At 71.1% G+C, this 456,850-nt stretch carries 373 protein-coding genes, 4 tRNA genes, 1 other RNA gene and 10 pseudogenes (1 of these 388 cut by a window edge); 197 read left to right on the forward strand and 191 right to left on the reverse strand.

What is annotated here, in order from left to right; genetic code table 11:
• Positions 1–199 precede the first annotated feature (199 nt).
• Both ACZ7MG_RS14570 and ACZ7MG_RS14575 read left to right on the forward strand, forming a co-directional pair.
• On the forward strand, positions 200–2,137 hold the full coding sequence (locus ACZ7MG_RS14570; RefSeq protein WP_471395868.1) for a hypothetical protein: 1,938 nt from the start codon (positions 200–202) through the stop codon (positions 2,135–2,137).
• Positions 2,138–2,221: 84 nt separating this feature from the next.
• Positions 2,222–2,926, forward strand: coding sequence for a TetR/AcrR family transcriptional regulator (locus ACZ7MG_RS14575; RefSeq protein ID WP_471395869.1), 705 nt, complete (start codon positions 2,222–2,224; stop codon positions 2,924–2,926).
• Positions 2,927–3,009: 83 nt separating this feature from the next.
• On the opposite strand, the gene ACZ7MG_RS14580 is transcribed toward ACZ7MG_RS14575, so the two are convergent.
• From ACZ7MG_RS14580 to ACZ7MG_RS14605, 6 genes and pseudogenes are all read right to left on the reverse strand, one after another.
• Positions 3,010–3,363, reverse strand: a complete 354-nt coding sequence (locus ACZ7MG_RS14580) for a 5-carboxymethyl-2-hydroxymuconate Delta-isomerase (RefSeq protein WP_471395870.1) — start codon at positions 3,361–3,363, stop codon at positions 3,010–3,012.
• Positions 3,364–3,367: 4 nt separating this feature from the next.
• A complete protein-coding gene (locus ACZ7MG_RS14585; RefSeq protein WP_471395883.1) occupies positions 3,368–4,975 on the reverse strand; it encodes a SpoIIE family protein phosphatase in 1,608 nt (535 codons plus the stop codon).
• A gap of 133 nt (positions 4,976–5,108) precedes the next feature.
• Positions 5,109–10,496, reverse strand: coding sequence for a pullulanase-type alpha-1,6-glucosidase (gene pulA, locus ACZ7MG_RS14590; RefSeq protein WP_471395871.1), 5,388 nt, complete (start codon positions 10,494–10,496; stop codon positions 5,109–5,111).
• 156 nt (positions 10,497–10,652) lie between these two features.
• Positions 10,653–11,624: pseudogene (locus ACZ7MG_RS14595) on the reverse strand (glycoside hydrolase family 62 protein); the annotation flags it as partial.
• A 239-nt stretch (positions 11,625–11,863) separates the two neighbouring features.
• Positions 11,864–13,246, reverse strand: a complete 1,383-nt coding sequence (locus ACZ7MG_RS14600) for an alpha-amylase (protein ID WP_471395872.1) — start codon at positions 13,244–13,246, stop codon at positions 11,864–11,866.
• A gap of 211 nt (positions 13,247–13,457) precedes the next feature.
• A complete protein-coding gene (locus ACZ7MG_RS14605) occupies positions 13,458–14,354 on the reverse strand; it encodes an oxidoreductase (RefSeq protein WP_471395873.1) in 897 nt (298 codons plus the stop codon).
• Positions 14,355–14,428: 74 nt separating this feature from the next.
• Between ACZ7MG_RS14605 and ACZ7MG_RS14610 the strand changes: the two genes are divergently transcribed.
• Positions 14,429–15,082, forward strand: coding sequence for a DNA-binding response regulator (locus tag ACZ7MG_RS14610; RefSeq protein ID WP_471395874.1), 654 nt, complete (start codon positions 14,429–14,431; stop codon positions 15,080–15,082).
• Between the two features lie 53 nt (positions 15,083–15,135).
• Here ACZ7MG_RS14610 and ACZ7MG_RS14615 read toward each other — a convergent pair whose 3' ends face one another.
• The 4 genes from ACZ7MG_RS14615 to ACZ7MG_RS14630 form a co-directional block, all read right to left on the reverse strand.
• Entirely contained in the window at positions 15,136–16,812 is a 1,677-nt protein-coding gene (locus tag ACZ7MG_RS14615; RefSeq protein WP_471395884.1) for a glycoside hydrolase family 13 protein, read from the reverse strand.
• 119 nt (positions 16,813–16,931) lie between these two features.
• Positions 16,932–17,855, reverse strand: coding sequence for a sugar ABC transporter permease (locus tag ACZ7MG_RS14620; protein ID WP_471395875.1), 924 nt, complete (start codon positions 17,853–17,855; stop codon positions 16,932–16,934).
• A gap of 13 nt (positions 17,856–17,868) precedes the next feature.
• On the reverse strand, positions 17,869–18,873 hold the full coding sequence (locus tag ACZ7MG_RS14625) for a carbohydrate ABC transporter permease (RefSeq protein ID WP_471395876.1): 1,005 nt from the start codon (positions 18,871–18,873) through the stop codon (positions 17,869–17,871).
• A gap of 119 nt (positions 18,874–18,992) precedes the next feature.
• Complete coding sequence (locus ACZ7MG_RS14630; protein ID WP_471395877.1) at positions 18,993–20,264, reverse strand: extracellular solute-binding protein; 1,272 nt, start codon at positions 20,262–20,264, stop codon at positions 18,993–18,995.
• A 477-nt stretch (positions 20,265–20,741) separates the two neighbouring features.
• Between ACZ7MG_RS14630 and ACZ7MG_RS14635 the strand changes: the two genes are divergently transcribed.
• Both ACZ7MG_RS14635 and ACZ7MG_RS14640 read left to right on the forward strand, forming a co-directional pair.
• The gene (locus ACZ7MG_RS14635; RefSeq protein ID WP_471395878.1) at positions 20,742–21,776 is read left to right on the forward strand and encodes a LacI family DNA-binding transcriptional regulator; all 1,035 of its coding nucleotides are present in this window, start codon (positions 20,742–20,744) and stop codon (positions 21,774–21,776) included.
• A gap of 132 nt (positions 21,777–21,908) precedes the next feature.
• Positions 21,909–22,772 (forward strand): phosphatase PAP2 family protein, encoded by an 864-nt coding sequence (locus tag ACZ7MG_RS14640; protein WP_471395879.1) that lies wholly within the window; start codon positions 21,909–21,911, stop codon positions 22,770–22,772.
• Between the two features lie 175 nt (positions 22,773–22,947).
• Here the strand turns inward: ACZ7MG_RS14640 and ACZ7MG_RS14645 are convergent, their stop codons facing one another.
• Positions 22,948–23,883, reverse strand: coding sequence for a LysR family transcriptional regulator (locus ACZ7MG_RS14645; RefSeq protein ID WP_471395885.1), 936 nt, complete (start codon positions 23,881–23,883; stop codon positions 22,948–22,950).
• A gap of 99 nt (positions 23,884–23,982) precedes the next feature.
• Between ACZ7MG_RS14645 and ACZ7MG_RS14650 the strand changes: the two genes are divergently transcribed.
• The gene (locus tag ACZ7MG_RS14650; protein ID WP_471395880.1) at positions 23,983–24,909 is read left to right on the forward strand and encodes a DMT family transporter; all 927 of its coding nucleotides are present in this window, start codon (positions 23,983–23,985) and stop codon (positions 24,907–24,909) included.
• A 176-nt stretch (positions 24,910–25,085) separates the two neighbouring features.
• Here the strand turns inward: ACZ7MG_RS14650 and ACZ7MG_RS14655 are convergent, their stop codons facing one another.
• A complete protein-coding gene (locus ACZ7MG_RS14655) occupies positions 25,086–28,097 on the reverse strand; it encodes a bifunctional [glutamine synthetase] adenylyltransferase/[glutamine synthetase]-adenylyl-L-tyrosine phosphorylase (protein WP_471380523.1) in 3,012 nt (1,003 codons plus the stop codon).
• A gap of 201 nt (positions 28,098–28,298) precedes the next feature.
• On the opposite strand from ACZ7MG_RS14655, the gene ACZ7MG_RS14660 reads away from it, so the two are divergent.
• Both ACZ7MG_RS14660 and ACZ7MG_RS14665 read left to right on the forward strand, forming a co-directional pair.
• Positions 28,299–28,733 (forward strand): hypothetical protein, encoded by a 435-nt coding sequence (locus ACZ7MG_RS14660; RefSeq protein WP_471380521.1) that lies wholly within the window; start codon positions 28,299–28,301, stop codon positions 28,731–28,733.
• Between the two features lie 86 nt (positions 28,734–28,819).
• A pseudogene (locus tag ACZ7MG_RS14665) lies at positions 28,820–29,098 on the forward strand (pyridoxamine 5'-phosphate oxidase family protein); the annotation flags it as partial.
• A gap of 41 nt (positions 29,099–29,139) precedes the next feature.
• Here the strand turns inward: ACZ7MG_RS14665 and ACZ7MG_RS14670 are convergent.
• On the reverse strand, positions 29,140–30,441 hold the full coding sequence (locus tag ACZ7MG_RS14670) for an RNA-guided endonuclease InsQ/TnpB family protein (protein WP_471380520.1): 1,302 nt from the start codon (positions 30,439–30,441) through the stop codon (positions 29,140–29,142).
• A gap of 258 nt (positions 30,442–30,699) precedes the next feature.
• On the opposite strand from ACZ7MG_RS14670, the pseudogene ACZ7MG_RS14675 reads away from it, so the two are divergent.
• Positions 30,700–30,918: pseudogene (locus tag ACZ7MG_RS14675) on the forward strand (pyridoxamine 5'-phosphate oxidase family protein); the annotation flags it as partial.
• A gap of 33 nt (positions 30,919–30,951) precedes the next feature.
• Positions 30,952–31,407: a VOC family protein gene (locus tag ACZ7MG_RS14680; RefSeq protein ID WP_471380519.1), complete on the forward strand. Its 456-nt coding sequence runs from the start codon at positions 30,952–30,954 to the stop codon at positions 31,405–31,407.
• A gap of 41 nt (positions 31,408–31,448) precedes the next feature.
• Here the strand turns inward: ACZ7MG_RS14680 and ACZ7MG_RS14685 are convergent, their stop codons facing one another.
• Complete coding sequence (locus ACZ7MG_RS14685; RefSeq protein WP_471380518.1) at positions 31,449–31,928, reverse strand: hypothetical protein; 480 nt, start codon at positions 31,926–31,928, stop codon at positions 31,449–31,451.
• Between the two features lie 66 nt (positions 31,929–31,994).
• The gene (locus ACZ7MG_RS14690; protein WP_471380516.1) at positions 31,995–33,356 is read right to left on the reverse strand and encodes a glutamine synthetase family protein; all 1,362 of its coding nucleotides are present in this window, start codon (positions 33,354–33,356) and stop codon (positions 31,995–31,997) included.
• A 392-nt stretch (positions 33,357–33,748) separates the two neighbouring features.
• Between ACZ7MG_RS14690 and ACZ7MG_RS14695 the strand changes: the two genes are divergently transcribed.
• From ACZ7MG_RS14695 to ACZ7MG_RS14710, 4 genes are all read left to right on the forward strand, one after another.
• Positions 33,749–34,414: a DUF3105 domain-containing protein gene (locus ACZ7MG_RS14695; RefSeq protein WP_471380515.1), complete on the forward strand. Its 666-nt coding sequence runs from the start codon at positions 33,749–33,751 to the stop codon at positions 34,412–34,414.
• A gap of 72 nt (positions 34,415–34,486) precedes the next feature.
• Positions 34,487–35,107, forward strand: a complete 621-nt coding sequence (locus ACZ7MG_RS14700; RefSeq protein WP_471380514.1) for a DUF305 domain-containing protein — start codon at positions 34,487–34,489, stop codon at positions 35,105–35,107.
• A 188-nt stretch (positions 35,108–35,295) separates the two neighbouring features.
• On the forward strand, positions 35,296–37,248 hold the full coding sequence (locus ACZ7MG_RS14705; protein WP_471380512.1) for a S53 family peptidase: 1,953 nt from the start codon (positions 35,296–35,298) through the stop codon (positions 37,246–37,248).
• 82 nt (positions 37,249–37,330) lie between these two features.
• On the forward strand, positions 37,331–39,085 hold the full coding sequence (locus ACZ7MG_RS14710; protein WP_471380510.1) for an NAD+ synthase: 1,755 nt from the start codon (positions 37,331–37,333) through the stop codon (positions 39,083–39,085).
• On the opposite strand, the gene ACZ7MG_RS14715 is transcribed toward ACZ7MG_RS14710, so the two are convergent.
• From ACZ7MG_RS14715 to ACZ7MG_RS14740, 6 genes are all read right to left on the reverse strand, one after another.
• Positions 39,057–40,484, reverse strand: coding sequence for an MFS transporter (locus tag ACZ7MG_RS14715; protein ID WP_471380508.1), 1,428 nt, complete (start codon positions 40,482–40,484; stop codon positions 39,057–39,059). The genes ACZ7MG_RS14710 and ACZ7MG_RS14715 overlap by 29 nt on opposite strands.
• A complete protein-coding gene (locus ACZ7MG_RS14720; protein ID WP_471380507.1) occupies positions 40,481–40,969 on the reverse strand; it encodes a MarR family winged helix-turn-helix transcriptional regulator in 489 nt (162 codons plus the stop codon). Before ACZ7MG_RS14720 ends, ACZ7MG_RS14715 begins: the two co-directional genes overlap by 4 nt.
• 214 nt (positions 40,970–41,183) lie before the next feature.
• The gene (locus ACZ7MG_RS14725; protein WP_471380505.1) at positions 41,184–42,410 is read right to left on the reverse strand and encodes an MFS transporter; all 1,227 of its coding nucleotides are present in this window, start codon (positions 42,408–42,410) and stop codon (positions 41,184–41,186) included.
• 154 nt (positions 42,411–42,564) lie between these two features.
• On the reverse strand, positions 42,565–43,614 hold the full coding sequence (locus tag ACZ7MG_RS14730) for an endonuclease/exonuclease/phosphatase family protein (RefSeq protein ID WP_471380503.1): 1,050 nt from the start codon (positions 43,612–43,614) through the stop codon (positions 42,565–42,567).
• 198 nt (positions 43,615–43,812) lie between these two features.
• Positions 43,813–44,448, reverse strand: a complete 636-nt coding sequence (locus ACZ7MG_RS14735; RefSeq protein ID WP_471380501.1) for a TetR/AcrR family transcriptional regulator — start codon at positions 44,446–44,448, stop codon at positions 43,813–43,815.
• A 61-nt stretch (positions 44,449–44,509) separates the two neighbouring features.
• A complete protein-coding gene (locus tag ACZ7MG_RS14740) occupies positions 44,510–46,096 on the reverse strand; it encodes an MFS transporter (protein ID WP_471380500.1) in 1,587 nt (528 codons plus the stop codon).
• A 200-nt stretch (positions 46,097–46,296) separates the two neighbouring features.
• Between ACZ7MG_RS14740 and panB the strand changes: the two genes are divergently transcribed.
• From panB to ACZ7MG_RS14755, 3 genes are all read left to right on the forward strand, one after another.
• Complete coding sequence (gene panB / locus ACZ7MG_RS14745) at positions 46,297–47,175, forward strand: 3-methyl-2-oxobutanoate hydroxymethyltransferase (RefSeq protein WP_471380499.1); 879 nt, start codon at positions 46,297–46,299, stop codon at positions 47,173–47,175.
• Between the two features lie 401 nt (positions 47,176–47,576).
• Positions 47,577–48,602, forward strand: a complete 1,026-nt coding sequence (locus ACZ7MG_RS14750) for an ATP-binding cassette domain-containing protein (RefSeq protein WP_471380497.1) — start codon at positions 47,577–47,579, stop codon at positions 48,600–48,602.
• Complete coding sequence (locus tag ACZ7MG_RS14755; RefSeq protein WP_471380495.1) at positions 48,599–49,417, forward strand: ABC transporter permease; 819 nt, start codon at positions 48,599–48,601, stop codon at positions 49,415–49,417. Before ACZ7MG_RS14750 ends, ACZ7MG_RS14755 begins: the two co-directional genes overlap by 4 nt.
• Before the next feature lie 29 nt (positions 49,418–49,446).
• On the opposite strand, the gene ACZ7MG_RS14760 is transcribed toward ACZ7MG_RS14755, so the two are convergent.
• Positions 49,447–52,887, reverse strand: a complete 3,441-nt coding sequence (locus ACZ7MG_RS14760; RefSeq protein ID WP_471380494.1) for an AfsR/SARP family transcriptional regulator — start codon at positions 52,885–52,887, stop codon at positions 49,447–49,449.
• A gap of 167 nt (positions 52,888–53,054) precedes the next feature.
• On the opposite strand from ACZ7MG_RS14760, the gene ACZ7MG_RS14765 reads away from it, so the two are divergent.
• Complete coding sequence (locus ACZ7MG_RS14765; protein ID WP_037704628.1) at positions 53,055–53,855, forward strand: site-2 protease family protein; 801 nt, start codon at positions 53,055–53,057, stop codon at positions 53,853–53,855.
• 22 nt (positions 53,856–53,877) lie between these two features.
• Here the strand turns inward: ACZ7MG_RS14765 and ACZ7MG_RS14770 are convergent, their stop codons facing one another.
• From ACZ7MG_RS14770 to ACZ7MG_RS14780, 3 genes are all read right to left on the reverse strand, one after another.
• On the reverse strand, positions 53,878–54,132 hold the full coding sequence (locus ACZ7MG_RS14770) for a hypothetical protein (protein ID WP_471380492.1): 255 nt from the start codon (positions 54,130–54,132) through the stop codon (positions 53,878–53,880).
• A 23-nt stretch (positions 54,133–54,155) separates the two neighbouring features.
• Positions 54,156–54,884 carry an NADPH-dependent F420 reductase gene (gene npdG, locus ACZ7MG_RS14775; protein ID WP_471380490.1) on the reverse strand — a complete coding sequence of 243 codons (729 nt, stop codon included), beginning with the start codon at positions 54,882–54,884 and terminating at the stop codon, positions 54,156–54,158.
• A gap of 80 nt (positions 54,885–54,964) precedes the next feature.
• On the reverse strand, positions 54,965–56,047 hold the full coding sequence (locus ACZ7MG_RS14780) for a sialidase family protein (protein WP_471380489.1): 1,083 nt from the start codon (positions 56,045–56,047) through the stop codon (positions 54,965–54,967).
• Between the two features lie 167 nt (positions 56,048–56,214).
• Between ACZ7MG_RS14780 and ACZ7MG_RS14785 the strand changes: the two genes are divergently transcribed.
• Positions 56,215–56,817: a hypothetical protein gene (locus tag ACZ7MG_RS14785; protein ID WP_471380487.1), complete on the forward strand. Its 603-nt coding sequence runs from the start codon at positions 56,215–56,217 to the stop codon at positions 56,815–56,817.
• A 71-nt stretch (positions 56,818–56,888) separates the two neighbouring features.
• On the opposite strand, the gene ACZ7MG_RS14790 is transcribed toward ACZ7MG_RS14785, so the two are convergent.
• Positions 56,889–57,116 (reverse strand): hypothetical protein, encoded by a 228-nt coding sequence (locus ACZ7MG_RS14790; protein WP_471380486.1) that lies wholly within the window; start codon positions 57,114–57,116, stop codon positions 56,889–56,891.
• A gap of 91 nt (positions 57,117–57,207) precedes the next feature.
• On the opposite strand from ACZ7MG_RS14790, the gene map reads away from it, so the two are divergent.
• Positions 57,208–58,065: a type I methionyl aminopeptidase gene (map, locus tag ACZ7MG_RS14795; RefSeq protein WP_471380485.1), complete on the forward strand. Its 858-nt coding sequence runs from the start codon at positions 57,208–57,210 to the stop codon at positions 58,063–58,065.
• A gap of 224 nt (positions 58,066–58,289) precedes the next feature.
• A complete protein-coding gene (locus ACZ7MG_RS14800; protein WP_471380574.1) occupies positions 58,290–58,958 on the forward strand; it encodes a biliverdin-producing heme oxygenase in 669 nt (222 codons plus the stop codon).
• 120 nt (positions 58,959–59,078) lie between these two features.
• Here ACZ7MG_RS14800 and ACZ7MG_RS14805 read toward each other — a convergent pair whose 3' ends face one another.
• A complete protein-coding gene (locus ACZ7MG_RS14805) occupies positions 59,079–59,723 on the reverse strand; it encodes a PhzF family phenazine biosynthesis protein (protein ID WP_471380483.1) in 645 nt (214 codons plus the stop codon).
• Between the two features lie 137 nt (positions 59,724–59,860).
• Between ACZ7MG_RS14805 and ACZ7MG_RS14810 the strand changes: the two genes are divergently transcribed.
• From ACZ7MG_RS14810 to ACZ7MG_RS14835, 6 genes are all read left to right on the forward strand, one after another.
• Positions 59,861–61,003, forward strand: coding sequence for a FecCD family ABC transporter permease (locus tag ACZ7MG_RS14810; RefSeq protein WP_471380482.1), 1,143 nt, complete (start codon positions 59,861–59,863; stop codon positions 61,001–61,003).
• Positions 61,000–61,893 (forward strand): heme ABC transporter ATP-binding protein, encoded by an 894-nt coding sequence (locus tag ACZ7MG_RS14815; protein ID WP_471380480.1) that lies wholly within the window; start codon positions 61,000–61,002, stop codon positions 61,891–61,893. The genes ACZ7MG_RS14810 and ACZ7MG_RS14815 overlap by 4 nt, the downstream gene beginning before the upstream one ends.
• A gap of 195 nt (positions 61,894–62,088) precedes the next feature.
• Positions 62,089–63,252: an iron uptake system protein EfeO gene (gene efeO, locus ACZ7MG_RS14820; RefSeq protein WP_471380479.1), complete on the forward strand. Its 1,164-nt coding sequence runs from the start codon at positions 62,089–62,091 to the stop codon at positions 63,250–63,252.
• A gap of 2 nt (positions 63,253–63,254) precedes the next feature.
• A complete protein-coding gene (gene efeB, locus ACZ7MG_RS14825) occupies positions 63,255–64,565 on the forward strand; it encodes an iron uptake transporter deferrochelatase/peroxidase subunit (RefSeq protein WP_471380478.1) in 1,311 nt (436 codons plus the stop codon).
• Between the two features lie 4 nt (positions 64,566–64,569).
• The gene (efeU, locus tag ACZ7MG_RS14830) at positions 64,570–65,451 is read left to right on the forward strand and encodes an iron uptake transporter permease EfeU (RefSeq protein ID WP_471380476.1); all 882 of its coding nucleotides are present in this window, start codon (positions 64,570–64,572) and stop codon (positions 65,449–65,451) included.
• The gene (locus ACZ7MG_RS14835; RefSeq protein WP_471380474.1) at positions 65,402–66,424 is read left to right on the forward strand and encodes an SCO2278 family lipoprotein; all 1,023 of its coding nucleotides are present in this window, start codon (positions 65,402–65,404) and stop codon (positions 66,422–66,424) included. The genes efeU and ACZ7MG_RS14835 overlap by 50 nt, the downstream gene beginning before the upstream one ends.
• Before the next feature lie 85 nt (positions 66,425–66,509).
• Here ACZ7MG_RS14835 and ACZ7MG_RS14840 read toward each other — a convergent pair whose 3' ends face one another.
• Both ACZ7MG_RS14840 and ACZ7MG_RS14845 read right to left on the reverse strand, forming a co-directional pair.
• A complete protein-coding gene (locus ACZ7MG_RS14840; protein WP_471380473.1) occupies positions 66,510–67,262 on the reverse strand; it encodes a bifunctional DNA primase/polymerase in 753 nt (250 codons plus the stop codon).
• A gap of 265 nt (positions 67,263–67,527) precedes the next feature.
• Complete coding sequence (locus tag ACZ7MG_RS14845; RefSeq protein ID WP_471380471.1) at positions 67,528–68,163, reverse strand: TetR/AcrR family transcriptional regulator; 636 nt, start codon at positions 68,161–68,163, stop codon at positions 67,528–67,530.
• 112 nt (positions 68,164–68,275) lie between these two features.
• Here ACZ7MG_RS14845 and ACZ7MG_RS14850 point away from each other — a divergent pair, with 112 nt between their 5' ends.
• The gene (locus tag ACZ7MG_RS14850) at positions 68,276–68,515 is read left to right on the forward strand and encodes a DUF6243 family protein (protein WP_471380469.1); all 240 of its coding nucleotides are present in this window, start codon (positions 68,276–68,278) and stop codon (positions 68,513–68,515) included.
• Here the strand turns inward: ACZ7MG_RS14850 and ACZ7MG_RS14855 are convergent, their stop codons facing one another.
• From ACZ7MG_RS14855 to ACZ7MG_RS14875, 5 genes are all read right to left on the reverse strand, one after another.
• The gene (locus tag ACZ7MG_RS14855; protein WP_471380467.1) at positions 68,516–69,295 is read right to left on the reverse strand and encodes a VOC family protein; all 780 of its coding nucleotides are present in this window, start codon (positions 69,293–69,295) and stop codon (positions 68,516–68,518) included. It lies immediately after the preceding gene.
• Positions 69,292–69,765: a GNAT family N-acetyltransferase gene (locus tag ACZ7MG_RS14860; protein WP_471380465.1), complete on the reverse strand. Its 474-nt coding sequence runs from the start codon at positions 69,763–69,765 to the stop codon at positions 69,292–69,294. Before ACZ7MG_RS14860 ends, ACZ7MG_RS14855 begins: the two co-directional genes overlap by 4 nt.
• A gap of 108 nt (positions 69,766–69,873) precedes the next feature.
• Positions 69,874–70,908, reverse strand: a complete 1,035-nt coding sequence (locus tag ACZ7MG_RS14865; protein WP_471380464.1) for a small ribosomal subunit Rsm22 family protein — start codon at positions 70,906–70,908, stop codon at positions 69,874–69,876.
• A 582-nt stretch (positions 70,909–71,490) separates the two neighbouring features.
• Entirely contained in the window at positions 71,491–72,543 is a 1,053-nt protein-coding gene (locus tag ACZ7MG_RS14870; protein WP_471380463.1) for a serine hydrolase domain-containing protein, read from the reverse strand.
• Positions 72,544–72,620: 77 nt separating this feature from the next.
• Complete coding sequence (locus tag ACZ7MG_RS14875) at positions 72,621–74,015, reverse strand: multidrug effflux MFS transporter (protein WP_471380461.1); 1,395 nt, start codon at positions 74,013–74,015, stop codon at positions 72,621–72,623.
• Between the two features lie 99 nt (positions 74,016–74,114).
• On the opposite strand from ACZ7MG_RS14875, the gene ACZ7MG_RS14880 reads away from it, so the two are divergent.
• Positions 74,115–75,152: a Gfo/Idh/MocA family protein gene (locus tag ACZ7MG_RS14880; protein WP_471380459.1), complete on the forward strand. Its 1,038-nt coding sequence runs from the start codon at positions 74,115–74,117 to the stop codon at positions 75,150–75,152.
• Between the two features lie 9 nt (positions 75,153–75,161).
• Here the strand turns inward: ACZ7MG_RS14880 and ACZ7MG_RS14885 are convergent, their stop codons facing one another.
• Positions 75,162–76,823 carry an alkaline phosphatase D family protein gene (locus ACZ7MG_RS14885; RefSeq protein ID WP_471380457.1) on the reverse strand — a complete coding sequence of 554 codons (1,662 nt, stop codon included), beginning with the start codon at positions 76,821–76,823 and terminating at the stop codon, positions 75,162–75,164.
• A 158-nt stretch (positions 76,824–76,981) separates the two neighbouring features.
• On the opposite strand from ACZ7MG_RS14885, the gene ACZ7MG_RS14890 reads away from it, so the two are divergent.
• From ACZ7MG_RS14890 to ACZ7MG_RS14900, 3 genes are all read left to right on the forward strand, one after another.
• Positions 76,982–77,761: an SDR family oxidoreductase gene (locus tag ACZ7MG_RS14890; RefSeq protein ID WP_471380456.1), complete on the forward strand. Its 780-nt coding sequence runs from the start codon at positions 76,982–76,984 to the stop codon at positions 77,759–77,761.
• A gap of 457 nt (positions 77,762–78,218) precedes the next feature.
• Positions 78,219–79,709 carry an ABC transporter permease gene (locus ACZ7MG_RS14895; protein ID WP_471380454.1) on the forward strand — a complete coding sequence of 497 codons (1,491 nt, stop codon included), beginning with the start codon at positions 78,219–78,221 and terminating at the stop codon, positions 79,707–79,709.
• Between the two features lie 36 nt (positions 79,710–79,745).
• Positions 79,746–80,447, forward strand: a complete 702-nt coding sequence (locus ACZ7MG_RS14900; protein WP_471380453.1) for an ABC transporter ATP-binding protein — start codon at positions 79,746–79,748, stop codon at positions 80,445–80,447.
• 30 nt (positions 80,448–80,477) lie between these two features.
• Here ACZ7MG_RS14900 and ACZ7MG_RS14905 read toward each other — a convergent pair whose 3' ends face one another.
• Both ACZ7MG_RS14905 and ACZ7MG_RS14910 read right to left on the reverse strand, forming a co-directional pair.
• Complete coding sequence (locus ACZ7MG_RS14905) at positions 80,478–81,509, reverse strand: aldo/keto reductase (protein WP_471380451.1); 1,032 nt, start codon at positions 81,507–81,509, stop codon at positions 80,478–80,480.
• A gap of 68 nt (positions 81,510–81,577) precedes the next feature.
• Entirely contained in the window at positions 81,578–81,904 is a 327-nt protein-coding gene (locus tag ACZ7MG_RS14910) for a nuclear transport factor 2-like protein (RefSeq protein ID WP_471380449.1), read from the reverse strand.
• Positions 81,905–82,073: 169 nt separating this feature from the next.
• On the opposite strand from ACZ7MG_RS14910, the gene ACZ7MG_RS14915 reads away from it, so the two are divergent.
• The 6 genes from ACZ7MG_RS14915 to ACZ7MG_RS14940 all read left to right on the forward strand — a co-directional run bounded on the left by ACZ7MG_RS14915 (position 82,074) and on the right by ACZ7MG_RS14940 (position 88,185).
• Positions 82,074–82,619: a DoxX family membrane protein gene (locus ACZ7MG_RS14915; RefSeq protein WP_471380447.1), complete on the forward strand. Its 546-nt coding sequence runs from the start codon at positions 82,074–82,076 to the stop codon at positions 82,617–82,619.
• Positions 82,620–82,654: 35 nt separating this feature from the next.
• A complete protein-coding gene (locus ACZ7MG_RS14920) occupies positions 82,655–83,029 on the forward strand; it encodes a MazG-like family protein (RefSeq protein ID WP_471380445.1) in 375 nt (124 codons plus the stop codon).
• Positions 83,022–83,555: a hypothetical protein gene (locus tag ACZ7MG_RS14925; protein WP_471380444.1), complete on the forward strand. Its 534-nt coding sequence runs from the start codon at positions 83,022–83,024 to the stop codon at positions 83,553–83,555. The genes ACZ7MG_RS14920 and ACZ7MG_RS14925 overlap by 8 nt, the downstream gene beginning before the upstream one ends.
• Before the next feature lie 197 nt (positions 83,556–83,752).
• Positions 83,753–85,966 carry an MMPL family transporter gene (locus tag ACZ7MG_RS14930; protein WP_471380443.1) on the forward strand — a complete coding sequence of 738 codons (2,214 nt, stop codon included), beginning with the start codon at positions 83,753–83,755 and terminating at the stop codon, positions 85,964–85,966.
• 194 nt (positions 85,967–86,160) lie between these two features.
• A complete protein-coding gene (locus ACZ7MG_RS14935; RefSeq protein ID WP_471380442.1) occupies positions 86,161–87,498 on the forward strand; it encodes a sensor histidine kinase in 1,338 nt (445 codons plus the stop codon).
• Between the two features lie 9 nt (positions 87,499–87,507).
• Entirely contained in the window at positions 87,508–88,185 is a 678-nt protein-coding gene (locus ACZ7MG_RS14940) for a response regulator transcription factor (protein WP_471380440.1), read from the forward strand.
• Positions 88,186–88,188: 3 nt separating this feature from the next.
• Here the strand turns inward: ACZ7MG_RS14940 and ACZ7MG_RS14945 are convergent, their stop codons facing one another.
• Positions 88,189–89,637, reverse strand: coding sequence for a family 43 glycosylhydrolase (locus tag ACZ7MG_RS14945; protein WP_471380438.1), 1,449 nt, complete (start codon positions 89,635–89,637; stop codon positions 88,189–88,191).
• Between the two features lie 19 nt (positions 89,638–89,656).
• A complete protein-coding gene (locus ACZ7MG_RS14950) occupies positions 89,657–91,126 on the reverse strand; it encodes a family 43 glycosylhydrolase (RefSeq protein WP_471380572.1) in 1,470 nt (489 codons plus the stop codon).
• A gap of 274 nt (positions 91,127–91,400) precedes the next feature.
• On the opposite strand from ACZ7MG_RS14950, the gene ACZ7MG_RS14955 reads away from it, so the two are divergent.
• On the forward strand, positions 91,401–92,303 hold the full coding sequence (locus tag ACZ7MG_RS14955; protein WP_471380436.1) for an LLM class F420-dependent oxidoreductase: 903 nt from the start codon (positions 91,401–91,403) through the stop codon (positions 92,301–92,303).
• Here the strand turns inward: ACZ7MG_RS14955 and ACZ7MG_RS14960 are convergent.
• Positions 92,293–93,510 (reverse strand): TolB family protein, encoded by a 1,218-nt coding sequence (locus ACZ7MG_RS14960; protein WP_471380435.1) that lies wholly within the window; start codon positions 93,508–93,510, stop codon positions 92,293–92,295. The genes ACZ7MG_RS14955 and ACZ7MG_RS14960 overlap by 11 nt on opposite strands.
• Positions 93,511–93,622: 112 nt before the next feature.
• On the opposite strand from ACZ7MG_RS14960, the gene ACZ7MG_RS14965 reads away from it, so the two are divergent.
• Positions 93,623–94,285 (forward strand): maleylpyruvate isomerase N-terminal domain-containing protein, encoded by a 663-nt coding sequence (locus tag ACZ7MG_RS14965; RefSeq protein WP_471380434.1) that lies wholly within the window; start codon positions 93,623–93,625, stop codon positions 94,283–94,285.
• 60 nt (positions 94,286–94,345) lie between these two features.
• Here the strand turns inward: ACZ7MG_RS14965 and ACZ7MG_RS14970 are convergent, their stop codons facing one another.
• From ACZ7MG_RS14970 to ACZ7MG_RS14980, 3 genes are all read right to left on the reverse strand, one after another.
• Positions 94,346–94,630: a DUF4190 domain-containing protein gene (locus ACZ7MG_RS14970; RefSeq protein WP_471380432.1), complete on the reverse strand. Its 285-nt coding sequence runs from the start codon at positions 94,628–94,630 to the stop codon at positions 94,346–94,348.
• A 442-nt stretch (positions 94,631–95,072) separates the two neighbouring features.
• On the reverse strand, positions 95,073–95,579 hold the full coding sequence (gene haaN / locus ACZ7MG_RS14975) for a cyclophane-containing RiPP N-acetyltransferase HaaN (protein WP_471380430.1): 507 nt from the start codon (positions 95,577–95,579) through the stop codon (positions 95,073–95,075).
• A gap of 95 nt (positions 95,580–95,674) precedes the next feature.
• A complete protein-coding gene (locus ACZ7MG_RS14980) occupies positions 95,675–96,028 on the reverse strand; it encodes a hypothetical protein (RefSeq protein ID WP_471380578.1) in 354 nt (117 codons plus the stop codon).
• A 194-nt stretch (positions 96,029–96,222) separates the two neighbouring features.
• Between ACZ7MG_RS14980 and ACZ7MG_RS14985 the strand changes: the two genes are divergently transcribed.
• Positions 96,223–96,351 carry a hypothetical protein gene (locus ACZ7MG_RS14985; RefSeq protein WP_471380576.1) on the forward strand — a complete coding sequence of 43 codons (129 nt, stop codon included), beginning with the start codon at positions 96,223–96,225 and terminating at the stop codon, positions 96,349–96,351.
• Between the two features lie 51 nt (positions 96,352–96,402).
• Here ACZ7MG_RS14985 and ACZ7MG_RS14990 read toward each other — a convergent pair.
• From ACZ7MG_RS14990 to haaT, 3 genes and pseudogenes are all read right to left on the reverse strand, one after another.
• A pseudogene (locus ACZ7MG_RS14990) lies at positions 96,403–96,831 on the reverse strand (radical SAM protein); the annotation flags it as partial.
• A 14-nt stretch (positions 96,832–96,845) separates the two neighbouring features.
• Entirely contained in the window at positions 96,846–97,031 is a 186-nt protein-coding gene (gene haaA, locus ACZ7MG_RS14995; protein ID WP_471946133.1) for a HaaA family cyclophane-containing RiPP peptide, read from the reverse strand.
• A gap of 220 nt (positions 97,032–97,251) precedes the next feature.
• Positions 97,252–99,960, reverse strand: coding sequence for a cyclophane-containing RiPP biosynthesis TPR protein HaaT (haaT, locus tag ACZ7MG_RS15000; RefSeq protein WP_471380427.1), 2,709 nt, complete (start codon positions 99,958–99,960; stop codon positions 97,252–97,254).
• Positions 99,961–100,290: 330 nt separating this feature from the next.
• Here haaT and ACZ7MG_RS15005 point away from each other — a divergent pair, with 330 nt between their 5' ends.
• Entirely contained in the window at positions 100,291–102,447 is a 2,157-nt protein-coding gene (locus ACZ7MG_RS15005) for a UvrD-helicase domain-containing protein (protein WP_471380425.1), read from the forward strand.
• 70 nt (positions 102,448–102,517) lie between these two features.
• On the opposite strand, the gene ACZ7MG_RS15010 is transcribed toward ACZ7MG_RS15005, so the two are convergent.
• The 7 genes from ACZ7MG_RS15010 to ACZ7MG_RS15040 form a co-directional block, all read right to left on the reverse strand.
• A complete protein-coding gene (locus ACZ7MG_RS15010; RefSeq protein ID WP_471380424.1) occupies positions 102,518–105,103 on the reverse strand; it encodes a GmrSD restriction endonuclease domain-containing protein in 2,586 nt (861 codons plus the stop codon).
• Between the two features lie 407 nt (positions 105,104–105,510).
• Positions 105,511–105,705, reverse strand: a complete 195-nt coding sequence (locus ACZ7MG_RS15015) for a hypothetical protein (RefSeq protein ID WP_471380422.1) — start codon at positions 105,703–105,705, stop codon at positions 105,511–105,513.
• Positions 105,705–106,013: an ATP-binding cassette domain-containing protein gene (locus tag ACZ7MG_RS15020; RefSeq protein WP_471380420.1), complete on the reverse strand. Its 309-nt coding sequence runs from the start codon at positions 106,011–106,013 to the stop codon at positions 105,705–105,707. The genes ACZ7MG_RS15015 and ACZ7MG_RS15020 overlap by 1 nt, the downstream gene beginning before the upstream one ends.
• Before the next feature lie 346 nt (positions 106,014–106,359).
• The gene (locus ACZ7MG_RS15025; protein ID WP_471380418.1) at positions 106,360–109,440 is read right to left on the reverse strand and encodes a pPIWI_RE module domain-containing protein; all 3,081 of its coding nucleotides are present in this window, start codon (positions 109,438–109,440) and stop codon (positions 106,360–106,362) included.
• Between the two features lie 40 nt (positions 109,441–109,480).
• A complete protein-coding gene (locus tag ACZ7MG_RS15030) occupies positions 109,481–113,272 on the reverse strand; it encodes a pPIWI_RE_Z domain-containing protein (protein WP_471380417.1) in 3,792 nt (1,263 codons plus the stop codon).
• Between the two features lie 21 nt (positions 113,273–113,293).
• Complete coding sequence (locus ACZ7MG_RS15035) at positions 113,294–114,454, reverse strand: pPIWI_RE_Y domain-containing protein (RefSeq protein ID WP_471380416.1); 1,161 nt, start codon at positions 114,452–114,454, stop codon at positions 113,294–113,296.
• The gene (locus ACZ7MG_RS15040; protein ID WP_471380415.1) at positions 114,447–116,192 is read right to left on the reverse strand and encodes a PD-(D/E)XK nuclease family protein; all 1,746 of its coding nucleotides are present in this window, start codon (positions 116,190–116,192) and stop codon (positions 114,447–114,449) included. Before ACZ7MG_RS15040 ends, ACZ7MG_RS15035 begins: the two co-directional genes overlap by 8 nt.
• Before the next feature lie 176 nt (positions 116,193–116,368).
• On the opposite strand from ACZ7MG_RS15040, the gene ACZ7MG_RS15045 reads away from it, so the two are divergent.
• Entirely contained in the window at positions 116,369–117,847 is a 1,479-nt protein-coding gene (locus tag ACZ7MG_RS15045) for a serine/threonine-protein kinase (protein WP_471380414.1), read from the forward strand.
• A 12-nt stretch (positions 117,848–117,859) separates the two neighbouring features.
• On the opposite strand, the gene ACZ7MG_RS15050 is transcribed toward ACZ7MG_RS15045, so the two are convergent.
• Complete coding sequence (locus tag ACZ7MG_RS15050; RefSeq protein WP_471380413.1) at positions 117,860–119,941, reverse strand: N-6 DNA methylase; 2,082 nt, start codon at positions 119,939–119,941, stop codon at positions 117,860–117,862.
• Between the two features lie 204 nt (positions 119,942–120,145).
• On the opposite strand from ACZ7MG_RS15050, the gene ACZ7MG_RS15055 reads away from it, so the two are divergent.
• From ACZ7MG_RS15055 to ACZ7MG_RS15080, 6 genes are all read left to right on the forward strand, one after another.
• Entirely contained in the window at positions 120,146–121,087 is a 942-nt protein-coding gene (locus tag ACZ7MG_RS15055; protein WP_471380412.1) for a serine/threonine-protein kinase, read from the forward strand.
• An 85-nt stretch (positions 121,088–121,172) separates the two neighbouring features.
• Positions 121,173–122,639 carry a serine/threonine-protein kinase gene (locus tag ACZ7MG_RS15060; protein ID WP_471380410.1) on the forward strand — a complete coding sequence of 489 codons (1,467 nt, stop codon included), beginning with the start codon at positions 121,173–121,175 and terminating at the stop codon, positions 122,637–122,639.
• Positions 122,640–122,782: 143 nt separating this feature from the next.
• Positions 122,783–126,013 carry a DISARM system SNF2-like helicase DrmD gene (gene drmD, locus ACZ7MG_RS15065; RefSeq protein WP_471380409.1) on the forward strand — a complete coding sequence of 1,077 codons (3,231 nt, stop codon included), beginning with the start codon at positions 122,783–122,785 and terminating at the stop codon, positions 126,011–126,013.
• Complete coding sequence (locus ACZ7MG_RS15070; RefSeq protein WP_471380407.1) at positions 126,010–130,353, forward strand: Eco57I restriction-modification methylase domain-containing protein; 4,344 nt, start codon at positions 126,010–126,012, stop codon at positions 130,351–130,353. Before drmD ends, ACZ7MG_RS15070 begins: the two co-directional genes overlap by 4 nt.
• Before the next feature lie 129 nt (positions 130,354–130,482).
• Positions 130,483–132,498, forward strand: a complete 2,016-nt coding sequence (locus ACZ7MG_RS15075) for a hypothetical protein (RefSeq protein WP_471380406.1) — start codon at positions 130,483–130,485, stop codon at positions 132,496–132,498.
• A gap of 313 nt (positions 132,499–132,811) precedes the next feature.
• The gene (locus ACZ7MG_RS15080) at positions 132,812–133,300 is read left to right on the forward strand and encodes an ATP-binding protein (protein WP_471380404.1); all 489 of its coding nucleotides are present in this window, start codon (positions 132,812–132,814) and stop codon (positions 133,298–133,300) included.
• Between the two features lies 1 nt (position 133,301).
• Here the strand turns inward: ACZ7MG_RS15080 and ACZ7MG_RS15085 are convergent, their stop codons facing one another.
• Positions 133,302–134,141 (reverse strand): hypothetical protein, encoded by an 840-nt coding sequence (locus ACZ7MG_RS15085; protein WP_471380402.1) that lies wholly within the window; start codon positions 134,139–134,141, stop codon positions 133,302–133,304.
• Between the two features lie 125 nt (positions 134,142–134,266).
• Between ACZ7MG_RS15085 and ACZ7MG_RS15090 the strand changes: the two genes are divergently transcribed.
• The 4 genes from ACZ7MG_RS15090 (at position 134,267) to drmC (ending at position 142,454) form a co-directional block, all read left to right on the forward strand.
• The gene (locus ACZ7MG_RS15090) at positions 134,267–135,844 is read left to right on the forward strand and encodes a hypothetical protein (RefSeq protein WP_471380400.1); all 1,578 of its coding nucleotides are present in this window, start codon (positions 134,267–134,269) and stop codon (positions 135,842–135,844) included.
• 126 nt (positions 135,845–135,970) lie between these two features.
• On the forward strand, positions 135,971–139,798 hold the full coding sequence (drmA, locus tag ACZ7MG_RS15095) for a DISARM system helicase DrmA (protein WP_471380398.1): 3,828 nt from the start codon (positions 135,971–135,973) through the stop codon (positions 139,796–139,798).
• Positions 139,795–141,693, forward strand: coding sequence for a DrmB family protein (gene drmB / locus ACZ7MG_RS15100; protein ID WP_471380397.1), 1,899 nt, complete (start codon positions 139,795–139,797; stop codon positions 141,691–141,693). The genes drmA and drmB overlap by 4 nt, the downstream gene beginning before the upstream one ends.
• Entirely contained in the window at positions 141,690–142,454 is a 765-nt protein-coding gene (gene drmC / locus ACZ7MG_RS15105; protein WP_471380395.1) for a DISARM system phospholipase D-like protein DrmC, read from the forward strand. Before drmB ends, drmC begins: the two co-directional genes overlap by 4 nt.
• Before the next feature lie 470 nt (positions 142,455–142,924).
• Here the strand turns inward: drmC and rnpB are convergent.
• The 4 genes and pseudogenes from rnpB to ACZ7MG_RS15125 all read right to left on the reverse strand — a co-directional run bounded on the left by rnpB (position 142,925) and on the right by ACZ7MG_RS15125 (position 145,759).
• Positions 142,925–143,330, reverse strand: an RNA gene (gene rnpB, locus ACZ7MG_RS15110) — RNase P RNA component class A.
• 76 nt (positions 143,331–143,406) lie between these two features.
• Positions 143,407–144,234 (reverse strand): annotated as a pseudogene (locus tag ACZ7MG_RS15115) (DMT family transporter); the annotation flags it as partial.
• Between the two features lie 19 nt (positions 144,235–144,253).
• On the reverse strand, positions 144,254–145,078 hold the full coding sequence (locus ACZ7MG_RS15120; RefSeq protein WP_471380394.1) for an AraC family transcriptional regulator: 825 nt from the start codon (positions 145,076–145,078) through the stop codon (positions 144,254–144,256).
• Positions 145,079–145,180: 102 nt separating this feature from the next.
• Positions 145,181–145,759: a Uma2 family endonuclease gene (locus tag ACZ7MG_RS15125; RefSeq protein ID WP_471380392.1), complete on the reverse strand. Its 579-nt coding sequence runs from the start codon at positions 145,757–145,759 to the stop codon at positions 145,181–145,183.
• Between the two features lie 175 nt (positions 145,760–145,934).
• Between ACZ7MG_RS15125 and ACZ7MG_RS15130 the strand changes: the two genes are divergently transcribed.
• Together ACZ7MG_RS15130 and ACZ7MG_RS15135 are read left to right on the forward strand one after the other, a co-directional pair.
• A complete protein-coding gene (locus ACZ7MG_RS15130; protein ID WP_471380391.1) occupies positions 145,935–146,729 on the forward strand; it encodes a MerR family transcriptional regulator in 795 nt (264 codons plus the stop codon).
• Between the two features lie 14 nt (positions 146,730–146,743).
• Complete coding sequence (locus tag ACZ7MG_RS15135) at positions 146,744–147,373, forward strand: hypothetical protein (protein ID WP_471380389.1); 630 nt, start codon at positions 146,744–146,746, stop codon at positions 147,371–147,373.
• On the opposite strand, the gene ACZ7MG_RS15140 is transcribed toward ACZ7MG_RS15135, so the two are convergent.
• Positions 147,324–148,820, reverse strand: coding sequence for an RNB domain-containing ribonuclease (locus ACZ7MG_RS15140; RefSeq protein WP_471380387.1), 1,497 nt, complete (start codon positions 148,818–148,820; stop codon positions 147,324–147,326). The two genes, ACZ7MG_RS15135 and ACZ7MG_RS15140, sit on opposite strands and share 50 nt — an antisense overlap.
• Before the next feature lie 128 nt (positions 148,821–148,948).
• Between ACZ7MG_RS15140 and yaaA the strand changes: the two genes are divergently transcribed.
• The gene (gene yaaA / locus ACZ7MG_RS15145) at positions 148,949–149,755 is read left to right on the forward strand and encodes a peroxide stress protein YaaA (RefSeq protein WP_471380385.1); all 807 of its coding nucleotides are present in this window, start codon (positions 148,949–148,951) and stop codon (positions 149,753–149,755) included.
• An 83-nt stretch (positions 149,756–149,838) separates the two neighbouring features.
• Complete coding sequence (gene eda, locus ACZ7MG_RS15150; protein WP_471380383.1) at positions 149,839–150,489, forward strand: bifunctional 4-hydroxy-2-oxoglutarate aldolase/2-dehydro-3-deoxy-phosphogluconate aldolase; 651 nt, start codon at positions 149,839–149,841, stop codon at positions 150,487–150,489.
• A 34-nt stretch (positions 150,490–150,523) separates the two neighbouring features.
• Here the strand turns inward: eda and ACZ7MG_RS15155 are convergent, their stop codons facing one another.
• The 3 genes from ACZ7MG_RS15155 to ACZ7MG_RS15165 are packed head-to-tail and all read right to left on the reverse strand — an operon-like array spanning position 150,524 to position 153,749.
• Positions 150,524–152,080, reverse strand: coding sequence for a bifunctional RNase H/acid phosphatase (locus ACZ7MG_RS15155; RefSeq protein ID WP_471380382.1), 1,557 nt, complete (start codon positions 152,078–152,080; stop codon positions 150,524–150,526).
• Positions 152,081–152,133: 53 nt separating this feature from the next.
• Complete coding sequence (locus ACZ7MG_RS15160) at positions 152,134–152,877, reverse strand: zinc ribbon domain-containing protein (protein ID WP_471380571.1); 744 nt, start codon at positions 152,875–152,877, stop codon at positions 152,134–152,136.
• The gene (locus tag ACZ7MG_RS15165) at positions 152,874–153,749 is read right to left on the reverse strand and encodes a Nif3-like dinuclear metal center hexameric protein (RefSeq protein WP_471380380.1); all 876 of its coding nucleotides are present in this window, start codon (positions 153,747–153,749) and stop codon (positions 152,874–152,876) included. The genes ACZ7MG_RS15160 and ACZ7MG_RS15165 overlap by 4 nt, the downstream gene beginning before the upstream one ends.
• 205 nt (positions 153,750–153,954) lie before the next feature.
• On the opposite strand from ACZ7MG_RS15165, the gene ACZ7MG_RS15170 reads away from it, so the two are divergent.
• Both ACZ7MG_RS15170 and ACZ7MG_RS15175 read left to right on the forward strand, forming a co-directional pair.
• Positions 153,955–155,409 (forward strand): hypothetical protein, encoded by a 1,455-nt coding sequence (locus ACZ7MG_RS15170; protein ID WP_471380379.1) that lies wholly within the window; start codon positions 153,955–153,957, stop codon positions 155,407–155,409.
• A 131-nt stretch (positions 155,410–155,540) separates the two neighbouring features.
• The gene (locus tag ACZ7MG_RS15175; RefSeq protein ID WP_471380378.1) at positions 155,541–155,705 is read left to right on the forward strand and encodes a hypothetical protein; all 165 of its coding nucleotides are present in this window, start codon (positions 155,541–155,543) and stop codon (positions 155,703–155,705) included.
• A gap of 208 nt (positions 155,706–155,913) precedes the next feature.
• On the opposite strand, the gene ACZ7MG_RS15180 is transcribed toward ACZ7MG_RS15175, so the two are convergent.
• From ACZ7MG_RS15180 to ACZ7MG_RS15190, 3 genes are all read right to left on the reverse strand, one after another.
• Entirely contained in the window at positions 155,914–156,939 is a 1,026-nt protein-coding gene (locus ACZ7MG_RS15180; RefSeq protein ID WP_471380376.1) for a 3-oxoacyl-ACP reductase, read from the reverse strand.
• 54 nt (positions 156,940–156,993) lie between these two features.
• Positions 156,994–158,070, reverse strand: a complete 1,077-nt coding sequence (locus ACZ7MG_RS15185) for a Zn-dependent alcohol dehydrogenase (RefSeq protein WP_471380375.1) — start codon at positions 158,068–158,070, stop codon at positions 156,994–156,996.
• Positions 158,071–158,166: 96 nt separating this feature from the next.
• A complete protein-coding gene (locus tag ACZ7MG_RS15190; RefSeq protein ID WP_471380374.1) occupies positions 158,167–159,027 on the reverse strand; it encodes a MaoC/PaaZ C-terminal domain-containing protein in 861 nt (286 codons plus the stop codon).
• Positions 159,028–159,584: 557 nt separating this feature from the next.
• Here ACZ7MG_RS15190 and ACZ7MG_RS15195 point away from each other — a divergent pair.
• Together ACZ7MG_RS15195 and ACZ7MG_RS15200 are read left to right on the forward strand one after the other, a co-directional pair.
• Positions 159,585–161,090, forward strand: a complete 1,506-nt coding sequence (locus ACZ7MG_RS15195) for an MFS transporter (RefSeq protein WP_471380373.1) — start codon at positions 159,585–159,587, stop codon at positions 161,088–161,090.
• A 334-nt stretch (positions 161,091–161,424) separates the two neighbouring features.
• Entirely contained in the window at positions 161,425–162,132 is a 708-nt protein-coding gene (locus tag ACZ7MG_RS15200) for a class I SAM-dependent methyltransferase (protein ID WP_471380371.1), read from the forward strand.
• A gap of 40 nt (positions 162,133–162,172) precedes the next feature.
• Here the strand turns inward: ACZ7MG_RS15200 and ACZ7MG_RS15205 are convergent, their stop codons facing one another.
• On the reverse strand, positions 162,173–164,317 hold the full coding sequence (locus ACZ7MG_RS15205; protein WP_471380370.1) for a restriction endonuclease: 2,145 nt from the start codon (positions 164,315–164,317) through the stop codon (positions 162,173–162,175).
• 682 nt (positions 164,318–164,999) lie between these two features.
• Between ACZ7MG_RS15205 and ACZ7MG_RS15210 the strand changes: the two genes are divergently transcribed.
• The 4 genes from ACZ7MG_RS15210 to ACZ7MG_RS15225 all read left to right on the forward strand — a co-directional run bounded on the left by ACZ7MG_RS15210 (position 165,000) and on the right by ACZ7MG_RS15225 (position 168,589).
• On the forward strand, positions 165,000–165,950 hold the full coding sequence (locus tag ACZ7MG_RS15210; protein WP_471380369.1) for an N-acetylmuramoyl-L-alanine amidase: 951 nt from the start codon (positions 165,000–165,002) through the stop codon (positions 165,948–165,950).
• 351 nt (positions 165,951–166,301) lie between these two features.
• On the forward strand, positions 166,302–167,135 hold the full coding sequence (locus ACZ7MG_RS15215; protein WP_471380367.1) for a hypothetical protein: 834 nt from the start codon (positions 166,302–166,304) through the stop codon (positions 167,133–167,135).
• 112 nt (positions 167,136–167,247) lie between these two features.
• A complete protein-coding gene (locus ACZ7MG_RS15220) occupies positions 167,248–168,258 on the forward strand; it encodes an LLM class F420-dependent oxidoreductase (protein WP_471380366.1) in 1,011 nt (336 codons plus the stop codon).
• 43 nt (positions 168,259–168,301) lie between these two features.
• Positions 168,302–168,589 (forward strand): hypothetical protein, encoded by a 288-nt coding sequence (locus ACZ7MG_RS15225; protein WP_326583192.1) that lies wholly within the window; start codon positions 168,302–168,304, stop codon positions 168,587–168,589.
• Positions 168,590–168,705: 116 nt separating this feature from the next.
• On the opposite strand, the gene ACZ7MG_RS15230 is transcribed toward ACZ7MG_RS15225, so the two are convergent.
• The 3 genes from ACZ7MG_RS15230 to ACZ7MG_RS15240 are packed head-to-tail and all read right to left on the reverse strand — an operon-like array spanning position 168,706 to position 171,916.
• Positions 168,706–169,773 carry a prenyltransferase/squalene oxidase repeat-containing protein gene (locus ACZ7MG_RS15230; RefSeq protein ID WP_471380365.1) on the reverse strand — a complete coding sequence of 356 codons (1,068 nt, stop codon included), beginning with the start codon at positions 169,771–169,773 and terminating at the stop codon, positions 168,706–168,708.
• Positions 169,770–170,540 (reverse strand): class I SAM-dependent methyltransferase, encoded by a 771-nt coding sequence (locus tag ACZ7MG_RS15235; RefSeq protein WP_471380364.1) that lies wholly within the window; start codon positions 170,538–170,540, stop codon positions 169,770–169,772. The genes ACZ7MG_RS15230 and ACZ7MG_RS15235 overlap by 4 nt, the downstream gene beginning before the upstream one ends.
• Entirely contained in the window at positions 170,534–171,916 is a 1,383-nt protein-coding gene (locus ACZ7MG_RS15240; protein ID WP_471380362.1) for a glycosyltransferase family 4 protein, read from the reverse strand. Before ACZ7MG_RS15240 ends, ACZ7MG_RS15235 begins: the two co-directional genes overlap by 7 nt.
• 229 nt (positions 171,917–172,145) lie before the next feature.
• Here ACZ7MG_RS15240 and ACZ7MG_RS15245 point away from each other — a divergent pair, with 229 nt between their 5' ends.
• Entirely contained in the window at positions 172,146–172,817 is a 672-nt protein-coding gene (locus tag ACZ7MG_RS15245) for a TetR family transcriptional regulator (protein ID WP_471380361.1), read from the forward strand.
• A gap of 290 nt (positions 172,818–173,107) precedes the next feature.
• On the opposite strand, the gene ACZ7MG_RS15250 is transcribed toward ACZ7MG_RS15245, so the two are convergent.
• From ACZ7MG_RS15250 to ACZ7MG_RS15260, 3 genes are all read right to left on the reverse strand, one after another.
• On the reverse strand, positions 173,108–174,010 hold the full coding sequence (locus ACZ7MG_RS15250) for a tetratricopeptide repeat protein (RefSeq protein WP_471380570.1): 903 nt from the start codon (positions 174,008–174,010) through the stop codon (positions 173,108–173,110).
• Positions 174,011–174,084: 74 nt separating this feature from the next.
• Positions 174,085–174,318 carry a ferredoxin gene (locus tag ACZ7MG_RS15255; protein WP_471380359.1) on the reverse strand — a complete coding sequence of 78 codons (234 nt, stop codon included), beginning with the start codon at positions 174,316–174,318 and terminating at the stop codon, positions 174,085–174,087.
• Positions 174,319–174,320: 2 nt separating this feature from the next.
• Positions 174,321–175,808 carry an aldehyde dehydrogenase gene (locus ACZ7MG_RS15260; RefSeq protein WP_471380358.1) on the reverse strand — a complete coding sequence of 496 codons (1,488 nt, stop codon included), beginning with the start codon at positions 175,806–175,808 and terminating at the stop codon, positions 174,321–174,323.
• Positions 175,809–175,971: 163 nt separating this feature from the next.
• Here ACZ7MG_RS15260 and ACZ7MG_RS15265 point away from each other — a divergent pair, with 163 nt between their 5' ends.
• Positions 175,972–177,036 (forward strand): MBL fold metallo-hydrolase, encoded by a 1,065-nt coding sequence (locus ACZ7MG_RS15265; protein WP_471380356.1) that lies wholly within the window; start codon positions 175,972–175,974, stop codon positions 177,034–177,036.
• A gap of 12 nt (positions 177,037–177,048) precedes the next feature.
• Here the strand turns inward: ACZ7MG_RS15265 and ACZ7MG_RS15270 are convergent, their stop codons facing one another.
• Positions 177,049–177,924: a phosphotransferase gene (locus tag ACZ7MG_RS15270; RefSeq protein WP_471380355.1), complete on the reverse strand. Its 876-nt coding sequence runs from the start codon at positions 177,922–177,924 to the stop codon at positions 177,049–177,051.
• Positions 177,925–178,187: 263 nt separating this feature from the next.
• On the opposite strand from ACZ7MG_RS15270, the gene ACZ7MG_RS15275 reads away from it, so the two are divergent.
• From ACZ7MG_RS15275 to ACZ7MG_RS15300, 6 genes are all read left to right on the forward strand, one after another.
• On the forward strand, positions 178,188–179,504 hold the full coding sequence (locus ACZ7MG_RS15275; RefSeq protein WP_471380354.1) for a prenyltransferase/squalene oxidase repeat-containing protein: 1,317 nt from the start codon (positions 178,188–178,190) through the stop codon (positions 179,502–179,504).
• 68 nt (positions 179,505–179,572) lie between these two features.
• Positions 179,573–180,241 carry an SCO2322 family protein gene (locus tag ACZ7MG_RS15280; RefSeq protein WP_471380353.1) on the forward strand — a complete coding sequence of 223 codons (669 nt, stop codon included), beginning with the start codon at positions 179,573–179,575 and terminating at the stop codon, positions 180,239–180,241.
• Between the two features lie 270 nt (positions 180,242–180,511).
• On the forward strand, positions 180,512–181,651 hold the full coding sequence (locus ACZ7MG_RS15285; RefSeq protein ID WP_471380351.1) for an energy-coupling factor transporter transmembrane component T: 1,140 nt from the start codon (positions 180,512–180,514) through the stop codon (positions 181,649–181,651).
• On the forward strand, positions 181,648–183,558 hold the full coding sequence (locus tag ACZ7MG_RS15290) for an ABC transporter ATP-binding protein (protein WP_471380349.1): 1,911 nt from the start codon (positions 181,648–181,650) through the stop codon (positions 183,556–183,558). The genes ACZ7MG_RS15285 and ACZ7MG_RS15290 overlap by 4 nt, the downstream gene beginning before the upstream one ends.
• Positions 183,555–184,454 carry an ECF transporter S component gene (locus ACZ7MG_RS15295; RefSeq protein WP_471380348.1) on the forward strand — a complete coding sequence of 300 codons (900 nt, stop codon included), beginning with the start codon at positions 183,555–183,557 and terminating at the stop codon, positions 184,452–184,454. Before ACZ7MG_RS15290 ends, ACZ7MG_RS15295 begins: the two co-directional genes overlap by 4 nt.
• Positions 184,455–184,780: 326 nt before the next feature.
• Positions 184,781–185,215, forward strand: a complete 435-nt coding sequence (locus tag ACZ7MG_RS15300) for an aggregation-promoting factor C-terminal-like domain-containing protein (RefSeq protein WP_471946144.1) — start codon at positions 184,781–184,783, stop codon at positions 185,213–185,215.
• Positions 185,216–185,677: 462 nt separating this feature from the next.
• Here ACZ7MG_RS15300 and ACZ7MG_RS15305 read toward each other — a convergent pair whose 3' ends face one another.
• Positions 185,678–186,847 carry a steroid 3-ketoacyl-CoA thiolase gene (locus tag ACZ7MG_RS15305; RefSeq protein ID WP_471380346.1) on the reverse strand — a complete coding sequence of 390 codons (1,170 nt, stop codon included), beginning with the start codon at positions 186,845–186,847 and terminating at the stop codon, positions 185,678–185,680.
• A 235-nt stretch (positions 186,848–187,082) separates the two neighbouring features.
• Between ACZ7MG_RS15305 and ACZ7MG_RS15310 the strand changes: the two genes are divergently transcribed.
• Complete coding sequence (locus tag ACZ7MG_RS15310; protein ID WP_471380344.1) at positions 187,083–188,318, forward strand: cytochrome P450; 1,236 nt, start codon at positions 187,083–187,085, stop codon at positions 188,316–188,318.
• An 85-nt stretch (positions 188,319–188,403) separates the two neighbouring features.
• On the opposite strand, the gene ACZ7MG_RS15315 is transcribed toward ACZ7MG_RS15310, so the two are convergent.
• Positions 188,404–190,626: a bifunctional glycosyltransferase 87/phosphatase PAP2 family protein gene (locus tag ACZ7MG_RS15315; RefSeq protein WP_471380342.1), complete on the reverse strand. Its 2,223-nt coding sequence runs from the start codon at positions 190,624–190,626 to the stop codon at positions 188,404–188,406.
• A 302-nt stretch (positions 190,627–190,928) separates the two neighbouring features.
• Here ACZ7MG_RS15315 and ACZ7MG_RS15320 point away from each other — a divergent pair, with 302 nt between their 5' ends.
• Complete coding sequence (locus ACZ7MG_RS15320; protein ID WP_471380341.1) at positions 190,929–192,248, forward strand: DUF2330 domain-containing protein; 1,320 nt, start codon at positions 190,929–190,931, stop codon at positions 192,246–192,248.
• An 88-nt stretch (positions 192,249–192,336) separates the two neighbouring features.
• Positions 192,337–193,008, forward strand: a complete 672-nt coding sequence (locus ACZ7MG_RS15325) for an O-methyltransferase (RefSeq protein WP_471380340.1) — start codon at positions 192,337–192,339, stop codon at positions 193,006–193,008.
• Positions 193,009–193,046: 38 nt separating this feature from the next.
• Here the strand turns inward: ACZ7MG_RS15325 and ACZ7MG_RS15330 are convergent, their stop codons facing one another.
• Positions 193,047–193,442: a hypothetical protein gene (locus ACZ7MG_RS15330; RefSeq protein ID WP_471380339.1), complete on the reverse strand. Its 396-nt coding sequence runs from the start codon at positions 193,440–193,442 to the stop codon at positions 193,047–193,049.
• A 118-nt stretch (positions 193,443–193,560) separates the two neighbouring features.
• Here ACZ7MG_RS15330 and ACZ7MG_RS15335 point away from each other — a divergent pair, with 118 nt between their 5' ends.
• Positions 193,561–193,962, forward strand: a complete 402-nt coding sequence (locus ACZ7MG_RS15335; RefSeq protein WP_471380338.1) for a DnaJ family domain-containing protein — start codon at positions 193,561–193,563, stop codon at positions 193,960–193,962.
• Between the two features lie 146 nt (positions 193,963–194,108).
• Here the strand turns inward: ACZ7MG_RS15335 and ACZ7MG_RS15340 are convergent, their stop codons facing one another.
• Complete coding sequence (locus tag ACZ7MG_RS15340; protein WP_471380337.1) at positions 194,109–194,759, reverse strand: hypothetical protein; 651 nt, start codon at positions 194,757–194,759, stop codon at positions 194,109–194,111.
• A gap of 5 nt (positions 194,760–194,764) precedes the next feature.
• Positions 194,765–195,517 (reverse strand): hypothetical protein, encoded by a 753-nt coding sequence (locus ACZ7MG_RS15345; RefSeq protein WP_471380336.1) that lies wholly within the window; start codon positions 195,515–195,517, stop codon positions 194,765–194,767.
• Between the two features lie 159 nt (positions 195,518–195,676).
• On the opposite strand from ACZ7MG_RS15345, the gene ACZ7MG_RS15350 reads away from it, so the two are divergent.
• Positions 195,677–196,174 (forward strand): GNAT family N-acetyltransferase, encoded by a 498-nt coding sequence (locus ACZ7MG_RS15350; protein WP_471380335.1) that lies wholly within the window; start codon positions 195,677–195,679, stop codon positions 196,172–196,174.
• Here ACZ7MG_RS15350 and ACZ7MG_RS15355 read toward each other — a convergent pair.
• A complete protein-coding gene (locus ACZ7MG_RS15355; protein ID WP_471380569.1) occupies positions 196,155–198,221 on the reverse strand; it encodes an MDR family MFS transporter in 2,067 nt (688 codons plus the stop codon). The two genes, ACZ7MG_RS15350 and ACZ7MG_RS15355, sit on opposite strands and share 20 nt — an antisense overlap.
• 308 nt (positions 198,222–198,529) lie before the next feature.
• On the opposite strand from ACZ7MG_RS15355, the gene ACZ7MG_RS15360 reads away from it, so the two are divergent.
• Both ACZ7MG_RS15360 and ACZ7MG_RS15365 read left to right on the forward strand, forming a co-directional pair.
• The gene (locus tag ACZ7MG_RS15360; protein ID WP_471380334.1) at positions 198,530–199,600 is read left to right on the forward strand and encodes a peptidoglycan-binding domain-containing protein; all 1,071 of its coding nucleotides are present in this window, start codon (positions 198,530–198,532) and stop codon (positions 199,598–199,600) included.
• Positions 199,601–199,732: 132 nt separating this feature from the next.
• Positions 199,733–200,053, forward strand: coding sequence for an antibiotic biosynthesis monooxygenase family protein (locus tag ACZ7MG_RS15365; RefSeq protein WP_471380332.1), 321 nt, complete (start codon positions 199,733–199,735; stop codon positions 200,051–200,053).
• Between the two features lie 242 nt (positions 200,054–200,295).
• Here the strand turns inward: ACZ7MG_RS15365 and ACZ7MG_RS15370 are convergent, their stop codons facing one another.
• Entirely contained in the window at positions 200,296–200,664 is a 369-nt protein-coding gene (locus ACZ7MG_RS15370) for a winged helix-turn-helix transcriptional regulator (protein WP_471380331.1), read from the reverse strand.
• Between the two features lie 81 nt (positions 200,665–200,745).
• Here ACZ7MG_RS15370 and ACZ7MG_RS15375 point away from each other — a divergent pair, with 81 nt between their 5' ends.
• Positions 200,746–201,642, forward strand: coding sequence for an NAD(P)-dependent oxidoreductase (locus tag ACZ7MG_RS15375; protein WP_471380329.1), 897 nt, complete (start codon positions 200,746–200,748; stop codon positions 201,640–201,642).
• Between the two features lie 570 nt (positions 201,643–202,212).
• Here the strand turns inward: ACZ7MG_RS15375 and ACZ7MG_RS15380 are convergent.
• Both ACZ7MG_RS15380 and ACZ7MG_RS15385 read right to left on the reverse strand, forming a co-directional pair.
• Positions 202,213–202,881, reverse strand: coding sequence for an HAD-IA family hydrolase (locus tag ACZ7MG_RS15380; RefSeq protein WP_471380327.1), 669 nt, complete (start codon positions 202,879–202,881; stop codon positions 202,213–202,215).
• Positions 202,882–203,162: 281 nt separating this feature from the next.
• Entirely contained in the window at positions 203,163–203,744 is a 582-nt protein-coding gene (locus ACZ7MG_RS15385; RefSeq protein WP_471380325.1) for a TMEM165/GDT1 family protein, read from the reverse strand.
• A 561-nt stretch (positions 203,745–204,305) separates the two neighbouring features.
• Here ACZ7MG_RS15385 and ACZ7MG_RS15390 point away from each other — a divergent pair.
• The 5 genes from ACZ7MG_RS15390 to ACZ7MG_RS15410 all read left to right on the forward strand — a co-directional run bounded on the left by ACZ7MG_RS15390 (position 204,306) and on the right by ACZ7MG_RS15410 (position 210,427).
• Positions 204,306–204,950 (forward strand): HNH endonuclease family protein, encoded by a 645-nt coding sequence (locus ACZ7MG_RS15390; RefSeq protein ID WP_471380324.1) that lies wholly within the window; start codon positions 204,306–204,308, stop codon positions 204,948–204,950.
• Positions 204,951–205,036: 86 nt separating this feature from the next.
• Entirely contained in the window at positions 205,037–206,680 is a 1,644-nt protein-coding gene (locus ACZ7MG_RS15395; protein ID WP_471380323.1) for an alkaline phosphatase D family protein, read from the forward strand.
• Between the two features lie 268 nt (positions 206,681–206,948).
• The gene (locus ACZ7MG_RS15400) at positions 206,949–209,126 is read left to right on the forward strand and encodes an FAD/NAD(P)-binding protein (RefSeq protein WP_471380568.1); all 2,178 of its coding nucleotides are present in this window, start codon (positions 206,949–206,951) and stop codon (positions 209,124–209,126) included.
• An 86-nt stretch (positions 209,127–209,212) separates the two neighbouring features.
• Positions 209,213–209,665 (forward strand): DoxX family protein, encoded by a 453-nt coding sequence (locus tag ACZ7MG_RS15405; RefSeq protein ID WP_471380321.1) that lies wholly within the window; start codon positions 209,213–209,215, stop codon positions 209,663–209,665.
• A 156-nt stretch (positions 209,666–209,821) separates the two neighbouring features.
• Positions 209,822–210,427: a DedA family protein gene (locus ACZ7MG_RS15410; protein ID WP_471380320.1), complete on the forward strand. Its 606-nt coding sequence runs from the start codon at positions 209,822–209,824 to the stop codon at positions 210,425–210,427.
• Between the two features lie 98 nt (positions 210,428–210,525).
• On the opposite strand, the gene ACZ7MG_RS15415 is transcribed toward ACZ7MG_RS15410, so the two are convergent.
• Positions 210,526–210,852 (reverse strand): hypothetical protein, encoded by a 327-nt coding sequence (locus ACZ7MG_RS15415; protein ID WP_471380319.1) that lies wholly within the window; start codon positions 210,850–210,852, stop codon positions 210,526–210,528.
• 175 nt (positions 210,853–211,027) lie between these two features.
• On the opposite strand from ACZ7MG_RS15415, the gene ACZ7MG_RS15420 reads away from it, so the two are divergent.
• The 4 genes from ACZ7MG_RS15420 to ACZ7MG_RS15435 all read left to right on the forward strand — a co-directional run bounded on the left by ACZ7MG_RS15420 (position 211,028) and on the right by ACZ7MG_RS15435 (position 213,366).
• Positions 211,028–211,255 (forward strand): DUF2277 domain-containing protein, encoded by a 228-nt coding sequence (locus ACZ7MG_RS15420; protein WP_471380318.1) that lies wholly within the window; start codon positions 211,028–211,030, stop codon positions 211,253–211,255.
• Positions 211,256–211,437: 182 nt separating this feature from the next.
• Positions 211,438–212,688: a helix-turn-helix domain-containing protein gene (locus tag ACZ7MG_RS15425; protein ID WP_471380317.1), complete on the forward strand. Its 1,251-nt coding sequence runs from the start codon at positions 211,438–211,440 to the stop codon at positions 212,686–212,688.
• A gap of 286 nt (positions 212,689–212,974) precedes the next feature.
• Positions 212,975–213,193 carry a hypothetical protein gene (locus ACZ7MG_RS15430; protein ID WP_471380316.1) on the forward strand — a complete coding sequence of 73 codons (219 nt, stop codon included), beginning with the start codon at positions 212,975–212,977 and terminating at the stop codon, positions 213,191–213,193.
• Positions 213,190–213,366 (forward strand): hypothetical protein, encoded by a 177-nt coding sequence (locus ACZ7MG_RS15435; RefSeq protein ID WP_471380314.1) that lies wholly within the window; start codon positions 213,190–213,192, stop codon positions 213,364–213,366. Before ACZ7MG_RS15430 ends, ACZ7MG_RS15435 begins: the two co-directional genes overlap by 4 nt.
• 232 nt (positions 213,367–213,598) lie before the next feature.
• Here the strand turns inward: ACZ7MG_RS15435 and ACZ7MG_RS15440 are convergent.
• The 3 genes from ACZ7MG_RS15440 to tnpA form a co-directional block, all read right to left on the reverse strand.
• Positions 213,599–213,670: transfer RNA gene (locus tag ACZ7MG_RS15440), tRNA-Val, on the reverse strand.
• A 217-nt stretch (positions 213,671–213,887) separates the two neighbouring features.
• Complete coding sequence (locus ACZ7MG_RS15445) at positions 213,888–215,096, reverse strand: RNA-guided endonuclease InsQ/TnpB family protein (RefSeq protein ID WP_471380312.1); 1,209 nt, start codon at positions 215,094–215,096, stop codon at positions 213,888–213,890.
• Positions 215,093–215,521: an IS200/IS605 family transposase gene (gene tnpA / locus ACZ7MG_RS15450; RefSeq protein ID WP_471380311.1), complete on the reverse strand. Its 429-nt coding sequence runs from the start codon at positions 215,519–215,521 to the stop codon at positions 215,093–215,095. Before tnpA ends, ACZ7MG_RS15445 begins: the two co-directional genes overlap by 4 nt.
• A 150-nt stretch (positions 215,522–215,671) precedes the next feature.
• Between tnpA and ACZ7MG_RS15455 the strand changes: the two genes are divergently transcribed.
• The 3 genes from ACZ7MG_RS15455 (at position 215,672) to ACZ7MG_RS15465 (ending at position 218,802) form a co-directional block, all read left to right on the forward strand.
• On the forward strand, positions 215,672–216,514 hold the full coding sequence (locus ACZ7MG_RS15455) for a DUF4097 family beta strand repeat-containing protein (RefSeq protein ID WP_471380309.1): 843 nt from the start codon (positions 215,672–215,674) through the stop codon (positions 216,512–216,514).
• Between the two features lie 110 nt (positions 216,515–216,624).
• A complete protein-coding gene (locus ACZ7MG_RS15460) occupies positions 216,625–218,052 on the forward strand; it encodes a hypothetical protein (protein WP_471380307.1) in 1,428 nt (475 codons plus the stop codon).
• Positions 218,053–218,169: 117 nt separating this feature from the next.
• Positions 218,170–218,802, forward strand: a complete 633-nt coding sequence (locus ACZ7MG_RS15465) for a DUF4383 domain-containing protein (RefSeq protein ID WP_471380305.1) — start codon at positions 218,170–218,172, stop codon at positions 218,800–218,802.
• A gap of 19 nt (positions 218,803–218,821) precedes the next feature.
• Here ACZ7MG_RS15465 and ACZ7MG_RS15470 read toward each other — a convergent pair whose 3' ends face one another.
• The 3 genes from ACZ7MG_RS15470 to ACZ7MG_RS15480 all read right to left on the reverse strand — a co-directional run bounded on the left by ACZ7MG_RS15470 (position 218,822) and on the right by ACZ7MG_RS15480 (position 223,540).
• Positions 218,822–219,964: an amidase domain-containing protein gene (locus ACZ7MG_RS15470; protein ID WP_471380303.1), complete on the reverse strand. Its 1,143-nt coding sequence runs from the start codon at positions 219,962–219,964 to the stop codon at positions 218,822–218,824.
• A gap of 115 nt (positions 219,965–220,079) precedes the next feature.
• Positions 220,080–221,366: a polysaccharide deacetylase family protein gene (locus ACZ7MG_RS15475; protein WP_471380302.1), complete on the reverse strand. Its 1,287-nt coding sequence runs from the start codon at positions 221,364–221,366 to the stop codon at positions 220,080–220,082.
• A 47-nt stretch (positions 221,367–221,413) separates the two neighbouring features.
• Positions 221,414–223,540 (reverse strand): transglycosylase domain-containing protein, encoded by a 2,127-nt coding sequence (locus ACZ7MG_RS15480; RefSeq protein ID WP_471380566.1) that lies wholly within the window; start codon positions 223,538–223,540, stop codon positions 221,414–221,416.
• Positions 223,541–223,941: 401 nt separating this feature from the next.
• Here ACZ7MG_RS15480 and ACZ7MG_RS15485 point away from each other — a divergent pair, with 401 nt between their 5' ends.
• Complete coding sequence (locus tag ACZ7MG_RS15485; RefSeq protein ID WP_471380301.1) at positions 223,942–224,172, forward strand: FmdB family zinc ribbon protein; 231 nt, start codon at positions 223,942–223,944, stop codon at positions 224,170–224,172.
• 114 nt (positions 224,173–224,286) lie between these two features.
• Positions 224,287–224,985 (forward strand): DedA family protein, encoded by a 699-nt coding sequence (locus ACZ7MG_RS15490; RefSeq protein WP_471380565.1) that lies wholly within the window; start codon positions 224,287–224,289, stop codon positions 224,983–224,985.
• 13 nt (positions 224,986–224,998) lie between these two features.
• Here ACZ7MG_RS15490 and ACZ7MG_RS15495 read toward each other — a convergent pair whose 3' ends face one another.
• From ACZ7MG_RS15495 to ACZ7MG_RS15505, 3 genes are all read right to left on the reverse strand, one after another.
• Complete coding sequence (locus ACZ7MG_RS15495; protein WP_471380300.1) at positions 224,999–225,814, reverse strand: HAD family hydrolase; 816 nt, start codon at positions 225,812–225,814, stop codon at positions 224,999–225,001.
• Positions 225,814–228,354, reverse strand: coding sequence for a phosphoribosyltransferase (locus ACZ7MG_RS15500; RefSeq protein WP_471380298.1), 2,541 nt, complete (start codon positions 228,352–228,354; stop codon positions 225,814–225,816). The genes ACZ7MG_RS15495 and ACZ7MG_RS15500 overlap by 1 nt, the downstream gene beginning before the upstream one ends.
• A 66-nt stretch (positions 228,355–228,420) precedes the next feature.
• Positions 228,421–229,587, reverse strand: a complete 1,167-nt coding sequence (locus tag ACZ7MG_RS15505) for an HpcH/HpaI aldolase/citrate lyase family protein (protein WP_471380297.1) — start codon at positions 229,585–229,587, stop codon at positions 228,421–228,423.
• Between the two features lie 190 nt (positions 229,588–229,777).
• Between ACZ7MG_RS15505 and ACZ7MG_RS15510 the strand changes: the two genes are divergently transcribed.
• Positions 229,778–230,629 carry a TerD family protein gene (locus ACZ7MG_RS15510; RefSeq protein ID WP_471380296.1) on the forward strand — a complete coding sequence of 284 codons (852 nt, stop codon included), beginning with the start codon at positions 229,778–229,780 and terminating at the stop codon, positions 230,627–230,629.
• 131 nt (positions 230,630–230,760) lie between these two features.
• Here ACZ7MG_RS15510 and ACZ7MG_RS15515 read toward each other — a convergent pair whose 3' ends face one another.
• The 6 genes from ACZ7MG_RS15515 to ACZ7MG_RS15540 form a co-directional block, all read right to left on the reverse strand.
• Positions 230,761–231,498, reverse strand: a complete 738-nt coding sequence (locus ACZ7MG_RS15515; protein WP_471380295.1) for a TerD family protein — start codon at positions 231,496–231,498, stop codon at positions 230,761–230,763.
• 109 nt (positions 231,499–231,607) lie between these two features.
• Positions 231,608–232,753 (reverse strand): DUF475 domain-containing protein, encoded by a 1,146-nt coding sequence (locus ACZ7MG_RS15520; RefSeq protein WP_471380294.1) that lies wholly within the window; start codon positions 232,751–232,753, stop codon positions 231,608–231,610.
• A 126-nt stretch (positions 232,754–232,879) separates the two neighbouring features.
• A complete protein-coding gene (locus ACZ7MG_RS15525) occupies positions 232,880–233,455 on the reverse strand; it encodes a TerD family protein (protein WP_037704475.1) in 576 nt (191 codons plus the stop codon).
• A gap of 170 nt (positions 233,456–233,625) precedes the next feature.
• Positions 233,626–234,201 carry a calcium homeostasis/redox stress adaptation protein gene (locus ACZ7MG_RS15530; RefSeq protein ID WP_152168395.1) on the reverse strand — a complete coding sequence of 192 codons (576 nt, stop codon included), beginning with the start codon at positions 234,199–234,201 and terminating at the stop codon, positions 233,626–233,628.
• 112 nt (positions 234,202–234,313) lie between these two features.
• The gene (locus ACZ7MG_RS15535) at positions 234,314–234,772 is read right to left on the reverse strand and encodes a peroxiredoxin (RefSeq protein WP_471380292.1); all 459 of its coding nucleotides are present in this window, start codon (positions 234,770–234,772) and stop codon (positions 234,314–234,316) included.
• Positions 234,773–234,938: 166 nt separating this feature from the next.
• Positions 234,939–235,379 carry a DUF3052 domain-containing protein gene (locus tag ACZ7MG_RS15540; RefSeq protein ID WP_033527287.1) on the reverse strand — a complete coding sequence of 147 codons (441 nt, stop codon included), beginning with the start codon at positions 235,377–235,379 and terminating at the stop codon, positions 234,939–234,941.
• Positions 235,380–235,793: 414 nt separating this feature from the next.
• Between ACZ7MG_RS15540 and aceE the strand changes: the two genes are divergently transcribed.
• Together aceE and ACZ7MG_RS15550 are read left to right on the forward strand one after the other, a co-directional pair.
• Positions 235,794–238,541 carry a pyruvate dehydrogenase (acetyl-transferring), homodimeric type gene (aceE, locus tag ACZ7MG_RS15545; protein ID WP_471380291.1) on the forward strand — a complete coding sequence of 916 codons (2,748 nt, stop codon included), beginning with the start codon at positions 235,794–235,796 and terminating at the stop codon, positions 238,539–238,541.
• Between the two features lie 71 nt (positions 238,542–238,612).
• A complete protein-coding gene (locus ACZ7MG_RS15550; RefSeq protein WP_471380290.1) occupies positions 238,613–239,368 on the forward strand; it encodes a potassium channel family protein in 756 nt (251 codons plus the stop codon).
• 143 nt (positions 239,369–239,511) lie between these two features.
• Here ACZ7MG_RS15550 and ACZ7MG_RS15555 read toward each other — a convergent pair whose 3' ends face one another.
• Positions 239,512–239,817: a small hydrophobic protein gene (locus ACZ7MG_RS15555; RefSeq protein WP_471380289.1), complete on the reverse strand. Its 306-nt coding sequence runs from the start codon at positions 239,815–239,817 to the stop codon at positions 239,512–239,514.
• A 286-nt stretch (positions 239,818–240,103) separates the two neighbouring features.
• Positions 240,104–241,729, reverse strand: coding sequence for an MFS transporter (locus ACZ7MG_RS15560; protein WP_471380288.1), 1,626 nt, complete (start codon positions 241,727–241,729; stop codon positions 240,104–240,106).
• A gap of 99 nt (positions 241,730–241,828) precedes the next feature.
• Here ACZ7MG_RS15560 and ACZ7MG_RS15565 point away from each other — a divergent pair, with 99 nt between their 5' ends.
• From ACZ7MG_RS15565 to ACZ7MG_RS15575, 3 genes are all read left to right on the forward strand, one after another.
• Positions 241,829–242,506: a TetR family transcriptional regulator gene (locus ACZ7MG_RS15565; RefSeq protein WP_471380287.1), complete on the forward strand. Its 678-nt coding sequence runs from the start codon at positions 241,829–241,831 to the stop codon at positions 242,504–242,506.
• Positions 242,507–242,622: 116 nt separating this feature from the next.
• Positions 242,623–243,831, forward strand: coding sequence for an alpha/beta hydrolase (locus ACZ7MG_RS15570; RefSeq protein WP_471380285.1), 1,209 nt, complete (start codon positions 242,623–242,625; stop codon positions 243,829–243,831).
• A gap of 75 nt (positions 243,832–243,906) precedes the next feature.
• Entirely contained in the window at positions 243,907–244,767 is an 861-nt protein-coding gene (locus ACZ7MG_RS15575; RefSeq protein ID WP_471380284.1) for a DUF4429 domain-containing protein, read from the forward strand.
• 92 nt (positions 244,768–244,859) lie between these two features.
• On the opposite strand, the gene ACZ7MG_RS15580 is transcribed toward ACZ7MG_RS15575, so the two are convergent.
• Both ACZ7MG_RS15580 and ACZ7MG_RS15585 read right to left on the reverse strand, forming a co-directional pair.
• Complete coding sequence (locus ACZ7MG_RS15580) at positions 244,860–245,885, reverse strand: aldo/keto reductase (RefSeq protein WP_471380283.1); 1,026 nt, start codon at positions 245,883–245,885, stop codon at positions 244,860–244,862.
• Positions 245,882–246,376, reverse strand: a complete 495-nt coding sequence (locus ACZ7MG_RS15585; protein ID WP_471380282.1) for a MerR family transcriptional regulator — start codon at positions 246,374–246,376, stop codon at positions 245,882–245,884. Before ACZ7MG_RS15585 ends, ACZ7MG_RS15580 begins: the two co-directional genes overlap by 4 nt.
• Before the next feature lie 96 nt (positions 246,377–246,472).
• On the opposite strand from ACZ7MG_RS15585, the gene ACZ7MG_RS15590 reads away from it, so the two are divergent.
• The 3 genes from ACZ7MG_RS15590 (at position 246,473) to ACZ7MG_RS15600 (ending at position 249,839) form a co-directional block, all read left to right on the forward strand.
• Positions 246,473–246,949, forward strand: a complete 477-nt coding sequence (locus ACZ7MG_RS15590) for a GNAT family N-acetyltransferase (protein WP_471380280.1) — start codon at positions 246,473–246,475, stop codon at positions 246,947–246,949.
• Between the two features lie 56 nt (positions 246,950–247,005).
• Entirely contained in the window at positions 247,006–247,833 is an 828-nt protein-coding gene (locus ACZ7MG_RS15595; RefSeq protein ID WP_471380279.1) for a serine hydrolase domain-containing protein, read from the forward strand.
• Positions 247,834–247,958: 125 nt separating this feature from the next.
• Positions 247,959–249,839: a serine/threonine-protein kinase gene (locus tag ACZ7MG_RS15600; protein WP_471380278.1), complete on the forward strand. Its 1,881-nt coding sequence runs from the start codon at positions 247,959–247,961 to the stop codon at positions 249,837–249,839.
• Positions 249,840–249,894: 55 nt separating this feature from the next.
• Here ACZ7MG_RS15600 and ACZ7MG_RS15605 read toward each other — a convergent pair whose 3' ends face one another.
• Positions 249,895–250,560, reverse strand: coding sequence for a pirin family protein (locus ACZ7MG_RS15605; RefSeq protein WP_471380564.1), 666 nt, complete (start codon positions 250,558–250,560; stop codon positions 249,895–249,897).
• 346 nt (positions 250,561–250,906) lie between these two features.
• On the opposite strand from ACZ7MG_RS15605, the gene fasR reads away from it, so the two are divergent.
• The 5 genes from fasR to ACZ7MG_RS15630 all read left to right on the forward strand — a co-directional run bounded on the left by fasR (position 250,907) and on the right by ACZ7MG_RS15630 (position 255,898).
• Positions 250,907–252,109 carry a fatty acid biosynthesis transcriptional regulator FasR gene (gene fasR, locus ACZ7MG_RS15610; RefSeq protein WP_471380276.1) on the forward strand — a complete coding sequence of 401 codons (1,203 nt, stop codon included), beginning with the start codon at positions 250,907–250,909 and terminating at the stop codon, positions 252,107–252,109.
• A gap of 89 nt (positions 252,110–252,198) precedes the next feature.
• Complete coding sequence (locus ACZ7MG_RS15615) at positions 252,199–253,128, forward strand: ACP S-malonyltransferase (RefSeq protein ID WP_471380274.1); 930 nt, start codon at positions 252,199–252,201, stop codon at positions 253,126–253,128.
• 12 nt (positions 253,129–253,140) lie between these two features.
• Complete coding sequence (locus ACZ7MG_RS15620) at positions 253,141–254,172, forward strand: beta-ketoacyl-ACP synthase 3 (RefSeq protein WP_471380272.1); 1,032 nt, start codon at positions 253,141–253,143, stop codon at positions 254,170–254,172.
• A gap of 102 nt (positions 254,173–254,274) precedes the next feature.
• Positions 254,275–254,523 carry an acyl carrier protein gene (locus tag ACZ7MG_RS15625; RefSeq protein WP_286257020.1) on the forward strand — a complete coding sequence of 83 codons (249 nt, stop codon included), beginning with the start codon at positions 254,275–254,277 and terminating at the stop codon, positions 254,521–254,523.
• Positions 254,524–254,626: 103 nt separating this feature from the next.
• Complete coding sequence (locus ACZ7MG_RS15630) at positions 254,627–255,898, forward strand: beta-ketoacyl-[acyl-carrier-protein] synthase family protein (RefSeq protein WP_471380271.1); 1,272 nt, start codon at positions 254,627–254,629, stop codon at positions 255,896–255,898.
• Positions 255,899–256,060: 162 nt separating this feature from the next.
• On the opposite strand, the gene ACZ7MG_RS15635 is transcribed toward ACZ7MG_RS15630, so the two are convergent.
• Entirely contained in the window at positions 256,061–256,555 is a 495-nt protein-coding gene (locus tag ACZ7MG_RS15635; protein WP_319099823.1) for a DUF3145 domain-containing protein, read from the reverse strand.
• A gap of 275 nt (positions 256,556–256,830) precedes the next feature.
• On the opposite strand from ACZ7MG_RS15635, the gene ACZ7MG_RS15640 reads away from it, so the two are divergent.
• Both ACZ7MG_RS15640 and ACZ7MG_RS15645 read left to right on the forward strand, forming a co-directional pair.
• The gene (locus tag ACZ7MG_RS15640) at positions 256,831–257,742 is read left to right on the forward strand and encodes an SGNH/GDSL hydrolase family protein (RefSeq protein WP_471380270.1); all 912 of its coding nucleotides are present in this window, start codon (positions 256,831–256,833) and stop codon (positions 257,740–257,742) included.
• A 15-nt stretch (positions 257,743–257,757) separates the two neighbouring features.
• The gene (locus ACZ7MG_RS15645; RefSeq protein WP_471380268.1) at positions 257,758–258,747 is read left to right on the forward strand and encodes an aldose epimerase family protein; all 990 of its coding nucleotides are present in this window, start codon (positions 257,758–257,760) and stop codon (positions 258,745–258,747) included.
• A 92-nt stretch (positions 258,748–258,839) separates the two neighbouring features.
• Here ACZ7MG_RS15645 and ACZ7MG_RS15650 read toward each other — a convergent pair whose 3' ends face one another.
• A complete protein-coding gene (locus ACZ7MG_RS15650; RefSeq protein WP_471380267.1) occupies positions 258,840–261,302 on the reverse strand; it encodes a beta-glucosidase in 2,463 nt (820 codons plus the stop codon).
• A 156-nt stretch (positions 261,303–261,458) separates the two neighbouring features.
• Between ACZ7MG_RS15650 and ACZ7MG_RS15655 the strand changes: the two genes are divergently transcribed.
• Entirely contained in the window at positions 261,459–262,037 is a 579-nt protein-coding gene (locus ACZ7MG_RS15655; RefSeq protein WP_471380266.1) for a TetR/AcrR family transcriptional regulator, read from the forward strand.
• Between the two features lie 27 nt (positions 262,038–262,064).
• Here the strand turns inward: ACZ7MG_RS15655 and ACZ7MG_RS15660 are convergent, their stop codons facing one another.
• Positions 262,065–262,454: a RidA family protein gene (locus tag ACZ7MG_RS15660; protein WP_471380264.1), complete on the reverse strand. Its 390-nt coding sequence runs from the start codon at positions 262,452–262,454 to the stop codon at positions 262,065–262,067.
• Positions 262,455–262,503: 49 nt separating this feature from the next.
• Here ACZ7MG_RS15660 and ACZ7MG_RS15665 point away from each other — a divergent pair, with 49 nt between their 5' ends.
• Both ACZ7MG_RS15665 and ACZ7MG_RS15670 read left to right on the forward strand, forming a co-directional pair.
• Positions 262,504–263,478: a LysR family transcriptional regulator gene (locus tag ACZ7MG_RS15665; RefSeq protein ID WP_471380263.1), complete on the forward strand. Its 975-nt coding sequence runs from the start codon at positions 262,504–262,506 to the stop codon at positions 263,476–263,478.
• Positions 263,479–263,602: 124 nt separating this feature from the next.
• Positions 263,603–264,958 (forward strand): pyroglutamyl peptidase, encoded by a 1,356-nt coding sequence (locus ACZ7MG_RS15670; RefSeq protein WP_471380261.1) that lies wholly within the window; start codon positions 263,603–263,605, stop codon positions 264,956–264,958.
• Here the strand turns inward: ACZ7MG_RS15670 and ACZ7MG_RS15675 are convergent.
• The 6 genes from ACZ7MG_RS15675 to ACZ7MG_RS15700 form a co-directional block, all read right to left on the reverse strand.
• Positions 264,930–265,547, reverse strand: a complete 618-nt coding sequence (locus ACZ7MG_RS15675; RefSeq protein ID WP_471380260.1) for a LysE family transporter — start codon at positions 265,545–265,547, stop codon at positions 264,930–264,932. The genes ACZ7MG_RS15670 and ACZ7MG_RS15675 overlap by 29 nt on opposite strands.
• Positions 265,544–266,392, reverse strand: coding sequence for an EI24 domain-containing protein (locus tag ACZ7MG_RS15680; protein WP_471380259.1), 849 nt, complete (start codon positions 266,390–266,392; stop codon positions 265,544–265,546). Before ACZ7MG_RS15680 ends, ACZ7MG_RS15675 begins: the two co-directional genes overlap by 4 nt.
• A gap of 124 nt (positions 266,393–266,516) precedes the next feature.
• A complete protein-coding gene (locus ACZ7MG_RS15685; RefSeq protein WP_471380257.1) occupies positions 266,517–267,743 on the reverse strand; it encodes an SGNH/GDSL hydrolase family protein in 1,227 nt (408 codons plus the stop codon).
• A gap of 57 nt (positions 267,744–267,800) precedes the next feature.
• Positions 267,801–268,379: a TetR/AcrR family transcriptional regulator gene (locus ACZ7MG_RS15690; protein ID WP_471380256.1), complete on the reverse strand. Its 579-nt coding sequence runs from the start codon at positions 268,377–268,379 to the stop codon at positions 267,801–267,803.
• A gap of 69 nt (positions 268,380–268,448) precedes the next feature.
• A complete protein-coding gene (locus ACZ7MG_RS15695) occupies positions 268,449–268,667 on the reverse strand; it encodes a hypothetical protein (protein WP_471380255.1) in 219 nt (72 codons plus the stop codon).
• 113 nt (positions 268,668–268,780) lie between these two features.
• Complete coding sequence (locus ACZ7MG_RS15700; RefSeq protein ID WP_471380254.1) at positions 268,781–270,082, reverse strand: RNA-guided endonuclease InsQ/TnpB family protein; 1,302 nt, start codon at positions 270,080–270,082, stop codon at positions 268,781–268,783.
• A 682-nt stretch (positions 270,083–270,764) separates the two neighbouring features.
• Between ACZ7MG_RS15700 and ACZ7MG_RS15705 the strand changes: the two genes are divergently transcribed.
• Entirely contained in the window at positions 270,765–273,341 is a 2,577-nt protein-coding gene (locus ACZ7MG_RS15705; protein WP_471380252.1) for a M14 family zinc carboxypeptidase, read from the forward strand.
• A gap of 26 nt (positions 273,342–273,367) precedes the next feature.
• Positions 273,368–274,552, forward strand: a complete 1,185-nt coding sequence (locus tag ACZ7MG_RS15710; protein ID WP_471380250.1) for a serine hydrolase domain-containing protein — start codon at positions 273,368–273,370, stop codon at positions 274,550–274,552.
• A gap of 136 nt (positions 274,553–274,688) precedes the next feature.
• Here the strand turns inward: ACZ7MG_RS15710 and ACZ7MG_RS15715 are convergent, their stop codons facing one another.
• On the reverse strand, positions 274,689–275,711 hold the full coding sequence (locus ACZ7MG_RS15715; protein ID WP_471380249.1) for an NADP-dependent oxidoreductase: 1,023 nt from the start codon (positions 275,709–275,711) through the stop codon (positions 274,689–274,691).
• Between the two features lie 149 nt (positions 275,712–275,860).
• Here ACZ7MG_RS15715 and ACZ7MG_RS15720 point away from each other — a divergent pair, with 149 nt between their 5' ends.
• From ACZ7MG_RS15720 to ACZ7MG_RS15745, 6 genes are all read left to right on the forward strand, one after another.
• Positions 275,861–276,298: a MarR family winged helix-turn-helix transcriptional regulator gene (locus tag ACZ7MG_RS15720; protein WP_471380247.1), complete on the forward strand. Its 438-nt coding sequence runs from the start codon at positions 275,861–275,863 to the stop codon at positions 276,296–276,298.
• Positions 276,299–276,476: 178 nt separating this feature from the next.
• On the forward strand, positions 276,477–276,989 hold the full coding sequence (locus ACZ7MG_RS15725; protein WP_471380246.1) for a DUF4396 domain-containing protein: 513 nt from the start codon (positions 276,477–276,479) through the stop codon (positions 276,987–276,989).
• An 85-nt stretch (positions 276,990–277,074) separates the two neighbouring features.
• Positions 277,075–277,485 (forward strand): DUF6153 family protein, encoded by a 411-nt coding sequence (locus ACZ7MG_RS15730; protein ID WP_471380245.1) that lies wholly within the window; start codon positions 277,075–277,077, stop codon positions 277,483–277,485.
• Positions 277,486–277,597: 112 nt separating this feature from the next.
• Complete coding sequence (locus ACZ7MG_RS15735) at positions 277,598–278,266, forward strand: DUF305 domain-containing protein (RefSeq protein ID WP_471380244.1); 669 nt, start codon at positions 277,598–277,600, stop codon at positions 278,264–278,266.
• Between the two features lie 69 nt (positions 278,267–278,335).
• Complete coding sequence (locus ACZ7MG_RS15740) at positions 278,336–278,797, forward strand: GNAT family N-acetyltransferase (protein WP_471380242.1); 462 nt, start codon at positions 278,336–278,338, stop codon at positions 278,795–278,797.
• A 64-nt stretch (positions 278,798–278,861) separates the two neighbouring features.
• Entirely contained in the window at positions 278,862–279,704 is an 843-nt protein-coding gene (locus ACZ7MG_RS15745) for an alpha/beta fold hydrolase (protein WP_471380241.1), read from the forward strand.
• Between the two features lie 128 nt (positions 279,705–279,832).
• Here ACZ7MG_RS15745 and yjfF read toward each other — a convergent pair whose 3' ends face one another.
• The 6 genes from yjfF to ACZ7MG_RS15775 form a co-directional block, all read right to left on the reverse strand.
• The gene (yjfF, locus tag ACZ7MG_RS15750) at positions 279,833–280,864 is read right to left on the reverse strand and encodes a galactofuranose ABC transporter, permease protein YjfF (protein WP_471380239.1); all 1,032 of its coding nucleotides are present in this window, start codon (positions 280,862–280,864) and stop codon (positions 279,833–279,835) included.
• A complete protein-coding gene (locus ACZ7MG_RS15755) occupies positions 280,864–282,000 on the reverse strand; it encodes an ABC transporter permease (protein ID WP_471380563.1) in 1,137 nt (378 codons plus the stop codon). The genes yjfF and ACZ7MG_RS15755 overlap by 1 nt, the downstream gene beginning before the upstream one ends.
• Before the next feature lie 11 nt (positions 282,001–282,011).
• The gene (locus ACZ7MG_RS15760) at positions 282,012–283,553 is read right to left on the reverse strand and encodes a sugar ABC transporter ATP-binding protein (protein ID WP_471380238.1); all 1,542 of its coding nucleotides are present in this window, start codon (positions 283,551–283,553) and stop codon (positions 282,012–282,014) included.
• 105 nt (positions 283,554–283,658) lie between these two features.
• Positions 283,659–284,669: an ABC transporter substrate-binding protein gene (locus ACZ7MG_RS15765; RefSeq protein ID WP_471380237.1), complete on the reverse strand. Its 1,011-nt coding sequence runs from the start codon at positions 284,667–284,669 to the stop codon at positions 283,659–283,661.
• Positions 284,670–284,830: 161 nt separating this feature from the next.
• Positions 284,831–285,877 (reverse strand): LacI family DNA-binding transcriptional regulator, encoded by a 1,047-nt coding sequence (locus tag ACZ7MG_RS15770; RefSeq protein WP_471380235.1) that lies wholly within the window; start codon positions 285,875–285,877, stop codon positions 284,831–284,833.
• Positions 285,878–286,297: 420 nt separating this feature from the next.
• On the reverse strand, positions 286,298–287,206 hold the full coding sequence (locus ACZ7MG_RS15775; RefSeq protein WP_471380234.1) for an SCO2400 family protein: 909 nt from the start codon (positions 287,204–287,206) through the stop codon (positions 286,298–286,300).
• 258 nt (positions 287,207–287,464) lie between these two features.
• On the opposite strand from ACZ7MG_RS15775, the gene ACZ7MG_RS15780 reads away from it, so the two are divergent.
• The 8 genes from ACZ7MG_RS15780 (at position 287,465) to ACZ7MG_RS15815 (ending at position 297,823) form a co-directional block, all read left to right on the forward strand.
• Entirely contained in the window at positions 287,465–288,622 is a 1,158-nt protein-coding gene (locus ACZ7MG_RS15780) for a mandelate racemase/muconate lactonizing enzyme family protein (RefSeq protein ID WP_471380233.1), read from the forward strand.
• Entirely contained in the window at positions 288,619–289,659 is a 1,041-nt protein-coding gene (locus tag ACZ7MG_RS15785) for a zinc-dependent alcohol dehydrogenase (RefSeq protein WP_471380231.1), read from the forward strand. Before ACZ7MG_RS15780 ends, ACZ7MG_RS15785 begins: the two co-directional genes overlap by 4 nt.
• Before the next feature lie 141 nt (positions 289,660–289,800).
• A complete protein-coding gene (locus ACZ7MG_RS15790; protein WP_471380230.1) occupies positions 289,801–290,769 on the forward strand; it encodes a hypothetical protein in 969 nt (322 codons plus the stop codon).
• Between the two features lie 150 nt (positions 290,770–290,919).
• On the forward strand, positions 290,920–292,035 hold the full coding sequence (gene chvE / locus ACZ7MG_RS15795; protein WP_471380228.1) for a multiple monosaccharide ABC transporter substrate-binding protein: 1,116 nt from the start codon (positions 290,920–290,922) through the stop codon (positions 292,033–292,035).
• Positions 292,036–292,067: 32 nt separating this feature from the next.
• Positions 292,068–293,618: a multiple monosaccharide ABC transporter ATP-binding protein gene (gene mmsA / locus ACZ7MG_RS15800; protein WP_471380227.1), complete on the forward strand. Its 1,551-nt coding sequence runs from the start codon at positions 292,068–292,070 to the stop codon at positions 293,616–293,618.
• Positions 293,615–294,859, forward strand: coding sequence for a multiple monosaccharide ABC transporter permease (gene mmsB, locus ACZ7MG_RS15805; protein WP_471380226.1), 1,245 nt, complete (start codon positions 293,615–293,617; stop codon positions 294,857–294,859). The genes mmsA and mmsB overlap by 4 nt, the downstream gene beginning before the upstream one ends.
• 30 nt (positions 294,860–294,889) lie before the next feature.
• On the forward strand, positions 294,890–295,984 hold the full coding sequence (locus tag ACZ7MG_RS15810) for an aldose epimerase family protein (RefSeq protein ID WP_471380224.1): 1,095 nt from the start codon (positions 294,890–294,892) through the stop codon (positions 295,982–295,984).
• A 165-nt stretch (positions 295,985–296,149) separates the two neighbouring features.
• On the forward strand, positions 296,150–297,823 hold the full coding sequence (locus ACZ7MG_RS15815; RefSeq protein WP_471380222.1) for a pyridoxal phosphate-dependent aminotransferase: 1,674 nt from the start codon (positions 296,150–296,152) through the stop codon (positions 297,821–297,823).
• A 142-nt stretch (positions 297,824–297,965) separates the two neighbouring features.
• On the opposite strand, the gene ACZ7MG_RS15820 is transcribed toward ACZ7MG_RS15815, so the two are convergent.
• Positions 297,966–298,139 carry a hypothetical protein gene (locus ACZ7MG_RS15820; protein WP_471380221.1) on the reverse strand — a complete coding sequence of 58 codons (174 nt, stop codon included), beginning with the start codon at positions 298,137–298,139 and terminating at the stop codon, positions 297,966–297,968.
• Positions 298,140–298,422: 283 nt separating this feature from the next.
• Here ACZ7MG_RS15820 and ACZ7MG_RS15825 point away from each other — a divergent pair, with 283 nt between their 5' ends.
• Both ACZ7MG_RS15825 and ACZ7MG_RS15830 read left to right on the forward strand, forming a co-directional pair.
• A complete protein-coding gene (locus ACZ7MG_RS15825) occupies positions 298,423–299,754 on the forward strand; it encodes an ABC transporter substrate-binding protein (RefSeq protein ID WP_471380220.1) in 1,332 nt (443 codons plus the stop codon).
• Between the two features lie 71 nt (positions 299,755–299,825).
• The gene (locus tag ACZ7MG_RS15830; RefSeq protein WP_471380218.1) at positions 299,826–300,677 is read left to right on the forward strand and encodes an intradiol ring-cleavage dioxygenase; all 852 of its coding nucleotides are present in this window, start codon (positions 299,826–299,828) and stop codon (positions 300,675–300,677) included.
• 313 nt (positions 300,678–300,990) lie between these two features.
• Here ACZ7MG_RS15830 and ACZ7MG_RS15835 read toward each other — a convergent pair.
• Positions 300,991–302,622, reverse strand: a pseudogene (locus tag ACZ7MG_RS15835) (nuclease/transposase family protein).
• A gap of 237 nt (positions 302,623–302,859) precedes the next feature.
• Between ACZ7MG_RS15835 and ACZ7MG_RS15840 the strand changes: the two are divergent.
• Positions 302,860–303,333 carry an ATP-binding protein gene (locus ACZ7MG_RS15840; RefSeq protein WP_471380217.1) on the forward strand — a complete coding sequence of 158 codons (474 nt, stop codon included), beginning with the start codon at positions 302,860–302,862 and terminating at the stop codon, positions 303,331–303,333.
• 55 nt (positions 303,334–303,388) lie between these two features.
• On the opposite strand, the gene ACZ7MG_RS15845 is transcribed toward ACZ7MG_RS15840, so the two are convergent.
• Positions 303,389–303,613 carry a hypothetical protein gene (locus tag ACZ7MG_RS15845; RefSeq protein ID WP_471380215.1) on the reverse strand — a complete coding sequence of 75 codons (225 nt, stop codon included), beginning with the start codon at positions 303,611–303,613 and terminating at the stop codon, positions 303,389–303,391.
• A gap of 46 nt (positions 303,614–303,659) precedes the next feature.
• On the opposite strand from ACZ7MG_RS15845, the gene ACZ7MG_RS15850 reads away from it, so the two are divergent.
• The gene (locus ACZ7MG_RS15850; protein WP_471380214.1) at positions 303,660–304,079 is read left to right on the forward strand and encodes a hypothetical protein; all 420 of its coding nucleotides are present in this window, start codon (positions 303,660–303,662) and stop codon (positions 304,077–304,079) included.
• Positions 304,080–304,117: 38 nt separating this feature from the next.
• Here ACZ7MG_RS15850 and ACZ7MG_RS15855 read toward each other — a convergent pair whose 3' ends face one another.
• The gene (locus ACZ7MG_RS15855; RefSeq protein ID WP_471380212.1) at positions 304,118–304,588 is read right to left on the reverse strand and encodes a pyridoxamine 5'-phosphate oxidase family protein; all 471 of its coding nucleotides are present in this window, start codon (positions 304,586–304,588) and stop codon (positions 304,118–304,120) included.
• 127 nt (positions 304,589–304,715) lie between these two features.
• Between ACZ7MG_RS15855 and ACZ7MG_RS15860 the strand changes: the two genes are divergently transcribed.
• Positions 304,716–305,363 carry a hypothetical protein gene (locus ACZ7MG_RS15860; protein ID WP_471380211.1) on the forward strand — a complete coding sequence of 216 codons (648 nt, stop codon included), beginning with the start codon at positions 304,716–304,718 and terminating at the stop codon, positions 305,361–305,363.
• Between the two features lie 46 nt (positions 305,364–305,409).
• Here the strand turns inward: ACZ7MG_RS15860 and ACZ7MG_RS15865 are convergent, their stop codons facing one another.
• From ACZ7MG_RS15865 to ACZ7MG_RS15875, 3 genes are all read right to left on the reverse strand, one after another.
• Positions 305,410–305,607 (reverse strand): hypothetical protein, encoded by a 198-nt coding sequence (locus ACZ7MG_RS15865; RefSeq protein ID WP_471380210.1) that lies wholly within the window; start codon positions 305,605–305,607, stop codon positions 305,410–305,412.
• Between the two features lie 349 nt (positions 305,608–305,956).
• Positions 305,957–306,400: a hypothetical protein gene (locus ACZ7MG_RS15870; RefSeq protein WP_471380208.1), complete on the reverse strand. Its 444-nt coding sequence runs from the start codon at positions 306,398–306,400 to the stop codon at positions 305,957–305,959.
• 249 nt (positions 306,401–306,649) lie between these two features.
• Positions 306,650–307,243 carry a TetR/AcrR family transcriptional regulator gene (locus ACZ7MG_RS15875; protein WP_471380207.1) on the reverse strand — a complete coding sequence of 198 codons (594 nt, stop codon included), beginning with the start codon at positions 307,241–307,243 and terminating at the stop codon, positions 306,650–306,652.
• 73 nt (positions 307,244–307,316) lie between these two features.
• On the opposite strand from ACZ7MG_RS15875, the gene ACZ7MG_RS15880 reads away from it, so the two are divergent.
• The gene (locus tag ACZ7MG_RS15880) at positions 307,317–308,552 is read left to right on the forward strand and encodes an FAD-dependent monooxygenase (RefSeq protein WP_471380205.1); all 1,236 of its coding nucleotides are present in this window, start codon (positions 307,317–307,319) and stop codon (positions 308,550–308,552) included.
• Here ACZ7MG_RS15880 and ACZ7MG_RS15885 read toward each other — a convergent pair whose 3' ends face one another.
• A complete protein-coding gene (locus ACZ7MG_RS15885; RefSeq protein ID WP_471380203.1) occupies positions 308,553–308,870 on the reverse strand; it encodes a hypothetical protein in 318 nt (105 codons plus the stop codon).
• A gap of 567 nt (positions 308,871–309,437) precedes the next feature.
• On the opposite strand from ACZ7MG_RS15885, the gene ACZ7MG_RS15890 reads away from it, so the two are divergent.
• On the forward strand, positions 309,438–310,295 hold the full coding sequence (locus tag ACZ7MG_RS15890; protein WP_471380201.1) for an intradiol ring-cleavage dioxygenase: 858 nt from the start codon (positions 309,438–309,440) through the stop codon (positions 310,293–310,295).
• A gap of 32 nt (positions 310,296–310,327) precedes the next feature.
• Here the strand turns inward: ACZ7MG_RS15890 and ACZ7MG_RS15895 are convergent, their stop codons facing one another.
• From ACZ7MG_RS15895 to arfA, 3 genes are all read right to left on the reverse strand, one after another.
• The gene (locus tag ACZ7MG_RS15895; RefSeq protein WP_471380200.1) at positions 310,328–311,275 is read right to left on the reverse strand and encodes a sulfite exporter TauE/SafE family protein; all 948 of its coding nucleotides are present in this window, start codon (positions 311,273–311,275) and stop codon (positions 310,328–310,330) included.
• 140 nt (positions 311,276–311,415) lie between these two features.
• Positions 311,416–311,874 carry an RrF2 family transcriptional regulator gene (locus tag ACZ7MG_RS15900; protein ID WP_471380199.1) on the reverse strand — a complete coding sequence of 153 codons (459 nt, stop codon included), beginning with the start codon at positions 311,872–311,874 and terminating at the stop codon, positions 311,416–311,418.
• A gap of 93 nt (positions 311,875–311,967) precedes the next feature.
• Entirely contained in the window at positions 311,968–313,482 is a 1,515-nt protein-coding gene (gene arfA / locus ACZ7MG_RS15905) for an arabinosylfuranosidase ArfA (RefSeq protein WP_471380198.1), read from the reverse strand.
• 341 nt (positions 313,483–313,823) lie between these two features.
• Here arfA and ACZ7MG_RS15910 point away from each other — a divergent pair, with 341 nt between their 5' ends.
• The 3 genes from ACZ7MG_RS15910 to ACZ7MG_RS15920 are packed head-to-tail and all read left to right on the forward strand — an operon-like array spanning position 313,824 to position 316,683.
• Positions 313,824–314,450 carry a transcriptional regulator gene (locus tag ACZ7MG_RS15910; RefSeq protein WP_471380196.1) on the forward strand — a complete coding sequence of 209 codons (627 nt, stop codon included), beginning with the start codon at positions 313,824–313,826 and terminating at the stop codon, positions 314,448–314,450.
• A complete protein-coding gene (locus ACZ7MG_RS15915) occupies positions 314,450–315,208 on the forward strand; it encodes a toxin-antitoxin system, toxin component (RefSeq protein ID WP_471380194.1) in 759 nt (252 codons plus the stop codon). The genes ACZ7MG_RS15910 and ACZ7MG_RS15915 overlap by 1 nt, the downstream gene beginning before the upstream one ends.
• Positions 315,205–316,683 carry an MAB_1171c family putative transporter gene (locus ACZ7MG_RS15920; RefSeq protein WP_471380193.1) on the forward strand — a complete coding sequence of 493 codons (1,479 nt, stop codon included), beginning with the start codon at positions 315,205–315,207 and terminating at the stop codon, positions 316,681–316,683. Before ACZ7MG_RS15915 ends, ACZ7MG_RS15920 begins: the two co-directional genes overlap by 4 nt.
• Before the next feature lie 93 nt (positions 316,684–316,776).
• Here the strand turns inward: ACZ7MG_RS15920 and ACZ7MG_RS15925 are convergent, their stop codons facing one another.
• The 4 genes from ACZ7MG_RS15925 to ACZ7MG_RS15940 all read right to left on the reverse strand — a co-directional run bounded on the left by ACZ7MG_RS15925 (position 316,777) and on the right by ACZ7MG_RS15940 (position 320,123).
• Positions 316,777–317,691, reverse strand: a complete 915-nt coding sequence (locus tag ACZ7MG_RS15925; RefSeq protein ID WP_471380192.1) for an SMP-30/gluconolactonase/LRE family protein — start codon at positions 317,689–317,691, stop codon at positions 316,777–316,779.
• On the reverse strand, positions 317,688–318,461 hold the full coding sequence (locus ACZ7MG_RS15930) for an IclR family transcriptional regulator (RefSeq protein ID WP_471380190.1): 774 nt from the start codon (positions 318,459–318,461) through the stop codon (positions 317,688–317,690). Before ACZ7MG_RS15930 ends, ACZ7MG_RS15925 begins: the two co-directional genes overlap by 4 nt.
• Before the next feature lie 264 nt (positions 318,462–318,725).
• A complete protein-coding gene (locus tag ACZ7MG_RS15935; protein WP_471380189.1) occupies positions 318,726–319,967 on the reverse strand; it encodes a PucR-like N-terminal domain-containing protein in 1,242 nt (413 codons plus the stop codon).
• A gap of 3 nt (positions 319,968–319,970) precedes the next feature.
• Entirely contained in the window at positions 319,971–320,123 is a 153-nt protein-coding gene (locus ACZ7MG_RS15940) for a hypothetical protein (protein WP_471380188.1), read from the reverse strand.
• Between the two features lie 327 nt (positions 320,124–320,450).
• Between ACZ7MG_RS15940 and pgfA the strand changes: the two genes are divergently transcribed.
• The 12 genes from pgfA to ACZ7MG_RS16000 all read left to right on the forward strand — a co-directional run bounded on the left by pgfA (position 320,451) and on the right by ACZ7MG_RS16000 (position 334,735).
• Positions 320,451–321,428 carry a cell envelope lipid trafficking protein PgfA gene (pgfA, locus tag ACZ7MG_RS15945; RefSeq protein ID WP_471380187.1) on the forward strand — a complete coding sequence of 326 codons (978 nt, stop codon included), beginning with the start codon at positions 320,451–320,453 and terminating at the stop codon, positions 321,426–321,428.
• 239 nt (positions 321,429–321,667) lie between these two features.
• Entirely contained in the window at positions 321,668–322,819 is a 1,152-nt protein-coding gene (locus ACZ7MG_RS15950) for a glycosyltransferase family 4 protein (protein ID WP_471380185.1), read from the forward strand.
• A gap of 143 nt (positions 322,820–322,962) precedes the next feature.
• Positions 322,963–323,643, forward strand: coding sequence for a class I SAM-dependent methyltransferase (locus ACZ7MG_RS15955; RefSeq protein ID WP_471380183.1), 681 nt, complete (start codon positions 322,963–322,965; stop codon positions 323,641–323,643).
• Positions 323,640–328,112 (forward strand): alpha-(1->3)-arabinofuranosyltransferase domain-containing protein, encoded by a 4,473-nt coding sequence (locus ACZ7MG_RS15960; protein ID WP_471380562.1) that lies wholly within the window; start codon positions 323,640–323,642, stop codon positions 328,110–328,112. The genes ACZ7MG_RS15955 and ACZ7MG_RS15960 overlap by 4 nt, the downstream gene beginning before the upstream one ends.
• A complete protein-coding gene (locus tag ACZ7MG_RS15965) occupies positions 328,109–329,671 on the forward strand; it encodes a condensation protein (RefSeq protein WP_471380181.1) in 1,563 nt (520 codons plus the stop codon). Before ACZ7MG_RS15960 ends, ACZ7MG_RS15965 begins: the two co-directional genes overlap by 4 nt.
• Positions 329,671–330,432 (forward strand): class I SAM-dependent methyltransferase, encoded by a 762-nt coding sequence (locus tag ACZ7MG_RS15970; protein ID WP_471380179.1) that lies wholly within the window; start codon positions 329,671–329,673, stop codon positions 330,430–330,432. The genes ACZ7MG_RS15965 and ACZ7MG_RS15970 overlap by 1 nt, the downstream gene beginning before the upstream one ends.
• 15 nt (positions 330,433–330,447) lie before the next feature.
• Positions 330,448–331,365 carry a hypothetical protein gene (locus ACZ7MG_RS15975; RefSeq protein WP_471380561.1) on the forward strand — a complete coding sequence of 306 codons (918 nt, stop codon included), beginning with the start codon at positions 330,448–330,450 and terminating at the stop codon, positions 331,363–331,365.
• Positions 331,362–331,646 carry a Trm112 family protein gene (locus tag ACZ7MG_RS15980; protein WP_471380178.1) on the forward strand — a complete coding sequence of 95 codons (285 nt, stop codon included), beginning with the start codon at positions 331,362–331,364 and terminating at the stop codon, positions 331,644–331,646. The genes ACZ7MG_RS15975 and ACZ7MG_RS15980 overlap by 4 nt, the downstream gene beginning before the upstream one ends.
• Positions 331,643–332,482 (forward strand): FkbM family methyltransferase, encoded by an 840-nt coding sequence (locus ACZ7MG_RS15985; protein WP_471380177.1) that lies wholly within the window; start codon positions 331,643–331,645, stop codon positions 332,480–332,482. Before ACZ7MG_RS15980 ends, ACZ7MG_RS15985 begins: the two co-directional genes overlap by 4 nt.
• Positions 332,451–333,047: a hypothetical protein gene (locus ACZ7MG_RS15990; RefSeq protein WP_471380175.1), complete on the forward strand. Its 597-nt coding sequence runs from the start codon at positions 332,451–332,453 to the stop codon at positions 333,045–333,047. Before ACZ7MG_RS15985 ends, ACZ7MG_RS15990 begins: the two co-directional genes overlap by 32 nt.
• Before the next feature lie 330 nt (positions 333,048–333,377).
• The gene (locus tag ACZ7MG_RS15995) at positions 333,378–334,301 is read left to right on the forward strand and encodes an MEDS domain-containing protein (protein ID WP_471380173.1); all 924 of its coding nucleotides are present in this window, start codon (positions 333,378–333,380) and stop codon (positions 334,299–334,301) included.
• A complete protein-coding gene (locus tag ACZ7MG_RS16000) occupies positions 334,298–334,735 on the forward strand; it encodes an ATP-binding protein (RefSeq protein WP_471380172.1) in 438 nt (145 codons plus the stop codon). The genes ACZ7MG_RS15995 and ACZ7MG_RS16000 overlap by 4 nt, the downstream gene beginning before the upstream one ends.
• Here the strand turns inward: ACZ7MG_RS16000 and ACZ7MG_RS16005 are convergent.
• The 3 genes from ACZ7MG_RS16005 to ACZ7MG_RS16015 all read right to left on the reverse strand — a co-directional run bounded on the left by ACZ7MG_RS16005 (position 334,713) and on the right by ACZ7MG_RS16015 (position 339,233).
• The gene (locus tag ACZ7MG_RS16005) at positions 334,713–337,283 is read right to left on the reverse strand and encodes a LuxR C-terminal-related transcriptional regulator (protein ID WP_471380171.1); all 2,571 of its coding nucleotides are present in this window, start codon (positions 337,281–337,283) and stop codon (positions 334,713–334,715) included. The genes ACZ7MG_RS16000 and ACZ7MG_RS16005 overlap by 23 nt on opposite strands.
• A gap of 130 nt (positions 337,284–337,413) precedes the next feature.
• The gene (locus ACZ7MG_RS16010) at positions 337,414–338,340 is read right to left on the reverse strand and encodes an ATP-grasp domain-containing protein (protein ID WP_471380169.1); all 927 of its coding nucleotides are present in this window, start codon (positions 338,338–338,340) and stop codon (positions 337,414–337,416) included.
• Between the two features lie 44 nt (positions 338,341–338,384).
• On the reverse strand, positions 338,385–339,233 hold the full coding sequence (locus ACZ7MG_RS16015) for a DUF3152 domain-containing protein (protein WP_471380560.1): 849 nt from the start codon (positions 339,231–339,233) through the stop codon (positions 338,385–338,387).
• Positions 339,234–339,502: 269 nt separating this feature from the next.
• Here ACZ7MG_RS16015 and ACZ7MG_RS16020 point away from each other — a divergent pair, with 269 nt between their 5' ends.
• Positions 339,503–340,639 carry a MerR family transcriptional regulator gene (locus ACZ7MG_RS16020; protein ID WP_471380168.1) on the forward strand — a complete coding sequence of 379 codons (1,137 nt, stop codon included), beginning with the start codon at positions 339,503–339,505 and terminating at the stop codon, positions 340,637–340,639.
• 9 nt (positions 340,640–340,648) lie between these two features.
• On the opposite strand, the gene ACZ7MG_RS16025 is transcribed toward ACZ7MG_RS16020, so the two are convergent.
• The 3 genes from ACZ7MG_RS16025 to ACZ7MG_RS16035 all read right to left on the reverse strand — a co-directional run bounded on the left by ACZ7MG_RS16025 (position 340,649) and on the right by ACZ7MG_RS16035 (position 343,327).
• The gene (locus tag ACZ7MG_RS16025) at positions 340,649–341,707 is read right to left on the reverse strand and encodes a nucleotidyl transferase AbiEii/AbiGii toxin family protein (RefSeq protein WP_471380166.1); all 1,059 of its coding nucleotides are present in this window, start codon (positions 341,705–341,707) and stop codon (positions 340,649–340,651) included.
• Positions 341,704–342,543 carry a hypothetical protein gene (locus ACZ7MG_RS16030; RefSeq protein WP_471380164.1) on the reverse strand — a complete coding sequence of 280 codons (840 nt, stop codon included), beginning with the start codon at positions 342,541–342,543 and terminating at the stop codon, positions 341,704–341,706. Before ACZ7MG_RS16030 ends, ACZ7MG_RS16025 begins: the two co-directional genes overlap by 4 nt.
• Positions 342,544–342,616: 73 nt before the next feature.
• The gene (locus tag ACZ7MG_RS16035) at positions 342,617–343,327 is read right to left on the reverse strand and encodes a FadR/GntR family transcriptional regulator (RefSeq protein WP_471380163.1); all 711 of its coding nucleotides are present in this window, start codon (positions 343,325–343,327) and stop codon (positions 342,617–342,619) included.
• A 198-nt stretch (positions 343,328–343,525) separates the two neighbouring features.
• On the opposite strand from ACZ7MG_RS16035, the pseudogene ACZ7MG_RS16040 reads away from it, so the two are divergent.
• From ACZ7MG_RS16040 to ACZ7MG_RS16060, 5 genes and pseudogenes are all read left to right on the forward strand, one after another.
• Positions 343,526–344,927 (forward strand): annotated as a pseudogene (locus ACZ7MG_RS16040) (SLC13 family permease).
• Positions 344,928–345,030: 103 nt separating this feature from the next.
• Positions 345,031–346,533 carry an acyl-CoA synthetase gene (locus ACZ7MG_RS16045; RefSeq protein ID WP_471380161.1) on the forward strand — a complete coding sequence of 501 codons (1,503 nt, stop codon included), beginning with the start codon at positions 345,031–345,033 and terminating at the stop codon, positions 346,531–346,533.
• Positions 346,534–346,538: 5 nt separating this feature from the next.
• The gene (locus ACZ7MG_RS16050; protein ID WP_471380159.1) at positions 346,539–348,062 is read left to right on the forward strand and encodes a carboxyl transferase domain-containing protein; all 1,524 of its coding nucleotides are present in this window, start codon (positions 346,539–346,541) and stop codon (positions 348,060–348,062) included.
• A 203-nt stretch (positions 348,063–348,265) separates the two neighbouring features.
• Positions 348,266–349,303 carry a rod shape-determining protein gene (locus tag ACZ7MG_RS16055; RefSeq protein WP_471380559.1) on the forward strand — a complete coding sequence of 346 codons (1,038 nt, stop codon included), beginning with the start codon at positions 348,266–348,268 and terminating at the stop codon, positions 349,301–349,303.
• A gap of 212 nt (positions 349,304–349,515) precedes the next feature.
• Positions 349,516–350,007 carry a hypothetical protein gene (locus tag ACZ7MG_RS16060; RefSeq protein WP_471380157.1) on the forward strand — a complete coding sequence of 164 codons (492 nt, stop codon included), beginning with the start codon at positions 349,516–349,518 and terminating at the stop codon, positions 350,005–350,007.
• Positions 350,008–350,060: 53 nt separating this feature from the next.
• On the opposite strand, the gene ACZ7MG_RS16065 is transcribed toward ACZ7MG_RS16060, so the two are convergent.
• Positions 350,061–350,975: a DUF4231 domain-containing protein gene (locus tag ACZ7MG_RS16065; protein ID WP_471380156.1), complete on the reverse strand. Its 915-nt coding sequence runs from the start codon at positions 350,973–350,975 to the stop codon at positions 350,061–350,063.
• A gap of 519 nt (positions 350,976–351,494) precedes the next feature.
• Between ACZ7MG_RS16065 and fxsBH the strand changes: the two genes are divergently transcribed.
• From fxsBH to fxsT, 4 genes are all read left to right on the forward strand, one after another.
• The gene (gene fxsBH / locus ACZ7MG_RS16070) at positions 351,495–353,657 is read left to right on the forward strand and encodes a radical SAM/SPASM protein FxsBH, inactivated beta-hydroxylase extension form (protein WP_471380155.1); all 2,163 of its coding nucleotides are present in this window, start codon (positions 351,495–351,497) and stop codon (positions 353,655–353,657) included.
• A complete protein-coding gene (locus tag ACZ7MG_RS16075) occupies positions 353,650–354,423 on the forward strand; it encodes an AAC(3) family N-acetyltransferase (protein ID WP_471380153.1) in 774 nt (257 codons plus the stop codon). The genes fxsBH and ACZ7MG_RS16075 overlap by 8 nt, the downstream gene beginning before the upstream one ends.
• Before the next feature lie 97 nt (positions 354,424–354,520).
• Positions 354,521–355,852, forward strand: a complete 1,332-nt coding sequence (locus ACZ7MG_RS16080) for a TIR-like protein FxsC (RefSeq protein ID WP_471380152.1) — start codon at positions 354,521–354,523, stop codon at positions 355,850–355,852.
• Positions 355,849–359,796 (forward strand): FxSxx-COOH system tetratricopeptide repeat protein, encoded by a 3,948-nt coding sequence (fxsT, locus tag ACZ7MG_RS16085; RefSeq protein WP_471380150.1) that lies wholly within the window; start codon positions 355,849–355,851, stop codon positions 359,794–359,796. Before ACZ7MG_RS16080 ends, fxsT begins: the two co-directional genes overlap by 4 nt.
• Positions 359,797–359,959: 163 nt before the next feature.
• Here the strand turns inward: fxsT and ACZ7MG_RS16090 are convergent, their stop codons facing one another.
• Positions 359,960–360,862, reverse strand: a complete 903-nt coding sequence (locus ACZ7MG_RS16090; protein ID WP_471380148.1) for an alpha/beta fold hydrolase — start codon at positions 360,860–360,862, stop codon at positions 359,960–359,962.
• A gap of 256 nt (positions 360,863–361,118) precedes the next feature.
• Between ACZ7MG_RS16090 and kstD the strand changes: the two genes are divergently transcribed.
• Positions 361,119–362,921 carry a 3-oxosteroid 1-dehydrogenase gene (gene kstD / locus ACZ7MG_RS16095; RefSeq protein ID WP_471380147.1) on the forward strand — a complete coding sequence of 601 codons (1,803 nt, stop codon included), beginning with the start codon at positions 361,119–361,121 and terminating at the stop codon, positions 362,919–362,921.
• Here kstD and ACZ7MG_RS16100 read toward each other — a convergent pair.
• Both ACZ7MG_RS16100 and ACZ7MG_RS16105 read right to left on the reverse strand, forming a co-directional pair.
• Positions 362,918–363,397, reverse strand: coding sequence for a GNAT family N-acetyltransferase (locus ACZ7MG_RS16100; protein ID WP_471380146.1), 480 nt, complete (start codon positions 363,395–363,397; stop codon positions 362,918–362,920). The genes kstD and ACZ7MG_RS16100 overlap by 4 nt on opposite strands.
• Positions 363,398–363,465: 68 nt before the next feature.
• The gene (locus ACZ7MG_RS16105) at positions 363,466–364,146 is read right to left on the reverse strand and encodes a cyclase family protein (RefSeq protein ID WP_471380145.1); all 681 of its coding nucleotides are present in this window, start codon (positions 364,144–364,146) and stop codon (positions 363,466–363,468) included.
• An 82-nt stretch (positions 364,147–364,228) separates the two neighbouring features.
• On the opposite strand from ACZ7MG_RS16105, the gene ACZ7MG_RS16110 reads away from it, so the two are divergent.
• Positions 364,229–365,152, forward strand: a complete 924-nt coding sequence (locus tag ACZ7MG_RS16110) for a LysR family transcriptional regulator (RefSeq protein ID WP_471380144.1) — start codon at positions 364,229–364,231, stop codon at positions 365,150–365,152.
• A gap of 51 nt (positions 365,153–365,203) precedes the next feature.
• On the opposite strand, the gene ACZ7MG_RS16115 is transcribed toward ACZ7MG_RS16110, so the two are convergent.
• On the reverse strand, positions 365,204–365,422 hold the full coding sequence (locus tag ACZ7MG_RS16115; protein WP_471380575.1) for a hypothetical protein: 219 nt from the start codon (positions 365,420–365,422) through the stop codon (positions 365,204–365,206).
• A 623-nt stretch (positions 365,423–366,045) separates the two neighbouring features.
• Positions 366,046–367,674, reverse strand: coding sequence for an MFS transporter (locus ACZ7MG_RS16120; RefSeq protein WP_471380143.1), 1,629 nt, complete (start codon positions 367,672–367,674; stop codon positions 366,046–366,048).
• Between the two features lie 146 nt (positions 367,675–367,820).
• Here ACZ7MG_RS16120 and ACZ7MG_RS16125 point away from each other — a divergent pair, with 146 nt between their 5' ends.
• Positions 367,821–368,540, forward strand: coding sequence for a TetR/AcrR family transcriptional regulator (locus ACZ7MG_RS16125; RefSeq protein WP_471380142.1), 720 nt, complete (start codon positions 367,821–367,823; stop codon positions 368,538–368,540).
• 71 nt (positions 368,541–368,611) lie between these two features.
• On the forward strand, positions 368,612–369,502 hold the full coding sequence (locus ACZ7MG_RS16130) for an LmeA family phospholipid-binding protein (RefSeq protein ID WP_471380141.1): 891 nt from the start codon (positions 368,612–368,614) through the stop codon (positions 369,500–369,502).
• 55 nt (positions 369,503–369,557) lie between these two features.
• On the opposite strand, the gene ACZ7MG_RS16135 is transcribed toward ACZ7MG_RS16130, so the two are convergent.
• From ACZ7MG_RS16135 to ACZ7MG_RS16155, 5 genes are all read right to left on the reverse strand, one after another.
• Entirely contained in the window at positions 369,558–370,214 is a 657-nt protein-coding gene (locus ACZ7MG_RS16135) for a TetR family transcriptional regulator (RefSeq protein WP_471380140.1), read from the reverse strand.
• A 282-nt stretch (positions 370,215–370,496) separates the two neighbouring features.
• On the reverse strand, positions 370,497–371,189 hold the full coding sequence (locus ACZ7MG_RS16140; RefSeq protein ID WP_471380138.1) for a TetR/AcrR family transcriptional regulator: 693 nt from the start codon (positions 371,187–371,189) through the stop codon (positions 370,497–370,499).
• Positions 371,190–371,229: 40 nt separating this feature from the next.
• On the reverse strand, positions 371,230–371,991 hold the full coding sequence (locus tag ACZ7MG_RS16145) for an SDR family oxidoreductase (RefSeq protein WP_471380137.1): 762 nt from the start codon (positions 371,989–371,991) through the stop codon (positions 371,230–371,232).
• Positions 371,992–372,163: 172 nt separating this feature from the next.
• Positions 372,164–372,532 carry an MmcQ/YjbR family DNA-binding protein gene (locus tag ACZ7MG_RS16150; protein ID WP_471380135.1) on the reverse strand — a complete coding sequence of 123 codons (369 nt, stop codon included), beginning with the start codon at positions 372,530–372,532 and terminating at the stop codon, positions 372,164–372,166.
• A complete protein-coding gene (locus tag ACZ7MG_RS16155) occupies positions 372,529–372,924 on the reverse strand; it encodes an MmcQ/YjbR family DNA-binding protein (RefSeq protein WP_471380134.1) in 396 nt (131 codons plus the stop codon). The genes ACZ7MG_RS16150 and ACZ7MG_RS16155 overlap by 4 nt, the downstream gene beginning before the upstream one ends.
• Before the next feature lie 237 nt (positions 372,925–373,161).
• On the opposite strand from ACZ7MG_RS16155, the gene ACZ7MG_RS16160 reads away from it, so the two are divergent.
• On the forward strand, positions 373,162–373,992 hold the full coding sequence (locus tag ACZ7MG_RS16160; RefSeq protein ID WP_471380133.1) for a helix-turn-helix domain-containing protein: 831 nt from the start codon (positions 373,162–373,164) through the stop codon (positions 373,990–373,992).
• Positions 373,993–374,173: 181 nt separating this feature from the next.
• Here ACZ7MG_RS16160 and ACZ7MG_RS16165 read toward each other — a convergent pair whose 3' ends face one another.
• The 7 genes and pseudogenes from ACZ7MG_RS16165 to ACZ7MG_RS16195 all read right to left on the reverse strand — a co-directional run bounded on the left by ACZ7MG_RS16165 (position 374,174) and on the right by ACZ7MG_RS16195 (position 378,118).
• On the reverse strand, positions 374,174–375,196 hold the full coding sequence (locus ACZ7MG_RS16165) for an alcohol dehydrogenase catalytic domain-containing protein (RefSeq protein WP_471380132.1): 1,023 nt from the start codon (positions 375,194–375,196) through the stop codon (positions 374,174–374,176).
• 98 nt (positions 375,197–375,294) lie between these two features.
• Complete coding sequence (locus ACZ7MG_RS16170) at positions 375,295–376,731, reverse strand: carboxylesterase family protein (RefSeq protein ID WP_471380131.1); 1,437 nt, start codon at positions 376,729–376,731, stop codon at positions 375,295–375,297.
• A 247-nt stretch (positions 376,732–376,978) separates the two neighbouring features.
• Positions 376,979–377,185: pseudogene (locus ACZ7MG_RS16175) on the reverse strand (DUF418 domain-containing protein); the annotation flags it as partial.
• 103 nt (positions 377,186–377,288) lie between these two features.
• Positions 377,289–377,414, reverse strand: a complete 126-nt coding sequence (locus ACZ7MG_RS16180) for a hypothetical protein (RefSeq protein ID WP_471380130.1) — start codon at positions 377,412–377,414, stop codon at positions 377,289–377,291.
• Positions 377,415–377,716: 302 nt separating this feature from the next.
• Positions 377,717–377,790 (reverse strand) — tRNA-Ile (locus ACZ7MG_RS16185).
• Between the two features lie 176 nt (positions 377,791–377,966).
• Positions 377,967–378,039 (reverse strand) — tRNA-Asn (locus tag ACZ7MG_RS16190).
• Positions 378,040–378,045: 6 nt separating this feature from the next.
• Positions 378,046–378,118: transfer RNA gene (locus ACZ7MG_RS16195), tRNA-Asn, on the reverse strand.
• A gap of 175 nt (positions 378,119–378,293) precedes the next feature.
• Between ACZ7MG_RS16195 and ACZ7MG_RS16200 the strand changes: the two genes are divergently transcribed.
• The 4 genes from ACZ7MG_RS16200 to ACZ7MG_RS16215 all read left to right on the forward strand — a co-directional run bounded on the left by ACZ7MG_RS16200 (position 378,294) and on the right by ACZ7MG_RS16215 (position 383,987).
• A complete protein-coding gene (locus ACZ7MG_RS16200) occupies positions 378,294–378,599 on the forward strand; it encodes a YtxH domain-containing protein (RefSeq protein ID WP_471380129.1) in 306 nt (101 codons plus the stop codon).
• Between the two features lie 69 nt (positions 378,600–378,668).
• A complete protein-coding gene (locus tag ACZ7MG_RS16205; RefSeq protein ID WP_471380128.1) occupies positions 378,669–380,123 on the forward strand; it encodes an FGGY family carbohydrate kinase in 1,455 nt (484 codons plus the stop codon).
• A 196-nt stretch (positions 380,124–380,319) separates the two neighbouring features.
• Positions 380,320–382,053: an ABC transporter ATP-binding protein gene (locus ACZ7MG_RS16210; RefSeq protein ID WP_471380126.1), complete on the forward strand. Its 1,734-nt coding sequence runs from the start codon at positions 380,320–380,322 to the stop codon at positions 382,051–382,053.
• Positions 382,053–383,987, forward strand: coding sequence for an ABC transporter ATP-binding protein (locus ACZ7MG_RS16215; RefSeq protein ID WP_471380124.1), 1,935 nt, complete (start codon positions 382,053–382,055; stop codon positions 383,985–383,987). Before ACZ7MG_RS16210 ends, ACZ7MG_RS16215 begins: the two co-directional genes overlap by 1 nt.
• Positions 383,988–384,105: 118 nt before the next feature.
• On the opposite strand, the gene ACZ7MG_RS16220 is transcribed toward ACZ7MG_RS16215, so the two are convergent.
• From ACZ7MG_RS16220 to ACZ7MG_RS16240, 5 genes are all read right to left on the reverse strand, one after another.
• Complete coding sequence (locus ACZ7MG_RS16220) at positions 384,106–385,431, reverse strand: RNA polymerase sigma factor (protein ID WP_471380122.1); 1,326 nt, start codon at positions 385,429–385,431, stop codon at positions 384,106–384,108.
• 237 nt (positions 385,432–385,668) lie between these two features.
• Positions 385,669–387,570 (reverse strand): DNA primase, encoded by a 1,902-nt coding sequence (gene dnaG, locus ACZ7MG_RS16225; protein ID WP_471380120.1) that lies wholly within the window; start codon positions 387,568–387,570, stop codon positions 385,669–385,671.
• A 124-nt stretch (positions 387,571–387,694) separates the two neighbouring features.
• The gene (locus ACZ7MG_RS16230) at positions 387,695–388,960 is read right to left on the reverse strand and encodes an NAD(P)/FAD-dependent oxidoreductase (protein WP_471380118.1); all 1,266 of its coding nucleotides are present in this window, start codon (positions 388,958–388,960) and stop codon (positions 387,695–387,697) included.
• A gap of 147 nt (positions 388,961–389,107) precedes the next feature.
• On the reverse strand, positions 389,108–390,433 hold the full coding sequence (locus ACZ7MG_RS16235) for a deoxyguanosinetriphosphate triphosphohydrolase (protein ID WP_471380116.1): 1,326 nt from the start codon (positions 390,431–390,433) through the stop codon (positions 389,108–389,110).
• A gap of 151 nt (positions 390,434–390,584) precedes the next feature.
• Entirely contained in the window at positions 390,585–391,445 is an 861-nt protein-coding gene (locus ACZ7MG_RS16240; RefSeq protein ID WP_471380115.1) for a sirohydrochlorin chelatase, read from the reverse strand.
• Between the two features lie 341 nt (positions 391,446–391,786).
• Here ACZ7MG_RS16240 and ACZ7MG_RS16245 point away from each other — a divergent pair, with 341 nt between their 5' ends.
• A complete protein-coding gene (locus tag ACZ7MG_RS16245; RefSeq protein WP_471380557.1) occupies positions 391,787–392,449 on the forward strand; it encodes a SanA/YdcF family protein in 663 nt (220 codons plus the stop codon).
• Positions 392,450–392,453: 4 nt separating this feature from the next.
• Here the strand turns inward: ACZ7MG_RS16245 and ACZ7MG_RS16250 are convergent, their stop codons facing one another.
• Entirely contained in the window at positions 392,454–392,981 is a 528-nt protein-coding gene (locus ACZ7MG_RS16250; protein WP_471380113.1) for a hypothetical protein, read from the reverse strand.
• A 300-nt stretch (positions 392,982–393,281) separates the two neighbouring features.
• Here ACZ7MG_RS16250 and ACZ7MG_RS16255 point away from each other — a divergent pair, with 300 nt between their 5' ends.
• Positions 393,282–395,732 carry a molybdopterin oxidoreductase family protein gene (locus tag ACZ7MG_RS16255; RefSeq protein ID WP_471380112.1) on the forward strand — a complete coding sequence of 817 codons (2,451 nt, stop codon included), beginning with the start codon at positions 393,282–393,284 and terminating at the stop codon, positions 395,730–395,732.
• 40 nt (positions 395,733–395,772) lie between these two features.
• Here ACZ7MG_RS16255 and ACZ7MG_RS16260 read toward each other — a convergent pair whose 3' ends face one another.
• Positions 395,773–396,240, reverse strand: a complete 468-nt coding sequence (locus ACZ7MG_RS16260) for a GAF domain-containing protein (protein WP_471380110.1) — start codon at positions 396,238–396,240, stop codon at positions 395,773–395,775.
• Positions 396,241–396,430: 190 nt separating this feature from the next.
• On the opposite strand from ACZ7MG_RS16260, the gene ACZ7MG_RS16265 reads away from it, so the two are divergent.
• Positions 396,431–399,280, forward strand: coding sequence for an alpha-galactosidase (locus ACZ7MG_RS16265; protein ID WP_471380109.1), 2,850 nt, complete (start codon positions 396,431–396,433; stop codon positions 399,278–399,280).
• 102 nt (positions 399,281–399,382) lie between these two features.
• Here ACZ7MG_RS16265 and ACZ7MG_RS16270 read toward each other — a convergent pair whose 3' ends face one another.
• A complete protein-coding gene (locus ACZ7MG_RS16270) occupies positions 399,383–399,799 on the reverse strand; it encodes a gamma-glutamylcyclotransferase family protein (RefSeq protein ID WP_471380108.1) in 417 nt (138 codons plus the stop codon).
• 257 nt (positions 399,800–400,056) lie between these two features.
• On the opposite strand from ACZ7MG_RS16270, the gene ACZ7MG_RS16275 reads away from it, so the two are divergent.
• Positions 400,057–401,700, forward strand: a complete 1,644-nt coding sequence (locus tag ACZ7MG_RS16275; protein WP_471380107.1) for a M4 family metallopeptidase — start codon at positions 400,057–400,059, stop codon at positions 401,698–401,700.
• Between the two features lie 53 nt (positions 401,701–401,753).
• On the opposite strand, the gene ACZ7MG_RS16280 is transcribed toward ACZ7MG_RS16275, so the two are convergent.
• The 4 genes from ACZ7MG_RS16280 to ACZ7MG_RS16295 are packed head-to-tail and all read right to left on the reverse strand — an operon-like array spanning position 401,754 to position 404,798.
• Positions 401,754–402,257 carry a hypothetical protein gene (locus ACZ7MG_RS16280; RefSeq protein WP_471380106.1) on the reverse strand — a complete coding sequence of 168 codons (504 nt, stop codon included), beginning with the start codon at positions 402,255–402,257 and terminating at the stop codon, positions 401,754–401,756.
• Between the two features lie 17 nt (positions 402,258–402,274).
• Positions 402,275–403,075, reverse strand: coding sequence for a TIGR03943 family putative permease subunit (locus ACZ7MG_RS16285; protein WP_471380105.1), 801 nt, complete (start codon positions 403,073–403,075; stop codon positions 402,275–402,277).
• Positions 403,072–404,310 carry a permease gene (locus ACZ7MG_RS16290; RefSeq protein WP_471380103.1) on the reverse strand — a complete coding sequence of 413 codons (1,239 nt, stop codon included), beginning with the start codon at positions 404,308–404,310 and terminating at the stop codon, positions 403,072–403,074. Before ACZ7MG_RS16290 ends, ACZ7MG_RS16285 begins: the two co-directional genes overlap by 4 nt.
• A gap of 47 nt (positions 404,311–404,357) precedes the next feature.
• Positions 404,358–404,798: an SsgA family sporulation/cell division regulator gene (locus ACZ7MG_RS16295; protein ID WP_471380556.1), complete on the reverse strand. Its 441-nt coding sequence runs from the start codon at positions 404,796–404,798 to the stop codon at positions 404,358–404,360.
• Positions 404,799–405,164: 366 nt separating this feature from the next.
• Here ACZ7MG_RS16295 and ACZ7MG_RS16300 point away from each other — a divergent pair, with 366 nt between their 5' ends.
• Positions 405,165–407,063: a sigma-70 family RNA polymerase sigma factor gene (locus tag ACZ7MG_RS16300; RefSeq protein WP_471380102.1), complete on the forward strand. Its 1,899-nt coding sequence runs from the start codon at positions 405,165–405,167 to the stop codon at positions 407,061–407,063.
• A gap of 421 nt (positions 407,064–407,484) precedes the next feature.
• Here the strand turns inward: ACZ7MG_RS16300 and ACZ7MG_RS16305 are convergent, their stop codons facing one another.
• Positions 407,485–408,108, reverse strand: a complete 624-nt coding sequence (locus ACZ7MG_RS16305) for an NADPH-dependent FMN reductase (protein WP_471380101.1) — start codon at positions 408,106–408,108, stop codon at positions 407,485–407,487.
• 301 nt (positions 408,109–408,409) lie between these two features.
• Between ACZ7MG_RS16305 and ACZ7MG_RS16310 the strand changes: the two genes are divergently transcribed.
• Both ACZ7MG_RS16310 and ACZ7MG_RS16315 read left to right on the forward strand, forming a co-directional pair.
• On the forward strand, positions 408,410–408,940 hold the full coding sequence (locus ACZ7MG_RS16310) for a hypothetical protein (protein WP_471380099.1): 531 nt from the start codon (positions 408,410–408,412) through the stop codon (positions 408,938–408,940).
• A 105-nt stretch (positions 408,941–409,045) separates the two neighbouring features.
• A complete protein-coding gene (locus ACZ7MG_RS16315) occupies positions 409,046–409,717 on the forward strand; it encodes a class F sortase (RefSeq protein WP_471380097.1) in 672 nt (223 codons plus the stop codon).
• A gap of 27 nt (positions 409,718–409,744) precedes the next feature.
• Here the strand turns inward: ACZ7MG_RS16315 and ACZ7MG_RS16320 are convergent, their stop codons facing one another.
• Positions 409,745–410,533, reverse strand: coding sequence for a sulfite exporter TauE/SafE family protein (locus tag ACZ7MG_RS16320; RefSeq protein ID WP_471380096.1), 789 nt, complete (start codon positions 410,531–410,533; stop codon positions 409,745–409,747).
• Between the two features lie 326 nt (positions 410,534–410,859).
• On the opposite strand from ACZ7MG_RS16320, the gene ACZ7MG_RS16325 reads away from it, so the two are divergent.
• Genes ACZ7MG_RS16325 through nirD form a run of 3 tightly spaced genes read left to right on the forward strand, consistent with a single transcriptional unit; the run spans position 410,860 to position 415,046 of the window.
• The gene (locus ACZ7MG_RS16325) at positions 410,860–412,086 is read left to right on the forward strand and encodes an NAD(P)/FAD-dependent oxidoreductase (RefSeq protein WP_471380095.1); all 1,227 of its coding nucleotides are present in this window, start codon (positions 410,860–410,862) and stop codon (positions 412,084–412,086) included.
• Positions 412,087–414,699 carry a nitrite reductase large subunit NirB gene (gene nirB, locus ACZ7MG_RS16330; protein WP_471380094.1) on the forward strand — a complete coding sequence of 871 codons (2,613 nt, stop codon included), beginning with the start codon at positions 412,087–412,089 and terminating at the stop codon, positions 414,697–414,699. It begins immediately after the preceding gene.
• Entirely contained in the window at positions 414,696–415,046 is a 351-nt protein-coding gene (gene nirD, locus ACZ7MG_RS16335) for a nitrite reductase small subunit NirD (RefSeq protein WP_471380093.1), read from the forward strand. The genes nirB and nirD overlap by 4 nt, the downstream gene beginning before the upstream one ends.
• Before the next feature lie 81 nt (positions 415,047–415,127).
• Here the strand turns inward: nirD and ACZ7MG_RS16340 are convergent, their stop codons facing one another.
• The 3 genes from ACZ7MG_RS16340 to ACZ7MG_RS16350 form a co-directional block, all read right to left on the reverse strand.
• Positions 415,128–416,057: an oxidoreductase gene (locus ACZ7MG_RS16340; protein ID WP_471380091.1), complete on the reverse strand. Its 930-nt coding sequence runs from the start codon at positions 416,055–416,057 to the stop codon at positions 415,128–415,130.
• 199 nt (positions 416,058–416,256) lie between these two features.
• On the reverse strand, positions 416,257–418,164 hold the full coding sequence (locus tag ACZ7MG_RS16345; RefSeq protein ID WP_471380089.1) for a SulP family inorganic anion transporter: 1,908 nt from the start codon (positions 418,162–418,164) through the stop codon (positions 416,257–416,259).
• Entirely contained in the window at positions 418,161–418,802 is a 642-nt protein-coding gene (locus ACZ7MG_RS16350; RefSeq protein WP_471380088.1) for a carbonic anhydrase, read from the reverse strand. The genes ACZ7MG_RS16345 and ACZ7MG_RS16350 overlap by 4 nt, the downstream gene beginning before the upstream one ends.
• Before the next feature lie 294 nt (positions 418,803–419,096).
• On the opposite strand from ACZ7MG_RS16350, the pseudogene ACZ7MG_RS16355 reads away from it, so the two are divergent.
• The 6 genes and pseudogenes from ACZ7MG_RS16355 to ACZ7MG_RS16380 all read left to right on the forward strand — a co-directional run.
• Positions 419,097–419,468, forward strand: a pseudogene (locus ACZ7MG_RS16355) (response regulator transcription factor); the annotation flags it as partial.
• Positions 419,469–421,304: 1,836 nt separating this feature from the next.
• Positions 421,305–421,886: pseudogene (locus ACZ7MG_RS16360) on the forward strand (winged helix-turn-helix domain-containing protein); the annotation flags it as partial.
• The gene (locus tag ACZ7MG_RS16365) at positions 421,883–423,472 is read left to right on the forward strand and encodes a sensor histidine kinase (RefSeq protein ID WP_471380087.1); all 1,590 of its coding nucleotides are present in this window, start codon (positions 421,883–421,885) and stop codon (positions 423,470–423,472) included. The pseudogene ACZ7MG_RS16360 and the gene ACZ7MG_RS16365, both read left to right, overlap by 4 nt.
• Positions 423,473–423,743: 271 nt before the next feature.
• Complete coding sequence (locus tag ACZ7MG_RS16370; protein ID WP_471380086.1) at positions 423,744–424,904, forward strand: alkaline phosphatase PhoX; 1,161 nt, start codon at positions 423,744–423,746, stop codon at positions 424,902–424,904.
• Positions 424,905–425,002: 98 nt separating this feature from the next.
• A complete protein-coding gene (locus tag ACZ7MG_RS16375) occupies positions 425,003–426,376 on the forward strand; it encodes a glycosyltransferase (protein WP_471380084.1) in 1,374 nt (457 codons plus the stop codon).
• Positions 426,377–426,408: 32 nt separating this feature from the next.
• A complete protein-coding gene (locus ACZ7MG_RS16380; protein ID WP_471380082.1) occupies positions 426,409–427,932 on the forward strand; it encodes a condensation domain-containing protein in 1,524 nt (507 codons plus the stop codon).
• Positions 427,933–427,992: 60 nt separating this feature from the next.
• Here ACZ7MG_RS16380 and ACZ7MG_RS16385 read toward each other — a convergent pair whose 3' ends face one another.
• The 5 genes from ACZ7MG_RS16385 to ACZ7MG_RS16405 all read right to left on the reverse strand — a co-directional run bounded on the left by ACZ7MG_RS16385 (position 427,993) and on the right by ACZ7MG_RS16405 (position 436,685).
• The gene (locus ACZ7MG_RS16385; protein WP_471380080.1) at positions 427,993–428,358 is read right to left on the reverse strand and encodes a hypothetical protein; all 366 of its coding nucleotides are present in this window, start codon (positions 428,356–428,358) and stop codon (positions 427,993–427,995) included.
• Between the two features lie 175 nt (positions 428,359–428,533).
• Positions 428,534–430,834 carry an FtsX-like permease family protein gene (locus ACZ7MG_RS16390; protein WP_471380078.1) on the reverse strand — a complete coding sequence of 767 codons (2,301 nt, stop codon included), beginning with the start codon at positions 430,832–430,834 and terminating at the stop codon, positions 428,534–428,536.
• Complete coding sequence (locus ACZ7MG_RS16395; protein WP_471380554.1) at positions 430,831–431,517, reverse strand: ABC transporter ATP-binding protein; 687 nt, start codon at positions 431,515–431,517, stop codon at positions 430,831–430,833. The genes ACZ7MG_RS16390 and ACZ7MG_RS16395 overlap by 4 nt, the downstream gene beginning before the upstream one ends.
• A 760-nt stretch (positions 431,518–432,277) precedes the next feature.
• Entirely contained in the window at positions 432,278–435,025 is a 2,748-nt protein-coding gene (gene ppdK, locus ACZ7MG_RS16400; RefSeq protein ID WP_471380077.1) for a pyruvate, phosphate dikinase, read from the reverse strand.
• Positions 435,026–435,485: 460 nt separating this feature from the next.
• On the reverse strand, positions 435,486–436,685 hold the full coding sequence (locus ACZ7MG_RS16405; RefSeq protein WP_471380552.1) for an ROK family protein: 1,200 nt from the start codon (positions 436,683–436,685) through the stop codon (positions 435,486–435,488).
• Positions 436,686–436,907: 222 nt separating this feature from the next.
• On the opposite strand from ACZ7MG_RS16405, the gene ACZ7MG_RS16410 reads away from it, so the two are divergent.
• The gene (locus ACZ7MG_RS16410; protein WP_471380076.1) at positions 436,908–438,443 is read left to right on the forward strand and encodes an MGH1-like glycoside hydrolase domain-containing protein; all 1,536 of its coding nucleotides are present in this window, start codon (positions 436,908–436,910) and stop codon (positions 438,441–438,443) included.
• Positions 438,440–440,380, forward strand: coding sequence for an amylo-alpha-1,6-glucosidase (locus tag ACZ7MG_RS16415; RefSeq protein ID WP_471380074.1), 1,941 nt, complete (start codon positions 438,440–438,442; stop codon positions 440,378–440,380). Before ACZ7MG_RS16410 ends, ACZ7MG_RS16415 begins: the two co-directional genes overlap by 4 nt.
• Positions 440,381–440,463: 83 nt before the next feature.
• Here the strand turns inward: ACZ7MG_RS16415 and ACZ7MG_RS16420 are convergent, their stop codons facing one another.
• Together ACZ7MG_RS16420 and dusB are read right to left on the reverse strand one after the other, a co-directional pair.
• Entirely contained in the window at positions 440,464–441,531 is a 1,068-nt protein-coding gene (locus tag ACZ7MG_RS16420) for a polysaccharide pyruvyl transferase family protein (protein ID WP_471380073.1), read from the reverse strand.
• A 152-nt stretch (positions 441,532–441,683) separates the two neighbouring features.
• Positions 441,684–442,835 carry a tRNA dihydrouridine synthase DusB gene (dusB, locus tag ACZ7MG_RS16425; RefSeq protein ID WP_471380071.1) on the reverse strand — a complete coding sequence of 384 codons (1,152 nt, stop codon included), beginning with the start codon at positions 442,833–442,835 and terminating at the stop codon, positions 441,684–441,686.
• Positions 442,836–442,962: 127 nt separating this feature from the next.
• Between dusB and ACZ7MG_RS16430 the strand changes: the two genes are divergently transcribed.
• Positions 442,963–444,408, forward strand: coding sequence for an MFS transporter (locus tag ACZ7MG_RS16430; protein WP_471380069.1), 1,446 nt, complete (start codon positions 442,963–442,965; stop codon positions 444,406–444,408).
• Positions 444,409–444,424: 16 nt separating this feature from the next.
• On the opposite strand, the gene ACZ7MG_RS16435 is transcribed toward ACZ7MG_RS16430, so the two are convergent.
• Both ACZ7MG_RS16435 and ACZ7MG_RS16440 read right to left on the reverse strand, forming a co-directional pair.
• On the reverse strand, positions 444,425–444,637 hold the full coding sequence (locus ACZ7MG_RS16435; protein ID WP_471380550.1) for a DUF4287 domain-containing protein: 213 nt from the start codon (positions 444,635–444,637) through the stop codon (positions 444,425–444,427).
• A 106-nt stretch (positions 444,638–444,743) separates the two neighbouring features.
• Positions 444,744–445,604, reverse strand: coding sequence for an MmyB family transcriptional regulator (locus ACZ7MG_RS16440; protein WP_471380067.1), 861 nt, complete (start codon positions 445,602–445,604; stop codon positions 444,744–444,746).
• Between the two features lie 101 nt (positions 445,605–445,705).
• Here ACZ7MG_RS16440 and ACZ7MG_RS16445 point away from each other — a divergent pair, with 101 nt between their 5' ends.
• The gene (locus tag ACZ7MG_RS16445; protein WP_471380065.1) at positions 445,706–447,169 is read left to right on the forward strand and encodes an MFS transporter; all 1,464 of its coding nucleotides are present in this window, start codon (positions 445,706–445,708) and stop codon (positions 447,167–447,169) included.
• Positions 447,170–447,305: 136 nt separating this feature from the next.
• Complete coding sequence (locus ACZ7MG_RS16450) at positions 447,306–447,512, forward strand: hypothetical protein (protein ID WP_471380064.1); 207 nt, start codon at positions 447,306–447,308, stop codon at positions 447,510–447,512.
• Positions 447,513–447,539: 27 nt separating this feature from the next.
• Here ACZ7MG_RS16450 and ACZ7MG_RS16455 read toward each other — a convergent pair whose 3' ends face one another.
• Both ACZ7MG_RS16455 and ACZ7MG_RS16460 read right to left on the reverse strand, forming a co-directional pair.
• Positions 447,540–447,944, reverse strand: a complete 405-nt coding sequence (locus ACZ7MG_RS16455; RefSeq protein WP_471380063.1) for an SRPBCC domain-containing protein — start codon at positions 447,942–447,944, stop codon at positions 447,540–447,542.
• Positions 447,945–447,966: 22 nt separating this feature from the next.
• Positions 447,967–448,635: a CGNR zinc finger domain-containing protein gene (locus ACZ7MG_RS16460; protein WP_471380062.1), complete on the reverse strand. Its 669-nt coding sequence runs from the start codon at positions 448,633–448,635 to the stop codon at positions 447,967–447,969.
• A 21-nt stretch (positions 448,636–448,656) separates the two neighbouring features.
• Between ACZ7MG_RS16460 and ACZ7MG_RS16465 the strand changes: the two genes are divergently transcribed.
• Complete coding sequence (locus ACZ7MG_RS16465; RefSeq protein ID WP_471380061.1) at positions 448,657–449,121, forward strand: VOC family protein; 465 nt, start codon at positions 448,657–448,659, stop codon at positions 449,119–449,121.
• Between the two features lie 41 nt (positions 449,122–449,162).
• Positions 449,163–449,573, forward strand: coding sequence for a DUF4259 domain-containing protein (locus ACZ7MG_RS16470; RefSeq protein WP_471380059.1), 411 nt, complete (start codon positions 449,163–449,165; stop codon positions 449,571–449,573).
• Between the two features lie 30 nt (positions 449,574–449,603).
• Here ACZ7MG_RS16470 and ACZ7MG_RS16475 read toward each other — a convergent pair whose 3' ends face one another.
• The 4 genes from ACZ7MG_RS16475 to ACZ7MG_RS16490 form a co-directional block, all read right to left on the reverse strand.
• The gene (locus ACZ7MG_RS16475) at positions 449,604–450,197 is read right to left on the reverse strand and encodes a TetR/AcrR family transcriptional regulator (RefSeq protein ID WP_471380057.1); all 594 of its coding nucleotides are present in this window, start codon (positions 450,195–450,197) and stop codon (positions 449,604–449,606) included.
• A gap of 26 nt (positions 450,198–450,223) precedes the next feature.
• The gene (locus ACZ7MG_RS16480; RefSeq protein WP_471380056.1) at positions 450,224–451,246 is read right to left on the reverse strand and encodes an aldo/keto reductase; all 1,023 of its coding nucleotides are present in this window, start codon (positions 451,244–451,246) and stop codon (positions 450,224–450,226) included.
• 104 nt (positions 451,247–451,350) lie between these two features.
• Complete coding sequence (locus ACZ7MG_RS16485; protein ID WP_471380054.1) at positions 451,351–452,349, reverse strand: DUF4394 domain-containing protein; 999 nt, start codon at positions 452,347–452,349, stop codon at positions 451,351–451,353.
• Between the two features lie 321 nt (positions 452,350–452,670).
• Positions 452,671–454,053, reverse strand: coding sequence for a glycine--tRNA ligase (locus ACZ7MG_RS16490; RefSeq protein WP_471380052.1), 1,383 nt, complete (start codon positions 454,051–454,053; stop codon positions 452,671–452,673).
• A 218-nt stretch (positions 454,054–454,271) separates the two neighbouring features.
• Here ACZ7MG_RS16490 and ACZ7MG_RS16495 point away from each other — a divergent pair, with 218 nt between their 5' ends.
• The 3 genes in view from ACZ7MG_RS16495 to ACZ7MG_RS16505 are tightly spaced (at most 40 nt apart) and all read left to right on the forward strand, a layout consistent with a single transcriptional unit that may run on beyond the window.
• Positions 454,272–455,255 (forward strand): metal ABC transporter substrate-binding protein, encoded by a 984-nt coding sequence (locus ACZ7MG_RS16495; RefSeq protein WP_471380050.1) that lies wholly within the window; start codon positions 454,272–454,274, stop codon positions 455,253–455,255.
• A 40-nt stretch (positions 455,256–455,295) separates the two neighbouring features.
• Positions 455,296–456,063 (forward strand): metal ABC transporter ATP-binding protein, encoded by a 768-nt coding sequence (locus ACZ7MG_RS16500; protein ID WP_471380048.1) that lies wholly within the window; start codon positions 455,296–455,298, stop codon positions 456,061–456,063.
• A 13-nt stretch (positions 456,064–456,076) separates the two neighbouring features.
• Positions 456,077–456,850, forward strand: the 5' portion of a protein-coding gene (locus ACZ7MG_RS16505) for a metal ABC transporter permease (protein WP_471380047.1). The gene runs 171 nt beyond the window's last position; the window shows 774 of its 945 coding nt (coding positions 1–774); the start codon lies at positions 456,077–456,079; its stop codon lies beyond the right edge, outside the window.

The following is a 456,850-nucleotide window of genomic DNA, read 5'->3' on the forward strand; positions in this document are numbered from 1 at the left end:
AAAAGCCGGGGCTGCGCCCCGTGCTTTTTCGGCCCGAAAGGGCCGCAGGCTAGCCAGGGCCTGCGGCCCTTTCGGGGGCGCGGGGAACTGCGCGAGAAGCCCCACTCACCCGCACCCGCCAGAGAGACCCGCACCCCCTCCCCCATAGGCGCCCCGGCCTTACCCATGACCATCTGACCATTCGCTCGTTTTGCTGAACGTGCAGTCACAGGATGTCGCCGCGCGCACCACCTCGTCGCGCGCCCAGGAGTCGGTCGTGGATGTCGAGGACGCGGAGGCCGCGCTCGTCGAGCACTATCCGCGGTTGGTCCGGCTGGCCTATCTGACGTTGCCGCCGACCCTGGGCCGGAACCGCCGCGTGCTGACGGCACACGCGCTGACCCAGCGGGCGTTGCCCAGAAAGCAGAAGTCGGCGGCGCTCATCCCGGCACAGGCCACGGGGCGCGAGCGCAACCCCGGGTACGCCTACGTACGGCTCCAAGTGGTCCGCACGGCACTGGAGGCGGGCCTGCCGCTGCGGCGCAGGGCGTGGCCGAAGCGGTCGCAGTTGCCGCCGCCGCTGCCGCAGGTGTGGGGGCTGCGGCTCTTCCCGCGCTCCGGCGGCGCCGACGAACTCGCCCTGGACCAGCGGCTGTCGGCGCTCTCCGCCCCGGCGCGCGCGGCGTATGTCCTGCGGGGGCTGGAGAAGCTCCCGGACGCGGCGGTCAGGGCACTCCTCAAGGAGGTCGGCGTCGGCGATCCGGCCGCCGCGCTGACGGAGGCCGACTCCGTTCCGGCGGAGCGGTACCCGCTGCTCGCCTCCCCCGAGTTCGATCCCTGTTCGCTGCACGCCCGCCCCACCGATCTGATGCGCCGCCGCCAGCACACGAAGGCCGCGCTGGCCGCCACGGCCGCGGTGGTCGTGTGCGGGGCGCTGCTCGGGCTGCCCGGGGAGGGGTGGGGGCCCGACGGCGCGGCGGCACCCCCGTACGCGCGGAATCCCGCGGCCCAGGCCGCCCTTGATCCCCAGCAGTTGACGACGGCCTCGGCCACGGCCTGGGAGGCGACGGGGCGGACGGACTTCACCACCTGGCCCGCGCGCGGTGATCTCGTCAAGGACAAGGCCCTGCTACGGCGGGCCCTCGCGGTCTGGGCCCGGCCCGGGGAGTCCGTGCAGGTCGCGGTCACCCTAGGGACGCAGGCCGGTCCCCCGCCGGGCCCGCCGCAGCTGCTGTACGCGGGCCGGGTCGACAACCTCCGGGTCGTCCTCCTCCACGACGGTCTGCGCATCGCCCGGTACGCCGAACCCCTGGACGACCCGGGCCTGGCCGCCCTCGACCTGACCCGGGTCGACGGGGCGACCGGCGCCGGCACGAGCGCCCTGGTGCTGGGCCGGTCCGACGGCAACGTCCGCTATCTGACGGCCCCTTGGGTGCGTGGGGCGGCCGTACGGGATCTGGCGAAGCCCGGGGCGGCGGTGCGGAAGCTGGCGCTGGGCAAGGACGGGACGACGGCCCCGTTCGCGAGTCCGGCGCTGCGGACCGGGGAGTGCCGGTCGTGGGACGTGCTGCAGCTGACCGATGCCACCGGTGGTACGCGGCTGCTGACCGACCTGTCCGAGGTGACCCCGGCACACCTCACCGTGGGCCGCCCGTCGAGCGCGTCGCCCGCCCGGGACGCCTCCGCCTCCCCCGCGACCTGGGCTCCCTTCGCCTGCTCCCTGGCCGCCGTACGGTCGGGGGGCGTACGGGCCGTGAACGCCTGGCAGTTCGCCCGGCAGCCGCTGCCCGACGGCAGTGGCGCCGCCGACTGGGTGTGCACCCGCACCGAGACCTGGCGGGGCGCGGGAACCCGGGCGCTGACCCAGTTCAACACCCCGGCCGGCGCGTACATCACGGCCGCCGCCGACGAGGTCCCCGCCTGCGGCCCGGCCGACCCGTACGTCGTCGCCGGCGGCCCCTGGAAGTCCGCGGCCGGTGACTCCTATCTGCTCGCCGCCGGCAGCCGGGGCACCGCCTCCCTCGAACTGAGCGGCGGGGTCAGCGGATCGGCGGCGGGCAACCTCCTCGCCGTACCGGCCGAGGAGGGCGCACAGGCCGAGTTGAAGGGCAGGCTCGCGAACGGCCGGGAGATCAAGGCGCTTCAGTCGGCCCCTTAGCCGAAGGGACCGCTGGTCCGCGATGCGAACATCTCTCCGCGATCCAGCCGCCGGCGGGCTGAAATCAATCGGTAAGGTGTTCGTATGCGAACCGGTGCGCGCCGCAGGATGGGTGTGGAGGAGCGGCGGCAGCAGTTGATCGGGGTCGCCCTGGAACTGTTCAGCCGGCGCTCGCCCGACGAGGTCTCCCTCGACGAGATAGCGTCGGCGGCGGGCATCTCACGCCCGCTCGTCTACCACTACTTCCCGGGCAAACTCAGCCTGTACGAGGCCGCGTTGACCCGCGCCTCGGACGATCTCGCGAACCGTTTCGTGGAGCCCCGCGAGGGCCCGCTCGGCGCGCGGCTGCTCCGCGTCACCCACCGCTACTTCGACTTCGTCGACGAACACGGCCCCGGTTTCTCCGCCCTGATGCGCGGCGGACCGGCCGTCGGCTCGTCCCGCGTCAACGCCCTCGTCGAGGGTGTGCGCCAGGCCGCGTATGTCCAGATCCTGTCGCACCTGGACGCGACCGCGGACACCGACGCCGTACCCGCCCGCCTCGAACTCGTGATCCGCTCCTGGATCTCCCTCGCCGAGTCCACGGCCCTCATCTGGCTGGACGGCCGCCGCATCCCGAGACACGAGCTGGAGATCCAACTGGTCCACGACTTCGCGGCCCTGGCGGCCGTCAGCGCGGCCCAGGACGAGGAAATGGCCACGCTGCTCCGCGGAATTCTCGCCGACGAGCCGACGGACGGCCCGTTCAGCACCCTGACAGGGCGCCTAGTAGCCTTGGCCAGCCCCTAATAGGGGCGCGGGGAACTGCGCGATCAACCACGACGCACCCGCAGCCGACAACCGCGAGCAGCCCCAACGGCGCCTAGTCCTACCTAGACATCAAACTTCCGGTACGACGGATCAAGATCCCGCACCTCCGCCGACGCATGCAACACCAACCCCGACGGCTTCACATACTCCCGGACCAGCTCCAACACGTTCTCGGTCAACGCCACCTTCGTCTCGTCGGTGCGCCCCGCGAGCAGCCCGAGCGTGACATGCACGATCCCGTGCCCGTCCGTGTCGGGCCCGACCACCGTGTCCGCGGTCGGCCGGAACTGCGTCTTGCACGCCTCCGGCTTCGCGGCGGCGGTCCGTACGACCTCCTCGTGCAGGGCCTTGGCGAAGGCGGGCCGGTCGAAGCCCTCGGTGAGAACGGCGGAATAGTCAACAGTGATCTGCGGCATGAGGTCACCCTAACCGCAGCCGCACCGCGAGCATCGCGATGTCGTCCTCCCGGTCCCGACCGAAACAGTGCAGCAAGGTGTCGCACAGCGCGGCCGTCCCGGCCGGGGCGCCGGCCGCCGCGGCCCGCAACTGCTCCAGGGAGAGCGAGAGATCGATGCCCCGGGTCTCCACCAGCCCGTCCGTGACCATGAGCAGCCGGTCCGTCGGCCACAGCACCGTCTCTGTGGGCTCGGGCCGGTCGAGGCCGAGCCCGAGGAGCGGCCCGGCGGCCTTCACATACTCGGCCTCGCCGCTGTCACGGACGATCAGCGGCGGGATGTGGCCCGCGTTGGCGATCCGTACCCGGCCGCTGCCGGGCTCGACGAGGGCCAGGCACACGGTCGCGGTGACCTCGGGGTGGTAGTGCATGAGCATCCGGTCGAGCCGCAGGGCGAGCGCCGCCGGGTCGGACTGCTCCACGCAGTACGCGCGCAGGGCGTGCCGGATCTCCACCATCACGGTGGCCGCCTCCAGCGAGTGCCCCACAACGTCGCCGACGGCGGTGAGGAGGCCGTCGGGGGTGGACAGGGCCGCGTAGAAGTCGCCGCCGATCTCGGTCTCGCGGGACGCGGGCACGTACCGGACGACCACGTCGAGGCCGGGGAACTCGGGCACCCGCTTGGGCAGGAAGCTGTGCTGGAGGGTGAGCGCGACATGCCGCTCGACCTGGTACATGAGCAGGGGCTGCGCGGCCAGCGCGGTGGCCTGGGCGAGGCGGGCGACCAGGCCCGGGGTGTCGGTGGTCGCGCCCCGGGTGCCGCGCACGGGGGTGGCGACGCAGACCGGCGTACCGCTCTCGGTGCGGGCGAGGACGAGCCGGGCGTCCTCGGTGACGCCGGGCCGGAAGAAGCCCGCGGGCCACAGGGGCGCGGGGACGACCGTGTCGTGGGGCCCGGGGTCGCCGTCGGTGATACGGCGGATGAGCCGGGCCACGGCCTCGTGGGCGCCGGTGTCGGGGAGGGTAGTGCGGGCGCGGGCCCGGGAGGTGCCGCTGTACAGGTAGCCGTCCTCGCCGAGCACGAACACGGCGGCGGGCGACCGGGTGAGCCGGGCGGCGCCCTCGGCGGCGGCCCCGGCCAGCTCCTCCAGGGTGCGGGCGGCCTGGACGTCGACGATGGTCTCGGAGAGCAGGGTGAGCCGTCGTACGAGGGCCTCGGCGCCGTTGCGCATCCGGGCGCCGCGGACGGCCGCGCGGACGACGGCCTGGATCTCCTCCGGTTCGGCGGGAACGGTCAGATAGGCCTCGCCGCCGGCGTCGAGTCCCCGGCAGCGGTCGCTGGGGGCGACGGAGGCGGCGGAGAAGTGGACGACGGGCAGGGCCGCCGTCGGGGGTTGGGCCTTGAGGCGGCGGCAGAGTTCGAAGCCGCTCATGTCGGGCAGGCCGACGTCGACGAGGGCCACATCGGGGAGTGCGCCGGAGCGGAGCCGGAGATCGAGTTCGGCGAGGGCCTCACCGGCGCTGGCGACGGGGACGACGCGGTGTCCGGCTCTGCGCAGCACCGCGCCCATCGCGTACCGGCCGGCGGCCGCGTCGTCGACCACCATGACCGTGGTGCTTGCTCCGTCGGCCATCAGGCTCATGAGGCTCTCGTCGTCCCTGAAGCTGTCGTCTCTGAAGCTGTCGTCGCTGTAGCTGTCGTCCCTGAAGCCGGGGTGGCGCGGACCGTTCTGTTCTCTCCCGGTCCGCGCCACCCAAACTAGCGCTCTACCGGTCGGATCGTGCGAAGACCGCCACGGTCCGCCCCGGAACGACGAACGTCCCCGATTCCGCTTCGTAGGACGAGTCGCGGACGGTAGAGTCCGCCCCCGTCTTCTGTACCTGGTGCAGGGTGTAGCCCGTCCCGGCCAGATCGGCCACGGTCTGCTTCCGCTTCTCGGGAGTGGCGTTGAAGACGACGACGAGGTCACCGAGTTCCATGGTGATCACGCCCGGGGTCTCGTCCTTGCCCGACAGCGGGAACGACAGCGTCGACTGCACCTGTCCGGCCGTGCCGAGGGAGAACACGTCCTCCGTCGTACGGATCCGCAGCAGGTCCCGGTACGCGGCCGAGGCGCCCTCGATCTGTGCGCAGCCGACCTCGACGGAGGTCAACAGGGGCTTGGCGTAAGGCCACTTGGACTGGTTGTCGGCGGCGAGGGGCAGCCCGCGGCCGAAGCCGTTGCCGCCGTCCCGGCAGTCCCAGTGGATCGCGTTGAACCAGTCGCCGCTGTCGTAGGAGTTCCGGTCGAGGGACTTGGACCGCAGCAGGTCGGTGCCCGCCTGGGAGAGCGCCGGGCCCTGCGAGAGGGCGGCCGTCGCCATGGCGAGGACCTGCATACGGGCCCGGTCGGCGGCGCTCGTCGACTTCGGCAGCTTGAAGGCGAGCGCGTCGAACAGGGACTCGTTGTCGTGGGCGTCGACATAGGCGAGGGCGTCGCCGGGGGCGTCGGCGTAGCCGGCGGGGGCCCCGTTGTAGTCGACCTCGGAGCCCGTGACCTCCTTGCCGTCGGTGTCGGTGAACCGGTAGTGGGCGAGGTTGCCGCTCAGCCCGACCTTGATGAGGTCCTGGTAGTGCAGCAGCCGGGCCTTCTGCTCGGCCGGAGTGCCGTTGTTCTCCGAGGAGTTGGGCTCGGTGTAGAGGCCGGAGGCGAAGCCCTGGACGCCCGGGTCCTCGTCGAAGGGGCCGCCGCCGCGCACCGCGTCACGGGCCCGGTCGGAGAAGGTGGCGATGCCCGTCCCCGCCATGTTCTTCTGTGTGGCCTGGACGAAGCGCGCGTCGTCGGCGACCTCGCCGAAGTTCCAGCCCTCGCCGTACAGGATGATCTTCGTCCCGTCGACGCCGTCCTTCTTGAGGGTCAGCGCGTCGAGGGCCTTGCGCACGGCCAGGATGTTGGCCTTCGGGTGGTGGCCCATGAGGTCGAAGCGGAACCCGTCGACCTTGTACTCCTTGGCCCAGGTGACCATCGAGTCGACGACCAGTTTGCCCATCATGGTGTTCTCGGGCGCGGTGTTGGCGCAGCAGGTGGAGGTGGCGACGGAACCGTCGGCGAGGAGCCGGTGGTAGTAGCCGGGGACCACCTTGTCGAGGACGCTCTTGTCGGCCTGGCCGCTCGCCGGGGTGTGGTTGTAGACCACGTCCAGCACGACGCCGAGGCCGTCGGCGTTGAGCGCCTTCACCATCTTCCGGAACTCGACCGTGCGCCGCGTGCCGTCCGGATCGGTCGCGTACGAGCCCTCCGGGACCGTGTAGTGGTACGGGTCGTAGCCCCAGTTGAAGCCGTCCTTCGCGGCGGCCTTCGCCACGCACTCCTGCTGCTTCTCGGAGTCGGCGGGGTACGAGGCGAGGTCGCAGTCGACGGTCGCCTGGTCCGCCTTGCGCTCCGGGATGGTGGCGATGTCGGCGACCGGGAGCAGATGCACGTACGACGTGCCCGCCTTCGCCAGCTTCCGCAGATGCTTCGAGCCGTCACTGCCCTGGTCGGTGAAGGCGAGATAGGTGCCCTTGTCCTTCGCGGGCACGGTCCTGTCGCCGATGGAGAAGTCCCGGACGTGCAGTTCCTGGATCTGCGCGTCCTTCAGCGGCACGGCCTTCGGCTTGGTGTACGACGACCAGCCGCTGGGGGCCAGGGACTTGTCGGCGAGGTCGACGACGAGGCTGCGCTCGGAGTCGGCGGTCAGGGCGACGGAGTACGGGTCGGTGACCTTGTTGGTGACGACCTCGCGGACGCTGGGCGCCCACACCTTCACCACGTACCGGTAGGGCTTGTTCTGCCAGGACCTCTCACCGGTGACGGACCAGACGCCGGTCGAGTCGTCCCGCCTCATGGAGTGCGTCCTGCCGTCGAGTTCCAACGACACGCTCTGGGCCGTGGGCGCCCAGACGGCGAGCGTCGGACGACCCTTGGTGAACGTCGGGCCGAGGTCGGCGTCGGCTGCCTTCTCACCGTAGAGATCGTCGAGTACGCCGGCGATCTGGACGCCGGTCGCCGCCAGCACAGCCCCGTTCGCCCCGCGTTGCGAGGCCACGAGCTGGCCGCGCAGGGCCTCGCGGACCCGGTCGCGGTCGCGCGGGTCGACGGTCCACGCGGTGTACGCCTTGAGGTGCGGGAACTTCGCCTTCTGGGCGTCGGTGAGCGCCGACTCGGTCAGGCGCAGCCACCGCTCGTCGGTGCTGGTGAGGGTGCCGTCCTTCGCCGTGATCGAGCCGGTGCGGGAGTACAGCAGCTGGGTGGAGGCGGCGGTGTCGTCGCCGTTCCAGGCCACGGTGTTCCGGTCGATCCAGACCGCCTTGGAGGTGGTCAGGTCGAGGGCGGCGGCGGACCCGGCGGGCTGCGGGAGCAGGTACTTCTCCTGCCCGTTCAGCAGCCACACCTCGTACCCATTCGTCTTGAGGTCGAGCGCCTGGTCGGTGGAGAGGTCCTTCTCGTCGCCCTTGTGGATGATGTAACTGAGGCTGGTGGCCCCGTCGGTGAGGGGCACCTCGAAGACGGCACCGTAGGCGTCGGTCCGCACCGGCTCCAGGGGCTTCGACCAGTCCGTGGGGTTCGCGGCACCGGACCAGACGTGCAGGCCCCAGCCGTCGTAGTTCCCGTCGGCGCGGTGGTAGTGCAGGACGGCCTTGCCCTTGTCCTGCTCGGGGTAGTCGGCGGCCGGCTTCTCCGTGCGTACGGCTTCCTTGCCCTGCTCGACCCAGATCTCGCCCGTCTTCGTGACGTCGATCGAACGGTCGGCGGAGACGTCCTTGTTCCCGTCCTTGTCGATCACGAGGTAACTGACGTTCGAGGCCCCGGGCTTGAGCTTGACGTACGCGAAGGCGCCGTACGCGTCCCGCCCGATGAAGTCATGGCCCTCCGGCCAGGTCGTCCCCTCCCCCTCGGCGATGTCGCCCCAGGCGTAGAGCCGCCAGTCGGTGTAGTCGCCGTCGGCGCGCTTGTAGTGGACGATCGCGTAGTCCCGCGAGGAGGCGGTGGGGACCTCGGGGGCGGGCGGGGTGCCCGTGGTGGAGGCCGCCGTGGCGCTCGCCGTACGTCCGGTGCGGTCGATCACCACTGCCTTGTACCGCAGGGCGGTTCCGGCCGCAATGTCCGCGTCGATCGTCTGGGTGACCTTGTAGGGGGCGTGGTCCGCCGACCCCAGCGTCTTCCATTTGCCGTTGCCGACCTGGGCGGCGAAGACGACACGGTTGAGCTGCCCGCCGTCGACGTCCGCGCCGATCTCGACCGTGCCGGTGGCGCCGGTGGCCGGGGCCTGGAGCGTGAGGGACGGCTCGGTGGCGGGCTTCGCGAGCTTGCCGGCGGCCTTGAGGACGATCGCGGAGCCGGCCGGGACGGTGACGGTGACCTTCTTGTCCGTACCGCTCGTCACCTTCTCGTCGGTCCCGTGGATGCCCTTGAAGGCCATGCCGGCCGAACCGGTCGCGAAGGTCGCCGACCTGGCCTCGGCCGCGTTGTTGAAGGCGACCACGTACTCGGTGCCGGTCGCGGCGTCCGTCCGCGAGAAGGCGTAGACCCCGGTCCCGTCGGCGGCGTAGCGCTCGGTCTGGACGCCGTCCGCGAGGGCCGGGTGGGCCTTGCGGAGCTTGGCGAGCGCGCTGATCTGCTTGTAGAGCGGGGCGCTGGTGTCGTACGCGTCCGAGGCGTGCGTACGGTCCGTGCCGAGCTGGTCGTCGTCGAGGTAGTCGGCGACCTCGGAGGCGAAGAGCGTCTGCCGGGCGTCCTTGTCGCCGCCCGCGCCGGTGAAGCCCTGCTCGTCGCCGTAGTAGACGACCGGGTTGCCCCGGCTGAGGAACATCAACTCGTTGGCGAGCCGGGCCTTCCTGACCAGCTGGGCGTCGCTCGCGTCCGGGTCGTCCTGCTTCAGGAAGGTCCCGATGCGGCCCATGTCGTGGTTGCCGAGGAAGGTGACCTGCTCGTAGGCGTTGGCCTTGTCGGTCGTGTACTTGTGGTCGTCCCCGAAGACGGAGGCGAGCTTTTGCGCGCTGCCGCCCTGGGAGGCGTACGAGCGGGCCGCGTCCTGGAAGGGGAAGTCGAGCGTGGAGTCCAGGCGGCCCTGGGTGACGTACGGGGAGGTCACGGACGTGTCGGCGGAGTAGACCTCACCGAACATGAAGAAGTCGTCGCGGCCCTTCTTCGCGGCGTACGCGTCGAGCGCGGTCGCCCACTGGGTCCAGAACTCCATGTTGACGTGCTTCACGGTGTCGATCCGGAAGCCGTCGATGTCGAAGTCGCGCACCCACTTCTCGTAGATCTTCTCCATCCCGGAGACGACCTCGGGGCGCTCGGTCCACAGATCGTCGAGGCCGACGAAATCGCCGTAGGTGGCGGACTCTCCGGCCCAGGTGGAGTCGCCCCGGTTGTGGTACATCGTCGGGTCGTTGAGCCAGGAGGGGACCTTGGTGTTCTTCTTGGCGGCCGGGACGGCGGGGGTCCGGGGGAAGGAGTCCCGGTCGACGGACGGGAAGTTCTTCCGCCCGTCCGCGTAGTCGGCGTCGTCGAAGGGCTTCCCGTCCTTGGTCAGATAGGGGAAGGCGCCCTTGGAGAGGTAGTCGTAGGACTTCTCCTCGTAGTCGACGACGTCGGCGGTGTGGTTGGTGATGACGTCGAAGAAGACCTTCATGCCCTTGGCGTGGGCCTTGGAGATCAGGGTCTGAAGGTCCTTGTTGGTGCCGAAGTGCGGGTCGACCTGGGTGAAGTCGGTGATCCAGTAGCCGTGGTAGCCGGCGGAGGCGTCGGCCCCCGTCCCCTGCACGGGCTGGTTCTTGAAGATCGGCGCGAGCCAGATCGAGGTCGTGCCCAGGCCCTTGATGTAGTCGAGGCGCTGGGTGATGCCCTTGAGGTCGCCGCCCTGGTAGAAGCCCTTGTCCGTGGGGTCGTAGCCGGTGGCGAGGCGTGAGCCGGTGAGGCCGCCCTTGTCGTTCGCCTGATCACCGTTGGCGAAACGGTCCGGCAGGACGAAGTAGAACTGCTCGCGGGTGAGGTCGTGACGGGTGGCGGTCTTCGCCAGCCTCGCGTCCGACGGAGGCGCGGGCGGGGTGGCGGCGGCGGCCGCGAGGGGTTGGACGAGCGCAGCGGTCAGCGCGGTCACGGTGACCGCGCTGAACCATCTCGGTATCACAGTTGGACTCCTTGCGATGACGGCTCTGGCGGGTCCGACCCCGCGCGACCGTATCGCCGCCGAAAGGTTTTCAGCAAGAGTCTTGAAAGTAACGGTAAGTGCTTACAGGTGGGGGTGTTGTGCGCGGCGAACGGGGTCGGACTACGTTCGCCCTTGTCAGCAGGTGGAGTTCGTCTGCGTCAGCAGGCCCAGCCGCCAGGGGAGAGTGTTGTAGTTGCCGGTGGCCGAGGGGTTCAGGCCCTGGTAGAGGTACTGCAGACGGCACGGGTTGATGGTGAGCGTCTGGTCGGTGCCGGAGCGGACCATCTCGCCGTGACTGATGTCGTTCGTCCAGGGGGTGCCGTCGAAGGCGACGTTGTTCGAGCGGGCGAAGGGGTTGGCCTCGGTGTCGGCGAGCGGCTTCCACGTGCCGGTGAGGCTCGTCGACGTCCAGGACCGGAAGTAGCGCTTGCCGTTGCCGCCGATCGCCTCGTTGAGCAGCAGATACTCGTTGGTGCCCTGGAGCTTGTAGATGTTGGCGGCCTCCCACAGGCGGTACTTGTTGGAGTCCTGCATCACGATGACGGTGTTGGTGAAGCCGTTGGGGAAGTTCGCGAGCGTGGTCTCCGAGCGGTAGAGGTGGCCGTTGTCGTCGGAGGAGAAGAGGTAGCACTTGGCGCTGTCGCAGACGTTCCAGAAGTCCACCCAGTAGCCGCTGCCGATGTTGTCGCGGATGATCTGCGGCATGCCGTTCGCGTAGAACCGCTTCGGGGCGCTCCACGATGCGGGGTTGGCGATGTTGGTGGTCGTCGAGTACGCGGCGTTGTCGCCGACCTGGTAGACGAGGTACCACAGGCCCTGCGGCGCGAAGTAGAACACCTGGGGCGCGGCCTTGTAGCCGGCGCCGATCGGGGTCTGGTCCAGGTAGTGCTGCTGGGCGTTGGCGGCCTGGGACCAGTCGGTGAAGTTCAGGTACACCATGCTGTACGCGCCGTTGCTGTTGGCGGTGCTGGCGAACACGTGCCAGCGGCCGCCCGCGTACACGACCGAGGGGTCCTTGACGGCGGCGATGGTGTGGGTGGCGTCAGATTTCGGGGAGATCAGGATGTTGCTGGATCTCCACTGGAAGCTGGTGGGTAACGCGGCGGCGGGCGAGGTCGCGAATCCGAGGAAGAGCATGAGCCCGACGATCAGGGCTCCCAGCCGTCTGGTCACACGCATGGCGACTCCTGTCGACGTCTACGGCGGAGCTTGCCGGAGAGTCATGGGAGCGCTCCCATAACCCTTCTCGGACCGTAGGGCGAGGCCGCGGGGGCGTCAACACCCCGCGTCCCGCGCGTTGCCATGGGCCGCAACGCGCGGGCGTGCGCCAGGAGTTGCCGGGCCGCTCAGCAGCTGGACTTGCCCGCGTAGATCGCGAGGGCCGCGTTGGAGCCGAGGGTGGCGGTGAACTGGCCGGAGCTGTTCACGGTGACCGTCGTGTTGTTCTGCACGTTGCAGTAGGTGCCGGCCGCGAGGGAGGTCTGGTACGTGCGGCTGAGGCTGCCCGACTCGTGGTTGATGGCGACGAAGCCCTTGCTGCCGCGGCCGAAGGCGATCGCGTCGGCCCCGTTGTCCCACCAGTTGGTGACGGCCTCACCGCGGGTGGCGTTGCGGAAGGGGACCACGCGCATGATCTCCGGCCAGGCGTGCTGGCACTTCCAGCCGTCCTGCCAGCAGGCGTTGACCGTGCCGTTGTTGGGCGGACCGGCGTCGGTGGAGGAGAACTCGTAGCCGGAGTTGATGTCGGGCGCGCCGTACGGATAGGCCAGCATGAAGACGTTGGCCATCGTGTAGGTGGCGTTGTCCTTGTAGCTGAGGGTGGAGCCGTTGCGCTCGGTGTCGTGGTTGTCGACGAAGACGCCGGCGACGGAGCTGTTCATGTACCCCCAGCCCTCGCCGTAGTTCTTGAGGTAGGCGAGGTTCTCGTTGTTGAAGACCCGCTTGAGGTCGAAGGCGTACCGGAACTCCTGCACGTCCCCGTTGCCCGTGTACTCGCTGGGCTGCACGGCCTCGCCGGAGCCGTAGATGGCCTCCTGCTTCCAGTACACGGACGAATTGCTGAGCCGCGACTTGATGTTGGCGAGGTCGGCGGCGGGGATGTGCTTGGCGGCGTCGATCCGGAAGCCGTCGACGCCGTAACCGAGGAGGCTGTTCATGTAGCCGGCGATGGCCGACCGCACGTACTCCTCACCGGTGTCGAGGTCGGCGAGCCCGACGAGTTCGCAGTTCTGGACGTTGGTGCGGTTGGTGTAGTCGCTGATGGTGGCGGTGCAGTCGTCGAAGTCGAAGGAGGAGTAGAGGCCGGGGTAGTTGTACTTCGTGTACGACGAGCCGCCGGTGCCGGTGCCGCTCCCGGCCGACATGTGGTTGACGACCGTGTCGACGACGACCTTGACGCCGGCCGCATGACACGTGTCGACCATGCTCTTGAAGGCGGTGGCGTCACCGAGCCGTCCGGCGATCTTGTAGCTGACGGGCTGGTACGACGTCCACCATTGCGAGCCCTGTATGTGCTCGGCGGGCGGTGAGACCTGGACGTAGCCGTAGCCGTTCGGGCCGAGGGTGTTGGTGCACTCCTTGGCGACCGAGGCGAAGTTCCACTCGAACAGGACGGCGGTGACGTCCTTGGTGCCGGGCGGTGACGCGTACGCGCTCCCGGCGGGCACCGCGAGCGCGATCGACGCGCCCGCGGCGAGGGCGAGCGCGGCGGAGAGGGTTCTGCTGGGCATGTGTGGGGTCCTTCTCCGTTGAAGGGGTCCGAAGCGATCCACGCAAGATCCGTTGCGGTTTCTTGCTGCAAGATGGCTGAAAACTTTCAACCGAGAGGAAGGTACGAGTCCACTTGTCAGACGGTCAACCCTCCGGACACACCTTCTTCACGTGCGCGAAATCTCTTCACGGGGAGGGGCGTTGGGGCGAGGCCGCACACACCCGTCCCGGTCACGAGAGGTCGGCGAGATCCTCCCGGGTGAGGGTGATCGACGCGACGGCGATGTTCTCCTCCAGGTGGGCGAGGGAGCCGGTGCCGGGGATGGCAAGGGTGGCGGGGGAGGTGGTCAGGAGCCAGGCGAGGGCGATCTGGGGGATCGTGGCGCCATGGCGGGCTGCGACCTTGGCGATGCGGTCGTCGGTGGTGAGGTCGGTGAGGCCCCCGCCGAGGGGGAAGAAGGGGACGTAGGCGATTCCCGCGTCCTCACAGGTGGACAGGAGGTCGGTGTCGTCCCGCTTGTCGGCGTGGAAGTGGTTCTGGACGGCGGCCACGGGGGCGATGGCGCGCGCCTCGGCGAGGTGGCCGGCGTCGACGTTGCTCAGGCCGAGGTGGCGGATCAGGCCCTCCTCGCGCATCGCGGCCAGCGCCTCGAAGCGGGCGGCGACGGATTCACCGCGCGGCGGCAGCCCCACGCCTCCGATGCGCAGATAGACGAGATCGAGGCGGTCGACGCCGAGGGTGTCGAGGTTCTCCTCTACGAGTGACCGTATGTCCGCCGGGTCGGTGGTCGCCGCCAGGCCACCGTCAGGGGTCCGGCGCGGGCCCACCTTGGTGGCGATGACCAGGCCGGCCGGGTAGGGGTGGAGTGCCTCGCGGATCAGGGCGTTGGCACGGACGGTGCCGTCGCCGCTGGCGTAGAAGGCGGCGGTGTCGATGTGGTCGACGCCCAGTTCGACGGCTCGGCGCAGGACGGCACGGCCGGTCCCGGGGTCACGGGCCGGGCCGTGGAAGGTGTTGGTGGGCAGACGCATGGCGCCGAAGCCGATGCGGTGGAGCGGGAGGTCGCCGCCGAGGCGGAACGAGTGGGAGGAGCCGAGGGGGCGGCTGGAGTGGTCGTCGGTGGTCATGAACTCAGCCTGGGTGGCGGGGTGTTCGGGCCGCGAACCGATGGCAGGAAGCTGCCATCGGGCAGAATGGCGGAGTGGCAGAGATCGTGACGATCCGCGGTGACCTGGAGCTCCTCACCCGCACCGAGCACCTTTTCTCCTCCGTCCAGGAGGAGTTCGTCTGTGCCGCCCGCGACCTGGACACCTGGCCCCGCCCCGAGGCCCGGCGGACGGCCCACGCGCGGCTCGGGAACAGCGGCGGTCACCGGATCCGCAAGCTGCTCAGCCCGTCCGCCCTGGCGGACGAAGCCGGTCGCGAGCATCTGACCGAACTCGCCGGCAGGGGCGCCCAGGTGCGGATCGCCGCCACCGCCCTGCCGCACGAGACGATCATCATCGACCACCGCGTCGCGATCCTCGCCGGCCTGGACTCCCCCGGCGGTCGCGAGTACACCCTCACCACGGCCCGCACCCTGGTCGGCGGTGTCTACGCCCTGTTCGAAGCCGCCTGGGAGACCGCCACCGACCTCAAGGCCTTCCTCAGCGGCGAACAGCCCCACCTAGACGCCGAGACCCGAGAAGTCCTCCGCGCCCTGGGCTCCGGCGCCACGGACGAGACCGCCGCCCGCCAACTCGGTATGTCCCTGCGCACCTACCGCCGCCGCGTCGCCGAACTCCTCGCCACGTTCGACGCGGGTTCACGATTCCAGGCGGGGGTGCGGGCGGGCGAGTTGGGGCTGAGCGGCTAGGCTCGCCGCCCCACCCGGGCGGCGAGCCCCGAAGCCCCGTCAGGGAAGGCCCCTCAGCCCGTGGTCCACCACACCGTCGTGTCCCCCGGCAGCTTCGCCTCGTCGTCCACCACTGTCACCTCGCCGGTGGCGATCAGGACGCGGCCGTAGGCGGGAATCGTGACCGCCTCGGACGTGGTGTTCGCGACGCACACGAAGTCGCCCCGGCGGAAGGCCAGGACGCCGGCGGGGGCCTTGAGCCACTCCACCGCGTCGCCCGCGCCGAGGGCGGGCTGGGCGCGGCGGATGGACAGGGCGTCGCGGTACAGCTCCAGGGTCGAGCCCTCGGACCCGGTCTGGGACTCCACGCTCAGGTCGGCCCACTCGGCCGGCTGCGGCAGCCAGGACCCGCCCGCGCCGAAGCCGTACGACGAGCCCGTACGGGTCCACGGGATCGGCACCCGGCAGCCGTCGCGGAAGCCGTCCTGGCCTGCGCCCCGGAAGTACGCGGGGTCCTGGCGGACTTCGTCCGGGAGGTCGACGACGTCCGGGAGGCCCAGCTCCTCGCCCTGGTAGACGTAGGCCGAGCCGGGCAGCGCCAGCATCAGCAGGGAGGCGGCGCGGGCGCGGCGCAGGCCCAGTTCGCGGTCGCCCGCGAGGCGGATCTGGGTGCCGAGGCCCGGTTCGTTGGCGAAGCGGGTGGCGTGGCGGGTCACGTCGTGGTTCGACAGGACCCAGGTCGCGGGGGCGTTCACCGGGCGCATCGCGTCCAGCGTGCGGTCGATGACGACCTTCAGCTCCGCCGCGTCCCAACTCGTGCCCAGATACTGGAAGTTGAAGGCCTGGTGGAGTTCGTCCGGGCGGACGTAGTTCGCGGTGCGCTCCACGGTCGGGGTCCACGCCTCGGCCACGAAGATACGCTCGCCCGCGTACTCGTCGAGGACCAGGCGCCATTCGCGGTAGATCGCGTGGACGCCGTCCTGGTCGAAGAAGGGCATGACATCGTTGCCCAGCAGCTTCAGCTGGTCGTGGGCGCCGAGGTCGGGGAGGCCGTCCGCCTTGACCAGGCCGTGGGCGACGTCGATCCGGAAGCCGTCGACGCCCATGTCGAGCCAGAAGCGCAGGATGGAGCGGAACTCGTCGCCGACCGCCGGGTGGTCCCAGTTGAAGTCGGGCTGTTCCGGGGCGAAGAGGTGGAGGTACCAGGCGCCGGGGGTGCCGTCGGGTTCCGTGACCCGCGTCCACGCCGGGCCGCCGAAGATGGACTCCCAGTCGTTGGGCGGGAGTTCGCCGTTCGCGCCCTTGCCGGGGCGGAAGTGGTAGCGGTCGCGCAGCGGGGAGCCGGGGCCCTCCGCCACCGCCCGCTTGAACCACTCGTGCTGGTCGGAGGAGTGGTTCGGGACCAGGTCGACGATGACGCGCAGGTCCAGGTCGTGGGCGTCGCGGATCAGCGCGTCCGCGTCCAGCAGACTGCCGAACATCGGGTCCACCGCGCGGTAGTCGGCCACGTCGTACCCGGCGTCGGCCTGCGGGGAGGCGTAGAACGGGCTGAGCCACACGGCGTCGATGCCGAGGTCGCGCAGATACGGGAGTCGGGAACGTACGCCCTCCAGGTCGCCCATGCCGTCGCCGTTGCTGTCGGCGAAGCTGCGCGGATAGACCTGGTAGATCACCGCGTCCCGCCACCAGTCGCTGCGCTGGGCTTTGGCGGAGTTCGGTGCCGGGGCGGTGGCGTAGTGCTGCTGGCTCATGGCGTCCTTGGTACGTAACAGGGTCATGGGGTCAGAGGTAGCTGGGGTGTTGGCGAGACGGTCGCGGTGACAGCGGGGTCGGATGGTCACCGCGACCGCCTCGGGTTCGGGGAGGGGTGTCACCCCTTGGTTCCGCCTGCGGTGAGGCCCGTCACCAGGTTCTTCTGCACCAGGTAGAAGAACGCCGACACCGGTATGGCGACCAGCACCGCCGTCGCGGCCATCAGGTTGCGCTGGGCGTCGTGTTCGCTGACGAAGCTCTGCAGACCGACGGCGAAGGTGTACTTCGTGTCGGACAGCATGAACGTCGAGGCGAAGGCGACCTCGCCGAACGCGGTGATGAAGCTGTAGAACGCGGCGACCGCGAGCCCCGGCTTGGCGAGCGGCAGGATCAGCCGGGCGAACGTGCCGAAGGGGGTCAGCCCGTCGACGCGTCCGGCCTCGTCGATCTCGAAGGGGATCGTGTCGAAGTAGCCCTTGAGCAGCCAGGCGCAGTACGGCACGGCCGTCGAGCAGTAGACGAGGACGAGGCCGAGGTAGCTGTCGACGAGCTTCAGTTCCGAGAGGATCTCGTACATCGGCACCATCAGGACGGCCACCGGGAACATCTGCGTGACCAGGAGCACCCACATGAACTTCCGGTAGCCCGGGAAGCGCATACGGGAGACGGCGTAACCGGTGGTCGCCGCGATCAGCACCCCGAGGACGGTGGTGCCGAGCGAGACGACGAGGGTACTGACCAGCCAGTCGAAGAACGGTGTCTCCTGGAGCACGTGCGAGTAGTTGGCAAGGGTCATTTTGCCGAAGATGCGCCCGGGATGCAGGTAATCGTCCTTGTCCGGGCCGAGGGACAGGAAGACCAGCCAGGCGATCGGGAAGAGCGCGGCCAGGCTCGCCACGATGAGGATGCCGTGGGAGGCGAGGGAGCCGGCGAGGCTGTTCTCACCGCGGCGGCGGGTCCGGGGCGTCGAGGGGCGCGGCGGGACGGGCCGGTCGGCGGCGGCCGTGGCCCTGCCGGTCGGCGTGGGCGTCGTGGTGCTCATGGGGGCTCCTGCCTCAGATCGCGAGCTGCTGCTCATCGCGGTTCAGCCAGCGGCGGTAGACGGAGGTGAAGACGATCAGGATGGCCAGCAGCAGGATGCCGTAGGCCGCCGACTGCGCGAAGTCACGCGGCTGCTGCCCGAAGCCGAGGTAGTACGCCCAGGTCACGAGGATCTGCGCCTCGGGCGCGGTGTCGCCGAACAACAGGAAGATGACGGCGAACTGGTTGAACGTCCAGATGACACCGAGGAGGACGACGGTGGAGCTGACCGAGCGCAGGCCCGGCAGGGTGACGTAGCGGAAGCGCTGCCAGGCGCTCGCGCCGTCCATCTCGGCGGCCTCGTACAGCGAGGAGTCGATGGACTGCAGGCCGCCGAGCAGCGAGACCATCATGAACGGCACACCGCACCAGGTGTTGACCATGATCGCGGCGAACCGCTGCCAGAAGGTGTCCTCCAGCCACAGCGGCGCCGGCAGATGCAGCGCTTCGAGGCCGGCGTTGATGACCCCGCCGTCGGCGAGCATGAACCGCCAGCCGAAGACGGTGACGAAGGTGGGCACGGCCCACGGCAGGACCAGGATCAGCCGGTAGAAGGTGCGGCCGCGCAGCTTCTGGTTGAGCAGCAGCGCGAGGCCGAGGCCGATGACGTAGTGCAGGGCGACGCAGAGGGCCGTCCACACGATGGTCCAGATGAAGTGCGACCAGAAGCGGTCGTAGGAGGTCGGGCCCCAGAGGATGTCGGCGTAGTTGTCGAGGCCGATGAACTCGTAGGTCGCCTCGATGTGGTTGGCGCCGATCGTGCGCGCCGAGTTGAGGCTGTTGGCGTTGGTGAGGGTGAGGTAGAAGCCGCGCGCCAGCGGATACAGCACCAGGACGCCGAGCACGACGACGACCGGGGCGATCATCGCGTACGCGTACCAGTACCGCTGGTACGACTGCCTCAGACGCGTCAGCCGGCCGGGGCGCCCACCCGGTTCACCTCGGCGCTTGCCGGTCGCGCGGTCGATGGCGACTGTCATCGTTCGACACCTTCTGGAAGTTCAGGGGGCTGGGCGGGGACTGGGCTGCTCGGGGGACGGTCCGGTGACCGCCGCGTCCGTCCCCCGAGGGCCGGGGCGGACGCGGCGGTCACGCGGGGTCACTTGCTGTAGTCCGGGACCAGCTTGGCGATCGCGGTCTCCGCGTTGCCGAGGCCCTTGTCCAGGGACTCCTTGCCGCCGGCGATGGCGAGCAGCTCGGTGTCGAGCGGGCCCCACAGGGAGCTGTACTCGGGCAGCTCGGGGCGCGGCTGGGCGGCGGCGAGCACGGTCTGGTAGCCGGCGATGCCCGGGTCGGCCTTGACCTCGGCGGTGTAGGCGTCGTCCCGCGTGGGCAGCGTGGAGTTCTTCAGGGCGATGGTCTCCTGGGACTTCGCCGAGGTCATGAAGTCGATGAACTTCAGCGAGGCCTCCTGGTGCGCCTTGTCCGAGCCGGCGTAGACCGAGAGGTTGTGGCCGCCGGTCGGGGCGCCCGCCTTGCCGGAGGAGCCGGCCGGGACGGTGGCGATGCCCAGGTTGGCCTTGTCCTTGAACGCGGAGCCCTTGTAGAAGTTGGTGATCTCCCACGGGCCCTGGATGATCGAGGCGACCTTGCCGTTGACGAAGGCGTCCTGGATGTGGGCGTAGGCGTCGGCGGTGGTGTCCGCCTTGTGCAGGCCCTTGCCGTCGAAGAGGTCCAGCCAGGTGCCGTACGCCTTCTTCGCCTCGGCGGAGTTGACGGTGATCTTCTTCTGCGCGACGTCGACGGTGTCGGTGCCCTCGCCGTAGAGGAAGGACTGGGCGTAGTAGGCCTGGGTGGAGCCCCAGTAGCCGTCGACGCCGGTCTTGTCCTTGATCGTGGCGGCGGCCTTCTTCAGGTCGTCCCAGCTCTTGGGGGCCTCGGTGATGCCGGCCTTCTCGAAGAGTTCCTTGTTGTAGACCAGCGCGAGGGTGTCGGTGACGAACGGGACGCCGTAGGTCTTGCCGTCGTACTGGGCCTGCTTGATCAGGCTGGGCTGGAACTTGTCCTGGTCCTTGAGGGCCTCGGTGCCGTCGAGCGGCAGGAAGAAGCCCTTCTTGGCGAAGGCGGGGGTCCAGCCGACCTCGGAGCGCAGGATGTCCGGGGCGCCCGTGGCACCGGCGGCGGTGTCGAACTTGTTCTGCGCCTGGTCGAAGGGCACGTTGACGTACTTGACCTTGATGTCCTTGTTCGCGGCCTCGAACTCCTTGACCAAGGCCTTGTACGTCGGTGCCTCATTGGTGGCGTTGGAGGTGTCCCACCAGGTGATGGTGACCGGACCGTCGGCCGAGTCGCCGCTGTCGCTTCCGCCGCAGGCCGTCGCCGTGAGGGCGATCGACGCCACCAGCGCGGTGGCCGCTATGCCACGCCGCATGAGATCTCCTTGAGGGTGAAAGCCCGTGTGCCGGGCGGGAGGGCCCCGTCTGCCGTCCCACCGGAGTGCCGCCGCGCCGTCGCCGCCGCCGGGCGTGGCCGAACGTAACAGCGTTGTAAGCGCGACGAAAGACCTTGCTGCAAAAAATTGCAACAACGGGCGATGGTTACCGGCCCGTGACCTGTGCTCGACTTGGCCGAAACCCGGTATCAGGGCCGCTCAGCCAGGGCTCCGGGGGCTGTGAAAGACTCTGCAAGCTCTTGCCACCATGGGCGGGGGCGGCCATCATCACCCCGTCAGCGCCTTGCGGAGAGCCACCCCCGACCACCACGTTCCGCGCACGGGCGCCCCCACGGACACCGACCAGAATCACGAGGGAACGCGATGACGCAGCAGCCCGCAGCGGGCCGCACCCCCGCCCGCCCCCGGCGCCGGGCCGGTGGGCAAGCGCAGGCCCGGCCGGTACAGTCCAGTGCTGTGACCACACGGCTTGCCGACATCGCAGCCCAGGCGGGGGTCAGCGAGGCGACTGTCAGCCGCGTCCTGAACGGGAAGCCGGGCGTCGCCGCGACCACTCGCCAGTCCGTTCTGGCCGCCCTGGACGTCCTGGGCTACGAGCGGCCCGTACGGCTGCGGCAGCGCAGCGCGGGCCTGGTGGGCCTCATAACCCCGGAGCTGGAGAACCCCATATTCCCGGCCCTGGCCCAGGTCATCGGCCAGGCGCTGACCCGGCAGGGCTACACCCCGGTCCTCGCCACCCAGACCCCCGGCGGATCGACCGAGGACGAGCTGACGGAGATGCTCGTCGACCGGGGGGTCGCCGGCATCATCTTCGTCTCCGGTCTGCACGCCGACACCTCGGCCGACATGCAGCGCTACGAGCAACTACGCGCCCAGGGCGTGCCGTTCGTCCTCGTGGACGGTTTCTCGCCGAAGGTGCAGGCTCCTTTCATCTCCCCGGACGACCGGGCGGCGATGTCCCTCGCGGTGACGCATCTGGTCTCCCTCGGGCACACCCGGATAGGCCTGGCCCTGGGCCCCAAGCGTTTCGTGCCGGTCCAGCGCAAGATCGAGGGCTTCGTACGGACCATGCAGGACCAGCTGGGCCTGACGGCCTCGACGGTCGAGTCGGAGCTGGTCCAGCACTCCCTGTACACGCTGGAGGGCGGGCAGGCGGCGGCCCTGGCGCTCATCGACCGGGACTGCACGGCGGTGGTGTGCGCGAGCGACATGATGGCGCTGGGCGCGATCCGGGCGGCCCGCCAGCGGGGCCTTCAGGTGCCGCAGGACGTCTCGGTCGTCGGTTTCGACGACTCCCCGCTGATCGCCTTCACCGATCCCCCGCTGACGACCGTCCGCAAGCCGGTCCCGGCGATGGGGCAGGCGGCGGTGCGTACGTTGCTGGAGGAGATCGGCGGGACTCCGGCGCCGCACAGCGAGTTCGTGTTCATGCCGGAACTGGTGGTGCGGGGGTCGACGGCTTCGGCTCCTGGGGACCGGTCTCGTACCTAAGGCGTAGGAAACGGGGAGCGATGCGATACGTGCGTAGGAGACGGCCCCGCGTGGTACCCCGACGAACGTGCGTGATGAACCCGACCAGAGGATGATCGGTGGGGTATCTAATGTCTGGCAGACTCTGTGCCCATGGGTGATTCAACCGTGACGACACTGGAGGAAGGCCGGGAGCAGGCCGCTCCGCGGTCGGTCACGGGCGCGCCGGAACAGGGGTTCCTGCACCGGCTGCGGGCCCCCCGTCGCCCCCGCATCTGGTTCGAGATCCTGCTGATCGCAGTGAGTTACTGGACGTACTCGCTGATCCGCAACGCGGTCCCCGAGCAGAAGACGCAGGCGCTGGAGAACGCCGACTGGATCTGGCGGATGGAGCACCACCTCGGGATCGCGGTCGAGGAGACGATCAACCACTCCGTGAACTCGGTGACATGGCTGATCGTCGGCATGAACTACTACTACGCGACCCTGCACTTCATCGTCACGCTCGGTGTCCTGGTGTGGATCTACCGTAGTCATCCGGGGCGTTACGCGGCGACACGTCTGGTGCTGTTCGCCACCACCGCCGTGGCCCTGGTCGGCTACTACTTCTACCCGCTGGCCCCGCCCCGGCTGATGACGGGCGAGAACTTCATCGACACGGTCGTCGTCCACCAGACCTGGGGCTCGATGGCCTCCGGCGATCTGAAGAACATGTCGAACCAGTACGCGGCGATGCCGTCGATGCACATCGGCTGGTCGCTGTGGTGCGGGCTGACGATCTTCGCGCTGGCGTCGGTGCCCTGGGTGCGGGTGCTGGGCCTTCTCTACCCCACGCTGACCCTGGTGGTGATCGTCGCCACCGCCAACCACTTCTGGCTGGACGCGGTCGGCGGCATGCTCTGCCTCGCCTTCGGTTTCACGGTCGCCCGGGTCTGGTACGGCGCGCTGCCGTACGCGCTGCCGCGTCAGGTGGCGGGCCGGTCCGGGGAGCCGGAACTGGAGCCGGTCAAGGGGTAGGCCCGGCTGTGCGTGCGTGGTCGGGTGCGGGTCCGGTGGGGCTTCTCGCGCACTTCCCCGCGCCCCTGAAGGGCCTACGGCCCTTTCCGGAGCGAAAAAGCAGGGGCGCAGCCCCGGTTTTTCAGGGGCGCGGGGAACCGCGCGAGAAGCCCCCACCGGACCCGCACCCGACACCTCACGTGCCCTGGGTGTCGACGGCGGGTGCCGGTCGCCGGGACCGCGAGGCGTCGGCCGCTTGCCTCAGCGCTCTGACGAACGTGCGCAACGCGGGCTGCGGCGGGGCCGTCTCGCGTACGGCCGCGTGGATCGAGCGCCGGGGCTCCGGGCCGGTGAACCGGCGTACGACGACATCCGGATGCGGGCTGCCCAGGCCGAGGCGGGGGACGAGGCCGACGCCCAGTCCGGCGGCCACGAAGCCCTGCGCGGTCGCGTAGTCCTCGCTCTCCACCGCGAACCTGGGCCGGAACCCGGCCTCCGCGCACGCCTCCAGCTGGGCGTCCAGGCACGGCCCCGGCCACTCGCTGCCCACCCACGGCTCGTCGGCGAGATCGGCCAGCGCGAGGGCGGGCCGGTCGGCGAGGGGGTGCGCGGCGGGCAGGACGGCGAAGTAGGTGTCGTCGAGCAGATGCAGCAGCCGTACGCCCTCGGGGTCGGCCCCGCGCGGCCGTACGACGAGCGCGAGGTCGGCGCGGCCCTCCTTGACGGCCGGGAGCGGGTCGTCGGGGTCGATGAGCTTCAGCTCGATCCGTACGCCGGGGTGCTCGGCGCGCAGCCGGGCGACGGCGGGGGCCACGAGAGGGGCGCCGGCCGTGGCGAAGTAGCGCACGGCGAGCCGTCCGGTGCGGCCCGCCCGCAGATCGGCCAGCGCGGTCTGCGCCTCGGCGACCTGCCGCCCGATGGTGCCCGCGTACTCGGTGAGCAGCAGCCCGGCCTCCGTGGGCCGCACCCCGCGCCCGACCCGCTCAAGGAGCGCGGTCCCGGCCTCCTTCTCCAGCGCGGCGATCTGCTGGCTGATCGCGGAGGGGGTGTAGCCGAGGGCGGTCGCGGCGGCCGTCACCGAGCCGCTGGTCACCACGGTCCTGAGCACCTGCATACGCCGCACGTCGAGCATCATGCGGCCATCCTAACCGGCATCTTTAAGGTCAGCTTAAAGCTACGTGTACGATCTTTCGCTTGTCCTTACGTGTGCGGGTGCCGGACCGTGGAGCACATGCCTCTCGCGTCCACACTCCGTATGGCCGTCCTCGCCCTGCTCTGGGGCTCCGGCTTCCTCTGGATCAAGCTCGCTCTCAACCACGGCCTGTCCCCGCTCCAGATCACGGTCACGCGGTGCGCGCTGGGCGCGGGGGTCCTGCTGGCGGTGGCCCTCGCCGCCCGCCAGCGGCTGCCGCGCGACCGGCGGACCTGGGGCCATCTGCTGGTGGCGGCCTTCTTCTGCAACGCCCTCCCGTTCGCGTTGTTCAGCATCGGCGAGCAGACCGTCGACTCGGGCACGGCGGGCGTCCTCAACGCGACGACCCCCCTGTGGGCCCTGCTCCTGGGCCTCCTCCTCGGCACCGACCGGCCCCTCTCCCCCGCCCGCCTCACCGGTCTGCTGCTCGGCTTCGCCGGAGTGCTGCTGATCTTCGCGCCCTGGCAGCGGGCGGGGCTGATGAGCGGGGGCGCGCTCGCGCTGCTCGGGGCGGCCGTGAGCTACGCGGTGGCCTTCGCGTACATGGGCCGCCATCTGACCGGCTCGGACGCCCCGCTCGCCGTCTCCGCCGCGCAACTCCTCACGGCGACGGGGTGGGCGGCGCTCGCCCTGCCCGCCGGGAACTCCGGTGCGGCCGGGCCGGACCTGACCGCGCTCCTCGCGGTCACCGTCCTGGGGATCTTCGGCACCGGCGTCACCTTCTACCTCAACTACCGCCTGATCGCCGACGAGGGCGCGACGAACGCGGCCACGGTCGGGTACCTGCTGCCGGTCGTCTCGGTCGCCCTGGGCGCGCTGTTCCTCGACGAGCGGGTCGGGGTGCGGGTGGTCGTGGGGATGGGGGTGGTGCTGGTGGGGGTGGCGCTCACGCGGGTGCGGCGGGCGCCGGGCCGTACGTGGCTCGGGCGGACGCCGGTGCCCGCCGGCGAGGCGGTGCGGGGCTGAGGGGTGCGTGGTCGGCTGCGGGTCCGGTGGGGGCTGGTCGCGCAGTTCCCCGCGCCCCTGAAAAGCAGGGGCTGCGCCCCGTGCTTTTCAGGCCCGCAGGGGCCTGTGTCTTTTAGGGGCGCGGGGAACTGCGCGAGAAGCCCCACCGGACCCGCAGCCGACCACTCACCGAAGTGTCATCCCCCGTAGAACAGCTCCTCCACCACCGCCCGCGCCCGCCGCGTGATCCGGCGGTAGTCGTCGAGCATGTCGCCGACGTGGCCGGGCCCGTACCCCAGGTAGCGGCCCACGGCGGCGAGTTCGCGGCCGTGGGAGGGGAAGGTGTCGCCCGCGCGGCCACGGACGAGCATCACGGCGTTGCGCACGCGGGTGGCGAGGACCCAGGCCTCGTCCAGTGTGGCCGCGTCCTCCGTGCTCACCAGGTCCGCCGCGTGGGCGGCGGCCAGGGCCTCGCGGGTGCGGGTCGTGCGCAGGGCCGGCTCGCGGTGGCCGTGCTGGAGCTGGAGGAGCTGGACGGTCCACTCGACGTCGGACAGACCACCGCGGCCGAGTTTGCTGTGCAGGGTCGGGTCGGCGCCGCGCGGCAGCCGCTCCGACTCCATACGGGCCTTGAGGCGCCGGATCTCGCGTACGGCGTCGTCGGCGAGCCCCTTCGCCGGATAGCGCAGCGGGTCTACGAGATCGATGAAGCGGCGGCCCAACTCCTCGTCCCCGGCGACGGGTTCGGCGCGCAGCAGGGCCTGCGACTCCCAACCCAGCGACCAGCGGCGGTAGTAGGCCTCGTACGACTTCAACGTCCGTACGAGCGGCCCAGACTTGCCCTCCGGGCGGAGGTCGGCGTCGATGAGGAGGGGCGGGTCGGCGCTCGGGAGCTGGAGCAGACGGCGCATCTCGGAGACGACCTTGTTCGCGGCGCGGGCCGCCTCCTGCTCGTCGGCGCCCTCCCTCGGCTCGTGGACGAAGAGGACGTCGGCGTCGGAGCCGTAGCCCAGTTCATGGCCGCCGAAGCGGCCCATGCCGATCACGGCGAAGCGGGTGGGGAGGGTGTCGCCCCAGCCGTCGCGGACCACGGCCCGCAGGGTGCCCGCGAGGGTCGCGGCCGTGAGGTCGGAGACCGCGCCGCCCACGAGGTCGACCAGGGCGCCCTGGTCGGCGGTGGCCGGGGACGCCTCGGTGCCGTAGGAGCCGACGATGTCCATGGCGGCCGTACGGAAGAGTTCGCGGCGGCGGACTCCGCGTGCCGCCGTGACGGCCTGCTGGGCGCCGTCGGCGCGGCGGACGGCGGCCAGGATCTCCTGCTCCAGGTGGGCGCGCGTGCGCGGTTCGAGCCCGCCGACACCACCGGCGACGCCGTCCCCGTCGCCGAGGAGCGAGACCGCCTCGGGGGCGCGCATCAGGAGGTCGGGGGCGAGGCGGCCGGCGGACAGGACCCGGGCGAGGTTCTCGGCGGCGGCGCCCTCGTCGCGCAACAGCCGTAGGTACCAGGGGGTTCGGCCGAGCGCGTCCGAGACCTTGCGGAAGTTGAGCAGGCCCGCGTCCGGGTCGGCGGAGTCCGCGAACCAGCCCAACAGGACGGGCAGCAGCGTGCGTTGGATGGCCGCCTTGCGGGAGACACCCGAGGCCAGCGCCTCCAGATGGCGCAGGGCGGCGGCCGGGTCGGCGTAGCCGAGGGCGACGAGGCGCTCGCGGGCCGCGCCCGCGCTCAACTTGGTCTCGCCGGGCGCGAGTTGGGCGACGGCGTCGAGCAGCGGACGGTAGAAGAGCTTCTCGTGCAGCCGGCGTACGACGGCCGCGTGGCGCCGCCACTCGCGGTTCAGCTCGGCGACCGGGTCGGTGCGCAGGCCGAGCGAACGGCCGATGCGCCGCAGGTCGTCCTCGTCCTCGGGGACAAGGTGGGTGCGGCGCAACCGGTAGAGCTGGATGCGGTGTTCCATCGAGCGCAGGAAGCGGTACGCGTCGTCGAGCTGGGCCGCGTCGGTCCGCCCCACATAGCCGCCGGCGGCCAGCGCGCCCAGCGCGTCGAGCGTGGTCCCGCTGCGCAGCGACGTGTCCCCGCGCCCGTGCACCAGCTGCAGCAGCTGCACGGCGAACTCGACGTCCCGCAACCCGCCCGGCCCGAGCTTGAGTTGGCGGTCGATCTCGGCGGCCGGGATGTTCTCGATCACCCGGCGCCGCATACGCTGCACATCGGGGACGAAGTTCTCCCGCTCGGCGGCCTTCCAGACCAGTGGTTCCAGCGCGGTGATGTACGCCTCGCCCAGGTCGAGGTCGCCCGCGACCGGCCGGGCCTTCAGCAGCGCCTGGAACTCCCAGGTCTTGGCCCAGCGTTGGTAGTACGCGAGGTGGCTGCTGAGGGTGCGGACGAGCGGGCCGTTGCGCCCCTCCGGCCGCAGATTGGCGTCCACGGGCCAGATGCTGCCCTCGACGGTCGTCTCGGAACAGATCCGCATCATGTGCGAGGCGAGCCGGGCGGCGGCCCGGATCGCCTGCTGCTCGTCGGCGCCGTCCGCCGTCTCCCCGACGAAGATGACGTCCACGTCGGAGACGTAGTTCAGTTCGTGGCCACCGCACTTGCCCATCGCGATCACCGCCAGCCGGCACAGCGCCGCGTCCTCCGGGGCGGCGGCGCGGGCGATCGCGAGCGCGGCACGCAGCGTGGCGGTGGCCAGGTCTGCCAACTCGGCCGCGGCCTGGGCGACATCGGTCGTCCCGCAGACGTCACGGGCGGCGATCGACAGCAGACAGCGGCGGTAGGCGACGCGCAACGAGACGGGGTCGACGGCCTCCGCGAGGCCCCGCTCGAACTCCTCGACCCCCGGGTGCAGATCCCGCGGCTCGTACGTCACGAGCGCCTGCCAGTCCTGCGCGTGCCGGGCCAGATGGTCACCGAGCGCGGCGGACGCGCCGAGCACCCCCAGCAGCCGGTCCCGCAGCGGCTTGGCCGCTATCAGCGTGTCCAGCACCGCCCGCCGCGCCGTACGGTCCGGCTGCGCCTCCAGCATCCGTACGAGACCCAGCAGCGCGAGGTTGGGGTCGGCGGTCGCCCCCAGCGCGTCCAGCAGCACCGGGTCGTCGCGTACGGCCGACAGCTCCTCGCTCTCCAGCAGCCGCTCGGCGGCGCTCGGATCGGTGAAACCGTGCCGCAGCAGTCGCGAGAACGTGCTGCTCCTGCGCCCCGGCGTCATCATCCAGGCCTCCCGTCGGATCGAGCCCGCTCATCGAGCCCGCTCGTCGATCGCTGCGGTCGTCCGCCCACCCGATCGCCCGAGTCCATCGATCAAGGTCGTACGGGCATGAGCCTAACCGGAGTGCCCGGGGCTGGCGCCGGCCGGCCGAAGAAGACTGTCCCGGCGGGCCCTGTCCGCCGGGTTCACGACTACGCTGCCGAAGTGGCCGATGAAGAGGGTGGCGGGGGCGACGGGGGCGGCTCGGCTCGGCGCCGTACGTGGGCGGAGGCGGTGTCGTCGGAGGCGGTGGCCTCCATGGTCCTGCTGGAACTGGCCGCTCTCGTCCTGTACGCGGTCGTCGCGCTGGTGGGACGGCTCTTCGGATGGTGGCCCGACCCCTTTCTCGCGGCGCTCACGGCGAGCATGGCCGCGGTCGGGCCCACGGCCGAGCTGTACCACGGGGGGCGTCCGCCGCGCCGGCTCGCCGTCGTCGCGGCCGTGGTGACGGTGGTCGTGGTGAACCTGCTCGGGGCCGTGGCCGCGAACTGGGCCCTGCCGCCCTCGGCCGACCCGGGCATCGCCCTCCTCGTCGGCTATCTGGTCGCGCTGCCGGTAGGGGTGGCGGTGCTGGCCCGGTTCGTCGACCCGGCGGGATGAGTTTCCGGGCCCCGCGGAGTCTGCCCTGTGAGGACGCCTGTGCTCACCGCCAGGCCCCGGCGACAGGAAGTGACCCCATGACCCCCATGTCGAACCCCGGCACCCCCCAAACCCGTCTCGACCCCCACTACAGCGACCCCTCCGCCGCCCCGGTCCCCTGGCCGGAGGCCGAGGCGCGGCTGGCCGGGGCCGAGTTGTTCTGGATCTCGACGGTGCGGCCGGACGGGAGGCCGCATGTGACGCCGTTGCCCGCGGTGTGGTCGCAGGGGGCGCTGCATTTCTGTACGGGGCCGGAGGAGCGCAAGGCGAGGAATCTCGCGGTGAACCCGCAGGTCGTGCTGACGACCGGCACGAACTCCTGGGACGGACGAGGGCTACGACCTGGTGTTGACATCCTCCCCCTCCCCTAAAAGAGGGCGATTCCAACCCACATGGGTTGAGGTTCACGGGTGTTCGAACGGCCGGTGGCCGTTGTCACCCCTCCGGCACCGGCTGTCCGCCGGGGGCCGGGGATCCCGCCCTGTCCTGCCGCGACGTTGATACTGGCGTTGGTGTCCGCGTTGCAGATGAAGCCACAGGAGGAACAGACGAACCCGGCTTGGCTCTTGCGCGAGTTCTTGTCGATCCATCCGCAGGCACTGCACCGCAGAGACGTGTAGGGGGCGGGAACGTCCTCGACCCGGCCGGGGGCCTTGTGCCCGGTACGCTGCCGCAGCAGACCCCAGCCCTGGGCCAGGATCGCCCGGTTCAGGCCGGACTTCTGCGCCACCCTCCTGCCGGGCTGCTCCACGGTTCCCTTCGCGGAACGGGTCATCGTCTTGATGTTCAGCTTCTCGAACCGGACCAGGTCATAGGAGCGGGCGAGCATGGTGCTGGTCTTCTCGCACCAGTCCTTACGCCGGTTCACCTCCCGCGCCTTGAGCCCGGCCACCTTCGCGTACTCGGCCGCCTTGGCGTCACTGCCCTTCGGGGCTCTTGCCGCGCGCCGCTGGTGTTTGCGGATCTGGGCGCGTTCCTTGACGGTGAGCTGAGGGCAGTTCAGCCTCCGGCCGTCGGAAAGAGCGGCAGTGATCGTGACACCCCGGTCGATGCCGATCACCGTACCCGTGCCGGGCGCTGGGACCGGATCGGGGACGACCGCGAACGCGATGTGCCACTGCCCGTTGCGGAAGGTGACCCGGAACGTCTTGGCGTCGGGCAGCTTCGCGCCCTTGCCTTTGGCGCTGAGGCGGAAGCGGACCCAGCCGCAGCCGGGCACCTTCACCTGTGCCCACCGCCGGTTCAGCTTCTGCACGACCACCGAGCGGCCCATGACCTGTCTGCCGGTCTTCGCGTTCAGCTTCGCCGACCCGTCCGCCTCGTATTCCGGTACGCGGTCGGTGCCGATGACCCGGAAACCCTCGTGCACATGCTTCCTGCGCCAGGTCGGCTCTCCGAACCCCGACGTGAAACGGGCGTTCTTGGCCCGGGAGAAGTCCTTGAGCGCCTGCTGCTGCACATCCGCGTTCCCCGAACCCAGCCACGCGTTCTCCCGCCGCGCCTCGGTGAGCTGACGGCACTGCTCCGCGAAACCGGGCGCGCTCTTGCGCCACCGCCGCCAGTGCGCGTGCTGCTCGACCGCGAGGTTCCACACGTACCGCGCGTGCGCGCAGTGCGTGAGCATCTGCTCGGCCTGCGCGCGCGACGGATACATCCGGAAACGTGACATGCCACGAACCTAGGCATCCCGTTCCCCTCCCGACCACGACTTCGACCAACATCACCCGTGAGAGTGACCAGCACGCCTTCGCCTTCCAGGGCAACCCCCGACCCACCGACACCACGAACAGCCCAGGCCCGCCCTGACCGCCCCCTCTCCCCAGGCGCCGTATCGCCCTGACGGCGATGCGGCTTCCCTCGCCCCGCTACGCGGGAGCGGGCATTCACCCCGGACCTGAAGGACCGGGCACCCTGCCCGACAAGCAAGGTGGAGAGCGAGGCCGTACGCGTCGCGGAGGACGGGCGGCTGCGGGAGCTGGCCGCCGCGTGGGAGGCGAAGTACGGCAGTTTCTGGCACTTCGACGTACGGGACGGGTGTTTTCAGCACGGCGCGGGACGGGCTTTCGTCTTCTCGGTGGCGCCCGCCACGGTTTTCGGCTTCGGTAAGGGAGAGCCGTTCAGCCAGACGCGCTGGCGGTTCGGCTGAACGAAGATGTACCGGCGACTTGGAGGACCAGGGATGCAGTACACCCTCGAAGTGATTCCGCTGCCCGTGAGCGACATCGACCGGGCCCGGGACTTCTACCGGGACAAGGTCGGGTTCCATGTCGACATCGACCAGGAGGTCATGCCGGGCATGCGGATCGTCCAGCTGACTCCCCCGGGTTCCGGCTGTTCGATCGCCCTCGGCGACGCCATCTGGGACATGGCCCAGGGTGCCAAGCCGTCCCCCGGCGACTACCAGGGCCTCCAGCTCTGCGTCGCCGACATCAAGGCCGCCCACGCCGAACTCCGCGAACGCGGCCTCGACGTCTCCGAACCCGTCCAGTACGCCCCCGACGACGGCGCCACCTTCATGTACTTCAAGGACCCGGACGGCAACGGCTGGGCGATCCAGGAGTACCGACGCCGGGTCACGGAACCGCTCCACCGGGTACTGGCGGACCTGGCGGAAGCGGCGGAGAAGCGGGGGTAGGCCCATCCCTGGGGTCACGCTCGCCGGAGCGGGCCCGCGGCTCAGGCCCTGCCGAACAGGTACATCCCGACGATCTTGCCCTTGATCGCCACCCGCTGCCCCGACGACATCCACTTGTCCCGGGACTCCTCGCCGAGCTGGACGTAGAGGTACTGGGCGGTGTGCAGCCGCCAGCCCACGTCCTCGATCCGCGACAGCAGGTCACTGCGGGGATGCTGTGGCGACCCCAGGTCGTCGGTCCTGGCCCCGGGTCGGCCCTGGACCTGGACCTGGACCTGGGCCGGCATGCCCAGGTCCAGCCCGGTGGCGCCGTACGGATTCAGCCCTCCGGCCTCACGCCGATCGATCTCGGTCTCGAACCAGCCGTCACCGCGCTCGAACGCCGCTCGTGCCTGTTCGAGTATGGGCTGCCACTGGCTCTCCCCGTACTCGTCCCGCTGCCGGACGGCCTCCGCCTCCCGGGCCTCCCCCTGGGCCGCGAACTCCGCCTGCCGGCTCTGCCATCGCTCCTGGAACCCCATCGGTTCCCCCCTCACACTCCGGGCAAGGCCCCGGTCACCACGATCCGGGGCCCACCGCACCGGGATCTACAGCACCGGCAGGTTCTTCCGCAGCTCGAACGCCGTGACCTCGCTGCGGTACTCCTCCCACTCCTGGCGCTTGTTGCGCAGGAAGAAGTCGAAGACGTGTTCGCCGAGGGTTTCGGCGACGAGGTCGCTGCGTTCCATGAGGGAGAGGGCCTCGCCGAGGTTCTGGGGGAGCGGCTCGATGCCCATCGCGCGGCGCTCCCCGTCCGAGAGGGCCCAGACGTCGTCCTCGGCGCCCGGCGGCAGCTCGTAGCCCTCCTCGATGCCCTTGAGGCCGGCGGCCAGGAGCATGGCGTAGGCGAGGTAGGGGTTCGCGCCGGAGTCCAGGGAGCGGACCTCGACGCGGGCCGAGCCGGTCTTGCCGGGCTTGTACATGGGGACGCGGACCAGGGCGGAGCGGTTGTTGTGGCCCCAGCAGATGTACGAGGGGGCCTCGCCGCCGGCGCCCGCCGTGCGCTCGGAGCCGCCCCAGATGCGCTTGTAGGAGTTGACCCACTGGTTGGTCACGGCGGCGATCTCGGCCGCGTGCTTCAGCAGGCCCGCGATGAAGGAGCGGCCGACCTTGGAGAGCTGGTACTCCGCGCCGGACTCGTAGAACGCGTTCCGGTCGCCCTCGAAGAGGGAGAGGTGGGTGTGCATGCCCGAGCCCGGGTGCTCGGAGAACGGCTTCGGCATGAAGGTCGCCTGGACGCCCTGCTCCAGCGCCACCTGCTTCATGACCAGGCGGAACGTCATGATGTTGTCGGCGGTGGAGAGCGCGTCGGCGTAGCGGAGGTCGATCTCCTGCTGGCCGGGGGCGCCCTCGTGGTGGGAGAACTCGACCGAGATGCCCATGGACTCCAGCATGGTGATCGCCTGGCGGCGGAAGTCCATGCCGACGTTCTGGGGGGTGTGGTCGAAGTAGCCCGAGTTGTCGGCCGGGGTCGGGCGGGAGCCGTCCGTCGGCTTGTCCTTCAGCAGGAAGAACTCGATCTCGGGGTGGGTGTAGAAGGTGAAGCCCAGGTCGGATGCCTTGGCCAGGGCCCGCTTCAGTACGTAGCGCGGGTCGGCGAAGGACGGGGAGCCGTCCGGCATCAGGATGTCGCAGAACATCCGGGCGGTGCCGGGGGCCTCGGCGCGCCAGGGCAGGACCTGGAAGGTCGACGGGTCCGGCTTGGCGATCATGTCGGATTCGTACACCCGGGCGAAGCCCTCGATGGCCGAGCCGTCGAAGCCGATGCCCTCATCAAACGCCTGTTCCAGCTCGGCGGGGGCCACGGCGACGGACTTCAGGAAGCCCAGCACGTCCGTGAACCACAGGCGTACGAAACGGATGTCGCGCTCCTCCAAGGTACGGAGCACGAACTCCTGCTGCTTGTCCATCTTCCGCTTCCACCCATTCCTTGCTGGTCAGGCCGCCTTGCTCCCGAGCCACGGGAGGCGGTCGGGCACCTGAGCATCCCACCACAACACCATTTCAGGCGCGTTGCGCACCTTGATCGGCAGACCGGCGTCCAGTCGAACGCCCGGCGTACGGCAGGTGTACCTCCCGGTCCGCGGGAGTACCTCGCGCTGCTGCCGTTCAACCGCTCTGCCGCCCATATTGCCTGCTCGCGCCGACATCCGTAACGCCCGTGTCGTTCCGTGGGCGGACCACGGCGCCGGCGAGGCAGCATGGGAGGCGGGATCCCTCGTTTACGAGAGGGAGTGGATCAAATTACGATCAGTCGATCCGACCGTCCCATCCGACCCATCCCCCACTAAGGACACACCCCATGGCCGCCAAGACCAACAGCAGCGCGGAGCGCAAGGCGCGCATCGAGGCGATGCGTCGCGCCGAGCGTTCCCGTGAGCGCCGGAACCGGATCCTCACGATCGGCGCCAGCGTGCTGATAGTCGCCGGTCTCGTCGTGGGCGGGACGGTCCTGATCCGCTCGCAGTCCGACGACGGCGGCAGCGACAGCGTGGCCAGTGACTCCAAGTCCTCGGGCAAGTGGGAGACCGGGTCGGACGGCGTCAAGACCTGGAGCACCAAGCTCACCCAGAACCATGTCACCAAGACCGTGAAGTACCCGATGGAGCCCCCGGTGGGCGGCGACCACAACCCGGTCTGGCAGAACTGCAACGGCGACGTCTACGACAAGGCGATCAAGAACGAGAACGCCGTGCACTCCCTGGAGCACGGCGCGGTCTGGGTGACGTACAACAGCAAGGCCTCCGAGGCCGACGTCAAGGCGCTCGCGGAGAAGGTCAAGAAGACCCCGTACACGCTGATGAGCCCGGTCGACGACCAGAAGGACCCGATCATGCTGAGCGCCTGGGGCCACCAGCGCACGGTGACGAGCGCGAGCGACGCGAACGTCGACAAGTTCTTCGAGACCTACGTCCAGGGCGAGCAGACGCCCGAGCCGGGTGCCGCCTGCACCAACGGCGTCTCCTGACGGCCGCGCGTGACGACCGACGAGACGAATGACGCGACGACCGACGACGGCGGCACTGGCACAGTGGGAAGCATGAAGCACATCGGTTGGATCGCCTCCGGGGCCGCGGCGGTGCTCGTCGCGGCCGGGGCGATCACGTACGCGGTCGCCGACGGTGACGAGTCCGGGCTGAAGGCCCCGGCCGCCGACTCCGCCGACGCGGGGTTCGCCCGGGACATGGCCGTCCATCACCAGCAGGCCGTCGAGATGTCGTACATCGTGCGCGACCGCACGGACGACGAGGAGGTCCGGCGGCTCGCGTACGACATCGCGCAGACGCAGGCCAACCAGCGCGGCATGATGATCGGCTGGCTCGATCTGTGGGGCCTGCCGAAGGTGTCCTCGCAGCAGCCGATGGCCTGGATGGGCATGGAGGGGATGGCGTCCGGCGAGGACGGTTCGCTGATGCCGGGCATGGCGACCAACGCCGAGATGGACAAGCTGGGCAAGCTCAACGGCAAGCAGGCCGAGATCTTCTTCCTCCAGCTGATGACCGACCACCACAAGGGCGGCATCCACATGGCGGAGGGCTGTGTCTCCAAGTGCACGGTCGGCGTGGAGAAGAAGCTCGCCCAGGGCATGGTCAACGCCCAGGAGTCCGAGATCTCCCTGATGACGGGGATGCTCAAGGAGCGGGGCGCCGCGCTGCGGTGACCCGGTAACTCCTTGACCCGGTGATCCCTTGACCCGGTAATTCCTTTACGCGCACGGCTCCTTGGGGCTTCCATACGCTTCCATACGTGCGCTTGGGGGGTTCTTGATCCAGCCGTGTCCGACCCCATTCCCTGGCATGAACGGTTCATCGCGAGAGTTGCGGCAACCGCATTCCAGGGGGTTCATCCATGCGAACCAAGAGGTCCGGGCGTGCCGCGCTGCTCGCCGCCGGTGTGCTCGTGCTCGGCATCCCCGCCGCACACGCCTCGTCCGTCTCGGCCGACCCCGGCCGGGACACGTTGCAGGGCACCAGACCCGCGTGGGCCACGGCCCGGGCCGACGCGGGGGCCACCGCCGACCGTTCCGAGGTCTCGGCGCGCGTCTATCTCGCGGGCCGGGACGCGGCGGGGCTCGCGGCGTACGCCAGGGCCGTGTCCGACCCGGCGTCGAAGTCCTACGGGAAGTTCCTGAGCGCGGCGGAGACGCAGGCGCGTTTCGGGGCGACCTCGACGCAGGTCGCTGCCGTGAAGAAGTGGCTGAAGGGCGCCGGGCTGACCGTCACCGGCACGAACCAGCGCTACATAGCCGTGACCGGTGAAGTGGCCGACGCAGAGCTGGCGTTCGGCACTCAGCTGCACAACTACCGCAAGGGCAAGCACACATACCGCGCCCCGGCGAAGACGGCCTCCGCGCCCGCCGGCCTGAACGGGGCGGTGCTGACCGTGACCGGCCTGGACACGGCACCCCACCGGGCCACCCACAACGATCAACTCCCGCCCCCGGACGTGGTGTTCCGCAACGCCGGGCCCTTCTCCTCGTACCATGGCTCGACGACCGCGAGCACCCTGCCCGACGCGTACGGCACAAAGCTCCCGTACGCGGTGAAGGGGTACACGGGCAAGCAGCTGCGGGCGGCGTACGGGGCGGGGAGCCGTACGGGCAAGGGGGTGCGGGTCGCGATCACCGACGCGTACGCCTCGCCGACGATCGCCTCCGACGCGGCCACCTATGCGCGCAGGCACGGGGACGCGGCCTACCGGAGCGGGCAGTTGCGGCAGGTGCTGCCGAAGGAGTACACGGCGACGGAGGAGTGCTCGGCGGCCGGCTGGTACGGCGAGGAGACGCTCGACGTCGAGGCCGTGCACGCGGTCGCGCCGGCCGCGGACATCACCTACGTCGGGGGCGCGTCCTGCCACGACGACGATCTGCTCGACGCGCTCGGGAAGATCGTCGACAGGCACCTCGCCGACATCGTCTCCAACTCCTGGGGCGACATCGAGGCCAACCAGACCCCGGACCTCGCCGCCGCCTACGACCAGGTGTTCCAGCTGGGCGCGGTCGAGGGCATCGGCTTCTACTTCTCCTCGGGCGACAACGGCGACGAGGTCGCCAACACCGGGACCAAGCAGGTGGACACCCCGGCCAACTCGGCGTGGGTGACGGCGGTCGGCGGTACGTCGCTGGCGGTCGGCAAGGGCGACTCGTACCTCTGGGAGACCGGCTGGGGCACGCTGAAGGCCACGCTGTCGGACGACGGCACGAGCTGGACGGACTTCCCCGGGGCCTTCACCTCCGGCGCGGGCGGCGGGACCAGCCGGACCGTGTCGCAGCCCTTCTACCAGCGGGGTCTCGTACCGAAGGCGCTCGCCACGGCGAACGGGGGCGCGGCGATGCGTACCGTCCCGGACATCTCGGCGATCGCCGACCCCAACACCGGGTTCCTGATCGGGCAGACGCAGACGCTCCCCGCGGGCGGGCAGGCTTACGACGAGTACCGGATCGGCGGCACCTCGCTCGCCGCGCCGGTGATCGCGGGTGTGCAGGCGCTGGCGCAGGAGGCGCACGGCGGGCGTCCGCTGGGCTTCGCCAACCCGGCGATCTACGCCCGGTACGCGGCATCAACGTACGGGGCGTCCTACGGTTCGCGGGTGTTCCACGACGTCACCGACCACCCCACGGCCGGTGCCGGGCTCGCGGTGGCCCGGGTGGACTTCGTCAACGGCTATGACACGGGCGACGGGCTCGCCACCTCCGTCCGCACCCTGGGCGCCGACAGCTCGCTGCACGCGGTGCGCGGGTACGACGACGTGACCGGGGTGGGGTCGCCCGCGAAGGGTTACGTGGAGTCGTACCGGCGTTAGGGATCCGTGAGGGGTGTGGGGCGCTGCGAACGTGGGGCGCCCCACACCCCATTGCGTCGCTCTGACGATTACACTGGACGGCGTGCCTCAACTTCGTCTCGCTTTGAATCAGATCGACTCGACGGTCGGCGACATCGCCGCGAACGCCGAGGCGGTGGTCCGCTGGACCCGGCACTCCGCCGAGCAGGGGGCGCATCTCGTGGCGTTCCCCGAGATGGTGCTGACCGGGTACCCCGTCGAGGACCTGGCGCTGCGCGGGTCCTTCGTGGCAGCCTCGCGCGCCGCGCTGAAGGCGCTGGCCGCGCGGCTCGCCGAGGAGGGCTTCGGGGAGCTGCCGGTGATCGTCGGCTACCTCGACCGCTCCGAGTCCGCCGCCCCGAAGTACGGCCAGCCGGCGGGTGCGCCACGCAACGCCGGGGCGGTGCTGCACCGGGGCGAGGTGGCGCTCACCTACGCCAAGCACCACCTCCCGAACTACGGCGTGTTCGACGAGTTCCGCTACTTCGTGCCCGGCGACACCATGCCCGTCGTCCGGCTGCACGGCGTCGACATCGCCCTCGCCATCTGCGAGGACCTCTGGCAGGACGGCGGCCGGGTGCCGGCCGCCCGGTCCGCCGGGGCCGGGCTGCTGCTCTCCATCAACGCCTCGCCGTACGAGCGCGACAAGGACGACACCCGGCTGGAGCTGGTCCGCAAGCGCGCCCAGGAGGCGGGCTGCACGACCGCGTATCTGGCGATGATCGGCGGCCAGGACGAACTGGTCTTCGACGGCGACTCGATCGTCGTCGACCGGCACGGCGAAGTGGTCGCGCGGGCACCGCAGTTCGCGGAGGGCTGCGTGGTCCTGGACCTGGACCTCCCGGCGGCGGCCGCCGAGCCGGTCACCGGGGTCGTCGACGACGGGCTGCGGATCGACCGGCTGGTGCTCTCCGAGGAGCCGCTGCCCGCGTACGAGCCGGAGCTGACCGGCGGCTACGCGGAGCGCCTCGACGACGACGAGGAGGTGTACTCGGCGCTGGTGGTGGGCCTGCGGGCGTACGCCGCGAAGAACGGCTTCTCGTCCGTGCTGATCGGCCTGTCGGGCGGTATCGACTCGGCGCTCGTCGCGGCGATCGCGTGCGACGCGCTGGGCGCGCAGAACGTGTACGGCGTGTCCATGCCGTCGAAGTACTCGTCGGACCACTCCAAGGGCGACGCGGCGGAGCTGGCGCGGCGCACGGGCCTCAACTTCCGCACGATCCCGATCGAGCCGATGTTCGACGCGTATATGTCGTCGACCGAGCTGACGGGCCTGGCGGAGGAGAACCTCCAGTCGCGGCTGCGCGGCACCCTGCTGATGGCGATCTCCAACCAGGAGGGCCACATCGTGCTCGCGCCCGGCAACAAGTCGGAGCTGGCGGTGGGGTACTCGACGCTGTACGGCGACTCGGTGGGCGCGTACGGCCCCATCAAGGACGTGTACAAGACGTCGATCTTCCGCCTCGCCGAGTGGCGCAACCGGGCGGCGGCGGAGCGCGGCCAGACCCCGCCGATCCCGGAGAACTCCATCTCCAAGCCGCCGAGCGCGGAGCTCCGCCCCGGCCAGGTCGACACGGACTCCCTCCCGGACTACCCGGTCCTGGACGCGATCCTGGAGCTGTACGTGGACCGCGACCAGGGCGCCGACGCGATCGTGGCCGCCGGGTTCGACCGCGACCTCGTCGTCAAGACGCTGCGGATGGTCGACACCGCCGAGTACAAGCGGCGGCAGTACCCGCCGGGCACGAAGATCTCCCCGAAGGGCTTCGGCAAGGACCGCCGGCTGCCGATCACGAACCGGTGGCGGGAGCGGGCGTAGCGGGGTCGGGCGTGGCGGGGTCGGGCGTGGCTGGCCCTGAGGTGGCCGGATCGGGTGTGGTGGCCGGGTCCGGTCCGGGGGTGGCCGGGCCCGTGGGGGACGGAGTGCGGTAGGCGCGCAGGGCCGGGTTGGCCACGGCCACGGCGGCGATCGCCAGGGTCGCGGTCAGGCCGCCGGTCACCAGCGCGACGGGGGCCGAGGTGGCCGACGCCAGCAGACCGCCGCGGAAGTTGCCGACTTCGGGGCCGGCGACACCGATGACGTGCTCCACGGAGGAGACCCGTCCCCGGTAGGCGTCCGGGGTCTCCAGCTGGACCAGGGCACTCCGGGTGACCACGGAGACGGTGTCGGCGGCGCCGGCCACGGCCAGACAGCCGAGGGCGAGCCACAGCGGCCCGGCCAGGCCGAAGCCGGCCAGCGCCAGGCCCCAGACACCGGCCGCCGTCAGCTGGACCAGGCCGCCCCGGCGCCACCGCGTCACCGTGCCGGAGAGCAGTCCGGCGGTGATCCCGCCGACCGCGACGGCGGAGAGGAACAGCCCGAGGGTCCGTGGATCGCCCTCGAAGCGGACCTCGTTGACCAGCGGGAAAAGCGCGACGGGCATGGCGAGCAGCGTCGCGGACAGGTCGGTGGCCAGCGAGCCCCACAGTGTCGGGCGGCGCAGGACGATCCGCCATCCACCGCGCTCCGCCGAGCGCCGGCCACCGGGCTCCGTCGAGCGCCGGCCGCCGCGTTCCGCCGAACGCCGGCCGCCGCGCTCCGGTGCGCGTCCCGGGCCCTCCTGCACGGTGCTCTCGGGCTTCATGGGCGGCAGGCGGAGCACCGCTAGCCCCGAGACCGCGACGGCGAGGGCCTGTGCGGCGTAGGCGGCCGGGAAGCCCCAGCGGGCGATGACCAGCCCGGCCAGCGCGGGGCCGGCGAGCATCGCCGCCTGGAAGGAGACATTGGTGAGGGCGAGTCCGGCCGCGACCTGGTCGGACGGGAGCAGCCGGACCGGGAAGGTACGCCGGGCGGGGGCGCCGAGCGCGCCGCAGGCGGTCATCGCGGCGACCAGGGCGAGCAGGAGCCATACGTTCCTGTTGTCCGCCAGGGCCTGGACGCACAGCCCGGTGGCGGCCAGGAGCTGGCCCCCGGTGGTGGCCCGCACCAGCGCCCGGCGGTCGACGGTGTCGGCCAGGGTGCCGCCGAGCAGCCCGAACAGCACCATGGGCAGGCCGGTGGCGAGCCCGATCGCGCCGGTGCCCACCGGGCTGCCGGTCAGGTCCCAGACTTGGGCGAGCACCGCCACGGTCGCCATCTGGCCGCCCAGTTGGGAGGCCGAGGTGCCGATCCACAGGGCGCGGAACGGGCGGCTGCCGCGCAGCGGGCGGGTGTCGAGGAACCGGTTCCGCAGGCTCATCGCGGGGGCTCGACCAGATGGTCGAGGACGCGCCGGCGCATCGGCCGGCGTTCCAGCGCCCGCCGCAGCTCCTCGACGACGGTGGTCATCGCGTACGGGATCTCCGCGTCCAGCTCGGCGACCGTCGCGTGGGTGGCGCGCCACTCGTTCTCCAGGAACGGCACCAGCGACCGGCCCCGCTCGGTCAGGTCGATCCGCCGGGTACGGGCGTCGGGGCCGGGCTCGGAGGTCACCAGTCCCTCCTTGCGCAGGGCCGCGACGGTCTGACTGACCGCCGAGTGCGAGCGGTCCAGGGACTCCGCGAGTTCACGGATGGTCAGCGGTCCGGTGTGGGCGAGGCGGATCAGCGGATAGGCGAAGCGCGGTCTCACGCCCTCGATGCCGCGCTCGACGTAGACCCGCTCGATCTCAGCGTCCATGGCGGCCAGCAGTGTGTGCAGCGCGTGCCAGGGATCGGGCACGAGGGTGGGGTCGGATGATGTCACAGCGCTAATATAACAGCGCTGATATAAAAGCGCTGCGACAATCGCGACACCGCCTCAGACGCGCGCGGCCCTCGGCGGTTGAGGGGTTGGGTGTCGGAGGCGGAGGTCCACCGCCCCAGGCGCGCGCGACCCTCGGACACGGCGCCCCTCAGGCGCGCACAGCCCTCGGACACGCACGACCCTCAGGCGCGCGCCCCACAGACGCGCGCAGCCCTCAGACGCGCACCGTCTCCGACTCCCCCGGCACATGGGAGGCCACCACGCGCCCGCGCCGCGGGGCGGCGACCGGCGTACGGCGGGTGTCGACCGCGTACGCCACGCCCGCGACCGCCAGGCCGATCACCGCGAGGGCCGCGCCGACGACCGCCGGGGCCGTCGCGCCGAGGCCGGCCGCGAGGGCGAGGCCGCCGATCCAGGCGCCGCCGGCGTTGGCGAGGTTGAAGGCGGCCTGGTTGGCGGAGGAGGCGAGCGAGGGGGCGGAGGCGGCCTTCTCCATGACCATCAGCTGGAGCGGCGAGCCCGTGGCGAACGCGGCGACGCCGAGCAGGAGGACGGCCAGGGCGGCGCTCCACTGCGCGGACATCAGGACCGGAAAGAGGGCCAGGACGAGGATCAGGGACGCCAGGCCGCCGAAGAGGGTGCCCCGCAGGGAGTGGTCGGCGAGGCGGCCGCCGGCCAGGTTGCCGATGGTCGCGCCGACGCCGAACAGCGCGAGCAGCAGAGTCACGCTGGTCTCGGCGTACCCGGCGGAGTCCGTGAGCATCGGCGTGATGTAGCTGTAGGCGGAGAACAGGGCGCCGAAACCGGCGACGGTGGTGCCGAGGGCGAGCCAGACGGGCAGGGAGCGCAGGGCGCCCAGTTCGCCGCGCAGGCCGGAGGCGGAGCGGGCCTCCGCCCGGTCGTCCGGGAGCAGGAGCGCCAGGGAGGCGATCGCGGCGAGGCCGATCGTGCTCACACCGAGGAAGGTGATCCGCCAGCCGAAGTGCTGGCCCACGAGGGTCGCGGCGGGGACACCGGCGACGTTGGCGATCGTGAGGCCCAGGAACATCAGCGAGACCGAGCGGGCCTTGCGCTCCGGGGCCACGAGGCCGGTCGCGACGACCGCGCCGACGCCGAAGAAGGCGCCGTGCGGCAGTCCGCTGAGGAAGCGTGCGGCGAGCAGCCAGTGCTCGTCGGGGGCGAGGGCGGACAGCGCGTTGCCGGCGACGAAGAGGACCATCAGCCCGATCAGGACCTTGCGGCGGGGCAGGCGGGCCGTGACGGCGGCGAGCAGCGGGGCGCCGATGACGACACCCAGCGCGTACGCGGAGACGAGGTGGCCGGCGGCGGGGATCGTGATGCCGAGGTCGGCGGCGACCTCCGGCAACAGGCCCATGATGACGAACTCGGTCGTACCGATTCCGAAGGCGCCTACGGCGAGAGCGAGCAGGGCCAAGGGCATGACGGGGAGACCTTTCAAAGGGTGCGGGAGGACGGGGAGAGGGAAACGAAGGAATCGGGGTCCGTTCCATCGTACGTTCCATATGTTCACTGACGGAACAAACTCGCCCCGGAGACCTATTCCCCTGCCGCTCTTCCCTCTCCCACCAGCGCCGTCAGCTCCCGGACGTGTCGATCGTCACCCGTGCCGCGACCGGGAGATGGTCGCTGCCGGTCTCCGGGAGGGTCCAGGACGCCGTGGGTTCCATGCCGCGGACCATGATCTGGTCGATGCGGGCCATCGGGAACGAGGCGGGCCAGCTGAAGCCGAAGCCGCTGCCCGCGGCGCCCTGGGTGGAGCGCATCTGGGCGGTGACGGCGTTCAGGGCGCGGTCGTTCATGGTGCCGTTGAGGTCGCCGAGGAGGGCGACCTGCTGGATCGGCTCGTCGGCGATGGCCTCGCCGAGGGCGTTGGCGCTCTTGTCGCGCTGGCGGGCGGTGAACCCGGCCTCCAGCTTCACCCGCACCGAGGGCAGATGGGCGACGTACACGGCGACCTGCCCGTCCGGCGTCGCCACCGTCGACCGCATCGCGCGCTCCCAGCCGAGCTTGATGTCGACGGGCTCGGTGTCGCTCAGCCGGTACTTGCTCCACATGCCGACCGTGCCGACGACCTCGTGGTACGGGTACGTCGCCGCCAGTGCCTTCTCGTACACCGGCACCGCGGTCTCGGTCAGCTCCTCCAGGGCGACGACGTCGGCGCCGGAGGAGGCGACCTCGCGGGCGGTGCCGGACGGATCGGCGTTGTCCGCGTTGACGTTGTGGGTGACGACGGTGAAGTCGCCGCCGCCCCCGGTCTTGCTGGTGACGAGGCCGCCGAAGGTGTTCAGCCAGACGATCGTGGGCACCAGCAGCGCGATGAGCGCGGTCGCCGATTTGCGGACCAGCGCGAGGATCAGCAGCAGCGGGATCGCGAGGCCGAACCAGGGCAGAAACGTCTCCGTCAGACTGCCGAGGTTGCCCACGGCGTTGGGGACCTGGGCGTGCAGCACCATCACCAGGCCGACGAGGACCGCGAGGACGGCGAGGACGATGCCGCGCCGCCAGATCCGCCGGTCCCCTCTCCAGCCGCCGAAGAGGCGGCCCAGCAGGCGCCGGATCCGGGTTCGTTCGCGGTCCTGGCCCGTGCCGCCGCCGCCCGTCTCCGTCATGTACGCCTGCGCCATACCGTCGCCTCACTGCCTGCCGTGCACTTCTTCCCCGCGACTAAAGACCCTAGGGGATGATCGCCGCGGTTCCCGCCGCCACATGGCGGCCTACGGGCACGAGGACGAACAACCCGCTGTTCGGAGTTCCGAACCGACGGACGGGTCACGCGGTCTGTAACGAAACGCGCACATTGAAACGCGCCCATTGACTGTGACTCACTTCGCAGGCGGACGCAGTCCTTCGAGGACCGTGTCGACGATGGTCGCCGCGAGGTCGTCGGGGAGGGAGGCGTCCGGGCGCATCACGGTGCGGACGAGCATGGGGCCGAAGACGAGGTCGCCGACGAGGTCGATGTCGACGTCGGCGCGGAGTTCGCCGTTGTCCCGGCCCCGGCGCAGGACTTCGGCGAGGGCCCGGCGGCGGGGGGCGACGACGTCCGCGTGGTAGGCGTCCCAGATCTTGGGGCTGCTCTTCATCTGGGCGATGACGTTGTGAAGGATCGCCGAGGGGCGGTTGAGCAGTCCGCGCCTGCGGGCCGCCTCCATCAGGACGACGAGGTCGTCGCGCATGGAGGTGCCGGGCAGGACGGGGTCCGGGGGTTCGGCGGCGCGCAGGACGTCGACGAAGAGGGCCTCCTTGCCGCTCCAGCGGCGGTAGATGGTCGCCTTGCCGACACCGGCCGTGCGGGCCACGCGTTCGATCGACAACTCCGAGAGCGGGACGCCCTCTTCGAGGAGTTTCATCGCGCCTTCGAGGATGGACCGCTCCACGGCCTCGCTGCGGGGGCGCCCGCGTCCGGGGCTGCCGTCCCGGACGCGTCCGTCTCCGGCATGGCTCTCGGCGAGGCTCACGGTCGACTCCGTATCTGTGGGGGGCTGGTCCGACGCGCCCGTGGACCGGTCCGATTCTCCGTCAGTGGTCGGCGGCCACCAACTCCGGCTCCTCCGTGCCCTTTTGACCGCCCTTGTCCCGTCCCGGCAGGAAGACCGCCATGGTCACCGCGCCGAGCAGGGCGATACCGGCCCCGCACAGGGCGGTCACGTGCATGGCGTGCAGGAAGGCGTCGTGGGCGGGGCCGATCAGGGCCTCGCCCCGGGCGCCGAGGCGGGCGGCGAGACCGAGGGTGGCCTCGATGGACTCGGCGGCGGCGTGCGGGGCGCCGGCCGGGAGTTCGTCCTCGATGCCGTTGCGGTAGGCGGTGGAGAGGACCGAGCCGAGGACGGCGATGCCGAGGGCGCCGCCGACCTGGCGGAAGGTGTTGCTGAGCGCGGACGCGGAGCCGGCCTTCTCGCGGGGCAGGGCCTGCATGATGACGACGCTCAGCGGGGTCATCACATGGGCCATGCCGACGCCCATGAGGAAGAAGATGACTTCGAGGATCCAGATCGGGGTGTCCGCGTCCAGCACGGCAAACGCGGCGAGCATCCCGGCGATGAGGGTCATGCCGGCCGTGCACACCGCGCTGTTGCCGAAGCGGTCGACGACGAGGCGGGCGCGGGGCGCGAAGACGAGCTGGGCGACGGCCAGCGGCAGCATCAGCAGGCCGGTCTGGAGCGGGGAGTAGCCGCGTACGGTCTGGGTGTAGAAGACGGAGAAGAAGGTCACGCCCATCAGCGCGAAGAAGACCACGCCGATGACACCGATGGCGGTCGAGAAGACCTTGTTCCTGAAGAACGACATGTCGATGGACGGGTGGTCGCTGCGCTGCTCGAAGACGACGAAGGCGGCGAGGACCGCGAGGCCGCCCGCGATGGCCCCGAGGACCGTGGCGTCGGTGAAGTCGGCGAGCTGGCCGCCGCGGATGATGCCGTAGACGAGGAGCACGAGGCCGACGACGGAGAGCAGGACGCCGACGGGGTCGATCCGGCCCGGGTTCGGGTCGCGGGAGTCGGGGACCAGCCAGAGCATCAGGCCGAGCGCGAGGACGACGATCGGCACGTTGACCAGGAAGACCGAGCCCCACCAGAAGTGGTCGAGGAGGAGACCGCCGGTGATCGGGCCGATGGCGATGGCGAGGCCGACGCCGCCCGCCCAGATGCCGATGGCCTTCGGCTGCTCGTCGCGTTCGAAGACGTTCATCAGGACGGCGAGGGTGGCGGGCATCACGAAGGCGGCGCCGAAGCCCATCACCGCGCGGAAGACGATCAGCTCGGTCGGGGAGCCCGACATCGCGGCCAGCCCGGAGCCCACGCCGAAGACGACGAGCCCGCCGAGCAGCACCCTCTTGCGGCCGAGGCGGTCGCCGAGCAGGCCCGCGGAGAACAGCAGCCCCGCGAAGACCAGCGTGTAGGCGTTGATCGCCCACTCCAGCTCGCTCTGGGTGGCGCCGAGGCCGGTGGGCTCCGGGGTCGAGATGGTCTTGATGGCGACGTTGAGGATCGAGTTGTCGAGCACCACGATCAGCAGGCTCAGCATCAGCACACCGAGGATCACCCAGCGGCGGCGGTGCACGGCCGCCGGTATCCGGGAGCGGGAGTCGTCAGGGACTGCGGTAGTCATGCCGTCGAGCCTAGACCCATTTCGATACGGGACCGTCTCGTATCGTAAATCCTTGGGAACCTTTTACCCGGCTCTTACGTGCCGGGTGCCTGAACCGTCACACGCACCCGCCCTGGCCCTCGCCTGCCCGAGGTGCCACCATGGAAGCGGTCCGGGGACACCGTCAGGGTGCCTCGAGATGACATGAAGGAGCTGTAGCGATGACGCAGCTTTCGGCTGCCCGGGTGAACGCCCAGGCCAAGCCCTCCGACGGCGGAAAGACGCTGTACGGGGGCAAGGGCACCCGCCGTATCACCGTCCGGGACATCGCCCTCGCCAAGGAACGCGGCGAGAAGTGGCCCATGCTCACCGCCTACGACGCGATGACCGCGTCCGTCTTCGACGAGGCCGGCATCCCGGTCATGCTCGTCGGCGACTCCGCGGGCAACTGCCACCTCGGGTACGAGTCGACCGTGCCCGTCACCCTCGACGAGATGACCATGCTCTCGGCAGCCGTCGTACGGGGCACCAGCCGGGCCCTGATCGTCGGCGACCTGCCGTTCGGCTCCTACCAGGAGGGTCCGGTGCAGGCGCTGCGCTCGGCGACCCGGCTGGTCAAGGAGGCCGGGGTCGGCGCGGTCAAGCTGGAGGGCGGCGAGCGCTCGCACCGCCAGATCGAACTGCTGGTCGAGTCCGGTATCCCGGTGATGGCCCACATCGGCCTCACCCCGCAGTCCGTCAACGCGATGGGCTACCGCGTCCAGGGCCGGGGCGAGGAGGCCGCGCAGCAGCTGCTGCGCGACGCCAAGGCCGTCCAGGACGCGGGCGCCTTCGCGGTCGTCCTGGAGCTGGTCCCGGCGGAGCTGGCGGCCGAGGTCACGCGCGTGCTCCACATCCCGACCGTCGGCATCGGCGCGGGCGCCGAGACCGACGCGCAGGTTCTCGTCTGGACCGACATGCTCGGGCTGACGGGTGGGCGTGTGCCGAAGTTCGTGAAGCAGTACGCCGATCTGCGGGCGGTCATGGGCGACGCGGCGAAGGCGTTCGCCGAGGACGTCGTCGGGGGGACGTTCCCGCTGGAGGAGCACTCCGTCCACTAGGTCGGCTGCGCCCCTGAGTCACCGAGCCACTGCGGTACCACCGCGGCCCGCCGATCTTCCCCCGTCGGCGGGCCGTTGGCGTTGGTGTCTGTGTGGGGCGGCGCGGGAGGGGGTGGGGGGTGCGGGGTTCGTCGGCGGGTGCGGGTCCGGTGGGGCTTCTCGCGCAGTTCCCCGCGCCCCTGAAAGGGCCGCGGGCCCTGACGGGCCGCGGCCCTTTCGGGCCGAAAAAGCAGGGGCGCAGCCCCGCTTTTTCAGGGGCGCGGGGAACTGCGCGACCAGCCCCCACCCACCCGCACCCGCCAACGAACCGCACCCCCACCCCCTGACGCGTATCGGAACCCCGTCGGCCCTGTCGGTCGGATGTCGGTGGTTTGTCGGTGGGGGCTGACATCGTCGTCCGCATGACACGAATCGACAAGAACGCCAGCGGCGCGAAGGGCGCTGTCACCGTGCGGGGGCTGGTCAAGCACTACGGCGAGACCAGGGCGCTGGACGGTGTCGACCTGGATGTGCGTGAGGGCACCGTGATGGGAGTGCTCGGCCCGAACGGGGCGGGCAAGACCACCCTCGTACGGTGCCTGTCCACGCTGATCACACCGGACGCGGGCCACGCCACCGTGGCCGGCTACGACGTCGTACGGCAGCCGCGGCAGCTGCGCCGGGTGATCGGCCTGACCGGGCAGTACGCGTCCGTGGACGAGAAGCTGTCCGGCTTCGAGAACCTGTACATGATCGGCCGGCTGCTGGACCTGCCCCGGAAGGAGGCGCGGAGCCGGGCCACCGGTCTGCTGGAGCGGTTCTCGCTGACCGACGCCGCCAAGCGCGCGGCGGGCACCTACTCCGGCGGTATGCGGCGGCGGCTCGACCTGGCCGCGTCCATGATCGGGAGCCCGGCCGTGCTGTACCTGGACGAGCCGACGACCGGACTGGACCCGCACACCCGCAACGAGGTGTGGGCCGAGGTCAAGCGGATGGTCGGTGACGGGGTGACCGTGCTGCTGACCACCCAGTACATGGAGGAGGCCGAGCAGCTGGCCTCCGAGCTGACCGTGATCGACAAGGGGAAGGTGATCGCGGGCGGCCGGATCGAGGAGCTGAAGGCCCAGGTCGGCGGGCGCACCCTCCGGGTCCGGCCGGCCGACCCGGTGCAACTGCGTCCACTGGCCGGGGAGTTGGACGGGCTGGGCATCACCGGGCTGGCCACGACCACCGTGGACGCCGAGACCGGCACCCTCCTCGTACCGATCCTCAGCGACGAACAACTGACCGCCGTGGTCGGCGCGATCACCGCGCGCGGTATCACGATCTCCTCGATCAGCACCGAACTGCCCAGCCTGGACGAGGTGTTCCTGTCGCTCACCGGCCACAGGGCCAGTGCGCCGCAGGACTCCACCCCGTCCCCCGCCTACGAGGAGGTCGCCGTATGACCGCCACCACCCTGCCCACCACGGGTGAGGCCGACGGCCGGATCGGGCTGCGCGCCCATGCCCGGCACACCGGCGCGCTCGTCCGGCGCAACCTGCTGTGGATCCGGCAGGACCCGGAGTCGATGTTCGACGCGGTCCTGATGCCGATCGTGTTCACCCTGCTCTTCGTGTACGTCTTCGGCGGCTCCATCGGGCAGGCGCTGGGCGGCGGCCAGGAGCAGTACGTGCAGTACGTGGTGCCGGGGCTGATGGCGATGATGGGCATGAACATCGCCATGGGCGTCGGCACGGGCTTCAACGAGGACTTCCAGAAGGGCGTCATGGACCGCTTCCGGTCCCTGCCCATCGGCCGGTCCTCGGTACTGCTCGCGAAGATCTCCGTCGAGCTGCTGCGCATGCTGGTCGCCACGACGATCCTGCTGACCGTCGGGGTCCTCATCGGCTTCGACATCACCAGCTGGCCGGGGCTGTTCGGCGCGGTGGGCCTGGCCGTCGTGTTCGGCTCGTCCCTGATGTGGATCTTCCTGGTGCTGGGCGTGACGATGAAGAACGCGCAGTCCGTGCAGGCCATGGGCTTCCTGGTGCTGTTCCCGCTGCAGTTCGGATCGTCGATCTTCGCGCCGACCCAGTCCATGCCGGGCTGGCTGCAGGCCTTCACCGACTACAACCCGCTGTCGGCCCTCGCGGACGCCGCGCGCGGACTGATGACCGGCGGGCCGATCGCCCACGACCTGATCGTCACCCTGTGCTGGTCCGTGGGACTGACGGCGGTGATGGCACCGATCGCGATCCACAAGTTCAAGACGAAGAACTGACCACCGAGCCCGTACACGGGCAACCGCGGTCAGACGAGGGCGGCGGCCCCCTCCGGGGTGAGGGCGCCGCCCTCGGCGTACGCGTCGTCGTAGTCGGCGTCGTCCAGCAGGGCCCGGATCACGGCGTCGGCCTTGAGGCGGGCCTCGGTCTCCATCGGGGTGGAGAAGTGGCCGGGCGGCAGCAGCGCGTCGGCGGCGCCCACCAGACGGGCCGCGTCGAGGGCGCGGGCCCCGTCGTCGACCTGGGCGACGGAGATGGCGGCGGTCACCAGGTGGATGGCGGGCATATGGGGCGCGACCATCCGGGACAGCCTGTCCAGGCTGCGGTCCAGCGCCTGGCGCATCAGCCGCAGCGCCTCCTCGTGGCGCCCGTCCATCATCTCCAGCCAGCCCTCGACACCCATGACGAACCCGGCGAAGAGCACGAAGTTCGCGGCGTGGAAGTCCTCGCGCAGCAGGGTGATCTGCTCCCGGGCCTCCGCCGTGCGGCCGCTGCGGCCCAGGCGGACCGCGAGGAAGAGCCGGGCGGCGGGCACCGCCTCGCGGGCGGCCCGGCGCCCGGCCTCCAACACCTCGAACAGCATCTTCTCGCCGCGTTCCGCGTCGCCGCCCTCGATGTACACACTGCCGAGCCGGACGCCGAGCACACCCAACTGGGCGTTGGTACCGAGCCGTTCCGCGTACACGATGGCCCGTTCGAAGTCCGCGGCGGCGAGCGTGAACTCGCCCTGGCGCTCCAGGGACTCCCCGCGCGCCGACAGTGCCTCGGCGGCGCCCCAGGCGTCCCCGAGCCGGTCGAAGAGCTCCAGCGACTCGTCGGCGTCGGCGAGGGCGTCGCCCGCCCAGTCGGTGCGGTTGGCGAGGATGTTGGCCCGCATCTGGAGGGTCTGCGCCAGCTCCCAGGTGTAGCCGAGGTCGCGGCTGGTGCGGATGTTGGCGTCCAGGACGGCGCGCAGCCGGACCATGTCGCCGGTCAGCAGGACGGCGTAGAACCACATGAAGCCGGGGAAGCGGCAGGTCTGCGGCTGGCCGGGTTCGTACGTGGCGCTGATGACCCGCAGCTTCTCCTGGGCCTCAGGGGTCTCCCAGGCGGGCAACTCCATGTCCATACAGGCCAGATGGACCAGATGCACACCGCGCCGGGCCTCGTCGAGGACCTGCGGGCTCATCGGCGGCGGGCTGTCGACCACCCGTCCGCGCAGGTCCGGGACGGGGCGGGCGGGCGCGGTGAAGGGGTCCGGACCGAGGTCCTTGACCTGGGCGGACCAGTGCCGGGCCTCGGTCTTCAGATCACGCATCTGCCAGTACCAGCACAGCGACAGCGTCAGACAGAGCGCCTCCTGCTCGTCCCGCTCGGCGACGGCGTACCGCAGGGCGGTGCGGATGTTCTCGTACTCCAGCTCCAGCAGCTCGATCGCGGCGCGCTGGCCGGAGCCGCGCAGCAACGGGTCGGTGGTGCGGACGAGTTCGCGGTAGTACGTGAGATGGGCGCGGGCGGCGGCGGGGCGGGTGCCCGTCTCGTCGAGCCGCTCGCCGGCGTACTCGACGACGGTCTCCAGGAGCCGGTAGCGCATCCCGCCGTCCCCGCCGGGACCCGAAGGGGCCGCCACGACGAGGGACTTGTCGACGAGCGAGCCGAGCGCCTCCAGCGCGGCGGGACCGCAGACGGCCTCGGCGGCGGCCAGGTCGCAGCCGCCGGCGAACACCGACAGCCGCCGCAGGACGTACCGTTCGTCCTCGTCGAGCAGCTCCCAGGACCAGTCGACGACCGCGCGCAGGGTCTGCTGCCGGGGCAGGACGGTGCGGCTGCCAGAGGTGAGCAGCCGGAAGCGGTCGTCGAGGCGGTCGGCGATCTGGCGGGGGGTCAGCATCCGCAGCCGGGCCGCCGCCAGTTCGATGGCGAGGGGGAGGCCGTCGAGGCGGCGGCAGATCTCGGCGGCGGCCTCCGGGTCGGCGTCCACGGTGAAGCCGGGCCGGGCCGCCGCTCCCCGGTCGGCGAGCAGCCGCAGGGCGTGGGGCTGTGTCAGCGGCTCCACCGGGCGCAGCAACTCCCCCGGTACGCCGAGGGGTTCACGGCTGGTGGCCAGGACGGTCAGGGACGGGCAGCGCTGGAGGAGCTGGTCGACGAGGTGCGCGGCGGCGTCCACGACGTGTTCGCAGTTGTCGAGGATCAGCAGCATGCGGCGGCGGGCGCAGTGTGCGGCGAGGCGGGTGAGGGGGTCGTCCTGGCGGTCGGCCGCGACGCGCATCTCCTCGGCGCCGGCGCCTCTGAGGACGGTCTCGCGGGCGCCGAGGGCGGTGAGGACGGCTTCGGGGACGTTCGCGGGGTCGTCGACGGGGGCGAGTTCCGCCAGCCAGACGCCGTCCGGCATGGCTTCGGCGATCGTTTCGGCGGTCTCCTGGGAGAGGCGGGTCTTGCCCGCGCCGCCGGGGCCGAGGAGGGTGACCAGGCGGGTGGTGGTGAGGTCGTGGCGGAGGGTGTCGATGTCGGTGTCGCGGCCGACGAACGAGGTGAGGCGGGCTCGGAGGTTGCCCGGGGGGCGGGTGGGGTGGGGGTGCGGGGGTTCGGGGTCGGTGGGGTTCGGGGGCGGTTTTTCGCCCCCGCCGCCCCTACCCGTCCCATCCTCAAGGGGCGGTGCCCCTTCGACCCCCTTTCGCGCTCCGCGCGGGGTGGGTGGGTACGTGCCGGTTCGGTGGGGGTTCTCGCGCAGTTCCCCGCGCCCCTGACGGGGCGCTGGCCCGTCCCCTCGCAGCAAGTCCTCGTGAAGTCGGCGCAGGGTGGGGCCCGGGCTCGTGCCCAGGCGGTCGGCCAGGAGGCGGCGGATCTGCTCGTACGCGGCCAGGGCCTCTGCCGTGCGGCCGGTGTCCCTGAGGGCCTGGAGGCGGAGGGACTGGAGGGGTTCGTCGAGGGGGTGGGTGTCGCAGAGGGCGGTGAGGTCGGGGAGGGCGGCTTCGGGGCGGCCCAGGGCGAGGGCGGCGGCGAGGCGGGTGCGGTGGGCGTCGAGGCGGCGGGTCTCCCAGCGGGCGGCCTCGGCGGTGCGGTCGGGGAGGTCGGCCAGGGGCGGGCCCTGCCAGAGGGCGAGTGCGTCGTCGAGGGAGGCGGCGGCCTCGGCCGGATCGCCGTCGGCGAGCGCGCGGGCGCCCTCGTCCGCGAGGCGTTCGAAGCGGTGCAGGTCGATGTCGTCCGGGGCCGCCGCCAGGCGATAGCCGCCGTTGAGCGATGCGACCGCGTCCGGGCCCAGGGCTCTGCGCAGCCGGCCGACGAGGGCCTGCAGCGCGGCCGGGGCGTCGGCCGGTGGATCGCCGGCCCACACCTCGTCGACGAGCGCGGGCGCGGGCACCGTACGCCCCGGCCGCAGCGCGAGCACGGTCAGCAGGGCACGCAGCCGGGCGCCCCCGACGGGTACGGGGGTGCCGTCGGCCTGCAGTGCCTGGGTGGTGCCGAGGATGCGGTAGCGCACGGGGTCCATTGTCTCCGTCGGGATGTCGGTGCCGGGACGCCGGTGTCGGAATGCCGGTGTCCCACCCACCTTGCTAGGAACTCCGAGGCGACCGCGAGACGTTTTCGCCGTGTGCCCGGTACCGTCGGGGCGTCCGTACGAGTGATCGGCACAGCTGATCGACAGCTAGGAGTCCCATGACCACCGCCGCGTCCCGCCGGAGCGACCGGAGGATCAGCCCCGTCTTCGTGGGGATCGTGGCCGTCATGGCGGTCACGGGATGGGCCACGTGGACCGGGTTCGCCGAGCAGCCCGGCCTGGCCGTCTTCCTGTTCGTGACGTCCGCGTGGATCGTCTCGCTGTGTCTGCACGAGTACGCGCACGCCCGCACCGCGCTGCACAGCGGTGACATCTCCATCGGCGCCAAGGGTTATCTCACCCTGAATCCTTTGAAGTACACCCATGCCCTGCTCAGCATCGTGCTGCCGGTCGTGTTCGTGATCATGGGTGGGATCGGGCTGCCCGGTGGTGCGGTGTTCATCGAGCGGGGGCGGATCCAGGGGCGCTGGAAGCACAGTCTGATCTCGGCGGCGGGGCCGCTGACGAACGTGCTGTTCGCGGCGGTCTGCACCGCGCCGTTCTGGTTGGGCGTCACGGACGGCGTGCCGGCGGCGTTCCTGTTCGCCCTGGCCTTCCTGGCGATGCTCCAGGTGACCGCGGCGATCCTGAACTTCCTGCCGGTGCCCGGCCTGGACGGCTACGGCGTGATCGAGCCCTGGCTGTCTTACAAGATCCGGCGCCAGGTGGAGCCGCTCGCGCCGTTCGGGCTGCTGCTCGTCTTCGCGGTGCTGTGGATCCCGGCGGTGAACGGGGTGTTCTGGGACGTGATCGACGCGTTCATGCGGGGTCTCGGGATCGAGGACCAGCTGTCCGACTGCGGCTACTGGCTCTACCGCTTCTGGCGCGAGGACAGCGACATCTGCCTGACGGGGATGTGACGCGTCACGGGGAGGTGAGGCCTCACGGGGAGGTGACCGGCCCGCGCCCCGCCCTGGCCTTGCGGACGTAGTACCAGGTCATGTTCGACGACAGGCCGGCCATCAGCACCCACACCACACCCAGCCAGCTGCCCCGGCTGAAGGAGACGACGGCCGCGGTGACCGCGAGGAGACAGACGACGAGGGCGTAGACGGCGAGGCGGGGCATGGGGGTCGCTCCTGGGAGGACGGTCGGGCGGACGTCGGACGAAGGGGTACGGCGTCCAGTGTCCCCCATGCCCGGGGGCGTGCGGGCGTCGGCTACAGGTCCGTGAGGCGGATGCCCGCGTGGGCCTTGTAGCGGCGGTTGACGGAGATCAGGTTGGCGACCAGGGACTCGACCTGGTGGGCGTTGCGCAGCCGGCCGGCGAAGATGCCGCGCATTCCGGGGATGCGGCCGGCCAGTGCCTGCACGATCTCGACGTCGGCGCGCTCCTCGCCGAGGACCATCACATCGGTGTCGATCTCGTCGATCTCCGGGTCCTCCAGGAGGACGGCGGAGAGGTGGTGGAAGGCGGCGGTGACCCGGGAGTCCGGGAGCAGGGCGGCGGCCTGCTCGGCGGCGCTGCCCTCCTCCGGCTTCAGCGCGTAGGCGCCCTTCTTGTCGAAGCCGAGCGGGTTGACGCAGTCGACGACGAGCTTGCCCGTCAGTTCCTCGCGCAGGGATTCGAGGGTCTTGCCGTGGCCGTCCCACGGCACGGCGACGATCACGATGTCGCTACGGCGGGCGGTCTCGGCGTTGTCGGCGCCCTCGACGCCGTGCCCCAGCTCCGCGGCGACGCCCTGTGCGCGGTCGGCGGCCCGGGAGCCGATGATCACCTTCTGGCCCGCCTTCGCGAGGCGATAGGCGAGGCCCTTGCCCTGCGGCCCGGTGCCGCCGAGCACGCCGACGACGAGCCCCGACACGTCCGGCAGGTCCCAGGGGTCCTTGGCCGGGGCCTTCGCGGCGGCCTTCGCGGGGGGCTGCTGTGCACTGTCAGTAGAGGTCATGGGCCGACTTTACGTGCGCGCCCCGGGCCGGTGGCGGTGAGGTGACGTGAGGTGAGCGCGGTCACCGGCGCCCGGCCGGTTCAGCCGAGGCCGTCGACCGGGATCCGCCGGAACGTGATCGTCTCGTACGCGCTGAAGTCGCCCGTCTCGTAGAGCAGTCCGACGGTGTCCTCGTCGACGCGGACCAGGTCGGAGTAGGCGGCGGGCAGGCCGTCGACGGTGTGGACGGGGTGCCAGGTGACGCCGTGGTCGGTGCTGGCGCGGACGGTCATCAGGGCGCGGAAGCCGGGGTCGGCCGGGCCGGAGTAGAGGAGCAGGTCGGGGTCGTGGAGCTGGAGGACGCTGCCCTCGACGACGGGGCCGACGAGGCCCGCCTGTGGCCGGAAGGGCCTGGCGAGGGTCTCACCGCCGTCCGGCGAGTACGCGTCGGCGCGGGTACCGGGGGCCGGGGAGTCGTTGCGGGTGTTGAAGTAGACGCGTCCGTCGGGGAGTTCGGTGGCCGTGGTCTCGTTGGCGTTGATGTAGCCGTCGGTGTTGTCGTCCACGTAGCCGATGCGCCAGGTAGCGCCCTCGTCGTCGCTCAGCAGGCAGTGTCCGCCGTTGTACTTGCCCTCGGTGCCGTTGTCCGTGCCGGTGGGCGGGAGGGAGTGGTTGGCGGGGACGACGACCCGGCCGCCGGAGAGCTGGAGCGCGTGGCCGGGGGTGGTGGCGTACCAGCGCCACTCGGGCTTCTTGGTCCGGGCGGTGATCTCCCGGGGGCTCGACCAGGTGGCTCCGTCGTCGTCGCTGTGCCGCACCCAGACCCGGCGGCCGTCCGCCGCGCTCACCGTGCCGCGCCGGATGGCGTCCTCGGTGGCGTGGGCGGCGTTGCGGATGTGGACCAGCAGGATCCGGCCGGTGGTGAGGACGACGGGGGCGGGGTTTCCGGCGAGGGAGTCGCCGTTCTCCGCGGCGACCTGGAGCGGGCCCCAGGTCCGGCCGCCGTCCGTGGACCGTTTCACCACGATGTCGATGTTCCCGAAGTCCTCCCGCCCGCCGACCCGTCCCTCGCAGAAGGCGAGCAGATCGCCGGAGGCGGTGCCGACGACCGCCGGGATCCGGAAACTGGCGTAGCCCTCGCGGCCGGCGCGGAAGGGGATGCTGGTCTCGGGCGTGGGGGTCACTGGGGCTCCTGGGGTGGGGGGACGGTGACTTGCGGGTGGGGGTGTGGGGGTGCAGCTCGGTACCGGTTCCCGTTCCGGTTCCGCCGGTGCGGCGTGCGTGCCCGGTGCGGGCTAATTCCGGGTGAACACCGGGTCACGAGTGTCCGGTTGCGGCAGGATGCGGGCGCATGGATGCCGTACGGGTCGCTCTGTTGCGTGACGTGCTCGCCGGGACCGAGTGGCTGGGGGCCACCCGGCGGTTCGCGGGGGCGCTGCGGGGGTCCGTGGTGGCGTACGGCGGCGGGCTGCTGCTCGTGGGGACGGCCGCGTACGAGCCCTGGCATCTCGCGGCGCATCTGACGGACGAGGCGGCCTGGTCGGGTACGCCGGAGCTCTCCCCCACGCTGGTACGGCACCGCACGCGCCCCTCGGACCCGGCACATCTCGCAGTCGGGCTCGGCCGGGTGTCGGCGGCGCGGCGGGGCGAGACGCTGCTCGTCGTGGCGCCCGCCGCGCCGGGTGCCGCGCTGCTGGAGCGGGTGCACGACGCGCGGCGGGCCGGGGCGACGGTGCTGGCGCTGGAGACGGAGGACGGGGAGCTGGACGCGCTGGCCCACGAGGCGCTGGCGGCGCCCGCCGAACCGGACGTGGATCTCGACACCGTGCAGCACCTGGTGAGCGCGGCCGTCGGGGAGAACGCGCTGCCGGCGCCGCGCGGGCGGCGCCGCTTCCGCGACCGCCTCTCCCGCCTCACCGACCAGCTGACCTCCCCGCCGCCCAACCACTGGTGAGCCCCGGCGCGGCCTCCGTCTCTGCCTCCGTCTCTGTCTGCGTCTCTGTCTGCGTCCACCTCACCGGTCGGTCAGGCGTCGGGCTCTCCGGGCGGGGTGTCGTGCCAGCGGGGGTCGGTCTCCCACTCGGCGTTGCGTTCGCGGGCCGTCTCCATGGCTCGGGTGGCCTCCTCGCGGGAGGCGTAGGGGCCCATGCGGTCCTTGCCGGGGCAGTCGGGGCCCTCTTCGACCTTCTTGTGCTCCAGGCAGTAGAACCATTCACCGGGCTTGCCGACGGTGCGCCGCTTGAACAGGGGCATGACCTGAGTTCCCTTCGCCAGTCGTCGCGTCGTCACGTCGTCACGACGTCCCCAGCATGGTCCCCCGCGGCCGCTGGTTAAAATCGCTGGCATGTCTGGCCAGTCGCTGCTCGCACCGGGGAAGCTCTCCCCCGCCCGCCCCGTGCCGGGGAACATCCGCCGACCCGAGTACGTGGGCAAGCCCGCCCCGACTCCGTACACCGGGCCGGAGGTGCAGACGCCCGAGACCGTGGAGGCCATGCGGATCGCCGGGCGGATCGCGGCGCGGGCCATGGCCGAGGCGGCGAAGCACATCGCGCCCGGAGTCACCACGGACGAGCTGGACCGGGTCGCGCACGAGTACATGTGCGACCACGGGGCCTACCCGTCGACGCTCGGCTACCGCGGCTTCCCCAAGTCGCTGTGCACCTCGGTCAACGAGGTCGTCTGCCACGGCATCCCCGACTCGACCGTGCTGAACGACGGCGACATCGTCAACCTGGACGTGACGGCGTACATCGGCGGTGTCCACGGCGACAACAACGCCACGTACCTGGTGGGGGAGGTCGACGAGGAGTCGAGGCTGCTCGTGGAGCGGACCCGGGAGTCGCTCACCCGTGCCATCAAGGCGGTCAGGCCGGGGCGGCAGATCAACATCATCGGGCGGGTCATCGAGTCGTACGCGAAGCGGTTCGGGTACGGGGTCGTGCGCGACTTCACGGGGCACGGGATCAACTCGTCGTTCCACTCCGGGCTGATCGTCCCGCACTACGACTCCCCGCACGCCACGACCGTGATCCAGACCGGGATGACGTTCACGATCGAGCCGATGCTGACCCTCGGGTCGTACGACTACGACATGTGGGACGACGGCTGGACGGTCGTGACCAAGGACCGGAAGCGGACCGCGCAGTTCGAGCACACGCTGGTGGTGACGGACAGCGGCGCGGAGATCCTCACGCTGCCCTAGCCCAGCCCTAGCCCCGCCCCAGCCTTGGCGCAACCCGTCGTCGGTCTTCGGCCGACGGCGGGGTTTTTCTTGCGCGGATTCCCTGTGGGGGTGGTGAGGATTCGGGGTAACGTTTTTACCGACAGGGAGTCGGGAACCTGTTGACTTAGGTAAGCCTAACCATAGAAAATGGCCGCAGGTTCTCGTCCATCCCTCGTATCGGCCCGGAGGCCTTCATGAACGCGATGCACGCGTCGGACACTGACGCCACGGCGTTCTCCACGCTCATCCGCACCGCTTCGCACGAGCAGCACACCGAGGCGGAGTCCACGACGTTCATGGGCGACATGCTGGGCGGCAAACTCGGCGTCGAGGCGTACACGCGGTACACCGAGCAGCTGTGGTTCGTGTACGAGGCGCTGGAGAGCGCGGCGCCGGGGCTGGCCGGTGACCCGGTCGCCGGGCCGTTCATCCAGCCCGAGCTGATGCGGCTGCCCGCGCTGGAGCGGGACCTGGAGCATCTGCGCGGCCCCGACTGGCGGTCGACGCTCACGGCGCTGCCGGCGACCGAGGAGTACGCGGGGCGGGTGGCCGAGTGCGCGCGTACCTGGGCCGGCGGGTATGTGGCCCACCACTACACGCGGTATCTCGGGGACCTGTCCGGTGGGCAGATCATCCGGGACCGGGCCGAGAAGACGTGGGGCTTCGCCAAGAAGGGCGACGGGGTCCGGTTCTATGTGTTCGAGGGGATCAGCAATCCGGCCGCGTTCAAGCGGGGGTACCGGGAGTTGTTGGACCGGGTGCGGGCGGACGAGTTGGAGAAGCAGCGGATCGTCGGTGAGTGCAAGCGGGCGTTCGCGCTGAACACCGCGGTCTTTCTTGCCTTGGGGGACGAGTTTCCGTTGACTGCGTGAGCGCTCCGCTCGGGGGGGGCCGCCGCGAGGTCGTTCGTTGGCTGCGGGTGGGTGGGGGCTGGTCGCGCAGTTCCCCGCGCCCCTAAAGACACAGAGGCCCGGCCCCGCTTGAAAGGTGCCCTATCGCTCCAGGAAGACCCTGCCGCCCACCTCCACCCAGCCGTGTGGTTGGGGGGCTGTGAGGAGTTGGGAGCCTGTGCCCTGGGTGATGTTCAGGGCTCGGCCCAGGTGGGCGGTGAGTTGGAGGGCTGCCGCGCCGGTGGCCTCGTCCTCGTCGATGCCGTCGTCGCGGCCGGGGAAGGCGCGGGCGCGGATGCGGCCGGCGGCCTCGTCCTCCCAGGCCCAGGCGTAGATCCACTCGCCGGGCGGGGGGACGCGCAGGTCGTCGACCTCGGCGGCGGTGCCGTACTGGCGGAACGTGCGGGGCGGGGCCCACTCCGGCAGGGCCTCGATCCAGCTGAACTCCCCGTCCAGCCGGGCCCCGACCACCCCGGCCGGGGTGACCAGTTCGGGTACGTCGAGCAGCCAGGCGGCGCCCACGCACGGGTAACCGGCGAAGGGCAGGCGGGTCGAGGGGGTGTAGATGTCGATGACACCGCGCTCGGGGTCGTCCACGAACACGGTCTCGCTGAAGCCGAGTTTGGCGGCGAACTCCTGACGCTCGGCGCGGTCGGGCATGACGGAGCCCTCGCGGACGACGCCCAGTTCGTTGCCGTATCCGCCACGGGGTCCGCAGAACACGCGCAGCACGTCGAAGTCGGTCACCCCCGCATTCAAACATCAACCGGGGCCCGGGTCGTACCAGGTCACCGCACCGGTCGGCCGGCGATCGGGCCCGGCCTGCCCCACCCTGAGCCCCACCCCTGAGCCCCATCCCTGAGCCCCACCCCTGAGAGGACCAAGTGACCGTACTGGACAAGCCGGTGGAGCCGGTCGAGCCGGAGAGGTCCGACGGGCCCCCGGCCGAGGGCGGGCGGGCGGAGACCGGCGGGGCGGGACCCTCCGCCTCCGGTCGGCGTCGCGCGCCCCTCCTCCTCACCGTCGGCCTCGTCGTCGCGCTTCTCGTGCTGGTGCCCGTCGCCGGTGGGCTCGGGGCCTATCCGATCCCCACCGGTGATGTGGTCGCCTCGGTCGCGCACCGGATCGGGCTGGGCGGGACGGAACTGGAGCGGGTGCCCGAGTCGGTGCTGTGGAACGTGCGGTTCCCGCGGATCGTGCTGGCGTTGCTGATCGGGGCGTCGCTCGGGTGTGCGGGGGCGCTGATGCAGGGGATCTTCGGGAACCCGCTGGCGGAGCCGAGTGTCATCGGGGTCTCGCTGGGCGCGGCGGTGGGCGCGGTCGCCACGATCGCCTTCGGGATCACGTTCCTCGGGAACTGGACGGTGTCGGTGTTCGCGTTCGTCGCGGGGCTGGTCACCGTGTTCGTCGTGTACGCGATGTCCCGGTCGGGCGGCCGTACGGAGGTCGTGACGCTGATCCTCACCGGGATCGCGGTGAACGCGTTCGCGGGCGCCACGATCGGGCTGTTCATCTTCCTGGCGGAGGACACGGCGGCCGTCAACCAGATCACGTTCTGGCAGCTGGGCTCGCTCGCGCAGTCGACGTGGCCGAAGGTGCTGGCCGTGCTGCCGTGCGCGGCGATCGGGCTGGTCGTGGCGCCCTTCTCCGCGCGGAAGCTGGATCTGCTCGCGCTGGGCGAACGGCCGGCGCGGCATCTCGGGGTGGACGTGGAGCGGCTGCGGATCGTGCTGATCCTGGTCGTGGCGCTGCTGACCGCCGCCGCCGTGAGCGTGTCGGGGGTCATCGGGTTCGTCGGGCTGGTCATCCCGCATCTGCTGCGGATGGCGGCCGGGCCGGGGCACCGGTTCCTGATCCCGGGCAGCGCGCTCGCCGGGGCGGTGGTGCTGCTGGCGGCGGACCTCGCGGCCCGCACGATCGTCCAGCCCGCCGAGCTTCCCCTCGGTGTCCTCACCGCCCTGATCGGCAGCCCGTTCTTCTTCTGGCTGCTGCGCAGGACCCGTCGCAAGCAGGGAGGCTGGGCATGACGACGTCCCGGACGGGTTCGGGGTCGGGGCCGGGGTCGGGGTCCCTGTGGGGGCTCCTCAAGGCGCGGCTGGGGTCGGGTGTGCCCGCTCCCCCCGACCCGGCGGTCCCCGGTGACGTCCTCGCCGAGGCCGAGGACGTGACCGTACGGCTCGGTGCCCGGGAGGTGCTGCGCGGGGTCTCCGTCGTGGCCCGCGCGGGTGAGGTGCTCGCCCTCGTCGGGCCCAACGGCGCGGGCAAGTCGACGCTGCTGGGCGCCCTGGCGGCCGATCTGCCGGTGGCCGGCGGGGTCGTACGGGTGCACGGGCGGCCGGTGGGTGACTGGTCGGCGGCCGAACTGGCGCTGCGGCGGGCGGTGTTGCCGCAGTCGGCGGCGCTGTCGTTCCCGTTCACCGTGGAGGAGGTCGTCCGGATGGGGCGGGCGCCCTGGGCGCGGCAGCCGGGCGTCCACGACGAGGACGACGCGGCGGTGGCGCGGGCGATGGCGGTCACCGAGGTCACCGGGTTCGCGGCCCGGCCCTTCTCCGCGCTGAGCGGCGGTGAGCGGGCCCGGGTGGCGCTGGCGCGGGTGCTGGCCCAGCGGGCGCCGCTGCTGATGCTGGACGAGCCGACGGCCGCGCTGGACCTCAGGCACCAGGAGTTGGTGCTGCGGGTGTGCCGGGAGCGGGCGCGGGCCGGGGACGCGGTGGTCGTCGTGCTGCACGATCTGGGGCTCGCGGCGGCGTACGCGGACCGGGTGGCGGTGCTGCGGGACGGGCGGATCGCGGCGGACGGGCCGCCGGCCGGGGTGTTCGGGGAGGAGCTGCTGTCGGAGGTGTACCGGCAGCCGGTCGAGGTGTTCCCCCATCCGCGGACCGGTGATGTCCTGATCACACCGAAACGGGGTTCTTGACCGTGGAATGGGCCTCTTGACCGACTGTTGACCAGATCATGGCGGCTGTTTTGAGCCACCGTGATCTGGCCGTGCTCGTGCGGTTCCGAGGAGACGGCTTCACTGGGGGGACGGCGTTTGGTGAGGTAAGCCTCAGATAACTTGGGGCGGCCTCACCTTCTCTGTGTGTCCCCTGTGTACTCCCTTGGAGCCGAAATGCGCCCCCTCCGACGTCCCTTCAGACTCTCCGTCGTCACCGCCGCCACCACTGTGGCGGCCCTGACCGCTCTCACCGGCTGCACCGAGAAGAGCAGCGCCGGCGCGGACGGGGCGATCGCGGTGACCGCGACCGACACCGAGTGCGAGGTGTCGAAGAAGGAGTTCCCGGCGGGCCACGTCGAGCTGGACATCGAGAACAAGGGCTCCAAGGTCACCGAGGTGTACCTCCTCTTCCCGGACGACCGGGTGGTCACCGAGCGCGAGAACATCGGGCCCGGCACCAAGCAGAAGGTCACCGCCGAGGTGAAGGCGGGCGACTATCAGATCGCCTGCAAGCCGGGGATGAAGGGCGACGGCATACGGCAGGACGTCACCGCCACCGGCTCCGGCAAGGTCGCGAAGCGGGACCCGCGCCTGGACAAGGCCGTGGCCTCGTACCGCAAGTACGCGCAGGAGCAGGCCGACGCGACGATCCCGCTGGTGAAGGTGTTCGCCGAGGCCGTCAAGGACGGGGACGTCGAGGCCGCGAAGAAGGCGTACGCGCCCTCCCGGATCGGCTGGGAGCGCACCGAGCCGGTCGCCGAGTCCTTCGGTGACATCGACCCGAAGGTGGACGTCCGCGAGGACGGGCTGGAGGAGGGCCAGGACCCGGAGAAGGACTGGACGGGCTGGCACCGGCTGGAGCGTTCGCTCTGGCAGGACGGCAAGCTCACCGACCGTGACTCCGAGCTGGCCGACCAGCTGGTGACCGACCTGGAGGACTGGCAGAAGCGGGTCGGCAAGGCCGAGATCACCCCGACCTCCATGGCCAACGGCGCCAAGGAGCTCCTCGACGAGGTCGCCACCGGCAAGGTCACCGGCGAGGAGGAGCGCTACTCGCACACCGACCTCGTCGACTTCAAGGCGAACGTGGAGGGCGCCGAGGAGTCGTACGCGCTGCTGAAGTCCGTCGCCGCCGAAAACGACCCGGAGCTGACGAAGGAACTCGACCAGCAGTTCGCGGCGCTGAACACGCTGCTGGACAAGTACCGCGCGGACAAGACGGGTTATGACTTCGTCTCCTACGACAAGGTCGGCAAGGCGGACCGCAAGGAGCTGTCGGACGCGGTGAACGCGCTGGCCGAGCCGCTGTCGCAGCTCGCGGCGGCCGTGGTGAAGTGACCATGGCTTCCGAGGACACCTCCCACGCGTCCGGGACCGGCGACGACCGGGCCCCTTCCCGGCGGGCGCTGATCGGCTGGGGCGGGGCCGGGCTCGCGCTCGGTGCCGCCGCGGCCGGCGGCGCGGTCGCCGTGGCCCGTACCGGCGACGACGGCGGCTCCCCGGACGCGGGCGCCGCGGTCGCCTTCCACGGCGCCCATCAGGCCGGGATCGCCACGCCCGTGCAGGACCGGCTGCACTTCGCCGCGTTCGACGTGGAGACGGACGACCGGGCCGCGTTCGTGGCGATGCTGAAGGACTGGACGGCGGCCGCGCGCCGGATGACGGCCGGGAAGGCGGTCGGCGACGGTGCGTACGGCGGTCTGCCGGAGGCCCCGCCGGACGACACCGGGGAGGCGCTGGGGCTGAGGCCGTCCCGGCTGACGCTGACGATCGGCTTCGGGCCCTCGCTGTTCGAGCGGTTCGGGCTGGCTGACCGGCGGCCCGGGGCGCTCGTCGACCTGCCGCAGTTCGCCGGGGACAACCTGGACCGGGCCCGCAGCGGCGGCGACCTGTGCGTCCAGGCCTGCGCGGATGATCCGCAGGTCGCGGTGCACGCCATCCGCAACCTCGCCCGTATCGGCTTCGGCAAGGTGTCGGTGCGCTGGTCGCAGCTCGGCTTCGGCAAGACCTCCTCGACCACGCCCGAGGCGCAGACCCCGCGCAACCTCATGGGGTTCAAGGACGGCACCCGCAACATCGCGGGCACCGAGACGGCCCGGCTGAAGAAGTTCGTGTGGGTGGGCGAGAAGGACGTGGACGCGGACTCGGCCTGGATGACCGGTGGTTCGTATCTGGTCGCCCGGCGTATCCGGATGCACATCGAGCCCTGGGACCGGACCTCGCTGCAGGAGCAGGAGGACATCTTCGGCCGGGACAAGGGCGAGGGCGCGCCCGTGGGCAAGGCGAAGGAGCGGGACGAGCCGTTCCTGAAGGCGATGCTGCCGGACGCGCACGTACGGCTCGCGCACCCCGACTCCAACGACGGGGCGACGCTGCTGCGGCGCGGCTACTCCTTCACCGACGGCACGGACGGGCTGGGCCGCCTCGACGCGGGTCTGTTCTTCCTCGCCTACCAGCGCGATGTGCGGACGGGGTTCATCCCGGTCCAGCGCAATCTGGCCACGGACGCGCTCAACGAGTACATCCAGCACGTGGGTTCGGCGGTCTTCGCCGTCCCACCGGGCGTCCGGGACGCGGACGACTGGTGGGGCCGGGCGCTGTTCACCGGTTCCACTTCCTCTTCCTCCTCATCCTCGTCGAAGAAGGGCTGAGGCCGTGTTCGCGAACTATCTGATCGGACTGCGCGAGGGCCTGGAGGCGAGCCTGGTCGTCTGCATCCTCATCGCCTATCTGGTGAAGACCGACCGCCGGGACGCCCTGAAGCCCATCTGGATCGGCATCGGCGTCGCCGTCGGGCTGGCGCTCGCCTTCGGCTGTGTCCTCGAATTCGGCTCCCAGGAGCTGACGTTCAAGGCGCAGGAGGCGCTCGGCGGCTCCCTGTCGATCATCGCGGTGGGGCTGGTGACGTGGATGGTCTTCTGGATGCGGCGCACCGCCCGCCACCTCAAGGCTGACCTGCACGGCAGGCTCGACGAGGCCCTGCGGATGGGCACGGGCGCGCTGGTGGCGACCGCGTTCCTGGCGGTGGGCCGGGAGGGCCTGGAGACCTCGCTGTTCGTGTGGACGTCCGTACGGGCGTCCAGCGACGGCACCGAAGGCCCACTGATCGGTGTGCTGCTGGGCCTGGCGACGGCGGTGGTGCTCGGCTGGCTGTTCTACCGGGGCGCTCTGCGCATCAACCTCGCCAAGTTCTTCACCTGGACCGGCGGCATGCTGGTCGTGGTCGCGGCGGGCGTGCTCGCGTACGGCTTCCACGACCTCCAGGAGGCCGACTTCCTGCCCGGTCTGACGGACAAGGCGTTCGACATCTCCGGGACGATCCCGCCGGACAGCTGGTACGGCACCCTGCTGAAGGGTGTCTTCAACTTCCAGCCCGACCCGACGGTCCTCCAAGTCACGGTCTGGGTCCTGTATCTGGTCCCGACGCTCGCGCTGTTCCTCGCCCCGGTAGGGTTCGCCTCCGGGAAGGGGAAGGTGAAGATTCCTGATGAGCAGGGGCAGGGTGCGCGGGGTCCGGAGTCCACGAAGGCCTCGTGAGGTTCGTACGGTTCGTACGCTGGTGACCACGGCGGTGGCCGCGCTGTCGTTGACGGTGAGCGGGTGTGTCGTGGTCCGCGGCGATCTGGAGGTCGTCCCCGCCGCGACCCAGGGGGAGGCGACGCGGGCGCTGAAGGACTTCACCGCCGCGTACAACAAGGCGGACAAGGCGTACGACCAGTCCCAGGACGCCTCCCGGGTCACCGGCGCGCTCGCCGACATCGACGGCGGCAAGCTCCGCTCGGGCGCGAAGCTCAACCCGGGCGGCAACCCCAACCATGTGCCGCTGGAGCTGTCCGACGTCACGTACACGATCCCGGAGAAGGCGGCCTGGCCGCGCTGGTTCGTGGTCGACGCCGCCGCCAACAAGGGCAACAAGACGGACCGTTGGCTGTTCGTCTTCACCCGGGACGGGCTGACCGATCTGTGGGAGGTCTCCTTCCTCACGGTCGTGCCCGCCGACGACATGCCCGAGTTCCAGAAGGACGCGGACGGCCACGCGCAGGTCGTCCAGCCCGACGACGCCCAACTCTCCGTCGAGCCCGCGGAGTTGCCCGACCGCTATGTCACCTACCTCAAGGAGGACAGTGCCCTCTTCGCGGACGGCCCGTACACCTCCGAGGAGCGGTCCCGGCGGCAGCGGAACGCGGAGAAGCCGGGGCTGGCCCGGCAGCACATCGACGAGGCGCTCACCAACGGCGACTACGCGCCGGTCGGGCTGCGCACCACGGACGGGGGCGCGCTGGTCTTCTTCACCACCCGCACCTACCAGAAGCAGACCGCCGCGCAGGGCGTGAGCATCCCCGTCAACGACGCGGCCGTCCGCGCGCTGATGACGGGCGAGCCCAAGCAGTCCCTGACCCTGGAGTTCGTGAACAACCAGGCGGTCCTCGATCCGGCGAAGACCGAGTCGGACCAGCAGGTGAGGGTTCTGAGCCAGGTGGGCGGGCTGACGGGGGCCAAGGGCGAGTGACGCGGGGCGGGTGACGTCCCGGGCGTGACGTGCGGGGGTGTGCCCCTGACGCGGGGCGGGTGACCGGCTCGCGGCTCCGGGAGGCTCAGCCTCTGGAGGGCCAGGCCGTGCCCGCGTGGTCCGACTGCTCGCCCACATGGCGGGAGCAGGCGTCGGTGAGGATCTCCAGCAGGCTCAGCGGGTCCGGCAGCGGGTGCTCGGGGCCGCGTACCCAGTGGACGCCGAGGTCACCGGGGAGCCGGGCCGGCGGGACGAGGACGTAGGACCCCCGGCAGTGCCAGCGCAGGCCCGGGTGCTCGTCCATGGTCTCCGGGTGGCAGTCCAGCTCGCAGGGCCACCACTCGTCCTCGTCCTCGGGAGTGCCCCGGGTGAGGGTGAAGAAGAGCAGCCGTCCCTCGCCGGACTCGGACTCGGACTCCGCGACGGGCCCGACCTCGATCCCGGCGGCGAGCAGCCGCTCCAGGGCCTCGGTGCCGGCGGCGAGCGGTACGTCCAGCACGTCGTGGACCATGCCGGTCGCGGTGATGAAGTTGGCCTCCGGCTGGTGCCGGGCCCAGCGCTCGATCTGGCCGCGGTCGGTGGTGGACTGCGTCTGCCAGGCGAACGACACCGGGTGCCGGGCGGGGGTGGGACAGCCGACACGGTCGCAGGAACACCGGTAGCCCGAGGGGTACGCGGCGGGCGCGAGCGGGAGTCCGGCGGCGGCCGCGGCGAGCAGCAGCTCCTCACGGCCGGCTTCGTCGGCGGCCCCGTCGAGCGGGCGGCCGGTACGACGGGCACGCAGCCACTCGGAGAACCTGCCCTGCCGACCGCTCCGGCCGCCGAACGTCGCGCTCATCTATCGCCTCGCCTCGCTGTGGTGCGGACAGCATGCTCCATCGTCCCACCATCCTGCGCCGCGGGTGGCCGGAGCCCACATCCGGGGTAGGTGGGGCGATGCCGGGGTGCGGACAGGGATGGTGGGCTAAGGCGTGCTTTGGCGGGATTTAGGGGCCGCTCGCGCGAGCCGACCGGACACCCTTTGCACGCCACTTGGTCGGATTGATCACACTCGGGCGGGGAGTTGACGGCACGCAGCGGGGCGCGAGGCGTACGGGGCGTACTCAGCGGGGCGCGAGGCCGTACAGGGCGTACTCGACGAGGGAGTCCGTGTACTCGTACGAGATGGGTCCCGTGTACTGGAGCCAGCGCTGGGCGAGCGGGGAGACGAAGAGCTCCAGGGCGATCCGCGGGTCGAGGTCGGCGCGTACCGCACCCTGCTCCTGGGCCGCGCGCAGACGCTTCACGTAGAGCTGGAGCTGGGGTTCGAGGAGTTTGCCGACGAACTCGACGCCGAGCTCCCGGTTGACCACCCCCTCGGCGGCCAGGGCGCGTGAGGGGACCTCGAACTTGGGGTCGAGCAGTTCGTCCACGGTGGCACGCAGGACCGCTTTGAGGTCGGCTTCGAGGTCCCCCGTGTCCGGGATCTCGTACTCGGCTTCCTCCCCGATGACCTCGGGCCGGGCGGCGGCCTCCGCCGCCTGGGCGCTCAGATCGATGAAGGCCTCCAGCAGCACCTCGCCCTTGGAGGACCACCACCGGTAGATCGTCTGCTTGCCGACGCCGGCGCGGGCCGCGATGCCCTCGATGGTCGTCTTCTGGTACCCGACCTCGCCGACGAGGGCGAGGGCGGCATCGTAGATGGCACGGCGGGACTTCTCGCTGCGCCGGGCGGAATCAGGGGCGGTCTTGTTGGCCATGCTCCGAATTTATCAGGTTGACAAGACGGTGCGTCTCGCCGCATGGTGAGGGAAGTGCGTGACGAGACGAACCGTATCGTCACATTACTTCGGCCCTAGCGAAGGAGCTGTCATGACCCGAGGTGGAGCAGGGAACATGCTGGGAGTGGGCGGTTCCCGCCGGAACATGGGCCGCGCGGCCCTGCGCGGCGGCCCCGCGAACGGCCGCGTCGGCGGCGGGCTCGACGCCCAGGCCCAGAAGCGGGAGCTGCTGCGCAGGTTCCAGGAGAAGCAGGAGAAGCAGGAGAGGCAAGCCGGGCAAGGGAAACAGGGGGAACGCGGGGCGGAACGTGCGAGCGACGAGTCCTCGTGATCAGGTGCGGGTCCGGGGCCGGGACCGGGGCCGGGGCCGGGCCACCTGGAGGGTGAGGCCTTCCGGGCTGGTCAGCCGCAGTACGGAACGGTCGGGGTCGTCGGGCCATGTGGCCCGGCCCCGGCCGTGCGCGCGTACGCGTGCGGCGACGGCGGCCGGGTCGTCGGCCCCGACCGTCAGCTCCCACCTCGGGGCCGTACGCCCGGTGGCGGCGTCGGTGAAGTCGGTGCGGTCGTTGAACTCGGTGCGGTCGGTGAAGTCCGCGTGGGCGATGTCGTCCGTGCCGGTGACCGCGCGGTAGAAGTCCTGGGCCTGGTCCGGGCGTTCGCAGGCCAGGGTCATGTGCTGCGGGGTGTCGGAGGCGCCCGGCGGGAACCGCCACCCGCCGAACCGGTACGGCTGCCAGAGCGAGACGGCGGCGCCCACCGGATCGACCAGGGTGGCCATGCGCCCCTGGTCGCCCGCGTCGAAGGGCGGAACGACGAGTGTCGCCCCGTGCGCCACCGCAGTGGCCGTACGGCGGTCGAGGTCGTCGACCGTCAGGTAGAAGGCCAGGTGGGCGGGGGTCCCCGGCGGGTAGACGGGCTGAGCGAGGTCGCTCACCCCGCCGACCAGGTGACCGTCCGCCGTGCTGATCTTCGTCGCCCGGCGCCAGTCGTCCTCGTCGACGGCGCAGCGCCAGCCCAGGGCCGCGGCCAGGAAGGCGGCGGTGCCGGGCAGGTCGTGGGTCTTGAGGTCCAGCCAGCAGAAGCCGGCCGGGGAGGCGGGGTCGGCGGTCATCCGGCCAGCTCCAGCACCCCGACCGTCTGGCCGCCGCTGGTCTCCCCCGTCGTACGGAAGCCGAGGCCGAGGTAGAAGGCCTCCGGGCCGTCGGGGCCGGGGTGCCAGGTGACGAAGAGGCGGTCGCCGCCGCGGCGGCGGATCTCGGCGGCCACCGACTCGACGGCGAAACGGCCGTAGCCCCGCCCCTGCGCGTCCGCGGCGATGTTGAGCCGCCAGAGCCCGGAGCGGATGTCGGTGCCCGAGCCGTCGCCCTTCCAGTCGATGTCGAGGAAGGCCATCAGAAAGCCGACGGCCCGGTCCCCGTCCAGGATGAGCCGGGGCCAGGCGACACCGGGGTGCACATACGCCTCGGCCAGCGACTTCTCGACCGGCTCCACCAGGTGTTCTTGGTCGGGGCGGATCCGGACGCCGAGCGCGGCGGGGAGGTTGGCGGGGGTTATCTCGGCCAGCTGTGGGGTGGTGGACATGATCAATGAGATAGCCGGAAGGGGAGCGGGCGCCGCAACTGGTTTACGCCTGATGTACGGCCGGTCTACGGCCGATCTGCAGGTGCTTTGCGGCGGCGCAGGGCTGTGTCAGGCCCTGTCCGGCTGTTCGTCGTGTCCGGCCGGGGGCCAGGCGTCGCCCCAGTCGGCGTCGCGGGCGGCCCGGTAGAGGAGGCCGTGGCGCTTGGTGACGGTGGTCCGGCTGAGGGCGGGCTCGGTCTCGCAGAGGTCGAGCAGGACCTGGCCCTTGCGGATCTGGGGCTTGCGGACCACGCGGGCGGGGGCCGGGGCCGGGGCGAAGCGGGTGGCGGCGACGTAGCTGAACTTCTCGTCCTCGTACGGCAGGGAGCCGCCCTTGACCTGGCGGTGCAGGGAGGAACGGCTGACCCGGGCCGAGAAGTGGCACCAGTCCTCGCCGGGCACGATGGGGCAGGCGGCGCTGTGCGGGCAGGGGGCGGCGATGTGGAACCCGGCGGCGACCAGCCGTGCGCGGGCCTCGATGACGCGGGCGTAGCCGTCGGGGGTGCCGGGTTCGATGATGACGACGGCCTGGGCGGCGGTCGCGGCGGCCTCGACGACGGCTGTGCGGTCGGCGGCGGTCAGCTCGCCGAGGACGTAGGAGACGGTGACGAGGTCGGTGTCGGCGAGGGTGAGCGCCGATCCGATACGGGAGCGCTGCCACTCGGTGGCCTTCAGCTCCGGGTTCGCCGCGGCGATCTCCCGGCCGAGGGTCAGCGCCGGTTCCGCCCAGTCGAGGACCGTCACCGGACGGCCGCCCGCCCAGGTCGCGTTGACCGCCCAGGTCGCCGCGCCGGTGCCGCCGCCGACGTCCACATGGCCGCCGGGGGCCCACCCGGGCACGGCCGCCGCGAACGCCTCCAGCGCCGAGCACACCGCCTCGAACGTCGCCGGCATCCGGTACGCCGCGTACGCCACCACGTCCGACCGGTCCCGCAGCACGGGCACGTCGGTGGGCGTCCGCCCCCGGTAGTTCGCGATCAGCCGCTCCACCGCCCGCGCGGCGGACTTGGGCGGCAGCCCGTCGAGCAGCCCGGCGAGCGCGCTACGGAGAGTGTCGGCGGAGGAGGCCGGGGAGGGGGAGGCGGGGAAGACGGGGACGTTCACGTGGCGATTCTACGAGGCCACGGCGCACCGGTTCGGCGGCTGTCGACGGACCTCCGGGCCACGACCGGGGAGGCCGGCCACTGCTCCGCCTACTGCCGACCGGGCCCCGGGCCACAGCCACGCCGACCACCACCCGCACCGCCCCAGCACGAGGCCCGCGCCACGCCCCCTCGGCGACAACAGGCGTGGCTCCGGACCACGCCGGGGCTCCGGACCACGGCGGGAAGGCCACCGGCGGGACGCGCGACCGCAGCCGTAGAGGTCGTCCGCCGGCCCGCAGCCACGCACGGCTCCGCCTACTGCCACGCGCCCCCTCGGCCACCACGGGCCGGGAAGACCACCGGCACAGCCACCTCCACCGGCACCGGCACCGGCACCGGCGGGACTCTCAACCGCGGCCGGAAAGGCCGGCCGCCTGCCCGCGCCCCTGGCCCGTCGCGCCTCGCCTCCCCCGTGCCGCCTCACTACCCGCGTGCCCGGCCTACCCCGGCCGCCTCGCTAACCCCGTGCCGCTTCACCACCCCCATGCCGACCCACCCCCCGGCCGCCTCGCCCCCCCCCCACCGCCTCACCCCCCGCCCCTCACATCCCCCGTACCGCCCGTGCCAGCCGGGTCCCCGCTGATGCTCGGGCTGTGTTGAGCGGAGCGCCTCGGTGGGGGTGGACGGTGTTGGTGAGGAGGATGAGGAAGGTGTCCGTGGCCTGGTCGAGGACCAGGGACGTGCCGGTGAAACCGGTGTGGCCCGCCGCGCCCCGGCCCGCCAACTCGCCCATGAACCAGGGCTGGTCGAGGGCGAAGCCGAGGCCGGGCGGGGTGAGCATCAGCTCGACGAAGTCGGGGCCGAGGATGCGGGCGGGGCCGTAGGAGCCCCCGGCCAGCAGGGTGCGGCAGAAGACCGCCAGGTCACGCGCGGTGGAGAAGAGGCCCGCGTGGCCCGCCACCCCGCCGAGGGCCCACGCGTTCTCGTCGTGGACCTCACCGCGCACCAGGCCCCGGTCCGCCTTCGCCCAGGGCCGGCGCTGGTCCTCCGTCGCGGCGGCGGCCGGGCAGGGCCCGAACGTCGTCGACACCATGCCCAGCGGGTGTGTGATGCCGTCACGGATCAGTACGTCCAGGGGGCGGCCGGTGAGGCGTTCCAAGACGTGTTGCAGGAGCAGCAGGTTCAGGTCGGAGTAGAGGTGGGCCCCGCCCGGCGGCGTCATCGGGGCCTCCGCGCGGAGCATCGCCAGCCGGGCGGCCGGTGACGGGCAGTCGTACAGCGGCAGTTCGGGGCGCAGCCCGGAGGTGTGGGTGAGCAGGTGGCGGACGGTGAGGCCGTGCGCGGCGGCGCCCGTGAAGTCGGGAAGGTACGCCGCCACCTTCGCGTCGATACCGAGCGTGCCGCGTTCGAGTTGCTGGACGGCGGCCACGGCGGTGAACAGCTTGGTGAGGGAGGCCAGGTCGAACGGGGTGCGGACGGTCGCCGGGACACGGGCGTCCGGCGGCAGTTCCCGGCCCCGGTCGGCGCGTTCGTCGTAGGCCTCGTAGCGGACCGCCCAGCCGGCCGCCTCCTCGACGGCGACGACGGGGCCGCGGCCGGCGAGGACTACGGCGGCGGGGGCCCGGGGCCGCTCCCCCTCTGTCAGCGCGCGCACGTCCCCTACGAGGCGGCGCAGTTCCTCGGGGTCGAGTCCGGCCCGTTCCGGGGTGTCCGTGCGCAGTCTCGGCGCGCTCAGTTCTCCGCTCCCTCCGCCGTCGTGTCCGCCGTCGTGTCCACCGTCTTGCCCAGCGTCTTCTCCACCGGTGCGTCTGCCGAAGTACCCACTGCCGTACGCCTGTTCCAAGGACGGCACAGTGCCATGAAGCAGGCCGCGGCCACCAGTGTCGCGGTCACCTGGACGACGGCCATGGGCACGGCCGTGTCCTCGCCCGCGACGCCGACCAGGGGGGACGCTATCGCGCCGATCAGGAAGGACGAGGTACCCAGCAGGGCCGACGCGGAACCCGCCGCGTGCCGGACCCGCATCAGCGCGAGCGCCTGGGTGTTGGGGAGGGTGACGCCCATCGCGGACATCAGCACGAACAGGGCCGCCGCCACGGGGAACAGGCCGACCTCGCCGAAGACACCGAGCGACATCAGCAGCAGCGCGGTCGCGGAGACGGCCACGATCGCCAGGCCCACCGCGAACACCTTGTCCAGCCCGACCCGGCCGACCAGGACCTTGCCGTTGATCTGGCCGACGACGACGAGGCCGACGGAGTTGACGCCGAAGAGCAGGCTGAACGTCTGCGGGGAGGCGCCGTAGATCTCCTGGATCACGAACGGGGACGCGCTGATGTAGGCGAAGAGGGCGGCGAAGGCGAAGCCGCCGGCGAGCGTGTAGCCCATGAAGACCCGGTCGGTGAGCAGACCGCGCATGGCGCCCAGGGTCTCGCCGATGCCGCCGCTGTGGCGTTCGGCGGGGGCGAGGGTCTCGGGGAGTCGCGCCCAGACGACCGCGAGGAGCGCGATACCGATGCCCGTGAGGACGACGAAGACACCCCGCCAGTCCGTGACCCGGAGGATCTGACCGCCGATCAGCGGCGCGATGACCGGCGCCACCCCGGAGATCAGCATCAGGGTGGAGAAGAAACGGGCCATCGCGTCGCCGTCGTACAGGTCGCGGACCACCGCCCGGGCGATCACGATCCCGGCCGAGCCGGCGAGGCCCTGCACCAGCCGGAGGGCGATGAGGGTCTCGATGGTGGGGGCGAGGGCGCAGAGCGCGGTGGCGACGATGTAGACGGCGAGGCCGAGGAGCAGGGGGCGGCGGCGGCCGAAGCGGTCGCTCATCGGGCCGATCAGGAGCTGGCCGAGCGCCATGCCGGCGAGACAGGCCGTGAGGGTGAGCTGGACCGTGGTGGCGGGGGCGTGGAGGGAGTGGGTGACCTCCGGCAGGGCCGGGAGGTACATGTCCATCGCCAGCGGCGGGGTCGCGGTGAGCCCGCCGAGGATGAGGGTGACGAGGAGGCCGGTACGGCGGAGGGCCGTGGGCTTCGCGGGCGGCGCCGGTGGCCGCGCGGCCTCCCCCGACGTCGTCGTGTCCGGCTCGGCCTGTGCCGAGCCCGGTATGTGCCCCTCGGGCATGTGCCCCTCCCTCTCCGTTCGGTCCGCCACCTATGCTCTCAGCTCGTACGACGTGGGTGGGGTCACATTCCCGCCCCGGGGCCGAGGACAGGGGTGGCGATGTCGAACGACGGACGAGTGCGGTGGGGGATCCTGGCGACCGGAGGGATCGCCGCGGCTTTCACGGCCGACCTCGTCGATCTGCCGGACGCCGAGGTCGTGGCGGTGGCCTCACGCAGCGAGGCCTCGGCGAAGACCTTCGCGGAACGGTTCGGGATACCTAGGGCGTACGGCGACTGGCGCGCGCTCGCCGAGGACACGGACGTGGACGTGGTGTACGTCGCCACTCCGCACTCGGCGCACCGGACGGCCGCCGGGATGTGTCTGGAGGCGGGGCGGGCCGTGCTGTGCGAGAAGCCGTTCACGCTGAACGTGCGGGAGGCCGAGGAACTGGTCGCGCTGGCCCGGGAGCGCGGGCGGTTCCTGATGGAGGCCATGTGGACGTACTGCAACCCGGTGGTGCGCCGGCTCGCGGCGATGGTGCGGGACGGCGCGATCGGTGAGGTGCGGACGGTGCACGCCGACTTCGGCATCCTCGGGCCCGTCGCACCCTCCCACCGGCTGCGGGACCCGGCGCAGGGCGGCGGCGCGCTGCTCGACCTGGGGGTGTACCCGATCTCCTTCGCGCATCTGCTGCTCGGGGAGCCCTCGGAGGTGACGGCGAAGGCGGTGCTGTCCGACGAGGGCGTCGATCTGCAGACGGGGGCCCTGCTCTCCTGGGAGAGCGGCGCGCTCGCCTCGGTGCACTGCTCCATCGTCGGCGGTACCGCCACCACCGCGTCGGTCACCGGTTCCGAGGGCCGTATCGACATCCCGGACGGCTTCTTCTTCGCGGACCGTTTCGTCCTGCACCGCGAAGGACGCGACCCCCAGACCTTCGCGGCGGACCCGGCCGACGGGCCCCGCAACAGCTTCCGGCACGAGGCCCGGGAGGTCATGCGGGCCCTGCGCGCCGGCGAGACGGAGTCCCCGCTCGTCCCCCTCGACGGCACCCTCGCCGTGATGCGCACCCTGGACGCGATCCGCGACCGTATCGGGGTGCGCTATCCCGGCGAGGACGACCGTCGGGGCGACGCGCTGGTGACTACGCCGGTGTGAGCCCCGCGGCTACGCCGGTGTGAGCCCCGGCGTGCCCGCCTCCACCGCGAAGGAGGCCACCGTGGAGATACCGGCCCCGGTGGTCGTCACGTACGGCACGGCCTTGAAGTCGGCGCGGGCGGCCTCGCGGTCGAGGGCGACGGTGAGGTATCCCCGGCGGCCGTTGTAGAAGCGCATGTGGGGGTTGGCGGTCATGTAGGTGTCCCAGTTGGCGGGCTTGTCGGAGCCGTTGCCGCCGCTGGTGATCGACGTGGCGACGAGTTCCGTGCCGACGGTGCGGGACTCGCGGTCGTCGAAGTCCCGTTTGATGTCGAAGGCGTAGCCGACGTGGACGTCGCCGGTGAGGACCATCAGGTTCTCGATGCCGGCGGCCTCCGCGCCCGCGAGGAGGCGTTCGCGGGAGGCGGTGTAGCCGTCCCAGGAGTCCATGGAGACCTTGTAGGCGTCGCCGACGGCGTTGCGCCGCTGCGAGAAGGTGACCTGCTGGGGGACGACGTTCCAGACGGCGTCGGACTCGGCCCAGCCGTTGAGGAGCCAGCGTTCCTGGGTGGCGCCCGTTATCGTGCGCGCGGGGTCGGCGGAGTCCGGGCCCGGGGTCTGCCAGCCGTCGCCGTAGGCCTGGTTGGAGCGGTACTGGCGGGTGTCGAGTATGTCGAACTGGGCGAGGCGGCCCCAGCCGAAGCGGCGGTAGAGCCGCATGTCGGGACCGGTGGGTTTCTGCGGGGTGCGCAGCGGCTGGTTCTCCCAGTACGCGCGGTACGCGGCGGCGCGGCGCAGCAGGAACTCCTCCGGCGGTACGTCGTTCTCGGGGATGTCGTCGGCGTAGTTGTTCTCGGTCTCGTGGTCGTCCCAGGTGACGACGAACGGGTGTGCGGCGTGCGCGGCCCGCAGATCGGGGTCGGTCTTGAAGAGGGCGTACCGCAGGCGGTAGTCCTCCAGGGTGACCGTCTCCCGGTTGAAGACGTCGGGCAGGACGCGGTCGGTGTACTTGCGGTTTCCGCCGGCCGGGTTGACCGCGTACTCGTAGAGGTAGTCCCCGAGGTGGAAGACGACATCGATGTCGTCCTCCGCCAGGTGCCGGTAGGTGGTGTAGTAGCCGTCGGTGTAGGCCTGGCAGGAGACGGCGGCGAAGGAGAGCCCGGTGGCGGCGGTCAGCTGGGCGCGGCCGGGGGCGGTGCGGGTGCGGCCCGTCTCGCTGATCCAGGTGCCGACGCGGAAGCGGTAGTGGTAGATGCGCCCGGGGGCGAGGTAGCCGACCTCGACGTGGACGGTGTGGTGGAACTCGGGGTGGGCGGTGGCGGTGCCGCGTCTGACGATCCGTCGGAATCTCTCGTCGTGGGCCAACTCCCAGTGGACGGTGACGCGTTCGGCGGGCAGTCCGCCGTCCGGCTGGTACGGGGCCGGGGCGAGCCGGGTCCACAGCAGTACGGAGGTGGACAGCGGGTCGCCGGAGGCCACGCCGAGGGTGAAGGGGTTCTCGGTGATCCGCCGCGCGTCGAGCGTGGCGGCGGCCGCGGCGCCGGCCGCGGGGAGGTTCGTCGCGAAGGCGAGCGCGGCGGCGGCGCCGGTGACGGTGAGGAAGCGGCGGCGGTCGAAGTGCCGGGCGGCGGCGCGGAGTTCGGGGGCGTGCGACGAACGGGGCTGCGTCGATTCGTGGGCTGCGGGTGTCATCTGGCCCTCTCCTGACGGGTGTTGTCCTTGGTATTGGAGTGGCCAGGTTCGACGATCTTCTGTCACGTACACAACACCCAGATGGCGGACGGATGAGTTCCGGATGGCGCGCCCTTCCTGCGCGGCCGGATCCACGCCCTCCTTTACGCTGCGAGGCCATGAACGCTATGCGAACCAAGATCGCGATCGTGACAGGCGCGGGCTCCGGTATCGGCCGCGCGGTGGCCGTGGAACTGCTGCGCACCGGCTGGTCGGTGGCGCTGGCGGGCCGCCGCGAGGACCGGCTCGCCGAGACGGCGGCCGAGGCGGGCGCCGGCCCCCATGGGGGCGGGTCCCCGGAGGCGCTGTGTGTCCGTACGGACGTCTCCCGGCCCGGTGACGTGGACGCGCTGCTCGACGCCGTGCGCGACCGGTTCGGGCGGCTGGACCTGCTGTTCAACAACGCGGGCACGTTCGGGCCGGGCGGGGTGCCGGTGGAGGAGCTGGACTACGCGGCCTGGCGGCACGTGGTCGACACCAACCTCAACGGGGCGTTCCTCTGCGCGCAGGCGGCCTACCGCCAGATGAAGGACCAGGACCCCCGGGGCGGCCGGATCATCAACAACGGCTCCATCTCCGCCCACACCCCCCGCCCGCACTCCGTCGCCTACACCGCGACCAAGCACGCCCTGACCGGCCTCACCAAGTCCCTCTCCCTGGACGGCCGCCCCTACGGCATCGCCGTCGGCCAGATCGACATCGGCAACGCGGCGACGGACATGACGGAACGCATGGCAAAGGGCGTCCCGCAAGCGAACGGGGAGCTGATGCCGGAGCCGGTCATGGACGTGACCGACGTGGCCCGCACGGTCCGGCACATGGCGGAGCTGCCCCTGGAGGCGAACATGCAGTTCGCGACGGTGATGGCGACGACGATGCCGTACGTGGGGCGGGGCTGAGGCGCGGCCGAGCCGGTCGCGGCGGGAGTCGTCCACGCCTCAACTTGCACAAACGGAAGCTGATGCTCCGGTCCATAAGAGCACGTGGCAGGCATATGCTCAGGACTCGTCTCCACGAGAGCTTCACACTTGGAGGCGGTGGCTTCCGTGGCCAACCCGAGGGGGGAGGCGGGCGGCCGTTCCGTGGTCCGGAAGGGGGCGGACCTCGCGTGGGACCGCGAGGTAAGCACCGGAGCGCGGAACGGCCGCCCGCCGACATCTCTTCTCCGGGCGGTATCCAAGCCGCGTTTCCTGGCAAGGGCCCATGGACGGCTCAGGAATACGCTGTCTTATCGAAATCTGATGCCGGGCGCCGTTTTCTCAGGCCCCGCACATTCCTTCCTCAGGGCCCCTCAAAGGTTCCTCCCTAGCTTGTGACCGCGCCCACAGCGGGCGCCAAGAACCTTTGAGGAACGGGATGTTTGGCATCTATCTCAAGCGTGAGCTGAGCCGGCGGAAGAAGGCGGCTCTGGTCATCGCCATGGGTCTGGCGCTCGGAATCGCGCTGGTCATCACCGTCAACTCGGTCTCGGCGGGGATGCGGCAGGCGCAGGACAAGGTCCTTCAGTCGCTCTACGGTCTCGGCACCGACATGACGGTCACCAAGGCCAGAGAGGCGCCGTCCGGGGACGACGAGGAGCAGGGCGGACCCAGATTCGAGTTCGACGCCACCGCCGACGGGGACGACGGAGAAGAGCAGAGTTCGGACCGGGTGATGACCCAGGGCGGGCAGACCCTGAAGTCCGCGCTCGTCGCGAAGGTCGCCAAGCAGGACGGGGTCGCCGAGGCCGTGGGCGCCCTCAGCCTCAACGTCACCAAGGTCGACGGCTCCTTCACCCAGGGCGAGGCCCGCACCGACGACTCCTCCTCGCAGCAGCAGGGCCAGGGCGGTCCCGGCGGCGGCAACACCCAGGGCGGCGGCTCCAGCCAGCCCCGCGTCGAGGGCGGCGGCGCCTCCTTCGGCGTCAACAGCTACTCCGTCGCCGGCGTCGACGTCACCGACCAGGACCTCGGCCCGCTCGCCACCTCGAAGATCACCAAGGGCAAGACGTTCACCACCTCGCAGACCGACGCCAAGGTCGCGGTGCTCAGCAAGTCGTACGCCAAGGAGAACGAGTACACGGTCGGGGAGAGCATCAAGATCTCCGGCACCAAATACAAGGTCATCGGGATCGCGACGCCCGACAGCAGCGAGGCCACCACCGACGTCTATCTGCCGCTGAAGCAGGCGCAGACGCTCGGCGACGCCAAGAACACCGTCACCACCATCTACGTCAAGGCCACCGACTCGCAGCAGATCGACGCGGTCAAGGCGACCATCCAGAAGAACATCTCGGGGACCACGGTCACCACCTCCGCCGACCTCGCCGAGACCGTCTCCGGCTCGCTGACCACCGCCTCCAACCTCGCGACCAGCGTCGGCAAGTGGCTGTCCCTCGCCGTGCTGGCCGCCGCGTTCCTGGTGGCCGCGCTCCTCACCTCCTCGGCCGTCTCCCGCCGGGTCCGCGAGTTCGGCACGCTGAAGGCGCTCGGCTGGCCCAGCCGCAAGGTCACCCGGCAGGTCGTCGGCGAGTCCATGGTGAACGGGCTGCTCGGCGGCGCCCTCGGGATCGCGCTCGGCCTCGCCGCCGCCTACACCGTGACCGCCATCAGCCCCACCCTCAAGGCGGAGCTGGGCAGCACCGGCGGTATGGGCGGCGGACCGGGCGGCGGCGGTCCCGGCGGGGGCGGCGCCCCCGGTCAGCAGACCTCCGACGCCCTGGAGATCGCGCTCTCCGCGCCCGTCTCCCTGTCCACCATCGCGCTCGCGGCGGGCCTCGCCATCGCCGGCGGCCTGATCGCCGGGGCCATGGGCGGCTGGCGCGCCTCCCGGATGCGGCCCGCGGACGCGCTCCGCAGCGTCTCGTAGCCGGTTCCGGCCCCCAACTCCCCTAAGGACCAACCCATGTACAAGCTCACCGGCGTCACCAAGCGCTACAAGCGGGGCAAGGAGACGATCGAGGCGCTGCGCGGCATCGACCTCGTCATCGAGGACGGCGACCAGCTCGTCATCCAGGGCCCCACGGGCGGCGGCAAGTCCACCCTGCTCCAGATGATCGGCGGTCTGGACCGCCCCTCCGAGGGCAGTGTCGAGCTGGACGGCGTGGACCTCGGCTCCATCAGCGAGGCCAAGCTGACCCGGGTGCGCGCCGAGAAGATCGGCATCATCTTCCAGGCGTTCAACCTCATCCCGACGCTCACCGCACAGGAGAACGTCGAGACCGCGCTCGTCCCACTCGGCGTCAAGCCCGCCGAGCGGCGCGAGCGGGCCGCCGAGGCACTGCGCTCGGTGGGCCTGGGCGAGCGCCTCACCCATGCCCCGTCCGAGCTGTCCGGCGGTCAGCAGCAGCGCGTCGCCATCGCCCGCGCCCTGGTCAAGCGGCCCAAGGTGCTCCTCGCCGACGAGCCCACCGGCAACCTGGACGAGGGCACCCGCGACGAGATCATGGCCCTGCTGGAGGGGCTGTGGCGCGAGCAGGGCCTCACCTTCGTCCTGGTCACCCACGACTCCTCGATCGCCCGCCGCGCGCCCCGGCTCGCCACCATCAAGGCGGGACAGCTGACGCTCACGGAACAGCGACAGGCGCAGGAGCAGTACGTGAACTGAGGCCCCCTCACCCGCCGTCGTACGGGCCGTTCACCGCCCCAGGATTCGGTCGATCTCGGCCACCTGGTCCGCGGTGAGCGGCCCCTTCGCGAGGGCGCCCGCGTTCTCCTCGGCCTGGGCGACCGAGCGGAAGCCGGGGATGGGCACGGTCCGCGGGCTGCGGGCCCAGATCCAGGCGAGGGCGCCCTGCGCGAGCGTACGGCCCTCGCCGGTGAGGATCTCGCGCAGCGCCTCGACCCGGCCGAGCCACTCCGGGTCGGCGCCGGAGTCGGCGGTGAAGCCCGGCAGCCAGGCGGGCGGGGTGGAACGGATGTCCCCGGCCTCCAGGGCGCGCCCGGTGGAGTGCTTGCCGGTGAGCAACCCCATGGCGAGGGGGCTGCGGTTGATGCTGGCGAGGTCGAACTCCTCGCACACCGCCAGTAGTTCGGGCGCGTCCTGGAGGATGTTCAGCCGGTGCTGCACGGCCGCGCAGTGCGGTCCCTCGGCGAACACGGCGGCGCGCTCCGGGTCGTCGGTGCTCCACGCGTACGCCCGGATGAGCCCCTCCCGTACGAACTCCTCGCAGGTCTCGCGGAGTTCGGCGGCTTGCTCGGGGGCGGCGTCGGACAGGTGGAGCTGGTACAGGTCGACGTGGTCGGTGCCGAGGCGGTCCAGGGAGGCGGTGAGGGCGCGCCGGGCGTGCGCCGGGGTGTCGTCCTGGCCGGTGAGGGTGCGGGTCGGCTCGTCGAAGACGTTGCCCCACTTGGTGGCCACGACGACATCGGCGCGGCGCCTGCCGAGGGCGCGGCCGAGCACCCGCTCGCTGTGCCCGGTGCCGTACGCGTCGGCGGTGTCGAAGAAGGTGACGCCGAGGTCGAGGGCGCGGTGGACCGCCCGTACGGACTCCTCGTCGTCCACCTTGCCCCAGCCGAGCGGCTGCCCGTCGGGGGTCTGCCACTCACCGCCGATCGCCCAGCAGCCGAAGCCGAGGGCGCTGACCCGGATGCCGCTGCGGCCGAGGGTCCTGGTGTACGGGTCGGTGGAGGTGAGCGGGTGTGCGGACGTCTGCGAGTTCGTCTCCATGACCACGGACGTTAGAAGTTGGAGTGCACACGAACGCAAGCCCCCAGCCGGCCCGACGGTGCGGGGTGTTACGCCTGGCCCGTCTCGAAGCGGCTGATCCGGCCGTCCTCCGACACCGTGAAGCGCCACGCGGTGCGCATCTCGCCCCAGGTGTCGTTGCGGTAGTTGGCGACCAGGGACCGGCCGCCGGAGGATTCGCGCTGGACCTCCATATGGCCGTGGGAGGAGAAGATCTCCCGGTCGGTCCAGTCCGCGAGGTCACGGTCGGAGCCGTCGTCCGACATGGTCGCGTCGTCCGTGAGGAGCGCGAAGAACGCGGCCTCGTCGTGGGCGTTCACCGCGGCGACGAAGGCCCGGACGGCCGGGTCGCTGAGTTTGGCGGGTGCGATCGTCATGGCCGCCAGCCTCACACCGCCGGCGGGGGCGCGCCACCGGAGGCGCGCGGCGGACAGGGGCGACTTCGCCGCCACCCGAACGGGCGCGCGATCGGGTCGGGCGGGTGTGATCGGTGCGACGGTGGATACGCGGGAGGGGACCTACGCACGGGCTGCCCCGGGAGTTCTCATGACCTCATTCGACCGACGTGATCTGGGACTGCTGCTGCTCCGGCTGGGCGCGGGAGGTGTGCTCGCCGCGCACGGGACGCAGAAGCTGTTCGGCTGGTTCGGCGGCCACGGCATCGAGGGGACCGGCCAGTTCATGGAGTCCGTCGGGTACGCGCCCGGCAAGGCGAGTGCCACCGCGGCCGGGCTGGCCGAGACGGGCGGCGGCGCGCTGCTCGCGCTGGGCCTCGCGACACCCGCGGCCGGTGCCGCCGCGGCGGGCGCGATGGGCGGCGCGACCGCGATCCACGCACCCAACGGCTTCTTCAACGCCGAGGGCGGCTACGAGTACGCCGCGACCCTGGGCCTGGCCGCGGCGGGCCTCGCCGTCACCGGGCCCGGCCGGCTCTCCCTCGACCACGCGTTCCGCCATGTCTTCGACCGGGGCTGGATGGTCCCGGTGGCGCTCGCCGGTACGGCCGCGGTCACCACCGTGGTCGTGGGCATGCGCAACCAGCGGGTGCGCAAGGCGAAGGAGGGCGAGCAGGAGGCGTTGTTCGAGGAGTGACCTCGGCTGTCACAGGCGCGTGACAAGCTGCGCCCATGAGCGAGCATCCCGGGCACCCCCACTCCCCCGACGACGTCGGCACCGGCGCCCCCGACCTCTGGCAGTCGGTCTCCCACCTCCACGCCTGGCTGGAGGCCGGCCAGCCCCACGGCGGTCAAGAGGGCCTGCTGCTGCGGTTGTTGAAGCTCCAGGAGGAGGTAGGCGAGGTCGCGCAGGCGGTCATCGGCGTGACCGGGCAGAACCCGCGCAAGGGCATCACCCACACCTGGGAGGACGTCCAGGCGGAGCTGTGCGACGTGGTCGTCACGGCCCTGGTCGCCCTGCGCACCCTCACCCCGGACGCCCGTGAGGTCTTCACCGCCCATCTGGCCGGGGTCACCGCACGCTCGCTGGACTCCCGCCATGGCTGACAGCGCGTTCTGGATCGCCTCGCTCACCGCCGGTACGGCCGTGCTCGCGAGCTGGGTGACGAGCCGGGGGACCGCGCGGGCGGCGCGCATCCAGGCGGACACGACGGCGGACGCGCAGCGCGTGGAGCGGCTGCGGGCGGCGCGCAGGACGGCGTACGCGGAGTTCATGGAGCAGGCGCAGCGGCTGAACGACGTGCACTGGAAGGTGTCCGACGTGGTCCGGGGCGCCGAGGACGGGCTCGGGCCGGAGCGGATCGAGGAGTTGCGGCGGCTGCGGGAGCGGCAGCGGGACGAGTACGCGGCGCTGCGGAACCTCACCTGGGTCGTCTCGCTGGAGGGGCCCGAGGACGTCGCCGAACTCGCCAACAAGGTCCGGCGGGCGACGAGCCCCTTCCACAAGGCGATCGAGGCCATGATCGAGGGCGACACCGGCGCCGTAGCCCGCTTCGACGGCTGCTACACGCCGTTCTGGGACGCGCTGAGGGCGTTCATCAAGGCGTCCCGCGACACCCTGCACTCCATGTAGGCCGATCTTGGGTCATACCCCGGTGACGCCCCGGTCATACCCCGGGGTGACCCGGCGCTCGTGTCGTACTGCGTACTGAGTACCCGCGATTGTCGGCAGCCGCACGACGACGGGACGGGCCCCGGAACGGGAGTCTTGGCAGGCATCCGAGACCTCTTCATTCCTCTGAAGACTTCCGACGTGGAGACCTGCGACCCATGGCAACCTTCCTTCATCGGCTGGGCCGGCTGGCCTTCCGCAAACGCTGGTACGTCCTCCTGATATGGGCGGCGGTCCTGGGCGCCGTCGGCGTCGGCGCCCTCAAGGCCCCCGGAGCCTCCGACGAGGAGTTCTCCATGCCGGGCATCGAGTCCCAGAAGGCGTTCGACCTGCTGGAGCAGCGCTTCCCCGGCGTCACGGCGGACGGCGCCACCGCCCGGGTCGTGTTCGTCGCGCCGAGCGGTGAGAAGGTGACCGCCACCGAGAACAAGAAGGCCATCGAGGACACGGTGGCCGAGCTGGCCGACGGCTCGCAGGTGGCGAGCGCGGTCGACCCGTTCCAGGCCCAGGCCGTCAGCAAGGACGGCACCACGGCGTACGCGACGGTCACCTACAAGGTCACCGCGAACGACCTCACCGACGCCGGCAAGGCGCACCTGGAGGACACGCTCCACAAGGCCCAGGACTCCGGGCTGACCGTGGAGGCCGGCGGGACCGCGATGGCCGAGCAGGGCGGTGCGGGCGGCATGGCCGAGGTGATCGGTGTCGCCATCGCCTCCGTCGTCCTGCTGGTCACCTTCGGCTCGCTGGCCGCGGCCGGGCTGCCGCTGCTGACCGCGCTGGTCGGGGTCGGCTTCAGCATGGCCACGATCCTCGCGCTGTCCGACGCCTTCGGCCTGTCCACCACCACGGGCACCCTGGCGATGATGCTGGGGCTCGCGGTCGGCATCGACTACGCCCTGTTCGTGGTCTCCCGCTACCGCGAGGAACGCGCCAAGGGCCGTTCGCCGCAGGAGGCGACCGCCCTCGCCACGGGCACGGCCGGCTCGGCGGTCGTGTTCGCCGGGCTCACCGTCGTCATCGCGCTGGCCGGGCTGTCCGTGGTCGGTATCCCGATGCTGACCAAGATGGGGCTGGCCGCCGCGGGCGCGGTCGTCGTCGCCGTACTGATCGCGCTGACGCTGGTCCCGGCCCTGCTCGGCTTCTGGCCGAACGCCGTGCTGTCGCGCAAGGACCGCAAGAGCGGCCGTATCGAGGAGAGCGGCAAGGACAACGGGGGCACCCGCTGGTCCCGGTTCGTGCTGCGCCGCCCGATTCCCGTGCTGGTCCTCGGCGTGATCGGCCTGGGCGCGCTCGCGGTGCCGATGACCGGTCTGCAGCTGGGCATGCCCGGCGACGAGGCCAAGTCGACGTCCACCACCGAGCGCCGGGCCTACGACGCGCTCGCCGAGGGCTTCGGGCCCGGCTTCAACGGGCCGCTGACGATCGTGGTGGACGCCAAGGGTGTCGACGACGCCAAGAGCGCCGCCGACACGATCGCGAAGGAGATCGGCGCCACCGAGGGGATCGTGTCCGTCTCCCCCGCGCGCTTCAACGAGGCCGGTGACACCGCCGTCTTCTCGGCGGTGCCCACCACCGCGCCGACCGACGAGAAGACCAAGGACCTGGTGACCACGATCCGGGACGAGCGGCCCGGCATCGAGCAGGAGACCGGGGCGACGTTCGAGGTCACCGGCACCACCGCGCTGAACATCGACATCTCCGACAAGGTGCAGTCCGCGCTGGTCCCGTATCTGCTGGTGGTGGTCGGTCTGGCCGTCATCCTGCTGCTGGTCGTCTTCCGCTCGCTGCTCGTCCCGCTCAAGGCGGCCCTCGGCTTCCTGCTGTCGGTGCTCGCGTCGCTCGGTGTGGTCGTCCTGGTCTTCCAGCAGGGCCACGGCGCGGAGCTCCTGGGCGTGGAGCAGACCGGCCCGATCATGAGCCTGATGCCGATCTTCCTGGTGGGCATCGTGTTCGGCCTGGCCATGGACTACGAGGTGTTCCTGGTCTCCCGGATGCGGGAGGCGTACGTCCACGGCGACCCGGCCGACGAGGCGATCACCAGCGGCTTCCGGCACAGCGCCCGGGTGGTCGTGGCCGCCGCCCTGATCATGATCGCGGTGTTCGCCGGGTTCATCGGCGAGAGCGACTCCATGATCAAGATGATCGGGTTCGGGCTGGCCTCGGCGGTCCTGTTCGACGCGTTCGTCGTCCGGATGGCGATCGTGCCCGCCGTGCTCGCGCTGCTCGGCGACAAGGCGTGGTGGCTGCCGAAGTGGCTGGACCGGATGCTGCCGCACGTCGATGTGGAGGGTGAGGCGCTGACCCGCCGCGCCGACGAGGAGGAGACCGCGCCGGAGGCCCCCGCCGAACTGGAGGTCACCCGCACCTGAGCCGACCGCCCCACCCCCACCGGGGGCCGTCCGTGGCCAAGGACACGGACGGCCCTCGGGGCGTTCGCCCCCGAAGTCGACCACCATGGTCCCCAGCCCGACCCGGTCCCGAGCCGCCACCGACCTGGTCCCAGCCCCCCACCCGACCCGGCCCCGGCCCCGCCGGCCGGAGTCCCGACGACCGCCGGAGCCCCATGAACGTCAGCCTGGATCGGCGCTACGTCGATCGCCTGGAGGTGTTCACCGAACGCCACACCTTTCTCGTCGACCTGGTGACGGCCTCGGCTCTCATGGGCTGCGCGTCGCTCGGCATGCTGCTCACCCTGCCCGGCGCCGAGCCGCCGGACGAGACCCATATCGGTGCCGCCCTCATGGGCGTGTCCTGTCTCGCCCTGCTCAAGCACCGCACCCACCCGCGCATCGCCCTCCTCGTGACCGTGCTGGGCGCCGGGGGCGCGATCGCGATGGACTATCTGATCACTCCCCTGCTGCTCGCGCCGGTCATGGCGGCCCTCTACTGGCTGGCCACGATCACCGACCACCGGACCACCCGCGTCTACGGCCTCACCACCATCGCGATGATGACGCTCGCGGCCGTGCTCTCCGACGCGATGACCCATCTCTCGCTGCTGCTCAGGACGATCGGCCCGGTGTTCTGGCTGCTGATGCCGCTCGCCATGGGCCGGGCCACCCAGATCCGGCGGGCCTATCTGAAGTCGGTGCAGGCCCGCGCCGAGCACGCGGAACGCACCCGGGAGGAGGAGGCCCGGCTGCGGGTCACCGAGGAGCGGATGCGGATCGCCCGCGACCTGCACGACGTGGTCGCCCACCACCTCGCCCTCGCCAACGCCCAGGCGGGCACCGCCGCGCACCTCGCCCGCACCGACCCCGAGCAGGCCCACCGGATCCTCACCGAGCTGACCGCCACCACCTCGTCGGCGCTGCGCGAGCTGAAGGGCACCGTCGGGGTGCTGCGCCGGCCCGACGACCCGGAGGCGCCGCTGGCCCCGACCCCCGGGCTCGACCGGCTTCCGGAACTGGTGGCGGCGTGCGAGTCCGCCGGCCTCACGGTCACCGTCACCACGGAGGGCTCGCCGTGGCCGCTCGACCCCGGGGTGGACCTGACCGCGTACCGGATCGTGCAGGAGGCCCTCACCAACGTCAGCAAGCACGCCGCCGTGGACACGGCCCGGGTCCGCCTCGCGTACGCGGAGGCGCATCTGACGATCAGGGTCACCGACGACGGCGCCGAGCCCCCGCCCGGCCGGGTCTGTGCCCCGGGATCCGGCCGTGGTTTCGGTCTCATCGGTATGCGCGAGCGCGCCCAGTCCGTCGGCGGCTCACTCAGCGCCGGCCCGCGTCCCGGGGGCGGCTTCGAGGTCACCACCGACCTCCCGCTGCGCCCCGGCCCCCGGACCCCCGGACCGGCCCAGGATCCGGCTCCGGAACAGCAGAAGACCCCCGACCAGCACAGGACTCCTGACCGGCACAGGACTCCTGACCGGCACAAGACTCCTGACCAGCGGAAGTAGAACAGCACCATGACCATTCGTGTCCTGCTCGCCGACGATCAGGCTCTGCTGCGGGCGACCTTCCGGATCCTCATCGACTCCTGTACGGACATGGAGGTGGTCGCCGAGGCCACCGACGGCCGGGAGGCGGTCGACCTGGTCCGGGTCCACCGCCCCGACGTGGTCCTCATGGACATCCGGATGCCCGGCACGGACGGGCTCACCGCCACGGCCGTGATCTGCGCCGACGAGGAACTGGCCGACACCCGTGTCCTGATCCTCACGACCTTCGAGATCGACGAGTACGTGGCCCAGGCGCTGCGCTCCGGCGCCAGCGGCTTCCTCGGCAAGGACGTCACCGCCGACGTCCTCCTCGACGGCATCCGCACGGTGGCCGCGGGCGACACGCTCCTCTCCCCCGCCGCCACTCGCACCCTCGTCACCCGCTTCCTCGCCGCCCCCGCCCCCGGCAACCGCCTCGCCACCCCCGACCAGCTGACCAACCTCACCACCCGGGAGCGCGAGGTGATGGCCCTGGCGGCCGAGGGCCACTCCAACGACGAGATCGCGGAGAAGCTGTACGTCAGCCCGCTGACGGTACGCACGCACGTGCACCGCGCGATGACGAAGCTGGGGGCGAGGGACCGGGCCCAACTGGTCGTGATGGCCTACCAGTCGGGCCTGATCCAGGTCACCCCGCCGGAGTAGGGCTCACTCCTTGTAGAAGGTGGCGTCCTGCCGGTCGAGGGTCGTGCTGACCGGCTGGGTGTAGAGCAGGTTGTTGTAGTGGCGGATGTAGCGGCCGGGGAAGTTGTACGACTCGTACGAGACCCCGGCGGCCGTGTCCGCGAGGCCGGCCCGCTGGAAGAAGGACGCGTCGTTGTCGAACAGGGCCGTGCCGTCGTCCTTCTCCACCCACAGCTCGTTGTTCTTGTGGCGGAGGTAGTAGCCGGGGAAGTTCGCCGACTCCAGCGAGACCGTACCGCTGCCCGTCAGACCGGTGACGATCCGGAACTGCGAGTCGGCGAGGTTGGTGACGTTGCCCTCCAGCTTGGCGCGGTACTCCCAGTGCCGGATGAACTTGTCCGGGTAGTTGAACGAGGAGAGCCGGACCGGGGTCGCGCCGTCGGCGACGGGGATGCCGAAGTTGGGTGTGCCGTCGGCGTTCCAGTACAGCTTCTGGTAGCGGGTGCGGCGGTTGGGGTCGTTGAGCGGGTCGCCGCTGATGTCCTTGTAGTTGCGGTCGTGGTAGACGAGGATGTCGGACTTTCCGTCCTCGGACGTGGTGAACGTGTTGTGGCCGGGCCCGTACTGGCCGGTTGCCGCGTTGCTGGTGAAGACGGGGGTCGCGGTCTTCACCCAGGAGGCGGGGTTCATCAGGTCGGCCGTGGCGGAGGCGGTCAGCAGCCCCAGGCAGTAGTTGGCGTCGGTGGCGCTGGCCGAGTACGCCATGAAGACCTTGCCGTTCTTCTGGATGACGGCCGGCCCCTCGTTGACCCGGTGACCGACGGTCTCCCACGCGTACTCGGGCTTGGAGATCATCACCGGACTGCCGCTGATGGTCCAGGGGTTGGACAGCTTCGCCAGATACAGGTTGGTGCCGGTGCCGACCGCCGGGTCGTTCTGCGCCCAGCTGAGGTAGCGGGTGCCGTTGTGCGTGAAGGTGGTGGCGTCCAGCGAGAAGGTGTCCAGCGGCAGGGCGATCCGGCCCTTCTCCGTCCAGGTGCCGGTCAGCGGGTTGGCGGCGCTGGTCTCCAGGACGTACGGCCGGATCTTCCAGATGTCGTTCGTGGCACCGGCGGCGAAGTACACGTACCACTTGCCGTCGATGAAGTGGATCTCCGGCGCCCAGATGTGGGCACCCATGTCACCGCTGGCGTGCTTGGTCCAGATCGTGGTCTCCGTGGCCGTGGCGAGGCCCTGGAGGGTGGTGGCCCGGCGCATCACGATCTTGTCGTACGCGGGGACGGTGGCCGTGAAGTAGTAGTAGCCGTCGGTGTGCTTGTAGATGTGCGGGTCGGCCCGCTGCTCGGCTATCGGGTTGGTGAAGGTGACGGCCGGGGACGCGGGGGCGGCGGCCTGGGCCGGGGTGGTCACGGTGGTGAGCACGGCGAGCGCCGCGGCGGCGGCCACGACGGCCCTTCTGAGGAGTCGTCTCATGGGGTCGGTCTCTCCTGGTTCAGGCGGTGGTGGGGACGAGGCGCCACTGCTGGCAGTTGTTGTTCAGCCAGGACCACTGGCGTACGTCGGCGCCGTTGGCGGTGCCGCAGTTGGCGACGTCGGCGACCTTGCCGGTGGCGGCGTTGACGATCCGGACGTAGTCGCCGCCGGTGTAGATCAGCCGCGACTTCTGGCAGTTGTTGTTCAACCAGGACCACTGCCGGATGTCCGCGCCGTCGGCGGTGGAGCAGTCCGCGGTGTCCATCACCTTGCCGGTGGCCACGTTGACCAGGCGACTGGTGTCGTCGGCCATGTCCTCGACGCGCCACTTCTGGTTGGCGCCGCCGGTGCAGCTCCACTGGAAGATGTTGGTCCCGTCGGCGGTGTTGCCCCCGTTGACGTCGAGGCACTTGCCGCTGTTGCGGTTGACGATCGTGTACGCGGTCGGGGTCGTCGCCGTCTCGCCCGAGGGCCCGGCGAGGGTGGCCCCGAGGGCGACCGGGGTGCCGAAGTTCGGCGTGCCGTCCGCGTTCCAGGTGAACTTCTGGGCGCGGGTCGTACGGCCGTTGCCGCAGCCGCCGTTGGCCGCGCTGTTGCCGTGGTAGACGATCCAGTTCTCGGTGCCGTCGGGCGAGGTGAAGAACCCGTTGTGGCCCGGACCGTAGACCCCGTTGGCGTCGCTGCGCTGGAAGACCGGCGTCTGCTTCTTGGTCCAGGAGGAGGCGAGCAGCGGGTCACTGCCGGTCAGTTCCAGCTGGCCGAGCTTGTAGTCGGCGGTCTGGCAGTGGCTGGCGGAGAAGCTCACGAAGGTCCGGCCGTCGTGGTACAGCGGCTCGGGCCCCTCGTTGACCGCGCCGCCGGAGGTCTCCCAGCTCAGGGTGGGGCTGGAGATGATCGAGAAGGTGTTGCTGGCGAGCGTGTACGGGTTGCTCAGCGGCGCGATGACCAGGCTCTGCGTACTGCCGCCGATGAAGCCGCTGCCCATCAGGTAGAGCTTGTTGTCGTGCTTGAGCACGCTGGCGTCGATGAGCCAGCCGCCGGGGGTGAGGTTGGACCCGGTGAGGGTGTTCTTGTGGGTGTAGGGGCCCAGCGGGTCGGTGCCGGAGCTCTCCAGCACCTGGGTGCGCTGGGTGTCGCAGCACGCGGCGCCGCTCTGCGCGGCCGAGTAGTAGAGGTACCACTTGCCGTCCAGGAAGTGGATCTCCGGCGCCCAGATGTTGGCGTTGCGCCCGGCCGTGGTGTCCGACCAGATCTCCACGCTCGGGGCGGTGCTCAGGCCCGCCAGCGTCGGGGACTTACGCATCAGGAGCTTGTTGGTGAACGTCGTCGTCACCAGGTAGTAGTTGCCGTTGTAGTACTCCAGCCAGGGGTCGGCGCCCTTCTGGGACTTGACCGGGTTGGTGTACGGCTTGCCGTCGGCCGCGGCGGCGGGCGACGCCGGCTGGACGGTGACGAGCGACGCGAACAGGGCCAGCAGTGCGGCCCCCATCGTCACCCAATGACGGACTTGAATGCGGAACACGGCAAGTCCCTTCGGGGAGCGGCTCTCGGGGAGGGGGATCGGGGGTTGAGACCGGGGGTTGAGACCGGGGGTTGAGACCGGGGGTTGAGACTGGGGGAGGTTTGTTCGAAATTGCGAACGTTGTGCGTAACTTCGGCCAGAAGGTAAAGGTGAGGCAGGAGGGACGTCAATGGATGCGACACGATTTGATGCCGACGAGCCCGCCGGAATAGATCACGAAAGGAGGCGAGTTGGCGTTTGCATGGTGAAACCGAAGAGCGCGGGACAGACGGAACAGGCCGGGCGGCACGGGGTCGGGCGGTACGGCGTCTGGAGCGGCGGGCTGCGGGCGGAGGACCCCGCCCGGCGCGGTGAACTCGCGGACGCGGCAGCCGAGTTGGAGGAACTGGGCTACGGCGCGATCTGGCTCGGCGGCAGTACGGCGGTCCGGCACGCCGTCCCCCTGGTCGAGGCCACGTCCCGGATCACCGTCGCCACCGGCATCCAGAGCATCTGGCAGCACGAGGCCGCCGACACGGCCGTACACCTCGCCGAGCTGGAGGCCACCCACCCCGGCCGCTTCCTCCTCGGCCTCGGCGTGAGCCACGCGAAGCTCGCGGAGCAGTACCGGCGGCCGTACGCCGCGATGGTCGAGTATCTCGACGCCCTCGACGCCGCCGGGGTCCCCGCCGAGCGCCGGGTGCTGGCGGCCCTGGGCCCACGGATGCTCCGCCTCGCCCGCGACCGGGCGGCCGGCTCCCACCCGTACCTGGTGACCCCGGAGCACACGGCCGAGGCCCGCGAGACTCTGGGCGAGGGCCCGCTGCTGGCCCCCGAACTGAAGGTGGTCCTGGAGACCGACCCCGCCCGCGCCCGCTCCCTCGCCCGCGCCCACCTCGCGTTCTATCTCGGACTCCCGAACTACACGAACACCTTCCTCCGCCTCGGCTTCACCGCCTCCGACCTCACGGACGGGGGCAGCGACCGGCTGATCGACGCGGTGTACGCGTGGGGCACCGATGACCGGATCCGGTCGCGTGTGGACGAGTTCCACGCGGCGGGGGCGGACCATGTGGCGTTGCAGGTGATCGACGGGCAGGAGGGGGAGGTGCTGCCTCGGGGGGCTTGGGGGCGGTTGGCGGGGGTGCTGGAGATCAGCGGCTGAGGGCAGGTGGGGACGTACGGACGAACACATCCCCGATCAGGTTCGTGTCCTCGGGCACGAGCCCCGGATAGTACGACTCGAAGACGACCGCCGACTCGTCCGCGCTCAACGCCGCGTCCCCCACGGTGACGGGTTTGCCGTCCTGCCCCGGTGACAGCAACTCCTCCTGCCCGGTGCACAGATCGCGCAGGATCAACCCGAGCGACGTACGGTTCGCGTCCGCCGTGTTGAGCAGCAGCTTCGATCCGTCGACGGACAGGTCGGACAGCAGGGTGAGATCGGTGGGCGCGTGCCCGTCGTACCGCTGGAGCGTGCCGGTGCGCAGATCGCGGACGAAGGCATTCACACTGTTGTTGGTGTCGGTCTCCGCGACGAGGTTGGTGGCCGGCGAGTTGAAGCCGACCTTGGAGCCGTCGCCGCTCAGCACGGGAGCGAACGACGAGGTACTGGCAGGCGCCCCGTCGTGCGTGGCGTCGGCGTGCACGGTACGCCCGCTCCTCCGGTCGTACACCAGGATGTCGCCCTGATCGCCGGTGCCGGGCCCGGTGTACCCCTCCAGGTAGGCGACCTTGCGCCCGTCCGCGCTCATCGCCACCTGCTCGCACCGGTAGTAGGTCTTCGAACCGTCCGACTCGCGACTGACCCGCCGCACCTCCTGCGTCTTCCGGTCCAGCAACATGACCCGGCAGGGGAACGCGCCCTGCGGATCGACGGCGTGCCGGGCGACGAAGGCGACGTACCGCCCGTCGGCGCTGATCGGCGCGATGCCGTACGACATCTGGTAACCGTCGTCCATGGCGGGCGCCAGCCGCTCGACGGTACCGGTGCTCAGATCCATGAGGTGCACGGATGACGTCCCGGTCGTGGCCGAGAACGACCCGAAGGTCAAGTACCGCCCCGACTCCGACAGTTGGGGCGTGGAGGTCGTCTCCCCCGGCACCACCACCCGCTGCAACGGCTCACCGGGCCCCGTCCGGTAGTAGACGCTGTTCCGCACATCGGTCCCCGGCCCCAGATTAGTCGCCGACGACATGAAGGCCACGACACGCCCGTCCGCGCTGACCACGGGGTCGGTGGAGTGGCCGTTCCCTCCGGTGACACCGTCGGGGGCCACACTGATCCGCTCGGTGTGCGGCACGACGGCCGACGCGGCCGAGGCGGGCGTGACGGCGGCGGCAGCCACCAGAACGGCACCGACGGTACTCACCCAGATACGTAACACAGGTCTCTTCACTGGACTGGCTCCCCCTAGGACAGACCGGAGCACGATGAAAGCGCGCTCCGGGCGAAGGGTCAATGCCTTGAACTACCTTGCGGGGGTGGACCTTTTCTCACACTCCTGGGCGGCACTGCGCAGGGCGGTCACCGACCTGACGGACAAGGACTTCTCCCAGCCCTCGGGCTGCGCGGGCTGGCTGGTGCGAGACCTCGCCTGCCACCTGATCATCGACGCACAGGACGTCCTGATCACCCTGGTCACCCCCGCGCCCCCCGACGCCGAACCCACGGCCGACGCGACGACGTACTGGCAGGCCACGAACGAACCCCCGGCCGCCGAGGACCCCCTGTCCTCCCTGACCATCCGCCTGGCCACCGCGTACGAGGACATGTCCCTCCTCAAGTACCACCTGGACGACGTAGGCTCCGCCGCGGCCCGCGCCGCCGAACTGGCCGACCCCACCACCCGGGTCACCACCCAGGACCAGGTCCTCACCACCGCCGACTACCTCACGGCGTACATCCTGGAGTGGACCCTCCATCACTTGGACCTGACGACCCACCTGCCGACTGCCCCCGGCCCGTCCCCCGCGTCCCTGTCCCATTCCCGTACGGCGCTGGAACGGATCGCGGGCACGGCGTTTCCCGTCTCCTTCACCGACGAAGATGTGCTGTTGGTCGGGACGGGGCGGCGGGCAGCGACGGGCAGACAGCGTGCCGAACTGGAGCCCCTGGCAGCAAGGTTGCCGTTTGTGCTTGGCTGATCGGTGTCCTTCTGAACAACGGGGCTGGAGCGAGCGACGCTCGGTCAGTCAGTCAGTCAGTCAGCCACCGACGTACCAGGTGAAACCACCATTGGATGCGGCTACGGCGATCAGTACCGCGAAGATGACCAGATCCACGACGCCGAGGACGATGCCGGCCTTGGCCACGCCACCGCCGCCCTTCGCCCCCGCCTGCCGCAGGCCTACCGCACCCAGCACGATGGCCAGCGGGCCGAGAATCACGTTGAAGATGAAGATTCCGATGATTCCGCAGACAAGGCTGGCGATGGCCAGACCGTTGGTGCGGGATCGGGAAGTCGCAGAAGAACCGCCGTAACTCGTCATCACATTCCCCTGATGTAGGCGTACTTGATGATGGAGCCCCACTTCTCGGCGCACTTCGCGCCCTGTACTTTCCGGCGACCCGAGTGCCCCTGTGCGTCGGCTCTACTCCACCGCGGAGCCGCCTTGGGCCGCGTGCCCGTTGCAGGCTCGGGGTTGTCGCTGGGCTTGATCCGCTGGGATCTCCATCGTCGAAGAAGACCCGTTGCGTGCGCGCAGGAGCCGCGTGAGCTGCTTGCCGAGATCGCCGATGTCGGCCCCGGAGCCGCCCTGGACGTCCCCCGGCGGAGTGGGGGCGCGGCAGCCGACGGGCAATCAAGGGCGGCCTCACGGACGACACCGTCGGCGTACTGATCAGTGCGGTTCACTGACACCACCACCGCCACCGGCAGGTGCGACTCCTGGCGTCCGAAGCCTGGCAGGCCGCATGGCGGTCGGAAGTGGGTCAGGCCGAGACGGAGTGCGCTGGTTCCCTGAGGACGCCGGTGCCTGTCTCCAACCGGTAGACGATCTTCCCGTCGAACTCGGTAAAACCTAGTTCCCGGTAGAACGACCGGGCCCCCTCGTTCTCACGGTCGGTCATCCACTCCAGGCGACTGCATCCCGGCCTCTCCTGGGCGATGCCGCGGAGCCTCCTCATCAGCTCCTTGCCGACTCCCTGCCGACGTAGGGAGTCCCGGACGTAGAGCTCCTTGAGGAAGAGGGAGTGGGACGAGCCTGCGGCCGGCCAGAGAAACGAGTACGCGGCCATGCCGACGATGTCGCCCCGGCCGTCCTCCACGAGCAGGGCGGAAGCCAGTGGTGGGGAACCGAACAGAGCCTGCGTGACTTGGGACCGGCGCTCTTCGAAAGGCTGGATCTCGGTCGCCCCGTAGAAACGCTCGATCTCTTCGATCAGCCTGGCCAGTCCCCGGACGTCACCCACACCGGCCGGGCGAATCCTGAAGCTCATGCGTGCCCTCCTTCTTTCTCGTCGTCAGGCGTCGACTCGGTCAACGCGCGTTGCGCCATCGCGATGCGCGTGGCAGAGCTATGCGGGTGGCAGAGCTATGGGGGCGACGGCACCGAAGCCGGCAGTTCCCATCCGTGCCGGAGCAGCGACCTCTGGACGTGCCGTATGAGGTGGTCCAGGTCGGCGCAGTAGACCGAGGGGTTGTCATAGCCGCGGGCGGAGCTGAAGCGGTGCGGAAGGTAGCCGCCGCCACAGACCTCGACCAGCGGGCAGGACCGGCATTGCTCGGCGAGCGCGTCCTTGCCGAACTGTCTGTGCGACAGCTTGGGATGGAGGGCGGCCTCGTCGAGGGTGGCGTGGAAGACGTCGAGGCCCAGCCAGGAGGCGCCTTCCTCGACGGAGCGGAGGGTGTCCACGCCTTCCAGGGACCCGTCGGATTCGATGACCACGGTTGCGGGTGGGCGAGTCCGAGAGTCTCGACGGAGCCACGTACGCCCGCACTGAGAGCGGCCACGTCCTCCAGCATCCGGACGGTGTGGCGGTGCTGAGGACGGGCGAGCCAGGCATCGTAGACACGGCTCATCCACATCCCGTACTCGGGGAGGGACGGGTTGTCACGAGGTGGTGGGGCATCGTGCGTGCCGTGCGGGAGGTTGAAGTCGATGATCGGCGGATCGAAGGCTGCCAGGTAGTCGTGGACTTCTTCCGGATCGTTGGCCAGGTCGACCACGGCCAGCAGTCCCGCGAACAGGCGCGGCCGGGTTCGCAGTAGTTGTATGCCGCGTTCGGCGGAGGCCACGCTCGAGCGGGAGGCATGGGTCAGGCGGTGCCGGTCATTGGCGTGCGGCGGTCCGTCGAGGCTGACGCCCACCGTGACCGCGAACTCTTCGAACAGGTCGAGCCAACTCTCCGAGAGCAGCGTGCCGTTGGTCTGCAGCTCGAAGCGGACTTCCGGGCCGTCAGCCGGGATCTCCTCACGGAGGGCGGTCAGCAGGGCATGCGTGTGCCGTCTGCCGGCCAGGAGTGGCTCGCCTCCGTGCAGTACAAGATCCACCGTCCGCAGCTGGTGCGCCGCCGCGTGCTGGCTGATTCTCCTTCCGGCCGCTCGGGCGACCTCCACGCTCATGCGGGCGGGCAGCTTTCGCCATGCCTGGTCAGGGGAGTTGAAGACGTAGCAGTAGTCACAGTCGATGTTGCAGCGGTTCGCGGACTTGAGAACGAACGACCGGAAGGGAAGGGGAGAGAGCGTCACGACCGACGCCCTTACTACGGCAGCGGCCCGATGAGGGACGCTCCGTGCCTGCCGTCAGCGACCTGGTCCGGAGCCGATCGCTCCGCCGCCAGACGTCGCCGTACGCGAGTACCTAAGCGGTCCAGCACCGCGGATCGCTCGGTCGGTTGGGACTCCTCCCCACCGCGACACGCTGCCGTATGAGCCATGTCTGACACCATCCAACGCCCCCTGATGTGCCGTGCCGAGAACCACCCCGGCGATCAATGGTTGAAGGATCAAGCTTAGACAGCAAGGTAACAGTTCCCGCATCTCCTGCGTGAGACACGAATCAGCCACACTCCGCTACATTACCCTCACGTTACGTGCTCATCGCGACCGTCGCACCAGCAATCGCTCAACCTCCGCGACCGCGTTCCCCAGGCCCAACTGCCCGTAGATCTAGGCCGCTTCACGCAGCGGGCCCTCAGCCGCACCCCGCCCGCCAATAGTCCGCTCGCAGCGCCCGATGCCCTCCAGCGCCCTGGCTTCCTCGAGCGGACAGCGGACATCCCGGGCCAGTCCCACCGCCTGCTGGAAGTACCCGCGAGCGGCCGCCGGATCGCCGGACGCACGCAGCAACGCCCCCCAGTTGTTGAGCACTTCCGCCTCGGCACAGCGATCGCCCAGGTCACGCGAGAGCTCCATACTGCGCCGGAACGCCTCCAGGGCACCGTCCCGGTCCCCGGCGGCGCCCCGAGCGGCCCCCAGTTCACTCAGTGCCGCGGCTTCGCCCCCACGACTGCCGAGTTCGCGATACACCGTCAGGGCCTCCTCCAGCCGGCGGACCGCCTCCGGGATGTTCCCGCCGACCCGGTCCAGTGCCCCGAGGTGCCGAATGCTGTTGGCGCGGCCGAACCGGTCGCCGAGTTCGGTGTAGTACTCCAGTGCCCGGGTGTGGTCCTCCCGTGCCCCGGCGAGATCCCCGGTGATGCGCCGGACGACACCGAGTTCGTTGAGGGCGTACGCCTGGTGGACCCGGTCGTCGAGCAGGCGGTAGATGTCGAACGCCTCGCGGTGCCGCCGGGCCGCTCGTTCGTACTCGCCCGTCAGGCAGTGCACGACACCCAGATCACGGAGCGAGTTGGCCTCACCGTACCGGTCGCCCAGTTCGCGGTAGATCGACAGTGCCTCGGACTGGGCCTCGACAGCCGCGTCGAACCGGCTGGTCTGCCTGCGCACCATGCCGAGGTCCGCGAGCGCGTTCGCCTGCCCGAGGCGATCTCCCAACTCCCGGTAGATGACCAGCGCTTCGCTCTGGGCACGTTCCGCCGACTCATTGTCGGCAGTGAGGTACCAGACGATCCCCGCCTGGTTCAGGGCATCGGCCTTGCCCTTCCGGTCACCGGCCTCGTCGTAACGTGTCGCCGCCTCGTTCAGCGCCTCGGTCGCTTCCCCGTACACGGCCATGAAGCGCCGTACGACGCCGAGTTCGGCCAGTGCGCCGGCCAGGGCTCGTCGGTCACCCGTACGCCGGGCCGCCTCGGCAGCCGTCCGATGCAGGCCGACGGCCTGGTCCCACGGTCCGGCCTGGCGCAGGAAGGGGGCCATCGCCGCGGCCAGGCCGATCACGAGATCGTGCAAGGCCAGCCTGTTCGCCTGTTCGATGCAGGACAGGACATTGGCCCGCTCCCTCTCCAGCCACCCGACAGCGGCCGTACGGGATCCCATCGCCGGGGTCTCCACACCGGCCGCGTCATCGGGCGGCGGGAGCACGGCCGCACCGCTGCGGACGAGGTACGTGTTCGCGACGGCGAGAGCGGCCAGGTAGTACGTACACACACGCTGGACGGCCTGAACCTGTTCCATACTGCCTCCCTCACCCGCGAGACGACGGGCATAGTCACGCAACAGGTCGTGAAGCCGGTAGCGGCTCCCGGGGTGTTCGTCGATCAGGTGGTCGTCGTAGAGCGCCTCGAGGTGACCGCGGGCCTCCACGACTCCGGTCGTGGCGAGCACCGCACCGGCATACTCCGATATGTCTGTACCCGGGTAGAAACCAAGGCTGCGGAAGAAGTCCTGCCGCGCAGGCGGAAGGTCCCGATAGGACAACTGGAAGGCCGCGACCACCGCTCTCTCACCGGCACGGAACTCCCCCAGCCGGTCCCCGGCCGCCGCCAGCCGCTCCCGGAGATCCTCGGCGCTCCAGGTCGGGTGGTGCCGCAACCGGGCGGCGAGCAGTGACACGCCCAGCGGCAGATACCCGCACGTCCGCACCAGTTCCTCGACCACCTGACGGCCGAGCACATCGAGCGAACGGCCGCTGAGACGTACGAACAGGTCCACCGCGTAGGGGGGCGGTAACTCCGCGACCGGCAGCACCACTTCCTCGTGCGCCGCCAGTCGTCTGCGGCTCGTCACCAGCACCAGACAATCGCTCCCACCGGGGAGCAAGGGCTCCAACTGCCGGTAGCTCGCCGCGTTGTCGAGAATGAGCAACGCCCGCTTGCCCGCGAGGCGGCTCCGCCACATGGCGGCCCGAGCCTCGGTGACCGCACCCGGATCGTCACCGACCGGTATCTGCTGGGTCGGCACCCCGGCGGCCGCCAGCAGCGAGGCCAGCGCCTCGGCGGGGTGGACCGGGCTCTGTCCCGGCGTGTGCCCGTTGAGGTTCACGAAGAGCTGCCCGTCCGGGAACCGCTCCGACAGGACATGCCCGGCGCGCACCGCGAAGGCGGTCTTGCCGACCCCGGGCATCCCGTCGATCACATGGACCGGCAGGGACTGCCCGTTCTCCTGCGAGGCCTTCACCGACGCTACGAGGCATTCCAGCTCGGTCGACCGGTTGGTGAACGCCGTCGTGTCCCTCGGCAACGAACGAAGGACGAGGGCGGCGCCCAGCAGCCCCACCGCATCGTCCGGCCGGGGTTGCGGCGGCTGGGGACCCCCGAGCGTCCGCGACTCCGACAGCGCCGCGGGCAATGCCGTCAGCCCGACCAGGGCCACACCCAGGGCGATGAACGACGACCACGCGTGCTCCTGGATCCAGCCGAGCACACCGGGCCAGCGCGCCTGCGCGGACACCGCGTTCGTGACGAGCCCGATCAGCACCGTGATGATCGCGACGCCACCCGCGACGCAGGCGACGGCGAGGCCACGCCGTAACCTCATGCCCGACCCGCCGCGCCGCCGGCGACCCCAGCCGCGCCCCCTCCGCAGCCATTGCCCCGACCCAGCGCACCTGGAACCAACCTGGCCACGAAGACGCCCCCCGAATCCGACACCCCAACCCACCAAGCGGAGCAGCCCTCATGGGGCTGGTCAAGGGCGCCCACTGGCCATGGGGGCGCGGAAAGCTCCGGCGGGAGCACGGAAGGTCCCCACCCCTGACGGAATCTTGTCGGCTTCGCGAAGGGCAGCTCACTTGCCGGCACGTACGGACCGGCTTCGCACCTCGGAGCCGGTCAGTAAAGTGATCGTAGTTTTCTGGAGGGGGCACGGATGGCGACGCTGGGTATGCACCGGGACTTCCTGATGGAGTTCGCCGCGCTGGAGAAACCCGTCCAGAAACGTGTCTTCGAGGTCTTCGAGAAGTTCGCGGCGGCCACGCACGCGGGACTGCACCTGGAGAAGCTCACGCACCAGAAGGACCCGCGGCTGCGGACCATCCGAATCACCGACTTCTGGCGCGGCGTCGTCCTCAAGGCGGCGTCCGGCGACAGCTATCTGCTGCTGAAGGTGCTCCCCCACGACAAGGCCAACGACTGGGCCGCCAAACACCGTGCGTCGGTGAACGAGGCCACCCAGGGCATCGAGATACGCAACGACGTGGCCCTGGAGCGGGCCACGGCCGGGCTACGGGCGCTGGCCGCCGACGAGCCGTCCCGCCTGTTCCCCGCCTCCGAGTATCCGGACAAGGTGCTGCGCAGCCTCGGCGTCGACGAGGAGATCCTGCCAATCATCCGGCTGGTCCCCGACGAGGCCCACCTGGAGGCCCTGCACAAGGTGCTTCCCGAGCAGCAGTACGACGTGCTGCTCGGGCTCGCGACCGGGATGAAGCCTGAGGAGATCGACCGCGAGCTCGTGCAGGCGTATGCCCGGACCGCCGCCGTGCAGAGCGCCCTCGTCTCCGAGGATGACGAGCTGGGCACCGCCATGGCCCGCTCGCGGGGCCGTATCGCCCTCGTCTCAGGAGCTGATGAGCTGCTGGACATCCTTCAGCGCCCCTTCGACGCCTGGCGAATCTTCCTGCACCCGAGCCAGTACCGGATGGCCTACCAGGAGAGCTACGCCGGGTCGGCTCGGGTCACCGGCGGGCCCGGCACCGGCAAGACCGTCGTCGCGCTGCACCGCGCGTACCACCTCGCGCGACACCTGCCCGCCGACGCGCCCGACGGCTGTGTGCTGCTGACGACCTACACGAAGGACCTGGCGGCCGAACTGCAGCGCTGCATGGAGCTGCTGATCACGGAGGACGCCGTCCGGGCGAAGATCCGGGTGGTGAACGTCGACGCCCTGGCCAACGAGATCGTGCGGGCGGAACGCGGCGGCGCACCGCTGAAGCTGGTCTTCGACCAGAAGGAGATCACCGCCCGATGGGCGCGGATCGCGCGGCGGTTGGACCTCGACGTCACGGACGTCTTCCTCGACCAGGAGTGGCGGCACGTCGTCCTCGCGCATTCCGTCGCCACTCCCGAAAAGTACCTGAAAGTGGTACGGACGGGCCGCGGCAGCGGTCTCGGGCCGCTGAAACGACTCCGGGTGTGGCGTGCCGTCGCCGCTTTCGAGGAACAGCTGCGTCAGGCCGGGGAGTGGACCTTCCTGCAGGTGTGCGCGGAGGCGGCGCGCGTCCTGGACGGGCGCGACGAGCGGCCCTTCCGGCACGTCGTGGTCGACGAAGCACAGGACCTGCACCCGGCCCAGTGGAGGTTCCTGCGGGCACTCGTCGGCCACGGCGCCGACGACCTGTTCCTCGCCGGAGACACCCATCAGCGCATCTACGGCAACCGGGTCTCGCTCCGCTCACTCGGCATCGAGGTCGTCGGACGCTCGTTCCGGCTACGGGTCAACTACCGGACCACGCAGGAGATCCTCACCTGGTCCACCGCGCTGCTGACCGGCGAGAAACCCGACGACATGGACGAGGGGAAGGAGACTTTGGCCGGCTATCGCTCCACGATGCACGGCGAACGGCCCGAGACGGCGGGCCACGCCACGAAACCAGAGGAGATGGCGGCGCTGGTGGCCCAGGTGGAGAAGTGGACCGCCTCGGGCGTGGAGGCGGAAGACATCGGCATCGCGGTGCGGTTCATCCAGTTGGGTCGGGACATCGCCAAGGCCCTGGAGCACGCCGGGATCCCTGCCTTCGTCCTGGGGGCCGGGCGCAGTGGTGCGGGAGTGCGGATAGGGACCATGCACCGGATGAAGGGGCTGGAGTTCCGATGCGTCGCCGTGGCCGGGGTGATGGACGGCACGGTTCCGATGAAATCCGCCGTGACTCCGGTGGACGTCGACGCCCAGCAGCACCAGGAAGACGTAAACAGCGAGCTGAGCGTGCTGTTCGTGGCCTGCACGCGGGCACGTGAGGCACTGCGGGTGTCCTGGCACGGGACGCCGAGCCCGTTCCTGGCACCTGTCATCAGCAGCCCGCGTCAATAGACAATTTGTCCCTACGTGCGTGGGGCCCGGGGTCTCGGGGCCCACGCACGTGACGTGACGTGACGTGACGTCAGAGCGTGTCCGGACCGTCGTCCATCATGCGGCGGGCCTCGGCCAGCGCGGCGGTGTGCGCAAACCACTCCAGCACCGCGCAGATCTCCTCGCTCTGCCCGGAGAAGACCTCCAGCGGGAAGGACGGACGCAGGTCCAGTTTGGCCTCGGCCAGGTCGATGCCCTCGATTCCGTTCAGCCGGGTCATCAGGTCACGACGCAGTGGCTCGTCGTCGAACGGGGGGCGCCGCTTCAAGTACTGGAAGACCACTTCGACCGTGCCCGCGACCGGGTAGATCCCCAGCGGCCAGAGCGCACGGGCGGTATCGCGCGCGTCGCCGAACCGCACCATCGGGAAGCAACTGGTCTCGTCGGCTCGGCCGTAGGCGAGGTGGCCACCCTGCTGCTCCCAGAAACGCAGCGCGCCGAGGACACCCTGCACGGTCTCCTCGGTCTGGTTGTCTCGGAGTTGCGCTTCGAACCGGTCGGACTTCGTCTGTGGCTCGTCTTCGGCCTGCGTGGACGGCTCGCTCTCATCGGCGGTGTCCCTGCCCAGCAGGGCCGCCAGGTCGGCGGTGGTCAGCCGGTGGGAGCGGCGGGCCCGTCCCGCGTCGTCGAAGGGGACGCCCTCCGCTTCCAGGCGGGTCCGCGCGTCGCCGGACTCCTTGCCGTCCGGCCATCGAAAGCCCGCCGAGACGCGGCCATCCGCCGTCAGCACGCGGTAGGCGCCGTGGAGGCTCGCCCTAGTCGCCAGGTGCTGTCCCACCGGGACGGCATGAGTGCCGATGAGTGCCGCCATATCACCGTACGTCGTCCACGTGCCGGCAGGCATCGCGAGGAGGACGGCCCGGAGTTCCTTCCAGCCGGCCCACTCGTCCTCCGCCTGGACGAATCCCTCTGCAGGACCGGGCCACAACCGCACTGCCCTGTCGGCCAGTTCGTCGGCTCGGGCGAGGATCTCCGTCTTCCCCCACCGCTCCTCGGCGGCGATCCGCTGGTTCATGCGCAGGGCGCTGGCGTCGAGGATTTCCTGCTTGCGGCGGAAGGGGTGGTTCGACAGGCGCGCGTTGTCCGCGGAGAGGGTGAGGTTGCCCAGGGTGTGGACGAGCAGGGCGTGCAGTTCGTCCGGGCTCTGGCCGTCCTCGGCGTCCTCGGCGAGAAGGTCGTACCACTGCTGCGCCGGGTTCTGCGGCAGGACGTGCTCGACGGTGAGGGATGCCTTGGCGTAGTCGACGGGCTCGCTGCCGTCGTAACTCTCCTCCAGTCGGCGCAGCACCTGGAACCGCTGGTTGCTGCGGCCCGCCTTGTAGAAGGGACGGGTGCGGACCGCCTCGCGCAGCGCTTCGTCGCCGGGCCAGACACGTGCCCCCGCCTTGCTCCGCGACAGGAAGCGGCGTACGGCGTCCGCCGGGTCGTCGTCCTTCTCCAGTTCCTTGGGCATCTCCATGAAGACCCGGTTGCTGCCCGTGGTGGACAGACCCGCCAAGAGGCGGCGCACCATGTAACTCTCGGCGTAGGCCAGCGCTCGGGCGGCCTGCTGGGGCGTGGCCCGTCCGTCGTCGACGCGGTCGAGCAGCTGAAGCGCCAGCGGGTAGTGGGTCTGGCCGCCCCACCGGGACAGCCGCTCCAAAATCTCGCGCAGCTCCGGGTCCGGCTCCCGCCGGGGCTCCAGGATGCGCATCAGCCGTTCGGCCCGCCGGGCGAGGGAAGCGATCTCGGCCTCCAGTGCCGCCTCGTCGGTGCTCAGCGGCTCCAGGCGCTTCTTCTGGTCGCGGTAGATCTCACTCTGCTTGGCCCGGCTGTTGCCCGCCACGACCAGATCGAGCCAGACGAGCAGTTCGAGGTGGTCGGGGCCGAGGAGATCCTGCATGGGCAGCCAGTGATTGCGGTAGACGGACTCGCCGCGGGTCTGCAGGCACATGAAGAGGTAGTTACGCAGCAGGTCGCTCTGACGCAGGCCGACACCGGTGTTGTTGATGGACTCGAAGATGCGGTAGACGTTGTCGCCTTCGGCCGCCGTGATCTCGACGATGGACAGCAGACTGCTCAAGACGGTTTCCACCGCGGCCGTCCATGCCTCGCCGCCGTTCTCCTCGCCCTCTGTGAGGACGGCCAGGAAGAAGCGGTAGGCGGCGCCCACATTGCCGGGGCCACCTGCCTTGGGAGTGTTCTCCACGCACGCGGTGAAGGCCTCGCGGTCCGCCTGCGTCGGCAGGAGGCGGTAGTGGTCGTCTCCGTTGCGGTATCTGTTGACGAGCACGAGGTCGTGAATACGGTCGGCGTCCCGTTCGGCGCCGCGCTCGCGGTAGCGGTCACGCAGCGCGGTGAGCGCCAGCATGAGGGTGGTGAGCCGCTGCTGGCCGTCCACGACGAGCCAGCGCTGCATGCCTCCCGCGGTGATCCTTCCCGGGGCGAGCACCACGGAGCCGAGGAAGTGGGTCGCGGGGGTCCTGCCCTCCAGCTGCTCCTCGACCAGCTCCAGCACGTCGTCCCAGAGCTGCCGCAGTTCGTCCTGCTGCCAGCTGTAGGTGCGCTGGTAGAGCGGCACCTGGAACTGCTTCTCGCCCTGGACGAGCTCCTTGAACGTGGTCTCCTGAGCGTGCACTCGCCTCTCCCCCACTGTCTGCCGGACCGGCTCAGCTCCCCGTCGGATGGGGACGGCCTCTGCCCCGGCACGATCACCAGCGGTGACACTATCGGCCGAGCCTTGGGGCGCACACGTCGTTCCCCGTCGTGGGGCCCTGCAGGTGACGGACAAAGACCAAAGGCGGCACTGATGGCGGACCTCGCCCTCGGTGCGGCAGCCTGTCGGGCGCCCACCTCGTGGAGGCACCGGACTCGGTGCGCATAGGGGGCCTTTCGCGGTCCTGGCTTCCGTGCATGTCGTTGCGCCGCGGGGTGGTCCGGCCGGGAGGGGGGCAATGGTCGACCGGACAACCTGGCGTGTGATGGGTAGTCGGGCGGGGGCCAGGAGCTGGGTGGCCGCCAGTTGTGCGTACAGCGGGTCCTCGGTCACCAGTTCCTTGTGGGTGCCGACGGCGCGGACCGGCCGGCGCCCCTGACGACGATCCGGTCGGCGCCGGTCACCGTCGACAGGCGGTGGGCCACCAACAGCACGGTGGTCTCGCAGGCCACCTCCGCAATGACGTCCCGCAGCGCGAGCTCGTTGACGGCGTCGAGCTGCGAGGTCGCCTCGTCCAGGAGCATCAGCCGGGGCCCCGCAGCAGGGCGCGGGCGATGGTGATGCGCTGCCGTTCGCCGCCCGACGGTTTCGAACCGCAGTGTCCGACCAGGGTGTCGAGGCCGTGGGGCAGGCACTCGACGAGGGCATTGAGCCTCGTCCGGGCCAGGACCCTCACGGATGTCGTCGTCCGTCGCGCCGGGCGCCGCGAAGACCAGGTCCTCCCGCAGGATACCTGCCAGCATTCGGCCAGGGACCAGTCCTGGACGTCCTTGCCGTCGACGAGGATCCGGCCGCCGGTGGCCTCGTGGAACCGCTCGATGAGCGCGAACACCGTCGACTTTGCCCGTAGCGGAACGACAACCTTGCAGCGTCTACCGCAACTTGCTCCAAGCCTTTTGACAGCCAATGGGAGCGTCACCCGGAAGGCATCGAGCGAATCCGCCCCGGCTGATCTTCCCCGGGCGGACGAGCCAGGATGGACGCTGGATCTATCCGAGCCACCCTTTGACCTCTTGCGGAACTGGACCGCACCGGCCTGCGACCTGCTAGTCCAGGCCGGGTTGCAGGGGGCGATCAGGGGCAGTCACAGGAAATCGACCCGATTCGACCGAGGTCGAATCGGTCCATCGAGGATCGCCGATTCGTCAAGAATCCGCATGAAGCCGAGTGCCGGAGCCTCAGAACAGCGAAAGTTGATCCTCGGGGTCTGGCTCTCCGGACACGCCGATTGCCTCGTCGCTATCCGGGTCCAAGTCCAGCACGGCCTCAGTGAACACGGTCCGTGCGACCTCGTCCACAGTGTCCTCGGCTTCCTGCTCGTCGGTCGAGTCTCCTTCCGCGAACATGGGAAGCACGTAGGCCTGCGCCAGCCCAGCCAGATGGAGCGGGAGTGGCAAGGACAGCGCGGCCGCGTAGTCGGGGGCTTGCCGCAGCTGGTGCATCGCCAGGGCCAGCGCCTCAGGGTCATCTGGCCTTTGCGACCGGATGCCCGTGTCACCTCCCCGTGGATGACATCCGAGGACTGCGATTTCGACGAGCGTCGGGTTCCACGCGCCCGTGCCCGCCTGGGATGTCAGGTTGCCCGCGGCATTTACGCGAGTGGCGATTCTGTCGAGCGCTGGTGAAATGGCAAACGATCCGGGGCGCTCAGTGGTGCTGTAGAAGATCCGCTCGTCGGTGCATCGCTGCTCGCTGTCATCGAGCGGCTCCTGTGCCCAGAACCCTGCCGGTTGGCCATTGGCCCCGCCAGGGTCCGCCAGCCCCCACCACTGGGCGGTCTCGCGCCCCGTCCGCCCTCGCACTCGTACGAGCCGCAGTTCGTCGTCGAGTCGCCCGGCCGGCGCGTGACCCGGCTTGACCAGGTCACTGACGATCTGGCCGTCCTGAAGCCAGGGCCAGTGCAGTCTGCTGTTCTGGGCATGTGTGATGAGGACTGTCGGAACGCCACGCAAGGAGTGGAGCATGCGCTGCAGAAAACTCGCGGTCTCTCTGCGTTGTTGGGCCAGATTGGCACGCCATGCCTTGGAAGTGACCCGAGCCACGGCCGTGCTCGTGGCGTCGCGCTGTCCGGGGATCACAGGCACCGGCTCCGTGTAGGCCTCCGGATCGATCTCTGCCTTTTTCACGAGGCCGAGAAGAAATTCCGGATAGGAGACCCAGGAACGCGCATCGTCGTCCCAGCCTTCTACGACTGCCAGGCTGTTGTCTTCCGGGTGGGGCGAGACAAGGACGGCCACCGGCACATGCTTCGGGAGTCGGGTGGGCCCGTCCTTGCGCCGCTTGACCATCCAGAGCGCGGCGTAGCGCAGGTCGCCAGGGAGATCGCCACCGAGGGTGTGCTGTGGCAGGACGCGTACCCCGAGCTGGCGGAGTCCGTCCAGCCAGGCGCTGTGCGCGCGGTGCCCAAGGCTGTCGGCGTTTTTGATCTGCCGGTCAGTGGACGGGGTGACAACGAACTGGGTCAGCAGGCCCGCGTCGGCGCACCCGAGCCGGATCGCGAACTTGGGGTCCGTCCCACTCGGGCGGAAGGTGCTTCGATGAGCAATCTCGACAAGAGTCAGGCCAGGGCGAGTTACGTCCGTTCCGTCCTCTTGCAGCCAGTCACGTAGCGCACGGCGGCGCGTCGTCACGGCATCCGCGATCCTGGCCGCCTTGCCCCTGGCTCCGGACGGGAGGTTCAAGGAGTCGGCGAGCCCGTCGACCAGCGGCAGACACCGCAGTCGCAGGTCGAGTTCCGGCGTGCTCCAGTGCAGCACGACAGGGTTCCCCGGCCTCGCCTGATCGAAGTCCTGGTCAGTGGTCTGGACTCCACCGGTGTCGCCGTCCAGACCGAGGGCTTCCATGAAGGCCGCGATCGCCTCACGCCGTACCTCGGCGGTCTGCCACAGCAGGCGCGCTTCGACCACGGGAGGCCCGCCTCGTCCCGTGCCTGCGTGCGCCATGCGGGACACGGCCGCCAGCGCGGCCCGCCGGGCAAGAGCCGCCCGCAGGTCATCTTCCTTCTTCTTCAGGGCATCACCGTTCGACTTCGGCCGACGGTTCGCCGGGGCACCGGTTCCCCGGCCTCGGCCACGCACGAGATCGGGTACGCGCTCCACACCTTCAGGCAGCGCCTGTTCTGCCCACGCGGTGAGCTGAGATCGCTGATGGGACATGAGGCCGGGCCCGACTTCGTGAACGCCCATGCGCGTGCTGTGCACAACCGCAGCCCTTACACCCGGTCCCTCTCCGATCCATGCGGAAGGCTCCGACAACAACTGTGCGGCATCTGGGAAATGACCAGTGACGCTGAGTCGGTGGAGGATGCCTGCGGGGTCGTTCTCGACCCAAGTGAAGGCGTCCGTCGTACGGTCGCGCCGCAGGCGGGCGAGGGCGTGCCGCTCGGTGGCCGGCGCCCCGGGCAGCCAGGGAATCTTCGGCCGGAGGTAGACGGTGGTCGCCTGGCGGTACGACAGGTCGAGCCGCCTGGTGTCCGACCTGGGGTGCGTGGCCCAGCGGCGTACTCCCCAGTGCAGATGGAGCCGGGATCGGGGGGCGAACGGTGTCGTGTGCAGGGAGATGTTGAGGACGATGGAGAACCACCATTCCTTGCGCTTGATCGTCCTGCACAGCGGCTGAGACATCAGCTCTGCGCCCTGGTCGCGCGGCCCCCTGGGCAGCGCCCGGAAGTGAAGTTCCCCCCCTTCGAAGGGGTAGGGGTCGAGCCTGAGGATCCGACGAGCCAGCGCGTCGGTGGCCAGCTGGAACTGCCGGGGCTCCGGAGCGGCCGTTCCACCGTCGGTGGCAGTGGCTCCCAGCTGATCCACTCCAGGAACCGGCTCCCACACCGGCAGGTTCCTTTTCAACTCCGCGCTGCAGCCGAGCAGCTGCGAGCGAAAGGCGGGATCTCCCGCCGCCTCTTTGGGCCCCAGCGTGCGCAACCAGGCATCCAGCAGTTGCCCCAGTGTGTTATCCGGGAGCGGATCAGGTGCGTCGGCGGGCACGTACATCCAGAAGTCCTCCGCGGGCATGGGCCCTTCACCCATGGGCGACCGGGGACGCGGGCGGACGATCACGTCGGGCGCGAGGGTTTGCAGAACACCGTCCAGGCGTCGCGTGGGAATCGTCTTGTGCCACTCCCCCTCTGAACGCCCGTAGTTGTGCAGCTCCAGAAGCCCCTCGTGCCAGTGCTCGGGAAACGGGAGTGCTCGGAAGTCCTCGGTCCACGGCTCCGCGGCATCGGCCAGGTGGTAAGCGGCCCGGCGGATCTCTTTGTACATCGTGGTTCTCCTGTGCAGTGCAGGTCGGATCGGCAGGGGCTCAGTACGTGGTGGGACGAGGCGATCCGAGGGTGCACAACGCCTCGTACAGGGGGCGGTAGAGAAGCCTGACCAGCGAGGGATCGGCCGGGTCCGGGAAGGCGCCGGGATCCACGTCCGGTGCGAAGTAGGGGGCCAATACGTCCCGGAGCCGGACGAGGAGACCTGGGTCGTTGAGCCAGCGCGGGCGCCGGTTCGACGACAAGGCAGGGGCGTGCCTGGCAGCGAGCCGGGGAGCGAAGGCCGCGTCGACGAACACCACCCGTGCGGGCACACCACCACGCACCAGGCGCCCGATCACCTGCCAGATGGTGACGAGCTGATCCCATGCGAACGATTCCTTCTCGGCGTCGGAGAGCACCGAGTAGATGTAGGGCCGTGACAGCAGATGCCGCCACACTCCGCGCGCGGTCGTGCGGAAGGCACCTCCCGCGTCGTTCAGTCCGTCGGCCTTTCCCACCAGTTCGCGGAAGGTACCCTGCGGCAGACCGGGCTGATCTCGCACGAACCGAGCGGCCCAGTCGTTGATGGCGAAGACGGCAAGGGACAGATCGTCGGGGCGAGGGTGCGGGCGGACCAGGAAGAACACCGTCCCGAAGGCGGCTACGCGTTCCTCTCCAGGGCGCTGGGGGACCGTCAGAATGTTGTGCCCACGCTCGACCGCCAGAAGCGGAGCCACCAGGATTTCGGCGTCCGGGTCGTCCGCGAAGGAGGCGAGGTCACCGCGGCGCACGGCACCAGCGCGGAACGTCGACTTGCCGGAAGGAAACTCACCATCGACGGCGCTTTCGAGCTCGGCATCGTCGGCGGCGAGGACCCGCACCCTGCCGTGCCAGCGCGGAATCTCGTCCAGGAGATCCGCCGTCACCGAGGCCTCCCGGTAGCTCCCCACGAGCAGCAGCGCCCGCCGGCGGCGCTCGTCCGGGACCTGCGCGAGTTCCCTCTGCAGCGGGCCGGCGCTGCCGTCACGTCCCGGCCGCGCCAGCTTGTGCACCAGGAGGCGGAGCACATCCTCCCTCTTCTCGGGATCCTGACCCGACAGACGGATCGGGACTCCTGCGTCGTCGTACAGGAACTCGGTGCGGAACTCGGTGTCGCGAATCGAGTCCAGCTCCTTTTGCTGCGGCTTGAGGACAGCCTGTACGGGCGCGAGTACATGAGCGCGAGTGGACGTGCCCGCCCAGCTGGTGCCGGACATCAGCAGTACGTGCGGGCCGGGCACGCCTCGGCTGGGATCGGCGCCGAGCTGGGGCAGGGACAGCAGAAGCTCACGGCCCACGCCGGCACACCGGAAGAAGCGCAGGGTACCGGTGCGCTGACCGTCACGTCCCTGAGAGTTGACCCGCTCGTCCAGCAGGTACTGGAAGCCGAGGACGTTGCCCATCGGCGCTTCGGGAAGCAAGGGCGCGTAGTCAAGCGGAGGACGCCGGGTCAGCTCGTGGCTGGCGGGGTCGAGCCTCAAAGCCGCTTCCACCTGCGGCCACAAAAAAGTCACACGGTCCAGGCGCTGGTGGAGGGCGGCAAGAATGAGTGAGAACTCCAGTCGCTGGGCGTTGAGTTCGAGCCACTCCTCTGTGAATGGGGTGTCCCCTGAAGCGGCCTCCTCTCCCCTTTGCGGCAAGGGCGTCGCGCGCTGCCGCGGCCCTGGCGCTCCGTCGAGAAGGGTGGCCAACAACGCACGAACACGCCTGCGCGTCTGCTTTTCGTTGAGGGTGTGCAGGAGGTCTTGAGCGAGGCGGACCAACGCGTCGGTGGCAGTCCCATAAGCCCCGCGGTCGCCGAGCGGATCGTCACGGAAGGCGTCGAACAGATCGTTCACCGCTTTGCGGCGAGCCGCCCAGGGCACGGAGGCGGTGGCGGCGGCGTGAGAAGCCCCTGCACCCAGACCTTCCTCGTCCTCGTAAAGCTCGGCTTCGTCCTCCACGTCTGCACCGGCCGCGTCGCCCTGACCGGTGTGGAGTTCGCCGTCCGGGCCGGCAGGAAGGGGGCGCAGTGGATACCAGGCGTGCAGCAGCTTTTCCTGAAGCGTCCACGCACTGAAGTAGTCGATCTGCACCCAGTCCCTCAGGTCCTTGTTCCCGATGAGCATGGCGTAGAGCCGGTCGGCGGCGGAGCCGACCACGTCCAGGGCCGCGGACCAGCGTTCGACATCCTGGTCGGACAGCTGCAACCTGCCCTGGCCGGACAGCTCCGCGATCTCGTGCGTCTGGAGCTGGTCGAGCCACGATTCGGGTCCGGTGGTCACCAGGGTGGCGGAGGGTGCGAACATCTGGTCGAGTTGCATCTGGACCCGGTCGGCTTCGTCGACGACCACGATGTCGCTGCGCAGACAGGCGAGTTCCAGGTAGCGCAGGCGCTCGGCGTTGAGCTGGCGCGGCACCGCCGTCTGGACCAGGCTCGCCGGGTTGGCCACCCAGATGAGCGCGTCCACGAGCTTGCGAGCCGCGGAGTGCCGCGGGCAGGCGGTCCAGAGCGGGCAGGCATGGGGGTTCCGCAGCTCTTCGGTGTCGGACAGCTCAACGCTCGGACTGTCGGCCTGCGCGCCACGGGCCTGCTTCAGTTCCCGGGTGACTTGTGCGGCGGCGGGTTCTTCGGCGCTGGCCCGGCGGCGCACCGGATGGAGGCCGCCGCAGGGCGCGTCGGCGAAGCGAAGAGGTTCGGCCGTGTCCAGGCCGCGCAGCGCGTCCAGGGGACAGGCCGTACTGAGGTGGGAGAAGGCCTGGCTGGTGTGGGCCAGCAGGGAGTGCGCTCCTCGTGCGGCGAGTCGACGGTGCAGACGCTGGGTGTGCTGCTGCCGAGTCGTACCGCCCTGCACCATCGAAGCACGCAGTCCAAGGCCTCGGAACAGCTCGGTCAGCGTGAGCTGCTCGGCGACGTCACCGACGACCAGCGTGGTGCGGAGGTGCTTCTTGTGAGCCCAGACGGCCAGCAGCGTCATCAGGGTGGACTTTCCGGCACCCACCATGCCCACCAGATGTGTCAGTTGGTCGAGTGGCAGTGCACATGCCTTCTCGAAGGCCGCCCCCTCCGCAGTACGCGTGTCGAGCTCCAGCTTGGTCAGCCGCTCCGCCCAGTTGCCGGGCTTGAGTCCACGGCGGTCCTCCTCCTCGTCCATCCACTTGGCGGTGTCCGCGAGTTCGGCGAGCGGAACGGTGAGCGGAACGCCCGATGCGATGACAGCGTTTTCCCCGTCCGGCCCGCCCGGTCGGCCCGCTCCGTCGGCACCCGGGCGCCCCGCAGCGAGGTCGTGGCCGCGTGCGGGTTCTCGAACCAGCTCGGCCGGCACCGTGACGGAGGCGTGCCGGCGGCGCTCCATGAACCGATGGGTTCCTTCGCCGGCCTGCGGGAGCGGATTCGTCGCGAAGTCCGGGATTTTACCGAGCGCAGCGTCGTACACGGCGAAGCGGTGCGCGGCCACTGGCGGACTGACGCGTCGGGCAGGGGCGCGGCCCGACGGAACGCGGTAGGCGCGGAGCCGCTCGGGCAGGTCGAGATACGCCTCCACGCTCTGCTCCCACATACGTCGTCGGCGCAGCGGCCACAGCAGGTGCCGCGCGGCAGTCAGCGCGAGCTGGTCGGCGGGGCCGGTGGCGAGGCCGGACGCCTGGGCGAACGGATACCCGCCCAGGAGCACCCACACCCCGTCGGCAGCACGGCCGGCGTCCAGTCTTTCGAGAAGCCGTAGGCCGAGTTCGACCTGGCAGAGCAGCGCGGGCTTCGTGGCCGCATGCTCTTGGGGCCAGGGCCTGAGGTCTTCGGCAAGCTGCCGGTACCAGCTGCTGCGATCACGCATGGTCGGCTCCGTTCCTGGTCGTCACGAGCGGTGTGAGATGCGGGTTTCCGGCCCGTCTTCGCCGCGCAGCCGCGCGCGTGCGGCCTTCTTCAGCTGGTCGTCCGTCAGCAGTCGAAGACCGTCGGCGTGTGCGGGGCGCTCATGCGCGAACCGGTCGAGGTAGTCACGGCGCGCCTGCACCCGAAAGCGCGGTACCACCCAGCAGGCCTCGTCGTAGGGCGGATCGGGCCGCACCGCCTCGGCGGCCCTGCCGAGGAACCCGGGATGGGCCCAGTCCTTGACGTCGACCGCCCAGACGTGGCCGTCGGGGAAGGTGACCCTGAGGTCGTAGGCGTCGTAGCCGGGCCACATCTCGACCGCGAGCCCCAGGCCACGCAGGTCACGCTCAAGAGCGGCCTCCGCTCTCCCGGGCCCCGTGACGAACTGACGGAGCGGACGTCGAAGTTGGCGAATCTCCCCTACCTCGGCGCCTGCCAGCAGCCGGCCGTGCGGTGGCGGCCCCTGGTATCGGCATTGGTCCCGTTCGCACCACCAACCGCCGTCAGCCAGCGGGGTGAGCAGCGTCAGGCACCGTCCGCAGGCGAGGCAGGCGCCGTCCCTGCGATTGCTGACCGGGGCGGGTGCGTAGATCTCCTCGATCAGGAAGCGGACCGGATCGAGGTAGAGATCACTGCTGATCTCGGCCCATTCCGCCTCGGTCAGCACAGGGCGCATGACGAGCAGCCGGCGGAACGCGGTGTAGGACTCGGGGGACGACGCGTCGCGACAGGCGCGCATGGCCTCGTGGATCACCAGCCGGTCGTACTGCCGTCCCGTGCTGTCTCCGAGTCCCTTGACGGCCAGTTCGTGACAGAGCTGCGTCGGCTCGCCGGAATCCGCGTCGATCAGTCGGTCCGCGGTGGTGAACAGCCCGTCCGGCAACCGGTCGAGCGGCCAGCTGCCCAGGGGGCGTGTGCGAGACCAACGGATCAACTCGGGCAGCCCGGACGGCGGCCGTGCCTCCGTCCGCAGGCAGGCGAGCACCAACGCGTCCAGAGCCCTCTGGGCCTCGGCGGGGTAGGGCAGCGTGAACGCGTCGAGCCGTCCGACCCCGTCGAGCCGTACGACGGCGGTGGCGATGTCGCGTAGCAGCACGACGTCGGGGTTCGCCAGCCAGTCCGGTACGGGCGAGGGGTCAGACACCGCATTTCCTTTGATCGGTTTCCGGCGCCGGTGCGGGGGCACTGGAGGTCGGCGGATGGTCGGCCACGTACGCGGTGCCCGGTCTGCACCAGGTCCGGGCCTGGCAGCTGTGACAGTGCCGACCGGTCCTCGGTTCGTACGACGTGTCGCTCAGGAGCGGCTGCGCGAGCTCGGCGATGACCTCACGGGCCTCGGCGACGCTCTCGGGTCGGCTCGGATCGATCCGTTCCAGGAGGCTGGCTCCCCGTTCTTCTCTCAGAAGCTCGAACTCGACCCAGGAACGCCGTGGATCGACGTCCAGCGCACCTGCAGAGAACAGCAGTACGCCCAGGGCCAGTTGGGGATAGGACCGCAGCAGCGAGCGCCCCTCCCACAACGAGCGGGAAGATGTCTTGGTCTCGCGCCAGATCCACCGGCCGCGGTACGAGTACAGCAAGTCGGGTACGGCCAGGACGACGACGTCGACCTCGGGCACATACGCGGTCACCCGGTGCTGGACGAGAACCTTCTCGCTCTTCCCGATCCCGTTCAGCGGACAGAGCGACCGGTGCTCCTCCATCATGCGCACCGCGACGCCCGTGAGCGAAGCGTCCAGATCGAAGCCCGCAGGCATCGAGGACGCGTCGGGCGTCGGCAGGTCGCGGCAGCCCCGGGCCGGGGAAGCCCCATGCCGCTCGTTGAGCAGGGCGTCCACGGCCCGGCCCCGGCGTGCTCCGTCGTTCTCCTGCGTGAGGTCGTCCAGATACAGCTGCCGTACGAGGTGGTACTGGGCGGGGCATTCGCCGTGCAGCCGCAGGTCCCAGGCCGAGACCGAACGCCGGCTGCGCGTCGGCGCCGCAGCAGACGCACCCCACAGGCCAGGAGTGCGGCGAACCGACGAGCACTGGCTGAGCGCCTTGCACTCGACGCAGCTCGCCCCCGGTCGTGTACCGACTCCGGTCGCGACCGCGCGAAAGGCGGGGGCCGCGTCGGCCGCGAATCGCTCACGCACCACGTCCTGGCTCCAGTCGAGCAACGGGGTGACGCCGCCGTCCGCACAGCCGAAGTCGAACACCCGGACGTGGTCCGGCAGTCGGCTGCCAGAACTGGCGGTTTCCGGCGGTTCGGTTCCGCGACGGCGGCGTGGCGTGGGCTCGCCCTGTGCCATGACGTACGCGATGGCCGCCTTCTCCGCGGCGGCCCGGTCGGGCTTCGCTCGGCGGAGTGAGGGGATCCACAGGTCCCGTACGGAACCGTCGGCGGAGGCGTACTGGCGGCCCCAGGCCGTGTGCTCGTACTGCCCCGCTCCTCGCGCGTCCAGGACCTCCCGTCTCTCGGTCCGCACCGTCCAGCTCAGCCGGACCGGCTCGGTCGGGGGGAGCCCGGCCTCCCGTGCCGCCCGCTGCTCCACGCCGCGGGCTGCGACGTACCGCTCGAACACCTCGACGGTCCATGCCGACAGGGCGGGATGAGGAGGCGCGCTGCGACCGCGAACCGGTCCACGGTTCTGGCGCAGTTCATCGAGCACCCGCTGGACTGACCAGCCCTCGTGCTCCCACAGGTCGAGTGCGGCGAAGAGAGGTCCCGGTCCGAAGTCCTCGACGGGAGAGGGACGAAACGGCACGGGCGGATCGGCCACCAGCAGCGGCCGCGCAGCCGTGCGCAGATGTGTGGGGCAAGCCGTCGGGTCAGGGCGGGCCATCCGGGAGCTCACCTTGATCAGCCAGCCGTGACCGGCGGTCCCTGGCGGAGTCTGCATCGTTTCCCCTGGTGAGGGCGGGCATCGGAAGGGATCTACTCGGAAGCGTCGAACACCGAGTACACACCCAGCATGGCACACATCTGTGAACTGAGTCCATGAACGCATCATCATCTTGTTCATTCACGGTACGCTGATGGCCGCCAGACAGTGCAGGCGTACAGAGGGGCGCAGCGATGGACGCGGGTTCACAGGGGATCCGGAAGGGCGAAGTCGTCGGCGGGCGCTACAGGTTGGCCGAGCCGATCGGAAAAGGGGGCATGGCCCAGGTCTGGCGCGCCACCGATCTGGTGACGGGGCGAGACGTCGCTGTCAAGTTCCTGCGCCCCGATTCCGAGGACCTTCAACAGCTCGACACGCACGAGCGGCTGGCCGAGCTCGATATGCTCCGCGCCCGGTTCCGTCGCGAGGGGATCCTTCTGGGCCGCTTGGACCATCCCGGCATCCCCGAGCTGTACGACCAGGGGTCGCACCAGTCCATGCCGTATCTCGTGATGCGTCTCGTGACAGGCGCGACGCTTCACAAGTTCCTCGGCCTGCACGCCCCGCTGCCCCTCAGCGTCGCGGTCGCCGTGGCCGTGTCGACGGCGGACGCCCTGGCCTGCGCCCACATGCTTCCCGTCGTGCACCGGGACCTGAAGCCGCAGAACATCATGATCTCCGAGGAGGGCATCGTGGCCCTTCTGGACTTCGGCATCGCCAAACCGCTGGGCGTCGGCGTCACGCACTACACGAGGCACGGTTCGACGCTCGGCAGTCGCGGCTATCAGGCGCCCGAACAGATCCTGGAGAAGGAGCCCACCACGCGCACGGACATCTACGCCTTCGGTTGCGTGTGCTACGAACTCTTCACCGGCCGACCGCCCTTCACCATGGAAGGGACGAAAGGGCTGATCGAACAACATCTGCACCAGGACGCACTGGCGCCGAGTCTGTATTCCGCCGGCATTCCCGAGGCTCTGGACCGACTGGTGCTCGACATGCTGGCCAAGGACCCCGAGGAACGCCCCATCATCGATGAAGTCCTCGACGTCCTAAGCCCGTTGGCGCCGCGCCCGGGTGATCCAGAACCGCGGCCCAGGCTGCACCCCGACCCGACCTCACCCCTGCGGCATCCGCAGGACAGACCGTCCGAACAGCGGCCCCGAACGCCCCCCGCGCCCGTCTCCTGCGCGGACGCGGAGTGGCTGGACGCACGAGCCGTCGAGCGGCTCTGCGACCAGGCCGAGCGCGAGATCCTGGAAGGCGATCCGGACGAAACGGTCCGCCACCTCGCAGAGCTCGCCGACCGAGCGCGCACCGAGTGGGGGTCGCGGCGTCCCCTGGTTCGCCGGATCTGGGAGCTGGCCGCCGAAGGGCTTCGTCTGACCGGGGACTGCGGTGGCGCGGCCCGGCTCTACCAGGACATCAGCGAGGAGCTCGTCCACGGTGAGGGTCTCCAGGAGCGTGCGGATCGCGCGGTGCTCCGGCTTCGCGTCGCGGAGTGCCGCCTCGCGTTCGGCGAGATCGAGGCGGCGATCCGGGCCATCGAGGAGGCCGGGCGCACTGCTGCCGGACTCCCCGCGCTCCTGGCCGCCCGCGTGGAAGAGGTCCGACGTGAGGTGGACCTGGACGTCACCGAGCGGCTCGCGGACCCCGGCACAGCTCAGGTGTGAGAGCGCCCGCTCTCACACCTTGCCGGACAGACGTCCCGCAGCCAGCTCGTCACTGAGGTCACGCACCAGACCGGCTCCGAGGAGGCTCAGCCGTGTGACGAGCTTCTCGAACGCAGCCACCTGCCGGAACGCCTCGCTGTACTGCTGCTGCTCCGCCAGCGGGACCTGTCGCACCTGAAGCTTGCGTACGTCCACACGCGAGGAGCTCGACGCATGGGTACCGGCCTGACGAGCGTTGGCGGGAGCGCGCAGGGAGCCGGCCAGGAACCAGGCGTCCAGTTGGTCCGGATGCACGCGCAGCGCGTGCAACTGCGGCCCGAGAGCCATCGGCCGGCCTTGGTGCACCCAGGCGGAGAACGCACGCGCCACGCCCGCGACCACGACATCTCCCGATTTGGCCATGACGGCTCCCGCGGCGTCTGCGTCGGCCGTCGACAGCCAGGTCCGGGGCTCGCCGTCCAGGAGCAGGTCGGGGATGGTGAGCAGGGAGACACCGCTGTCGTCGGGCCGCCCCTCGCAGACCGTTCCGTCGGCGGGTTGTTGTCCCGAGCGCAGCGTGAGCGCGCCTGCCCGCGCGAGTTCGCCCACGGTCGTGGTGGGCTGTGCCCCAGCCTCGTCGTCCCACACGTGCAGGGTGGCCAGACGTCCTCCCGTGCCGCCGAGATCCGCGACGAGACGCCCGAACTCGCTCCAGGAGTCCATCAGCCGAGGCCCCTCGCCGAGGGTTCCAGGAGTGACGTGGCGGCCTGGGGTGAGGTCGACCTCGTCGTCGAGGAGGTCGATGACGGGAACGGCGGCGACGCACTCGGGCAGGATCCGCGGCGCCGAGCCCGCATTCGCGACCCCTGCCGCACCGCTCCCGCCGGTCGCCCCGACCGCCGTGACCGCGGACCGGACGAAAGCGCCGAGCGCGTCCCAGTCCGGCATGGAGTCCCGGGCAGAGGCCCGCGGGAAGCGCGAGGCTCCGTCGACGAGCAGCAGTTCGCCCGAGCCCTGTGGGGTCTCATCGGCGGCGGGCATCCGGAGCACCCAGAGCTGCAGGGAGACACTGTGGGGAGGCGCGCTGCCGGCTGGCAGCGCCACGACGGCCCTCAACAACCCGGTACGAAGCAATGACCCCCGAATACGGCGCCCCGCCCTGCGCGTCGCCACTGCGGGCGGGAGCAGGACCACAGCCGTACCTCCGGGACGGAGCCGGGCGAGGCAGTGCTGGACCCAGGCGAGCTCCGGCTCGGTGCGCGGAGGCATGCCATGCGCCCACCGCGCGTCCGTGGCGAGTTCTTCGTAGCCCCAGTCACGCTCGTTGAAGGGCGGATTGCACAGCACGAGATCCGCTCGTACGGCGGCGAAGGGGTCGGTGCGCAGTGAGTCGCCGACCTCCACTCGCGCGGTCACATCGGTCCCTGCGGGTCGCGGCGTCAGCGCCAGACGGGCGTCCGCGAGAGCGGCGAGTACCGGATCGCTGTCACAACCCGTCAGTGCGGCCGACGAGCCGACCGCGCCGACCGCGGCCAGTAGATGCCCTGTCCCGCAGGCAGGGTCGAGAACAGTGAGGACGCGGCCGTCCTCTCCAGCGGGCCTGGCCCTGACCCGGAGTGCGAGGTCAGCCATGAGCGCGGCAAGCGGTTCAGGGGTCGTGCTGATCTGGCGCACGTTGACATCCAGCCAGCGCCCCAGCAGGAACTCGAAGGTCTCGGCCGGGCCTTCGCGCTGTCCGAGCTCCAGCGTCTGCGCGACGAGTTCCCGCGCCCGTTCCGACAGGCCGGTCAGATCATCAGGTGCCTCGCGCTCTACCGGCGGCCGACTCATCAACCGCCCGGCGGTGGCGATCGCCAGCCCCGTCTCGTCCCGGCTGCCGAGCGCCTCGAACTGAGGCCACAGCCAGTCACGGCCCGCGGCGTTCCTGAGCTTGTTGTTGTCGCGCAGCCACGCTTCGATCTCGGTCAGGGAGAACTGTGGGCTCACGTCCGTGCCGCCGATCCGCTGCGGAAAGGACTCGTGCCGTCGGCGCCAGTTGCTCACCGCGGCTCGCCCTACTCCGGCGAGACGCGCGATTTCGGCCAAGGTCACCGGTACGGCGCGTGACGACGTCATCAGATCTCCCAGGCGATACGGATCGAGAGTGGAATCCCAGCTCTCCAGCTGCACATGAAACAAGCCACACAGTCCCGCCCTGGAAACCACCCTACTACGACCGTTGACTTTGTTCACAGACCCCAATCGCGGAGAAACCGCACATCGTTTGGGCCTACGATCACTTCCGCACGCTCCGGCTGACCATGCCCGGGAGGGAAGATCATGGACCCCGTCCGCGAAGGAACCGTACTCGGAGAGCGTTACAGGCTGGAGCATCCGCTGGGCCGAGGAAGCATGGGGCGCGTCTGGTACGGCCGCGACCTGCACCTCGGTCGGCCGGTCGCCGTCAAGACGGTGATCACGGACGCGGCCGTGCTCGCGGACTCACGAGAGCACGACCGTCTCCAGCAGCGCTTCGCACGCGAGGCACGAGCCGCGGCCACGCTGGACTGCTCCAACGTGGCGACCGTCTACGACGCCGACATCACGGGCGACCTGCGCTGGCTCGTGATGCAGCTGGTCGAGGGGGAAACACTCGGTACGGTCCTGGGTGAGCGGGAACGGCTCGACGTGGCCTCTGCCTCCGCCGTGGTGGCGCAGATCTGCTCGGGACTCACCGCTGCCCACGCTGCGGGACTCATCCACCGGGACCTCAAACCGGAGAACGTGATGATCCGCCGCGACGGCGTGGTGAAGATCCTCGACTTCGGTCTGGTGAAGCTGGCAGCGGACGACGGCCCCGCGCTGACCACGACGGGCCAGCGCCTAGGCAACCTCCTCTATGCCTCACCCGAGCTGCTCTCCGGGTCTCCCGCTCCGGACACCCGCAGCGATCTCTACAGCGTCGGTTGCCTGCTGCACCACCTCCTGGCCGGCACCCCGCCGTTCCCCTCGGAGAACCCCATGGCGCTCCTGAACGGCCATCTGCAGGGTCGCCCGCCGACCTTCACCGAGCAGGGCGTGGACGTACCGGACGGAATTCAGGCACTGGTGTCGTCGCTGCTGGCCAAGGACCGCGAGGACCGCCCGGCCCGCGCGGCGGACGTCTACGGCGCGCTCGGCCCTTGGCTGCCCACCCCGTCCCCCGCCGCAGACCTGCGCCGATTCGCCCCGGAGGACCCTCGGCGCCCGTTCGTACTGCCCCAGGGCCCGTACCCCACGTGATCGACCCGTCACAGCACGGGCGAGAATGGGTGAACAGGAAACTGGTCGGGCGCGTCGGGACGTCCGTGGGACCCGGGGGTTGGGTGTGACAGGCACGTTCGAACAGCGCTACGAACTACAGCACCGCCTGGGCCAGGGCGGAATGGGTGAGGTCTGGGCCGCGAGGGACCTCCAGCTCAACCGGGTGGTAGCGGTCAAGTTCCTCAGCTCCCGGAGCGAGGGCGCGGATCTGCGGCGTCTGGAGCGGCGCTTCCAGCGGGAAGCCCTGCTCACCGCCCGGATCGGCCATCCCAGCGTGCCGACGGTCCACGAAACCGGTCGCCGCGAGGACAACGGCCTGTTCATCGTCATGGAGCTGGTGAAAGGCAGAACCCTGTCCGCGATGCTCAGAGAACGCGGACCGTTCCCGATCCGGCTTGCCGCAGCGGTCGCCACCCAGACCGCGGACGTGCTGGCGCACGCCCACCGCATCCATGTGATCCACCGTGACCTGAAGCCGTCGAATATCATGCTCACCGACAACGGCACGGTGAAGGTGCTGGACTTCGGAGTCGCCGCCGCGCTGAAGCCCGACGGCGCCCAGTCCCGTCTCACCAAGGCGAACGAGATGCCGGGCACGCCGGGATTCATCTCGCCGGAGCAGGGGGACGGCGGAGACGTCACGGCGCTGAGCGACCTGTACGCGCTCGGCTGCGTGCTGTACGAGATCACGGCGGGGAGGCCGCCGTTCGAGATCGCACGCAACGCTTCGCCTCTCTTCCTCATCTACCAGCACGTCCACGAGAAGCCACCCCCGGTGACCGGCCACCGCAGCGACCTGCCGCCCGCGTTCGCCGACCTCATCATGCGACTGCTGGCCAAGGACCCCACAGAGCGCCCTTCGGCTCAGGAGGTCCAGCACGTCGCCCAGACCTGCCTCCAGCCCCCGTCGGCCGTCCCCGGCCCGCGTTCGTCCCGGCCCGGCCCGCCGCCCGGCTCCGGCGATGCGCCCCACCAGCCCCCCTCCTCGCTCACCGAGGAGATCCGCGGGCTGGCGGATCGGGGCGAGCACGCGAGCGCTGCGGCACTCCTCGAGAGCCACCTGCGCGATAGTCGCCGTCCCCTCGACGACGCGGACCTGATCCCGCTTCGCCTCATGCTCTGCGAGCTGTGGGTCGGCTCGGAGGACTTCACGCGCGCCTACGACGGCTACTTCGCCCTCGGAGGTGCGCTGCGCAGGCACCGCCCGAAGACGGACCGTGACGTGCTTGCATGCCGCGCCGGTGTCGCCCGCTGCCTGGCCGAGCTCGGCCAGACGCCGGAAGCGCTGCATGAGTTCGAGGCGCTGCTCCCGGTTCAGCAGCACGTGTTCGGAGCCGTGGACCGTACGGTCTTCGACGTCAGGTACGAGATCGCCGCGCTGACCGCACGCGGGGGCCGCGTCGAGGCGGCCCACGATCAGCTCGGCGGCCTGGTGGCCGACCAGAAGCGCATCCTGCCAGCCGGAGACGAGCGGCACGCGCGAGCCGAGGCTCTCCTGGGGCGCCTCGATCGCTTACTGAAGACCACTTAGCAAGCAGCACGCTGTGAACTATGTTCACAACATAACTTCTTTGCTAGTGTCCCTGCACGGCAGGATCCCACCGCATGTCCCGTATTGCGTAGGGTCAATGCCGTATGCCAAGTGCATACGAGCCACGAAGGAAGGCCAACAGCATGACGACGCAGGCGGCTCGGCAGGACCGCGGACGGGGCGCGGACGCGTCCGACCGGATCCCCGAGGAGGGGGAGCTGGTCGAGGTACGCGGCCAGACCTGGGGGGTCGCCCGCGTCGAGCCCGCTCCGGCCGCCAGTGGGCGCTCCGCGACCCTCGTCCACCTGCAGTCGGTCGCCGACGGCCGGTTCGGGGACACGCTTTCCGTCATATGGGAGGTCGAGCCGGGGCGCAGGGTCCTGGACCGCGGCTCTCTGCCGGACGCCGCCACCGGCCGCTTCGACCCGCCCTCGCGCCTCGCCGCCTTCCTCGACGCCGTCCGCTGGTCGGCGGTGGCCTCCGCCGACGTCAGGACCCTCCAGGCGCCCTTCCGCTCCGGCGTCGCCGTCGAGCCGTACCAGCTCGAACCGGTCTCCCGCGCCGTCGGCGCCCCACGCGTCAACCTTCTTCTCGCCGACGACGTCGGCCTCGGCAAGACCATCGAAGCCGGCCTGGTCGTCCAGGAACTGCTGCTGCGCGGCCGCGCCCACCGGATCATGATCGTCTGCCCGGCGGGCCTGACCCTCAAGTGGCGCGACGAGATGCACGAGAAGTTCGGTCTGGACTGCACCATCGTCGACTCCGAGCACTGCGCCCGGCTGCGCCGCACGCACGGTACGGCGGCCAACCCGTTCCGTGTGCACCCCCTCACCATCGTCTCCCTGCCCTGGCTGCGCGGCACCAAGGCCCAGCGCCTCCTGGACGAGGTGATCCCTGACAGGGAGGAGACCGGAGACGACGGTGCCCGCCGGCGCCGCTTCTTCGATCTCCTCGTCCTCGACGAGGCCCACCACGTCGCGCCCGCCGCTCCCAAGCAGGTGTACGCCGTCGACTCGCAGCAGACGAAGCTGATCCGGCGGATGGTGCCGCACTTCGAACACCGCCTCTTCCTCTCCGCGACCCCGCACAACGGCTACCCCGAGTCGTACACCGCCCTGCTGGAGCTCATCGACAACCAGAAGTTCGCCCGTGGTGTCGAGCCGGACAAGCAGTCCCGCGATGAGACGGTCGTGCGGCGTCTGAAGGCCAACGTCACCAACCCGGACGGCACGCCCCGCTTCCGCACCCGCAAGACACGCGAACTTCCCGTCGAGTACACGGAGTTGGAGCGCGAGGTGCACGGCCTGCTGGGCAGCTTCGCCGACCTGCGCAAGCGGCGGATGACGCCGAAGGCACGAGGCGGCCGCCGCGCAGCCGACCTGGTCACCCTGCTGCTGAAGAAGCGGCTCTTCTCCTCTCCCGCCGCCTTCCTGCACACCGTCAAGGTCTACCTCTCCCACCTGGACGACACTCAGGGCCGCGCGCGCTCCGCCGCCGCCGAAGTCCCGGACTGGCTGGACGAGTTCGCCGACCTCGCTGCCGAACTAGACGACCTGGGCCTCGCCGACGCGGAGGACGACGCCCTCACCCGCTCCACGAGCCTCACCCCGCAGGAGGACGGCGAGGAGCTGAATCTGCTGCGCCAGATGGAGCGTTGGGCTCTCACGCACGAGGCCGCGGCCGACTCCAAGGCCGACGCACTGATCAACGCGGTCAAGGCCATCTGCCGCCCCGACCGACACTGGACGAACGAACGCGTCGTGGTCTTCACCGAGTACCGCGACACCCAGAAGTGGCTGTTCAACCTGCTCCAGCAGCACGAACTCACGGACGGCGAGCGTGTCGCCGTACTGCACGGCGGCCTCAACGCCGAGCAGCGCGAGCAGATCCGCCTCGGCTTCCAGGCGCACCCCGCCACCGAGGAGGGCAAGGTCCGCATCCTCCTGGCGACCGACGCGGCCAGCGAGGGCATCGACCTCCAGAACCACTGCCACCGCCTGTTCAACTACGACATCCCTTTCAACCCCAACAAGCTGGAACAGCGCATCGGCCGTGTCGACCGCTGGGGCCAGAAGCACGACCCGGAGATCAGCCACTTCATCGGCTCCGGCTGGGAGAAAGCCAAGGCCGGCTCCTACGAGGCCGACCTGGAGTTCCTCTCCCGCGTCGCCCGCAAGGTCGCGCGGATGGAGGAGGACCTCGGCTCGGTCAACGCCGTCATCGCCGACGCCGTACAACGCCGCATGACGGGCGACCACACGCCGGTCGACATCGAGCACGCCAAGGCCAAGCAGATCGCGGGGCGGAAGAACACCGGCGGCACCATCTCCGCCGAGCAGAACGTCACCGCGCAGGCCAAACGTCTCGCCGACCAGTACCAGGAGACGGTCGACACCCTCGGCCTGAACCCGGCCACGATCAAGCGCGTGGTGGACACGGCCCTCGAACTGGACCACCAGCAGCCCCTCGCCCCGCACTACAGCGAGTTCTTCGAGGGCGGTCTGTACGAGGTCCCGCCCCTGTCCGGCACCTGGGAACGCGCCACCCGGGGGCTGGCCCACAAGCTGCGCCCCGCAGAGCAGCGCCCCGTCACCTTCGACCCACAACTCGCCGCGCAAGGCCGGGACGACATCGTCCTCGCCCACCTGAAGCACCCGCTCGTCGCCCTCTCCACCCGGCTCCTCACGGCCGCGGTATGGAACGCGGACAGTGTCGGCCTGCACCGGGTCGCGGCGGTCGTCAGCAACGACCCGAACCTCCAGACCACCCTGGTCTCGGCGTACGCCCGCTACGTCCTCGTGGGCGCGGACGGCACCCGCCTGCACGAGGAGATCCTCTACGCGGGCGGCTGGTTCGGCGACACGGGCCGCTTCCGCCGCTGGGACTCCGTACGCACCCAGGGTGACGCCCTCGCTCGCGCCCTCACCGACGGCACCGAGGCCGCTCCGGGCCTGCGTCAGGAACTCACCGACGCCTGGCCCAAGCTCAAGGACCCTCTCTACGAGTCGCTCGCCGCCCGCGCCCGCGAACGTCGGGCCTCGCTGGAAAGCGCGCTCGCCACCCGGCGCACACAGGAAGAGGACCGCATCAAGGCCACCCTCGACCGCTTCGAGGCCACCCTGCGCGCCAAGCTCAAGGAGGAGGGCGACGACGCCAACGAGCAGATCGCGCTCTTCGGCACCCGAGAGGTGACGACCGCCGAGCAGCGCCAGTACCGCGAGGACCGCGAGCGCTGGCAGGACCGCATCAAGAGCCTCGGAGCCGAGCGCGAACGCGAGCTGGCCACGATCGCCGTCCGCTACCGCGAGCCGCGCTCCCATCTCTTCCCCGTCGCCGTCGTCTTCGTGATCCCCGCAAAGGAAGCCCGCCGATGAGCCCCCGCCCCGCCGCCTCCCGTGGACTCGCCGCCGCCAAGGCCAAGGCGCTCGACGGCCGCGCCCAGCACCAGGAGTGGCTCGACCTCACCGAGGTCTCCGGCCCCTTCCTCACCATGCCGGTCCTGCTCCAGGCGTGGCAGCAACTCGACGCCGTCGAGAAGGAGCAGCGGGCCCGCCTGCGCGCCCACCACGCCGACTGGCAGACCGACACCACGGCCGGCCGCGACGAGTGGGTGGCGTACGTCCTGCGTTCCCTCCTCGAATGGGGCGACGCGCTGAGCCTGCGCCAGGGCGAGGCCGAGGACGTCCCTGACCTGGCCCTGGACCGCTTCAGCCTTGAGGTGCCCGAGCACGGTGTCCGTCTGCGTGCCGACTTCGCGTTGTCCGAGCCGGGTACGGATCTGGCGGCCGAGCCGGACGTCGAGTCGGCGGCGAAGCGTGTCCGCGTGCTCGGTATGACCCTGCCGAGCGGCACCTCCCCCACGGCCCGACCGAACTGGGGCGACGACTGGTCGGCCCCTCCGGCCGACCGCCTGGCCCGCCTGCTCCGCCACCACGACGTCCCGTTGGGCCTCCTGACGGACGGCCGCTGGTGGTGCCTGGTGTGGGCGCCGGTCGGCGGCGTCACGACCACGGCCGTCTTCGACGCCATCGGCTGGAACGAGGCGGCAGAGCGGAATGTGGTCCGCGCCTTCGTCTCGCTGCTGCGCCGCCGTCGCTTCTTCGAGTACGAGGAGCCGGAGACCCTCGTCGGTCTGCTGAAGAAGAGCCTGGACGCGGGCGACGAGGTCACCGACGCGCTCGGCGTCCAGGTCCGCCAGGCGGTGGAACTGCTGGTGGACGCGATCGGGCGGGCGGACGCGCGGTCCATGGAGCAGGGGGCACCGGGCCTGCGCGCGACGGGAGTCGAGGCAAGTGAGGTCTACCGGGGCGCGGTCGCGGTGATGATGCGCGTCGTCTTCCTTCTCTTCGCCGAGGAGCGGGGCCTGCTCCCCGCGGACAACGAGGTGTACGCGAAGTCGTACTCGGCACGCTTCCTGCGTGCGGAGCTGAAGTCCCGGGCGGACGCGGAGGGCGAGGCGTCCCTGGAACACACGACGGCGGCCTGGCACCGCCTGATCGCGCTGTTCCACGCCGTCCACGGCGGTGTGGAACACCCGGATCTGGAGCTGCCGGCCTACGACGGCTCGATCTTCGACCCGGACAAGTACCCGTGGCTGGAGACGACTTCACCACTGCTGCCCATCGACGACCGCACGGTCCTGCACATGCTCCAGGCCGTGCAGGAAGTCCACGTCGGCACCGGCAAGCAGCGCGAGACGCGCACGCTGAGCTTCCGCGCCCTTGACGTCGAGCAGATCGGTTACGTGTACGAGGGTCTGTTGTCGTACGACGGTGAGCGCGCCGTCGAGACGATGGTCGGCCTCATCGGCCCGGCAGGCATGGAGCACGAGGTGCCGTTGGCCGAGCTGGAGTCGCTCGCGGCTTCGGTGCGGGACGTCAAGTCGCTGGCCAAGAAGATCCACGACACGTGGAAGGAACCGAAGCCACCGGCGAGCGTGGCGAGGCTGGAGAAGCTGCTGCTTCCGGTGAAGGGGGAGGCCGAGGCGGAGGCACGGCGGCGGCTGCAGGCCGCGTGCCGGGACGCGGCACTGACGGAACGGCTCCTTCCGTTCTTCGGGCTGCTGCGGCCGGACCTGCGGGGCCTGCCGGTGGTGATTCCGGCGGGCTCACTGTTCGTGACGGAGTCGTCGCTGCGGAAGAACACGGGCACGCACTACACGCCGAGGACTTTGGCGGAGGAGGTCGTACGGCACGCGCTGGAGCCGCTGGTGTACGAGCCGGGGCCGCTCCAGACGGCGGACGAGAAGGCATGGGTGCCGAAGACTGCCGAGCAGATCCTTGAGCTGAAGGTCGCGGACATCGCGATGGGGTCGGCGGCGTTCCTGGTGGCGGCCTGCCGTTACCTGGGAGACCGGCTGATCGAGGCGTGGGCTCGGGAAGAGCGGGCGGACGCGGTCGCCTATCGGGCGGGGCGCGCCGTCGACGCGGTGACGGCTGCGGACGCGGAGTCCGACCCGGTGGTGATCGAGGCACGGCGCCAGATCATCGAGCACTGCCTGTATGGGGTGGACATCAACCCCATGGCTGTGGAGATGGCGAAGCTGTCGCTGTGGCTGGTGTCGATGGACCCCGAGCGGCCGTTCACGTTCTTGGACGACCGGCTGGTGGCGGGGGATTCGCTGCTGGGGGTCACGTCGCTGGAGCAGTTGCAGGCCGTGCACCTGGATGTGGAGCAGGGTGACCTGCTGGGTGCGGCGGCGGAGGCTGACCGGCTAGTGGGCGAGGTCGTCGCTACGCGGCATGCCATCACGAAGATAAAGGGGGACGGGCCGGAGGCTCTGGCGGCGAAGCGGGAGCTGCTGCGGGAAGTACGGGAGAAGACGGCCAAGCTGCGGCTGGTGGGGGATCTGATCGCGGGGGCTGCGCTGGCTACTTGTGCTTCGGGACGGGTGGCTTGGTACGAGGAGGACGGGGGCGAGCGGGTTCGGGATCTGTTTCCGGTGGCGGCTCGGGGGGCGCGAGATGTGGTGGCCGTGCCGGAGGCTGAGTTTGAGGACTCAGAGGTGGTGGCTGAGGCTCGGGCGCAGGCTCGGGAGTGGCTGGCGAGTGAACTTCCGGAGGGGGGAATGCGGCGGGTGCCTGTGCATTGGCCGTTGGAGTTTCCGGAGGTCTTCGCAAAGGCGGGTGGGTTCGATGCAGTGGTTGGAAACCCACCATTCGTCACCGGCCGAGACCTCACGTCCAGCTTCGGCTCCGGCTATCGCGAGAATCTTGTAGAGCATCTTGCGGCTGGCGTACGAGGAAATGCGGATCTCGTCGCATACTTCGAGTTGAGAATCCATCAACTTCTGCATAGCCGGGGGCAGTCAGGAGTAGTAGCTACAAATTCGCTGGCACAGGGAGTATCGCGCGCCGTTTCCTTGGATCAGTTGGTATCGTCTGGGGTGCACATCAGGAGGGGCATCCGCAGTGCCCGATGGCCGGCCAAGTCCGCCGACGTTGAGTACTGCGCTATCTGGACTAGTGTTGCCCCAGTGGGACTCGATACCACCTTCGTACTGGACGGCAAAAAAGTGCATGCCGGAATCACGGCAGCCCTCTACCCTAAATCAAGAATTTCCACCTGGGGCGAGCCATTGGTTTGCAACCAAAACCTTTCATTCGTCGGCTCAAAGCCTCTCGGAGAAGGATTTGTGATTGATGAGCCGACCGCACTGGCCTGGATTGCACAGGATCCGAAGAATCAACACGTACTGTTCCGCTATGTAAATGGAAAGGAATTCAACGCCCACCCCGATCAGATCGGTAACCGCTGGATCATAAATTTCAAGGACATGGACGAGGCCCAGGCCAGGAGATTCACGAAGCCATTCGCCCGTGTCGAGAAGGAGGTAATGCCTGACCGGCAAAGGCGCAAGCGCGATGGAACCTTCGTAGTGGGTGATAAATTCGCCCGCCGCTTCTGGGAATACGAGCGCCGTAGAGATTCACTCTACGAACGCATCGCCCCTCTACAGAGGGTCATCGCGATGACGCAGACAAGCAAGACTCTTGCACCCGCACTTGTGGCGAACGGTGTGGTATTCGACCAAAAAGTCGTGGTATTCGCATCCGACGACCCGGCCTTGTTCGCCTTCCTTTCATCCTCTATGCACTATTGGTGGGCGCTGCTGAGTGGTGGCACGCTCAAAACAGACGCCAGTTACACACCGACCGAGATTTTCGAGAAGCTTGTGCGACCCAATTCGACTCTTAGACTGCGCGAATTGGGAATCCAACTTGACAAGCATCGTCTTGAGTTGATGCAACGCCGCGGAACCGGCTTGACTACCACCTACAACCTGATCCACGACGAGACTTGCCAGGACTCCGACATCGTACAACTACGAAAAATCCACGAGGTAATCGACAAAGCAGCTGTCGAAGCCTACGGCTGGCACGACCTCTTGGACGAGACGGGTGCGACGCCACCTGCCGACGCAACACACTCGACTTTTCCGCTCGACCACGGGTTCCACGAAACCGCCCAGGGCACCCGCTACACGATCGGCCCCCTCGTCCGCACCGAGATCATCGACCGACTCCGCCAGCTCAACCACCAGACCTACGCCGACGAAGTGCTTCTCGGGCTGCACAAAAAGCCGAAAAAGCACCCGGACATGCCCTCGCCCTCGCCCGAGGCGTACCAGAAGAAGGCTGAACAGAGCAAGAGGTCCGTAGTGGTCGACTTCGAGGACGACGGGCTCTTCCGGCCCGAGGGAACCATCTTCTGAGCGAGCCCGTCGCCCACACCGGCATACGCCAACCTCCGCTCTCCGTGCCTGTGTCCGCTCACAGCCACGGAAAGCGGGACCCCCGCAGCCCAGGCGCACCCCGCCACCGTTCACCCACCGCGAGGCTCCATGTCCCCGTCCGGCATCGCCTTCGACCACCGCCTAGTCCAGACCGCCGTTGTGGGCTATGCGAAGTCCGACCACCCGGTGATCCTCCCCATGGATGCAACCGAACTGGACCGCTGGCGCAAGGCCCATCCCACCTACACCTACTGGTGCGGCATCCAACTGGGCGGCTGCGGTGGTGAGTTGAGCGACAAGCGCTACACGCACAAGGTCTGTCACTTCGCGCATCACCCAAACGCGCCCATCTGCCACCGCACCGCGAACGGCGAGTCCAGTGCTGACCACCTCTTCATCAAGCGCGGGGTGCAACGCCTGCTCACCAAGCAGAAGTTGAGCGGCAAGGTGCAGACGCAGAACCTCGGCACCGGTCCCGGCGACGCCGTCGACGTCCACTTGCCAGGCGCCCGCCGCCGTCTCCGCTTCCAGCTCAGCGGCCTCGACTATCCCGCCTGGCGCCGCGCTGTCGATGACCTTACCGAAGGGGCCGAAGATCTCGACTGGATCTTCGGCCCGGACACCCCCGTCACTCGCGAACTCGCAGGCCGGCACGGCTTCTGCCTCCGCGTCCGCTGCGAGACCGTCGGCGGCGAACGGCACGTTCACATCGGCACCGAAACCCCGGACCGTACAGGCGCGGTCCAGTGGACTCCCCTCGAAGACTGCGTGCTGACGCCAACGGGCCTGACCACTCCGGACGTCGAGGCCATCCATATATCCCGCCCTCGCCCGAAACCGCTCTCCTTCCCCATCCAGGGCAGCCTCGTCTTCACACCCGTTCTCGGAGCCAACGCCCCCACGCACTCCCCCTTCGCCGCCGAGGAGCGTCATCTCCTCGTCGCGGATGTGAAGCCGGTGGACAGCCCCATCGTCCGGGCCCTGCTCTCCCTCCCCGGCGACACTGACGCGCCGCCGGCCGAACACGTCTACCGCGTGCCCGACTCCGCCCGGATGCTCGTTTTGGAGGACGGCCACGGCTGGGCCATCGAGGCCAACCGCTACATGCGCCTCAACGCCCACGACGCCCAGCAAACGGGCCTCTGGAGTCCTCACCCGGGAATGCACCCCGAGCCCGGGCCATCACACGCCTCCATCTCCCGAAGCACCAAGGTTGTCGAGCCGCAGGCCTTTGCCAAGCCGAAGGCCGCCCCCCTGGTCACAACCGCCACGGCCGAACCACCCGCCAAGCCCCGGCCACACACGCACGCCGACCTCGTCACCCAGCTCCGCGACACGTTGGCCGACTTGGCACGGATGCGCACAACGACGACGTGGGCGGCCCTCGCCCGCACGATCGGCTGGGGGCTCTCGAACCTCTCCGACATCGAGCGCCGTAATCTCCTCGTGGAAGTGGACACCCCACTGTCCGAGTACGTCCCTGTCCGCTCGGCGTTGATCCGCCACGACGGGGGGCCACTGCCCTACCTCGGGGACATCCTCCACAGGCTCGGCGTCCCGTTCGCCAAGGACTCGCCTCAGCTCAAGCGGTGGGCCGCCGTCGAGACCGATCGCGCTTTCGCCGCATATGGCCAACCAGCGAGGGCGATGGGGCCCCGACTGGACCTCACGCCACACTCGTTGCCCCAAGGCCAGGTCGCCAAGGCCCTCCGGGCCTGGAAGACGCCACCGGTGACCGCCCCGCCCCGTCGGACCGCGCCGACTGCGACCACCAAGCGGCAAGACGCACGGCTGAGTGAACTCCTGGCCGAACTCAGCGCGTTGCGTCCGAGGCTCAGCAAACCGATCCGTAAGCGAGCCAACAGGGCAATCATGGGGGCGCGTGTGTGGCTCGGTGAACTACCAGTCCAGCGAGTTCCCAGAAGAGCCAAAGCTGCAGCTCAGAGCCGGGCGCACCACATCCAGACCCTGCAAAACGCTCTCAAGGACGCCCGTAAGGACATCGCAGAAGCGGATTCCCTCTCTCGTCACCAAGATGAGCAGCGGAAAACGACAGAGCCCCTGACAGAAGCCTTGTCACCTGCTACCCCCTGGCAGGGTAGCCCGCACCGTCTCACTCTGTAAGTGGATCGCTACACAGCGATGCCCTTCGGTGGCCCAGCCTCACGGCCCGCCACCCCCACCAAGCGGAGTTCGACAAAGTGCTGCCCTCCCCCACCCGCCTCATCGAGCAACTGCTGCGACTCCTGTGGCCCTCGTCCGGACACCACCGACGGTCCACAACGGCGCCGAGGCCCACACCCGCGCCCGAGACCCACCCCGGCCCCACGCCGAAATCCCGCCCCCATCCCCACACCTACTTGCTGCGAGGAGAAGACAACGCCCTCGTCCGCCCCTACCTGACCGCGCACACCGCCTACAGCACGCAGGTGACGGCATGATCAACCCCGCCCCCACAACAACCGCCACCGCCCCCACCACCATCCCCACTCCCACCCACCACTTCAGAATCCAGCTCAGCTCCACCCGCCGAGGCGCCCGCCTCCTCGTCGAGCAGCAGCTCGAAGACTGGGGCTTCCCCCGCACCACCCCCGCCACACGCGCCCTCGTCGCCATCACCGCCGAACTCGCCGCGAACGCCATCACGCACGGCCACACATCCGGTCGGGACTTCGAGGTACGGCTGCTGCTCTCGTCCTCACACGCCCGCGTCGAGGTGAGCGACACGCGTCCTGATCGGATTCCCCCACCACCGGCTGCCCTCGGCGGCACGCCCGGACCGGACTCGACAACTTTGGCCGAATCCGGTCGCGGTCTGCTTCTCGTCGAGGCCCTCGCCGACCGCTGGGGCTGCGATCGGCGAGATCAGTACGTCAAGACCGTCTGGGCCGAGTGCGCCCCCACTCCCCCAGCCGACAGTCCCTGACTCACTCCACGTCCCAGCCCCGGTCGACCCGCCAGCGGGCGAAGGCCGCCGTCTGGTGCCGGAACGTGTCGAGGGCATCCCACAGGGCCCGTTCCGGCCCTGCGTCCGGGCGGTAGTCCTCCGGTCCGACGACCTCCTCCAAGACCAGTTCGCCAGTCGCGTACTGCCGGACGACCGACCGATCCCGCTCCGAGGTGTGCATCAGGCTCAGCGTGCTGTCCAGCCGCATAACAGCCTGGCGGGACAGCGTTCGCACGCGGTCCGCGGCCTCGTCGGCCTCCTCGACGTACGGGCGGCCGAAGGAAAGCGTCACGCGATCGGGGGCGGCGAACGTGACGTCGCTGTACGTCAGAGCGTCCCCCTGCTCCACGCCGGCGCAGTCGTAGCAGAGGCGCAGAATCTCGAACAGATCGTGGATGGCCTCCTCGAACACCACGGCCTGGACGGGAAAGTCGAACAGTCGGTGGCTCAGGTACAGGTGCGCCTCGTCCCTGCGCTCCAGGGTGAGGGCATTGAGTAGTTCCTCTGGCGTCATCCGCTCCTGCGAGCACAGCGCACGCATGACGGCCTCCGCTCCCGATTCGCCCCTTGAGGGGTACACGAGTGCCGCCACCGGGTCCTCGTGCTCGGGGCAGTACAGATCCCCGTCATCGTCACCGACGTCGAATCCCTCGCGCGCGCCGTCACACACAGGGCACAGCCCGTCCCTCCTGCCGCCCTGGATCGTCCACACGGTCTCGCTGCGTTCCTTCGACAGCACCCGCCATCCGCCCCGCTCAAGGAAGGCGGCCACGCGCTGCTCGGGCACCTTCCTGAACGTCTTGATCTGATCGCCGGTCACGCTCTGCACCATGGCCTCCGCCTGTACCGTTCGTCTCACATCGCTGCGCCAAAAGACCCTTGCAGCTTGTGTGAACTAAGTCAACGGACATACGCTCTCGCCTCATGGCCGCTCCAACCAAACCCGTGAGATTCCGTTCCCTCCGCCGCAGGTGGTTCGAGGACCGGACAGAGGAGCTGGCGATCCGCCTGGAACACCTGGCTCCCGCCATCGCCGGCAACCTCCCCGAAGACCTTGGCCCGTACGACCTCGTCGCCGCCACCGTCCTCGCCCGGCTCGCCCAGGCCGACATGGAGCGGCAGGAGATCGCCTACGTCGTCGGCGACCTGGTCAGACTGGCCGGAGCGCGCGGCGTTCACGAGCCGCAACGCGTGGGCGAGGTCGAGGAGTTGTGGCTCGCGCTGAGGAATCCGACCGAACGGCTGCTCCAGTCATGGTGGCGTGAGCCCCTCGGCGAAGGACTCCTCGCCCGCTGGGCGCAGTCCAGGGCCGAGAAGGTGGGCTGGCCGCGCGTGCACCAGGAGTTGCGCGAGCGCTGGGGCGTGGACAGCGACGGCATCTGGCGGCGTGGGCTGGTGCCCGAGGAGGGGCCTGGCGACGACGACTGGTGCGGGTACTTCGAGTACCTGGAGGCACATACCCACGGCCGGGAAGCCGAGTTCGCCAAGATAGTCCTCACGCGATTCGACGGGCTGGCCGACGAGATCGAGGCGTACGCCTCCGAATGCGCCGCCGAACTCGCCCGCGTCCCCCACCTCATGCTCGTCCACCGGGAGCGTGCTCTCGCCGAGGCGCTCACCACCGTCATCGAGGGGAATCTGGAAGCCGGTGGCGACACGCTGCCGCCCGACCTCCGGGCGAACTCCGAGTCGATACGCGACGCGGGCCGGGCCTACCTGCGCTGGCTGAAGGACGCGTTCATCCCCCGGCTCACCCCACTGGAGCACGCCCACCTCGCCCTCGACTCGCCGGAGAACGCCCGCTGCGAGGCGTACCTGCGGCAGTACACGGAAATCTGGTGTCCCGAGGGGGACTCGGCACTGCCCACACTGGTCTTCACCGAGGAGGACTACGCACCACTGAAGCCCGCCGGACGACCGCGCGCGGTCGTCCCCGAGTGGATGGGGATGGTGGCCAAGGTGTTCTCGGAAGCGGGACAGCACGGCTGGACAGGCACAGTCGGGTCGCAGCCCTGGTGGCTGTACGTCGTCGAGGGCGGGCTGGAGTCGGCGGCGGCGCTCCGGTTCAAGCACGACGGCGCGGTGCGTATCGGTCACCGGACAGTCGACGACCCGCACGACATTCTCATCGGTTTTCCCGCCACGGACCCGGACGCGCAGAACCTGATCATGCGGTTCCGCTACGACGAGGACGACGCCCACCAGATGTGCGAGCTGCTGGTTCTCTCACGCACCGGCCGCGCCCAACTCGGCTTCCTGGTAAGGGATGCGAGTGGGGCGTACCGGATGCTCAGAATGGTCAGTGTGGCGCTGCCGCCGGCGTTGCGCGAGTCCATGCGGGGCAAGGCGCTGCAGGCGTTGGACGCCATGACGGGTGGCGACGTACGAAGGCTCGCGGTCCTCATCGCGCCCCAGCCCGATGCGGCTGACGCGTCGGTCGGCACCGCCCAGGAGGTCGCCGAAGCCGAACAGGCTGCCCTCTTCGACGCCGGCCTCTTCCCGCGGGGAGACACCCTCTTCTGACCAGCCACACGATGAGACCGTCGTGAACTCAGTCAATGCATGAGATCCTCTTCCTGGGTGCCGCGTGCTGCCGTGCCCCCGGTAGCCTCACCCCATTGGCTCCCCGCAGGAAAGGGCCCGATCACCATGCCGTCCCAGCCCGCCGCCCCTCAGGGCGTGCCGCACCCCTTCGACGACGTACCGCAGACGTTCCTGCCCGGTGACTCGTACGACGTGCGTGGCGGCCTGGTGAAGTACATCAGCCGGGATCTCCTCGGGCCCTGGGACGGGGACACCGAGGAGCTTCCGCCTCGGTCCGCCGGTCCGCGTGACCGCTACCTCGTGGGCATGCTGGGGCCTCGTCCCGAAAGCAGCGACACCGCCACCCAGATCGCGCGAAACGCCGCCCAGAACGCCGATGTCGAACCGGGCAGCGACGACGGGAAGGAGGAGGGAGGACCTGAGGAGCGCCTCACACCGCAGGCCTCGGGGCGGATCTGGGCCTCCTCGATGGGGCTGTCGTTCGTGGTGCCCGCGTCGATCGGCACCCTCAGCGTGACGGCGAGCTGGGGGCGCTACTCCCTCACCAGCGGCCTCACCGACGACGGGCGTACGGCCCAGGTCTGGGGGCGCGAGCCCGTGCGGCACCCGTGTGACATCGACGTGACCCGGACCGGAGACCAGAGCCGGGTACTGGAGGGCGACGAGTCCGCGGGCGTCTTTCTGGACGTGCAGGTGCGCGAGCGGGCCACGCGTGCGGGCGGGGAGGACCTTCGGGTCGTGGAGGTCGCGCTCGTCAACCGGCTGCGGGAGGGCGAGTCGGAGCGACGGGACGCCCAGTGGCTGTTCCAGACCGGGCTCACCGTCACCGCCTTCCCCGACGACCGGGCCGCCGTGTTCCTGCCCATCGACGACCCGCTGGACCCCGGTTCCGGGGGGAGCTCCGAGGACGTGGAGGAGCGGCGGCTGCGGCTGCTGTACCGGGACAGCCTGCGGCACGCCGTCGGCCGCAACGTGGCGGTGAAGGTGGACGTGCGCAAGGGCGAACGGCGAGCCCACCGGCTGGCCACCACCTGGCTGCCGGAGTACGACGTACCGGGCACGTCCGCACCCACCCCCGCCGAGCAGCCGCTCCTCGAAGGGCTCGAACTCGGCATGGACGAGTTGGCTGCCCTGGCCGTGCCCGCGCGCCGCAAGGAGCTGGCCGCCGCGCTGGCCCCGCTGTCGGACGGTTATAGCGCCTGGCTGGACGAGCAGCGTCGGAAGGCGCAGGGGCTGCCCGAGGATCTCCGGATCGCCGCCGAGACCGCCATCGACCAGGCCGTGGACGTCTGCCACCGCATCGCGTTCGGCATCGACGCGCTCTGCGCGGACAAGGACGCGCTCGAAGCGTTCCGGTTCGCCAACCGGGCGATGGCGCTTCAGCGGCGGAACACCGCCATCGCCGGGCTGCGGGCCGGCCAGGAGGGTGTCTCGTACCAGGAGGCCCACGAGACGGTGCGTGCCGAGGGCAAGAAGGCGGCGAGCTGGCGGCCGTTCCAGATCGCCTTCGTCCTGCTGAACGTGGCCTCGCTGTCCCGGCCCGGCCACCCGCATCGTGGGACCGGGCGCGAGGCCCTCGTCGATCTGCTGTTCTTCCCCACCGGTGGTGGCAAGACCGAGGCGTATCTGGGCCTGGCCGCGTTCACCTTCGCGCTGCGGCGGTTGCAAGGCACCCTGGGCCGTGGGCTGGAGGCACGGGACGGCGGTGAGGGCGTCGGTGTGCTCATGCGGTACACACTGCGACTGCTGACGGCACAGCAGTTCCAGCGGGCAGCCGCGCTGGTCAGCGCGTGCGAGGTGCTCCGGCGCGAGGAGTTCAAGCAGGATGCCCGGTGGGGCGAGACGCCGTTCCGGATCGGCCTGTGGGTCGGGAACTCCGTGTCGCCGAACTGGTTCTCCGAGGCGCAGGAGCAGATCGCGGGCGCCAAGGAAAGTTCGAGTGACAAGCATGCGCGGGTCATTCAGGTGCTGAGCTGCCCATGGTGCGGAGAGGGTCTGACCGCCCACTCGAACATGGACTACGACGCCGACCGGCGCCGTGTGCTGCTGTACTGCCCCCGCGGCGAGGGCGAGACCCGCTGTCCCTTCTCGCGCCGCTCGGCGCCCGGCGAGGGCATTCCCGTGATCACCGTGGACGAGGAGATCTACCGACTGGCCCCGGCGATGGTGATCGCCACCGTGGACAAGCTGGCGCAGCTGCCGTGGAACGGGTACGCGGGGCTGCTGTTCGGGCGGGTCACCGAGTGGTGCCCCCGGCACGGCTACCGTCACGACGACCTCGACGAGCGCACAGGCTGCGGCAGCCGGCACAACAAGAAGGGGCTGCTGCCCGCGGTGACCGCACGGCCCGTGACCCGGCTGCGGCCGCCGGACCTGATCATCCAGGACGAGCTGCACCTGATCTCCGGTGCGCTCGGCACAACCGTCGGTCTCTTCGAGGCCGCCGTCGACCAGTTGTGCAGCTGGGCGTACACGGACGTGGAAGGGCGCCGACAGGAAGTGGGGCCGAAGATCGTCGCGTCGACGGCCACCACCAAGCGGGCGGCGGAGCAGGTGCGCGGGGTCTTCGGACGGCAGGTCGCGGTGTTCCCCCCGCAGGTCCTGGACATCTCCGACACGTTCTTCTCACGCCAGACCGAGGTGAGCCGTACCTCCCCCGGCCGCCGCTACCTCGGCGTCTGCGCCCACGGCACGCGGTTGAAGGCAGCAGAGATCCGGGTCGCCGAGATCCTGCTGCTCGGCGCGCAGCAGCAGTTCGATGACTACGGCCTGCCCGCGGATCCGTACATGACGCTCGTCGGCTACTTCAACGCCACCCGTGAACTCGCCGGTATGCGCCGCTACATGGACGACGACATCGCCACCCGGGTCCGGATCAACGGCAGTCGTAAGGGACACGACACGATCGCGAACCGCATCGTCACCAAGTCGGGAATGCTGACCGTCCAGGAGCTGACCTCGCGAATCTCCTCCGCCGACATCGGTGCCACGCTGAAGCGGCTGGAGAGTTCCTTCGACCCCGAGCGGGACACGTCCAAGCGGCGCAGGGCCCTGTTCGCGGAGTACGCGGCGGCCCGGCGAGACAAGCGGGATCCGCGGGTGCTGCTGACACCGCTGCAGAAGCAGGCCGTGGACGTCGTCCTCGCCACTTCCATGCTCCAGGTCGGCGTGGACGTCTCCCGGTTCGGTCTGATGCTGGTCGTCGGGCAGCCGAAGAACACCGCCGAGTACATCCAGGCGTCCTCGCGCGTGGGCCGCGACGCGCGCCGCCCAGGCCTGGTCGTCACCCTCTACAACTGGTCCCGCCCCCGAGACCTGGCGCACTTCGAGGACTTCGCGCACTACCACGCCACCTTCTACCGGCAGGTAGAGGCGCTGTCCGTGACACCGTTCACCCGCCGCGCCCTCGACCGGGGCACCGCACCCGCCTACATCGCCGCGCTGCGGCACGCCGCGTACGAGTACTCCCGCAACACCGACGCCCACGACGTCGACCTCAACGGCACCGTCGCCGCGCAGGTGGAGCAGCGGTTCCTGGAGCGGGCGGACCGGGTCGGGGGCGAGCGGGCGCGACGCTACCTGTCCGAGCGCATCACCGCGCTGAAGGACTCCTGGGCCGAGCAGCGCGAGAGCGGCGGCGTACTCGGCTACCGCAAGGAGAAGAGGAAGGACATCCTGGTCACGCCCCTCCTGCACCGGGCCGACGGCTCGCGCTGGGACGAACTCACCGTACCCATGTCGATGCGGGAGACCGAGAACGAGCTCAACCTGCTACTGCCGGGCGGCGGGAACTTCGTGGACCAGGGCACCCACAGTGGGCCCGACTGGCGGTTCGCTCCCGCCGACGACGACACGGACGTGGCGGCCGCACCGGTCGACGCCGACGAATACGGGGACGCCGCGGGCGGCGCGGCCGGAAAGGGACGACGATGAGCACGGGCCACTTCAGGCGGGTCGGCGCGGCACGCCCCAGCCATCTCATGTACACGGCCGGCGTCGGTGCCCTGATCGACCTGCCGAACTTCTCGGTCCTCGTCAAGGGTCTCGAAGCCTGGAGTCACACCGGCCTGACCGACTACGTCATCGACGAGCCCCGGCTGCGTACGGCCGTCAACCGCTCCCTCCAGCTCTACGGCGCCTCCCAGATCACCGAACTGCGGTCCGCTCCGTGGATGGAGGGCGCGGACAACTCGCCCAAGGACTGGGCCGCGCAGGGTGTGGGCGTACCGGTGACGCCGTTCCCGCAGTGGCTGCGGTGCACGGCCTGCAATCTCCTCGCCCCCATCGACGCCCAGGCGTTCACCTTCGTCAACAACAATCCGCGCACCCCGCACGAGGCCAAGTTCGTCCACGACTGCAAGCCCGGCAAGCCCCTCGCCGTCGCGGCCCGCTTCACCCTCGTCTGCACCAACGGTCACCTCGACGAGTTCCCGTACGCACCCTTCGTCCACCACGGCAGCCCGTGCACGAAGATGCCCAGGCCGCTGCTGCGCATGAAGGACCACGGCGGGAACCAGGCCGCCAACGTCACCCTTGAGTGCGTCGCCTGCGGTGAGCAGCGCAACATCCGTGACGCGATGGGCGAGCGGGGCCGACGCAACCTCCCCGCATGCCGCGGACGGCATCCGCACCTCGGCACGTACCAGCCCGACTGCGACGAGGACGCCACCCTCATGGTCGCCGGCGCGTCCAACCAGTGGTTCCCCATGACCCTCAGCGCCCTGGCGCTGCCGCCGAGCAAGAACGCGAACCTGGCGGACCTCGTCGAGGAACGCTGGGCCGAACTGCAGAACGTCACCTCACGTGCGGCCTACGACCTGCTGGCGAAGATGCCTCCGTACGCCTACCTCAAGGACTATGACGCGGTGCCGCTCATCGCCGCCGTCGAAGCCCACCAGGCGCGGCTCGACGGGAAGACAGGCTCGACGGCCGGTGCGGTGGTTCCGGCTGATCTCCTCAGCCCCGAGTGGGAGATGCTCTCCTCCTCCCCCCTGCCCGATGCCACGGACGACTTCGCCATGGAGTCCGTGACCGTGCCCGACGCCCTCACCGGACTGTTCGCGGACGTACGCCAGGTGCAGCGGCTGCGCGAGGCCCGCGCACTGATCGGCTTCACCCGGCTCGACGCACCGGATCCCGAGGCACCCGAGATCGCCACGCCCGTACGCCTTTCTCGGACTTCACAGTCGTGGGTGCCGGCGAGCGAGGTACGGGGTGAGGGCATCTTCCTCCGCGTACGGGAGGACCTCATGGCCGAGTGGGAGGAGCGGATGCAGAAGTCCCCCGCCATGCAGGCACACCGCGAGGCCTTCGCACGGTTCCGCACCAACCGGAAATCGGACCGGCTGCGGGGCGAGTTCGACCCCATGCGGGGCTGGCCCGGTGAGCGCTACATCGTCCTCCACTCGCTCTCTCACCTGCTGATCCGCACCATCTCTCTTGAGTGCGGCTACAGTTCGGCCAGCCTCGGCGAGCGGATCTACGCGGGAGATGCCGATCATTCGCGGACGGGCATCCTCATCTACACCGCCGTACCCGATTCGGAGGGCACCCTGGGTGGTCTCGTATCGCTGGCCGAGGATCCGCACTTCGAGCGCATCGTGCGCCGGGCCCTTCGGGACGCGGCACGCTGTTCCTCTGACCCGCTGTGCGCAGAGCGACTGCCGCGGGACCCCGCCGACTATCTGCACGGTGCCGCCTGCCACGTCTGTCTCTTCGTCTCCGAGACGACCTGCGAACGCGGCAACCGCTTCCTCGACCGCCGCTTCCTCGTGCCGCTCGGTGACGAGAGCGACCAGGTCCTGACACCGGTGGGTCTGCGACCGTGAGCCGCGCGGAGTTCGAGGCTGCGGCAGAGGCGGTCGTCTCGGTCCTCGGCTCCGCCCGCTCCAAGGACCTGACGGGATTGCTGGCACGTGGGCGGGGCCTGGAGCATGCGCTCGTGGCGATCCAGGATCCGCGCGCCAGCGACGCCATACGAACTCTGTACGCGTCGCTCCGGCATCACCACATCCCCACGGCCGAAGCCGCCGCCTACCTGCGCGGATTCATCGCCGGTCGAGCCCGGCAACAGGTCGACATCGATGTGAGCACCGTGTGGAGCGGACCTGCCACACCGGGAGTGCCTGTCCGTCCCACCGCGCGGGTGCTCACCGAGGTCGTCGACGGGGCGGAACGGGAACTGCTGGCCATGACGTACGCTGCCCGCCCGTATGAGCCGCTCTCCGCAGCTTTGCGGGCGGCCGTCGCCCGCGGTGTGGAGGTGCACCTCGTGGTCGAGACCAAGGCCGGGGCCGCCGGGCTGCTCTCCGGGCCTGAACCGGCCGACGCGTTCGCCGCCGTGCCCGGCATACGGCTGTGGCACTGGGCACCGGAACGCCGTGAGAACCAGCGCGCCCGTCAGCACGCCAAACTGGCTGTCGCCGACCGCCGGGTGTTGCTGCTGGGCAGCGCGAACCTCACGGAGTCGGCTGTCCGCAGGAACCTGGAGGCCGGTGTGCTGGTCACCGGCGGCGCAGCCCCACAGCGGGCCGCCGAGCACATACGGGAACTGCAACGACGGGGCGTGCTGAGGTCCCTTCCGGGCTGACGGGTTCGCCGACTGCTTCAGGGGACGACGGGCATGTCCTCCATGCTCCTCTTCCATGGTCGGTTCTTCTGATTCCGAAGGCCGGCCGCTGTGCTCGTCGTCCGGTTCCGACTCCTGGTGTGCCTGTTCGCTCATCTCCCCATCACCGAGGGCGTGGCTCTGTTTCCGGGAGGCACGCCCTAGCGGCGCGACTGATCAAGGCTGTCGAAGAGGCACAAGCTCGCCGGGGCTTGATAGGCTGCTCGGCCATTACGGCGGGCCACCCGGATGTCCCAGGACAGAGGCCACACTCTGCAGTTCAGGCTCCGAGACCGCGGCTCTCCGGCCCCGCGAGTCACGGCTACTTTCATGGCTACGCACGGAGCCACGCACCCCGTTTGAACCGGTACGGAACGGGGTCAGACCAAGCCCTTGGTCCAACGGGAAAGAGCCACTGACCAGCATATTCGCTGATCGGGGAGCCTGGGCGGCAGACGAGCAGGGCTGTACGCCGGGTTCTGTCGCCCGGCTGCCTCGCGGCGGCCGGGGAGACGGCCATCCATCTAGGGCCGGCGTTGCCGTCGGCCTCGTGCGGTCTACCCGCGGACTCGGGCGGGCTGCCCTCGGACGTCCGCGCAGGGCCGCTTCTTACGGCGACCCCTCTTGACCTTGCTCCGGGTGGGGTTTACCTAGCTGCCCAGGTCACCCTGGGCACTGGTGGTCTCTTACACCACCGTTTCACCCTTACCGAGGACCGAGGTCCCCGGCGGTTTGTTTTCTGTGGCACTGTCCCGCGGGTCACCCCGGGTGGCCGTTAGCCACCACCCTGCCCTGTGGAGCCCGGACGTTCCTCGGGAAGCCCCTAAGGGGACTCCACGCGGCCGTCCGCCCGGCTCGTCTGCCGTGTCGACCATGCTACCCGGCGCCCACCGGTCCTCCGCGCCGGTGCGCTCGATGCTGTCGCCAGGAACGAGCCCGTCAGGATCAACGCGAAGGACGCCAGGATCCCGGGAGTCAGCTGCTCGTCCAGGAACAGGGCGCCCGCCGCCACCGCCACCGCCGGGTTGACGTAGGTGAAGACCGTCGCCCTCGTCGGGCCGACCTCCCGGATCAGTTCCAGGAAGGCCACGAACGCCAGCGCCGTGCAGATCACGCCCAGGGCCGCGAGGGACACCAGGGCCGCAGAGGAAGGGAGTGCCGACGGGCGGGTCAGGGTCGCCGCGGGGGCGTAGACGATCGCCGACAGGAGCAGGACCGGGGCTATCAGCTGGAGCGTCGGGACCTGCTTCAGGTGGCGGGCCATGATCAGGGGGGCGGTCGCGTAGCCGATCACCGTGATCAGGACCTCGGTGAGGGAGAGGAGGTTGCCTCCCGTGAGGTGGGGGATGGTGAGGACCGCCACGCCTGCCAGGCCCAGGGCCAGGCCCGTCATACGGCGGGCTCCCAGGCGTTCCGCGTCGCCGAAGTAGCGGGCCAGGAGCACGCTCACGATCGGTACTCCCGCGATCAGCAGGCCGGCCGTGGAGCTGGACAGGTGGCGTTCGGCGTCGGTCAGGGTCCACCACGGGCCGATGACCTCGATCACGGCGAAGGCGAGCATCGGACGCCAGTGCCGCACGACCACACCGGTCAGCCCTCCCTGCCGGATCGCGAAGGGAAGCAGGAGGGCCGCGCCCAGGGCACAGCGTACGAAGACGACCATGGACGGGGAGACCTCGTCCACCGCCACTTTGATCATCAGGTAGGGGATGCCCCAGAGGACCCCCATCAGGGAGAAGAGGAACCAGCCGCGTGCAGTCATGGGGAGAGTGTCCGGTGGATCAGCGGCGTGGGTCTTGAACGCTGTTGCGGTACGCCGCCGGCGTCACTCCCAGCACCTTCCTGAACCAGCGCGTCATGTGCGCCTGGTCCGCGAAGCCCACCTGTGCCGCCGCTTCCGCCGGGCGGGCGCCCGCCTCCAGCAAGCCCCGGGCCCGGGCCACCCGGTGCTGGGCCAGCCAGGCGTACGGGGGCATCCCCATCGTCGTACGGAAGGCCCGGAGGAGTTGGTAGCGGGAGAGGCCCAGGTCGGTGGCGAGGTCGGCTAGGGAGGGGGGAGCCACCAGCTCATCGGCGAGGCGGTCGCGTACGGCGAGGGCGACCGTGTCGGCGCCGGGGAGTCTGTCGGAGGTGAGGCGGGATGTCGAGTGGCGGCGGGCCAGGGCCGTCAGGAGCCAGGGGAGGCGGGACTCGGCCTCCAGGGGGTCGGGGCAGGTGCTCAGCTCGGTGTGGGCGGTGCGGAGGGCGGCGGCTAGTTCCGGGTCGTGGAGGAGGGGCTCGCGGAAGTGCGGGGTGCCGCCGAGGATGCCGTCGGTGAGGAGGGCGGGGGCCGGGTAGAGGGCGCGGTAGGCGTAGGTGCCGAAGGCCGACTCGCCGGTGTGGACCTCGCCCGGGGCCAGGACGACGATCGAGCCCTCCCCCACCGTGAGGGCGCCGCCCCGGTAGTCGATGCACGAGGCGCCCCGGACGCAGATGCCGATGCTGAATTCCTCGTGGGTGTGCGGGGCGTAGCGGTGGCGGTCGAAGCGGGCGGTGAGGAGGTCCAGGGGGTGGTCGGCGCGGCCGAGGGTGGTGCGGGTCCATCGGGTCTCACCGTGTGTGCTCACCTCTGCCTCCGCTCCACTCCGCCTCGCGCCGCCGGTCCTTCAGGCTACGCCCGGCGGGGCAGGAGGAAGGAGGCAAAGGAAGTCAGAGGAAGTCCGAGGAAGTCAGAGGAAGTCAGAGGTCTCCAGGTCGAAGGCGAAGGGTTCGGGGAGGGTGAGCGGCTTGCCGAAGGGGACGGTGCAGCGCTGGCGGTAGTCGTCGTCCCGGGGGTCGCTGAGGAGGGTCGCCTCGGACATGTCGCGGTCGATCAGCAGGTAGAGCGGGATACCGCCGCGGGCATAGCAGCGGCGTTTGACCTCACGGTCTGCCTTGGGCCTGCTGGACGTCACCTCCAGCACCATGGCGACGCCCTGGCAGGGCATCCAGGAGTCCGCGCCCCGGTAGAGGCGCAGGGCCTGAGGAGCGAAGGTACCGTCCGGGATCACATGGTCCTTCGGGCTTCCTTCCGCCTGTCCCAACTTCAGCCCCTTGTTCCCGGAGAACTGCATGTCGGTCCGCGCCAGCCTGATCACCTGGGCCACGATCAACCCGATGTAGTCCTCGTGATCCCCATCCGGTGGCGGTGTCACTACGATCTCCCCCTCGACAAGCTCAGCCCGGAATCCCTCCGGGGTGTCCAGGGCGAGAAAACCCTCCAGCAGGACGTCTTCCTGCGTGAGCGGCTCGTGGGCCATGGCAGTCATGTCACGCCCCTCCTTCTTCGGTCGCTCGCCAGACTGGGACATCGGCTGATCACCTGGCCATGAGATCGGGAACCGTTCCCTCGATCGTGGCACACGATCCCGGTCACCGTCAGTCGCCATCGGTCACCGAACCCGTCCTTGACCCTGCCGCAGCGTCAACGTTTCTACTGGGCGTATGCGGATCGGAGAACTCGCCGCGGTCGTCGGGGTCACCCCGCGGGCCGTGCGGCATTACCACCATCTCGGGCTGTTGCCGGAGCCGGAACGGCGGGCCAACGGGTATCGGGACTACACGTTGCGGCACGCGGTCGTGCTGGCGCGGATCCGGCGGCTGACGGAGCTGGGGCTCGGGCTGGCCGAGGTGCGGGACGTGCTCGCGGACGACGCGGGACGTGAACTCGTCGAGGTGCTAGGTGAGTTGGACGAAGATCTGGCGCGGCAGGAGGAGGAGATCCGGGAGCGGCGGGGGCGGTTGCGGGTCCTGATGGCGGACGCGCGTGCCGGACGGCTGCCGGTCGAGGGGCCCGTCTCCCCCGAACTCTCCGCGCTCTTCGGGAAGTTCGGGCCCGCGCCGCACTCCCCCATGGCCGCCAAGGACCGCGAGGTGTTCGCCCTGCTGGAGACCACCGCCACGCCCGAGGTGCGGGCGGGGTTGCTCGCCTCGCTGGAGAGCATGATGGCCGCCCCCGGCGCGGTGGAGCGGGCGCACGAGGCGTACGCCCTGCTCGACGCGCTCGCCGACGCCGAACCCGACGACCCCCGCGTGGCGGAGGCGGCCCGCGTCCTGGCCGACCTCATCCCGCCGGACATGGTCCCTCAGGACGTCGGAGTCGACCTGGGCCTGGACCACGGCGGCGGCAACGGGGCCGGCACCGACAGCTTCCTCCGCGCCTTCTACGCCGACTTCGCCCCGGCCCAGGCGGAGGCCATCCGCCGCACGCTCCGGATTCTGAGAGAGGACCGCCCATGAGGAGCACGGGTCGGATGAAGAGCACCGGTCGGATCGCCCACTCCCTCCTGCGCCATGAACTCCTGCTGCTGGGCAGCCTGTTGCGCTGGGTGGCGCGGCGGCCGCACGGGGTCGGGGAGGAGGGGGCGCGGGCGTTCGGGTACGCGCGGGGGCAGGGGGCCATGATGTTCGGGTTCGGCTTCGTGTGCGTCGTCGAGACCGTGGCCCTGTCCGTCCTGTTGCGGGGCTTCCCGCTCCTGCACTCCGTCTTCCTCGTCCTCGACCTCTATACGATCCTCATCGTCGCCGGGCTGCACGCCGCCTCCGTGACCCGCCCGCACGTCCTCACCGGCACGACCCTGCGGCTGCGCCGCTTCGCCACCGTGGATCTGTGCGTGCCGCTGAGCGCCGTCGCCTCGGTCCGCCGTGAGCTGCGTACGACGCACGAGAAGCGGGAGGGTGAGCTGAACATGGAGGTGGGCTCGCAGACCACTGTCACGATCGAACTGACCGATCCCGTCGCCTACTCGACCTTCCTGGGCCGTCGCAGGGAAGTACGCCTGGTGCGCTTCCACGCCGACGAGGCCGATCAACTCGTGCGTGAAGTAAGGGAGTTCACGCCGGTACGAAACGTACCTTCGCCACTCCCGGCTCGGCCTGTGTGAGCCGTACGCGCAGCCGCTCGCCCAGCGGCAGCGACAGTCGGCCGCCGGGGGTTGCCGTCACCCGGCCGATGACCGCCGGGGACTCCAACTGCACGGTTCCTGTGCCAGGTTGGTCGTCGTCCACATCCACCACGTATCCCTCGAAGATCTCCCCCACCCGGTCCCTGAGCAGTGCCGCCTCTACGAGGTCCACGCACTCGCGCTCGACGCGTCCGGCCCGGCGGCCGCCCTCGGTCATCTCGTCGGGGAGGGTGGGGAAAGCGGCCAGGACCCAGTCGGGGGTCGGGGTGTCGGCCGCAGCGGCTAGGCAGATCTCCGAGGTGTAGCGGTCGACGAGGCGGCGGAGCGGGGCCGTGCAGTGGGCGTAGGGGGCGGCGACGGCGGAGTGCGTGGTGATCGCGGGGAGGTCGCCGTCGCGGAACGGGGTGTAGTGCGCGCCGCGCAGCAGCGTCGTGCACTCCAGGAGGAAGGCGGCGTGGCGGGGGTCGTGCGGGTCGAGGGTGCGGATCAGTCGCGCGTACGACACGTGGTGCGGCCAGTCGATGCGCAGGGCCTCGGCGGTACGGCGGAGGCGGCCCACGGCACCGTCCGGGGCGGCCGGGAGCGTGCGCAGGACGCCGGTGCCGTGGGCCAGCATCAGGTCGGCGGCGGCCATGCCGGTGAGGAGGGAGATCTGGGCGTTCCAGTCTTCGGCGGGGAGTGGGGCGCGGTAGGTCAGTTCGTAGGTGCCGGTATCGGGGCCGGGGCCGGTGTCCGCATTGGTGTGCTCGGTGATCTCCTGTTCGGGGGTGGTGAGGGAGATGCCGCCGCGTTCGACTTCGAGGCGCTCGCGCAGCTGACCGATCTCCTTCAGCAGGGCGAGGGGTTCCTCGGCGGTGCCCGCGTCGATCTCCTTCTGTACGGCGGCGTAGTTCAGCTTGGCGCGGCTGCGGACCAGGGCCCGGCGGACGTCGACGCTCTCGGTACGGCCGTCCGCGTCGAGGTCCAGCGTCCACAGGACCGCCGGGCAGGTGTGGGCCGGGAGGAGGCTGGCGGCGCCCTCGGAGAGGCAGGCCGGGTGGAGGGGGACCTTGCCGTCGGGGAAGTAGAGGGTCGTCACCCGGCGGTGGGCCTCGGCGTCCAGGGCGCCGCCGGGGGTGACGAAGGCGGCGACGTCGGCGATGGCGTACCGGACGCGGTAGCCGCCGGCGCCCGAGCCGCCGCCCGGCCGGCGCGACAGGTGCATGGCCTGGTCGAGGTCCGTGGCGGTGGGCGGGTCGATGGTGAAGAGGGGGAGGTCCGTGGCGTCGTACGACGGCAGGCGCGGTGCCTTCGCGGTGCGCTCCGCCTCGACGAGGACCTGGAGGGGGAAGGCGTCGGGCACGCCGAGTTCCGTGCGCAGTGCGCGCAGCGCCGCCCGCAGGGGAGCCTCGGCGGCGCCCGTGACATGGAGGTGGCGGCGGGGCATGGGTCGAGCGTAGGGCGGGGTGAGTGGGGTGGCATCCCGGGGGCGGCACGTTTCGGAGGGGCGCCCTCCCACCCGTACGCTGTCGCGAAGCCCCGAAACCCCGAAGCCGCTGAGAGCAAGGAGTGACCGTGCTCGTCCTGTTGCCGCCGTCCGAAGGCAAGGCCCCCTCCGCCGGTGGGGCTCCCCTGAAGCTGGAGGGGCTGTCGCTGCCGGCGCTCGCCGGGGCGCGGGAGGCGGTGATCCGGGAGCTGGTCGAGCTGTGCGCCGGGGACGAGGACAAGGCGCGTGAGGTGCTGGGGCTGAGCGAGGGGCTGCGCGGCGAGGTCGCCAAGAACGCCGAGCTGCTGACGGCGGGGGCCCGGCCGGCCGGGCAGGTGTACACGGGCGTGCTGTACGACGCCCTCGGCCTGGCCACGCTGGAGACCGCCGCGAAGCAGCGGGCCGCGCGTCAGCTGCTGGTCTTCTCGGGGCTGTGGGGCGCGGTCCGGGTGACGGACCGGATCCCTTCCTACCGTTGCTCGATGGGTGTGAAGCTGCCCGGTATCGGGGCGCTCGGCACGCACTGGCGTACGCCGATGGCGTCGGCGCTCCCCGAGGCCGCCGGGGACGGGCTGGTCCTCGACCTGCGGTCCTCCGCGTACACGGCCGCGTGGAAGCCGAAGGGCGCGGTGGCCGGGCGGACCGCGACCGTACGGGTGCTGCACGCGCCCACCCGGAAGGTCGTCAGCCACTTCAACAAGGCGACCAAGGGCCGCATCGTACGGAGTCTGCTGTCGGCCGGGATCGCGCCCAAGGGGCCGGCGGAGCTGGTGGAGGCGCTGCGGGACCTCGGGTATGTGGTGGAGGTGGAGCCTCCGGCCGGGAGCGGTGCCGGTGCTGGGGCCGGGGCCGGGAAGGCGTGGGCGCTGGATGTGCTGGTGGACGAGGTTCACTGACCCCGTCACCCGCGAACCTCAGGCATATTGCAGCATGCGCAACGCCCGTTGTGCATGCTGCTGCTCCCGGGCAGGATGACGGTATGTCCTCATCGCCGCCCCCGTCCTCGCGCGTCTCCGTCTCCGTCCTCGACCTCGCGCCCGTGCTGCCCGTGGTCGTCGTCGACGACCCCGCTGACGCCGTGCCGCTCGCGCGGGCGCTGGTCGCGGGTGGGCTGCCGGCGATCGAGGTGACCCTGCGGACGCCGGGCGCGCTGGACGCCGTACGGGCGATCGCGGCGGAGGTGCCGGACGCGGTGGTCGGGGTGGGGACCGTCATCACTCCGGCGCAGGTGACGGAGGCCGTGGCGGCGGGTGGGCGTTTCCTGGTCAGCCCGGGCTGGACGGACGTACTGCTGGAGTCGATGCGGGCGTCCGGGGTGCCGTTCCTGCCGGGGGTGTCGACCGCGTCGGAGGTCGTGGCGCTGCTCGAACGCGGGGTGCGGGAGATGAAGTTCTTCCCGGCGGAGGCCGCGGGCGGGACGGCGTATCTGAGGTCGCTCGCCGGGCCGTTGCCGCAGGCGCGCTTCTGCCCGACCGGTGGGGTCGGGCCGGGCAACGCGCCGGAGTATCTGGCGCTGCCCAACGTCGGCTGCGTGGGCGGTACGTGGATGCTGCCGGCCGATGCGCTGGCCGCGCGGGACTGGGCGCGGGTCGAGGGGCTGGCGCGGGAGGCGGCGGCGCTCACGCGCTGAGCCGACAGCGCCCGATCCCTTCCCTGCCCACCGCTCAGCGCAGGTGGGAGGTGTCGTTGAGGAGGCGGAGGGTGGCGTTGCCGTCCGCGTAGTAGGCGAGGGCCGACAGGGAGGCCGCCGAGAGTTCCATGCGGAAGAGGGACTCCGGGGGTGCGCCGAGGGCCAGGCGGACCAGGGTCTTGATCGGTGTGACGTGGGTGACGAGCAGGACCGTGCGGCCCCGGTGCGTGGCGATCAGCTCGTCGCGGGTGGCGGCGACGCGGTGGGCGACGGCCTCGAAGCTCTCGCCGCCGCCGGTGGGTTCGGCGTCCGGGGAGGCCAGCCAGGCGTTCATGTCGTCCGGGTAGCGCTCCTGCACCTCGCCGAAGCTCAGCCCCTCCCACGCGCCGAAGTCCGTCTCCCGCAGCCCGTCCTCGACGGTCACCTTCAGGCCGAGACGGGCCGCGACGATCCCGGCGGTCTCCCGGCAGCGGGCCAGCGGCGACGACACGACCTCCTGGATCGTCCTCCGAGCCGCCAGCGCGGCGGCGACCCGTTCCGCCTGGTACCGGCCGACGTCGGAGAGGGACGGGTCCGAGCCCCCGCTCCCCGAGAACCGCTTCTGCGGCGTGAGCGGGGTCTCGCCGTGCCGCAGCAGCACGAAGGTGGCGGGGGCGCCGAGATCGGGCGCGGCGGAGGCGACGTTCGCGGCGGCACGGAGGTCGGCAGCCGCCTTGGCCGAACGGGTGCCGCCGGAGGTTGGGGAAGTGGTGGGAGTGGTGGGAGTCGTCCGCGCCGGGGAAGCCTCGGGGGCGTCCGGGGCCCCAGCCGCGCCCGGCGAGCCGGCGGAACCGGCTGCGGCGCCGCCGGAACCCCCGGGCCCCCTGGAACCACCTGCGGCACCCGCAACTCCGGGCGCCAGACCGGCGTTCGGGGCGGCTTCAGCCGCTGGGTGCGCTTCAGCCGCCGCTTCGCCTTCGGCGGCGGTGGCCGGGGGCGTGGGCGGGCACGGGGTCACCGTACGGCCTTGGCCTCCGGCTCCGCCGCGGCCCTCCGCCAGTGCCGCCCGCGCCCTCGCCGCCCCGGCCGTCGCGTCTCCCGGCGGGCCCGGTGGCTGCGGAGGCGCGGCCCCCGCCGCCCCCGCCGCCCCTCCGGCCCGCGTGTCCAACTCCGCGGTGGACGCCGCCGGCGACCACCGCTCCCCCCGCTTGCCCGCGTCCATCGCCTCGTTGGCGAGGCGGTCGGCGTGTTTGTTCTGGTCGCGGGGCATCCACTCGTACGTCACGCGGTCGGGTGGGAAGACGCGGGCGGCCTCGGCGGCCAGGGGCTTCATGTCGGGGTGTTTGATCTTCCAGCGGCCCGACATCTGCTCGACGACGAGCTTGGAGTCCATCCGGACCCGGACGGCGGCCGCCGGGTCCAGCTCGTACGCCGCTTTCAGACCCGCGATGAGCCCGCGGTACTCGGCGACGTTGTTCGTGGCGACCCCGATGTACTCGGCGGCCTCCACCAACGTCTCGCCGGTCACCGCGTCGAGGACGACCGAGCCGTAGCCCGCGGGCCCCGGGTTGCCCCGGGAACCGCCGTCCGCCTCGACGATGAACTCCCGCATGCCGAAAGCCCCTTGCCGTCCCGCCCCGCCCCGCCCCGCCCTCGCCCGCGCCCCTAGAGGCCCGACTCGGACGTACGCACCAGGATGCGGCCGCAGTTCTCGCAGCGGACGACCGTGTCGGGCGTGGCCTTGCGGACGTCGTTGAAGTCGGTGATCGACAGCTCCTGGCGGCAGCCCTGGCAGGTGCGCTGGTACAGCTTGGCCGCGCCGATGCCGCCCTGCTGGTCGCGCAGCTTGTCGTAGAGCTTGAGGAGGTCCGCGGGGACCGACGCCGCGATGACCTCGCGCTCCTTCGTCACCGTCGCCACCTCGCCGTCGATCTCCTCGAACGCGGCGTCCCGGCGCGCGGTCGCGTCGTCGACCTTCCCCTGCACGGCACCGACCCGCTCGGTCAGCTCGGCGACCCGCTCCTGCACGGACTCCCGGCGCTCCATGACCTCCAGGACGATGTCCTCCAGGTCACCCTGCCGCTTGGCGAGGGAGGCGATCTCGCGCTGGAGGTTCTCCAGGTCCTTCGGGGAGCTGACCGCACCCGAGTCCAGGCGCTGCTGGTCACGGACGGCACGCTGGCGCACCTGGTCCACGTCCTGCTCGGCCTTGGTCTGCTCGCGGGCGGTGTCGCTCTCCTCGGTCTGCGCGGCCACGAGCAGGTCGCGCAGCTGGGTGTGGTCCTTCGTCAGCGACTCGATCTCGGCGTGCTCGGGCAGCGACCTCCGCTTGTGCGCGAGCTGCTGCAGGCGGACGTCCAGGCCCTGGACGTCGAGGAGTCGGATCTGGTCGGCGGGCGCGGCGTTCAGTTGGGGGCTCCCATTGCGATAGAGGTCGGGGCGGATGCCGCGTGGGCGGTCCAGGGGTCGGTGACCGTCTTGGAGACGTGGACGCGCAGGTCCCAGCCCTCCCGGTCGGAGATCTCGTCGAGCTGGGCGGCGGCCAGCTCGCACCAGGGCCATTCGGTGGCCCAGTGCGCCGCGTCGAGCAGCGCGAGAGGTGTGGGGGTGCCTTCCGTCGTACGGGCGACGGCCTCGGACGCCGGGTGGTGGCGCAGGTCCGCGGTGAGGAAGGCGTCGGCACCGGCCGCGCGTACGGCGTCGAAGAGGCTGTCGCCGGAGCCGCCGCTGACGGCGACCGTGCGGACCAGCGCCTCGGGGTCGCCGGCGACCCGGATGCCCTGCGCGGTGGCGGGCAGCCGCTCGGCGGCCCGCGCTGCCAAGTCGCGCACGGTCAGCGGGTGGTCCAGCTCGCACACCCGGCCGAGACCGCGACGCCCGCTCGGGTCGGTGGGGTCCGGCACGAGGGGGCGTACGACCCTCAGGTCCAGCGCGCCGGCGAGGGCGTCGCTGACTCCCGGGTCGGCGGTGTCGGCGTTGGTGTGGGCGACGTGCAGCGCGATGTCGTTCTTGATCAGGGTGTGCACGACACGGCCCTTGAAGGTGGAGGCCGCGACCGTGGTCGTACCGCGCAGATAGAGCGGGTGGTGGGTGACCAGCAGGTCGGCGCCCAGCTTCACCGCTTCCTCGACGATCGCCTGAACCGGGTCGACGGCGAACAGGACCCGCGTGACCTCCTGGTCGGGGTCTCCGCAGACCGTGCCGACCGCGTCCCACCCCTCGGCCCTCTCGGGCGGCCAGAGGGCGTCGAGCGCGGCGATGACTTCAGACAGACGGGGCACGCACAAAGGCTACCTGCACCGCTCCCGTCCCAGACCGGCCGCGGGTCACTTGACCAGCCGCCCCCCGGTCGCCCCTCGGTCAGCACATCCGTCGCCGTTCCCTCAGGCGAATCGCCCGACGAGCACCCTTATGTGTGAAGGGCGTCCAGGTTGTCCCCCGTCTGTGCGTACGAAAACTAGCTTCGTCGCCGGAGGTGATCGAACGATGACGGCCTGTACACCACCCTCACCCACCACGGGCCACGGGCACGGGACGGGACAGGAGGAGACAGGGCAGGAGGACGGAGAGCGGGAGAAGGAACGGAGGGAGCAGGAACGGAGGGAGGACGAAGGGCGGGAGGACGAAGGGCGGGAGAACGCGGGACAGGAACACGTGGGACGGGAACACGCGGGACGGGATCGCGGCGACGGCAGCGGTGGGAGCGGGCGGCTCGCGCCGCCCGGTTGCGTGATCACCGCCGACGGGACATACGCGGCGCGCCTCGCGCTCGACGGGGAGTCCTGGTTCCCCGAGCGCTGGACCCTGGACGGCCCCGAGCCGTACGCCGTCCCGCTGCCCGGCAACCAGCCGGAGGAGCCCGGCACCGAAGTGCTCCCCATGACCGACGGCCGGGTCCTGATCCACCGGCTGGCCGCCGAACGGCACCTGTTCTCCCTCCTCTACCCGACCGGGCCCGGCACCGGTGAACTCCCGCTCGGCGCGGTCGAATGCGCCGATCCGGCGGCCGAGCTGCGCCTGCTGCCGCCCGCGCCGTGCGGGGAGCGGGCGTACGCCCTCGCCCTGGGCCGGAGCGCCACCACCGTGTGGCTGGTGGTGGGCGGCACGTTCGGGCCGGAGATGGTGGCGCAGGTGCCGGGACGGTGTGCGGGCGGCGTCTGGCTCGACGGTACGGGCCGACTGCTCGCCCTGGACCAGGAGTGGGGCGGCCGGACCAAGTCGGTGGTGGTGGATCTGGAGCAGGGCGGTGCGGTGTCGCCGCTGCTGCAGATCGCGGACGACAGCAACGACCGGGTGCTGCTGTCCGACCCCGACAGCGGGCTTCTCCTGATCCGCTCCGACGCGCCCTCTCCCGGCCAAGACCGGCTCGGCTGGGGCGTGTTGGGCAGTACGCTCCCGGTCCGCTTCCCGGAGTGTCTGCGGGTGCCGGACGGCCATCGGATCACCCCGTTCGCCATCCAGCCGGGCCAGATCCTGACCCCCGAGAGCTGTGCGGTCGCGCTGCGCGTGGACGGGCCCCGGGGCAGCTGGGTCGGCGTCTGGAGACCGGCGGCCCGCCGCATCCTCCATCTCCCCGCCCCCGAAGGCTGGTTGGCGGGCGCGGGGCTGTGGAGCCGGGAGGGCGTGCTGCAACTGCCGTACACCACAGGGGTGGTGCGGTGCGGGGTGGCTCGGGTGGGGGTGCCCTGGGGGGAGGCGGCGGAATCCCGGGGGGAGTTGCGGGAGGGGGCGCGGGAGGCGGCGCGGCACGAGCCCCGGGAGGGCGCTCGGGAGGGTGCGGGGTCCGCCGACGGGAAGGTCTCCGACGCAGGCGCCGCCGGTGGCTCCGGTGCCTCCGGTACCTCCCGCACGGAAGCGTCCGCGCCGGCCATCGCCCGGCCCGTGCCGTTGCAGCAGGCGCCGTTGGAGGGGCGCGTACCGGAGGAGGTGACCGTCGGGTGAAGGTGATGTGCGGGCTGCGGGCGAAGTGGACCCGGCGCGGGCGACACGCCCTCGGACGGCTTCGGGGCGAGGGGACCGGACCGTTAAAATCACCCGCCGGTAAGAAGATCATTCGACGGGGAACACTTCCAATGAGCGACGTGCACACCATCCAGCCGCCCACGGCCAACCCCCACGAGGCGGACGGCCACGGCAAACACCGGGGCCAGTTCTCGGCCCACGAAACCGAGAAGGCGACCCCTCGCGGACGCCACCGTAAGCCGGCCGAACACACGGAGCCGACGCCGTCCGCCTGAACGGCGGCACGAGTCCCTCCCGGTCACCTCTGGAGAAACGTCAATTCGGTAGGTCGACGCCAGAACTGACCATCACGGCATCCGGCCCCGCCCGTCATGGAATTCGACGGGCGGGGCCGTTCCGTTCGGGGCGGGCCGACCCCGTAGGACGCCTCTGCGGCTCTTACGTGGTTGATCGCGCCGTTCCCCGCACCGTCCCCCGCGCCCCTTACGGGGCCGCCGCCGGCCCGTGTCGCAGGCCCAGCACCTCCGTCGCCGCGAAGGTCTCGCCCTCCGGGCGGTCCGCGTAGTACGGCGTGAGGAGGCCGTCCAGCTCGTCGTGGGTGAACGCGTCCTGCTTGGTGTCGAACTTGGCCTGGACGCGCGGGCGTTCGACAACGGCGACCATGCCGCCGTGGACGACGAGGAGCTGGCCGTTCACCCGGGCGGCGGCGGGTGAGGCGAGGTAGCCGACGAGGGGGGCGACATGCTCGGGGGCGAGGGGGTCGAGGTCGCCGGAGGCGGACTCGCCGAACACGTCCTCGGTCATCCGGGTGCGGGCCCGGGGGCAGATCACGTTCGCCGTGACGCCGTACTTGGCGAGCGCGAGCGCCGTGGACGTGGTCAGTCCGACGATGCCGCCCTTCGCCGCCGCGTAGTTGGGCTGGCCCGCCGAGCCCGCGAGGAAGGCCTCCGACGAGGTGTTCACGATCCGCCCGTACACCGGACCGCCGCCGCCCGCCTTCGCCCGGTCACGCCAGTACGCGGAGGCGAACCGGGTCGTGTTGAAGTGCCCCTTCAGATGCACCCGGAGGACCGCGTCCCACTCCTCCTCCGACATCGAGAAGACCATGCGGTCCCGCAGGATTCCGGCGTTGTTGACGAGGATGTCCAGCTTCCCGAACTCCGTGACCGCCGACTCGACCAGTTCCCGGGCCTGTTGGTGGTCGGACACATCGCCGGTGTGGACGACCGCGCGTCCGCCCGCCGCGCGGATCGTGGCCGCCACCTCCTCGGCGGGCCCCGCGGACTCCTCGCCGGAACCGTCCCGGCCCGGCCGTCCGTAGTCGTTCACGACGACGGCCGCGCCCAGCCGGGCCAGCTCCAGCGCCTCGGCCCGGCCGAGGCCGCGCCCCGCGCCGGTCACGATCGCCGACAGCCCTTCGAGCGGCAGCCCTTCGACCGGCCGCCCCCCGAGCCGCCGTCCTTCCAACGGCTGCCCCCCGAGCCGCCGCCCTTCGCGTGGCGATGCCATCCCGAACCCCTCCCTCTCTCCCTCGTGCCCGCGTCGCGGTCGTGTGCGCCGTGGTCAGATCTCGATGCAGGTGCGCAGGGCCACCCCGGTCCGCATCTGGTCCAGGGCCTCGTTGATGTCGGTGAGGGGCACCCGGTGGGTGATCAGGCTCGCGAGGTCGATGCGGCCGGCCCGCCAGAGGGCGATGGCCCGCTCGTAGGAGCGCAGGACGTCTCCGCCGCCGTACATGGACGGCAGGATCCGCTTCTCGTCGAAGAACAGCTCGAACATGCTGAGTTGGAGGTAGTCGTCCAGCGCGCCCGCGCCGACCACGACGAGGGTGCCGCCGCGCCGGGTCGTCTCGTACGCGGTACGGGCGGTGGCCGAGCGGCCGACGACCTCGAAGACGTAGTCGAAGCCCTCCCCGGCGGTGACGGACTGCTTGGCGTCGGCCAGCTCGTCCGGTGAAATGGCCTTGGTGGCACCGAACTTGAGCGCCGCCTCGCGTCGGGAGACCACCGGGTCGACGGCGACGATCTCGGCGGCGCCCTTGAGCCGGGCGCCCTGGATCGCCGAGATGCCGACGCCCCCGCAGCCGATGACCGCGACCGACGAACCGGCTTCCACATCGGCGGTGTTGAGGGCCGCGCCGAGTCCGGTGGTGACGCCACAGCCGATGAGGGCGGCGATGTCGAAGGGCACGTCGTCCGGTATCGGCACCGCGCAGCCCGCGTCGACGACGACCTCCTCGGCGAACGTGCCGGTGCCCGCGAAGCCGAAGACGTCCCCGGCGGGCCGCTTGAAGTTGGGCGTACCGGCGTTGAGGAATCCGGCGAGGCAGAGATGGGTCTGCCCGCGCTTGCAGGCGGGACAGGTGCCGCAGGCCGGGAGCCAGCAGACCACGACGCGGTCCCCCGCCTTCAAGTGGCTCACGCCCTCCCCGACTTCGACTATCTCGCCGGCCCCCTCGTGCCCGGGGACGAACGGTCCGGGCTGCGGCAGCACCCCGGCCATCGCGGACAGGTCCGAGTGGCACAGCCCCGTGGCCCGCACCCGGATCCTCACCCGGCCCGGTCCGAAGCCCACCGCCTCGACGTCGTCGACCACGTCGAGCTTGTCCTGACCGATCTCGTGCAGTACGGCTGCGCGCATGGTGCGGCTCCCCTCAGGAGTACCTGGCCTACCGTCGTGCTGAGCTGCTCATTCGTCCGTTCGCCCGCCCGTTCACCCGCCCGTTCACCCGCCCGTTCACTCGTGCTCGACGAGCGTGTCCGCCAGTACGGCGGCGTCGTCCCGGTCGGCGGCGGCGACCGTCACCCGTACCGTGCGGTCGTCCGGCGTCCACATCCGGATGCGGAGGGTCTCGCCCGGGAAGACCACGCCCGCGAAGCGCGTCCCGTACGAGCGGACGCGGCCGACGTCGCCGCCGAGCACGGTGTCCACCACGGCCTTCAGGGTCATCCCGTAGGTGCACAGGCCGTGCAGGATCGGCCGGTCGAATCCGGCGCGTCCCGCGAACTCCGGGTCGGCGTGCAACGGGTTCCAGTCGCCGGAGAGGCGGTACAGCAGCGCCTGGTCCTCACGGACGGCGCGCTCGACCTCCTTGTCGGGGGCGGTCGTCGGCGGTTCCTGCCGCGCGGACGGCCCACGCTCGCCGCCCCAGCCGCCCTCCCCGCGTACGAAGATCTGCGCCTCGTTCACCCACAACGGGCCCTCGGCGTCGGCGACTTCGGTCCGCATCACCAGGACGGCCGCCTTGCCCTTGTCGTACACCGCCGCCACCCGCGAGGTCGCGGTCGCCCGGCCCTCGACGGGGATCGGCCGGTGCAGCTCGACGCGCTGGCCACCGTGCAGGACCTTGGCGAGGTCGACGTCGACGCCGGGTGCGTTCAGGCCGCCGATGACGTCCGGCGAGCCGGCGCCGGCGACGGTCGCGAAGCTCGGCAGGACGTGCAGCCGGGACTCCAGCGTGTAGCGCAGTTCGCCGGGGTCGGTCGCGGGGATCCCGGCGCCGATGCCGAGGTGGTAGAGCAGTACGTCCTTACGGGTCCACGCGATCTCGGCGGAACGTGGCTCGGCCGCGAGCGCCTTGGCTGCGTCGATGGGCATGGGGCTCCTGTGTGCGGTGGCCGACGGATGGCGGAACCTCGGTACGACCGTCCGCACCAGCGGCCGCACCGAGGTCGTCGCGGCGGACCCGGAACCCGCCCACCTAGAACGCGTTCCAGTCCGGCGACCCTCTGTATAGCCGAGCCACGCACACATGTGAAGACTCCTGACAGTACGTCAGATACGTGCCGCTCCACGCGTCGCGGCCACCCATGACATTCATCCCGCCGGACTCCGTACAGGCGCATCTGCCGGGGCGCACGGGGTGCGGGCGTCGGCGTCGAGTGGGGGCATGGCGGGCGGGACGCGGGAGCGGCAGGCCGTCGCCATCGTCGGATCACGCCGGGCCGCCGGCCACCGGCCACCGGCCACCGGCCACCGGCCACCGGGCTCACCCTGGACCAGGCGCCCGACTGCCGCTCCCACGCCCCTGACGCCCTGTCACTTCCCCATGGGCGGGTCAAGTTTTCGTTAGTCACTCAAAACAACGGAATAGTTGCCCGGGCGCACGAGGTTCAGATGGCACATACCCTTACCCGGCCAGGAGGCCCCGCTCCATGACACGACCGCAGACACCGCCGACTCACGACAGGCCGACCACGCGGGCCTCCGGCGGGATCGTCCCGGTGCTGGCCTTCGCGGGAATCGTGGTCGCGGTGATGCAGACCCTGCTGGTCCCGGTGATCAAGGACCTTCCGCAGCTGCTGGGCACCTCGCCCAGCAACGCGACCTGGGTCCTGACCTCCACCCTCCTCTCCGGTGCCGTGGCCACTCCGATCATGGGCCGCCTCGGCGACCTCTTCGGCAAGCGCCGCATGCTGCTCGCCAGCCTGGCCGTGATGGTGGTCGGCGCGCTGATCAGCGCTTTCACCAGCGCGCTCGTGCCGATGATCGTCGGCCGTACACTCCAGGGCTTCGCCATGGGCGCGATCCCACTGGGCATCGGCCTGATGCGCGACGAACTCCCCCGTGAGCGCCTCGGCTCCGCCATGGCCCTGATGAGCTCGTCCATCGGCGTCGGCGGCGGACTCGCGCTGCCGCTCGCCGCGGCGGTCGCGCAGAACACCGACTGGCACGTTCTCTTCTTCGGCGCCGCCGGTCTCGGTGTCCTCTCCATCGTGCTGACCCTCGTCGCCGTACCGGAGACGAAGACCCGCGCGGAGGGCACTTTCGACTACCTCGGCGCGCTCGGCCTCTCCGTCGGCCTCGTCCTCTTCCTGCTGCCGATCACCAAGGGCGGCGACTGGGGCTGGACCTCCGCGACCACGCTCGGCCTGTTCGGCGCGTCGGCCGCGGTGCTGCTGCTCTGGGGCGTTCTGGAGCTGCGTATCGCCGCGCCGCTGGTGGATCTGCGCACCACCGCCCGCCGTGAGGTCCTTCTCACCAACCTCGCCTCGATCATGGTCGGCGTCTCCTTCTACGTGGTCTCCCTCGTCCTGCCGCAGCTGCTCCAGCTGCCGACCTCCACCGGTTACGGCCTCGGGCAGTCGATGGTCGTCGCGGGGCTGTGTGTGGCGCCGCTGGGGCTGACGATGATGTTCACCGCGCCGGTCTACGCCCGGATCTCCGCCAAGTACGGGCCCAAGAGCACGCTCATTCTGGGCATGCTGATCATCGGGATCGGGTACGGCGCGGGGCTCGGGCTGATGAGTGCGGCGTGGCAGACCGTGGTGGTGTCGGTGGTGCTGGGGGCGGGGATCGGGCTCGCGTACTCGTCGCTGCCGGCGCTGATCATCGGGGCCGTCGATCCGTCCGAGACGGGGGCGGCGAATGGGCTCAACACGCTTATGCGGTCGGTGGGTACGTCTGTGTCCAGTGCGGTGATCGGGGTGGTGCTGGCCAATACGGCGGATCATGTCGGGGGTGTGGTGGTGCCGACGATGCACGGGTTTCGGGTCTCGTTTCTCATCGCGGCGGGGGCGGTTGCGGTCGGGGTTGTTCTGGCGGTGTTTCTGCCGGGGCGGCGGGGCTCGGGGACGTTGCTTGCGAGTAGCAGTGAGGGTGGGGGGATCAGTGAGGGGGGCGTGGTGTCCGGGGAGGACCGGGCCGCCGTCGTCCGTTAGGTCTCGCCCCCGCCGCCCCTACCCGTCCCATCCCCCAGGGGCTGCGCCCCTTCGACCCGCTTTCGCGCTCCGCGCGGGGTGGGTGGGTATGCGCGGGTTCGGTGGGGGCTGGTCGCGCAGTTCCCCGCGCCCCTGAAAAGCAGGGGCTGCGCCCCGTGCTTTTCAGGCCCGCGAGGGCCTGGTCAGGGCCTGGTCTTTTAGGGGCGCGGGGAACTGCGCGAGGAGCCCCACCGGGCCCGCACCCGGCAGTCGGCCCGATCCCCCGCTCTGCCCACCGGTCGGCGCGTGGCAGCATGGGGCGCCCCCAGGGACGTACGACTACACGGAGGAACCCATGGCCGCCGCGGCACCGCATCCCACGCCCAAGCCCGAGGTGCTCGGCGCGTTTGAGGCGGCCAAGGGGTTCATGCCGACCGGGGAAGGGCTGGCTCTGTACGCGGCGGCGGTGGAGGCGGGGCGGCTGGGGCTGCCGTTGCTGGAGGTGGGGACGTACTGCGGGCGGTCGACGATCCTGTTGGCGGACGCCGCCCGGGAGGCGGGCGTCGTGGCGGTCACCGTCGACCATCACCGGGGCAGCGAGGAGCAGCAGCCGGGCTGGGAGTACCACGACGCGTCCACCGTCGACCCCGAGGTGGGCCGGATGGACACGCTCCCCACCTTCCGCCGGACCCTCCACAAGGCGGGCCTGGAGGAGCACGTCGTCGCGGTCGTGGGCCGGTCGCCGCAGGTCGCCGCGTTCTGGGGCACCCCGCTCGGCCTCGTCTTCATCGACGGCGGCCACACCGACGAGCACGCCACCGCCGACTACGAGGGCTGGGCCCCGCATGTCGCGCCGGGCGGCCTCCTCGTCATCCACGACGTCTTCCCCGACCCCGAGGACGAGTTCACCGGGCAGGCCCCGTACCGCGTCTATCTGCGTGCCCTCGCCTCCGGCGCCTTCACGGAGGTCTCGGCGACGGACTCCCTGCGGGTGCTGCGGCGGACGGACGGCGGCGGCGGCACGGCCACCCGCGGCACGGGCACCGGCGGCACGGGCGTCTGACCCGCTCCGCCCGCGCCCCCTCCCGCCCCCTACTTCCAGGTCACGCCACTTCTATGCCGTGGTCCTGGACCAGTTCCTCCAGGCCACCCCGGTATCCCTTGCCGCCGATGACGAAGTCCCAGTCGCCGTTGGAGCGGCGGCGGAAGGAGCCGAGGGTGAGGGCCGTTTCGCCGGTGCGGCCGTCGGAGACGTCCAGGCGGCCCTGTTCGGCGCGGGACGGGTCGAGGAGGCGGATGCCGGCGTCGGTGAAGCCGGAGAGGTCGGCGTCGGGGTTCACGGCCGGGTCGATCGCGGCGACCAGGACGAGACGGTCGGCCTCCGCGGGCAGTGTGTCGAAGGAGACCTGGATCGCGGCCTTGTCGGGTGCGGTCGGCGGGACGGCGCGGACCGCGCCGTCGGGGGTGCCGGCGTTGTTGTAGAAGACGAAGTGGTCGTCGCTGAGGACCCGGTTGCCGTGGCAGACGAGCGCGCAGACGTCCAGGGCGACGCCGCCGGTCCAGTACATGCCGAGCACGCTGTAGTCGTCAGGGGGAGGGGTGGGAGTAGGGGCCGAGGTGTCCGGTGCGGTCCGCTGGGCGGGCATCACGACCGTGGGGGCGGTCGAGGACACGGGAGCGGGCGCGGGAGCGGCGGGCTCGCCCGTCCCCAGGCGGCCCCGCAGGCCGTGCCGGTGGAGGAGGTCGACGAGTTCGCGGCCCGAGATCAGTTCCAGCGGTTTGCCGTTGGCGAAGGTGTGGGAGCCGGGGCCGAACTTGGACGTCGTCACGAGGACGCCCTTGTTGGCGCCGGCGTCCTGGACCGTGCCGTAGAGGTCGCGGACGGCGGTCGGCGGGACGGTGTTGCGGTAGCGCTTGACCTGGACGACGATCTTGCCGCCCCGGATGGGGGTCGGGTCCAGGGCGTCCACGTCGACCCCGCCGTCGCCCGAGCGCTGGGTGGTGACCGCCTGCATGCCCATGGCCCGGAAGAGTTCCGCGACCAGTGCTTCGAAGGCCAGGGGGTCCATGGCGAGCAGGTCGGGCTCGTCCTCGCCGCCGTGGGTGACGACGCCGTTGCCGACGTCGTCGGGCCGGCGGCCGGGTCGCACGGGGGTGCGCTGGTCGGGGCGGGCGGACAACTGGCCCCGCAGACCGTCGGTCAGGCAGTCGACGGCGCTCACCTGCTCCAGGTGCAGGCCGGCGAAGACCGACCGGGGCACCTGGACGGTCGTCAGGACGATCTGGGTGCGGCGGCCGGTCGCCGGGTCGTGGTCGTCCACGAAGCCGTTCAGGACGACCGACTCCAGCGCGCCGAACTCGTCGGCGGCGAACAGGTCGTGGAGGACGAGAAGGGTGCACTGCGCGAGGACGTCGCGGTAGAGGGACCGGCGCTGGGTGACCGGGCGCGGGCGCTCCTTGTCCTGGTCGACGCTCGGCATGTAGACGACGCTCTTCGCCTCGGGGACGACGTCGTATCTGGGCAGCTCCCAGTCCAGGACCAGTTGGCGGGCGGCCGAGTCGTAGGCGGCGGAGACGCCTCGGGGGAAGCCGTCGGGCCAGGCGGGCGAGGCGTAGAGGGCGGCGGAGAAGTAGTCGACGGCGGCCTCCGGGTCGCCGTCGCGCAGTGCGGTGGCCATCCGCGCGAGCCCGGCGTTGTGCCGGCGGATCTCCGCCCGCTGCCCTTCGGCCCACTGCTCGTACTGCCGCTGGTACTGGGCCAGTTGCTGCTGCCGCTGGGCCTCGGCGGCCTGGGCGGCGTGCCAGTCGTGCTCGAAGCGGGCGCGTGCCTCGGCCTGCGCCTGGGCGCGCCGCTGGGCGGACCAACCGCCCTGTGCCTGGTAGTGGTTGTGGTGGGGGTCCGGCATGGGGACGGGGTGGGCGAGCGGGCCCGGAGAGAAGGGTTCCAGGTTCTCGGGGCGGGTGAGGGACGCGGCGCGGAACGCGGGGGCGCGGCAGCCGGTCACCAACAGCCCTTCCAGGGCGAGGACTTGGGCGTCCAGTTCGTCGCTGCGGCGGCGGGCCTCCGCCTCGCGCTGCTGGCGGTACGTCGCCTGCTGCTCGCGCTGGCTGCGGGCCACCTCCCGCTGGTACGCGCGCTGTTGTCGCTCGTACTCGCGCTGCTGGCGGGCCCGCTCCTCCGACTGACGCTGCTGTTGGCGTTGTGCCTCGGCCCAGATGCCGGCCAACCCGTTGGAGCGACGACTCATGCGCTACAGGCCCTCCCACCGGGGCCCCATCGACCGCGCGGCGATGCCCCGCCCCACAACCAGACGTAACCGAACGACTTTATCTCGCGACGGCGTGTACGCCTACCGCGTCGCTGCGCGGGCTTGGCCTGGGGGTGTGCTGGGGCGTGACGGTGCCCCCCGTGCTCGGCCCGCGCCGGGTGACCTCCCGGTCCGGTCCGGCCCGGGAGGGGGCGTCGGTTTCCGGCCGCGGGCCCGGTGGGGCTTCTCGCGCAGTTCCCCGCGCCCCTGAAAAGCAGGGGCTACGCCCCATGCTTTTCACCCCACCACGCCGGCACCCCACCACCCGGCCACCCCGGCGCCCCGCAGCCCCGCAGCCCCGCAGCCTTTCAGACTTGCAGCCCCGCCGCTTTCCAAGCCCGCGGCCCCGCCGCCCCGTGGGTCTTTCAGGCCCGCAGGGCCTGGTCTGTTAGGGGCGCGAGGAACTGCGCGAGAACCCCCACCGAACCCGCACCCGACAAGCACCACGCCCCCACCCCGGCCCACCACCTTCCAGACCCGCAACCCCGTCGCCATCCAGGCCCGCAGGGCCTGGCCTTTCAGGGGCGCGGGGAACTGCGCGAGAACCCCCACCGGACCCGCACCCGACAACCGCCACGGCCCCGACCCGGCCCACCCCGCCCCGCCCCGTAAGGTGGCAGGCGTGTCGTATGTAGGTCCGGACTTCGATCCGCCCCAGCCCCGTCGTTCCGTTCTTCGCCGTCCGGCGGTCGTGGCGGTGGCCGCGGTCGTGGTGGGGGCGGTGGCCGGGTGGGGGGTCTGGCAGGCCGTCGGGGACTCCGGCGGCGGGCCGACCGACGCGGCGGGCCCGCAGACCCGGTCGGCGAGCACGCCCTCGGCGACGGGCGAGCAGCCGACCGCCACCGGCGACGGGAAGAAGACCGAACCCTCAGGGGGCGCCTCCGCGCCCTCCGCCACCGGCCCCCTCAAGGGCAAGGTCGTCGTGATCGACCCCGGCCACAATCCCGGTAACTTCCAGCACACCACCGAGATCAACCGCAAGGTGGACATCGGGACGAACGCGAAGGAGTGCGACACGACGGGGACGACCACCAACGACGGTTACCTGGAAGCCGAGTTCACGCTCGACGTCGCCCGGCGGATGCGGACACTCCTCGAACAGCAGGGCGCCACCGTGAAGTTCACGCAGGACGACGACCGCGACTGGGGCCCGTGCATCGACGAGCGGGCACGGATCGGCAACGAGGCGAAGGCGGACGCGGTGGTGTCGATCCACGCGGACGGCTCCGGCGCCGGCAACCGCGGCTTCCACGTCATCCTGCCGGGCTCGGTGCGCGAGGGCGCCGCCGACACCCGGCCCATCGTCGCCCCCTCCCGCGACCTCGGCGAGCGCATCGCCGGCTACTTCGTCCGCGCCACCGGCAGCGCCCCCTCCAACTACGTCGGCGGAGGCACCGGCATCGTCACCCGCACCGACCTCGGCGGCCTCAACCTCTCCACCGTTCCCAAGGTGTTCATCGAGTGCGGCAACATGCGCGACAGCAAGGACGCGGCCCAGCTCACCAGCGGAGCGTGGCGCCAGAAAGCGGCCCGGGGAATCTCGGACGGCATCACGAGCTTCCTCGAAAATTGAACAACTCTCCCTTTACGGAATGCGTGCGGCGGTCTCAATCTGTCAACAGTTCCCGCCGCGTTCATCGTGTGCGCCGGGATACGCGATATCCATGACGGGGCGCCGCTGACCAGCGGTACCTGGCGGAACAGGAAGCACGCGGGGGAACCTCTGAGGGAATCGTGAGTTTTCTGCGCGGGTAGCGGGCGGGTCGTGATCATCGCGATGATCCCGGCGGACACCCACGTCGGTCGGGCGATAAGGTCGTCCCTACGATGAGGGGCCACCCCCGCGCTTCCCACCACGGCCTGACGGCGACATGGTGACGGCGACGCCTCCACCGATGACGAGACGACTGACGAAGGACCTGAAGTGAATATCCGCTCCCTCACCAGAGGCGACGGCGTCGTGATCGGAGCAGCGGTATTGCTGTTCATCGCGTCGTTCCTCGACACGTTCGACGGCTCCGGCGACGACATCCCCAATGCCTGGGACAACCTCGGCTTGGTGATGAGCGTGTACGTCAGCGGCATCATCGGGGCGGTGTTGATCGTCATCGCCCGCGCGCTGCCGCAGCCGCCCAAGGTCGTCGGCCTCGACCTGGGCCAGCTCGGGGTGGCCCTGACGATCTTCACCGCGTGGACCGCGTTCTGGTCGATCATCGACCCGTTCGGCGCGATGGAGGAATTTCTCGGCTCCTTCGGCGGCCAGGAGCCCGACTCCGGCGCCGGTCTCATCCTCGGTCTGATCGCGGCCCTGCTGCTGGCCGCCGCCGCCATCGCCACCCCCCTCGTCCCCGCCCTCAAGGCCGCCCTCGTCGGCGCCCCGCGGCCGGCCGCGCCGCAGCCGTACGGGGCCCAGCCGCCCGGTGGTTACGGGTACCCGGGCGCCGGTGCGCCGGGTCCGTTCGGTGCGGGGCAGCCGCAGCCCGGTCAGCCGGGTCCGGGGGCGCCGTTCGCTGGGGCTCCGCAACAGCAGCAGGCGCCCGCGCCGCAGCCGCCGGCCGGTGACTTCTCGCCGTTCTGGTTCGCGGTGCCGGTGGCCCGCCCGCTGTTCGCGGAGGACGGTTCGCAGTCGGCGATCGCCGAGCTGGCCCCGGGTACCTGGTACCTGGCGGTCGAGCAGCGCGGCCCCAGCCTGGTCGCCCAGACGCAGGACGGCCGCCGTGGCGTGCTGCAGGACACCAGCGGCATCCAGCGCGGCTGATCCACCACACGCTCAAGGTCGTACGACGGCCCCTCGCCCTTCCGGGTGGGGGGCCGTTGTCGTACGCTCGCCTCCCGCCCGAACAGCTGACGCACCGTCAGGAGGCAGGCGTATGCGGCTCGGTCTGGCACTCGGTTACTGGGGGCGCGGCCCCTCGGCGGACCATGTCCCGCTGGCGCAGGAGGCGGAGCGGCTCGGCTACGACTCGGTGTGGACCGCCGAGTCCTGGGGCTCGGACGCCTTCACGCCGCTCACCTGGATCGCGGCGCGGACCTCAAGGATCAAGCTGGGTACGGCGGTTGCGCAGATGGCCGCCCGCTCCCCCACGACGACCGCGATGCACGCCCTCACCCTGGACCATCTCTCCGGCGGACGCGTCCTGCTCGGGCTCGGGCTCTCCGGGCCGCAGGTCGTCGAGGGCTGGTACGGGCGCCCGTTCCCGAGGTCGCCGCTGACCGCGACCAGGGAGTACGTCGACGTCGTACGCCAAGTCCTCAGGCGCGAGGCCCCGGTCGAGCTGGACGGCCGCTTCCACCCCCTCCCCTACGACGGGCCGGACGGCACCGGCATCGGCAAGGCGCTGAAGTCCATCACGCACCCCCTGCGCCCCGGCCTTCCCGTCCTGCTCGGTGCCGAGGGGCCGAAGAACATCGCGCAGACGGCCCGGATCGCGGACGGCTGGCTGCCGTTGTACTGGTCGCCGACCCGGGCCGAGGTGTACGAGGCCTCGCTGACCGGGATGCCCGAGGGGTTCCTCGTCGCACCCATGGCCCGTGCGAAGGTCTGCGACGACGTCGCCGAGGGGCTGCTGCCCGTGAAGGCCATGCTCGGCTTCTACATCGGCGGGATGGGGCACGCCAAGCGCAACTTCCACGCCGATCTCATGGCCCGGATGGGGTACGAGGAGGAGGCCCGGCACATCCAGCGGCTCTTCCTCGACGGGCGTCGCGAGGAGGCCGTACTGGCCGTGCCGGACGCCTTCGCCGACGAGATCTCGCTGGTCGGCCCGCGCGAACGGATCGCGGAACGGCTGGAGTTGTGGCGGAAGGGACCGGTGACGGATCTGTTGGTGCTGGCGCCCGATCCGCACACGCTGCGGGTGCTGGCGGAGCTCAACTCCTAGGCGGGCGAGGTTTCATCGGGGGCCGACGGGCAACCCGTGACGTATGTCTCGATATAGCGGCTCCAACCAGGCCGGCCGGGTCATAGCGATCGTCGCCGACATCATGGCCTTCATCCTCGGCCTGTGGATCCTGATGTACCTGCTGGACGCCAACGGCACGAACGACTTCGTGCAGTTCGTCCATGACGCGGCCCGCTGGCTCGCCGGCTGGTCGCACGACCTGTTCACCTTCGACGAGCAGTGGGCGCGGGTGGTGGCCGGGTACGGCCTGGCGGCCGTCGTCTATCTGTTCGTGGGGCACGCCATCGCCAACCGGATGCACCGCCACTGAGCGACCACGGGTGCGTGGAGTCTGAACAGCAGGGGGCGCAGCCCCTGCTGTTCAGGGGCGCGGGGAACTGCGCGACCAGCCCCCACGCACCCGCAGCCGACGACGCACCCCCCGGCTCAACAGCACTCCGCATCCAGCCCGCGCGGCAACCGCTCCCCGCCGAAGACCGCGCAGGTCGCCTCGTCGCCTCCCAGCGCGGCCACGGCCAGCAGCAGTGACCCCGCGGTCCAGGACGTGAGTTCCTCGGGCCAGATGGCGCCGTCCTCGAAGACGTACCCCGTCCAGTACAGGCCGGAGTCGGCGTCGCGGAGGTGCTGGATGGACTGGAGGATGTCCAGGGCGCGGTCGGACTCGCCCATCGCCCAGAGGGCCAGGGCGAGTTCGGCGGACTCACCGCCGGTCACCCATGGGTTGGGCACGACGCAGCGGACGCCGTAGCCGGGCACCACGAAACGGTCCCAGCTCTCCTTTATACGGGACTTGGCCTCGCCGCCGGTGAGCGCGCCGCCGAGCACGGGGTAGTACCAGTCCATCGAGTAGCGGTCCTTGTCGAGGAACCGCTCGGGGTGCCGCCGTATCGCGTGCCGGAGGGCACCGACCGCCAACTCCCAGTCGGGCTGCGGCTCCTCGCGCTGCTCGGCGATCGCGAGCGCGCAGCGCAGCGCGTGGTGGATGGACGAACTCCCGGTCAGGAGCGCGTCGTTCACCGCCGTGCCGTCGTCCTCGCGCTTCCAGCCGATCTGCCCGCCGGGCTGCTGGAGCCGCAGGACGCACTCGATCGCCGCGTACACGGCGGGCCACATCCGGTCGAGGAAGGTGTCGTCGCCGGTGGCCAGGTAGTGGTGCCAGACCCCGACGGCGATGTAGGCGACGAAGTTGGTCTCGCGGCCCCGGTCGGTGATGTCGTCGGCGTCCCCGTCGGCGTACGCGGCGTACCAGGAGCCGTCCTCGTTCTGGTGCCGGCGCAGCCACTCGTAGGCGCGCTCGGCGGCCTCGTGCTCACCGGCGGCGTCCAGGGCCATGGCGGCCTCGGTGTGGTCCCACGGGTCGAGGTGGTGCCCGCGGAACCACGGGATGGCACCGTCCGCGCGCTGCACCGCGAGGATGCCCCGCACGGTGGCGGCGGCCTCCTCGGCGGTGAGGACCCCGGGCAGGACCAGGTGTTCTGTCCGGGGCGTGGTCACTTGGCGGCCGCCCCGGCCTGGGTCCCGGCCTCGGCTTCCCCGGCGATCCGGGGAAGGTGCGGCTTGGTCGCGTAGGCCACGAAGCTCTTGCCGATCAGCGGGTTCAGCGCCTCCTCGGCGACCCGGGTGGCCAGCGGCTTCTTCATGATGTCCCAGACCAGCAGCTTGTGGTACGCCCGCACCGGCAGCGCCTTGTCGTTGTCGACGCCGAACGCGCACTTCAGCCACCAGTACGGCGAGTGCAGGGCGTGCGCGTGGTGGGTGCCGTACGGCTTGAGGCCCGCCTCGCGGATCCTGGCCAGCAGTTCGTCGGCCTTGTAGATGCGGATGTGGCCGCCCTCGACCTCGTGGTAGGCGTCGGAGAGCGCCCAGCAGACCTTCTCGGGGCCGTAGCGCGGGACGGTGATGGCTATCCGGCCGCCGGGCTTCAGCACCCGGACCATCTCGGCGAGGACGCCCTTGTCGTCGGGGATGTGCTCCATCACCTCGGAGATGATGACGACGTCGAAGGACTCGTCGGGGAAGGGCAGCGCGAGGGCGTCGCCCTCCATGGCCGTGGCGGTGGCGCCCTCGGGGGCCTCACCGGCCTCCTTCATGGCGGCGAACCACTTGGCGACCTCGCGGATCTCCTCGCCGTTCTGGTCGAGGGCCACGACCTGGGCGCCGCGCCGGTAGCACTCGAAGGCGTGCCGGCCCGCTCCACAGCCGAGATCCAGGACCCGGTCCCCCGGGGCGAGCGGGAACCTGGAGAAATCGACGGTCAGCACGTGGCCCTGCTTTCGACATAGTTGCTGGTGGAGGCCGCAGAGGTAGGTATCGAGGTGCCGGCGCGGGCGACGGCCTCGCGGTAGTGGGCGACCGTGCCCTCGGCGGCGCGGGCCCAGGTGAACCGCTGGAGCACCCGCTCGCGTCCCGCGCGGCCGAGCCGCCGCCGCAGCTCCGGGTCGCCGAGGAGCCGGGTGAGCGCGGCGGCCAGGGCGCCCGGGTCGCCCGGGGGCACCGCGAGGCAGGTCTCGCCGTCGGGTCCGGCGACCTCCGGGACGGCCCCGCCGGTGGTGGCGACCAGCGGTGTCCCGGTGGCCATGGCCTCGGCGGCGGGCAGCGAGAAGCCCTCGTACAGCGAGGGGACGCAGGCGGCCTCGGCCGAGCGGACCAGGTCGACCAGTTCGGCGTCGGAGATGCCCTTGACGAACTCGACGGCGCCTTCGAGGCCGTACCGCTCGATCGCGTGGGCGACCGGGCCCTCGGTGGGCCGTTTGCCGACGACGACGAGGTGGGCGGCGGGGTGTTCGGCGCGCACCTTGGCGAGCGCCTCGACGAGGTAGACGAGCCCCTTGAGGGGGACGTCCGCGCTGGAGGTGGTGACGATCCGGCCGGGCACCCGGGCCACGGCCGGATTCGGCGAGAAGAGGTCGGTGTCGGCGCCTATGTGGACGACGTGCATCCGGTCGTCGTGTACGCCGAGGTGGTCGACGATCTCCTGGCGGGAGGTGGAGGAGACGGTGAGCACGGACGGCAGCCGGCGCGCGACCCGCCCCTGCATCCGGGTGAAGGCGTACCAGCGGCGCACGGACATCCGCCGCTGCCACCCCTCGGCCGCGTCCAGCTCCAACTGCCGGTCGACGGTGATGGGGTGGTGGATGGTGGTGACGAGCGGGGCACCCACATCGCCCAACAGGCCGTAGCCGAGCGTCTGGTTGTCGTGGACGACGTCGAACTCGCCGCGCCGGGCGCGGAGATGGCGGCGGGCGCGCAGCGAGAAGGTCAGCGGTTCGGGGAACCCGCCGGTCCACATCGTCGCCACTTCGAGGGCGTCGATCCAGTCGCGGTACTCGCCGCGCTTCGGGGTGCGGAAGGGGTCGGGCTGCCGGTAGAGGTCGAGGCTGGGCAGTTCGGTGAGGGATATCCGGCCCGGGCCGTCCTCGGGCACGGCGTCGTCGTCGAGGACGGGGTACGGCTGGGAGCCGATCACCTCGACGCGGTGGCCGAGGCGGGCCAGCTCGCGCGAGAGGTGCCGTACGTAGACGCCCTGGCCCCCGCAGAACGGGTTCCCTTTATAGGTGAGGAGCGCGATGGTGAGCGGTCGCCCGCCGTCCGCGGCGAGGTCACGTCGGGACCCCGCCTGACTGGCCTCAGCGGTCACTCCTGGCCCCCTTCTCACTGCGATTTCCCGTGAGATTACGACGAGACGGTAATCTAGAACAAGTTTCAGAGTTGATCGTTCAAGAGGCTCTGAATCTACCGGCTGGTAGAACCGCTGTGAGTGGTGGATCAGGTGATTCACGCCACGGCAGACGCCCTGGCACTTGCCCTGGCATGCTATTTGATCGCATACCCTCACCGACCGTCACGACTGTCACGGAACGAGACCCATGCCTGCGGAAGCCAAGGTGGAGACCAAGCCGGCGGCCAAGGCGGATACCGGCACCGCGCGACCGGACTCCCCGCCCCTCACGGAGCGGCAGGAGGCCCGCCGGCGCCGGATCCTGCACGCGAGCGCCCAGTTGGCCAGCCGCGGCGGTTTCGACGCCGTGCAGATGCGCGAGGTGGCCGAGTCCTCCCAGGTGGCCCTGGGGACGCTCTACCGCTACTTCCCCTCCAAGATCCATCTGCTGGTCGCCACCATGCAGGCCCAGCTGGAGCACATGCACGGCACGCTCCGCAAGAAGCCCCCGTCGGGCGAGACGGCCGCCGAGCGCGTCGCCGAGACCCTGATGCGCGCCTTCCGCGCGCTGCAGCGCGAGCCGCATCTCGCCGACGCCATGGTCCGCGCCCTCACCTTCGCCGACCGCAGCGTCAGCCCCGAGGTCGACCAGGTCTCCCATCAGACCACCGCGATCATCCTCGACGCGATGGGGCTGGAGAACCCCACCGCGGAGCAGCTCTCGGCGGTCCGCGTCATCGAGCACACCTGGCACTCGGCGCTGATCACCTGGCTCTCCGGCCGTGCCTCGATCGCCCAGGTGAAGATCGACATCGAGACCGTGTGCCGTCTGATCGACCTGACGGCGCCGGATCGACGAAAGCCCGAGCCACAGCAGTAGGGCACACGACGAAAGCCGGACCCACGGAAGCAGGGCACACGAAAGGACCTACGAGACGGGTTTCCTGCTCCGGGTACCGCTCGACCGGGGCAGGTGCCGAGGGTTACCGTCCGGCCCTGTCCTGCGACCTTCCGGCCTCTCAGCCCGACCGTCGACGTCGGCACCGGCGACAAACAACCTCTCGCCGCTGTCGGCTACTCCGGTCGACTCCCTCACTCGTCTCGTAGGCCGCTTTCCACGATAGAACACTCATACGGGAACACAACCCCCCAAAGCGGATTTTTTACCCTCTAGTCCATGATCTCCAGGCCGCTCCAGAGCCGGCCGATCGCCTTCTCCGCCGCCCATTGGTCGAGGAGTGCGCGGGCCTCGTCCTCCGGGGCCGCCAGGGAGACGCGCTGGGCGCCGGTGCGAGGGGTGTGGGGTTCCTTGTGGAGGGTGCCCTCGCTGCAGCAGGCGCAGTGCGTGGTGACGCCGCTCGCGGGCTCCGCGCCGAAGTCGTGGTCGGCGAAGAGGGCGAGCAGGGCCTCCAGGTCGGCGGGCTCGCCGGCCGTGACGGTCACCTGGAGCGTGGGCAGGTCGGAGGGTTCGAAGAGGAGGAGTTCGTCGAAGACGGGGAAGGTCGTGCCGTCGAGGACGCGTTCGCCGTTGGGCTGCCCGTCGTGCAGGACGATCTCGCCGTAGCGGCGGCCACCGGTCACGGGGACGTTCATCACGCGTCCGCGCGTCGGGCAGAGCCGCTCGATCCACACCACCTCGCGCGCGCCGCCGGTGTCGAGGCGCACGCAGGCATGTCCGAGGCGAGCGCGGATCTCGCCGTCACCCGCGCCCTTGCCGCCACCGTCGCCGTCGCGGTCGCCTTCGGGCAGTCGGACGCCGAAGCCGGCCCAGGCGTCGCGGGCCACGGTCCAGTCGCGGCGGATCGTGGCGGCGATGCCGAGGTTCCAGAACGCGGGGTCGCCCTCGCCGCGCGGTGCCCGGGCGGCGGCCTGGACGCCCAGTTCGTACGCCTTGTCCCAGTCGCGCAGGAACTTGTGGGCGAGCGCGGCGTCGTACCACCACTCCGCGCTCGCCTTCTCGTCCGGGAAGTGGGCGAGCACCCGCTCGTACAGGCCGGCGGCGCGCTGCCACTCCTCCGCGTCCCAGGCCGCGTACGCCTGCTCGATCAGCTCCCTGGCCTCGGACTTCCGCACGCCCACCCACTCCACATACCGGTCGTTCATGATCGCCCACGATCGCTCGTGCGCCGACGGGAGAGCGTAGGGCCCTAGTCCTCCGGCGGGAACACCGGCTCCCCGCTCCCGAGGAGGGCGATGGAGATCGCCTCCACCGGGCAGCCCTCGGCGGCCTTCAGGATGCGTTCGCCCGCGTCGGGGTCGGGGTCTACGGGGTGGGACTGCATGGCGGAGTCGAGGCGGAAGGCGTCCGGGGCGAGATGGGTGCACTGGGCCGAGCCGATGCAGAGGGCGCGGTCGACCTCCACGTGCCAGTGGTCGCCCATGGCTAGGCCTCCCCTGCCTCCCCGGCGGCGGCCGGGGGCTCGTATCCGGCCGGGAGGTGGATCATCTTGTGCTCCAGGTATTCGCCGTAGCCCTCGGGGCCGAACTCGCGTCCCAGGCCGGAGTTCTTGTAGCCGCCGAACGGGCCGAGCATGTCGAGGCTGAAGGTGTTGACGGAGTAGGTGCCGGTGCGGACCCGGCGGGCGATGTCGATGCCGCGTTCGTCGTCGGCGGTCCAGACGCTGCCGCTGAGGCCGTACTCGGAGTCGTTCGCGATGCGTACGGCCTCAGCCTCGTCGCCGTACGGGAGGAGGCAGATCACGGGGCCGAAGATCTCCTCGCGGGCGATGCGCATGGAGTTGTCGACGTCGCCGAAGAGGGTCGGTTCCACGTACCAGCCGCGCTCCAGACCGGCGGGGCGGCCGCCGCCGGTGAGGATCTTGGCGCCCTCCTCCTGGCCGATGCGGATGTAGTCGAGGCTGCGGCGCTGCTGGCGGGCGGCGACGAGGGGGCCGAGTTCGGTGGCCGGGTCGAGGGGGTCGCCGATCTTCAGCGCGGAGGCATAGGCCGCGAAGGCCTCGGCGAACTCGTCGTAGCGCGAGCGCGGGACGAGGATGCGGGTCTGGGCCACACACGCCTGGCCGTTGATCATCCAGGCGAAGGGGGCGATGCCGGCCACGGCGGTCCCCGCGTCCGCGTCCGGGAGGATCACGGCCGCCGACTTACCGCCCAACTCCAGGGTGACGCGCGTGAGATGGCGGGCGGCGACCTCCATGACCCGCTTGCCCGCGGCGACCGAGCCGGTGAAGGAGACCTTGTCGACGCCCGGGTGGCCGACCAGGTACTCGCTGACCTCGCGGTCGGCGGGAAGGATGGAGAGCACCCCCTCGGGCAGCCCGGCCTCGGCGGCGATCTCCGCCAACAGGTAGGCGTCCAGGGGGGTTTCGGGCGACACCTTCAGGACGGCCGGGCAGCCGGCGAGGAGCGCGGGGGCGAGTTTGGCGGCGGCGGTGAACTGCGGGACGTTCCAGGGGACGACCGCCGCGACCACCCCGACCGGCTCGCGCCGCACCAGGATCTTGCCCAGGACACCGTCCCGCCGCTCCTCGTACGTGAATCCGCGGGCCGTCGTGATCGCCGCGTCCCACACCATCATCGAGGCGAGCGCCTGCACCATCACGCTGGAGGTGAACGGGGTGCCGTTCTCGGAGCTGATGATCCGGGCGAACTCCTCGTACCGCAGGGCGAAGGCGTCCTTGATCCGGGCGACGACCTCGACCCGCTCGTCGAGGGTCATACGCGGCCAGGGGCCGTGGTCGAAGGCGTGACGGGCGGCGGCCACGGCCCGGTCGACGTCCGCGCGCGAGGCGTGCGGGACGCGGCCGATGACCTCCTCCGAGTGCGGCGAGACCACCTCGATGACGTCCGTGCCCAAGGGGTCGGTCAACTCCCCGCCGATGAACAGCTGTCCGTGTTCCACGAGTTCGGTCATGGCCGCAGCCTCCCGGAGCCACTTCTCTGACATACCGTCAGTTCTGAATAGGGAACTGATACCAGTTCCAGAGGAAGGAGTCCATGTCGTCCGCCGGTTCGCGGGTACACCCGTCCTTCCGCGCCCCACTCCCGGTGAAACTCGTTCTAGTTATAGTGACTTCATGACACAGGTGACCGATCACGGCGGAGGCGTACGGTCCATCGAGGTCCCCATCCCGGACAACCCGCTCGGCCACACCCTCGTGTACGTCGTCGACACCGACCGCGGCCCGGTCCTCGTCGACACCGGCTGGGACGACCCGGCGTCGTGGGACACGCTCGCGGCGGGGCTGACGGCGTGCGGTACGTCGGTCGCGGAGGTCCACGGGGTCGTGATCACCCACCATCACCCCGACCACCACGGCCTGTCGGGGGCGGTGCGGGAGGCGTCCGGGGCGTGGATCGCGATGCACGCGGCGGACACGGCGATCGTCCGGCGGACGCGGGGGACGGGCCCGGACCGCTGGTACTCCTACATGACGGACAAGCTCACGGCGGCGGGCGCCCCCGAGGAGCACCTCGCGCCGCTGCGCGCACCGCGCCGCCCGCGCGCCCTGCCCGGGTTCTCCCCCGCGCTCCCCGACCGCGAGATCGTCCCCGGTGAACTCCTCGACCTCCCCGGCCGCCGCGCCCGCGCGATCTGGACGCCGGGCCACACACCGGGGCACGTCTGCCTCCACCTGGAGGAGGCGCACCCCGCCCAACTACCGGGCCACGGACGCCTGTTCTCCGGCGACCATCTTCTCCCCGAGATCAGCCCGCACATCGGCCTCTACGAGGACCCGGACGACGACACGGTCACCGATCCTCCCCCAGTCTCGGCTTCGCTCGACCGGGGGGACCCCCTTGGCGACTACCTCGACTCCCTCGAACGCGTCGGGCGTCTCGGCGCGGCGGAGATCCTCCCCGCCCACCAGTACGCGTTCACCGATTCCGCCGCGCGTGTACGGGAGTTGCTGGCCCACCACGAGGCCCGCCTCACCGGTCTGCTCGCCCTCCTCGCCACGCCCCTCACCCCCTGGCAACTGGCCGAACGCATGGAGTGGAACCGCCCCTGGCCCGACATCCCCTTCGCCTCCCGCAACATCGCGGTCTCCGAGGCGGAGGCACATCTGCGACGCCTGGTGAAGCTGGGGCGGGCGGAGGGAGTGGTGGGGAGTGATCCGGTGAGGTATGTGGCGGTGTAGGTCCGCATGCCGTCAGGCCGCCGTCCCCGGATCCGCGAGTCGGCGGATCAACTCCTCAGCACTGCCCATCAGTTCGACTTCGCGCGGGGTCATCGTCGGGTTGGCCGCCCGGCGTCGTCTCGCCTCGGTGAGGCCCTCTTCCGTCAGGGCGGAGGGGCCTTCGGGCTGGTGGGCGAGGAGGGAGACGAGGGTGGCGTGGGCCAAGGCCGCGCGGAAGTCGGCCGTGTCGACGGCGACTTGGGCGAGGATCATCGCGGACATGCCCCAGTCCAGACCGGGCGGCCCCTCCTCCGCGTTGCTCCAGTCGATGACCTGGGGGCCGTGGGGCGTGACGATGACGTTCTCGGGGTGCAGGTCCAGGTGGAGCACTCGGGAGGTGAGGCCTACGGGTGCGCCGGGCGGGGTGGGCGGAGGGGGCGCGGCGGGCGCGTGCCCTCGGGGCGGCAAGGCGTGCAGGGTGTGCAGGAGATGGGCCAGGAGGGCGCCCACCCGGGCCGGGTCGAGCAGGCCGGCCGCGAAGGCCTCCAGCATGGTCGGGCCGGACAGCCGCTCCAGCACCATCTCCGTACGCGTCGCCGAACGCACGCGGGGGACCGGGTAGCCGTGCCCCCGTACGTACTCCATGACCTCGGCCTCGGCGACCGCGTCACCCCAGCCGTCCCGATGGCGCCGCAGCACCCAGGCGCCGACGGGATCGCCGGGTCCGACAGGCCGGCCGGGTCCGGTTTGTCTGTCGGCTGCGTCACGGTCGGCGGGAGCGGAGAGGGCATCGGCGTCGGAGGGTGCGGGGAGGTCGGCGGGACCGTGCGGGGTGGACTCCGTTTCGGTGGCGTGGAGTTCGTACACGTCGGCCGTGCGGCCGGAGCCGAGGAGTCTTCCCAAGCGCATGGCCCGAACCTATCCCGGCGCACAGACGCCCCTCAGGCTTTTCCTACTGACAGGTAGAGTGACCGGGTCGTCATCACACCCGTACGGGGCGAAGCCGGTGCAATTCCGGCGCTGACCCGCAACCGTGAGCCGGCCTCCACGAGAGGGCGGCGAGTCGGACCGCCCGTACGGGATCGCACGGCACCGTCGAGGAATACGGAGCCGAGCCGCCCGGCGCTTCGCCGTGCGTCCGGCTCCCCGTCAGGGAGAGGCAGCCGCCGATCATGAATGTCCGCCGCAGCGCCGCGGTCGTCGCCGTACTGGCCGTCACAGCCGGGCTCGGCACGGGACTCGGTGCCGGGTTCACGCCGGTCGCCCTCACTCCGGTCGCCTTCGCCGCCTCCGCCGCCGCTCCCTCCCCCTCGGCGTCGCAGGCGATCCCCACCGGTCTGTACGGCTCCAACGACCCCACCTACGACGGCGTGTGGCGGCAGTCCCTCGCGCTGCTCGCGCTGGACACCATGGAGGAGAAGCCCGGGGCCGGGGCCGTGGAGTGGCTCGTCGGGCAGCAGTGCGACGACGGGGCGTTCGCGGCGTACCGGGCCGACGCCTCGGCCGAGTGCGACGCGAAGACGGCCGTCGACACCAACAGCACGGCCGCCGCGGCGCAGGCGCTCGTCGCGGTCGGCGGGCGGGACGCCGAGGCCGGGCGGGCGGTGCGCTGGCTGAAGCAGCACCAGAACCAGGACGGCGGCTGGGGCTACACCGCCGGCAGCCCCAGCGACGCGAACTCGACCTCCGTCGTCATCGGCGCGCTGGCCGCCGTGGGCGACGCCCCCGAGCGGCAGCGGAAGGACGGCAACTCCCCCTACGACGCCCTCCGCGCCCTCGCCGTCCCCTGCGGCGACGAGAAGGAGAAGAGCGGGGATGAGGGCGGGGGGTTCGCCTATCAGCCCGACAAGAAGGGCGGGCTCGTGGCGAACGCCGATGCCACGGCCGCCGCCGTGCTCGGCGTCCTGGGTGAGGGTTTCGTGGCCGAGGCGGGCGACGGGAACGGCGAGGGTGACGCCGGGAAGTGCGTCGCGGGTGACTCTCCGGCGGAGTTGGCCCACAACGGTGCCGTCCACCTGGCCGGTGCCCTCACCGCCGACGGGTATCTGAAGTCCGCCCTCGCGGGTGCGGAGGACCAGCCCGACCACGGCAACACCGCCGACGCGGTCGTCGCGCTCGTCGCCGCCGGGGACGCGGATACGGACGCGACCGGGAAGGCGCTCGCCTGGCTGGAGAAGAACCACGGCGTCTGGGCGGCCAAGGCCGGGCCCGCCGCGTACGCCCAGCTCCTCTTCGCCGTGCACGCCACCGGCGCCAGCCCGCGCGACTTCGGCGGCACCGACCTCGTGGCCCGGCTGAAGGACACCGGTCCGGCGCGCGATGTGGACGACTACCCGTCCGTGACTGTCGACGACGAGACGTACTACGACAACGGGGTCGGGTACGACACGTGGTGGAAGATCGGGCTCGGGGGCGTCGTCGCCGTGGTCGGCGCGGTCGTCGCCGGGTTCGTGCTGGTGAGGGCCCGCCGGAAGCGGCGGGAAGGGTGACCGGCGGGCGGAGCGGCGCCAAGTCGCGGTCGCAGTCACGGGCGCGGGCGCGGGCGCGTGGGGTTGTTGTGCTCCTGCTGAGCGGTGTCCTGCTCGCGCTGGGGCTGGGGGGCGTGGGGCAGGGGGAGGCGTATGCCGCCGCGTACCGCTACTGGTCGTTCTGGGAGCGGGACGGTTCGGAGTGGGCGTACGCCACGCAGGGGCCGTCGACCGCGCGGCCGGCCGACGGGGAGGTGCAGGGGTTCCGGTTCGCGGTCAGCCGGGACTCCGGGGACGCGGTACGGCCGCGCGGGGCCGCCGACTTCGCCGCGATCTGCGGGGGCACGGGTGCGCGGGGCGGGGAGAAGCGGGTCGCGCTGGTCATCGACTTCGGTACGGCGGCGGACGCGCCGGCCGGGGAGACGCCTCCGGCGGCGCGTACGGCGTGTGCGCGGGTGCCGGACGACGCGACCTCGGCCGAGGCGTTGGCCTCGGTCGCGAAGCCGCTGCGGTACGACACGAACGCGTTGCTCTGCGCGATCGCCGGGTATCCGAGGGCGGGGTGCGGGGAGGCGGTCGGCTCGGCGGAGGGGACGGACTCCGGCCCCGGCACCGCGAGTTCGCCGCCCGCCGCCTCCGCCTCCGCTTCCGCTTCCCGCGAGGGGGAAGGTCCAGCCGTCGGGCTGTACGTGGGGGTCGGAGTGGTCGCCCTGCTGGGGGCCGCGGCGGTGTGGCAGGCGCGGCGGCGTCGGGGGTAGGGGGCGATGCGGTGGTTCACAACGCGCCCCGAGCCAGGGCCGGCCGACGGCGAGTCCCGCGACTCGGCGGTCCGAGGCACCCTCGCGCCCACCCGTGCCGCCCCAGCGGCACGACTGCCCGCGACTGAATCGGGATCGGGAGAAGTACCCGCCCCGGCGGCTCGACAGCCGACGACGGGCACGACGGGCACGGCAGGCACGGCCCAAGCGGCAGGCGTGGCCCAAGCGGCGGTGTGGCGGGGTCGGGGTCGGGTGGGGCGGGGTGGTGGGGTGCATCCGCTCGCGTGGTGGTTGTGGGCGCTCGGGCTGGGGACCGCCGCGTCGCGGGTGACCAATCCTCTGCTCCTCGGGCTGCTGATCGCGGTCGCCGGGTTCGTCGTGGCGACGCATCGGAGTGACGCGCCCTGGGCACGGTCGTACGCCGCGTTCGTGAAGCTGGGGTTGGTGGTGCTGGTGGTACGGCTGGGGTTCGCGGTCGTGCTGGGGTCGCCGATCCCGGGGACGCACACCCTGTTCACGCTGCCCGAAGTACCGCTGCCCGACTGGTCGCAGGGGATCCGGCTCGGTGGCCGGGTCACGGCCGAGGGGTTCCTGTTCGCGTTGTACGACGGGCTGCGGCTGGCCACCCTGCTGATCTGTGTCGGCGCCGCGAACGCCCTCGCGAACCCGGCGCGGCTGCTCAAGTCCCTCCCCGGCGCCCTGTACGAGGCGGGCGTCGCGGTTGTCGTGGCGATGACGTTCGCACCGCATCTGGTCGCGGACGTCCGGCGGTTGCGGGCCGCGCGGCGGCTGCGCGGCCGGCCGGACCGGGGCGTACGGGGGCTGCTGCAGGTCGGACTGCCGGTGCTGGAGGGCGCGTTGGAGCGTTCGGTCGCGCTCGCCGCCGCGATGGACGCGCGCGGCTACGGCCGTACCGCCGAGGTCCCGGCCCCCGTCCGCCGTACGACCGCCGCGCTCACCCTCGGCGGGCTGCTCGGCGTCTGCGCGGGAACGTACGGGGTGTTGACCGCCGAGGGCGGCACGTACGGTCTGCCCGTGCTGCTCACCGGGCTGGCCGCCGCGCTCGCCGGCCTGCGGCTGGGCGGCCGGCGCTCGCCGCGCACCCGGTACCGGCCGGATGTGTGGGGCGTGCGCGGGTGGCTGGTGGCCGGGTCCGGTGTCGCCGTCGCCGCGCTGCTGATCGTCAGCGCCGCGTACGACCCCGCCGCCCTGCACCCCACCATCGTCCCCCTCACCTCCCCGGAGCTTCCCCTCCTCCCCGCCGCCGCGATCCTGCTGGGCCTCCTCCCGGCGTTCGCCGTCCCGGCCCCGCAGAGGCGGGGCACCGCCTCACCAACGGCCACCTCAGGCACCGGTCCGCCGAGGCCGGCTCCGGACGCCGCCGCCCCGTCGACGAAGGAACGCGCATGATCCGCTTCGAGGATGTCTCCGTGACGTACGACGGAGTGGACGAACCCACTGTCCAGGGCGTGGACTTCGAGGTACCGGAGGGCGAACTCGTGCTGCTCGTGGGGCCGTCGGGGGTCGGCAAGTCGACGGTGCTGGGCGCGGTGAGCGGACTCGTGCCGCACTTCACCGGCGGCACCCTGCGCGGCCGGGTCACGGTGGCCGGCCGGGACACCCGTACCCACCGACCGCGTGAACTCGCCGATGTCGTGGGCACGGTAGGACAGGACCCGCTGTCGCACTTCGTGACGGACACCGTCGAGGACGAACTCGCCTACGGGATGGAGTCGTTGGGGCTCGCCCCGGACGTGATGCGGCGCCGGGTGGAGGAGACGCTCGACCTGCTGGGCCTCGCGGACCTGCGCGACCGGCCCCTCGCCACGCTGTCCGGCGGCCAGCGACAGCGCGTCGCGATCGGGTCCGTCCTCACTCCGCACCCGCGCGTCCTCGTGCTCGACGAGCCGACCTCCGCGCTGGACCCGGCCGCCGCCGAGGAGGTGCTGGCCGTGCTCCAGCGGCTCGTCCACGACCTCGGCACGACCGTCCTCATGGCCGAACACCGCCTCGAACGCGTCGTCCAGTACGCCGACCGGGTCGCCCTGCTCCCGGCCCCCGGCGCCCGGCCGGTCCTGGGCACCCCGGCCGAGATGATGGCGGTCTCCCCGGTGTACCCGCCCGTGGTGGACCTGGGCCGGGCGGCCGGCTGGTCCCCCCTCCCCCTGACCGTCCGGGACGCCCGCCGCCTGGCGGGCCCCCTACGGGAACGCCTCGCGACCCAGGTCCCGACCCTGGCCCCGCAGGGGCGTGGGGCTGTCACCTGTGCGGCTCCGCCGCGTGGGCGCGAGCAACCACGAACCACCCGCACCCCGCGCACGACGGAACCCCCCGAACTCTTCCCGGCTCCGGTGCCGACTCCGACTCCGGCTCCGACTCCGGCTCCTGCTCCGGCTCCGGCTCCGAAGCCCTCGCTCCTCCGCCACCTCCGTCACCTCCGCCGCAAACCGACCACCCCCACCTGCTCTGACGCTCCGTCAACTTCCTTCACTCCGGCGGTGGTCGAGGCCCTGTCCGTCCGCCACGGCCAAGTCCACGCCCTCACCCACGTCACCCTCACCGTCACCCCCGGCGAGACGATCGCCGTGATGGGCCGCAACGGCGCCGGCAAGTCCACGCTCCTCTCCGCGCTGGTCGGCCTGGTGGCACCGGCGGCCGGTGCGGTGCGGGTGGGCGGGCTGGTCCCCCATCGGACGGCGCCCCGGGACCTCGTACGCCGGGTGGGGCTCGTACCGCAGGAGCCCCGTGACCTGCTGTACACGGACACGGTCGCGGCGGAGTGCGCGGCGGCCGACCGGGACGCGGGGGCGGAGCCGGGTACGTGCCGGGCGCTCGTGTCCGGGCTGCTGCCCGGGATCGGGGACGACGCGCACCCCCGTGACCTGTCGGAGGGGCAGCGGCTGGCCCTCGCGCTCGCGGTGGTCCTCACGGCCCGCCCGCCGCTGCTCCTCCTCGACGAGCCGACCCGGGGTCTCGACTACGCGGCGAAGGCGCGGCTGGTCGGGACGTTGCGGGATCTCGCCGCCGACGGCCACGCCATCGTTCTGGCCACCCATGACGTCGAACTGGCCGCCGAGCTGGCCCACCGCGTCGTGATCCTCGCCGACGGCGAGATCGTCGCCGACGGCCCCACCCCCGAGATCGTCATCGGCACCCCGTCCTTCGCCCCCCAGACCACCAAGATCCTCGCCCCTCAGAAATGGCTGACCCCGTCCCAGGTACGCCACGCCCTGCGGGCAGCCGAGCGGGAGGGTCACGGCGCAGCCGGGCGGGAAGAGCAGCGAGGCGCAGCCGGGCCGGAAGGCCGGCGGCCATGAGCGACCCCTCCTCCACCAACCCCTCCCCCACCGGCGCCTCCCCCACCGACCCCCTCGCCCCCGTTCGCCGCCCTCCCGCGCCCGCGCGGCGCCGTCCCGTCCCCCTCTCCCCCCGTACCGTCGCCGCCCTGCTCCTCGTCAGTCTCGTCGGGGTCGCGGGCTTCGGGTGGCCGTTCGTCGCGGATCCGGGGGCGGTGGTGACGGCGCACGCGCAGGACGCGCCGTGGCTGTTCGCGGGGCTGCTCGTGCTGCTGGTCGGGGTGGTCGGGGCGACGCTCTCCGAGGCCGGGCTCGGGGCGAAGGCGGTGGCGATGCTCGGGGTGCTCGCGGCGACCGGCGCGGCACTGCGCCCCATCGGGGCCGGCACCGCCGGTATCGAGCCGATGTTCTTCCTGATGGTGCTCAGCGGCCGCGTCCTCGGCCCCGGCTTCGGCTTCACCCTCGGCGCGGTGACGATGTTCTCGTCCGCGCTGCTCACCGGCGGTGTGGGGCCGTGGATGCCGTTCCAGATGCTGTCGATGGGCTGGTTCGCGATGGGCGCCGGCCTGCTGCCGGGCGCCCACCGCCTGCGCGGCCGCCCCGAACTCGCCCTGCTCGCCGCCTACGGCTTCGCCGCCGCCTTCGCGTACGGCACGGTCATGAACCTCTACGGCTGGCCCTTCATCGACACCCTCGCCTCGAACATCGCCTTCGACCCGGCGGCCGACCCCGCCACGAACCTCGCCCGTTTCGTCGCGTACTGCCTGGCCACCTCCCTCGGCTGGGACCTGGGCCGCGCGGTCGTCACCGTCGTCCTGACCCTCACCCTCGGCACCCCGGTCCTGAAGGCCCTGCGCCGGGCCACCCGCAGGGCCGCCTTCGAGACCCCGGTCACCTTCACCCCGCCCACCCGGTGACCGCTGCGCGCACCGCCCCGCACCCTCCGTCACCTGAACCGTGAACCACCCCACAGGACCCACATCACATACGACGCGAGGTCGTAGATCGAATCGTCTGGCATGCGCACGCCAATACTGCTGCTGACCTGCACCGTGAGAGCCACGTCACAGAGGGGACCTTCGGCGCGGATACGACTACCACTAGCAAAAGGGGTCATTGCGGACGGCCGCCCCGGCTGTTTCTCTGGATGAGTCGCAACGGCGCCGACGAGCCCACCCGGGCCTCGGCGCCGACGTACGCCCCCCACCGCACACCCCGTGGTGAAGGCATGCCCGCGACAGCCATGTCCCCGAAGAAAAGGTGTCCCGTGACCCAGTCCGTTCTCCGCCGCATCGCCTCCCCGAAGAAGGCCCTCGCCGGTGCCACCCTGGCCGCTGCCGCGACCGGTGCCCTGCTCGCCGCCGCGCCCGCCCAGGCCGCGTCGGAGGCCTCTCAGGCCCAGGCGGTCGCGAAGAAGATGATCTCGGACTCGGCCCAGTACACGTGCTTCTCCCACATCGTCGACCACGAGAGCGACTGGGACGTCAACGCGACGAACGCGTCCTCCGGTGCCTACGGCCTGGTCCAGGCGCTCCCCGGCTCGAAGATGGCCACCGCCGGTTCCGACTGGAAGACCAACGCCGCCACCCAGATCAAGTGGGGCGTGGACTACATGAAGGACCGCTACGGCAGCCCCTGTGGCGCGTGGAACTTCTGGCAGGCCAACAACTGGTACTGAGCGGCACCACCCGCACGACCTCCGCACCACCGGCTGAGCTGAGACCCGAGCCGGCACAGACCGAAGGCGGCGGCCCCCGATCCCCGGGGCCGCCGCCTTCGCCATCCCCCACCACCTCGGGTCCGGTGTCGCCGTCACCGCGCTGCTGATCGCCCGCATCGCGCACGACCCTGCGCCCCGCACCCCACCGTCGCCCCCGGCCCCCGGCCCCCGGCCACCAGCCGCCCGCGCGCCCGGACACCACCGGGGACCACCTCCGGTCACCTGCCACCGGGCGCCCGCCGGACAGAGGTCGGGCGCGGGTCCGGTGGGGCTTCTCGCGCGGTTCCCCGCGCCCCTTGGAGCCGCCCGCGCTCGAAGGGCTCGCCGCCCAGCCAACCGGCGGCCGCCCCAAGCCCGCGCACGCCGGACGGAGGCGGCCCGCGCCGGGCAGCGGTTGCGGTGCCGCCCGCCGTCCCCGCCTCAGAGCCGCTGGATGATCGTCCCCGTCGCCAGCCCCCCGCCCGCGCACATCGTCACCAGCGCGAACTCCTTGTCGGTGCGCTCCAGTTCGTGCAGGGCGGTGGTGATGAGGCGTGCGCCCGTCGCGCCCACGGGGTGTCCGAGGGCGATGGCGCCGCCGTTGACGTTCACCTTCGTCAGGTCCTGGTCGAAGACCTGCGCCCAGCTCAGCACCACCGACGCGAAGGCCTCGTTGATCTCGACCAGGTCGATGTCGCGGAGCGTCATCCCGGCCTTGCCCAGCACCGCCTTGGTCGCGTCGATCGGCCCGTCGAGATGGAAGTGCGGGTCGGAGCCGACCAGCGCCTGGGCGACGATCCGCGCGCGGGGCCGCAGCTTCAGCGCCCGCGCCATCCGCTTGGACGCCCACATGACGGCCGCCGCGCCGTCGCTGATCTGGGAGGAGTTGCCGGCCGTGTGCACCGCCGTCGGCATGATCGGCTTCAGCCGGGCCAGCGCCTCCATGGAGGTGTCGCGCAACCCCTCGTCGTGGTCGACGAGCCGCCACATGCCCTGCCCGGCGCCCTGTTCCGCCTCGGTGGTCGGCACCTGGACGGCGAACGTCTCCTTCTTGAAGCGCTCCTCCGCCCACGCGACGGCGGCCCGCTCCTGGGAGGCGAGCCCCAACGCGTCCACGTGCCCCCGGGTGAGCCCCCGGTGCCGGGCGATCCGCTCCGCCGCCTCGAACTGGTTGGGCAGATCGACGTTCCACTCCTCCGGGAACGGCTTGCCCGGCCCGTGCTTGGACCCCGACCCGAGCGGCACCCGGGACATGGCCTCGACACCGCAGCTGATCCCGACGTCGATGACCCCGGCGGCGACCATGTTGGCCACCATGTGCGAGGCCTGCTGCGAGGAGCCGCACTGGCAGTCGACGGTCGTCGCGGCCGTCTCGTACGGCAGGCCCATGGCCAGCCAGGCCGTGCGCGCGGGGTTCATGGACTGCTCGCCGGCGTGGGTCACCGTGCCGCCGACGATCTGCTCGACGCAGTCGGCGGGGATGCCGGTGCGGCCGAGCAGTTCACGGTAGGTCTCGCCCAGCAGGTAGGCGGGGTGCAGGTTGGCGAGCGCGCCGCCGCGCCTGCCGATGGGTGTGCGTACGGCTTCGACGATCACGGGTTCCGCGGCCATGGGAATCCTCTCAACGGTGACCCGCGCGGCGCGGGGCGTCCCGGCCCGGCCCGCCACGCAGAACTAGTACGCGTTCTAGTTCTCTTCAGCAGTCTGCTGAGCCCGCCTCCGGGACCGCAAGGGTCGTGCGGCAATTGAAAAGCCGACCGATGGGCCCGTACCCCTTGCTTGTTCTAGAACCCGTTACTACGGTCACCGCAATTCCCTCTATCTGATGCTCCGTCAGGAGTGGCCGATGCCCTGTCCAGAGCTGCCCGACGGGTTCGACTTCACCGACCCGGACCTGCTGCACCACCGTGTCCCCCTCCCGGAGTTCGCCGAACTGCGCCGCGTGGAACCGGTCCACTGGATCCCGCAGGCACCCGGCATCGCGGGCTTCGCGGACGAGGGCTACTGGGCCGTCACCCGGCACGCGGACGTCAAGTTCGTGTCCACGCACCCCGAGTTGTTCTCCTCGACGGTCAACACCGCGATCATCCGCTTCAACGAGCACATCGAGCGCGACGCGATCGACGCCCAGCGGCTGATCCTGCTGAACATGGACCCGCCGGAGCACACCCGGGTCCGCCAGATCGTGCAGCGGGTGTTCACCCCGAGGGCGATCCGCGCGCTGGAGGACAACCTCCGCCACCGGGCCCTGACCATCGCCCGCCAGGCGGTCGCCCACCCCGGCCCCTTCGACTTCGTCACCGAGGTCGCCTGCGAACTGCCCCTGCAGGCCATCGCCGAGCTGATCGGCATCCCGCAGGGCGACCGCATCCGGATCTTCGAGTGGTCGAACCGGATGATCTCGTACGACGACCCGGAGTACGCCATCACCGAGGAGGTCGGCCAGGAGTCGGCGATGGAACTGATCGCCTACGCCATGAACATGGCCGCCGACCGCAAGCAGTGCCCGGCGAAGGACATCGTCACCACACTGGTCGCCGCCGAGGACGAGGGGAACCTCACCTCCGACGAGTTCGGCTTCTTCGTGCTGATGCTGGCGGTCGCCGGCAACGAGACGACCCGTAACGCCATCACCCACGGGATGCACGCCTTCCTCACCCACCCCGACCAGTGGGACCTCTACAAGCGGGAGCGCCCGGCGACGGCCGCCGAGGAGATCGTGCGCTGGGCCGCCCCGGTCAACTCCTTCCAGCGCACCGCCACCCAGGACGTGGAACTCGGCGGCAAGCTGATCAGGAAGGGCGACCGCGTCGGCATCTTCTACGCCTCCGCCAACCACGACCCGGACGTCTTCGAGAACCCCGACACCTTCGACATCACCCGCGACCCCAACCCCCATCTCGGCTTCGGCGGCGGCGGCCCGCACTTCTGCCTCGGCAAGTCCCTCGCGGTCCTGGAGATCGACCTGATCTTCAACGCGATCGCCGACGCGATGCCGGGCCTCCGGCTGGTCGGCGACCCCGACCGGCTGCGCTCGGCCTGGATCAACGGGGTCAAACACCTCCAGGTGACCACGGTCTGAGCCGGGCACAGCCCCGTCACACTCGGGCCGACGGCCTCCCGGCGCCGTCGGCCCGTCCCGTCCCGTCGGAGGCGGGGGCCACCCCCTACGCCCCGCCCCTGCCTCCGTCGCTCCGCTGGGACGCCGGTGACAAGCCGCGGGTCGTCGGGGGTTGCTCGCGCAGTTCCCCGCGCCCCTGACGGGGCACGTCGGTGCGCGGCCCCGTCAGGAGATAGGTCAGGCCGAAGCCCGCGCCCACCACCGCCGCACCCCCCACCGCGTCCAGGATCCAGTGGTTGCCCGTCGCGACGATCGCCAGGACCGTGAAGAAGGGGTGGAGCAGGCCCAGGACCTTCATCCACACCCGGGGTGCGACGATCGCGATGGTGAGGCCGCACCATAGGGACCAGCCGAAGTGGAGGGAGGGCATCGCCGCGTACTGGTTGGTGAGTTCGGTGAGCTTGCCGTAGTCCGGCTGGGAGAAGTCCTGGACGCCGTGGATGGTGTCGATGATGCCGAGGCCGGGCATCAGGCGCGGCGGCGCCAGCGGGTAGAAGAAGAAGCCGACGAGCGCGAGGACCGTGGTGAAGCCGATGGCGGTGCGGGCCCAGCGGTAGTCGGCGGGGCGGCGCCAGTAGAGGACGCCGAGGACGGTCAGCGGGACCACGAAGTGGAACGAGGTGTAGTAGAAGTCGAAGAAGTCCCGCAGCCAGTCGATCTTGACGACGGTGTGGTTGACCCAGTGCTCGATGTCGAGGAACAGGGCCTTCTCGACGGCGAGGACCTGCCCGGCGTGATCCTCGGCGGCGGCCCGGCTGCCGGTGGCCTCCAGCCGGGTGCGCTGGTAGGCCGCGTACGTGACCCGGATCAGCAGCAGTTCGAGGAGCAGGTTGGGCCGGGTCGCCACCCGGCGCAGCAGCGGGGCCCAGCTGAAGCGGGTCTCCGCCTTCGGGGCGTACTCGGTGGGGATCGGCGCCCGGTAGTACTCCGAGGTGCGGGACAGGAATGGCACGACGAGCGCGGCGCCGAGCGCGGCCAGCAGGACGACGTTGTCACGCAGCGGGTGCAGGGCGCCCACGTTCGGGACCATCATCTTCGCCGACAGCGTCATCACCAGGACGACGGCGACCGGCCACACGTACCGCGACGAGGCCTTCGTGCCGACCCGGCCGACCACGGCGAGCAGGACCCACAGCAGCTGGTGCTTCCAGGATGTGGGCGAGACGGCGACCACGACACAGCCGGTGATGGCGACGGCGAGCAGCAGCTGTCCGTCGCGGGCGTAGCGGATGGCCCGCCGCATGCCGAGGACGGCGACGGCGGCGGCCAGCGTGAAGAAGACGGCGATCTCCAGCGGGCCTTCGAGGCCGAGCCGCAGCAGCGCGCCGTGCAGGGACTGGTTGGCGAGGTCGTCCGCCCGGCCGCCGAGCCCGACACCGGCGAGGTGGTGCACCCAGTAGGTGTACGAGTCGTGCGGCATCGCGGCCCAGGCCAGCGCGGTGGCCCCGGCGAAGGTGATGCCGGTGCTCGCGGCGGCCCGCCTGCGGCCGGTGAACCACAGCAGCGGCACGAACAGCAGCACGGTCGGCTGGAAGGCCGCGGCGAGCCCTATGCAGAGCCCGCTGAGACGCTCGCCCCGGACCGCGAAGCAGCCCGCGAGGACGAGCAGCACGGGCAGGATGCTGGTCTGGCCCAGGTACAGCGTGTTGCGCACCGGCAGCGACAGCATCAGCAGGGTGACCGCGACCGGGGCGGCCAGGGCGTGCCGCGGGAGTCCCGTCGTCCGCCCGGAGGGCGGGCCTGGCGGCGTCCGGTGCGTGCTCTCGGCGCGCCGGGCGGAAGCCCTCGTACTGGATGTACTTGGGCTTTCGCCCGGTGCGGCGAGAGTGCGTGCCGGGCGTCGCAAGGCAGACGGGACTCCCGCGGCACGCCCTGGGAGTGCCGTACGGCGGGTGACGGGCTGGGGCAGGGCGCGGGCGGCGACCAGGCCGAGGGCGACGACCAGCAGAAGGGTGCCGAAGGTCCAGCCCCAGCCGAGCGCCTGTTCGGCCATTCGGGTGAGGGGCTTGAGGACGAGACCGCCGAACGGGGTGCCCGTGAACCGCGTCGAGTCGTACAGCGAGCCGTTCACATGCAGGACGCCGCTGGGCCCGACCCAGGTCTCCAGATCCGTCAGCCGGTCACCCTTGGGCGTGCTGAGCACGACCGCTATCTGCCGCACCGCCAGGATCCCGGCGAACAGCCACAGCAGGGCCCGGACGGTCCCCAGTCTCGCCGCCGTCGTCCCCGTACCCACGGCGCCGCCCGGTCTGCTCTGCTCCGTCGCCACGCGCTGTCGTCCTCCCGCCCCGTCGACGTCCCCTACGAGAAGGCTCGCACCGTCCCGGTTGTGAGACGCGGGCAACCCCCTCTTCACCTGAGAGTCGCCCTTGTTTTGTCCGGATGACGATAGTGCGCGGAAGGTTGCCCGTGCCCTCAAGGGCACGACGGGGTCACAGATGCACATCACGGGTGCAGTTGTGACAGGCCACTGACAATCACCTGGAAACATGGCCGTCGGCACGTCTGCGCAGCGGGAAGGCACGGGGGATGAGGGGTTCGGTACGGGGGCGCGCGCGTCCGGCGGAGTGGGTGCACGCACGGCGCGGGGCGCGCGGACGGCTGCTGGTGGTCGTTCTCGCCCTGCTGGGGCTTCAACTGGCCTCGTTCGTGGCACCGGCGTACGCCTGCGGCTGCGGCGCGATGGTCCCGGACGATCAGCGAAGCATGTATGTGAGCCGTGAGGCGTCCGTCGTGCGCTGGGACGGCCGTGAGGAACAGATCGTAATGAGCCTGACGGTCTCCGGTGACGCCCGGACAGCCGCCTGGATCATGCCGGTGCCGAACCGGGCGACGGTGAAGCTCGGCGACGCGGCCCTCTTCGACCGGCTCGCCGAGGAGACGGCGCCGGTGTACGAGAAGCGCGAGTACTTCTGGCCGCGCTCGCGCGACTGGCCGTTCGACCTGTTCGAGAGCGACGGCATGGCGGGCGACGCGGCGCCCGGGGGCCCGCGGTCCCCGGTGGACGTCGTCGGCCGCGAGCGGCTCGGCCCGTTCGACGTGGCCCGGCTGACCGCCACCGACTCCGGCGCCCTCGGCGACTGGCTGGACGACAACGGCTTCGCGCTCCCGGAGCGCCTGGACACGGCGCTGGAGCCGTACGTCCGGATGAAGTGGGAGTACGTGGCGATCCGGCTGGCCCCGGCCACGGAGAACACCGAGGGCACGGAGGACGCCCACGGCTCCGACGGTTCCGACGGCTCCGCCGCCGACGTACCGCTCTCCGGCACCCTCGATCCGCTCCACCTCACCTTCGCCAGCGACGAGCTGGTCTACCCGATGCGGCTGTCCCGGCTGGCCACCACCCCGCAGGCGCTCGACCTGTACGTCCTCGCCGAGCACCGGATGGAGCCGGCCTCCGCGATCGGCGGGGACGAGCCGGAGGTGGCGTTCGCCGGACGTCTCGGCGCGCCCGGTGGCGCGCTCGGCGACCTCACCGAGGGCGGGACCGACTTCCTCACCGCCGTCGAGCAGGACTTCCCCCAGCCGGAGCGGATCTCCGGCGACCACACGCTGCGGCGGGCCGGAGCCGACGACACCTATCGAAAGGTCATCTACGTGGACGAGATGCAGACCCTGTGGGGCATGCCCGAGTGGCTGGTGTGGTTCGGCTTCGGCATCGCCGCGCTGGTGATCAAGGCGGTGGCCGTGGCGATCGTGCTCATACGCAACGCGAAGCGGCAGCTGCCGCCCGTACCGCCGCCGGGCGCGGCCCTCGTGCCGCCGGGCGGCTACTACCTCCCGCCGGGGGCGCCGGGCGCCTATCAGCCCGGGGTACCCGCGGCCCCGGCCGACCCGAATTCCGACCCGAAGTCCGGACCGAACGACCGAGACACACCCGGGAACCGCTGACAGACGGCCTGTCCCGCGCCTATATTCATTAGCGCACCTACTTAGCCGTTCTAAGTAATCGCCTGACAGGCGCGGGAGGCACAGCTTCATGAGCGAGTCGCGGATCTGGGACGACGTCGACGCCTACTTCACCACCCAGCTCGCCCCGAACGACGAGGCCCTGGAGGCGGTGCTGCGGGAGAACGCGACGGCCGGGCTCCCGGCCATCGACGTCGCCGCCAACCAGGGCAAGTTCCTGCATCTCCTCGCCCTGATCCAGGGCGCCCGCCGCATCCTGGAGATCGGCACCCTGGGCGGCTACAGCACCATCTGGCTGGCCCGGGCACTGCCCGCCGACGGCCGGCTGATCTCCCTGGAGTACAGCGCCCGGCACGCGGAGGTCGCCCGCCGCAACATCGCGCGCGCCGGGCTCGACGGCCTCGTGGAGGTACGCGTCGGCCCGGCCCTGGAGTCGCTGCCCAAGCTGGCCGACGAGAACCCCGAGCCCTTCGACCTGGTCTTCGTCGACGCGGACAAGGCCAACAACCCGCACTACGTGGAGTGGGCCCTGCGGCTCACCCGGGCCGGCAGCGTCCTCGTCGTCGACAACGTCGTCCGCGGCGGCCGGGTCGCCGACTCCGGCGCCACCGAGCCGGACGTCGTCGGCACCCGGGCCGCCATCGAACTCATCGCCGCGCACCCGAAGTTGAGCGGCACGGCCATCCAGACGGTGGGCAGCAAGGGGTACGACGGCTTCGCACTGGCCCGGGTGCTGGACTGACCCCGGCGCCGGAACGATCCCGGCCGGAGCGGGCCCCGTCAGGCCTCGTGGTAGAAGCCCACGTTGACGCTGCGAGGGCCCGTGCGGTCGTAAATGACCAGTTCACCCGAGCCGCCGTGCGGGAGCTTCGCCGTGCCGCCGTACGGCAGCGGTGAGGGCTGGTGGCCGAGCAGGGTCAGCCGGACCTCGGAGGAGGGGTCGGCGTGCGAGCCGCGCAGCCAGGTGACCTGCCAGCTCCCGTCGGGGGCGCACAGGAACTCCAGGTGCACACGGGAGACGAAGAGCCAGTCGTCGGGTGTCGCGAGCCGGCACACCGCCCGATCGCGGCCCACCCGGAGCACGCCGCCCGGCTCGCTGGGCGCGTCGGCCATCAGCATGCCGGCCGTCGCCCCGGCGTCCGCCTCGGAGACCGAGGCCATGGTGAGTTCGAGCACGTACCGCTCCTAACGGGTCAAACTCCAATTGTCGCTGCGCACGGCACGTTTGGCACGCCGCCGCCGCATGATAAATCGCCGGATCGTCCTGTTGTGCGGGCTCCGGCACAATGGACGCATGACCGAGCGAAAGCCCCCCGGTGTCAGCTTCGAGTCCTTCGTCGACAAACAGATCCGCGACGCGGAGGCGCGCGGCGACTTCAAGACCCTCCCCGGCGTCGGCCGCCCGCTGGAGGGCGACGACTCCACGTACGACGAACTGTGGTGGATCAAGCGGAAGATGGCCCGCGAGGGCCTCTCCGTCCTGCCGCCCGGCCTGGCCCTGCGCAAGGAGGCGGAGGACGCCCTCGCCACCGCCGCCACGGCCCCGTCCGAACACGCCGTCCGCACCATCATCACCGACATCAACACCAAGATCCGCGCCATGATGTTCCGCCCCCCACCCGGCCCACCACTGGGCCTGAAGCCGTACGACGTCGAAGAGGTCGTACGACAGTGGCGGGAGCGCCGGCAGGGGTGACCCCGGTGAGAACAGGGCGGCAGGGGACGGGAGATGGACGCGCTTACGTGCGCCGCCCGGCCCGCACGCACGGCTGACCACGCAGGAGACCGCGCCCCGGGGCACGACCCGGGGCGCGGTCTCGTCGGCGGGCGCCGGCGGCGGTGTCAGAGCCGCAGCAGGCGCTCGGTCAGCTCGCGGTAGTCGCGCAGGGCGAGGCGGAGCTGTTCGGTGTCGGTGCCGGTGGCGCGGTCGTCGCCGGTGGGCTGCCAGGCGGAGCGGAGGGTACGGCGGCGCTGGGCCAGCACATCGGTGAAGTGGGCGGTGGCCTCTTCGAGGACGTGATCGGCCTCCTCCACCGCCGACCGGGGCTCGTCGACGAAACCGCCGACCGCGTGGTGCAGCCGTGCCGTCAGCTTGTCGGACTCGTCGTGGGACAGAAGCGACGCCCCGGACGAGTGGGTACCACCCGTCCCGGCGGCCTGCACATGGTCCTCCCGGGCCACGGGACCGGGGCCCGCACCGCCTCCGGGTGCCTTGCTCCTGCCACCGGTCCCGCCCGCGCCACCCGCGCCGACGCTGCCGGGCCCCTCGGTCCGGCCTCCCGTGCGGCCCGCCCTGGCGTCCTCGCCGGGCACCACCGCGGCATGGGTGCCCGTGACGCCCGTGGCACCCGCGCCGCTCGTCGTGTCGGCCGTCGCCCGCGCGCCCGGCGGCACCTCGCCGCCCTTCCTCCCGTCCCGCCTCACATCGGCCTCCCGCGCCTCACGCGGACCGCGTGCGCGGATACCCTCGCCCCTCGTCACGTCGTCGGTCATCCCCCTCAACTCCCTTTCGCGTGGCGCCTGGTGAGCGCCCATGGCAGATGGGACCGGTGGCGGCCGTCGGCGGCCGCACCGTCGCGCTCGTCGCGTCGCGCCGTACCGTCGCGGTGGGCCGGGCCCTCGCGCCCGGCGGTGACGTCGCGGTCCGCCCGCGCGTCCCGGCGGTCCGCGGTCACCAGATCCTCGAACAGGGCGCGGGCCTCGATCATGGCCTCGCGCATCTCCTCGGTACCGGCACCGGGGACGGTGCCGTTGCCGTTGCCCGCGGGGCCCCGGCCGTCGGCGCCGGTGGTGTGCGCCGCGAGGTGTACCCGGCGGTAGCCGTGCACATGGTGGGCGTGGTGGACGGAGAGCGCCTCCAGCTGGGTCTCGTACCGGTCGCCGCCGGGGAAGCCGCGCGCTCCGGCCACCTCGGAGAGCAGCCGGTCCGCCTCGGCGACCGCCTCACGGGGCGAGTCGACGAAGCGTTCCTGGGCGGCGGCCCAGCGGGACTCGTACCGTTCGCGCTCCGCGCTCGGCAGGGGCCGCTTCTCCAGCGAGCCGTGCCGCTTCACCCGCTCCGCGAGTTCACGGGCGGCGGCCCGCTCGTCGCCGTCATGGCGGGTCACGGTCCGGTCGTACTCGGGTCCGAAACGCCGCTTCAGCGATCCGCCGCCGGTCGCGCCGCCACGGGCGCGCAGGGTCAGGACGGCCGCGACAACGACCACGGCCGCCACGATCACGATCAAAGCGATGATCAAGCCTGTGGACATGAATGCCTTCCAGAGTCCTCGGCCCGGGCGTCTCGCCCCATCGGGCCGTTTCGCACCGGGTTGCCCGAACCCGTTCGTTCAAACGGCAAGCGCCGAGGAGGGGGGCGACGGCGTAATTCGTTTGTGGGCCCCCCGTGCCCGCTCCCGACAATGACCGCCATGAACACCACCTGGTCCGTGATCGCCGAGCCCTACGCCTCCCCCGTCGCCGCCGCGCTCTGGCGGGCGTACTACACGGAGGTCAGCGACCGCTGGTATCTGCTGCACGAGGGGCGTGTCACGGACCCGGACGAGCTGGAGCGGGAGGTCGCGGCGGACACCGGGGAGTATCTGGCGCCGCCCGGCGGGGTGTTGCTGGTGGCCCGGTACGGGGGCGAGCCGGTCGGTACGGCCGGGGTGCGGCTGCTGGACACCACGACGGCCGAGCTGAAGCGGGTGTTCCTGCTGAAGGAGGCCCGCGGCAAGGGCGGCGCCGTACCGCTGGTGACGGCCGCCGAGGACGCGGCCCGCGCGCTCGGCGCCGAGCGGATCGTCCTCGACACCCGCGGCGACCTGGTCGAGGCCCGCGCCCTGTACGCCCGGCTCGGCTACGAGGAGAGCGCCGCGCACAACGACCACGCGTACGCGGACCACTGGTTCACGAAGAAGCTGACGTAGAGGTGGGGGTGGTGGGCGGCGAGGGCGGTGGCGGTGGCGGCGTACCGGAGGCGGAGTCGGCCGGCGGGGTCGTCGGCCGTCGGGTGATCGCGCCCTCGGCGTGCGGGCGTTCCGCGTCCGAGCCGCACAGCTCGGCGTTGAGTTCGGCGACGAGGCGGACGAGGTCCGTGGGGCGGTCGGGGCCCCACCAGTCGCCGAGGAGTTCGGCGAGGGAGTCCTCGCGGGCCTTCGACAGCCGGTCGGCGGCCCGGTGGCCGGTGTCGGTGAGGACGAGGTCGATGCCGTCGCGGCGAGCGAGGCCACGCTCCTCGACCTGCCGGGTCGCGGCCATGATCACATCGAGCGGTACGGCGCTGCGCTCGGCGAGCACGGCGGGCTCGGCCCAGCCGTACCGCCGGATCCGCAGCAGCAGCCAGCTCGCGGCGGGCAGCAGGTCGTAGCCGGCCCGCGCGGTGATCTTGCGGTAGATCTCGCGGCGGCCCTCCCGGGAGCCGAGCACCGACAGCGCCCGGCACACCTCGTCGTACGACGACCGTTCGACCGGGTTGCTGGCAAGCGTCTCGGTGGCGTCGGGCGCCGTCACGGAGGCGCGCAGCCGGTCCTCACGCAGGAACCAGGCGAGCCCGAAGCCGAGGAGGGCGACCGGGGCCGCGTAGAGGAACACGTCGGTGATGGAGGAGGCGTACGCGTCGAGGACGGACGGGCGCAGCGCGGCCGGGAGTTCGGCGATCTCGCGCGGGTCGGACCTCAGTCCCTCCACACTGACGCCGGGCGGGAGCCGGGCCCCGTCGAGGGCGTCGGTGAGCTTGTCGCCGAGGTGCCCGGCGAAGACCGTGCCGAAGACGGCCACACCGAACGAGGCGCCGATGGAGCGGAAGAAGGTCGCGCCGGAGGTGGCGACGCCGAGATCCTCGTAGGAGACGGCGTTCTGCACGACGAGGACGAGGACCTGCATGACGAGGCCGAGCCCGGCCCCGAAGACGAAGAGGTACGCGCTCATCTCGCCGTCGCCGCTGTCCGCGTCGAGCTGGTGCAGGAGCAGCAGGCCCAGCGTGGTGACGCCCGTACCGGCGAGCGGGAACACCTTCCAGCGGCCGGTACGGCTGACGATCTGCCCGGAGACGGTCGACGCGAGCAGCAGCCCGAACACCATCGGCAGCATGTGCACACCGGACATGGTCGGCGAGACCCCGTGCACGACCTGCAGGAACGTCGGCAGATAGGTCATCGCGCCGAACATCGCGAAGCCGACGACGAAGCTGATCACGGCGGAGAGGGTGAAGGTGCGGACCCGGAACAGCTTGAGCGGGAGGACGGGCTCGGCGGCCCGCCGCTCGACCGCCACGAAGACGCCGACGAGCAGCACGGCCAGGACGGAGAGGCCGATGATCTGCGGTGAGTTCCAGTCCCAGGTGGTGCCGCCGAGGGAGGCGACCAGCACCAGACAGGTGGCCACGGAGGCGATCAGGAAGGTGCCGAGGTAGTCGATGACATGGCGTTCGGCCTTGCGCGGGATGCGCAGCACGGCGGCGATGACGAGCAACGCCACCGCTCCGACCGGCAGATTGACGTAGAACACCCAACGCCAGCTCAGATGCTCGGTGAACAGCCCGCCCAGCAGCGGCCCGAGCACACTCGTCGCCCCGAAGACCGCCCCGAACAGCCCCTGGTAGCGCCCGCGTTCGCGCGGCGGCACCAGATCGCCGACGATCGCCATCGACAGCACCATCAACCCACCGCCGCCGAGGCCCTGAAGCGCCCGAAAGGCGATCAACTGGGGCATGTCCTGCGCCATTCCGCACAGCGCCGACCCGATGAGAAAAATCACGATCGCCGTCTGGAACAGCCGCTTCCGGCCGTACTGGTCGCCGAGTTTCCCCCACAGCGGAGTCGCCGCCGTCGCGGCCAGCATGTACGCCGTGACGACCCACGACAGATGCTCCAGCCCGCCGAGATCGCTGACGATCGTCGGCAGCGCCGTCGACACGATCGTCTGGTCGAGCGCCGCCAGCAGCATCCCCAGGAGCAGCGCCCCGATGGAGACCATCACCCCGCCGGGCACCCCCTCGGGCGTCGGAACGCCGTGACCACGGGGCCCGGACGGGGGCGTACGCCCGGCGCGCGCGCCGGCGCTGTCGGCCCTCTCTTCCTCTTCTTCGCCCTGCACATCGTCCCCTTTCTCCATGTCCACTCCATCGTGGTCGGTGCGACCGGTTATGGCCTGTCGAGTCCGTTGCCGAGCCGCTACCGGGCCACTGCCGGGCCGTTCCGGAACCGGGGATTCCCGGGGCGCCTGGGAGATTCTGTGGGGACCGTTTGCTTAAACTCTGGAGTCTTCGCGGGGAGGAACGACACGTGAGTGAACCGACCAGTCACATATGCCCGGAATGCTCCACACCCAGGGCCTCGGACGGCACGCCGTCCTGCGCGTGCGGCCGCCACGCGTCCGAGGCCCTGCTCGAAGCGCGTACGGCCGAGGCGGCGGCCGCGGAGGACTTCGACCCCCTCCGGATACGCCCCTACGTGGAACTGGGCCACGACCAGGCCCCGACGGTCGCCCTGCCGATGACCACGGCGGCGAGTGAGCCCCAGGCCCCCACCGCACCCCCGACCTCGGCGGGCGCTACCGAGCCGGGCGCCACCGGGCCGAGCACCGCAAGCGCACCTACGTTCGACCGAAGGGGTGGGAGGCCCGGTTGGGCCCGGGACCCCGAGGGGAGCGGGTCACGGTCGGCGGGGCGGGCCGCCTCGACGGCTTCGGGCCGCCGGCGGCGCCGCCGCGCCGGGCTCGTCGTCGCCCTCGCCGGGACCGCCGCCGCTGGGGTGATGGCCGCCGCCGGGTTCGCGAGCGGGCTGTTCTCCTACAACGCCCCGGAACGGGACCGCGCGCTGCCGGACGATCTGCGGGCGAGCGTGCCGGACACCTCGCCCGACGGCGAGGCGTCGCCGGTGGAGCCGTCCACGACGGGCGGGGGCGGGGCGCCCGCACCGGTACCGCCGGACGGCGGTGCCGCGTCGCCGAGCCCCGCGAAGAGCGCGTCCCCCTCCCCTTCGCCCTCGAAGCCGTCCGGATCGCCCTCGGCGTCCGCCTCGGCGAGCCCGTCGCCGAGCGCGCCCAGCGCCTCCGCCTCCGCCTCCACCGGCTCGTCGGCCGCCGACGCGGACGAGGACGACAGCCGCCTCGTGGTCCCCAAGACCCTCCGCCCCGGCGACGACGACCCCGAGGTCACCGAACTCCAGCTCCGCTTGCGCCAGTTGGGCTTCTACAACGGCGACATCGACGAGAACTACGACAGCCAGGTCGAACAGGCCGTCCGCGACTACCAGGGCAAACGGGGCATCACGACGGGCAAGGGCAAGGAAGAGCCGGGCGTCTACGGCCAGGTCACCCGGGAACGCCTGGAGTCCGAGACGAAGGAACCGTGAGCGACGGACCGTGAGCGACGGACCGTGAGCGACGGACCGTGAGCGACAGGGCCATTGGCCATACGGCCGATCGTGGGTGGCCTCCGGGGGTCGGCCGGTACCCCCGCGTCCCCGGTGATGCAGGATGAAACCATGAGCATCGTCAAGATCAACGTCCTCACGGTCCCTGTCGAACAGCGTGAGGTGCTGGAGAAGCGGTTCGCCTCCCGTGCCGGGGTGGTCGAGAACTCCGACGGCTTCGAGTGGTTCGAGCTGCTGCGCCCCGTCGACGGCACCGACAACTACCTCGTCTACACCCGCTGGCGCGACGAGGCCGCCTTCCAGGCGTGGATGGAGGGCCCCATGAAGCAGGCCCACCAGGGCGGCGGCGAGCGCCCCAAGCCGGCCGCGTCCGACTCGACCGTCTGGTCCTTCGAGGTCCTCCAGCAGACGGGCCCGAAGACCGAGGGCTGACGCCTCCGCCCGGCCCCGCCTCCGCCAGCGCCCCCGCGACCTCGCGGGGGCGCACCCATGTCAGGGCTCCCTCTCCAGAAGTACCCACCTATTTGTGGGTACTTGGCGGGCGGACGGCCTCGGGAGACCCTTGTGGTGAGGGAGCGGCCGACGGGTCGCACGCACCAACGGCACCTATGGTGCTTACGGCACTTACCAGGAACGGAAGGCGAGGATGACGATGCCCGCGATATGACGGTCCTTCAGGAAGTCGGACGGGCAAGGAGATTGCCGTCGGCCTCGGTGAGCGTCTCCAGACGCCGATGTCCCCAGTCCGACAACGGCCCCAGTGCCACGGAGAGTTCGCGGCCGAACGGGGTCAGGGAGTACTCGGTCTTCAGCGGCAGCACGTCGTGCACCTCGCGGTGCACGAGCCCGTCGGTCTCCATCTCGCGGAGCGCCTGGGTCAGCACCTTCTCGGTGAGGCCCGGCAGCAGCCGGCGCAGCTCACCCGGCCGGTGCGGACCGGACTCCAGCAGCCAGAGCAGCGACGTCTTCCACTTGCCTTCGATCACGGTGATCGCCGCGGTCACCCCGCACACGTTCGGGTCCTGAGCACGCCTGCGCCTCATCCCCGTTCCCCCTTCACCCCGTTCGCCGTCGTCACGCATCGACGGACGTACCAGCCAACTTCCCACAGGAGTCACCGAGTCATGCCCGCACACACCGAACAGCCCACGGCCCCCACCGTCACCGTACTCGGCCTGGGCCCGATGGGCCGGGCCCTCGCCGGCGCCTTCCTGGACGCCGGTCTACGCACCACCGTCTGGAACCGTACGCCGGGCCGGGACGGGGAGTTGACCGCGCGGGGCGCGGTCGGCGCCGGGTCGGCCGAGGAGGCGGTGGCCGCGAGCGCGCTGACCGTCGTCTGCGTGGTCAACTACGACGCCTCGGACGCGGTGTTGCGCACCCCGGCGGTCGCCGAGGCGCTCAAGGGCCGCGCGGTGGTCAACCTGACCGCCGACACCCCGGACCGCGCCCGCTCGACCGCCGCCTGGGCCGCCGAGCACGGTGTCGACTACCTGGACGGGGCGATCATGACGCCGACCCCGACCATCGGCACCCCGGACGGCGTGTTCCTCTACAGCGGCCCGGCGGACCTGTACCGCGCCCACCGGCCGGTGCTGGACGCGCTGAACGGCGCCCACACCCACCTCGGCGAGGAGATCGGCCGGGCGGCGACGTACGACATCGCGCTGCTCGACCTCTTCTGGACCTCGATCGCCGGCTACACGCACGCGCTGGCGCTGGCGCGGGCGGAGGGGGTCGGCGCGGTGGAGCTGACGCCGTTCGCCCAGGGGATCGCCGCGATCCTCCCCGCGCTCTTCGAGGAGGGCGCGAAGGAGGTGGACAGCGGCCGCCACTCCGGCGAGGGCAACCCGCTCACCTCCGCCCTGTCGACCATGACCCATGTCGTCCAGGTCTCCGAGTCCCACGGCATCGACGCGAGCGTCATGCGCTCCGCCGAGGGTTTCGTCCGCCGCGCCATCGCCCAGGGCCACGGCGCCGACGGCTTCACCCGCCTGACGGAGGTACTCGACCACCACTGAGCAACCGCCGCGGACGGGGTGCCCCCGGGAGGGCCGGGTCAGCGCGGGCCCCCGCGGCGCGGGAACACCGGGTGAGCCGGACTGGGGGGCCCGGGGGCCAGAGCGCCGGGGGTCGGGGGTCAGGGGGCCGGGGGTCAGCAGCGGGCCTTGCCGACATAGGCGGCCGGGGCAGGCGGCACCGGTTCCGCCGGTGCCGTCTCCCCACCGTCGGCCATCCGCCCGCCACCTGGCCCTCGGCTTCCCCCGGCACCCGGCTCTCCCCGGCCCCCGACTTTCCCCGGCACCCGGCTTTCCCCGACCCCCGACACCCGACGACCATCGGCTGACCGACGGAGGCCTCCACCGTCCGCCACTCGCCCACCGGCCCACTGACCGACCGGCCGAGCGACCGAGCGACCGAGCGACCGGCCGACCTTCAGCCTCCACGCCTCCGCCGACCGCGCCCGTTTCCCCCGTCCGCCGCACCCGTTTCCCGTCCATCACTCCCCTGCCGCGGCCCACCGGCCAACCGCCGACCTTCACTCCCCCCCCCCGGCCGACCGCCCCCGTTCCCGTCCGCCGCCAGCCCCGTCACCCCCCGACGTACAGCCGCACAACCCCGCCCTCGCCCACCTCGACCCGTACCGAAGTCAGGTCGGCCACCACCGCGTCCGGGCCATGGGCGGCAGCCCGCTCCCCGATCCCCACGACCCGCATCCCCGCCGCGCGCCCAGCCGCGATGCCCGCCTCGGAGTCCTCGAAGACGACGCAGTCCTCGGGCGCCACGCCCAGTTCCGCGGCGCCCTTCAGGAAGCCCTCGGGGTCCGGCTTGCTCGCGCCGACCGACTCGGCGGTGACGCGCAGCTCGGGCAGGGTCAGCCCGGCCGCGGCCATCCGTGCCGTGGACAGGGCCACGTCCGCCGAGGTCACGAGGGCGTGCGGCACACCCCCGGCGACAAGGGACGCGAGGAACTCGGGAGCCCCGGGTATCGGTACGACGCCGTCCACATCGGCGGTCTCCTCGGCCAGCATCCGCACGTTGTCCGCGAGGTTCTCCGCCATGGGCCGCTCGGGCAGCAGTACGGCCATCGTGGCGTACCCCTGGCGGCCGTGCACCACCTTCATGATCTCGGTGCCGTCCAGCCCGTGCCGCTCGGCCCAGCGCCGCCAGACGCGCTCCACGGCCGCGTCCGAGTTGACGAGGGTGCCGTCCATGTCCAGCAGGAGGGCGCGGGCGGTCAGAACGGTGGTGGCCGTCATCAGCAGCTCCAAGACGCGAAACGAACGCGGGAAAGCGGAAGGAAACAGAAGCAAGCGGAAGGAAAGGGAGAAGTCGGGAGTAGGCGGGAGAGGGCAGGGGCCGGCCGATCACTCGGACCCGGCGACGCGGCCCGGAAACCCCGCGCGGCCCAGAAACCCCACACAGCCCCGCGCAGCCCCGCAGGGACAAGGCGGCCCCGCCCACCGGTCAGGGAATGCGGGCGGGAGCCACTTTGTTTCTCTACGGTACAAAACAATCCGGGGCCCCGCCACCCCCTCGCTCATCCGGCCACGGCCTCCCACAGACTCCACACACCGAGCCCCACCATCAGCACGGCGGCGACCCGCGTGATCAACGCCAGCGGCACCCGCTTCATCAGCGCCTTGCCGCCGACGATGCCGAGCCCCGCGACGGCCCACAGGGCGAGGACCGCGCCGAGCCCGACGGAGAGCGGATCGTCGTACCGGGCCGCGAGGTTGGCGGTCATGATCTGCGTCAGATCCCCGAACTCGGCGACCAGGATGAGCATGAACCCCGCCCCCGAGACCTTCCAGAAGCTCTGGTTCTCGGGCCGCCGGATCTCCTCCTCGTCCTCACCCTTCTTCATCAGCAGCACCGCCGCGCCCCCCAGGAACAGCACACCCGTCAGCGCGTGCACGATCTGCTGCGGCAGGAGGGTGAGGACGCTGCCCGCGGCCACGGCGAGCGCGACATGGACGGCGAAGGCGGCGGCGACACCGGCGAAGACGTACGAGGCGCGGTAGCGGGTGCCGAGGACGAGACCGGCGAGGGCGGTCTTGTCGGGAAGTTCGGCGAGGAAGACGACGCCGAAGACGAGCGCCGTGACACTGAAGCTGATCAAGGTTCCTCAATCGGTCGGGCCACCCCACCGAGAGAGATCATCCACTGACGCGACACCTCGGCACGGCAGCACACGATGCGTCCGCGCCGGACGGCACGGACGTGCACTGCTTTGCCGAAGGTCTCGCTGGCACGGCCCCGATCACCCGGACCCCGCCTCCGGGCGCCGGCTCAGACGAGCTGAGCAGTATGTCGACGATCCCGGCGAAGAGCTACTCCCCTTCTGCGGCACCCATGGTACGCCGGAGCGCCCAAGAACTCGGAGCCAGGGGTTACGCAGGCGACTACAGGCCCGGCGGGGAAAGCACGGGGCGCAGCCCCTGCTTTTCAGGGGCGCGGGGAACTGCGCGAGAAGCCCCACCGACCCGCACCCGAAGACCGCACCCCCGGCGGAGCCCCCGGCGGAACCCCCACCCCCGCCCGGCCACAATCACGACCGCACCCCTTGTCGTGTCATGCACACGTCACTAGCTTCTCACCCAACGCACATCCGCCGGTAACACCACGACGCGACCCTTCAATCGCTCGCGCCCCAACACCCCCGGCCCCACAAGGAGTTCCCATGCGCAGGTTCTACGCGCGTCGACGGCTCAGCATACTCACCGCGCTCAGCGGATTGATAGCCTCCGTCGCCCTCTTCAACGCCCCGACCGCCTCCGCCGCGCTGCCGACCCCCATCAGCGCGTCCACCGCCCGCTCCTACCTCGCCACCCTCACCGTCGCCGCCGAGGACCGCACCGGGTACGACCGGGACCTGTTCAACCACTGGATCACCATCAGCGGCACCTGCAACACCCGCGAGACGGTCCTCAAGCGCGACGGCTCGAACGTCGTCACCAGCTCCGCCTGCGCCGCCACCAGCGGCACCTGGTACTCCCCGTACGACGGCGCCACCTGGACCGCCGCCTCCGACCTGGACATCGACCACCTGGTGCCGCTGGCCGAGGCCTGGGACTCCGGCGCCGACTCCTGGAGCAGCGCCACCCGCCAGGCGTTCGCCAACGACCTGACCCGCCCGCAGCTCATCGCCGTCACCGACAACGTGAACCAGTCGAAGAGCGACCAGGACCCCGCCGAGTGGATGCCCTCGGTCTCGTCCTACCGCTGCACGTACGTCCGCGCCTGGGTCCAGGTGAAGTACTACTACGACCTCTCCGTCGACTCCGCCGAGAAGAGCGCCCTCACCAGCTACCTCGCGAACTGCTGACACTCCCGCGAAAAACTGCTCCGGAACCTCCCCGTTCCCCTCCGTCGTTCCGTACCGTACGGGTCGACGGAGGAGGGTGATCGCTCATGGCGGGGCTGCGTCTTGGACCACTGCTGAGATATGTGGACGGCTCGTCCGCGACCGTGTGGGTCGAGGCGAGCCGTCCCTGCGCCGTCGAGGTGCGCTGCGCCGACGGCGGCGGCGGCCGCGGCGAGGCCCGCACCTTCCAGATCGCCGGCCACCACTACGCGCTCGTCCCGGTGACGGGCCTCGCCCCGGGCACGGCCTCGCCGTACGAGGTCCTCCTCGACGGCACCCCCGTATGGCCCCCGCCGGACTCGCCGTTCCCGCCCTCCGAGATCCGCACCCCGGCCGAGGGCGACGCCGTCCGGGTCTCCTTCGGCTCCTGCCGCTGGGCCGCGCCGCCCCCCGGCGAACCGGATCCGGTGGGCCCGGACGCCCTGGACACGCTGGCGGCCCGGCTGGCCGCCGAACCGGGGACCGAGCGGCCCGACGTACTCCTCCTCCTCGGCGACCAGGTCTACGCGGACGAGACCTCCAAGGCCACCCGCCACTGGCTCGCCGCCCGCCGTAACCTGGCGGACCCGCCGGGGGACCAGGTGGCGGACTACGAGGAGTACACCCACCTCTACTACGAGTCCTGGCTCGACCCGGAGATCCGCTGGCTGCTCTCCACCGTCCCCAGCTGCATGATCTTCGACGACCACGATGTCATCGACGACTGGAACACCAGCGAGGCCTGGCTCGACGGCATGCGGGCCACCCCCTGGTGGCGCGAGCGCATCCTGAGCGGCCTGATGTCGTACTGGGTCCACCAGCACCTCGGCAATCTCTCCCCCGCCGAACTCGCCGCCGACCCGGTCCTCGCCGCCGTGAGCGCCACCCCGGACGGTACGGACGCGCTGCGCGCCCACGCCTCCCGGGCCGACCAGGACCCGGCGTCGGTCAGCTGGAGCTACCGGCGGGACTTCGGGCGGGTACGGGTCCTGATGCTCGACACCCGGGCCGCGCGCGTCCTCGACGAGGGCAACCGCTCGATGCTGAACCCGGGCGAGGAACGCTGGCTGCGCGACCAGGCACGGGACGCGCCCGGCTCGTACGACCATCTGCTCATCGGCACCTCCCTGCCCTGGCTGCTGCCGCACCTGGTGCACGACGCCGAGTCCTGGAGCGCCGCCCTCTGCCGGGGCGAACGCGGGGACCGCTGGGCGCGGTTCGGGGAGAAGCTGCGGCAGGGCGCCGATCTGGAGCACTGGGCGGCCTTCCCCGCCTCCTTCGAGTCGCTGACCCGGCTCATCGCCGAGACGGGCTCGGGTACCGACGCCCCGGCGACCGTCCTCGTGCTCTCCGGCGACGTGCACCACGCGTACGTCGCCGAACCGTCCTGGCCGGGCAGCGGGCCGGACGCCCGCGTGCTCCAGCTCACCTGCTCCCCCGTGCACAACTCCATCCCGCTCTCGATAAGGCTCGGTTTCCGCTTCGGCTGGAGCGGCACGGGGCGGGCGCTCGGCCGGTGGTTCGGGCGGCACGGGCGGGGTGAGCGGCCGTTGATCGACTGGCGCAGGACGGGCGGCCCGTGGTTCGGCAACCACCTCATGACGCTGACGCTGCACGGCCGTTCGGCACGACTGCGGCTCGACCTCGCGCGGGCCCGGCGGGGCGGCAAGGCCCGTCTGGAGACGAGATCGGAGTCGACACTCAGTCCCTGATCCACCCCTTGCGCACGGTTGTCACCCCTTGCTGCCCCTTGTGACCCCTGTTGTCCGAGATGCTCGTGAGGCATCCCACACCTGGCGCCCCTGAATGCTCCCAGGGCTCCGATCCCGTGACGTACGGCGGCATGATGAGGCGGACCGTCCGCTTCCCGGCGGGCGGTTCGCCGCACCGCGCCCCACGATGCGCCCCACACGCACGGGAGTTACCCCCTTGTCCGATTTTCCAGGGATCAGTGACATAGGCAGCGACACCGGCACTGACATGGGCAGTGGCATCGGCGGTGACATCGGCGTCGCTCTCGTCGGCGCCGGCCCGCGCGGCACCAGCGTCCTGGAACGCCTCTGCGCCTCCGCCCCCGAACTGCTCGCCCCCGGCACCCGGCTGACCGTCCATGTCGTCGACCCCGCGCCGCCGGGCCCCGGCCAGGTCTGGCGCACCGCCCAGTCCCCCCACCTGCTGATGAACACGGTGGCCTCCCAGGTCACCCTCTTCACCGACGACAGCGTGGACTGCTCGGGCCCGATACGGCCGGGCCCGAGCCTGTACGAGTGGGCGGCGGCCCGGGAGCCCGAAGTACCGGGCGGCGCACCGGAGTTGGGGCCCGACGACTATCCGACCCGGGCCCGGTACGGCAGCTATCTGGAGTGGGTCTTCGCCGAGGTGGTGCGAGGTGCGCCGCCCGGGATCCGGGTCGAGGTGCACGGCACCCGCGCGGTCCGCCTGGACGAAACCCCCGACGGCGGCCAGCGCCTCACGCTCGCCGACGGCCGTGTCCTGACCGGCCTCGCCGCCGTGGTCCTCACCCAGGGCCACCTCCCCACCCTCCCGGACCGGACCGAACGCGACCTCACCGCGTACGCCGCCCGGCACGGCCTGCGCCACTTCCCGCCCGCCAACCCGGCCGACCTCGACCTCTCCCCCGTACCCCCTGGCGAACCCGTCCTCCTGCGCGGCCTGGGCCTCAACTTCTTCGACCACATGGCCCTGCTGACGACCGGCCGGGGCGGCCGCTTCGTCCACGACACCGAGGGGGCCCGCGGGAAGGGGCGCCTGAGGTACGTCCCCTCCGGCCACGAGCCCCGGTTGTACGCCGGCTCCCGGCGCGGCGTCCCGTACCAGGCACGCGGCGACAACGCCAAGGGCCCCTACGGCCGCCACACCCCGCTCGTCCTGACCCCCGAGGTCATCGCCGCCTTCCGCAAACGCGCGGACTCCGGCGAGGCACCCGACTTCCTGGCGGAGATATGGCCGTTGGTCGCGAAGGAGGTGGAGACGGTCTATTACGAGGGGTTGCTGGGGGCGGCGGCCTCGACGGCCTCGACGGCCGTCCGGGGGACGGACGACACCGGCCCTCGCGTCGCCCCGGGTGACGGCCGAGAAGCCGGCTCACCGGACCACTCCCCGCCCGCCCCGTTCCGCGTCCCGCACTGCGACCTGTTCGGCGAAGCCCTCGTCGATCCGACCCCTCACGCCCCCTCCCTCGACCCCCTCTCCTCCCCTGCCTCCTCCCCTCTTTCCTCCCCTCTTTCCTCCTCTCTCTCCTCCCCTCTCTCCTTTCGTGACCGCTTCCTCGCCGCCCCCCATCAGTCTCCCCAAGAGGGCGCCGTCCTCGACGAGTTCGGGGTGGCGGAGGCGGACCGGTGGTCGTGGGACCGGGTCTCGCGGCCGTACGCGGGGCGGGAGTTCGCGGACGCGGCGGAGTGGCGGGGGTGGCTGCTGGGGTATCTGCGGGAGGACGCGGCGCAGGCGGCGCTGGGGAACGTCGAGGGGCCGCTGAAGGCCGCGTTGGACGTGCTGCGGGACCTGCGCAACGAGCTGCGGCTGATCGTGGACCACGGCGGGCTGGCGGGGGCGTCGCGCCGGGAGCATCTGGACCGCTGGTACACGCCGTTGAACGCGTTCCTGTCGATCGGCCCGCCCCGCAGCCGTATCGAGGAGATGGCCGCGCTGATCGAGGCGGGCGTACTGACCGTGCTCGGCCCACGGCTTGAGGTGCACCCGGCGGACGGGGCGTGGCTGGCGCGCTCGCCCGACGTACCGGGGTCGGCGGTGCGGGTGACGACGGTGGTCGAGGCCCGCCTCCCGGAGCCGGACCTGCGCAGAACGGCCGACGAGTTGCTCGCCGGGCTGCTGGCGGCGGGAGAATGCCGGCCGCACCGGACGGACGGGTACGAGACGGGCGGACTGGACGTGACACCACGGCCGTATCACCTGATAGACCGTCAAGGTGCCGCACACGCACGGCGGTTCGCGTTCGGTGTTCCGACGGAAGGCGTGCACTGGGTGACGGCGGCGGGCGCGCGCCCAGGGGTGGATTCGGTCACACTTTCGGACGCGGATGCGGTGGCGCGAGCGGTTCTACGTGCGACGACACCAGCGAACTCGCCCCAAGCGCAGGCAAAGAGCTGGCTAGATGTTGAACTTGCAAGCATCGATTAGGTCTGCCTAACGTGGGTGACTCATCGGTAATAACCGTCCCCACCGGTCCCACAAGGACCGGGTCACTACCGAAGGAGTCCCCCACCATGACCGGACGCCTCAACAGCGCCCAGCCATACGCCCTCGGACTGTTCCGCATCGTCATCGGCCTGCTCTTCACCTGCCACGGCGCCAGGAGCCTCTTCGGCGTCCTGGGCGGCGCGGACGGCCAGGGCGGCACCGTCGCCACCGGCACCTGGCCCGGCTGGTACGCGGCCGTCATCGAACTGGTCGGCGGCGCCCTGGTCCTCCTGGGCCTCGGCACCCGCGCGGCGGCGTTCATCGCCTCCGGCGCGATGGCCTACGCGTACTTCAAGGTCCACCAGCCGCAGGCCCTGTGGCCGGTCGAGAACGGCGGCGAGGGCGCGGCCCTCTACTGCTGGGCCATGTTCCTGCTGATCTTCACCGGCTCCGGCGCCCTCGGCCTGGACCAGTTCCTCGCCAAGCGCCAGTCCGCGTCCGCGGGCAGCACCCCGAGCAAGTCCCCCGTGGCGGCCTGACACGCCCCGGCGGCCCGCCCGCCCTCTCCTGTTGCCCGAATGAACACGGCATGACGGACACATGAGCCCCTGTGAGCCGTCTGCCATACCCGGGGCGTACGCTGTTCGGCTGTCACGGGTCGCCGTGCTGTCGGGGGAAAAACAGGAGAGTGCTCGGTGCTTGAGAGTCTGGGTTGGCTGGCCGCCGGCCCATGGATCTACGCCGTCGTGGGCGTGTCCATCGTGCTGGACGTGTTCCTCCCGGTGCTCCCGAGCGGTGTCCTGGTCGTCGCCGTGGCCACGGCCGCGGCGGCCGAGACGGCGGCGGGTGTGGCCTGCGAGGTCCCCGACATCCTGGTGCTGATGCTCTCCGCGGCGACCGCGTCCGTCCTCGGTGACCTGGTGGCGTACCGGCTGGCCTGGCGGGGCAGCGCGTGGCTGGACCGCGCCATCGCCCGCTCGCGCCGGCTGACGACCGCGCAGGAACGTCTCGGCGCCACGCTCGCCCGGGGCGGCGGCCTGCTGGTCGTCGTCGCCCGCTTCGCCCCCGCCGGCCGCTCCGTCGTCTCCCTCGGCGCCGGCGCGGCCCGCCATCGCGCCCGCGACTTCCTCCCCTGGTCCGCCGTAGCCGGCCTCGCCTGGGCCGCGTACAGCGTCGCCCTCGGCTACGTCGGCGCCCACTGGCTCGGCCCCACGTGGCTGGCAACGGCGGTCTCCCTGGCCGCGCTCTTCGGCGCGGGCGCGGCGGCGGCGTACTTCATGCGCCGGCCCCAGCCCCACTGATCGGGGACGCGGCGCGAAAGAAGCCGCAGACGTCAAGGGGCGCACGCCCTCGCGCCCTCGACAGCACCCACCGACAGCACCCACGAGCCGTACCCGTCTCAGGACTCATGGACGTGTTTCAGGTGGGTACGGGCCTCGACCTTCTTTTCCGTGGCGACCTCCGCCCAGTAGCGGTGGCAGCTCACGAAGACCGCCAACTCGCGCTCCCGTTCACGGAGTTTCTCGACTTCGGCCTGTTCGTCGGGCGTCCAGCCCGGGGAGGCGGGGCGCTCGATCTTCCGCCAGCCGTGGTCGTCACTGAATCCGTCCAGGGGCTCGACCGACCAGGGCAGTCGCTTCAGCAGCGCCAGCAGCTCGGCCCGGACCTGATGCAGCTCCTCCTGACCGGCGAGGAGGTCACTGGGGAAGTCATAGGTCTCAGCCACGCGGCAATGGTACGCCTGTTCGAATTTGGGATGCGAGTTCCTTCTGTGAACGGGGTCGGGCCCGGCGGGTCAGGTGAGGTCGGCGCGGTGGACAAGAAGGGCAAGGAAGGCGAGGGGGGCGATCTGCACACGGTTGTCGAGGTCGAGGTCGGCCAGGATGCGCGAGACTGGGGGTATGTGCCGCAGTATCAAGACGCTTCGCCCACCCGTCCTCCCCGAGGAAGCCACCGAGGACGATATTCGGGCCGCCGCGCTTCAGTACGTCCGCAAGGTGTCCGGGTTCCGCGCACCCGCCGCACACAATCGCGAGGTCTTCGACCGGGCGGTGGACGCGATCGCGGCGGCAACGGCCGAGTTGCTGGACGGGTTGGAGGTCCGGGGAGCCACGCGGCGGGCCGGGTAGGAGCGTCCAGGGGAACAGGGCAGCCATGCCCTCGGGGCCGTCTGTGCGGCACCCAGCCCGATCCATCCCCTTGGGACCACACCCACGGTTCCAAGGCGCTTCGTCATTCCCGGACGCCGACACGAAAAGGGTCTCGCCCCATACCCTGCCAGTGACGAAGCTGTGCAGAGAGGGGCGAGACCATGCCAGCCGCTGCTACCCCGGACCCGTACGCCGACCCGCTGAAGTTCGGCCAGCGGGTGCAGATCCTCCGCGAGCGCCGTGGTTTGACCCAAGCGCAACTCGCCGACTTGATCGGCGTCTCTCCTCACACCCTGCGCAAGATCGAGAACGGACAGCAGAAAGCCCCTGACCTCCAGCGGGTGCTGCTGATCGCCGAGGCCCTGCGGGTACGAGACCTCTCCGACCTGACAGGCCGCCCGGACATGCGTGTCGACCTTTTCATCGGCCCCGGCCATCCCCGCCTCGCGCAGGTGAAGGCGGCGATCGACTCGTTCCAATTGTCCGGAGACGTCGAGCCACCCCCCATCGCCCACCTCGAAGCCCGTCTCCATGCCGCATGGAAGGCAAGGCACGCGGCGAAGAACCACCGCGAGGTCATCGGCAAGCTGCTCCCCGACCTCGTCCGCGACGCGCAGGCCCTCGCCCGGCACGCCGACACCGGCAACGAGCGCCGGGCCGCACAGGCCCTCCTCGCGCAGACGTACAGCCTCAGCCAGTTCTTCATCGCGTACCAGCCCGACAGCTCTCTTCTATGGCGGGTCGCCGAACGAGGCATGGTCGCCGCCCAGGACTCCGGCGACCCACACGCCATCGGCGTCGCCGCCTGGCTGCTGGCGCAGGCCCACCGAGACTCCGGCCGCCACCACTTCGACGCCGCCGACGCCATCAACCTGGAGGCCGTCCGCTTCCTCGAACCGCTGCTGCCCGATGCTGATGATGATGTCCTCGCCATCGCCGGGGCCTTGGAGTTCGAACTCGGCTACACCGCCGCCCGCAGGCGAGAGACCGGCACCGCGTGGAGACACTGGGACAAGGCCAACGCCATGGCAGCCCGCCTGCCCGGCCACTACTACCACCCCATCACGTCGTTCTCTCAGGCCATCATGGGCGCCCACGCCGTCACCGTGGCGGTCGAACTGCACCAGGGCGGCGAATCCGTGCGGCAGGCCGCCCGCGCGGACGAGTCGACGATCCCCTCGCACCCGCGCCGGGCCCGGCACCGGATCGAGGAAGCGCGCGCGTTCCAGCTGGACGGGCAGCCGGACGTCGCGATCGCGACGCTGGTGAAGGCGCACAGGGCGGCACCGGAGACGATCCGCTACAACGGCTACGCCCGCAGGATCATCCTGGAAGAGGTGGAGTCGACGCAGGCTCGGCGCCGTCGACGTGCGGCGGAGTTGGCGGCGGAGGTGGGAATCCTGGCTGCCTGAGCGGTACCGACCGGATTCCGGTCGGCGGTCGGGTACGGGTAGCCATACGGTCACGGTGTGAGACGGATCACCGTGGCCGTGGAGGCGTCATGCACTCGATAAGTTTGAACGACCTGTTCCCCTCCGTGGACGCGGTCCCGCCGGCCGACTGTGAGCGGTGCAGAGGGCTGGCCGAGGATCGGGCAGTGGCGAAGACCGAGGGGGACTGGTCGCGGGTCTCCGACTGCAACGTCCTCATGCGCGCCCACCACCCTCAACTGCCCCGCCGGAAGCGGAGGCGGTGACCATGCGCCGGCCCGCCCTCGGCGACACCGTCGAGGACACCGCCCGCCGACAGGTCGGCGAGGTCATGGGGTTCGAGGGCCCTTACGTACAACTGCGGCCGATCGGCGGAGGGGTGGAGTGCGACGCCGAGCCGGACCGACTCCGTCCGCTCACCCCGCACGAAGCCCTACGCGCGGGCGTGGCGGCGGCCAACGCCCGGTCGCGAGGTGAGCGCCTGTGATACTCCCTGTGCAGGCCGCCTACGACGCGCTGCTCGCGCATGCCGGATGCCCGGACTGCCGGGCGTTCCGCGACAAGGACGGGAAGTCCACCGGCCAGTGCCCGAAGCTGGACGCCCTGGCTGAGGAGTACCGCCAGGTGCGGCGCACGGCCCGGAGACCCTTGCCCGTCTGATCCCCTCGACGTCGGCCGGTACCTCCGGCGTACGAGGTGGCCGCCCCGTGCCCTGCAAGGGGCGGCCTGGGTGAGCCCGCCGCCACGACCCCCGAGGTGGCAGGCTCGCGGCACACAGTCCAGATGCGCACCGCATGTGGACTTCATGTGGATTCCGCGCACGAATACGGCCCCCCGAAGATCACTTCGGAGGGCCGTCATGTGGCCTATGACCAGGCCTTTTAGGTCCCGGTGGGCATGGACGGTTTCGAACCGCCGACATCCTGCTTGTAAGGCAGGCGCTCTACCCCTGAGCTACACGCCCGAGTGCGCCTCGACAGCCTACATTGCGCTGGGCGGTGCCCGGCAAACCGGTAACCGGGGGTTTCCCCCATCCCTGATCCGGGGGCGGCCCGGATCCCCCGGAACTCCCCTGCTCCGTACGGTCGAAGAACACCGGAGGACAGCTCGGGGCCAGGCCCCAGGGGGAGATCGTCGTGACTCCACCCACGCGTAAACGCGCGGGCTTCCTGCGTCGGTGGCTAGGCCGCCGTGCAGAGGACCAGCCCGGCCCTGTTGAGGACGTTCGTCGCGCCGACGTGGTCCGCGTTCGCCGCGAACCCGCACGCCGTGCACTGGAACCTTTCCTGGGTGATGCGGTTCTCCTTCGCGGCATGCCCGCAGTCGGGGCACGTGCGAGAGGTGTTGCGCGCGTCCACCGGGACCACGAGGCGACCGGCACTCTCAGCCTTGTTCGCCAGGATTCCGAGAAACTGCGCCCAACCCGCGTCGAGGATGCTGCGGTTGAGCCCGGCCTTCGCGGCAGCGCCGTTCGGCAGGAAGCCGCCGGGCCGGTCGGGGTCGGGCTTGGGGGCGGGGCTCTTGGCCATGCCCGCTGTGTTCAGCCGTTCATGCGCGATCACGTCGTGGTCACGGACCAGCGTGCGTGCGGTCTTGTGGTGGAAGTCGGCGCGCTGCCGCCGGATCCTGCCGTGCAGCTTGGCGACCTTCCGGGCGGCGGCCCGGTGTGCTTTGGTGCGCTGCCGGGTTCGCTCGGGGAACGTCGCGAGGTGCCGCTGCGCTTCGGCCAGTTCGTCGGCCATCGCTCGAAGGAAGCGCGGGTTGGCGACGTGTTTGCCGTCCGAGGTGGTCAGGAAGTGGGCGACGCCCATGTCGATACCGACGACCACACCGGTGGGTGGCAGTTCCTCGGCGGGCACTTCGTCGCAGGCGAGGACGACGTACCAGCGGTTGCCTTCGCGCTTCACCGAGATCGTCCTGACCCGGCCCGGTACGGGCCGGTGCTGGTGCACGCGGACGTGTCCGATACCTTGCAGCCGCACGCGGGTGACGGGGTCGTGGGGGGTGGAGTCCCAGCGGCAGCCGTCGCCGTCCTTCGGGAACACTACGGTGTCGAAGTGGCCGACGCCCTTGAAGCGTGGGTAGCCCGGTGTCTGCCCGGCCTTGACGCGGCGGAAGAACGCCTGGAACGCCTTGTCGAGACGGCGCAGGGTGGCCTGCTGCGAGGAGAACGACCAGCGCCCTTGACGCTCCGGGTCGAACGCGCGGATCTCCTTGAGCTGCGCAGACTGGTCCCCGTACTTGATGCTCGTCTTCGAGGTGTGCCGGTAGGCGTCGCGCCGCTCTTGCAGGGCGCCGTTGTACAGCGAGCAGTGATCTCGCAGCATCTCGCCCAGCGTGGCCGTCTGGCGGGCCGTGGGGCGCAGGAGGAACTTGTACGCGCGGATCACGAGCCGTCCCCCTTCTTCCACGGGCGTTCCCACTGGGTGTTGATGTACTTCTCGACCGTGGCTGCCGACACGGCGCCGACCGAGGCAGCGAAGTACGACGACGACCACAGCGTGGGCATCCGTGACTTCAGGTGCGGGAACTCCTCGCGCAGCACGTGGGAGGTGAAGCCCTTGAACTGGTTGGCCACGTACGAGGCCGACGACTTCGGGTCGTGCTTCACGAAGAGGTGGACGTGGTCGGGCATCACCTCAAGGGCGATGATCTCCCACCCGCGTTCGTCGGCCTTCTGCCGGATCAGTTCGTCCAGTCGTTCCGCGACCCGGCCGCCGAGGACCGGACGGCGGTACTTCGGGCACCACACCACGTGGAGCCCGAGGTCGTACACGCCGCCGGAGAATCGGCGAACCTTCCTGGTCACAGCCATGCGATCACTATACACACGCTGCAGGTCTAGTGCGGCAGAAAGGTGGACCCAGGTGAACAGTGCACATCCATGCACCCAGTTGAGGGCAGAGCAGCCCAGAGAAGCCATTCCCCACCCCGCTGAAGCGGGGCGTGCCCTGGCTAGGTCCTGATGGCACGCACAGCTCGCGGTACGGCACGCACGCCACGTACGACGCGTACGGCCCGCACCGCACGCTCGGCCCGTACGACGCGCAGGTCACGCACGGGAGCGGTCGGCGTCGCCGGTCTCGCCGTCGCGCTCATGGCGTCCGTCGCCGCGTGTGGGGCCGACGCCGGGGAGGACCGGGACCCGGAGCGGCGGAGCTTCGCGCTCGACGGCCGGACGCTGACGGTCGACTCGGACGACTCCGCGCTGGACCTGGTCCCGGCGGACGTGGACGAGGTGAAGGTGACCCGGTGGTTCGAAGGGCGGGTCATGGTCGGCGGGAAGCCCCGGGTGACCTGGGAGATGAAGGACGACCGGCTGAAGCTGCGGGTGGAGTGCTCCGGGATGGTCGCCGACTGTGCGGCGAAGCACCGGATCGAGGTGCCGCGCGGGGTCGCCGTCGCCGTGACGAGCGATGACGGCAGTGTGACCGCCGAGGGTTTCGCGGAATCGCTGGAGGTGCGGTCGGCCGACGGTGCCGTGCGGGTCGCCGACTCCACCGGGCCGTTGGAGGTGCACACCGACGACGGTTCCGTGCGGGCGCTCGGCATCGCGTCGCGGAGCGTGAAGGTGAACACGAAGGACGGTTCGGTGAAGCTCGAACTCGGCGTCGTCCCGGACCTGGTGGAGTCCCGCAGCGACGACGGCTCGATCAGTATCGCGTTGCCGCGGGACACGTCGTACCGGGTCGAGACCGGCAGCGACGACGGTGCCGTGGACGTGTCGGTGCCGCGTGACGAGCGCAGCGCGCATGTGGTGACCGCCCACACCCAGGACGGCTCGGTGACGGTGCGGAACGTGGACTGAGCGTGGACGGGGAGTCATCCGGGAAGCCCGAACCGATCGACCCGTGTTTTCGTCCTTGACCGGTGGGAGAATGGCACCGGTCAGGGCGGATGACAGCACGGGAGAGGGATGTGACGGCGACACCAGCACAGCCGTACACGCCGAGTGCGCCGAGCGCACACCACACCCACAGCCGCGCACCACGACCATCCACGCCCCCAAGCCCCCCGCACCGCTCCCCCGCCCGCGACGCCGTGACCCTGCTCGCGCTCCCCCTGCTCGCCGCCCTCGTGCTGCCCGCGGCCTTCGCCGGGGGTGGGACGCGGCGGTGGTTCGGGGGGCGGGCCGAGGGGCAGCGGGCGGAGGCGCAGGCGGCGAAGGACGCGGCGGCGGCCGCGTTCTACGAGCTGGACACCGCGCAGCGGGATCTGCGGATCTCGATAGAGACGATCACGGCGGTGGACGACACCCCCGGCGCCCGTCAGACGGCCGACCGCTTCGAGGCGCTGGGCCGGCGGATCGACGAGGTCAGCCACCAGTACATCAACGCCGTCGACGCCCATGACCTGGACCGGGACGACCTGGAGGCGTCCGCGGCCGCCCGCGCCCGGGCCGAGCTGACGGCCGCCAAGGACGAGCTGGGGCGGGTCAAGCAGGAGCTGGACCGGTTCGCCCAGGGGCTCGGGCCGCTGCTGGGCAAGGCCGAGACCCAGCTGGCCCGGCTGGTCCCGGCGGTGGAGCGCGCCCGGCAGGGCCTGCTGGCCGCCTCCGACGCGCTGGACGCCGTACGGGGTTCGGGGCTGAAGGCCGACGATCTCGCCGCCCGGCTCGCGGCCCTCGCGCCGGAGCTGACCAAGCTGAACCAGGGCGCGGGGCAGCACGGCGTACGGGAGACGCTGGAGCGGGCCGACCGCGTCGTGCGCGAGGCGGAGGCGGTGCGGGCGGAGGCCGAGCGGCTGCCGGAGCGGGCCGCCGAGATCGACCACCGGCTGGTGTCGCTGCGTACCCGCGCGGAGGCGCTGGGCACCCGGGCGGGCCAGGTGCCGCAGGTGCTGAGCGAGCTGCGGCGGCGGTTCGTGGCGTCCTGCTGGCAGGACCTGCAGCAGGTGCCGGACCAGGCCGCGCGGGACGTGGAGCAGGCCCAGCTGAAGCTGCGCGAGGCGCGGGCCGCGCGGGACGCCCAGCGCTGGCCGGACGCGACCGCGCTGCTGTCGACGGTGCGGGCGCTGCTGAACCACACCGACGAGGCGGTCTCGGCCGCCGGGGACCGGTTGCGGCGGCTGAACGCCGTGCAGAAGGACCCCCAGCAGGAGATCGACCGGACCCGGTTCGCGATCCGGGACGCCCAGCGGCTGGCCATGACGGGCCGCTCCACCCCGGAGCCGCGTCACGCCCGTCCGCTGGACGACTCCGTGGGCCGCCTGGACCGCGCGATCGCCACGCTGGAGGGCCGCCACCCCGACTACTGGCACTTCCTGACCGAGACCGAGGCCGTACGGCAGAACGTGGCCGGGGTCGTGGACCAGATCCGCAAGGAGCGCGGCGCGGGCGCGACCTGAGCCGCCCGGTCCCGCCGGCCCCGGGCCGGGTGCGGGGCACTGGGTTGCCCGGCGGAGCCCCCCGGCGGATGCTGAAGGGGTACGCAGGCCTCCGCTCACACCCGATGGGAGGCGGACATGGCCACGCACGCCACGCACACGCTGCGTCCGGGCAAGGGCCGGCACGCGGGTTCCCGCCGGCGGATCAGGATCGACGAGCATCTGCCCGTCGATCATCGTCTCAGCAGGGTCTACCGGTTCGGGGCGGGCCTGATGGGTCTGTTCCTGGTCGTCTTCGGCATCTTCGGGCTCATCGACAAGGTGGGCTGGTTCGACACGAACGGCGACGAGGTCGTGGGGCTGAGCACCAACGGCACGCTGAGCGTGTTGTCGATCGCCGTGGGTCTGCTGCTGCTCGTCGGCATGGTGATCGGCGGGAACTTCGCCTCCACGCTGAACATGACGCTGGGTGTCCTGTTCATCCTGAGCGGCTTCGCCAACATGGCCCTGCTGGACACCGGTTCCAACTTCCTGGCGTTCCACATCGAGAACGTCCTGTTCAGCTTTGTCGTCGGGATTCTGCTGATGACGTTCGGGATGTACGGCCGGGTCGGTACGGCGCTGCCGCACGACAACCCGTACTGGCGAGCCAGGCACCCGGAGGAGGCGGAGCGCGAGACGCGGCGCAGGGCCGGGGTGGGGATGGCGAAGCTGGAACGGGCCGACGCCCTCCCCGAGTCCGGGACGGACGACGGGAAGGGCGCCGGCTGAGGCACCGTGGGCGCTGGGCTCAGGTGCGGTACGCGTAGTAGTTCGCGGTCGGGTACGAGGCGATGATGCTCGCGACCGAACGGCGGTAGGTGTCCGCGTCGTGGTACGTCAGGTACGGGACGCCGCTGGAGCTGCGGTAGGTCGTCATCATGGAGTGGTCCTTGGACCCGTCCTTGTTGAAGTCGACCTGCAGCACGTCGCCGACGTCCATCTGGTAGACGTTCGCGAGCGCGGTGGTCCGCTTGGCGGTCTGGGTGAACCAGGACCACTCGTTGACGCCGATCCAGGCGTCGGCGGTGCCGTTGGAGGCGTAGTACCAGGTGTCGTACTCCTCCGGCGTGACCGTGGAGATCTGCTTCCAGCCGCCCGCCAGGAGGCCCTGGCTGAGGTAGTTGGTGCAGTCGCCGCCGGCCGCGTTGTACTTGCGGTACGCCGGGTTGTAGTTCTTCCAGTACTTCTCGGTGTAGGTGGCCATCGCCTTGTAGTTGTAGGCGCCACTGGTGAGGTTCTTCGGCTTGGCCGCCGGGTTGGGCGTGGTGGCCGCCTTGGGGGCCTGGATGATGGCCATGGTCGAACGGCTGGGCTTGGCGTCCGCCGCGGCGGTCACGGGCTCGTTGATGCGCGGGGCGCCGCCGTCGGTGGACCGCATCGCGGTGAGCTGCCAGGTGCCGTTCGCCTGGGCGGTGAACGTCAGCACGTGGTGCGCGTCGAAGCCCGTGGAGGCGGGTTCGTCGCCGCGTATCTTCTTGTACTTGAGGCTGGTGGTCTCGGTGACCTTGACCGTGGCCTTCTTGCCCTTGACCGTGGCGCCGTCGACGGTGACCTTGGTGTCCGCCGAGGTGTACGCCTCGCCCAGTCCGGCCAGACGGGACTTGGTGCCCTTCAGGGCGGTCAGCTTGCCGTCCTCGGCCTTCTTCTGGCCCGCGGACAGCTGGACGCCGCCGGTGGGCTTGAGGGCCTTGCGGGCGGCCTTGCTGCCGAGCAGGACGGCGGTGCGGTCGGTGAGCACGTTGTCCGCGACCCGACCGAAGGCGTCCTTGGTGGCCTTGGTGACCTTGGGCGTCGACGCGGCGGCGTTCGCCGTGGCGACGGGCAGCACAGCGGTGGCCATGACGGCCGCCGCGAGGGTCGAGCCTGCGAGGCTCAACGTCCTTGATCTCACTGGGAATCTCCTTGACCCCGAGTTGGTCGTACCCGGGATCGAATCTTTACATGACCTCCTCAACCAAAGTGAGGTCGGGGGGTGTAACAAGTGAGCAACATGGGTATCTGTGGGGCTATTTCACGACCGATGCCCAGTCGGCCGGGGCCTGGGCGGGGTCGAGCCCGCGCAGGTTCGCCAGGGTCTCCGGGGACTGGACGTCCATCCAGTCGGCGAGTTCGTCGAAGGAGACGCACTTGACGTCCTTCTTCACGCACACGGTCTTGATGACCTCGTCGACGGCGTTCATGTAGATGCCGCCGTTCCACTGCTCGAAGTGGTTGCCGATGAGCAGGGGGGCCCGGCTGCCGTAGTACACGCGGTTGAAGCCGGCCATGTAGGTGTCGATGGTCTCCTGCTGCCAGGCGGGGTACATGGCGGGATCACCGTCGGTCTGGCCGTCGGACTGGTTGTAGAGGAAGTTGAAGTCCATCGACAGGGCCTGGTAGCCGTCGTTGTACGGGAGCATCTGGAGCGGGAAGTCCCAGATGCCGTTCTTCTTGCTGGGCCACACCTGGTAGGCGCCGGGCGAGCTGGCGTCGTAGCGGTAGCCGAAGTCCTTGACCGCCTTCAGGAGGTTGCCCTGGCCCTCCAGACAGGGCGCGCGGCCGCCCTTGACGGCGTCGACGGTGAAGGGCAGCGGGTCGAGGTCGGTGTCACCGGTGTTGGTCTTCCAGTTGGTGACGAAGTCGTTGAACTCCTTGATCTCCTGCTTCCACTCCGCGACGCTCCAGTCGGCGCCGCCCTTCTTTCCGCAGAAGTGGCCGTTGAAGTGGGTGCCTATCTCGTTGCCCTCCTCCCAGGCCTCGCCGAGCTCCGCCAGCGTGGTGCGGATGTGCTCGTCGGTGGGGTAGCTGATCGCGGCGGCGCCCTTCTCGTGCTGCGGCGGGTCGTAGAGGTCCCGCTTCTCCTTGGGCAGCAGATAGATGCCGGTGAGGAAGAACGTCATATGGGCGTCGTACTTCTTCGCCATCTCCCGGTAGTGCTCGAAGAGGTTGTCGTCCCCGGCGAGCGCGCCGTCCCAGGAGAAGACGACGAACTGCGGCGGCTTCTCGCCCTTCTTGAGCGGTACGGCCTTCAACCGCCCCGTCTGCGGGCCGGTGTAGGAGGTCGAGCCATCACCGATGATCTTGACCTTGCCGTCCCACTCGGGCTCCTTCTTCGTGGCCTCCCCGGCACCCCCGCTGCCGGCCGACGAAGCGGTCGGCGCGGTGTCGGCCGAACGATTCAGCACCAGATAGCCGCCGACCAGCGAGGCCGCCACGAGGAGCGCGGCCAGGGTCAGGAACTGCGGGCGGGTGGTGCGGCGCGGCGGACGCGCCTTGCGACGGCGGCCCTTGTGCGGCTTGCTGCCAGGGTTCATGTACGGCTCATTCTGCGAGGGTGGCGGGTGCGGGTGCTCATCGGTGGTCAGCCGATACGCATCGCACTGGACCAGATGTCGTAGGGGACCCCGGAATTGGGTGTTCCGGCAATCCCGTCGAGCGGCAGCGGCTCCAGGCTCTTGGCCAGGTCGATGCGGTAGACGACGACGGCGGTCGACACGTCCTCGGCCGTGCCGACGTACCAGGCGGCCTTGTCGTCCTGGGTGGTGCCGCCCTTGGCGGCCACCTCGTAGGAGGCGGCACCGGGCGAGGTGGGGTGGGCGGTGCGGTAGGCGTCGGTGAGGGCCGAGGTGACCTCGGAGGCCACGTCGGCACCGACCGCGCGCTGGGGCTTCGGGTTGTTCAGGGCGACCTTGGACCCGTTGTGGGTCACCTTCCGCACGGAGTACGGCTCGGTGTGCCTGCCCGAGGCGGCGAAGGTGCTGTAGCCGCTGGCCATCCGGATCGCGCTGGGCGTGGCGCTGCCCACGGACAGCGCGGGCACCTGCGCCCCGAGACTGGAGGAGAGCAGTCCGGCCGCCTCGGCGGTGTCGCGCACCTTGTCCAGGCCGGTGTCCATGCCCAGCTGCATGAACGGGGTGTTCACCGATCCGGCGAGCGCGTCGTGCAGGCTGATCGGGCCCCAGGACTTCTTGCCGTCGTTGTGGGCGGAGACCTGGTCGCCGTCCCGGTCCCAGTAGGGCCCCTCGGGGGTGGTCACCGGGACGGCGTCGTTCCCGTCGTAGACCGTCTGCGGGGTGACAGGTGTAGCCTCCGCGCCGCGCACCTTGACGACACCGTGTTCCAGGCCCGCGGCGTAGACGAACGGCAGGAAGGCCGAGCCGGACGGGACGGTGGTCGCGTTCGACTCGTTGAAGCCCTGGCTGCGGTGGTCGGGGCCGCCGTAGACGGCGAGGATCCGCCCCTCCGCGTCGACCGAGGAGGCGCCGATGTGGGCGGTACGGGCCTTCTTCGGGCTGTCCTCGCGCACCTGCTTGCGCGCCTTGGTCACGGCGTCCGTCAGCTCGTTCTGCCGCTTCTTGTCGAAGGTCGTGTAGACCTGGTAGCCGCCCCGGTCGAACTCCTGGGCCGAGAGGTTCGAGGCCTTCTGCGCGTACTGGGAGGCCAGCTCCACCAGGTAGTCCGTCTGCTTGCCGGTGTCGTACTGGCTGGACTGTTCGATCGGCTCGGGGAACTCGGTGTACTTGGCGCGCTCGGCCTTGGACAGCTTCCCGATCTCGACCATCCGGTCCAGGATCCACTCCCAGCGCACGACCGCCCGCTCGTGGTTGGCCTTGCTCAGGGTGGGGTCGTAGAGGCCGGCGCCCTTGAGCAGGGAGGCGAGGACGGCGGCCTCGCTGACGTTCAGCTCGCTGACGTCCTTGCCGTAGTACGCCTGGGCGGCCCGCTGGATGCCGTAGGTGCCGCGGCCGAACCAGCTGGTGTTGAGGTAGCCCTCCAGGATCTCGTCCTTGCTCATCTGGTTGTCGAGCTTGAGGGCGATCATCGCCTCGTCGAACTTGCGGCCGAGGGAACGGTCCTGCGACAGGTACACGTTCTTCACGTACTGCTGGGTGATCGTCGAGCCGCCCTGGGTGTCGCCCTCGCCGACGGTCCGCACCAGGGCGCGGGTGATGCCGCTGACGGAGATGCCGGGGTCGGAGTAGAAGCTCGCGTTCTCCGCCGCGAGGACCGCCCAGCGCACGTCCTCGGGGACGTCCTTCAGCGGCATCGCCTGCCGCCGCACCCAGCCGGTACGGGCCATGGGGGTGCCGTCGGACCAGAAGTACACATTGTCCTGCTGGGTGGCGAAGGTGTTGAGGTCGGCGGGTATGTCCGTGGCGGCGTAGGCGACGGTCAGGAACATGCCGCTGCACCCCACGGTCAGCCCCGCGGCCGCCAGCGACTGCCGCCAGGACGGCACCCAGCGCCGCCAGTCCGTACGGCCGGGGCGCGGGTACTCCGGGCGCAGCCGGCGGGCGAAGGGCGCGAACGGTGCCAGTCGCGCGGCGGCGACGGCGGTGAATCTGGCCAGAACAGACGGCCTGGGCGCCTTGCGTCTGCCCCGCTTTCCCGGTTTCGGCTGCTCCTGCGGAAGGTCGAACGCCCCCGGCTCGGGCAGCCGCAGCTGCATGGTCTCGTCCGGCGGGGCGGGCGGAAGCTTCAGCTGCATCGTGAGGTCGGACTCGGTCCTGTTCTCCGGATCAGTCACGCCCGGCTCCCGCGCCCCGGCGGTACCGGCGATGCTCGGCAACTGTGCGGCCCCGCGCGGCAACCATTCGCCCGCGCGCGGCGACTATACGACCGGGACACGTGGATCCCGGTCGACAAAGGACAGCGGTCACTACTGTCCCCCCTCCCCACTTGGCATCGCCCGTGTGGACGGTCACAGCCGCCACACCCGCGGCCGTGAGCCCCCTGTTCCCCCGGCCTTTCGGCCTCCACACAGCGACCACAAATTATCAGTCACTTTCACAACTGCTTCTGTCAGTAGCGTGAAAATTTGGCCAGTGTGATCGACCCCCCAGGACAAAGCCTCCGTTCTCCCACCCGGACGGCCGCTAGCCTGGCCCCATGCCTCGCTACGAATACCGCTGCCGGACCTGCGGCGACACCTTCGAACTGAGCCGCCCGATGGCCGAGTCGTCCGCCCCCGCGGACTGCCCCGAGGGCCACTCCGACACGGTCAAACTTCTGTCGACGGTCGCCGTCGGAGGCTCGGCCGCCGCGTCCGCACCCGCATCCGCGCCCCGGGCGGGCGGCGGCGGTGGCGGCGGATGCTGCGGTGGCGGCTGCTGCGGTTGATCAACACACTTCGATCAACGGCCGCCGGACCGTGATCGTTCACCGATCCGTCGGCGTGAGGGTTCTCTCAGGCTCTCTTCAGCTTCGTTCGCCTAGCGTGCCCCCATGACAGCCATGCAAGCGGAGTCGATGAGCGGCGCGCCCCTGTGGATCATCGGTCTGATGGATCTGCTGGGCGCGCCGGGCGCGGGCCTCGCCGTCGCGCTGGAGAACCTCTTCCCGCCGATCCCCAGCGAGGTCGTCCTCCCCCTCGCCGGCTTCGCCGCGAGCACCGGGCAGATCAGCCTCGTGGCCGCCCTGCTCTGGACCACCGCCGGCTCGGTCGTCGGCGCCCTCGCCCTCTACGGCGTCGGCGCCCTCCTCGGCCGCGACCGCACGGTCGCCATCGCCGCCAGGCTCCCCCTCGTCAAGGTCGCGGACATCGAGCGGACGGAAGCCTGGTTCCTCCGGCACGGCACCAAGGCGATCTTCTTCGGCCGCATGATCCCCGTCTTCCGCAGCCTGATCTCCGTCCCGGCCGGCGTGGAACGCATGCCCCTCCCCGTCTTCACCCTCCTCACCACCCTCGGCAGCGCCCTCTGGAACACGACCTTCGTCCTGGCCGGCTACTTCCTGGGCGCCAACTGGACCGAGGTCACGACGATCGCCTCGACGTACTCGAAGCTCGTCCTGGCGGGAGCGGCACTGGCGGTCCTGGCGTTCGCGGCGATCCGCTTTCTGAAGAGGCGCAAGCCCTCTTCAGGGGCGCGGGGAACTGCGCGACAAGCCACGACGAACCCGCGGCCCGAAACGCACAACACCCCCACCCCCTGACCGGCCCCGCTCACTACTCCTTGGCGGCCCGCAAGAACTCCCGAAGAATCCGCTCCCCGGCCAGAACCCCCCGCTCCGGCAGCGCAGCAACCGTCGCCCCCACAAACCCCTCGTCCGCCAACTCCCCATGCCCCGGCCGCCACGCCCGATCCGCCGCGAGCAACAGATCCGCATCGAGCAGGGAGTCCCCCGCGGCCAAGGTCAACTCAACCCCCGTCCGCCGAGCAACCTCCCTCATCGCCGCCGACTTCGTCAGCGGCTTCGGCACGGCGTAGATCTTGCGCCCCTGCAGGGACACCGTCCACCCCCGGCTCTCGGCCCACACCGCGAGATCCTTCACCCACTCCTCGGGCAGCAGCTCACGCTCCACGACGAGATAGACGAACAGCTCCTCCGCGACCCGGTGCTTGCGCACCCAGACCGGGTCCGCCGTGGCCTCCAGATGCTCCCGCACCTCGGCGAGCGGCGCGCACTCCCGCGCGAGCCGGGCGAGGACCCGCTCGTGCCAGGCGACGTCCGTGACCCCGTCCACCAGCAGATGCCCGCCGTTGGCACAGATCGCGTACGCGGGCGCCGGCCCCGGCAGATTGATCCGCTGGTACTGCTTGCGCGTGCGGGTGGTCGTCGGCACGAACACCGCCGCGTCCCCCAGCTCGGCGAGCAACCGCGCGGCCGTCTCGGTCATGTACGACAGCGGCTTGCTCTCGTGCACCTCGACGGTGAGCAGCCGGGGCGCCCGCGCGTCCGGCATGGTCAGCGCGAGCGCGGCGGCCGAGTAGATGAGCGTACGGTCGAGATCGCTCGCGACGAGAACGCTGGGCCCGGGCATCAGACCGCCACCGCCCTGCCGTCGGCGCCGGTCGCGCCGCGCGTGTACTGCGGGTGGATCAACCCCACGCATGTGTACGGCAGTTCGGCCACCTCTTCCACCGGTACCCCTCTCTGATCGGCGAGCAGACGTACGTGGTCGAGGTCCGCGCCCGCCCCGGCCCGCGCGAGGATCTTCCACGGTACCCGGCGCAGCAGCACCCGAGTGGTCTCGCCCACACCGGGCTTGACCAGGTTCACATCGTGGATCCCGTACTCCTCGCTGATCCGCTCGACGGCCGCCCAGCCCTCCCAGGTGGGGGTGCGATCGGTGGCGAGCAGCTCCTTGGTACGGGCGTCGACGGCGTCCCCGACCTCCGGGAACCGTGCGGCGATGGCGTCCAGGAAGTCCACCGACACATCGGCGCCGGCCAACTCCCGGTAGAACTTGGCCCCGTGGAAGTCGTCCGGCCCGACGAGGTCCGCGCGCAGCACGGTGCGCGATATCAGCCCGGAGACGGTGGAGTTGAGGCAGGCGGACGGGATCAGGAAGTCCTCGCGGGTGCCGTACGTCCGCACGCAGGACCCCGGGTCGGCGAGTACGGCGATCTCCGGGTCGAAGCCGGTGATGCCGTCGGACTCCTCGAACTCCAGCAGGGCGGCGGCGAGTTCACGGGTGATGGCACCCTTGCCGGTCCAGCCGTCGACGAACACGACGTCGGCGGGGTCGTGGTGGGCGGCCAGCCAGCGCAGCGCGTTGGCGTCGATACCGCGGCCGCGCACGATCGACACGGCGTAGTGCGGCACCTCGATCCCGTGCCGGTGCTCGGCCCACCGCCGCATCAGCACGCCCACGGGCGTCCCGGCCCGCGCCAGCGACACGAGGACGGGCCGCGGCGACCGCTCGGCGAGGACGGTCTCGGTGACGACTCCCACGGCCAGCGCGATCCGCTCGGCCGAGGTCTCCAGCGCGCTGTGGAAGAGCGCCTGGTACTGCTCGCTCGGCTGATACTCCACCGGCAGCGACTCCGCGTAGTGCGCCCCACCGCTCTGGATCGCCTCCTCCCGCTCCTCGGTGGGCGCCTCCAAGGTCACCGCCGAGAGGTCCCGCAGCAGCCAGCCGACCTCTTCGGGCGCGTAGGAGGAGAAGTCGGGGCCGCGGAGGGGCTCGGGGAGCATGGGGGGCCTTTCGGTGACGGGTGGGGTGGGAGGCGTGTGCGTGTCCCGGCGGTGCCCGGCCGGCAGGACGTACGACGGGACGTACGACGGGACCACGGCGAGCAGCACGCGCGGTGTGTGGCCGGCGAGGGTCGCGAGGAGGCCGTCGGCGGCGTGCAGCGTGGGTGTGTCCGCGACCGAGTCGACGACCGCGACCACCGCGTCGAAGCCGCCGCCGGCCACGTTGTACGCGTACCGCTCCCCCGGCCCGTCCGCGGGATCGTCGTGCGCCGGGAAGACGATCCGGCTGCGTATCGCGTAGCCGGGGTCGTCGACGGCCAGCACGGGCGACCGCGTGGTGGTGGAGAACCGTATCTCCACGCCCTCCGCCACCTTCTCCAGCTCGCGCGCGAGCGCCAGCGGCGCGTACATCAGCTCCTCGAAGCCGAGCACGAGCACCCGGCGGGCCCCCGGCGGCAGGGCATCGGCGAGACGCGCGGCCATACCGGGCAGCGCGCCCTCCAGCCGCGCCCGATGCGCGGGCGTGAACCCGTGCCGGCCACCGTCGGGCACCCCGGCGGGCCACCCCAGCTCCACCCTCCCGATCACCGAAGCCGAAGCCGCGGCCGCGGCGCCGGCCGGGCCCGAAGCAGCCGCCGCGCCCGCCCCCTCGTACTCCGCGACCAGCGCCTGCCCCTTCTCCAGCACCCCGCCCGGCAGTCGCACGGTCCCCTTCGCCGCGGCCACCAGGTCCACCCGCGCCCCGATCTCCCGCGCGAACGCGTCCAGCCGCCCCTGATCGGCGGCCGACCGCATGTCGACCAGCGCCACGACCACGTACCGCCTGCGCGGATACCGCTCGTGCAGCGCGCGAATGGTGTTGAGGACCGTGTTCCCGGTGGAGAACTCGTCATCGACGAGGACCAGCGGCCCCCGTCCCGCGAGCAGCGTGGGGTCCTCCGGCAGCAGCAGATGCGAGGTCGCGTGGGAGTGGGACTCCTCGAAGCCGCCCGCCTGCGGGACGCCCTCGACCGGGCGCCGGGTGGAGTGCAGATAGGGCGCCTCGCCCACCCCGTCCGCGACCGAGTGCCCGAGCCCGGTGGCCGTCTCGGCGTACCCGAGGACGACCGCGGTCCGCGCCCCGGCCTCCCCCAGCAGCTCCCGCACCCGCCGCCCCAGCGCGAACCCGTGCCCGTGCACGACGGCCGGGGACTGCGGCACATGCTTGCCGAGGACGTTCGACACCAGCAGATGCGCCCGCTTGGGGTTGCGCCGCAGGGCGAGCCCCAACAGCCCGCTCAGCTCCGCGTCCCCGACCAGTTCGACCCCGAGCCGCTCCCGGACCCAGGCCCCGGACCAGACCCCGCCGGACGGGCCGGCCGTGTCGTTCGCTGCGTTAATCATCGATTCCTTAGTCGGTACGGTCGGCACGACGTGAGCCGGACGGTCATCGGCGTGCAAAACGAACGTTCAGTCCGGCAGCCCCGCCGCCAGCAGGTCCACGAACCCGATGTCCTCGTTGGCGACACCGAACACCTCGGCGCGCTGCAGAACCCTTTCCGCCCAGGCGCGGTGGGGCTTGACCTCGTTCATCTTGTTGCGGGAGGCGGACCGCAGGACCCCGCCGCCGCCCCGCTCGGGCCGCAGGATGTCCTGCGCGTCGCCGAACTCCTCGTGGCTGACCACGGACAGCGCGTGCACCGGCAGGACGTGCGAGGGATGGATGCAGGTCTTGCCGAGCAGCCCGTTGGCATGGTCGAGGGAGATCTCGCGCAGCAGGCCGTCCAGCGCGTGCTCTATCAGCGACTCGCGCAGGTCCACCGCCCGGTTGGCCAGGAAGGGGCTGGTGCGCAGCTGCGGCTTGAACATCCGCTCCTGGACCCGGAAGTACTCCCACACCGGCCCGGTCACCGTGAACCCGGTGCCGTCGGCGCGCCCCAGCACATTGACCACGTCCGCGATCACGGAGGCGACGATCTGGACGTCGTACGCGGTCATGTCGGGTGCCCGGCGCAGGGCGTAGGAGGAGCAGAAGTCGGTGACGCCGAGCCGTAGCGCGAGCACCCGGTCGCGGTACTTGTCGACGGTGTGGGCGATGCCCTGGAGCGCCTCTACGCGCGTCTCCCTGTACATCAGCTCCGGCGATTCGAGCACCGGCATTCCGAACAGCCGCCGCCCGCTCGCGGCCTCGGCGGCGGTGAGCGCCTCCAGGAAGGCGACGCCGCGCTCCTCGGTGAACTTCGGGAACACGAACCCGGACAGCAGCCGTACGGCCGGGCCGAAGCGGTCGACGAGGTCGGGTATCTGCTCGGGCCGCCGGACTCTGATGAAGAGCAGCGGAAGCTCGGTGTCCGTGCGCCCGGCGAGGTCGGTGAACTGCCGGACGAGGTTCTCCTCGGCGCCCACGACCTCCGCGTCGTCGATGGAGTCCTCCAGGCACAGCACCATGGAGACCACGCCACGCCCGGCCTGCTTGACGATGTCGTCGGCCAGCCGCTCGCGGGTCGCCGGGCTGTAGAGCGTGGCGCCGAGCGCGGCGGCGAGCACGCGGGAAGGGGAGTCGGCGTCGAAGACGCCCGGCTCCCGGTAGAAGAGACGACGACGCTCCTCAGGGGCGATGTGCCCGAAATGACGCATGTGATTCCCCCGTGGCTCCTGGGCGTCCGGTCACGATCGTGGCCGGTAATAGTACGTACAAATGTGTGACATCAGTTCCCGCCGGGCGTGAAGTTCTGGTAACCCGGCCGTGTCGGGCGTCGGACGATTTCCCCGACGATTCGACGCCCCCGCGTTGTCGTGATCAGGACCGAGAGGGCAGGATGACCGCATGACGCACGCGATGCTGAAGGGGTCGAACGTCCCGATCGAAGCCACGGCGGTCCGCGCCGTGCTGCGCTGGGCGCCGGGCCAGGACTCCCCGGACGTAGACGCCTCGGCGCTGCTCCTCGGCCCCGACGGCCGCGTACGGTCCGACGAGGACTTCGTCTTCTACAACCAACCGCGCCACCCCTCGGGCAAGGTGTGGCGGCTCGGCAAAAAGCGTGTCGCGGACGGCCTCACCGACACCATCCAGACCGATCTGGCCGGTGTCGAGTCCGCCGTCGGCCAGATTCTCATCGTGGCCTCGGCCGACGATGTCCACGGGGTCCCCGTCTCCTTCGACCGCGTGCGCTCCCTGCGCATCCTGCTGTACGACGCCACGGTCGCCGACGCCGAGCCGCTGGCGTACTTCGACGTCAAGCCGGAGACCGGCGAGGAGACGGCCCTGATCTGCGGTGAGCTGTACCGCCGCGGCGGCGGCTGGAAGTTCCGCGCCATGGGCGAGGGCTATGCCAACGGGCTCCAGGGTCTCGCCACGAACTTCGGCATCCTGGTCGACGAGGCGGCGGCAGCGGCGGCGGCAGCGGCCGATCAGTCGGCCACGACCCGGACTCCGGCCCCGGAGATCTCGGCCCCCCTGCCCCCCGAGCAGCCCCCGACGGGCGTCCCGTCCCAGCCGGCGTACGGCTACCCCCCGGCGGCCCCGCAGCCCACCCAGCCCGCCTACGGCTACCCCCACCCCCAGCCGACCCCGGCCACCACCAACGGCCCGGCCTACGGTTACCCGCAGCCCACGGCGGCGACCCTGGACCCCGACTTCCGCCTGCCCCCGCAGGGCCCGCAGTTCATCGGCCGCTGAGGGCTACACCCCAAGGGGGCGCGTCAGCGCTCTCAAGGGGCGCGGGGAACTGCGCGACAAGCCCCCGGTGACCCGCAGCCGCCGACGCACCTGGCGCCCCGAACTCGAAGGCGGCCCGGCCAAGACCCGCGTCAGCGATCCGCCTTCGTCTTGTATCCGCGCCCCCACTGCAGCCCCCACCCGTACAAGCGGTCGAGCTCGGCCTGGAAGCCGTAGACGAACTTCACCTCGCGGCGGACGGTGATCTCCCCCTTGACGTTCTCGATCATCACCACCGCGCACGACCGCGCCTGCGGATGCCTCTCGTCCAGGCCTATCTCGATCCGCGGCCCGTTGCTCGGGTACAGCGTCACGATCGCGTGCGTACGGTCGAACGCCGGCGTCTGGTCGTAGATGTAGACGAACACCAGCATCCGCTTGAAGGCGTCCCGGTGGTCGAGGTTGATGTACATCGTCTCGCCGGACCCCGACCCGAACCGGTCGTCCCCGCTGAGCCGCATGTACGGCGGTTCGTTGATGTCCCCGAGGAAGCCGCCCAGCGGCTGCACGACCCCCTTCGTCCCGTCGGCCAGCTCGTACAGACAGCCGAGGTCGAGGTCGACGTTGACCATGCTCTGGCTGTGCGCCTGCACCTCCTCCGGCCGGAGCGCCTTGAAGGGGTGCCGCAGCACGCTCTGCCGCTTGGGCCCGCCGATGTCGGACGTCCGCATCCGCCAGGACAGGTTGACGCGCAGATGGCCCGCCGCCGCGTTCTGCTTGGAGAGGGACACCTTCTGGTGCCGCTTGGTCAGCTCGATCGCGTTGGTCGCCGCGTTGCCCGCGTCGAACTCCGAGGCCCGCCCGCGCCAGAGGTTGTCCAGGAAACTCATGCCCGCCCCACACCCGCCGTGTCGTCACGTCAACCACCAGCGGGGCGGCCGACGAGGACGAGTCCTCGTCGGCCGCCCCGCTCAGAGCCTGCCCTCACCCCACGGGTGGTCACACCCCGGAGGAGACCTCCGCCTTGTCGGCGGCGCCGGCGTCTCCCTCGTCGGCCGCCAGCGCCTTGTTGCGGCGGACCGAGGACCAGAAGGACCAGGCGATCAGGATGACACCGACGGAACCGGTGATGAACTCGTTGATCTCGTACTGGATGGTGACGAGCAGGATGCCGGCGAGGGCACCGATCGCGTAGTGGGCGCCGTGCTCCAGGTAGACATAGTCGTCGAGGGTGCCCTGGCGGACCAGGTACACGGTCAGCGAACGGACGTACATCGCGCCGACACCGAGGCCCAGCGCCATCAGGACGATGTCGTTGGTGATGGCGAAGGCGCCGATGACACCGTCGAAGGAGAAGGACGCGTCCAGGACCTCCAGGTAGAGGAACATGAAGAACGCGGCCTTGCCGGCGAGGGCGACGGCCGAGCGCGGCTTGCCGCTGCGCGCCGCCTCTTCCTCCTCCTCGTGCTCGCGCTCCTCGTCCTCCTCCAGCTTGTTCTCGAAGTAGCCGGAGAGACCGCCGACGATGAGATAGGTGATCAGACCCGCGAGTCCGGAGATCAGGACCGTCTGCGCCTTGTCGGCATGGGTGCCGCCGTGCTGGTGCGCCTGGGTCGCGAAGGTCATCGAGGTGATCAGCAGGACGATCATCGCGATACAGGCCGACAGCATGTCGATCTTGCCCAGCTTGGCCAGCGGACGCTCCAGCCAGCCCAGCCACTTGATGTCCCGGTCCTCGAAGATGAAGTCCAGGAAGATCATCAGCAGGAACATACCGCCGAAGGCCGCGATCGACGGGTGCGCGTCGGTCACGTACTGCTGGTACTGGTCCTTGTCGGTCAGCGCCAGGTCGACGGCCTCGATCGGCCCGAGCTTGGCGCTGATGGCGACGATCACGACGGGGAAGATCAGCCGCATACCGAAGACGGCGATCAGGATGCCGATGGTGAGGAAGATCCTCTGCCAGAAGGCATTCATCTTCTTCACGATGCCGGCGTTGACCACCGCGTTGTCGAACGACAGCGAGATCTCCAGGACGCACAGGATCGCGACGAGCCCGAGAGCCGTCCATCCGTCGTAGAGAACCGCTGCAACCAAGCCGAGCGCGGTGACCGCGAACGACCAGCCGAAGGTTTTCAGAACCACTGGCTACCCAATCGTGTGTGTACGGGGTTCCCCCGCGCCGCGCGCGGCTTTACGAAACTTTGAACCCGGAGTCTAGTCGGGTACCCCTCGCGCCCCACAGGGCCCCGGCTTTTGCGCTTATCGCGCTTACGACACGTTCACACCGAAGTCGAGCGCGATGCCCCGAAGACCGGACGCGTACCCCTGCCCCACCGCGCGGAACTTCCACTCGCCGCCGTAGCGGTAGACCTCGCCGAAGATCATCGCGGTCTCGGTGGAGGCGTCCTCGGAGAGGTCGTAACGGGCGAGTTCCTGGCCGTCTGCCTGGTTGACGACCCGGATGAAGGCGTTGCTGACCTGGCCGAACGCCTGACCGCGGTTCTCCGCGTCATGGATGGAGACCGGGAACACGATCTTGTCGACGGTGGCCGGCACCCGGGAGAGGTCGATGATCAGCGACTCGTCGTCGCCGTCGCCCTCACCGGTGAGGTTGTCGCCGGTGTGCTCGACCGAGCCGTCGGGACTCGTGAGGTTGTTGTAGAAGACGAACCACTCGTCCCCCAGCACCCGTCCGCCCTGGCACAGCAGCGCGCTGGCGTCGAGGTCGAACGGTGCTCCGGTGGTGGTCCGAACGTCCCAGCCGAGCCCGACCAGGACTTGGGTGAGATTCGGCGCGGCTTTGGAGAGGGAGACATTGCCCCCCTTGGCGAGTGTGACGCCCATGGTTCTGGTCCTCCCCGATTTTCGAGCTTCAGTTGCTCAACTGTTCAGTTGTCCGCGTACGCGTGGGCCGCCCGCCCTCGTCGTACGAGCGCGTCCGGCGCCGCGGTCGGTGAACGACGGCGGCGCCGGGCGTGGTGAGTCCGTGGTGCACGGGGGTCTTCCCCCGTGACTCAGACGTTCACACCGAAGTCCTGGGCGATACCGCGCAGACCCGAGGCGTAGCCCTGTCCGATGGCCCGGAACTTCCACTCGGCGCCGTGCCGGTACAGCTCGCCGAAGACCATCGCGGTCTCGGTGGAGGCGTCCTCGGAGAGGTCGTAGCGGGCGATCTCCGCCTCGCCGGCCTGGTTCACCACACGGATGAACGCGTTGCGGACCTGGCCGAAGGACTGCTGGCGGTTCTCGGCGTCGTAGATCGAGACCGGGAAGACGATCTTCTCGATCTCGGCCGGGACGGTCGCGAGGCTGACCTTGATCTGCTCGTCGTCGCCCTCGCCCTCACCGGTGAGGTTGTCACCGGTGTGCTCGACCGAGCCGTCCGGGCTCTTCAGGTTGTTGAAGAAGATGAAGTTGGCGTCGCTGCTGACCTTGCCCGACGCGTCCAGCAGCAGGGCACTGGCGTCCAGGTCGAAGTCGGTACCGGTCGTGGTGCGGATGTCCCACCCCAGTCCGATGATGACCGCGGTCAGGCCCGGCGCCTCCTTGGTCAGCGATACGTTGCCGCCCTTGCTGAGGCTGACTCCCACGAGGTCCTCCGTTTGGTTTCAGGGGCGGGAGCCCCGTCGTGCGTTGGTGTCGGATCAACGTGTCGATCCTAGTGACGGGTTCCCGTTCCCCGCAGGGTGTGGAACCGAAGAATCACAGGGTGTCGAGGGCCGTGAGGTACTTGTTCAGGTCACGGGCGTCCGGCAGGGCGTTGACGACCGACCAGCGGACGACGCCCTCCTTGTCGACGATGAACGTGCCGCGCACCGCGCAGCCCTTGTCCGCGTCGAAGACGCCGTAGGCCCGGGAGACCTCGCCGTGCGGCCAGAAGTCCGACAGCAGCGGGTACTCCAGGTCCTCCTGCTCGGCGAAGACCCGCAGCGTGTGGATCGAGTCGTTCGACACGGCCAGCAGCTGTACGTCGTCGTTGACGAACTTCGGCAGGTTGTCCCGCAGCTCGCACAGCTCGCCCGTGCACACCCCGGTGAACGCGAACGGGTAGAAGAGCACCACCACGTTCTTCTCGCCCCGGAAGTCCGAGAGCCGCACCGTGGCGCCGTGATTGTCCTTGAGCTCGAAGTCGGGCGCCTTGTCACCGACCTGGATCGCCATGATCTACCTGAGTCCCTTCATGGACCGTTCGGGTGACCCAGCCTAAAACGACGCCCCTCGAAGGGCCCCGCAGGGGCACCTTCGAGGGGCGCGGGGAACTGCGCGACAAGCCACGACGTACGCGTGGCCGCCCTCGCACAGAACCCACCGGGCCCTCAGGCGAGCGTCACCTCTTACCGGACTTGGCGGCCTTCGGCGTGACCAGCCGGCTCCCGCTCCAGTCCTTGCCCACGCTGACACTCTTCGACGCGGACAACCCCGCAGTCGTCGCGGCCTCCGAAATGTCGCTGGGCTCCACATAGCCGTCACGCCCGGTCTTGGGCGTCAGCAGCAGGATCGAGCCACCTTCCTCGATGTACGTGGTGGCGTCCACCAACACATCCGTCAGGTCGCCGTCGTCGTCTCGGAACCACAGCACGACGGCATCGGCCACGTCGTCGTAGTCCTCGTCGACGAGCTCACTGCCTACGACTTCCTCGATGGACTCGCGGAGCTCCTGGTCGACATCGTCGTCGTAGCCGATCTCCTGGACCACCTGCTCGGGCTGGAACCCCAGCCTTGCGGCAGGGTTCGTCCGCTCCTCCGCGTGGTCCGCGGTCGCGCTCACGGGTTGCCTCCTGATCATGTTCGGGTGGGGTCGCCCCCTGGGGAATCAGCCACGCGCGTGCGCGAAGCATTGGCCGTAGTCCACACGGGCGGGACGGATCGCGCAAGTACCCAGCCTTCCAGACCGCCGAAACGGTGACGATCCGGGCCGTGTCACCGCAACTCTCTACGCGGATTCACAGCCTCACGTGACACACGCCACACCGTTCTGCCCGTTTTGTGCATTCGGCAACCATAGGGGGGTACGAGCATCGAATACCTTTACTACCTTTGTCGAGCGGGTGACCAGCCTGGTTACCTCCCGGTAGAGATGACGTTTGCGCCCCCGAGGTACACGATGGGGGGCATTGCAGGCATCCAGCGAACACCCTTGCAGAACCCCTGAAGAGCGGCCCTCTGACAGCTAAGGAACAGCGTGGCTTCCGGATCCGATCGCAATCCGATCATCATTGGCGGCCTTCCGAGTCAGGTCCCTGACTTCGATCCCGAGGAGACCCAGGAGTGGCTCGACTCGCTCGACGCCGCCGTGGACGAGCGCGGCCGTGAGCGCGCGCGCTACCTGATGCTCCGGCTCATCGAGCGGGCCCGCGAGAAGCGCGTGGCCGTGCCCGAGATGCGCAGCACGGACTACGTCAACACCATCCCGACCAAGGCCGAGCCGTTCTTCCCGGGCAACGAGGAGATCGAGCGGAAGATCCTCAACGCGACACGGTGGAACGCCGCCGTGATGGTCTCGCGCGCCCAGCGGCCCGGTATCGGCGTCGGCGGCCACATCGCGACCTTCGCGTCCTCCGCCTCCCTCTACGACGTGGGCTTCAACCACTTCTTCCGCGGCAAGGAGGAGGGCGACGGCGGCGACCAGATCTTCTTCCAGGGCCACGCCTCCCCCGGCATCTACGCCCGCGCGTTCATGCTCGACCGGCTCGACGAGCGGCAGCTGGACGCCTTCCGCCAGGAGAAGTCGAAGGCGCCGTACGGCCTGTCGAGCTACCCGCACCCGCGGCTGATGCCGGACTTCTGGGAGTTCCCGACGGTGTCCATGGGCCTCGGTCCGCTGGGCGCGATCTTCCAGGCGCGGATGAACCGGTACATGGAGGCGCGTGGGATCGCGGACACCTCCAAGTCCCATGTCTGGGCGTTCCTCGGCGACGGCGAGATGGACGAGCCGGAGTCGCTCGGCCAGCTCACGCTCGCCGCCCGCGAGGGCCTCGACAACCTGACCTTCGTGGTCAACTGCAACCTCCAGCGCCTCGACGGCCCGGTGCGCGGCAACGGCAAGGTCATCCAGGAGCTGGAGTCGGTCTTCCGGGGCGCCGGCTGGAATGTGATCAAGCTGGTCTGGGACCGCACCTGGGACCCGCTGCTCGCCCAGGACCGCGACGGTGTGCTGGTCAACCGGATGAACACCACGCCGGACGGCCAGTACCAGACGTACGCCACCGAGACCGGCGCGTACATCCGCGACCACTTCTTCGGTGACGACCACCGGCTGCGCGCGATGGTCGAGAACATGACCGACGACGAGATCCTGCACCTGGGCCGCGGCGGTCACGACCACCGCAAGGTCTACGCCGCGTACAAGGCGGCCGTGGAGCACAAGGGCCAGCCGACGGTCATCCTGGCGAAGACGGTCAAGGGCTGGACGCTGGGCCCGAACTTCGAGGGCCGCAACGCCACGCACCAGATGAAGAAGCTGACGGTCGCCGACCTCAAGGGCTTCCGTGACCGGCTGCATCTGCCGATCTCCGACAAGGAGCTGGAGAGCGGACTTCCGCCGTACTACCACCCCGGGCGGAACTCCGAGGAGATCCAGTACATGCACGACCGCCGCAAGGGGCTCGGCGGGTACGTCCCGACGCGTGTCGTGCGGGCGAAGCCGCTGGCCCTGCCGGAGGACAAGACGTACGCGACCGTGAAGAAGGGGTCCGGTCAGCAGTCGATCGCCACGACCATGGCGTTCGTCCGGCTGCTGAAGGACCTCATGCGGGACAAGGAGATCGGCAAGCGGTTCGTGCTGATCGCGCCCGACGAGTACCGCACCTTCGGCATGGACTCGTTCTTCCCGAGCGCGAAGATCTACAACCCGCTCGGTCAGCAGTACGAGGCGGTGGACCGCGATCTGCTGCTCGCGTACAAGGAGTCGCCGACCGGCCAGATGCTGCACGACGGCATCTCGGAAGCCGGCTGCACGGCCTCGCTGATCGCGGCCGGTTCGGCGTACGCCACGCACGGCGAGCCGCTCATCCCGGTCTACGTCTTCTACTCGATGTTCGGTTTCCAGCGCACCGGTGACCAGTTCTGGCAGATGTCCGACCAGCTGGCGCGCGGTTTCGTCCTGGGCGCGACCGCCGGACGTACGACGCTGACCGGTGAGGGCCTCCAGCACGCGGACGGACACTCGCAGCTGCTGGCGTCCACCAACCCGGGCTGTGTCGCCTACGACCCGGCGTTCGGGTACGAGATCGCGCACATCGTGAAGGACGGTCTGCGCCGGATGTACGGCGAGACCGCGGACGGCAAGCCGGGCGAGGACGTCTTCTACTACCTCACCGTCTACAACGAGCCGATCCAGCACCCGGCCGAGCCGGCGGACGTGGACGTGGAGGGCATCCTCAAGGGCATCCACCGCTACAAGGCCGGCGAGGAGGGCTCGATCCCCGCGCAGATCATGGCCTCCGGTGTGGCCGTGCCGTGGGCCATCGAGGCGCAGGCGATCCTCGCCGCCGACTGGAACGTCAAGGCGGACGTCTGGTCGGCGACCTCCTGGAACGAGCTGCGCCGCGAGGCCGTCGAGGTGGAGCGGCACAACCTGCTGCACCCCGAGGAGGAGCAGCAGGTCCCGTATGTGACGCGGAAGCTGAGCGGGGCCGAGGGGCCGTTCGTGGCCGTCTCCGACTGGATGCGGTCGGTGCCGGACCAGATCGCGCGCTGGGTGCCGGGCACGTACCAGTCGCTGGGCGCGGACGGCTTCGGCTTCGCGGACACGCGGGGCGCGGCGCGGCGGTTCTTCCACATCGACGCGCAGTCGATCGTGGTCGCGGTGCTGACCGAGCTGGCCCGTGAGGGCAAGGTCGACCGCTCGGTGCTGAAGCAGGCCATCGACCGCTACCAGCTGCTCGACGTGGCGGCGGCGGACCCGGGCGCCGCGGGAGGCGATGCATAGCATCCGATTCGGGGTCAAGGGGTGGTGAACCGGTGGGTTCACCACCCCTTCACGTTTTCTACTATGCGCCCATGAAGCAGCTAGCGGTCCCGGCGCAGGTCCGGTGGGAACAGCGGACTCAGCGGCCGTTGTTCGGCCTGGCCCTGGTGTTCGCCGTCGCGTACGCCGTGCCGATCGTGCGGCCGGACGCGAGCGACGAGGTGAAGTGGTGGTGCGAGGCCGCCGAGTGGGGCGTGTGGGGCGCGTTCGCGTTCGACTACGTCGTACGGCTCCTGCTCGCCGAGCGGCGGTGGGAGTTCGTCCGGACGCGGTGGTTGGACCTGGCGGCCGTGGTGCTGCCGATGATCCAACCGCTGCGGCTGCTGCGGCTGGTGGCGACGTTGCTGCTGGTGGGGCAGCGGGCGCGAATGGCCTCGCAGATAAGGCTCACGACGTATGTCGGCGGGGCGGTCGTCGGGCTGCTGATGTTCGGGTCGCTGGCGGTGCTGTCCGTGGAACGGGACGCGCCCGGCGGGAACATCGACACGCTGGACGACGCGGTGTGGTGGTCGTTCACGACGATGACGACCGTGGGGTACGGGGATCACGCGCCGACGACGGGGCTGGGGCGGGTGCTGGCCGTCGGGCTGATGCTGTCGGGGATCGCGCTGCTGGGTGTGGTGACGGCGAACATCGCGGCGTGGTTCATAGCGCGGTTCGAGAAGGACGATGCGGAGGAGCGGCGGCAGACGGCCGCGATAGCTGAGCTGGCGGAGGAGGTTCGCTTGCTGCGGGCGGAGGTGGCGTCGTTGAAGTCTGTTGAGGGGGTCCCGGAGCAGCGCCGTTGAGCTTGGGGTGCGTTGCCGGGTGCGGGTGCGTCGTGGCTGATCGCGCAGTTCCCCGCGCCCCTCAAAAAGCAGGGGCTGCGCCCCGTGCTTTTTGTTTTTAGGGGCGCGGGGAACTGCGCGAGAAGCCCCACCGGGCGGCAGCCTCAGAAGAAACCGGTGCCCGGGCCGGCCGTGCCGGCGAGCCAGATGATGGCGAGGATCGTGTCGATGGCACCCAGAACGACCGCGATGATCGCGGGGACGGGGCGGGCGCCGGACCAGGTGCGGTTCATGGCGAGCCAGCCGCAGAGGATCGCTATCGGGCCGAGAATGATGCCCAGGACGAAGAATCCCGCGATCGCGCAGATGACGCCGATGATCCCGAGGGTCGCGCGATCCGGCCCGCTCCGTGACCACGTCCGGCCACGTGATCGGGGGTGCCTGCGCGTACCGTGTCCGAAGCCCGCCATCGTCAACAACTCCCTGAACCTCGCGGTCAGTTCGAGTACGAGATGGCGAGTAACCCGTCAACGGGGGGCGAAACCGGCAAGAGTCGGCGTTCTGCCCCGGCGCGCTGCCCCCCTCCGGCAGCGCGCCGCAGACCCCCAGGTCACTCCGCCGGCGAACGCCCATGCCGTGCGGAGGACTTGACTTACTGTGACCTGCGGCGCGCACCGGGTGGAAGCGCTCTTCAGCGTTGTCACCCTGATAGGCGAACGCGGGTGGAAACCCGCGCGTGAGGCAGTGGCGGAGCTGTCAGATGTGCGCCGCTCCGGCACCCGCCTCGGCGTTCTCGCCGCGCTTGGTCAGGAACGCCACGAGGACGGCGACCGCGGCCACCCCGGCGGCCACCAGGGACGCCAGGCTCATGCCGGACATGAACGTGTCGTGCGCGACCGTGGTGATCTTCGCGGCGATCTCCGCCGGGGTGCCCTCGGCGACCGGCGGGACACCGACCTGGACGGCCTCGGAGGCCTGGCCGAGCTGGGCCTCGGTGAGCGGCGGGAGCCCGGCGTCGGCCCAGTTGCCCGGGAGGTCGCCGTCGACCTTGGAGGCCATCACGGCGCCCAGTACGGCCGTACCGAGGCTGCCGCCGATCTGCATCGCGGCCTGCTGGAGACCACCGGCGACACCGGACAGCTCCAGGGGCGCGTTGCCGACGATGACCTCGGTGGCGCCGACCATGACCGGGGCGAGGCCCAGGCCGAGGCAGGCGAACCAGAGGGACATCACGGCGCTGCTCGTGTCGGTCTCCAGCGTCGACATGCCGTACATCGCGATCGCGGTGAGGGCCATGCCCCCGGCCAGCGGGATCCGCGGACCGGCCTTGGTGATCAGCAGGCCGGCCAGTGGCGAGCCGACGATCATCATGCCGGTGAGCGGGAGCAGGTGCAGACCCGCGTCGATGGGGCTCATCCCGTGGACGTTCTGGAGGTAGAACGTCACGAAGAACAGGCCGCCCATGAAGGCGATGGCCATCAGGACCATCAGGACGACACCCGCGGAGAGGGGGACGGAACGGAAGAGGGCCAGCGGGATCAGCGGCTCCTTCACCTTCGTCTCCCAGAAGGCGAAGACGGCGAAGAGGGCGAGGGAGGCGACCAGGAAGGTCCAGGTCAGACCGTCGCCCCAGCCCCACTCCGGCGCCTTGATGAGGGCCCAGACCAGGCAGAACATCGCTCCGGAGAGCAGCCCGATGCCGAGGACGTCGAAGGAGCGCGGGGCGTTCTCGGCGCGGTGGTCCAGCAGGATCCAGGCGCCCAGGGCCACGGCGAGGATGCCGACGGGGACGTTGATCCAGAACACCGACTGCCAGCTGACGTTCTCCACCAGGAAGCCGCCGAGGATCGGGCCGCCCGCGGTGGAGGCGCCGATGACCATGCCCCAGATGCCGATGGCCATGTTCAGCTTCTCGGCGGGGAAGGTGGCGCGCAGCAGGCCGAGCGCGGCCGGCATCAGCAGCGCGCCGAAGAGGCCCTGGAAGACACGGAAGGTCACCACGAAGGCGACCGAGTTCGACAGGCCGATGGCCCCGGAGGCGGCGGCGAAGCCGACCACGCCTATGAGGAAGGTCTGCCGGTGGCCGAAGCGGTCGCCCAGCTTGCCCGCGGTGATGAGGGTGACCGCCAGCGCGAGGAAGTACGCGTTGGTGATCCACTGGACCTCGGCGAAGCTCGCCTTGAGGTCACCCGCGATGACCGGGTTGGCGATCGCCACGATGGTGCCGTCGAGGGCGACCATCATGACGCCGACGGCCACGGTGAGGAGGGTGAACCAGGGATGGCCGCGCAGGCCCCGGCCCTGGTTCGTCGTCGGGTCCGACGGGACGCCTGGCGCCTTGTCCCCCGGTCCCGTCTTGTCGACAGTGGTCTGACTAGTCATACCCGGAGGCTAATGACAGCCACTGACAGTTGACAAACCAATTCACAAGTCGGTAACTGTCACGTCACTCGCCGCAGGGGCGGGCGGAGGCGAGGGTTCATGGAGACGGCGGCCACGGGCGCGACGGCGGCGGCTGAGAAGCGGCCCGGACTGCGCGAGCGGAAGAAGCGGCGCACCCATGACGCCCTGCTGCGGGCGGCCCTGGAACTGTTCACCACCCAGGGGTACGAGGCGACCACGGTCGACGAGATCGCCGAGGCCGTCGATGTCTCGCAGCGCACCTTCTTCCGCTATTTCGCGGGCAAGGAGGAGGCCGTGCTCGCGGTCCTGGACCTCGCCCAGGAGCACTTCGTGGCCGCCGTGCGGGCCCGGCCGGCGCACGAGGCGCCGCTGGAGGCGATGCGCAACGCCGTCCTGGAGGGCTGGGACGCCATCGGCGAGGCCGTCGAGCAGGTCGTTCCCGTGGAGCTCTATCTCCGGGCGTACGGCATGGTCGAGTCGACGCCCGCGCTGCTGGCCGCGCATCTGCGCCGCTCGGACGAGGTGGGGCGGGAGATCGAGCGGGTCGTCGCCGAGCGCGAGGGGCTCGACGTGGACAGCGACCCCCGGCCACGGGTGGCGGTGGCCGTGTTCGCCGGAGTGATGCGCGTCACGGAACGGATGTGGGCGCTGGGCGGCGATCTCAGCATGGACGCGATGCGCGCCCTGACCACCGCTCATCTGGACGCCCTGCGGCCCTCGTTGGCCGAGCAGTGGCGTACTGGCCGAAACGGATAGGGAACGCCACCATCGCGACCTTCCCTGCGGCACCGTACGGAACGGGCGTGATCGAAACGTGATACGCCTCACTCGGTTAACGCGAGACCCTTCCGTTCTCTTAGTGTGTCCTTTCAGTGACTTCCTTCGACTCCTCCCCGCAACTGAACGTCTGGCGCGCACTGCTGGCGCTGGCCGTGGTTTTCGTGATGCTGGCGACCACCGGCTGGACCGCGATCCGCAGCCACCGTGAGGAGTCGCCGCTGCAGGCGTCGCTCTCCGCGTGGCAGCGCGGACACCTCGACGGCCGTGATCTGCCGGACGCCGCGTCGTCCCCGCACCGGCTGACCGCCTTCTTCGCCTCGCTCACCGCACCGCAGCGCACCCGGCTCGCCCACCGCTATCCGCTCGCCGTGGGCAACATGAACGGCGCCCCCGTCAAGCTGCGCTACCGGGCCAACCGCATCGCGCTGAAACAGCAGAGCAAGCACGAACGGGAACGCATGCACGACCAGCGGCTCTCCGAGCTGGGCCGGCACGAGGCCGGCCGCCGGATGCACCGCTTCGACATGCTGGCCGCCAAGGGCCGGCACATCCTCGCCTTCGACCCCGAGGGCAACGGCCGGGTCGCCGAGACCTTCGGCAGCCTCGACAAGGCCGAGCGCGTCTCGGTCGTCGTCCCCGGCGTCGACACCGACGTCCTCACCTTCCAGCGCACCAACCGCCGCTACACCGCCCCCGTCGGCATGGCCGAATCGCTCTACGACGCGGAGCGCGCGGCCGAACCCGGGACGCGTACCGCCGTGATCGCCTGGGCCGACTACACCGCGCCCGCCGGCCTCGGCCTGGACTCGGCCACCGCGCTCCGCGCCGAACAGGGCTCGCTCCGGCTGAACGCGCTGGTGCGCAGCCTGCCCGGCGACTCCACCGTCGCGCTGGTGTGCCACAGCTACGGCTCGGTGGTGTGCGGGGTCGCCGCGCGCTCACTGCCGTCGCGGGTCACCGACATCGCGGTCGCGGGCAGCCCCGGTATGCGCGCCGAGTCGGTGGACCAACTGCGTACGGGGGCCCGGGTGTGGGCCATGCGGGACGCCGACGACTGGGTGCAGGACGTGCCCTATCTGGAGGTCGGCGGGCTCGGCCACGGCGCCGACCCGGTCTCCTCGGAGTTCGGGGCGCGCATCCTGTCCGCGGCCGACGCCCGGGGGCACAGCGGCTACTTCGAGCCGGGCACCGACAGTCTGAGCAACTTCGCCGAGATCGGCATCGGCGCGTACGGATCGGTGCGCTGTGCGCGGGAGGACGACGCGTGTCTGACGGGTCTGTCCGACAGCGCTGCGGCCTGACGCGCGTAGAGGAGGGTAAAAGTGCGGTTCGCCTCGGTCGGGACTTCCCCGCGTCGCCCGCATACGATGAGCCGCATGGGTGACGTACTGGCCGGATTTCATGCCGCCTGGGAGTTCGAGTCCGACTCCGTGCTCATCCGCTTCGAACGGGGGATCCGCACGCCGAAGCTCTTCCAGGCGCTCGGTGAACGGCGTATCCCCCTGGAGGCGATCGCGGGGGTTTCACTGACACCCGGGAAGCGGGGCACCGTCGTACTGCGTGCCGTACCGCGCCCCGGCGCCGATCCGCTGATGGAGGCGGCGGCGGACCAGCTCAAGGAGGGGTCCGATCCGTACCGGCTGGTGCTGCCGGCCGAGCGGGAGACGCTCGCGGAGTACTACGCCGACGAGCTGCGGGCGCGGCTGACCAGGTCCGGGCCGGCGGAACGGTTTCTGGTGGCGGCGCCCGAGGTGCCGTTGCAGTTCAAGGCGTACGACGGGAAGGCGTCCTTCGACGGGCGGTCCGTGTCGTTCCGGTGGTTCTGGACGGGGGCGTCGTCGGCGAAGTGGAAGGCCGGGGACCAGAGTTTTCCGGTGAGTGCGCTCAGTGGGGTGGAGTGGCGGTCGCCGGAGGTGTTCGAGGGGTATCTGCGGTTGCTGCGGCGGGACGGGTCCGGGGAGCGGCCGGCGCAGCCGGATCATGATCCGGCCGCCGTGGTGTTCGGGCTGGGGTACGGGCCGGTGCACGAGTCGTTGCCGTTCGCCGCGGCGGTGTTGGCGGCGGTGCGCTCCGCGGGGGGTGCGGGGGTGGCCGCGCCGCCGGTCGAGGCGGGGCCTCGGCGGGATCCGGCCGACATCGCCGACCGGATCCGGCATCTTGGGGAGTTGTACGAGGCGGGGCTGGTGACGGATGAGGAGTTCAGTGTGAAGAAGGCGGAGTTGTTGGCTGAGCTGTAGCTACTCGCCGTTCGGGGATCGGTTCGTTGCCGGGTGCGGGTGCGTCGTGGCTTGTCGCGCAGTTCCCCGCGCCCCTTTTGGGGCGCGCTGCACTACTCCCTGCCTGCCGACGTGAAGCGCATGTCCGCGTAACGGTCGCCCGCCACCTGGGCCGCTATCGGTTCCAGCATGGCCATGTCGTCCTCGCCGAGAACGATCGTCGTCGCCGCCGCGTTCTCCTCCACCCTCCCCGGCTTGCGGGTGCCCGGGATCGGGACGACCGGGAGGCTGTGGGTCGTCGACTGCTGGTGGACCCAGGCCAGGGCGATCTGGCCGAGGGTGGCGCCGTGGGTCTCGGCGACCTTGCGGACGGGGTCCAGGAGGGCCGCGTTGGCGGTGGCGTTGGTGCCGGTGAAGCGGGGCTGGTGGCGGCGGAAGTCGTCGGCGGTGAGGTCCTCGGCCGTGGCGAAGGAGCCGGTGAGGAAGCCCCGGCCGAGCGGGGAGTAGGCGACCAGGGTGACGCCGAGGTCGCGGGCGGTGGGGACGACACTCGCCTCGATGTCGCGGCTGAAGAGGGACCACTCGGACTGGAGGGCCGCGATGGGGTGCACGGCGTGGGCCGTGCGCAGTTCGGCGGCCGTGACCTCGCTGAGGCCCAGCTGCTTGACCTTGCCCTCGCGGACCAGGTCGGCCATGACGCCGACGGTCTCCTCGATGGGGACGGTCACATCGCGGCGGTGCATGTAGTAGAGGTCGATCACATCGACGTCGAGACGGCGCAGGCTGCCCTCGACGGACTCGCGGATGTGCGCCGCGTCGTTGCGGATGATCCGCTTGGTCGAGTCGACGGGGTCGACCGCCAGACCGAACTTGGTGGCGACGACGACCTCGTCGCGGTGCGCCTTGAAGAAGGGGGAGAGGAACCTCTCGTTCTCCCCGGCGCCGTACGCGTGGGCCGTGTCGTAGAGCGTGACGCCGAGTTCCAGCGCGCGGTCGAGGGTGGCCCGGGACTCCGCCGCGTCCGAGGGGCCGTACGCGAAGCTCATGCCCATGCAGCCGAGGCCCTGGACTCCCACCTCGGGGCCGTCGGTGCCCAGCCGTGCCGTCGCGATCCCGCCGTTCGTCGTGCCGTCCGTCATGAGGCCCTCTCCGACGCCAGGGCCCGCCCGGCGTCAGCGTAGAAATTGATCTTCCGGTCGAGCACGTTCAGGGTGTCCTGCAGCTCGGCGATACGGGACAGGACGTCGTCCCGGGTCGACTTGAGCAGGTCGAAGCGCTCGGTGTAGGTGTGGTCGCCCTCGCGCACCAGTTCGGCGTACCGGACCATGTCGGCGACCGGCATACCGGTGAGCCGGAGCTTGCCGACGAGGTCGAGCCAGTCGAGGTCGCGGTTGCGGTAGCGGCGCTGGCCGGTGTGGGAGCGGTCGATGTGCGGCATCAGGCCGATCCGCTCGTACCAGCGCAGGGTGTGCGCCGTCAGACCGGTGAGGTCGACGACCTCGCTGATCGTGTACCTGTCCCGCCCGTCCGGCCGCCGGGGCTTCAGCGGCGGACCGGCGCAACTGTCGGAGGTCGTCACACTCGTGGTGTCGGCGGTACTCGTGGTACTCGTGGTCTCCATCACCGTCATGGCCTCCACGCTAAAACCTTGGAGTGGGCTCCAAGCAAGCGAATCCGGTGAGAAAACACGAGGACTTGACGTGATCGGGCTGGTTAGCGTGCGGGCATGAGTCTCGTACGACGTGCCACGGCCGAGGACGCCGTGGAAGTGCTCCGGCTGCGCCAGGTGATGATCGACTCGATGGGGCCCCCGGGGACGGCCGGTCCCACCGGCTGGCACACCGACTCCCTGCCCACCCTGCGCCGCCGACTCGACGGCCCGGAGGGGGAGTTCGCGGCGTTCGTCGTCGACCATCCGCAGCGGCCGGACGCGCTCGCCGCGCTGGTGGTGGGGACCGTCGACTACCGGATCGGCAAGCCGGGCAACCCGCGCGGCGCCGTCGGGCACGTCTTCAGCGTGGCCACCGACCCGGACTGCCGGCGCCGGGGCTACGCCCGTGCCTGTATGGAGGTCCTCGTCGACTGGTTCCGTGAGGTCGGCGCCGGATACGTCCATCTGACCGCGTCCGCCGAGGCCGAGTCACTGTACGCATCGATGGGCTTCCGGCGCAGGCCCGACCCCTTGATGCAGCTGGACCTCTGAGCGGGCGGGCGGGCCTCCGGGCGGGTGGGCCTCGGGGCGGGATTAGGCTCGTGGGCATGTCACTGCAGAGCCTCGCCCTGATCGAGAACTGGCCGGTTCCCACGGCCGCCGCGGCCGTCGTACGGGCGGACGGCACCGTACTCGGGTCGCACGGCCCCACCGGGCACCGCTTCCCGCTCGCCTCGGTCACCAAGCCGCTCGCCGCGTACGCCGTACTGGTGGCGTACGAGGAGGGGGCGGTCGAGCTGGACGAGGCGGCGGGTCCGGCGGGGTCGACCGTGCGGCATCTGCTGGCGCACACCTCGGGGCTGGCCTTCGACGAGCACCGGGTGGCGGCGGAGCCCGGGGCGCGGCGGCTGTACTCCAACGCCGGGTTCGAGGTGCTCGGCGACCATGTCGCCAAGGCGGCGGACATCCCGTTCGCGGAGTACGCGCGGCAGGCGGTGCTGGAGCCGCTGGGGATGACGGCCACCTCGCTCGACGGGTCACCGGCGAAGGACGGCGTCTCGACCGTCGACGACCTGGTGCGGTTCGCCGCCGAGGTGCAGGCGCCCCGGCTGCTGGACCCGCGCACGGTCGCGGAGGCGATGACCGTGCAGTACCCGGGCACCAAGGGCGTCCTGCCGGGCTACGGGCACCAGAACCCCAACGACTGGGGGCTCGGCTTCGAGATCCGGGGCTCCAAGGCACCGCACTGGACCGGGACTTCGTCGTCACCGGGGACCTTCGGGCACTTCGGGCAGTCGGGGACGTTCCTGTGGATCGACCCCGCGGCGGGCCTGGCCTGTGTCGCACTGACGGACCGGGCGTTCGGGCCGTGGGCGGTCGAGGCGTGGGCCCCGTTCACGGACGCGGTGCTCGCCGAGGTCAGGATCGGTGTCTGATTCGTGAAGGAAACGACAACTCTTCGACGGAAGGGGTGGGTGGTCCGTCCGAGCCACCACAAGCACCGGTCCGTCCGCTAACCTCCCCCGTGCACATCAGCCGCACAGCTTTCGGGGGGAGAACGATGGGCGAGGTTCGCGCGGGCGGGCAGTTCCGGCCGTTGGAGGCCGGTGACCCGACGACCGTGGCGAGCTACCGGCTCGCGGCGCGGCTCGGCTCCGGCGGCATGGGCACGGTCTATCTGTCGTACACGCCGGGCGGGCATCCGATCGCGCTGAAGACGATCCGGCCCGAGCTGAGCGAGGACCCCGAGTTCCGCCGCCGGTTCCAGCAGGAAGTGCAGGCCGCCCAGCGGGTGCAGGGCCTCTACACCGCGCCCGTCCTCGACCACGACACCGAGGGCGCGCAGCCCTGGCTGGCCACCGCCTATGTGCCCGGCCCGTCGCTGCACGCGGCGGTCGCCGAGCACGGCGCGCTGCCGCTGGGCTCCGTCCTGCTGCTGCTCGCCGGGGTCGCGGAGGCGCTGTCGGTGATCCACGGCGCGGGCATCGTGCACCGCGATCTGAAGCCCTCCAACGTGCTGCTCGCCGGCGACGGGCCCCGGGTCATCGACTTCGGTATCGCGCGGGCCGCCGACGCCACCGCCCTGACCGGCACCGGCGTCTCCATCGGCACCCCGGCGTTCATGTCGCCGGAGCAGGCGGCCGGGAAGCCGGTCACGCCCGCGTCGGACATCTTCGCGCTCGGCCAGGTCGCCGCGTTCGCGGCCCGCGGCTCCGGCGCGTACGGCGACGGCCCCTCGCACGCGGTGCTGTACCGGATCGTCCACGAGGAGCCCGACCTCAGCGGCCTCCCGGACGAACTCCGGTTCATCGAGCGCTGTCTCGCCAAGGACCCGGCCGACCGGCCCTCCCCCGCCGAGGTAGTCGCCCTCTGCCAGGAGGCGTCGCCGACCCCGCTGGTGCAGTCGGGCTCCTGGCTGCCGGAGGCGATCGGCGCGGACATCACCCGGCGGGTGTCGGCCTCGGCGGACCTGCTGGCCGAGCGGAACAAGGCGGCCGAGGCCGCCACCTCCGCGACCCTGCCCCCGCCGCCCACCGCGCCGGTGACCCAGCCGAGTTCGCCGTCCGTGGGCCCCGCCTCGCCGACGATGCACGCGGCGCCGACCATGCACTCCGGGCCGAGGACCCCAGCCCCGCCGGGACCCGTGGGCCCGCCGTCGACGCCGTACCACCCGCAGCCGGGGCCTTCGGGGCCGCACACGGTACCGACCGGGCACCACGCGCCGTATCCGCAGCCGGGCGGCTGGCAGCAGCCGCACCCGCAGGGACATCCGCAAGGGCACCCGCAAGGGCACCCGCGTCCGCTGCCCCTGCCGCCGCCGCGGAGCAACGTCGGCAAGTGGATCGGGATCGGCGTCGCGGTGGTGTTCGGGCTGGGGCTGCTCGGCAGTTGCGCGACCTTCGTGAAGGGCCTCACGGAGTCGTCGAGCGGTTCGTCGAGCAGTTCCTCCAGCGGCTCGGTCGGCGGCACGTCCGGCGGTTCGGGCGGCAGCTCCGCCGAGTCCAAACCGAAGGCCGACCCCAAGCCGGTCACCTTCAAGGGCGTCAACATCCCCGGCAACTACTACGTGCGCTTCGCGGACTCCCCGCCCAAGCCGCTCGACAGCGAGCTGGGTGTGTCGTACGAGGACGACGGGGACTTCTACTACTACTCGGACTCACTGTTCGGGGAGAAGAAGGTGGGCAGCAGCAGCGAGAAGCTGGTCCTGCTGAACAACTCCCAGAAGGGTTCCCTCGAAACCTGCCGGAACGAGACGCGCTACACGGCCTCCGTCCAACTCGGCCAGGTCTCCAAGGGCTCCCAGATGTGCGTGCGCACCAACTCCGGCCACATGGGCCTGGTCACCTTCCAGGGCTCGGCGGCGAGCGGCGACCCCAGCGACTACGTCTCGGTGGACATCACGGTGTGGCGCAACGCGGAGGAACCGGTCACCGAGAACTGACGGGCCGGCGAACTGACGGGATGACGGGCCGACAGGCTGGCGAACTGACGGACCGTCAGCCGCTCGGCTCCAGCTCCCAGATCAGCACCTCGACCGGGCCGGAGACAGCGACCAGCTCCAGCCCCTTCTCGTCCTCCGCCCGCACCGAGTCCCCCGGCTCCAGCTCGTACGGCCCGAGCCGTACGACACCCCGGACGACATGCGCGTACGCCCGCGCCGCGTCCGGCACGGCGGTCCGCTCCCCCGCCGTGCCCAGCCGCCGTACGTGCAGCAGGGCGCCCGCCTCGGGGACGGCGTACGGGGTGGAGTCGGCGATGCCCCGGACGATCTCGTACGCCGGGTCGCCGCCCGGGTCCAGCGGGGCCAGCCACATCTGCACGAAGGTGAGCGGCCCGGAGCCGTCGTTGCGCTCGACGTGCCGCACCCCGCCGGCCGAGCTGAGCCGCTGCACGTCACCGGCCCGGACGACCGTCTCGTGCCCGGCGGTGTCGCGATGGGTCAGCTCGCCCTGGACGACCCAGGTGACGATCTCGGTATGGCTGTGCGGATGCTCGTCGAACCCGGCCCCGGGCGCGAGCCGCTCCTCGTTGCAGGCGATCACCGCACCGAACCGCAGATTGTCGGGGTCGTAGTGCGCCCCGAAGGAGAAGGCATGCAGGGAGGCGATCCCGGCCGCCGGATCCCCACCCGGATAGCGCGCCCCGGCGCGCCGTACATCCATCACCCGCCCACGGTAGCCCGCTGAACCCCTCCCAACCCCTCCGAAGCCCCCAGTGCCGGTCCCTTCTCCAGCCCGGCCCGGTCGCACCACCCAGCCGTCCGACACCACCCAGACCGGCCCGGCACCACCCAGCCCGGTCCAGCACCACCCAGCCCGTCCGGCACCACCCAGTCCGGCCCGGCACCACCCAGCCCGTCCGGCGTTTGAGGACGAGGCCGTCCAGGCCGATACGCGGGGGCGCGGGGGCGGCAGCCCCCGGACGGGGCGCACCCCCGGGCGCAGACTCACTCCCGGCCCACACCCCCTCCGGCGCAGGCGAGCGCAGCGATAAGGCAGGCTTGGACCCGTGCCCGAACCCGAAACCAGCAAACCCGAGTCCGCACCGCCCGCCCACCCGCACGTCGCGACGTTGAAGCGGCTGGAGAAGTCGTCCGGGAGCCTCGCCGCGCAGGCCATCGCGCGGATGGACGAGACGCTGCCCTGGTACCGGGCGATGCCGCCCGAGAACCGGTCGTGGATCGGGCTGGTCGCCCAGGCCGGTATCGCCGCGTTCACGGAGTGGTTCCGGCATCCGGACGCCCCGCAGGCCATCTCCACCGACGTCTTCGGGACCGCGCCGCGTGAACTGACCCGGGCGATCACGCTCCGGCAGACCGTGGAGATGGTGCGCACGACCATCGAGGTCATGGAGTCCGCCATCGACGAGGTCGCCGCCCCCGGCGACGAGAGCGTGCTCCGCGAGGCCCTGCTCGTCTACGCGCGGGAGATCGCCTTCGCCACCGCGCAGGTGTACGCGCAGGCCGCCGAGGCACGCGGCGCCTGGGACGCCCGGCTGGAGTCCCTGGTGGTGAACGCGGTGCTCAGCGGCGAGGCCGACGAGGGCGCCGTGAGCCGGGCCGCCGCACTCGGCTGGAACTCCCCCGACCATGTCTGTGTGGTCCTCGGCACCGCCCCGGACGGCGACAGCGAGCTGACCGTGGAGGCCATCCGGCGCGCGGCCCGGCACGCCAAGCTCCAGGTGCTCACCGGTGTGCTGGGCGACCGCCTCGTGGTGATCGCCGGCGGCAGCAACGACCCGTTGCAGGTCGCGAAGTCGCTGATCGGGCCGTATGCGGCGGGGCCGGTGGTGGCCGGGCCGATCGTGCCCGACCTGCTGGCCGCGACCCGGTCCGCGCAGGCGGCGGCGGCCGGACTCAAGGCCTGCTCGGCGTGGCAGGACGCGCCGCGCCCCGTTCTGGCGGACGATCTGCTTCCGGAACGCGCGATCGCCGGTGATCCCAGTGCGCGCGAGCAACTGGTGGAGGAGATCTACAGACCGCTGGAGGAGGCCGGGTCCGCACTTCTGGAGACGCTCAGCGTCTATCTCGAACAGGCATCGAGCCTCGAAGGCGCGGCCCGCATGCTGTTCGTCCACCCCAACACCGTGCGCTACCGGCTTCGACGTGTGACTGACGTCACCGGCTGGTCGCCCTCCGATGTACGCTCTGCCTTCACCTTGCGGATCGCACTGATCCTGGGGCGTCTGGTGGATGGGGAACCCCAGCTCTAGGGTTTTGTCGGAGGGCTACAAAACCCCCTCGTGTTCTTCGTCCCTGTCCTCACGGGCGGCCTGAGCCGTCCCCAAGAGAGAGTGTGAGAGTGCTCGTACTCGTCGCTCCCGGCCAGGGCGCCCAGACGCCCGGCTTCCTGACTCCTTGGCTCGACCTCCCCGGTGCCGCCGACCGCCTCGGCGCGTGGTCGGACGCCATCGGGCTGGACCTCGCCCACTACGGGACCGAGGCCGACGCCGACGCGATCCGCGACACCGCCGTGGCCCAGCCGCTGCTCGTGGCGGCCGGACTGCTGTCCGCCGCCGCCCTCGGAAAGACCGTCCTCGGTGACGTGACCCCCGGCGCGGTCGCCGGGCACAGCGTCGGCGAGATCACCGCCGCCGTGTTCGCCGAGGTCCTGGACGAAACCGCCGCGCTGACCCTCGTACGCAAGCGGGGCCTGGCCATGGCCGAGGCCGCCGCGATCACCGGGACCGGGATGTCCGCGCTGCTCGGCGGCGACCCCGAGGTGACGATTCCGCACCTGGAGAAGCTGGGGCTGACCCCGGCGAACGTGAACGGCGCGGGCCAGATCGTCGCCGCCGGCACCCTGGAGCAGCTGGCCGCCCTGGAGGCGGACAAGCCCGAGGGCGTCCGCCGCGTGGTGGCGCTCAAGGTGGCCGGTGCCTTCCACACGCCCCACATGGCCCCCGCCGTGGAGACCCTCGCCAAGGGCGCCGAGGAACTGACCCCCGGGGACCCGAAGCTCACCTATGTCTCGAACAAGGACGGGCAGGCCGTCGCCACCGGCGCCGAGGTGCTCTCCCGTCTCGTCGGCCAGGTCGCCAACCCGGTCCGCTGGGACCTGTGCATGGAGACCTTCAAGGAGCTGGGCGTGACCGCGCTCGTCGAGGTCTGCCCCGGCGGCACGCTCACCGGTCTCGCCAAGCGCGCCCTGCCGGGCGTGGCGACGGTGGCGCTCAAGACACCCGACGACCTCGACGCCGCTCGCGCGCTCATCGCCGAGCACCAGAACTAGGAGCCCTGGAGCATGTCGAAGATCAGGCCGAGCAAGGGCGCCCCGTACGCACGCATCCTCGGCGTGGGCGGCTACCGCCCGGTCCGGGTGGTGCCCAACGACGTCATCCTGGAGAAGATCGACTCGTCCGACGAGTGGATCCGCTCGCGCTCCGGTATCGAGACCCGGCACTGGGCGAACGACGAGGAGACCGTCGCCGCCATGTCCGTCGAGGCGTCCGGCAAGGCGATCGCCGACGCCGGGATCTCCGCCGAGCAGATCGGCGCGGTCGTCGTCTCCACCGTCTCCCACTTCAGCCAGACCCCGGCCGTCGCCACCGAGATCGCCGACAAGCTCGGTACGGCGAAGGCCGCCGCCTTCGACATCTCGGCCGGCTGCGCGGGCTTCGGTTACGGCCTGACCCTCGCCAAGGGCATGGTCGTCGAGGGCTCCGCGGAGTACGTCCTCGTCATCGGTGTCGAGCGGCTGTCGGACCTGACCGACCTGGAGGACCGGGCCACGGCCTTCCTCTTCGGCGACGGTGCCGGCGCGGTCGTCGTCGGCCCCTCCCAGGAGCCGCACATCGGCCCGACGGTGTGGGGTTCCGAGGGCGACAAGTCCGCGACGATCAAGCAGACGATCCCGTGGAACGAGTACCGGGTCGGTGATCTGGAGAAGCTTCCGCTGGACAGCGAGGGCAACGTCAAGTTCCCCGCGATCACGCAGGAGGGCCAGGCGGTGTTCCGCTGGGCCGTGTTCGAGATGGCGAAGGTCGCCCAGCAGGCGCTGGACGCGGCCGGGATCTCCTCGGACGACCTGGACGTCTTCATTCCGCACCAGGCCAACGAGCGGATCATCGACTCGATGGTGAAGACACTCAAGCTGCCGGAGCACGTCACGGTCGCGCGTGACGTGCGCACCACCGGCAACACCTCGGCCGCCTCGATCCCGCTCGCGATGGAGCGGCTCCTGGCGACCGGTGAGGCGAAGAGCGGCGACACCGCGCTCGTCATCGGCTTCGGGGCGGGTCTCGTGTACGCCGCGACGGTCGTTACCCTCCCCTAGGCACCGCTGCCGGATCTTGTGGTCCGGCGCGGGAAAACGCACAACCCGCCGCTGACGCGACGGGCCGCCAACCCTCTGGAAAACTAAGAAGGAGCGCCTGACATGGCCGCCACCCAGGAAGAGATCGTCGCCGGTCTCGCCGACATCGTGAACGAGATCGCCGGCATCCCGGTCGAGGACGTCCAGCTGGACAAGTCCTTCACCGACGACCTGGACGTCGACTCCCTGTCCATGGTCGAGGTCGTCGTCGCCGCCGAAGAGCGCTTCGACGTCAAGATCCCGGACGACGACGTCAAGAACCTCAAGACGGTCGGCGACGCGACCGACTACATCCTCAAGAACCAGGGCTGATCCGGCGGATCGGGTCCGGCCCGATCCCCCGCGGAGCAGTCCGTTTGCCCCGCCACCCGGCGGTGGCGCCGCTGAATCCTCGTAACCGTTGGAGAACATTCCCGTGAGCTCGACCAATCGCACCGTGGTCGTCACCGGTATCGGCGCAACCACACCGCTGGGTGGCGACGCGACTTCCACCTGGGAGGGACTGGTCGCCGGCAGGTCCGGCGTCGGTCCCCTGGAGCAGGAGTGGGCCGCCGACCAGGCGGTCCGTATCGCCGCGCAGATCGCCGTGGAGCCGTCCGAGGTCATCCCCAGGCCGCAGGCCCGCCGCCTGGACCGCTCGGCGCAGTTCGCGCTGATCGCGGCCAAGGAGGCGTGGGCCGACGCCGGTTACGCGGAGACCTCGGCCGACGACGGCACCGTCGACGCGGACCGTGTCGGCGCGGTCATCGCCTCCGGTATCGGTGGTGTGACGACGCTGCTCGACCAGTACGACGTGCTGAAGGAGAAGGGCGTACGCCGTGTCTCCCCGCACACCGTGCCCATGCTGATGCCCAACGGCCCGTCCGCCAACGTCGGTCTGTACGTCGGCGCGCGCGCCGGTGTGCACACCCCGGTCTCCGCCTGCGCGTCGGGCGCCGAGGCCATCGGCTACGCCATCGAGATGATCCGCACCGGCCGCGCCGATGTCGTGATCGCCGGTGGTACCGAGGCCGCCATCCACCCGCTGCCGATCGCCGCGTTCGGCAACATGATGGCGATGTCCAAGAACAACGAGGACCCGCAGGGCGCCTCCCGTCCGTACGACACCGGCCGTGACGGCTTCGTCCTCGGCGAGGGTGCCGGTGTCGTCGTCCTGGAGTCGGCCGAGCACGCGGCGGCGCGGGGTGCCCGGGTCTACGCCGAGGCCGTGGGCCAGGGCATCTCCGCCGACGGCCACGACATCGTGCAGCCGGAGCCGGAGGGGCGGGGCATCGCCCACGCCCTGCAGAACCTGCTGGACCGCACCGATCTGGACCCGGCGGAGATCGTGCACGTCAACGCGCACGGGACGTCGACGCCGGCCGGTGACATCGCCGAGCTGAAGGCGCTGCGGAAGGTGTTCGGTGACGACACCGACCACTTCGCGGTGTCGGCGACGAAGTCGATGACCGGGCATCTGCTCGGTGGCGCCGGTGGTGTCGAGACGGTGGCGACGGTGCTGGCGCTGTACCACCGGGTGGCTCCGCCGACGATCAATGTGAACGACCTGGACCCGGAGGCGGAGGCCAACGCGGACATCGTCCGCGGCGAGGCCCGCAAGCTGCCCGTGGAGGGCCGCATCGCCGCCCTCAACGACTCGTTCGGGTTCGGCGGGCACAACGTGGTGCTGGCGTTCCGGACGGTCTGATTTTCCCGCCGTGAACTGTGAGTGGCCCGTACCCCGGGTTTGGGGACGGGCCACTCGCCGTTGTGCGTCCGTTGTCGGCCGAGTGCCGACCGGTGGGGGCTTGTCGCGCAGTTCCCCGCGCCCCTAAAAGATCGGGGGTTGCCCGGCGGCCCGAAAGGAGCCCTACACCACCTGGTGCAGCCAGCGGACCGGGGCGCCCTCGCCCGCGTATCTGAACGGCTCCAACTCGTCGTCCCAGGGCTTGCCGAGGAGCTTGGAGAGGTCGGACTCCAGGTCGGTCTCGCCTCGTTGGCTGCGGAGCAGGGCCGCTCGGAGGCGGTCCTCGGGGATGAGGATGTCGCCGTGGATGCCGGTGACGGCGTGGAAGATGCCGAGGTCGGGGGTGCAGCTGTAGCGCTCGCCCTCGGCGGTGGCGCAGGGCTCGGCGGTGACCTCGAAGCGGAGGAGGTGCCAGCCGCGCAGCGCGGACGCCAGCTTGGAGGCGGTACCGGCCTGGCCCTGCCAGGAGAACTCGGAGCGCCAGGTGCCCGGGGCGGCCGGCTGCCGGATCCAGTCGAGGTTCACCCGGGTCCCGAGGACACCCGCGACGGCCCACTCGACGTGCGGGCACAGCGCACGCGGCGCGGAGTGCACGTACAGGACTCCACGTGTCGTCACCGGGGCCTCCACAGAGCAGGACGGTTCGCGAATAGACGGATCGGCAGTGGCGACGCGGCCACGTGGCGAGGCTACCGTGCGGCGGGCCAAGGAGTGTGACGTACCGTCGGAGCAAGCGCCAGGATGAACGCGGGTTTCACCCGAGGGGACGCCTGTGCGGATGGAACAGTTGCACCTTCTGTCGCATCGCCCTCGAGGCTTTCCCTCACCGGGAACTCCCGTGCGTTGTCATGGGTGGGAACTGGCACGTGTACGACCGACGAGGGGACCAGGGGATGCGGAAGCGACGCCACCGTTCGAGGGCGGTGTTCGGCGCGGTCTCGGCGGTCGTGTCGGCGGCGGTCCTGCTGGCCGTGACCGGCTGTGACGCCACCGGCGGTGACTCCCCCGGCCCCGAGGGGACGGGTTCGCGGGCCAAGCCCTCCGTGTCGCCCACCCCCGCCTGGGACACCACCCCCGAATCGCTGGTCGCCGTCGGTGACTCCATCACCCGTGGCTTCGACGCGTGCAAGGTGCTCTCCGACTGCCCCGAGGTGTCGTGGGCGACCGGCACCGACGCCTCGGTCGACTCTCTCGCCGTACGGCTGCTGGGCGCGTCCGGCGCGGCGTCGCGGAGCTGGAACTACGCGGTGACCGGGGCCCGGATGGCCGACCTGCCGAGTCAGGTGGCGCGGGCGGTGACGCGTAAGCCCGAGTTGGTCACGGTGATGGTCGGCGCGAACGACGCGTGCCGTGCGACCGCCGCCGACATGACGCCGGTCGCCGACTTCCGCTCCGACTTCGAGGACTCGATGGCCACCCTGCGGGACTCCCTGCCGAAGGCGCAGGTGTTCGTGGCGAGCGTGCCGGATCTGAAGCGGCTGTGGTCCGAGGGCCGCAAGAGTCCGATGGGCAAGCAGGTCTGGAAGCTGGGCATCTGCCCGTCCATGCTGGCCGACCCCGACGCGCTGACCACGGCCGCCGGGGAGCGGCGGGACGCCGTCCAGGACCGGGTGGAGGCGTACAACGACGTCCTGCGCGAGGTGTGCGAGAAGGACCGCCACTGCCGGTACGACGAGGACGCCGTCTTCGACTACCGCTTCGGGCAGACCCAGCTCAGCCAGTGGGACTGGTTCCATCCGAGCGTGAACGGGCAGGCACGGCTGGCGGAGATCGCCTACCGGATCGTCAGCGCCAAGGAGTCGTGACCTAGGGTTCCGCGCATGAGCGAACTTTTCGGCACACTTTCCGACGGCACGCCCGTTCACCGGTGGACGCTGGAGCGGGGCGGCACCCGGGTGCGGATTCTGACGTACGGCGGGATCGTGCAGTCCGTGGAGCTGCCCGACCGGGACGGGCGCGTGGCGGACGTGGTGCTGGGGTTCGCCGATCTCGACGGGTACCTGCGGAATCCGGGGCCGTTCTTCGGCGCGCTCATCGGCCGGTACGCCAACCGGATCGCCCAGGGGCGGTTCACGCTCGACGGGCGGGTGTACGAGTTGGCGCGCAACAACCCGCCGAACTCCCTGCACGGGGGTCCGCTCGGCTATGACAAGCGGGTGTGGGAGGCGGAGGGTGTCGGCGGCGGCGCCGGGGTGCGGCTGTCGCGGGTGAGCCCGGACGGGGAGGAGGGCTTCCCCGGGCGGCTGGAGGTGTCCGCGACGTACACGCTGGACGAGGACGGCAGTGCCCTGCGGATCGCGTACGAGGCGGTCACCGACGCGCCGACCGTCGTGAACCTCACCAATCACTCGTACTGGAATCTCGCGGGGGCCGGCAGTGGGAGCGCGGGTGGGCATGAGCTGCGGATCGCCGCGTCGCGGGTGACGCCGGTGGACGCGTCGCTGATTCCGACGGGTGAGCTGGCGGGGGTGGAGGGGAGCCGGTTCGACTTCCGGTCGGCGCGGAAGGTGGGGAGTGCGTACGACCACAACTTCGTGCTGGACAAGGGGGTCACGGCCAGTGCGGAGGTGGTTGCCGAGCTGTGGGAGGCGGGGGCGGGGCGGGTGTTGAGCGTGGCTACGACCGAGCCGGGGATGCAGCTTTATACGGCGGATCATCTGGAGGGGGCTTTTGGGCCCGGGGACGGGGTCGCGTTGGAGACGCAGCACTTTCCGGATTCGCCGAACCGGCCGCGGTTTCCCAGTACGGAGTTGCGGCCGGGCGGCGTGTATCGGTCGGAGACGGTTTATGGGTTCGGGGTGCGTTCGTAGTCTGTCGGGTGCGGGTGGGTGGGGCTTCTCGCGCCCACGCGGCGGAGCCGCATATCGACACAGCCCCGCGCCCCTAATAAAGATGGGGTGCCCTACGCCTGGATCCGTGCCGTGACGCGGAGGTCTGCCAGGGAGTGGGCTGCCGTCAGCTCGTACGAACCGCTCATGTATGTCCATGAGTTGGTCGTCTCGTCCCAGATCTCGAAGGCTCGGGGCGGGAGTTGGACGGTGGCCTCCTTCGTCTCGCCCGGGGCTGCCTCGATCGTCGTGAAGGCTGCCAGCCAGCGGGGTGGGCGGTTGGCGTCCGGGGTCGTGGGGGCCAGGTAGAGCTGGATGGTTTCGCGGCCCTCGCGGGTGCCGGAGTTGCGGATCCGTACCGTCGCCGTCGTGCCGGTGATGTCGAGGGACTCGTAGGTCCAGTCGGTGTAGCCGAGGCCGTGGCCGAAGGGGTAGGTGGGGGTCCGCCCCTCCTTGGCCCAGGCTCGGTAGCCGATGAACACGTCCTCGTCGTAGAGGAGTTCACCGGAGGCGGGGGTGACCCGGGTGACGGGGGCGTCGGTCAGGGTGCCCCAGGTGGTGGGGAGGCGGCCGCCGGGCTCGTGGGTGCCGGTGAGAACGTCGGCGAGGGCGGCGCCGCCCTCCTGGCCGGGGAACCAGGTGAGGAGGACGGCGGCGACGTCGTCGCGCCAGGGGAGTTCCACCGGGGAGCCCGAGTTGACGATCACGATCGTGTCGGGGTTGGCGGCGGCCACCGCGCGGACCAGGTCGTTCTGGCGGCCGGGGAGATGGAGGTCCTTGCGGTCGAAGCCCTCGGACTCGACACGGTCGGTGGTGGCGACCACCACGACGGCCGTGTCGGCGGCGCGGGCGGCCTCGACGGCCTCGGCGATCAGCTCGTCGGGGTCGCGCTGCGGCTCCTGGTGGCACAGGGAGAAGGCGAGCATCGTGATCGGGGCGTCGACGGGCAGGTCCACGACGTGGGTGAGGGAGACCTGCACCGGTGTGCCCTCGGTGAGTTCGACGCGGGCCCGGGGGACGGGGGCGCCGAAGAACGACACGAAGGGATCGTCCGTGTCGGTGGTGTGGACGTCGTCGAAGTGGGTCGTGCCGTCGACGGTGAGGGTGTAGGCGCCGAGGCCCTTGATGCCGAAGGTGTGCGTGCCGCTCGCGCGCGGGACGAGGGTGCCGGTCACCTCGACGGTGTGCAGGGTGGTGTGGGTGACGCCGTCGGGGAGGTCCGAGCCCATCCACTGGATGTGGCCGTTGGGGGCGGAGCCGGTGCCGATGACCGTGCCGGAGCTGTCACGGCAGACGGCTCGGAGGGTGAATCCCCGGTCGGCGACGGCGAGTTCCTCGTTGGGGTCCGCGCCGACGGCGTAGGTCAGGGTGCCTTCGGGGAGGGCGGCGGTGAGGCCGTCGAGGGGGGAGACGATCCGGGAGGGGAAGACGGTGGCGGAGCCGCCGCCGAGGACACGGGCGTCGCGGGCGGCGGCGCCGATCAGGGCCACCGTGGCGCCCGGCTTCAGGGGCAGGGCCGCCCGGCCGTCCCGGACCTCGTTGCGGACCAGGACGAAGGAGCGGCGGGCGATCTCGCGGGCCAGGGTCTCGCCGTCGACGGGGGCCGGGAGTTCGGTGACCACCGGGTCGGCGCCCTCCAGGATGCCGACGCGGGCGGCCAGGCGCAGGACGCGGCGGACCGCCTCGTCGACCTCGGTCTCCTCGATCTCGCCGGCGCGGACGGCGGTGGCGAGGGCCTCGCCGTAGACGGTGACGGGGCCGGGCATGGCGACGTCGAGGCCGCCGGTGAGGGCGTCGGTCGTCGAGCGGGCGGCCAGCCAGTCGGAGACGTTGAAGCCGTCGAAGCCCCACTCGCCGCGCAGGACCTCGTTCACGAGGTAGCGGTGTTCGGTCATGGTGGTGCCGTTGACCTGGTTGTAGGCGGTCATGATGCCCCAGGGGTGGGCGTTGGCCACGATCGCCTCGAAGGGGGCCAGGTACAGCTCGCGCAGGGCGCGCTCGGAGACCAGGTTGTTCACGGTGAAGCGGTCGGTCTCGGCGTCGTTGGCGACGAAGTGCTTGACCGTGGTGCCGACGCCGCCCGACTGGACGCCGGTCACATAGCCCGAGCCGATCTCGCCGGTGAGGTACGGGTCCTCGCTGTAGGCCTCGAAGTGGCGGCCGCCGAGCGGGGAGCGGTGCAGGTTGACCGTGGGGGCGAGGAGGACGTGGACGCCCTTGCGGCGGGCCTCCTGGGCCAGCAACACCCCTGCGCGGCGCGCGAGTTCGGGGTCCCAGGTGGCGGCGAGGGCGGTCGGGGAGGGCAGGGCGACGGAGGGGTCGTCGGAGGTCCAGCGCACCCCGCGTACCCCGATCGGGCCGTCGGACATGACGAGGGAGGCCAGGCCGATCTCGGGGAGCGCGGGCAGGGTCCACATGTCCTGGCCGGAGAGCAGCCTCGCCTTGGCGTCGAGGTCCAGCCTGGCGAGGGCCTTCTCCACGGCCGCTTCGCGGGCCTCGTCGGCCGGGGTGGGGTTGGTGCCCGGGGTTGCCGCCATCGCGGTGCCTCCTCGTCGAGTCCGTACTGTCCGCTGTCCGTGCTGTCCGTGCTGCCTCCCCATCGTGCATGCATTACCTGTAGAGCGGTAGGTTTCGTTATCTTGCCGTTATATTATGGGCGGATGGATGGGGTCGGATGCCGTACGGTTTTCGGCATGAGCGGTACCAGCGGGACCAGGGGCGTCCGGAGTGCGGAGCGGCGCGAGGAGATCGTGCTGGCGGCCCTGGAGGTGATCGCCGAGCGCGGCTACCGGGGGGCGAGCCTGGCCTCGGTCGCCGAGCGCGTCGGGCTCACCCAGCAGGGGCTGCTGCACTACTTCCCGACCAAGGACGCGCTGCTCGTCGCCGTCCTGGAGGAGCGGGACCGGTGGGACGCCGTGCCCGACAGCCCGCTGCGGCTCGACCTGCTGGGCTCCCTGGTCGAGTACAACGCCATGCGGCCCGGCATCGTCCAGACCTTCTCCGCGCTGCTCGGCGAGAGCGTCACCGAGGGGCACCCCGCACGGGACTTCTTCACACGGCGGTACGGGCGGGTGCGGGGGGCCATGGCCGAGGTGCTGCGCGCCGAGTACGGCGACCGGCTGCCGAGCGGGCTCACCCCGGAGCGGGCGGCGCCGCTGCTGGTGGCCGTGATGGACGGGTTGCAGTACCAGTGGCTGCTGGATCCGGCGGGCGTGGACATGGCGGAGGCGTTCCGTGACTTCCTGGCCCTGCTGGGAGAGGACACGGACTGACATCAGCGTTCCGCCGGCACGGCCGAGTCAGCGTTCCGCCGGTACGGCCGCCACGACCTCCACTTCCACCTGGGCCTCCGGCCTGAAGAGCTTCGGAACCTCCATGGTCATGCTGGTCGGGGGTGTGCCCGGGAGGAACCGGCGGCGTACGGCGCCGTACTCCTGGAGCTTGGTGATGTCGGTGAGGTAGGTGCGGATGTTGACGATGTCGGCGAGGGTCGCGCCGTGGGCCGCGAGGAGGGCGGCGATGGTCTCGAAGACGCCTCGGCTCTGCTCGGCCAGGGTGTCGCCCTCGGCGATCTGGCCGGAGAGGTACAACAGGGCGCTGCCGTCGGCCAGTTGGATGCGGGCGACCTGGGAGTAGTACGGGCTGAGGGGCTGGGGCGCGGAGGGCGGGTTGCCGAGGGTGATCTCCATGGATTCGACGGTAGAGCCGCCGGAGCGATGCGACCAGCGAATGTCTAGCATGGCCGGCATGCTCACATCGCATGGCTCACCGGGGGCGGAGGGCGGCGACGTGCCCGATCTCTCCGCCTTCTGGCTGCGGGTCTTCCTGGAGGTGGCGCGGCACGGGTCGTTCACCGTGGCCGCGCGGTCGCTGGGGTGGACCCAGTCGGCTGTGTCGCGTCAAGTCGCCTCGCTGGAGGGGGCGTTGGGCGGATCGGCGCTCTTCGACCGGCTGCCGCGCGGGGTACGGCTCACAGAGGCGGGGCGGGCCCTCGTCCCGCATGCCGAAGCCGTCGTGGAGCGACTGGGGCGGGCGGAGCGGGAGTTGACCGCACTGCGCGAGGCGGCGGGCGGGCGGCTGCGGATCGGCGCCTTCGCCACGGCGGACGCGGCGCTCGTGCCGTACGCGATGGCCGCGTTCCGCGTCCGGCACCCGGGGGTGCGGCTGACCCGGGAGGAGGGCTTCACCCCCGCGCTGCTGGCTCAACTCGACGCCGGGGAGCTGGACTTGGCGATCGTGTCGACGACCGGGCGGGCACCCCTGGACGCGTACGACCTCCATCACCTCCTCGACGAGTCCCTGTACGTCGCCGTCGCCGCCAGTCATCCGCTGGCGGGCCGGAGTGCGGTTCGGCTCCCCCAACTAGCCGACGCCGACTGGATATCCGGCGACGCCCGGCCCGAGGGGACCCTCCTCGACGCGGCGCTGCGGCACGGCTTCCGGCCGCGGGTCGCGCATGTCGTCGTGGAGTGGATCGCCAAGCTGGGGTATGTGGCGGCCGGGCTCGGGGTCACCCTGGTGCCCGCGCTCGCCGCCGGGTCCGTGCGGCCGGACGTCGTGCTGGTGCCGGTGGTGGACGAGGAGGCGCCGGGGCGGGTGGTGTACGCGGCGACGGCTCGTGGGGTGGCCCCCACGCCCGCCGCGCACGCGTTCCTGGGGGCGCTGCGGGAGGCCGCGGCGCGCATTCCGGTGGCGCGGGGTGGGGTCGGCTGAGCCGGGGGTGTCCTGCCCCCTCGCGGCGCGCGGCATGGCGTAGGCCCCTTCCGTCACGCGATACTGCCGCCGTCCGGAGCGACACCCCCACGGTACGAACAGCGACGGAAGGAACCGAACTCCCTTGACTTCCCTACTGACTTCCCGGCGAGGGCGCGGAGCGACGACGGGGCTGGCGGTCCTGTTGGCCGGTCTCTGCGTCTCCGGCTCGCCCGCTTCCGCCTCGCCCCCGGCCGGTACGGCGGCGGCCCCCACCGTCGAGGAGCAGCGGCTCGATCGGGCCGTGCCGCAGGAGATTCTGCGGCGGTCCGGATTCGATGTCGTGGCACCGGAGTTCGCGCGGGCGCTGGACGGGGCGCGGTCGTACGCGCAGGCCGAGCGGATCGTCGTACGGCAGGGGGCGCGGTTGTGGACGCGGGCCGTGGACCGGGTGCAGGGGCGGGGGCCGGCGGGCGGGGATCTGAGCCGGGACGACGACCGGCCGTTGTACTGGGCTCGGTTGGGGATGACGCGGGAAGTGCGGGGGTGGGAGCCGGAGTTCGGGCTAAGTGACCGTCAGAGAGCTGATTTGATAGGTGCGTTGGAGCGGACTTCGCGTGGGCAGGACTCCCTGCGGTACCCGAAGGGTGGCGTGAAGCGGGTGCTCGTCACCGGGTTCGATCCGTTCACGCTGGACCGGGACGTGCGGATCTCCAATCCGTCCGGGGCGACGGCCCTCGCGCTCGACGGGACGGTGATCAGGACCGCCGACGGGCTCGCCCGCGTCGAGACCGCCGTGTTCCCCGTCCGCTGGCAGGACTTCGCGGAGGGGACGGTCGAGCGCACGCTGCGGGGGAAGCTGCCCCAGGTGGATCTCTTCGCGACCGTCAGCCAGGGCCGGGTGGGCCGTTTCGACGTCGAGCGGACCAACGGGGCCTGGCGCGGCGGCTTCGGCGACAACGACAACATCGGCGTCACCGGGACCGTCCCGGTGACCGACCCCGCCACCCAGCCCCAGTGGACGTCCACGACGCTGCCGTACGCGGATATCGTCGCCGCGAACACCGGCCGCTTCCCGGTGTACGACAACACGAGCGTGACCGAGATCCCGGCGGGCGGCACGGCCGCGGTGGTCCGGCCGGACGGACCGACCCCGGGGTCGACCGCGCGGGCCGGGGGCGGCGGCGACTACCTCTCCAACGAGATCGCCTACCGGGCGACCCTGCTGCGCGACCGACTGGGGCTCGGCGCCGGCCTGCCGGGCGGGCATGTGCACACGCCGGTCCTGCAGTTCGGGGCGGGCAACACCGATCCGGTGACCGGGGCGGTGACCGATCCCGAGTTCGTACGGAACCGGTTGGACATCGTGGCCCAGGTGCGGGAGATCGTGCGGGTGGGGCTGGAGGCCTCGGCGGGTACCGAGGCGGGGTCCGGGGCGGGGTCCGCGGCGGGCTCCTCGGGTGACGCCTCCGTCAGTGCGACGGGGCGAACGCGAGGCTGATGCCGAGGCCGGCCAGGACGGAACCGATGGCCTTGTTCAGGACCTTCTGGCCGCGCAGCATCACGGCACGCATCCGGTCGTGCGAGAAGAACACAGCGACGACACCGAACCACAGCAGGTGGGCGAGGGCCATGAACAGGCCGTAGCCCGCCTGCTGGACCAGCGGTGTGCCGGGGCTGACGACCTGGGCGAACGTCGAGACGACGAAGAGGGTCGTCTTCGGGTTGAGGACGTTCGTCAGGAAGCCGGTGCGCAGGGCGGCGAGCGGGGTCACGGTCGCCGTCGTCTCCGCCAGGTCCACGGTGACCTCGTCGCGGGTGCGGAAGGTACGGACGCCGATGTAGACGAGGTAGGCCGCGCCGACCAGCTTGATCACCGTGAACAGGAAGGTGGAGGAGGCGATCAGCAGGCCCACGCCGAGCATCGTGTAGGTGACGTGCACGAGGACACCGGCCGCGACGCCGGTCGCGGAGAGCAGGCCGGTCGTACGGCCGTAGAGGTAGCTGTTGCGGATCACCATGGCGAAGTCGGCGCCGGGGGCGATGACCGCGAGGGCGGTGATGACCGCGACGGCGAGGATCTCGTTCACGCGCCGATCTCCGGCTTGCCGAACGCGGGCGGGGTGGCGGGGTGGTTGGGCGCGGGGTGGGTGGCGGCGGGGACGCGGTTGCGCTCGTCCTCGTCGGTGGTCTCCTCGCCCAGCAGGTCGCGGGCCATGAGGGTGGCGCCCGCGACCGCGCCCGGCATCAGGAACACGGCGACGAACGGCACCAGGAAGGCGAGGCCCAGCGGGGTGCCGAAGCCCCAGATCAGCGTCTTGCGGGAGCGGAGGAGGGCGAGGCGGTCGCGGAGTTGCACGCCGCGGCGCTGGAGGGCGACGGCGGTCAGTTCCTCGGTGAGGAAGAAGCCGGTCACGAAGAAGCCGATCACCGGGACGACGGTCTGGCCGATGAACGGGACGAAGCCGAGGCCGAAGAGCAGGACGGCCCAGACGAGCGCCCGTGCGAGGACGCGGAGGCTGTCCCGGGCCGAGATCCACAGCTCCCGCCACAGCGGCAGGTCGGACTCGGGTGCGGTGCCGTCCGGGGAGACGTCGCGGTCGACCTTCTCCGAGAGGTTCTCGTAGAAGGGCTGGCCGATGAGGAGCGTGACGGCGGTGAAGGTGATCACCGCGAGGGCCAGGGCGAGGGCGAACAGGACGGCGGTGAGCAGGCCGCGGAAGAGGCCCAGCCAGGGGCTGGACCAGTCGTCGGCGAAGGGGGTGGCCCAGGTGACGAAGTCCGGGCCCCAGGCGGCCAGGGCCACGAGGGCGGCTATGTAGAGGACGAGGGTGATGAGGCCCGGGATCAGGCCGAAGCCGTACTGCTTCCCGTGCCTGGCCACCCATCGTTGGCCCTGGACGAGGTACTGGAAACCCACCCCTAGATCGCGCATGGGGCGAACTTTATCGTTCGGCCACTTTGCGCAGGAGAGCTCGGGGGGTGGGGTTGGTGGGCGGCTGCGGGTTGTGTGTGGTTGCTCGCGCAGTTCCCCGCGCCCCTTTAGGGCCTGCGGCCCTTTAGGGCGCGAATACCCCCTCTGCTGTGAAGGCCTGGGCCGCGAAGCGTTCTCCGATGAGGTGGTGGGTTTCGGCGTCGGGGTGGAGGTCGTCCGGGAGGGGGTGGGTGGGGGCGTCCGGCTCGCCGTAGAGGGTGAGGCCGTCGAGGTGGTGGAGGTGGGGGTCTTCCGGGGTGCGCTGGGCCACGATCGCCTTGAGCTCGTCGCGGATGAGGCGGAGGGTGAGTTTGCCGGGGGTGGGGTCGTCCGGGTCGCCCATGGCGCGGAAGCGGAGGCGGCCCTCGGTGAGGTCGGTGAAGTCGGGGGCGCTGGGGCCGGGGGTGTCCTCGTGGATGGGGCAGAGGATCGGGGAGACTACGAGCAGCGGGGTGGTGGGGTGGCCGTCGCGGATCGTGTCGAGGAAGCCGTGGACGGCCGAGGTGAAGGCGCGCAGCCGCATCACGTCGTGGTTGACGAGGTTGATGCCGATCTTGACGCTGATCAGGTCGGCGGGGGTGTCGCGCATGGCACGGGCGGTGAAGGGGTCGAGGAGGGCGCTGCCGCCGAGGCCCAGGTTGATGAGGTCGACCCCGGCCAGGGAGGCCGCGTGGGCGGGCCAGATGGCGGTGGGACTCGCCGCGTCGGAGCCATGGCTGATGGAGCTGCCGTGGTGCAGCCAGACCCGGCGGCCCCGGTCGGTGACCGGTTCGACGGGGGCGTCGGTGCGCAGGGCGAGAAGTTCGGTGGTCTCGTTGTGCGGGAGCCAGATCTCGACGGTCTTGAGGGTGTCGGGGAGGTCCGTGAAGGTCACGGTGCCGGGTGGCCCCGGCCGGTGCTCCGCCGTTCCGGCCGTCATGTCGACGGTGATGATGTTGCCGTCCGGCACGCTCGCCTGGGCGGTCAGGCTGCCGTCGACCACGAGGTCGTAGAGGCCGTCCGGGCGGGGCGGGGCGCCGACGTAGGTCCGTTTGGTACGCAGGGCGTCGAGTTCGATCGTGGTGGCGCGGGTGCGGAAGAGCAGACGTACGCCGGAGGGCTGGGACTCGACCATGGCGAGCTGGGGGTCGGTGCACTGGGCGCGGGCCCTGGCCGGGAGACGGTGCGGCAGGACGCCGCCGCGCTCGGTGTGTTCCAGCTCCAGGGCGCCGCGCAGGAGGTCGGCGGTGAGGGGGGTGGAGATGGACGTGGTGCCGGGCGTGGTGCTGGACGTGGTGGCGGGGGTGGTGGTCCGGTGCGGGTTCGTGGGCATGGCTCAACCTGACGATCGGTGGGGGGCGGACGGGGGCGGACGGGGCGGTTGCTGCGGTCAACCGGTCGGCGCCGCAGGCCAGTTGCGCAGCAGGGCGTCGAGGGCGTCGAGGACGCGGTCCCAGCTCTGCTGCGAGTCGGGGGCGCTGTGGCTGAAGCCGCCGGACGCCTCCAGGCTGACGTAGCCGTGGAAGACGCTGCCGAGGAGCCGGACGGCGTGGGTCTGGTCCGGCTCGGTGAGGTCGTAGCCGCGCAGGATCGCCCTGGTCATCTGTGAGTGCCGGGCGCCCGCGCTGGCCGCTGCCGCCGCCGGGTCCAGTCTCAGCTGGGCCGCCGCGTACCGGCCGGGGTGTGCGCGGGCGTAGTCGCGGTACACGTTCCCGAGCGCCGCGAGCGCGTCCTTCCCGGCCCGGCCGGCGAGTGCGGTGGCGCCCCGGTCGGCCAGTTCCTCCAGGGCCAGCAGGGCGATCCGGGTCTTCAGGTCCTGGGAGTTCCGCACATGCGAGTACAGGCTCGCGACCTTCACCTCGAAGCGCCGGGCCAACTCGGAGACGGTCACCTCGTCGAAGCCGATCTCATCGGCCAACTCCGCGCCCGCCCGGGCCAGTCGCTCCGGGGTGAGGCCTGCGCGCGCCATGGTCATCCTCTCGTTCGGACGCGTCGATTATGCAGTTTCCTAAAAGTGTTAGGCAACTGGGATTACCTATTAGGCATCGGAGGCTTCCAGGCTGCGGAAGAAGTCCGCCATCTCCTTGGCGAGGGGGGCGTAGCGGGTGATCAGCGCTGCGGCCGTGTCCGGGATTCCGGTGGGGCGCTCGCCCTGGGCGTATCGGCGGTTGTAGTCCTGGTGGCGGTCGTAGAAGGCCGTCTCTCGCGGGGCGCAGGCCCGGTCCGCGGTCGCGGCACCGGGCGGTCGCCCAGCCACTCGTGGACGGCCAGCTCCCGCCAGCGAAGCCGGGCCGCCGATGGCACCGACGCCGTATCGGCAGGAGAGGGGCAGTTCGAACAGGTTCGCCGTGGATTGACATCCTCCCCCTCTTAAAAGAGGGGGATTCCAACCCAGGTGGGCTGAGGTTCACGGACGCTCGACCGCTTGGTGGGCGGTGTCGTCCCTCCGGCACCGGCTGTGCGCCGGGGGCGGGGGATCCCGCCCTGTCCTGCCGCGACGTTGATTGCTGCGTTGGTGTCCGCGTTGCAGCTGAAGCCGCAGGAGGAACAGACGAACCCGGCTTGGCTCTTGCGCGAGTTCTTGTCGATCCATCCACAGACACTGCACCGCAGACTTGTGTAGGGGGCGGGCACGTCTTCGACCCGGCCGGGGGCCTTGTGCTCGGTGCGCTGGCGCAGCAGACCCCAGCCCTGGGCGAGGATTGCCCGGTTCAGGCCCGACTTCTGCGCCACGTTCCTGCCGGGCTGCTCCACAGTTCCCTTCGCCGAGCGGGTCATGTTCTTGATGTTCAGTTTCTCGAACCGGATCAGGTCATAGGAGCGGGCGAGCATGGTGCTGGTCTTCTCGCACCAGTCCTTGCGCCGGTTCACCTCCCGTGCCTTGAGTCTGGCCACGTTCGCGTGGTCGGCTGCCTTTTGGGGGCTGTCTTTCTTTGCCCGGGCCGCGCGCCGCTGGTGTTTGCGGATCTGGGCGCGTTCCTTGACCGTGAACTGGGGGCAGTTCAGTGTCCGGCCGTCGGAGAGGGCGGCAGTGATGGTGACACCCCGGTCGATGCCGATCACCGTCTCCGTGCCGGGCGCCGGGGCCGGATCAGGGATGACGGCGAAGGCGATGTGCCACTGCCCGTTGCGGAAGGTGACCCGGAACGTCTTCGCGGCGGGCAACTTCGCACCCTTGCCCTTTGCGCTGAGGCGGAAGCGGACCCAGCCGCAGCCTGGCACCCTGACCTGCGCCCACCGCCGGTTGAGCCTGTGCACGACCACTGAGCGGCCCAGGACCTGCCTGCCGGTCTTCGCGTTCAGCTTCGCCGACCCATCCGCCTGATGTTCCGGAACGCGGACGGTGCCGATGACCCGGAAACCCTCGTGCACACGTTTCCTGCGCCAGGTCGGCTCACCGAACCCGGACGCGAACCGGGCGTTCTTGGCCTGGGCGAAGTCCTTCAACGCCTGCTGCTGTACGTCCGCGTTCCCCGAGCCCAGCCATTCGTTCTCCCGCCGGGCCTCGGTGAGCTGACGACACTGCTCCGCGAAACCAGGCGGACGCTTACGCCACCGCTGCCAGTGATCGTGCTGCTCGACAGCGAGATTCCACACGTACCGCGCGTGCGCGCAGTGCGTGAGCATCTGCTCAGCCTGCGCGGGCGACGGATACATCCGGAAACGTGACATGCCACGAACCTAGACACCCCGTTCCCCACCTGCGCACGCCTTCGATCAACATCACCCGTGAGAGTGACCGACACGCCCTCGCCTTTCAAGGCAACCCCGACCACAGGGACCTCAACGTATCGGCGCCACGAACGGCTTGAGGCCGCCCCCACCGCATTCTCCCGAGAGACGCCGAATCGTACTGACAGCGATTCGGCTCCCCCTGCTCCGCTACGCGGGAGTGGGCATTCCCCCGCCCCTGAAGGGCCAAGCGCCCTGCCCGACAAGCAAGGTAGGCGGTCAGACCGGCGGTTGGGAGAGATCATCACTGATGCCTGACACCCGAGGACCGCAGCCGCCGACGGTCCCCGGCCGTCGGTTCTACGCCTCCGATTCCCGGCCGTCGATTCTCGGCCGTCGATTCTCGGCCGCCTGGGCTTGATCGACATCATGTTCAGCCGGGTTCGAAGGAGTGGGCTGGACCAGGGTCCGCCGTCTGGGGTGGTTCCCGACCGTGTCGAGGAGTAGGCCGGTGGGGGCGGTCGGGTCGTGGGGCGGCCCTCGCTCACGTTCCTTCGATGCCCTCGTGGCCGCCGTGCCCTCTTGTTGCCCGTGAGTCGAACAGGTAGACCACCTGTGGTCGACATCCGCACCGGCACGTCCAAGGAACCGCTCCAGAAGGAACCCCACTCCAGGAGGTAGCGTGCGTCCGCCGAGACCCGGCCCGAGACCCGCACTGTTCGCCGTGACCGCCGTCACCGTCGCCGCCACAGCGGCCGGTACGGTCCTGGTCGCCCCGCATCCCGCGGGTGCCGACCCCAAGCCCCCCGCACCGCTCGTCCGCGAGGGCTCCGCGCTGCCGCAGGGCGCCGCGCTGGCCCCGGCGAGCGCGGCTGAGCGGGCCCTCACGGCTCCGGTCGCGCGGCTCGCCGACACGGCCGGTTCCCGTCGCGGCTATCCGCGTGAGCAGGTCCTCTCCCCCGAGCCGGAGAACCCGGCCGACAAGTCCATCAAGCTCGGGCTGACGCCGTATCACGCCATCGCGCCGAAGCTGAACGCCCTGCAGAAGCTCGGGGACCGGGTGAGCGTGGAGATCGCGGGGCGGTCGGCCGGCGGGCACCGGCTGTACCTCGTCACCGTGACCGCGCCGGAGACCGCGCGGCAGACGCGCGAGCAGACGCGGATGCGTGAACTGATCGAGAGCGCGCCGAGGTCGGCGGCCAAGGACCGGAGCATCGCCAAGTCGTACAAGACGCCCGTCTTCTTCAACAACAACATCCACGGCAACGAGTGGGAGGGCACGGACGCCTCCCTGAAGCTCATCGAGCGGCTGGCGACCGCGGGTGACGCGCGGACGAAGGAGCTTCTCGCCCGCTCCCGGCTGTACTTCAACATCACCGCCAACCCGGACGGCCGGATCGCGGGAACGCGCACCAACGCGGCCGGGTTCGACATGAACCGGGACTTCGTCACCGCCTCGCAGCCCGAAGTGCGGGCGATGCGGCAGATCCAGATCGACAAGCAGCCGGCCGTGATGCTCGATCTGCACGGGTACGTCAACGGCACCCTCATCGAGCCGACCACTCCCCCGCACGGCGAGAACTACGAGTACGACCTCTTCCTGAAGAACACCTACGCCAACGCGCTGCGCATGGAGTCCGCCGTCAACGGCCTCGGCTACACGCCCGCGAAGGACGGTGTCGACCCGGCCCAGATCCCGTTCCGGGACTCGGCGGAGGGCTGGGACGACTGGCCGCCGATCTTCACCCCGCAGTACGCGGCCTTCCACGGCACGGTCGCCGCGCACACCGTGGAGATCCCGCTCCAGGTGAACAACGCGGCGTACGAGTCGTTGCCGGTCGAGGAGCTTCGTCGCCGGTCCGCGATCAATGTCGATGTGGCGGGCGCTGCGCTGCGCGCGACCCTCGACTTCGTGCGGGAGCGGCGGAGTTCGCTGATCGCCGACCAGATCGAGGTGTTCCGGCGCGGTGGAGCGGGCGCCGCCCAGGTCCCGGTCTCCGAGGCGACCGTCCCCGGCGTGCCCGGCATCGGACCCGAGGACGTGTACACGACCGAGTTCCCGAGCGCGTACGTCGTTCCGGCGGGCGGCGCCCAGCGGTCCGCCACGGCCGCCGCGCGCCTCGTCGACCATCTCCTCGCCAACGACGTCCGGGTGACCCGGGCGACCCGCTCCTTCCGGCTCGACGGGCGGTCGTACGCGAAGGGCTCGTACGTCGTCGACATGCGCCAGCCCAAGCGCGGCATGGCCAATGTGCTGCTCGCCGACGGGCGGGACATCAGCGACAAGGTCTCGGTGATGTACGACATCTCCGGCTGGAGCCTGGGGCGGCTGTGGGGCGCCACCGTGGCGGAGGCGCGGAGCGGGCGTCCGGCGGCCGTACCCGCCCGGCCGGTGACGGCCGCCGCCCGTGTCGGGTATGTCGCCCCGCACGGCGACCTGCGGCTGCGCCTCGACACCCCGCAGGAGATCGCCGCCCTCAACTCCCTTCTCGCGGACGGGGTTTCGGTACGGCAGGCGGCCGACGGCAGCGCCCTCGTACCGGCGTCCGCGCGGCGGAGGGCCGAGGCGCTGGCCCGGTCGTACGACGTGGCCTTCGACGGGACGAGGAGCCTGAGTGGCACGCCCTTGCGTCAGGTCCGCGTCGCCGCCGCCGTCACGGCCGGTGAGCTGTTCGCGCTGCGGGAGATGAACTTCGAGGTCGTCCCCGTGTCGACGGCGATCCTCAACGCGGGCTTCGACTGGTCGAAGTCGAGGGCCGATGTGCTGTTCGTGTCGTCGGGGCTGTCGTACGGCGGGCTGAGCGCGTCCGCGCGTACGGCGCTGGCCGGGTTCCTCGCCGGGCACGGGCTGGTCGGCCGGGGTGCGACGGGCGCGGCGCTCGCCTCGGCCACCGGGCAGCTGAAGGCGACGGCCGTTCAGGGCAACGGGGACGCCAACGGCGTGGTGCGCGTGGTGAATTCGGGCGGCGCCGTGACCGGCGGCGCGCCGGACCACAGCTTCGTCTACGCGCCCGTGTGGTTCACCGATCTCGGCGCCGGCGTCAGCGTCGAGCAGTCGTACGGCGCCGGGAACCCGCTGGTCTCCGGGCACTGGCGGCCGCTGGACGACGGCTCCGGCGGCCCGGCGGCGGCTGCGGGCCGGCCCTCCGTGGTCAGCGGGCCGAACGCGGTCCTCTTCGGCACGGAACCTCTCTTCCGTGACCATCCGAAGGGGGAATTCCCGCAGGTGGGGCGGGCGTTGCTAACAGTGATCAAGTAGCGGGTGTCAAGGAAACGGGAGCGCGCATGACCGAGGGAAACCGGACGGCCGGCGTCCACGGCACGGTCGCCGACGGCTTCGAGGCGGTGCGCGAGGAGTTCGCCGTGTTCGTGGCCGGGGAACGGGCCGACTACGAGGGGCAGTTGGCCGCGTATGTGCACGGACGGCGGGTCGTGGACCTGTGGGCGGGCCCCGAGGAGGTGGCGGCGACGGGCGGCGACACGCTGCACGGCGTGTTCTCCTCCACCAAGGGTGCCGCCCATCTCGTCGTCGCGCTTCTCGTCCAGGACGGTGTCCTGGAGCTGGACCGTGAAGTCGCCCACTACTGGCCGGAGTTCGCGGCCGAGGGCAAGGGCACGCTGACCCTGCGGGAGCTGCTCGCGCACCGGGCCGGGCTCGTCGGCACCGACGCCGGGTTCACCCTGGAGGAGCTGGCGGACGACCGTGTCCTCGCCGAACGCCTCGCCGTCCAGCGCCCGTTCTGGCGTCCGGGCGCCGCCTTCGGCTACCACGCGCTCGTCATCGGCGCGCTCACCGGAGAGGTCGTACGGCGGGCCACGGGCCGTACGCTCCAGGAGGTCTACGAGGAGCGGGTGCGCGCCCCGTACGGACTGGACCTCTTCCTGGGGCTGCCGGACGAGCACGAGCCGCGCTACCGGACCGTGCTGCCGATGACGCCGACGCCCGCCCAGCAGGCCGAGCTGGACGCGGTGGAGCGCGGGCCACACACGCTGGCGTCGATCGCGTTCAACCAGCAGGTGCCGGAGCCGGGCGAGTTGACGGACTTCCCCAACGCCCGGATCGTGCGCGCGAGCGGGCAGTCGTCGGCGGGCGGGGTCGGCTCGGCGCGCGGGCTCGCCGGGATGTACGCGGCGGCCGTCAGCGAGGTGGACGGGCGCCCGCCGCTCCTCAAGCCCGACACCATCGGCGAGGTCGGCCAGGTCCACTCCCTCGGCCACGACCTGGTCTCCCGTGCCCCCAAGGCGTTCGGCCTCGGCTTCCAGGCCACCGCCGAACTCGTCCATCCCTTCCTCGGCGCCGGCACCTTCGGCCACAGCGGCGCGGGCGGCTCCCAGGCTTTCGCCGACCCCCGCGCGGGTCTCGCCTACGGCTACACCCGCCGCCGTATGGCGTTCCCGGGCGGGTCGGCGCCGGAGAACGCCGGTTTCGTACGGGCGGTCCACAGCGCGGCGCTGGCACTGGCCCTCTGAGGGCCCCGCACACACGAACGGAGTCCGCACCCCACGTCCAGGGGTGCGGACTCCGTCGTGTGCAACGAACGTGAGCGGGCGTTCGTCACGGGTGGCTCGGGATCGGAGCCGGGTCAGAGCTGAGACCAGCGCCGGATCAGAGCTTGACGATCATCTTGCCCGTGTTGTCGCCGCGCAGGACGCCGAGGAAGGCCTCCAGGTTGTTCTCGATGCCCTCGACGACGGTCTCGCGGTACTTGAGGGCGCCCGAGGCGACCCAGGGGCCGACTTCCTGGACGAACTGGGGCTGGAAGTCGTAGTGGTCGCCGACGAGGACGCCCTCGACGCGGAGGCGGTTCTGGAGGATCTTGACCATGTTGCGGGGGCCGGGGGTCGGCTCGGTCGAGTTGTACTGGGAGATCATGCCGCAGATCACGGCCCGGCCGCGCAGGTTGAGCGCGCCGATCGCGGCCTCCAGGTGCTCACCGCCGACGTTGTCGAAGTAGACGTCGATGCCGTTGGGGGCGGCCGCCTTGAGCTGCTCCCAGACCGGGCCGTTCTTGTAGTTGAAGGCGGCGTCGAAGCCGTACTCCTCGACCAGGAGCTTGACCTTCTCGTCGGAGCCGGCGGAGCCGATGACGCGGGAGGCGCCCTTGAGCTTGGCGATCTGGCCGACCTGGCTGCCGACGGCACCGGCCGCGCCGGAGACGAAGACCGCGTCGCCCTCCTTGAAGGAGCCGACCCGCAGCAGGCCCGCGTAGGCGGTGAGGCCGGTCATGCCGAGGACGCCGAGGTAGGTGGAGAGCGGCGCGGCGTCCGGGTCGACCTTCACGGCCTGCTTGGCGTCGAAGGTGGCGTACTCGCGCCAGCCGCCGAAGTGCAGCACGTGGTCGCCGACGGCGATGCCGTCCGCCGCCGAGGCGACGACCTCGCCCACGGCCCCGCCCTGCATGACCTTGCCCAGCTCGAACGGGGCGACGTACGACTTCGCGTCGCTCATCCGACCGCGCATGTACGGGTCCACGGAGAGGTACTTGTTCCGTACGAGGACCTCACCCGCGCCGGGCTGCCGGATCTCCGCCTCGACCAGGGCGAAGTCCTCGTCCTTGGGCCAGCCGACGGGGCGGCTCAGCAGGTGCCATTCACGGCTGGTGGCGGGGAGGGCGGGGGTCTCGGACATGGGGGTGGGCCTTCCTGCGGGTGCGGGGGCATGCGGTGGTCCATGCGCTGTCGCATGCGGCGGTGCATACCGTGCGGTTACTTCACTACCTGAAACAACCATGCGCTTGAATATTTCATGTTGTCAAGTAAAGAGGTAGCCTCGAAGCCATGCCCACCCAGAAGACGACCCCCCGCATCGACCCGCTGACCATGGAGGTCGTCGAACTCATCGGCACGGTGGTGGCCCGCTACCACGAGGAGTACGAGGACGCCGCCGCCGAACACACGCTCACCGGCGCCCAGGCCCGCCTCCTCGGCCTTCTTTCCCTGGAACCGCTTCCCATGCGCCGCCTGGCCCAGAAACTCCGCTGCGAACCGTCGAACGTGACCGGGATCGTGGACCGGCTGGAGGCCCGGGGACTGGTCGAACGGCGCCCCGACCCCAACGACCGCCGCGTGAAGCTGGCCGCCGCCACGGCCGAGGGCCGCCGGGTGGCCGGCAGCCTCCGCGACTCCCTGGACTTCGCCCGCGAGCCGCTGGCCGGGCTGAGCGCCGGCGAGCGGGAGTCGCTGCGGGATCTGTTGCGGCGGATGCTGGGGGCGTAGACGGGGGGACGGGTGGAGCTGGCCGCCGGGGCGCGGGGTGGTGGGCCTCGGCGTAGGGGCGATGGCGGGGTGGAACGCGGAGCGGGCGCGGGGGTGACGAACCCTGCGAGGCATACCCCTAGGGGGTATAGTCGAGGGCGTGCCGCAAGGGCGAGGACTCGGACCCGGGAGGAGACCCATGGACTACGGCGAGCAGGGAGTCCACGGCGGTCATGGCGGGCACGGTGGTCAGGGCGGCGGCGGTCATGGGCGAGGGGCGGCCTCCTGGGGGACGGCCGTGCGGGCGACGGTGCACTGTCTGAGCGGGTGTGTCGTCGGGGAAGTGCTCGGGATGGTGGTGGGGACGGCTCTGGGGTGGGGGAACGTGCCGACCATGGTGCTGGCGATCACGCTCGCGTTCGTGTTCGGGTACTCGTTCACGCTGTTCGCGGTGCGCCGGGCGGGGCTGGACCTCAGGGGGGCGGTGAAGGTGGCGCTGGCCGCCGACACCGTGTCGATCGCCGTGATGGAACTGGTCGACAACGGCATCATCGCCCTCACCCCGGGGGCGATGGACGCCGAGCTGTCGGACGGGCTGTTCTGGTCGGCCCTGTTCGGCGGCTTCGCGGTGGCCTTCCTGGTCACCACGCCCATCAACAAGTGGATGATCGGCCGGGGCAAGGGGCACGCCGTCGTCCACGCCCACCACTGAGGCCGGGCACGGTGCGGGGGCGCGGGTGGCGTATCAACTCGGCCCGCCCGCCGTGGAGTCGGACCGCTTCCGTAGGATCACGGCCATGACAGTCCGCGCACAGGAACATCGCGCGCGACCGCCTCGCGGGCGGTGGCGGGTGGTGCTCGTGCTCGGGCTGCTGGCCGGGCTGTTCGGGATGCACGCGCTGGCGCCCGGTGGCGTCGGCGGCGAACACGCCGAGCCACGGCACGGGGTGATGGCCGAGGCTGCGACCACGACCACGACCGAGGCTCACGAGGGCTGTCCCGGCGGCTGCGGCACGGAGCACGCCCAGCACGCCGACCCGACCTGCGCGTCGAGCGCGGTGAAGGACGGGCCGACCCTGCCCGGCCTCGTGCCCGACCCGGTGGCCGTACCCGTGACCGCCGACGCCTTGTGCGCGTACGCGGTCGCACCCCCGGACGGCGCCCGCGCTCCCCCGTCGCTGGCGGAACTCCAACTCCTGCGGATCTAGACACCACCCCGCACCGCGTCCCCGGCCCGAGCAGGCCAGGCCCGGCGACACGGTGCGCTTCGGCACGTCCGGATCCGGATCCCTTTCGCACAGCGACAGCAGGAGTTTCAGCATGCGCACCACTCGAACCCGTGCCTTGGCCCGCCTCACCGCCGTGACGGCCGTGTCCGTCACCGCCGCCCTCGTGCTCACCGCCTGCGGTGGTGACGGCGGGAGCGGTCACGACGGAGGCGGCCACGGCTCCAGGTCGGCGTCGGCATCGGCGGGTGCCGACGCCGATGCCGGCACCCACAACGCCCAGGACGTGACCTTCGCGCAGGGCATGATCCCCCACCACCGGCAGGCGCTGGACATGGCCCAACTGGCCGCCGACCGGGCGTCCTCGGCCGCCGTCAAGGACCTCGCCGCGCGCGTGGAGAAGGCGCAGGACCCGGAGATCGAGACCATGACCGGCTGGCTGAAGGCCTGGGGCGAGGAGGTCCCGAGCGGAACCTCGATGCCGGGCATGGAGCACTCGGGCGGGGCCGGGGAGTCCGGGATGCCCGGGATGATGGCCGACCAGGACATGGCCGCACTGGAGAAGGCGTCCGGCACCGCCTTCGACACCCTGTTCCTGACCATGATGGTCGAACACCACGAAGGCGCCGTCGAGATGGCCACCACCGAGAAGGACAAGGGCGCGTACGGGCCCGCCACGGCCATGGCCGACGCCATCGTCACCGCGCAGACCGCCGAGATCACCGAGATGAACGAGCTGCTCGGGAAGTCCGGCACGAACTGACGGCCGTGCGGCGGGGAGGGGGCGGACACCCGCTCCCGCTCCCCCTCCCCGCCCACTAGCATGTAATACATGATTAACGACACTGACCCTTACGAGTTGAGTGTGGGCGTGCCCTCCGTCGAGGTCTTCCGCCGGCTGCGCACGGACGCCGGTCTCTCCGACAAGGACCCCGAAGCGGTGGCGCTCGCGCTCCCCCACACCTGGCACGGGGTGATACTCCGGCACGCGGGGCAGCCCATCGGGATGGGCCGGGTCATCGGCGACGGCGGTACCGCGTTCCAGATCGTCGACATCTGCGTGCACCCCGCCCACCAGGGCCGCGGCCTCGGCAAGCGCATCATGGCCGCGCTCACCGGCGAACTGGAACGCCGGGCCCCCGCCACCGCCTACGTCTCCCTCATCGCCGACGGCCCCGCCCGCTTCCTCTACGAGCAGTTCGGCTTCGCCGACACCGCCACGCACGACTCGATCGGCATGTACCGGGTGATGAAGGGGAGTTCGGGGAGCAGCGGGGCGCGGGCCGAGGCATAGCGGTGGCGCCGGGCGCGGCGAATTGCGGTTGCCCTGCCGGGAAGCGGCTGTGAGGCTCGGCCGTATGACCACCTTTCGCGCCCCCGACGGCACCCTGCTCGCCCACCACGTGGTCGGGGGCGGGCCGCCGGTCGTCTGTCTGCCCGGCGGGCCCATGCGGGCCTCCGCCTATCTCGGGGATCTCGGTGGGCTGGGGGCGTACCGGCGGGTGGTGCGGCTGAATCTGCGGGGTACCGGGGAGTCGGCGGTGCCGGAGGACACCTCGTCGTACCGGTGCGACCGGCTCGTGGGGGACGTGGAGGCGCTGCGGGAGCATCTCGGGGTGGAGCGGCTGGATCTGCTCGCGCACTGTGCCGGGGCCAATCTCGCGGCCGCGTATGTGCGGGCGTATCCCGAGCGGGTGGGGCGGCTGGTGCTCGTGACGCCCAGTCCGCTCGGGGTCGGGATCGCGATCGGGGGTGCGGAGCGGCTCGCCGTGGCTCGGCTGCGGGAGGGGGAGCCGTGGTTCGAGGAGGGGTACGCCGCGCTGGAGGAGGTCGTGGCGGGGCGGGGGGACGAGCGGTCCTGGGAGGCCATCTCGCCGTTCCTGCACGGGCGTTGGGACGAGGCGGCGCGGGCGCTCGACGCCGCCGACGCCGAGCAGCGCAATCCGGAGGCGGCCGGGATCTTCGGGAGCGAGGGGGCCTTCGACCCGGAGGGGACGCGGGCCGCGTTCGGCCGGTTCGGGGCGCCCGTGCTCGTGCTCGCCGGGGAGGTCGACCTCAACTCGCCGCCCGGCGCGATGGCCGAGTACGCCGCGCTGTTCGCCAAGGGCGCGGAGTTCGTCGTACAGCCGGGGGCCGGGCATCATCCGTGGCTGGACGACGGGGGCCGGTTCGTGGCGACCGTCGCCGGGTTCCTGGACTGAGAGAGCGGGAGAAGCAGGAAACAGGAAAGGGGACGCCCGCCCCCGCGAGGGCGAGCGTCCCCTTCCGTACAGAGCCGATCAGGTCGGCTCAAGTCCGTTCAGGTTCGTTCAGGCCTGCCGGAGCGCCGTCATGTCTGTTTGCGGGCCGTCATCGCCCGCTGGATCAGGATGAACGCGCACAGCAGCACACCCGTGGCGATCTTCGTCCACCAGGAGCTGAGGGTGCCCTCGAACTGGATGATGCTCTTGATGAGGCCGAGGACGAGGACGCCGAAGAGGGTGCCGAGGACGTAGCCGGAGCCGCCCGTGAGGAGCGTGCCGCCGATGACGGTCGCGGCGATCGCGTCGAGTTCCATGCCGACCGCGTGCAGCGGGTCGCCGGACTGGATGTACAGCATGAACAGCAGGCCGGCCAGGGCCGAGCAGAAGCCGCTCACCGTGTACACGGCGATCTTGGTGCCGCCCTGCGGGAGACCCATCAGCATCGCCGACTGCTCGTTGCCGCCGATGGCGTACACCCGGCGGCCGAAGCGGGTGTAGTGCAGCACGTAGAACGCGATGCCGATGACGACCAGGGCCGCGACCGCGCCGATCGACAGGTCGCCGAGGCCCAGCGAGACCCGGGTCTGGGCCAGGCTGCTCACCGAGGAGTCGCTGATCGAGATCGACTCCTTGCTGATGACCAGGCACAGACCGCGGAAGAGGAAGAGTCCGGCGAGGGTGACGATGAACGGCTGGATCTCGAAGTTCTGGATCACATAGCCCATCAGGAACCCGCCGAACGCGCCGACGCCGAGCGCGAGGAGGACGGCGAGCGGCAGCGGCACCCCCTGGCGCTCCACCAGCCAGGCCGTGAACATCGTGGTGAAGCCGATCACCGAGCCGACGGACAGGTCGATGCCGCCGGACAGGATGACGAAGGTGACACCGACGGCCGCGACCAGCAGATAGCCGTTGTCGATGAAGAGGTTGAGGAAGACCTGCGGTTCGCCGAAACCGTAGTTCTGGTAGCGGCTGAGGCCCGCGATGTACATCGTGAGGAACAGCGCGGCGGTGACCAGCACGGGCAGGCGCCGGTCGCCGAGCACCTGCGCGACCTTCGACGTCGTCGACGGCGTACGGCTGTCCGGGGCCGCGGGGGTCTTGGTGGTCGCGGTCATCACGACACCTCCATCTTGGGGGCCGCGTCGGCGGGCGTCGTGACGGTCTTCGCCGGGGCGGCGGGCGACGTGCCCGTGCCGCCGCTCCGCGTACCGGACTTGGGGCCGAAGCGGGCGCCGAAGACCTTCGCGCGGAACTTCGGGGACTGCAGCAGGCAGACGACGATGACGACGGCGGCCTTGAAGACCAGGTTGGTCTGGGTGGGCACGCCGATCGTGTAGATCGTGGTGGTGAGGGTCTGGATGACCAGAGCGCCGATCACCGTGCCGCCGATGGAGAAACGGCCGCCGAGCAGGGACGTGCCGCCGATCACCACGGCGAGGATCGCGTCCAGCTCGATCCACAGGCCGGCGTTGTTGCCGTCCGCGGCCGAGGTGTTGGAGCTGATCATCAGGCCCGCGATGCCCGCGCACAGGGCGCAGAAGACGTACACCATGATCTTGATGCGGCGGGAGCGGATGCCGACCAGGCGGCTGGCCTCGGCGTTGCCGCCGACGGACTCGACGAGCAGGCCGAGGGCGGTCTTGCGGGTGAGGGCCACGGTGACGGCGACGACGGCCGCGACCACGAAGATGGAGAAGGGCAGCGTCAGCCAGTAGCCGCCGCCGATCAGCTTGTACGGCTCGCTGTTGATGGTGATGATCTGGCCGTCGGTGATCAGCTGGGCGACGCCCCGGCCCGCGACCATGATGATCAGCGTGGCGATGATGGGCTGGATGCCCATCCGGGCGACCAGGAAGCCGTTCCACAGACCGCAGAGCACCGCCGCGACCAGGCCGATGCCCATGGCCAGGAAGACTCCGGCCAGCGCGTTCTGGTCGGCCTGGTCGCTGATGTACGAGCAGGTCAGGGCGCCGGTGATGGCGACGACCGCGCCGACCGAGAGGTCGATGCCGCCGGTGGCGATGACCAGGGTCATGCCGACGGCCACCAGGATCAGGGGCGAGCCGAAGAGCACGATCGAGACGAGGCTGCCGTAGAGGTGGCCGTCCGTCATCTTGATCGAGAAGAAGTCGGGGGTGAACGGGACGTTGATCAGCAGCAGGGCCACCAGGACCGCGACGGGCCAGAACAGATGGTGGTGTGTCAGCGCCCGCCAGCGGGATGCCGTGCCGGTCGTGGCCGTCGTCGCCACAGGTGGGGTGCTCACTGGTTCTCTCCGTGTTCGCCGCTCGCGATGGTCTCCAGGATCCTGCTGGTGGTGATCTCCGGCCCGTTGGTCAGCTTCGCCACGAGCTTGCGGTCGCGCAGCACGCCGATGGTGTGGCTGAGGCGCAGGACCTCCTCCAGCTCGGCCGCGATGTAGAGGACGGACATGCCGTCCTCGGAGAGGGAGACGACCAGTTTCTGGATCTCGGCCTTGGCGCCGACGTCGATGCCGCGGGTCGGCTCGTCGAGGATCAGCAGCTTCGGCTGGGTGATCAGCCAGCGGGCGAGCAGCACCTTCTGCTGGTTGCCGCCGCTCAACTGCCCTACGCGGGCCTCGGGGTTGGCGGGCCGGATGTCGAGGGCCTTGATGTACTTGGCGACCAGTTCGTCGCGCTGGGCGGCCGGGATGGGCCGGGTCCAGCCGCGGGACGCCTGGAGGGCCAGGATGATGTTCTCCCGGACCGTCAGATCGGGGACGAGGCCCTCGGTCTTGCGGTTCTCCGAGCAGAACGCGACCCCGGCGGCGATGGCGTCGTTCGGGGCGTGCATCGGGACCTGCTTGCCGCCCACGGTGACCTTGCCGCTGTCGGGCTGGTCGGCGCCGAAGAGCAGCCGGGCGAGTTCGGTGCGGCCCGAACCGAGCAGACCGGCGAGGCCCACGACCTCGCCCTTCTTGATGTCCAGGTCGAAGGGGGCGATACCGCCGGTGCGGCCGAGGCCGTCCGCGTGCAGCAGGGTCTCGCCGACGTCGGCGTGCAGCTGCTGCTCGTGCAGTTCCTCCAGCTGGTCCAGGTCCTTGCCGATCATCAGCTGGATCAGACCGACCTGGTCGAGTTCGCTGACCAGGTGCTCGCCGACGAGGGTGCCGTTGCGCAGCACGGTCATGCGGTCGCAGATCTCGTAGATCTGGTCGAGGAAGTGCGAGACGAAGAGGATCGCCACGCCCTCGTCCTTCAACCGCCGCATCAGCCGGAAGAGTTCGAGGACCTCGTCGCGGTCGAGGCTGGAGGTCGGCTCGTCGAGGACGAGCACCTTGGTGCCCTTGCCCTCCTCGCCGCCGGTGCCCACCGACCGTACGATCGCGACCAGTTGCTGCACGGCCAGCGGGTACGAGGACAGCGGGGCCGTCACGTCGATGTCGAGGCCGAGGCGGTCGACCAGCTCGGCGGCCTCCTTGCGCAGCCGCTTCCACTGGATGCGGCCGAAGCGGGTGGGCTCACGGCCGATGAAGATGTTCTCCGCCACCGAGAGGTTGGGGCAGAGGTTGACCTCCTGGTAGACCGTGTTGATCCCGGCCTGCTGCGCCTGGAGGGGGCTGGCGAAGCGTACGGACTCGCCGTCCAGGGTGATCGTGCCGCCGTCCAGGGTGTACACCCCGGTCAGCACCTTGATCAACGTTGATTTTCCGGCGCCGTTCTCGCCCATCAGAGCGTGTATCTCGCCGGGGAAGAGCCGGAAGTCGACGCCGGACAGAGCCCGTACCCCCGGAAACTCCTTGACTATGCCCGTCATTTCCAGGACGGGCCGCGGCTCTGCCATGGCAGCGCTCCTCAGAATGCGTGGATTCGTTCAGCCCCGCGGGGAGCCCCGGGACCGGCCGTCGGGCCGGTCGCGCGGGGGCTCCCCACCGGAGGGTGCGGTCGGTCAGTACTTGCGGGTGGGGAGGGCGTCCTTGGCCTGGTCCTGCATGAAGTCGCTCTCCTTGGTCTTGATCCAGCGCTCGACCGTGCCGCCGTCGTGGACCGTCTGGACGACCTCCATCAGCTGGGGGCCGAGCAGCGGGTTGCACTCGACGATGGCGTTGATCTTGCCCTCGGACATGGCCACGAAGCCGTCCTTCACACCGTCGACCGTGACGATGAGGATGTCCTTGCCGGGCTTCTTGCCGGCCGCCTCGATGGCCTGGATGGCGCCGATGCCCATGTCGTCGTTGTGGGCGTACAGGACGTTGATGTCCGGGTTGGACTGCAGGAAGGCGGCCATGACCTGCTTGCCGCCGGCGCGGGTGAAGTCGCCGGTCTGGCTGACGACGATCTCCCAGTCGTCCTTGTGCTCGGCGTCCATGACCTCCTTGAAGCCCTTGGCGCGCTCGATCGCGGGGGCGGCACCGGTGGTGCCCTCCAGCTGGGCGATCTTCACCTTGCCCTTGTGGCCGGCCGTCTCCAGGACCTTCTCCAGGATCTTGGCGGCGCGGCGGCCCTCGTCGGTGAAGTCGGAGCCGACCAGGGTGACGAACAGGGAGTCGTCGGAGGTCTCGACCGAGCGGTCGGTGAGGACGACCGGGATCTTCGCGGCCTTGGCCTCCTTGAGCACCGCGTCCCAGCCGGTGACGACCACCGGCGAGAAGGCGATGACGTCGACCTTCTGCGCGATGTAGCTGCGGATCGCGGAGATCTGGTTCTCCTGCTTCTGCTGCGCGTCGGAGAACTTGAGGGTGTAACCCGCCTCCTTGGCCGCGGACTTCACCGAGTCGGTGTTGGCGCTGCGCCAGCCGCTCTCCGAGCCGACCTGGGAGAAGCCGAGGGTGATCTTCTTGCTGCCGCCGCCGGCGGAGTCCGAACCGGTGGAGCCTTCGTCTTCCTTGGCGCAGGCCGTCAGACCCGTCGCGGCCGCCACGCCGACCGCCGCGAAGAGGAAGTTTCGTCTGTTGAGCATGTCTTCTCCTTTGAAGAGCCGGTCCGGGGACGGACCGCTGGTACTCGTGGTGGACCGGCCGCACTGCGTCCAACCTGTCGGACTACGTCCAACCTGTCGATCATCGTTCGAAATGTCGGCCACGCTGAGGGATGAAAAACGCTGGGGTGTTCGGTGCCGCGTCAGCCCGGAGGGGTCCCCGGCTGGGGAAGGTACGGGAAGGTGCTGGCGCGGACGACGAGTTGGGGTTCGATGGCGATACGGGACGGCCCGGCAGGGGTCCGGCCCTCGATCAGGTCGAGCAGGAGGGCGATACCGCGCCGGCCCACCGTGGTGAAGTCCTGCCGGACGGTGGTGAGCGGCGGGGCGAAGAACTCCGACTCCGGGATGTCGTCGAAGCCGACCACCGCGACGTCCTGGGGCGTACGGACGCCCGCCTCCCGCAGCGCGCGCAACACCCCCAGTGCCATCTGGTCGTTGGCGACGAAGACGGCGGTCAGACCGCGGCCCACCCAGCCGGCCAGTTCCTGGCCCGCCCGGTAGCCCGACAGCGGACTCCAGTCCCCCCGCAGCGGCTGCGGCGGTTCGACGCCCGCCTCTTCGAGGGTGGCCCGCCAGCCGGCCGTACGGTCCGCCGCCTCCTGCCAGTCCTCGGGTCCGGCGAGGTGCCAGACCCTGCGGTGCCCCGCGGCGAGCAGATGGCCGGTGGCCAGCCGCGCGCCCAGTTCCTGGTCCACGTTGACGCTGGGGATCTCGGAACCGGAGCCGGTGCCGACGGCCACCACCGGGAAGGGGTGGCGGAGTTCGGCGAGGGCCGCGACCGCCGAGCGCTGCGGGGCGAGGGCGATCACCCCCTCCACACCGCCGTCGCTGAGGCGGTCGACGGCCTCGGAGAGGGTCTCCACGGTCAGTTCGCGCAAGCTGACCGTCGAGACGAGATACCCCTCGGCGCGGGCCGCCTCCTCCAGCGCGAACAGCGTGCTGGCGGGGCCGTAGAGCGTGGTGTTGGAGGCGACCACGCCCAGGGTCTGGGTGCGCCGGGTCACCAGGGCCCGTGCGGAGGAGTTGCGGCGGTAGCCCATCTCCTCGATCGCGCGCTGCACCCTGGCCCGGGTCTCGTGCTTCACGTTGGGGTGGTCCCCCAGGACGCGGGAGACGGTCTGGTGGGAGACACCGGCCTGGCGTGCCACGTCGGCCATGGTGGGCGGCCGGAGCTGCGAGTGGGTCACGGCCACACCTCCTCGGTGGTCGACGACGGACGGTTCGGTGGTGCTGACGGGTCCCGTGGTGCCGATAACTCGCCGGTTGTGGGCGAGTCCGGTGCGGTCGGCGGATGGTTCCGCGCCGTCGGCTTCACGCCGGGATTCCGGAAAGCCCCAGGTCGGCCGCTGGTAAGGCGAGTTGGAGCGCTGCCTGCACGACGCTCGTACCTCCTCGGATGCCCTGCGGCGTCGACTGGTGAATGCGGAGGTCATTGTGAGCGCTAACAATTCATGGCGGTCAAGAGGGCTGCGGCAGGCTCGTCGTCACGGTTCCATAACGCGGGGGCCCGTGCGGGGCGGTGGGCGGCGGGCCCGGGCACGGCGAAGCCCCCGGGCAAGGACCCCTGCCCGGGGGCTTCGACCTGCGGTGATGGCCGGTGGCGCGCCCTAGGAGCACCACCACAGGAACTGCTTGCACGTCTCCGAGGGGCTGGGTTCCGGAGCGGGGTCGTCCGCGGTCGGTTCGGCGGTCGGGGCGTCGGTCTCCTCGGGGTCGGCGGTGGGGTCCTGGGCCGAAGGGACCGGGGTCGCCGAGGCGTCGGAGGCCGAGCGATCCTTGGGCCGGTCCTCGTCCTCGGCGGCGTCCTCGTCCTCGGACTTCTCGGACTCGGAGGCCGACGGGGAGGCCGACTTGTCCGGCTTCTTCCCGTCCTTCCCGGCGTCGTCGGCGGTGCCGGAGCCCTCGCCGGCCCCCTCGGCGTCGCCGGCCGTGGCCGACGGGGAGACGTCGGAGACGTCGTCCACCACGGCCGCGCGGGGCTCCCGCGGCGGTGCCTCCATGCCGAGTTCGGCGAGGCTCAGCCCGCCCACGGCGAGCAGCAGACCGGCTCCGGCCAGCAGCACCCGCCGGCGTCGGCGGCGGTGCGCCGCGGCCTTGCGGTCACGGCGGCCGGCCCGCGCGCCCCGGCCACGGCCCTGGGACCGGGAGCGGGACCGGCGCCCACCGCCCGTGACCTCGGAGGCGTCGGGGGTGTCGGGCGAGTCGGAGGTGTCGGACTCGTCGAGGGCGTCGGCGCCCTCGGCCGCACCGCCCCGGTCGGCCCGCTCCGCCCGTGCGCCCCGGCCCCGGCCGCGGCCTCGGGCGCGGCGCCCGCCACGCGGCGCACCGAAGGCGCCGGGGGCCTCGGGGGCGTCGCCGGCATCACCCCCGGCCGGGCCGTCGTGTCCGTCCGCGGCCATGGCGTCCCGGGCCGCCGACGCGTCGGCGTGGGTCCGGCACTCTTCGGCCGACGCGCCGCACCCCGAGCAGGAGAGGGCGCCATTGAGGTGCCGTTGGCACGGGTGGCAGTAATCCATGACGCCGGAAGATTATGTTCCGCAGCGGTGACGTTCCCGGGTCGGCCCGTGAAGGTTGTGTAGGGGCCTGGTGTACCAGGCCTCCGGGGCGGGTACGGTCCGGATCATTTGCGCGCGATCCCGGCCATCGCCGCCATCGACGCGAAACCGTTGTGGGTTCGACCCATTGACACTCCGACCGGGTCGTCCTTACTGTCGCGACCAGCATTTCGAACGAGCGACGAAATTTCGAACAGACCACAGAGGACAGGGAGTACCGTGCGCATCACGGGAATCAGCACGCACGTGGTCGGGACGCCGTGGCGAAACCTGACCTACGTCCTGGTGCACACCGACGAGGGGCTCACCGGCGTCGGCGAGACCCGCATGCTGGGCCACACCGACGCGCTGCTCGGCTATCTGCACGAGGCGAAGACCAACCACATTCTCGGCTCCGACCCGTTCGCTGTCGAGGATCTGGTCAAGCGGATGAAGTACGGCGACTACGGCCGGGCCGGCGAGATCGTGATGTCGGGCATCGCCGTCATCGAGATGGCCTGCTGGGACATCAAGGGCAAGGCCCTCGGCGTCCCCGTCTGGCAGCTGCTCGGCGGCAAGGTCACCGACAAGGTCAAGGCGTACGCCAACGGCTGGTACACCACCGAGCGCACGCCGGAGGCGTACCACAAGGCGGCGCAGGGCGTCATGGAGCGCGGGTACAAGGCGCTCAAGATCGACCCCTTCGGCACCGGCCACTTCGAGCTGGACCACGAGCAGAGCCTGTACGCCGTCTCCCTGATCGAGGCCGTGCGCGACGCCATCGGGCCGGACGCCGAGCTGATGCTGGAGATGCACGGCCGGTTCTCGCCCTCGACGGCCGTGCGGCTCGCCAAGGACCTGGCGCCCTTCAAGCCCGCGTGGCTGGAGGAGCCGTGCCCGCCGGAGAACCTGAAGGCGCTGGAGAAGGTCGCCGCCAAGGTCGACATCCCGGTGGCCACGGGTGAGCGGATCCACGACCGGATCGAGTTCCGGGAGCTCTTCGAGAGCCAGGCCGTGGACATCATCCAGCCCGATGTCGGCCACATCGGCGGCATCTGGGAGACCCGCAAGCTGGCCGCGACCGCCGAGACCCACTACACGCTGGTCGCCCCGCACAACGTGGGCGGTCCGGTGCTCACCGCGGCCTCCCTCCAGGTCGGCTTCACCTCGCCGAACTTCAAGATCCTGGAGCACTTCAACGACTTCGCGGACGCGGAGATCAAGAAGGTCGTCTCGGGTGCCCCGGAGGTCGTGGACGGCTACTTCCACCTCTCCGACAAGCCCGGCCTCGGGGTCGAGCTGGACGTGGACGCGGCGGCGGAGTTCCCGCAGCAGCAGGCGCGCTTCGATCTGTGGGCCGAGGGCTGGGAGCAGCGCAAGCCCAAGGGGACCGCGTGAGCGCCTCGCCCGACGCGGCCGGCGCCGGCACCCCGGCGGCCGCGGTCGTGATCGAGGCGCCGGGCGAGCACCGGCTCGTCCCGCACGAGGCGCGGCAGCCGGCGGCCGGTGAGGCTCTGGTCCGGGTGCACGCCTCCGGGATCTGCGGCAGCGACCGCGAGGTCTTCCAGGGCAACCGGCCCGAGGGGTACGTCCGTTACCCGCTCGTGCCGGGCCACGAGTGGTCCGGTACGGTCACTGCCGTGGGTGACGGTGTTCCTTCAAGTCTTGTAGGGCGCAAGGTAGTTGGCGAGGGATTCCGCAACTGCCAGGTGTGCGACCGCTGCCATGCGGGCGAGACCACGCTGTGCTCGGCCGGGTACGAGGAGACCGGGTTCACCCAGCCCGGCGCGATGGCCACGACCCTCACCCTGCCCGCCCGTCTGCTGCACGTCCTGCCGGACGACGCGGATCTGACGGCGGCGGCACTCCTGGAGCCGGCCGCGTGCATCGCGGCCGCCGCGCTCAAGGCGAACGCCGTCCCGGGCGAGCGGGTCGCCGTGGTGGGCACCGGGACGCTCGGGATGTTCGCCGTTCAGTTCTTGAAGGCGGCGTCCCCGGCCGAGCTGCTCGTCGTGGGCACCCGGCCGGACCGGGCGGAGCTGTCGAAGCGCTTCGGCGCGACGGACTTCCGTACCAAGGACCAGGAGCTCCCGGGCGACTTCGACGTCGTCATCGAGACCGCCGGGTCCGCGGACGCGGCGCGTACGGCCGCCGCCCTGCTGCGGCGCGGCGGGCGGCTGGTCCTCACGGGCATCCCGGCGCCGGGCGCGGACGGGCTCGACCCGACGGACCTCGTCGTACGGCAGCTGGAGGTGCACACGGTGTTCGGCGCGGCGCCGGACGCCTGGGCACACACCGTGCGGGTCTTCGGGGCCGGACTGCTGGACCCGCTGCCGCTCGTCACGCACGAGCTGCCGCTGGCGGAGTTCCCGCGCGCCATCGAGCTGGTGGGGTCCGGTGACCCGACCGTCGGAAAGGTCCTGTTGCGGCCATGACACACCCCTGAGCCGTACGCCGGTACGGGGTACCTGACGACTTCGTACCGGCGTACACCCAAGAGCTTTGTGCACCAAGAGCCGCGAACCTCGTCCGAAATACCGAACCTGATCGCATCAGATCGCAGCAGAGGACAGCTTGTGACCGACACCACCGCTCCGGCGCCGCGCCGACCCGGCGAGCAGGCCCTCGCCGCGCTCGGACTGAACGCACCCGCCCTCGACCCTTCCGACGCCTCCCCGCACACCTTCCCCGAAGGCGGGCGCTGGCGCACCGAGGTGCCCTCCGTGGAGGGGCCCGAGGCGCTCGGCGTGGTCCTCAAGGAGGCCTCGCGGCTCGACGTACCGATCCACCGGATCAGCCAGGGCAGCGGTGTCTGGATGCTCACCGACGCCGAGATCACCGAGATGGTGGAGGCGACGGCCGAGCGCGACATCGAACTCTGCCTCTTCACCGGCCCGCGCGGCACCTGGGACATCGGCGGCTCCACCCGTACCGACTCCAAGGGCGCCGGTCTGCGGGCCCGCGGCCACGACGCGGTCGCCGGCTGTGTGGAGGACGCCGTACGCGCCACCGAGCTGGGCGTGAAGTGCCTGCTCGTCGCCGACGAGGGCGTGCTGTGGACCCTGCACAGGGCCCGCGTGGAGGGCATCCTGCCCGCCGACACGACCTTCAAGGTCTCGGCGCTGATCGGACCGGTCAACCCGACCGCGTACGCCGTGTACGAGAACCTCGGCGGCGACTCGATCAACGTGCCCAGCGACCTCACGCTCGACCACCTCACGGAGATCCGGCGGGTGTCCGGGGCTCCCATGGACATGTACATCGAGGCGCCCGACGACCTCGGCGGCTATGTGCGGATGTACGAGGTCGCCGAGCTGATCCGGCGCGGCGCGCCGATCTATCTGAAGTTCGGCCTGTCGAAGGCCCCCGGGATCTACCCCTACGGGCACCACATGCGGGACCTCACGCTGTCCACGGCCAAGGAACGCGTCCGGCGCGGCCGGCTGGCCCTGGACCTGCTCGCGCGGCACGGGGCGGACGGCGACATGGCGCCGCTCGGCACGCGGCTGCCGGGCGCTTTGAAGCGGTTCGGAACACCCGCGTAACACGCCCGCATAACGTTCCGGACAACTGACTTCACAGACCAACACACGGTCACACAGAATCCCCCACATCTTCTCTGGCGTCCTTTCGGCTCATGAAGCGCCGTTCCCGCCAGAACGTTCCAGGCCTTCAAGACATCAAGGATGATGATCATGCGCACTCGCCGAGCCGCACTCGCCGCCATAGCCTCCGCGGCCTCCCTCGCCCTGACTCTGTCCGCCTGTGGCCAGAGCGGGGAGGGCGGCAGCGAGGAGAAGTCCTCGGGCGGCACCAAGGGCGCCACCATCGGTATCGCGATGCCGACCAAGTCCTCCGAGCGCTGGATCTCCGACGGCAAGAACGTCGTCGAGAACCTGGAGGCCAAGGGCTACAAGACGCAGCTGGTCTACGGCGAGGACCAGCCCGAGACCCAGGTCTCGCAGATCGAGACCCTGATCTCCCAGAACGTCAAGGCATTGATCATCGCGGCGATCGACAACAAGTCGCTCGAAAACGTGCTCCAGCAGGCCAAGGAAGCGAACATCCCGGTCATCTCCTACGACCGGCTGATCCTCGGCAGCGAGAACGTCGACTACTACGCCTCCTTCGACAACACCAAGGTCGGCGAGCTCCAGGCCAACTACATCGTCGAGAAGCTGGGCCTCGCGGACGGCTCCAAGAAGGGCCCCTTCAACATAGAGCTGTTCGCCGGCTCCAACGACGACAACAACACCAAGTACTTCTTCAACGGCGCGATGAGCGTGCTCCAGCCGTACATCGACGACAAGAAGCTCGTCGTCCAGTCCCAGCAGACCAAGCTCACCCAGGTCACCACCCTGCGCTGGGACGGCGCCACCGCCCAGGGCCGCATGGACGACATCCTCACCGCCTCGTACAAGACCGAGAAGGTCGACGCGGTGCTCTCGCCGTACGACGGCATCTCCATCGGCATCCTGTCGGCACTGAAGTCCGACGGCTACGGCACCAAGAGCAAGCCGCTGCCGGTCCTCACCGGCCAGGACGCCGAGCTGGCCTCGGTGAAGTCGATCATCGCGGGCGACCAGACGCAGACCGTCTACAAGGACCTGCGTGAGCTGGCCAAGGTCACCTCGAACATGGTCGACGCCGTGCTGAACGACAAGAAGGTCGAGACCAACGACACCAAGACGTACGACAACGGCGCGAAGGTCGTCCCGGCCTACCTGCTGGAGCCGGTGAGCGTCGACAAGGCCAACTACGAGAAGGTCCTCGTCGACGGCGGCTACTACACGGCCGACCAGCTCAAGTAAGCGTCAACCCTCACGGATTGGAAGGCACGACCATGGCGGGACCCGTCCTGGAAATGCGCTCGATCGTCAAGACCTTTCCTGGTGTCAAAGCGCTGTCGGACGTCACACTGACCGTCCGTCAGGGCGAGGTCCACGCCATCTGCGGTGAGAACGGCGCCGGAAAGTCGACCTTGATGAAGGTGCTCTCCGGCGTCCATCCGCACGGCAGCTACACGGGCGACATCCTCTTCGAGGGTGCGGCCTGCGAGTTCAAGGACATCCGGGCCAGCGAGCACCGCGGCATCGTCATCATCCACCAGGAGCTGGCGCTGGTGCCGTTCCTGTCGCTCGCGGAGAACATCTTCCTCGGCAACGAGCACGCCACGCGCGGAGTCATCAACTGGAACGACACCCTGCGGCACGCCAGTGAACTGCTGCGCCGGGTGGGTCTCGACGACCACCCGGAGACCCGCGTCGCCGACATCGGCGTGGGCAAGCAGCAGCTCGTGGAGATCGCCAAGGCGCTGTCGAAGAAGGTGAAACTGCTCATCCTCGATGAGCCGACCGCGGCGCTGAACGACGAGGACAGCGGCAAACTCCTCGATCTGATCCTGGAGTTGAAGAACCAGGGCATCACCTCGATCATCATCTCCCACAAGCTCAACGAGATCCGGAAGGTCGCCGACTCGGTGACGATCATCCGCGACGGGAAGTCGATCGAGACCCTCGACGTGAAGGCCGCAGAGACCACCGAGGACCGGATCATCTCCGGCATGGTCGGCCGCGACCTCGACCACCGCTTCCCCGAGCGCACCCCGCACGAGCCGGAAGCGGGCTCGGCGCCGGCCCTGGAGATCCGCGGCTGGACCGTGAACCACCCGATCGACCAGCAGCGCAAGGTCGTCGACGATGTGTCGATCGACGTCAGGCGCGGGGAGATCGTCGGTATCGCGGGCCTGATGGGCGCCGGCCGCACCGAACTCGCGATGAGCGTCTTCGGGCGGACCTACGGCCAGTACGCGGGCGGCACGGTCCTCAAGGACGGCACGGAGATCCGTACCAAGTCGGTCGCCGAGGCGATCGGACACGGCATCGCGTACGTCACCGAGGACCGCAAGCACTACGGCCTCAACCTCATCGACACCATCAACCGGAACATCTCGCTGACCGCCCTGAACAAGGTCTCCCGGCGCGGTGTGGTCGACGAGCACGAGGAGCGGCAGGTCGCCGAGCGGTACCGCAAGTCCATGAACATCAAGGCGCCGACGGTGTTCGAGCCTGTGGGCAAACTGTCCGGCGGCAACCAGCAGAAGGTCGTCCTCAGCAAGTGGATCTTCACGGGTCCCGATGTGCTGATCCTGGACGAGCCGACCCGCGGTATCGACGTCGGCGCCAAGTACGAGATCTACACGGTCATCGACAAGCTGGCCGCTGAGGGCAAGGCGGTCGTCTTCATCTCCTCCGAGCTGCCGGAACTGCTCGGGATGTGCGACCGCATCTACACGATGGCCGCAGGGCGGCTGACCGGCGAGTTCCCGCGTGCCGAGGCCACGCAGGAATCGCTGATGCGTCAGATGACGAAGGACAAAGAGGTAACCCGATGAGCACGGATGTGACCGCCAAGAGCCCGGCCCCCGCGCCGCCCGGCAAGAGCGGAGGTGCGGCGGGCGGAGGTCTGCTCCGGCTGATGCTGGACGGCATGCAGCGCAACATGCGGCAGTACGGCATGCTGATCGCGCTCGGCCTGATCGTGGCGTTCTTCGCCGTGATGACCGACGGCGACTCGCTGCTGCCGCGCAACGTCTCCAACCTGGTGCTGCAGAACAGCTATGTCCTGGTCCTCGCGATCGGCATGATGCTGGTCATCGTCGCGGGCCATATCGACCTGTCGGTCGGCTCGTTGACCGCGTTCGTCGGCGCCCTCGCGGCCGTACTGACCGTGCAGTACGACATCGCGTGGCCCGTCGCCCTGGTTCTCTGCCTCCTCGCGGGCGCGGTGGCGGGCGCGATCCAAGGTTTCTTCATCGCGTATCTCGGCATACCGTCGTTCATCGTCACCCTCGCCGGGATGCTGACCTTCCGCGGTGTGACGGAGATCCTCCTGGAGGGGCAGACCCTCGGTCCCTTCCCGGAGGGGCTCAACAAGATGGGCAACGGCTTCCTCCCGGCGGTCGGCCCGGAGACCAACTACCACAACCTCACCCTGCTGCTCGGCCTCGTCCTGATCACCTTCATCGTGATCCAGGAGGTCCGGGGCCGGAAGCGCCAGCAGGAGTTCTCGCTCGACCAGCTGCCGACCAACCTCTTCATGCTGAAGCTCCTCGCGATCGTCGCCGCCCTGACGGTCGTCACCCTGCTGCTCGCCAGCTACAACGGCGCGCCCATCGTGCTGATCATCCTCGGCCTGCTGGTGGTCGGTTACGGCTACGTCATGCGCAACTCCGTCTTCGGGCGGCACATCTACGCGATCGGCGGCAACCTGCCGGCGGCCAAGCTGTCCGGCGTCAAGGACAAGCGGGTCACGTTCTACGTCTTCCTGAACATGGGCGTGCTCGCGGCCCTGGCGGGTCTGGTGGTCGCCGGCCGGCTCGACGCGGCCGGACCGAAGGCGGGTCTGAACTACGAACTGGAGGCGATCGCCTCCGCGTTCATCGGTGGCGCGTCCATGAGCGGCGGTGTCGGTACCGTCCTCGGCGCGATCATCGGCGGCCTCGTCCTCGGTGTGCTGAACAACGGCATGAACCTCCTCGGCGTCGGCTCCGACTGGAAGCAGGTCATCAAGGGCCTCGCCCTGCTGGCGGCCGTCGGGTTCGACGTGTGGAACAAGCGCAAGTCCGGTTCGTAGGAGAGCACTTCGAGTGTCGTCGGGTCCCGCGTGCCACGAGCCCGCGGGGCCCGACGGCTTTTCCCGAGAGGAGGCAGACCGGTGCAGGAACTCTTCGGCAAGCTCGCCGACGGCACCGAGGTCCACCGCTGGTCGCTGGAGAACGGCGGCACCCGGCTGAAGGTCCTGTCGTACGGCGGGATCGTGCAGTCCCTGGAGATCCCGGACCGCGACGGCCGGTACGCCAATGTGTCGCTGGGCTTCGACACCCTCGACGAGTACGTCGCCGGCTCGCCCTACTTCGGCGCGCTGATCGGCCGCTACGGCAACCGGATCGGCGCGGGCCGCTTCACCCTGGACGGCTCGGTGCACCGGCTGCCGCTCAACGACGGCGAGAACAGCCTGCACGGCGGTACGAGCGGCTTCGACCGGGCCGTGTGGGACGTCGAGCCGTTCACCGACGGCCCGGACGTCGGCCTGCTGCTCTCCCGCACCAGTCCCGACGGCGAGATGGGCTACCCCGGCACGCTGAGCGTCCGGGTCCGCTACACGCTCACCGGGCGGGGCGCGTGGCGGATCGACTACGAGGCGACCACGGACCGGACCACGGTCGTCAACCTCACCAACCATGTGTACTGGAACCTCGCCGGCGAGGGCAGCGGCCCGGTCCACGGCCATGAGCTGACGATCGCCGCGGGCCGCTACACCCCGGTCGGCCCGGGCCTGATCCCCACCGGGGAACCGGCCGACGTCACGGGCACCCCCTTCGACTTCCGGGCGGGCAAGACGGTCGGCGCGGACCTCCGAGCGGCCGATCCGCAGCTGCTGCACGCCAAGGGGTTCGACCACAACTGGGCGCTGGACAAGGGCGTCACGGACGGGCCGGAGTGGGCCGCGACCCTGGTGGACCCGGCGTCCGGGCGCACGCTGAAGATCTCCACGACCGAGCCGGGGCTGCAGTTCTACTCCGGGAACTTCCTGGACGGCACACTCGTAGGAACCTCCGGGAGGAGCTACCGGCAGGGGGACGCGCTGTGCCTGGAGACCCAGCACTTCCCCGACTCGCCGAACCAGCCGTCGTACCCGTCGACGGTGCTGCGGCCCGGCGAGACCTACCGGTCGGTCACCGTGCATACATTCGAGTGAAGTACTATCTTCACAGCGCGCTCACAATTTCCCACGGAATCCTCAGTGGTTGAACAGCGCCATCCCAGCATGCGTATGTAAGGGCGGCCCGTGCTCCCCCGCACGGGCCGCCCTTAGTCGTCGGACCCGGTCGTCCCCAGCGGGTCCGCCCCCTACGGAGGTTCCATGGCCGACAACGTCACCTCGTTGTTCCGCAGCACCGCGGCACACAGCCCGTCTATGGCGGCGCTGACGCGCGAAGGCGGCGACGGGGTGGGTCCGGTGGACTTCTGTATCCCGTGCAACCCCTACTTCCCCACCCCCGCCATGTTCGACGACATGGCGGGCAAGCTGCGCGACATCATCACGTACTACCCGAGCAGCGCCGACACCATCACGGCCGAGCTGTGCAATCTGCTCCAACTCCCGCCGCAGTGCGTGGCGATGGGCAACGGCTCGACCGAACTCATCACCTGGCTCGACCACTTGATGGTCCGTGAGTCCCTCGCCGTCCCCGTCCCCACCTTCGGCCGCTGGACCGACCAGCCGATGGAGACCGGCAAGCGGGTCGACATGTACCCGCTGCAGGAGTCCAGCGGCTTCGCCCTGGACCTCGCGCAGTACGCCGAGTTCATCCGCGCCCGCGGCACCCGGGTCGCCGTCATCTGCAACCCGAACAACCCCGACGGCGGCTTCCTGCACCGGCACGCGCTGGTGCAGTTCATGGACGCGATGGCCGACCTGGACCTGATCGTCATCGACGAGTCGTTCCTGGAGTTCGCCGACGCCGAGTCCGAACCGTCCACGGTCCAGGACGCCGTCATGCGGCCCAACGTGGTCGTGCTGCGCAGCCTCGGCAAGAACTTCGGGCTGCACGGCATCCGCTTCGGCTACCTGGTCGCCAACCCGGCGCTCGCCGGCAAGGTCCGCGGGATGCTGCCGAAGTGGAACCTCAACTCCTTCGCCGAGCACGTGGTGTTCATGCTGAAGAACCACGGCGCCGAGTACATGGAGAGCCTGCACCAGGTCCGCCGCGACCGCCTCGACATGGCCCGCCAGCTCTCCGCCCTCCCCGGGCTGACGGTCTACCCGTCCCAGGGGAACTTCCTCTTCGTGCGCCTGCCCGTGGGCGCCGAGGGCACCGTGGTCCGCGACCGGCTGCTCACCGAGCACCGGGTCCTGGTCCGCGAGTGCGGCAACAAGGTCGGCTCGTCCAGTCGCTTCCTGCGACTCGTGGTCCGGCCCCAGGTGGACGTCCGTCGCCTGGTGTCCGGTCTGGAGTCGGTTCTCTACGGGTCCAGGAGGGGAGCCGCCGTACCCGAGCTGGGCACCGGGACCAGCTACAGCTCGGGTACGGCGGCCGTGGACCGGCTGATGGGCGAGACCAGCGGCACCGGGATGCACAACCTCGCCGCGCAGGCCATGAGCATGCCGGCCCCGGCGCCCGCGTCCTCCATGCAGTTCGCGTCCCCGGCGCCCGCACCCGTGCCCGCCGCCGCGTCCATGCAGACGTCGATGCAGCCGCCCATGCAGTCGTCGATGCAGTCCATGCAGCCGTCGATGCAGTCGTCGATGCAGTTCCCGTCCCCGGCTCCCGCGCCGGCCCCGATGCCGATGCCGGTCCCCGCGCCCGCCCCGATGCCCGCCGCACCGGCCGCCGCCATGCCGGCCCCCGGCCTCCAGCCCGTCTCCCAGACCGGCATGCCCGGCCTCGCGGCCGCGGCCCAGGGCGGGCGCCGCGCCAACGGTGCGGCCCAGGGCCTCACCGCCGCGCAGGTGCGCGGCCGTACCCAGCCGGAGCCGCTGGAGGAGCCGCAGGGGTGGCCGGCGGCGGGGGCGGTGTACAACCAGGTGGGGTGAGGCCCGGGGTTTCCCCGGCCGACCTCCCCGACCTCCCCGAGCTCGCCGATCTCGCCGAGCTCCCCGAGCTCATGAGGCGACGCCCCCAACAGCCCTGGTACGGGCCGCTGTTGGGGGCGTCGCCTTGTCACGGACCCCGTGGTCAGTTTCTGGTACAGCTTGTTGCGGCCCGGCCGTACAGGGTGTCGTTGCCGGAGTCGCCGTACAGGCCGTTGGAGTTGGCGCCGCCGCTGAGGGTGTCCTGGTCGGCGCCGCCGTGGCAGTTGTAGACGCAGCCGGTCATGGTGAGTGTGGTGACGGCTCTGCGTCTGGACATGGCGAGGTACCTCTTCGCGGGGCGGTGGGATGAGTACCCGTTACGACACGGCTCCGGAAGCAGGGGTTGTACGGAAGTACCCTCCCGAACACGCACAGGGCCTGTTTCATCCGGCGTATCCCCGCAGAAGCCCCGGAGTTCACTCCTCGGCCACCCTCCGTATCCGGCCGTCCCGGATCCAGTGAACGACAGCCGCGCCGATTCCGTACGTCCTGTCGCGGGTGGGACACCCCGGCCGCGCCCGACCCGTTCGACTGGAGAGCCGGAAGTGGGTGGACGGACCGTGCGTCACAAGGCCCGGATGAAGCGCGAGGCCCGGACGAAGCGCGAGGCCCGGAGCGGCGGCAAGGTTCGAAGAAGCCGCAGGCTTCGGACCTTGGTGGCGGCCGCGGCCGCGCTGGGGCTCGCGGCAGCGCTGTCCGCCTGCGGCGGCGACGCGGACGCGGAGTCGGCGAGGGTCTCCCTGACGGTCATCGCGACCAACTACGGCGACAGCGTCCGCAAGAACTCCGAGGGCTACTGGGACCGGGTCGTCCTGGCGTTCGGCGCGAAACACCCGGGCATCGACGTGGACGTGCGGATCTACACCCCGAACGAGGCGGACGCGAAGATCGCCGAAATGGTCGAGCGGGGCGAGGCACCCGACATCGTGCAGACGGACAGCTACTCCGAATACGCCGCGCGGGACCTCCTCTACAGCGCCGACGAGGTGCTGTCGGTCCCGGTCCAGGCCCACTTCGTCCAGGGCCTCGCGAACGCCGGAGAGATGGACCGCGCGCAGTACGGCCTGCCGTTCACCGCGAGCACCCGGCTGCTCTACTACAACAAGGACCTGTTCGCACGGGCGGGCGTGCAGCCGCCGACGTCCTGGGACGAACTCCTCGCGGACGCAAGGGCGTTGAAGGCACAGGGGGTGAAGTACCCGATCGCCGTGCCGCTCGGCCCGGAGGAGGCGGAGGCCGAGACGCTGATGTGGCTGCTGGCCGGAGACGGCGGCTACACCGACTCCTCGAACCGTTACGACATCGCCTCCGCCGCCAATGTGTCGACGCTGACCTGGCTGCGGGACGACCTGATCGGCGGGGGTCTGACCGGCCCGGTCGCACCCGGTGAGCTGAACCGGGGCGAGGCCGTCGCCGCCTTCCTCACCGGTGACGCGGCCATGCTCAACGGCCCGCTGTCGCTGACCCGCCAGATCGAGGACTCCTCCGCGTCCGTGCCCTACGGCGCCGTGCCGCTGCCGAGCCATGACGGCGAGCAGACCCCCACGATGGGCACCGCGGACTGGGTCGTCGCCTTCCGCAACGACGACCACCGCACCGCCATCGGCCAGTTCCTCGACGTCCTCTACTCCGACAAGTACGTGATCGAGCACGCCGCCCAGTACGAGCTGCTCCCCGTCACCACGACCGCCGCCCACGACATGCGCGCCGACAAGAGCCACAAGCCCCTGTGGGACGGCCTCGACACCCTCCCGAACCTGCGCCTCTACCCGGTCGCGGAGACCAACTGGGTCGAGGTGAAGGCCGAGATCCGCAAGCGGATCGGCAAGGCGGTGGCCCCGGAGGGGGATCCGCGGGAGGAGCTGGAGTCGATCGCGAAGGTGGCGGAGTAGAAACTTGACGGGCCGTCACTTTGCCGAACTGACAGCTGACGGACAGAGTCCACTCCTACGGTGCCGTGTCCATGACAGACACTTCAGTGCCCCCCGAGGCAACAGAGGCGACAGAGACGGCAGAGGCGACGGTGGTGGCGACTTCGGCCACCTCGGCGACATCGGCATCCCGTGTCGGCCGCCGGATCGTACTGCTCGCCACCGGCGCGACGGCCGCCACGCTGGCCGTCGGCGCCGCCGCCACGCCTGAAGCCCCCACACCCGGGGCGGCCGACACGGGGAACACCGTCCCCGTGGCCGCCGCGGCCGTCTGCACCCTCACGAAGGAGATGACCGAAGGCCCCTACTACCTCGACGGACAACTGGTCCGCGCCGACATCAGAGAGGACAAGACCGGCTTCCCGCTGGTGCTCACCCTCACGGTCGTGGACGACGACACCTGCGCCCCGCTCGCGAACGCCCTGGTGGAGATCTGGCACTGCGACGCGCTCGGCGAGTACTCCGGCTTCGTCGGCAACAACGGCCACGACGAGCCCGACAACGGTACGTTCCTGCGCGGCGCCGTCCTGTCGAACTCCAGCGGCGTCGCGAAGATCACGACGGTCTACCCCGGCTGGTACCGGGGCCGCTGCATCCACATCCACCTCAAGGTCCACACGGACGTCACGCTCACCTCCGACGGCTCGTTCGAGGGCGGCCAGGAACTCCACACCGGCCAGCTCTTCTTCGACGAGACCGTCACGGCCCGGGTCGCGGCCCTCTCCCCGTACTCGGCGAACACGGTCACCCGCACCACCCTCGCCCAGGACTCCATCTACGACGAGGGAGGCGCCGCGTCCGGCCTCCTCACCCTGACGGCCCTGGGCACGTCCCCGACGGCCGGGTACGCGGGGGCGCTGACGGTGGGGGTGGAGTCCAGCTGAGCTGAACCGACCGGCCCACCGCACAGACACGGCGCCGGCTCCCTCCCAGACCGTGCGGGAGGGGGGCGGCGCTGCTCGGCAGTGCTGTCGGTCCGGGGGCGCTGCGGCCGATCGCCGGACGTAACCGGACGTAAACCGATCAACCGAAGCCGGGCGAATACGATCGCGAACCGATCGAATTCACAAGCTTCCGACCAGGCACAATGCCCTCTCGATCCCCTGGGTACTCATGAGGCGAGCACGGCTAGCTTGGGCGAGGTGCGGCAGTTCACCTTTGACGCCCAGCGACCGCGCCCACACCCATCGACCGTTCCTAGAGACTGAGCGGGAGTGAGTCCTGTTGCCAGTTCTCATGCTCGGCCGAACGCCCCGGACGGTGTTGGGCGTTCTGGTTGCCCGCGTTCGCTCCGCGTCCGGGCGGCACGGATCGTGTCCGTGGTCCGGGGATGCGGGGGCGGGGTCCCTCACGCCCGAGGACGCCTGGTTCGGCCTGGACGGTCCGATGCCCCACCGCATCACTCCGGTGCGGTGGGGGCGGTGCCGTCCGTCGCCGGATCGGGTGTCCCTGGGCGCGCCTTCCGATCGCCACGGCAGCAGCATCGTGGCGAGTGGTCCTACGTGTCGTGGTGGTGAGGGGCTTCTGCCAGTGCTGGGCGCCCCACTTCGAGGTGTAGGCCGGATCGACGGCGATGACCGCGATCCCCGTCTGATCCGCCATCGACGCCAGCCGGGCGCGGAGCTTGCCGGTGGGCATACCGGAAACAAGCTGCCGGAACCGCTTACGGCGGCCGTGCTTCTCCCGGGTCTTCTCCCCGGCGAAGTCCAGGTCCTCCACCGCGACCGCCTTGACGCCGCACGCTCTGGCCCAGTGCAGGAGGCGGGTGAGGGCGTGGCGGACCTGGGCGTCACGGTGTTCGGCGGTGCCGGTCAGGTCGTAGGAGAAGCGGCGCGGGCTGCCGGTCGGGTTGCCGTGAGTGTCCAGGTGCCAGGCGGCAAGGTGATCGGCGTTCATGTCGACGCCGATCACACCGTGCGCGAGCGCGGCCTCGATCGGGAGGGTGGGGGTGGGCGGGATCTGCCAGGACGCGGTCGCATACCAGCGGTTGCGGCCGGTGTCGTGGTGGATGCGGTAGGCGACGGCCCGGTCGGCCGCGACGCGGTCCGCCCACTCGCCGCCCCGGTGCGCGAACACGACCCTGCAGGCCAGGTCGTAGCGGCCGTGCGGGGCATTCGCCAGATACGCCAGCGGGACGGGGAGTTTGATGCTCACCTCGCCATCGGGGCTGATGCGGATGGTCTCGTTGCCGTAGCGCTTGCCGGATTCCCCGTCCGCCTGGCAGAACCAGCGCTCCGCCTCCCAACGCCCCCGCCACGCGGACTCCGTCAGCCCGGCCGCCTCCAGGTGGTGGCGGGTACGGGCCAGACGCTTGCCGCCACGCACCACATGCACGATGCCCGCCTCACGGTCGGCCCGCGCGGCGGTCAGCCGGTCTTCCAGCACCCGCAGGCGCCGCGACTTGGCATGCCATTCCTGCGCGGACCGGTAACCCCCGGGTGCGTTCCTCGTCCCCTTCTGCCCGACCGGCAGCGACAGTCGGTCCTCGATGGTGCGGACGCCGGCTTCCAGGTTCTGGATGTGCGCCAGCTGGCACCGGCGGGCCAGCGCCCACTGGTCGTGCGTGGCTTTGGTGATACTGCCCGCCCACCGCGACGACGACAGCGGCGTCAGCTCCCGCTTACGCACCGCCCACAACTCGCCGGAGTGGTCCACGCCGTCCCGGCAGCGCACCTTGAGGTCCTTCGCCGCCAGCGACCCCAGATGCGCACCCACCAGACGCAGCACCTCCTCATCGCCCGGCGTCAGGTGCTTGAGGCGGGTCCGGACAGCCACACCGCTGGGGCCGGACGCGACGAACGGCGCCACCGCACTCCGCAGCTCACCCATTCCCGTCACCCCCGTCCGGCCCCACCCGAAGAACCCTGTCGCCATGGACAACGAGCACCTCCCATGAAGGTCACGCATTCGATGAGAGAACGTCAGTTCCCGGGCTAGAACCGGCCCCACGACCGAGGCACGCGACACGCCACCGAACTCCAGCACTCACTCCCACTCACCAGAACGTTCTTGAACACACTCCAGCGACAGCAGCTCCAAACCCCCCATCGAGCGGAGGCGACCGTGATGCCGGGCGGGAAGACCGAGAGCGAGGCCGGAGCGACCGGCGGTACAGGTGGCGACGACGCCCCCGGCCCCACCCCCGAAACGCTCTTGCTGAAACGCCACTTCACAGGCGAGAACCTCCCCCAGGTACGCGCCCAGGTGGAGGACACGGCGGCAGCGGCGGGGCTCGGCGGGGTCCGCCTCGGCGAGTTCACGCTCGCGGTGAGCGAGATCGCCGCGAACGCCGTCGAACACGCCGGCGGCCAGGGCCGCCTCGAACTCCGCCGCCTCCCCCACGAACTCGAATGCCGCATCACCGACAACGGCCCCGGCTTCACCCCCACCATCCCCGACCTCCTCCCCGGCCTCACCGACACCTCCCCCGGCCGCGGCCTCTGGCTCGCCCACCTGGTCACGGACCGCCTCACGGTGACGTCGGACCTGCGGGGGGAGGGGGCGGGGGCGGAGGTGACGTTGGCGATGCGGTTGGGGTGAGGAGCGGCAGCAGCTTCGACGCCGCGGCCGCTGGGCTAGAGGAGCCGCCGCTGGTCTAGAGGAGCCGCCACTCCCAGCACCACGGCTCCCAGTGCCCGTCCAGCCCCTCCACGCGTCCGGCCGCACGCCTGACGACCACACACCGCCCCTGGCGGTGCACCTCATCCCCGGGAAGAAGCAGCAGGGGCCGCGCCAACTCATACACGGCATCCGGATCGAACCGCAGCCCGTTCAACAGCAACGCCCTGCCCACCACCACCGGTTCGCCTTCCAGCCTCATGCGCCCATGATGCGTGCCGACCACCGGAGCGTGACAGGATCGGCAGATGGTGCTCACAGGTGAGTTCTTCCTGGCCGCGGACGATGCGTCCGCGGCGCGGGTGGGCCCGCGCGAGAAGCACGCCTTTCCGGCCGTGTCATGTGACGGCATCTATCCGGATGACGCGGTTCTCAGCTGGGAGACCCTGCTGACGGGCGCGCCGGCGAGCCCGCTCCGAGACGTGATGCCCATGACCAACGACGGCTTCACCGTCTTCGCTGTCCCGGAACCTCTGTGCGCGGCTCTGGCGGGCGCGGAAAGGGATCGACTCCGTACGGCAGCCATGGCGTGGGCCGCCAGTGCCTCCGAGCCGGACCATGAGATCTCACCGGCCAGAGCGGTGGCCCTCCTCGAGCGCCTGTCCGCTCTGGCCAACAGCCGGGCAGAGGAAGCCTTGAGCCTGTACTGCTGGTACTTCGCTCCCTGACCCCACCACCACGTTCCTGCACACGCCCCGGATCGGCGCTAGACCAGCCACTTCCCGTCGCGCATCAGGGTCCGTCCGGCCATCTCGGGGACCGTTCCCCACGCCTGGAGCACCTGCAAGGTGACCTGGAAGAAGACGTACGAGGGGTGGTCCTCGCGGGGGTCCCAGCCGTCCTTGGCGGCGAAGGCGTCGCCCACCTCGGCCGGAAGCTCCTCGCGGGTCAGCATCCGCGCCGTCCCGTGGGCCAGGACCACGTCCCGGGTATGCCCGAAGGAGAGCCGGACCCGGCCCGACGCACACAGGTTGCGCCCCGTCGGATTGGTGTCGCGCGTGGCCAGCCACACCGCTTCCCCATCCCACCAGAAGGCCAGCGGAACAAGACACGGCTCCCCACCGGCATCCGCCGTGGCGACCCATACGTCCTTGTCCCGCCCCAGCCGATCGAGCGCCTCACGCTTACGCCGCTCAGGACTGCGGGGCCCACTGGGCTGAGAGTCAACTACCGTCATGCGGCGAGGCTATGACCTGCGCCGCCCGGTCACATCGGGCGTCGGAACTAGGTCGCGAGACGGAGAGACGTTCTCGGACCGGGCACGCTTGAACGGGTCCCACGACGCGACACCTACGATCCGTGCCATGGGAAACGTCGACTCCGCACCACTCATACGCGCCTGCTGGCTCTCATGGCTCGCGGTCGAGACCGTCGATCAGGCAGAGGTGGTGAAGGCCCTCGGCTTGGCCGATGTGCGGGAGACCACGTGGGCTGACGGCGTGGAACTCATCGACGAGGTGGCCCACGAAGAGGAGGAGCCGTTCTCGACTGTGGTCGTCGTCCCGCCCATGCAGGGGTGGACCCTGGTCGTCGGACCGTACTTCGGTCTGCCCTATCCGCAGCAGACCGCGCATCTGACCGACCTGTGCCGTGAGTTGAGCGCGCGCTTCGGCAAAGCCCAACTCTTCTTCCACAGCGAGCAGAACGACGGAGAGGCATGGCTGATCGCGGAGCGCGGGCGGATCCTCAGACGTTGGATCAGCGAGTCTCCGACGCTCGCCCTGGGCGAACCCTTCGGAGTCGAGCGACGACTCCTCGACGCCTACGGCATCCCGGGCAGGCCCGAGGACCTCGACCCGAGCAGCGACCTCGCCAGTGATTGGGCCGCGACGTGGGGAGACTGTTGGGCAACGACGGTCGCGGAGGAATGCAGCATCGACCCCACCACAACGGCCGCCGATGCGGGCTCACCGACCAACATGCTGGTGGCCGTCGCTCCGGCCTTCGAGTAGGCGTACTTACCGCCGCGAGGCTTGGACTGAGGCCCGCGGCTTTCGCCTACGGCCGATGGTAGGCAGCACGATCGGTTCCGGGTGCCGGGCTCCGGGACAGGTCCACGTAGCACGGATAGTCGGGGTCACCCACCTCCATGAGCACGAACAGATCGACATGGTGGTTGGCGAAGCGGTGGAAGTACTGCAAGAAAAGCTCCAGTTCCTCGCTGGAGAGGACTTCGTCGTGTCGGTCGTTTCGCACACCTCACCCTACGGCTGACCTGGGCTTGCGGTGCACGGGAGCCGCCGAATACCCAGACCTGCGCGGCACGACGAGCGTATGGCTCAGCAGCGTGGAGGCACGGGCCGCGGCGCCGACCTCGTCGACCAAGTGCCCGAGGGCGTCCTCGCCCTGCCCTCCAACCATCGCGGCCAGTACCTGTGCGCCCGACTCGGCCACGAGTACGCGGGCCCTACCGCAAGACGTACGACGGCCCGGGGTACAACCTGCTGCTCCTGCATGTGGCGGCAAAGTCCGACTGGTGGCTGTCAGCTCCTGCCGGCAACCGGTAACCGGTGACCGGCGAACGGGAGGCCGAGAGATCGCCGCGTCAGGCCTCTCCGGACGACTGCTCGGACGGCCAGTCGGCCAGGCGGGCGCGGGCCTCCTCGGCGATGACCGGCCAGGGGTCGTCGAGCAAGCGTGTCACCGCCGAGCGTGGTGTGTGGCGGTGGCCGGCGACGGTTCTGCGTACGGCGTCGTGGGGGTCGTCGACCAGGCGTTCCAGTAGTTCGGGTGGGCAGCGGCGTGTGCCGGCCACGCGGTCTCGGACTCGCCAGTCCGGGTCCTTGATCAGGGCGGCGAGGATCTCCGACGGCGCCGTTCTGTTGTGCGCGGCCCAGACACGCATGTCGGGATGGTCGCGGACCAGCTCCCACCAGACGGGCAGCGGCATGGACGCATGCGCCGAGCGGTTGTACTCCGCCGGGTCCTCGCTCTGCCTCAGCCGGATGAACTCCTCCACGGAGGTGATCTCGGGGAAACGGTCTGTCATGGCAGCAAGTAAGCCACGGTGTCCCGTGCAGACGTCAAGCCTGTCCGATGGCTTGCTCTCGGCATCGCCAGAGGTCGCATCGTTCGTCATGTGATCTGCCACAAGGGCGCTGCGTACCGTTCTGGGTGTGTGGTGATGAGGAGTTGGCGGAGATTCTCGCGTTGGGAGCCGGGAGCCGTTCGTGGTCGATTTCAGAGCGGCCGCAGATGCGCCGACTGTGCGCTTCGGCCTCGTCCAGGGTGGCCGTTGTCATGAGGGCGCGGGTACGTCAGGATCATCGCCCGGCCCGCGCAGCGCGGCGGCGGCGAGGCCTTCGAGGGCTTCGCGGGGGACTTCGCCTCCGCTCACCAGGCGGTCGAAGATCAGTCCGTCGATGCAGCTCAGCAGTGTGTGGGTACGGCTCTCGACGTCCGTCACGCCGTGTCCGGCGAGGAACGAGCGCACGGCCTCGCGGCCGGCGTTCTCGCGAGGTACGAGGATCTCGCGCAGTTCCGGGTCGCGCACGCTCTCGACGGCGCAGGCATAGCGGGCGAGCGAGCGGCGGCGGCCCTCGCCGGTGAGTCGCTGCCGGGTGAGCAGCGCCATTCCGTCCACCAACTCCTCGACGGTGCGCAGGGACGGGAGCCGCTCGGCCGTCGTCCGCAGTTCCGCCTGGTCGAGCTGGACCAGGCGGGTGACGAGCGCGGTGAGCAGCGCGGCCCGGGTACGGAAGTACGCCGATGTGGTGCCGGGCGGCATGTCCGCTCTGCGGTCGACCGCGCGGTGCGTGAGGCCACGGATCCCTTCGTCGCCGAGTACGTCGAGAGCCGCGTCCGCGAGGAGTGTTCGCCGGTCCGAAGCCATGACCCCTTTCTACACCTGTAGAGCTTCCCTTAAGGTCATTCTTCTACAGGTGTAGAAGAAACGGGGGTTCGGCGTGGGCAGCACAGCGGTGGTCGTCGGAGGAGGCATCGGCGGGCTGGCCGCCGCGATCGGCCTGCGCCACATCGGCTGGGACGTGACGGTCGTCGAGCGGACGTCCGTGCTCGGCGACGCGGGGGCGGGCATCTCGCTGGCCGCCAACGGCCTTCGGGCACTGGACGAACTCGGCGTCGGCCAGGCGGTGCGGGCGGCCTCTCGGGGTCAGTACAGCGGCGGCACCCGCACGCCGCGGGGCGGCTGGTTGACCCGACTGGACGGCGGGGCGCTGGAGAAGGCGGTGGGCACACCGATCATGGGTATCCGCCGCGCCACCCTGCACCGACTGCTGCGCGACTCACTGCCCGCCGGGACGCTGATGATCGGACGCGAGGCACGCTCGGTGCAGCAGATCGACCCCGGGACGGTTCGGGTCAGCTGCGGCGACAAGGTGCTGGAAGCCGAACTCGCGGTCGCGGCCGACGGTGTCGGCAGCAGGGTCCGCGGCCTGCTCTTCCCGGCCCACCCCGGACCGGTCTACAGCGGCTCGACGGTGCTGCGCGCCATCACCGAGCAAGTGGTCGAACCGGCTGACGACTTCGAGCTGACCTGGGGGCACGGCGTCGAGTTCGGGCACATCGCCTTCCCTGACGGGCGGGCCGAGTGGCACGCGGTTCTCGACTTTCCCGCCGGGACACGGTTCGCCGACCCGCTGGCCGAACTGCGCCTACGGTTTCGCGACTGGCACGATCCGATCCCCGCCCTGCTCGACGCGACCCGGGCCGACGCCGTGCTCCACCACGACATCGACGAACTCCGCACACCGCTCCCTTCGTACACAGCCGGTCGGATCGCACTGCTCGGCGACGCGGCGCACGCGATGACCCCCAACCTGGGGCAGGGCGCCTGCCAGGCACTGGAGGACGCGGTCACCCTGGTCGCCGCACTCGCCGCCGAGCCCACGGTCGACGCCGCGCTCACCCGGTACGACACCGAGCGCCGACCCCGTAGCCAGGCCGTCGCACGAGCCGCCCGGCAGGCCGGGCGGATGGGCCACCGGCTCTCCCACCCACTGGCCGTCGCCCTGCGCAACACGGCGATGCGGCTGACACCCTCCCGCCTCGCCGTACGCATGATCCTCCGGCACCACGACTGGGTCCCGCCGCACCTCGCTCAAGGGCGCCTGCGTCCACCGTCGTTGATGCCGGCGGATGACGTACGGCCGGATGGTCCGACGGAGGCTGTGGACCAGTAGCTATGCAGATCGTTCGTGGTTCAGGTGGACGAGGCCTTCGATGGAACCCAGTCGAGCGTGCCACGCGGGGTTCGGAGTCGGGGTGGTGGTGAGCAGAAGCACTTGGGCCACCGGGTGTTCGGGAGCGTAGAGGTCGTCATCGCCGGGGATCGTGTTGGGCTGGATCTCGATCCGTCCGGTGGGGCTGTCGGCGAGGTGGTAGGTGCCCCGGTAGTCGCTGTCTCGCTCGGTGAAGGCGAGCGGGAGGCGGGCCCTGACGAGCCGGACCAGCTCTGCGGCGGTGTGGGTGCTGGTGCCGTAGGTGTGGCGATCGGTCATGGTGAACCCGACCCTATGCCGCGGCAGCGGCGGGTTGCTCATGGGAGGGAAGCGACGAGGCATCGGGGCATCGGGACAGAAGGGGTCCTCAAAGGCCGCGCGTGGGCGCGGATATGACGGTGTCCGTGGCTGAGGCCGATGTGCGTGGTGGGCCGAACGCTCGGGTGGAGAGGGGCATGGTGGCCCGGAGTGGGGGCCCGCGTACCTGGGGCGCGCTGCTGCGTCTCTGGATGAACTGGCGCACCAGGCACGGAAGTTATTCGATTACCTGCTCCGCAGCCCTGCCGGGAGATCCACTGTACGGAGCTCGCCAGCAAGGCTCTGCGCGGCGCTGTCCCCTCTTCTGCCCTCGGTGGCGGCTGTCTTCCTGGCCGCTCGGTTCGAGCGGTGACTTCGGGGGCGGGACCAGGGGTTCGCCAAGCGGGCATCGCGGGCCCGGCCGCCTCGGCGGGATGGGTACGTGTGTCCCAACTGACCCTGAAACAACGTCCGTTGAGAACTACATCCCCAGCGCATTCACAGCCGCACATTAAGGAGTTCCTCAGGTGCGCTTCTAGCTTCTTGGGCATGACGGAGAACACGAACAACCACCAGGACGTACAGCAGGATTCGGCGCAGGACGCCGGAGGGAAACACCGGCGGGACAAGAGTGTCCGGCGGCGGCGGGTGCTCATCGGTGGGGCTTCGGTCGCGGCGGCGGGCGGGCTCGCGGCGGCCGGGCTCGCGGCGGCGACCACCACCACCGAGAGCACGACGGCGAAGAGCAGCGACACCGAGAGCAGCAGCTCCGGGTCCGCCTCCACCGCCGGCGTGTGCGTGCTGAACGCCGAGGTCACCGAGGGGCCGTACTCGCTCGAAGGGGCGCTCGTCCGGGAGGACATCCGGGAGGAGACCGAGGGGTTCGAGGTCCAGTACACCTTCACCGTGGTCGACGTGGCGAACGACTGCGCGCCGCTCGCCGACGCGCTGCTGGAGATCTGGCACTGCGACCACCTCGGCGAGTACTCCGGGTTCGTCGGCGGGAACGGGCACGACTACGAGGACAACGGGACCTTCCTGCGCGGTGGCCAGATGACCGACGAGAACGGGCAGTGCAACATCACGTCCATCTGGCCGGGGCACTACGTCTCCCGCGCCGTGCACGTCCATATGCGAGTGCACACGGATGTGACCCTCACCGACGACTCGTACACCGGCGGCGAGATCATCCACACCGGGCAGCTCTTCTTCGACGAGGACATCAACGCCGAGATCCAGGCGACCTCGCCGTACTCGGACAACACGACACGCGAGACGACGCTGTCCAACGACGGCATCTATGACGACGGAGGTGCCTCCAGTGGGCTGCTGACGCTGACCGCGTTGGGGAGCAGTGTCTCCGACGGGTACAAGGCGACGATCACCGTGGGTGTCGACAGCGCGTGAGTCAGTCGGCGGTGCGCGTCAGAGAGCCCGCGTCAGAGGGTGCCTGACGGAGTCGGTTCGGCGGCCTCCCGCGTGTCCTGGCTGGTCGCGCACGCGGGGGTCGCCGCCTCCTCCGCCCGCTCCCTCACATGCTCCCGGATCGAATACGTCAGCGCCGCTGCCCACAGGGCGTAGACCGCGATGTAGACGGCCGTGGTGACCGCGCCCGACGCCGCGATCCAGTCGCTGTTGAGGAGGGTGCGGGCGTTGGTCGCGATGATGACTCCGCCTACCGCCGAGCCGAGGACCCTCGGGGGGACCAGGCGGACGAGCCAGGCGGCGACGGGGGCGGCTATCAGGCCGCCGAGGAGGAAGGCGGTGACCCAGGTCCAGTCGAGGGCCTGGGAGCCGAGGGAGAGGAGGAAGCCGAGGCTGGCGGAGACGGCGACCAGGAACTCGCTGGTGTCGATGGAGCCGATGACCTTACGGGGTTCCATGCGGCCGCTCGCGAGGAGCGCGGGTGTGCCGACCGGGCCCCAGCCGCCTCCCCCGGTCGCGTCGAGGAAGCCGGCGACCAGGCCCAGCGGGGACAGGAACCGCTTCCGCAGGGGCTGGCCGAGGCGTTCCTTGGGGAGGCCGCGCAGGGTGAAGCGGGAGAGGACGTAGAGGCCGAGGCCGAGGAGGATCAGCGACATCAGGGGGCCCGCGACCTCGGTCGACAGGGAGGACAGGACCGTCGCGCCCAGGAACGCGCCCACCGCGCCGGGTACGCCGATCCTGGCGACGACCTTCCAGTCCACGTTGCCGAACCGCCAGTGCGAGGCGCCCGACATCAGCGTCGTACCGATCTCGGCGAGGTGCACCGTGGCCGAGGCGGCTGCCGGGTTGGTGCCCAGGGCCAGGAGCAGGGTCGTCGAGGTCACGCCGTAGGCCATGCCCAGGCTGCCGTCCACGAGCTGGGCGCCCAGGCCCGCCAGCGCGAGCAGTACCAGCGTCCGCATCTCTTCTCTTTCCTGCCTTTCCCACCGGGTAGATAGGGATGGAGCGAACGGCAAGGGTAGGAGAGCAAGCTGAGGAAAGGCTTAGGACGCGGTAACGATCCTGTGGAGCAGCCCGTACGGCCGTGGCCCGCGGCCCGGGCCTACGGGTTCTCCCATGCCGTCGGCTCCGCCGCCAGGTCCTTGACCGGGTCGGGGAGCGCGCCCGCCGCGATGTCGGCCACCGTGACGCCCTCCAGGATGCGGCGGACGTTGGCGCGCAGGGCGATCCAGAGGGGCAGGAGCGGTTCGGCGGATCCGGTGTACGTCAGGCCGGTGGGGCGTTCGCCGCGTACCGACACGATCGGGCCGTCCACGGCGCGGATCACATCCGCGACGGTGATCGTGTCGGCGGCCCGGGCCAGCTGGTAGCCGCCGCTGCCGCCCCGCCGGCTGGTGACCAGGCCGCCGCGTCGCAGGTCCCCGAGGATGCCCTCCAGGAACTTGTGCGGGATCTCCTGCACGGTCGCGATGACTTCCGTCTTCACCGGGCCGCCGTCCTGCCGTACGGCCACTTCCAGTACCGCGCGTACGGCGTAGTCCGCCCGTGCCGAGATCCTCATGGCCAACATTGTCGGCCACGCCGACACCGTGTCACCGCCGGCCCACGGCACCCGCACCCCGAAAGCCGGGGGCGCGGGTCCCTGCCCGGGCGCTCAGCCGAGCCGGATCACGTTCCACGACAGCGGTTCGAGGACCGCGTGCAGGACGCCGTCCTCCAGCGTCGCCCCCTCCCCCGCGTGCGGCGCGACCCGCTCGGGGTCGGTGAGGGTGTTCCGGGCGTCGGGGTCCGCGTCGGCCAGCACGCCGTGCTCGACGATCCGGGTCAAGTCCAGGCCGTTCAGGGCCACTTCGAGCGGCAGCGCCTCCGTACGGCCGCGGTTGACCGCGAAGACGGTCACCGAGCCGTCCTCCGCGCGCACCGCCGTCGCGTGCAGGAGGTCGGCCTCGCCGTACTTCTTCGTCTCGTACGTCGGTGAGTCCACCCGTACGTCGAGGACCTCGCCCCGCCCGTACTTCGCGGCCTGGGCGAACGGGAAGAACGTCGTCTGGCGCCAGGCCGGGCCGCCCGGCTCGGTCATGATCGGGGCGATGACGTTGACCAGCTGGGCGAGGCAGGCGACGGTGACGCGGTCGGCGTGGCGGAGGAGGGCGATGAGGAGGGAGCCGAAGACGACCGCGTCGGTGACGCTGTAGCTGTCCTCCAACAGGCGGGGGGCCACCGCCCAGTCCCGTGCGCCGGAGTTCTCGATCGCGTGCCACTCCGAGATGTACCAGACGTTCCACTCGTCGAAGGAGAGGTTGATCTTCTTCTTCGACTTGAGGCGGGCGCCGACGTGGTCACAGGTCGCGACCACGTTGTCGATGAACGACTCCATGTCCACGGCGGAGGCCAGGAAGGAGTCGATGTCCCCGTCCTCGGGCTGGTAGTAGGCGTGCAGGGAGATGTAGTCGACCAGGTCGTACGTCTCCGCCAGGACCGTCGCCTCCCACTCGGCGAACGTCTCCATGGACTGGCTGGAGGAGCCGCAGGCGACCAGTTCGACGGCCGGGTCGATCTGGCGCATCGCGCGGGCCGTCTCGGCGGCGATACGGCCGTACTCCGTCGCCGTCTTGTGGCCGGTCTGCCAGGGGCCGTCCATCTCGTTGCCCAGGCACCAGAGCTTGATGCCGAAGGGGTCCTTGTCGCCGTGGGCGATCCGCTGCTCCGACAGGGCCGTGCCGGAGGGGTGGTTGGCGTACTCCTGGAGTTCCAGGGCCTCGGCGACGCCGCGGGTGCCGAGGTTGAGGGCCATCATGGGCTCGGCCTGGGGGCCGACCTTCTTCAGGAAGGCGATGAACTCGGAGAGGCCGAAGCGGTTGGTCTCGGTGGAGCGCCAGGCGAGGTCGAGGCGGCGGGGGCGGTCCTCGGCGGGGCCGACGGAGTCCTCCCACTTGTAGCCGGAGACGAAGTTGCCGCCGGGGTAGCGGATCGTGGTGACGCCCAGCTCCCGGACCAGGTCCAGGACGTCGGTGCGCAGGCCCGCCTCGTCGGCCGCGGGGTGCTCCGGTTCGTGGATGCCGGTGTAGACGCAGCGGCCGAGGTGTTCGACGAAGGAGCCGAAGAGTCGAGGGTTGACCTCGCCGACCTTGAAAGCGGGGTCGAGGGTGAAGCGGGCGGTGCGGGTCATTTCTGGGCGGCCCTTCAGTACGGGGTGCGCGGTGCTCGGCGTGCGCTGTTCGGTATTACGGATGGTGCTCGTGGCGTCGAACGGGACGCTATGGTCGAAGTCGGGGTCAGTCAATGGGGTCTCGTGGGCGGCGGGGCGTGCGCCTTCGCGTCTACCGAGGGGCGGTTGTCGGGCGGGTGCGGGTTCGTCGTGGTTGCTCGCGCAGTTCCCCGCGCCCCTTACGGGGCGCTCGTGCCGGGCTCTTCCCGGGTGGTTCCAGGTAGCGCAACCATCGTTGGTCGGAATTCAACGATCGTTGGATTCTCGTGGTGTCGGTGGGCGGGGGCACGTAGGGTCGGCGCGTGTCTGCGCTTCCCGATTCCCTGGCCGAGACCCTGACGCGACTGGACGCGCGTATCGCGGAGGCCGGTGTCGACCGGGGTCGGATTCTCGACGTACGGGCGCTGGCGGACCGTACCGCGCTCGGCGAGGACGAGGTGCGGGCCCTCCTCGGTGGGACCGTGCCGGTGCTGGACCGGGTCGACGACCGGGTGCGGGGGCGGGTGCGGGCGCTGCACGGGGCGTATGTCGCGCGGAGCGGGAAGCGGGCCGGGGAGGTCTGCCGGGAGGTCGCGGAGCGGCTGGCGATCAGTCCCGAGTGGGCCCGGCAGCTGCTGCTCGGCAAGAAGACGCCGAACGTGCCCGACCTGGCCGAACTCGCCGGGTTCTTCGGGGTCGAGGACGGCATCCGGTTCTTCACCGATCCGGCCGCGACCGTCCTCGGCCGGGAACTCGGGCGCGTACTGGCGGAGTTGGCGGGCGACGCGGGCACCCGGCACCCGGACGACGACGGGCCGCTGGTCGAGTTCGCCACCCGGCACGGGGTGGTCACGCTCGCGCTGCGCGGCCAACGGCTCACCCGTCGCAAGCAGGAGGCCCTCGCTGTCATGCTCGAAGGGCTGCTCGCCGACGACGAGGAGGCCCGGTGATGAGCCGTGGCGAACGACGCGCGGAGACCGGGCGGGACATGGCGTTTCCCGGGCGGGGCGTGCGGTTCCCCCGGCTGCGCCGGGCGGTCGGCCGGGTGCGGGCCGCGCTGCTGCCCTCCCGGTCCGCCGCCGAGATGCGGAAGTTGACCGCCGGGCTCAGCAAGGCGGTCCGGGGGCGGCTCGAAGCACCCGTCGACGTACGGGAGTTGGGCGCCGCGCTGTGTGCGGAGATGAGCGCGCGGCGGGGCGGGCGGCCGGTGAAGCTGCGGTTCGAGCGGTTCCCGGACGGGATCGGGGTGACCGGGCTGTGGATGGAGTTCCCCGACTTCGACCTGGTCATCGTCGAGGAGCGGGCGGAGACCGTGCAGCAACTGGTCATCCTGGGCCATGAGTTGTGGCACATGCACGCCGGGCACTGTCATCACCATCTGCCGGACACCTGCGCGCCCGCGTCCGGGTCCACGTCCGGGTCCACGGCCGGGTCCACGGCCGGGTCCACGGCCGCGCTGCCGTCGCTCTCCCCCGAGTTGTCCGCCGCGCTCGGGCAGGGCGGCACGCCCATCGCGGCCCGCAACGGCTCGCACGAGTCGGACGAGCAGGAGGCCGAGGACTTCGGGCACCGGCTCGCCACCGCCTTCCGGTCCTGGGTGGACACCGGGCCGGCGGCCTCCGGGGACCCCGTGGGGCAGGCCGCCTCCGTGGACCCCGTCGGGCAGGCCATCCAGGCGTCCCTGGGCTATCGCAAACACCGCAGATGAGGGGGACGGCCGTGCCCGCGACGACGACCGGGGCGCTCAGCCCCACGAGTCCCGCCGACTTCTTCGGTGATCTGTACATCTCGTTCTGGATCCCCACGGCCGTCCTGACCGCCGCCCTGGTGATCAAGCTGCCCAGCATCGTGAAGCTGTGGCGGGACTCGCTGCTGCGGGCGGTCGGCGGGCTGCTGCTGCTCGCCGCCTGCGTCTTCGTGTTCGCGGTGCCCTCGGTCATCGCCTGGACCAACCGGATCATGGGCGTGCCGAACATCGCCGCGCCCTGGGTGTACTCGCTGATCACCGCGTTCTGCGCGTGCTGTCTGCTGCTGATCGTCGCCTGGCGCAACGGCCCCGCCGTCCGCTCCCCCGCGACCCGCCGGCTCATGCGGTGGGTGGTCGGCGTGTACGCGGGGGTGATCGTCGGCCTGTGGGTGCTGTTCGCGCTGGCGGACGTCCCCCGCGAACGGCTGCGCGACCTCGACACGTACTACGCGACCACGCCCTTCATGCGCGAGGAGATCCTGCTCTATCTCGTCGCGCACACGGCGGCCTGTCTGATCACCTACCGGCTGATACGGAACTGGGTGCGCGCGGACGGCCTCGACGGGTGGCTGCGCGGTGGGCTGAAGGCGCTGAGCCTCGGCTGCGTGCTCAATCTGGTGTTCGACGCCTTGAAGTTCACGGCGGTGGTGGCCCGGTGGACGGGGCACGATCTGGACTGGCTGAGCACGCATGTGGCGCCGCCGGTCGTCGCCGTGGCGGCCATCTGTATCGCGGTGGGGTTCATCCTGCCGCACGGGGGCCAGTACCTTCAGGACCGCTGGCGGGTGCGGGCCGTGCACCGGCGGCTGCGGCCCCTGTATCTGCTGACCCGGACCGTCGACGACTCCCGGGTCCCCTTCGCGCTGCGCGCCACCCCCGAGCTGCGGCTCACCCGCCGGGAGACGTTCATCCGGGACGCCCTGCTCCGGCTGACCCGTCACCTCGACGAGGACCTGCGGCGCCGCGCGTACGAGGCCGCGCTGGACCTCGGGCACGAGCCGGGCCGGGCGAAGGCCCTCGCCGCGGCGGTCGCCGTCCAGGAGGCGGTGGCCGCGCGGAGGCGGTCGCCGGGCAGGGGGGCGGGAGCCCCGGGGGCGACGGGGGCGGGGGCGGCAGAGGCGGGGGCTTCGGGGGCGACCGTCACGGGACCGCTGCCCGTGGGGTCCCTCGCCGCCGGGCCGCTCGTTCTGGGGCTCGCGGCTCCGGCGGCCCTTCCCGAGTTCACGGTCTCCTCCGGGCCCGCCGAACTGCTGCAGGACATCGAGGCCCTGTCACTGGCGCTGCGTGAACCCGCCGAGGTCGAGGCGGTACGTGCGCTCGCCGCTGCCGGTGGAGAGGCGGGTGGCGCCGGTGCTGCCGGGGGTGCCGGTGCTGCCGGTGCTGCCGGTGCTGCCGCCGCGTCCTCGGCGGAGAGGGGTGCGTCCGCGCATGAGTGAGCCCCCCTCCCCCGTCGGCGCGGGAGGGGAGCGGCGCATCCTGCGTGTTGGGGCGCGCCCCGGGCGGCGGTGCCGGCGAGGCCGGACCCCGGGTCAGCCCGCGAAGGCCGGCTGGGGCAGGCCCTTGCCCGCGCCCGGTACCACCAGGAGGGAGCCCGAGAGGGGGTGCGGGGTGTCCGTGCCCGTACGGGCCGTCGTGATGTAGAGGTCGGTGAGATCGGGGCCGCCGAAGGCGCAGGCGGTCGGACGGGGGGTGGGGAGGGAGACGGTGCGGTCGAGGGTGCCGGTGGGAGTGTAGCGGCGGACCGCGGCACCTTCCCAGAGGGCGACCCAAACACAGCCCTCGGCGTCGACGGTGAGGCCGTCGGGGTAGCCGACGCCGTCCTCGATGGTGACGAAGGGACGCCGGTTGACGGGCAGGCGGACGCCCCCGCCCCCGGAGCCCGTGGCCGCGGCCGAGCCCGTCTCCGACTCCGTGCCCGACTCCGTGTAGTCGAAGACGTCGATCCGGCGGGTCGGGGAGTCGATGTAGTACATGAGCCGGCTGTCCGGGCTCCAGCCCGTGCCGTTGCTCACGGCCACGTCGTCCAGGACCGTCGAGGCCAGGCCCCCGGAGGTGAAGCGGGCCAGGGTGCCGCCGCCCGGGGCCTCGTCGTAGCGCATGGTGCCGGCGAAGAGCGAGCCGTCGGGGGCCACGGCGGCGTCGTTGGCGCGGCGGCCGGGGACCGGCTCGTGGTACAGCCAGCGGAACGTGCCGTCGGGGTCGGTGAGGCCGACGCCGTCCCGGAGGTTCAGGACGAGGCCCCCGCCGGCGCGGGGCTTGACCGCGCCGACGTGCTGCTCGGTGACGAGGACCGTACGGCGCCCGGAGGCCGGGTCGTAGGTGTGGACCCGCGACCCGAGGATGTCGATCCAGATCAGGCGCTGGGCGGCGGCGTCCCAGGTGGGACCCTCGCCGAGGGCCGCGTACTCCCGGACCGCGACCTCGAAACCGGCGTACGCGCTCATGCCACGCTCCGGTGGCCGAGGCGCTCCGACAGCTCCGCCGCGCCCTTGGCGGCTAGCTGCTCCAGCTCGATCCGGCGCTCGTCGCTCCAGCGGATCATCGGCACGGAGATGGAGAGCGCGGCGACGACCTTGCCGGTGCGGTCGCGGACCGGCGCGGCCACGCAGGACACGTCCGGGTTGGACTCGCGGTTCTCCACGGCGAGACCCCGCTCACGGATCCGGGCCAGGGTCTCGCGCAGGGCGGCCGGGTCGGTGATGCTGTTGGGCGTCATGGCGACCAGATCGGCGTCGTCCGGGATACGGGCGTTCAGCTCGATGTCGGGAAGGGAGGCGAGGAGCATCTTGCCCACGGAGGTGCAGTGCGCCGGGAGGCGGCGGCCCGCGGCGGAGACCATGCGCACGGCGTGCGTGGAGTCGACCTTGGCGATGTAGATGACGTCCGTGTACTCCAGGATCGCCACGTGCACCGTCTCGTCGCAGGTCTCGGCGACGGATCTGGCCACCTGCTGGCCCTCGGCGGCGAGGTCCAGCTGCTCGGCGTAGCGGCTGCCCAGCTGGTACGGGCGGACGCCCAGGCGGTAGCGGCCCGGCTGGCCCTGGACCTGGACGATGTACCCCCGGGCGGCGAGCGTGGTGACCAGCTCGTGCACGGTGGTACGGGGCAGCTGGAGTCTGCGCACGATGTCGGGGGCGGAGAGTGTGCCGTCCCCGTCCAGGAAGAGCTCCAATATGTCGAGCGCCCGGGTCACGGCAGGTACTAGGCGTCCCACGGTCGGCCCCCTTCCTCTGTTCTGTCCGCGTGGTCTGACTGCGGCGAGTGTTCGAAATTTCAACTGTCGATCGGCATAACGAACACAGGCTAGTCATAGTGCCCCTGACCGGGCAATGGCCGGGAACACCCCGGGAATCCGGCGACCTGAAAGGCGACCGGCGGCGGGCCTGAAAAGCCTGGGGCGCAGCCCCCGCTTTTCAGGGGCGCGGGGAACTGCGCGAGAAGCCCCACTCACCCGCGGCCGCCGACGAATCCGTACCACTCACCTCCGCCCGCGCGGATCCCCCAGCTCCCCCCGCAGCCGCTGCGCCCGAAGCACCAGCTCCAACTCGAAGCGGCGATCGGGATCATCGATCTCGTCGCCCCACAGCTCACGGATCTGGCGGAGGCGATAGCGGACGGTTTGCGGATGCACACCGAGGCGCGTCGCGATTTCGGGCGCGCCGCCGCGGGTCTCCAGCCAGGCGAGGAGCGTCTCGGCGAGCCGGCGGCCGTGGGTGGGCCCGCAGTGGGCGAGGGGGGCGAGGCAGCGCAGGGCGAGGTCGTCGATCAGTTCCTCGGGCTGGAGGAGGACGAGTGCCTCGGTGTGCTCGGTGCAGTGCAGCACCTCACCGCCGGGCAGCAGCCGGCGTTCCATGAGCCGTACCGCCGCCTCCGCCCAGCGCAGCGACTTCGCCGCGTCGGTGAGCGGCACCGGGGGGCCGATCGCGCCGGACCAGCCGGTCAGGGCGCGGTGGAGGAGTTCGGGGCGGCCGGCCGCGTCCGGTTCGGGGACGACCATCCGGGGCTGCTCGTACTCCATGTCGAGCAGGACGCCCTGGCCGACGGCGGGTGCCATGGCCTCGCGGGCGGGGCGTAACAGGACCCCGACCGCGACCTTCTCCGGCAGCGTCCAGCCGATGCGCGCGGCGCGTTCGGCGAGCGCGTCGGCCGGGTCGCCCCGGTGGTGCTCGGCCAACAGCAGCTCCATCAACCGGCGTTGCAGTCGCAGCCGTTCGCCCGCCTGTCTCGCCGCCGCCTCCGCGTAGCCGCGCACCGACTGGTCCACCAGGCCGTCCAGGTACTCGTATCCGGCGTCGACGAGTTCGTACATCGCGGGCGGTGGGATCTCCACGCGCTGGCCGATCTCCGCGAAGCGGCGCCAGGCGAGGCGTACGCCGAGGCGGTAGATCGCCTGGAGCGAGTCGAGGCTGCGGCCGTTGAGACCCTCGCCGCGGCCGAACTCCTGGAAGACACCGGGAGGGACGCGCGGGCGGCCCTCGGCGGTCTCCAGGTGCTGGACGAAGACCTCGATCGCGCGGCGGATGCCGATGAGGGCCATCGGCTCGCCGGAGTCGTCGAGGACGACGGGCAGCTGCGGGTACTCGCGGCGGATCTCGCCCAGGATCTCCTCGGCGAGGGCGGGCGCCTCGGCCATGGCGATCGCGGCGAACTCGCGTACCTGGAGCCGCGGTACGTCGTGCCAGGCGGAGCGGACGGTGACGGTTCCCGGGCCCGAGGTCACCCCTCAGCGCTCCTGGCCGGCGTTCTCGTACGTGATGAGCGGGCTGTTCGGCTGGTCGGGGGTCGCGTCCAGCGACGCGACGATGCCGAGCGCGGCGCCCACGGCGAGAGCGGCGGCGGCCACCATGGTCAGCGCGGCGGCGAGCAGTCTGGACATGGCAGGGCAGCCTCTCGGTCGACAGGTCGTCCCCACCCAGGGCACCCCGCACGCGCACCGCACGCACACTTCGACGGGACCGGCGGGCGGCCCCCGGCCGACGGCCCGTCCAGGCCGTCGACTCCGGCCCAGTGTCAGCAATGCATTGACACTGCGTCAAGACTCCGCCTACGGTTCCCGGCCCATACGCAACCCGTCGGTAGCACGATGCGCAGCCCGTGTTCCGCACCCCTGCCCGCCCCCTCCGCACGCGCACGTTCCCCTGGGCGTCGCCTCTGCCGCGCGCCCGCCCGAGCCGCACCTCCCAACGCCCCCTGGAGTGCCCGGATGCGCCGTACCGCCTCACCGTTGTCCCTGGTCCTGCTGGGCCTCGGCACCTTTCTGCTGGTCCTCGCGCCGCTGCTCGCCTGGTACGTGGAGCCACGGGCGGCGGTGAATCCGATCGACATCGACACGACCGCCGTCTACACCGGCACGGGCAGCGTCTTCGACGTGGAGCAGGTGAAGACCGTGCCGGACCAGGAGATCACCGTGACCCAGCGGGTACGCGGCGATGTGGCCGAAAGTGAGCGCAGCGGCGCCGCGGTGTGGGACGTGATCACCTCGGTCGACACGGAGAAGTCGCTGCCGGCGGCCGATCCGCACGACGCGCTGGACTTCACCCCGCACCGCTGGGTGAGCGACCGGAAGACCAACCGGCCGGTGCACTGCTGCGACGAGAAGCCGTACATCGAGGGCGAGGCGTACCTGAAGTTCCCCTTCGACGTGCAGCAGCGCTCCTACCGCTGGTGGGACAACACGCTCGGCGCGACGGTGACGCTCCACTACGAGGGCCGCAAGAAGATCCGCGGCTATGAGGGACTGCGCTTCACGGCGAAGGTTCCGGCCACCAAGACCGGCACACGGCTGGTCCCCGGCGCCCTCGTCGACGAGCCGAGCCGGCCGCAGGTGCTGGCGGAGGAGTGGTACGCCAACCACGGTCTCGAACTGGTCGTGGACCAGAGCACGGGCCGGGTGCTCTACGCCCAGACCGGGCCGCGCCGGACCCTCAGGGCACCCGGCGGCGACGAGGACGCGGCGGTGCTGCTCGACAGCGAGAAGCTCGCGTTCACCACGGCCACACAGAAGTTCGCGGTGGACCAGGCGGAGAAGGACAGCGGACTGCTGCGGCTGGTGGGGCGGACGGTGCCGATCGGTGGCGCTGTGGCCGGGTTCGTCCTCGCCGCGGTGGGTGCCGTTTTGGTCGTGCGCGGCAGGCGGCGCCCCGATACGTCCGAGTCCTCCCAGGAACCGATCACGATGTGACAGGGCGTCAGTTCAATAAACCCCGGAAATTGTCACGCCGGTGAGTAGCAGCTTCGAACCGCTGGGCGAAAACTGTCCACCCCACCTGAGCACAGCCCACCCACACCCCGTCCACCACCCCCTCCCAGGAACGAGAGCCCCGCAAGCCCCACCCGGACCCCCCGCCCACCGGAACATCCCCCACAGCGAACGTCCTTCTCCCCGCTGAGTTCCGCACCCCGAGACGAGTTGGAGCACCCATGCCCCAGCACGTGCCGTTCTCGCTGGTCGAGGTGTTTCCGCGCCTTGACCAGCATCGGCCGGCAGGCCCCCCACAGCCGCGCCGGATCGTCTTTCTCGCCCGCCGTGACCTCGGTAATCCGGCAGCGGGGGGCTCCGAGCTCCTCGTCGACCGGCTCGCCGACGGCCTGACCCGGCTCGGCCACCAGGTCACCCTGCTGTGCGGTGGCCCGGCGGCCAACCGCGACTACCGGGTCGTGTCGGCCGGCGGCGACCTGAGCCACCATCTGCGCGCCAAGTCGGCCTTCGCCCGGCAGATCGGCGACTGCGACCTGCTCGTCGAGGTGTGCAACGGCATGCCCTATCTCGCCCCGCTCTGGCATCAGGGTCCGACGATGTGCCTGGTCAACCATGTGCACACGGATCTGTGGCAGTTGCGGTTCGGCGGCGCGCTGGCGCCGGCCGCGCGGCTCGGCCGAAGACTCGAACACTGGTCGCTGACGGCCGCGCAGCGTCGCAACCTCGTGGTCGCGGTCTCCTCCTCCACGGCCGGCGCGCTCCGCGCGATCGGGGTGGACCGGGAACGGATCCGCGTCGTGCACAACGGCGTCGAGGAACCCGGGCCGCGGGCCGAACGCTCGCCCGAGCCGCTGTTCGTGGCGGTGGGACGGCTCGTCGAGTACAAGCGGATCGATCTGCTGCTGCGGCTCTGGGAGCGGGTGCGGCCGGTCACCGGCGGACGGCTCGTGATCATCGGCGACGGGCCCGAGCGGGCGCGGCTGGAGGCGATGGCCGGGGCGGGCGTCGAGTTCGCCGGGCATGTGACCGAGGAGGAGAAGCACCGGCTGCTGTGTGCGGCGTGGCTGCTGCTGCATCCGTCGGCCGTGGAGGGATGGGGGCTGGTCGTCACGGAGGCGGCCGTACGGGAGACGCCGTCGGTGGCCTTCGATGTGCCGGGGCTGCGGGATTCCGTCGTCGACGGGGAGACGGGGGTGTTGGCGCGGGGGGAGTCGTCTTTTGCGGCGGCCTGGTGTGCGCTGGCGTTGTCGACCGATCGGCGGGTGCTGATGGGGAAGGCGGCGCGGGAGCGGGCCGCGCACTATCGGTGGGATCGGACTGTGCGGCAGTTCGGGGCGGTGGCTGCGGAGGCGGTTCGGGGTTTCGAGCGGTGAGCGCCAAATGGGGTGCCGCGAGGGTGCGTTGGCGGGTGCGGGTGCGTCGTGGCTTGTCGCGCAGTTCCCCGCGCCCCTTCAGTGGACCGGCAGCGTTGAAAGACCCCTCTCTGCGTCGCTCCATCACCCTCTTTCGGGCCTTCATGCGGGAGCAGGACGATCCCGAGTACTGCTATGCGCTGCTCGCCCGGGATGCCGTCGATCAGGTGGAGGCGTACGGGGGTGGGTCCGTCGACGGGCTGACCGTCGTCGATGTCGGGGGCGGGAGCGGGTACTTCACCGAGGAGTTCCGGCGGCGGGGTGCGCAGGCGTATCTCTTCGAGCCGGATCTGCGGGAGTTGGGGGCGAAGCCTCCGGACGGGGCGGTCGTCGCCGACGGGTATCTGTTGCCGTTGGCCGACGGGGTCGCGGATGTCACGTTCAGCTCCAATGTGCTGGAGCATGTGGCGGATCCGCCGACGTTCATCAGTGAGCTGGTCCGGGTCACGCGGCCCGGCGGGCTGATCTATGTGTCGTTCACGAACTGGCTGTCCCCGTGGGGCGGGCACGAGTGGGCGCCCTGGCACTACCTGGGGGCGGAGCGGGCGCGGGCCCGCTATCGGCGCCGTACGGGTAAGGACGCCAAGCACACTCTCGGCGAGAACCTCTTCGCCGTGCACATCGGACGCACTTTGCGGCAGGTGCGCGGCCGGGACGACGTGACGGTCGTGTCGGCGCGCTCCCGCTACTGGCCGTTTCTCGCGGAGACCGTCGTGAAGGCGCCGGGTCTGCGTGAGTTCGCCACCTGGAACCTTCTCCTCATCCTCCGGCGGTGTCCACCATGACGAGCACGGTCCAGGCTCCACCTCCCGCGCCGGTTCGGCCGCCGGGCACGACCGAGGGTCCCCCTCCTGAGGGCCCTCGGTCGCGGCGCTGGCTGCTGGGGTTCTGGGCCGTGGTGTTCGTGCTGCTGGTCGCGGCGCAGCCGGGGCGGCAGACCTTCGACACCAAGCTCGGGGTCACCACCGATCCCTGGCAGTTCGTCTCCGATCTCGGGCAGCTCTGGCACGACCGGGCCGGGTTCGGCGGGATCCAGGACCAGTACGTCGGCTATCTGTGGCCGATGCTGCCGTACTACGGCCTGACCGATCTGGTCGCGCTGCCGGTGTGGCTGGCGGAGCGGCTGTGGCTGTCGCTGATCGTGTCGGTGGCGTTCTGGGGTGCGCTGCGGCTGGCGGAGCGGCTGGGGATCGGGAGTTCCGCGTCCCGGCTGCTGGCCGCGTCCGCCTATGCGCTGTGGCCGGTGTTCACCACCGTCGTGGGGTCGACCTCGGCCGCCGCGCTACCCGGTGCCTTCCTGCCGTGGGTGCTGCTGCCGCTGACGGACGAGCGGTACAGCGCGCGGGTGGCGGCGCTGCGGTCGGCGCTCGTCATCCCGTTCATGGGCGGGGTCAACGCGTCCGCCACGCTGGCCTCGCTGCTGCCCGTCGGGCTGTATCTGCTCACCCGGCCGCCGGGGCCCCGTATGCGGAGGCTGATCACCTGGTGGGTGCCGGGGGTGATCCTGGCGACCGCCTGGTGGGTGGTGCCGCTGTTGCTGCTCGGCTTCTACGGGGAGAACTTCCTTCCGTACGTGGAGAGTTCGCAGACGACGACGGCCACGATGTCGGCCACCGAGGCGCTGCGGGGCGCCGGCAACTGGGTGGGGTATCTGCACTTCGGTGAGGCCTGGCTGCCCGCCGGGTGGGCCGTCGCCGCCTCGGTGATCGTGATCCTGTCGTCGGCGCTGGCGGCGGGGCTGGGCCTCGCGGGGCTGGCGCGGCGGGACATGCCCGAGCGGCGCTGGCTGGTGCTGACCGTGCTGGTGGTCGCGCTGGTCACGCTCGCCGGGTACGGCGGGGTGTTCGGGGCACCCTTCCACGGGGTGGTCCAGGACTGGCTGAACGGGGGCCTCGCGCCCTTCCGGAACATCTACAAGTTCCAGACCGGGCTGGCACTCGCGCTGGTCCTCGGGCTCGCGCATCTGGTGGGGGTGGCCGTGCGGGAGCGCGGGGCCCGCCGGGTGCGGGGGCGGCGGTTCGCCCCGCTGATCGCCGCCGTGTTGGTGATACCGGGGCTGCTGTGGCCGTATCTCAACGGGGCGGTGCTGCAGCCGGGTTCGTTCCAGGAGCTGCCCAAGTACTGGCATTCCACGGCCGATTGGCTGAAGAAGTACTCGCCGGACTCGCGGGCACTGGTCGTACCGGCCACCGCGCACGGCATCTACACCTGGGGCACCACCGTCGACCAGCCGCTCGACGTGCTCGCCGAGTCCCGCTGGGCGCAGCGCGACTACGTCCCCTTCGGCACCGCCGGCAACCGGCGCGCGATGGACGCCGTCGAGCAGGCGTTGCTGACGGGCGCCGAAGTCCCGGGCCTGGCCGACTACTTGAGCCGGGCGGGGCTGTACTACGTGGTCGTACGCAACGACCTGGACCCCGACCAGATCGGCGCGGTGCCGACGACGACCGTGAAGCGGACCCTGGAGCAGTCCGGGTACGAGCGGGTCACCGGCCTCGGGCCGACGATGACCGGCGGGCGGATCGCCGAGGGCACCCCCCTCCAGGTCGAGGGCTTGTACGCGCGGCAGCGGGCCGTGGAGATCTACCGGCCCGCCGAGGACGTACCGCGTCCCGGGCAGGCCGGGCTGAAGGCGATCGCGGACACGGCCGTCGTCTCCGGCGGGCCCGAGTCGCTGCTGCCGCTGGCCGCCGACCCGGAGCTGCGCGACCGGGCCACCGTGTTGACCGGCGACAACCACCCCGGCCTCGGCACCCCCGCCGTCCAGGTGATCGGTGACGGGCTGCGGCGGGCGGACACCCGGTTCGGCCTGGTCAACGCCAACACCTCGTACACGTATACGGCGAAGGAGCGGAACCCGAGCGGGAGCGTGCAGGACGCCGGTGAAGCGCCGAAGCAGATCCTGCCAGTGTCGGGGCTCGACCATCAGACGGTGGCCGAGCTGCGCGGCGCCAAGTCGGTGACCGCGTCCACGAGCGGCAACTGGCTGTTCCATCTGCCGCAGTACGACCCGGTGAACGCCTTCGACGGCGACCGGGACACCGCCTGGGCGGAGGGCGCGGCCGGGTCGGCGGACGGTCAGTGGCTGCGGATCGACTTCGAGGAGGCCCAGGACATCCCGGAGACCTTCGAGGTCACCCCGCTGCCGCAGGACGGGGTGCGATCGGCGCCCACCCGGATCAAGGTGGAGACCGAGCGGGGCTCGCGCTCCACGAACCTCCAGGCCGACGGCTCGACGCAGACGGTCAACGCCCGTGCCGGTGAGACGAGTTGGCTGAAGATCACGATCCTGGACTCGGCGGAACGGCACACCGGGCTGGTCGGCGCCGGCTTCGCCGAGGTCGACATCCCGGGCGTCAAGGTCACCCGGATGCTGCGGCTGCCGACCGACGCCAAGGACGCCGACGCCTCCGCCGAGGTGATCTCGCTCCAGCGGGCCGCCGACCCGACCGGCCTCTCCCCCACGGGCACCGAGCCCGGACTGCACCGCACCTTCGCCACCACCACGGCCGGCACGTACGAGATGAAGGCCACGGCCGTACCCGTACCGGGCGAGGAGCTGGACAAGCTGCTGTACGAGGTGGCCCCCGACCAGCAGACCCGGATGACGGCGACCGCCGAGTCCACGGCCTCCCTGGGGGCGGGGCTCTCGCCACGCAACCTCACCGACGGCGACCTGACCACGGCGTGGATCGCGGGCGACGACCCGACGATCCACCTGAGCTGGAAGGACAGGTGGCCGGTGGGCTCGCTGGTCCTGGCCCCGGCGGGCGGGCTCTCGGCCCGGCCTACGCAGGTCGAGATCAGCTCCCCGGACGGCGCGGTCATCGCCGGTGTCGACGAGAACGGCTGGGTGCGCTTCGACCCGATCAACACCGACCAGCTCGACATCACCGTCACCGAGACGGCCCCGATGACCGTCCACAACCCGGTCGCCGACGACGACCTGCAGCTCCCGGTCGGCCTCACCGAGGCCTACATCCCGGCCCTCGACCAGTACCGCACCCCGCAGCCCGCCCCGACCCGGGACTTCGAGCTGAGTTGCGGCAAGGGGCCGGTGGTCGAGGTCGACGGGACGCTGTACGAGACGAGCGCGCAGGGGACCGTACGGGACCTGGTGGAGCGGCGGCCGATCGATCTGACGCTCTGCCAGAACGGTGAGGCGGGCGGCGGGTTGGAGCTGGACGCGGCGGACCGGCACACCTTCGAGTCCGAGGACACCGGCGCCCTGGCCGTCACCACGGTGACGCTCACGCGCGGAACGGTCACCGAACCCTCCGCCTCCGGACGGGAGTTGGGCATCCGGGACTGGCTCGGCGACCGGCGCGAGGTCACCGTCGGCGACGGCGCGGCCTCCTATCTGACGACGTACGAGAACTTCAACGACGGCTGGAAGGCCACGCTCGGCGGCCGTGAGCTGACCCCGGTCCGGCTCGACGGCTGGCAGCAGGGCTGGCGGATCCCCGGCGGCGCGGGCGGCACGGTCAAGCTGTCGTACGAGCCGTCGGTGACGTACGAGGCCGGGCTGATCGGTGCGGGAGTGGGCCTCGCGGCCCTGGTCGGGCTGGCCCTCTGGCGCCGCCGGGAGCCCAACCCCGACGCGCCGCAGCCGACGCCGCCGGGCCCCGGCCTCTGGCTCGGCGTGGTCGCCCTCACCCTCGTCGGCGTCGTCATCGCGGGCTTCTTCGCCCTCCTCGTCCCGCTGCTGGCCCTCCTCGCCTCGAAACGGCACACCCTGCTCGTACCGATCGCCTTCCTCGCGCTGGCCGGGGCCGGTCTCGCCGCCGCCTTCGGGGCGGGCGAGCCGGTCGCGGCGGACGAGGGCGCGTTCGGGCCGGTGGCCCAACTCCTCGCGCTCATCGGGCTGTTCGCGGCGCTGGTGAGTGTGGGCGCGGACGTGGCGGCCTCCCCGGAACGGCCGGGCGCCACACGGGAGTTCGCGATACCGCCGGGTGCGCACGCGCCCACGGAGCCGCTGCCGCAGCGGCTGCGGGTGAGCCGCAGGACGCCGGCCGGCGGGCCGGGGAGCGGACGGTCCGGAGGGCCCGGAGGGCCCGAAGGGGGAGGTGGTGGCGGGTCGGTGGCGAGTCCGACGATCTCCGCGCGGGGGCCGGGTTCCCCGCACGGCGATCCGGACGGCCCGGCCGACCAGGACACCCCGACCCGGCGGATCCCGCTCACCAAGCCGAAGCCGGGGGCGACACCGCCGGGTGACGGCCCGGGCGGCGGTACGGGTAAGGGAGGCCCGGCATGACGGCGCTGGACCACCCCGCGCGGGACGACGCCGCCCACGGTCCCGTGCGGATCCCCTTCCCGGTGGTCGACGAGGTGTCCCGGCACTGTCTCCAGGAGGAGGAGCCCGAGACCGTCCACATCGAGGTCCACCTCCCGGGCCGCCTCGACCCCGAGCGCCTGCGGACCGCGTTCACCGCCGCACTCCGCCGTCATCCCCGGATCCTCATGCGGGAGGCTCCGGGGCGGTGGTACCGGCGCCGCTACGAGTGGGAGCTGACGGCGGAGCCCGAGGTCGAGGTGGTGGCCTTCCTCCCGGCAGGCCCCCACGCCCTCCGCGACGCCCGAACGCGGGCCCTGATCGAAGCCCCACCACTGACCCTGTCCCCACCGATCCGCCTGGAGGTGGTCGAGGGCGCGGGCCCGGCGATAGGCAGCGAGGCAAGCGACGACGTGGGCCACGCGGTGGGCACAGCGTCGGGCAGCCGCGCCGCCCCCTGCCCCTCCCCCGTAGCTGCGGGCAATCGTGCCGCTGGGGCGGCACGGGTGGGCGCAGCGGCACCTCGTACCGCCGAGCAGCGGAAACCCCCCGAGGCCCACACCACCCCCGGGCGCCCGAAAGCCACCGGCACCGGCACCGACATCACCCCCGGCCGCCCAACAACCCCCGGCACCGTCCTCTTCCTCACCATCAACCACACCGCACTGGACGGCCCCGCCTGCCTCCGCATCCTGGCCACCGCAGCGGAGCTGTACGGCGGACAGGACAACGCCCCCACGGCCCCACCCATCCGCCCCACCCTCACCCAGGCCGAACCGCCCCCCGCCGAGACGGACACCCCCTCCCACTGGTCCCGCCCCGCCCGCGTGGCCCAGGGCACCCCCGAACCCTCCCCCGGCAACGGCCTCCTCGTCACCGAACTCCCGGTCCCCCGCCGCCCGAAGTCCGCCCCCTACACCGTGAACGACCAGCTGATGGTCACCACGGCCCTGATGCTCGCCCACTGGAACCGGGAACACGGCGCCCACCCCCGCCCCCTGCGCATCACCATGCCCGTGGACGACCGCCCGAGGGACACGGACATGCCGATCGGCAACGGCACCCGCCTGGTCGAAGTCCCCTTCGCACCGGCCGAGTTGAACCAGTCCCACACCCCCCTCGCCACCCTCCTGCGCCGCACGGCGGACCGCACCCGCGCCCTGAAGTCCGCCCCCCGCCCCCAACTGGGCCACGGCGCCTCCCTGTTGACCGCCCCGGTGGTTCCCGTGTCCTGGCGCGCCGCCCTCACCCGGGGCCTGCGCCGGGCCGCCGCCCCCTGGACCTCGACCACCCTCCTCAGCAACATCGGCCGCATCCCCTACGCCCTGGACTTCGGCGAGGAGGCCGGCCGCGCCCACGCCGTCTGGTTCTCGGCCCCCGCCCGGATGCCGCGCGGCCTCACCGTCACGACCGCCTCGACGGCAGGCCGCCTCCATCTGGCCCTGCGCTGGTCCCGCGCCCTGCTCAGCCACGGCGACGGCGCCCACCTCCGCGACCTCTTCGAGCACTATCTGCACGCGACGGAGGAGGACATCGAGTGATGCCGACCACCACCTCACCCACCGACCCGACAACAGCCCCCCGCGGCACAGGACTTCGCGACTTCTACGAGGACCCCTCCGTCCCCGTCGCCTCCGGCACCCCCCGCAGCCTCGCCCAGGCCCGCATGCTCGCGGCCGCCCTCGGCCCTGCCACCCGTACCGGCCCCCGCACGATCCTCGACATCGGCTGCGGCGACGGCACGGCCGCCGCCACCGCCGCACCCCTCCTCCCCGGCCACCGCATCATCGGCGTCGACTGGTCCCAGGACGCCCTGCGCCGCGCGCGCACCCGCGTCCCGTACGCGATCCGGGGCGAACTGGCCGACGGCGGGCTGCCGTTGAGGTCGGAGTCCGCCGATGCCGTGCTGTTCAGCGAGGTCATCGAGCACCTCGTGGACCCGGACTCCGCGCTCGACGAGATCCGCCGCGTCCTGCGCCCCGGCGGCCATCTGATGCTGTCGACCCCCAACCTGGCCGCCTGGTACAACCGCGCCCTGCTCCTCGCGGGCGTCCAGCCGGTGTTCTCGGAGGTGAGCCTGCGGGGCATCCACGGCCGCCCGGGGACGGAGGTCGTGGGGCATCTGCGGCTCTACACCGCCCGCGCGCTGCGGGAGTTCGTGGCCGCGTCCGGCTTCGAGGTCGTACGGCTGCGCGGGGCGCCCTTCCACGGCGTACCGCGCCCGTTGCGTCCGCTGGACCGGCTGGCCTGCGCGGCCCCGTCGGCCGCGTCGATCCTGCTGCTGCACGCACGGAGGACGTAGCCGATGTGGTGGGGAGTGGCCGCGGCCCTGCTGGCGAACGCGCTGTACAGCACCGGATTCGTCCTGGAGAAACGGGCCCTCACCGCGATGCCGCAGGTGACGGTCCGCGAGCCGTTGAAGCTGCTGCGGCAGGTCGTCGGCAGCCCGCTGTGGATCGCGGGCTCGCTGTCGCTGGCCGCCGGGTTCGGCGCCCAGCTGGCGGTGTACCGGACGCTGCCGATCGCCGCCGCCCAGGGCATCTTCGTCTCCGGGCTGGTCCTGCTCGTCCTGCTGTCCGCGCGGCTGCTCGGCGAGGAGACCACCGGCCGGGAGCGGTACGCCCTCGGGGCCATCCTCGCCGCGCTGCTGATGGTGGTGCTGTCGCTGGACGAGGGCACCGACACGGTCAGTGGCGGGGCGCCGTACGCGCTGGTCCTGACGATCTGCCTGCCCGCGCTCGCGGCCGGGGTCGGCCTGTACCGGTCGGCCGAGCGGCGCGCCCGGCACCGGCACCGGCTGCCGACCACGGGGGTGGAGTACGGCGTGGCCGTGGGCCTGCTGTACGGCGTCAGCTCGCTCGCGATCAAGGGGGTGTCGAGCTATCTGACCGCCGGTGGCCTCGGGGACGCGGTCGTCGGGCTGCTGCGCTCCCCCTATCCCTATCTCCTGCTCTTCACCGGCGCGTTCGGGCTGGTGATGTCGCAGGCGGCGCTGCAGCGCTGCCGGGCCTCGCTGATCGTGCCGGTCTGTACGACGGTGACCTGCCTGTTCACGGCCGTGCTCGGCACGCTGTCGTTCGGTGAGTCGCTGCCCGACGATCCGCTGCGGCTGGCGCTGCGGCTGTCGGGCACGGTGCTCGCGGTCGGCGTCCTGCTGAGCATGCCCAAGCACGACACTCCCGCGCCCCCGGCGCCCCAACCTCCCTCACCGGCCAAGGAGTTGACCCCTCCATGAACCCCGATGACCCGTTGCTCCAGATCCTGGCGTGCCCGCTGGACAAGGGCCCGCTGCACCTGGTGGTCCACGAGGAGGAGCGCCCCGACGACACCGACGCCTCCGCCGCTGCCGCCGCTGCCGCCGCTGCCGACACCGCTCGGGCCCCGGAGTCGCTCTACAACCCCCGGCTGCACCGCCGTTACCCGATCGTCGACGGCATTCCGCAGCTGCTGCCGTCGTCGGGCGAGCAGGTGACGGAGGACGAACACGAGGCGCTCCTGCGGAAGTTGGACTCATGACGACCCTCGCCGCGCGGCTCGCGCCGCTTCTCCCGGACCGGCTGGTCGCCGCCACCGCCCGGCTCGTCTACCCGCGCTTCGAACCGGAGCTGGCCCGCCTCGACGACCTGTGCCCACCGGACTGCGGCACGGCGGTGGACGTCGGCGGCTGGTACGGCCCCTGGACCCGGCGGCTGGCGGGACGCGCCGGGCGGGTGGTGACCGTCGAACCGGTGCCCCGGCTGGCCCGCCTGCTCGTCTCGTCGGTTCCCGCCAACGTCCGGGTCGTCCAGGCCGCCGCCTCCGACCGGCCGGGCACCGCCCGGCTCTGGCTGCCGCCGGGCGACGACGGCGGACGGGGGCTGTCCTCCCTGGTCCGCCGGGACGTCCACGGCCGGGCGCTCGACGTCAGCTGCGTCACCCTCGACGGCCTCGGTCTCACCGACGTCGGGTTCGTCAAGATCGACGTCGACGGCAACGAGCTGGCCGTCCTGCGTGGCGCGGCCGGCCTCCTGGCCCGCGACCGCCCGGCCCTCTTCGTCGAACTGGAGGCCCGTATCCAGCCGATCGCCCCGGTCGTCGACCACCTCGCCGGCCTCGGCTACGCCGGCTGGGTCCTCCCCTCCGCGACCTGGCTCCCCCTGGTCCCGGCCGCCCTGGAGGCCCACCAGGCGCGTACGTCGTATCTGGCGTCCCAGGGGCTGCTGCGGCGCGTCCTGCCGTTCGCCGGGACCCGGTACGTCAACTCGGTGCTGTTCCTGCCGGACGGGCGCCGCCCGGGTGAGCCGGCCTCCGCTTCCGGTGCCGTACGCGACCATGGACGGTATGTCCTCCGCGAAGCGCCCCGGTCCCGATAGGCCCTCCGGTCCGTTCACCCCGCTCGACTTCCAGCTCGTTCTGCTGCGCCGGATGGCCGACCACAATCCGGAGCTGGTGGAGGACGCCCGGCGTGCGCTCGGCGTCTCGATCGCGCGGATGCGGGAGGCGAACCGGCGCTGGCAGGCGATGGTGCGCTCGCCCCGGGGCCGGGGGTCGGCCTCCCGGTACCGGTCGGTCCTCGGGGCGCCGGAGTCGGTCACCGCGCGGAGGATCGGCGACCTGGAGTGCGAGGCGTGGCTCTGGCCGGTCCCGCTCTGGGCCGACCTCCGCTTCGAGATCCTGCTCGCGCCGAACGGGGCGGTGTGGAACGAGTGGCTGGTGCGGGCGCCGGGGGCGGCGGGTCCCGACCTGCGCGCTGTCGGTGACCTGACGCCGTGGTCCTGCACGGTGGACGAGGTGGCGCGGGCGTTCGCGCCGGCGCGGCCGTTGGAGGGGACGGCGCCCACGCGGTGGGGGTTGCGGTTCTCGGCGCCCGACGGGGCGGGGGTGGTGCGGGAGTGTGTCGCCGAGTTCACCTGGGGGTTGTTGCAGAGGGTCGCCTGAGGGCTCGGGGGTGCGGGTTCGTCGGCGGGTGCGGCCCGGTGGGGCTTCTCGCGCAGTTCCCCGCGCCCCTTGGTAACCCGGGCTCACCCCATGCTTTTAAGGGGCGCGGGGAACTGCGCGATCAGCCCCCACCGGGCCGCAGCCAGACACAAAGCGACATCCGATCGCAGGCTGTCAGGTCCCGCACGCTATCGATCAGCCAATGCACCAACCGCTCCCAAATGCCCCCGAAATCCTCGCAAGTAGAAGATTGACGATCATCCGGCCGTCTCGGACGCCGCTGGGCCTACTGTCCGTGCAGAGTCCTGATCCTCACGGGAAGGCTGTGCCATGGCGACCCAGCACCGCGCGGAGCGAACCGTGCCCGTCGAGCGGCTGCGGCTGGGGGACCACGCGTGTATGGGACCGGCGGACATCGAGGGCGCCGGTGAGTCGCCGTGGAAGGTGTTCACCGCGTACACCCGGACGAGTCTGGCGCGCGGGGAGAAGGTCCTGCTGGTCATGGACCCGGACGACCTGAGCGACGACGAGGTGGTCGCACTGCTGGACCGGGGCAGCGGACAGGTCGTGGCGGCGCGGGCCGGCGGCCAGCTGTCGCTCAAGCGGAACACGGAGATCTACGCCCCCGACGGCCGCTTCGAGGAGCGGCGCACGATCGACACGTACGCCTCCGAGGTCGACCGGGCCTGCGACGAGGGCTGGTCGGGGCTGCGGGTCACGGCCGACATGAGCTGGGCGCCCCGGATGAAGCTGGGCCACGACCGGCTGCTCGACTACGAGGCCTCGGTGGCACCGCTGTTCGCGGACCCGCTGTTCACCGCGATCTGCTGGTACGACCGCCAGCGGTTCGACGACGAGCTGACGGCCCGGGTCGGGAAGGTCCACCCGATGCGGGTCATGGAACGCCTCGACTCCCTGGAGGTCACCGAGACCCCGGAGGGCGGGCGGATCGCCGGTACGGCCGAGCTGAGCACCCGCACCGAGTTCGTCGAGGCCCTGCGCGAGGCGCTGGAGCGGCGGGGCGACTCCGGCGGCCCCAGCCATTTCGTCCTCGACCTGCGTGACCTGTGCTTCATGGAGGCCCACTGCGCCTGGCAGCTCATCAGCCTGGCCGCCTCGCTCCCGGCCGGCAGCGAGGTCACCGTGCGCTGCGGTGAGCTGCTGGGGCTGGTGCTGGAGCAGTTGGGCGCCGGCGAGGTGCCCCAGCTGCTGGTCAGCGTGGAGGGCGAGGGGCACGGGGGTGAGGCCGGGTGAGCGGGGGACTGCGGCTGCGGACGGAGTTCGACTGCGCCGAACTCCCCCTGGTGCGCGCACTGGTCGAGGAGGCGGCACTGCGGGCGGGTTTCCCGGCCGCCGCCAAGGGTGCTTTCACGCAGGCCGCGTTGGAGATCGTCACGAACGCGGTGCTGCACGGCAGTGGTGCGGGGGCCGTCGAACTCCGGCTGCTGGACGGCGAGTTGCGGTGCGAGGTGGCGTACGACGGGGCCGTGCCCGCCGCGGGGCGGTACGACGGGCACGGTCTGCGGCTCGCCGAGTCGCTGATCGCCGGCCTCGGCACCCCCGGCCGTATCAGCGTCCACCGCACGCCCCGGGGCACCACGGTCACACTGTCGGCCCCGCTGCCGACCCGGGGCCGGACACCCCCCGTCCCGGTCCGCCTGTCCGCTACAGCCCCGCCCGCGCGCTGAACCAGGCGGCCACCTGACTGCGATTGTGGAAACCCAGCTTCACGAGGATGCGTTCGACATGGCCCTCGGCGGTGCGGCGGGCGATGACCAGATGATCGGCGATCTGCTTGTTGGTACGGCCCTGGGCGACGAGGGCGGCGACCTGGAGTTCCCGGCGGGTCAGCGGCACCGGATCGACGACCGGGGCGGTCACGGGGGCCGGGCTCTTCACCGACGCCAGGGCATGGGCCGCGCTGCCCACCGGGAGGGAGCCGTCCCGGGCGCCCGGGACGACGTACCGGGAGTCCCCGGCCACGGCGGACCCCTCGCCCGCACCGGAGGCCGAGCCGTCGTGCCGGCCCTGCGTCCCCGGCGCGGCGGCGGACACGGCACGCCGTCCGCCCGTGCGCGGGCCCGGGGCCGCGCCCTCCCGCCGCCCGCCCGTCCGCGCGCCGGCGGCCGTGCCCTCCCCCGGCTCGCCCAGCGCGTACGCGACCGCCTGCTCCGGGGTCAGCCGGCCGCCCCGGCGCTGGGCCAGGGCGTAGGCCTGGTCGCCGAGCACACGCCGGGCGTGGTGTTCGGCGGCGCGGGGGCTGCCCGGCCGGCGGTCGTCCATGGGGTTGCCGCCGATGTCGTGCCAGATGCGGTCGACGGCACCGCGCAGCACCCCGGCCCGCTCGGCGTCGCCCGCCAGCGCCTCGGCGGCGGCGAGCAGATCGAGGGTGCGGGCGAGGCTCTGGTGCTGGCGCACGGTGTACGGCAGCCGCAGACAGGCGCGGGCGTGCTCGGCGGCGCGGGTGTACTGCCCGGCCGACCAGTACGCGAGGGCGAGGGTGCGCAGCGCCCAGGAGCGGGCCCACTGTTCGCCGTGGGCCTCGCACAGGGCGACGGCGTCGGCGCACAGCGGGATCGCCTCCGCGGCGCGGCCCCGGCTGACGAGGGTGCAGGCCAGCTCGACGCGGGTGAGGACGACGAAGGCGGTGGAGGCGCGGGCCCGGCCCGGGGCGAGGGCACCGGCGGGGACGGGCGGGGGCGCGGGCACCGGGAGTTCCGCGTCGGCGGCGGCCGCGGTCCGTACCGGGTCGAGGCCGGCCAGGACGGCGGCGGAGCGGCTGTGCACCAGGGAGGTCAGGGCGCCCGCCCACATGGCGCGGGTCAGTCCCGCGTCGGGCCGGGCCCCGGCGCGCAGGGCGCCGTCCATCCAGTGCCGGCCCTCGCCCCAGATACCGCCCGCGACCCAGTGGAACCACAGTCCGGCGGCCAGCCGCAGCCCGTGCTGGGCCTCGCCGGGGGTGGTGAGGCAGAAGTCGAGGGCGGCCCGGAAGTTGTCCTGGTCGATGCGGATGCGTTCGGTGATCTCCGCCTGGTCGGGGCCGAACCAGGCCTGTTCGTACTCGGCGCCGAGCCGGGCGAAGTGGTCGCGGTGGCGGCGCCGGGTGTCGGTCGCCTCCCCCAGGTCGTGCAGTTTCTCCAGGCCGTAGTCGCGCAGCGAGACCAGCAGCCGGTAGCGGACCTGCCCGGCGTGCTCCTCGCGGACGAGCACCGACTTGTCGACGAGCCCGGCGACGGCGTCCAGCACGGCACACGGGGCGATCCGCTCCCCGGTGCCGGTGTCCTCCCCGGCGCAGACGGCCTCGGCGGCGGCCAGATCGAAGCCGCCGACGAACACGGACAGCCACGCCCACACCAACTGCTCCTGCGGGGTGCACAGTTCATGGCTCCAGTCGACGGCGGAGCGCAGCGTGCGGTGGCGGGGCGCGGAGGTGGGGCTGCCGCAGGTGAGGAGCTGGTAGCGGTCGTCGAGGCGTTCGACGAGCTGGTCCACACCGAGGGCGCGCACCCGGACCGCCGCGAGTTCGATGGCGAGCGGCAGCCCGTCGAGGCGGCGGCAGAGCCGGGCCACGGCCTGCTGGTTCGCCTCACCGACGGTGAAGCCGGGGACCACGGCCGCCGCCCGGTCGGCGAACAGCCTGAGCGCGGGGAAGGACTCGACCGCCGACGAACTCGCCGCCGAACCCGCCGACGCACTCGTGGACGGGCTCAGCTCCTCCGGCGCGGGCGCGGGCAGCGGCGGCACCTCGAAGAGCTGTTCCCCGGCGAGCCCGAGCCGGTGTCTGCTGGTGGCGAGGATGCGTACGCCCTCGGTGGCCGCCAGCACGGCCTGGGCGAGGACCGCGCAACTACGCAGCAGATGCTCGCAGTTGTCGAGGACGATCAGTAACCGCCGCTCGCGCAGATGGTCGACGAGGATCTCCAGCGGGGGCCGTACGGTCTCGTTGCGGACGCCGAGCGCGTCGTTGACGGCGTGCGGGACGAACGCCTCGTCGCTCAGCGCGGCCAGCGGGACGAGCCACACGCCGTCCGGGAACGCCCGTGCGACCTGTCCGGCCACATGTCCGGCGAGGCGGGTCTTGCCCACCCCGCCGGGGCCCGTCAGTGTCAGCAGTCGGCCCGCCGACAACAACCGTCTGACATCGGCCGCCTCGTCCCGTCGCCCCACGAAGCTCGTCAGCTCCGCCGGGAAACCGGAAGTGCGCCGCGACTCCGATCCGCCCACGATGCTGGTCACGCCCTCAGTTGTGGTTCCCGTACGCGCTGTTGTAACCCCGAAGGGTAGGCAGCGGGCACGGGCGGGACGCGCGCTTCGTGGATTTCCCGCCTCATCGGGTGAGGGGGACTTGCGGGTGAGGGGCTCGCGGTCAGGGGGTGGCGGCGGCCAGCACGGCGTCCACGACCCGGGTCAGCGACTCCGGGTGGAGCCACAGGAAGAGGTTGGGCTCGACGAGCTCCAGCTCCATCACACACGGCCGCCCGTCGTCGCCGGTGACGAGGTCGACGCGCGCGTACAGCAGCTCGGGCTCGCCCGGTACGGCGGCCAACGCCCGCTCGGCGACGGCGAGTTCGGCCTCGGTCGGGGTCCAGGGCTCCAGGCCGGGGTGGGCGATCTTGTCGGCGTCGTACGCGGTGCCGGGCGCGAGCACCGCGCCCTTGCGGCTCGCGTGCAGCAGCCGCCCGCCGAAGAACTGCAGGGCCCGCTCCCCCTCGCTGTCGATGCGGGTCATGAACGGCTGCACCATCGCGGTGAACCCCTCGCCGTGCATCCGCTCGACATGCCGTACGGCGGTCTCCCGCTGCCCGGGGGCGTAGCGGGCGGCGAACCGGGCGCCCGCGCCGGAGGTGGGCTTCACGACGTACTCGTGCGCCTCGTGCGCCCCGGGCAGCGTCACGGGGTCGCCCGGCGCGAGATAGTCGGTCGGCACGACGGGCACCCCGGCCCGCGCCAGCTCCCCGAGGTACCGCTTGTCGGTGTTCCAGCGCACCACCTCGGCCGGGTTGGCGAGCCGGGTGACCGCGCCCACCTTCTCGGCCCAGGCCACGAACTCGGCCGCGCGCCAGCTGTAGTCCCACGTGGAGCGGAGGACGACGAGGTCGTACCCGGCCCAGTCGGCCGCCGGGTCGTCCCAGTGCACGGCCGCCGCGTCGGCCCCGGCGTCCCGCAGCGCCTCCACCAGCACCGGCAGATCCCGGTCGCGGTTCGGCTCCGGCCCGGGGTCGTAGGTCGCGAGGGCTATCCGCGGGGCGGCGGTGCCGGGGGCGGCGGTACTGGAGGCGGCTGTGCGGGCCACGGGGGCGCTCCGATCTCGTTGGTCCGTTCCTGTGCCTGTCCCCCTCAGGGTACGGACGGCCCCGTGATGAGGCGGCCCTGGTCGTCGTAGGGCCAGACGTTGGGGACGCAGCCCTTCATGCCCTTGATCTGCTGCATCATCGCCGGGGCCGGCTTGCCCTTGCCGGGACAGGTCACATGGCCCTGGCCGAGGAAGTGGCCGACCTCGTGGTTGATGATCAGGGCGCGGTAGGCCTTGACGTCGTCGGCGTAGACGGGGGTCGCCAGTTCCCAGCGTTCGAGGTTGACCATGACGTCGTCGTCGACGTTGCAGTTGAACTCGCCGCGGGTGTTCAGCCCGAACCGGCCACAGACGTCGTCCACGGTGCCGGGGGTCGCGACCTTGACGACGAAGTCGGTGGCGCCGCCGGAGACCCGCTGGAAGGCCGACTTCCCGTCCGTGGTCCAGCCGCGCGGGTCGGCGAGGACGGCCTCCACCTCTTCGGCGACCTGGGCGGGTGACAGCGACAGCCCCTTCTCTATCTCGACCCGGTAGCGCAGGGGCGTGCCCTTGCCCACCTTGCCGCTGCCGCCCGGAGCCGTGGTGAACGTGCCGGGCCCGGTCCGGGGGATGGTGACCGACGACTCGCTGGGCGACGCGGACGACGACGCCGAAGCCGACGCCGACGCCGACTTGCTCGGTGACGAACTGGGCGAGGAGGACGGGCTGCCGCCGGAAGCACCGGCACCGGCATCAGCACCGGCGCTCGCGCTCGCGCTCGCGCTCGGTGAGCGCCGGGAGCGCTCGGGCGAGGGTTCGACGGACGCGCCGACCTCCCGCTCCCCGGCTAACTCGCCCGTGCCGCCGTTCATCCACCCCACCGCGGCGAACCCGGCGACGCCGACCACCGCCACGGCCCCGAGCCCGCCCCACAGCGGCCCCGTCCGTTGCCGCGCGGGCTCCTTCCTCCTCCGGCGGCGGCTGCGGGTACGGGCTCGTGGTGCCTTGTGCGCGGTCATGTTCCTTCAGAGTGTGATCGGTATGTGATCGGATGTGGCCGACTCAGTCACGAAACGATAACGGATGATCGGCGCGACAAGGCCGGACCGCTTGACCTTGCCCTTCGGTGAAGCCCCAGCATCGAGAACGGCACGGGGGAGGGACATGAACCCGAGGGAGGGGCATGAAACGGAATTCGCCACGGAATTCGCCACGGAAGACGCCACGGAAGACGCTGACGATCGGGGCCTTCGCGAAGGCCAGCCGACTGTCACCGAAGGCGCTCCGGCTCTACGACGAGCTGGATCTCCTCCGGCCCGCCCGGGTCGACCCGGACACCGGCTACCGCCACTACACCGCCGAGCAGTTGGAACAGGCCCGGCTGGTGGCCTGGCTGCGCCGGCTCGGCATGCCGCTCGCCCGTATCCGTACGGTGTGCGCGCTGGAGCCGGGTCCGGCGGCCCGGGAGATCCGGGCGTACTGGGCCGGCGTCGAGGCCGAGACGGCGACCCGCCGCGACCTGGCGGCCTTCCTCGTGGACCACCTCACCCACACATCCGAGTCCGAGTCCCAGGAGGACACCGACATGCTGGAACTCCGTTACGCCGCGCTCTCCGACACCGGCCTGGTCCGCACCGCCAACCAGGACACCGCCTACGCCGGCACCCGCGTCCTCGCGGTCGCCGACGGCTTCGGACCGGCCGGAGCGCCCGCGAGCAGCGCAGCCGTGGAGGCGCTGAAGACCCTGGAGGAGCACGACAGCCTCCCGGCGGGCAGTGTGCTGAACCTGCTGGAGGACGCCGTGCGGGGCGCGACCGCCGCCGTACGGGACGCCGTGGAGGGCGGCGACGACGGCACGACCCTGACCGCCATGCTCTGGACCGGCTCCCGGCTCGCCCTCGTGCACATCGGCGACTCCCGCGCGTATCTGCTGCGCGACGGCGAACTGTTCCGTATCACCCACGACCACACCGTCGTCCAGTCACTGATCGACGAGGGCCGGCTGACCCCCGAGGAGGCCACCACGCACCCCCAACCCGCCCTGCTCCTCAAGGCGTTGACCACCGACGACTCCATCGCCACCCCCGATCTGCGCCTCCACGACGCGCACCCCGGCGACCGCTACCTCCTCTGCTCCGACGGTCTGTCCACGGTCGTCCCCGACCCGGCCGTCCAGCACACCCTGTCCACCGCCCCGACCCCCGAGGCCGCCGTACACGCCCTCGTCGGCGAGGCGAACGCGGCGGGCGGCCCGGACAACGTCAGCTGCGTGGTGGCGGATGTGGTGAGCGGGGAGACGGAGCCGCACCGGGAGCCCTGAGCCCTGGCCTCAGGGGCGGCGGCGTCGGCCGGTCGGCGGCGCCTCCCCCGGCATCCGCTCCAACGTCCGGTCCAGGGCCCGGTCCAGGCGTCCCAGCCACTCCTCGGCCGTGCCCCGCACCCGGGGGTGTTCCGCGCGGAACTCCGCCCAGGCCTCTGGGGACACGGCGAGCGTGTCCACTCCCAGCACGGTCGAGGGGTCGCCGGGGGCCGTGCCACCCGGGTCCCCCGGGCCGCCCGGTTCGCGGCGGAACACCTCCCGCAGCAGCCGGGGCGACAGGCGGGTGACCTCCGCCTCCGCCAGGAGTACGGCGTCGTAGAGGTCCTTGGCCTGGGCGCGGCCCTCGGTGGCGCAGTCCGCGTGCAGCCAGAGGAGCTTCCAGGCGAGGGAGAGTCCGGGGCCCGGGGTGCGGACGACGGTCCGGCCGGAGCCGTCGGCGCGCGGTATCGCCGTCCACACGGGGGCCTCCGGGAGCCGTTCGTCACGGGCGAAGTCCATCCGCGCCTCGCCCGGCGGGAGGCCTTCCGCCGACCACGGGATGGTCACACGGATGCCGGGCGTCTCGTACTCCGCGTAGGTCCAGGTGTCGTCGGGCCGGGCGGCGTCCGGGTCGAGCACCACCCCGGGTGCCGCCACCGGCCGTTCCCGTACCAGGTCGAGCAACTCCTCGTGCGGCGGGCACTCCTGCGGTTCCACCTCGGTGATCCAGTGCAGCCCCTCGGGCGGCACCACCGGCCGCCGGCCCCCGGTGTCGAACTCCTCGAACTTCCAGATCTCGTACCCGTCGGCACCGTCGGCCGCCTCCGGCCACTGCTGTACGACGTCCAGCGCCTCCACGTACGGATACGGGTGCCCGGCGTCCACCGGGACGAGCGGCGGCCGGGGCACGATCCAGTCGAGGTCGGCGGGCTCCCGTGCCCCGGCCCCCACCCAGGCCGGCATGACCATGCTCCCGCGCAGCACGAGGTCGGCGCCCAAGGGGGAGCCGGCGACGAGGTGAAGCAGGTGGTCGAGGACGGCGCGGTGGGCGACGCGCCACGGGTCGCCGTCCACGGAGGCCGGGGTCACCGGACGCCCATCCGTTCGTCCGTGTCTTCGTCGATCCCTTCGTCCGTGCTTTCGTCCGTGCTTTCGTCCGTGCTTTCGTCCGTGCTTTCGTCCGTGTTTTCGTCCGTGCTTTCGTTCGTGATGCTTTCGTCCGTCCCCTCGTCGATCCATCCGTCGTCCAGGGCCGGGCGGTCGTCTTGCACGACGAACTCCTCCTCCACCTCGACGGCCTTGAACCCCGCCGCCGCGAGGGCGTCGAGGAGGGCGTCGAGACGGCGGCGGGCCTCGGGGCGGCCGACGTCACGGCAGCGCTGGGTCACGAACCGCTCGTGGCCGCTTCCGCCCAGCGCACGGCGGGCGTTGCGCGAGACATGGGCGCGGTGCCGCTCGGCGAGGGAGCGCACGGCGGCCACCTCGGTGTCGTCGGCGAGGGCGAGCTTGACGTGGTGTTCGAAGTAGCAGCCGGGAGGGAGGGCGCGGGCCTCGGCGGCGGTCCGGGGCACGTCCTCGTTCCAGGGTGCCGCCTCGATCTTCACCCGGGCGACGCGGAACCCTTCCCCGGCCAGCCGCTCGGCCCAGTCCTCCGCCACGGCGCGCCGCGCCGACAGGAGACCCTCACCGCGCACGGTCAGCATCGGCTGGTCGGGGGTCGTGCCCCGGTCGAGCACGATCCGCGTGTACTTCGCCCCGTGGCGCTCGGCCCAGCGACGTATCCGGCTGTCATCACCGACCACGGCCACGGCCCCGTCACCCGGCCCGGCCCCCGAGCCGGGCGCCACCGTCAGATGGATCTCGAACTCCCCCGCGAACTCCCGCACCGCCGCCCCGCATTCCCCCGCGCCCACCAGCCCGTTCATCGGAAGCCGACTGTACTGACCGCCACTGACAACGGCGGCGGGGGCGGGACGGGGACTGGGACGGGGGCGGCGCTCAGGCGGGCGGGTCGCCCGGGTCCCAGTCCAGCAGGCGGACCTTGGCGACCGTGCGGACATGGCGGCGCATCGCGGTGGCCGCCTGCCGGGGCTGCCCGGCGGCGATGGCGTCGAGGATCGCCTGATGCTGGGCGAGGGAACGGTCGGGCCGCCCCGGCTGGCGCAGCGACTCGGTGCGGCTCTCGGCGATCTGGTCGGCGATGGAGCGCATGAACTCGGCGAGCAGACTGCTGTGCGCGGCGGCCGTGACCGCCGCGTGGAACAGCCGGTCGCCCTCGATGCCGTGCCCGTCCCGCTCGATCTCCCCGGCCATGTACGCGAGGGCGTCCCGCATCGCGGTGAGGTCGTCCTCCGTGCGGCGCTCGGCGGCCAGTTCGGCGAGCTTCGTCTCCAACGCCTCGCGGGCCTCCAGCACATCGGGCAGCCGCCGGCGCCGTTCGACCATCTCCTCGACCGGCTCGACGTCGAGGCTGTCCCGGACGAGATATGTGCCGCCGCCGTGCCGCGCCTCCACCAGGCCCTGGACCTCCAGCACCACGATGGCCTGCTTGACCGAGGCGCGGCTGACCCCCAGCCGCTGGGCCAGGTCCCGTTCGGGCGGCAGCCGGTCCCCGGCCTTCAGCCCGCCCTCGGTGACGTACTGCCGCAGCCGGTCGAGGACCTGCTCGTAGAGCCGCTGTTTGGCCATGGGGCGCAGGGCGTCGCTCACGGTTCCCCCAATCGTCCGGCGCCGCTCGTCGAGAGCGTAACACCGGCCCACGCCAGTGGCCCGGTGGACGAGTGGCTGAGCCAATTCCCGCGCGACCCCTTGACTCCATGGCCGTACGCCTCCACGCTGACCACCCAGAAGTGGCTGAGCCACTCGACCACTCCCCCTCCCCCCACGTGCCCCTCGACGGGAGCCCGTATGTCCCCCGAACTGATCTCGATCCTCGTCCTCGCCGTGGTGTTCGTCATCGCGACGACCCGTTCCGTGAACATGGGCGCGCTCGCCTTCGCCGCCGCCTTCGGTGTGGGCGAACTCGTCGCCGACCTGGACGCGGACGGCATCTTCGCCGGCTTCCCGGGCGACCTGTTCGTCGTCCTCGTCGGCGTCACCTATCTCTTCGCGATCGCCCGCGCCAACGGCACCACCGACTGGCTGGTGCACGCCTCGATCCGGCTCGTCCGGGGCCGGGTGGCGCTGATCCCCTGGGTGATGTTCTTCATCACGGGCGCGCTCACGGCGATCGGCGCGGTCAGCCCCGCCGCGGTCGCGATCGTCGCCCCCATCGCCCTCAGCTTCGCCGCGCGCTACGCCATCAGCCCCCTCCTCATGGGCGCCATGGTCGTCCACGGCGCCCAGGGCGGCGGCTTCTCCCCCATCAGCATCTACGGCACGATCGTCAACGGCATCGTCGAACGCGAGAACCTCCCCGGCAACGAGATAGCCCTCTTCCTGACCTCCCTCACCGCCAACCTCGTGATCGCGGCAGTGGTGTTCGTCCTGTTCGGCGGCCTGAAACTGTGGAGACAGCCAACCCGCGTAGCTGCGGGCAATCGTGCCGCTGGGGCGATGGGGGTCCCCCCGCTCGAGCGAAGCCGAGAGTGGGGGAGGGTGGGCGCAGCGGCACCTCGCACCGCCGAGCAGCGGAAACCCCCCGAGGCCGACACCACCCCCGAGCACCCGGAATCCGACAGCTCCGAAGCCAGCCGCACCGAAACCACCCCCACCCTCACCCCCGCCCGCACAGCCACCCTCACCTCCCTCCTCGCCCTGGTCATCGCCGTCCTCGCCTTCGACCTGGACGCCGGCCTCACCGCAGTCACCCTCGCCGCCCTCCTCAGCGCCATCTGGCCCGACGACAGCCGCAAGGCCGTCACCCAGATCGCCTGGTCCACGGTCCTCCTCATCTGCGGCGTCCTCACCTACGTGGGCGTACTCGACGAGATGGGCACCATCACCTGGGCCGGCGAGGGCGTCAGCGACATCGGCATCCCCCTCCTCGCCGCCGTACTCCTCTGCTACATCGGCGCGATCGTCTCCGCCTTCGCCTCCTCCGTCGGCATCATGGGCGCCCTGATCCCCCTGGCCGTACCGTTCCTGGCGCAGGGCGAGATCGGCGCGGTCGGCATGATCGCCGCCCTCGCCGTCTCCGCGACGGTCGTCGACGTGAGCCCCTTCTCCACGAACGGCGCACTCGTCCTGGCCGCCGCGCCGGACGTCGACCGCGAGCGCGTTCCGCCAGCTGATGATCTACGGAGGCATCGTGGTGGCAGTGGTCCCCGCGGTGGTGTGGCTGGTGCTGGTGGTCCCGGGCTTCGGGTAGTCACCCATGCGGAAGCGGTACACCGAAAGCGGTGCACCGGAAGCGGTACACCGACAGCGCCACACCCGGTACCTCGAACGGCGACAACCAAGGAGTACGAGACGTGTCCCCTCTCTTCCCGGCCCTCACCGGCGAAGCCCGCACCCCCGACCGGCCCGACCGGCCCGCCCTGCGCTTCGGCGACCGTTCCCTGTCGTACGCGGAACTCACGGCCGTCACCGACACCCTGGCCGCCCGGCTAGGGGGCGCCGACCGGGTGGCCGTCTGGGCGACCCCCACGCTGGAGACCGCCGTGGCCGTGGTGGCGGCGCTCCGCGCGGGCGTCCCCGCCGTACCCCTGAACCCGAAGTCCGGGGAGAAGGAACTCGGCCACATCCTCTCCGACAGCACACCGGCCCTGGTCCTCACCGCCCCGTCCGACGAACTCCCGCCTCCCTTGGACAAGTTGGACCGCGTCAATGTCAACGTCAACGCCGACACCAACACCGACACAGAGGCAGAGGCAGAGGCAGAGCCAGAGGCAGAGGCAGACGCACAGGACACCGACGACTCCCCCGCCCTGATCGTCTACACCTCCGGCACCACCGGCCCCCCCAAGGGCGCCGTCATCCCCCGCCGCGCGATCGCGACCACCCTGGACGCGCTGGCCGACGCCTGGGGATGGACCGCCGACGACGTACTGGTCCACGCCCTCCCCCTCTTCCACGTCCACGGCCTGATCCTGGGCATCCTGGGCCCGCTGCGGCGCGGCGGCGCGGTCCGCCACCTCGGCAGGTTCGACACGACGGCCGTGGCCCGGGAACTGTCGTCCGGCGCGACGATGCTGTTCGGCGTGCCGACGATGTACCACCGCATCGCCGAAACCCTGCCCACCGACCCGGACCTGGCGAACGCACTCGGCCGCGCCCGCCTCCTCGTCTCCGGCTCGGCCGCGCTGCCCGTGCACGACCACGAACGGATCGCGGCGGCCACCGGCCGCCGGGTCATCGAGCGGTACGGCATGACGGAGACCCTGATGAACACCAGCGTCCGCGCGGACGGCGAGCCCCGCGCCGGTACAGTCGGAGTCCCGCTGCCGGGCGTGGAGTTGAGGCTGGTCGAGGACAACGGCACCCCCCTCACCGCGTACGACGGAGAGTCGGTCGGCGAGATCCAGGTGCGCGGCCCGAACCTCTTCACCGAGTACCTCAACCGCCCCGACGCGACCGCCGCCGCGTTCACCTCCGACGGCTGGTTCCGCACCGGTGACATGGCCGTCCGCGACCCCGACGGCTATGTCCGCATCGTCGGCCGCAAGGCCACCGACCTCATCAAGAGCGGCGGCTACAAGATCGGCGCGGGCGAGATCGAGAACGCACTCCTGGAGCACCCGGGGGTACGGGAGGCGGCCGTCACCGGCGCACCGGACCCCGACCTGGGCGAACGCGTCGTCGCCTGGATCGTCCCGACGGATCCCCAATCCCCGCCCTCGCCCCAGGAATTGGCCTCCCATGTCGCCACCCACCTCTCCCCCCACAAGCGCCCCCGAACCGTCCACTACCTCGCCACCCTCCCCCGCAACGACATGGGAAAGATCATGAAGCGAGCACTGAAGGCCGAAGGCTGAGGCGGATGAGCGACCGGCGCGGCTCGGCCCGCGAGGCCATCGCCTCCCTGACGGACGACTTCACCGAACTCCCCACCCCAGGGCGGGAGTACGCCCCCGACGGCCCCCTCGCCTGGCCGGGCTACGACACCGCCCGCGCCCGCGCCACCGAGCGCACCGGCGAGGACGAGTCGGTGGTGTGGGGCCGAGCCACGATCGGCACCTCACCGGCCGTCCCCGCCGTACTGATCTCCTTCGAGTTCGGCTTCCTCGGGGGCTCGCTCGGCGAACGCACCGGCGACCGGCTGGAGGCGGCGCACACCTACGCCCGCGCCCACCGTCTGCCGGTCGTCTCCCTCGTGGCGACCGGCGGCAGCCGTATGCAGGAGGGCATGCGCGCCCTCACCCAACTCCAGCGCGTGGCCCGCGAGTCGGCCCTGACGAGGGCGGCCGGCCTGCCCCAGATCGCGGTCCTCCGCGACCCCACCACCGGCGGCGGCTGGGCCACCCTCGGCGCCGGCGCCGACATCACCCTGGCCCTCCCCACCACCCAGATCGGCTTCGCCGGCTCCCGAGTCCGCCCCCCGGACGCCGACCCCACGGCGTACACGGCGGAAGCCCAACTCAAGGCAGGCTCGATCGACGCGGTAATCCCCCCAACATCCCTACGCCCCACCCTGACCCTCTACCTCACCCTCCTGACCACCCCCTCCACAGCCCCAGCACCCCCACCCCGAGCCCTCCCACCCCGCACTCCCCCGCAGCCTGAAAAGCATGGGGCGCAGCCCCTGCCTTTCAGGGGCGCGGGGAACTGCGCGACCAGCCCCCACCCACCCGCAGCCGCCACCCAACCGAACCCCCCACCCCACATGGCACCCCCCACCACCGGCTGGGAAGCCGTACAACGCGCCCGCTCCCCCCACCGCCCCCACGCCGAGACCTACCTGAACACCTACTTCACCCGCCGAGCCCCGTTGCAAGGGGACCGCTCCGGCGGCACCGACCCCGGCATACTCTGCGGCTTCGGCGACCACGAGGGCCGCACCATCGCCTACGCGGCCCAGTGCGGCACCCCCACCCGCCCGGCGGGCTACCGCACCGCCACCCGCCTCATCCGCCTCGCCGACCGCCTCGGCATCCCCGTCCTGACCCTGATCGACACCCCCGGCGCCGCGAACGACGCCGAGGCCGAACGCCAGGGCGCGGGCCCCGCCATCGCCGACCTCTTCACCACCGTCGCCACCGCCCGCACCCCCCTCACCACCCTCCTCATCGGCGAGGGCGGCTCCGGCGGCGCCCTCGCCCTCGCCGCCCCCGGCAACACCTGGGCCACCCCGGACAGCTACTTCTCGGTGATCGCCCCGGAACTGGCGGCCGCCATCCTCAAGCGCCCCGCGGACCGGGCCCCCGCCACGGCGGACGAACTCCGGTTGCGCCCACAGGACCTGGTGGAGCTGGGCGTCGTACGGGGAATCGTCGAACCGGCGACGCCGCACCCCCACCCACCCGACCACCCATCAGACCACCCACCCGACCACCCACCCGACTGACGGTCGGACCGCCCCTCCGCCACACGCCACCCCGCCCTCGGGCCCCGAACCACCCGTCCGGCCGCACCCCCACCCGGCCCACCCCAACAGGCACCCCACCCCCCACCCCCCGCACGATGCAAAGGGAACCAAGGAACCAGGGAACCGCCGACCGGCGGCGGTCCGTTCGGTCCGTGCTCTCGGGAGGATCCGCAATGACCGCGATGACCGCCAGTCTGGAGCAGCTGCGCCGCTGCCACTTCGGCGTCGATCTGGGTGCCGCGCGGACCCGGGTGTTTGTGAAGGGCGCGGGTCTGGTGGTGGACCAGCCGAGTGTCGCCGCCGTGAACACCCGTACGGGCGCGCTGATCGCGGTCGGGGAGTTCGCGGAGAAGATGATGGGGCGTACGCCCGACTACATCCGGGTCGTGCGGCCCGTCTCCAGCGGCACGATCGTCGACATCGAGATGGCCCAGCGCATGCTGCGTCAGCTGCTGGGCGACCGGGTCCGCCGCAATCTGCGCCGCAAGCCCGTGCTGCGCGCCGCCGCGTGCACGCCGCACGGCGCGGACCCGCTCGCCCAGCGCGCCACGATCGAGACCCTGGTGGGTCTCGGGGCGCGCCGGGTGGAGATGGTGGACACGCTCATCGCGGCGGCCGTCGGCTGCGGCCTCCCGGTCGAGCAGCCCGAAGCCACCATGATCATGGTCTGTGGCGCGGGCGCCACCGAGCTGGCCGTCCTCTCCCTCGGCGCGGTCGTCAGCGCCGTACGCATCCCCGTCGGCGGCGAGGCCATCGACCACGCGATCGTGCAGCATCTGCGGCTGCGTCATGAGCTGACGCTGCCGAGTCAGTCCGTACGGCCGCTGCAGCTCGCCCTCTCCGGCAACGGCCTCACCCCGCACGGCCCCGAGTCGACCGAGATCCACGGCCTCGACGTGGCGACGGGGCTCGCCCGCTGCGTCCAGGTGGACACGGCGGCCGTGCGCGACGCCATCCAGACCCCCCTCACCGCCGTGGTCGACGGCATCGGCAAGGTGCTCCGCGACTGCCCGCCCGACCTGGTGGCCGACCTGGCCGACCGCGGCATCATGATGGTCGGCGGCAGTGCCCTCCTGCCCGGTTTCGACCAGATGCTCCGCCACGCCACGGGCATGCCGGTCCACATCGCCGAACGCCCCGACGTCTGCGCCGCCCTGGGCATCGGCGCCATGCTGGAGGGCCGCATCGCACCCATCAGTCTGGACCCGGTGGGCGACTGACTCCCCGAACATTCCTCCGACCATGCCTCCGGGCCCTCTCCGACCGGCGGCATCCTGAGCACGCGGGGGCGGTCGGGCACCACGGCGCTCCCCCGACGGCCGCCCCGTGCTCCCGACGACGCCCCACCGAACGCCCGTACGCGTCGTTCTCGCCGAAGTCCCCCGCCGCTAGGGTTACTTGGAGGAACCCGGCCACGGAGGTGAGCGCACGGATGCCAGGGCCCGTGACCCGGATCGGTATCACCGGACACCGGGAGATCCCGGAAGCCGCCCTGTCGGCCGTCCGCGCGGGCATCCGGGCGGAGTTACGGAACCGGCCCTCCACCACCCGGGCCCTCAGCAGCCTCGCCGCGGGCGCCGACCAGCTCTTCGCGGAACTCGCCCTCGAAAGCGGAATGCAGCTGACCGCCGTCATCCCGGGCATGGACTACGAGTCCCACCTCGGCGACGACGAGGTCCGGGCCACCTACCGCCGCCTCCTCAAGTGCTGCGCCGACCGCGTGCAACTGCCGTACGAACGCACGCACGAGGAGGCGTACTACGCGGCCGGCCGCTACATCGTCGACCACGCCGACCGCATGATCGCCGTCTGGGACGGCGCCCCGTCCCGCGGCCTCGGCGGCACGGCCGACATCGTCGACTACGCCCACGTCACCGGCGTCCCGGTGACGGTCCTGTGGAACCCCGGGGTCCGCCGCACCTGACGCACGCAACCGCACCCCTCCCCCTCCTCCTCCCCCTCCCCTCGGCCGGTCCGTCAAGACCCGAACCGAACGAGCCAGTCCGTGTGCTGGGGCGAGACCACCCGCTCCGCCTCGGCGACGGCGTCGGCCCACCCGTCCTCCTTGACGGTGGTGCTCATGGCGACGCGCAGGGTGTCCAGGTCCTGTTCGACGAGCTTGTGCGCGTAGGTGAGCGGCCGGTGCCGCCGGACCTCCTGCCAGGCGACACCGGCCGCGGCGGCGGCACTCAGCACACCGGTCGGATCCCAGCGCCCCTCGATCACCCCGAGCGCCCTGAGCACGGCGGCGAGCAGCGCCAACAGCGTCAGAAAGGTGGTCATCCCCGACCAGCGCACGGACGCCCGGTGCGCCTGCCCGGCCTTGTTGCCGTACCAGGCGAGCTGTTCCGAGACCCGGTCCCGCAGGTAGATGTCCCGCCGCGCCGCGAACCCCTTGGCCCGCACCGCCCGCATCGCCGGCGTGATCTGCCCGAGCCCCCGCTCGCGGGGACTCTCCCTCGGGTCCTCCCACCCCACCTTCCGCAGCTCGCTGAGCCGCTCCTCCAGCCGCTCGGCGAACATCGCCTCGGGATTGACCAGCCGCGTCGGAAACGGCCCCCCGTGCACCATGAACTGCCACGCCAGCGACTTCACCACCTCGGCCGCCGCCCGATGCGCCTGCCACTGGGCCCGGGCCCGGCGCCGTGACGCGTAGAGCCCGATCACGATCGTCAACCCGTACAGCACCGCCGCCACACCCGACGGCACCCGACTCCCCACCCGCTCCGCCAACGAAGCGGTCGCGGTCGCGAGCAGCAGCACCACCAACTGCGTCCGAACAACCTTGAACGACTCCCCCTGACGGGCTACCGCCCGCTCATCACACACCACGAACAACGGAGGCAGATCTCGATCACTCACCGTGGTACTAGGGCCGGGCATCGCAGCCATACGCACCTCGTACGGATACCGGACTCGACGGAATGGTCATGCTCTCGTCAATCTTGAGCCTGCGCCAGTGGGCCCCTGAAGGGCGCCCTCTTGACATCCGGGCAGCGAACACCTAGCGGCTCGTGATAAAAACGCGAAAGTCTGGACCCTGTCGTCCAAACCCATGTCCGAGCGTCGGCCGAAAAGGACCTCGTCGGCAAGGGGCCGATGACAGCAATCCCTTTCGAACTGGAGCGACGAGATGAACCTTTCCTTTCCCAAGACGACGCGTGGATCGGACACCGCCCGGTCAGCTCACACGAGGCTCGCCCCGCTCACGGCGGTCGCCGCACACGGGCCCCGCACCCAGCGCTCCACCGGACGGGTGACGGACGCTCGTGACCCGCACGTCGCCGGGCCGGGGTTCACCTCCAGCATCTGACACAGAGCCGGCCGGGGCCTCAACCTCCTTTTTGATCAAGGAAGTTGGGCCCCGTCGTCCTGTCATCCCCGAGTGGCGCGAGGGCTTACACTGCCGAAGTGAGGGACCCCGCGATCCAGCAACTGGTGCTCAAGATCCACAGTCGGTGCGATCTGGCCTGCGACCACTGTTATGTGTACGAGGCATCCGACCAGTCGTGGCGCTCACGCCCCACCGTCATCGCCGAGGAAACCCTCGATCAGGTGGCCCGTCGTCTCACCGAGTACGTGCTCGCGAAGAATCTGGATTCCGTCACCGTCATTCTGCACGGCGGCGAACCCCTCCTTGCCGGCCCTGCCCGACTGAGACGAATCTGCGCGGAACTCACCCGCGCTCTCGCCCCCGTCACCGCGCTCGATCTGCGTATTCACACCAATGCGGTGCGGCTGAACAGAGATCACCTGCGGATCTTCGACGAATTCCGGGTGAAGGTCGGAATCTCGCTCGACGGGGACCGGGTCGCCAACGACCGCCACCGGCTCGACCGCCGGGGTCGCAGCAGCTACGACCGGGTCCTGCGGGCCGTCGAACTCCTGCGTCTCCCTGAGCACCGGCATCTGTACCAGGGGCTGCTGTGCACCGTGGACGTGGCCAACGACCCGGTCGCCGTGCACGACGCGCTGGTCTCGCTCGATCCGCCCCGGATCGACTATCTGCTCCCGCACTCCACCTGGGACACCCCGCCCCCCGGACATGCGCCCGGCGGGCCGGCGACACCGTACGCCGACTGGCTGCTGAAGGTCTTCGACCGGTGGGAGGAACAGGGTCGCCCCATGCCGGTGCGCACCTTCGAGTCGGTGCTGAGCACCCTGCGCGGCGGGCCCAGCCTCACCGAGGCGCTGGGGCTAGTGCCCTCCGACCTGGCGGTGATCGAGACCGACGGCACCTTCGAGCAGGCGGACTCGCTCAAGACCGCGTACGAGGGCGCCCCCGCGACCGGCTACGACGTCTTCCGGCACGGCTTCGCGGAGTTCGCCGAGCACCCCGGTGTCCGGGCCCGGCAACTGGGCATCGCCGGAGTCAGCGAGACCTGCCGCCGCTGCCCGGTCGTGGAGTCCTGCGGCGGCGGCCTCTACACCCACCGCTACAGCCGCGAGAACGGCTTCGACAACCCCTCGGTGTTCTGCGCCGACCTGCGGGGCCTGGTGGAGGGGATCGCCGAGCGGATCACCGAGCGCGCACTGCACCCGGCCGTCAAGGATGCCGAGGAACTCCGCCTGTCCCAGCTGGAGTTGGACCGGAGCCTGCTGGCCCGGGCGAACGCCGCGCTGACGGATCACCCCGATCACCCCGAGTGGGAGGCGGCCTGGCGGGTGCTGGTCGAGCTGGACTCCGAGGCCGCCGGCGCCGCGCACCTCAACACCGTCCTCACCCACCCGTATCTGCGGGCCGCACTCCGCCGCTCCCTGCACAGCCCCGACCTCCCCCACCTGATGGCGGCGGTCACGGCGGCCGCCGTCCTGGCGGAGACGGACGCCACCCTGACCTGGCGGCAGCCCGGCCGGGACCTCCACCTCCCGACCCTCGGCACCCTGCGGCTCTCGGCGCCCGGACGGGTCGAATGCGCGGTCACGGCGAACGGCCTCCGGGTGACCGGCACGACCGACGACGGCACCGAACTCGGCGTCGATTGGCGGCCGTTGGAGACGGTGGAACTCACCGACGGACCGACCCTGCTTCTCGACGACGCCGACCCGTACCGTGACCGCTTCGGGGCGCCGGCCGCGGCTCCGCTGTCCCCGAGCGACCTGGCGCTCTTCGGGAAGCGACTGCGCGCGGCCCATGAGGCGCTGGACGCACGGGAGCCCGGCTGGCGCAAGGGAGCCAACGCGCTCGTCGTCACCACGGTCACCCCCCTCGCCCCGGGCTCGGGGCTGCGGCTGGGCACGCACGCCTTCGGCGCGCTCGGGGTGGCCGTCGACTTCGAGCCCGAGGACTTCGTCCGCGAACTGCCGCTTCTGGGGCGCAGATCCAGGCTCGCCGCGCTGCGGGAGATCACGGATCTCCATGTGCCGGGCGGTGACGCGGGGCGGTTGCTCGACGAGGCCAGCGAGTGTGTGGGCGCCATCGGCGCGGCCTCGGACGACAGTGCCGACTCGCCGCGGCGGCGGGCACGGGCCGCGCTGGACGCCCTCACCTCCGCCCCCGGACATCGACTCACAGCGAGTGGAGCCCACTTGGCGGACGAACTGCGTACGGAACTGGCGGTTGCCCATGACTGATACCACCCGACTCCCCGACGTGCTGGGCCGGTTGGGTGTCCGGCCCGGTGGTGTTCTGATGGTGCACTCCTCGCTGCACGGCACCGGATGGAGCCCGACCGAGGTCCGCAACGCCCTGCTCGACACGCTCGGCCCCGACGGGACGCTCGTCGTGCCGGCCTTCACGCCGGAGAACTCGGACACCTCTCCCGCGTACCACAGCCGTACCGAGGGGATGACCGAGCGGGAGAAGACCGCCTTCCGCGCGTCGATGCTGCCCTTCGAGCCGAACGCCACCCCCTGCACCACGATGGGCGCGCTGGCCGAGTGTGTACGGACAACTCCCGGTGCGGTCCGCAGCGCACATCCGCAGACCTCGTTCGCCGCGATCGGGCGTCGCGCGGAGGAGCTCCTCTCCGACCACGATCCGCACTGCCACCTCGGTGAGCGGTCCCCGATGGCGGCGCTGTACGAGGCCGACGCCCAGGTGCTGCTGCTGCGGGTCGGCTTCGAGGTGTGCACCGCATTCCATCTCGCCGAGTACCGGATGACCCCGCCGCCCCCGACCCGGACGTACCGCTGCGTGGTGGAGGACAAGGGCAACTGGATCGAGTACGAGGATCTCTCCCTGTACGACGGTGACTTCGGCGAGATCGGGGCTCGCTTACCTCATGGTTTGTTCACGGAAAGGGAGTTCGCGGGAAAACCGACGTATGTGTTCGGGATGCGCGATGCTGTCGACGCGGCGCGACACCTGATGTCCGGATATCGCTCTGAAATGACGTGAAACGAGCCATGTGTCAGGGGTGTTGATCGGGCACATTGTTGGTTCCGGCTGGAGGGGCGCCTGGGCGGGGGCACGAGGCATCGAAAGGCGGGGGCGTGTGGACACAGCTGCGCGGGGGCGGGCTCCGGACAATCGGCCGTACTTCTTTCTCAGTTACGCGCACACTCCGCCCTCCGGGCCCGACAGCGGCGATCCCGACCACTGGGTGCACACGCTGTACAAGGATCTGTGCGCGGACGTCCTGGCCCTCACCGCTCATCCGCGGGGGACGCCCGCGGGATTCCTGGACCGGGAGATGCGGTCCGGGGAGGGCTGGCCGGACCGGCTCAGTGAGAATCTCGCGCACTGCCGAGTGTTCGTCCCGCTGTATTCGCCCCGCTATTTCTCCAGCGACAACTGCGGGCGCGAGTGGTTCGCCTTCGACGAGCGCATCCGCGAGGCGCGCAACGCCGGCCTCGGCGACATCCCGGCCATCGTCCCGGTGCTGTGGACGGGCATGGACCTCGAAGGACTTCCCGAGTCCGTGCGGCAGATCCAGGTCGAGCGCAGCAAGTTCGGCGAGCGTTACTCGTCGTACGGGATCTACGGGCTGATCAAACTCAAGCGGCTGCGCGACGAGTACGAGGAGACCGTGTACGGGCTCGCCCAGCGGATCGTGCAGGTAGCCGAGAACACACCGCTGCCGTCGAGCAGGCCCCGGCCGTACGAGTCCACGCACAGCGCGTTCCGGCCGCACGGTGAGGGGCCGCGCCGTATCCACCTCACCGTGGTGGCGCCCAACCGGAGTTCCGTGCCGGAGGGCCGGGACGCCGTCCCCTACGGGGAGGACGCCACGGAGTGGAATCCGTACCACGGCGAGTCGAGGCGCCCCCTGTCCGCGCTGGCGGAGGAGCTGATCCGGTCCCTCGACTACCGCATCACCGTCTCGGACTTCGACCTCCCGGACCCCGGCACCGACAACCTCACCGCGGTCGCGTCCGAGGCCGACGGGACCGGGCAGCCGCCCGAACCGCACCCGGGGATCCTGCTGCTCGACCGGTGGGCCCTGCTCGACCGGGAGCGGCGACACCGGCTCAAGACGTTCGACTCGTCCGCGCACCCCTGGGTCGGCGCGATCGTCCCCTGGAACCGCCTCGACCTCCAGTGCCGCGGTGAACAGGGCGAGCGGCTGCGGGAGGACCTGGAGGACACCCTGCCGCTGATCCTGGAGCGGGGGCGCCGCGCCAAGTGCTGGGCGGCGGTCAACGGCGTACCCACCCTGAAGCAGTTCACCGAGATCCTGCCGGTGGTCGTGGCCCAGGCGACCCGGCAGTTCCTGAAGCACGCCAAGGCCCATCCGCCGTCCGGCCAGGTCATGCCCCGGCCACGGCTGAGTCTCGCCGACCCCACCCACCCCGATGCGGATTCCGACCACGGAGGACAGGCATGACGGCCCGCAAGGACGGACGCATCATCACCTTCTACTCGTACAAGGGTGGTACGGGCCGCACGATGGCCCTGGCCAACGCGGCGTGGATCCTGGCCGCCAACGGCAAGCGGGTCCTGGCCGTCGACTGGGATCTGGAGGCCCCGGGCCTCGACCGTTTCTTCCAGCCCTTCCTCGATCCGAGCGTCCTCGCGTCCACCACCGGCGTCATCGACATGATCACCGAGTACTGCTGGGCGGCGACCACCGGCGGCCCGCGCAGCGGCCCCTGGCACCGCGACTACGCCCGCGTCGAGCAGCACGCCGTGTCCCTCGGCCCGGAACGGCTCGGGCTGTCCTTCCCCGAGGGCGGCTCGCTGGACTTCCTGTCCGCCGGCCGCCGTAACCGGGAGTACTCGGCGACGGTGTCGTCGTTCGAGTGGGACAACTTCTACGAGCGGCTGGGCGGCGGGCAGTTCCTGGACGCGCTGCGGGAGGACATGAAGGCGTCGTACGACTACATCCTCATCGACAGCCGCACGGGCCTGTCGGACAGCGCGGACATCTGCACCATTCAGATGCCGGACGTCCTCGTCGACTGTTTCACGCTCAGCGGCCAGTCGCTGGACGGGGCCGCCGCGGTGGCCCGCAGCGTCGAGGGGGGACAGCACAAGCGGCGGATCAGGGTGCTCCCGGTCCTGATGCGCATCGACGAGGGCGAGAAGCGCAAGGTGGACGCGGGGCGGGCGCTGGCCCGGCTGCGGTTCGAGGGGCTGCCCCGCGGCGTCGACGGCGAGGAACTCGGCGCCGAACAACAGGACGCCTACTGGGGCGCCATGGAAATACCCTATGTGCCGTTTTACGCGTACGAGGAGACGCTCGCGACGGTCGGCGACAAGAGCAACATCGCCAACTCCCTGCTGTCCGCCTTCGAGCGGCTGACGAAAGTGATCTCCGACGGCGAGATCACCGCACTGCCACCGGTGCCCGAGCCGGTACGGCAGCGCTGTCTGGAGGCGTTCACCCGGCGGCAGCCGATGACGGACATCGTCGTGGTGTACGCGGCGGAGAACCGGATGTGGGCGGACTGGGTGGAGGCCGTCCTCCGGCAGACCGGCTGCAACGTCACCCTGCACGACGTGTCCACCGGCCCGCCGGAGCGGCTGGACCCGGCGTCGCGCGCCCTTCTGCTGCTGTCCCACGCCTTCCAGAAGTCCCGGCACGCGCAGACGGTTCTGCGCTCCCTGACCGACTCCGCCCTGGCGGTTCCGCGCGCCACGACGGTGCCGCTGCGCGTCGACGAGGTCAGACTCCCCGACGTGTCCGTGGACCACGAGCCGGTGGACCTGTACCGGTACGACGCCACCCAGTGCGTCGCCGCCCTGCTCGGCGCGCTGAAACTGCCGGAGCGGCCCGACGACCTCGCCGCCGTGGAGCCCCGCTTCCCGGGCAGCGCCCCCACCGTGTGGAACGCGCCGCAGCGCAACGCCACCTTCACCGGCCGCGGCCGGCTCCTCGACGAGCTGCGCGAACAGCTGCGCGGCGGGGCGTCGGCCGTGGGCACCCAGCCCAAGACACTGTTCGGCCTCGGCGGCGTCGGCAAGACCCAGGTCGCCCTGGAGTACGTGCACCGGTTCATGGCCGACTACGACCTGGTGTGGTGGATCTCCGCCGAGCGCGGCGACGGCGTCACCTCCGCCCTCGCCGAACTCGGCGCCCGGATCGGCGCCCCCGGCGGCGACGACATGGCCCAGGTCAGCCAGGAAACCGTGCGGATGCTCGCCGAGGGCGTGCCGACCAAGCGCTGGATCCTGGTCTTCGACAACGCCGACAACCCCGAGGAGCTGACCCGGTTCTTCCCTCAGGGCGGCGGGCACGTCCTCGTCACCTCCCGCAACCAGACCTGGGAGCAGCGGGGCACCTCGCTGCCCGTCGACGTCTTCCCCCGGCACGAGAGCGTCGAGCACCTGTCACGCCGGGCGCCCGGACTGAGCGCCGACGAGGCCGACCGGGTCGCGGAGGCGGTGGGCGACCTGCCGCTGGCCGTGGAGCAGGCGGCGGCCTGGCTCGCCGAGACCGCCACGCCCATCGAGGAGTACCTGCGGCAGCTGAACGAGCAGACCGCCGGCGTGCTGGACCTCAACCAGCCCGCCGACTACCCGGAGACGGTGGCGGCGACCTGGAACATCTCGATCGCCCGGCTGCGGGAACGCTCCCCCGCCTCGGTGCGGCTGCTGCAGCTGTGCGCCTTCATGGCCCCCGAGCCGATCTCCTCGCACCTGCTGTACAGCCGGGAGATGCTCGACGAGCTGAAGAAGGTCGACCCGAGCCTCCAGGAAGGCCTGATGCTGGGCCGGGTCATCCGGGAGATCGGCCGCTTCGCCCTCGCCAAGGTCGACCAGGCCAGCGCCAGCATCCAGGTCCACCGGCTGGTGCAGGCCGTGATCCGCTCGCGGCTCTCCGAGGAGGAGCAGCGGCAGGCCCGGCATGTCGTCCACACCCTGCTCGTGGGTGCCCGGCCGCCCGGCGACGAACCCATCGACAACGCCGACACCTGGCCCCGCTTCGCCATCATCTGGCCGCATCTGAACGCCTCCGAGCTGCGCAACTGCCATGAGGTCGAGCCCCGCCGGCTGCTGATCGACCGGGTCCGCTACCTGTGGAAGCGCGGTGACTTCCCGGGCGCCCGGAAACTCGCCGAGGACCTGCTGGCGCACTGGAAAAAGTCGCTCGGCGAGGACGACATGCAGTACATGTACCTGCGCGGGCAGCTCGCCAACGTGCTGCGCACCCAGGGGCGTTTCGTGGAGGCGCGCGACATCGACGAGGAGGTGCGCGAGCGGCAGCTGCGGGTGCTGGGCCCCACCCATCCGCACACCTACGTCACCACCTCCAGCCTTGCCAGCGACCTCGCCGCCCTGGGCGAGTACACCAAGGCCGTGGAACTGGCCCGCGAGGCCCACCAGGGGTTCAGCCAGCTCTTCGACGAGTCCAACAGCCGTACGCTCAACGCCGCGAACAACCTCGCGCTGGCGCTGCGCATGGTCGGCCACTACGACGAGGCGCACGACGTCGACCAGGACACGTACACCCGCCGCCGCGAGGTCCTCGGACAGGACCACCCCTACACGCTGATCTCCGCCCAGGGGCTCGGCCGTGACCTGCGTGAAGTGGGCCGCTACACCGACTCGGTGGCGGTCCTGTCGGAGGCGTACGACAGCCACAAGCGGGCTCTCGGCAAGGACTTCCCCGGCACGCTCAGCTGCGCCAAGTCGCTCGCGGTGTCACTGCGGCGGGCGGGCCAGTTCGTCGACGCGCGCCGACTGACCCAGGCGACGCTCGCGCAGTACCGGACCCAGTACACCCGGGACAAATACCCGGACCCGATCCCGGACTCGCTCGCCTGTGAACTGAACCTGGCGGCCGACCTGTACGCCGCCGACGAACCCGACCGGGCCCGGGAGACCGTCCGGGGTGTGCTGGAGCACTATGTGAAGGTCCCGGGCCGGGAACACCCCTACACCCAGGCCGCGCTCAACAACCTCGGCATCTATCTCTGGGCCTGCGGGGACGCCGAGGAGGCCGAGGAGGTGTTCCGGCAGGTGACGGAGCGGATGGCGGCGGGGCTCGGCAAGAAGCATCCGCACACGCTCTTCGCCCGCGCCAACCACGCCAACGTCCTGGCGGAGAAGGGCCGGCCGGAGGAGGCCTGGGCCCTGGAGGAACCGGCCCGCGACGTCCTCAGGTCCGTCCTCGGCCCACAGCATCCGGAGACGCTGGCCGTCATCAGCAACTCGGCGTTGACGCTGCGCTCGCTGGGCCGCGAGGAGGAGGCCCAGCGGCTGCACGAGGCGACCCTCTCCGAGCTGCGCCGGCTCGGGCAGAAGCTGGGTGAGGGCAACGGGATCACGCGGTTGGTGGGGCAGCGGCGGCGGGTCTACCGGGACCTGGAGCCGCTGGCGGTGTGAGGGGCGCGTGAGGGGGTGGGGTGCGGATTCGTCGGCGGGTGCGGCTGGCGTGTGGTTGCTCGCGCAGTTCCCCGCGCCCCTTGGAACCCTGGGGCTTCTGAGGGGCGCGGGGAACTGCGCGACCAGCCCCCACTCACCCGCAGCCGAAAAACGCCCCCTCCGCTCAAGCCGCCGCAGGCTCCGTCGCGACAAGGAGCCAGCTCAACACGTCCGGCAGAGCCCGAATCGCGGCGAAGTGCGCGGCGGCGGGTTCATAGACGGTGACCGCGCCGGGGATACGGTCGGCGAGCCAGGAGGAGTGGGCGGAGGGGGTGAAGACGTCCTTTCCGGCGTGCCAGAGCAGCACCGGAACCTTGATCTCCGTGGGGTCGAACCCCCAGGGGCCGGTGAGGGCTAGCGCGTCGTCGATCCAGCCGTACGGTGAGGTCCGCAGCGCCTCGTGGTAGTTGCGCAGCAGCATCGACCGGATGCCGTTGTCCGAGACGATCAACCGGTCCTCGTCCGTGAGGTCACCGCGCAGTTCGTCGAGCAGCCGGGCTGGGTCGGAGCGGATCGCGGCCGACCGTGGAATCAACTGGGCGACGAATCCCCGGGGATCGGTCAGCACCGAGCGGAACTCCCGGACATTGTGCGGCGCCATCCCCGCGAACCAGTCGAGTCCCTCCGCGTCCTGCGGCGCGAGCGTGACGAGCGCGGCGGCCCTGGTCACCCGGTGCGGCAGCAGCGCGGCACAGGCCAGCGCGTGCGGGGCCCCACCGGACCGGCCCACCACCGCGAAGCGGTCCAACCCCAGGGCGTCCGCGACGACTTCGACGTCCGCCACGACATCCACGACCCGCCGCCCCGGACGCCGGTCCGACCCTCCGTACCCGGGCCGGTCGTAGCTGATCAGCTGAGCGCCGCGGTGGTAGAGGAACATGGACCGGGGTCTCGGCCCCACCCTGCTCCCCGGCATCCCGTGCAGCAGGAACACCGGCCGTCCGTCCGGATCCCCCGCGCACTCGACCCGCAACCGCCGCCCGTCGGCCGTCCGGACATGGTCCGGCGTCCGTACGAGGTCATGCACAGCGTTCCCCCTCCCTCGGTCCGCGGACCGGGACCACGCTGCCCGAAGATTTCCCGCACGCCTACCCCGCGAAACGAATACGCAGGTCAAATGGGCTCTAAACAAAGCGACCTGATTCAGCGTCAGTTATGGCTTGACTTCACCACTCCTTCACGTCAGATTCGAGGCTCCGCACCCCACCCCGCCCGCACAGGAGTTCCGTCGTGGCCGGGGAGCAGCACGGTCAGGGTCCCTTCGTGAGGCTGGAGTGTCCGGCATGGGCAAGAGCGCGGAATCCGAGAGACGTACGGGGGCGGAGGCCGGCCCCAGTCGGCGGCGGGTGATCGGTGCGGCCGCCGGGGCGGGTGTCGCGGTCGCGGCCGGTGGGGTCGCGGGGAGCCCGGCCTCGGCGGCCGCCGCCCCTCCCCTCCTCGGCACCTACGACGTCGTCGTCATCGGCTCCGGCGCGGCCGGGATGACCGCCGCGCTCACCGCCGCGAAGCAGGGCCTGAGTTGTGTGGTCGTGGAGAAGGCGCCGACGTTCGGGGGGTCGGCGGCGCGGTCGGGGGCCGGGATCTGGCTGCCGAACAACAGCGTGATCAAGGCGGCGGGGGTGCCGGACACCCCGGCCAAGGCGGCGAGGTACCTCGCGGCGGTGGTCGGGGACGCGGTGCCCGTCGACCGGCAGAAGGCGTTCCTGGACCACGGGCCCGCCATGCTGTCGTTCGTCATGGCGAACAGCCCGCTGAGGTTCCGGTGGATGGAGGGGTACAGCGACTACTACCCCGAACTGCCGGGCGGGTTGCCGGGCGGGCGGTCCATCGAGCCGGACCAGTTCGACGGGAATCTGCTGGGCGACGAACTGGCCCGGCTGAATCCCGCGTATCTGGCCACGCCGGCCGGGATGGTGGTGTTCAGCGCCGACTACAAGTGGCTCGCGCTGACCGCCGTGAGCGTGAAGGGGCTGGCCGTCGCCACGGAGTGCCTCGCCCGGGGGACCAAGGCCGCGCTGCTCGGGCAGAAGCCGCTCACCATGGGCCAGGCGCTGGCGGGCGGGCTGCGGGCGGGGCTGCTCGGCGCGAATGTCCCCGTGTGGCTCAACACCCCTTTGACGGACCTGTACTTGGAGAACGAGGCGGTGACGGGCGCGGTCGTCACCAGGAACGGTTCCGCCGGACTCGTCCGCGCCCGTCGCGGCGTCGTCGTCGGCTCCGGCGGCTTCGAGCACAACGCGGCCATGCGGGCGCAGTACCAGGAACAGCCCGTAGGCACCCAGTGGTCGGTGGGGGCGAAGGAGAACACCGGGGACGGGATCCGGGCCGGTCAGCGGGCCGGCGCCGATCTCGCGCTGATGGACGACGCCTGGTGGGGCCCGGCCGTCGACACCCCGGGCGAGGCCTGGTTCTGTCTCGCCGAACGCACCCTGCCCGGTGGGCTGTTAGTCAACGGCGCCGGTGCGCGGTTCGTCAACGAGGCGGGGCCGTACAGCGATGTCGTCCACACGATGTACGAGAAGGACACCGCGTCCGCCGCGCACATCCCGGCCTGGCTGATCGTCGACCAGAACTACCGCAACCGGTACCTCTTCAAGGACATCGCGCCGACCTTCCCGTTCCCCGACGCCTGGTACGACGCCGGGGCCGTCCACAAGGCCTGGTCGATCGACGCGCTCGCCGGTGCCATCGGGGTCCCCGCAGCCGCCCTGCGCTCCACCGTCGACCGCTTCAACTCCCTTGCCCGGCAAGGCGACGACACGGACTTCGGGCGCGGCGACAGCGCCTACGACCACTACTACACGGACCCGTCCGTCGCCCCCAACTCCTGCCTCGCGCCCCTGTGGTTGCCGCCCTACTACGCCCTGCGCATCGTCCCGGGCGACCTGGGCACCAAGGGCGGCCTCCTCACCGACGCCCGCGCCCGCGTCCTCCGCCCGGACGGCTCGGTGATCCCCGGCCTGTACGCGGCGGGCAACGCCAGCGCCGCCGTGATGGGCCGCAGTTACGCGGGCGCCGGATCGACGATCGGACCCGCGATGACCTTCGGCTACGTGGCGGCACTGGACCTCGCCGGAAAACTCTAGGCCGGGTCAGCCGCGGAGTCCCCGGTTCCGTCGAGCCTCAGGTCGATGTACGGGATCGTGTCGCCGTCCAGCACGTAGCGCTCGACCTCCACGAAGCCGTGGTCGAGCGCGAACCGCAGTCCGTCCCCGTTCGACTCCAGGACGCAAGTCTCGATCACCCGGGCGCCCAGCTCCCGCGCCCGCCGCACCGCCCGCTCGTACAACTGCTCGCCGAACCCGCGCCGCCGGTGTTCGGCGAGCACCCGGGCGATCACCGTCGCCGTGGCCGTCTCCCCCTCAGGCGGACGCACCGTGGAGTTGCCGACGAGGACGCCGTCGGCGTACGCGAGTTCCAGATGGTTGCGTACGGCGCGCTCGCGGACGTCGTCGAGGGAGAGGAGGTGGGTCGGGATGACCGTGTTGTGGACGTGCCGCCAGGCTTCGAGTTCCTCGTCCCCGGCCGTACCGTCCACGTGTCTGATGTCGAGATCGCTCACGGCGTCAGCCTAGACATCACTGGTGTGCCTGTGTGCCTGTGTGCCTGTGTGCCTATGCGTCTATGCGTCTATGCGTCCAGCAGCGCGTACGCCCGTACGGGAAACGTGCCCATGCCCTCGACGGCCGGTGGCGCGGCGTGGAAACGGAAGCCCTCCGGGGGCAGTTGCTCCAGGCCCCGCAGGTGTTCGACGACGGGGATGCCCGCGGCGAGCAGGCCCGTGTGGGCGGGGCGGGTGCCGTCGTCGGTGTCGTCGATGTTGAGGGTGTCCATGCCGACGAGGACGGCACCCTGGTCCACCAGCCAGGCGACGGCGTCGGCGGTGAGGTAGGGGTGGCCGTGGCCGTACCGCTCGGTGCCCCAGTGCCGGGCCCAGCCGGTGTGGATCAGCACCGCCCGGCCGGTCACGTCGTACGGCAGCAGCGCGTCCGGGTCCACGGCCCGGCCCCGGTCGGCGATGCCCTCGACCCGGACGACGACCCCGTCGAGGTCGGTCAGCCGGTCGAGCGGGAGACCGGAGAGGTCCTGGCCGTCGTCGAAGCGGTGGTGCGGGCTGTCGACGTAGGTACCGGTGTTGGACACCATCGAGATACGGCCCATGGCGAACTCGGTGCCGGGCGCGTAGATCTCCCGGGACGCCTCCCGGGTGAGGTGCTCGCCGATCTCGGGCCCGGGGAGGCCGGGGTAGGTGATCATCCCGTGCCGGATGGGGTGGCTGAGGTCGACGATCCGCCGCTGCTTGGTGCTCATGCCCCGATCCTCTCTGCAGTGCCACTGCACCACAAGCAAGATTTACTGAAGCGGCACTGCAGTAAGGCTTACAGTGCGGCCTATGGAACTGGACCCCCGCCGACTGCGCGTCCTGCGCGCCGTGGCCCTGCGCGGCGGTGTCGTGGACGCGGCGAAGGTGCTGCATCTGACGCCGTCGGCCGTGTCGCAGCACCTCGCTCAGCTGGAGCGGGAGGTGGGCCAGCCGCTGGTGGACCGTTCGCGGCGCCGGGCGGGGCTGACCCCGGCGGGCCGGCTCCTCGCGGCGCGGGCCGAGCGGATCGAGCACGAACTGACGGAGGCCCGCCGTGAACTCGCCGAGCTGACCGGCCGTTCGACCGGACCGGTGACGGTCGCCGCGTTCTCCTCGGCGGTCTGTCATCTCCTCGTCCCGGCCCTCGCCGCCCTCGCCCACGGCCACCCCGGTCTGGAGCCTAGGGTGGTGGAGGCCGAGGGCCCGGAAGCCCTGCGCGAGCTGCGCACCGGCGGCCTGGACCTGCTGGTCGTGGAGTACGACGCCGCCGACCCCGAGCCGCACGAGCAGGGGCGGGACCTGGCGTCCGCGCCGGTCGCCGACGACGAGTACCGCGTGGTCACCCCTGCCGACTGGTCGCCGGCGCCCCGCTCGGTCCGCGATCTGGCCGACCGCCCCTGGGTCACCGCCCCGCCCGGCACGGCGTGCGGCCGTGCCCTGGCCCGGATCTCCGCCCAGTACGGCTTCGCCCCGCAGCGCGCCCACACCGCCGCGGAGTTTCCGACCACGCTGGCCCTGGTCCGGGCCGGCCTCGGCGCGGCCGTCGTCCCCACCCTCGCCCTCACCGACACCCCGCCCGACACCGTGGCCCTCCCCACGGTCCGGGTAGCGGGCCACCGCCGCATCGCAGCGGTCTGGCCGGCCTCCCCCTCGGGCCCCCAGCCCCGCACCGCGGCCCTGGTCCAGGCCCTCCAACAGTCCGCTCTGAACCTGGGCCTCACACCCGCGCCCTGAAGGGGCGCGGGGAACTGCGCGAGAACCCCGACGAAACCCGCACCCGTCAACTCACCCCTCCACCCACCCCACCACCGCCGCGCCCCCGGCGTCGTACGCGGCCAGCGCCACCCCCAGAGGGGGTGCGCCCAACTCCCCTGGCCCGACAGGGGTGTTGGGCGCCCCGCCCGCGAAGCCGGACACGATGTCCGTACCGCCGCCGACGGAGAACGGTGAGACCGGTGAGACCGGGATCGACGACCCAGCGAAGCTGGTCGCAGGCCCGCCCACGCCACGCCATCTCCCGCCGCCGCCCCCTACCGGGCCTCACCGACCGCGCCGATCAGCGCGGGACGGGAGCCGAAGCGGGGATCCACGGCGCTCGACCGTCGCTCCGCGACGGCTTGATCCCCGGACGCCTCCCCCTGCGGGGCCGCAGCTCGTTCCTGCGGCCGCAGCACGGCGACGCCGGACGACGTCCGCGGAATCGCAGGACGGCGACACCAGAGGGCGTCATCACGAGGGGGCGCCCCGGGGCAGAGGCCCCGCCCCCGGGGGGGCGTGCACCCCTCCCGGCCCTCGGCCCGCCCCTCCCGGCCGACCGGGAGCGATCCTCGCAGCCGCCCCTCCCCAGGCCCCGGGCCCGAACCCCAGGCCCAGGCCCAGGCCCGGCCCCTGAGCCAGACTCGAACCCGGCCCCCGGCTCAAACCCCGCACCCCGGAGCCAGACTCGAACCCCAGACCCCACGCTCGACGCCCCCAGGCACCCCGGCACCCCCGACACCCCCGACACCCCCACCGACATGCGCCCCCTCCCCCTCGCCGCGCGAGAAGCCCACCCATGCCGCACGAGGGGCCCAGGCACCCTCGCAGGGTGATCCCGGGCCCCGTCGTCGAGGCTCGCGCGGGCCGGCTCAGCGAGTCGGCGAGTCGGCGTGGGCCTCGACGCGGCTCGGGTCCGACGGGGCGGCCTCCCCCTCGGCACTCTTCTTCGCGAAACCACGCCGTCCCGGCAGGACCGCGAGGACGATCAGCGTCCCGGCGGCCATGATGATGCCGCCGATCAGGCTGGTCTGGGCGACGCCATGGGCGAAGGCCTGGTGGACGGCGTCCACGACCGCCTGGGCCTGCTGGGGACCGGCGGACGGATCCTGGGCGACGCGCTCGGCGACGGCCAGCCCACCACCGACGGAGTCCTTGGCCGTCTCCATCGCGGCCGCCGGCAACTGGTTGCCGACCAGATCGGTCAGCTCGTCCCGGTAGGCGGTACCCAGCAGCGAGCCCAGCACCGCGATACCCAGCGCACCGCCCAGCTCCAGCGCGGTGTCGTTGGCGCCGCCGCCGACACCCAGCTCGGACTCGGGGAAGGAGTCCATGATCGTGTCGGTGGCCGGGGAGACGCTCAGCCCGATGGCGAAGCCCAGCATCATCATCGGCGCCAGGAAGTCGGCGTATGTCGAACCCTTGTCGACCTGGGTGAGCAGGAACACCCCCGCCGTGCCGACGACCATGCCGGTCACGACCATCGCCTTCACACCCAGCCGCGGCGTCAGCTTCCCGGTCACCACGGCCCCGAGGAACACCGCACCGGCCAGCGGCAGCAGCCGTACACCCGTGTCCAGCGCGTCGTAGCCGAGGACGAACTGCAGGAACTGGGTCGAGTAGTAGATCGCGCCGAACGTACCGAAGAAGAAGAACAGCACCGCCAGCATCGAGCCACTGAAGGGCCGCAGCGCGAACTTGCGGACGTCCAGCATCGGGTGCGGGTGCCGCAGCTCCCAGACGACGAAGGCGAGCAGACCGACACCGGCCACCACGGCCGCGGTGACGGGGCCGGCGCCCCAGCCGAAGTGCGGGCCCTCGATGGCCGCGTAGACCAGGGAGCCGACGGAGACGATCGACAGCAGACCACCGACGTAGTCGATCCGGCCCATGCCCGCCGCCTTCGACGGCGGCACCAGGGCGAGCGCGCCGACGACGGCGACGAGCGCGATGGGCACGTTGATCAGGAAGGTCGAGCCCCAGGCGTGGTCCTCCAGGAGCCAGCCGGCCACCAGCGGACCGACCGCGATGGCCAGCCCCGAGGTCGCGGTCCAGGCGGTGATCGCCTTGACCCGCTCGCTCCGGGGGAAGGTCGCGACCAGCAGCGACAGCGTGGCGGGCATCACGACCGCGGCGCCGACACCCATGATCGCGCGGGCCGCGATGACCAGCGAGGTCTCGTCGACCAGGCTCCCCATCACCGAACCACCGGCGAAGATCAGCAGCCCCAGGACCAGCGCGCCACGCCGGCTGTACTTGTCGCCGATCGAGCCCAGCACCAGCATCAGCGCCGCGTACGGGACGGTGTAGCCGTCGACGACCCACTGCAGATCGCTGCTGGTCAGGCCCAGGTCGGTGGTCATGTCGGGGGCGGCGACGATCAGTGACGTGTTCGCCATCACCACGATCAGCAAGCTCAGGCACAGCACGAGCAGCGCCCACCAGCGCCGTGCGTACGGCCCGGTCATCTTCTCCACGGGGGTGTTCGCGAGGAAGGGCATCGGAAGCTCCTAAAGGGACGAGTACGACGAGCAGCAGCACTTAATTGCCCATCGATGTGCAGACTAGTTTATTGCCCATCGGTGTGCAACTATCGCGTTGTCCCCCTCCCCTCCCCCGATCCCGATCCCGATCCCGAGGTGCCGGTATGACCACCCGACCAGCACGGACACCCCCTCCGCCGCCGTACGCCACACCTCCGCACCCGAGGCCGTACGTCCCGCCGGGTCCACCCCTGCGCCGCGACGCGCGCGCCACCCGCGCCCGGATCCTGGAGGCGGCCCGGCAGGAGCTGACCCGCGACCCCGACAGCCGACTGGAGGACATCGCCGGAGCCGCCGGTGTGGCCCGGCGCACGGTCTACGTCCACTTCGCCGGCCGGGCCGCGCTCGTCGAGGGCCTGGCCGCCGAGGCCGCGGAGGCGATCCGGCTCGCGGTCACGGCCGCCCCCGCCGCGACCTGCGACGCGGCGGCCGATTCCGACGCGGCGACCGAGCTGGCGCGTCTCGTCCTCACCGTGTGGCCGGTCGGCGACCGCTTCCGCACCCTCATCCGGCTGGCCCGCCAGGACCTCGGCCCCGACCGCGTCAACGCACTGCTGGCCCCGACCCGCGACCTGGTCACCAGGGTCCTCGCCCACGGCCAGCGGCAGGGCACCTTCCAGACCACGGTCCCGCCCGACCCGCTCAGCCGCGCCATCGAGGCCCATCTGCTGACCCTGCTCGACTGCGTCAACCACGGCATCTGGTCCGACGACGGCACCCGCGCCGCCACCGCCGCCCTGATCGCCGCCGGAGTCGCCCCCGACACCGCCGCCACGAAGGTCGACGGCCTGCGGGGAACCGGGTCGCCCCCGGAGCCCCGGTGAAACCCGATCCCCCGAAAAGTCCCCGACCCCCTCTGGAATCCCCGGAGTAACCCGCCCCCGAAGGAGCACCCGTGAACCGGTCCCGCCGCAACGCCGACCACGAAGACGACCTCGACCACACCTACGACGACTTCCACGACAACACCTCCACGTACGACTACTCCTACGAGCCCGCCGACGGCTCGGCGTACGAACCGCAGGCCCCGCCACCCCGCGCCCGCCGGGCCACCTGGGGCACCGACTCCGCTCCCCGCACCCGCCGTTGGCGCCGGCGCCCCCTCGTCATCGCCGCCGCCTCGCTGGCCGCCCTGGTCCTCACCCCCGTCGCGGTCGACCGGGCCGTGGCCGCGCGCATCGAGTCACGTACGGCGCAGGCGTTCCAGGAGGGCATGGACACCCCCGCCCGGCCGGAGGTCGAGGTCCACGGCTTCCCCGTGCTGGCGCAGGCGGCCTCCGGCACGCTGGACCGGGTGGACATCACGGCGCGCGACATCCCCGCCGAGGGCTCGGACCGCCCGCTGCCGGTGACCGAACTCACCCTGGAACTGGACGGGTTGACCAAGTCGGACGACGACAGCGAGGCCCGCGCCCGCACGGCGGAGGCGACCGCCTTCCTGTCGTACGCGGACCTCTCGGACGCCCTCGGCCTGGAGATCTCCCGGGGCTACGGCGCGGACCGGATCCGGGCACGTCTGCTGACACCGCTCGGCTTCGAGGCGACCGCGACGACGACCGTCTCGGTGGCCTCCGGCAACCGCGTCGCCTTCAAGGACTTCAAGGTCGCGGGCCGCGTCGCCCTGCCCGAGGCCGGCGAGAAGCTGCTCGACAAGGTCTTCTCCCGGCCGATCGCCCTACACAACATCCCCGAGGGCCTCCACCTGCGCTCGGTCACCCCCACCGCCCAGGGCCTCACCGCCCGCCTCTCCGGCAGGTCGGTCACCTTCCACCCCGACGCCGCATAGGACGGGCACAGCTCCCGGCGGACTGTCAGTCGCCGCCAGGCTCTGCCAGTTGCCCTCAGGCGTCGTCGGCCGGAGTGGCCGCCTCGCCCATCACGGCCGCGACCTCCTCGACCACCGCGCCCGCCCGCTTCTCGGGCACGCCGGCGGCGATGAGGGTGGTGGTGGCGATCCGGTGCCCGTCGTCGTCCTCCAGCGCACCGGTGTTGACGGCCTCCAGGAGGGCGACATGCATCGCCTCCAGGCCCGCGCTCTGCACGGCGGGCGGCAGATGGGAGTGGAAGACGCCGTCCCGCTGCCCGCGCGCGAGGATGGCCGCGACCGCCTCACGGGCCGGCCGCAGCACCTCGGCGACGCGCTCGGAGCCGAGGTCCCGCCGGGCCAGCGCCAGGAGCATCCGGTAGCGGTCGCCCACCGGCCACATGGTGAACACGAACCGCGCCAGCGCCCGCTCGGCCTGCTCCGTGGGCCCCGGCCCCGCCGCCACCGCGTTCCGCAGCGTCTCCGCGGCCTCCTCGGCGAGCGCCTCCAACAGCGCCGCCCGCCCCGGGAAGTGACCGAAGAGCGTCCGGCGTACGACCCCGGCGGCCCGCGCCAGCTCCTCCAGCGTGATGTCGGGGTTGCGCCCCAGCTCCTCACGGGCCGTGGCCAGGATGCGCGCCCGGTTGGACCGCGAGTTACGGCGCATCGGCTCGCGAGCCACGGGCTTGGTCACGGACAACCTCGGAGGGATCGGTGCGAAGACGCAGAGTCAGGGACAGCAACAGAGACAACGACGAACAGCGGTCCCCATTTTGTCACGCGGCCCCGGACGGCGAGAGAACGACCGCAAGACACCTCGCGGACCACGCGGAACGACCCAGGAGCGCGCGGTGGGACGGGCGGGACTCGAACCTGCGGGCAGACCTGGCGCGGCGTTTCGATCGGGTCAGCCGATCGCCGGGGAGTGAGGACTGCTCCGGGTCCGCCGACTCGAGTGCAGACCGCCACCTTGCGTTCAGGACCCGGTGCGGTAGCGGGTGAGCATGAGCGCGACGGCTTCGTCCACGATCGTGGTGTCGGTGGGGTCGGGCGGGATGAAGTCGGTCCGTACGAGTTGGGGCCACAGGAGCTGGCCGCAGATCATGCCGAGGAACTGTTCGGCCACTGCGGATGTCGGCTGTGTCTGTCCGTCGGCCGAACGGAAGTCGAGTGTGCCGGCCTGCGCTTCGGCGTCCAGGTAGTCGCGGAGCCGGTCGAAGAAGGGTCCGCGGTCGATGGCGAAGCCGGTGCCGACGATGTCGGCGAGTTCCGGCATCTGCGGAAGTTCGGTGATGATCAGGCGGCACAGCGCCGCCGTCCCGGGGCGCGAGACCAGGCAGGCGTAGTCGCGGCCGATGTGGTCAAGACCGTACCGGGGGTCACCGGGCGGGGGCGGCGCGGCGTACTGCACGTCCAGCTGCCACTGTTCGGAGGTGACGGCCGCGAACAGCGCGGCCTTGGAGGGGTACCGCTTGAAGAGGGTGCCGGTGGAGACGCGGGCCTCCCTGGCGATCTGGGCCAGGGAGGTCTTGTCGTATCCCCGGGCGAGGAAGAGGTCGCGGGCGGCGCGGATGATGCGCGCGCGGTTCTCCGCCTTGATCTGCGCGTGATACCCGGCCTGGCACGAATCGCCACCGGATTCCGCTCGGTCACGGTCCGCCGCCGTCATGCCCACGCCCCTCGCCCGTCTCGCAGCCGCGTCCTCGCTGTCAGAGGACGGTCTGGCCGCCGTCCAGGATAAGGTCCTGGCCCACAGCGAAGGCGGAGGCGTCGGAGGCCAGGTACACGACGGCTTCTGCGACCTCCTCAGGCAGACCCATGCGCCCCAGGGGGATGCCGGAGCTGATCGCCTCCAGAACCGCCTTCTGCTGCGCGGGATCCTCGATCCCGAGCTTGGAGCCGGAGTACAGCGGGGTGTCCACCGGACCGGGGCTGACCGCGTTGAACCGGATGCCGTGCGACCTGAGCAGATCCGCGTTCCACGACCGCATCAGGGAGCCGACAGCCGCCTTGGTCGCGGCGTAGGCGTTCGCGTGACCGTAACCGCCGTGCGCACTGTTGGACGCGTTGAGGACGACCGAGGACGGATTGGCCAGCACGGGCACCAGGGCCTGGGTGAGGAAGAAGACGCTCTTGACGTTGATGTCGAAGAGCCGGTCGAAACTGTCCTCCGTGTGGTCCTCGAACGGCCGCCAGTCCGACACACCGGCGTTCAGGAACGCCACGTCCAGCTCCCCGAAGTGCTCCCGCACCCGCTCCGCCAGGCCGCGCTGCGCGTCGAGATCGCGCGCATCGGCCTGCACCACCGGCACCTTGTCCCCGAGAATCCGCCGCGCCTTCTCGATGCTGGCCGGGGTGACCCCCGTGACCAGCACATCGGCCCCCTCTGCCACAAAACGCTGCGCGGTCTCCAGGCCGATCCCACTGGTGCCGCCGGTGATGAGTGCGCGCTTGCCCGCAAGACGATTCATGTTCCTTGTTCCTTGTTCCTTGCCGAGTCGTTAGGTAAGTCAATGGACTCACCATCGAAGATAGCCTCACGTCACCCTTGAGGCAAGTCGGTCCACTTACCATCGGCCCACTGGCGAGCCGGGCGTAATGGACGAGCGAGGGCTCAGCCGTTCGCGGGGAGGCTCGCGGTGCTCATCGAGCCCCGGGGCGGTCGCGTCGCGGCAGCCGCTCGGCGACCAGGTCGTAGGAGTCCTCGACCGCGTCGGCGACCAGTCGCTCGGTGACGCCCGGGCCTGGCCCCAGGGAGATCCAGTGGCGTTTGTCGAGGTAGCGGCCCGGTGAGATCGAGGCGTGGTCGCGCACGTGCGCGCGGGCGTGTTCGGGTTCGCACTTGACCGTGATGATCTGGTCGTCCGGGTCGTCGGTGACGATCAGGAACACCTTGCCCGCGACCTTGTACACGTCGAGTCCCGGGGTGAAGGGGTAGCCGTGGCTGACGTCGGGGAGGGCGAGGGCCGCTTGGCGGGCGGTGTCCTGGAGCCGGTCACCGGCCGCGCTCACCGGTCCGCCCGCGATTCGGTGCCGTAGGTGTGCGGGTCGACGGGCCGCTCGGCCTTCGGCAGGCGGGCGACCACGAGCCGGTAGGAATCGGTGACGAGTTCCTCGACCAGCTTCCTGTCGACGCCCTCCCCGCTCTCCAGGGTGATCCAGTGCTTCTTGTTCATGTGGTAGCCCGGGGTGATGTGGCTGTACTGCTCCCGCAGGGCGTGGGCCTCCTCGGGGTCCGCCTTGAGGATCACGACGGGACGCCCCGGGACCTCGGTCATCAGCATGAACACCTTGCCGCGCACCTTGAAGACCTCCCAGTCGGGGCCGAAGGGATGCTCCAGCCGGGCTCCGGGGAGTTCCTCCGCGCAGTCGGCGGCGGTCTTGTGCAGGGTCGGTCCGTTCATGGGTGGTGAGCCTTCCCAGGTGGTGACGGACGGTGGCATCGAAGGAGCGGAGGGCGTGCCGCGCGGGCGCGGCGCACGTCCCATCCTTCCGTCGCAGCCGACCAAAAGGGCGTAGGCTGCGGACACGTGATGGTCGACAAGCGACACTCCGGGCCGAGCAGGAGCAGGCAGGCTGGACCGGGCGCGGTTCCGCTCTACGGTTTCCAGCCCCCGGTCGGTACTCCCTACGGCCTTGAGGTGAGCACCGTCGAGGACTTCTTCGTCCAGCACGACGACTGGCCGTGGAACCCGCCCCGTCCGGGCCGCGCCACCTTCCACTACCTCATCGGCGTGACCGAAGGTGAGCTACTGCACGACGTCGACCACGTCACGCGGACCGTCGCCCCCGGCCAGTGGCTGTGGGTGCGTCCCGGGCACGCGCAGTGCTGGCATCCGCCCGGCGCGGCCCGCGGCCCGTTCATCCTGTTCGAACCCGACGTGCTGCGACCCGACATCGCCCGTCTCCTGGCCCCGCTCACCGCACACGAAGCCCCTGCCGTGCTCAGCCCGCACCCCGACGACACCGCCTGGCTCCAGCAGACGGCACTCCAGCTCCTGGACGAACACCGCGCACTCGGCCGCCGCCCCCTCGACGTCCACCACGCCCTGCGCCGCAGCCTGCTCGAATCGCTGTTGCTGCGCCTGGCCAACTCCCCGGGCATCGTCCCCGTCAGCACGGCCACGGCCGGCAGGGGCCGTGCCGACAGGTACGGACGCTTCCTGGACGCCCTGGAGCTGCACTTCCGGGAGCTGCACCAGGCCGCGGACTACGCCGAGCTGCTCGGCTGCTCTGTCCGCACCCTCAGCCGTGCCGCCCGGGACGCCACCGGCAAGGGGGTGCGTGAACTCATCGACGAGCGGCGCCTCCTGGAAGCCCGGCGCCTGCTGGGAGGTGCCCGGTGGGACGCCCGGGCTGTGGCCGTCCATCTCGGCTTCAGTGATCCCGCGAACTTCGGCCGCTTCTTCCGCGACCGCACCGGCCTCACCCCGGCCGCCTTCGCGGCCCGCGCAGCGAAAGCCGACGCGTGACGGAGGCCCGGCGGCGGAGGCCCCGTGCCCGTCCGGAGGCGAGGACTCCCTTCGCGGTCCGCGTGAACGCCCCACGGGAGTGCACGATGTGCGGGTAGCTGGCCCCCTCGGCGTAGTTGTCGAGGGGGCCGCGGTTGTCGACAACCCGGTGGTTGGTTGTCGTCTCTCGGTTGCCCAGGTCTCAGTCGTGCAGGACGACGACGTGTTTGCCCGGTGTGGTGACGGACTCGACGTCGGCCTGGGCGTCACGGACCTCTTCCAGTCCGTGGTAGACCTTCGCGACCGGGACGTTGAGGCGTCCTGCGGCGATGGCCTGGAGTTGGTGGGCGAGGACGTCGGCCGGGAGGTCGGCGGCCTCGCCCGCGTAGCTGGTCAGCCGCACCCCGCCCGGGATCATGAACGGGGAGAAGTCGGGGATCGTCCACCGGCCCGCCAAGGCTCCGGTGAAACAGACCGTGCCGTGCCGGCGGACGGTGCGCAGGGTGTCGGCGAGGACCGAGCAGCCCACCAGCTCCAGTACGGCGTCGACACCGTCCGGCATCAGCTCGCGCACCTGGTCGGCGAGGGTGCCGCTGTCGACGAGGGGATGGTCGACGCCCGCGGCCCGCAGTTCCCCGGCCCGCTCCGGGCTGCGGGTGGTGGACAGCACGGTGGCTCCGAGATCCTTCGCGAGCGTGGCCGCGCTCAGCCCGACCGTGGAGGTGCCGCCGCGGATCAGCAGCGTCTGCCCGGCCCTGAGGTCCAGGCCGGTGGTCAGCGATCCGTAGGCGGTCTGGAACATCTCCGGCAGCGCACCGACGACCTCCCACGGCAGGCCGGTCTCGAACGGAATGACCTGCGCCGCGGGCACGGTCACGTACTGGGCGTACGCGCCCTCGTACGAGCGGCCCATGCCGCCCATCATCGTGGCCACCTGCTGTCCCGGCCGCAGCCCGCTGTCCTCGTCGGCCTCATCGACCACGCCGACGCCCTCGATGCCGGGCACCCGCGGGTAGGTGACCTCCGCATCCGACTCACCCTTGCGGGTGGTGACCTCGGACTCGTTGACGCCGAACGCCTTCACCCGGACCCGCACCCAGCCGGGCTTGCGGACCGGCACCGGCACGTCCTTGATCTCCAGCACGTCGAGGCCACCGGGCCGGGTGACGACCACGGCCCGCATCGTCACCGGGGCGGCACCGCCGGCTGCTGTCGGTTGGCTCATACCGAGTACCTCACTCCGCGTTGCCCCCTGCCTTGTTCCGTTTCACCCGTGCGTTGTTCCGTGTCGCCCGTGCGTTGTTCCGTGTCGCCCGCCGACCGTCAGGGGCGGTCGATGCCCTCCCACAGGTCGAGGACCTGCTGGTAGTGGGCGGTGCCCTCGAAGGGAGAGTTGCCGACGGTTTCCGAGGTCGGCTTGTCCGTGACGGCGGGCCACAGACGGGACCGCTCACCGGTGGCGAAGTCCAGCACGATGTCGCGGACACGGCTGTCACGCTCGGCCTGCTCCGCGCTGCGGCCCGGCTTTTCCTGGCCGACCAAGGCGTACATCTCGGTGCCGTGTACGGCCGGCGCGCCCTCGGCGGGCCCGATCATCAGGAGATGGGCGTTGCCGCCCGCCGCGGCGTGCGCCAGGGCGCCGCGAGCCGCGGGGAGCCCGAAGATGTAGTCCGACAGGAGTGCGGCGCGGACCTCGGCAGGGGTGCGGCCGCCCTGGTCGTAGGCGTCGACGATCTTCTTGGCGTGGGAGCGGGGAACGCGCCACCCCACGACCTCCTCGACGACGCGGTCGACGGTGCCCGGGTCGAACCGGTCGAGGTCGTTCGCCACCCACCAGCCCATGTCGTCACTGGCCATGCTCAGCAGCACGTCGACATCACGCTGTGCGCCCGAGGCGAGGACGTCCATGGGGTGGGAGTGCAGCACCGCGCCGGGCTGTCGGGTGTCCAGGACGACGCCGAGGCTCTTGCTGTCCATCCCGCCACGGACTCCGAGGTCCGTCGGGGTGACCTTGTGCAGGGCGGCCACCAGGGAGGCCGTATCAAGGTCGAGCAGCTTCTCGGGGTTGTCCGCGACACCGAGTTCGGTGACGAACCGGTGCGCGAGTTCCTCGGCCCACCAGGCCGGCTGAAGACGCGAGGGCCCGGCGGAGAACCCGGCCAGCCGCCGGTACAGGCCGTCGGCGGAGGAGGCGCCCAGCAGCCCGAAGGTGGCATAGGCGCCGCCGCTGTGGCCGTAGACGGTGACGTTCTCGGGGTCGCCGCCGAAGTGGGCGATGTTCCGCTTGACCCAGGTCAGCGCGGCGATGACGTCCTGCAGACAGAGGTTTCCGGCCTCGGCGAGCCGCCCACCGTACTGCGCGAGCGAGAGCGCGCCCAGGGCGCCGAGCCGGTAGTTGACCGACACGCCCACCACGCGACCCGTCGCGGCGAGACCGGAGGCGTTCGAGGTGATCTGCGTGTTCGCGCCGTACTCGAACCCGCCGCCGTGGATGTACACGGCCACCGGCAGCGCCTTGTCGGCCGGCTGCTCGGGGGCCCACACGTTCAGGTTCAGACAGTCCTCGCCCATCCCGCCGTCCGCTTCGAGCCAGTCGCCGCTGTCGGGCTGGACGGAGACGACGCCCTTACGGTCGTAGGGGCGGTCCGGATCGAAGTCCGCGACCACGGGACGGCGGTACCGCTCGGCGGTGGCGTACGGGATCCCCCACCAGGACCGCACCCCTGGAGCAGTCGGAGCCTTGGCAGCGATGGCGGTCATGACAATGTCCTTTCAACGCGGTTCGAGCGTTCGCGCGGTGCTACGGCGGCTGGTTGCTCGCGGTGACGTCTTCCATCGTTTCCCGGGATCCGACAAAACGCCCCGCGGGTGGCGGTCACCCGATGGTCACCAGGTGACACCCGGCAACAAGCTCTCGGCGCAGGCCATGAGCTTCCCCTACAGGGCCGACGGCCGGATCGTCGGCGAACGGGGCCGCGGCCCGACTCCCGCAAGAGGCCGGTCTCTCTCATCGGATGTGCTTCGCCGGCATGGTGGCGGCGTTGAGCAGGCACTCCAGGGGGCCTCGGCGGAAGAAGCGGGACCAGACCGCGGCGAACACGATGGCTCCGAGGACGTACAGGATCAGGGGCAGCCAGGACTGCTGGGTACCGGTTCCGGCGGATGTGGACAGTACGGTCTGTGCGAGGAAGTGGCCGACGTAGGCGGTCAGGGTGTCGACGTCACTGCGCTCCAGTGCGGTGTGCTGCCGCTTGCGCAACTGAAGTCCTCGGCCAGGGCTTCCCAGGAGACGGCCTGCGGGTCCTTGAGGTGATCTGTCATCGTTCCCCGGCCTCTCCATCGATTCGCTTCAGATGCTCCGCGTACGCCTGCTCCGCCTGCGGCACCGCGACGCGGTACCAGTCGGACCAGTTGCCCGCCTTGTCACCACCGACCAGGATCACGGCCTGACGGTCCGGGTCGAACGGCCCCAGCCGAACCGGGGCGCAACTCCTTGAGGTTGGGCAGCGCAGGACCTTCCGCCTGAAGTGCGGTGACAGCCTGGCTGACCTGGATCAGGGTGTCGCGGTCAGTACGGCGCAGACCGACCACGGCACAACACTCCGCAGGACACGAAGGGAAACCGCAGGTCACAGCGGCGCATGCGTCACCCTGGAGGTGCGCGAAGCAGGATTCGCTGTACGCCACGTAGCCTCGAAAACCATGTTTCCGCAGGTCAGAACGTTTCTACACGGGTAACTGCTAGTGGGGCGGGTGGGACTCGAACCCACGGCCGACGGATTATGAGTCCGCTGCTCTAACCGGCTGAGCTACCGCCCCGTACGGCGTGTCGCGTACATGTGTGCGCGCCGTCTGCCGCAGCATAGCCGCTCATACGATCTCCTGCTTCGGATGGTCGGCCTTCGCATGCGCTTCTTGACCTTGAGGACTTCGGGGCGGTGCACGCGGTTCCCCCGGACATGAAAAAGGACCCCGACGGGGTCCTTCTTCGTCTGCTCTCCCGACTGGACTCGAACCAGTAACCTGCCGGTTAACAGCCGGCTGCTCTGCCAATTGAGCTACGGAAGATCGAAGCTCCCCCGACTGGACTCGAACCAGTAACCTGCCGGTTAACAGCCGGCTGCTCTGCCAATTGAGCTACGGAGGATTGCCTCGCCGCATCGAACGTATCTCCCTGGGTATTCGCCAGGGGGCGTGCGCTCGCTGCGACACATACATTAGCGCAAGCAGGGGGGTGCTCCGCCAATCGGTATCCCCCGCGCCCGTCGCCCCCGCAGGGCAACGCAAGGCACCGACGCAGACATGAGGGAAGGGTGGCCGCCATGCGCTATCGGCTCACGTTCTTTGCCGGACTGGCCCTGGGTTACGTGCTCGGCACGAAGGCCGGTCGCGAACGCTACGAGCAGTTGAAGAAGTCCGCACGGCAGGTCGCGCAGAACCCCGCCGTGCGCAACACCGCCGAGTCGGCCGCCCAGCAGGGGCGCGTCTACGCGGGCAAGGCGTTCCACGTGGTGAGCGAACGGGTCGGGGACCGGATGCCCGATCTGGTCGCCGAGCGGGTCCGCTCACTGCGCGAACGCAACGCGAACGGCTCCGCCGGAGACGACTGGGGTACCAGCAATACCTAGGGACCACATCACGTCGGCCGGACCGACTCGCGGCGCTCCCACCCCTCCCCGTGCGGCAGAATTTCTGCCATGGGGATAGTCGCCGGGCTGGACAGTTCGCCCGAATTTACGCGCATTGTCGTCTGTGACTCGGACACAGGGGCCGTGCTCAGGCAGGGGTATGCCCCGCACCCGTTGGAGCCGGCGGAGAGCGGAGGGCGTCCGTCGGACGTCGATCCGCAGGCCTGGCTGCTGTCCCTGGGGGAGGCGGCCGGCGGCGGGCTGCTGGAGGGTGTGCAGGCGATCGGGGTCTCGTCCCAGCAGAACGGGCTGATCGCGCTGGACGCACAGGGCAACACCGTGCGCCCGGCGATGGTCGGCGGCGACAAGCGGACCCAGGTCGCGGCGGCCGACCTCGTGGACGCGCTCGGCGGGCGGGGGGCTTGGGCGGAGGCCGTCGGGTGCGTACCGGGGGCCGCTCAGCCGGTGACCAAGCTGCGCTGGATGAGCCGTACGGAACCGGATGCCGCGATGCGGACGGCCGTACTGCTGCAGGCGCACGACTGGCTGGTCTGGCAGTTGCTGGGGCGGCCCGTCAGGAGGACCACCGACCGGGGCGGGGCGTCCGGGACGGGGTACTGGAACGCGGCGACCGGGCAGTACCGGACCGATCTGGTCGAGATGGCGCTCGGGCATCAGGTCATGCTTCCCGAGGTGCTGGGCCCTTCGGACGCCGCCGGTACGACGCCGGAGGGGCTCCTCATCTCCGCCGGCACCGGGGAGACCATGGCCGCCGCGTTCGGGCTGGGCATCGGGCTCGGGGACGCGGTGGTGTCGCTGGGGGCCTCCGGGTCCGTCATGGCCGTTCACACCCAGGCCCTCGTCGACTCCTCCGGGATGATCACCTCGCTGGCCGACGCCACGGGGATGCATCTGCCGGTCGTCACCACGCTGAACGCCGTACGGACCCTGCGTGGGGCCACCGAGCTGCTGGGCGTGGCCGATCTGGAGGCGCTGTCCGACCTGGCGATGAAGTCGACGCCGGGGTCGCACGGGCTGGTGATGCTGCCGTATCTGGAGGGCGAGCGGACGCCGAACCTGCCGCACACGGCGGGGACGCTGGCCGGGCTGCGCCGGGAGTCGATGAAGCCGGAGCACTTCGCGCGGGCCGCGTTCGAGGGGATGCTCTGCGGGCTCGCCGACGCGCTGGACGTACTGCGCGGGCGCGGTGTCGACGTACGGCGGATCTTCCTGCTGGGCGCGGCGGCGGAGCTGCCGGCCGTGCAGGCGGCGGCGCCGGCGCTGTTCGGGGTGCAGGTGGTGGTGCCGCAGCCGGCGGACTACGCGGCGGTGGGTGCCGCGCGGCAGGCCGCGTGGGCGCTCGGGGTCTCGCAGGGGGCGCTCGATCCGCGTACGCCCCCGATGTGGCCGGGGGCGGCGGCGCAGGTGCTGGATCCCGGGGACGAGTTGGCCGTGGGGCAGGCGGTGCGGCAGCAGTACGTCTCGGTTCGGGAGCAGACGCATCCGGGGGCCTTTCGGGCCTGAGCACGGCCGCGGCGCGCCCCATCTGCAAAGTTCGGGCATCGAACCCTCACCGTTGGGTTAATTCGGTTGAGGTAACGCGGGTGGAGTGTTCGACGATGGGGGGTGGTGCGTCCCGCACCCGCCTTCGAACCCCGTCCCTGAACCCCGTCTTCGGACCCCGTCTTCGGACCCCGTCTTCGACCCCGAGAGATCTCGCGTGCTCATACGATTGCTGAGAAGTCATCTCCGTCCGTACCGGACACCGATCGCCCTGCTGGTGCTGCTGCAGTTCGTGCAGACCTGCGCCACGCTCTACCTGCCCACGCTGAACGCGGACATCATCGACCAGGGCGTGGTGGAGGGGGACACGGGTTACATCCTGTCCTTCGGCGCGCTGATGGTCGGTATCTCGCTGGTGCAGGTCGTCTGCAACATCGGGGCCGTGTACTACGGCGCCCGCACCGCCTCGGCGGTCGGCCGGGACATCCGGGCCGCCGTGTTCGACCGGGTGCAGTCGTTCTCGGCGCGTGAGCTCGGTCACTTCGGGGCCCCGTCGCTGATCACGCGGACCACGAACGACGTCCAGCAGGTGCAGATGCTGGTGCTCATGACGTTCACGCTGGTGGTGTCGGCGCCGATCATGTGTGTCGGCGGCATCGTGCTGGCGCTCGGGCTGGACGTGCCGTTGTCGGGGGTGCTGCTCGCCGTCGTACCGGTGCTCGGTATCTCCGTCAGCCTGATCGTGCGCCGGTTGCGCCCCCTGTTCCGCGCGATGCAGGAGCGGCTGGACACCGTGAACCGGGTGCTGCGGGAGCAGATCACCGGCAACCGGGTCATCCGGGCCTTCGTACGGGACGACTACGAGAAGGACCGGTTCCGGAAGGCGAACGCCGAACTGACGGAAGTGTCCTTGGGAACCGGGCGGATGCTCGCGCTGATGTTCCCGATCGTGATGACGGTCATCAATCTGTCGTCGATCGCGGTGGTGTGGTTCGGCGCCCACCGGATCGACAGCGGTGGGATGGAGATCGGCGCGCTCACCGCGTTCCTCGCCTATCTGATGCAGATCGTCATGGCCGTGATGATGGCCACGTTCATGTTCATGATGATGCCGCGCGCCGAGGTGTGCGCCGAGCGCATCCAGGAGGTGCTGGACACCGACACGAGCGTGGTGCCGCCGGTCGAGCCGGTCCGGGAGCTACGGCGCCACGGGTTCCTGGAGGTCCGGGGCGCGGGCTTCCGCTATCCGGGTGCCGAGGAGCCGGTGCTCCGGTCGATCGAGGTCGTGGCGCGGCCGGGTGAGACGACCGCCGTCATCGGGTCCACGGGCAGCGGGAAGTCGACGCTGCTCGGGCTGGTGCCCCGGCTGTTCGACGTCACCGAGGGCGAGGTGCTGGTGGACGGCGTCGACGTACGGACGCTCGATCCGAAGCTGCTGGCGAAGACGGTGGGTCTGGTGCCGCAGAAGCCGTACCTGTTCTCCGGGACCGTGGCGACGAACCTGCGGTACGGCAATCCGGACGCCACCGACGAGGAGTTGTGGCACGCGCTGGAGGTGGCGCAGGCCAAGGAGTTCGTCGAGCGGCTGGAGAACGGGCTCGACTCCCCCATCGCGCAGGGCGGGACGAATGTGTCCGGCGGGCAGCGGCAGCGGCTCGCGATCGCGCGGACGCTGGTGCAGCGGCCGGAGATCTATCTGTTCGACGACTCGTTCTCCGCGCTCGACTACGCGACCGATGCCGCGCTGCGGGCCGCGCTGGGGCGGGAGACCGCCGAGGCGACCGTGGTGATCGTGGCCCAGCGGGTGGCGACCATCCGGGACGCCGACCGGATCGTCGTCCTCGACGAGGGCCGGGTCGTCGGCACGGGCCGGCATCACGAGCTGATGGCGGACAACGAGACCTACCGGGAGATCGTCCTCTCCCAGCTCACGGAAGCGGAGGCAGCCTGATGGCCGGGCCGTTGGCACGGATGGCGGGGGCCGGGGCCCCCGACCAGCACTCCATGGACTTCAAGGGGTCCGGGAAACGGCTGCTCGCGCAGTTCAGGCCCGAGCGGTTCACGATGTACGCGATGATCGTGTGCGCCGTGCTCAGCGTCGGGCTCTCGGTGCTCGGGCCGTGGATCCTCGGCAAGGCCACCGACCTGGTGTTCGCGGGCGTCGTCGGGCGGGACATGCCGGCGGGCGCGACCAAGGCCGAGGTCCTGGAGTCCATGCGCGAGCGCGGGGACGGCGGGGTCGCCGACATGCTGGCGGGCACCGACTTCACGCCGGGCAAGGGCATCGATTTCGACGCCGTCGGCGCGGTGCTGCTGGTTGCCCTCGGCATCTTCCTGGTCGCGGGGCTGCTGATGGCGGCGGCCACCCGGCTCTCCAACCGGGCGATCAACCGGACCGTCTTCCACATGCGCGAGGAGCTCCAGGCGAAGCTGTCGCGGCTGCCTCTGTCGTACTTCGACAAGCGGCAGCGCGGTGAGGTGCTGAGCCGGGCGACCAACGACATCGACAACATCGGCCAGACGCTCCAGCAGTCGATGGGGCAGCTCGTGAACTCGCTGCTCACCATCATCGGTGTGCTGGTGATGATGTTCTGGGTGTCGCCGCTGCTGGCGCTGGTCGCGCTGGTGACCGTGCCGGTGTCGTTCCTGGTGGCCACGCGGGTCGGCAAGCGGTCGCAGCCGCACTTCGTCGCGCAGTGGCGGGTGACGGGCAAGCTCAACGCCCATATCGAGGAGATGTACACCGGGCACACGCTCGTGAAGGTGTTCGGGCGGCAGGAGGAGTCGGCGAAGCAGTTCGCCGAGGAGAACGAGCGGCTGTACGAGGCCGGGTTCAAGGCCCAGTTCAACAGCGGGATCATGCAGCCGCTGATGTTCTTCGTGTCGAACATCAACTATGTGCTGGTGGCCGTGGTGGGTGGACTGCGGGTCGCCACGGGGTCGTTGTCCATCGGTGATGTGCAGGCCTTCATCCAGTACTCGCGGCAGTTCTCGATGCCACTGACGCAGGTGGCGTCGATGGCGAACCTGGTGCAGTCGGGGGTCGCCTCGGCCGAGCGGATCTTCGAACTGCTGGACGCGGAGGAGCAGGCCGCTGACGCGGTGCCCGGGGTACGGCCGGAGGAGCTGCGGGGGCGGGTGGCGCTGGAGGGGGTGTCCTTCCGGTACGAGGCCGACAAGCCGCTGATCGAGGATCTGTCGCTGGTCGTCGAGCCGGGGCACACGGTCGCGATCGTGGGGCCGACGGGCGCGGGGAAGACCACGCTGGTCAATCTGCTGATGCGGTTCTACGAGGTCACCGGTGGGCGGATCACGCTCGACGGGGTCGATGTCGCGTCCATGTCCCGGGACGAACTGCGGGACGGGATAGGGATGGTGCTCCAGGACACCTGGCTGTTCGGGGGGACCATCGCGGAGAACATCGCGTACGGGGCGTCCGCGTCGCGGAAGGTGACGCGCGGGGAGGTCGAGGAGGCGGCTCGGGCCGCGCACGCGGACCGGTTCATCCGGACGCTGCCGGACGGGTACGACACCGTGATCGACGACGAGGGGACCGGGGTGAGCGCGGGTGAGAAGCAGCTCATCACGATCGCCCGGGCGTTCCTGTCGGATCCGGTGATCCTGGTGCTGGACGAGGCGACGTCCTCGGTGGACACGCGGACCGAGGTGTTGATCCAGAAGGCGATGGCGAAGCTGGCGCACGGGCGGACGTCGTTCGTGATCGCGCATCGGCTGTCGACGATCCGGGACGCGGACACGATTCTGGTGATGGAGAGCGGGTCCATCGTGGAGCAGGGGGCGCACGAGGAGTTGTTGGCGGCGGATGGGGCTTATGCGCGGCTGTACAAGGCGCAGTTCGCGGAGGCGGTTGCGGAGGTGGACTGAGGGGGCGCGTTGTCGGGTGCGGGTCCGGTCTGAAAAGCACGGGGCGCAGCCCCGGCTTTTCAGGGGCGCGGGGAACTGCGCGAGAAGCCCCACCGGGCCCGCGCCCGACGACGAACCGTCAGTCCAAGTACCCCCTCAGCTGGTCCGCGAAGGCGTGGTCGCGGAGTTTGTTGAGGGTTTTGGACTCGATCTGCCTGATGCGTTCGCGGGTGACGCCGAAGATGCGGCCGATCTCCTCCAGCGTGCGGGGGCGGCCGTCGGCGAGGCCGTAGCGGAGTTGGACGACCTTGCGTTCGCGTTCGCCGAGGGTGGAGAGGACCGCTTCCAGGTGTTCGCGCAGCAGCAGGAACGCGGCCGACTCCACGGGGCTCGTCGCGTCGCCGTCCTCGATGAGGTCGCCGAGGGCCACGTCGTCCTCCTCGCCGACGGGGGCGTGGAGGGAGACCGGTTCCTGGGCGAGGCGGAGGACCTCGCTGACGCGTTCGGGGGCCAGGTCGAGGTGCGCGGCCACCTCGTCCGGCGTGGGCTCGTAGCCGCGTTCCTGGAGCATGCGGCGCTGGACGCGGACGACTCGGTTGATCAACTCGACGACGTGGACCGGGACGCGGATCGTGCGGGCCTGGTCGGCGAGCGCGCGGGACATGGCCTGGCGGATCCACCAGGTCGCGTAGGTGGAGAACTTGTAGCCGCGGGCGTAGTCGAATTTCTCGACGGCGCGGATGAGGCCCAGGTTTCCCTCCTGGACCAGGTCGAGCATGGTCAGGCCGCGGCCGACGTAACGCTTGGCCACGGACACCACCAGCCGCAGGTTCGCCTCGATGAGGCGGCGCTTGGCCATGCGGCCCATGACGACCAGCCGGTCGAGGTCCAGGGCGAGCCGGGTGTCGAGGTCGCGGGCGTTGCCGAGCCGCTCCTCGGCGAAGAGGCCGGCCTCGACGCGGCGGGCCAGTTCCACCTCCTCCACGGCCGTCAGCAGAGGGATGCGGCCGATCTCGCGCAGGTACTGGCGGAAGAGGTCGGAGGACGGGCCGCTGGTGTCCGGGCGGGTGCGCGGCAGTTGCACGGGCTCGGGGGGCTCGGCCGTCTCCGCGTCCACCACCGCGGCCGGCGGTTCGTCCAGCTCGGGCGGGCCGTCCGGGGCCCCCTCCGGGTGGTGCGCGGCGCGGCTCTGGGCGGGCACCGCGGTGATGACATCGGTCTCCGTGTCCGGCTCCGCGCCGTCGGTTCCGATGGTCGTACCGGCCGTACTGGTGTCGTTCTGTACGAGGGTCTGGGTCTGCACGGGGGCGACCTCCAGGAATGTCGCTGCCAGGGCGTACGGCAGCGGTACGTCTGGGATGGCGCGGGCGGCCTCTCCGCCGTCCATCCCGTACTCATCGAGCGGAACCGCGGGGATCTCGGACCCATGGGGGACGGGTCGGCCGCGCTCCGAGGACTCAGGCACCGGAACCCAGTGTGGAGTACGACACACAGCCGCTACGAGGGGCGTGCGGTGACTTTTTGCGTCCGGCCCGTGACCTCACGGTTACTGTGCCGTACGAGTGCGCCGCTGGGCTGGCCGTAAACAGCTTGAAGGCCGTACGGAGCGGGGTGGCTCCGGCGTGGATTGGCAAGTGCGCCGGGGACGTTCACCCCGGGGGCGCGCACCGGTCCGGTCCCGGAGCGCCTTCGCGCCCCGGGCTCAGAGCGCCTCCGCGCCCCGCTCCCGCAACGCCTGGTCGTACTGCTGCAGCACCCACAACTCGTTCTGTACGGCGGCCAGCTGGGCCGGGTCGCCCTGGGCGGCGGCCCGCGCCAGGCTGCCCTGGACATCGCGGACCCGGCGCTCGACGGCCCGGCGGCGCACGGTCACCAGTTGTGCGCCCGCGTACACGTCGTCGACCGTCTTGCGCATGATCGCCTCGACGGCCAGCTCGGTCACCATGGCCCGCACGGTGTCGTCCGGTGCCGCCTCACGGACCCGGATCAGATACTCCTGCGGGTCCTCGGCGCCGTACTCGACACCGCCCGCCTCGATGATCGCCTCGCGGACGGACGCGTACGGGGCGGCGGTGAACTCGTCGACCCCGTACGCGTCGAACGCGGGGGCCACCAACTCGGGGCGCTGGAGGGCGAGTTTGAGGAGTTCGCGTTCGGTGGCGTAGACCGGGTTGCGGAGGGTGAGGGCGGGGCCGGAGGGGGGCCGGGCGGTGGACTCGTACGGCTGGGCCTGGCGTTGGGCGGACGGGGCCGGGCCCTGGCCGCCCCGGTCGCGGGCCCAGCGGGCCAGCTGGGCGACGCGCTTGACGACGAACTGGGTGTCGAGGATGCCGAGCATGCCGGCGAGCTGCACGGCGACCTCGTGCTGCGCGCCGCTGTTCTTGATGCGGGCCACGATCGGCGCGGCCTCGTCGAGGGCGGCGGCCCGCCCTGCGGGGGTCTCCAGGTCGTAGCGGGCGACGATCTGGCGCAGCGCGAACTCGAAGAGCGGGGTGCGGGGTTCGGTCAGCTCGACCACCGCGTCGTCGCCCTTCGCCAGGCGCAGTTCGCAGGGGTCCATGCCGTCCGGGGCGATCGCGATGTAGGTCTCGGCGGCGAACTTCTGGTCGTCCTCGAAGGCGCGCAGGGCCGCCTTCTGGCCGGCCGCGTCGCCGTCGAAGGTGAAGATCACGCGGGCGCTGCCGTTGTCCATCAGCAGCCGGCGGAGGATCTTGATGTGCTCGCCGCCGAAGGCCGTACCGCAGGTGGCGATGGCCGTGGTGACCCCGGCGAGGTGGCAGGCCATGACGTCCGTGTAGCCCTCGACGACGACGGCCCGGCTGGCCTTGGCGATGTCCTTCTTGGCGAGGTCGATGCCGTACAGGACCTGGGACTTGCGGTAGATCGCCGTGTCGGGGGTGTTGAGGTACTTCGGGCCGGTGTCCGCCTCGTAGAGCTTGCGGGCGCCGAAGCCGACCACGTCGCCGCCGATGTCGCGGATGGGCCACATCAGGCGGCCCCGGAAGCGGTCGATGGGGTTGCGGCGGCTCTCCTGCGACAGCCCGGACAGGAGCAGTTCCTTGTCGGTGAAGCCCTTGCCGCGCAGGAAGCGGGTGAGGTGGTCCCAGCCCTGCGGGCTGTAGCCGACGCCGAAGTGGACGGCGGCGGCCTGGTCGAAGCCGCGCTCGGCGAGGAAGATCCGGCCGGTGTCGGCCTCGGGGCTGGTGGCCAGCTGCTCCGCGTACCACTCGGCGGCGATCTTGTGCGCCTCGACCAGGCGGATGCGCTCACCGCGCTGGTGGGAGGGGTTGTACCCGCCCTCCTCGTAGCGGAGGGTGATGCCCGCCTGGCCGGCGAGGCGCTCGACGGCCTCCGAGAAGGAGAGGTGGTCGACCTTCATCACGAACGTGATGGTGTCGCCGCCCTCCTGGCAGCCGAAGCAGTGGAAGAGTCCCTTGCTCGGGCTGACCTGGAACGACGGCGACTTCTCGTCGTGGAACGGGCAGAGTCCCTTGAGGTTCCCGCCGCCCGCGTTGCGCAGCTGGAGGTACTCGGACACCACGGCGTCGATCGGGACCGCGTCCCGAACCGCCTTCACGTCCTCGTCGTTGATCCGTCCTGCCACGCGGAGATTCTACGGTGGTCCACTGACAGCGATGGGGCACGGGCAGCGCCCCGAAGGGGGCGCGGGGAACTGCGCGACCGGCCCACGGCGGCCCGCAGTCGCCCCGCCACCGAACCCGGCGCCCCTAGGCGGTCAAGCTTTCCAACGGCACCTGAGGGTTCAGGAGCGCGTCCGTGTCGACCCGAACCCGGGACCGGATGAGCTGCTGGATCGGCTCGGTGACATCCCACACGTTGACGTTCATCCCGGCCAGCACCCGCCCCGCCTTCACCCAGAACGCGATGAACTCCCGCTTCCCCGCGTCGCCCCGGATCAGCACCTGGTCGTACGAGCCGGGCGGCGCCCACCCCGAGTACTCCATCCCCAGGTCGTACTGGTCGGAGAAGAAGTAGGGCACCCGGTCGTAGGTGACGTCCTTGCCGAGCATCGAGCGCGCGGCGGCCGGGCCGCCGTTGAGCGCGTTGGCCCAGTGCTCGACGCGGAGCCGGGTGTCGAAGAGGGCGTGCGGGAAGGAGACGACGTCACCGGCGGCGTAGATGGAGGGATCGGACGTGCGGAGCCCCGCGTCCACCAGGATGCCGCCGCCCTGGGACCGGTCGGCCACCTCCAGCCCCGCCGCTTCGGCCAGGCCCGTGCGCGGACCCGCGCCGATGGCCGCGAGGACGTCGTGCGCCGGGTGCTCCTCCCCCGTGTCCGTGCGGGCCGCGAGGACCATGCCGTCCTGGCCGACGATCTCGGTGAGCTTCGCGCCGAAGTGGAAGCGGACGCCGTGCTCGCGGTGCAACTCGGCGAAGAGGTTGCCCAGCTCGGGGCCGAGGACGCCGTGCAGCGGGGTCGGCTCGGGCTCGACGACGGTGACCTCCGCGCCGTACTCGCGGGCCGCCGCCGCCACCTCCAGGCCGATCCAGCCGGCGCCCGCGATGACCAGGTGGCCGTTGTCGCGGCCGAGCGCGGCGAGGACGCCCTTGAGGCGCTCGGCGTGGGCGAGGCGGCGCAAGTGGTGGACGCCCGCGAGGTCGGTGCCCGGGATGTCCAGGCGGCGGGGTTCGGCGCCGGTGGCGATCAGCAGCTTGTCGTAGTGGACGAGGGTGCCGTCGTCGCCGAAGCGGACGGTCTTCGCCGTACGGTCGATCGCGTCGACGGTCTGGCCGAGGTGCAGCTCGATGTCGTTGCGCGCGTACCAGGACGGTTCGTGGACGAAGACGCTGTCGCGCTCCTCCTTGCCGAGCAGATAGCCCTTGGAGAGCGGCGGGCGCTCGTAGGGGTGGTCCCGTTCGTCGCAGATCAGTATCACGCGGCCGGTGAAGCCCTCCGCTCGGAGCGTCTCGGCCGCCTTCGCGCCGGCGAGACCGCCTCCGACGATGACGAATGTCTGATCCGCGTCGACCACTTGATGCCTCCTCTTAAGGGTGCGTCCACATGCGAGCGTCCCGCACACAGCGTGATGCGGGAAGAGGTAGTGACCCGATCAGGCCACGCAGGGTCACGTGTCAGTCATATCCCGCACTTCCCGTATATCCCTGTCACATCCGTCCCGTCAGTTCCGTCCTGTCAGTCTCGCGTGCAGGGTGCGGGCGGAGGGGTCGGTGAGCGAGGCGATCTGGTCGACGATCACCCGCTTGCGGGCACGGTCGTCCGGTGCCGTGTCGAACTGCGCGCGGAACTGGGGTTCGAGGCCCTCCGGCGCGCGGGCGGTGAGCGCCTCGGCCAGTTCGGCGACGACGATCCGCTGGTCGGCGCGGAGCCGCTCCTGCTCGGCCCGCTGCATCACATAGCGGTCGGCGACGGCCTTGAGGACCGCGCACTCCAGCCGTGCCTCGCGCGGGACGACCAGTTCGGCGGCGTACCGGGTGAGGGGGCCGCTGCCGTACGCCTGCCGGGTGGCGCCCTCGGCGGCGAGGCAGAAGCGGCCGATGAGCTGGCTGGTGGCGTCCTTCAACCGGGCCTGGGCGACGGCCGTTCCGTCGTAGCCGTGCGGCCACCACTCCTGGTCGAGGAGACGGTCGAGGGCGCCCGCGAGTTCGGCGGGGTCGGTGTCTGCGGGCGCGTACCGGCCGCGGGCGACCTCGAACACCGCCTGGCGTTCGGGCTCCGCGTGCAGGCAGTTGGGGTCGATGTGGCCCGCGTGCAGGCCGTCCTCGACGTCGTGCACGGAGTACGCCACGTCGTCGGACCAGTCCATCACCTGGGCCTCGAAGGTGGTGCGGGTGCCGGGGGCGTCCTTGCGGACCCAGTCGAAGACCGCGCGGTCGTCGTCGTACACACCGAACTTGGGGGACGCGGGGTCGGCGGGGTGACCGCCGCGCGGCCAGGGGTACTTGGTGGCGGCGTCCAGGGCGGCGCGGGTGAGGTTGAGGCCGACGCTGATCAGGTCGCCGGACTCCGGGGACGGTACGAAGCGCTTGGGTTCGATGCGGGTGAGCAGGCGCAGGGACTGGGCGTTGCCCTCGAAGCCGCCGCAGTCCTCGGCGAACTCGTTCAGCGCCTGTTCGCCGTTGTGGCCGAACGGGGGGTGGCCGAGGTCGTGGGAGAGGCAGGCGGCCTCCACGAGGTCGGGGTCGCAGCCGAGGGCGGCGCCCAGCTCGCGGCCGACCTGGGCGCACTCCAGGGAGTGGGTCAGGCGGGTGCGGGGGCTGGCGTCCCAGGTGTGGGTCCGGGTGCCGGGGGTGACGACCTGGGTCTTGCCGGCGAGTCTGCGCAGGGCCGAGGAGTGGAGGACGCGGGCGCGGTCGCGTTGGAAGGCGGTGCGGCCGGGGCGTTTGTCGGGCTCGGGGGCGTAGCGCTCCGCGGAGGGCGGGTCGTAGGGGGGCGGGGTGTCGTGGGTGGCGGGGGTGGTGTGGGCGGGGGGTGTGGTGCCTTCCATGGTTCGACAGTACGGGGAGGGTGTGACAAAGGGGGGCCTACTCGTCTGCCGGGTGGGGTTGTTTGGCGGGTGCGGGTTGGTTTGTGGCTGGTCGCGCAGTTCCCCGCGCCCCTGAAGGGGCGCTCCTGTCGGCCGGGGGTTCTGCGGCCTCCTATGCCAATGCCAGCGCCGGCAGTGGCCTCGTGCTGGTCGTCAGGGACTCGTCGTAGCGGTGGAGGATCAGGTTCGCCATGGTCGGGTGGGCGCCCAACGGGGCCGACGCGATCCATGGGGCCGCCTGTGCGCACTCCGTGGCGAAGCGGCCGGGGGCCGTGAAGTAGGAGGCGAGGGCTATGCGGGGGCGGCCGGCGGTGGTGAGGGTGTGGACGGCTTCGGCGACCGTGGGGGTGGCGGCGGAGGCGTAGGCGGGGAGGACGGGGACGCCGAGGCGGTCGGCGAGCAGGCGGGCCGTGCGGCCGGTGTCCTCGGCGGCGTCGGGGTCGCGGGAGCCGGCGGCGGCCAGGACGACGGCGCTCGTGCGGCGGGTGGCGGCGTCCATGCGGGTGGGCCAGCCGGCCTCGACGAGACGGGTGTGCAGGGTCTCCACCAGGAGGGGGTGCGGGCCCAGGGGGGCGGCCAGGCGGGTGCGGGCCCCCGATGCGGCGGCCATCTCGGGGATGTCCTGCTTGACGTGGTAGCCGCGGCTGAGGAGGAGGGGGACGAGGACGGCTTCCCGGTCGCCGAGCGCGGCGAGGGTGTCGGGGAGCAGGGGCTCGTTCAGCTCGATGTGGCCGAGGTGCACGGAGAGGCCGGGGCGCTGTGCGCGGACGCGCTCCACGAGGGCGCGCACGGTCGCCAGGGCGCGCGGGTCGCGGCTGCCGTGCGCCACCAGGACGAGTGCCGGTGGGGTGCGGCGCCGGGTTCCGTCGCGGGAGACACGGCGGAGCTGGGTGGCCAGCTGGTCGGTGATCAGGTTCATGATGTGCGCCGTACTGTCGAGGTCCGCGTTCGACTGGTTCGTCGTCGCCGTCATGACTCGATGGTGCCGGGGGGAGGTTGCCTGGCCGTTGCGCGGTGGTCACGGGTCTTTTCCGGTAGTTCACCGTGCGGGGTGCGGCTGTGTGAACCCCTGTGACCTGGCGCTTCTCCTCGTTCGAGTGAAGATTGTCACGCCGGGCGGTGAACCGGAGCGATGCGGATGACGTCTTCGTTGGGCGGGATGACGGGTGCGGTCGGGCCTGTCGGAAACAAGCAGGACACATAGGACCGGTGGGGGCACCCCGCGGGTCCGACGGGACGGGGGGCGGGGCGGTGCGGGTCTTGCGGAGGGTGCGCGGTGCGCGGCTGCCGCGCGGGATACGGCTGCCGCGCGGGATGCGGCTGCCGCGTACGCGAACCGGGCGGCGGCGGGCCGTGCAGGCGGTGATGGTGCTGTGCGTGCTGGCGCTGCTGCCCTCGACGTGGATGTTCACGGCGGCCGGTGACCGGCTGCGGACCACGGCCGACGCGCCGCGCACCGAGGTCGCGGTGGTCTTCGGCGCGGGGCTGTGGCAGGGCGAGCCGTCGCCGTATCTCGCGCGGCGGCTGGACGCGGCGGCCGAGCTGTACCGGTCGGGCCGGATCAAGGTGGTGCTGGTGACCGGGGACAACAGCCGGGTGGAGTACGACGAGCCGGACGCGATGCGCGGCTATCTGACCGAGCACGGGGTGCCGGACGACCGCATCGTCAGTGACTACGCCGGGTTCGACACCTGGGACTCCTGCGTCCGCGCCAAGAAGATATTCGGGGTGGACCGCGCGGTGCTCATCAGCCAGGGCTTCCACATACGCCGGGCGGTCGCGCTGTGCCAGGAGGCGGGCGTCGAGTCGTACGGCGTCGGGGTGCAGGACCGGCACGACGGGACCTGGTACTACGGGGCGACCCGGGAGCTGTTCGCGGCGGGCAAGGCCTCGCTGGACGCGCTCTTCGAGCCGGACCCCCGCTTCCTCGGGCCGGAGGAAACGGGGGTCGAGACGGCGCTCGCGTCGGCGGGGTAGCGCGTCAGTGCTTGACGGTGCCCCAGGTGCCCTGGTCCACGGCGCAGCCCCACTTCTTGCCGTCCGTGGTCTTGCCGTAGACGGCGAACTTCACCTCGTAGAGGTCGGTGCGCAGCATGCGGGTGCTGACCTTGAACGCGGCGCTCTTGCCGGGCTTCAGGGTCTTGGCGGCGACCTTGACGATCTGGTTGGTCTTCTGGGTGATGCGGGCGCCCTTGGTCGTCACCGTGGCCTTGCCGAAGCGGAGGCTCTTGGTGTTGGTCACCTTGAGGCTGACGTCCTTGAACGTCACCTTCTTGCTGGAGTTCGTCAGCCCGAACCGGAGGCCGCCGTTGGTCACCCAGTTGTTCTGGTCGACGTAGAACTTCTTCAGGTAGGTGATCTTGATCGGGCAGCTCGCGGCGGCCTGCGTCGCGACGCTGGGCCGCGTGTCGGTGGACGCGGCGGACGCGGCACCGGCCAGGCCCAGCTGGGCGGCGGTGAGCGCCCCGGCGGCTCCGAGGACGGCGACGGTGGTGCGCATACGGTTCACGGTGGTGGTTCCTCTTCCCCCTACGGCCCTCGCACGGGCCACGTGACAGGACGTACGCCGCACGGGGATCACGGCACGACCCCCGTTGTCTGCGACGCCCGTAGTTCTTAGCACGCGGATGCCGAACAAGTGGACGGCAAGCGCTTGAACGGCCCCCTACGGTGACAGAACCGGGACACGGGAACCCCCTACGTTCACCGCGCTCCTCACGTCGGCCCCGGGCGCGCCGGGAGGTCCCCGTGCCGGTCGCGTAACGGGGAGCGTCCCGGCGCGTAACACGTCCGACGCACGCTGGGCGGTATGCCGAACTCCGCGACGCCCACCCACTGCCCGTACTGCGCCCTGCAGTGCGGAATGAACCTGACGCCCGGTGCGGACGGGTCCGACGGTGTCGTAGTGGTGACGGAACGCGCGGACTTCCCGGTCAACCGGGGAGCACTGTGCGGCAAGGGCCGTACGGCCCCGGCTGTGCTCTCGTCCCGGGTCAGGCTGACCAGTCCCTTGGTCAGAAGGGCGGGCAACCTGGAACCCGCCTCCTGGGACGAGGCACTCGACCGGATCGCCGAGGGTCTCACCCGCACGCGTACGGAACATGGTCCGGACGCGTGCGGAGTGTTCGGCGGCGGCGGGTTGACGAACGAGAAGGCGTACGCGCTCGGGAAGTTCGCGCGGGTGGTGCTCGGCACCTCGCAGATCGACTACAACGGCCGTTTCTGCATGTCCTCGGCGGCCGCCGCCGGGATGAAGGCGTTCGGGCTGGACCGGGGGCTGCCGTTCCCGCTGGAGGACATCCCGCGGACGGGGTGTGTGATCCTCGTCGGCTCCAATCTCGCGGAGACCATGCCGCCGGCGCTGCGGTATCTGACGGAACTGCGCGAGAACGGCGGCACGTTGATCGTCATCGATCCGCGCCGCACCCGTACGGCCGAGCAGGCCGATCTGCATCTGGCGCCGCGCCCCGGCACCGATCTCGCCCTGGCCCTCGGGCTGTTGCATCTGATCGTGGCGGAGGGGCGGACGGACGAGGAGTACATCCGGGAGCGGACCGTCGGGTGGGAGGAGGCGCGGGCCGCGGCGATGGCGCACTGGCCGGAGTACGTGGAGCGGATCACGGGGGTGTCCGTTCCCGAACTGCGGGAGGCGGTACGGCTGTTCTGCGCGCCGGAGCACGCGATGGTGCTCACCGCGCGCGGGCCCGAGCAGCAGTCCAAGGGTACGGACACGGTCGGCGCGTGGATCAACCTCACGTTGGCGACGGGCCGGGCCGGGCGGCCGCTGTCCGGGTACGGCTGTCTCACCGGGCAGGGCAACGGGCAGGGCGGGCGCGAACACGGGCAGAAGGCCGACCAGTTGCCCGGGTACCGCAAGCTGGTCGACCCCGAGGCGCGGCGGCATGTCGCCGAGGTGTGGGGCGTCGACCCGGACTCGCTGCCGGGGCCCGGGCGGAGCGCGTACGAGCTGCTGGACGCGCTGGGTACGGACATCAGGTCGCTGCTGTTGATGGGGTCCAACCCGGTGGTGTCGGCGCCGCGCGCCGCGCACATCGAGGACCGGATCAAGTCGCTGGACTTCCTCGCGGTCTGCGATGTCGTGCTGTCGGAGACGGCGGCGCTGGCGGATGTGGTGCTGCCGGTGACGCAGTGGGCGGAGGAGACCGGCACGACGACCAACCTGGAGGGGCGGGTGCTGCTGCGGCGGCAGGCGATCACCCCGCCGGACGGGGTCCGCAGCGACCTGGAGGTCATGCACGAGCTGGCCGACCGGCTGGGCGTCGAGAAGGGCTTCCCGACCGATCCCGAGGAGGTCTTCGAGGAGCTGCGCCGAGCGAGCGCGGGCGGGCCCGCCGACTACTCGGGGATCACCTACCGCCGCCTCGCGGAGGAGAACGGGGTGTTCTGGCCTTGCCCGACGGTGGCGGACGGGGTGGGGGCCGACGGGGTGGGGGGCGTTGAGGCTGCTGGGGTGGGGGCCGTGGTCGCCGCCGGGGTCAGTGCCGATGCCGCTGCCGGGGCCGCTGCCGCTGCGGGGGTGGAGGCCTCTGCCGCTGCGGGGGTCGAGGCCTCTGTGCACGCCGGCTCGCAGCCCGTCGTGACCGTCGGCACGCGATCCGCCCGCGCGCGATCCGCCGAGGTCGTCGACGCTCGCGCCCGGTCGGGCGCCGAGGCGGACGCCCTCCGGTCCGGCGAGGTGCGGACGGTTCCGGGCGCCGGAACGCGTGCCTCCACCGCCGCCGACGCGGGCACCCTTAGGCCCCGCGAGGCGCACGCCACCGCTGCTGCCGACGTGCACCCCGGTACGCCTCGGCTCTTCCTCGACCGGTTCGCCACCGAGGACGGGCGGGCGCGGTTCGTGCCGGTGTCGCATCGGGCGGCCGCGGAGGAGCCGGATGCCGAGTATCCCGTGCTGTTGACCACCGGGCGGGTGGTCGCGCAGTACCAGTCGGGGGCCCAGACCCGGCGGGTCGACGAGCTGAACGCCGCCGCGCCCGGGCCCTTCGTGGAGCTGCACCCCCGGCTGGCCGAGCGGCTCGGCGCGGCGGAGGGCGACCCGCTGGCCGTGGTCTCCCGGCGGGGCCGGGCCGTGGCCCCCGCCCGCATCACGACCGGCATCCGCCCCGACACGGTCTTCATGCCGTTCCACTGGCCGGGCGAGGGCCGCGCCAACACCCTCACCAACCCCGCCCTCGACCCCACCTCCCGCATGCCGGAGTTCAAGACGTGCGCGGTGCGGGTGGAGGCGGTGCGGGAGTAGGGGCCGGGGAGGGCGGAGGCAGGGGGGCGGGGCCGTGGAGTCAGAGGACGGTCGATACGGTCGTCGCGTCCTCCGTGTACTTCGTCATCTCCTCCGGGGTGAAGTCCCGCGTTTCCGGGAAGCCCAGGCCGACGACGGCGACGAGGTGGGTGTCGTCGCCCGGGGCGAAGACGGGAAGGGTGAGCGAGCCCTTGGCGCCGGCGGCCCGGCCCGCGCGGACGGCGACGCCGGTCGTGTCGGTCTGGAAGTCGGAGATGGCGACCGCCTCCCGGCGCTGCGCGGCCGTCCCCGCCATGCCCTTGCCGATCGGGATGACGGCGGTGCCGTTGCGCACCGACACCGGCAGGTTGTACGAGGCGACGAGGACGATCTCGCCCTCCTCGGCCGGCTCGGAGAGATGGACGGAGCCGGCGAAACCGCCGTTCCGTTCCACGAACTCCGCGAGCCACACGTCGACTTCGGGGCGGGCGTTCTTCAGGACGGTCTCGTTGAGGGCGACGGCGTTCATGGGGGGCTCCTCGTGCTCACAGCTCGGGCTGCGCTGTCGTGAACAGCATCGATACCCCACTCGCTTGAACATTCATGCTTTCTGATACGTGGATCCCGTGTGGTTATGCCGACGTTTCACCGAGGATGGGGACAGCGGACGCACAGCTCGCCGTGAACACTTGGGAGCACAGCAGACCCGGGGGGATCGCATGCCGCAGCACGACACTCACCAGTGGACCGACTCGTTCCCATGGAGCCTCGCGTACCGCTGGGGTCACTCCGCCCTCACCGCCGACTTCGACCTGAGCGGTGACACTCCCGCGCTGCTGCGCGTCCGCCGCCCCGGCGAACCGGAACCGGGCCCCGAGGAGAGCAAGACCGACGCTCCCCTGCCCCTGGTCGACCTGGTTCTCCTCGGCGAGGGCACCGGCTGGGCGAGACCGCGCTTCACCGGCACGGCGATCGGCCGCCGGCTCGTCTACCGGGCACACCACTCCGCCTACGACGGCAGCGCGCCCGGCTCCGCGTCAGGCCCCGCGTTCGGCTCCGCGTCCGGTCCCGCGATCGGCTCCGCGTCCGGTCCCGTCGGCAGTCCGGGCTGGCATCGGCTGACCTTCGAACTCCACGATCCGGCAACGGGGTTGACCGCCTTCGTCGAGTACGCCTCACCGGACGGCATTCCCGTGCTGCGCTCCCGGGTCCGGCTGCGCAACGACGGCACCGGGGCGCTCACCGTGCGCTCGGTCGGCAGTCTGCTCCTCGGCGGGCTGCCCTCCCCCGACGAGCTGTCCGTCCTCCGGGCGCGCAACGACTGGCTCGCGGAGTGCCGTTGGTACTCCGAGCCGCTGCGGGACTCCGTCCCCGACATCAACCACGAGGTGCACGGCGGTACCGGGCACGCGGCGGTTCGCCTTGCCGGGCGCGGCAGTTGGCCCACCGACGGGCATCTCGCGATGGGCGCGCTCCAGCACCGTGACGACGGGCGCGGCTGGCTGTGGCAGATCGAGTCGGCGTCCAGCTGGGTCTGGGAGGCCGGCGAGTCGGCGGGCCGGACGTATCTGGCGCTCGGCGGTCCGACCCACGACGAGCACCAGTGGCGTGAAGTCCTGGCGCCGGGGGCCGAGTTCACCACCGAGTGGGCCGCCCTCGCCCTCGGCACCGGCTTCGACGGCGCCCTGGCCGCGCTCACCGCCTACCGCCGCGTGGTCCGCCGCCCGCACCCGGACCACACCCGACTCCCGGTGATCTTCAACGACTACATGAACACCCTGATGGGCGACCCGACCACCGAGAAACTGCTGCCCCTGATCGACGCGGCGGCGGAGGTGGGCGCGGAGTACTTCTGCGTGGACGCGGGCTGGTACGACGACGGGGAGGGCCCGGGAGGCGGGGAGAGTGCCGCTGCCGGAGAGTTCGGGGGCGTCGTCGAGAACGGCGACTCACCCGGCGGCTGGTGGGACAGCGTCGGCACCTGGCTCCCGTCGAAGCGCCGCTTTCCCACCGGCGAGCCGCGCGTCGGATCCGACGGCGGGTCCGACGGGGAGGCCCCTGGCGACACCGAGGACGGGGCCCGCAGTGCGCGCGACGGGGCCGGTCGTGAGCGCGGGGACCTCGCCGGCGGCCAGAGCGGTCGTGAGCGTGGGGGCCAGGCCGGTCGTGAGCGTGGGGGCCGGCCCGGCGACCACCGCGGCAGCCACGCCGGTCGTGACCCCGGTGGCCGGCCCCGTCGTGAGGCTGGCGACCACCCCGGTGGCCAGCCCGGTCGTGAACCCGGCGACCAGGCCGGTCGTGACCCCGGCGACCAGCCCGATCATGAGCCCGGTGGCCAGTGCGGTCGTGAACCCGGCAACCACCCCGGCAGCCACGCCAGTCGTGACCCCGGTGGCCGGTCCTGTCGTGAGGCTGGCGACCAGCCTGATCGTGAGCGCGGGGGCCAGCGCGGTCGTGAGCGCGGCAGCCATGCCAGCAAACAGCCCGGCCGCGAGCGTGGCGAGCAACCCGGCGACCACCCCGGTCGTGAACCCGGTTTCGGGTCCGGTGGTGGGTCCCGGGTTGGGGTTCAGGTCGTTTTCGATCGGATTCGGGAGCGGGGGATGGTGCCGGGGTTGTGGTTGGAGCCGGAGGTGGTCGGGGTGCGTAGTGTGCTCGCCGAGGTGTTGCCCGTGGAGGCGTTCCTTCGGCACGAGGACGGCACTCGGGTGACCGAGCAGGGCCGTCACCAGCTGGACCTGACCCATCCGGCGGCCCGCGCCCACCTCGATGGCACGGTCGACCGGATCGTGGGCGAGTGGGGCGTGGGCTACCTCAAGCTCGACTACAACATCACCACCGCCGCCCCGGCCCATCTCGCCCACTCCCGGGCCTGGCTCGACTGGCTCTCCTCGGTGCTGGACCGCCACCCCGGCCTCGTCGTCGAGAACTGCGCCTCCGGCGGTATGCGCATGGACGGCGCCTCCCTGGCCGTGGCCCAGCTCCAGTCCACCAGCGACCAGCAGGACCCCCTCCGCTACCCCCCGATCGCCGCCTCCGCCCCCACCGCCGTACCCCCGGAACAAGGCGCCGTCTGGGCCTACCCCCAGCCCGAGTACGACGACGACCTGATCACCCTCACCCTCGGCGCCGCGCTTCTCGGCCGTATCCATCTCTCCGGCCATCTGGATCGCATGACGTCTCGTCAACTCGGCTTGGTGCGAGATGCCTTGACGACCTACAAGTCCATCCGCTCCGACCTGCGCTCCGCGCTGCCCTTCTGGCCGCTGGGCCTGCCGGGCTGGACGGACGACTGGATCGCGCTGGGGCTGAGACCGCCGGTCGCGGGTACGGCCCCGGTGTACGTGACGGTCTGGCGGCGCGGCGGGCCCGGCGAACGGTCCCTCCCCCTGCCCGGCGCCGGCCTGGGCGACGTACGGGTGGACGTGCTGCATCCGAGGGCGACGACGGGGGCGGCCGAGTGGGACGGTGCGGGGCTCCGGGTGAGACTGCCCGAGGCCCCGGCGGTCCTGCTGCTGCGGCTGGCCTGGGCGGGACCGGCCCCGTCCTTCACGCCGCCCCCGGCGTAGACCATGACGTCGATGTGGGTTCGGAGTCGGAGTCCGAGTCCGAGTCCGAGGAGCAGGACGTGATGCCCCGCCACCCCGGGCGGTCCGCGCACCCCGGGCGGCTCAGCCGCGTGTGTGCCAGTCGCCGCCCTCGATCAGCTTGCCCCTGGTGCGCAGCCCGGCGGCGACGGCCGGGGCGGCGATGTAGACCCAGGCCCGTACGGCCGTGCCGTCGGCGAGGGTCGCCTCGCGGGCCACGCGCTCGTAGAGGTTGGCGGGGTCGCCCGGGGCGTACTCCTCCAACTCGTCGAGCGTGCGCAGGAGTTCGGCGTAGGACTCCGGCCGCGCGGTGACCACCTCGCCACTCACCCAGCCCTCACCCCCGCCGGTCTCCTCCACCGCGTACGGGTACCCGGGGCCGTCGTACAGCGTCATGCCGCGCATCCGGGCCGGCTCCTCGGCGCTGGTGCGGCCGCGCAGGAAGAGGTCGTGGTTGGGCTCGCCGGGGCGGAGGGTGCCGTAGACGAAGAAGGGAAGCACCGTTCTCCTCTCCCGAGCCTGCCGGGCGCGACCGGTGTCCAGAGTAGGTGAGGCCGAGGCACACGGTCGCCGCGTCGGCCTCGATGCGCTCCCGCTCGCCGGCCCTCCGACCTGCGGAATCGGGGCTCTTCGCAGAAACGGTTCGCACCCCTCACACATCTCCCCATCGGCTCCCTGGACGCCTACCTGTCATGCCCACTTAAATCGGACGACATCCGTGGCCGGGCCACCGGCCGGCCACCGTCCCTGGGAGACAGATGAGCCGCATACGGCCGCTCCGACGCCCGCATCCCGCCACCACCGGCACCGCCGTCGCGGCCGCCGCGCTGCTGGCGGCGACGCTCACCCCCACCGCGGGGGCCGCCGACCGCCCGACCCGGAACACCGCGATCGCCGACGCCGCCGACGTCCTGCGGGACCGCGCCACGGCTCTGGGGCTCACCGCCGCGCAGGGCACCACCGTACGGGACGTGATCGTGGACGCGGACGGCGCGCGGCACGTCCGCTACGACCGGACGTACCGCGAACTCCCGGTGCTGGGCGGGGACTTCGTCGTCCATCTCGGTCCCGGCGGCGAGTACCGGAGCGTCGACCGGGCGACGGCCCGGGACATCACCGTCCCCACCGTCTCGCCGGCCGTGAAGGCGCCCAGGGCCGCCGATCTCGCCGCGGCGGCGCTGCGTGCCGCGAACGTCGGCGAGACGCTCCGCAGGCTGACGTCCAAGCCACGGCTGGTCGTCGACGCCCTGCACGGCGCCCCGAAGCTGGCCTGGCGGACGGACGCGCTGGCCCAGGACGAGGCGGGCAACCCGGTCGCCCGTACCGTCGTCACGGACGCCGGCACGGGCAGGCAGATCGACGCCTGGGACGCGCTGGAGACCGCGACCGGCGACGGCGAGTCCCTCTACGGCGGCACGGTCCCCCTGGAGACCACCGTCTCCGGGTCGACGTACCAGCTCAAGGACCCGACCCGCGGCGGCACGTACACCGGTGACGCGGCGAACCAGACCGACCTCTGCCTCCTCGGCATCTGCGTCCGGCGGGCCCCCGCGACGCTCTTCACGGACGCCGACAACCACTGGGGGACGGGTGCGGGCACGGACCGCGCCACCGCCGCCGTCGACGCGCAGTACGGCACCGACACCACCTGGGACTACTACAAGAACGTCCACGGCCGGAACGGCATCGCGAACGACGGCCGCGGCTCGTACAACCGCGTCCACTACGGCAACGCCTACAACAACGCCTTCTGGGACGACAGTTGCTTCTGCATGACGTACGGCGACGGTGACGGGAACCTGCTCGGCCCGCTCGTCTCGCTGGACGTGGCCGGTCATGAGATGAGCCACGGCGTGACCTCCGCGACGGCCGATCTGACGTACTCGGGCGAGCCGGGCGGGCTGAACGAGGCCACGTCGGACATCTTCGGCACCCTGGTCGAGTTCTACGCCGACAACGCCTCCGACCCCGGTGACTGGCTCGTCGGCGAGAAGGTCGTCCGCCCGGGTCTCGGCGAACCGGCGCTCCGGTTCATGGACCGGCCCAGCAAGGACGGCTCCTCGGCGGACTGCTGGAGTTCCTCGGTCGGCGAGTTGGACGTCCACTACTCCTCGGGCGTCGCCAATCACTTCGCGTACCTCCTCGCGGAGGGCAGCGGCACGAAGACCATCGGCGGTGTCGAGCACTCCGGCACCACGTGCGACGGCTCCACGCTGACCGGCATCGGCAAGGACAAGCTGGGCGCCCTCTGGTACCGCGCCCTGACCGTCTACATGACCTCGTCCACGAACTACGCGGGCGCCCGCACGGCGACCCTGAACGCGGCGCGGGATCTGTACGGGGCGGGCAGCACGGAGTACGACGCGGTGGCGGCGACGTGGAGTGCGGTGTCCGTCGTCTGACCTACCGTCAGAAAGCCTGACCTACCGTCAGAAAGCGCACCCTGGCTCGGAGTTCAGCGGCGCCGCTGCCACCAGCGGGTGAGGATCTCGGCCTTCAGGTCGAACTCCTTGTCGAGGAAGGACGTCGGGGTGTGCAGCGTGGTGCGGCGGCCGTCCGTGGTGTGCACGGTGATCTGACGTACGCCGAGGACGCGCCGGACTTCGAGGCGCCGGACGGCGGTCCAGGGAATCCGCCGGCTCCGGACGCCGCGTACCACGAGGGCGTCCTCGGTCAGGGTCAGCTCGTCCCGGCGCCGCAGGACCGCGACGACCACGGTGGCCGTCAACACCCCCGAGAGGCACTGCCGCAGCGTGTCGGGGCTCATCGGGTCGGAGGCCAGGGCGAGGCCCGCGTACAGCAGCGCGGTGCCGGCCAGGAAGCCCAGCAGGACGGGCAGGACGGATTGGAGCCGGCCCGACTTGTAGGTGAGCGTCTCGTGTTCTTCGGCGTCGGCGTCGGCGTGGGCATCGGCATCGGCATCGGTGGGCGCGGGCCGGGGCCTGAGTCTGAAAGGCATGGTGGCGTTCCCGTGGGTCAGGGTGCGGGGACGGGGAGGGCGTCCGTGTAGCCGTTGGAGGGGCGGGTGATCTTTTTGAGGCCGCGGGCGTCGAGGGCGGCCTCGGCGGAGGTCGTGCCGAGGGTGCCGGCGGGGTGCCAGGTGCCGGTGAGGGTGACCCAGGTGTCGGCGGGCGGGGGCGGGGTGCCGTGGACACGTACCTTCACGAACTGGGCGTCCGCGGCGCAGCAGCTGAAGATGACGCGGGTCAGGTACCAGCCGGCGGTTCCGTCGTCGCCGGAGGTCTTCTTGTCGGGGGTGACGAAGCCGGTCAGCTGGACGAGGCGGCCGTCGATGGCCCGGTCGCGGTCCTGCTGCACGCGGCGGGTGAAGTCGGTGAGCGTCATCGGGAGGGGTGAGGTCGCCGGCAGGGGGTCGAAGTCGTCCTGGTCGGTGACCGTCACCGCCTTGGGGGCCTCGCGGGAGGCGGTGTACGCGCCGATGGCCGGCGGGGCGTAGAAGAGCAGGCTCAGGGCGGGGAGGAGCAGCAGCCAGGCGACTCGGGGCGGGGTGGAGTGGTCGTGGCCGTGGACGTCGGTGGCGCCGGGGGCGTCGTCGTGACGGTCGTCGCCGTCCCGCTCGTCGGTCCCGTCGCGTCCCGGTCTCCAGAGGGACCATGCCTCCGCCGTGCCCAGGGCCAGCAGCAGGACGCCCGAGGCGATGAGGAGGGGGTGCATGCCCTCCTTGACGTAGCGCAGGTAGTGGTCGGTGAGGACGGTGGCGTGCAGCAGGCCGAGGCCGCTGAGGAGGAGCAGGAGCGCCTGGAGGGGGCGTTTCACAGGAGTACGGCTCCGATCAGGACGCTGCACAGGATCGCGACGACGACCGTCGCGGCGGAGAAGCGGACCGCGAAGGCCCGGCCGAAGGTGCCCGTCTGCAGGGCGATCAGCTTCAGGTCGACCATCGGGCCGACCACCATGAAGGTCAACCGCGCGGTGGGTGAGAAGCCGGTGAGGGACGCGGCGACGAAGGCGTCCGCCTCGGAGCAGACCGACAGGAGGATGGCGAGCGCGGCGAGGAACAGGACCGACAGCCAGGGCGAGTCGGCGAAGGTGTCGAGCACGGTGCGCGGGACGAGGACGTTGAAGGTGGCCGCGGCCATCGCGCCGACGACGAGGAAGCCGCCCGCGTGCAGGAAGTCGTGCTGGAAGCCGGTGCGGAACTCGTTCCAGCGGCTCCCCCCGGGGCGGTGTCCCGTGTGCCGGGCGACCGGCTTGAGCCATTCCGCGCGGCCCAGCCAGAGCCAGAGCCAGCCCATCGCCGCGGCGGTGACGAGGGAGGCGAGCAGCCGGGCCAGCACCATGGCGGGGCTGCCGGGGAAGGCGATGGCCGTGGCGGTCAGCACGATCGGGTTGATGGCGGGGGCGGAGAGCAGGAACGCGAAGGCGGCGGCCGGGTTGACGCCCCGGCGGATCAGACTGTGCGCGACCGGTACCGACGCGCACTCGCAGCCCGGCAGGACGACCCCGGCGGCACCGGCGACCGGGACCGCGAGCGCGGGCCTGCGGGGCAGGACCCGGGTGAACACCCGGGCCGGCACGAACGCGTTGATGGCACCCGAGAGGGCCGTGCCGAGCAGCAGGAACGGCAGCGCCTGCACGGTGATGGAGAGACAGACGGTCCGCCACGCCTGAACGGCCGGTTCCTCCATCCACCGCCCGACCGCGAACAGCACGACACCGGGGACGACGGCCGCGCCGAGCAGCAGCAGGGGCCAGTGCCGGGGCCAGCTGTGGTCGGGGGTGGCGTCCGCGTCGGGGTCGGGGTCGGGGTCGGGGTCGCCGTCGGGGGCGCGGTGTTCGCCGTGGGCGGCTTCGCCGAGGGAGGCTTCGCGGCGGGAGGCTTTGTGGACCACCACGGCCAGCTCCGGCTCCGCCGCCGCCCTCTCCGGCTGCTCCCCCGCTCTCTCGGGCTCCGCCGCCGTCTCCTCCGACTCGGCCGTCACCGCCCCGTCGGCCGGTTCATCTGTCTTCTGCATGCCAACTCCGAATATCCGGATGATCGGATCGAACATAGCGGTCGCTCCGGGCGGACGTTTCAGGCCCCGTCTCAGGCCCCGTCTCAGACCCCGTCCAGTAGGGAGGCGAGGCCGTCATCGAGGGCCGGTTCCAGGTCCTCGCCGCCGAGCGCGACGACGGCGTACGAGCGGCGCAGGAAGCGGCGGAGCGAGGGCGTGTCGAAGCGGATCATGGCCATGCCGTGCGGGGAGTGGAGTTCCACGACGGTGTGGGACGGGCCGCAGGGCCACAGGTGTACGTCGCCGATGCCGGCCGGGGCGGCCAGTCCCTCCGCCAGCAGGGTACGGGCGAACGTCCAGGTCACCTCCGCGTCGTCGGTGGAGGCGCCGGCCGGGAAGTCGATGTGCACGGCCAAGGGGTCGGCGGGGGTGTAGCGCAGGGTGGTGCGTACCGGGATCTCCTCGTAGTCGGGGGTGATGAGGCGGGCGCGGGCGCGTTGTTCGAGAGCGGGGGGCGTGGGCCGGGTGGGCTGCGCGGGGTGCATGAGCGGTCTCCAGTTCGGGCACTTCAGGTACTTCGGGCGCGTGAGCTGCCGCAGCCACGTGAGTTGCTTCGGCTGCTTGAGCTGCTTCGGGTGCTTGAGCTGCTTCGGGCGCTTCGACTTCTTCATGGGGTTCGGGCTCTTCGGATGCTCGGATGTTGCGGGTTCATGTGTGCGTCGGATGTTTCTTCGGTCGACCTCTTCGGACGACCCACCCCCTCGACCGCGCCAAGACCCCCTGTATTACGCCGTTTTCGAAGTCACCCGCTGTGACACGCATCACTTTGTGTGATTACTTGAGATTTTTGTCATCTCGACATACAAAATCGTCCTCATCCCATCAGCAGGCAACTGGAGAGCGTTCCCGCCATGACCGACGGCCTGTCCGGGTCCGCGACCGCCGCGTACACCCGGATCTACGAGGAACAGCACCCGCGCCTGGTCGCGTACGCGCGCTCCCTCACCCGGAACTCCTGGACCGCCGAGGACCTCGTCGCCGAGGCTCACTTCCGCGTGTGGCGGCGGCTGTCCGGGGGGCACGAGATCGACAACGTACCGGCGTACCTGATGACGACGGTGCGGCATCTCGCGACGACGGTGGGCACCACGGCCACGCGGGAGACGCCGTTGGATCCGACCGCTCCCGAGCGGGTCGAGGCCGACGTCCGGGTGGTCGGCCCCCGGTCGGCCGACGCCGCCGACCCGGCCGAACAGGTCTCCTCCGTCGATCTGTTGGTCCGGGTACTGGGCCAGCTGCCCGAACGGTGGGTCCAGGCGCTGTGGCTGGCCGAGGCGGAGGGGGAGCCGCTGGAGACGGTCGGACAGCGCATCGGGGCCAAGCAGGGCGCGACGGCGGTGCTGTTGCACCGGGCGCGTGAGGGGATGCGCCAGGCGTTTCTGCGCGAGCAGCCCGGTGCGCCGATCGATCCGGCGTGCCAGGTGCGTTGGGGGCGCATGCCGGCGTATGTGCGCGGTACGGCGACCTCGCGTCAGTCCGAGCAGTTGCTCAGCCATGTGGACGCGTGCGACGACTGCCGGGCACGGCTCGCGGTGCTGATGCGTACGAACGACCGGCTGCCCGCGCTCGTCGGGCCGGCGCTGCTGGTGTTCGTGGTGGGTGGCGGCGGGGGGAAGCTGCTGCTCTCCCTCACGGCGGGCTCCGCGGGTACGGCTGCGGCGCTTGGTGGGGTGGGGGGTGCCGGGGCCGTAGGTGGTGCCGGTGGTGTGGGTGGTGCGGGTGGTGCGGGTGGTGCCGGGGGGCAACTGCTGCATGCGGTGCGGCAGGCCGTGGGGGGTGGGGCGGGTGGGGTGAAGGTGCCCGCCGTCGCCGCGGTCGGGGCGGCCGCGGCTGCCGCCGCCGTCGTGGCCGGGATCGTGCTCGGGCCGCTCGACTCCGGTGCGGTGCCCGCGCGGCGGGAGCCGGTCGCCCAGGCGCCGGGGCCGCGGGCGCCCGAGGCGCGGTCGCCCGAGGTCGTGGAGCGGCGGAGTGCGGTGACGGATGCGGTGGTTTCGCCTCGGGGGGTGGGGCGTTCGGTGGGGGACGACGTGGTGGGGGTTCGGGTGGGGGACGACGGTGGTGGGGGTACGGGGGGTTCCGGGGGCGGGGGCGGTCGTGACGCGGGGGCGCGGCAGCCGGGGGTGACTGTGCCTGCGGGGCCGGGGGTTGAGGGGCCTTCGGTGGAGGAGCCGGAGGTGGAGGGGCCTTCGGTGGAGGGGCCGGAGGTGGAGGGGCCTTCGGCTGAGGAACCCGGGGGTGTGGAGCCGGGGGGTGAGGAGCCTGGGGGTGGTTATCCGGGGGTGGAGGAGCCAGGGGGTGAGGGGCCGCATGGTGAGGAGCCGGGGGTTGAGGGGCCCGGTTCTGGGGAGCCGTCTGTTCCTGTGGTGGAGGGGCCTGTAGAGGTGCCGCCGGTGGGGGAACCTCCGGTGGTGGAACCTCCGGTGGTGGAGCCGCCTGTAGAGGAGCCGCCTGTGGTGGAACCTCCGGTGGAGGAGCCGCCTGTGGTGGAGCCCCCTGTGGAAGAGCCGCCGGTGGTGGAGAGTCCTGTGGAGGTTCCGCCTGTTGAGGAGGCTCCGGGCGAAGAGACTCCCGTCGAAGAGACTCCCGTCGAAGAGACACCCGTCGAAGAGACACCGGTCGAGGAGACTCCCGTCGAGGAGGCTCCTGTTGAGGTGCCGCCCGTTGAGGAAGTTCCTGGGGGTGAAGTGTCGGTTCCGCCGGAGGTTGTTGAGCCTGGGGCGGAGGTGCCTGTTCCCGGGGGCGACTGCTGACTTCCGGGTTGGGGTGGCGGGCCCATGGTTTTCTCGCCCCCGCCGCCCCTACCCGTCCCATCCCCAGGGGCTGCGCCCCTTCGACCCCCTTTGCGACGGGTGGTTCGGGGTGGGTGGGCACGTGCGGGTTCGGTGGGGGCTGGTCGCGCAGTTCCCCGCGCCCCTTACGGGGCGCAGGCCCCTTTTTCAGGGGCGCGAGGAACTGCGCGAGAAACCCCTACCGAACCGTCGCCGGTCGCCAGGCCCGCAGGGCCTGCGCTTTCAGGGGCGCGGGGAACTGCGCGAGAAGCCCCACCGGGCCCGCACCCGCCCACCGGAGCGTCGCTGGCCAGGCCCGGAGGGCCTGGGTTTTAGGGGCGCGGGGAACTGCGCGAGAAGGCCCACCGGACCCGCACCCGGCGACGTACGCGCCACGCCCCCCTTACCCCCCGTACGGCCGGCGCCGTTTCGCATCGCGGAGGGACTGGGCCCACCAGGAGAGTTGGTTCAGCATCAGACGCGCGGCGGAGTCGGCCGCGGCCGGCTCCTTGAGGTGGCCGGAGTCGTCGAACGCGGCGTGGGCGTTGTGGAAGGAGACCGTGTCGCGGACGGTGGTGGCGTGCAGCTCGGCGAACACCTGCCGGAGATGCTCCGCCGCACGCAGCCCTCCCGACATGCCACCGTAGGAGACGAGCGCGACCGGCTTGGCACGCCATTCGTGGAAGTGCCAGTCGACGAGGTTCTTGAGGCCCGCGGGATACGAGTGGTTGTACTCGGGGGTCAGCACGATGAACGCCTCGGCCGCCGCCAGCCTCGGCGTGATCTCGGCCAGCCGCGCCGTGGCCTCGGGCGTCGGCGCGAACGTCGTCGGCAGGTCAGCCTCCGCGACATCCACCACGTCGACCTCGAAACCGTCGTGCTCCCGCACCCGGCCCAACAACCACTCGGCGATCACCGAGCCGAAACGGCCCGTGCGATTGCTCCCGATGACCAGCGTCACCCGCACCGGGGCGTCGACCTGGGCGGGTGCTTCGGTGGTGGCAAGAGTGTGCGTGTCGGTCTTCATGCCCACCACCCTCGTACCTCGACTTTGCTTGAGGTCAAGCGGTCAGCCGGACACCGGCCCCCATCTCCCCCGCCCCCGGTACCCATCACCCGTTCACACCCCTGCCGTCCGACCATCGCGTTCCTCGTCCCCGTCGCACCCACCCCAACCCCGTGACCTGCCCAAACGTCTCCCTCATCCGCACACGTCCCCCGTCCCCGGCACCTTCCCACCACCCTTCTGACGGTTCATCAGCAAGCGCTCGGGCCGTTCAGCCACTTACCTCGGAAGGGAACGGAGGACTCTCGGAGGAGGCAGCACGATGCGACGTACCGCCCGGCCGCTGACCGCAATCGCCCTCGCCCTCACTCTCGCGGCCTTCGCCGCCGCCCCCGCGTACGGCGGTGCGAGCACCGGGCGGCTCGACCTGTCCCCCACCGGTGTCGTCCCCGGCGACGAGGTCACCGTCCGCACAGCCGCCTGCGGCGCGGGCGGTACGGCGACGGGGGACGCCAGCGCGGTCGGCGCCGGCTCCTTCGCCCTCGCCCCCGGCGACGGGGAGGAGCGGCTCGACGGGCGGTTCGAGGTACCGCCGAGCGCGCAACCGGGGACGTACGAGATCGTCGCGACCTGCGCGAACGATGGCCGTCGGGTCACCGGCGACCTGGTGGTCTCGCTCACCGGCACGCGGACCGCGCCGCCGGCGTATCCGAGGGGAAGCGTGAAGACGGGGGTCGGTGGCGCACTCGGTCCCGACCCCGTGCAGACCGCGGCGGGTGTGGCGGCGCTGGCCGTCGCCGCCGCGGGCGGTACCTGGCTCCTGCATCGCCGGGCGAGAGGCGACGGGATCTGACGGACACCCTCCGCCGTCCGTCCGCCGGTACCGCCGTCCCCCCTCCCCTCCGGGCCCGACGCCCCTCGCGGCCCGGAGGGGAGGAACAGGCAAAGGGAGGTTCTCGTGCGTCGGGTCGCCAACTCCGTCATAGCCGGGGTCACCGCCGTGGCCCTCTGTTCCGGCGTGTGGCTGCTGCACAGCGGCACCGCGTCGCACGCACCGCCGCAGCCGTCGGCCGCGCAGGCCCATGTTCCGCCGGGCCCCGCGAATCCGGCCGCCCCGGCGAACCCGTCCGGCCCGGCGGCCCCCGGCGCGGCCGCCGCCGTGCCGTTGCCGCCCTCGCCGCCCGACCGCATCCGGATCCCTTCCATCCGTGTGGACGCGCCGCTGACGGGGCTGGGGCTCACGTCTGCCGGGAGCCTCGACGTGCCGCCCGCCGAGAAGGAGAATCTCGCGGGCTGGTACGAGGCCGGCACCACCCCGGGTGAGCGGGGCACCTCGATCGTCGCGGGGCATGTGGACAACGCCGACGGGCCGGCCGTCTTCTTCCGCCTCGGCGCGCTGCGGCGGGGCGACACCGTCGAGGTGGACCGGCGGGACGGCGGGACCGCGGTGTTCACGGTGGACGCGGTGGAGGTGTACGACGCCCGGGACTTCCCCGACGCGAAGGTGTACGGGGCGGCGGCGCGACCGGAGTTGCGGATCATCACCTGCGGCGGCGGCTACTCCCGGGCGACCGGCTACCAGGGCAACGTGGTCGTCTTCGCCCACCTCACGGACAGCCGCCCCGCCTGATCACCGCTCCCCGCTGGACGCCCCCCTTCACGCCACCCACTGCTCGTACCCCATCTTCGCCACCAACGTGAACACCACCGTCAGCAGGACCACCCGGACGAACCCGCTGCCCTTCTTGAGGGCCGTACGCGCCCCCACCGTGCCGCCGACGAGGTTGAAGACCGCCATCAGGGCCGCCAACTGCCAGTACACCGTGCCCTTCCAGGCGAACGTCGCGAGCGCGCCCGCGTTGGTGCAGCAGTTGACGATCTTCGCGGTGGCGGAGGCGGTAACCAGGTCGAGGTGGAGGACGGCGGTGAGGGCGAGGACGAGGAACGTACCGGTGCCGGGGCCGACGAGACCGTCGTAGAAGCCGATGCCGACGCCCGCGAGACCGATCGCGGCGAGCACCCGGCGGGCGGAGACCGGACCGGTGGCGGGGGCCGTCGTGCCGAAGGAGGGGCGCAGGATCACGAAGGCGCCCACGGCGACGAGCACCACCATGACCACCGGCTTCAGGATCTCGGTGCTCATACCGGCGGCCACGAACGCGCCGGCCGTCGAGCCCGCCAGCGCCGCCAGGCCGATCCGTACGGCGATCTTCACGTCGACCGGGGTGCGGCGGGCGTAGGTCACCGCCGCGCCCGTCGTGCCGACGATGGCGACCGCCTTGTTGGTGCCGAGCGCGTACTGCGCGGCCGAGGCGCCGTTCGGCAGGCCCAGGAGGAGGGTGGGGAGGAGCAGGAGCCCGCCGCCGCCCACCACGGCGTCGATCCAGCCGGCGGCGAGCGCGGCGAGGCAGAGGACGACGACCATGGTCAGCGATATGTCGGGCACGAGCGCGACCCTATGCGGCCGGATAGGTGTGCCGTCCATCGACCTGAGGATCTTCTGAGGTTCGGGTCCGCGCCCGCGTGCCGCCACCCCCGGCACGCCCTCCGCATACGCCCGCGCGCCCTCCAAATAGCCCCGCCCGCCCTCCGTATACGCCCGCATGACCGCCGTATCGGCAGGTCAGCAGCGTGATCGGGGCCGTCCTCACACCCCACCCGGCTCTTCCGGAAACCCCTCACACCCCGGTCGGGGCCGCGGGGAGGGCAGCGTTCCTCGTGGGAAACAGACGCGATGCGGTCGGGTAACACCGGCACCGCACGCTCAAGGGCATGACCTCGAATGAGCGTGTGGTGGTGATCGGCTCCGGCCTCGCGGGCGTACGTCTGGCCCGGCGGCTCGGCGAGCTGGGCATGCCCGCCACGCTGGTGGGCGAGGAGGAGCACACACCGTACAACCGGGTGCTGCTCGCCGAAGTCCTCGCCGGACGGTACGCGCCGGAGGTCATCGCGTTGCCCGCCCCCGCCGAGCCGACCCGGCTGACGCGCGGCCGGGTGGTCCGGATCGACCGCGAGATGCGAGCCGTACATCTCGCGGACGGTACGGAGATCGCGTACGACAAGCTGGTCCTCGCGACCGGATCCAACCCGGTGCTGCCGCCGCTGCGCGGTCTGTGGGACCCGGAGCGGCACGAGTTCCCCGACGGGGTGCACGCCTTCCGGACCATGGACGACTGCCTGCGGCTGTCCGAGGCCGTACGGCCGGGGGCGCGGGCCGTCGTCATCGGGGGCGGGCTCCTCGGGGTCTCCGCCTCCCGCGCGCTCGCCCTGCGCGGCGCGCAGGTGGTCCTCGCCCAGCAGGGCGAGCGGCTGATGGAACGTCAACTGGACCCGTCCGCCTCGAAGTTGGTCCGCCGGCATCTCACCGACCTCGGCGTCGAGGTGCACACGGAGACCCGGGTACGGGCCGTGCGCAGCGTCGGCGGGACCGTGCGGTCGGTGTCGATGGCGGACGGGTACGCGCTCGACGCGGATCTCGTGGTCATCGCCTGCGGGGTCCACCCCCGGGCCGGTCTCGCCCAGGAGGCGGGGCTCGCGGTGCACAAGGGCGTCATCGTCGACGAGGAGCTGCGCACCTCCGACCCGCACATCCACGCGATCGGCGACTGCGCCCAGTTCGAGGGCACGGTGTACGGGCTCGCCACCCCCGCGCTCGAACAGGCCGATGTCCTGGCCGAGTTGCTCGCGGGAGACGTGAACTCCCGCTACTCCGGCACCCGCGCCCTGACCCGGCTGACGCTCGCCGGTGCGGACTTCCTCGACCTCGCCGCGTTCGGCGAGCCCGAGCCGCTGCCCGGTGACGACGTCATCCAGCTGGCCGACGCCACGCGCGGCACCTACCGCAAGGTCGTCGTCCGCGACGACCGCCTGGTCGGCGGAGTGCTCGTCGGCGAACTCGGCACCGTCGGCGCGCTCGCCCGCGCCTGGGAGGGAGCCGAGCCGCTCCCCGCGAACGGCGCCCCCCTGCTCCACCTGCTCACCAACGATGGAGGCTCCTGAATGTCCGCCACCCTGGGGGCCACCCCCACGATCGTGCTCGTCGGCCACGGCATGGTCGGCCAGCGCTTCCTCGAAGCGCTCGCCGAGCGCGGCCTGACCGCCACGCACCGCGTGGTCGTGCTCTGTGAGGAGCCCCGCCCGGCGTACGACCGCGTGGCGCTCACCTCGTACTTCGCGGGCAAGACGCCCGAGGACCTGTCGATGACCGACATGGAGTTCATCGAGACGCACGGCATCGAGCTGTTCGTCGGCGACCCGGCCGAGACGGTCGACCGTGAGGCGAAGAAGGTCACGGCCCGCTCCGGGCAGGTCTTCGAGTACGACATCCTCGTCCTCGCCACCGGCTCGTTCCCCTTCGTGCCGCCGGTCCCCAACAAGGACGCCACGGGCTGCTTCGTCTACCGCACGATCGAGGACCTGCTCGCGATCGAGGAGTACGCGAAGACGGCCGAGACCGGTGCCGTGGTCGGCGGCGGTCTGCTGGGACTGGAGGCGGCGGGTGCGCTGAAGGGCCTCGGACTCACCTCGCACATCGTGGAGTTCGCGCCCCGGCTGATGCCGGTGCAGGTGGACGACGGCGGTGGCGCCGCGCTGCTGCGGACCATCGAGGACATGGGTCTGAGCGTGCACACGGGTGTCGGCACCCAGGAGATCGTGGTCGACGAGGCCGGTGCCGTCACCGGGATGAAGCTGTCCGACGGCTCCGAACTCGCCACCGACCTGGTCGTGTTCAGCGCCGGTGTCCGCCCCCGCGACCAGCTCGCCCGCGACTGCGGTCTGACGGTCGGCGAGCGCGGCGGCATCAGCGTCGACGAGCAGTGCCGGACCGTCAACGACCCGCATGTCTTCGCCATCGGCGAGTGCGCGCTCGCCTCCGACGGCCGGGTGTACGGCCTGGTGGCCCCCGGCTACGAGCAGGCCGAGACGGCCGCCGCGACGATCGCCGCCGACGAGGCCGCGTTCACCGGCGCCGACCTGTCCACCAAGCTCAAGCTGCTCGGCGTGGACGTCGCCTCCTTCGGTGACGCGCACGGCGCGACCGCCGACTGCCTGGACGTCGTGTACTCCGACTCCCGCTCGGGCGTCTACAAGAAGCTGGTCATCGGCCGGGGCGGCGAGCTGCTCGGCGGCATCCTGGTCGGCGACGCGGAGGCGTACGGCACGCTGAAGGCCTTCACCGGGTCGGTCCCGCCCGTCTCCCCCGAGTCGCTGGTCCTCCCGGCGGGCTCCGGCGGCGGCGCCCAGCTCGGCCCGTCCGCGCTGCCGGACGACGCGATCATCTGCTCCTGCCACAACGTGTCCAAGGGCGCGATCCGCGGCGCGGTGACGGAGCACTCCTGCACCACCGTGCCCGAGGTCAAGAAGTGCACCAAGGCCGGTACGGGCTGCGGCAGTTGCGTCAAGGTCCTCGGCCAGCTGGTCACCGCCGAGCTGGAGGCCGGCGGTGTGGTCGTCGACAAGGGCCTGTGCGGCTGCTTCGGGCAGACCCGCGAGGAGCTGTACGAGATCGTCCTCGCCCTGCGCATCAACACCTACCAGGATCTGCTGGACCGTTACGGCCGCGACGGGGCCAAGGGCGGCGACGGCTGCGAGATCTGCAAGCCGGCGGTCGGCTCGATCATCGCCTCCCTCGCCCCGACCATCGGCGCGAGCGGCTATGTCCTGGAGGGCGAGCAGGCGTCGTTGCAGGACAGCAACGACCACTTCCTCGCCAACCTCCAGAAGAACGGCTCGTACTCCGTCGTCCCGCGCATCCCCGGCGGTGAGATCACCCCCGAGGGCCTGATCGTGATCGGGGAGATCGCCCGCGACTTCGGTCTCTACACGAAGATCACGGGTGGCCAGCGGATCGACATGTTCGGCGCCCGCGTCGAACAACTCCCGCTGATCTGGACCCGGTTGGTGGACGCCGGCTTCGAGTCCGGCCACGCCTACGGCAAGTCGCTGCGCACGGTGAAGTCCTGCGTCGGGCAGACCTGGTGCCGCTACGGCGTCCAGGACTCGGTCCGCATGGCGATCGATCTGGAGCTGCGCTACCGGGGGCTCAGGTCCCCGCACAAGCTGAAGTCGGCGGTCTCCGGGTGCGCCCGCGAGTGCGCCGAGGCCCAGTCGAAGGACTTCGGCATCATCGCCACGTCGAACGGCTGGAACCTCTACGTCGGCGGGAACGGCGGCGCCACCCCGCGCCACGCGGACCTCCTCGCCCAGGACCTCGACGACACCGAACTGATCAAGCTCATCGACCGGTTCCTGATGTTCTACATCCGCACCGCCGACCGCCTGGAGCGCACCTCGACCTGGCTGGAGCGCATCCCCGGCGGCCTGGACCACGTCCGCGACGTGGTCGTGGAGGACTCCCTCGGTATCTGCGAGGAGCTGGAGTCCCTGATGACGGACCACGTCGCGCACTACGCCGACGAGTGGGCCTCCACCATCAACGACCCCGAGAAGCTCGCCCGGTTCGTGTCCTTCGTCAACGCCCCCGACACCCCGGACCCGGTTGTCGGCTTCGTCCCCGAGCGCGAGCAGATCAAGCCCGACCTGCCGCTGCTGTCCATCGGTCTGCGGCCCGCCGCGGCCGAAGAAGTCCTGGAAGGAAGCGCCCAGCGATGACCCTCGCTCCCGAGAAGACCGATGTGAAGGTCCAACTGCGGCTGGCGGACGGCTGGTTCACGGTCTGCGACCTGACCCTGCTGATCCCCGGCCGCGGCGTGGCCGCCCTCCTGCCCGACGGCGAGCAGGCCGCGCTGTTCCTCGACCGCGCGGGCAAGCTGTACGCCATCGACAACCGCGACCCCTTCGGCGGCGCCGCCGTCCTCTCCCGCGGCCTCACCGGCAGCCACCAGGGCCGCCCGTTCGTGGCCTCCCCCCTCCTGAAGCAGCGCTTCGACCTGGAGAGCGGGCAGTGCCTGGACGACGAGACGGTACGGATCACGGCGTACGAGGTGCGGGCGGCGTAGCCCCTGGCGGGTGACCGTGCCCTGGCGGGTCACCGACCCCTGGCGGGTGACCGTGCCCGCCCGTCACACCCGTTACGCCCGTTACGCCTTCAACTCCGAGCATCTGACACCGGTCAGGTGCTCGGAGGCGTTCCACAGGCGTTCGCTCGCCCGGTCGTCGAGGGTCCACGGGGCCCGGGGCGACGGACGCGGGGCGCCCCACATCCCGAAGGCCGGGCCGGTGAAGGAGTCGGGGCGTACGGCGGGGGCCGTCGCCGCGTACAGGGTGGGCAGGGCGCCCCCCTCGGCGGACTGGGCGAAGACGCTGTTGCCGACGCGCATGAAGCGTTCGACGCCCTTGCGGCCCTCGGCGGTGGGGCCGGCCGTCTGGAGGTTGGTCGCCGCGTACCCGGGGTGCGCGGCGGCGGCCACGACCTCCGAGCCATGGCTGGACAGCCGCCGGGCCAGCTCGTGGGTGAAGAGCAGGTTGGCGGTCTTGGAGCGGCCGTAGGCGAGCCAACGGCCGTACTTCCGCTCGCTGTTGAGGTCGTCGATGTCGATGTTCGCCCGCAGGTGCATACCGCTGGAGACGGTCACGACGCGGGCGCCGGGGGTGCCGAGGAGCAGGGGCAGGAGCAGGCCGGTCAGTGCGAAGTGGCCGAGGTGGTTGATCCCGAACTGCTTCTCGAAGCCGTCGGCGGTGCGGCCCTCGGCCACGGCCATCACCCCCGCGTTGTTGACGAGCAGGTCCAGCCGGTCGCGCGCGCGGGCGTACGTCTGCGCGAAGTCCCGTACGGAGCGCAGGTCCCCCAGGTCGAGCCGGATCAACTCCACGCTGCCGTCCGGGACTTCGGTGCTCAGCCGCTCCAGCGCGGCGGCGCCCCGCTCCTCGCTGCGGCAGGCGAGGACGACGTGGGCGCCGCGGCGGGCCAGTTCCCGGGCGGTGACGTACCCGATGCCGCTGTTGGCACCGGTGACGAGGGCGGAGCGGCCACGTTGGTCGGGGATGTCGTGCGCGTTCCACTTGGCCATGGCGCCGCCTTCCCGGGGTGTCTCCTGGGCCGGTTTCAGCGTAGACCGGTGGGGGGTGTTGCGGGAGGTGTGTCGGCTGCGGGTCCGGTGGGGGCTGGTCGCGCAGTTCCCCGCGCCCCTGAAAAGCGGGGGCTGCGCCCCCTGCCTTTCAGGCACGCACGGCGCCGGTCGCCTTTCAGGCCTGCGGGGGCCGTGTCTTTCAGGGGCGCGGGGAACTGTGCGAGAAGCCCCACTCGTCCGCGGGTGGCATCGGACGGGTGTCGAGGTAGAACCACTCGGCGGTGGGCCCGGGGCCGGACGGTGGCTGTCCCATGCCGCCGACCGCCGCCGTCCCGACCGTCGCGTAGTCCCACACCTCCGTCGACGCCGGCCGCACATCCGCATCGACATCGACATCGACGTCGGCATCCGGTATCTGCTCAGCCGCCGCAGGCACCTTCGTCAGGTCCGGCATCAGAAGCTCCACCCGCAGTCCCAACCCCCGCTGCTGCGCCACGAACTCCTCGATCTGGCTGCGGCAGGCGTGGTCGAGGTGGGTCACGCCGAGCAGGTCGAGACGGATGCGCGGCTTGCCGGAGGCCGCCGCGTTCTCCAGCGCGTCGATCAGCTTCGGCAGCCGCAGGAACGTCGCGTTGCCCGCCATGACGACCTTCGCCGTGTCGTCCTCGATGTGCTGCCGGATGACGGTCTGCGACATCCGCAGCGCGGCCAGCACCACACCGGCCGCCAGCCCGAACAGCACCCCTTCGAGGAGCGCGGTCGCCGTGATGACCAGGGTCGTCAGCGTCATCACCGCGAACTCGCCCCGGTCCTGCCGCCACATCTTCGGGAACTGGTCCGGCGCGAACAGTTTCCACCCGCTGTGCACGAGGACACCCGCGAGCACCGAGATCGGGATCAGCGCCAGCACCTGCGGCAGCAGCAGCGCGAAGGCGAGCAGCCACAGGCCGTGCAGCGTACGGGAGAGGCGGGTCTTGGCCCCGGCCTGGACGTTGGCCGAGCTGCGCGCGACGACGGCGGTGATGGGCAGTGCGCCGAGGAGCCCGGCGATGGTGTTGCCCGCGCCCTGGGCGATCAGCTCGGTGTTGTAGCGGGTGCGCGGGCCGTTGTGCATCCGGTCCACGGCGGCGGCGGTGAACAGGCTCTCCGCCGAGGCGATGACCGTGAAGGTGAGGATCGCCGTGATGATCCCGGCACTGGCCAGCCCGGACAACTGCCCCGGCCCCGGCACGTCCACGGCCGCCAGCAGATTGCCGACCTGGAGCGTCTTCACCTCGACGCCCGGCAACGCGGCGACCGCGATCCCGATCCCGACGGCCACGAGCGCGGCCGGGACCTTCTTGACCGGCCCGGGCACCTCCTTCCACACGAAGCTCAGCACGATCGTGACGATGCCCAGCCCGGCGGCGATGAGCGCCTGCGGGTCGGTCACGGTGTCGGCGATCAGCCCGGGGACGCCGGCCATGTTCTCCAGGGGGGTGCCCGGCGCCTTGGAGTCGGACATCGGGTAGAGCTGGCTGAACATCAGCGGCAGGCCGATACCGGCCAGCATGCCCTGGACTACGGCGAGAGAGATCGCCTGGAACATCCGGCCGAGCTTCACCAGGCCCAGCACGATCTGGAGGATGCCGGAGAAGAGGACGATCACGCCGAGCATCGCGACGCCGAACTCCATGACCGTCTCCGCGACCAGCGCCGCGAGTCCGGCCGCCGGGCCGCTGACCTGGAGGGTGCTGCCGCGCACCGCGCCGACCACCAGGCCGCCGATCACCCCGGAGATGATGCCCAGTTCGGCCGGCACGCCGGAGGCAACGGCCACACCGATACAGAGCGGCAGGGCGACGAGGAAGACGACGAGGGAGGCGGTGATCTCGGTGCCGAAGTCGATACGGCCGGTACGGTCCTTGCCGCCGGTACGGCCGTCTCCGGGGGCACCCGGGCCGTCGGAGCCCTTGGGGGCGTAGGGGGAGTTGGGGGCGTAGGGGGGTGCGTCGGGTGCGAAGCCAGGCATGTCGGGGATGTCTGGGATGCCGAGGGTGTGGCGGGGGGCGTCGGCGGCGGGCCCCGGGGTGCCGTGCGTGGGTCGTCGTCCGTGGGCGCCGCTCATGAGCCGTGCACCTGGAAGCCGCCGTCCGCGTCCAGTTCGTGGATCTTGCCGGTGTCGATCTCGTAGTACCAGCCGTGCAACCGCAGCCGTCCGGCGTCGAGTTGCTGCCGGGCGACCGGGTACTCGCGGAGGACGGCGAGCTGGTTGCGGATGTTGAGCTGGACGACCTCGCGCAGGGCGGGATCCTCGGACGACGCGGTGTCCCGGGCGGTGCCCGTGTCCCCGAGGACCGGTTCGAGCGCGGGGCGGGCGTAGTCGAGCCAGGCGTCCACCCGGGGCAGGCCGGACAGGTCGGCGCCGTACTTCAGCGCCCCCATCGCGCCACAGTGGGAATGACCACACACCACGAGGTCCTGAACGCCGAGCACCTCCAGCGCGTACTCGATGGTGGCGGCCTCACCGGAGGCGGCCCCGTGCGCGTCGTGTGCGTCGTGCGGCGGCACGATGTTGCCCGCATTCCGTAGCTCGAATATCTCGCCGGGCCGCGCCCCGGTGATCAGGGCGGGAATCACCCGCGAGTCCGAGCAGGTAATGAACAGCGCCTCGGGAAATTGCCCGACGGCGAGTTTCCGGTATTCGTCGCTCTCGAAGTCGACCCGTCGCTTGAACGACCGGGCGCGATCCAGCAACGCCTTCATCGTGCCTCCCTGAACTGGTGACAACCCGTGCTGACCTGCTCTTACGACCGTAGAGGGGCGATGACCAGAGGAAGGTTAAGCGAACACTAAAACGCCGCCAGATTTTCCACAGATTTCAGCCAGGCCCACTTCACCGCAGGTCCAGCCGTCTCGGGGCGACCGAATACAAGCGGTTTCTGAGGGTCATTTCACAATGCTCCGGATTCCCTGCACGTTCTTGTTCGGCGTCTTGTAGCGTGGCGCCCCACAGCACGGGTCTCGTGTTGTCCCGACTTTCTGGAGAGACAGGCGGCCATGGGCGTACGAGTGCTGCTCATCGAGGACGACGAGACGATCGCCGAACCGCTCGCCGACGGGCTGCGGCACTTCGGCCTGACGGTCCACCATGTGGCCACCGGCACGGACGGGTTGAGAGGTCCGCACGGCGATGTCGTCCTGCTGGACCTCGGGCTGCCCGACATGGACGGCATCGACGTCTGCCGCGGCATCCGCCGGACCTCCGACGTCCCCATCATCATCCTCAGCGCGCGCGGCGAGGAGGCCGACCGCGTCCTGGGCCTCGAACTCGGCGCCGACGACTACCTGGCGAAACCGTTCAGCATCCGCGAACTGGTCGCCCGGATCAGGGCGGTGTCACGACGCCACCTGCGCCCGGGGACCGGCGGCGCCGGGTTCGGGGGCGGGGGCGAGGTGGTGGCCGGGGTCGTGGTGGCTGAGGCGGGGGTCGGGCGGACCGATGTCCACACCGGGGCCGGGAGCGGCTTCGCGATGGCCGGGGTCGGGGCCGGGGCCGGGAGGGCGGCTTACGACCAACGGGGGGCATCTGCGGAGGAGTTGGGGGTGCGGGGGCGGGGGCCGGCGATGGGGGCCGGTCCCGGTTTCGATGGCGGGGCCGGTGCCGGTGAGGGTTTCGATGGCGGGGGCGGTGCCGGTTTCGATGGCGGGGCTGGTGCCGGTGTAGGCGTTGGGGCCGGTGTCGGTGCGGGCCGCCGGGCCGGGGGTGGTTTCCGGGGTGGGAGCGACTTCACGGACACGCACGGCTTCGGCTCCGCCGGGAGTGATTTCGGGGCCGCCGGGAGTGATTTCGGGGCCGGGGGCTCACTCCGCGACGGAGACGCGGGGGCGGCGGCTGCGGGCTCGGGTGCCGGTGGGTACGTGAGTGCCGGTGAGTACGCGGGTGCCGGTGAGTACCTGGGTGCCGGTGAGTACGTGAGTGCCGGTGGATACGCGGGTGCCGGTGGGTATTCGGGAGCCGGTACGGGGGCGCGTGCCGGGACGGGGTCCAACGCCGGTGGGGATACGGGAGCCGCGACGGGTTCCAGTGCCGCTACAGGGTCCAGCGCCGGTACGGGTGCCAACGCCCGTAGGGAGTCCAGTGCCGGTACGGAGTCCAGCACTGGTACGGGTTCCAACGCCGGTACGGAGTCCAGTGCCGGTACGGGGGCGCGTGCGGGTCGGGGTCGAGCCCGGCTTGGGGGCGGGAGGCGCAGGAGCCGGGCCGTCTCCGACGCCGGAGACTCGGGGCTCGGGAGCGGTGTCGGCGGTGACGGGGACGGTGGCGTCCGAGACACGGCTGGTCGCCGGGCCGGCTTCGGCGACGGTGACATCGACCGCCGGGGGATCGACCCCGGCGACGGAGACTCCGGCCGCCGCCGGACCGGCTCCGACGGCGGAGACACCGGCCGCCGTGGGACCGGCCCCGGCTTCAGTCCGGGCTTCAGGCCCGGCTCCGGCGCGGGGCTCGGCGGGTCCGAGTACGACTGGTCCGCCGGTGACGAGGCGCGGGCCGAGGGGACTTCGGCGCGGGAGACTTCGGTACAGGGGACTTCGGCGCGGGAGACGTCGGTACGGGGGACGTCACCCCACGAGTCGTCGGCCCACGAGTCCTCGGCGCGCAGGACATCGCCCCATGGCCCGTCAACCCGCGGCACGCCGCCCCGTCACTCATCGCCCCATGGCAGCTCGACCCGCGAAGCGTCGGCCCAGGACGCACTGGCCTTCGGCACCTCGGCCCACGGCGGTCCGTCCCACGGCGGTCCGGCGTACGGCGGTCCGCTCCACAACGCGTCGGCCCACAACGCCTCGACCCATCCCGCATCGACCCACGACGCATCAGACTTCGGCGCCCAGCCACAGCGAACCCCCTCACGCGGTACGCCCTTCGACGGCACCCCCGCGCACGGGACCCCCGCCGTCCCAGGCACCCCGGTCTTCGGCGAGGCCTTCGGCAACCCAGCGTCCGACAACCCACCCATCGGCGACCCCCACTTCGACAACTCGCCCTTCGACAACTCGCCCTTCGACAACCCACCGTCGGGGAACCCACCACTCGGAAATCCGGTCTTCGGCGGCGCCCAGCCCGCGTACGGCGGCAGCCAGGGCTCATTCGGCAGCGGCCAGGCCCCGTTCGGCGGAGCCCCCACGCAGGGCACGCCCCCGCACGGCTCGCCGATGTACGGCACCCCGACCCCCGGCAACGCCGGCTACGGCACCCCCGCCTACGGAGGCCAGGCGTACGGCACTCCCGCACACGGCAGCCCGGTATACGAGCCCTCCGCATACGTACCCCCTGTCTACGAACCGCCCATGTACGAGCAGGCCCCGCCCGAGACCCGGAACTCCTCCGGTGCGGCCGCGACCGACGACGGTTCCGCCACTCCGCCGCCAGGCCCCCTGGTCGTGGACCGGCGGACGCGACAGGTGTGGGTGGGCGAGACGCCGGTCGCGCTGACGCCGAAGGAGTTCGAACTGCTGGCGCTGCTCACCGAGGACCCCGGCGCGGTCTACTCCCGGCAGGAGATCCTCAACCGCGTCTGGGACGACCACTACCAGGGCCCGACCAAGACCCTGGACGTCCATGTCGCCACACTCCGGCGCAAGTTGGGCGACCCGGCGTGGATCCAGACTCTGCGCGGTGTCGGCTTCCGCCTGGCCGTACGCACCCCCGGCCGAGCACCGGGACCGGGACAGAGCCAGAGCCAGGGGCAGGGGCAGGGGCAACCCAAGGGGCACGGGCGCGGACAGGGCCCGGCGCTCGGCCGGGGACCCGGCAGGCATCGCACCCGCGAGGCCAGGGCCTCATGACCCGACGCCTGCTGCTCAGCTATCTCAGCCTCGCCGCCCTGGTCCTGCTCGGCCTGGAGATCCCGCTGGGCTTCGTCTACTCACGGGCCGAACGCGAGCGGATCGTCAACTCCGCCAACGACGAGGCCGAGTCGGTGGCCGCGTACGCCGCACTGTCCCTCGCCGCCGGCCGCCGGGACGAACTCGTCGAACGCGCCCGGCACTGCGCCGAGCGCATCGGCGGGAAAGTCGTCATCGTCGACGCGGACGGAAAGCTGCTGGCCTCCTCCCACTCCCTGTCCGACGACGAGGAGAAGACGCTCTCCTCCCAGCCCGAGATCTCCGCCGCGCTCCGGGGCCGCGCCACCACGGACGTCCGGACGACGACGACCGGTGGGGTGCACTACCTGTCCGTGGCCGCCCCGGTCGGCCACGCGACGGCCGACACAGGCACCACTCCGGACCGCGCGGGATCCGAATCGATCACGGCCACCCGCACAGAAACCCGTACAGCCGCCGACACGGAGACGGCCTCGGGGGCGGCACTGGCGCAAGGCGCCGTGCGCATCACGCTCCCCACAACCATGGTGCACGCCCGCGTGTTCGCGGTCTGGCTGCTGCTCGCGCTGGCCGGGCTCGCGGTGCTCACCGGGGTCGCGGCGGTGGCGTTCGCGTTCGCGCGCTGGACGGGGCGCCCCATCAGGCAGTTGGAGGAGGCGACGCACCGGCTGGCCGAGGGCGGTGCGGCGACCAGTGTGGTGGTCACCTCGGGCCCGCCGGAGGTACGGAGTCTCGCGGCGGCCTTCAACACGACCGCCGCCCGCCTCGAACATCTGCTGGCTTCCCAGCGGGCCTTCGCCGGTGAGGCCTCGCACCAGCTGAAGACCCCGTTGGCGGCGCTGCGGCTCCGGCTGGAGAACCTGGAGCCGGACATCGCCCGGCGCGCCCGGCCGAGCCTCGACGCCGCCGTCACCGAGACGGACCGGCTGGCCCGGATGGTCGAGGGGCTGCTGGCGATGGCCCGCCTGGAGGAGGCGGCGGCCATCCCCGCCCAGGTCGACCTGGGCGGCATCTGCGCGGAACGGCACCGTACCTGGGCGCCGTTGTTCGAACGGGAGGGGGTCTCGCTGGTCCTCTTCGCCGGTGTGGTCGGCCCGGTGACGGCCGTCCCCGGGGCGGTGGAGCAGATCCTCGACAACCTCCTCTCCAACGCGCTGCGCGCCTCGCCCGCGTGCAGCACGGTCACCATGGAGCTACGGCTCCTCGTGCCCGCCAAGCGGGCGCTGCGCGACGCCCGGCCCAGCTGGGTCGACCTCCATGTCACCGACGAGGGGCCCGGGATGACGCCCGAGCAGCGCGCCCGCGCGTTCGACCGTTTCTGGCGCGCCCCCGGCGCGCCCAAGGGCGGCACCGGTCTCGGTCTCTCCCTCGTGCAGCGCCTGGCGCACGCCAGTGGGGGCGCGGTGGCGCTCCACGAGGCGGCCACGGGTGGGTTGGACGCCGTGGTGCGCCTTCCGTCGGCGGAGCCGCCGGCTCCGCCACACGGCCATGGGTTCGGGGGGCGGCCGGGGCAGCGTCGCCGGGAGGCTCCGCCGCTGCCGGCCTGAGCCGACCGTCACCCAAAAGCGTGTCCAAGAGCGTCGCCCAAGAACTCGGGTGATCGGTGTCGTACGGCGGCCGCAGGTGGTACGTGGCTGATCGCGCAGTTCCCCGCGCCCCTGACGGGCGCTGTCGCGCGCCCCGATCCTCGGGTGCCCGTCCGCCTCGGCGCCATTGCTTGTCCATGCCCTGTCAACCACACTCCCCTAAGTTCCATGAGCGCGCGACCCCGCCGCCGACCGGCAGGCGGGCCGGTCACAGCACCCCCTTGGAGCGACAGTGGAACGTCGTACTCTCCTGCGCGCGGCCGTACTCGGCGGCACATCGACCGCTTTCGGCGGGACCCTGTGGCGCGGCGCCGCGTACGCCGCGCCCGCCCAGCCCGGCACGGGCCCGTACGGGGCGCTCGGTTCGGCGGACGCCAACGGCATCCGGCTGCCGAGCGGCTTCACCAGCCGGGTGATCGCCCGTTCCGGCCAGACGGTCGCCGGTACGTCGTACACCTGGCACAACGCCCCGGACGGCGGCGCCTGTTACGCGGACGGCACCGGCTGGATCTATGTCTCCAACTCGGAGATCAACCCCTCCGGCGGCGCGAGCGCGGTGCGGTTCTCGTCGACGGGCACGGTGACCTCGGCGTACCGCGTGCTGTCCGGCACCCGCCAGAACTGCGCCGGCGGCAAAACCCCGTGGAACACCTGGCTGTCGTGCGAGGAGGTGGACCGCGGCTATGTCTACGAGACCGACCCGTGGGGCACGGACGCGGCGGTCCGGCGGGACGCGATGGGCCGTTTCAAGCACGAGGCGGCGGCGGCCGACCCGGTCCGCCGGGCGATCTATCTGACGGAGGACGAGACGAACGGCCGCTTCTACCGCTTCGTCCCCACCACCTGGGGCGACCTGTCCTCCGGCACCCTCCAGGTCATGGTCGCCGGCACCGCCACCTCCGGCTCCTACACCTGGGCGAACGTCCCCGACCCGGACGGCTCCCCCACCAGTACCCGCACCCAGGTCTCCGGCTCGAAGTCCTTCAACGGCGGCGAAGGCTGCTACTACGCCGACGACACGGTGTGGTTCACCACCAAGGGCGACAACCGCGTCTGGCAGCTCAACCTCGCCGTCGGCACCTACGAGTTGGCGTACGACGACTCCCTGGTCACCTCCGGTACGGCCCCCCTCACGGGCGTCGACAACATCACCGGCACCGCCTCCGGTGACCTCTATGTCGCCGAGGACGGCGGCACCATGGAGATCTGCCTCATCACCCCGAACGACACCATCGCCCCCTTCCTCCGCATCGACGGCCAGTCCGGCTCCGAGATCACCGGCCCCGCCTTCTCCCCCGACGGCCGCCGCCTCTACTTCTCCAGCCAGCGCGGCACGAGCGGCAGTTCGTCGGGCGGCATCACGTACGAGGTGACGGGCCCGTTCCGCGGCTGACGCGGAATTCGCTACCACGTTATCGAATACCGCGTTTTCGAACTCATCATCACGCCATACTTGTTCGATTCCGCTTCTGCTAGGTTCAGCGGGTGGTCATGCCCAATGAATCGGGGCCGGAGAGCCTCCCGGAAAGCCTCGGAATCGGCGCTCGCCCGCGCAGGGTTCTCCTGGCGGCATGCGGTACTCGCGGGGATGTACAACCCTTTCTCGCATTGGCCGTGGCGCTCCGTCGCCACGGCCATCACCCGTTATTGGCCGCCCCTTCCTCATATGCGTCCGACGCGGCCGCATATGGCGTCGATTTCGCCGCGATCGACGACGGCCCGACCCGGATCCTCGACGAGACGGCGACCCGCAGAATCATCGACAGAGGCCTGACGGGTGTGCGCGGGAAGATCGCCGCCGCGCGGACCGTCGCCCGTCTCAAGCGGTTGCTGATCGCCCCGCTGCGCGATGTCGCCGCCATCGCCCACGACCACGGCGACATCGCGGCGGTGGTGCATTCGGCGGCGTTCCCCGCCCAGCATGTCGCCGACATGCTGGACGTACCCGCCGTCGTCGTGGCGCTGCAACCCGGCTGGATCCCCACCGACTCGTTCCCCTGCCCGCTGATGCCGCTCCCGCGCGTACCGCGTTTCCTCAACCGGAGCACGTACGCCGTGGTCGTGGCGGCCCAGCGGTCCCGCGAGGTGGAGCGCTGGCGGACCACCGAACTGGGCCTGACCGCACGCCGGCACGGCGCCCGGCGGTGGCTGCGGGACCCCGAGGGGCGGCGGCGCCCGGTGCTGCAGTCGTTCAGCAGGCATGTCACCCCGGTCGACCCGGCGTGGGGCGACGCCGTACGCACCACGGGTTTCTGGTACCTCCCGGCCCGCCCCGACTGGACCCCGCCCCCGGAGCTGGCCCGCTTCCTGGACGAGGGGCCGCCCCCCGTCTACCTCGGCTTCGGCAGCATGGCCGGCACCCGGGGACAGCGGAACAACGCGCTGGTCACCGAGGCGGTCCGCCTCGCCGGCGTACGGGCGGTGATCGCGACCGGCTGGGGCGGCATCGACGCGGCGGGCGGCCCCGCCTCCCCCGGAACGCCCTCCACCCGCACCACCCCCACACCATCGAACATCCTGGCGATCGAACAGGCCCCCCACGACTGGCTCTTCCCCCGTACGGCCGCGGTCGTCCACCACGGCGGCCCCGGCACCGTCGGCGCCGCCCTCGCCGCGGGGCGCCCCCAGGTCCTCTGTCCCCACATGGGCGACCAGACCCACTGGTCCGCCCGGATGCGAGCACTGGGCGTCGCCCCCGACCCGCTCGCCGCCCGCACCCTCACCGCACACGGGCTCGCGGAGACGATCACCACGGCGGTGACCGACCGGCACCTGGCCCACCGGGCCGGTGAAATCGCTCCCCTCGTCCAGGCCGAGGACGGCGTGAACACAGCGGTGAATTCCCTCCTGGCTCACCTCACCTGATCCCCCCACAAGCCGCGAACAGAAGGCCCCGAGTGCTGCAAATCCCGTTCTCAGAAGCCATCGTCGAACCCGGGACCGTAATCTCCTGGTCCCTGCGAACAAGGAACTCCCCTCAAGAAGAAAAGATTGCCCCTCCCTCTTCAGATTCCCCTTCCTCTCCCCCTTCCGCTTCCGCGTCGGCCTCGTTCAATCAGGACAAGCATCATTCGTCATCCGAGGCGTCCCGGAGCACGAGTGACGGAATCGCCAGCTCGATCACGGTCACCTTCGAGATCGAGGGACCACTGGACACCACGGCGCTGGAATCGGCGCTGCTGCTGCTCGTACGGCGCCACGAGGTGCTGCGCAGCGAGTTCCGACGCCTGGCCGGTGACCTGAACTGCACAGCTCTGGCACCCGAGTTGATGGTCCTGGAGGCGGAGGAGGCCGGTCGCTTCCACACCGCGGACGATCTGCACATCCACCTGGACAAGACGTTCAAGAGCATCGACACGCTCTCCTGGCCGCTGTTCCTCATGGGCGCGGTGGTCCGCGAGACGAGCGCGACCGTCTATCTCTGCTTCGACCACATCGTGTGCGACGGCCTGTCCATGCCCGTCGTCGTGAACGAACTCCAGACCGCGTACGCCGCCCTCACCACCCGGCGCACCCCCGAACTCCCGCCCACGGAAAGCTACTTGACCTTCGGCGACGAACAGCGCCGTCGCTACGCCGCCCTCGGCGCCGACGACGACCGCCTGACGTACTGGAAGGACTTCATCCGCGGCAACGGCGGCTTCTTCCCCAGGTTCCCCTTCGACCTGGGCGTCCCGGAGAACCAGCTGTACCCCCTGGTGAACCGGGCCCTCCCCCTCCTCGACCCCCTGCGCACCGACGCGCTGGCGGCCGGCGCCCGCGCGTCCGGGGGCAGCGTCTTCACGGCCGTACTGGCGGCCGCGGCGACGGCCCAGCACCGTTTCGGGGGGCCGGGGGTCTACCGGGGCCTGCTGCCCATCAGCGAACGGTCGGAGAGGGCTTCGGAGAGGGAGGTGGGGGGAGCCCCGAACCCGTGGCAGCACTCCATCGGCTGGTTCGTGAACACGATGCCGATCGAGTTCCGGGTGGGTGAGGGCGGCGGCACGGACCACGCCACCACCATCGCGCGGGCGCGCACGGCGTACGGGGAGATGCAGCGGCACGCCGGTGTCCCCTTCGTGCGGGCGTGGGAGCTGCTGGCGCCGGAGACCTTCTCCCTCCACCACTGGCCGTACCCGGTGAACTTCTTCTCCTACATCGACTTCCGGCGGACCCCCGGCGGACCTCAACACCCGCTCTGGAACCCGAAGTTGCACGTCTGGGCGGCCCGGGGCAACGGCATCAGCCACTGGTTCCACCGCACCGCCACCGGCCTCCACGTCAACCTGCTGCACGTCGACACACCCCAAGCACACGAGATCAGCGACGCCCTCCACGACGAACTCGTACGGGTGCTGCTGGAGATCGCGGGCGACCGGAACGCGGGACGACCGGTGTCCATCCCCAGGCCGTCCCGAGAGACGACGACGGCACGGAACTGACCCACGATGAGGGGGCGGCGGCCCCGACACACCCCCGGGCCGCCTCCCCTCGCCTCCCCCTCACCGGAACTCGTGGACGACCTCGATCCGTCCCACGAGGTGCGCGTTGAACTCCTCCAGCTCCTCCGCCGGCACCCACAGTTCGAGGATCGTCTCCCCGCCGGCCTGCCGCACCGGATACCGCCGCAGGAACTCCGCGTCGACCTCGAACCGTGTGACGAACCCCGCGCCGTCGTGCTTCACGTTCCAGTCCCGGGCGATCTTCACCGCGTACGCCTCGTTGAGCACCGGGTAGAAGATCGGCTGCTCGGGCAGCCGCGGCGGCCAGGCCCGCCACCCCGACTCCCGCACCAACTCCAGTTCCACGGGACCGGTGGGCCGCCACAACGTCGTCGTCGCACCCCGCCCACCACGCTGCGTCTTCACGGATCGGTCCACCTTCTCTGCACGGCGACCGCGGGTTCGGCCGGCCGGGAAAGCCGACGGTATCCACGGAATCGGCGCGGCAGCCACCGGGTTTGCCGCCCCTTCGTGCCGGGCCCGGCACGAAGGGGCGGCGCCCCGTGCGGGACGCCGCCCCTTTCCTGCTCCGTTCCGCCGCTCAGTCCCGCCGGATCAGCTCCGGGTCGATCCGGCGGCCGACGAGCGGCAGCGCGCCGACGGCCGCGACGGCCACCGCGCCGAGTGCGCAGGCCAGCAGCAGGGGGATTCCGGCGCCGTCCCAGTAGACGGCGCCGCCCCCGGTCACGAGATAGCTGGACTCGGCCAGCTTCCCCGCGACCACGGCCAGCGCCAGCCCCACGGCCAACGGGACCACCACCTGCGCCACTTGCACCGCCCGCAGCGTCCGCGGCCTGGCCCCCAACAGGGACAGCGCGGTGACTTGGGGCTTCCGCTCCACGGCCCGGTCGGTGGCGGCGACGAGGTAGGCGGCTACGCCGATGATCAGGCCCAGGACCATACCGATACCCAGCAGACTCCTCACCACGGTGATCTGCTGCAACGACGTCACCACCACCCCTGGCGTGTCCACCTCCGTGGTGGGGTCCACACCCCCGATGCCGTCGAGTACCTGCCGCACGGTCTCGGGGGCGGAGCTGCTGAGGAGGGTGAGGGTGGCGGAGTCGGGGCGATGTCCGGCGGGAACGGCCGACGGGGGCAACAGGACGGAGCCGCTGTCGATAACCGGTAGTCCGACGTCATCGCCGTACCGAAGAACCGCTCGTGGCACCTTGACGTCCATGACGCGCTGATGCCCCTCGTGCCGCAGATCGAAGCGGAAGCGTGCCCCTGGCTCCGGGACCTCCGACGCGACCTGCTTCGGGTCCCACAACCGCATGGGCCGACCCTCCACACAGCCGTCGACCTTCCTCACCAGCCTGCGCAGCTGCTCGCACGTGGCGACCACCGCTTCCAGGCTCGGAACCCAGTCGTCGACATCGGAACGCGACCGCGATTGCATGACGACCGCATGCCCCCGAACGCCCTCCACCTCCTCCCAGGCCCGCTGCCGGTCGGCCGTGGTGCCCGCGAGCGAGATGCGGTACATCTGGACCGGGGACGTGTTCTTGGAGACCTGATCCAGCTCGATCAACACTCCCTGCACCAGCGACGCCGCGAAAACCAGAATCACCAGCCCGGTCGCCACCCGCAGCGCGCCGCCGGGTTCGGTCTCGTTACGCCGCATGGCCAGGCCGAGGGAGACCGATTGGGTGGAGTGGGCTACCTTCTGGGCAACGCTCCGTGAGAAAGCTGGCAGCAGCGCCACAAGCCCGATGCCGACCAGAACAACGGCGAGTGGCATGAGGACCGAGGAGAGCGCGGTGTCCCTGGGTGGGTGGCCAGTAGCACCCGCTACGCAGTAGCCGGCCACGATGCCCAGTCCCGGAACCAATGGGAGCAGCCCCCACTTTCGAGGTGCCCTTTCCACCGCGCTCCGCCGAACGGCCAGCGGGTTCGCCGCAGCCTTCCTCGCGCTCGCCCGGCCCACGAACCATGCGAGGGTCGGACAGCCGAGGAGACAGATGACGGCTGTGGACAGGGACAACGACCCGTCCGAGGGGTACCACTTGAAACCCGGCACTCCCACTCGCGAAACGAGCTGGTTGGAGAACTCGTAGATACCCAAGCCGAGGACGGCGCCCAGCAAGGCCGCTGCCACAGTCTCGGCAGCGTTGACTCTCTGGGTACCCTTCCGGCTCAGCCCCAATAGCCGCAGTGCGGCCAGTCGCCGGGTGCGAGCAGCTGCAGAGAGCCGGGCGCAGACAGAGAGAAACACGGCCAAGGGCAGTAGAACCACACCCGCGAGGGTGAAGCGGACGATGTCGAGAGTCGACGGGTCCATCGTGGGCGAGTCGGCGAACTCTCTGCCGAAGAACGCCACAGGATCGCCACCGCCTTCCAGCTCTTCTCGACCAACGCCGACATAGGCGTACAACTCGGCAGGGTGAGCCAGTCCTTGGGGGGCAATGGTTCCTCGCACCTCACCCGGCAGAAGTTGAGCCAGGCCAGGCTCCTTCTGCAATACCCCGCTCAGCCGGGGAGAGAGGAACAGCTCACCGGGGGCAGGGAGTTCCCTCAGGCCCGGCGGCAGCACGACACGTCCGTCTCCGCGCGCCAGAAAGACTCGGGTGAGCGGCTCCGAACCAAAGGGATCCGTCCTGATGAGTTCGTAGGAGTCGCCCTCGGACACAAGACAGGCGAACCGTTTCGGATCCTTGACGCAACCCGGCTCACGCGCCGCCTTACGCCCGTCCTGCGCAGCCAGAATTCCGGGAATGGTCAGGACCATGGCCAGACAGCCCACCCCAACCGCGCCTCCCGCGATCATGAGCAGGAAACGCACCCGGTTGCCCCGTCCCGCCCCCATCAGCAGCCGGAGCCCCAGGACGAGTTCCCTCACGACACCTCCCTCACCTGAGCCGAGAGGACGCCGTCGCGCATCGCGTAGCGGCTGTCCGCGCGGGCCGCCACCTCGGAGTCGTGTGTCACCAGCACCACCGCCGTTCCCTGCGAGCGGGCAAGCGTCAGGAACTCGTCGAGTACGGCCGCGGCGTTGCCGCTGTCGAGCGATCCCGTCGGCTCGTCGGCGAAGACCACGGCGGGACGGTGCACCAGCGCACGAGCCACCGCGATCCGCTGACTCTGGCCCCCTGAGACCTGTGAGGGCCGTCGCTCGCGCAGATCCGCCAGCCCGAGGCGGCCAAGCACCTCTCCGGCAGCGGCATGCGCCTCTTTCTTGCGTTGTCCGGCGAGCCGCAGAGGAAGCGCGGTGTTCTCCTCGACCGTCAACTCCGGCAGCAATTCGCCGTATTGGAAGATGAACCCGAAGCGTTCCCGGCGCAACTCGCTGAGTTCCTCGTCGTCGAGGTCACCGAGGCGACGTCCCTCGAACCGGACTTCACCGCTGGCCACCGGCAACACCCCGGCCAGGCAGTACAGCAGTGAGGACTTTCCCGAACCGCTCTGCCCGGTGATCGCCGCGACCTCCCCCCGGCTCAGGGTGATGTCGGCGTTCCTGACTGCGGGGGTCTCACCGTAGAGAAGGTCGACTCCCTTGGCGAACAGGACTTCTGATGTCTTGATCTCATTCCCCTAAGAAGAGCACGAGCCCAGGCGAGGACGCCTGGGCTGTGAATGCCGGGTGGGCTCAGTGGAGCTTGTACGAGAAACTCTTGATGGGTGAACAGTTGTCCGGTCGCAGGGAACCTCGGTCACGGCACAGCCTGAGTTCCGCGTTGTCCGTGTATTGCTGCGCCCCGCTCCAGTCCGCGTGGTGCACACGCACCGTGCTCCGCTGCTTCCCGTAGTACCGGGCCCAGCCATGCCCCTCGACCCTGACCTGCAAGTAGACGTTGTGACCGTCACCGGCGTTGGCGTCCCTCAGAAACCCGGACCACTCGAAGGACCCATGCTTGGTCCCCGGGGGATTGAACTTGTAGTGCCCCTGTAGGAATTCGGCACCCCGTGTCGTGATCGTCGGGATGTTCCCCTGTTGTGCAGCGAGTGCGACCCCCGCTCCCGTAAGAACCAACCCGGCAGCCACTACACCGACCATCGCCCGCTTCATACGCACCTCCGTATCGACCGGCAGCCTCAGCAACCGCCTCGAATTACGGACTGTAGCGGTATGCGCACATAGAGAAACGATCGCCCAACCCCATCACCACCGAATCAGGTGATCTTGAAGCACAGAGGCACCGAAGCGCACACACCCCCACAAACCAAGAAGACGGCACCCCCCGCACGGGATGCCGCCTTCTCTTCGTGAGCCGGAACCGCCGCCCATCGGTGAGGGTCGGTCGGGGACAAGCGGCGGTTCCGGGGCCAGGGTGGGACGGAGGGCTCAGCGGTGGTCGCTGCCCGCCGACTGCGAGGCCGCACGCCCCGCTTCGAGGCGGGCCACCGGGATCCGGAACGGGGAGCAGGAGACGTAGTCGAGTCCGACCTCGTGGAAGAAGTGGACGGACTCGGGGTCACCGCCGTGCTCACCGCAGACACCGAGCTTGAGGTCGGGCCGGGTGGCACGGCCGGCCTCCGCGGCCAGCTTCACCAGGGAGCCGACGCCGTCCTTGTCGATCGTCTCGAACGGCGACACCCCGAAGATGCCCTTCTCCAGGTACGCCGTGAAGAACGAGGCCTCCACGTCGTCCCGGCTGAAGCCCCACACCGTCTGCGTGAGGTCGTTCGTGCCGAAGCTGAAGAACTCCGCCGCCTCCGCGATCTGGCCCGCCGTCAGAGCCGCCCGCGGGAGCTCGATCATCGTGCCGATGGAGAGCTTCAGGTTCGTCCCCGTCGCCGCCTCCACCTCCGCGATCACCGCGTCCGCCTCCTCGCGGACGATCTCCAGCTCCTGGACCGTGCCGACGAGCGGGATCATGATCTCGGCGCGCGGGTCGCCCTTCGCGTTCTTGCGCTCGGCCGCCGCCTCCGCGATCGCCCGGACCTGCATGGTGAACAGGCCGGGGATGACCAGGCCGAGGCGTACGCCGCGCAGGCCCAGCATCGGGTTCGCCTCGTGCAGGCGGTGGACGGCCTGGAGAAGACGGAGTTCGTTCTCGTGCGGCTCCTGGCGGGACTCCGCCAGGGCCACGCGGACCGACAGTTCCGTGATGTCGGGGAGGAACTCGTGCAGGGGCGGGTCGAGGAGACGGACCGTCACCGGGAGGCCGTCCATCGCGGAGAACAACTCCACGAAGTCCTGCTTCTGCAGCGGCAGCAGGGCCTTCAGGGACTCCTCGCGCTCCAGCTCCGTGTCGGCCAGGATCAGGCGTTCGACCAGTTCACGGCGGTCGCCGAGGAACATGTGTTCCGTACGGCACAGGCCGATGCCCTGGGCGCCGAAGCGGCGGGCGCGCAGCGCGTCCTCGGCGTTGTCGGCGTTGGCGCGCACGCGCAGCCGGCGCTTGCGGTCTGCGAAGGCCATGATGCGGTGGACGGCCTCGACCAGTTCGTCGGCGTCCTGGGCGCCCGCGTGCATCCGGCCCTCGAAGTACTCCACCACGGGGGACGGTACGACCGGGACCTCGCCCAGGTAGACCTTGCCGGACGAGCCGTCGATGGAGATGAGGTCGCCCTCCTCCACCACATGGCCGCCCGGGACCGTCATCCGGCGGCGCTTGGTGTCGACCTCCAGCTCCTCCGCGCCGCACACACAGGTCTTGCCCATGCCGCGCGCGACCACGGCCGCGTGGGAGGTCTTGCCGCCGCGCGAGGTCAGGATGCCCTCGGCCGCGATCATGCCGTCGAGGTCGTCCGGGTTGGTCTCGCGGCGGACCAGGATGACCTTCTCGCCCGAACGCGACCACTTCACGGCCGTGTACGAGTCGAAGACCGCCTTGCCGACCGCCGCGCCCGGGGAGGCGGCGATACCGCGTCCGACCTGCGCGACCTTCGCGTCCTCGTCGAAGCGGGGGAACATCAGCTGGGCGAGTTGGGCGCCGGTGACCCGCTGGAGGGCCTCCGCCTCGTCGATCAGGCCCTGGTCGACGAGTTGCGTGGCGATGCGGAAGGCCGCGCCCGCCGTGCGCTTGCCCACGCGCGTCTGGAGCATCCACAGCTGGCCGCGCTCGATGGTGAACTCGATGTCGCAGAGATCCTTGTAGTGGTTCTCCAGGGTCTCCATGATCTGCATCAGCTGGTCGTACGACTTCTTGTCGATCGACTCCAGCTCGGCCAGGGGGACGGTGTTGCGGATGCCCGCGACGACGTCCTCGCCCTGGGCGTTCTGCAGGTAGTCGCCGTAGACGCCCTGGTGGCCGGAGGCGGGGTCGCGGGTGAAGGCGACGCCCGTGCCGGAGTCGGGGCCGAGGTTGCCGAAGACCATCGAACAGACGTTGACGGCCGTGCCCAGGTCGCCCGGGATGCGCTCCTGGCGGCGGTACAGCTTCGCCCGGTCCGTGTTCCAGGAGTCGAAGACGGCGTGGATGGCGAGGTCCATCTGCTCGCGCGGGTCCTGCGGGAAGTCCCGGCCGGCCTCGGTCTTGACGATCTTCTTGAACTTGGTGACGAGCTTCTTGAGGTCGGCCGCCTCCAGCTCGGTGTCGACGACGACCTTCTTGGCCGTCTTCGCCGCCTCCAGCGCCTCCTCGAAGAGGTCGCCGTCGACGCCGAGGACCGTCTTGCCGAACATCTGGATGAGGCGGCGGTAGGAGTCCCAGGCGAAGCGGTCGTCGCCGGCCTGCTTGGCCAGGCCCTGGACCGACTTGTCCGACAGTCCGATGTTCAGGACCGTGTCCATCATGCCCGGCATCGAGAACTTCGCGCCGGAGCGGACCGAGACGAGGAGCGGGTCGTCGGCCTGGCCGAGCTTCTTGCCCATGCGCTCTTCGAGGGCGGCCAGGTGGGCGGTGACCTCGTCACGGAGTGCCGCCGGCTCGTCGCCGCTGTCGAGGTAGACCTTGCAGGCCTCGGTGGTGATGGTGAAGCCGGGTGGCACGGGAAGACCGAGGTTGGTCATCTCGGCGAGGTTCGCGCCCTTGCCGCCGAGCAGGTCCTTGAGGTCCTTGTTGCCTTCGGTGAAGTCATAAACAAACTTCACGCCCTCAACGCTCTGAGCTACGTGGCCTACGTGGGGATCTTTGTTTTCCGACACAGGTCCCAACTCCTTGAGGACGCGGTGGCTGCCCTGACGGCGAGGAACATACCCAGATCGAAGGCACCTGGGTACGTCCACTTGCGCGTCATGCGCCTGTAACCACCCGTCCGCCAGGAGATCGAAAGTCAAGGCTTGGCAAGGAACCGCGCCCCCATGTGTTCACTTCTTGAAGGCGACCTGCCTCATCCGGCCGCCATTTCGCTCACTTGAGCGGCTATCGGCACGCCTGAGTTCGCTCGATGAACGATCAAAGGGTGGCACCCAGTGCCACCCCTTGAAGTCGCAGAGCCGCCCCCGATTCGCTCATCTGAGCGCAACCCCTATCAGGGGTGGCGAGAATCACGCAGTTCGAGGGGTCCGGATTTCACCATGCGGACCGCTCCACGGGACGGCCTCGGGACGGAAACACCCCTGTCACACCACACGGCCGGGCCTGCGGAGGAGGCGCACGCCCGGCTCACACCCCCAGCGCCGCCAACCGCGCCTCGGCCCGCTCCGGCGCGTACAGATGCTCGACGACCAGCGCACCCGCCCCCACCAGCGCCGCCCGCTCCCCCAGCTTCGAGGTCACCACGTCCAGATGAGCGGTGGAGCGGGGCAGGGCGCGCTGGTAGAGCAGTTCGCGTACGCCGGTGAGGAAGGGGGTTCCGGCCAAATCTCCGGCGATCATCAGGACGCCCGGGTTCAGCAGGGTCACGACCGTCGCCAGGACGTCCCCGACGGTCCGGCCCGCCTCCCGCGCGAGCGCCGTCGCGCCGGGATGCCCGGCGGTCAGCAGATCCCGTACATCCGATCCCGAGGCCGCCGGAACCCCGGCCTCCGCGAGCCGCCGGGCCACGGCGCCCCCGCTCGCGACCGCCGCCAGACAGCCGTACGAGCCGCACTTGCACAGCGCGTCCGCACCCTGCGGGACCCGGATGTGGCCGATGTCGCCGGCGCCGCCGTCCACGCCCCGGTATATCGCGCCGCCGACCACCACCCCCGCGCCGATCCCGGTGGACACCTTGACCAGCGCGAACGCCGAGCAGCCGGGGTATCCGGTGCGCTGTTCGCCGTACGCCATGAGGTTGGCGTCGTTGTCGACGAGGACCGGGACGGCGGCCGGGCCGCCCGCGTGGTCGGTGAAGGCGCGGGCCAGGCGGCCCCTTATGTCGTAGCCGTCCCAACCGGGCATGATCGGCGGCTGGACGACCCGGCCGGTCTCGGTGTCCACCGGGCCGGGCACCGCGAGGCCGATGCCGCAGACCGCGTCGGCCGGACGGCCCGCCTTCTCCAGCAACTCGGCGAACCAGCGCCCGAGTTCGTCCAGGACGGCGTCGGGGCCCTCCTCGATCACCAGGACACCGGTGTGCTCGGCCTGGATCTCGCCGGTGAGCGAGAGGACGGCGGCGCGGGCATGGCGGGTGTCGAAGTCGGCGGTGAGGACGACCGCGTGCTCGTCGTCGAACTCCAGGGTGATGGAGGGGCGTCCGCCCAGCGGTGAGCCGACGGGGCCGCCGGCGCCCTCGCGGAGCCAGCCCGCGCGGAACAGCCGGTCCAGGCGCTGGCCGACCGTGGCCCGGGACAGGCCCGTGGCCTGCTGGAGCGCGCCACGGGTGGTGGCCCGGCCGCTGCGGACCAGCTCCAGCAGATCTCCGGCACCGGCGTGACTGCCCACCTTCACGGCCCTTCGCTCATGTCGCCCCGGGCGGCCCCAGGTCGTCGTTCTCGTCGTGCCTCGTCGTGCCGCCATTGTCGCGGCCCCGGCTCATCCCGTTCCCGCTCACCCTCTTGCGTTCACCAACTCTGCATTACATATTGAGTTTTGCGTGTTAAGTAGACGTAACCCTACGGTAGCTACCGCCGAACCGGTCGGCACCTTGTCCTCGGGGAGCCCTGCGTGGACCGCACAACCCAGCTCACCGCCCGTCCGTCCGGCACGGGTGGGCACGCCGGACGCGATGTATACGATCCGGCCGCGCTGTCGCCTCCGCTGCGCCGCGCGGCGGCCCAGGTGCTGGCCGACAACTGGACGGGCCGGTCCACGGTGCCGTCGCGCAAGCTGTATCCGCACCAGTGGTCGTGGGACTCGGCGTTCATCGCGATCGGGCTGCGGCATCTGTCGCCGCCGCGGGCGCAGACCGAGCTGGAGACGCTGCTCGCGGCGCAGTGGGGCGACGGACGGATCCCGCACATCGTCTTCAACCCGTCCGTGCCGCTCGACGCGTACTTCCCGAGCCCCGACTTCTGGCGCTCCTCCACCGCCGGACGCGCCGCGGGCGCCCCGCGCACCACCCAGACCTCGGGCATCGTGCAGCCGCCGGTGCACGCGCTGGCGGCGTGGCTGGTGCACCTGGCCGACCCCGAACTGTCCCGGGCGCGCGGCTTCCTGGCCCGCGTCTATCCGGGCCTGGCCGCCTGGCACCGCTATCTGCTGCACCGCCGCGACCTGGGCGGCGGCGGGCTGGCCTCGGTCGTCCACCCCTGGGAGCAGGGCATGGACAACAGCCCCGCCTGGGACGCGCCCCTCGCCCGGATCACCCCGGCCCCGGCCCGCTCCTTCCGCCGCGCCGACCTCGACCACGGCGCGGCCGAGGACCGGCCGACGGATCTGGACTACGGACGGTACGTACGGCTGGCGACGGACTACCGCGACGCCGGGTACGCGGACGGTGGGTACGCAGACGCCGGGTACCGGGACCGGGCGGGTGGGCCGCGTGGGCAAGGTGGGCCGGGTGGGAGAGGCCGGGCCGGTGAGGGCGGGTTCGCCGTCGAGGACCCGGCGTTCAACGCCCTGCTCATCGCCTCCGAGCACGCCCTCGCCCGGATCGCGAAGGAGCTGGGCGCCCCGGGCACGGCCCGCCACGCCCGCGCGGAACGGCTGACGGCGGCCCTGGTGGAGCGGCTGTGGGACCCGGCCGAGGGCATGTTCTTCTGCCGGGACGTCGTCACGGACACCCTCGTCCCCGAGCGCGGTGTCTCCGGCCTCGTCCCCCTCCTGCTCCCGGACCTGCCCCGCGACATCACGGCCGCGCTCGTACGGACCCTGCACGGCCCGCGCTTCGGGCTCGGCGACACCACCCGGCTCGTGCCCTCGTACGACCTCACCGGCGAGGCCTTCGACCCGCACCGCTACTGGCGCGGCCCCGCGTGGTTCAACACCAACTGGCTGCTGGAGCGCGGGCTCAGGGTGCACGGGGAGCGGGAGCGGGCCGACGCGCTGCGGGCGGCGCTGCTGGAGACGGCGGGGTCGTCGGGGTTCGCCGAGTACGTGGACCCGTACACCGGTGAGGCGTGCGGAGCGCTCGGCTTCGGCTGGACCGCCGCGCTCGCCCTCGATCTGCTGCACGACGACGGACATGAGCGGCACGAAGGACGACACCACGACGACGACGTCGTGTTCGGCATGCGTGACCAGGGAGGGGACCGAGGATGACGGACCGGCATCACCTGCTCGTGCGCGGCGGGACGTTCGCCGCCGTGGGCGACGGCGGCGACATCAGCGGGGTACGGGGCGGCAGTTCACCGGACGGGCTGTTCGTCCGGGACGCCCGGCATCTGAGCCGGTGGCAGCTGACCGTCGACGGCGCGGTTCCCGAGACGCTCACCCCGGTCACCGGCGGCGACACCGCGCGCTGTGTGCTCGTGCCCCGGGGCGGGCGCGGGGAACCGGCCGCGTACACGCTCTTCCGTGAACAGGCCGTCTCCGACAGCGCGTTCGTGGAGACGCTGCGGGTCACCAGCAACCGCCCGGTGGCGAGCACGGTCCGGATCGCGATCACCGCGGACGCCGACTTCACCGACCAGTTCGAGCTGCGCTCCGACTTCCGTACGTACGCCAAGAGCGGTGTCGTGCGGAAACGCGAAGTCCTCGCCGACGGTGTGGAGTTCAGCTACCGGCGCGGTGAGTGGCGGTCCTGTACGACGGTGACGGCCGAGCCCGCGCCGGACAGTGTGGAGGAGACCGGGACGGGGGCGCGGCGCCTGGTCTGGGCCCTCGATGTCGCGCCGCACGGTTCGGCGGAGCTGACCCTGCGGGTGATGGCACGGCCGCACGGCGACCGGCGGGCCATCCGGGTACCGCGCTCCCCGGCTGCCGTGAACGATCAACTCCTCGCCCTGGAGGGCGAGTTCATGGAAGGCGTGGCCTTCCCCACCGGCTGGCCCGAGCTGGCGGCCGCCTGTGCGCGGGGCCTCGCCGATCTCGCCGCGCTCCAGGTCGCGGCGACCGGACCGGACGGCGAGACCCTGCGGGTGCCGGCGGCCGGGGCGCCCTGGTTCCTCACCCTCCTCGGCCGTGACGCCCTGCTGACCTCCCTGTTCACCCTCCCCTACCGGCCCGAGCCGGCCGCCGCCACCCTGCTCGCGCTCGCCGCCGCCCAGGCCACCGAGGTCGGCGTCGGCTCGGTGGCCCAGCCCGGCAAGATCGTGCACGAGATGCGGCACGGCGAACTCGCGCACTTCGGGCAGGTGCCGTACGGCCGTTACTACGGCTCGGTGGACGCGACCCCGCTCTTCCTCGTCCTCCTCGGCGCGTACGTCGAGCAGACCGGGGACGTGACCCTGGCCCGCCGTCTGGAACCCCACGCACGGGCGGCGGTCGGCTGGATGCTCGACCACGGCGGCCTCACCTCGCGCGGCTACCTCGTCTACCGCGCCGACCAGGGCGGCCTCGCCAACCAGAACTGGAAGGACTCCCCCGGCTCGATCTGCTCCGCCGACGGCAGCCGGCCCGCCGCCGGGCCGGTGATGGCCGCGGGCGCGCAGGGCTACGCGTACGACGCGCTGCGCCGCACCGCCGTACTGGCCCGCACGGTGTGGGAGGACGAGGTGTACGCGGCGCTCCTGGAACAGGCCGCCGGTGACCTCCGGGACCGCTTCCAGCGGGACTTCTGGATGGCCGAACACGACTTCCCCGCGCTGGCGTTGGACGGCGAGGGACGGCAGGTCGACGCGCTCGCCTCGGACGCGGGGCATCTGCTGTGGTCGGGGCTGCTGGACAAGGAGTACGGGAAGGTGGTGGGGCGGCGGCTGCTGGAGCCCGACTTCTTCTCCGGGTGGGGCGTGCGGACGCTGGCCGCCGGGCAGCCCGCGTACCACCCGCTGTCGTACCACCGGGGGTCGGTGTGGCCGCACGACAACGCGCTGATCACGTTGGGGCTGGCGCGGTACGGGCTGCACGACGAGGCGCGGGCGGTGGCCTCCGGGATGGTGGACGCGGCGACGGCGGTGGGGCATCGGCTGCCGGAGGTTCTTGCGGGGTACGGGAGGGATACGCATCCGGAGCCGGTGCCGTATCCGCATGCGTGTGTGCGGGAGGCGCGGTCTGCGGCGGCTCCGTTGGCGCTGCTGACCGCGGTGGGGGGCGCCTAGTCGCTCGGGGGTTCGGGTGCGTTGGCGGGTGCGGGTCCGGTGGGGCTTCTCGCGCAGTTCCCCGCGCCCCTGAAAGGCGGGGGCTACGCCCCCTGCCTTTCGGCCCGCAGAGCCGCCAACAGCCTTCCCGCCCGCTGCCTCGCCTCCGCCTCCGTCCAGGCCCACTTCGTGGTCGGGGGGCGGTGGGTGGTCCAGGTGTCCCAGTGGCTGCGGGCCTTGCCGTAGCGGTCGGCGACGAGGACGTGGGGGAGGCCCAGGAGGAGGGCGAGGACGTGGCCGTGGAGGCGGTCGGTGACGGCGACCCGGCCGGCGGTCAACAGGCGGCAGCCGCGCGCGAGTTGGAGGCGGGCGAGACCGTCGTAGGCGGCGAGGAGGGCGGGGACGGCGCCGGGCGGGTCGCCGGAGCCCGCTCGGCACAGGGCGCGGGCCCGGCTCCGCCACAGGGCCTCCTTGGCCCGGCGCCAGTCGAGGTCGGCGCCCTCCCGGGTCCAGTCGAAGACGTACGGGCCGGAGTGGTCCTCGCGTGCCGCGCCCCGGCCGGCGGGCGGGCCCTTCGCGGACTCCTTGTCCTCCCTGGCCAGCCAGACCACGTCATGGGCGGCCGTGCCGCCGGTGAGCGCGTCCGGTGGGACGGCGAAGGCCAGGTCGGGGGCGAGGAGGGCGGGGGCCTCGAAGACGGTGCGGCAGCGGTGCAGGCTGTGCCGGTCGCGCAGCAGCAGCGTGAGGTCGGGGTGGGCGTCGAAGACGCGGCGGGCGCGGGTGAGGTTGGTGTGGTCCGTGAAGTGCACGGACTGGGGCAGCTGGACGATCCGGCGGTCCGGGAAGTCCCGTAGCACCTGTTCGCGCAGGAGTTGGCTGTCCTCCCACAGATCGCCGAGGTTGCCGCCGCCCGTCAGCATGATCGGGCCGTCCGGGAGACAGGCCGCCAACTGCCCGGCGTCGTACGACATCAGGTCGCAGGCGTAGCGGACATCGGCCCCGAGCGCGCCGAGCAGCGCGCGCTGGCCGAGCCAGATCGCGCTGTCGCCGACGTTGGAGTTCAGCGGGGCGCCGATGACCGCGCACCGGGTGCCGGCCGGGACCAGCCGGTCCAGGACGGTGAGGACGTACGAGACGTGGTGGGCGCAGTGGGGGACGTAGGCGGGAGGCACACCAAGAGGCGATACCCGGACATTTCCTCACCTAGTCCGAGATGACGGAAACCGGCCTCACAACGACCGGAAAGCCGACAGAACGGTCACCAGCCATGAGGAACTGCTCCCCCGGGCGCGTCCAGTTCGGCGCCCCCGGCACCCCCGGCCAACTACCCTCCGGACGTGTCCAGTTCGGCGTCCTCGCTCACGCCCGCGCAGTCGTACGGGTCCTTGAGCCAGCCGTCGGGCAGGACGACGCGGTTGTTGCCGGAGGTACGGCCGCGCGGCCCGTCCGCGCCGGTGGGCCAGGGCTGGTCGAGGTCCAACTCGTCCAGTCCAGCGCGGAGTTCGGCGAGGGAAGAGGTGATGGCGAGGCGCTTGCGCATCTCGGAGCCGACGGCGAACCCCTTGAGGTACCAGGCCACATGCTTGCGGAAGTCGACGACGCCCTTGGTCTCGTCGCCACTCCACTCGCCGAGGAGCGTGGCGTGCCGGACCATGATCTCCGCGACCTCACGGAGGACGGGGCGGGCGTACGACGTCCGGCCCTCGAAGGCCGCCACCAGGTCCGCGAACAGCCAGGGCCGGCCGAGGCAGCCGCGCCCGACCACGACGCCGTCGCAGCCGGTCTCCCGCACCATCCGCAGCGCGTCCTCGGCGGACCAGATGTCGCCGTTGCCGAGGACCGGGATCTCGGGGACGTGCTCCTTGAGGCGGGCGATGGCGTCCCAGTCGGCCGTGCCGCCGTAGTGCTGGGCGGCGGTGCGGCCGTGCAGGGCGATGGCCGTCACCCCCTCCTCGACGGCGATGCGGCCGGCGTCGAGGTAGGTGATGTGATCGTCGTCGATGCCCTTGCGCATCTTCATGGTGACCGGGAGGTCGCCCGCGCCGCTCACGGCCTCGCGGAGGATGGCCCGGAGCAGGTGCCGCTTGTACGGGAGGGCCGAGCCGCCGCCCTTGCGGGTCACCTTGGGGACCGGGCAGCCGAAGTTGAGGTCGATGTGGTCGGCGAGGCCCTCCTCCGCGATCATGCGGACGGCCTTGCCGACGGTCGCCGGGTCCACGCCGTAGAGCTGGATCGAGCGCGGCTTCTCGGTCGCGTCGAAGTGGATCAGCTGCATGGTCTTCTCGTTGCGCTCGACCAGCGCCCGCGTGGTGATCATCTCGCTGACGAACAGCCCCTTGCCCCCACTGAACTCCCTGCACAGGGTGCGGAAGGGCGCGTTCGTGATCCCGGCCATGGGGGCCAGGACGACGGGCGGGGAGACGATGTGCGGACCGATCCGGAGCGGCGCGGCGGGCGCGTTCGAGGGCGTGGACATCTCCCCATTGTCACGCACGCGGGCGGGAGCCCGGCACGCACGCGGGCGGGAGCCCGTCACGCATCCGGGCGAGCGCACCGCCATTCATTAGTTAGGCGCACTATTGAGTAGGCGTACGATGGGCCGCATGCCCGAGCTCAGCCGCCGCCACCGTCTGCTCGTGCTCGCGATCTGCTGCACCAGCCTCCTGATCGTGAGCCTGGACAACACCGTCCTGAACGTCGCCCTGCCCGCGATGCAGCGCGATCTGAACGCGAGCCTCGCCGGGCTCCAGTGGACCATCGACGCCTACACCCTCGTCCTCGCGGCGCTGCTGATGCTGGCCGGGTCCACGGCGGACCGGATCGGCCGCAAGCGGGTCTTCATGGCGGGCCTGGTCGTCTTCGCGATCGGCTCGCTGCTGTGCTCCCTCGCCCCGAACCTCGAATCGCTCGTCGCCTTCCGGATGGTGCAGGCGGTCGGCGGCTCCATGCTGAACCCGGTCGCGATGTCGATCATCACCAACACGTTCACGGACCCGCGCGAGCGGGCGCGGGCGATCGGCGCGTGGGGCGCGGTGGTGGGCATCTCGATGGCCGCGGGACCGATCATCGGCGGGCTGCTCGTCGAGTCGGTCGGCTGGCGCTCGATCTTCTGGATCAACCTGCCGGTCGGTCTGGCCGCGCTGCTGCTGACCTGGCGGTACGTCCCCGAGTCCCGCGCGCCGAAGGCCCGCCGCCCCGACCCCGTCGGACAGCTCCTCGTCATCGCGCTGCTCGGCTCCCTCACGTACGCGATCATCGAGGCGCCGACAGCGCCGCTCGCCGAGACCCTCGCCCTCGGCGCGGTCTCCCTGGCCGCGCTGCTCGCCCTCCTGCGCTACGAGCCGCGCCGCGCCGAACCCCTCATCGACCTGCGCTTCTTCCGTTCGGCGCCGTTCAGCGGGGCGACGGTGATCGCGGTCAGCGCGTTCGCCGCGCTCGGCGGTTTCCTCTTCCTGTCGACGCTGTACCTCCAGAACGTCCGCGGCCTCGACGCCCTGCACGCCGGTCTGTGGATGCTCCCCATGGCGGTGCTGTGCTTCGTCTGCGCGCCGGTCGCCGGGCGGCTGGTCGGCAGCCGGGGTCCGCGGCTGCCCCTTCTCATCGCCGGGGTCGCGATGACCGCGAGCGGGGTGCTCTTCGCCGCGTTCGAGGCCGAGACCGAGAACGTCACCCTCGTCATCGGCTACGTCCTCTTCGGCCTCGGCTTCGGCTTCGTCAACGCGCCCATCACCAACACGGCCGTCTCCGGCATGCCCCGCACCCAGGCCGGGGTGGCCGCCGCGGTCGCCTCCACCAGCCGCCAGATCGGCCAGACCCTGGGCGTCGCGGTCATCGGCGCGGTCCTGGCGGCGGGCATCGGCGCCTCCTCCTACGCCGACGCCTTCGTCTCCGCCGCCCGCCCCGCCTGGTGGATCCTCACGGCCTGCGGCTTCGCCGTCCTCGTCCTGGGCGCGCTCACCACGGGGGCGTGGGCCCGGGGCACCGCCGCCCGGGCGGCCGAACGCCTGGAGTCGGTGGAAGTGCGGGATGCGGCGGGGGTGCGGTCGTGAGCACCGCTGCCCGGAGTCAGTTGCCGGACCGCTCGGCGAGGGTGTGCGCGACGAGGGCATTGGCGTGGCCATGGCCCAGCCCGTGCTCGGTCTTGAGCCAGGTCACGAGTTCCATGTGCTTGGTCAGGGGCGAGGAGCGAATGAGGTCCTTCCACTCCGCGATCGGGCGACCGTACTTCTTCTCGATGGAAGGGAAGTAGCTGGCAGGACCCTTCACCTTGGCGGTCATGTCGGTCATGTGGGCCATCCCGTCTGTCCGTTGCGCTGCTTCGATGTCGTCGCCGGTACGACCGACGGGCGCGAACGGAGTCATCGGCCGACGAGAGTGCACTGCGTCACACCTGCTGCTCCCTCTCCAGCGCCAGCGCGTGCAGTCGCTCCAGGCGGCTGCGGGTCTGCTCGTCGACCGGGACGTACGTGACCATGCGGGGGCCGGGGCGGGGGCCGAGCCAGAGGTCGGTGTGGTCCACGTCGAGGAGGCCGACGTGGGCGTTGCGGTACCGCTTGCGCTTGTTGAAGTTCTCGACGACCTCGTGCCGCTCCCAGGCCGCGCGGAACTCGGCGGACTCGGTACGCAGCCGCTTCAGCAGGGTCTTCCAGGCGGGGTCGGTGAGGTGGTCGGCCATCGCGGCGCGCAGCTTGGCCGCGAGGAAGCGGGTGGTCTCCTCCAACTGGACCATGGAGGAACGCCATTGGGAGTTGGTGTAGGCGAGGATCATGCAGTTCATGTCCTCCGGCGGCACCTCGGAGAGGTCGCAGAAGAGCAGCCCGAACGTGCGGTTGTGGGCCAGGATGTCGTACCGGCTGTTCTGGATGGAGGCCGGGATCGGCTCCAACTGCTCCAGCAGCGCGTACTGGGCGTCACTGATCGCATGGCAGCGCGCCCCCGGCGCCGGGTCGGCGGCCCCGGCCAGGTTGAAGAGATGGGCGCGCTCGCTGGTGTCCAGGAGCAGGGCACGGGCCAGGGCGTCGAGGACCTGGCCGGAGACATGGATGTCGCGCGCCTGCTCCAGCCACGTGTACCAGGTGACGCCGACCGCGGAGAGGTGCGCGACCTCCTCACGGCGCAGTCCCGGCGTACGCCGGCGGCGGCCCCGGGGCAGACCGACCTGCTCGGGAGCGATGTGTTCACGCCGGTGCCGCAGGAAGGCGGCGAGTTCGTTCCGCCGGATCACCGACGCCGTGGTCGTCGTCATGCGCCCAGGGTGCCCCCTCGCGGATCCTGTTGCCAGGTACCGCCAGTACCAGGATGAAGAGACTCTGGTACCAGTCTGAGCGGCGCGCGAACCTGGCTTCCGTGACCGAAAGCCCGACAACTCCGACGCCCACCCGTTCCCCGACCTCCGCCTCCGCCTCCATCACGACCACGTCCGCTTCCCCGCCCGTCCTGGGCGACCTCGGTCTCCTCGCGGTCCTGCTCGGCGCGGCGCTCCCGCTCATCGACTTCTTCATCGTCAACGTCGCCCTGCCGACGATCGGCCGCGATCTCGCCGCGAGCGAGGCCGTGCTGGAACTGGTCGTCGCCGGATACGGAGTCTCGTACGCCGTGCTGCTGGTGCTCGGCGGCCGGCTGGGCGATCTGTTCGGCCGGCGGCGGCTGTTCCTGTGGGGCATGGCCGCGTTCGGTGTGACCTCGCTGGCGTGCGGGCTCGCGCCGGACGCCTGGACGCTCGTCGCGGCCCGGGTCGCGCAGGGCGCCGCGTCCGCCGCGATGCTGCCGCAGGTGCTCGCCACGATCCAGTCGGCGACGGCCGGCCCCCGCCGGGCCCGCGCGATGAGCCTGTACGGCGCCACGGCCGGACTCTCCATGGTGGCCGGGCAGATCCTGGGCGGCGTCCCGGTCTCCGCCGACCTCGCCGGCACCGGCTGGCGCTCGATCTTCCTGGTCAACGTCCCCGTGGTCGTCCTCGGCCTCCTCCTGACCACCCGTTCCGTGCCCGAGACCCGCTCCGCCCGCCCGGAACCGCTGGACGGCCCCGGCACGGTCCTGCTGGCCGTCTCCCTGCTCACCCTCCTGCTCCCGCTCACCGAGGGCCGGGCCTCGGGGTGGCCCCTGTGGACCTGGGCGGCGCTGGCCGCGTTCCCGTTCGCCGCGACCGCGTTCTACCTCGTCGAGCGACGCGCCGACCGCCTCGGCCGTACGCCGCTGGTGCCGCCGAGCCTGTTCCGGCTGGTCTCGCTGCGGCGCGGGCTGGTGATGATCCTGCCGTTCTCGATCGGGTTCGCCGGGTTCATGTTCGTCGTCGCGGTGGCGCTGCAGGAGGGCGCGCGGCTCGGGCCGACGGCGGCGGGGCTCGCGCTGTCCCCGATGGCGGTGGTGTTCTTCGTCGTCTCGCTGGCCGGGCCGCGCCTGGTCACGCGGTACGGCACCCGCGTCGTCACCGTCGGCGGACTGGTGCAGGGCGTCGGCCTCGCCCTCATCGCGCTCGGCGTCTGGCGGTCCTGGCCCGAGCCGCACTGGCCGCTGCTGCTCACGGGTGTGGCGGTCGCGGGCGGCGGTCAGGCCCTCCAACTGCCCATCGTCTTCCGGATCGTCCTGTCCGAGGTGCCGCCCGAGCGGGCCGGTGTCGGCAGCGGCGTCATGATCACCACCCAGCAGTCGGCGCTGGCGCTGGGCGTGGCCACGCTCGGCTCGCTCTTCCTGGGGCTGGCCCCGGGGATGGGCATGCGGGACGCCCTGGTGACGACCCTGCTCGTCCAACTGGCCGGGGTGGCACTGACGGTGGGGCTGAGCCGCAGGCTGCCGCGCGTGGTGGGATGACAACTGAGGTGACGCCTGAGGTAACACCTGGGACAACTCCTTGTGCGAACCTCCCCGTTGATGTTCGTCCTGCCGCACACTCCTCACGGGCTTCGCAGACCTCACGGACCTCACGGACCATACGGCTGGAGACGTCGTGCAGCAGATCAACACGAGCAAGGTGAGACGCTGGGACCAGCACGGGCGGGAACACACCGTGCGGGTCCAGCGCTCGGGAGTGCAGCGCACGATCAGATGCGACACCTGCGGCTGGCGCAAGGGCGCGCAGTTCCTGCCATGGCTGAAGGCGGAGGAACACCTCGCCGAGGCCCACCAGGCGACGGTGGACCCGACGGACTCGTGACCGCCGTGGGCCCGCGGCCCCGCGCCCTCAGGCCAGTTGGTCGAGCGCCTCGGTGACCTGGTCCATCACGCCCTGCCAGTGCGCCCGTTGGCGCTCCCGCTCCTCGGGGCCCGCCATGCGCTCCTGGTGGAAGACGAGCACCGACCGGCCGCCGCCGGCCGCCGAGACGGCGACCTGGACGGTCGTATCGCCGTACGTGACGCGGATACGGTCACCGGGCCGGTAGCCGCGCACCTCGCCCGTGGCGCCCGCGTCGGTCTCGTACGCGGCCCCGTACTCGGGGGTGAGCCGCGCCCCGGCCCCGAGCCACAGCTCCAGCCCGCGCGGCCCGCTGATGAACTCCCATACGGCGGCGGGCGATTGGGGCAGTGTGCGGGAGACACCGACCTGCCATCCGGCGTCTTTGGTGAGTCCGGTGGATCGAGCGGACATGAGGATCACCCTTTCCCTTTCTCTAGGACTTCTGCCGTACGCGGTGGGCGCGGACCTTGTGGCGGTTGCCGCAGTGCTCCATCGAGCACCAGCGGCGGCGGCCGGGGCGTGAGGTGTCGACGTAGAGGAGGTGGCAGCGGTCGCCGGCGCACATCCGGACGCGTTCCGCGTACGGCCCGGTGAGGAGGTCGACGGCGTCGCGGGCGACGGTGGAGAGGAGCTGCGCGCCGGTCGCCGTACCGGCGGCCCAGCCCCGGCTGCCGTCCGCGCCGATCGCCGGGGCGAGCGGGGGGCGGGCCGCGGCCTCGTTGACGACGTCGAGGTCGGCGGTGTCCGCCGCGGCTATGCCCAGCTCGGGGAGCCCGGCGGCGCCGACGACACGGGAGACGGCCGTACGGGTCAGCGCGTCGCGCAGCCGCCGGGCGTACGCCACGTCGTCCGCCGTGATGTGGAGGGCTGGGGGCGTGGGGGTGAGCCGGGACTGTTCGGCCCATTCGGCCAGGTCGGCCGGGGTGTGCAGCACCTCGTAGCGGGCGAGGGCGCCGGGGCCGCCGGTGACCAGCAGCTCCAGGCACAGGGCGCCCGGATCGAACCGGTAGACGTTCCCGGAGTAGGACCGGAGCCGGATGCCGTGCGCTGCCGACACTCCCGACACCCCCTTCGCCGCCGATGCGCTGGACGCCGTAGCCATGTAACCAATATAACCGGTTACATGGCTACGACCACCGCACTGAACTGGAAACTGGTCATCGACACCCGGGACGCCCAGCCCCTGGCCGACTTCTGGGCCGCGGCGCTGGGCTACGAGGTGGAGGACCCGAGCACCCTCATCACCCATCTCCTCGCCACGGGCGACCTCCCGGAGGCCGCCGTCGCCGAGCACAACGGCCACCACGTCTTCCGCGGCTACGCCGCCGTCCGTCACCCCGACGACCCGTACGACCCCTTCACCGGCATCGGCAAGGGGCGCCGGCTCCTCTTCCAGGACGTCCCCGAACCCAAGACGGTCAAGAACCGCCTCCATATCGACATCCACGCGGGCCCCGACGGCCTGGAAGCCCTCACCACCCGCCTGGAAACCCTCGGCGCCACCCGCGTCGAGGAGTTCGACCGGGGCCCGGCGGGACACTGGTGGGTGATGCGGGATCCGGAGGGGAACGAGTTCTGCGCGGCGTAGGCGTCGACCGGGAAGACGGGCTCCAGAGATGATCGACGACCATGGGAACGTGGGGAACCGGGCCGTTCGACAGTGATCTCGCCGCGGATTTTGTCGACGCGTTGGAGGGGCTGTCCTCCGAGCAGGTCGTCGAGGTGCTGCGGAGGGCACTCCGGCGTGCGGTGGACTCCGGCGACCGGGTGGACGGTGGAGACGGGGCGGAAGCCGTGGCCGCTGCCGCTCTGGTCGCCGCTCAGGTTCCCGGCAGTGGGGTGGTGATCGACCCTGATGACGGGCCGAAGGGACCGCTGCCTCCGCTGCCCGTCTCCCTGCGGGCGCTGGCTCGTGAAGCGCTTCGGCGCGTCGCAGGGGACGGGTCCGAACTCGCGCGAGGCTGGGTGGACGGTGGTGACGGCCTCGCGTGGCGGAGGGAAGTGCGGTTGATCCGGGAGGGGTTGGACGCCGACGGCTGAAGGACGGTGGCCCCCGGAGTCGTGCCCCCGTCAGGTCCGCAGGCCCCGTACCACCAGTTCCACCACCGCCTCGAACTGTTCCTCGATGTCCGGCTGTTGCCAGACGGGGGCGTAGGAGGGGTCGTGGAAGCGGGCCGTGGCGTGGAAGACGGCTCGGGCGGTGGCTGCCGGGTCGGTGGGGGTGAAGGTGCCGGTGTCGACACCGGAGCGGACGATGTGGGTCAACTGGCCCGTCAGGTCGGCGATGTGGGCGCCGACCACCTCGCCGTTCTCCTCGGTCAGGACCTGGTAGGTCGCGAAGAGTTCCGGGTCGTCGCCCGCCTTGCGGCGCTTCGCGTCGAAGAGGGCCGCGAGCCAGGCGCGCAGCCGGGCCTCGGGGTCGCCGTCCTCGGCGGCGATCGCGGTCAGGGTCGCCGTCGTACGGTCCAGCCAGCGCTTGGTCACCGCCCCCCGCAGCACCGCCTTCGTACGGAAGTGGCGGTAGACGCTGCCGTGGCTGACGCCGAGCGCGCGGGCCACGTCGACCACGGTGGCCTTGGCGGGCCCGTGGCGGCGCAGCACCTCCTCGGTCGCTTCGAGGATGCGCTCGGCGGTCAGGGTCTCGGAGGTCGGTGAAGGTGACATGGGGGGAACCGTAACCGGGGAGGCGATCAGCGTTCGCTGTCGAGGTGTGCCATCTGGGCCGCCGGGTAACGCTCGCCCGCCGCCGCGTCGGCCGGTACGGCACCCTCGATCGCCGCCAGGTCGGCCGCGTCCAGGGTCACCTCCAGCGCGCCCAGCGCCTCGGCCAGCCTGTCCCGGCGGCGGGCGCCGACGAGCGGGACGATGTCCTCCCCGCGGGACAGCACCCAGGCGATCGCGATCTGCGCGACCGACGCCCCCTTCTGCTCGGCGATCTTCCGCAGGGCGTCGACCAGGTCCAGGTTGTGCTGGAGGTTCTCCCCTTGGAAGCGGGGCGAGAAGGTCCGGAAGTCCCCCGCCGCCAGCTGCCGGTCGCGGGTGAAGTGGCCCGAGATCAGGCCCCGGGAGAGCACTCCGTACGCCGTGACCGCGATGCCCAGCTCCCGCGTGACCGGCAGGATCTCGTCCTCGATGCCGCGCGAGATCAGGGAGTACTCGATCTGGAGGTCCGTGATCGGCGCCGTGGCGGCGGCCCGGCGGATCGTCTCCGCGCCCACCTCGCTCAGGCCGATGTGGCGGACGTACCCCTTCTCGACCAGTTCCGCGATCGCGCCGACCGTCTCCTCGATCGGCACGTCGGGGTCGACCCGCGCGATCCGGTAGACGTCGATGTGGTCGGTGCCGAGGCGCTGGAGGGAGTACGCGGCGAAGTTCCGCACCGCCGCCGGGCGGCCGTCGTACCCGGACCAGGCCCCGTCCGGGTCACGCAGCGCCCCGAACTTGACGCTGGTCAGCGCCTGCTCCCGGCGGGCGGCGGGCGCGGCGCGCAGGGCCTCGCCGATCAGCAGTTCGTTGTGGCCCATGCCGTAGAAGTCGCCCGTGTCCAGCAGGGTCACACCGGCTTCGAGGGCCGCGTGGATCGTCGCGATCGACTCGGCCCGGTCGGCCTCGCCGTACAGCGCGGACATGCCCATACAGCCGAGGCCGAGGGCGGAGACCTGGGGGCCGGTGGAGCCGAGGGTGCGGGTCTGCATCGTGGTGGTCTTGGTCATGACTCCACGATGACATGACAGCTGACAGATTTCAATATCTGTCAGCTGTCAGCCGTCAGCTGCCATCTGTCACATGTCGCTCGTCGGGGTATCCGCCCCGCCCGTCAGCCCTGTCGCAGCGGTATCGCCAGGTCCACCACCTGTCGGCTCTTCGGGAAGGCTCCCGCCGAACTCGCCTTCCCCGTCAGCAGGTTGACGCCGAACAGCCGCGTCCCCGTCACCGCGTACCCGGCGTTCACCCCGCCGCTCGTGGAGCTGTAGATGTCGAACCCGGAATCGAGCGGGGCGTCGACGCCGAGGTTGCCGGTGGGCGCGAGGCTGCCCGCGTTGGCCGGGGACTGGAGCGAGACCCGGTCCTGGGCGGTGTCGAGGTCGAAGAGCGTGGTCGCCGTCGTGGTGTCGAGGTCGTTGTTCGTGTACGCCGCCCCGGTCACCTCCTGGGCCGTGAGGCCGGCCGTGGCGGGCGGGACCGGCGGGTTGGTCAGGGTGCCGTCGACGGCCGTGGTGCCGGCGGCCGGGGCGCCCTGGGGGTCGTCGAGGTTGTGGCGGAGGTTCTGGCCGGTGTCACTGATCACCCGGAGGCGGTTGGCGGCGGGGTTGAAGTCCACGCCGTACGCCTTGCCTTGGAGTGCGACGGTGAGCTGGGAGACCTTGGTGGCCTTGGCGCCCACCTCGCGGATCGTGTAGATGCCACCCCGGTCGCCGACGCCGTACAGCTTGTTGTTCTGGACGCGGTAGTCGATGCCGACGAGCTTCGTGTCGCCCTTGAGGCCGCCGACCTTGCCCAGCGGGACGACGGCACCCGGCTTGTCGACGCGGAAGACGACGAGCCGCTGGTCGGTGGTGAGACCGATGGCCTTCAGCCCGCCGGGCACCTTCGCCCCGCCGGCACCGAGGCCGCCGCCCTTGGACTCGACGTCCGCCCCGAGACCCGAGCCGCCGTCCGACGGGGCCCCGGAACCCGAACCCGAACCCGACCCGGAACCCGCCGCCCGCGAACCCGCCGACGCGGACGATCCGCCCAGCGCCCCCGCCCCGACCGCGCCGACCGTCCCGATCGCCACCGCCATCGTGAGTACGCCGATGATCGCTTGCTTGCGCATGTACGCCCCCGTGAAGCCGAGCGGCCCGCCCCGTGCGGGCCGTCTGCCCTCTCCTTCGGCGCGGGGACGGGTCCGGATTGGTGGGTCGTACGAGAAATTTCCCGGAACGGACCGGGAACGGACCAAGCCTCCCTGTCATTCCGTTGGGCACGATTCGTCCGCTCTCCGTGAAGCACGACGCGCACGACTCGAACGCGGGCAGCCGCCGGCTTGTTCAGCCTGTGAAACGCCGAGTTCCCCGGCCCCATAAGGGGCGCGGGGAACTGCGCGACCGGCCACGACGAACGCGCGGCCGCTCCATCACTCAAGCGAGGCGGACGCTCAGGCGCCGACCAACCGACCCGCGAGGTAACCCTCGATCTGGTCCAACGACACCCGCTCCTGCTTCATCGAGTCCCGCTCCCGCACGGTCACCGCGTTGTCGTCGAGCGTGTCGAAGTCGACGGTCACGCAGTACGGCGTACCGATCTCGTCCTGACGACGGTAACGGCGCCCGATCGCACCCGCGTCGTCGAAGTCGATGTTCCAGTTCTGCCGCAGCGCCTGCGCCAGACCCTTGGCCTTCGGGGACAGCTCGGGGTTGCGGGAGAGCGGGAGCACCGCGACCTTGACCGGCGCGATGCGGTGGTCCAGGCGCAGCACCGTCCGCTTCTCCAGCTTGCCCTTGGCGTTGGGCGCCTCGTCCTCGGTGTACGCGTCGAGGAGGAAGGCCAGCATCGTGCGGCCGACACCGGCGGCCGGCTCGATGACGTACGGCGTGTACCGCTCGCTCGACTCCTGGTCGTAGTACGACAGGTCCTGACCGGAGGCCTTGGAGTGCGCGCCGAGGTCGTAGTCGGTGCGGTTGGCGACGCCCTCCAGCTCACCCCACTCGTTGCCGCCGAACTGGAAGCGGTACTCGATGTCGGCGGTGCGCTTGGAGTAGTGGGAGAGCTTCTCCTGCGGGTGGTCGTACCACCGCATGTTCTCCTCGCGCAGGCCCAGGCCGGTGTACCAGTTCCACCGCTCCTGCATCCAGTACTCCTGCCACTTCTCGTCCTCGCCCGGCTTGACGAAGAACTCCATCTCCATCTGCTCGAACTCGCGGGTGCGGAAGATGAAGTTGCCGGGCGTGATCTCGTTGCGGAAGGACTTGCCCATCTGCGCGATGCCGAACGGCGGCTTGCGGCGCGAGGTGGTCTGCACCTGGGCGAAGTTGGTGAAGATGCCCTGGGCGGTCTCGGGCCGCAGGTAGGCGATGGAGCCGGTGTCCTGGGTGGGGCCGAGGTGCGTGGAGAGCAGACCCGAGAACTGCTTGGGCTCGGTGAACTGGCCCTTGGTACCGCAGTTGGGGCAGTTGACGTCCGCGAGGCCGTTCTCCGGCAGGCGGCCCTTCTTCGCCTCGTACGCCTCCTCCAGGTGGTCCGCGCGGAACCGCTTGTGGCAGGAGGTGCACTCGGTGAGCGGGTCGGAGAAGGTGGCGACGTGGCCGGAGGCGACCCAGACCTCGGGGGCCAGGATGACGGACGAGTCGATACCGACCACGTCCTCGCGCGACGTCACCATGTAGCGCCACCACTGACGCTTGATGTTCTCCTTGAGCTCGACACCCAGCGGTCCGTAGTCCCAGGCGGCACGCTGGCCGCCGTAGATCTCGCTGCACGGGAATACGAAGCCACGGCGCTTGCTCAGGCTGACGATGGTGTCGATCTTGTCGGCGGCCACGGTGCTCTCTTCATTACGACGACGGGCGACGAAGCGATGCGCCCCTGGAGGGAAGCGAACGCGCTTCAGAGCGAATGCTTCAGATTACCGGCGGGGCCTCCCCTCCAATCAAATCGGTTCGGAGAAGGAGACGGCGGGAGACTGCCGAGAGCCGGACAAAGGCCTTACCAAGGGCTTACCACCTGGCTTGTTGACAATCGTTTCCAGATAAGATGAAAATGACTGTCATGAACGCAGTACGACGACGACTCCGCCGACGGTTCCTGATACCCGCGGCGGCGACCGCGGCGGCCGCCCTCGGTCTCACCACTCTCACGGCGTGCGGCGGCGACAGCGCCGCCGCGGGCAACACCGACAAGTTCGACGTCGTCGCGTCGTTCTACCCGATGGCCTTCCTCGCCGAGCAGATCGGCGGGAAGTACGTGAACGTCACCAGTCTGACCGAGCCCGGCCAGGAACCGCACGACCTGGAGATCAGCGCCAAGCAGACCGCCGCGCTCCAGGAGTCGGACGCCGTGCTCTACCTCAAGGGCCTGCAGCCCTCCGTGGACGACGCGGTCGCCCAGTCCGAACTCAAGACGAAGATCGACGCCGCGACGCTGACCACCATGGAGCACCACGGCAACGAGGTCGGCGGCCACTCGGCCGAGCACGACGACCACGAGAACGAGGAGCTGGAGGGCAACGACCCCCACGTCTGGCTCGACCCCGTGAAGTACGCCGAGGTCGCCAAGGGTGTCGGCGCCGCCTTCGAGAAGGCCGACCCGGACCACGCGGACACCTACAAGACGAACACCGAGGCCCTGGTCGAGAAGCTGGGCGCGCTCAACGACCAGTTCGAGAACGGCCTGAAGGACACCAGGACCAAGACCTTCATCACCACCCACGCCGCCTTCGGCTACCTCGCCGAGCGCTACGGTCTCACCGAGGAGGCCATCTCCGGCCTCGACCCCGAGTCGGAGCCGAGTGCCGCCCGGGTCAAGGCACTTGAGAAGATGGCCAAGGCCGACGGTGTGACCACGGTGTTCTACGAGACACTCGTCAGCGACAAGACCGCGAAGACCATCGCCGCCGACGCCGATCTCAAGACCGACGTCCTCGACCCGATCGAGGGCATCACCGAGAAGTCGCGCGGCAAGGACTACTTCTCGGTCCAGGAAGCCAACCTCAAGGCGCTCCAGAGCGCCCTGGGAGCCACATGACCTTGTCGACGCCCTTGTCGATCATCCGGAGGCAGCAGGCATGAGCGAGCCCGTCATCTCGTTGCGCGGCGTCCGTGCCGAACTGGGCTCGCGCACCGTCCTGCGCGGCATCGACCTCACCGTGCACCGCGGTGAGGTCGTCGCGCTGCTCGGCGCCAACGGCTCCGGCAAGTCCACCGCCGTACGCACGGTGATCGGCCAAGTACCGCTCAGTGACGGCGAGATCGAGCTGTTCGGCACGGACCGGCGCCGCTTCCGCGACTGGCGGCGCCTCGGGTACGTGCCGCAGCGCACCACGGCGGCGGGCGGTGTCCCGGCGACGGTGACGGAGATCGTGGCCTCGGGCCGGCTCTCCCGCACCCGTCTCGGCATCCTCCGCAAGGCCGACCACGCGGCGATCCGGCACGCCCTGGAGATGGTCGGCATGGCGGACCGCGCCAAGGACTCGGTGAACGCCCTCTCCGGCGGCCAGCACCAGCGCGTCCTGATCGCCCGCGCGCTCGCCTCCGAACCCGAGCTGCTGATCATGGACGAGCCGATGGCGGGCGTCGACCTGGCCAGCCAGGAGGTGCTGGCCGCGACCCTGCGCGAGCAGGTGGCGAAGGGGACGACCGTGCTGCTGGTCCTGCATGAACTGGGCCCGCTGGAGCCGCTGATCGACCGGGCGGTGGTCCTCCGCGACGGCTGCGTCACCCACGACGGCCCGCCCCCGAAGGCGGTCGGCCAGCACGCCCTGCCCGGCCACGACCACGTCCACCCGCACGCGGCACCGGGCACCGAGCCCCTCCGCACGGGCCTGCTGAGCTGAGAAGGCGCCCCTGATGGAAATCCTCGACTACGCCTTCATGCAGCGGGCCCTGCTCGCCGCCGTCCTCGTCGGCATCACCGCCCCCGCGATCGGCATCTACCTCGTCCAGCGCCGCCAGGCCCTCATGGGCGACGGCATCGGCCATGTCGCGATGACGGGCGTCGGCCTCGGCTTCATGCTCTCCTGGTCGCCGGTGTGGATGGCGACGCTGGTGTCCGTGGTCGGCGCGGTGATCATGGAGCTGATCCGCTGGTACGGGAAGACCCGCGGCGACATCGCGCTCGCCATGCTCTTCTACGGCGGCATGGCCGGCGGTGTGATGCTCATCAACCTCGCGCCCGGCGGGACGAACGCCAACCTGATGTCCTTCCTCTTCGGCTCGCTGTCGACCGTGTCACAGGAGGACATCACCGCGATCTGCGTGCTCGCCGCGTTCGTGATCGTGATGACGCTGGCGCTGCGCCGGCAGCTGTTCGCGGTCAGCCAGGACGAGGAGTTCGCCCGGGTCACCGGGCTGCCGGTGCGGGCGCTGAACCTGCTGACGGCGGTCACGGCGGCGGTGACCGTGACGGTCGCCATGCGGGTCGTCGGGCTGCTGCTGGTGTCCGCGCTGATGGTGGTCCCGGTCGCCGCCGCGCAGCAGCTCACCCGCAGTTTCGCGGCGACCTTCGCGATCGCCGTGGCCCTCGGGGTCTCCGTGACGATCGGCGGCACGGTCACCTCGTACTACCAGGACGTGCCGCCCGGCGCGACGATCGTGCTGCTCGCGATCGCCGCGTTCATGGTG

Source organism: Streptomyces sp. NPDC107538, from assembly GCF_055657445.1.

Excerpts from the sequence above, each read along its gene's own strand:
- ACZ7MG_RS15555 (WP_471380289.1), bottom strand. The coding sequence starts at position 239,817 with ATGGCGGGCTTCGGACACGGTACGCGCAGGCACCCCCGATCACGTGGC.
- ACZ7MG_RS15760 (WP_471380238.1), bottom strand. The coding sequence starts at position 283,553 with ATGGCAGAGCCGCGGCCCGTCCTGGAAATGACGGGCATAGTCAAGGAG.
- ACZ7MG_RS14835 (WP_471380474.1), top strand. The coding sequence starts at position 65,402 with ATGAGCAGGGGCAGGGTGCGCGGGGTCCGGAGTCCACGAAGGCCTCGT.
- ACZ7MG_RS14765 (WP_037704628.1), top strand. The coding sequence starts at position 53,055 with ATGACCACCGCCGCGTCCCGCCGGAGCGACCGGAGGATCAGCCCCGTC.
- ACZ7MG_RS15270 (WP_471380355.1), bottom strand. The coding sequence starts at position 177,924 with ATGCGCTTGGGAAGACTCCTCGGCTCCGGCCGCACGGCCGACGTGTAC.
- ACZ7MG_RS14625 (WP_471395876.1), bottom strand. The coding sequence starts at position 18,873 with ATGACAGTCGCCATCGACCGCGCGACCGGCAAGCGCCGAGGTGAACCG.
- ACZ7MG_RS15830 (WP_471380218.1), top strand. The coding sequence starts at position 299,826 with ATGACAGACACTTCAGTGCCCCCCGAGGCAACAGAGGCGACAGAGACG.
- ACZ7MG_RS15870 (WP_471380208.1), bottom strand. The coding sequence starts at position 306,400 with ATGACAGACCGTTTCCCCGAGATCACCTCCGTGGAGGAGTTCATCCGG.
- ACZ7MG_RS15725 (WP_471380246.1), top strand. The coding sequence starts at position 276,477 with ATGGACTACGGCGAGCAGGGAGTCCACGGCGGTCATGGCGGGCACGGT.
- ACZ7MG_RS15375 (WP_471380329.1), top strand. The coding sequence starts at position 200,746 with ATGCCCGCACACACCGAACAGCCCACGGCCCCCACCGTCACCGTACTC.
- ACZ7MG_RS16310 (WP_471380099.1), top strand. The coding sequence starts at position 408,410 with ATGCGACGTACCGCCCGGCCGCTGACCGCAATCGCCCTCGCCCTCACT.
- ACZ7MG_RS15685 (WP_471380257.1), bottom strand. The coding sequence starts at position 267,743 with ATGCCCACGAACCCGCACCGGACCACCACCCCCGCCACCACGTCCAGC.
- ACZ7MG_RS15595 (WP_471380279.1), top strand. The coding sequence starts at position 247,006 with ATGTCACTGCAGAGCCTCGCCCTGATCGAGAACTGGCCGGTTCCCACG.
- yjfF (WP_471380239.1), bottom strand. The coding sequence starts at position 280,864 with ATGACCGCGACCACCAAGACCCCCGCGGCCCCGGACAGCCGTACGCCG.
- ACZ7MG_RS16110 (WP_471380144.1), top strand. The coding sequence starts at position 364,229 with ATGGAACTGGACCCCCGCCGACTGCGCGTCCTGCGCGCCGTGGCCCTG.
- ACZ7MG_RS16460 (WP_471380062.1), bottom strand. The coding sequence starts at position 448,635 with ATGGCTACGGCGTCCAGCGCATCGGCGGCGAAGGGGGTGTCGGGAGTG.
- ACZ7MG_RS15390 (WP_471380324.1), top strand. The coding sequence starts at position 204,306 with ATGCGCAGGTTCTACGCGCGTCGACGGCTCAGCATACTCACCGCGCTC.
- ACZ7MG_RS16485 (WP_471380054.1), bottom strand. The coding sequence starts at position 452,349 with ATGCGCAAGCAAGCGATCATCGGCGTACTCACGATGGCGGTGGCGATC.
- ACZ7MG_RS14875 (WP_471380461.1), bottom strand. The coding sequence starts at position 74,015 with ATGCCCGAGGGGCACATACCGGGCTCGGCACAGGCCGAGCCGGACACG.
- ACZ7MG_RS15550 (WP_471380290.1), top strand. The coding sequence starts at position 238,613 with ATGAAGCAGCTAGCGGTCCCGGCGCAGGTCCGGTGGGAACAGCGGACT.
- ACZ7MG_RS14705 (WP_471380512.1), top strand. The coding sequence starts at position 35,296 with ATGCGAACCAAGAGGTCCGGGCGTGCCGCGCTGCTCGCCGCCGGTGTG.
- ACZ7MG_RS14945 (WP_471380438.1), bottom strand. The coding sequence starts at position 89,637 with ATGAGACGACTCCTCAGAAGGGCCGTCGTGGCCGCCGCCGCGGCGCTC.
- ACZ7MG_RS14715 (WP_471380508.1), bottom strand. The coding sequence starts at position 40,484 with ATGAGCCTGCGGAACCGGTTCCTCGACACCCGCCCGCTGCGCGGCAGC.
- ACZ7MG_RS16245 (WP_471380557.1), top strand. The coding sequence starts at position 391,787 with ATGCGGCTGCCGCGTACGCGAACCGGGCGGCGGCGGGCCGTGCAGGCG.
- ACZ7MG_RS15775 (WP_471380234.1), bottom strand. The coding sequence starts at position 287,206 with ATGGATTACTGCCACCCGTGCCAACGGCACCTCAATGGCGCCCTCTCC.
- ACZ7MG_RS15745 (WP_471380241.1), top strand. The coding sequence starts at position 278,862 with ATGACCACCTTTCGCGCCCCCGACGGCACCCTGCTCGCCCACCACGTG.
- nirD (WP_471380093.1), top strand. The coding sequence starts at position 414,696 with ATGACCCTCGCTCCCGAGAAGACCGATGTGAAGGTCCAACTGCGGCTG.
- ACZ7MG_RS14940 (WP_471380440.1), top strand. The coding sequence starts at position 87,508 with ATGACCATTCGTGTCCTGCTCGCCGACGATCAGGCTCTGCTGCGGGCG.
- ACZ7MG_RS15590 (WP_471380280.1), top strand. The coding sequence starts at position 246,473 with ATGAGTCTCGTACGACGTGCCACGGCCGAGGACGCCGTGGAAGTGCTC.
- ACZ7MG_RS15200 (WP_471380371.1), top strand. The coding sequence starts at position 161,425 with ATGGCCGCCGCGGCACCGCATCCCACGCCCAAGCCCGAGGTGCTCGGC.
- ACZ7MG_RS14915 (WP_471380447.1), top strand. The coding sequence starts at position 82,074 with ATGACCTCATTCGACCGACGTGATCTGGGACTGCTGCTGCTCCGGCTG.
- ACZ7MG_RS15680 (WP_471380259.1), bottom strand. The coding sequence starts at position 266,392 with ATGCGCGATCTAGGGGTGGGTTTCCAGTACCTCGTCCAGGGCCAACGA.
- ACZ7MG_RS15940 (WP_471380188.1), bottom strand. The coding sequence starts at position 320,123 with ATGTCCAGACTGCTCGCCGCCGCGCTGACCATGGTGGCCGCCGCCGCT.
- ACZ7MG_RS15170 (WP_471380379.1), top strand. The coding sequence starts at position 153,955 with ATGACGGCCTGTACACCACCCTCACCCACCACGGGCCACGGGCACGGG.
- ACZ7MG_RS14890 (WP_471380456.1), top strand. The coding sequence starts at position 76,982 with ATGAACGCTATGCGAACCAAGATCGCGATCGTGACAGGCGCGGGCTCC.
- ACZ7MG_RS15515 (WP_471380295.1), bottom strand. The coding sequence starts at position 231,498 with ATGAGTTTCCTGGACAACCTCTGGCGCGGGCGGGCCTCGGAGTTCGAC.
- ACZ7MG_RS14605 (WP_471395873.1), bottom strand. The coding sequence starts at position 14,354 with ATGACCACCGACGACCACTCCAGCCGCCCCCTCGGCTCCTCCCACTCG.
- ACZ7MG_RS14730 (WP_471380503.1), bottom strand. The coding sequence starts at position 43,614 with ATGGCGCAGGCGTACATGACGGAGACGGGCGGCGGCGGCACGGGCCAG.
- ACZ7MG_RS16105 (WP_471380145.1), bottom strand. The coding sequence starts at position 364,146 with ATGAGCACCAAGCAGCGGCGGATCGTCGACCTCAGCCACCCCATCCGG.
- ACZ7MG_RS15335 (WP_471380338.1), top strand. The coding sequence starts at position 193,561 with ATGACCGAGCGAAAGCCCCCCGGTGTCAGCTTCGAGTCCTTCGTCGAC.
- ACZ7MG_RS15845 (WP_471380215.1), bottom strand. The coding sequence starts at position 303,613 with ATGAGGCTGGAAGGCGAACCGGTGGTGGTGGGCAGGGCGTTGCTGTTG.
- ACZ7MG_RS14630 (WP_471395877.1), bottom strand. The coding sequence starts at position 20,264 with ATGCGGCGTGGCATAGCGGCCACCGCGCTGGTGGCGTCGATCGCCCTC.
- ACZ7MG_RS15970 (WP_471380179.1), top strand. The coding sequence starts at position 329,671 with ATGCCGACCACCACCTCACCCACCGACCCGACAACAGCCCCCCGCGGC.
- ACZ7MG_RS14695 (WP_471380515.1), top strand. The coding sequence starts at position 33,749 with ATGGCCGCCAAGACCAACAGCAGCGCGGAGCGCAAGGCGCGCATCGAG.
- ACZ7MG_RS14955 (WP_471380436.1), top strand. The coding sequence starts at position 91,401 with ATGGTGAAACCGAAGAGCGCGGGACAGACGGAACAGGCCGGGCGGCAC.
- ACZ7MG_RS16240 (WP_471380115.1), bottom strand. The coding sequence starts at position 391,445 with ATGACGGCGACGACGAACCAGTCGAACGCGGACCTCGACAGTACGGCG.
- ACZ7MG_RS15735 (WP_471380244.1), top strand. The coding sequence starts at position 277,598 with ATGCGCACCACTCGAACCCGTGCCTTGGCCCGCCTCACCGCCGTGACG.
- ACZ7MG_RS14850 (WP_471380469.1), top strand. The coding sequence starts at position 68,276 with ATGACCCGAGGTGGAGCAGGGAACATGCTGGGAGTGGGCGGTTCCCGC.
- ACZ7MG_RS14640 (WP_471395879.1), top strand. The coding sequence starts at position 21,909 with ATGGGTGATTCAACCGTGACGACACTGGAGGAAGGCCGGGAGCAGGCC.
- ACZ7MG_RS15350 (WP_471380335.1), top strand. The coding sequence starts at position 195,677 with ATGAACACCACCTGGTCCGTGATCGCCGAGCCCTACGCCTCCCCCGTC.
- ACZ7MG_RS16375 (WP_471380084.1), top strand. The coding sequence starts at position 425,003 with ATGCCCAATGAATCGGGGCCGGAGAGCCTCCCGGAAAGCCTCGGAATC.
- ACZ7MG_RS14670 (WP_471380520.1), bottom strand. The coding sequence starts at position 30,441 with ATGTCACGTTTCCGGATGTATCCGTCGCGCGCGCAGGCCGAGCAGATG.
- ACZ7MG_RS15820 (WP_471380221.1), bottom strand. The coding sequence starts at position 298,139 with ATGTCCAGACGCAGAGCCGTCACCACACTCACCATGACCGGCTGCGTC.
- ACZ7MG_RS16030 (WP_471380164.1), bottom strand. The coding sequence starts at position 342,543 with ATGAACGGGCTGGTGGGCGCGGGGGAATGCGGGGCGGCGGTGCGGGAG.
- ACZ7MG_RS15620 (WP_471380272.1), top strand. The coding sequence starts at position 253,141 with ATGTCGAAGATCAGGCCGAGCAAGGGCGCCCCGTACGCACGCATCCTC.
- ACZ7MG_RS15860 (WP_471380211.1), top strand. The coding sequence starts at position 304,716 with ATGGGAAACGTCGACTCCGCACCACTCATACGCGCCTGCTGGCTCTCA.
- ACZ7MG_RS15370 (WP_471380331.1), bottom strand. The coding sequence starts at position 200,664 with ATGAGGCGCAGGCGTGCTCAGGACCCGAACGTGTGCGGGGTGACCGCG.
- nirB (WP_471380094.1), top strand. The coding sequence starts at position 412,087 with ATGTCCGCCACCCTGGGGGCCACCCCCACGATCGTGCTCGTCGGCCAC.
- ACZ7MG_RS15895 (WP_471380200.1), bottom strand. The coding sequence starts at position 311,275 with ATGCGGACGCTGGTACTGCTCGCGCTGGCGGGCCTGGGCGCCCAGCTC.
- ACZ7MG_RS16235 (WP_471380116.1), bottom strand. The coding sequence starts at position 390,433 with ATGGAAGGCACCACACCCCCCGCCCACACCACCCCCGCCACCCACGAC.
- ACZ7MG_RS14770 (WP_471380492.1), bottom strand. The coding sequence starts at position 54,132 with ATGGGGGACACTGGACGCCGTACCCCTTCGTCCGACGTCCGCCCGACC.
- ACZ7MG_RS15645 (WP_471380268.1), top strand. The coding sequence starts at position 257,758 with ATGAGCGAACTTTTCGGCACACTTTCCGACGGCACGCCCGTTCACCGG.
- ACZ7MG_RS15625 (WP_286257020.1), top strand. The coding sequence starts at position 254,275 with ATGGCCGCCACCCAGGAAGAGATCGTCGCCGGTCTCGCCGACATCGTG.
- ACZ7MG_RS15955 (WP_471380183.1), top strand. The coding sequence starts at position 322,963 with ATGCGGGAGCAGGACGATCCCGAGTACTGCTATGCGCTGCTCGCCCGG.
- ACZ7MG_RS16060 (WP_471380157.1), top strand. The coding sequence starts at position 349,516 with ATGCCAGGGCCCGTGACCCGGATCGGTATCACCGGACACCGGGAGATC.
- ACZ7MG_RS16280 (WP_471380106.1), bottom strand. The coding sequence starts at position 402,257 with ATGCCTTTCAGACTCAGGCCCCGGCCCGCGCCCACCGATGCCGATGCC.
- ACZ7MG_RS15310 (WP_471380344.1), top strand. The coding sequence starts at position 187,083 with ATGCCCTGTCCAGAGCTGCCCGACGGGTTCGACTTCACCGACCCGGAC.
- ACZ7MG_RS14840 (WP_471380473.1), bottom strand. The coding sequence starts at position 67,262 with ATGAGCGCGACGTTCGGCGGCCGGAGCGGTCGGCAGGGCAGGTTCTCC.
- ACZ7MG_RS15850 (WP_471380214.1), top strand. The coding sequence starts at position 303,660 with ATGGTGCTCACAGGTGAGTTCTTCCTGGCCGCGGACGATGCGTCCGCG.
- ACZ7MG_RS14725 (WP_471380505.1), bottom strand. The coding sequence starts at position 42,410 with ATGCCCTTGGCCCTGCTCGCTCTCGCCGTAGGCGCCTTCGGAATCGGT.
- ACZ7MG_RS15075 (WP_471380406.1), top strand. The coding sequence starts at position 130,483 with ATGTCCCCGTCCGGCATCGCCTTCGACCACCGCCTAGTCCAGACCGCC.
- ACZ7MG_RS15190 (WP_471380374.1), bottom strand. The coding sequence starts at position 159,027 with ATGCCCATCGACGCAGCCAAGGCGCTCGCGGCCGAGCCACGTTCCGCC.
- ACZ7MG_RS16255 (WP_471380112.1), top strand. The coding sequence starts at position 393,282 with ATGCCGAACTCCGCGACGCCCACCCACTGCCCGTACTGCGCCCTGCAG.
- ACZ7MG_RS14885 (WP_471380457.1), bottom strand. The coding sequence starts at position 76,823 with ATGACACCCGCAGCCCACGAATCGACGCAGCCCCGTTCGTCGCACGCC.
- fxsT (WP_471380150.1), top strand. The coding sequence starts at position 355,849 with ATGACGGCCCGCAAGGACGGACGCATCATCACCTTCTACTCGTACAAG.
- ACZ7MG_RS15155 (WP_471380382.1), bottom strand. The coding sequence starts at position 152,080 with ATGCGGGAGTTCATCGTCGAGGCGGACGGCGGTTCCCGGGGCAACCCG.
- ACZ7MG_RS14815 (WP_471380480.1), top strand. The coding sequence starts at position 61,000 with ATGACGACGTCCCGGACGGGTTCGGGGTCGGGGCCGGGGTCGGGGTCC.
- ACZ7MG_RS15885 (WP_471380203.1), bottom strand. The coding sequence starts at position 308,870 with ATGACCGATCGCCACACCTACGGCACCAGCACCCACACCGCCGCAGAG.
- ACZ7MG_RS15430 (WP_471380316.1), top strand. The coding sequence starts at position 212,975 with ATGCGCCGGCCCGCCCTCGGCGACACCGTCGAGGACACCGCCCGCCGA.
- ACZ7MG_RS16200 (WP_471380129.1), top strand. The coding sequence starts at position 378,294 with ATGCGCTATCGGCTCACGTTCTTTGCCGGACTGGCCCTGGGTTACGTG.
- ACZ7MG_RS15030 (WP_471380417.1), bottom strand. The coding sequence starts at position 113,272 with ATGCGTGATCGCAGCAGCTGGTACCGGCAGCTTGCCGAAGACCTCAGG.
- ACZ7MG_RS15245 (WP_471380361.1), top strand. The coding sequence starts at position 172,146 with ATGCCTGCGGAAGCCAAGGTGGAGACCAAGCCGGCGGCCAAGGCGGAT.
- ACZ7MG_RS15855 (WP_471380212.1), bottom strand. The coding sequence starts at position 304,588 with ATGACGGTAGTTGACTCTCAGCCCAGTGGGCCCCGCAGTCCTGAGCGG.
- mmsA (WP_471380227.1), top strand. The coding sequence starts at position 292,068 with ATGGCGGGACCCGTCCTGGAAATGCGCTCGATCGTCAAGACCTTTCCT.
- ACZ7MG_RS15485 (WP_471380301.1), top strand. The coding sequence starts at position 223,942 with ATGCCTCGCTACGAATACCGCTGCCGGACCTGCGGCGACACCTTCGAA.
- ACZ7MG_RS14855 (WP_471380467.1), bottom strand. The coding sequence starts at position 69,295 with ATGACCGCCGACCCCGCCTCCCCGGCCGGCTTCTGCTGGCTGGACCTC.
- ACZ7MG_RS16340 (WP_471380091.1), bottom strand. The coding sequence starts at position 416,057 with ATGGCCAAGTGGAACGCGCACGACATCCCCGACCAACGTGGCCGCTCC.
- ACZ7MG_RS14950 (WP_471380572.1), bottom strand. The coding sequence starts at position 91,126 with ATGGGGGCCGCACTGCTGGCCCTGTTCGCGTCGCTCGTCACCGTCCAG.
- ACZ7MG_RS16435 (WP_471380550.1), bottom strand. The coding sequence starts at position 444,637 with ATGACCGCCAAGGTGAAGGGTCCTGCCAGCTACTTCCCTTCCATCGAG.
- ACZ7MG_RS15915 (WP_471380194.1), top strand. The coding sequence starts at position 314,450 with ATGAGCCGTGGCGAACGACGCGCGGAGACCGGGCGGGACATGGCGTTT.
- ACZ7MG_RS14895 (WP_471380454.1), top strand. The coding sequence starts at position 78,219 with ATGTTTGGCATCTATCTCAAGCGTGAGCTGAGCCGGCGGAAGAAGGCG.
- efeO (WP_471380479.1), top strand. The coding sequence starts at position 62,089 with ATGCGCCCCCTCCGACGTCCCTTCAGACTCTCCGTCGTCACCGCCGCC.
- ACZ7MG_RS15225 (WP_326583192.1), top strand. The coding sequence starts at position 168,302 with ATGTCTCGATATAGCGGCTCCAACCAGGCCGGCCGGGTCATAGCGATC.
- ACZ7MG_RS16215 (WP_471380124.1), top strand. The coding sequence starts at position 382,053 with ATGGCCGGGCCGTTGGCACGGATGGCGGGGGCCGGGGCCCCCGACCAG.
- ACZ7MG_RS15510 (WP_471380296.1), top strand. The coding sequence starts at position 229,778 with ATGACGCACGCGATGCTGAAGGGGTCGAACGTCCCGATCGAAGCCACG.
- ACZ7MG_RS15355 (WP_471380569.1), bottom strand. The coding sequence starts at position 198,221 with ATGGTCTCCATCGGGGCGCTGCTCCTGGGGATGCTGCTGGCGGCGCTC.
- ACZ7MG_RS14690 (WP_471380516.1), bottom strand. The coding sequence starts at position 33,356 with ATGGACAAGCAGCAGGAGTTCGTGCTCCGTACCTTGGAGGAGCGCGAC.
- ACZ7MG_RS15665 (WP_471380263.1), top strand. The coding sequence starts at position 262,504 with ATGGCCGGCATGCTCACATCGCATGGCTCACCGGGGGCGGAGGGCGGC.
- ACZ7MG_RS14900 (WP_471380453.1), top strand. The coding sequence starts at position 79,746 with ATGTACAAGCTCACCGGCGTCACCAAGCGCTACAAGCGGGGCAAGGAG.
- ACZ7MG_RS15400 (WP_471380568.1), top strand. The coding sequence starts at position 206,949 with ATGGGCAGTGGCATCGGCGGTGACATCGGCGTCGCTCTCGTCGGCGCC.
- haaA (WP_471946133.1), bottom strand. The coding sequence starts at position 97,031 with ATGGTGTCAGACATGGCTCATACGGCAGCGTGTCGCGGTGGGGAGGAG.
- ACZ7MG_RS15345 (WP_471380336.1), bottom strand. The coding sequence starts at position 195,517 with ATGTCCACAGGCTTGATCATCGCTTTGATCGTGATCGTGGCGGCCGTG.
- ACZ7MG_RS14740 (WP_471380500.1), bottom strand. The coding sequence starts at position 46,096 with ATGACTACCGCAGTCCCTGACGACTCCCGCTCCCGGATACCGGCGGCC.
- ACZ7MG_RS15135 (WP_471380389.1), top strand. The coding sequence starts at position 146,744 with ATGAAGAGCACCGGTCGGATCGCCCACTCCCTCCTGCGCCATGAACTC.
- ACZ7MG_RS15480 (WP_471380566.1), bottom strand. The coding sequence starts at position 223,540 with ATGCAGCTGAAGCTTCCGCCCGCCCCGCCGGACGAGACCATGCAGCTG.
- ACZ7MG_RS15740 (WP_471380242.1), top strand. The coding sequence starts at position 278,336 with ATGATTAACGACACTGACCCTTACGAGTTGAGTGTGGGCGTGCCCTCC.
- ACZ7MG_RS14620 (WP_471395875.1), bottom strand. The coding sequence starts at position 17,855 with ATGAGCACCACGACGCCCACGCCGACCGGCAGGGCCACGGCCGCCGCC.
- ACZ7MG_RS15990 (WP_471380175.1), top strand. The coding sequence starts at position 332,451 with ATGTCCTCCGCGAAGCGCCCCGGTCCCGATAGGCCCTCCGGTCCGTTC.
- ACZ7MG_RS14845 (WP_471380471.1), bottom strand. The coding sequence starts at position 68,163 with ATGGCCAACAAGACCGCCCCTGATTCCGCCCGGCGCAGCGAGAAGTCC.
- ACZ7MG_RS14860 (WP_471380465.1), bottom strand. The coding sequence starts at position 69,765 with ATGTCCACCACCCCACAGCTGGCCGAGATAACCCCCGCCAACCTCCCC.
- ACZ7MG_RS15265 (WP_471380356.1), top strand. The coding sequence starts at position 175,972 with ATGACACAGGTGACCGATCACGGCGGAGGCGTACGGTCCATCGAGGTC.
- ACZ7MG_RS15305 (WP_471380346.1), bottom strand. The coding sequence starts at position 186,847 with ATGGCCGCGGAACCCGTGATCGTCGAAGCCGTACGCACACCCATCGGC.
- ACZ7MG_RS16430 (WP_471380069.1), top strand. The coding sequence starts at position 442,963 with ATGCCCGAGCTCAGCCGCCGCCACCGTCTGCTCGTGCTCGCGATCTGC.
- ACZ7MG_RS15325 (WP_471380340.1), top strand. The coding sequence starts at position 192,337 with ATGAGCGAGTCGCGGATCTGGGACGACGTCGACGCCTACTTCACCACC.
- ACZ7MG_RS14930 (WP_471380443.1), top strand. The coding sequence starts at position 83,753 with ATGGCAACCTTCCTTCATCGGCTGGGCCGGCTGGCCTTCCGCAAACGC.
- ACZ7MG_RS16470 (WP_471380059.1), top strand. The coding sequence starts at position 449,163 with ATGGGAACGTGGGGAACCGGGCCGTTCGACAGTGATCTCGCCGCGGAT.
- ACZ7MG_RS15490 (WP_471380565.1), top strand. The coding sequence starts at position 224,287 with ATGCAAGCGGAGTCGATGAGCGGCGCGCCCCTGTGGATCATCGGTCTG.
- ACZ7MG_RS15295 (WP_471380348.1), top strand. The coding sequence starts at position 183,555 with ATGAGCGACCCCTCCTCCACCAACCCCTCCCCCACCGGCGCCTCCCCC.
- ACZ7MG_RS15025 (WP_471380418.1), bottom strand. The coding sequence starts at position 109,440 with ATGTACAAAGAGATCCGCCGGGCCGCTTACCACCTGGCCGATGCCGCG.
- panB (WP_471380499.1), top strand. The coding sequence starts at position 46,297 with ATGACGCAGCTTTCGGCTGCCCGGGTGAACGCCCAGGCCAAGCCCTCC.
- ACZ7MG_RS16415 (WP_471380074.1), top strand. The coding sequence starts at position 438,440 with ATGACGGACCGGCATCACCTGCTCGTGCGCGGCGGGACGTTCGCCGCC.
- map (WP_471380485.1), top strand. The coding sequence starts at position 57,208 with ATGTCTGGCCAGTCGCTGCTCGCACCGGGGAAGCTCTCCCCCGCCCGC.
- ACZ7MG_RS15505 (WP_471380297.1), bottom strand. The coding sequence starts at position 229,587 with ATGCGTCATTTCGGGCACATCGCCCCTGAGGAGCGTCGTCGTCTCTTC.
- ACZ7MG_RS15340 (WP_471380337.1), bottom strand. The coding sequence starts at position 194,759 with ATGACCGACGACGTGACGAGGGGCGAGGGTATCCGCGCACGCGGTCCG.
- ACZ7MG_RS15055 (WP_471380412.1), top strand. The coding sequence starts at position 120,146 with ATGGACCCCGTCCGCGAAGGAACCGTACTCGGAGAGCGTTACAGGCTG.
- ACZ7MG_RS14645 (WP_471395885.1), bottom strand. The coding sequence starts at position 23,883 with ATGCTCGACGTGCGGCGTATGCAGGTGCTCAGGACCGTGGTGACCAGC.
- ACZ7MG_RS15475 (WP_471380302.1), bottom strand. The coding sequence starts at position 221,366 with ATGAACCCTGGCAGCAAGCCGCACAAGGGCCGCCGTCGCAAGGCGCGT.
- ACZ7MG_RS14685 (WP_471380518.1), bottom strand. The coding sequence starts at position 31,928 with ATGGGGTTCCAGGAGCGATGGCAGAGCCGGCAGGCGGAGTTCGCGGCC.
- ACZ7MG_RS15660 (WP_471380264.1), bottom strand. The coding sequence starts at position 262,454 with ATGGAGATCACCCTCGGCAACCCGCCCTCCGCGCCCCAGCCCCTCAGC.
- ACZ7MG_RS15575 (WP_471380284.1), top strand. The coding sequence starts at position 243,907 with ATGGGTGACGTACTGGCCGGATTTCATGCCGCCTGGGAGTTCGAGTCC.
- ACZ7MG_RS16075 (WP_471380153.1), top strand. The coding sequence starts at position 353,650 with ATGACTGATACCACCCGACTCCCCGACGTGCTGGGCCGGTTGGGTGTC.
- ACZ7MG_RS14650 (WP_471395880.1), top strand. The coding sequence starts at position 23,983 with ATGCCTCTCGCGTCCACACTCCGTATGGCCGTCCTCGCCCTGCTCTGG.
- ACZ7MG_RS16125 (WP_471380142.1), top strand. The coding sequence starts at position 367,821 with ATGACCACCCGACCAGCACGGACACCCCCTCCGCCGCCGTACGCCACA.
- ACZ7MG_RS15380 (WP_471380327.1), bottom strand. The coding sequence starts at position 202,881 with ATGACGGCCACCACCGTTCTGACCGCCCGCGCCCTCCTGCTGGACATG.
- ACZ7MG_RS16260 (WP_471380110.1), bottom strand. The coding sequence starts at position 396,240 with ATGAACGCCGTCGCCCTCAACGAGACCGTCCTGAAGAACGCCCGCCCC.
- ACZ7MG_RS15180 (WP_471380376.1), bottom strand. The coding sequence starts at position 156,939 with ATGGCATCGCCACGCGAAGGGCGGCGGCTCGGGGGGCAGCCGTTGGAA.
- npdG (WP_471380490.1), bottom strand. The coding sequence starts at position 54,884 with ATGACCTCTACTGACAGTGCACAGCAGCCCCCCGCGAAGGCCGCCGCG.
- ACZ7MG_RS15720 (WP_471380247.1), top strand. The coding sequence starts at position 275,861 with ATGCCCACCCAGAAGACGACCCCCCGCATCGACCCGCTGACCATGGAG.
- drmD (WP_471380409.1), top strand. The coding sequence starts at position 122,783 with ATGACGACGCAGGCGGCTCGGCAGGACCGCGGACGGGGCGCGGACGCG.
- ACZ7MG_RS14680 (WP_471380519.1), top strand. The coding sequence starts at position 30,952 with ATGCAGTACACCCTCGAAGTGATTCCGCTGCCCGTGAGCGACATCGAC.
- ACZ7MG_RS15040 (WP_471380415.1), bottom strand. The coding sequence starts at position 116,192 with ATGCAGACTCCGCCAGGGACCGCCGGTCACGGCTGGCTGATCAAGGTG.
- ACZ7MG_RS15535 (WP_471380292.1), bottom strand. The coding sequence starts at position 234,772 with ATGGCGATCCAGGTCGGTGACAAGGCGCCCGACTTCGAGCTCAAGGAC.
- ACZ7MG_RS15700 (WP_471380254.1), bottom strand. The coding sequence starts at position 270,082 with ATGTCACGTTTCCGGATGTATCCGTCGCCCGCGCAGGCTGAGCAGATG.
- ACZ7MG_RS15015 (WP_471380422.1), bottom strand. The coding sequence starts at position 105,705 with ATGCTCCTGGACGAGGCGACCTCGCAGCTCGACGCCGTCAACGAGCTC.
- ACZ7MG_RS15260 (WP_471380358.1), bottom strand. The coding sequence starts at position 175,808 with ATGACCGAACTCGTGGAACACGGACAGCTGTTCATCGGCGGGGAGTTG.
- ACZ7MG_RS16170 (WP_471380131.1), bottom strand. The coding sequence starts at position 376,731 with ATGACCGCCATCGCTGCCAAGGCTCCGACTGCTCCAGGGGTGCGGTCC.
- mmsB (WP_471380226.1), top strand. The coding sequence starts at position 293,615 with ATGAGCACGGATGTGACCGCCAAGAGCCCGGCCCCCGCGCCGCCCGGC.
- ACZ7MG_RS15005 (WP_471380425.1), top strand. The coding sequence starts at position 100,291 with ATGGCGACGCTGGGTATGCACCGGGACTTCCTGATGGAGTTCGCCGCG.
- ACZ7MG_RS15500 (WP_471380298.1), bottom strand. The coding sequence starts at position 228,354 with ATGATTAACGCAGCGAACGACACGGCCGGCCCGTCCGGCGGGGTCTGG.
- ACZ7MG_RS16140 (WP_471380138.1), bottom strand. The coding sequence starts at position 371,189 with ATGACGGCGGCGGACCGTGACCGAGCGGAATCCGGTGGCGATTCGTGC.
- ACZ7MG_RS14925 (WP_471380444.1), top strand. The coding sequence starts at position 83,022 with ATGGCTGACAGCGCGTTCTGGATCGCCTCGCTCACCGCCGGTACGGCC.
- ACZ7MG_RS16305 (WP_471380101.1), bottom strand. The coding sequence starts at position 408,108 with ATGAAGACCGACACGCACACTCTTGCCACCACCGAAGCACCCGCCCAG.
- ACZ7MG_RS15395 (WP_471380323.1), top strand. The coding sequence starts at position 205,037 with ATGGCGGGGCTGCGTCTTGGACCACTGCTGAGATATGTGGACGGCTCG.
- ACZ7MG_RS15220 (WP_471380366.1), top strand. The coding sequence starts at position 167,248 with ATGCGGCTCGGTCTGGCACTCGGTTACTGGGGGCGCGGCCCCTCGGCG.
- ACZ7MG_RS15960 (WP_471380562.1), top strand. The coding sequence starts at position 323,640 with ATGACGAGCACGGTCCAGGCTCCACCTCCCGCGCCGGTTCGGCCGCCG.
- ACZ7MG_RS15920 (WP_471380193.1), top strand. The coding sequence starts at position 315,205 with ATGAGGGGGACGGCCGTGCCCGCGACGACGACCGGGGCGCTCAGCCCC.
- ACZ7MG_RS14575 (WP_471395869.1), top strand. The coding sequence starts at position 2,222 with ATGCGAACCGGTGCGCGCCGCAGGATGGGTGTGGAGGAGCGGCGGCAG.
- ACZ7MG_RS15565 (WP_471380287.1), top strand. The coding sequence starts at position 241,829 with ATGGAGACGGCGGCCACGGGCGCGACGGCGGCGGCTGAGAAGCGGCCC.
- ACZ7MG_RS15765 (WP_471380237.1), bottom strand. The coding sequence starts at position 284,669 with ATGCTCAACAGACGAAACTTCCTCTTCGCGGCGGTCGGCGTGGCGGCC.
- ACZ7MG_RS14905 (WP_471380451.1), bottom strand. The coding sequence starts at position 81,509 with ATGGAGACGAACTCGCAGACGTCCGCACACCCGCTCACCTCCACCGAC.
- ACZ7MG_RS14785 (WP_471380487.1), top strand. The coding sequence starts at position 56,215 with ATGGATGCCGTACGGGTCGCTCTGTTGCGTGACGTGCTCGCCGGGACC.
- ACZ7MG_RS15815 (WP_471380222.1), top strand. The coding sequence starts at position 296,150 with ATGGCCGACAACGTCACCTCGTTGTTCCGCAGCACCGCGGCACACAGC.
- ACZ7MG_RS16455 (WP_471380063.1), bottom strand. The coding sequence starts at position 447,944 with ATGTCCGCTCGATCCACCGGACTCACCAAAGACGCCGGATGGCAGGTC.
- ACZ7MG_RS15690 (WP_471380256.1), bottom strand. The coding sequence starts at position 268,379 with ATGGCGCGCGCAGGCCTCACCCCGGAGCGACTGGCCCGGGCGGGCGCG.
- ACZ7MG_RS14700 (WP_471380514.1), top strand. The coding sequence starts at position 34,487 with ATGAAGCACATCGGTTGGATCGCCTCCGGGGCCGCGGCGGTGCTCGTC.
- ACZ7MG_RS16165 (WP_471380132.1), bottom strand. The coding sequence starts at position 375,196 with ATGAGCCAACCGACAGCAGCCGGCGGTGCCGCCCCGGTGACGATGCGG.
- ACZ7MG_RS14800 (WP_471380574.1), top strand. The coding sequence starts at position 58,290 with ATGCACGCGTCGGACACTGACGCCACGGCGTTCTCCACGCTCATCCGC.
- ACZ7MG_RS16345 (WP_471380089.1), bottom strand. The coding sequence starts at position 418,164 with ATGAGCGGCGCCCACGGACGACGACCCACGCACGGCACCCCGGGGCCC.
- ACZ7MG_RS15070 (WP_471380407.1), top strand. The coding sequence starts at position 126,010 with ATGAGCCCCCGCCCCGCCGCCTCCCGTGGACTCGCCGCCGCCAAGGCC.
- ACZ7MG_RS14755 (WP_471380495.1), top strand. The coding sequence starts at position 48,599 with ATGACCGCCACCACCCTGCCCACCACGGGTGAGGCCGACGGCCGGATC.
- ACZ7MG_RS16155 (WP_471380134.1), bottom strand. The coding sequence starts at position 372,924 with ATGAACGGACCGACCCTGCACAAGACCGCCGCCGACTGCGCGGAGGAA.
- ACZ7MG_RS16495 (WP_471380050.1), top strand. The coding sequence starts at position 454,272 with ATGACTGTCATGAACGCAGTACGACGACGACTCCGCCGACGGTTCCTG.
- ACZ7MG_RS14970 (WP_471380432.1), bottom strand. The coding sequence starts at position 94,630 with ATGACGAGTTACGGCGGTTCTTCTGCGACTTCCCGATCCCGCACCAAC.
- ACZ7MG_RS15875 (WP_471380207.1), bottom strand. The coding sequence starts at position 307,243 with ATGGCTTCGGACCGGCGAACACTCCTCGCGGACGCGGCTCTCGACGTA.
- ACZ7MG_RS14880 (WP_471380459.1), top strand. The coding sequence starts at position 74,115 with ATGTCGAACGACGGACGAGTGCGGTGGGGGATCCTGGCGACCGGAGGG.
- ACZ7MG_RS15715 (WP_471380249.1), bottom strand. The coding sequence starts at position 275,711 with ATGTCCGAGACCCCCGCCCTCCCCGCCACCAGCCGTGAATGGCACCTG.
- ACZ7MG_RS15495 (WP_471380300.1), bottom strand. The coding sequence starts at position 225,814 with ATGCCCGGGCCCAGCGTTCTCGTCGCGAGCGATCTCGACCGTACGCTC.
- ACZ7MG_RS16275 (WP_471380107.1), top strand. The coding sequence starts at position 400,057 with ATGAGCCGCATACGGCCGCTCCGACGCCCGCATCCCGCCACCACCGGC.
- ACZ7MG_RS16295 (WP_471380556.1), bottom strand. The coding sequence starts at position 404,798 with ATGCACCCCGCGCAGCCCACCCGGCCCACGCCCCCCGCTCTCGAACAA.
- ACZ7MG_RS14585 (WP_471395883.1), bottom strand. The coding sequence starts at position 4,975 with ATGGCCGACGGAGCAAGCACCACGGTCATGGTGGTCGACGACGCGGCC.
- ACZ7MG_RS15980 (WP_471380178.1), top strand. The coding sequence starts at position 331,362 with ATGAACCCCGATGACCCGTTGCTCCAGATCCTGGCGTGCCCGCTGGAC.
- ACZ7MG_RS15925 (WP_471380192.1), bottom strand. The coding sequence starts at position 317,691 with ATGAGCGCGTACGCCGGTTTCGAGGTCGCGGTCCGGGAGTACGCGGCC.
- ACZ7MG_RS15045 (WP_471380414.1), top strand. The coding sequence starts at position 116,369 with ATGGACGCGGGTTCACAGGGGATCCGGAAGGGCGAAGTCGTCGGCGGG.
- ACZ7MG_RS14920 (WP_471380445.1), top strand. The coding sequence starts at position 82,655 with ATGAGCGAGCATCCCGGGCACCCCCACTCCCCCGACGACGTCGGCACC.
- ACZ7MG_RS15255 (WP_471380359.1), bottom strand. The coding sequence starts at position 174,318 with ATGGGCGACCACTGGCACGTGGAGGTCGACCGCGCCCTCTGCATCGGC.
- ACZ7MG_RS15605 (WP_471380564.1), bottom strand. The coding sequence starts at position 250,560 with ATGGATGTACGGCGCGCCGGGGCGCGCTATCCGGGTGGGGATCCGGCG.
- chvE (WP_471380228.1), top strand. The coding sequence starts at position 290,920 with ATGCGCACTCGCCGAGCCGCACTCGCCGCCATAGCCTCCGCGGCCTCC.
- ACZ7MG_RS16290 (WP_471380103.1), bottom strand. The coding sequence starts at position 404,310 with ATGTTCGATCCGATCATCCGGATATTCGGAGTTGGCATGCAGAAGACA.
- ACZ7MG_RS15275 (WP_471380354.1), top strand. The coding sequence starts at position 178,188 with ATGAATGTCCGCCGCAGCGCCGCGGTCGTCGCCGTACTGGCCGTCACA.
- ACZ7MG_RS15405 (WP_471380321.1), top strand. The coding sequence starts at position 209,213 with ATGACCGGACGCCTCAACAGCGCCCAGCCATACGCCCTCGGACTGTTC.
- ACZ7MG_RS15300 (WP_471946144.1), top strand. The coding sequence starts at position 184,781 with ATGTCCCCGAAGAAAAGGTGTCCCGTGACCCAGTCCGTTCTCCGCCGC.
- ACZ7MG_RS16475 (WP_471380057.1), bottom strand. The coding sequence starts at position 450,197 with ATGTCACCTTCACCGACCTCCGAGACCCTGACCGCCGAGCGCATCCTC.
- ACZ7MG_RS15365 (WP_471380332.1), top strand. The coding sequence starts at position 199,733 with ATGAGCATCGTCAAGATCAACGTCCTCACGGTCCCTGTCGAACAGCGT.
- ACZ7MG_RS14600 (WP_471395872.1), bottom strand. The coding sequence starts at position 13,246 with ATGCCCAGCAGAACCCTCTCCGCCGCGCTCGCCCTCGCCGCGGGCGCG.
- ACZ7MG_RS15995 (WP_471380173.1), top strand. The coding sequence starts at position 333,378 with ATGGCGACCCAGCACCGCGCGGAGCGAACCGTGCCCGTCGAGCGGCTG.
- drmB (WP_471380397.1), top strand. The coding sequence starts at position 139,795 with ATGAGCACGGGCCACTTCAGGCGGGTCGGCGCGGCACGCCCCAGCCAT.
- ACZ7MG_RS16440 (WP_471380067.1), bottom strand. The coding sequence starts at position 445,604 with ATGACGACGACCACGGCGTCGGTGATCCGGCGGAACGAACTCGCCGCC.
- ACZ7MG_RS15125 (WP_471380392.1), bottom strand. The coding sequence starts at position 145,759 with ATGACTGCCATGGCCCACGAGCCGCTCACGCAGGAAGACGTCCTGCTG.
- ACZ7MG_RS16265 (WP_471380109.1), top strand. The coding sequence starts at position 396,431 with ATGCCGCAGCACGACACTCACCAGTGGACCGACTCGTTCCCATGGAGC.
- ACZ7MG_RS15195 (WP_471380373.1), top strand. The coding sequence starts at position 159,585 with ATGACACGACCGCAGACACCGCCGACTCACGACAGGCCGACCACGCGG.
- haaT (WP_471380427.1), bottom strand. The coding sequence starts at position 99,960 with ATGAGGTTACGGCGTGGCCTCGCCGTCGCCTGCGTCGCGGGTGGCGTC.
- ACZ7MG_RS16465 (WP_471380061.1), top strand. The coding sequence starts at position 448,657 with ATGGCTACGACCACCGCACTGAACTGGAAACTGGTCATCGACACCCGG.
- ACZ7MG_RS16300 (WP_471380102.1), top strand. The coding sequence starts at position 405,165 with ATGACCGACGGCCTGTCCGGGTCCGCGACCGCCGCGTACACCCGGATC.
- ACZ7MG_RS15965 (WP_471380181.1), top strand. The coding sequence starts at position 328,109 with ATGACGGCGCTGGACCACCCCGCGCGGGACGACGCCGCCCACGGTCCC.
- haaN (WP_471380430.1), bottom strand. The coding sequence starts at position 95,579 with ATGAGCTTCAGGATTCGCCCGGCCGGTGTGGGTGACGTCCGGGGACTG.
- ACZ7MG_RS16065 (WP_471380156.1), bottom strand. The coding sequence starts at position 350,975 with ATGGCTGCGATGCCCGGCCCTAGTACCACGGTGAGTGATCGAGATCTG.
- ACZ7MG_RS15560 (WP_471380288.1), bottom strand. The coding sequence starts at position 241,729 with ATGACTAGTCAGACCACTGTCGACAAGACGGGACCGGGGGACAAGGCG.
- ACZ7MG_RS15890 (WP_471380201.1), top strand. The coding sequence starts at position 309,438 with ATGACGGAGAACACGAACAACCACCAGGACGTACAGCAGGATTCGGCG.
- ACZ7MG_RS15730 (WP_471380245.1), top strand. The coding sequence starts at position 277,075 with ATGACAGTCCGCGCACAGGAACATCGCGCGCGACCGCCTCGCGGGCGG.
- ACZ7MG_RS16050 (WP_471380159.1), top strand. The coding sequence starts at position 346,539 with ATGAGCGACCGGCGCGGCTCGGCCCGCGAGGCCATCGCCTCCCTGACG.
- ACZ7MG_RS15600 (WP_471380278.1), top strand. The coding sequence starts at position 247,959 with ATGGGCGAGGTTCGCGCGGGCGGGCAGTTCCGGCCGTTGGAGGCCGGT.
- ACZ7MG_RS15290 (WP_471380349.1), top strand. The coding sequence starts at position 181,648 with ATGATCCGCTTCGAGGATGTCTCCGTGACGTACGACGGAGTGGACGAA.
- ACZ7MG_RS15205 (WP_471380370.1), bottom strand. The coding sequence starts at position 164,317 with ATGAGTCGTCGCTCCAACGGGTTGGCCGGCATCTGGGCCGAGGCACAA.
- ACZ7MG_RS16480 (WP_471380056.1), bottom strand. The coding sequence starts at position 451,246 with ATGACCAAGACCACCACGATGCAGACCCGCACCCTCGGCTCCACCGGC.
- dusB (WP_471380071.1), bottom strand. The coding sequence starts at position 442,835 with ATGTCCACGCCCTCGAACGCGCCCGCCGCGCCGCTCCGGATCGGTCCG.
- ACZ7MG_RS14790 (WP_471380486.1), bottom strand. The coding sequence starts at position 57,116 with ATGCCCCTGTTCAAGCGGCGCACCGTCGGCAAGCCCGGTGAATGGTTC.
- ACZ7MG_RS15050 (WP_471380413.1), bottom strand. The coding sequence starts at position 119,941 with ATGACGTCGTCACGCGCCGTACCGGTGACCTTGGCCGAAATCGCGCGT.
- ACZ7MG_RS15420 (WP_471380318.1), top strand. The coding sequence starts at position 211,028 with ATGTGCCGCAGTATCAAGACGCTTCGCCCACCCGTCCTCCCCGAGGAA.
- ACZ7MG_RS14750 (WP_471380497.1), top strand. The coding sequence starts at position 47,577 with ATGACACGAATCGACAAGAACGCCAGCGGCGCGAAGGGCGCTGTCACC.
- ACZ7MG_RS14910 (WP_471380449.1), bottom strand. The coding sequence starts at position 81,904 with ATGACGATCGCACCCGCCAAACTCAGCGACCCGGCCGTCCGGGCCTTC.
- ACZ7MG_RS15130 (WP_471380391.1), top strand. The coding sequence starts at position 145,935 with ATGCGGATCGGAGAACTCGCCGCGGTCGTCGGGGTCACCCCGCGGGCC.
- ACZ7MG_RS15585 (WP_471380282.1), bottom strand. The coding sequence starts at position 246,376 with ATGACGGTGATGGAGACCACGAGTACCACGAGTACCGCCGACACCACG.
- ACZ7MG_RS15425 (WP_471380317.1), top strand. The coding sequence starts at position 211,438 with ATGCCAGCCGCTGCTACCCCGGACCCGTACGCCGACCCGCTGAAGTTC.
- ACZ7MG_RS15465 (WP_471380305.1), top strand. The coding sequence starts at position 218,170 with ATGGCCACGCACGCCACGCACACGCTGCGTCCGGGCAAGGGCCGGCAC.
- ACZ7MG_RS15455 (WP_471380309.1), top strand. The coding sequence starts at position 215,672 with ATGGCACGCACAGCTCGCGGTACGGCACGCACGCCACGTACGACGCGT.
- ACZ7MG_RS16325 (WP_471380095.1), top strand. The coding sequence starts at position 410,860 with ATGACCTCGAATGAGCGTGTGGTGGTGATCGGCTCCGGCCTCGCGGGC.
- ACZ7MG_RS15580 (WP_471380283.1), bottom strand. The coding sequence starts at position 245,885 with ATGACGGACGGCACGACGAACGGCGGGATCGCGACGGCACGGCTGGGC.
- ACZ7MG_RS15080 (WP_471380404.1), top strand. The coding sequence starts at position 132,812 with ATGATCAACCCCGCCCCCACAACAACCGCCACCGCCCCCACCACCATC.
- ACZ7MG_RS15525 (WP_037704475.1), bottom strand. The coding sequence starts at position 233,455 with ATGGGCGTCACACTCGCCAAGGGGGGCAATGTCTCCCTCTCCAAAGCC.
- ACZ7MG_RS16365 (WP_471380087.1), top strand. The coding sequence starts at position 421,883 with ATGACCCGACGCCTGCTGCTCAGCTATCTCAGCCTCGCCGCCCTGGTC.
- pgfA (WP_471380187.1), top strand. The coding sequence starts at position 320,451 with ATGCGCCGTACCGCCTCACCGTTGTCCCTGGTCCTGCTGGGCCTCGGC.
- ACZ7MG_RS15650 (WP_471380267.1), bottom strand. The coding sequence starts at position 261,302 with ATGGCGGCAACCCCGGGCACCAACCCCACCCCGGCCGACGAGGCCCGC.
- ACZ7MG_RS14655 (WP_471380523.1), bottom strand. The coding sequence starts at position 28,097 with ATGATGACGCCGGGGCGCAGGAGCAGCACGTTCTCGCGACTGCTGCGG.
- tnpA (WP_471380311.1), bottom strand. The coding sequence starts at position 215,521 with ATGGCTGTGACCAGGAAGGTTCGCCGATTCTCCGGCGGCGTGTACGAC.
- ACZ7MG_RS14615 (WP_471395884.1), bottom strand. The coding sequence starts at position 16,812 with ATGAGCCAGCAGCACTACGCCACCGCCCCGGCACCGAACTCCGCCAAA.
- ACZ7MG_RS15900 (WP_471380199.1), bottom strand. The coding sequence starts at position 311,874 with ATGAGGATCTCGGCACGGGCGGACTACGCCGTACGCGCGGTACTGGAA.
- ACZ7MG_RS14760 (WP_471380494.1), bottom strand. The coding sequence starts at position 52,887 with ATGGACCCCGTGCGCTACCGCATCCTCGGCACCACCCAGGCACTGCAG.
- ACZ7MG_RS15710 (WP_471380250.1), top strand. The coding sequence starts at position 273,368 with ATGACCGAGGGAAACCGGACGGCCGGCGTCCACGGCACGGTCGCCGAC.
- ACZ7MG_RS15175 (WP_471380378.1), top strand. The coding sequence starts at position 155,541 with ATGAGCGACGTGCACACCATCCAGCCGCCCACGGCCAACCCCCACGAG.
- ACZ7MG_RS15840 (WP_471380217.1), top strand. The coding sequence starts at position 302,860 with ATGCCGGGCGGGAAGACCGAGAGCGAGGCCGGAGCGACCGGCGGTACA.
- drmA (WP_471380398.1), top strand. The coding sequence starts at position 135,971 with ATGCCGTCCCAGCCCGCCGCCCCTCAGGGCGTGCCGCACCCCTTCGAC.
- arfA (WP_471380198.1), bottom strand. The coding sequence starts at position 313,482 with ATGACCCGCACCGCCCGCTTCACCCTCGACCCCGCTTTCAAGGTCGGC.
- efeB (WP_471380478.1), top strand. The coding sequence starts at position 63,255 with ATGGCTTCCGAGGACACCTCCCACGCGTCCGGGACCGGCGACGACCGG.
- eda (WP_471380383.1), top strand. The coding sequence starts at position 149,839 with ATGTCCTCATCGCCGCCCCCGTCCTCGCGCGTCTCCGTCTCCGTCCTC.
- ACZ7MG_RS15950 (WP_471380185.1), top strand. The coding sequence starts at position 321,668 with ATGCCCCAGCACGTGCCGTTCTCGCTGGTCGAGGTGTTTCCGCGCCTT.
- ACZ7MG_RS15985 (WP_471380177.1), top strand. The coding sequence starts at position 331,643 with ATGACGACCCTCGCCGCGCGGCTCGCGCCGCTTCTCCCGGACCGGCTG.
- ACZ7MG_RS16500 (WP_471380048.1), top strand. The coding sequence starts at position 455,296 with ATGAGCGAGCCCGTCATCTCGTTGCGCGGCGTCCGTGCCGAACTGGGC.
- ACZ7MG_RS16055 (WP_471380559.1), top strand. The coding sequence starts at position 348,266 with ATGACCGCCAGTCTGGAGCAGCTGCGCCGCTGCCACTTCGGCGTCGAT.
- ACZ7MG_RS16020 (WP_471380168.1), top strand. The coding sequence starts at position 339,503 with ATGAAACGGAATTCGCCACGGAATTCGCCACGGAAGACGCCACGGAAG.
- ACZ7MG_RS15185 (WP_471380375.1), bottom strand. The coding sequence starts at position 158,070 with ATGCGCGCAGCCGTACTGCACGAGATCGGTCAGGACAAGCTCGACGTG.
- kstD (WP_471380147.1), top strand. The coding sequence starts at position 361,119 with ATGGGCAAGAGCGCGGAATCCGAGAGACGTACGGGGGCGGAGGCCGGC.
- ACZ7MG_RS16145 (WP_471380137.1), bottom strand. The coding sequence starts at position 371,991 with ATGAATCGTCTTGCGGGCAAGCGCGCACTCATCACCGGCGGCACCAGT.
- ACZ7MG_RS15640 (WP_471380270.1), top strand. The coding sequence starts at position 256,831 with ATGCGGAAGCGACGCCACCGTTCGAGGGCGGTGTTCGGCGCGGTCTCG.
- ACZ7MG_RS14935 (WP_471380442.1), top strand. The coding sequence starts at position 86,161 with ATGAACGTCAGCCTGGATCGGCGCTACGTCGATCGCCTGGAGGTGTTC.
- ACZ7MG_RS15655 (WP_471380266.1), top strand. The coding sequence starts at position 261,459 with ATGAGCGGTACCAGCGGGACCAGGGGCGTCCGGAGTGCGGAGCGGCGC.
- ACZ7MG_RS16120 (WP_471380143.1), bottom strand. The coding sequence starts at position 367,674 with ATGCCCTTCCTCGCGAACACCCCCGTGGAGAAGATGACCGGGCCGTAC.
- ACZ7MG_RS14580 (WP_471395870.1), bottom strand. The coding sequence starts at position 3,363 with ATGCCGCAGATCACTGTTGACTATTCCGCCGTTCTCACCGAGGGCTTC.
- ACZ7MG_RS15140 (WP_471380387.1), bottom strand. The coding sequence starts at position 148,820 with ATGCCCCGCCGCCACCTCCATGTCACGGGCGCCGCCGAGGCTCCCCTG.
- ACZ7MG_RS16205 (WP_471380128.1), top strand. The coding sequence starts at position 378,669 with ATGGGGATAGTCGCCGGGCTGGACAGTTCGCCCGAATTTACGCGCATT.
- ACZ7MG_RS16350 (WP_471380088.1), bottom strand. The coding sequence starts at position 418,802 with ATGAAGGCGTTGCTGGATCGCGCCCGGTCGTTCAAGCGACGGGTCGAC.